The 461373-nt window shown below is 67.4% G+C and carries 385 protein-coding genes, 1 tRNA gene and 12 pseudogenes (2 of these 398 only partly in view); 213 read left to right on the top strand and 185 right to left on the bottom strand.

The window, feature by feature from the left end; genetic code table 11:
• From WKC72_RS34660 to WKC72_RS34650, 3 genes are all read left to right on the top strand, one after another.
• Positions 1 to 636: the 3' portion of a response regulator transcription factor gene (locus WKC72_RS34660; protein WP_037232927.1), read on the top strand. It extends 33 nt beyond the left edge of the window; only the last 636 of its 669 coding nucleotides appear in the window; its start codon lies beyond the left edge, outside the window; it ends in the stop codon at positions 634 to 636.
• 61 nt (positions 637 to 697) lie between these two features.
• Complete coding sequence (locus WKC72_RS34655; protein ID WP_037232929.1) at positions 698 to 1348, top strand: DUF1707 domain-containing protein; 651 nt, start codon at positions 698 to 700, stop codon at positions 1346 to 1348.
• Positions 1349 to 1414: 66 nt separating this feature from the next.
• Complete coding sequence (locus WKC72_RS34650) at positions 1415 to 3271, top strand: DUF2339 domain-containing protein (RefSeq protein ID WP_370181050.1); 1857 nt, start codon at positions 1415 to 1417, stop codon at positions 3269 to 3271.
• Here WKC72_RS34650 and WKC72_RS34645 read toward each other — a convergent pair.
• From WKC72_RS34645 to trmB, 3 genes are read right to left on the bottom strand one after another with little or no spacing between them, the layout of a single operon-like run.
• Positions 3246 to 6251, bottom strand: coding sequence for an MMPL family transporter (locus WKC72_RS34645; RefSeq protein WP_370181049.1), 3006 nt, complete (start codon positions 6249 to 6251; stop codon positions 3246 to 3248). The two genes, WKC72_RS34650 and WKC72_RS34645, sit on opposite strands and share 26 nt — an antisense overlap.
• Before the next feature lie 10 nt (positions 6252 to 6261).
• Positions 6262 to 6993 (bottom strand): NYN domain-containing protein, encoded by a 732-nt coding sequence (locus WKC72_RS34640; protein WP_112301029.1) that lies wholly within the window; start codon positions 6991 to 6993, stop codon positions 6262 to 6264.
• Positions 6990 to 7766 carry a tRNA (guanosine(46)-N7)-methyltransferase TrmB gene (trmB, locus tag WKC72_RS34635; RefSeq protein WP_174233853.1) on the bottom strand — a complete coding sequence of 259 codons (777 nt, stop codon included), beginning with the start codon at positions 7764 to 7766 and terminating at the stop codon, positions 6990 to 6992. The genes WKC72_RS34640 and trmB overlap by 4 nt, the downstream gene beginning before the upstream one ends.
• A 121-nt stretch (positions 7767 to 7887) precedes the next feature.
• On the opposite strand from trmB, the gene WKC72_RS34630 reads away from it, so the two are divergent.
• The 5 genes from WKC72_RS34630 (at position 7888) to WKC72_RS34610 (ending at position 13371) form a co-directional block, all read left to right on the top strand.
• Entirely contained in the window at positions 7888 to 8763 is an 876-nt protein-coding gene (locus WKC72_RS34630) for a hypothetical protein (protein ID WP_370181048.1), read from the top strand.
• Entirely contained in the window at positions 8760 to 10208 is a 1449-nt protein-coding gene (locus WKC72_RS34625; RefSeq protein WP_370181047.1) for a hypothetical protein, read from the top strand. The genes WKC72_RS34630 and WKC72_RS34625 overlap by 4 nt, the downstream gene beginning before the upstream one ends.
• 95 nt (positions 10209 to 10303) lie before the next feature.
• Positions 10304 to 10615: a DUF6802 family protein gene (locus WKC72_RS34620; protein ID WP_081792402.1), complete on the top strand. Its 312-nt coding sequence runs from the start codon at positions 10304 to 10306 to the stop codon at positions 10613 to 10615.
• A gap of 274 nt (positions 10616 to 10889) precedes the next feature.
• Positions 10890 to 12719: a phosphoenolpyruvate carboxykinase (GTP) gene (locus tag WKC72_RS34615; protein WP_037232979.1), complete on the top strand. Its 1830-nt coding sequence runs from the start codon at positions 10890 to 10892 to the stop codon at positions 12717 to 12719.
• Between the two features lie 151 nt (positions 12720 to 12870).
• Positions 12871 to 13371 carry a hypothetical protein gene (locus tag WKC72_RS34610; RefSeq protein ID WP_037232982.1) on the top strand — a complete coding sequence of 167 codons (501 nt, stop codon included), beginning with the start codon at positions 12871 to 12873 and terminating at the stop codon, positions 13369 to 13371.
• A 34-nt stretch (positions 13372 to 13405) separates the two neighbouring features.
• Here WKC72_RS34610 and WKC72_RS34605 read toward each other — a convergent pair whose 3' ends face one another.
• The 6 genes from WKC72_RS34605 to WKC72_RS34580 all read right to left on the bottom strand — a co-directional run bounded on the left by WKC72_RS34605 (position 13406) and on the right by WKC72_RS34580 (position 19954).
• Complete coding sequence (locus WKC72_RS34605) at positions 13406 to 14365, bottom strand: cation diffusion facilitator family transporter (protein ID WP_370181046.1); 960 nt, start codon at positions 14363 to 14365, stop codon at positions 13406 to 13408.
• 73 nt (positions 14366 to 14438) lie between these two features.
• Positions 14439 to 15887, bottom strand: coding sequence for an aldehyde dehydrogenase (locus WKC72_RS34600; protein ID WP_370181045.1), 1449 nt, complete (start codon positions 15885 to 15887; stop codon positions 14439 to 14441).
• Between the two features lie 29 nt (positions 15888 to 15916).
• Positions 15917 to 17062 (bottom strand): hypothetical protein, encoded by a 1146-nt coding sequence (locus tag WKC72_RS34595; RefSeq protein WP_370181044.1) that lies wholly within the window; start codon positions 17060 to 17062, stop codon positions 15917 to 15919.
• Complete coding sequence (locus tag WKC72_RS34590) at positions 17059 to 18228, bottom strand: phosphotransferase family protein (protein WP_370181043.1); 1170 nt, start codon at positions 18226 to 18228, stop codon at positions 17059 to 17061. The genes WKC72_RS34595 and WKC72_RS34590 overlap by 4 nt, the downstream gene beginning before the upstream one ends.
• A gap of 80 nt (positions 18229 to 18308) precedes the next feature.
• Positions 18309 to 19196, bottom strand: a complete 888-nt coding sequence (locus WKC72_RS34585; protein WP_370181042.1) for an ROK family protein — start codon at positions 19194 to 19196, stop codon at positions 18309 to 18311.
• 2 nt (positions 19197 to 19198) lie between these two features.
• Complete coding sequence (locus tag WKC72_RS34580) at positions 19199 to 19954, bottom strand: class I SAM-dependent methyltransferase (protein WP_112301022.1); 756 nt, start codon at positions 19952 to 19954, stop codon at positions 19199 to 19201.
• 174 nt (positions 19955 to 20128) lie between these two features.
• Between WKC72_RS34580 and WKC72_RS34575 the strand changes: the two genes are divergently transcribed.
• Positions 20129 to 21349: a glycosyltransferase family 4 protein gene (locus WKC72_RS34575; protein ID WP_112301345.1), complete on the top strand. Its 1221-nt coding sequence runs from the start codon at positions 20129 to 20131 to the stop codon at positions 21347 to 21349.
• Here the strand turns inward: WKC72_RS34575 and WKC72_RS34570 are convergent.
• Entirely contained in the window at positions 21290 to 23011 is a 1722-nt protein-coding gene (locus tag WKC72_RS34570; RefSeq protein ID WP_370181041.1) for a hypothetical protein, read from the bottom strand. The genes WKC72_RS34575 and WKC72_RS34570 overlap by 60 nt on opposite strands.
• A gap of 54 nt (positions 23012 to 23065) precedes the next feature.
• Here WKC72_RS34570 and WKC72_RS34565 point away from each other — a divergent pair, with 54 nt between their 5' ends.
• The gene (locus WKC72_RS34565; RefSeq protein WP_370181040.1) at positions 23066 to 24274 is read left to right on the top strand and encodes a polysaccharide biosynthesis protein; all 1209 of its coding nucleotides are present in this window, start codon (positions 23066 to 23068) and stop codon (positions 24272 to 24274) included.
• A gap of 127 nt (positions 24275 to 24401) precedes the next feature.
• On the opposite strand, the gene WKC72_RS34560 is transcribed toward WKC72_RS34565, so the two are convergent.
• On the bottom strand, positions 24402 to 25556 hold the full coding sequence (locus WKC72_RS34560; RefSeq protein WP_112301019.1) for a DUF3068 domain-containing protein: 1155 nt from the start codon (positions 25554 to 25556) through the stop codon (positions 24402 to 24404).
• Positions 25557 to 25776: 220 nt separating this feature from the next.
• Here WKC72_RS34560 and WKC72_RS34555 point away from each other — a divergent pair.
• Positions 25777 to 26823, top strand: a pseudogene (locus WKC72_RS34555) (acyltransferase family protein); the annotation flags it as partial.
• Positions 26824 to 26846: 23 nt separating this feature from the next.
• Here WKC72_RS34555 and WKC72_RS34550 read toward each other — a convergent pair.
• The 4 genes from WKC72_RS34550 to WKC72_RS34535 form a co-directional block, all read right to left on the bottom strand.
• Positions 26847 to 31160, bottom strand: a complete 4314-nt coding sequence (locus WKC72_RS34550; protein WP_370181039.1) for an alpha-(1->3)-arabinofuranosyltransferase family protein — start codon at positions 31158 to 31160, stop codon at positions 26847 to 26849.
• Between the two features lie 46 nt (positions 31161 to 31206).
• Positions 31207 to 31380, bottom strand: coding sequence for a DUF2613 domain-containing protein (locus tag WKC72_RS34545; RefSeq protein ID WP_005258546.1), 174 nt, complete (start codon positions 31378 to 31380; stop codon positions 31207 to 31209).
• A 127-nt stretch (positions 31381 to 31507) separates the two neighbouring features.
• Positions 31508 to 32599, bottom strand: a complete 1092-nt coding sequence (locus tag WKC72_RS34540) for an isochorismate synthase MenF (RefSeq protein WP_370181038.1) — start codon at positions 32597 to 32599, stop codon at positions 31508 to 31510.
• 29 nt (positions 32600 to 32628) lie between these two features.
• The gene (locus WKC72_RS34535) at positions 32629 to 33096 is read right to left on the bottom strand and encodes a universal stress protein (protein WP_005243718.1); all 468 of its coding nucleotides are present in this window, start codon (positions 33094 to 33096) and stop codon (positions 32629 to 32631) included.
• A 118-nt stretch (positions 33097 to 33214) separates the two neighbouring features.
• Here WKC72_RS34535 and WKC72_RS34530 point away from each other — a divergent pair, with 118 nt between their 5' ends.
• Complete coding sequence (locus WKC72_RS34530) at positions 33215 to 34396, top strand: glycoside hydrolase family 3 N-terminal domain-containing protein (RefSeq protein ID WP_037233013.1); 1182 nt, start codon at positions 33215 to 33217, stop codon at positions 34394 to 34396.
• A gap of 102 nt (positions 34397 to 34498) precedes the next feature.
• A complete protein-coding gene (locus tag WKC72_RS34525) occupies positions 34499 to 35098 on the top strand; it encodes a TetR/AcrR family transcriptional regulator (protein ID WP_005243713.1) in 600 nt (199 codons plus the stop codon).
• A 44-nt stretch (positions 35099 to 35142) separates the two neighbouring features.
• On the opposite strand, the gene WKC72_RS34520 is transcribed toward WKC72_RS34525, so the two are convergent.
• Both WKC72_RS34520 and WKC72_RS34515 read right to left on the bottom strand, forming a co-directional pair.
• Positions 35143 to 36006 carry a MaoC/PaaZ C-terminal domain-containing protein gene (locus WKC72_RS34520; protein WP_112301016.1) on the bottom strand — a complete coding sequence of 288 codons (864 nt, stop codon included), beginning with the start codon at positions 36004 to 36006 and terminating at the stop codon, positions 35143 to 35145.
• A complete protein-coding gene (locus tag WKC72_RS34515; RefSeq protein ID WP_370181036.1) occupies positions 36006 to 37352 on the bottom strand; it encodes a 3-oxoacyl-ACP reductase in 1347 nt (448 codons plus the stop codon). Before WKC72_RS34515 ends, WKC72_RS34520 begins: the two co-directional genes overlap by 1 nt.
• Before the next feature lie 130 nt (positions 37353 to 37482).
• Here WKC72_RS34515 and WKC72_RS34510 point away from each other — a divergent pair, with 130 nt between their 5' ends.
• Complete coding sequence (locus tag WKC72_RS34510; protein WP_037233025.1) at positions 37483 to 38817, top strand: acetyl-CoA C-acetyltransferase; 1335 nt, start codon at positions 37483 to 37485, stop codon at positions 38815 to 38817.
• Positions 38818 to 39147: 330 nt separating this feature from the next.
• Positions 39148 to 41400: a VanW family protein gene (locus WKC72_RS34505; protein WP_370181035.1), complete on the top strand. Its 2253-nt coding sequence runs from the start codon at positions 39148 to 39150 to the stop codon at positions 41398 to 41400.
• Between the two features lie 72 nt (positions 41401 to 41472).
• Here WKC72_RS34505 and WKC72_RS34500 read toward each other — a convergent pair whose 3' ends face one another.
• From WKC72_RS34500 to WKC72_RS34485, 4 genes are all read right to left on the bottom strand, one after another.
• Positions 41473 to 42456 (bottom strand): hypothetical protein, encoded by a 984-nt coding sequence (locus WKC72_RS34500; protein WP_037233030.1) that lies wholly within the window; start codon positions 42454 to 42456, stop codon positions 41473 to 41475.
• Between the two features lie 228 nt (positions 42457 to 42684).
• Positions 42685 to 44520 (bottom strand): acyl-CoA dehydrogenase, encoded by a 1836-nt coding sequence (locus tag WKC72_RS34495; protein ID WP_005243698.1) that lies wholly within the window; start codon positions 44518 to 44520, stop codon positions 42685 to 42687.
• Positions 44521 to 44602: 82 nt separating this feature from the next.
• Positions 44603 to 45226: a class I SAM-dependent methyltransferase gene (locus WKC72_RS34490; protein WP_370181034.1), complete on the bottom strand. Its 624-nt coding sequence runs from the start codon at positions 45224 to 45226 to the stop codon at positions 44603 to 44605.
• 21 nt (positions 45227 to 45247) lie between these two features.
• A complete protein-coding gene (locus WKC72_RS34485) occupies positions 45248 to 46363 on the bottom strand; it encodes a DUF4185 domain-containing protein (protein WP_037233036.1) in 1116 nt (371 codons plus the stop codon).
• Between the two features lie 285 nt (positions 46364 to 46648).
• On the opposite strand from WKC72_RS34485, the gene WKC72_RS34480 reads away from it, so the two are divergent.
• Together WKC72_RS34480 and WKC72_RS34475 are read left to right on the top strand one after the other, a co-directional pair.
• A complete protein-coding gene (locus tag WKC72_RS34480) occupies positions 46649 to 47668 on the top strand; it encodes a beta-ketoacyl-ACP synthase III (protein ID WP_037233040.1) in 1020 nt (339 codons plus the stop codon).
• Positions 47669 to 47702: 34 nt separating this feature from the next.
• A complete protein-coding gene (locus WKC72_RS34475; RefSeq protein ID WP_037233043.1) occupies positions 47703 to 48326 on the top strand; it encodes a DUF3060 domain-containing protein in 624 nt (207 codons plus the stop codon).
• Here WKC72_RS34475 and WKC72_RS34470 read toward each other — a convergent pair whose 3' ends face one another.
• The 3 genes from WKC72_RS34470 to WKC72_RS34460 all read right to left on the bottom strand — a co-directional run bounded on the left by WKC72_RS34470 (position 48327) and on the right by WKC72_RS34460 (position 51753).
• Complete coding sequence (locus WKC72_RS34470) at positions 48327 to 49088, bottom strand: HNH endonuclease family protein (protein ID WP_037233046.1); 762 nt, start codon at positions 49086 to 49088, stop codon at positions 48327 to 48329. It abuts the gene before it with no gap.
• A gap of 73 nt (positions 49089 to 49161) precedes the next feature.
• Positions 49162 to 50322: an alkaline phosphatase family protein gene (locus tag WKC72_RS34465; RefSeq protein ID WP_037233049.1), complete on the bottom strand. Its 1161-nt coding sequence runs from the start codon at positions 50320 to 50322 to the stop codon at positions 49162 to 49164.
• Positions 50323 to 50394: 72 nt separating this feature from the next.
• A complete protein-coding gene (locus WKC72_RS34460) occupies positions 50395 to 51753 on the bottom strand; it encodes a cytochrome P450 (protein WP_370181033.1) in 1359 nt (452 codons plus the stop codon).
• An 87-nt stretch (positions 51754 to 51840) separates the two neighbouring features.
• Between WKC72_RS34460 and WKC72_RS34455 the strand changes: the two genes are divergently transcribed.
• Both WKC72_RS34455 and WKC72_RS34450 read left to right on the top strand, forming a co-directional pair.
• On the top strand, positions 51841 to 52458 hold the full coding sequence (locus WKC72_RS34455; RefSeq protein WP_112301007.1) for a TetR/AcrR family transcriptional regulator: 618 nt from the start codon (positions 51841 to 51843) through the stop codon (positions 52456 to 52458).
• Positions 52459 to 52507: 49 nt separating this feature from the next.
• Positions 52508 to 53437 carry an alpha/beta fold hydrolase gene (locus tag WKC72_RS34450; protein WP_011597417.1) on the top strand — a complete coding sequence of 310 codons (930 nt, stop codon included), beginning with the start codon at positions 52508 to 52510 and terminating at the stop codon, positions 53435 to 53437.
• A gap of 33 nt (positions 53438 to 53470) precedes the next feature.
• On the opposite strand, the gene WKC72_RS34445 is transcribed toward WKC72_RS34450, so the two are convergent.
• The gene (locus tag WKC72_RS34445; protein WP_370181032.1) at positions 53471 to 54244 is read right to left on the bottom strand and encodes a VOC family protein; all 774 of its coding nucleotides are present in this window, start codon (positions 54242 to 54244) and stop codon (positions 53471 to 53473) included.
• Positions 54245 to 54359: 115 nt separating this feature from the next.
• Here WKC72_RS34445 and WKC72_RS34440 point away from each other — a divergent pair, with 115 nt between their 5' ends.
• Positions 54360 to 55646: a lactate 2-monooxygenase gene (locus tag WKC72_RS34440; protein ID WP_037233058.1), complete on the top strand. Its 1287-nt coding sequence runs from the start codon at positions 54360 to 54362 to the stop codon at positions 55644 to 55646.
• A 4-nt stretch (positions 55647 to 55650) separates the two neighbouring features.
• Here the strand turns inward: WKC72_RS34440 and WKC72_RS34435 are convergent, their stop codons facing one another.
• Both WKC72_RS34435 and WKC72_RS34430 read right to left on the bottom strand, forming a co-directional pair.
• On the bottom strand, positions 55651 to 55944 hold the full coding sequence (locus WKC72_RS34435) for a response regulator transcription factor (protein WP_037233060.1): 294 nt from the start codon (positions 55942 to 55944) through the stop codon (positions 55651 to 55653).
• A gap of 106 nt (positions 55945 to 56050) precedes the next feature.
• Entirely contained in the window at positions 56051 to 57139 is a 1089-nt protein-coding gene (locus tag WKC72_RS34430) for a DUF1524 domain-containing protein (RefSeq protein WP_037233061.1), read from the bottom strand.
• 170 nt (positions 57140 to 57309) lie between these two features.
• On the opposite strand from WKC72_RS34430, the gene WKC72_RS34425 reads away from it, so the two are divergent.
• From WKC72_RS34425 to WKC72_RS34415, 3 genes are all read left to right on the top strand, one after another.
• Positions 57310 to 58299, top strand: a complete 990-nt coding sequence (locus WKC72_RS34425; RefSeq protein ID WP_037233063.1) for an alpha/beta hydrolase family protein — start codon at positions 57310 to 57312, stop codon at positions 58297 to 58299.
• Positions 58296 to 58757 carry an alternative ribosome rescue aminoacyl-tRNA hydrolase ArfB gene (gene arfB, locus WKC72_RS34420; RefSeq protein WP_052033224.1) on the top strand — a complete coding sequence of 154 codons (462 nt, stop codon included), beginning with the start codon at positions 58296 to 58298 and terminating at the stop codon, positions 58755 to 58757. The genes WKC72_RS34425 and arfB overlap by 4 nt, the downstream gene beginning before the upstream one ends.
• A gap of 124 nt (positions 58758 to 58881) precedes the next feature.
• Positions 58882 to 59364: a sigma factor-like helix-turn-helix DNA-binding protein gene (locus tag WKC72_RS34415; RefSeq protein WP_370181031.1), complete on the top strand. Its 483-nt coding sequence runs from the start codon at positions 58882 to 58884 to the stop codon at positions 59362 to 59364.
• 6 nt (positions 59365 to 59370) lie between these two features.
• Here WKC72_RS34415 and WKC72_RS34410 read toward each other — a convergent pair whose 3' ends face one another.
• From WKC72_RS34410 to WKC72_RS34395, 4 genes are read right to left on the bottom strand one after another with little or no spacing between them, the layout of a single operon-like run.
• Entirely contained in the window at positions 59371 to 59721 is a 351-nt protein-coding gene (locus WKC72_RS34410) for a VOC family protein (protein WP_037233068.1), read from the bottom strand.
• A gap of 40 nt (positions 59722 to 59761) precedes the next feature.
• On the bottom strand, positions 59762 to 60325 hold the full coding sequence (locus tag WKC72_RS34405) for an SRPBCC family protein (RefSeq protein ID WP_037233071.1): 564 nt from the start codon (positions 60323 to 60325) through the stop codon (positions 59762 to 59764).
• Entirely contained in the window at positions 60322 to 60639 is a 318-nt protein-coding gene (locus tag WKC72_RS34400) for a helix-turn-helix transcriptional regulator (RefSeq protein WP_037233074.1), read from the bottom strand. Before WKC72_RS34400 ends, WKC72_RS34405 begins: the two co-directional genes overlap by 4 nt.
• A gap of 33 nt (positions 60640 to 60672) precedes the next feature.
• On the bottom strand, positions 60673 to 61290 hold the full coding sequence (locus WKC72_RS34395; protein WP_037233077.1) for a TetR/AcrR family transcriptional regulator: 618 nt from the start codon (positions 61288 to 61290) through the stop codon (positions 60673 to 60675).
• Positions 61291 to 61415: 125 nt separating this feature from the next.
• Here WKC72_RS34395 and WKC72_RS34390 point away from each other — a divergent pair, with 125 nt between their 5' ends.
• From WKC72_RS34390 to WKC72_RS34345, 10 genes are all read left to right on the top strand, one after another.
• The gene (locus WKC72_RS34390) at positions 61416 to 62342 is read left to right on the top strand and encodes a diiron oxygenase (RefSeq protein ID WP_112301003.1); all 927 of its coding nucleotides are present in this window, start codon (positions 61416 to 61418) and stop codon (positions 62340 to 62342) included.
• Complete coding sequence (locus WKC72_RS34385) at positions 62339 to 64150, top strand: DUF4873 domain-containing protein (protein ID WP_370181029.1); 1812 nt, start codon at positions 62339 to 62341, stop codon at positions 64148 to 64150. Before WKC72_RS34390 ends, WKC72_RS34385 begins: the two co-directional genes overlap by 4 nt.
• A 51-nt stretch (positions 64151 to 64201) precedes the next feature.
• Positions 64202 to 65344 carry an XdhC family protein gene (locus WKC72_RS34380; RefSeq protein ID WP_370181028.1) on the top strand — a complete coding sequence of 381 codons (1143 nt, stop codon included), beginning with the start codon at positions 64202 to 64204 and terminating at the stop codon, positions 65342 to 65344.
• Positions 65345 to 65420: 76 nt separating this feature from the next.
• A complete protein-coding gene (locus WKC72_RS34375; RefSeq protein ID WP_037233080.1) occupies positions 65421 to 66326 on the top strand; it encodes a xanthine dehydrogenase family protein subunit M in 906 nt (301 codons plus the stop codon).
• Positions 66327 to 66328: 2 nt separating this feature from the next.
• Positions 66329 to 66913 (top strand): (2Fe-2S)-binding protein, encoded by a 585-nt coding sequence (locus WKC72_RS34370; RefSeq protein ID WP_037233084.1) that lies wholly within the window; start codon positions 66329 to 66331, stop codon positions 66911 to 66913.
• Entirely contained in the window at positions 66910 to 69312 is a 2403-nt protein-coding gene (locus tag WKC72_RS34365) for an aerobic carbon-monoxide dehydrogenase large subunit (RefSeq protein ID WP_370181027.1), read from the top strand. Before WKC72_RS34370 ends, WKC72_RS34365 begins: the two co-directional genes overlap by 4 nt.
• Positions 69313 to 69341: 29 nt before the next feature.
• Complete coding sequence (locus WKC72_RS34360; RefSeq protein ID WP_037233091.1) at positions 69342 to 70232, top strand: XdhC family protein; 891 nt, start codon at positions 69342 to 69344, stop codon at positions 70230 to 70232.
• A complete protein-coding gene (locus WKC72_RS34355; protein ID WP_112300998.1) occupies positions 70229 to 71116 on the top strand; it encodes a MoxR family ATPase in 888 nt (295 codons plus the stop codon). The genes WKC72_RS34360 and WKC72_RS34355 overlap by 4 nt, the downstream gene beginning before the upstream one ends.
• Before the next feature lie 12 nt (positions 71117 to 71128).
• Complete coding sequence (locus tag WKC72_RS34350) at positions 71129 to 71779, top strand: SRPBCC family protein (protein ID WP_037233097.1); 651 nt, start codon at positions 71129 to 71131, stop codon at positions 71777 to 71779.
• Positions 71776 to 72993: a VWA domain-containing protein gene (locus WKC72_RS34345; protein WP_370181026.1), complete on the top strand. Its 1218-nt coding sequence runs from the start codon at positions 71776 to 71778 to the stop codon at positions 72991 to 72993. Before WKC72_RS34350 ends, WKC72_RS34345 begins: the two co-directional genes overlap by 4 nt.
• Positions 72994 to 73391: 398 nt before the next feature.
• On the opposite strand, the gene ligD is transcribed toward WKC72_RS34345, so the two are convergent.
• From ligD to WKC72_RS34330, 3 genes are all read right to left on the bottom strand, one after another.
• Entirely contained in the window at positions 73392 to 74363 is a 972-nt protein-coding gene (gene ligD / locus WKC72_RS34340) for a non-homologous end-joining DNA ligase (RefSeq protein WP_370181025.1), read from the bottom strand.
• Positions 74364 to 74476: 113 nt separating this feature from the next.
• Positions 74477 to 74911 carry a PAS domain-containing protein gene (locus WKC72_RS34335; RefSeq protein ID WP_037233108.1) on the bottom strand — a complete coding sequence of 145 codons (435 nt, stop codon included), beginning with the start codon at positions 74909 to 74911 and terminating at the stop codon, positions 74477 to 74479.
• A 58-nt stretch (positions 74912 to 74969) separates the two neighbouring features.
• On the bottom strand, positions 74970 to 76565 hold the full coding sequence (locus WKC72_RS34330; protein WP_370181024.1) for a serine/threonine-protein kinase: 1596 nt from the start codon (positions 76563 to 76565) through the stop codon (positions 74970 to 74972).
• 245 nt (positions 76566 to 76810) lie between these two features.
• On the opposite strand from WKC72_RS34330, the gene WKC72_RS34325 reads away from it, so the two are divergent.
• Positions 76811 to 77299, top strand: coding sequence for an FBP domain-containing protein (locus WKC72_RS34325; RefSeq protein WP_370181023.1), 489 nt, complete (start codon positions 76811 to 76813; stop codon positions 77297 to 77299).
• 205 nt (positions 77300 to 77504) lie between these two features.
• On the opposite strand, the gene WKC72_RS34320 is transcribed toward WKC72_RS34325, so the two are convergent.
• On the bottom strand, positions 77505 to 78623 hold the full coding sequence (locus WKC72_RS34320) for an AbrB family transcriptional regulator (protein ID WP_370181022.1): 1119 nt from the start codon (positions 78621 to 78623) through the stop codon (positions 77505 to 77507).
• Positions 78624 to 78716: 93 nt separating this feature from the next.
• Between WKC72_RS34320 and WKC72_RS34315 the strand changes: the two genes are divergently transcribed.
• Positions 78717 to 79415 carry a GntR family transcriptional regulator gene (locus tag WKC72_RS34315; protein WP_370181021.1) on the top strand — a complete coding sequence of 233 codons (699 nt, stop codon included), beginning with the start codon at positions 78717 to 78719 and terminating at the stop codon, positions 79413 to 79415.
• Between the two features lie 9 nt (positions 79416 to 79424).
• Here the strand turns inward: WKC72_RS34315 and WKC72_RS34310 are convergent, their stop codons facing one another.
• The 6 genes and pseudogenes from WKC72_RS34310 to WKC72_RS34285 all read right to left on the bottom strand — a co-directional run bounded on the left by WKC72_RS34310 (position 79425) and on the right by WKC72_RS34285 (position 87221).
• The gene (locus WKC72_RS34310) at positions 79425 to 80804 is read right to left on the bottom strand and encodes a tripartite tricarboxylate transporter permease (RefSeq protein ID WP_370181020.1); all 1380 of its coding nucleotides are present in this window, start codon (positions 80802 to 80804) and stop codon (positions 79425 to 79427) included.
• Positions 80801 to 81277, bottom strand: coding sequence for a hypothetical protein (locus tag WKC72_RS34305; protein WP_370181019.1), 477 nt, complete (start codon positions 81275 to 81277; stop codon positions 80801 to 80803). Before WKC72_RS34305 ends, WKC72_RS34310 begins: the two co-directional genes overlap by 4 nt.
• A 32-nt stretch (positions 81278 to 81309) precedes the next feature.
• Positions 81310 to 82278 carry a hydroxymethylglutaryl-CoA lyase gene (locus tag WKC72_RS34300; protein ID WP_370181018.1) on the bottom strand — a complete coding sequence of 323 codons (969 nt, stop codon included), beginning with the start codon at positions 82276 to 82278 and terminating at the stop codon, positions 81310 to 81312.
• Between the two features lies 1 nt (position 82279).
• Positions 82280 to 83554 (bottom strand): hydroxymethylglutaryl-CoA reductase, degradative, encoded by a 1275-nt coding sequence (locus WKC72_RS34295; protein ID WP_268791391.1) that lies wholly within the window; start codon positions 83552 to 83554, stop codon positions 82280 to 82282.
• 149 nt (positions 83555 to 83703) lie between these two features.
• Positions 83704 to 85608 (bottom strand): helix-turn-helix domain-containing protein, encoded by a 1905-nt coding sequence (locus WKC72_RS34290; RefSeq protein WP_370181017.1) that lies wholly within the window; start codon positions 85606 to 85608, stop codon positions 83704 to 83706.
• A gap of 117 nt (positions 85609 to 85725) precedes the next feature.
• A pseudogene (locus tag WKC72_RS34285) lies at positions 85726 to 87221 on the bottom strand (aldehyde dehydrogenase family protein).
• Between the two features lie 302 nt (positions 87222 to 87523).
• Here WKC72_RS34285 and WKC72_RS34280 point away from each other — a divergent pair.
• Positions 87524 to 88044 (top strand): annotated as a pseudogene (locus WKC72_RS34280) (hypothetical protein); the annotation flags it as partial.
• Positions 88018 to 88542 (top strand): helix-turn-helix transcriptional regulator, encoded by a 525-nt coding sequence (locus WKC72_RS34275; protein ID WP_370184625.1) that lies wholly within the window; start codon positions 88018 to 88020, stop codon positions 88540 to 88542. The pseudogene WKC72_RS34280 and the gene WKC72_RS34275, both read left to right, overlap by 27 nt.
• Here the strand turns inward: WKC72_RS34275 and WKC72_RS34270 are convergent.
• The 3 genes from WKC72_RS34270 to WKC72_RS34260 form a co-directional block, all read right to left on the bottom strand.
• Positions 88500 to 88736, bottom strand: coding sequence for an acyl-CoA dehydrogenase family protein (locus WKC72_RS34270; RefSeq protein WP_370181016.1), 237 nt, complete (start codon positions 88734 to 88736; stop codon positions 88500 to 88502). The genes WKC72_RS34275 and WKC72_RS34270 overlap by 43 nt on opposite strands.
• Positions 88667 to 89752: an acyl-CoA dehydrogenase family protein gene (locus WKC72_RS34265; protein WP_370181015.1), complete on the bottom strand. Its 1086-nt coding sequence runs from the start codon at positions 89750 to 89752 to the stop codon at positions 88667 to 88669. The genes WKC72_RS34270 and WKC72_RS34265 overlap by 70 nt, the downstream gene beginning before the upstream one ends.
• Before the next feature lie 149 nt (positions 89753 to 89901).
• Positions 89902 to 90828 carry a LysR family transcriptional regulator gene (locus WKC72_RS34260; RefSeq protein ID WP_112299011.1) on the bottom strand — a complete coding sequence of 309 codons (927 nt, stop codon included), beginning with the start codon at positions 90826 to 90828 and terminating at the stop codon, positions 89902 to 89904.
• A 111-nt stretch (positions 90829 to 90939) separates the two neighbouring features.
• On the opposite strand from WKC72_RS34260, the gene WKC72_RS34255 reads away from it, so the two are divergent.
• The 3 genes from WKC72_RS34255 (at position 90940) to WKC72_RS34245 (ending at position 94618) form a co-directional block, all read left to right on the top strand.
• Entirely contained in the window at positions 90940 to 92049 is a 1110-nt protein-coding gene (locus WKC72_RS34255; protein ID WP_370181014.1) for a PrpF domain-containing protein, read from the top strand.
• A gap of 39 nt (positions 92050 to 92088) precedes the next feature.
• Complete coding sequence (locus tag WKC72_RS34250; protein WP_037233139.1) at positions 92089 to 93474, top strand: SLC13 family permease; 1386 nt, start codon at positions 92089 to 92091, stop codon at positions 93472 to 93474.
• A gap of 76 nt (positions 93475 to 93550) precedes the next feature.
• On the top strand, positions 93551 to 94618 hold the full coding sequence (locus tag WKC72_RS34245; RefSeq protein WP_081792397.1) for a LacI family DNA-binding transcriptional regulator: 1068 nt from the start codon (positions 93551 to 93553) through the stop codon (positions 94616 to 94618).
• A 251-nt stretch (positions 94619 to 94869) separates the two neighbouring features.
• Here WKC72_RS34245 and WKC72_RS34240 read toward each other — a convergent pair.
• Together WKC72_RS34240 and WKC72_RS34235 are read right to left on the bottom strand one after the other, a co-directional pair.
• A pseudogene (locus tag WKC72_RS34240) lies at positions 94870 to 95022 on the bottom strand (FAD-dependent monooxygenase); the annotation flags it as partial.
• Positions 95023 to 95132: 110 nt separating this feature from the next.
• Positions 95133 to 95816, bottom strand: a complete 684-nt coding sequence (locus WKC72_RS34235) for an FAD-dependent oxidoreductase (protein ID WP_370181013.1) — start codon at positions 95814 to 95816, stop codon at positions 95133 to 95135.
• A gap of 272 nt (positions 95817 to 96088) precedes the next feature.
• Here WKC72_RS34235 and WKC72_RS34230 point away from each other — a divergent pair, with 272 nt between their 5' ends.
• Positions 96089 to 97267 (top strand): Gfo/Idh/MocA family protein, encoded by a 1179-nt coding sequence (locus WKC72_RS34230; protein ID WP_011597451.1) that lies wholly within the window; start codon positions 96089 to 96091, stop codon positions 97265 to 97267.
• Between the two features lie 65 nt (positions 97268 to 97332).
• Entirely contained in the window at positions 97333 to 98334 is a 1002-nt protein-coding gene (locus WKC72_RS34225) for a sugar phosphate isomerase/epimerase (protein WP_112299007.1), read from the top strand.
• Here the strand turns inward: WKC72_RS34225 and WKC72_RS34220 are convergent.
• Positions 98331 to 99209, bottom strand: a complete 879-nt coding sequence (locus WKC72_RS34220) for a LysR family transcriptional regulator (RefSeq protein ID WP_370181012.1) — start codon at positions 99207 to 99209, stop codon at positions 98331 to 98333. The two genes, WKC72_RS34225 and WKC72_RS34220, sit on opposite strands and share 4 nt — an antisense overlap.
• 83 nt (positions 99210 to 99292) lie before the next feature.
• Here WKC72_RS34220 and WKC72_RS34215 point away from each other — a divergent pair, with 83 nt between their 5' ends.
• From WKC72_RS34215 to WKC72_RS34185, 7 genes are read left to right on the top strand one after another with little or no spacing between them, the layout of a single operon-like run.
• Positions 99293 to 100228: a DMT family transporter gene (locus tag WKC72_RS34215; RefSeq protein WP_370181011.1), complete on the top strand. Its 936-nt coding sequence runs from the start codon at positions 99293 to 99295 to the stop codon at positions 100226 to 100228.
• Entirely contained in the window at positions 100225 to 100809 is a 585-nt protein-coding gene (locus tag WKC72_RS34210; protein ID WP_112299005.1) for a biotin transporter BioY, read from the top strand. The genes WKC72_RS34215 and WKC72_RS34210 overlap by 4 nt, the downstream gene beginning before the upstream one ends.
• Positions 100806 to 101927: a class I adenylate-forming enzyme family protein gene (locus tag WKC72_RS34205; RefSeq protein WP_370181010.1), complete on the top strand. Its 1122-nt coding sequence runs from the start codon at positions 100806 to 100808 to the stop codon at positions 101925 to 101927. The genes WKC72_RS34210 and WKC72_RS34205 overlap by 4 nt, the downstream gene beginning before the upstream one ends.
• Positions 101924 to 103051, top strand: coding sequence for an acetyl-CoA C-acyltransferase (locus WKC72_RS34200; protein ID WP_370181009.1), 1128 nt, complete (start codon positions 101924 to 101926; stop codon positions 103049 to 103051). The genes WKC72_RS34205 and WKC72_RS34200 overlap by 4 nt, the downstream gene beginning before the upstream one ends.
• Positions 103048 to 103728, top strand: a complete 681-nt coding sequence (locus WKC72_RS34195; RefSeq protein WP_037233164.1) for an energy-coupling factor ABC transporter ATP-binding protein — start codon at positions 103048 to 103050, stop codon at positions 103726 to 103728. Before WKC72_RS34200 ends, WKC72_RS34195 begins: the two co-directional genes overlap by 4 nt.
• A complete protein-coding gene (locus WKC72_RS34190) occupies positions 103725 to 104327 on the top strand; it encodes an energy-coupling factor transporter transmembrane protein EcfT (protein WP_370181008.1) in 603 nt (200 codons plus the stop codon). Before WKC72_RS34195 ends, WKC72_RS34190 begins: the two co-directional genes overlap by 4 nt.
• Positions 104320 to 105714 carry an AMP-binding protein gene (locus WKC72_RS34185; RefSeq protein WP_370181007.1) on the top strand — a complete coding sequence of 465 codons (1395 nt, stop codon included), beginning with the start codon at positions 104320 to 104322 and terminating at the stop codon, positions 105712 to 105714. Before WKC72_RS34190 ends, WKC72_RS34185 begins: the two co-directional genes overlap by 8 nt.
• Before the next feature lie 4 nt (positions 105715 to 105718).
• On the opposite strand, the gene WKC72_RS34180 is transcribed toward WKC72_RS34185, so the two are convergent.
• From WKC72_RS34180 to WKC72_RS34170, 3 genes are all read right to left on the bottom strand, one after another.
• Positions 105719 to 106039, bottom strand: a complete 321-nt coding sequence (locus tag WKC72_RS34180; RefSeq protein WP_370181006.1) for a hypothetical protein — start codon at positions 106037 to 106039, stop codon at positions 105719 to 105721.
• Positions 106036 to 107409: an acyclic terpene utilization AtuA family protein gene (locus tag WKC72_RS34175; RefSeq protein WP_037233282.1), complete on the bottom strand. Its 1374-nt coding sequence runs from the start codon at positions 107407 to 107409 to the stop codon at positions 106036 to 106038. Before WKC72_RS34175 ends, WKC72_RS34180 begins: the two co-directional genes overlap by 4 nt.
• Positions 107410 to 107474: 65 nt before the next feature.
• Positions 107475 to 108785, bottom strand: a complete 1311-nt coding sequence (locus WKC72_RS34170) for a CitMHS family transporter (protein ID WP_370181005.1) — start codon at positions 108783 to 108785, stop codon at positions 107475 to 107477.
• A 123-nt stretch (positions 108786 to 108908) separates the two neighbouring features.
• On the opposite strand from WKC72_RS34170, the gene WKC72_RS34165 reads away from it, so the two are divergent.
• The 3 genes from WKC72_RS34165 to WKC72_RS34155 all read left to right on the top strand — a co-directional run bounded on the left by WKC72_RS34165 (position 108909) and on the right by WKC72_RS34155 (position 110666).
• Positions 108909 to 109829 carry a LysR family transcriptional regulator gene (locus tag WKC72_RS34165; protein WP_052033232.1) on the top strand — a complete coding sequence of 307 codons (921 nt, stop codon included), beginning with the start codon at positions 108909 to 108911 and terminating at the stop codon, positions 109827 to 109829.
• 9 nt (positions 109830 to 109838) lie between these two features.
• Positions 109839 to 110204 (top strand): VOC family protein, encoded by a 366-nt coding sequence (locus WKC72_RS34160; RefSeq protein WP_037233176.1) that lies wholly within the window; start codon positions 109839 to 109841, stop codon positions 110202 to 110204.
• 81 nt (positions 110205 to 110285) lie between these two features.
• Positions 110286 to 110666 (top strand): VOC family protein, encoded by a 381-nt coding sequence (locus WKC72_RS34155; protein ID WP_112298998.1) that lies wholly within the window; start codon positions 110286 to 110288, stop codon positions 110664 to 110666.
• A 45-nt stretch (positions 110667 to 110711) separates the two neighbouring features.
• Here the strand turns inward: WKC72_RS34155 and WKC72_RS34150 are convergent, their stop codons facing one another.
• Positions 110712 to 111692, bottom strand: coding sequence for a LacI family DNA-binding transcriptional regulator (locus WKC72_RS34150; RefSeq protein ID WP_370184623.1), 981 nt, complete (start codon positions 111690 to 111692; stop codon positions 110712 to 110714).
• Between the two features lie 188 nt (positions 111693 to 111880).
• Here WKC72_RS34150 and WKC72_RS34145 point away from each other — a divergent pair, with 188 nt between their 5' ends.
• Complete coding sequence (locus WKC72_RS34145; RefSeq protein ID WP_370181004.1) at positions 111881 to 112936, top strand: Gfo/Idh/MocA family oxidoreductase; 1056 nt, start codon at positions 111881 to 111883, stop codon at positions 112934 to 112936.
• Positions 112937 to 112941: 5 nt separating this feature from the next.
• Positions 112942 to 113724, top strand: coding sequence for a TIM barrel protein (locus tag WKC72_RS34140; RefSeq protein ID WP_370181003.1), 783 nt, complete (start codon positions 112942 to 112944; stop codon positions 113722 to 113724).
• Positions 113725 to 113735: 11 nt separating this feature from the next.
• On the opposite strand, the gene WKC72_RS34135 is transcribed toward WKC72_RS34140, so the two are convergent.
• Positions 113736 to 114164, bottom strand: coding sequence for a hypothetical protein (locus WKC72_RS34135; RefSeq protein ID WP_037233188.1), 429 nt, complete (start codon positions 114162 to 114164; stop codon positions 113736 to 113738).
• 16 nt (positions 114165 to 114180) lie between these two features.
• Here WKC72_RS34135 and WKC72_RS34130 point away from each other — a divergent pair, with 16 nt between their 5' ends.
• The 6 genes from WKC72_RS34130 (at position 114181) to katG (ending at position 120197) form a co-directional block, all read left to right on the top strand.
• Complete coding sequence (locus WKC72_RS34130; RefSeq protein WP_370181002.1) at positions 114181 to 115521, top strand: sensor histidine kinase; 1341 nt, start codon at positions 114181 to 114183, stop codon at positions 115519 to 115521.
• Positions 115522 to 115538: 17 nt separating this feature from the next.
• Positions 115539 to 116207 carry a response regulator gene (locus WKC72_RS34125; RefSeq protein ID WP_370184621.1) on the top strand — a complete coding sequence of 223 codons (669 nt, stop codon included), beginning with the start codon at positions 115539 to 115541 and terminating at the stop codon, positions 116205 to 116207.
• A 55-nt stretch (positions 116208 to 116262) separates the two neighbouring features.
• Complete coding sequence (locus WKC72_RS34120) at positions 116263 to 116418, top strand: hypothetical protein (protein WP_167344037.1); 156 nt, start codon at positions 116263 to 116265, stop codon at positions 116416 to 116418.
• A gap of 94 nt (positions 116419 to 116512) precedes the next feature.
• Entirely contained in the window at positions 116513 to 117373 is an 861-nt protein-coding gene (locus WKC72_RS34115) for a hypothetical protein (protein WP_370181001.1), read from the top strand.
• A gap of 115 nt (positions 117374 to 117488) precedes the next feature.
• Positions 117489 to 117932: a Fur family transcriptional regulator gene (locus WKC72_RS34110; RefSeq protein WP_005243590.1), complete on the top strand. Its 444-nt coding sequence runs from the start codon at positions 117489 to 117491 to the stop codon at positions 117930 to 117932.
• A 36-nt stretch (positions 117933 to 117968) separates the two neighbouring features.
• Entirely contained in the window at positions 117969 to 120197 is a 2229-nt protein-coding gene (katG, locus tag WKC72_RS34105) for a catalase/peroxidase HPI (RefSeq protein WP_370181000.1), read from the top strand.
• A gap of 78 nt (positions 120198 to 120275) precedes the next feature.
• Here katG and WKC72_RS34100 read toward each other — a convergent pair whose 3' ends face one another.
• Positions 120276 to 120509 carry a hypothetical protein gene (locus WKC72_RS34100; protein WP_037233198.1) on the bottom strand — a complete coding sequence of 78 codons (234 nt, stop codon included), beginning with the start codon at positions 120507 to 120509 and terminating at the stop codon, positions 120276 to 120278.
• 94 nt (positions 120510 to 120603) lie between these two features.
• Positions 120604 to 121383: an acetoin reductase gene (locus tag WKC72_RS34095; protein WP_037233201.1), complete on the bottom strand. Its 780-nt coding sequence runs from the start codon at positions 121381 to 121383 to the stop codon at positions 120604 to 120606.
• A gap of 183 nt (positions 121384 to 121566) precedes the next feature.
• On the opposite strand from WKC72_RS34095, the gene WKC72_RS34090 reads away from it, so the two are divergent.
• Entirely contained in the window at positions 121567 to 122769 is a 1203-nt protein-coding gene (locus WKC72_RS34090; protein WP_370180999.1) for a GAF domain-containing protein, read from the top strand.
• Positions 122770 to 122823: 54 nt separating this feature from the next.
• Here WKC72_RS34090 and lipA read toward each other — a convergent pair whose 3' ends face one another.
• The 6 genes and pseudogenes from lipA to WKC72_RS34060 all read right to left on the bottom strand — a co-directional run bounded on the left by lipA (position 122824) and on the right by WKC72_RS34060 (position 130792).
• Positions 122824 to 123840 carry a lipoyl synthase gene (gene lipA / locus WKC72_RS34085; RefSeq protein ID WP_370180998.1) on the bottom strand — a complete coding sequence of 339 codons (1017 nt, stop codon included), beginning with the start codon at positions 123838 to 123840 and terminating at the stop codon, positions 122824 to 122826.
• A 68-nt stretch (positions 123841 to 123908) separates the two neighbouring features.
• A complete protein-coding gene (gene lpdA / locus WKC72_RS34080) occupies positions 123909 to 125318 on the bottom strand; it encodes a dihydrolipoyl dehydrogenase (RefSeq protein WP_370180997.1) in 1410 nt (469 codons plus the stop codon).
• Positions 125319 to 125327: 9 nt separating this feature from the next.
• Positions 125328 to 126863, bottom strand: coding sequence for a 2-oxo acid dehydrogenase subunit E2 (locus WKC72_RS34075; protein ID WP_370180996.1), 1536 nt, complete (start codon positions 126861 to 126863; stop codon positions 125328 to 125330).
• A 2-nt stretch (positions 126864 to 126865) separates the two neighbouring features.
• Positions 126866 to 127895 (bottom strand): annotated as a pseudogene (locus WKC72_RS34070) (alpha-ketoacid dehydrogenase subunit beta).
• Between the two features lie 14 nt (positions 127896 to 127909).
• Positions 127910 to 128875 carry a thiamine pyrophosphate-dependent dehydrogenase E1 component subunit alpha gene (locus tag WKC72_RS34065; protein ID WP_370180995.1) on the bottom strand — a complete coding sequence of 322 codons (966 nt, stop codon included), beginning with the start codon at positions 128873 to 128875 and terminating at the stop codon, positions 127910 to 127912.
• Between the two features lie 288 nt (positions 128876 to 129163).
• A complete protein-coding gene (locus WKC72_RS34060) occupies positions 129164 to 130792 on the bottom strand; it encodes an AMP-binding protein (RefSeq protein ID WP_370180994.1) in 1629 nt (542 codons plus the stop codon).
• A 292-nt stretch (positions 130793 to 131084) separates the two neighbouring features.
• Here WKC72_RS34060 and WKC72_RS34055 point away from each other — a divergent pair, with 292 nt between their 5' ends.
• On the top strand, positions 131085 to 131765 hold the full coding sequence (locus WKC72_RS34055; protein ID WP_370180993.1) for a PaaI family thioesterase: 681 nt from the start codon (positions 131085 to 131087) through the stop codon (positions 131763 to 131765).
• Positions 131766 to 132008: 243 nt separating this feature from the next.
• Positions 132009 to 133334, top strand: a complete 1326-nt coding sequence (locus WKC72_RS34050) for an MFS transporter (protein WP_370180992.1) — start codon at positions 132009 to 132011, stop codon at positions 133332 to 133334.
• A gap of 331 nt (positions 133335 to 133665) precedes the next feature.
• On the opposite strand, the gene gvpJ is transcribed toward WKC72_RS34050, so the two are convergent.
• The 3 genes from gvpJ to WKC72_RS34035 all read right to left on the bottom strand — a co-directional run bounded on the left by gvpJ (position 133666) and on the right by WKC72_RS34035 (position 135497).
• A complete protein-coding gene (gene gvpJ / locus WKC72_RS34045; RefSeq protein ID WP_370180991.1) occupies positions 133666 to 134031 on the bottom strand; it encodes a gas vesicle protein GvpJ in 366 nt (121 codons plus the stop codon).
• Positions 134028 to 134828 carry a hypothetical protein gene (locus WKC72_RS34040; protein WP_370180990.1) on the bottom strand — a complete coding sequence of 267 codons (801 nt, stop codon included), beginning with the start codon at positions 134826 to 134828 and terminating at the stop codon, positions 134028 to 134030. Before WKC72_RS34040 ends, gvpJ begins: the two co-directional genes overlap by 4 nt.
• Before the next feature lie 408 nt (positions 134829 to 135236).
• On the bottom strand, positions 135237 to 135497 hold the full coding sequence (locus WKC72_RS34035; RefSeq protein WP_037233228.1) for a hypothetical protein: 261 nt from the start codon (positions 135495 to 135497) through the stop codon (positions 135237 to 135239).
• An 876-nt stretch (positions 135498 to 136373) separates the two neighbouring features.
• Here WKC72_RS34035 and WKC72_RS34030 point away from each other — a divergent pair.
• Complete coding sequence (locus WKC72_RS34030; RefSeq protein ID WP_370180989.1) at positions 136374 to 136667, top strand: hypothetical protein; 294 nt, start codon at positions 136374 to 136376, stop codon at positions 136665 to 136667.
• Positions 136668 to 136680: 13 nt separating this feature from the next.
• On the opposite strand, the gene WKC72_RS34025 is transcribed toward WKC72_RS34030, so the two are convergent.
• The 3 genes from WKC72_RS34025 to WKC72_RS34015 all read right to left on the bottom strand — a co-directional run bounded on the left by WKC72_RS34025 (position 136681) and on the right by WKC72_RS34015 (position 139922).
• The gene (locus tag WKC72_RS34025) at positions 136681 to 137574 is read right to left on the bottom strand and encodes a dihydrodipicolinate synthase family protein (protein WP_370180988.1); all 894 of its coding nucleotides are present in this window, start codon (positions 137572 to 137574) and stop codon (positions 136681 to 136683) included.
• A 90-nt stretch (positions 137575 to 137664) separates the two neighbouring features.
• Positions 137665 to 138678: an MBL fold metallo-hydrolase gene (locus WKC72_RS34020; RefSeq protein ID WP_370184619.1), complete on the bottom strand. Its 1014-nt coding sequence runs from the start codon at positions 138676 to 138678 to the stop codon at positions 137665 to 137667.
• 518 nt (positions 138679 to 139196) lie between these two features.
• Positions 139197 to 139922: a type 1 glutamine amidotransferase domain-containing protein gene (locus WKC72_RS34015; RefSeq protein ID WP_370180987.1), complete on the bottom strand. Its 726-nt coding sequence runs from the start codon at positions 139920 to 139922 to the stop codon at positions 139197 to 139199.
• A 300-nt stretch (positions 139923 to 140222) separates the two neighbouring features.
• On the opposite strand from WKC72_RS34015, the gene WKC72_RS34010 reads away from it, so the two are divergent.
• The 4 genes and pseudogenes from WKC72_RS34010 to WKC72_RS33995 all read left to right on the top strand — a co-directional run.
• A complete protein-coding gene (locus tag WKC72_RS34010; protein ID WP_370180986.1) occupies positions 140223 to 141137 on the top strand; it encodes an acetoacetate decarboxylase family protein in 915 nt (304 codons plus the stop codon).
• Between the two features lie 50 nt (positions 141138 to 141187).
• Positions 141188 to 142786 carry a succinic semialdehyde dehydrogenase gene (locus WKC72_RS34005; protein WP_370180985.1) on the top strand — a complete coding sequence of 533 codons (1599 nt, stop codon included), beginning with the start codon at positions 141188 to 141190 and terminating at the stop codon, positions 142784 to 142786.
• Between the two features lie 149 nt (positions 142787 to 142935).
• Complete coding sequence (locus tag WKC72_RS34000) at positions 142936 to 143907, top strand: NAD(P)H-quinone oxidoreductase (protein WP_370184617.1); 972 nt, start codon at positions 142936 to 142938, stop codon at positions 143905 to 143907.
• Between the two features lie 211 nt (positions 143908 to 144118).
• Positions 144119 to 144589 (top strand): annotated as a pseudogene (locus WKC72_RS33995) (alpha/beta hydrolase); the annotation flags it as partial.
• 169 nt (positions 144590 to 144758) lie between these two features.
• Here the strand turns inward: WKC72_RS33995 and WKC72_RS33990 are convergent.
• Entirely contained in the window at positions 144759 to 146051 is a 1293-nt protein-coding gene (locus WKC72_RS33990) for an NADH:flavin oxidoreductase/NADH oxidase family protein (protein ID WP_370180984.1), read from the bottom strand.
• A 106-nt stretch (positions 146052 to 146157) separates the two neighbouring features.
• Between WKC72_RS33990 and WKC72_RS33985 the strand changes: the two genes are divergently transcribed.
• Positions 146158 to 146766, top strand: a complete 609-nt coding sequence (locus tag WKC72_RS33985) for a TetR/AcrR family transcriptional regulator (RefSeq protein WP_370180983.1) — start codon at positions 146158 to 146160, stop codon at positions 146764 to 146766.
• A gap of 661 nt (positions 146767 to 147427) precedes the next feature.
• On the opposite strand, the gene WKC72_RS33980 is transcribed toward WKC72_RS33985, so the two are convergent.
• The 3 genes and pseudogenes from WKC72_RS33980 to WKC72_RS33970 all read right to left on the bottom strand — a co-directional run.
• The gene (locus tag WKC72_RS33980; RefSeq protein WP_370180982.1) at positions 147428 to 148633 is read right to left on the bottom strand and encodes a PrsW family intramembrane metalloprotease; all 1206 of its coding nucleotides are present in this window, start codon (positions 148631 to 148633) and stop codon (positions 147428 to 147430) included.
• Entirely contained in the window at positions 148630 to 149262 is a 633-nt protein-coding gene (locus tag WKC72_RS33975; protein WP_370180981.1) for a hypothetical protein, read from the bottom strand. The genes WKC72_RS33980 and WKC72_RS33975 overlap by 4 nt, the downstream gene beginning before the upstream one ends.
• Positions 149263 to 149874: 612 nt before the next feature.
• Positions 149875 to 150837 (bottom strand): annotated as a pseudogene (locus WKC72_RS33970) (SLC13 family permease); the annotation flags it as partial.
• Here WKC72_RS33970 and WKC72_RS33965 point away from each other — a divergent pair.
• Positions 150808 to 151080, top strand: coding sequence for a TetR-like C-terminal domain-containing protein (locus WKC72_RS33965; RefSeq protein WP_370180980.1), 273 nt, complete (start codon positions 150808 to 150810; stop codon positions 151078 to 151080). The pseudogene WKC72_RS33970 and the gene WKC72_RS33965 overlap by 30 nt on opposite strands.
• Positions 151081 to 151741: 661 nt before the next feature.
• Here WKC72_RS33965 and WKC72_RS33960 read toward each other — a convergent pair.
• The 5 genes from WKC72_RS33960 to WKC72_RS33940 all read right to left on the bottom strand — a co-directional run bounded on the left by WKC72_RS33960 (position 151742) and on the right by WKC72_RS33940 (position 157290).
• Positions 151742 to 152179 (bottom strand): hypothetical protein, encoded by a 438-nt coding sequence (locus WKC72_RS33960; protein WP_370180979.1) that lies wholly within the window; start codon positions 152177 to 152179, stop codon positions 151742 to 151744.
• A 1171-nt stretch (positions 152180 to 153350) separates the two neighbouring features.
• Positions 153351 to 154142, bottom strand: coding sequence for an SDR family oxidoreductase (locus WKC72_RS33955; protein ID WP_037235403.1), 792 nt, complete (start codon positions 154140 to 154142; stop codon positions 153351 to 153353).
• A gap of 75 nt (positions 154143 to 154217) precedes the next feature.
• On the bottom strand, positions 154218 to 155579 hold the full coding sequence (locus tag WKC72_RS33950; RefSeq protein ID WP_052033350.1) for an MFS transporter: 1362 nt from the start codon (positions 155577 to 155579) through the stop codon (positions 154218 to 154220).
• Positions 155580 to 155617: 38 nt separating this feature from the next.
• Positions 155618 to 156622 carry an alcohol dehydrogenase catalytic domain-containing protein gene (locus WKC72_RS33945; RefSeq protein ID WP_370180978.1) on the bottom strand — a complete coding sequence of 335 codons (1005 nt, stop codon included), beginning with the start codon at positions 156620 to 156622 and terminating at the stop codon, positions 155618 to 155620.
• 131 nt (positions 156623 to 156753) lie between these two features.
• Positions 156754 to 157290, bottom strand: coding sequence for a 2,4'-dihydroxyacetophenone dioxygenase family protein (locus tag WKC72_RS33940; RefSeq protein ID WP_005243324.1), 537 nt, complete (start codon positions 157288 to 157290; stop codon positions 156754 to 156756).
• A gap of 250 nt (positions 157291 to 157540) precedes the next feature.
• Here WKC72_RS33940 and WKC72_RS33935 point away from each other — a divergent pair, with 250 nt between their 5' ends.
• Positions 157541 to 158581: a LacI family DNA-binding transcriptional regulator gene (locus tag WKC72_RS33935; RefSeq protein ID WP_370180977.1), complete on the top strand. Its 1041-nt coding sequence runs from the start codon at positions 157541 to 157543 to the stop codon at positions 158579 to 158581.
• A 350-nt stretch (positions 158582 to 158931) separates the two neighbouring features.
• The gene (locus tag WKC72_RS33930; RefSeq protein ID WP_370180976.1) at positions 158932 to 159306 is read left to right on the top strand and encodes a hypothetical protein; all 375 of its coding nucleotides are present in this window, start codon (positions 158932 to 158934) and stop codon (positions 159304 to 159306) included.
• Here the strand turns inward: WKC72_RS33930 and WKC72_RS33925 are convergent.
• From WKC72_RS33925 to WKC72_RS33905, 5 genes and pseudogenes are all read right to left on the bottom strand, one after another.
• Positions 159217 to 160557 (bottom strand): amidase family protein, encoded by a 1341-nt coding sequence (locus WKC72_RS33925; RefSeq protein WP_370180975.1) that lies wholly within the window; start codon positions 160555 to 160557, stop codon positions 159217 to 159219. The two genes, WKC72_RS33930 and WKC72_RS33925, sit on opposite strands and share 90 nt — an antisense overlap.
• 3 nt (positions 160558 to 160560) lie before the next feature.
• Positions 160561 to 161922, bottom strand: a complete 1362-nt coding sequence (locus WKC72_RS33920; RefSeq protein ID WP_370180974.1) for an FAD-binding oxidoreductase — start codon at positions 161920 to 161922, stop codon at positions 160561 to 160563.
• A 20-nt stretch (positions 161923 to 161942) separates the two neighbouring features.
• Positions 161943 to 163529, bottom strand: coding sequence for a benzoylformate decarboxylase (gene mdlC, locus WKC72_RS33915; protein WP_370180973.1), 1587 nt, complete (start codon positions 163527 to 163529; stop codon positions 161943 to 161945).
• A 189-nt stretch (positions 163530 to 163718) separates the two neighbouring features.
• A pseudogene (locus WKC72_RS33910) lies at positions 163719 to 165182 on the bottom strand (benzaldehyde dehydrogenase).
• 120 nt (positions 165183 to 165302) lie between these two features.
• Entirely contained in the window at positions 165303 to 166223 is a 921-nt protein-coding gene (locus tag WKC72_RS33905) for a helix-turn-helix domain-containing protein (protein WP_370180972.1), read from the bottom strand.
• Positions 166224 to 166387: 164 nt separating this feature from the next.
• Here WKC72_RS33905 and WKC72_RS33900 point away from each other — a divergent pair, with 164 nt between their 5' ends.
• Positions 166388 to 167218 (top strand): lysostaphin resistance A-like protein, encoded by an 831-nt coding sequence (locus WKC72_RS33900; protein ID WP_370180971.1) that lies wholly within the window; start codon positions 166388 to 166390, stop codon positions 167216 to 167218.
• On the opposite strand, the gene WKC72_RS33895 is transcribed toward WKC72_RS33900, so the two are convergent.
• Positions 167211 to 168548, bottom strand: coding sequence for an MFS transporter (locus tag WKC72_RS33895; protein ID WP_370180970.1), 1338 nt, complete (start codon positions 168546 to 168548; stop codon positions 167211 to 167213). The two genes, WKC72_RS33900 and WKC72_RS33895, sit on opposite strands and share 8 nt — an antisense overlap.
• 224 nt (positions 168549 to 168772) lie before the next feature.
• Here WKC72_RS33895 and WKC72_RS33890 point away from each other — a divergent pair, with 224 nt between their 5' ends.
• The gene (locus WKC72_RS33890) at positions 168773 to 169675 is read left to right on the top strand and encodes a LysR family transcriptional regulator (protein ID WP_370180969.1); all 903 of its coding nucleotides are present in this window, start codon (positions 168773 to 168775) and stop codon (positions 169673 to 169675) included.
• Between the two features lie 448 nt (positions 169676 to 170123).
• Here the strand turns inward: WKC72_RS33890 and WKC72_RS33885 are convergent, their stop codons facing one another.
• Positions 170124 to 171035: a helix-turn-helix transcriptional regulator gene (locus WKC72_RS33885; RefSeq protein ID WP_370180968.1), complete on the bottom strand. Its 912-nt coding sequence runs from the start codon at positions 171033 to 171035 to the stop codon at positions 170124 to 170126.
• 128 nt (positions 171036 to 171163) lie between these two features.
• On the opposite strand from WKC72_RS33885, the gene WKC72_RS33880 reads away from it, so the two are divergent.
• The 3 genes from WKC72_RS33880 to WKC72_RS33870 all read left to right on the top strand — a co-directional run bounded on the left by WKC72_RS33880 (position 171164) and on the right by WKC72_RS33870 (position 173528).
• Entirely contained in the window at positions 171164 to 172006 is an 843-nt protein-coding gene (locus tag WKC72_RS33880) for an SDR family NAD(P)-dependent oxidoreductase (protein ID WP_370180967.1), read from the top strand.
• Positions 171994 to 172797, top strand: coding sequence for an SDR family NAD(P)-dependent oxidoreductase (locus tag WKC72_RS33875; RefSeq protein ID WP_370184615.1), 804 nt, complete (start codon positions 171994 to 171996; stop codon positions 172795 to 172797). Before WKC72_RS33880 ends, WKC72_RS33875 begins: the two co-directional genes overlap by 13 nt.
• Positions 172798 to 173114: 317 nt before the next feature.
• The gene (locus WKC72_RS33870) at positions 173115 to 173528 is read left to right on the top strand and encodes a hypothetical protein (protein ID WP_370180966.1); all 414 of its coding nucleotides are present in this window, start codon (positions 173115 to 173117) and stop codon (positions 173526 to 173528) included.
• A 107-nt stretch (positions 173529 to 173635) separates the two neighbouring features.
• Here the strand turns inward: WKC72_RS33870 and WKC72_RS33865 are convergent, their stop codons facing one another.
• Positions 173636 to 174691, bottom strand: coding sequence for a LacI family DNA-binding transcriptional regulator (locus WKC72_RS33865; protein WP_268791337.1), 1056 nt, complete (start codon positions 174689 to 174691; stop codon positions 173636 to 173638).
• A 171-nt stretch (positions 174692 to 174862) separates the two neighbouring features.
• Here WKC72_RS33865 and WKC72_RS33860 point away from each other — a divergent pair, with 171 nt between their 5' ends.
• The 4 genes from WKC72_RS33860 to WKC72_RS33845 all read left to right on the top strand — a co-directional run bounded on the left by WKC72_RS33860 (position 174863) and on the right by WKC72_RS33845 (position 179123).
• A complete protein-coding gene (locus WKC72_RS33860; RefSeq protein ID WP_037235446.1) occupies positions 174863 to 175801 on the top strand; it encodes a dihydrodipicolinate synthase family protein in 939 nt (312 codons plus the stop codon).
• A 299-nt stretch (positions 175802 to 176100) separates the two neighbouring features.
• Positions 176101 to 177348 carry an Nramp family divalent metal transporter gene (locus WKC72_RS33855; RefSeq protein ID WP_370184613.1) on the top strand — a complete coding sequence of 416 codons (1248 nt, stop codon included), beginning with the start codon at positions 176101 to 176103 and terminating at the stop codon, positions 177346 to 177348.
• A 504-nt stretch (positions 177349 to 177852) separates the two neighbouring features.
• Positions 177853 to 178137: a YciI family protein gene (locus WKC72_RS33850; protein ID WP_370180965.1), complete on the top strand. Its 285-nt coding sequence runs from the start codon at positions 177853 to 177855 to the stop codon at positions 178135 to 178137.
• Positions 178138 to 178478: 341 nt separating this feature from the next.
• Positions 178479 to 179123 carry a maleylpyruvate isomerase family mycothiol-dependent enzyme gene (locus WKC72_RS33845; protein ID WP_370180964.1) on the top strand — a complete coding sequence of 215 codons (645 nt, stop codon included), beginning with the start codon at positions 178479 to 178481 and terminating at the stop codon, positions 179121 to 179123.
• A gap of 243 nt (positions 179124 to 179366) precedes the next feature.
• Here WKC72_RS33845 and WKC72_RS33840 read toward each other — a convergent pair whose 3' ends face one another.
• From WKC72_RS33840 to WKC72_RS33825, 4 genes are all read right to left on the bottom strand, one after another.
• Positions 179367 to 179873, bottom strand: coding sequence for a cupin domain-containing protein (locus WKC72_RS33840; RefSeq protein WP_037235457.1), 507 nt, complete (start codon positions 179871 to 179873; stop codon positions 179367 to 179369).
• Between the two features lie 320 nt (positions 179874 to 180193).
• Positions 180194 to 180607 carry a hypothetical protein gene (locus WKC72_RS33835; protein ID WP_370180963.1) on the bottom strand — a complete coding sequence of 138 codons (414 nt, stop codon included), beginning with the start codon at positions 180605 to 180607 and terminating at the stop codon, positions 180194 to 180196.
• Between the two features lie 588 nt (positions 180608 to 181195).
• Positions 181196 to 181269, bottom strand: a tRNA-Gly gene (locus WKC72_RS33830).
• Positions 181270 to 181365: 96 nt separating this feature from the next.
• Positions 181366 to 182190, bottom strand: coding sequence for an oxygenase MpaB family protein (locus tag WKC72_RS33825; RefSeq protein WP_128639620.1), 825 nt, complete (start codon positions 182188 to 182190; stop codon positions 181366 to 181368).
• Positions 182191 to 182275: 85 nt separating this feature from the next.
• Here WKC72_RS33825 and WKC72_RS33820 point away from each other — a divergent pair, with 85 nt between their 5' ends.
• The 7 genes from WKC72_RS33820 (at position 182276) to WKC72_RS33790 (ending at position 191823) form a co-directional block, all read left to right on the top strand.
• Positions 182276 to 182944, top strand: a complete 669-nt coding sequence (locus WKC72_RS33820; protein ID WP_037235467.1) for a TetR/AcrR family transcriptional regulator — start codon at positions 182276 to 182278, stop codon at positions 182942 to 182944.
• 9 nt (positions 182945 to 182953) lie between these two features.
• On the top strand, positions 182954 to 183523 hold the full coding sequence (gene dcd, locus WKC72_RS33815; RefSeq protein WP_005238072.1) for a dCTP deaminase: 570 nt from the start codon (positions 182954 to 182956) through the stop codon (positions 183521 to 183523).
• A 123-nt stretch (positions 183524 to 183646) separates the two neighbouring features.
• On the top strand, positions 183647 to 185047 hold the full coding sequence (locus tag WKC72_RS33810; RefSeq protein WP_370180962.1) for a hypothetical protein: 1401 nt from the start codon (positions 183647 to 183649) through the stop codon (positions 185045 to 185047).
• A 12-nt stretch (positions 185048 to 185059) separates the two neighbouring features.
• Positions 185060 to 188017: a CHAT domain-containing protein gene (locus tag WKC72_RS33805; protein WP_370180961.1), complete on the top strand. Its 2958-nt coding sequence runs from the start codon at positions 185060 to 185062 to the stop codon at positions 188015 to 188017.
• A gap of 83 nt (positions 188018 to 188100) precedes the next feature.
• Complete coding sequence (locus tag WKC72_RS33800) at positions 188101 to 190041, top strand: DNA/RNA non-specific endonuclease (RefSeq protein WP_370180960.1); 1941 nt, start codon at positions 188101 to 188103, stop codon at positions 190039 to 190041.
• A 22-nt stretch (positions 190042 to 190063) separates the two neighbouring features.
• A complete protein-coding gene (locus WKC72_RS33795; protein WP_370180959.1) occupies positions 190064 to 191338 on the top strand; it encodes a zinc metalloprotease in 1275 nt (424 codons plus the stop codon).
• Between the two features lie 116 nt (positions 191339 to 191454).
• Positions 191455 to 191823, top strand: a complete 369-nt coding sequence (locus WKC72_RS33790; RefSeq protein ID WP_037235480.1) for a hypothetical protein — start codon at positions 191455 to 191457, stop codon at positions 191821 to 191823.
• 4 nt (positions 191824 to 191827) lie between these two features.
• On the opposite strand, the pseudogene WKC72_RS33785 reads toward WKC72_RS33790, so the two are convergent.
• The 5 genes and pseudogenes from WKC72_RS33785 to WKC72_RS33765 form a co-directional block, all read right to left on the bottom strand.
• A pseudogene (locus WKC72_RS33785) lies at positions 191828 to 192432 on the bottom strand (hypothetical protein).
• 38 nt (positions 192433 to 192470) lie between these two features.
• On the bottom strand, positions 192471 to 194156 hold the full coding sequence (locus WKC72_RS33780; RefSeq protein ID WP_370180958.1) for an ABC transporter family substrate-binding protein: 1686 nt from the start codon (positions 194154 to 194156) through the stop codon (positions 192471 to 192473).
• A 29-nt stretch (positions 194157 to 194185) separates the two neighbouring features.
• Complete coding sequence (locus tag WKC72_RS33775; protein WP_370180957.1) at positions 194186 to 196042, bottom strand: dipeptide ABC transporter ATP-binding protein; 1857 nt, start codon at positions 196040 to 196042, stop codon at positions 194186 to 194188.
• Entirely contained in the window at positions 196039 to 196965 is a 927-nt protein-coding gene (locus WKC72_RS33770) for an ABC transporter permease (RefSeq protein ID WP_370180956.1), read from the bottom strand. Before WKC72_RS33770 ends, WKC72_RS33775 begins: the two co-directional genes overlap by 4 nt.
• The gene (locus WKC72_RS33765; protein ID WP_112298939.1) at positions 196962 to 197939 is read right to left on the bottom strand and encodes an ABC transporter permease; all 978 of its coding nucleotides are present in this window, start codon (positions 197937 to 197939) and stop codon (positions 196962 to 196964) included. The genes WKC72_RS33770 and WKC72_RS33765 overlap by 4 nt, the downstream gene beginning before the upstream one ends.
• Before the next feature lie 137 nt (positions 197940 to 198076).
• Between WKC72_RS33765 and WKC72_RS33760 the strand changes: the two genes are divergently transcribed.
• Positions 198077 to 198850, top strand: coding sequence for an alpha/beta hydrolase family protein (locus tag WKC72_RS33760; RefSeq protein WP_370180955.1), 774 nt, complete (start codon positions 198077 to 198079; stop codon positions 198848 to 198850).
• Positions 198851 to 198889: 39 nt separating this feature from the next.
• Here WKC72_RS33760 and WKC72_RS33755 read toward each other — a convergent pair whose 3' ends face one another.
• Entirely contained in the window at positions 198890 to 199015 is a 126-nt protein-coding gene (locus WKC72_RS33755; RefSeq protein ID WP_005257351.1) for a hypothetical protein, read from the bottom strand.
• A 138-nt stretch (positions 199016 to 199153) separates the two neighbouring features.
• Here WKC72_RS33755 and WKC72_RS33750 point away from each other — a divergent pair, with 138 nt between their 5' ends.
• Positions 199154 to 199450 carry a SelT/SelW/SelH family protein gene (locus tag WKC72_RS33750; RefSeq protein WP_011597547.1) on the top strand — a complete coding sequence of 99 codons (297 nt, stop codon included), beginning with the start codon at positions 199154 to 199156 and terminating at the stop codon, positions 199448 to 199450.
• Positions 199451 to 199452: 2 nt separating this feature from the next.
• On the opposite strand, the gene WKC72_RS33745 is transcribed toward WKC72_RS33750, so the two are convergent.
• A complete protein-coding gene (locus tag WKC72_RS33745; RefSeq protein ID WP_037235501.1) occupies positions 199453 to 200844 on the bottom strand; it encodes a wax ester/triacylglycerol synthase family O-acyltransferase in 1392 nt (463 codons plus the stop codon).
• A gap of 335 nt (positions 200845 to 201179) precedes the next feature.
• Between WKC72_RS33745 and WKC72_RS33740 the strand changes: the two genes are divergently transcribed.
• Both WKC72_RS33740 and WKC72_RS33735 read left to right on the top strand, forming a co-directional pair.
• The gene (locus tag WKC72_RS33740) at positions 201180 to 201812 is read left to right on the top strand and encodes a type 1 glutamine amidotransferase (RefSeq protein WP_370180954.1); all 633 of its coding nucleotides are present in this window, start codon (positions 201180 to 201182) and stop codon (positions 201810 to 201812) included.
• 128 nt (positions 201813 to 201940) lie between these two features.
• Positions 201941 to 202345, top strand: coding sequence for a VOC family protein (locus tag WKC72_RS33735; protein WP_370180953.1), 405 nt, complete (start codon positions 201941 to 201943; stop codon positions 202343 to 202345).
• A gap of 3 nt (positions 202346 to 202348) precedes the next feature.
• Here WKC72_RS33735 and WKC72_RS33730 read toward each other — a convergent pair whose 3' ends face one another.
• The 3 genes from WKC72_RS33730 to WKC72_RS33720 form a co-directional block, all read right to left on the bottom strand.
• Complete coding sequence (locus WKC72_RS33730) at positions 202349 to 203332, bottom strand: sigma-70 family RNA polymerase sigma factor (RefSeq protein ID WP_370180952.1); 984 nt, start codon at positions 203330 to 203332, stop codon at positions 202349 to 202351.
• A gap of 62 nt (positions 203333 to 203394) precedes the next feature.
• On the bottom strand, positions 203395 to 203895 hold the full coding sequence (locus tag WKC72_RS33725; RefSeq protein ID WP_370180951.1) for an SRPBCC family protein: 501 nt from the start codon (positions 203893 to 203895) through the stop codon (positions 203395 to 203397).
• On the bottom strand, positions 203892 to 204209 hold the full coding sequence (locus WKC72_RS33720; RefSeq protein ID WP_005573288.1) for a helix-turn-helix transcriptional regulator: 318 nt from the start codon (positions 204207 to 204209) through the stop codon (positions 203892 to 203894). The genes WKC72_RS33725 and WKC72_RS33720 overlap by 4 nt, the downstream gene beginning before the upstream one ends.
• Before the next feature lie 193 nt (positions 204210 to 204402).
• Here WKC72_RS33720 and WKC72_RS33715 point away from each other — a divergent pair, with 193 nt between their 5' ends.
• Positions 204403 to 205812, top strand: coding sequence for an alkaline phosphatase PhoX (locus WKC72_RS33715; protein ID WP_370180949.1), 1410 nt, complete (start codon positions 204403 to 204405; stop codon positions 205810 to 205812).
• Between the two features lie 32 nt (positions 205813 to 205844).
• On the opposite strand, the gene WKC72_RS33710 is transcribed toward WKC72_RS33715, so the two are convergent.
• Genes WKC72_RS33710 through WKC72_RS33700 form a run of 3 tightly spaced genes read right to left on the bottom strand, consistent with a single transcriptional unit; the run spans position 205845 to position 208749 of the window.
• Positions 205845 to 206294: a GtrA family protein gene (locus WKC72_RS33710; protein ID WP_370180948.1), complete on the bottom strand. Its 450-nt coding sequence runs from the start codon at positions 206292 to 206294 to the stop codon at positions 205845 to 205847.
• A 5-nt stretch (positions 206295 to 206299) separates the two neighbouring features.
• Complete coding sequence (locus WKC72_RS33705) at positions 206300 to 208243, bottom strand: MDR family MFS transporter (protein ID WP_112298934.1); 1944 nt, start codon at positions 208241 to 208243, stop codon at positions 206300 to 206302.
• Complete coding sequence (locus WKC72_RS33700) at positions 208240 to 208749, bottom strand: MarR family winged helix-turn-helix transcriptional regulator (protein ID WP_370180947.1); 510 nt, start codon at positions 208747 to 208749, stop codon at positions 208240 to 208242. Before WKC72_RS33700 ends, WKC72_RS33705 begins: the two co-directional genes overlap by 4 nt.
• 117 nt (positions 208750 to 208866) lie before the next feature.
• On the opposite strand from WKC72_RS33700, the gene WKC72_RS33695 reads away from it, so the two are divergent.
• Together WKC72_RS33695 and WKC72_RS33690 are read left to right on the top strand one after the other, a co-directional pair.
• The gene (locus WKC72_RS33695; protein ID WP_370180946.1) at positions 208867 to 209274 is read left to right on the top strand and encodes an ArsR/SmtB family transcription factor; all 408 of its coding nucleotides are present in this window, start codon (positions 208867 to 208869) and stop codon (positions 209272 to 209274) included.
• Entirely contained in the window at positions 209271 to 210284 is a 1014-nt protein-coding gene (locus tag WKC72_RS33690) for a cation diffusion facilitator family transporter (RefSeq protein ID WP_370180945.1), read from the top strand. Before WKC72_RS33695 ends, WKC72_RS33690 begins: the two co-directional genes overlap by 4 nt.
• A gap of 7 nt (positions 210285 to 210291) precedes the next feature.
• On the opposite strand, the gene WKC72_RS33685 is transcribed toward WKC72_RS33690, so the two are convergent.
• On the bottom strand, positions 210292 to 211125 hold the full coding sequence (locus tag WKC72_RS33685) for a sulfurtransferase (protein ID WP_370184611.1): 834 nt from the start codon (positions 211123 to 211125) through the stop codon (positions 210292 to 210294).
• A 550-nt stretch (positions 211126 to 211675) separates the two neighbouring features.
• On the opposite strand from WKC72_RS33685, the gene WKC72_RS33680 reads away from it, so the two are divergent.
• From WKC72_RS33680 to WKC72_RS33640, 9 genes are read left to right on the top strand one after another with little or no spacing between them, the layout of a single operon-like run.
• Positions 211676 to 213199, top strand: coding sequence for a sugar transferase (locus WKC72_RS33680; protein ID WP_370180944.1), 1524 nt, complete (start codon positions 211676 to 211678; stop codon positions 213197 to 213199).
• Positions 213183 to 214301 carry a glycosyltransferase gene (locus WKC72_RS33675; protein WP_370180943.1) on the top strand — a complete coding sequence of 373 codons (1119 nt, stop codon included), beginning with the start codon at positions 213183 to 213185 and terminating at the stop codon, positions 214299 to 214301. Before WKC72_RS33680 ends, WKC72_RS33675 begins: the two co-directional genes overlap by 17 nt.
• The gene (locus WKC72_RS33670) at positions 214298 to 215011 is read left to right on the top strand and encodes a DapH/DapD/GlmU-related protein (protein ID WP_370180942.1); all 714 of its coding nucleotides are present in this window, start codon (positions 214298 to 214300) and stop codon (positions 215009 to 215011) included. The genes WKC72_RS33675 and WKC72_RS33670 overlap by 4 nt, the downstream gene beginning before the upstream one ends.
• A complete protein-coding gene (locus WKC72_RS33665) occupies positions 215008 to 216012 on the top strand; it encodes a glycosyltransferase family 2 protein (protein WP_370180941.1) in 1005 nt (334 codons plus the stop codon). The genes WKC72_RS33670 and WKC72_RS33665 overlap by 4 nt, the downstream gene beginning before the upstream one ends.
• A complete protein-coding gene (locus WKC72_RS33660) occupies positions 215993 to 217342 on the top strand; it encodes a hypothetical protein (RefSeq protein WP_370180940.1) in 1350 nt (449 codons plus the stop codon). The genes WKC72_RS33665 and WKC72_RS33660 overlap by 20 nt, the downstream gene beginning before the upstream one ends.
• Positions 217339 to 218433: a polysaccharide pyruvyl transferase family protein gene (locus tag WKC72_RS33655; protein WP_370180939.1), complete on the top strand. Its 1095-nt coding sequence runs from the start codon at positions 217339 to 217341 to the stop codon at positions 218431 to 218433. The genes WKC72_RS33660 and WKC72_RS33655 overlap by 4 nt, the downstream gene beginning before the upstream one ends.
• Entirely contained in the window at positions 218430 to 219641 is a 1212-nt protein-coding gene (locus tag WKC72_RS33650; RefSeq protein WP_370180938.1) for a Coenzyme F420 hydrogenase/dehydrogenase, beta subunit C-terminal domain, read from the top strand. Before WKC72_RS33655 ends, WKC72_RS33650 begins: the two co-directional genes overlap by 4 nt.
• Before the next feature lie 21 nt (positions 219642 to 219662).
• On the top strand, positions 219663 to 220313 hold the full coding sequence (locus WKC72_RS33645) for an antibiotic acetyltransferase (RefSeq protein ID WP_370180937.1): 651 nt from the start codon (positions 219663 to 219665) through the stop codon (positions 220311 to 220313).
• The gene (locus tag WKC72_RS33640; protein ID WP_370180936.1) at positions 220310 to 221593 is read left to right on the top strand and encodes an oligosaccharide flippase family protein; all 1284 of its coding nucleotides are present in this window, start codon (positions 220310 to 220312) and stop codon (positions 221591 to 221593) included. Before WKC72_RS33645 ends, WKC72_RS33640 begins: the two co-directional genes overlap by 4 nt.
• A gap of 12 nt (positions 221594 to 221605) precedes the next feature.
• Here WKC72_RS33640 and WKC72_RS33635 read toward each other — a convergent pair whose 3' ends face one another.
• Both WKC72_RS33635 and WKC72_RS33630 read right to left on the bottom strand, forming a co-directional pair.
• The gene (locus WKC72_RS33635; protein ID WP_370180935.1) at positions 221606 to 222703 is read right to left on the bottom strand and encodes a glycosyltransferase; all 1098 of its coding nucleotides are present in this window, start codon (positions 222701 to 222703) and stop codon (positions 221606 to 221608) included.
• A 43-nt stretch (positions 222704 to 222746) separates the two neighbouring features.
• Positions 222747 to 224579, bottom strand: a complete 1833-nt coding sequence (locus tag WKC72_RS33630) for a DUF4012 domain-containing protein (protein WP_370180934.1) — start codon at positions 224577 to 224579, stop codon at positions 222747 to 222749.
• A 183-nt stretch (positions 224580 to 224762) separates the two neighbouring features.
• On the opposite strand from WKC72_RS33630, the gene WKC72_RS33625 reads away from it, so the two are divergent.
• Positions 224763 to 233669 carry an amino acid adenylation domain-containing protein gene (locus WKC72_RS33625; protein ID WP_370180933.1) on the top strand — a complete coding sequence of 2969 codons (8907 nt, stop codon included), beginning with the start codon at positions 224763 to 224765 and terminating at the stop codon, positions 233667 to 233669.
• Entirely contained in the window at positions 233670 to 235085 is a 1416-nt protein-coding gene (locus WKC72_RS33620; protein WP_370180932.1) for a polysaccharide biosynthesis tyrosine autokinase, read from the top strand.
• 11 nt (positions 235086 to 235096) lie between these two features.
• Here the strand turns inward: WKC72_RS33620 and WKC72_RS33615 are convergent, their stop codons facing one another.
• A complete protein-coding gene (locus WKC72_RS33615; RefSeq protein WP_370180931.1) occupies positions 235097 to 237439 on the bottom strand; it encodes a glycoside hydrolase family 65 protein in 2343 nt (780 codons plus the stop codon).
• 2 nt (positions 237440 to 237441) lie between these two features.
• Positions 237442 to 238167, bottom strand: coding sequence for an HAD family phosphatase (locus tag WKC72_RS33610; protein ID WP_112298927.1), 726 nt, complete (start codon positions 238165 to 238167; stop codon positions 237442 to 237444).
• A 141-nt stretch (positions 238168 to 238308) separates the two neighbouring features.
• Here WKC72_RS33610 and WKC72_RS33605 point away from each other — a divergent pair, with 141 nt between their 5' ends.
• The 3 genes from WKC72_RS33605 to WKC72_RS33595 all read left to right on the top strand — a co-directional run bounded on the left by WKC72_RS33605 (position 238309) and on the right by WKC72_RS33595 (position 241127).
• The gene (locus tag WKC72_RS33605) at positions 238309 to 238845 is read left to right on the top strand and encodes an ester cyclase (RefSeq protein WP_128639603.1); all 537 of its coding nucleotides are present in this window, start codon (positions 238309 to 238311) and stop codon (positions 238843 to 238845) included.
• Between the two features lie 385 nt (positions 238846 to 239230).
• Positions 239231 to 239467 (top strand): hypothetical protein, encoded by a 237-nt coding sequence (locus WKC72_RS33600; protein WP_370180930.1) that lies wholly within the window; start codon positions 239231 to 239233, stop codon positions 239465 to 239467.
• A gap of 349 nt (positions 239468 to 239816) precedes the next feature.
• Positions 239817 to 241127 (top strand): glycosyltransferase, encoded by a 1311-nt coding sequence (locus WKC72_RS33595; RefSeq protein ID WP_370180929.1) that lies wholly within the window; start codon positions 239817 to 239819, stop codon positions 241125 to 241127.
• Positions 241128 to 241158: 31 nt separating this feature from the next.
• Here WKC72_RS33595 and WKC72_RS33590 read toward each other — a convergent pair whose 3' ends face one another.
• Positions 241159 to 241905: a hypothetical protein gene (locus tag WKC72_RS33590; protein ID WP_370180928.1), complete on the bottom strand. Its 747-nt coding sequence runs from the start codon at positions 241903 to 241905 to the stop codon at positions 241159 to 241161.
• Between the two features lie 190 nt (positions 241906 to 242095).
• Here WKC72_RS33590 and WKC72_RS33585 point away from each other — a divergent pair, with 190 nt between their 5' ends.
• On the top strand, positions 242096 to 242467 hold the full coding sequence (locus WKC72_RS33585; protein WP_370180927.1) for a hypothetical protein: 372 nt from the start codon (positions 242096 to 242098) through the stop codon (positions 242465 to 242467).
• 28 nt (positions 242468 to 242495) lie between these two features.
• On the opposite strand, the gene WKC72_RS33580 is transcribed toward WKC72_RS33585, so the two are convergent.
• On the bottom strand, positions 242496 to 242654 hold the full coding sequence (locus WKC72_RS33580) for a hypothetical protein (protein WP_174233762.1): 159 nt from the start codon (positions 242652 to 242654) through the stop codon (positions 242496 to 242498).
• 177 nt (positions 242655 to 242831) lie between these two features.
• On the opposite strand from WKC72_RS33580, the gene WKC72_RS33575 reads away from it, so the two are divergent.
• Positions 242832 to 243275, top strand: coding sequence for an SPW repeat protein (locus WKC72_RS33575; protein ID WP_025432050.1), 444 nt, complete (start codon positions 242832 to 242834; stop codon positions 243273 to 243275).
• 80 nt (positions 243276 to 243355) lie between these two features.
• On the opposite strand, the gene WKC72_RS33570 is transcribed toward WKC72_RS33575, so the two are convergent.
• The 10 genes from WKC72_RS33570 to WKC72_RS33525 all read right to left on the bottom strand — a co-directional run bounded on the left by WKC72_RS33570 (position 243356) and on the right by WKC72_RS33525 (position 254951).
• Positions 243356 to 244546: a TerC family protein gene (locus tag WKC72_RS33570; protein ID WP_370180926.1), complete on the bottom strand. Its 1191-nt coding sequence runs from the start codon at positions 244544 to 244546 to the stop codon at positions 243356 to 243358.
• Positions 244547 to 244671: 125 nt separating this feature from the next.
• Positions 244672 to 246165: a gamma-aminobutyraldehyde dehydrogenase gene (locus WKC72_RS33565; protein WP_370180925.1), complete on the bottom strand. Its 1494-nt coding sequence runs from the start codon at positions 246163 to 246165 to the stop codon at positions 244672 to 244674.
• Positions 246162 to 247547, bottom strand: coding sequence for an aspartate aminotransferase family protein (locus tag WKC72_RS33560; protein ID WP_370180924.1), 1386 nt, complete (start codon positions 247545 to 247547; stop codon positions 246162 to 246164). Before WKC72_RS33560 ends, WKC72_RS33565 begins: the two co-directional genes overlap by 4 nt.
• Positions 247544 to 248005, bottom strand: coding sequence for an Lrp/AsnC family transcriptional regulator (locus tag WKC72_RS33555; RefSeq protein WP_009478710.1), 462 nt, complete (start codon positions 248003 to 248005; stop codon positions 247544 to 247546). The genes WKC72_RS33560 and WKC72_RS33555 overlap by 4 nt, the downstream gene beginning before the upstream one ends.
• 85 nt (positions 248006 to 248090) lie before the next feature.
• Entirely contained in the window at positions 248091 to 249626 is a 1536-nt protein-coding gene (locus WKC72_RS33550; protein WP_370180923.1) for an APC family permease, read from the bottom strand.
• Between the two features lie 78 nt (positions 249627 to 249704).
• Complete coding sequence (locus WKC72_RS33545) at positions 249705 to 250085, bottom strand: cupin domain-containing protein (RefSeq protein ID WP_370180922.1); 381 nt, start codon at positions 250083 to 250085, stop codon at positions 249705 to 249707.
• On the bottom strand, positions 250082 to 251506 hold the full coding sequence (locus WKC72_RS33540) for an NAD(P)/FAD-dependent oxidoreductase (protein ID WP_370180921.1): 1425 nt from the start codon (positions 251504 to 251506) through the stop codon (positions 250082 to 250084). The genes WKC72_RS33545 and WKC72_RS33540 overlap by 4 nt, the downstream gene beginning before the upstream one ends.
• 176 nt (positions 251507 to 251682) lie before the next feature.
• Entirely contained in the window at positions 251683 to 253122 is a 1440-nt protein-coding gene (locus tag WKC72_RS33535) for a family 43 glycosylhydrolase (protein WP_370180920.1), read from the bottom strand.
• 121 nt (positions 253123 to 253243) lie between these two features.
• Positions 253244 to 253675 (bottom strand): nitroreductase/quinone reductase family protein, encoded by a 432-nt coding sequence (locus WKC72_RS33530; protein WP_009478715.1) that lies wholly within the window; start codon positions 253673 to 253675, stop codon positions 253244 to 253246.
• A gap of 340 nt (positions 253676 to 254015) precedes the next feature.
• Complete coding sequence (locus WKC72_RS33525; protein ID WP_370180919.1) at positions 254016 to 254951, bottom strand: alcohol dehydrogenase catalytic domain-containing protein; 936 nt, start codon at positions 254949 to 254951, stop codon at positions 254016 to 254018.
• Positions 254952 to 255152: 201 nt separating this feature from the next.
• Between WKC72_RS33525 and WKC72_RS33520 the strand changes: the two genes are divergently transcribed.
• A complete protein-coding gene (locus WKC72_RS33520; protein WP_370184609.1) occupies positions 255153 to 255689 on the top strand; it encodes an SDR family NAD(P)-dependent oxidoreductase in 537 nt (178 codons plus the stop codon).
• A gap of 12 nt (positions 255690 to 255701) precedes the next feature.
• Positions 255702 to 255908 (top strand): hypothetical protein, encoded by a 207-nt coding sequence (locus WKC72_RS33515; RefSeq protein ID WP_327205267.1) that lies wholly within the window; start codon positions 255702 to 255704, stop codon positions 255906 to 255908.
• Positions 255909 to 255959: 51 nt separating this feature from the next.
• On the opposite strand, the gene WKC72_RS33510 is transcribed toward WKC72_RS33515, so the two are convergent.
• Positions 255960 to 257285 (bottom strand): MFS transporter, encoded by a 1326-nt coding sequence (locus WKC72_RS33510; RefSeq protein WP_370180918.1) that lies wholly within the window; start codon positions 257283 to 257285, stop codon positions 255960 to 255962.
• Between the two features lie 285 nt (positions 257286 to 257570).
• On the opposite strand from WKC72_RS33510, the gene WKC72_RS33505 reads away from it, so the two are divergent.
• Positions 257571 to 259529, top strand: a complete 1959-nt coding sequence (locus WKC72_RS33505) for a flavin-containing monooxygenase (protein ID WP_370180917.1) — start codon at positions 257571 to 257573, stop codon at positions 259527 to 259529.
• Positions 259530 to 259592: 63 nt separating this feature from the next.
• Here WKC72_RS33505 and WKC72_RS33500 read toward each other — a convergent pair whose 3' ends face one another.
• Positions 259593 to 262775: a carboxyl transferase domain-containing protein gene (locus WKC72_RS33500; protein ID WP_370180916.1), complete on the bottom strand. Its 3183-nt coding sequence runs from the start codon at positions 262773 to 262775 to the stop codon at positions 259593 to 259595.
• A complete protein-coding gene (locus WKC72_RS33495) occupies positions 262772 to 263353 on the bottom strand; it encodes a flavin reductase family protein (RefSeq protein ID WP_370180915.1) in 582 nt (193 codons plus the stop codon). Before WKC72_RS33495 ends, WKC72_RS33500 begins: the two co-directional genes overlap by 4 nt.
• A 287-nt stretch (positions 263354 to 263640) precedes the next feature.
• On the opposite strand from WKC72_RS33495, the pseudogene WKC72_RS33490 reads away from it, so the two are divergent.
• From WKC72_RS33490 to WKC72_RS33470, 5 genes and pseudogenes are all read left to right on the top strand, one after another.
• Positions 263641 to 264149, top strand: a pseudogene (locus tag WKC72_RS33490) (nuclear transport factor 2 family protein).
• Between the two features lie 128 nt (positions 264150 to 264277).
• Positions 264278 to 264760, top strand: a complete 483-nt coding sequence (locus WKC72_RS33485; RefSeq protein WP_037243421.1) for a nuclear transport factor 2 family protein — start codon at positions 264278 to 264280, stop codon at positions 264758 to 264760.
• The gene (locus WKC72_RS33480; protein WP_370180914.1) at positions 264757 to 265620 is read left to right on the top strand and encodes an enoyl-CoA hydratase-related protein; all 864 of its coding nucleotides are present in this window, start codon (positions 264757 to 264759) and stop codon (positions 265618 to 265620) included. Before WKC72_RS33485 ends, WKC72_RS33480 begins: the two co-directional genes overlap by 4 nt.
• 13 nt (positions 265621 to 265633) lie before the next feature.
• Positions 265634 to 266410: an enoyl-CoA hydratase-related protein gene (locus WKC72_RS33475; RefSeq protein ID WP_370180913.1), complete on the top strand. Its 777-nt coding sequence runs from the start codon at positions 265634 to 265636 to the stop codon at positions 266408 to 266410.
• 217 nt (positions 266411 to 266627) lie between these two features.
• Positions 266628 to 267404, top strand: coding sequence for an SDR family NAD(P)-dependent oxidoreductase (locus WKC72_RS33470; RefSeq protein ID WP_141467463.1), 777 nt, complete (start codon positions 266628 to 266630; stop codon positions 267402 to 267404).
• Positions 267405 to 267464: 60 nt separating this feature from the next.
• On the opposite strand, the gene WKC72_RS33465 is transcribed toward WKC72_RS33470, so the two are convergent.
• A complete protein-coding gene (locus WKC72_RS33465) occupies positions 267465 to 268142 on the bottom strand; it encodes a TetR/AcrR family transcriptional regulator (protein ID WP_011597594.1) in 678 nt (225 codons plus the stop codon).
• A 426-nt stretch (positions 268143 to 268568) separates the two neighbouring features.
• On the opposite strand from WKC72_RS33465, the gene WKC72_RS33460 reads away from it, so the two are divergent.
• Together WKC72_RS33460 and WKC72_RS33455 are read left to right on the top strand one after the other, a co-directional pair.
• Positions 268569 to 270227, top strand: a complete 1659-nt coding sequence (locus WKC72_RS33460; protein ID WP_037244145.1) for a class I adenylate-forming enzyme family protein — start codon at positions 268569 to 268571, stop codon at positions 270225 to 270227.
• Positions 270140 to 270892 carry a carboxymuconolactone decarboxylase family protein gene (locus WKC72_RS33455; protein ID WP_370180912.1) on the top strand — a complete coding sequence of 251 codons (753 nt, stop codon included), beginning with the start codon at positions 270140 to 270142 and terminating at the stop codon, positions 270890 to 270892. The genes WKC72_RS33460 and WKC72_RS33455 overlap by 88 nt, the downstream gene beginning before the upstream one ends.
• Positions 270893 to 270955: 63 nt before the next feature.
• On the opposite strand, the gene WKC72_RS33450 is transcribed toward WKC72_RS33455, so the two are convergent.
• Positions 270956 to 272401 carry a 3,4-dihydroxy-2-butanone-4-phosphate synthase gene (locus tag WKC72_RS33450; RefSeq protein WP_037243434.1) on the bottom strand — a complete coding sequence of 482 codons (1446 nt, stop codon included), beginning with the start codon at positions 272399 to 272401 and terminating at the stop codon, positions 270956 to 270958.
• A gap of 113 nt (positions 272402 to 272514) precedes the next feature.
• Complete coding sequence (locus WKC72_RS33445) at positions 272515 to 275184, bottom strand: LuxR C-terminal-related transcriptional regulator (RefSeq protein ID WP_370180911.1); 2670 nt, start codon at positions 275182 to 275184, stop codon at positions 272515 to 272517.
• 231 nt (positions 275185 to 275415) lie between these two features.
• Between WKC72_RS33445 and WKC72_RS33440 the strand changes: the two genes are divergently transcribed.
• The 3 genes from WKC72_RS33440 to WKC72_RS33430 are packed head-to-tail and all read left to right on the top strand — an operon-like array spanning position 275416 to position 277769.
• The gene (locus tag WKC72_RS33440; RefSeq protein WP_128639567.1) at positions 275416 to 275817 is read left to right on the top strand and encodes a nuclear transport factor 2 family protein; all 402 of its coding nucleotides are present in this window, start codon (positions 275416 to 275418) and stop codon (positions 275815 to 275817) included.
• A 60-nt stretch (positions 275818 to 275877) separates the two neighbouring features.
• Positions 275878 to 276993 carry an LLM class flavin-dependent oxidoreductase gene (locus WKC72_RS33435; protein ID WP_128639566.1) on the top strand — a complete coding sequence of 372 codons (1116 nt, stop codon included), beginning with the start codon at positions 275878 to 275880 and terminating at the stop codon, positions 276991 to 276993.
• A gap of 26 nt (positions 276994 to 277019) precedes the next feature.
• A complete protein-coding gene (locus tag WKC72_RS33430) occupies positions 277020 to 277769 on the top strand; it encodes a glucose 1-dehydrogenase (RefSeq protein ID WP_037243440.1) in 750 nt (249 codons plus the stop codon).
• Positions 277770 to 277897: 128 nt separating this feature from the next.
• On the opposite strand, the gene WKC72_RS33425 is transcribed toward WKC72_RS33430, so the two are convergent.
• A complete protein-coding gene (locus WKC72_RS33425) occupies positions 277898 to 279706 on the bottom strand; it encodes an MFS transporter (RefSeq protein WP_370180910.1) in 1809 nt (602 codons plus the stop codon).
• Positions 279707 to 280056: 350 nt separating this feature from the next.
• On the opposite strand from WKC72_RS33425, the gene WKC72_RS33420 reads away from it, so the two are divergent.
• On the top strand, positions 280057 to 280455 hold the full coding sequence (locus WKC72_RS33420; protein WP_112298907.1) for a hypothetical protein: 399 nt from the start codon (positions 280057 to 280059) through the stop codon (positions 280453 to 280455).
• On the opposite strand, the gene WKC72_RS33415 is transcribed toward WKC72_RS33420, so the two are convergent.
• On the bottom strand, positions 280439 to 280942 hold the full coding sequence (locus WKC72_RS33415) for a hypothetical protein (RefSeq protein ID WP_370180909.1): 504 nt from the start codon (positions 280940 to 280942) through the stop codon (positions 280439 to 280441). The two genes, WKC72_RS33420 and WKC72_RS33415, sit on opposite strands and share 17 nt — an antisense overlap.
• Before the next feature lie 128 nt (positions 280943 to 281070).
• Here WKC72_RS33415 and WKC72_RS33410 point away from each other — a divergent pair, with 128 nt between their 5' ends.
• A complete protein-coding gene (locus tag WKC72_RS33410) occupies positions 281071 to 282387 on the top strand; it encodes a DUF222 domain-containing protein (protein ID WP_370180908.1) in 1317 nt (438 codons plus the stop codon).
• Positions 282388 to 282649: 262 nt separating this feature from the next.
• Here WKC72_RS33410 and WKC72_RS33405 read toward each other — a convergent pair whose 3' ends face one another.
• Complete coding sequence (locus WKC72_RS33405; protein ID WP_370180907.1) at positions 282650 to 285496, bottom strand: LuxR C-terminal-related transcriptional regulator; 2847 nt, start codon at positions 285494 to 285496, stop codon at positions 282650 to 282652.
• A 287-nt stretch (positions 285497 to 285783) separates the two neighbouring features.
• On the opposite strand from WKC72_RS33405, the gene WKC72_RS33400 reads away from it, so the two are divergent.
• From WKC72_RS33400 to WKC72_RS33390, 3 genes are all read left to right on the top strand, one after another.
• Complete coding sequence (locus tag WKC72_RS33400; RefSeq protein ID WP_370180906.1) at positions 285784 to 286224, top strand: hypothetical protein; 441 nt, start codon at positions 285784 to 285786, stop codon at positions 286222 to 286224.
• 190 nt (positions 286225 to 286414) lie between these two features.
• Complete coding sequence (locus WKC72_RS33395) at positions 286415 to 287692, top strand: S8 family serine peptidase (RefSeq protein ID WP_370180905.1); 1278 nt, start codon at positions 286415 to 286417, stop codon at positions 287690 to 287692.
• A gap of 16 nt (positions 287693 to 287708) precedes the next feature.
• Positions 287709 to 287951 (top strand): hypothetical protein, encoded by a 243-nt coding sequence (locus tag WKC72_RS33390; protein ID WP_370180904.1) that lies wholly within the window; start codon positions 287709 to 287711, stop codon positions 287949 to 287951.
• A gap of 6 nt (positions 287952 to 287957) precedes the next feature.
• On the opposite strand, the gene WKC72_RS33385 is transcribed toward WKC72_RS33390, so the two are convergent.
• Positions 287958 to 288476: a protein tyrosine phosphatase gene (locus WKC72_RS33385; protein ID WP_128639557.1), complete on the bottom strand. Its 519-nt coding sequence runs from the start codon at positions 288474 to 288476 to the stop codon at positions 287958 to 287960.
• Between the two features lie 105 nt (positions 288477 to 288581).
• Here WKC72_RS33385 and WKC72_RS33380 point away from each other — a divergent pair, with 105 nt between their 5' ends.
• The 4 genes from WKC72_RS33380 to WKC72_RS33365 all read left to right on the top strand — a co-directional run bounded on the left by WKC72_RS33380 (position 288582) and on the right by WKC72_RS33365 (position 292802).
• The gene (locus tag WKC72_RS33380; RefSeq protein ID WP_112300874.1) at positions 288582 to 289904 is read left to right on the top strand and encodes a UDP-glucose/GDP-mannose dehydrogenase family protein; all 1323 of its coding nucleotides are present in this window, start codon (positions 288582 to 288584) and stop codon (positions 289902 to 289904) included.
• 117 nt (positions 289905 to 290021) lie between these two features.
• Positions 290022 to 290987, top strand: a complete 966-nt coding sequence (locus tag WKC72_RS33375) for an esterase/lipase family protein (protein WP_370180903.1) — start codon at positions 290022 to 290024, stop codon at positions 290985 to 290987.
• A gap of 115 nt (positions 290988 to 291102) precedes the next feature.
• Positions 291103 to 292518, top strand: a complete 1416-nt coding sequence (locus WKC72_RS33370) for an Hsp70 family protein (protein WP_370180902.1) — start codon at positions 291103 to 291105, stop codon at positions 292516 to 292518.
• Between the two features lie 59 nt (positions 292519 to 292577).
• The gene (locus WKC72_RS33365; RefSeq protein WP_037243464.1) at positions 292578 to 292802 is read left to right on the top strand and encodes a hypothetical protein; all 225 of its coding nucleotides are present in this window, start codon (positions 292578 to 292580) and stop codon (positions 292800 to 292802) included.
• 11 nt (positions 292803 to 292813) lie between these two features.
• Here the strand turns inward: WKC72_RS33365 and WKC72_RS33360 are convergent, their stop codons facing one another.
• On the bottom strand, positions 292814 to 294109 hold the full coding sequence (locus tag WKC72_RS33360) for a YibE/F family protein (protein ID WP_370180901.1): 1296 nt from the start codon (positions 294107 to 294109) through the stop codon (positions 292814 to 292816).
• Positions 294110 to 294670: 561 nt separating this feature from the next.
• Between WKC72_RS33360 and WKC72_RS33355 the strand changes: the two genes are divergently transcribed.
• Together WKC72_RS33355 and WKC72_RS33350 are read left to right on the top strand one after the other, a co-directional pair.
• Positions 294671 to 295132 (top strand): hypothetical protein, encoded by a 462-nt coding sequence (locus WKC72_RS33355; protein ID WP_370180900.1) that lies wholly within the window; start codon positions 294671 to 294673, stop codon positions 295130 to 295132.
• Positions 295133 to 295136: 4 nt separating this feature from the next.
• Positions 295137 to 296318, top strand: coding sequence for an MAB_1171c family putative transporter (locus WKC72_RS33350; RefSeq protein WP_370180899.1), 1182 nt, complete (start codon positions 295137 to 295139; stop codon positions 296316 to 296318).
• Here WKC72_RS33350 and WKC72_RS33345 read toward each other — a convergent pair.
• The 3 genes from WKC72_RS33345 to WKC72_RS33335 are packed head-to-tail and all read right to left on the bottom strand — an operon-like array spanning position 296309 to position 298784.
• A complete protein-coding gene (locus WKC72_RS33345) occupies positions 296309 to 296749 on the bottom strand; it encodes a hypothetical protein (protein ID WP_112300879.1) in 441 nt (146 codons plus the stop codon). The two genes, WKC72_RS33350 and WKC72_RS33345, sit on opposite strands and share 10 nt — an antisense overlap.
• Positions 296746 to 297465 carry a helix-turn-helix domain-containing protein gene (locus tag WKC72_RS33340; protein ID WP_037243474.1) on the bottom strand — a complete coding sequence of 240 codons (720 nt, stop codon included), beginning with the start codon at positions 297463 to 297465 and terminating at the stop codon, positions 296746 to 296748. The genes WKC72_RS33345 and WKC72_RS33340 overlap by 4 nt, the downstream gene beginning before the upstream one ends.
• A 56-nt stretch (positions 297466 to 297521) precedes the next feature.
• Positions 297522 to 298784 carry a pyridoxal phosphate-dependent aminotransferase gene (locus WKC72_RS33335; RefSeq protein WP_005238257.1) on the bottom strand — a complete coding sequence of 421 codons (1263 nt, stop codon included), beginning with the start codon at positions 298782 to 298784 and terminating at the stop codon, positions 297522 to 297524.
• Between the two features lie 139 nt (positions 298785 to 298923).
• On the opposite strand from WKC72_RS33335, the gene WKC72_RS33330 reads away from it, so the two are divergent.
• From WKC72_RS33330 to WKC72_RS33320, 3 genes are all read left to right on the top strand, one after another.
• Positions 298924 to 300324: a carotenoid oxygenase family protein gene (locus WKC72_RS33330; protein ID WP_037244153.1), complete on the top strand. Its 1401-nt coding sequence runs from the start codon at positions 298924 to 298926 to the stop codon at positions 300322 to 300324.
• 24 nt (positions 300325 to 300348) lie between these two features.
• Positions 300349 to 302298 (top strand): prolyl oligopeptidase family serine peptidase, encoded by a 1950-nt coding sequence (locus WKC72_RS33325; protein ID WP_037243477.1) that lies wholly within the window; start codon positions 300349 to 300351, stop codon positions 302296 to 302298.
• A gap of 285 nt (positions 302299 to 302583) precedes the next feature.
• Entirely contained in the window at positions 302584 to 320640 is an 18057-nt protein-coding gene (locus WKC72_RS33320) for a non-ribosomal peptide synthase/polyketide synthase (protein WP_370180898.1), read from the top strand.
• A 24-nt stretch (positions 320641 to 320664) separates the two neighbouring features.
• On the opposite strand, the gene WKC72_RS33315 is transcribed toward WKC72_RS33320, so the two are convergent.
• From WKC72_RS33315 to WKC72_RS33305, 3 genes are all read right to left on the bottom strand, one after another.
• A complete protein-coding gene (locus WKC72_RS33315; protein WP_370180897.1) occupies positions 320665 to 322113 on the bottom strand; it encodes a dynamin family protein in 1449 nt (482 codons plus the stop codon).
• Positions 322110 to 323855 (bottom strand): Isoniazid-inducible protein iniA, encoded by a 1746-nt coding sequence (locus WKC72_RS33310; protein WP_370180896.1) that lies wholly within the window; start codon positions 323853 to 323855, stop codon positions 322110 to 322112. Before WKC72_RS33310 ends, WKC72_RS33315 begins: the two co-directional genes overlap by 4 nt.
• An 88-nt stretch (positions 323856 to 323943) precedes the next feature.
• Complete coding sequence (locus WKC72_RS33305; RefSeq protein ID WP_370180895.1) at positions 323944 to 325143, bottom strand: hypothetical protein; 1200 nt, start codon at positions 325141 to 325143, stop codon at positions 323944 to 323946.
• A 222-nt stretch (positions 325144 to 325365) separates the two neighbouring features.
• Between WKC72_RS33305 and WKC72_RS33300 the strand changes: the two genes are divergently transcribed.
• Positions 325366 to 326886 carry an Hsp70 family protein gene (locus WKC72_RS33300; protein WP_370180894.1) on the top strand — a complete coding sequence of 507 codons (1521 nt, stop codon included), beginning with the start codon at positions 325366 to 325368 and terminating at the stop codon, positions 326884 to 326886.
• A gap of 1 nt (position 326887) precedes the next feature.
• Here the strand turns inward: WKC72_RS33300 and WKC72_RS33295 are convergent, their stop codons facing one another.
• Positions 326888 to 327325 carry a hypothetical protein gene (locus WKC72_RS33295; RefSeq protein ID WP_370180893.1) on the bottom strand — a complete coding sequence of 146 codons (438 nt, stop codon included), beginning with the start codon at positions 327323 to 327325 and terminating at the stop codon, positions 326888 to 326890.
• A 9-nt stretch (positions 327326 to 327334) separates the two neighbouring features.
• Positions 327335 to 330598, bottom strand: coding sequence for a heterodisulfide reductase-related iron-sulfur binding cluster (locus WKC72_RS33290; RefSeq protein ID WP_370180892.1), 3264 nt, complete (start codon positions 330596 to 330598; stop codon positions 327335 to 327337).
• A gap of 621 nt (positions 330599 to 331219) precedes the next feature.
• Between WKC72_RS33290 and WKC72_RS33285 the strand changes: the two genes are divergently transcribed.
• The 4 genes from WKC72_RS33285 to WKC72_RS33270 all read left to right on the top strand — a co-directional run bounded on the left by WKC72_RS33285 (position 331220) and on the right by WKC72_RS33270 (position 334249).
• A complete protein-coding gene (locus WKC72_RS33285; protein ID WP_370180891.1) occupies positions 331220 to 331666 on the top strand; it encodes a hypothetical protein in 447 nt (148 codons plus the stop codon).
• A 292-nt stretch (positions 331667 to 331958) separates the two neighbouring features.
• Positions 331959 to 332645 (top strand): ammonium transporter, encoded by a 687-nt coding sequence (locus tag WKC72_RS33280; protein WP_370180890.1) that lies wholly within the window; start codon positions 331959 to 331961, stop codon positions 332643 to 332645.
• A gap of 165 nt (positions 332646 to 332810) precedes the next feature.
• Positions 332811 to 333551 carry a hypothetical protein gene (locus tag WKC72_RS33275; RefSeq protein ID WP_037243490.1) on the top strand — a complete coding sequence of 247 codons (741 nt, stop codon included), beginning with the start codon at positions 332811 to 332813 and terminating at the stop codon, positions 333549 to 333551.
• Positions 333548 to 334249: a hypothetical protein gene (locus WKC72_RS33270; RefSeq protein ID WP_370180889.1), complete on the top strand. Its 702-nt coding sequence runs from the start codon at positions 333548 to 333550 to the stop codon at positions 334247 to 334249. Before WKC72_RS33275 ends, WKC72_RS33270 begins: the two co-directional genes overlap by 4 nt.
• Before the next feature lie 320 nt (positions 334250 to 334569).
• On the opposite strand, the gene WKC72_RS33265 is transcribed toward WKC72_RS33270, so the two are convergent.
• The 5 genes from WKC72_RS33265 to WKC72_RS33245 form a co-directional block, all read right to left on the bottom strand.
• Entirely contained in the window at positions 334570 to 335880 is a 1311-nt protein-coding gene (locus WKC72_RS33265) for a S1 family peptidase (RefSeq protein WP_037243492.1), read from the bottom strand.
• Between the two features lie 237 nt (positions 335881 to 336117).
• Positions 336118 to 337437, bottom strand: a complete 1320-nt coding sequence (locus tag WKC72_RS33260) for a S1 family peptidase (protein ID WP_037243494.1) — start codon at positions 337435 to 337437, stop codon at positions 336118 to 336120.
• A gap of 113 nt (positions 337438 to 337550) precedes the next feature.
• The gene (locus WKC72_RS33255) at positions 337551 to 338726 is read right to left on the bottom strand and encodes a hypothetical protein (RefSeq protein ID WP_370180888.1); all 1176 of its coding nucleotides are present in this window, start codon (positions 338724 to 338726) and stop codon (positions 337551 to 337553) included.
• A gap of 150 nt (positions 338727 to 338876) precedes the next feature.
• Positions 338877 to 340820, bottom strand: a complete 1944-nt coding sequence (locus WKC72_RS33250) for a LuxR C-terminal-related transcriptional regulator (RefSeq protein ID WP_370180887.1) — start codon at positions 340818 to 340820, stop codon at positions 338877 to 338879.
• A gap of 7 nt (positions 340821 to 340827) precedes the next feature.
• On the bottom strand, positions 340828 to 342657 hold the full coding sequence (locus tag WKC72_RS33245; RefSeq protein ID WP_370180886.1) for an Hsp70 family protein: 1830 nt from the start codon (positions 342655 to 342657) through the stop codon (positions 340828 to 340830).
• 358 nt (positions 342658 to 343015) lie between these two features.
• On the opposite strand from WKC72_RS33245, the gene WKC72_RS33240 reads away from it, so the two are divergent.
• The 3 genes from WKC72_RS33240 (at position 343016) to WKC72_RS33230 (ending at position 349879) form a co-directional block, all read left to right on the top strand.
• Entirely contained in the window at positions 343016 to 346369 is a 3354-nt protein-coding gene (locus WKC72_RS33240) for an IniB N-terminal domain-containing protein (RefSeq protein WP_370180885.1), read from the top strand.
• 172 nt (positions 346370 to 346541) lie between these two features.
• Entirely contained in the window at positions 346542 to 348386 is a 1845-nt protein-coding gene (locus tag WKC72_RS33235) for a dynamin family protein (RefSeq protein WP_037243504.1), read from the top strand.
• Positions 348383 to 349879, top strand: coding sequence for a dynamin family protein (locus tag WKC72_RS33230; RefSeq protein ID WP_011597678.1), 1497 nt, complete (start codon positions 348383 to 348385; stop codon positions 349877 to 349879). Before WKC72_RS33235 ends, WKC72_RS33230 begins: the two co-directional genes overlap by 4 nt.
• A 5-nt stretch (positions 349880 to 349884) precedes the next feature.
• On the opposite strand, the gene WKC72_RS33225 is transcribed toward WKC72_RS33230, so the two are convergent.
• The 4 genes from WKC72_RS33225 to WKC72_RS33210 all read right to left on the bottom strand — a co-directional run bounded on the left by WKC72_RS33225 (position 349885) and on the right by WKC72_RS33210 (position 354672).
• The gene (locus WKC72_RS33225; RefSeq protein WP_268791236.1) at positions 349885 to 351204 is read right to left on the bottom strand and encodes a DUF2252 domain-containing protein; all 1320 of its coding nucleotides are present in this window, start codon (positions 351202 to 351204) and stop codon (positions 349885 to 349887) included.
• Between the two features lie 69 nt (positions 351205 to 351273).
• Positions 351274 to 352518, bottom strand: a complete 1245-nt coding sequence (gene galK, locus WKC72_RS33220; RefSeq protein WP_370180884.1) for a galactokinase — start codon at positions 352516 to 352518, stop codon at positions 351274 to 351276.
• A complete protein-coding gene (galT, locus tag WKC72_RS33215; protein WP_370180883.1) occupies positions 352515 to 353681 on the bottom strand; it encodes a galactose-1-phosphate uridylyltransferase in 1167 nt (388 codons plus the stop codon). Before galT ends, galK begins: the two co-directional genes overlap by 4 nt.
• A gap of 448 nt (positions 353682 to 354129) precedes the next feature.
• Positions 354130 to 354672 (bottom strand): DinB family protein, encoded by a 543-nt coding sequence (locus WKC72_RS33210; protein ID WP_037243509.1) that lies wholly within the window; start codon positions 354670 to 354672, stop codon positions 354130 to 354132.
• 132 nt (positions 354673 to 354804) lie between these two features.
• Between WKC72_RS33210 and WKC72_RS33205 the strand changes: the two genes are divergently transcribed.
• Positions 354805 to 355125, top strand: coding sequence for a hypothetical protein (locus WKC72_RS33205; RefSeq protein ID WP_370180882.1), 321 nt, complete (start codon positions 354805 to 354807; stop codon positions 355123 to 355125).
• Between the two features lie 70 nt (positions 355126 to 355195).
• The gene (locus tag WKC72_RS33200) at positions 355196 to 355456 is read left to right on the top strand and encodes a hypothetical protein (RefSeq protein WP_005238337.1); all 261 of its coding nucleotides are present in this window, start codon (positions 355196 to 355198) and stop codon (positions 355454 to 355456) included.
• Positions 355457 to 355462: 6 nt separating this feature from the next.
• On the opposite strand, the gene WKC72_RS33195 is transcribed toward WKC72_RS33200, so the two are convergent.
• Positions 355463 to 356029 carry a hypothetical protein gene (locus WKC72_RS33195; protein ID WP_112299545.1) on the bottom strand — a complete coding sequence of 189 codons (567 nt, stop codon included), beginning with the start codon at positions 356027 to 356029 and terminating at the stop codon, positions 355463 to 355465.
• Positions 356030 to 356312: 283 nt separating this feature from the next.
• Between WKC72_RS33195 and dnaK the strand changes: the two genes are divergently transcribed.
• From dnaK to WKC72_RS33175, 4 genes are read left to right on the top strand one after another with little or no spacing between them, the layout of a single operon-like run.
• Positions 356313 to 358157: a molecular chaperone DnaK gene (dnaK, locus tag WKC72_RS33190; RefSeq protein WP_037243515.1), complete on the top strand. Its 1845-nt coding sequence runs from the start codon at positions 356313 to 356315 to the stop codon at positions 358155 to 358157.
• Entirely contained in the window at positions 358154 to 358804 is a 651-nt protein-coding gene (gene grpE / locus WKC72_RS33185; protein ID WP_370180881.1) for a nucleotide exchange factor GrpE, read from the top strand. Before dnaK ends, grpE begins: the two co-directional genes overlap by 4 nt.
• Before the next feature lie 22 nt (positions 358805 to 358826).
• Entirely contained in the window at positions 358827 to 360011 is a 1185-nt protein-coding gene (gene dnaJ / locus WKC72_RS33180; protein ID WP_005238348.1) for a molecular chaperone DnaJ, read from the top strand.
• Complete coding sequence (locus WKC72_RS33175) at positions 360011 to 360418, top strand: heat shock protein transcriptional repressor HspR (RefSeq protein ID WP_037243519.1); 408 nt, start codon at positions 360011 to 360013, stop codon at positions 360416 to 360418. Before dnaJ ends, WKC72_RS33175 begins: the two co-directional genes overlap by 1 nt.
• An 86-nt stretch (positions 360419 to 360504) precedes the next feature.
• Here WKC72_RS33175 and WKC72_RS33170 read toward each other — a convergent pair whose 3' ends face one another.
• A complete protein-coding gene (locus WKC72_RS33170; protein WP_162130654.1) occupies positions 360505 to 360645 on the bottom strand; it encodes a hypothetical protein in 141 nt (46 codons plus the stop codon).
• Between the two features lie 53 nt (positions 360646 to 360698).
• Positions 360699 to 361175, bottom strand: coding sequence for a hypothetical protein (locus WKC72_RS33165; protein ID WP_370180880.1), 477 nt, complete (start codon positions 361173 to 361175; stop codon positions 360699 to 360701).
• 275 nt (positions 361176 to 361450) lie between these two features.
• Here WKC72_RS33165 and WKC72_RS33160 point away from each other — a divergent pair, with 275 nt between their 5' ends.
• Complete coding sequence (locus WKC72_RS33160) at positions 361451 to 362077, top strand: response regulator transcription factor (protein WP_200887817.1); 627 nt, start codon at positions 361451 to 361453, stop codon at positions 362075 to 362077.
• A gap of 1 nt (position 362078) precedes the next feature.
• Positions 362079 to 363266: a sensor histidine kinase gene (locus WKC72_RS33155; RefSeq protein ID WP_370180879.1), complete on the top strand. Its 1188-nt coding sequence runs from the start codon at positions 362079 to 362081 to the stop codon at positions 363264 to 363266.
• A gap of 15 nt (positions 363267 to 363281) precedes the next feature.
• On the opposite strand, the gene WKC72_RS33150 is transcribed toward WKC72_RS33155, so the two are convergent.
• The 5 genes from WKC72_RS33150 to WKC72_RS33130 form a co-directional block, all read right to left on the bottom strand.
• The gene (locus WKC72_RS33150) at positions 363282 to 363845 is read right to left on the bottom strand and encodes a type 1 glutamine amidotransferase domain-containing protein (protein WP_128639533.1); all 564 of its coding nucleotides are present in this window, start codon (positions 363843 to 363845) and stop codon (positions 363282 to 363284) included.
• Between the two features lie 70 nt (positions 363846 to 363915).
• Positions 363916 to 365394 carry an FAD-dependent oxidoreductase gene (locus tag WKC72_RS33145; protein ID WP_370180878.1) on the bottom strand — a complete coding sequence of 493 codons (1479 nt, stop codon included), beginning with the start codon at positions 365392 to 365394 and terminating at the stop codon, positions 363916 to 363918.
• Complete coding sequence (locus WKC72_RS33140) at positions 365394 to 366575, bottom strand: zinc-dependent alcohol dehydrogenase (protein WP_112299550.1); 1182 nt, start codon at positions 366573 to 366575, stop codon at positions 365394 to 365396. Before WKC72_RS33140 ends, WKC72_RS33145 begins: the two co-directional genes overlap by 1 nt.
• Positions 366572 to 366979 (bottom strand): ChaB family protein, encoded by a 408-nt coding sequence (locus WKC72_RS33135; protein ID WP_128639531.1) that lies wholly within the window; start codon positions 366977 to 366979, stop codon positions 366572 to 366574. Before WKC72_RS33135 ends, WKC72_RS33140 begins: the two co-directional genes overlap by 4 nt.
• A 58-nt stretch (positions 366980 to 367037) precedes the next feature.
• On the bottom strand, positions 367038 to 367532 hold the full coding sequence (locus WKC72_RS33130) for a CinA family protein (RefSeq protein ID WP_037243535.1): 495 nt from the start codon (positions 367530 to 367532) through the stop codon (positions 367038 to 367040).
• 173 nt (positions 367533 to 367705) lie between these two features.
• On the opposite strand from WKC72_RS33130, the gene WKC72_RS33125 reads away from it, so the two are divergent.
• On the top strand, positions 367706 to 369283 hold the full coding sequence (locus WKC72_RS33125; protein WP_037243537.1) for an AMP-binding protein: 1578 nt from the start codon (positions 367706 to 367708) through the stop codon (positions 369281 to 369283).
• A gap of 111 nt (positions 369284 to 369394) precedes the next feature.
• On the top strand, positions 369395 to 370561 hold the full coding sequence (locus tag WKC72_RS33120) for an FAD-binding oxidoreductase (RefSeq protein ID WP_370180877.1): 1167 nt from the start codon (positions 369395 to 369397) through the stop codon (positions 370559 to 370561).
• A gap of 10 nt (positions 370562 to 370571) precedes the next feature.
• Here WKC72_RS33120 and WKC72_RS33115 read toward each other — a convergent pair whose 3' ends face one another.
• Together WKC72_RS33115 and WKC72_RS33110 are read right to left on the bottom strand one after the other, a co-directional pair.
• Positions 370572 to 371324, bottom strand: a complete 753-nt coding sequence (locus WKC72_RS33115; protein WP_037243541.1) for an FAD-binding oxidoreductase — start codon at positions 371322 to 371324, stop codon at positions 370572 to 370574.
• A gap of 60 nt (positions 371325 to 371384) precedes the next feature.
• Complete coding sequence (locus WKC72_RS33110; RefSeq protein ID WP_037243542.1) at positions 371385 to 372536, bottom strand: globin domain-containing protein; 1152 nt, start codon at positions 372534 to 372536, stop codon at positions 371385 to 371387.
• 259 nt (positions 372537 to 372795) lie between these two features.
• On the opposite strand from WKC72_RS33110, the gene WKC72_RS33105 reads away from it, so the two are divergent.
• From WKC72_RS33105 to pyrE, 6 genes are all read left to right on the top strand, one after another.
• Positions 372796 to 373830, top strand: a complete 1035-nt coding sequence (locus WKC72_RS33105; RefSeq protein WP_370180876.1) for an alpha/beta hydrolase — start codon at positions 372796 to 372798, stop codon at positions 373828 to 373830.
• Positions 373831 to 373998: 168 nt separating this feature from the next.
• Positions 373999 to 376551 carry an ATP-dependent chaperone ClpB gene (gene clpB, locus WKC72_RS33100; RefSeq protein WP_370180875.1) on the top strand — a complete coding sequence of 851 codons (2553 nt, stop codon included), beginning with the start codon at positions 373999 to 374001 and terminating at the stop codon, positions 376549 to 376551.
• A 144-nt stretch (positions 376552 to 376695) separates the two neighbouring features.
• Positions 376696 to 377649 carry a DUF5666 domain-containing protein gene (locus WKC72_RS33095; protein ID WP_370180874.1) on the top strand — a complete coding sequence of 318 codons (954 nt, stop codon included), beginning with the start codon at positions 376696 to 376698 and terminating at the stop codon, positions 377647 to 377649.
• Positions 377650 to 377743: 94 nt separating this feature from the next.
• The gene (locus tag WKC72_RS33090; RefSeq protein ID WP_370184606.1) at positions 377744 to 378523 is read left to right on the top strand and encodes a hypothetical protein; all 780 of its coding nucleotides are present in this window, start codon (positions 377744 to 377746) and stop codon (positions 378521 to 378523) included.
• A 67-nt stretch (positions 378524 to 378590) separates the two neighbouring features.
• The gene (locus tag WKC72_RS33085; protein ID WP_112299559.1) at positions 378591 to 379385 is read left to right on the top strand and encodes an SDR family oxidoreductase; all 795 of its coding nucleotides are present in this window, start codon (positions 378591 to 378593) and stop codon (positions 379383 to 379385) included.
• Positions 379386 to 379405: 20 nt separating this feature from the next.
• On the top strand, positions 379406 to 379936 hold the full coding sequence (pyrE, locus tag WKC72_RS33080; protein ID WP_005238397.1) for an orotate phosphoribosyltransferase: 531 nt from the start codon (positions 379406 to 379408) through the stop codon (positions 379934 to 379936).
• A gap of 57 nt (positions 379937 to 379993) precedes the next feature.
• On the opposite strand, the gene WKC72_RS33075 is transcribed toward pyrE, so the two are convergent.
• The 4 genes from WKC72_RS33075 to WKC72_RS33060 all read right to left on the bottom strand — a co-directional run bounded on the left by WKC72_RS33075 (position 379994) and on the right by WKC72_RS33060 (position 383841).
• A complete protein-coding gene (locus tag WKC72_RS33075) occupies positions 379994 to 381262 on the bottom strand; it encodes an MFS transporter (protein ID WP_005238398.1) in 1269 nt (422 codons plus the stop codon).
• 34 nt (positions 381263 to 381296) lie between these two features.
• Entirely contained in the window at positions 381297 to 381737 is a 441-nt protein-coding gene (locus WKC72_RS33070; RefSeq protein WP_128639527.1) for a MarR family winged helix-turn-helix transcriptional regulator, read from the bottom strand.
• 104 nt (positions 381738 to 381841) lie between these two features.
• A complete protein-coding gene (locus WKC72_RS33065) occupies positions 381842 to 382297 on the bottom strand; it encodes an SRPBCC family protein (RefSeq protein WP_370180873.1) in 456 nt (151 codons plus the stop codon).
• Positions 382294 to 383841, bottom strand: a complete 1548-nt coding sequence (locus WKC72_RS33060; protein ID WP_370180872.1) for a flavin-containing monooxygenase — start codon at positions 383839 to 383841, stop codon at positions 382294 to 382296. Before WKC72_RS33060 ends, WKC72_RS33065 begins: the two co-directional genes overlap by 4 nt.
• An 86-nt stretch (positions 383842 to 383927) precedes the next feature.
• On the opposite strand from WKC72_RS33060, the gene WKC72_RS33055 reads away from it, so the two are divergent.
• The 3 genes from WKC72_RS33055 to WKC72_RS33045 are packed head-to-tail and all read left to right on the top strand — an operon-like array spanning position 383928 to position 385211.
• Positions 383928 to 384056 (top strand): hypothetical protein, encoded by a 129-nt coding sequence (locus WKC72_RS33055; protein ID WP_255221781.1) that lies wholly within the window; start codon positions 383928 to 383930, stop codon positions 384054 to 384056.
• Complete coding sequence (locus WKC72_RS33050) at positions 384053 to 384697, top strand: SRPBCC family protein (RefSeq protein WP_370180871.1); 645 nt, start codon at positions 384053 to 384055, stop codon at positions 384695 to 384697. The genes WKC72_RS33055 and WKC72_RS33050 overlap by 4 nt, the downstream gene beginning before the upstream one ends.
• Before the next feature lie 16 nt (positions 384698 to 384713).
• Positions 384714 to 385211, top strand: coding sequence for a DUF1992 domain-containing protein (locus WKC72_RS33045; RefSeq protein WP_037243566.1), 498 nt, complete (start codon positions 384714 to 384716; stop codon positions 385209 to 385211).
• A gap of 4 nt (positions 385212 to 385215) precedes the next feature.
• Here WKC72_RS33045 and WKC72_RS33040 read toward each other — a convergent pair whose 3' ends face one another.
• Positions 385216 to 386484 carry a benzoate/H(+) symporter BenE family transporter gene (locus WKC72_RS33040; RefSeq protein ID WP_370180870.1) on the bottom strand — a complete coding sequence of 423 codons (1269 nt, stop codon included), beginning with the start codon at positions 386482 to 386484 and terminating at the stop codon, positions 385216 to 385218.
• Positions 386485 to 386727: 243 nt separating this feature from the next.
• Here WKC72_RS33040 and WKC72_RS33035 point away from each other — a divergent pair, with 243 nt between their 5' ends.
• Positions 386728 to 387021, top strand: a complete 294-nt coding sequence (locus WKC72_RS33035) for a hypothetical protein (protein WP_370180869.1) — start codon at positions 386728 to 386730, stop codon at positions 387019 to 387021.
• Between the two features lie 4 nt (positions 387022 to 387025).
• Here the strand turns inward: WKC72_RS33035 and WKC72_RS33030 are convergent, their stop codons facing one another.
• Positions 387026 to 387667, bottom strand: a complete 642-nt coding sequence (locus WKC72_RS33030) for a ScbR family autoregulator-binding transcription factor (protein ID WP_037243572.1) — start codon at positions 387665 to 387667, stop codon at positions 387026 to 387028.
• A gap of 102 nt (positions 387668 to 387769) precedes the next feature.
• Between WKC72_RS33030 and WKC72_RS33025 the strand changes: the two genes are divergently transcribed.
• The gene (locus tag WKC72_RS33025; protein ID WP_370180868.1) at positions 387770 to 388498 is read left to right on the top strand and encodes a lysoplasmalogenase; all 729 of its coding nucleotides are present in this window, start codon (positions 387770 to 387772) and stop codon (positions 388496 to 388498) included.
• On the opposite strand, the gene WKC72_RS33020 is transcribed toward WKC72_RS33025, so the two are convergent.
• The gene (locus tag WKC72_RS33020; protein ID WP_037243576.1) at positions 388482 to 388928 is read right to left on the bottom strand and encodes a hypothetical protein; all 447 of its coding nucleotides are present in this window, start codon (positions 388926 to 388928) and stop codon (positions 388482 to 388484) included. The genes WKC72_RS33025 and WKC72_RS33020 overlap by 17 nt on opposite strands.
• A gap of 114 nt (positions 388929 to 389042) precedes the next feature.
• Here WKC72_RS33020 and WKC72_RS33015 point away from each other — a divergent pair, with 114 nt between their 5' ends.
• The 5 genes and pseudogenes from WKC72_RS33015 to WKC72_RS32995 form a co-directional block, all read left to right on the top strand.
• Complete coding sequence (locus WKC72_RS33015; protein ID WP_037243578.1) at positions 389043 to 389642, top strand: hypothetical protein; 600 nt, start codon at positions 389043 to 389045, stop codon at positions 389640 to 389642.
• A gap of 4 nt (positions 389643 to 389646) precedes the next feature.
• Positions 389647 to 390339, top strand: coding sequence for a TrmH family RNA methyltransferase (locus tag WKC72_RS33010; RefSeq protein ID WP_112299567.1), 693 nt, complete (start codon positions 389647 to 389649; stop codon positions 390337 to 390339).
• Between the two features lie 34 nt (positions 390340 to 390373).
• The gene (locus tag WKC72_RS33005) at positions 390374 to 391492 is read left to right on the top strand and encodes a glycoside hydrolase family 76 protein (protein ID WP_037243582.1); all 1119 of its coding nucleotides are present in this window, start codon (positions 390374 to 390376) and stop codon (positions 391490 to 391492) included.
• 61 nt (positions 391493 to 391553) lie between these two features.
• Positions 391554 to 392909 carry an LLM class flavin-dependent oxidoreductase gene (locus WKC72_RS33000; RefSeq protein ID WP_037243584.1) on the top strand — a complete coding sequence of 452 codons (1356 nt, stop codon included), beginning with the start codon at positions 391554 to 391556 and terminating at the stop codon, positions 392907 to 392909.
• 85 nt (positions 392910 to 392994) lie between these two features.
• A pseudogene (locus WKC72_RS32995) lies at positions 392995 to 393515 on the top strand (GTP-binding protein); the annotation flags it as partial.
• Here WKC72_RS32995 and WKC72_RS32990 read toward each other — a convergent pair.
• Both WKC72_RS32990 and WKC72_RS32985 read right to left on the bottom strand, forming a co-directional pair.
• A complete protein-coding gene (locus tag WKC72_RS32990) occupies positions 393512 to 394177 on the bottom strand; it encodes a DedA family protein (RefSeq protein ID WP_037243586.1) in 666 nt (221 codons plus the stop codon). The pseudogene WKC72_RS32995 and the gene WKC72_RS32990 sit on opposite strands and share 4 nt — an antisense overlap.
• Before the next feature lie 25 nt (positions 394178 to 394202).
• Positions 394203 to 394985 (bottom strand): VTT domain-containing protein, encoded by a 783-nt coding sequence (locus tag WKC72_RS32985; RefSeq protein ID WP_052033777.1) that lies wholly within the window; start codon positions 394983 to 394985, stop codon positions 394203 to 394205.
• 153 nt (positions 394986 to 395138) lie between these two features.
• Here WKC72_RS32985 and fbaA point away from each other — a divergent pair, with 153 nt between their 5' ends.
• Positions 395139 to 396173, top strand: a complete 1035-nt coding sequence (fbaA, locus tag WKC72_RS32980) for a class II fructose-bisphosphate aldolase (protein ID WP_037243588.1) — start codon at positions 395139 to 395141, stop codon at positions 396171 to 396173.
• A 59-nt stretch (positions 396174 to 396232) separates the two neighbouring features.
• Here the strand turns inward: fbaA and WKC72_RS32975 are convergent, their stop codons facing one another.
• The gene (locus tag WKC72_RS32975) at positions 396233 to 397318 is read right to left on the bottom strand and encodes a transcriptional regulator (RefSeq protein ID WP_370180867.1); all 1086 of its coding nucleotides are present in this window, start codon (positions 397316 to 397318) and stop codon (positions 396233 to 396235) included.
• A gap of 138 nt (positions 397319 to 397456) precedes the next feature.
• Between WKC72_RS32975 and WKC72_RS32970 the strand changes: the two genes are divergently transcribed.
• From WKC72_RS32970 to WKC72_RS32955, 4 genes are all read left to right on the top strand, one after another.
• Positions 397457 to 397873, top strand: coding sequence for a DUF3151 domain-containing protein (locus WKC72_RS32970; protein ID WP_005260038.1), 417 nt, complete (start codon positions 397457 to 397459; stop codon positions 397871 to 397873).
• A 64-nt stretch (positions 397874 to 397937) separates the two neighbouring features.
• A complete protein-coding gene (locus WKC72_RS32965) occupies positions 397938 to 399005 on the top strand; it encodes an aromatic acid exporter family protein (RefSeq protein ID WP_112299573.1) in 1068 nt (355 codons plus the stop codon).
• Between the two features lie 72 nt (positions 399006 to 399077).
• Complete coding sequence (locus WKC72_RS32960) at positions 399078 to 400004, top strand: cation diffusion facilitator family transporter (RefSeq protein WP_112299574.1); 927 nt, start codon at positions 399078 to 399080, stop codon at positions 400002 to 400004.
• Between the two features lie 69 nt (positions 400005 to 400073).
• Positions 400074 to 400478 carry a hypothetical protein gene (locus tag WKC72_RS32955; protein WP_370180866.1) on the top strand — a complete coding sequence of 135 codons (405 nt, stop codon included), beginning with the start codon at positions 400074 to 400076 and terminating at the stop codon, positions 400476 to 400478.
• Positions 400479 to 400481: 3 nt separating this feature from the next.
• Here WKC72_RS32955 and WKC72_RS32950 read toward each other — a convergent pair whose 3' ends face one another.
• Positions 400482 to 400943, bottom strand: coding sequence for a pyridoxamine 5'-phosphate oxidase family protein (locus tag WKC72_RS32950; protein WP_128639516.1), 462 nt, complete (start codon positions 400941 to 400943; stop codon positions 400482 to 400484).
• A 63-nt stretch (positions 400944 to 401006) separates the two neighbouring features.
• On the opposite strand from WKC72_RS32950, the pseudogene WKC72_RS32945 reads away from it, so the two are divergent.
• Positions 401007 to 401962, top strand: a pseudogene (locus tag WKC72_RS32945) (helix-turn-helix transcriptional regulator).
• A gap of 17 nt (positions 401963 to 401979) precedes the next feature.
• Here the strand turns inward: WKC72_RS32945 and WKC72_RS32940 are convergent.
• Together WKC72_RS32940 and WKC72_RS32935 are read right to left on the bottom strand one after the other, a co-directional pair.
• A complete protein-coding gene (locus tag WKC72_RS32940; RefSeq protein ID WP_370180865.1) occupies positions 401980 to 403149 on the bottom strand; it encodes an acetyl-CoA C-acyltransferase in 1170 nt (389 codons plus the stop codon).
• A gap of 30 nt (positions 403150 to 403179) precedes the next feature.
• Entirely contained in the window at positions 403180 to 404586 is a 1407-nt protein-coding gene (locus WKC72_RS32935; RefSeq protein ID WP_370180864.1) for an MFS transporter, read from the bottom strand.
• Positions 404587 to 404692: 106 nt separating this feature from the next.
• Between WKC72_RS32935 and WKC72_RS32930 the strand changes: the two genes are divergently transcribed.
• The 6 genes from WKC72_RS32930 (at position 404693) to WKC72_RS32905 (ending at position 408204) form a co-directional block, all read left to right on the top strand.
• Positions 404693 to 405292, top strand: coding sequence for a sulfite oxidase-like oxidoreductase (locus WKC72_RS32930; RefSeq protein WP_112299577.1), 600 nt, complete (start codon positions 404693 to 404695; stop codon positions 405290 to 405292).
• Complete coding sequence (locus WKC72_RS32925; RefSeq protein WP_370180863.1) at positions 405282 to 406049, top strand: ferredoxin reductase; 768 nt, start codon at positions 405282 to 405284, stop codon at positions 406047 to 406049. Before WKC72_RS32930 ends, WKC72_RS32925 begins: the two co-directional genes overlap by 11 nt.
• Positions 406050 to 406068: 19 nt before the next feature.
• Positions 406069 to 406341 carry a DUF6510 family protein gene (locus WKC72_RS32920; RefSeq protein ID WP_370180862.1) on the top strand — a complete coding sequence of 91 codons (273 nt, stop codon included), beginning with the start codon at positions 406069 to 406071 and terminating at the stop codon, positions 406339 to 406341.
• Between the two features lie 41 nt (positions 406342 to 406382).
• A complete protein-coding gene (locus WKC72_RS32915) occupies positions 406383 to 406880 on the top strand; it encodes a helix-turn-helix domain-containing protein (protein ID WP_037243615.1) in 498 nt (165 codons plus the stop codon).
• Between the two features lie 125 nt (positions 406881 to 407005).
• On the top strand, positions 407006 to 407257 hold the full coding sequence (locus tag WKC72_RS32910; RefSeq protein WP_370180731.1) for a hypothetical protein: 252 nt from the start codon (positions 407006 to 407008) through the stop codon (positions 407255 to 407257).
• Positions 407173 to 408204, top strand: a complete 1032-nt coding sequence (locus WKC72_RS32905) for a DDE-type integrase/transposase/recombinase (RefSeq protein ID WP_370180730.1) — start codon at positions 407173 to 407175, stop codon at positions 408202 to 408204. Before WKC72_RS32910 ends, WKC72_RS32905 begins: the two co-directional genes overlap by 85 nt.
• A gap of 85 nt (positions 408205 to 408289) precedes the next feature.
• On the opposite strand, the gene WKC72_RS32900 is transcribed toward WKC72_RS32905, so the two are convergent.
• Both WKC72_RS32900 and WKC72_RS32895 read right to left on the bottom strand, forming a co-directional pair.
• Positions 408290 to 409063 carry a site-2 protease family protein gene (locus WKC72_RS32900; RefSeq protein WP_037243617.1) on the bottom strand — a complete coding sequence of 258 codons (774 nt, stop codon included), beginning with the start codon at positions 409061 to 409063 and terminating at the stop codon, positions 408290 to 408292.
• Positions 409060 to 409713, bottom strand: a complete 654-nt coding sequence (locus WKC72_RS32895; RefSeq protein ID WP_037243619.1) for a hypothetical protein — start codon at positions 409711 to 409713, stop codon at positions 409060 to 409062. Before WKC72_RS32895 ends, WKC72_RS32900 begins: the two co-directional genes overlap by 4 nt.
• A gap of 218 nt (positions 409714 to 409931) precedes the next feature.
• On the opposite strand from WKC72_RS32895, the gene WKC72_RS32890 reads away from it, so the two are divergent.
• Positions 409932 to 411221 carry an adenylosuccinate synthase gene (locus WKC72_RS32890; RefSeq protein WP_037243621.1) on the top strand — a complete coding sequence of 430 codons (1290 nt, stop codon included), beginning with the start codon at positions 409932 to 409934 and terminating at the stop codon, positions 411219 to 411221.
• Between the two features lie 101 nt (positions 411222 to 411322).
• On the opposite strand, the gene WKC72_RS32885 is transcribed toward WKC72_RS32890, so the two are convergent.
• Positions 411323 to 412057: a GntR family transcriptional regulator gene (locus WKC72_RS32885; protein ID WP_245973329.1), complete on the bottom strand. Its 735-nt coding sequence runs from the start codon at positions 412055 to 412057 to the stop codon at positions 411323 to 411325.
• 222 nt (positions 412058 to 412279) lie between these two features.
• On the opposite strand from WKC72_RS32885, the gene WKC72_RS32880 reads away from it, so the two are divergent.
• Genes WKC72_RS32880 through WKC72_RS32825 form a run of 12 tightly spaced genes read left to right on the top strand, consistent with a single transcriptional unit; the run spans position 412280 to position 424987 of the window.
• Positions 412280 to 413851 (top strand): ABC transporter substrate-binding protein, encoded by a 1572-nt coding sequence (locus WKC72_RS32880; RefSeq protein WP_370180861.1) that lies wholly within the window; start codon positions 412280 to 412282, stop codon positions 413849 to 413851.
• Positions 413852 to 413862: 11 nt separating this feature from the next.
• A complete protein-coding gene (locus WKC72_RS32875) occupies positions 413863 to 414924 on the top strand; it encodes an ABC transporter permease (protein ID WP_052033779.1) in 1062 nt (353 codons plus the stop codon).
• A 5-nt stretch (positions 414925 to 414929) separates the two neighbouring features.
• A complete protein-coding gene (locus tag WKC72_RS32870; protein WP_370180860.1) occupies positions 414930 to 415826 on the top strand; it encodes an ABC transporter permease in 897 nt (298 codons plus the stop codon).
• 6 nt (positions 415827 to 415832) lie between these two features.
• On the top strand, positions 415833 to 416819 hold the full coding sequence (locus WKC72_RS32865; RefSeq protein ID WP_128639507.1) for an ABC transporter ATP-binding protein: 987 nt from the start codon (positions 415833 to 415835) through the stop codon (positions 416817 to 416819).
• Positions 416819 to 417646 (top strand): ATP-binding cassette domain-containing protein, encoded by an 828-nt coding sequence (locus tag WKC72_RS32860; RefSeq protein WP_370180858.1) that lies wholly within the window; start codon positions 416819 to 416821, stop codon positions 417644 to 417646. Before WKC72_RS32865 ends, WKC72_RS32860 begins: the two co-directional genes overlap by 1 nt.
• A 57-nt stretch (positions 417647 to 417703) precedes the next feature.
• Complete coding sequence (locus tag WKC72_RS32855) at positions 417704 to 418813, top strand: sugar phosphate isomerase/epimerase (protein WP_128639506.1); 1110 nt, start codon at positions 417704 to 417706, stop codon at positions 418811 to 418813.
• Positions 418810 to 419790: a sugar phosphate isomerase/epimerase family protein gene (locus tag WKC72_RS32850; RefSeq protein ID WP_370180857.1), complete on the top strand. Its 981-nt coding sequence runs from the start codon at positions 418810 to 418812 to the stop codon at positions 419788 to 419790. Before WKC72_RS32855 ends, WKC72_RS32850 begins: the two co-directional genes overlap by 4 nt.
• Positions 419787 to 421250, top strand: coding sequence for an amidohydrolase family protein (locus WKC72_RS32845; protein ID WP_370180856.1), 1464 nt, complete (start codon positions 419787 to 419789; stop codon positions 421248 to 421250). Before WKC72_RS32850 ends, WKC72_RS32845 begins: the two co-directional genes overlap by 4 nt.
• A complete protein-coding gene (locus WKC72_RS32840; protein ID WP_370180855.1) occupies positions 421247 to 422752 on the top strand; it encodes a chlorohydrolase family protein in 1506 nt (501 codons plus the stop codon). Before WKC72_RS32845 ends, WKC72_RS32840 begins: the two co-directional genes overlap by 4 nt.
• Positions 422739 to 424037: a 2-isopropylmalate synthase gene (locus WKC72_RS32835; RefSeq protein WP_370180854.1), complete on the top strand. Its 1299-nt coding sequence runs from the start codon at positions 422739 to 422741 to the stop codon at positions 424035 to 424037. The genes WKC72_RS32840 and WKC72_RS32835 overlap by 14 nt, the downstream gene beginning before the upstream one ends.
• A complete protein-coding gene (locus tag WKC72_RS32830) occupies positions 424030 to 424536 on the top strand; it encodes a 2-oxo-4-hydroxy-4-carboxy-5-ureidoimidazoline decarboxylase (protein ID WP_128639499.1) in 507 nt (168 codons plus the stop codon). The genes WKC72_RS32835 and WKC72_RS32830 overlap by 8 nt, the downstream gene beginning before the upstream one ends.
• Before the next feature lie 19 nt (positions 424537 to 424555).
• Positions 424556 to 424987, top strand: coding sequence for a racemase (locus WKC72_RS32825; RefSeq protein ID WP_370180853.1), 432 nt, complete (start codon positions 424556 to 424558; stop codon positions 424985 to 424987).
• On the opposite strand, the gene WKC72_RS32820 is transcribed toward WKC72_RS32825, so the two are convergent.
• Entirely contained in the window at positions 424923 to 425516 is a 594-nt protein-coding gene (locus WKC72_RS32820) for a methylated-DNA--[protein]-cysteine S-methyltransferase (protein WP_370180852.1), read from the bottom strand. The two genes, WKC72_RS32825 and WKC72_RS32820, sit on opposite strands and share 65 nt — an antisense overlap.
• Before the next feature lie 31 nt (positions 425517 to 425547).
• On the opposite strand from WKC72_RS32820, the gene WKC72_RS32815 reads away from it, so the two are divergent.
• On the top strand, positions 425548 to 427086 hold the full coding sequence (locus tag WKC72_RS32815; protein ID WP_370180851.1) for an alkaline phosphatase: 1539 nt from the start codon (positions 425548 to 425550) through the stop codon (positions 427084 to 427086).
• Positions 427087 to 427398: 312 nt separating this feature from the next.
• Positions 427399 to 428883, top strand: a complete 1485-nt coding sequence (locus WKC72_RS32810; protein ID WP_370180850.1) for a PLP-dependent aminotransferase family protein — start codon at positions 427399 to 427401, stop codon at positions 428881 to 428883.
• A gap of 51 nt (positions 428884 to 428934) precedes the next feature.
• Here the strand turns inward: WKC72_RS32810 and WKC72_RS32805 are convergent, their stop codons facing one another.
• Positions 428935 to 430032 (bottom strand): CaiB/BaiF CoA-transferase family protein, encoded by a 1098-nt coding sequence (locus WKC72_RS32805; protein ID WP_112299587.1) that lies wholly within the window; start codon positions 430030 to 430032, stop codon positions 428935 to 428937.
• A 145-nt stretch (positions 430033 to 430177) separates the two neighbouring features.
• Between WKC72_RS32805 and WKC72_RS32800 the strand changes: the two genes are divergently transcribed.
• Positions 430178 to 430555, top strand: a complete 378-nt coding sequence (locus tag WKC72_RS32800) for a VOC family protein (RefSeq protein ID WP_037243649.1) — start codon at positions 430178 to 430180, stop codon at positions 430553 to 430555.
• A gap of 6 nt (positions 430556 to 430561) precedes the next feature.
• On the opposite strand, the gene WKC72_RS32795 is transcribed toward WKC72_RS32800, so the two are convergent.
• From WKC72_RS32795 to WKC72_RS32780, 4 genes are all read right to left on the bottom strand, one after another.
• Positions 430562 to 431467: an SDR family NAD(P)-dependent oxidoreductase gene (locus WKC72_RS32795; RefSeq protein WP_112299589.1), complete on the bottom strand. Its 906-nt coding sequence runs from the start codon at positions 431465 to 431467 to the stop codon at positions 430562 to 430564.
• A 98-nt stretch (positions 431468 to 431565) separates the two neighbouring features.
• Positions 431566 to 433035, bottom strand: coding sequence for a carboxylesterase/lipase family protein (locus WKC72_RS32790; protein WP_370180849.1), 1470 nt, complete (start codon positions 433033 to 433035; stop codon positions 431566 to 431568).
• Positions 433032 to 434561, bottom strand: a complete 1530-nt coding sequence (locus WKC72_RS32785; protein WP_370180848.1) for a carboxylesterase/lipase family protein — start codon at positions 434559 to 434561, stop codon at positions 433032 to 433034. Before WKC72_RS32785 ends, WKC72_RS32790 begins: the two co-directional genes overlap by 4 nt.
• Before the next feature lie 63 nt (positions 434562 to 434624).
• On the bottom strand, positions 434625 to 436058 hold the full coding sequence (locus WKC72_RS32780) for an NAD(P)/FAD-dependent oxidoreductase (RefSeq protein WP_370180847.1): 1434 nt from the start codon (positions 436056 to 436058) through the stop codon (positions 434625 to 434627).
• An 88-nt stretch (positions 436059 to 436146) separates the two neighbouring features.
• Between WKC72_RS32780 and WKC72_RS32775 the strand changes: the two genes are divergently transcribed.
• Together WKC72_RS32775 and WKC72_RS32770 are read left to right on the top strand one after the other, a co-directional pair.
• Positions 436147 to 436899, top strand: coding sequence for an SDR family oxidoreductase (locus WKC72_RS32775; protein WP_370180846.1), 753 nt, complete (start codon positions 436147 to 436149; stop codon positions 436897 to 436899).
• Positions 436900 to 436908: 9 nt separating this feature from the next.
• Positions 436909 to 438273: an NAD(P)/FAD-dependent oxidoreductase gene (locus WKC72_RS32770; RefSeq protein ID WP_128639483.1), complete on the top strand. Its 1365-nt coding sequence runs from the start codon at positions 436909 to 436911 to the stop codon at positions 438271 to 438273.
• 2 nt (positions 438274 to 438275) lie between these two features.
• Here WKC72_RS32770 and WKC72_RS32765 read toward each other — a convergent pair whose 3' ends face one another.
• Entirely contained in the window at positions 438276 to 439535 is a 1260-nt protein-coding gene (locus WKC72_RS32765; protein ID WP_128639481.1) for a hypothetical protein, read from the bottom strand.
• Positions 439536 to 439639: 104 nt separating this feature from the next.
• On the opposite strand from WKC72_RS32765, the gene WKC72_RS32760 reads away from it, so the two are divergent.
• Positions 439640 to 440419 (top strand): FAD:protein FMN transferase, encoded by a 780-nt coding sequence (locus WKC72_RS32760; RefSeq protein WP_037243665.1) that lies wholly within the window; start codon positions 439640 to 439642, stop codon positions 440417 to 440419.
• A gap of 1 nt (position 440420) precedes the next feature.
• Here the strand turns inward: WKC72_RS32760 and pgi are convergent, their stop codons facing one another.
• Positions 440421 to 442073, bottom strand: coding sequence for a glucose-6-phosphate isomerase (gene pgi / locus WKC72_RS32755; RefSeq protein ID WP_370180845.1), 1653 nt, complete (start codon positions 442071 to 442073; stop codon positions 440421 to 440423).
• 69 nt (positions 442074 to 442142) lie between these two features.
• On the opposite strand from pgi, the gene WKC72_RS32750 reads away from it, so the two are divergent.
• Positions 442143 to 443597, top strand: a complete 1455-nt coding sequence (locus WKC72_RS32750; RefSeq protein WP_370180844.1) for an NAD-dependent succinate-semialdehyde dehydrogenase — start codon at positions 442143 to 442145, stop codon at positions 443595 to 443597.
• A 38-nt stretch (positions 443598 to 443635) separates the two neighbouring features.
• Here the strand turns inward: WKC72_RS32750 and WKC72_RS32745 are convergent, their stop codons facing one another.
• Complete coding sequence (locus WKC72_RS32745) at positions 443636 to 443932, bottom strand: chorismate mutase (protein WP_005238528.1); 297 nt, start codon at positions 443930 to 443932, stop codon at positions 443636 to 443638.
• A 273-nt stretch (positions 443933 to 444205) separates the two neighbouring features.
• Between WKC72_RS32745 and pcrA the strand changes: the two genes are divergently transcribed.
• On the top strand, positions 444206 to 446692 hold the full coding sequence (gene pcrA, locus WKC72_RS32740) for a DNA helicase PcrA (protein WP_370180843.1): 2487 nt from the start codon (positions 444206 to 444208) through the stop codon (positions 446690 to 446692).
• Positions 446693 to 446767: 75 nt separating this feature from the next.
• On the opposite strand, the gene WKC72_RS32735 is transcribed toward pcrA, so the two are convergent.
• Entirely contained in the window at positions 446768 to 447829 is a 1062-nt protein-coding gene (locus WKC72_RS32735) for a M23 family metallopeptidase (RefSeq protein WP_009478835.1), read from the bottom strand.
• Between the two features lie 230 nt (positions 447830 to 448059).
• Between WKC72_RS32735 and WKC72_RS32730 the strand changes: the two genes are divergently transcribed.
• The 3 genes from WKC72_RS32730 to sucD all read left to right on the top strand — a co-directional run bounded on the left by WKC72_RS32730 (position 448060) and on the right by sucD (position 452269).
• Entirely contained in the window at positions 448060 to 450012 is a 1953-nt protein-coding gene (locus WKC72_RS32730; protein ID WP_370180842.1) for a hypothetical protein, read from the top strand.
• 169 nt (positions 450013 to 450181) lie between these two features.
• Positions 450182 to 451351, top strand: coding sequence for an ADP-forming succinate--CoA ligase subunit beta (gene sucC / locus WKC72_RS32725; protein ID WP_005238541.1), 1170 nt, complete (start codon positions 450182 to 450184; stop codon positions 451349 to 451351).
• 15 nt (positions 451352 to 451366) lie between these two features.
• Positions 451367 to 452269 carry a succinate--CoA ligase subunit alpha gene (gene sucD / locus WKC72_RS32720; RefSeq protein WP_005238543.1) on the top strand — a complete coding sequence of 301 codons (903 nt, stop codon included), beginning with the start codon at positions 451367 to 451369 and terminating at the stop codon, positions 452267 to 452269.
• Between the two features lie 59 nt (positions 452270 to 452328).
• On the opposite strand, the gene WKC72_RS32715 is transcribed toward sucD, so the two are convergent.
• Positions 452329 to 452955, bottom strand: coding sequence for a YigZ family protein (locus WKC72_RS32715; protein WP_037243675.1), 627 nt, complete (start codon positions 452953 to 452955; stop codon positions 452329 to 452331).
• A 126-nt stretch (positions 452956 to 453081) separates the two neighbouring features.
• Between WKC72_RS32715 and WKC72_RS32710 the strand changes: the two genes are divergently transcribed.
• The 4 genes from WKC72_RS32710 (at position 453082) to purH (ending at position 458067) form a co-directional block, all read left to right on the top strand.
• Entirely contained in the window at positions 453082 to 454149 is a 1068-nt protein-coding gene (locus tag WKC72_RS32710; protein ID WP_370180839.1) for a DUF5336 domain-containing protein, read from the top strand.
• 111 nt (positions 454150 to 454260) lie between these two features.
• Positions 454261 to 455784, top strand: coding sequence for a DUF6350 family protein (locus tag WKC72_RS32705; RefSeq protein WP_370184604.1), 1524 nt, complete (start codon positions 454261 to 454263; stop codon positions 455782 to 455784).
• A gap of 68 nt (positions 455785 to 455852) precedes the next feature.
• On the top strand, positions 455853 to 456518 hold the full coding sequence (gene purN, locus WKC72_RS32700) for a phosphoribosylglycinamide formyltransferase (RefSeq protein ID WP_037243678.1): 666 nt from the start codon (positions 455853 to 455855) through the stop codon (positions 456516 to 456518).
• Positions 456511 to 458067 (top strand): bifunctional phosphoribosylaminoimidazolecarboxamide formyltransferase/IMP cyclohydrolase, encoded by a 1557-nt coding sequence (gene purH / locus WKC72_RS32695; protein WP_370180838.1) that lies wholly within the window; start codon positions 456511 to 456513, stop codon positions 458065 to 458067. Before purN ends, purH begins: the two co-directional genes overlap by 8 nt.
• Before the next feature lie 55 nt (positions 458068 to 458122).
• Here the strand turns inward: purH and WKC72_RS32690 are convergent, their stop codons facing one another.
• Positions 458123 to 458356: a hypothetical protein gene (locus WKC72_RS32690; protein WP_005238564.1), complete on the bottom strand. Its 234-nt coding sequence runs from the start codon at positions 458354 to 458356 to the stop codon at positions 458123 to 458125.
• Between the two features lie 546 nt (positions 458357 to 458902).
• Here WKC72_RS32690 and WKC72_RS32685 point away from each other — a divergent pair.
• A complete protein-coding gene (locus tag WKC72_RS32685) occupies positions 458903 to 459994 on the top strand; it encodes an N-acetylmuramoyl-L-alanine amidase (protein ID WP_037243682.1) in 1092 nt (363 codons plus the stop codon).
• Here WKC72_RS32685 and WKC72_RS32680 read toward each other — a convergent pair whose 3' ends face one another.
• Complete coding sequence (locus tag WKC72_RS32680) at positions 459995 to 460960, bottom strand: alpha/beta hydrolase (protein WP_037243684.1); 966 nt, start codon at positions 460958 to 460960, stop codon at positions 459995 to 459997. It abuts the gene before it with no gap.
• Positions 460961 to 460977: 17 nt separating this feature from the next.
• Positions 460978 to 461373, bottom strand: the 3' portion of a protein-coding gene (locus WKC72_RS32675; RefSeq protein ID WP_011597743.1) for a DUF4126 domain-containing protein. It continues 177 nt past the right edge of the window; 396 of the gene's 573 nt are visible here — the last part of the coding sequence; the start codon falls outside the window, past its right edge; it ends in the stop codon at positions 460978 to 460980.

Genomic DNA, 461373 nt, shown 5'->3' with positions numbered 1-461373 from the left:
GTGATGGTCGTCGACGACCACCCGATGTGGCGGGACGCCGTGGCCCGCGACCTCGAAGGCGCCGGGTTCACCGTGGTCGCCACGGCCGACGGCGTCGCCACCGCGGGACGCCGGGCGGCCGCGACCCGTCCCGGCGTGGTGCTCATGGACATGCAACTGCCCGATGGGAACGGCGCCGCGGCCACCGCCGCCGTCCTCGAGGTGTCGCCGGACAGCCGGGTGCTGGTGCTGTCGGCGTCGTCCGAACGGGACGACGTTCTCGACGCGGTCAAGGCCGGTGCGTCCGGGTACCTCGTGAAGAGCGCGTCCGTGGAGGAACTGCTGGACGCGGTGCGGGCCACCGCGGCGGGGCAGGCGGTGTTCACACCGGGTCTCGCCGGACTCGTGCTGGGGGAGTACCGCCGGATGTCGAGTGCGCCCGCCGACGAGCAGGGCCCCGCCGTTCCCCAACTCACGGAACGGGAAACCGAGGTCCTGCGGTTCGTCGCGAAGGGGCTCAGCGCCAAGCAGATCGCGACCAAACTGTCGCTGAGTCACCGCACCGTCGAAAACCATGTCCAGGCGACCCTCCGCAAGCTGCAGCTGGCCAACCGCGTCGAGCTCACCAGGTACGCCATCGAGCAGGGCCTCGAGTAGCCGTGAGTACTTGTTAACCACGGGCGGTTAATAAGTACTCACGGGCGCTAACCTGGTCGGTATGGAGGCACGGGACCTACGCGTATCGGATGCGGAGCGCGAACACGTCGGCGAACTGTTGCAGCGGGCGGTCGGCCAGGGGATGCTCTCGCTCGGTGAGTTCACCGAACGGATGGACACGGCACTCGCCGCGAAGACGCGGGCGGAGCTGAACGTCGTCCTGGTGGATCTGCCGGGAATCCAGCTGATCTCCGAGTTCACGCCGCCGCCGTACCCCGACCAGCCGTACGTGTCTCGTCCGGCGCCCCCGGTTCCGCCGGTCGCGCACCGGTCGCCCGCGCCGCCGCCGGGCGACGTCATCCGGGGCCGGATGTCGTCGGTCAGCCGCACCGGCTCGTGGAACGTTCCCCCCGCACTCGAGGTGAACACCCGGCTGTCGACGGTGACGCTCGACTTCACGCGGGCCGTCATGACCACGCAGGTGGTGCACGTGACGATCGACGACTACGCGAGCACGATCTCGCTGGTCGTGCCGGAAGAGGCGACGGTCGACCTCAACGGCGTCGAAACGGTCGGCGGTTCCGCGACCAACAAGGTGCGGACCGGCCCTCCCATCGGTCCGCTGCACGTCGTCGTCCGGGGCAAGGTCAGGTTCGGGAACGTGACCGCCAAACACCCTTTCGGCACCTCGATTCGGCGAATGTTCGGGTAGCACGACCCAGGCCTCTCGAGTAGGCCTACTCATGTGTGGGGGCCGTTGCCGCAGGACGATTGATCCATGTCCACACCTGGTACTCCTTCGATCGACCCGCGGCTGGTCGCGCAGCTTTCCGGCGACTTCTCGGCGCTCGGGCAGCAGATGCGCCACGTGGGTGAGAACCTCGCGGTCCTGCAGGCGCAGCTCGCGAGCATGCCGCAGCCCCAACCGCAGCCGGTGCCGCAGCCGATGTACCGACCGCCGGTGCCGCAGGCACCCCCGCTCGCCCCGCCGCCCGCACCGGCCGTCCCGTACCGCCCCGTTCCGACGCCCCCTCCCCGGGTAGTTCGCGAACCCTGGTGGCAACGCGACGGGGTGATCAGCCGCGTGCTGGCCGTCGCGGGTGTCGCCGTCACCCTGATCGGTGTCGTGATGCTGCTGGTGCTGGCGGCGCAGGCCGGATTCTTCGGTCCGGAACTGCGCGTCGTGGCGGGCGGGTTGTTCTCGGCCGGTCTCGTCTACACCGGTGCCCGTGTCTTCGGGCGGCCCGGCGGCCGGGTCGGCGGGATCGCGCTCGCGGCAACGGGTATCGCCGGCGCCTACCTCGACGTCGTGGCCGTTGCGGTCGTCTATCACTGGTTGCTGCCGGTGCTCGCGATGGTCGTGGCACTCGGGATCGCGGGAGCCGGTGTCGCACTCGCGGTGAGGTGGGGTTCGCAGCCCCTCGCGCTGCTCGTGGTGACCGGCGCCGCCGTGCTCGCCCCCGTCCTCACCGAGGGCATCACGCTGACCCTCATCGGATTCCTGTTCGTCATCCAGGTCGCCAGCTTCCCCGCGCAACTCGGTCGCGACTGGCTGTACCTGGGGATCGCGCGGACGTGCCCGGTGGTGATCGCGTTGCTGATCGCGATCGCGAGTTCCGGACTGTCCGACCGGCCGGAGAGGTTCTGGCTGCTCGCGTCCGCCGCACTGGTTGCCCTGTGCGGACTCGTCTCGTCGATCATCCTGTTGCGCAGCAATTCTCGTGACGTCACCGCGACCGCGATGATCGTCACCACGGCCGTCCCGACGCTGGTGATCGGCCACCTCTTCGACCGGCTCGGGTCCACGCTCATCGCGCTGGCACTGGCGGCCGCGATGTTCGCCGCGTTCGCGGCGGCGCGGACGTTGCCTCGACACGCACGGTTCGCGCTCGCGGGCGTGGGTACCCTCGCCCTCCTCGAGGCCTGCCTCATCGGATCGAGCGAAGACCTCGCGCCGCTCGTCCTGCTCGGGGTGGCGGCACTGTTCCTCACCATCGGCGGGCAGGCGGACTCGCGGATCGCGTATGCCGTCGGCGCGGTCTTCACCGTCGTCGGCGGGTTCGCCTTCGTGATCACCGCGCCGCCGTTCGTCCTCGTCGACGAGTACAGCGCGCTCGACTCGCTCGGGGTGACCACGGTGCTGTCCTCGCTGGTGCTGGCGGGAACCGTGTTCCTGTTCGTCTGGTACGCGCACACGTTGAAACTGTTGAGCGACACCATCGCCCAGCCGTGGTGGGTGCTTGCCGGGCTGGTGATCCTGTACGCCGTCACCACGGCGACGGTGTCCGCGGGCACGGCGCTCACCGGGACGTCGGCAGGATTCATCGCCGGACACTGCGCCGCGACCATCGCGTGGATGGCGGCGGCGACGGCGGCACTGGTGTTCGGACTTGCCCGCCGCGACTACGCGCACACGGCACTCGGGGTCGGACTGGGATTGACCGCCGCGGCGCTGGCGAAACTGTTCCTGTTCGACCTGGCCACCCTCGACGGCCTGTTCCGCGTCCTCGCGTTCCTCGTGGTCGGACTGCTGTTGCTCCTCGCCGGCACCCGCTACGCGCGTGAATTCGCGGAGCGGGAGGCCGGACGGGGAATGCCGAACGGCTCCGTCAGCGCCGGTTCTGCCGAGCGATGAGTTCGCTGACGCTGACGGCGTTGCCGTCGTCCGCGCGGTGCCTGCCGCTCGAGGCGTCGTCCGGATCGACGGGCGGCTCCTCGACGCTGCGGCGACGCGAGCCGTTGGCCGGCGTTCCGTTGGGAGGTGCGCCGTTGGCCGGAGCTCCGTTGGCAGGTGTGCCGTTGGTGCGCCTGCCGCCGTTCACGGGTTCCGAAGGCTCGGCGGCGCGACGCCTCGACGGGATCGGCGGCACCGGGCGGGCAGGGGACGACTGGGGGGTCTCCTGCTCGTACGGTGCGGGCACCGAACGCGGTGAGCGGGTCGGCAGTGACGGCGCCGACGCACTGGGTCGCGGTTCGGCGGGCGAGGAGATCGGTCGCGGTTCGGCGGCCGATGTGGACCGCAGGTCCGCGAGCCAACTCTCGATGGGACGTGACTCGGTTGCCGGACCCGGGGCGGGGGCCGCCGGACGGGGCTGCGGTGCGGGGGCCGCCGGACGGGGCCGCGGTGCGGGGCGCGACGGCGGTGCGGGGCGCGACTGCGTCGGCGCCGGACGCGGCGGAGCAGGCTGCGGCAGCACGGTGGTCTGCGGTTCCGCGGGCGGAGTGTCCTCGATCTCCTCCGGTGCCCGGGCGGGACGGCCGGTCGCCGACCGGCGGGCCTCGTTCTGCGCCCGGCGCGCCTTCGCGTCGTCCTCGGACATCTTCGCGGCCAGCGCCCGCGCGGTGACCAACGGGATCGGTTCTGTGAGCGGTTCCGGTTTGCGGGGTGCGGGCGGCGCCGCGAGCTTGCGCTGCGGCGGGACGGCACCGATCGGGGTGAGCTCCGGGACGTCGGTAGGCATCAGCTCGTTGTCGAGGATGGGCTCACCGAGACCCGTCTTCTCCTGGATTCGCTTCATCCACGCAGGCGCCCACCAGCAGTCGTCGCCGAGGAGTTTCATCGTGGCGGGCACGAGGAACATACGGATGAGGGTCGCGTCGATGACGAGCGCGGCGATCATGCCGTAGGAGATGTACTTCATCATCACGAGTTCCGAGAATCCGAACGCACCCGTGACGACGATGAGGATGAGCGCGGCCGCGGTGATGATGCGGCCCGTGTGCGCCGTGCCGATGCGGATCGACTCCGTCGTACTCGCCCCCTGCGCCCGTGCCTCGACCATGCGCGAGAGCAGGAACACCTCGTAGTCGGTGGACAGGCCGTAGACGATCGCGATGATCAGCACCAGCACCGGCGACATGATCGGGCCGGGGGTGAAGTTCAACCACTCCGAACCGTGACCGTCGATGAAGATCCACGTCAGGATGCCGAGCGTGGACCCGAGGCCGAGCGCGCTCATCAACGCCGCCTTGATCGGCAGCACCAGCGAGCCGAACGTCAGGAACATCAGCAGCGTCGTCAGGACGAGGACGGAGATCACCATCGTGGGCAGGTGGTCGAGCAGCGCGGCGATACTGTCCTGCTCGATCGCGGGGGTGCCGCCCACCAGCACCTGCACGCCGTCCGGGCTGTCCATGGCCCGCAGATAGTCGATGGTCGGCTTCGACTCGTTGCGGTCGACGAGGCCGGCCTTGAGGACGACCACACCGTCCTTGGCCGCGCCCTCCGGGGTGAAGCGCTCGATCAGCCCCGGCGCGCCGCTGGCTTCCTTGATGATCTGGCCGAGCGCCTTGTTGTCGGCGTCGGACACGACGAGCTTGACCGGTTCGGTGCGCAGGTTCGGGAAGATCTCGTCGAACTGTTCCTGCGCGGCTCGGGTCGAGCTGTCCGGGGGGAGGTAGGTCTCGTTGATGCCACCGAACTTGATGCCCGTCAGCGGCACGATGAGGAGGAGCAGACCCACGACGATCGGGATGGTGACCTTGAGCGGGTTACGCATCACCCAGCGGGTGAGCCGGCCCCAGATGCTCGCCTCGATCTCCTCGGTGTTCTTGGTCTGACGGAAACGGTCGAGGCTGAGGGCGTCGACGCGCTTGCCGAGGATGCCGAGGATCGCGGGCAGGATCGTGACCGACGTCAGCGCCGCCAGGCCGACCGTGGCGATGGCGCCGTAGGCGACGGACTTCAGGAAGCCCTGCGGGAACAGCAGCAGACCGCCGAGGCTGGCGACGATCATCGTCGCCGAGAAGACCACGGTGCGGCCCGAGGTCATCACCGTTCGGCGGACGGCGGAGCGGGTGTCGTACCCCTCCGCCATCTCTTCTCGGAATCGGCTGACGATGAACAACCCGTAGTCGATGGCCAGACCCAGCCCCACGAGGGAGACGACGGGCGCGACGAACGAGTTGACCTCGGTGAAGTTGGTGATCAACCGGACGACCCCGTTGGCCCCGACCACGGTCAGGCCGCCGATGATCAGCGGCAGCGCCGCCGCGACGACACCACCGAACACGAAGAACAGCAGGATGCCGACGGCCGGGATCGCAAGGAGCTCCATTCGCCTGATGTCCGTGGCCATCGTGTCGTTGAGCGCACCCGACACGGGCTGGAGGCCGGCGAGTTGCACGTCGACGCCGTCGATGTAGAACTCGTCCTTGACGTCGCGGAAATTCGCGGTGACCTCGGTGTCGTTGTCGCCGACGATCGCGATGCTCTCGATCGCGTGCTGCTTGTCGGCGTCCGCGGCGGACGCCAGCTGCGGTGCGCTGCCGACCTTGAAGTAACCGCCGTTGATCTTGAGGATCTTGTCCGGGTGTTCCGCGGCCAGCCGCTCGAGGTTCTCGACGACCTTCGCCTGGAACTCGGGGTCCTCGATCGTCTTGCCCTCGGGCGCCGTGTAGAGCGCCACGACGTCGCTGTTGGTGTCGCGACCGAAGGCGCCGTCAGCCAGCTTGGCCGCGGCGACCGACTCCGAGCCCGGATCGTCCCAGCCGCTCTGGCTGAGATGCTTCTCGAGGCCCAGGCCGTACGCGGCCGAACCGAGCAACAAGGCAACCATGATGCCGATGACGGTGAATCGGGCCCGGTAGACGACGCTTCCCCAGCTCGCGAACACTGATCAACTCCTACTCGGCAGCACTCTTCCGCCCGACGAGCAGGGCGGAAAGCGGTCGGAACGGCTGCAACCAGGCACCCTCGTCGGGCAGTGTGTCGAGGCTGACCCGAGGGAGTGGCTCCCGGAACACGCCGGGGATGTCCTCGAGATCGACGAAGTCCAGAAGGTCGGACGCGACCGCCCAGCTGGCGTGCTCGCGGAACCCGAGTATCTGGACCGGAATGCCGGTCGCGGCGATGTCCTCCAACGGTTCGCGAAACGCTTGACCGTCGGCGGAGGCGACCATGACACCGGCCAGCCCCTCGCCGTGACGAAGCGCGATGTGGTCCAGCATGTCGGAATCGACGTCGCTGTCCTCATCGATCTTCGGCTTGGCGAACACCGCGAAGCCCACATTACGCAAGGCTTCGACCCACGGTCTCACGACATCGGCGCTGCCAGCCGCGATGTTGGTGAAGACCGTCGCCTCGGGTTCGAGTGTGTCGGTGCCGGACGCGGACAGTTCCGCGGTCCGGGAGAGCAGCCAGCGGCCGAGCGCGTCGAATCGTGGCCGGTAGGCAGCCGTGGGCCGGCCACCGAGGATGGCGCCGAGACCCATGTCGAGGTTGGGTGCGTCCCAGACGAGAAGGACCCGCTTCTGGTGGCGTCCGTCACGTGCACCCGCCGCGGGAGATCCTGACGACACCGCGGTGCCTGCCGGGACCGCGCCGGCTATGTCGGAGTACTGCTCGCTGACGCTCATGACCTGATCTTCCCCCAAATCAACTCGGTGATCGCACTGCCGACCTGGTGGGCCTTGTCTTCGAACTTCGTCACCGGACGCTCGTGCGTCATCGGCGATTCCCAGTCGAGGGAGGTCAGGAGGGGTTCCGCGTTGCCTGCTTCGGCGATGGCCTCGGCGTACTCGGCATGGTCTGTTGCGACATGCAACACACCGCCGGCCTGCAGGCGGCTCGCGATCAGGGCGAAAGTGGGGGACTGCAACAGGCGCCGCTTGTGATGACGGGCCTTCGGCCACGGGTCCGGGAAGAAGACACGGACTCCGGTGAGCGATTCCGGTTCGATCATGTTCTCCAGGACATCCATCGCGTCGCCGCGCAGGACCCGGATGTTCGGGATCTCGTCCCGTTCGATCTGTTGAAGCAACTGTGCGAGCCCGGGCCGGTAGACCTCGACGGCCATGAGGTTCACGTGGGGTTCGGCCTTCGCCATCGCCGCGGTGGCGGTGCCCGTGCCCGAGCCGATCTCGAGGATCAGAGGGGCGTCGCGGCCGAACCACGACGGCGCATCCAGGCGATTGTCCGAGACGTCCGCGCCGATCCGGGGCCATTGCCGGTCCCACGACTCCTGCTGCGCCGCGGTCAGAGCGCCCCTGCGCGAGCGGAAACTTGTCACCCTCGGGTGGAGACGGGACCCCTTCGAGTCCTTCGTCTGCCCCTCCTCGGGGACGGCGGGTGCATCCTGATCAGCGTGGTTCACCGGACCATTGTCACGCATGAGGGGCATTTCTGGCATACGGGTCTGAAGTTCACCTTGAGACTTTTTCGGTAATCCGGTGCCCAGCCTGCACGGTTGCGCACGCCGATTCGGGGTGAGTCTGACAGAATCGGCGCGGGACGAAGGGGGTGACTGCGTCATGGGCACTGCAGACGCCGGGGGCGGGGAATTGGCGGATCTCGCCGAACGCGTGACGGCACTGGACGGGTTTGCCGGCGACCGTGTGCGCGGTGCCGTGGCCGCGTTCCGGGCGCCGATCAGGGTTCAGACCGCCGGTCGAGCGGGTGTGGGCAGGTCGACCGTGGCCGCGGCGCTGACCGCGAACGGGATCGCCGACGCCGTCGTGGAGGAGTCGGACGCCGTCGACGTGCCCGGCGCACCCGACCCCACACTGGACGGCGACGTCGTGGTCTACGTCCTCGTCGAGTCGGTGCGCGACGCCGACCGGGACGCCGTGCGGACGCTTGATCCGGCGCAGGCTCTATTCGTTCTCAACAAGTCGGACACGTTGGGCGCGTCGCGCGCGGCAGCCGACGCCTGGGCGACGGCGACCGCGCGTGCCGCCGAGTGCTCGGACGAAGGTGGCCTCCCGGCTCTGCCCCTCATCGGAACACTCGCGATCGCAGCAAGGTCTCCGGAGTCCGGAATCGACGCGGTGTCGGCCGCAGTCTCCGGCCGGATCGCACGAACCCGGGCGCGCCGAGCCGAGACCCTGCTGAACACACTGCGGTCGCAGGCGGCGCGGAGCCCGGCGTCCCGCGACGTGCTGGAGCGGTATCTCGCCGGCGACCACGCCGTCGCGCTCGCCGCCTCCGCGGCCCGGCTGCATCTCGCAGACTGCATCGCGGAGGCGCCGGAGCCACCGCGCAGCGCCGCGGACGCCGCCCGGTGCGCCGACTGGTGGCGGGCGCAACTCGCCCGGCAGCCGACGGCCCGCCGGCGCCGCGCGGTCGTCGACGTCCGGCGCCATTACGTTCGCGTCTGGCAGCAGCTGAGCGGCAGCCCCGGAACGTGACGACGCAACAGCTGTCCGATCTCCCTGCGGAGACCGTCGACGTGGTGACGCGGTGGAACCCCGACGGCGTCGCCCGGCTGAAGTCCGGCGAAGCCCCGCAGCGAGGTGTGTTCGTGGCGGGGCCGCGGCGCGCCGGGAAGACCACCCTCGCCGGCGGGCTCCGCGCGCTCGACGCGTCCGCGCTCACATTCGTGGAGGACCCGATCGACGCCCGGGTGGTCCTGATGGTGCTCGACGCCGCGGCACCACTCGGACGGGAGGAGCTGTCCGTCCTCGACGTCGTCGCGCGACCGGCCGTTCCCGTGGTCTTCGCGCTCTCCAAGACCGATGTCCACCGCAACTGGGCAGGGGTGAGCGAACGTAACCGGGCCCTCCTCGCCGGGCATGCGGCACGATTCGCCGACGCGGAGATCCACCCGGTGGCGGCGGGTGGCTCCGGGGTCGAGGCGCTGCTTTCGGCACTCCTGCGTGCCGCCCGAGCCCAGGCCCCCGACCCGCGCTCCGCCACCCTGACCGTGCTCGAGCAGACCCGGCGCATGATCGTGGCCACCGCCCAGTCCGTGCGGGAGACCGAGCCCGGCGCGGAACTGCGCGCCGAGCGGGTTCGCGCGCTGACGCTGCGGGACGGCCGGCGCACCGAACGGGTCGCGCAGCTCCGCGGTCAGGTCCAACTCGCGAAGGTCGAGTTGATGCACGAGGTGGCCGCCCAGTGTCGCGCGGCCGGAACCACTGCACGCGCCGAGATCGACCGCGCCGGCCGCGGGACTCTTGCGGGCTACCCCGACCGGCTGGCCGAGATGGTGCGCGAGAAAAGCGGTGCGGTCGATGCCGCGGTGACCGCGCGCCTCGACGACCTGCGGTCGCGGGTCGGCGTCACCGTGTCCGCGCCCGAGACCGCCGTTCCGTTGCCGGAGCCGGTTGTGCCGGACGGACCCGAACCGCGACACCGCGGACTCGAAGACCGGATGACGATCCTGATCGGTGCGTCCGCCGGGCTCGGACTGGGCAGACTGGTGGTCTCGCCGTTGTCGATGGTGCCCGCGCTCGACATCGCGACCATCCCGCTGACCCTCGCGCTGGGGGCCGTCGCGGCGTGGTGGCTGACGCGGGCGCGCGGGCACGTCGCCGAGCGTGCCCACGTGCGGCAGTGGGCCACCGAGGCGTTGGTGCACGTGCGGTCCCAGTGGGAGCAGTTCGTCCTCGGCCGGTTGCTGGCGGCCGAAGCTCAGGTGAGCGAGGCGATCATCGCCGAGAGCCGGGTCTGCGCCCGGGACGTGGACGAGCGGGTCGCGCAGATCGACGTCGAACTCCGGCGCCTGGTCGCGAGGCGCAACGGTCAGCTGTCGTCCTGCGAACGCGACCTCGGGGCCGTCGATCGTGGGCTGCAGGAGGTCCGCCTGCAGTTTGGGGAACCGAATCGCCGCGTCGAACGTCTGAATACATAGGTGTCTGACCGATGTTCGCCCGCTTTCGTGTGGGATCGTGTTGATATGTCTTGATTTGTGCGGGAAACTGGTCCGAAATGCGAAGGGAGACCGCGGTGGCGACGACTGAGAGTTTTCTGGTCCCGGACGTGCCGGACCTCGATCCGAACACTTTCGGTCCCGATTCCGGCGCGGTCGCGCTCACCGATCCGACCCACGACATCGATGGAGACGGCGTCCTGGACACGCAGACCTTCGACGCAGGCGACGCCGTCGTCATCGCCTCCGACCTCGACTCGGACGGCGACGCAGACCATCTGACGATGATCCACGAGGACGGCGCGTACGCGTCCTGGGAGTTTCGCCGCGACGGCGACGGCGTCGTGCACTGGCAGCAGACCGATGGTGGGACTCTCGGTAACGGCTGAACACCTCCGAAATCCGCACTCCAGACCCGGGAAAGGCCCCTGGCAGCGCTACTGAATCGTTTCTGTGACCATTCCAACCGCACCCGATTCCCCGAGATGGGACTCGCGGCGTTAACCTCTAGGGATAGGACACCCGGCGCCCGCGTCTTCCATGTGGCATGGACGGCCTGGCTGGACCCCGCCGAGAGGGGAAATCGGACCGTCTGGCACTCGCTGCGAGGTTCTCTCAGCGGACGGCAGATGGTCCGGTTCCGGCTCACCCCAGGAGAGTTTGATGACCTCAGCGACCATTCCCGGTCTGAACGGAACTGACGGCACGCCCCCCACGGAGCACAGTGAGCTGCTCGCCTGGGTTCGAGAGGTTGCCGAACTCACTCAGCCCGACCGCGTCGTCTTCGCCGACGGCTCGGACGCAGAATGGGATCGACTGACCGAGCAGCTCGTCGAGGCCGGTACGTTCACGCGACTCAACGACGAGAAGAAGCCGAATTCGTTCGTCGGCAACTCGGACCCGTCGGACGTCGCACGCGTCGAGTCCCGCACCTACATCTGCTCGCGTGAAGAAATCGACGCCGGGCCCACCAACAACTGGATGGACCCGACCGAGATGCGGTCGCTCATGACCGACCTCTACCGCGGCAGCATGCGCGGACGCACCATGTACGTGGTGCCGTTCTGCATGGGCCCCCTCGGTGCCGACGACCCGAAGCTGGGTGTCGAGATCACCGACTCCGAGTACGTCGTCGTGTCCATGCGCATCATGACGCGCATGGGTACCGCCGCGATGGAGAAGCTCGGCACCGACAAGCCGTTCGTGAAGGCGCTGCACTCGGTCGGCGCACCTCTCGAAGAGGGCCAGGCGGACGTCCCGTGGCCGTGCAACGACACCAAGTACATCACCCACTTCCCCGAGGATCGCGAGATCTGGAGCTACGGTTCCGGCTACGGCGGAAACGCCCTCCTCGGCAAGAAGTGCTACTCGCTGCGCATCGCGTCGGCGATGGCCCACGACGAGGGCTGGCTGGCCGAGCACATGCTGATCCTCAAGCTGATCTCCCCGGAGGACAAGCCGTACTACATCGCGGCCGCGTTCCCGAGCGCCTGCGGCAAGACCAACCTCGCGATGATCCAGCCGACCATCCCCGGATGGCGCGCCGAGACCCTCGGCGACGACATCGCGTGGATGCGCTTCGGTGAGGACGGCCGCCTGTACGCCGTCAACCCGGAGTACGGCTTCTTCGGTGTCGCGCCGGGCACGAACTACGGGTCGAACCCGAACGCGATGAAGACGCTCGAGGCCGGCAACTCGCTGTACACGAACGTCGCGCAGACCGACGACGGCGACGTCTGGTGGGAGGGACTCGAGGGCGACCCGCAGCACCTCACCGACTGGAAGGGCAACGAGTGGACGCCCGAGTCGGGCGAGAAGGCCGCGCACCCCAACTCGCGCTACTGCACCCCGATGTCGCAGTGCCCGATCCTCGCTCCCGAGTGGGACGACCCGCAGGGTGTTCCGATCTCCGCGATTCTGTTCGGTGGACGCCGTAAGACCACGGTTCCGCTGGTCAGCGAGTCCTTCGACTGGCAGCACGGCACGTTCCTCGGTGCGACGCTGTCGTCCGAGCAGACCGCGGCCGCCGAGGGTGCCGTCGGCACCGTCCGCCGCGACCCGATGGCCATGATCCCGTTCATCGGCTACAACGCCGGCGACTACCTGAACCACTGGATCAACCTCGGCAAGCACGCGGATTCCGAGAAGCTGCCGAAGATCTTCTACGTCAACTGGTTCCGTCGCGGCGACGACGGCCGCTTCCTGTGGCCCGGTTTCGGCGAGAACTCCCGCGTGCTGAAGTGGATCGTCGACCGCATCGAGCACAAGGCCGGCGCCGAGTCCACCCCGATCGGATTCGTTCCGACCGCAGCCGATCTGGAGCTGGGCGGCCTGGACGTCAACGCCGACGATGTCGACGAGGCCCTGAAGGTCGACGTCGACGAGTGGAAGCAGGAGCTGCCGCTCATCGAGGAATGGTTCGAGTTCCTCGGCGAGAAGGTTCCCTCCGGTATCCGTGACGAGTTCGAGGCCCTGAAGCAGCGCCTGAGCTAGTCCCTCCCCGGTGACCGAATGTCACAGTGGTTCAGTTCGACTGAACCACTGTGACATTCGTCGTTTCAGGGGAGATGTCTGCAGTAAACGCATACCATTCGGTTTGTAAAGCCTCGATTCTCGAAGCTCGCACCCGACGAAAGGATTGCAGATGCAGACAGGGACCACCAGGGGCATGAAACGACTCGCCGGAGGTGCCGCACTCGCTGCCGCAGCCGCCGCCACCGTAGCCATGACCATGCCGGCGACCGCTTCCGCAGCACCGGAAGTCCAGCCTCCCACCGTGGTGACCGCGGTCGACGGAAACACCCTCGGCATCACCGTCACCAACCCCAACGTCCTGAATCTGCTGGACGCCCAGTCCTGCGGTGCGGTGGCATTCGACGCCACCAAGCTGCCCGCCGTGCTCGCCGATCCCACCGTCGTTCTCGAACCGGGATTCGTCGCGTGGGCCACCAACCCGATCGAGCGCGTCGTCGCGAACGCGGCAGGCAACGCGGTCAAGACGTTCACCACACCGGAACTTCCGGACGGCGCGTACGCGGTCCTCGGCGAATGCCTGTCGCTGACCACCGTCGCCAACCCTCAGACCACGCTGCCGCAGATCGTCCTGGTCGGCGGCCCGCTGGGTGGGGTCCAGTTCGGCAGCTAGCTAGACCCGCAGAACCGGCGGCGAGCCGGCGATCTCACACCGTGATCGTCGGCTCGTCCTCTGTCGACAGGGTGAGTATCGCGCGGACCACGTGGGAGTTCCGTTCCAGCCGGGCCTCGAGGTCGCGGAGGGTGTGGGCGACACGAGACTCCGCGTAGTCGCCGACGAGGTCGACACTCGCCACCAGGTACGCCTGCCGCGGTCCCAGGTACTCCATGCGGAGAAACGTCACCCGGTCGACCTCGGGCAGCGCCTCGAGGGCCTCGATGCCGGCCTGGCGCAGGGCAGGAGACGCCTCCTCGCCGATCAGGAATCGGCGATTGCGGTCGATCAGGATCAGCGCGATGACCCCGAGCAGGATCCCGACCAGGATGGAGCCTATTGCGTCGGGGATCGCCGATCCCGTGATCTGGTGCAGCAGAACGCCCAGGAACGCGATGACCAAACCGATGAGCGCCGCGGCGTCCTCCGCGAACACGGCGCGCGTGGTGGGGTCCGACGTGCGCAGCGCGTGGGCCAGGACGTCGCGGTCGATGGCGACGGCCTCGGCGCGCAACTGCCGGTACGCCTGTTGGAACGAGATGGACTCGAGCACGAACGAGACACCGAGCACGACATATGCGACGGCGAAGTTCGTGGCAGGCTCGGCGTGCACGAGTTCCTGGATGCCGTGCGTGACGGACACCCCCGCACCCAGGGCGAACAGCCCGAGCGCCGCGAACATCGACCACACGTAGGCTTCCCGCCCGTATCCGAGCGGATGGATGCGGTCCGGTGAGCGCTTGGCCCGGGAATTGGCGATCAGGAGCAGGATCTCGTTGCCCGAGTCGGCCCACGAGTGCGCGGCCTCCGCCACCATCGACGCCGAGCCGGTGACCACGGCGGCGACGGTCTTGGCCAGTGCGATCAGTATGTTCGCGCCGAACGCGAGAACGACGGTGAGTGCACTCTCGCCTTCGGCGTCTCGGGTGGCGTCCGGAGTCGATGCGGTCACCCGATCACGCTAACGCCTGTGCGTGGTTGAGGGGTCCAGAGACTCGCCAACCACGCACGGGCGGCGAAGCCGCCTACCCCGTGTAACCGGGCGGCATGAGGACGGACTTGGTCTCGCAGAACGCCTCGAGCCCCTCCGGTCCGTTCTCGCGACCGATCCCGGAGGCCTTGTAGCCGCCGAACGGTGAGCCGGGGTCGAACGCGTACCAGTTGATGGCGTACGTGCCGGTGCGGATCTGCTTCGCGACGGCGAGACCGTGGTCGATGTCGGTGGTGTATACCGAGCCGGCGAGTCCGTAGTCGGAGTCGTTGGCGATCTTGATCGCCTCGTCCTCGGAGTCGTAGGGAATCACGGACAGGACGGGTCCGAAGATCTCCTCGCGGGCGATCGTCATCGAGTTGTCGACGTCCGCGAAGATCGTCGGCTCCACGTACCAGCCCTTGTCGAGGCCTTCCGGACGGCCACCACCGAGCACCACGCGGGCACCCTGTTCCTTGCCCTTGGCGATGTAGCCCTCGACGCGGTCGCGCTGCTTCTCGGAGATCAGGGGCCCGAGTTGCGCGGCGGGGTCGGACGGATCACCGACGGTCATGAATCCGGCACCCGCCACGAGGGCGTCCAGGACCTCGTCGTAGCGGGACCGCGGGGCGAGGATCCGGGTCTGCGCGACGCACGCCTGACCGGTGTTCATGAGCCCGGACATCACCAGCATCGGCATGGTGGACGCGAGGTCGGCGTCCTCGAGGATGATGGCCGCCGACTTGCCGCCCAATTCGAGGGAGCAGCGCTTGAGGTTCTGCGCGGCGATGGCCCCGATCTTGCGGCCGACGGGACTGCTGCCGGTGAACGTGATCTTGTCGATCCCGGGATGCGACACCAGGTATTCACCGGTTTCGGCGCCGCCGGGCAGAACGGAGATGACGCCCTCGGGAACCCCCGCCTCGGCGAAGATCTCGGCGAGAAGGTGTGTGGAGAGCGGAGATTCGGGTGCCGGTTTCAGCAGGACTGTGCAGCCCGCGAGCAGCGCCGGGGACAGCTTGTTGACCGCCAGGAACAGTGGAACGTTCCACGCGAGGACCGCGGCAACCACACCGACGGGCTCCCGCAGCACCTTCGTCTGCCCGAACGCACCGGTGCGGGTCTGCTCCCACTCGAACTCGTTCGCGAGTCCGGCGTAGAAGTTGAGGGTCGCGAGCGACGGCGTCTGCTGCATCATCCCGACCATCGCGGGCGGCTGACCCATCTCGGACGAGATCAGCGCGTTGAGGGCGTCGCCGCGCTCCTCGATGAGTTTCGCCGCCTTCGCGAGGATCTCCCCGCGCTCGGCGGGAGTCGTCTGCGGCCACGGACCTTCGTCGAAGGCCCGCCGGGCCACGGCGACGGCGTCGTCGATCTCGGCCGGCGACGCGACGGGACAGCTGCCGACGCGTTCCTCGGTTGCCGGAGAGAACACTTCGAGCACCTGATCGGTGGCCGGGGCCACCCACTTGCCGCCGATGTAGAGCTTGTCGTAGTCGGTCATGAGTCCATTCCTCGTGTCGTTCCCCCCGGTCAGGAGGCGGTGTCGGTGAAACTGTCGAATCCGTACCGTGCGTGTGGGCCGATCGCCGCGACCTCGAACAGCCCGGTCCCGACGACCGTCTCGCCGTCGTCCTCGAGCCGGAAGCGGGTGAGATTGTCGACGGGGCAGAACATCCGGAGTCCCGGTTCGATCTCGGACGCTCGTTTGCGCAGTCCCTGCACCACGAGTTCGCCCTGCCACATGCCGTGACGCCAATCGGCTTCGAGGCCGTACCCCGTGCCGATACCGATGTAGTTGGGAACCAGCAGGTCGCAGGTGACGGTGACGACCTCGCCGGTCGGGCGGTGGAAACTCAGCGACGCCGACGTGACGTCCCGCGTCCCCGGTTCGAACTTCAGCTCGTGTTCGGGTCGGCCCAGCCATTCGGGTTCGCGGTCGGCGTCCGGCCAGATGCGGACGGCTTCCTCGACGATGCGCCTGCCGAGTTCGTCCTCCTGCAGGACGACGGAGACGGAGTAGTCCTCGAACTGCATCACCGAGTAGATCCAGAAGAAGTTCTGGATCCCGTCGACCGCCCGCCGTCCGGGGGGCTCGGACTCGCCGACCGGGCGCACTCCCCACGACCGGTCGCGGTTGCCGCGCCAGGTGTCGGGGGTGACGGGGCGGCTCTGCCCGACGATCGTGAGTTCGCCTGCCCAGGTGCCGGTCTGGACGAAGCGGCTCGTGTCGAACGTGACGCGCTCGAGTTGCCTGCGGAAGTGGCGGGGCTCCAGCGTCGCGGGGATCGCGCCGTCGAAGGTGAGGTCGAAGGAGAGGTCGTAGTCGCCGGGCTCGAGCACGACGCGCAGGCGTTGCAGACCCTCGAGGACCTCGACGCGGAACGGTCCGACGGTGCTGTCGGAGCGGTCGTGACCCAGGGCCGCCGACCCGCGGACGACGATGTGGTCGTCGCCGCGGCGGAGCACCGCGAACGCGTCCGTCACGCCGAGGTTGGGGTACTGCCCGAGACCGATGATGAGGAAGAGGTCGGACTCGGCCGACGGATAGCAGTTGAAGTAGTAGCGGTCGTAGAAGTTGCGGTCGGACGTGGCGACGCGCCGAATCGGTTCGGCCACCTGATGAATGGGGTAGTCGTCCATCGGGGAGAGCGGGTTTCCGGCGTAGTCGGCGGTCATCGGATCTTCTCCCAGTACGTGCCGTCGAGCATCGCCTCGAGCGACGCGCGGTGCATGATCATGTCGTCCGGATCCTCCGGAGCGACGGCCTGCCCGAAGTGGATGGCGCGCTCCTGGATCCGCAGCATGATGGTGGCCTGCCGCAGCGCCGCGTAGGCGGTGTAGTACTCGAGATCGCGGGGCGTGTGGCCCGTCAGTTCCTCGTAGAGGGCGGCGAGGTCTTCGAGTCGCAGGAAGTCGGGCATCCCGTCGAGCCCGGCCGACGCGGCGATGTCCTCGAAGAACCGGTGCAGGTACGTCATCCAGCCCAGGTCGAGTTCGCGGGGCCCGAGTGCGGCCATCTCCCAGTCGAGTACGGCCACGGGCCGGAAGTCCTCGAACATCATGTTGCCGATCCGGGCGTCGCCCCAGCAGAACACGGCGGGGGAGGGGTCGTCCGGGAGATTGTCTTCCATCCATGCGAAACCGCGTTCGATCAACGGGGACCGGGGACCGGACTGCGTCGTCCACTCGTAGTACTCGCGTTGCTGCCGGATGTGCGCGGCGAGCGCCTCGGTGACGGTGGGACCCGAGCCGGGCAGTCGCAGGAACGCGAACCGCTCCCACGGCCGGTCGATGTCGTGCAGTTGCGCAAGCACATTCACCGCGCTGTGCTGCAGCAGCGCGCGCTGCTCCTCGGTCGCCTCCGTCACCCACGACCCGAAGTTGTAGGGCATCACGTCCGGCGGGACCTGCCCGGAGACGCGGGCCATGACGAAGAACGGGGCGCCCAGCGGACCGGGATCGGATTCGGACCAGTAGACGACCGGGACCGGGACGGCGGAGTGCTCCCGGACCTGCGCCATCACCTGGAACTGTCCGTCGAGGTCGTACTCCGGGAAGACGGGCATCGTCGTGTCGGCGGGCGCGACCCGCGCGACCAGCGGGTGAACCTCGCCGGACCAGGCGGCGTCGAAGAGGATCGTCTCGCTCGACATGCCGTTCGCGTCGGGGAGATGGACGTGCGTGACCTCGGGTGCGGCGTCGGCGGGCAACTGGGCGGCGAGCCAGCGGTGCAGCGCGTCTCGCAGCACCTCCGGATCACGGCGGGAATCAGTGGGCCGGGCGACTTCGGACGAGTGATCGGAGTCGTCGGCGGATCGGGCAGTGCTCGTGCTCACGGTCACCTCCTCTCCTGAACGTGGTGTGACCCTGAACACTAGAACACGTTACAGAATTTCGGAACAGGTGAGGAGATCCCGCTGTGTCAGCCCTCGCCGACGGCCAGGACTCCCGCCCCGACGAGCGTTCCGGAGGCGCCGAGTTCCGCCGGGACCACCCGCAGACCCGCGACGAACGACAACCGGGCGTGCCGGGCGGCGGCCGTGCGCATCGGCTCCCACAACGCGGGCCCGGCCTGCGCGAATCCACCACCGATCACCGCGAGGTCGACGTCGAGGAGGGCTGCGGCGGACGCGATTGCCTGCCCCAGTGCGGTCCCTGCGCGGTCGAGGGCGGCCACGGCGACGTCGTCACCGTCCGCGGCGGCCCCCGCCAGCGCGACGCCCGTCGTCCCGCGCCATCCCTGGGACCGGGCCCAGCGCACGGACGACGGTCCGCTCGCCACCGTCTCCAGGCACCCCACCCCGCCGCACGTGCACGGCTCGGTTCCGCCAGGGACCACCAGGTGACCGATGTGTCCCGCGTTGCCGGTCCGGCCGGTGGCGATGCGGCCGCCGAGGACAACTCCGCCGCCGATGCCGGTGGACACGACGAGGCTCAGCAGGTCGGGGACACCGCGCCCGGCACCGTGGTGGTGCTCGCCGAGAGCGGCGGCGGCGCCGTCCATCGCCAGCCTCGCAGGGACGCCGGGAAAAAGTTCGTGCACGAGGCCGACCAGGCCGAACCCGCCCGCCCACTCGTCGATGTTGATGGGTGACGCGGTGCCGGCGACCGTGTCGACCGGTCCCGCGCAGGCGATGCCGACCGACGTGATTTTCGCCGCTCCCGCGACCTCCCGCAGCAGGGCGGCGCACGCGTCCGCGACTCCGGTCGCCGGCGTCGGGGTGGTCGCCGGGTGGGGCACCGTGCCGTCCGCGTCGACGATCCCGGCAGCCATCTTGGTGCCGCCGATGTCCAGAGCCAGCGCGACCACGGTCAGTGCTTCCGCATCACGAGAACGAGGTTGCTCACCAGGAACTCCCGCAGTCCGGGGACCCGCACCATCCACCACGCCCAGCGCGGGTGGTAGCGGGGGAAGGCCGCCAGGAAGTCCGCGTCCGGGGCCCGCCGGGCCCACCGAAGCCCGTCGGCCGCACCCACTTTGAACAGGGAGACGCCGTACCGGTTCTTGGGTTCGCGGCCGTTCTTGCGCAGGTAGCGGCGGGCGGCGTACTCACCGCCCAGCGCGTGCCACGGCCCGGTCTCGTGGCCGCCGAACGGGCCCCACCACAACGTGTAGGACAGCACGATCAGGCCGCCGGGTTTCGTCACCCGGACCATCTCGTCCGCCATTGCCCACGGTTCGCTGACGTGCTCGGCGACGTTGGAGGAGAAGCAGATGTCCACCGAGGACGTCCGGAACGGCAGCGCCAACCCCGACCCGCGCACCGCGCCGCCCACGGCGAGGCCCGCGGCATGCATCTCCGACGGATCCGGCTCCACCGGGACGTACCGGGCGCCGGCCTGCTGGAACACGTCCGCGAAGTAACCGGGTCCGCCGCCGACGTCCAGGACCGTCGTCCCCGTGAGATCCGATTCGGTCAGACCGCCGTACAGGTCGCCGATCAGCTCGACGGAGTCGCGGGCGAGGGCGCCGTAGAACAGGTCGGGTGCGGTCTGTTCGTGCCGGAAGTCGCTGAGCAGGCCGAACGACCGCTTCAGGGTTGCCCGTCGACCGAATCGCCGGGTCACGGGAGGCGTCGTCACGAGACTGAACCTTAGCGAGTGCAGCCGCCCGGCCCCCAATCCGTTCGCGGTGGCTGCAACATCCCGTGGAATGCGACCGATAGGGTGTTCGGGGACTACCGCGCGGAACGTCCCGCCCCGTGACCACATGTACCGCAACGACCACAGGAGTATATGAACGTGCGAGAGGTTCTGCTGCTCTGCTGGCGCGACACCGGTCACCCGCAGGGTGGCGGCAGTGAGCGGTACCTCGAGGAGGTCGGCGCCCAGCTCGCGGCGCGGGGAATCAAGGTCACCCTCCGCACCGCCGGTTACCGCGGCGCGGCCAAGAAGGAAACCGTCGACGGCATCGAGATCAGCCGGGCGGGCGGACGGTACAGCGTCTACCCCCGCGCCCTCGCCGCGATCGCCGCGGGCCGGCTCGGGTTCGGACCGCTGCGAGGGATCCGCCCCGACGCCGTCATCGACACCCAGAACGGCATCCCGTTCTTCTCCCGCGTCGTCGCCGGCGCGCCCGTGACGCTGCTCGTGCACCACTGCCACCGCGAGCAGTGGCCCGTGGCAGGCCGGTTGATGGGCAAGATCGGCTGGTGGGTGGAATCCCGGTTGTCGCCGCGCACCCACCGGGACGACCAGTACCTCACCGTGTCGCTGCCGTCCGCCGACGAACTCGTCGAACTCGGCGTCGAGCGCGAACGGATCGCGGTGGTACGCAACGGCGCCGACGACATCCCGGTCGGCGTGGACATCGGCGGCGCCGACACCCGGACCGTGCACCCCAGCGTGTGCGTCCTGTCCCGGCTGGTGCCGCACAAGCAGATCGAGGACGCCCTCGAGGCCGTCGCGGCGCTGCGTCCCACGATCGCCGACGTGCACCTCGACGTCATCGGTGGCGGCTGGTGGGAGCAGAATCTCCGCGACCGCGCGCACGAACTGGGCATCGGCGACGCCGTCACGTTCCACGGGCACGTCGACGAAACCCGTAAGCACCAGTTGCTGTCGCAGTCCTGGGTGCACGTGATGCCGTCCCGCAAGGAGGGGTGGGGTCTGGCCGTCATCGAGGCCGCCCAGCACGGGGTCCCGACCGTCGGTTACCGCAGCTCCAAGGGGCTGACGGATTCGATCGTCGACGGCGTGACCGGTGTTCTGGTCGGCAGCGCGGAAGCGGCGACGGCCGACGTCGGCGAACTGACCGCGGCCGTCAACACCCTCCTGCTCGACCCCGAGACGCGCATGGTCCTCGGCGAGAAGGCGCGGGTCCGCGCGGGTGAGTTCTCCTGGAAGCACACCGGGAACGGCGTCCACGAGGTGCTGGCGGGCACGGCCGCGGGCCTGCGGACGTCAGGGCTGGTGTCGCCGGCGCTGGCGCGTCCGGGCCTCGAGCACGCCCGCGCCGAGTAGACCACCGGTCAGCAGCAGCGCCCACAGCACGTGGGCCGCGATCACCGTCGCGCGCGCCCGGTCGGACGCCTGGTGCCGTGCGACGTCGCCGTCGACGCGGTACAGCTCCAGATGCTCGTCCGAGAACTCTCGCACCAGACCGGCCAGGGTGGTCGCGGATTCGCCGCGCGGTCCGGGCGTGTCGCGCTCGACCAGGACCCACCGGACACCCAGCGACGCGAGATCGGCGGCGGAACCGCCGGTGAGCAGCACCCGTTCCACCTGCTGCGCCCGGGACCCCTCACCCTTCACCGTGCCACCGGCCACCACCAGCTCGCCCGTCTGCAGGACGTCTTCGGGCAGCATCCTCGGGGCGGGGTCGAGGACGGGCGCGGAACCGCTGTAGGAGAACTTGCGGAACATGCCCGTGGGCAGCACGGCGACGTCCCCGCTGTGCGCGTCGCGCTCCACCTCGGCGGCCACCTGCTGCCACGACGGCGGATAGTGAACCGGGCGCAGCGCGCCACCGACTCCCCACGCGAGGTCGGGGAGGGCGAGCAGCACGACCAGGACGGCCGAGACGGACCACGTGGCGGGGCGTCGCAGCACCGCGGCCGCGGCGGCGAGCGCATACAGCGGCGCCGCGAGCGCCACCCACTTCTGCGCGTCCCGGAGCAACCCCGCGCCGGGGACGTTCTGCACCAGCCAGCGGCCGATGTCGAGACCCCACGCGGTCGCGCCGAGTGCGGGCAGCAGCACCGCCACCAGCGCGATCGCCGTCAGTGCGGCGACCACGGGATGCCGTCGCCGCCGCCACAGCGCCGGCAGTCCGCACAGGACGACCGCGAGCAGCAGGACCGTTCCGACGAGTGCGAACAGCGTGGTCCGGGTCTCGGGGACGGCGGTCTCGTTCCACACGCCGCCGAGTCCGGCGAGACTGCCGAGAGTCGCCAGCCCCGGCTCGGCGCGCGCCGCGAACGCCGCGACCCCGGCGGGATCGGAGCCGTCCCCGCCGCCGCCGGCCAGGGCCGTGGCGACCAGCCACGGCGCGCTCGCGACGACGAACAGGCCCAGCGCGCCCGTCACCCGGAGCCACGCGGCGGATCGTCCGCCGGGGAGCGCGAGGACGGCCACCGCGGTCACCGCGGCGAGCAACACCCCGGTGGGCGTCAGACCGGCCGCGGCGAGGCAGGCCGCGAGGGCGAACCATCCCCGGCGGTGACCCCGTCGAATCGCGACCGCCGCACACGCCGTCCACGGCAACGCCGCGTATCCGGCCAGCAGGCTCCAGTGACCCTGCAGCAGTCGCTCGGCGACGTACGGGTTCCACACCGTCACCGTCACGGCCACGAGCTGAGGTCCGAGCCCCGCCGTCGGCAGGACGGTGCGGACCATCCGGGCCGCGCCCCAGCCGGCCGCCCAGAGCGCGAGCAGTAGGATCGCCTTCACCACCAGGCCGCCGTCGACGACGGCGCTCAGCGTCGCGAGGAGAGCGTCCTGCGGCACGGCCCGTGCGGCGGCGTCCGTGAGACCGAGCGCCGAGTCCGTCGGATACGAGCGGGGGGTGCTGACCGCGTCCCGCAACAGCAGGTAGCCCGGACCGAGCAGCGGCCCGAGGATCAGCAACGCCAGAAGGAGGCTGTAGACCGCCGCGACGAACGATGCTCGGCGCCGGGCGGTCATGGGCCGTCACGATACGTGGTGCATCGACCCGGCTCGCACGGCACGTAGTGCATCATGGGGCGCATGCCACGCCCGACCCTCACCAGCTCGGCGGTCGCCGGGGTGACGATGGTGACGGCGGGCTCGATGATCGCGAACATCGCGTCCTACCTGCTGCATCTGCCGGCGAGCCGCTGGCTCGGTCCGGCGGGCTACGGGGAGTTCGCGAGTCTCCTGGCGGCCCAACTCGTCCTCGCCGTCCCCGCTCTCGCACTGCAGACCGTCGTCGCCCGCGAGGTGGTCCGGGGCAAGGGCGCCCACGCGGTCCGGGTGCTGGGGTACCGCTGCGCGGTGATCGTCGCGGTCGCGGCGATGCTGCTCGCACCCCTCGTGTCCTGGGCCCTCGACACCGGCGTGCTCGCCACGTTCTCGGCGCTGATCACGGCGCCCGTCCTGGTCCTGCTCGCCACCGAACAGGGACTGCTGCAGGGCGCGGCACGGTTCGGCCCGCTCAGCGTCGTCCTCGCGGCAGCCGGTGTCGCGAAGGTCGTTCCCGCGGTCGTGGTGCTGGCCGTCGGCGCCGGGCCGGGGCTCGCCCTCGCCGCCAGCGCGGTCGGCACCGGGCTGGTGGCCCTGTGTGCGCGCCTGTTCGCCGATTCCGGGATCACCGGGGAGTCGAGCACCCGGATCGGCGTCGGGGCTGTGCTGAAGGCGTCGCAGGTGCAGTTGGCGCTGATCGCGTTGTCGTCGATGGACCTGGTGATCGCCCGGATCGTGCTCAGCAACGACGACGCCGGCCTGTACGCGCTGGGCGCTGTCGCCACCAAGGCCGCGTTCTGGCTACCGCAGGCCGTCGGGGTGGTGCTCTATCCGCGGATGGCGAATCCCGCGCACTCCGCGCAGGCGATCCGGTCGGCGCTCGCCGTCCTCGTCGGACTCGGGGCGGTCCTCGTGGCAGGCGTCGCGGTGGCCGCCCCGCTCGTCCCGCTCCTCGTCGGCGACGCGTATCGGCCCGTCCAGTCGCTGCTCTGGCTGTTCGCGCTCCACGGTGCCTGCCTGGCCGTCCTGCAGGGCGCCCTGCTGTCCGCCATCGCGGGGGAGCGGACGCACCTCGCTGTGATCGCCTGGATCGGCTTCGCCGTCGAGATGACCGCGATGCTGACCCTCGCCTCCACGATCGGGCAGTTCATCGCCGTCGCCGTGACGGTCGCGTCGAGCACCGCGCTGGTCGTCAGCGTCCTCGCCGTGCGCAGCGCGCGGCGTGATGCCCCGCGCCCGATGTGACATCCGTTCGGTCCGACGAGCTGCCTGTGACACCGGCGCAGTCCGCCCCCGGAAACGACGAGGGGGACCTCGGTGCACTACCGAGGTCCCCTTCGCACCGGACTACGTGGCGTCCGGCCGTACTGCTCTAACGCTCGTCGTACCGGCGCGGATCTTGCACGGGAATCTCTTCCGTCTTGTCCGTGGTCCAGTCGTGCTGCTCGGTGGGAGCCTCCGACTTGTCCAGGTCGACGTGACGGCCACCGTCGCTCGGCGGGTAGTCGTCGCCGGCGGTGTGCGCGGGCTGCCTGCCCTTGCCTCCGCGCAGACCCAGGACGAGACCTGCGATCAGCGCGATGACACCGAGGATGCCGGCGATGATCGGCACGGTGCGACCGAACGTGCTGATCTTGTCCATGCCGTCCTTGGCCTGCTGGACCTGGTATTCGATGGTCTGCTCGTTGAAGGGCAGTTCCACCTTCAGGACGTCGATCTCCGGCTTGTCCTTGTTGCGGGCGTAGTACTGGTGCAGCTGCTCCTGGCCCTTGACGACGACACCGGTCTCGGGCTCGACCCACAGGTCGCGCACGTTGGTGTACCAGCGGGTCATCGTGACGGGGAGGGTGCCGCCGGGGACGCCCCACGCCTCGGCGGGCAGCGTCAGCTTGTTGGTGGGCGAGCTGACCACCTTCGACAGGTCGACCGGGTCGATCGTCTGGTTGTAGTGGTACACCTTCAGGCCGTTGATCTCCGTCTCCTCGACGAAGTTGATGTCCTGGGTGGCGCGCGCGTTCAGGTCGAAGTAGGGGTAGCTCTGCTTCTCCGAGTTGAACGGGAACTTGTACTGCAGTCCGTCGCGCGAAACTTCCTCGGCAGGCTGGTTGGGCTGCGTCTGGATGGTGCCCACCGGGTCGTTGGTCGGCATCGACGTCTTGCGGTCGACGGTGTTGCGGTCGACGATCGCGGACAGCAGTCCGGTGTCGCCCTGCTTGTCGGTGCGCCGCAGCGTCTGCCCCGCCTGGAGAGTGACGACGTCCGCGTCCGCGGGGTCTTCGGTGGTGACGTAGCGCTGTGACACCAGTGGAACGTTCGTGTTGACTTCGGCCTTGCCTGCGAGAAGAGCCTGCGAGTTGAGCACGCTGCCGGAACCTTCGGCGATCGTGGTCACTTCGAGGTCCAAGGGCGTCTTCTCCAATTTGCCCACCGTGTAGGTGGGAATGAGAATAGCGACGGCCAAGAGGAAGGCACCGAGGCCCACCAGAATGCAAGCAAGTATCCGGCTCGGCCCTGAGCGCTCCGCCATGCTTTCTCTCCTAACCCAATTCTGTCGATTGAGATTCCCCCACCGGCAGCACGGCTGCACGGATCGCATGGAGCCCACATCGACACCACGTGAGGCAAAACACTAACAGTCTCGAATGCGCATTTGCCCCATCGGATAGTAAACGCATCGGCCGTTCGCCAGCGAAGTGACTCGAACGGAGTTTTCCGTCACAGCCCCCGGACCAGGCACACTGTTGGTGATGAGCACCTCGGCCACCACTACGAGCACGACCGCACCGCCGCGCAGTTTCATTCCCGCACTCGAGGGAATGCGCGGTCTCGCGGCGCTGGGGGTGCTCGTGACGCACGTCGCGTTCCAGACCGGTGCGACGCACGTGCCCGTTCTCGGGCGCATCTGGGGACGATTCGATCTGGCGGTGGCGGTCTTCTTCGCGCTGTCCGGATTCCTGTTGTGGCGCAGCCATGCCGGGGCGGCGCGGGGGATGGGCCCCGCCCAGGGAATCGTCCGGTACTGGATCTCGCGGGCGACGCGCATCCTGCCCGCGTACTGGGTCGCCGTGGCGGTGGTGTTGACGTTCCTGCCCACCGCGAACGCGAGTTACCGCACGTGGTGGGCGAATCTCGGTCTCGTGCAGGTGTTCGTGCCCCTCACGCTCACCGACGGTCTGACCCAGATGTGGAGCCTGTCGGTGGAGGTGGCCTTCTACCTGGTGCTTCCGTTGCTGGCGTTCGCGCTGGTCCGGTTGCGGGGTCCGGCTGCGCGGCTGCGGGTTCCGGCGATTCTCGCGTTGATCGCGGTGAGTCTGACGTGGGCATTCGTCCCGGTGTCGACGCCGGGTGGCATTCATCACGACAACTGGCTGCCCGGGTACCTGCCCTGGTTCGGAGCCGGGATGTTGCTCGCCGAACTGGCGGTGAGTCCGCCCGGCCGGATGCACCGCTGGGCGCATCATCGCGTCCGGATGTTTCTCGTCGCCGCAGTGGCATTCACGCTCACCGCGACCGACCTCGCCGGCCCGGAGGGGCTGGTGCGTCCCGAACCGTGGCAGTACGCCGTCAAGATGGCGCTCGGCGCCGTCATCAGCTTCGCGCTGATGGCCCCGCTGGTGCTGTCCGACACGTCCACCCACCGCTACCTCGCGAGTCCGCTCGCTCTCGCCGTGGGCCGCTGGTCGTACGGCATCTTCATCTGGCACCTCGCGGTGCTGTCGATCGTCTTTCCGGTGTTCGGGCTCGTTCCGTTCACCGGCCACTTCGTCTACATCCTCTTCCTGACGACGGTGATGAGCGTCGCGGTCGCGTCGGCCAGCTACGCGTTGGTGGAGGAACCCGCTCGTCGCGCCGTCAAGCGCTGGGAGGCGCGCGCCAGGAGCGCCGACCGTCCGAGTGGCAGCACGGCCAGCCCGGTGGCGACGAGCGCCAGCAGCAGCGGGAACTGAACGAGGAACGAGTGCCCCACGTACCCGCCGGGCGCGCGCCACGGGCCGGTGGAGAGCATCGCCATGCCGAGCATCGTCGATGCTCCGGCGACACCCACCAGCACGCGCGCGGCGGTGGCGGTTCCGCGTAGCCGGACGAGGGTCACGGCCAGCAGCGTCACCACGACCGTCGTCGCCGCGCCGACGGGACCGCCGATCACGGTGGCGGCAGCGAGGATTCCCAGCCACCCGACCGTCGCGCTGCCCCAGGTCCGGGGTGCCGGGCCGGGATCGCGATCGCGTCCGCGGCGCGGCCACAATGCGGCGGCGATCAGCGGAATCAGCAGCAGCAGACCGCCGAAGATCCCCAGGCGGTACCAGTGGTCGGTGGGGAAGTCGAGGGTCACCGTCCCCTCGGTTCCCGCGGGCAGGATCCACCCCTGCTGCCAGCCGTCCACGACGATCGGAGTCAGCTCGCTCCCGTCCGGTGCGGTGGCCACCCAGCCGACGTTGGTGCTCTCGGGGACGACGACGACCCGCTCCGTGTCCGAGCGCGGCACCGTGAGTTCCCGATGGTTCTCCGTCCACGCGGTGGTCGACACCTGCTCCGTCGGAACGGCCTGGGCCTGCGGTCCGGCGTCGAGGCGGAGACTGTCGACGAAGAACGCCGACCCCGGGTCGACGGTCACGTCCTGGGATCCGGCTCCCAGCGGAACGGGGCCGGCCGTGTCGCAGAGGGTCGCGGGAACCGGGCCACCGGAGAGTACTTGCCCGACGGTTGCCGTGACGCTCGTGCGCACCGGCTGCCCGCCGATCGACACGACCGGTCCCTCCTCGCAGGGCACCGTCACCTCGCGGGCGCCGGCGTCTTCGGCCGGACCCGACCCGGGCAGCAGGACACCGTCCTCGCCCAGCACCCCGACCTCGGCGAGGCCCGCGGGCTGCAGTTGCGCGAATCCCAGCGCGTTCTGATCAAGGGTGCTCTTCCAGGACACGAGGCTGAGTACGATCCGGTCGGTCACCCGGGGTTCGACCGTGACGGTCCCGTCGTCCTCGTCGACGTCGCGCACCTGCGGTCCGTTACCGAGGTCGACGGCGACCCGGTCGGGGGCGGTGGGCACGGCACCCAGGCTGGGTGTCAGTTGCAGGCCGGTGACCAGCGTGGGTTCGGGAAGGTCGATCGTGAGGGTCGGTTTCGCGCCCTTGCCGCCGGTGGTGTCCTGCTTCGCCGACCAACTGGTGCGCGGATCGTTGTCGGTGGCGGCGAACGCCGACCCGCGAAGGTCGGTGATGTTGCTGGTCCCGTGGGCGGACGGCCGATCCCTTTGCGTGAGAAGCTCTTCCAGCGGTGCGCCGTGACGTGCGCGCAGCATCAGTTGCGGCGTGACCGCGGTGGGTTCGGGCACCGACAACGTTCGCTCGAACGTGCCGACCTCCTCGGGCGGCAGGACGAAGGCGTTGCTGCACCGCGCCCGGTCCGGGGACTCGGCGCACGAGTTGCGGCCGGGGAGTTCCTGGCTGAGATCCCAGCCCGAGACGGACGCGCCCTCGGGGGTGGGAGGCAACATCGTGCGGTACCGGATCGGCACGGTGACCGGGGCGTCACGCTGGGAGAAGTCCTCGACCGACACCTCGCTGATGCCGAACTGTGTTCCCGCGGAACCGTTCTCGGTTCGAGTAGCGGTGATCCGCACCCACGGGGTGACGCCGCCGGGGACGGACACGGCGATCGGTTTGCCCGGGGCGTCCACCTTCACGGCGGTGCTGCCGTTGGGCGTCGACACCTCCATCCAGCGGACGGGGGCGCCGATCGCGGCCGGGCTCGTCGTGATGTGCAGCAGTGAGCTGGTGAGCGGGGTGTCGAAGTCGATCTGGAGCCACTGGCCCAGCGCCCGCTCGATGCCGTTGCTGAACCAGCCCGTCGCCGGGTCGCCGTCGACGGTCGCGGCGGCGCTGCTGGCGGGGGAGGTGCCGCCGAGTTGCGTGGCGTCGGACGCCGCACTCGACACGCTCAGCGTCGCGCCCTCCCATTGCCCCTCCACGAGCGGGGTGTCCGCCACCGGATAGTCGGGGACGAGATTGAACGTGCGGCGCGCGTCGTCCGGGGTGCGCAGCGCCGAACTGTGATTGTCGACCTGGCCGTAGTCGGTTTCCCGGTTCCGGGGCGTGTCCGTGACGGTGACGTCGTCGACCGGCAGTCCGGCGCGCTTCGCGTCCGCGGCCAGCAACACCGGTCCGGCTCCGGGCAGGGCGCCGTTCTCCCGCAGGCGTTGCAGCGATTCCGGCCCGCCCTGCACCCGGGGGATGCCGTCGAGGGTCGCGGTGTACGGCCCGCTCGTCGTCGGCGAGCCGTCCGGCATCGACACCTCGAAGATCTCGATCGCCGGGTACCGGGGACGCAGGTCGCTGTCGATCACCAGGCCGTCGACGTCACCGGGACCGATGTCCTCGCCGAACTCCGCGACCTGCGTGAATCCGGGCGAGCCGGTGACCGCCTGGTGCGCGAGCAGCGGGCGCGTCGACCGCGACGTCTCGGGGTCGAGGTCGTTGCGGAGCACGAGATAGTGGATGCCCTGCCCGAGCAGGGTCTGCGCCATGCCGTCCGAGGGGCGGCCGTCCGTGATCAGCCGCTGGATCGAGTCCATGGCCCGGATCGTGCCGGGCGGTGTCAGCGGGACGGCGTCGCGGGACGCCCACGGCGTGGACGCCAGCGCCTGCATCGGCTCGTCGCGGGTCAGACCCCAGAGCTGGCTGCCGAACGGTGCGCCCGGCACCACGAGCGCCCGCTCCGCGTCGGAACCGTCGGGGCTGGCGCCCCCGGCGTTGTCCTCCAGCCACGAGGCGGCCTGCTGCCAGTAGTCGGGGACCTCGGAGTACGTGCCCCGCGGTGCCAGCTTGCCCGTCCACGCCAGCGACGTCGCCAGGGTGAGGGCGACCAGCACCAGGCTGGTCACCGCGACCATCGGTTCGCGCTCGGGGTGCGCGAACGCGCTGCGCCACCGGGCGACCGGCACGGAACCGGGCAGCGGCACCTTCGCCAGCAGGTGCGCCAGCCCGAGCACGAGGGGCAGTCGAACGAGCGGCTCGAGTTTGTGCACGTTCCGGAGGGGTGCCCCGGTGGAGTCGAGAAACAGTCGCACCTGCTCGGCGAACGGGGAGCCCAATTCCCCGATGTACCCGGCCGCGAGTCCGGCGACGCCGACGAACAGGATCAGAGTGAGGCGCCCGCGGGCCGGCATCGACCGCATGCACAGTCCGGCGAGACCGGCGGCGGCGATCAGGCCGGTCGCCGCGACCGCGGCGGGCTGGGTGACGAGGACCGCGCCTGCGATGCGCTCGGGGGAGACGAACGGCGTCCAGCTGTCGGTGCCGCGGAGGATCTCGGCGAGGGACGTCCATTGCGTGGTCACCCCGGACGATTCGATGTAGTCGAGGAACGGCGGGCTCACCTTGCCGAGCAGCAGCAGCGGCACGATCCACCACAACGTGGCCAGCGTCAGGAACGGGAACCACCACGCGGTGAACACCCACCACCGACGGTTGGGCCGGTGCGCGATCCACCACAGGCCTGCGACGAGGCACGCGGCTACGGTCGCGACGGCGTTGACCGCACCCATCAACGCGACGGCCAGCGCCGACTGGGCCGCCAACCGTGCAGGTGAGTGCCACCGTGTGTCCCGGGACGCCTTGCCACTCACGTGGGAGAGGGCGACGACCACGGGCAGAAGGACCCACGGCGCCAGCATCATCGGGAGGGTTTCCGACGAGATCGAACCCAGGGTGGTGAGGACACGGGGGGAGAACGCGAACGCGACACCGGCGATGATCCGGGACGAGCGGCTGCCGACGCCGAGTGCTTCGGCGAGACGGACGACGCCCCAGAAGCCGGCGACGAGGAGCAGGGCCCACCAGATTCTTTGGGTGATCCATGGCGGGACGCTCAGGACGTCGCCGAGCGCGAAGAACGCGCCGTGCGGGAAGAAGTAACCGTAGGCCTGGTTCTGCACCTGGCCCATGGGGGCCTGGCTGCTCCACTGATGCGCGGCCCGTTCCAGGAATCCGATCGGATTCTGGGACAGGTCGTACTTGGTGTCAGCGGCGAGCCGGCCGGGGGTTTGGAGGAACGCGAGAAGAAACGCTACGACAGAGGCGCCGAACAGCCACCGCCGTGACAGAGGCTCCGCCGAGGGCGCCATGGACGACATGGCCGCCGACTCGGGGGAAGTGCGGGAACTTGTTGAGGCGGCGCTCTCAGCGGCTGCCGTACTCAACCTGGTTCAGGAGCGAGGAATCCGCGTTGCCGCTGCGGTCGATCTCGGGACGCGTGTTGTCCTGTGCGGCTGCGGTGATGCCGAGCGTCGCCACGGTGCCGAGAGCGACACCGACCACGGCGCTGACCACACCGGGCACAAGGAACTTCCCCATCAGACATCTCCCACCGTCGTGCCATCGACGCACACGGCTACTCCCGCGTACGAATTGCTCGGGTCAAGGTATCACCCGCGGGCCGCCGAACTGCTGATTGGTGCTCGTGGGCCACTGTTTCAGCAGTTCACGGGCTTTGCTGCACTCCGAGCGCCCGGAGCAGCGTGCGCAGTTTGGTGGTCGTCTCGTCGAGTTCGGACTCCGGGTCGGACTCGGCGACGATGCCCCCGCCCGCCGTCGCCAGTGCCTCGAGTCCGTCCGCGGCGATCTCGGCGCAGCGGATGGCCACCACCCAGTCGCCGTCGCCGTCGCCGTCGCACCATCCGACGGCGCCGCCGTAGAACCGCCGATCCTCCTCGACGTCCCGGATGGTCGCGAGGGCGAGGTCGGTGGGGGTGCCGCACACGGCGGGGGTCGGGTGCAGCAGGGCGGCCAGGCTCAAAGCGCTGGTCGACGGGTCGCGCAGCACTCCTTCGATGGGGGTCGCGAGATGCCACACCTCGTGCGTGCTGGTCAGGACCGGGGAATCCGGGACGGTCAGCTCGGTGCAGAGCGGCGCCAGGACCTCCCTGATCCAGGCCGTGACGAACGCGTGCTCGGCCAGGTTCTTCGTCGACTCCACGAGGCCGCGACCTTCCTTCTCGTCGGCCTCCGGATTGGCGCGACGCGGGGCTGTTCCGGCGAGGGGACGGCAGGTGACGCGTCGCCCGCGTCGGCTGAGCAGCACTTCGGGGCTGGCGCCGACGAGGCTGCGTCCGCGGAAGCTCTCGCCGGCCGCGGAGAGGTCGACGGCGAACCCGTTGGCGGTGGGATTCTGGTGAATCATTCTCGCGGCCAATGCTTCTGCGGAGATGGGGGTGTCCGCGCGGAGGGTGACGCTGCGGGCGGCCACCACCTTGCCGAGCGTTCCCTCGCGCAGCCGGTCGACGAGGGACCGCACCCGGGCCACGTGCTCGGCGGGGTCGGGGATTTCCCGCGTGAGGTGTACGGACGGGAGGTCGGGAACGCTGCCGGGCCGCCACGGGCCGTCCGTGAACTCCCACGACTCCGGGGCGGTCAGCGCGGCGGGACGTTCGGGATCGAACGGCAGCGCTCCGACGATCAGTTCGGTGTCACCGTTCGCGAGGGCCGTGACAGCGGCTGCCGCGGTGTCGTACCCGTGCCGCACACCGGACGTACGCAGCGTCCGGTCGGCGCGGGAGAGAAGGAAGCCGTCCATGGTCACCCGACAGTAGTCGGGCGTCCGGACTACTTCCCGGGAGGCACGATCAGCACCGGGCGGTGGCTGTGGCGCAACACGTGGTCGGCGACGCTGCTCTGCAGCAACGACCGCAGACCGGTGGTGCCGCGGGTTCCGGTGACGATGATGTCGACCGCGAGTTCGTCGGACGTCTCCACGATGGCCGTCCAGATCGTGCTGGTGCACTCGATGCAGCGACCCTCGGTGGCGAGCCCGGCGGCCTCGGCGAGCTGGACGCCCTCTTCGTTGGTGACCTTGGCGTCGGAGAATGCGACGTCCTCGGTCTCCTCGTCGGGCACCCACTCGGGTTGCATCACACCGGACAGGCCTGACATGCGCGCGGCCTGACGGACCATCGGCTCCCACACCGTCACCAGCACAGCGCGATTGGAGGCGAGGAAGCGACCTGCGCACTCCACCGCACGCTTGGCGTTGTCGGATCCGTCGTAGGCGATCAACATCAAACCACCGGGCACTACGACCTCCTGAGTACGGGTTTCCTCTGTATCCAGATTACCAAGACGGGCGGCAGCGGTCGCCGATTCGGGGCCTGCCACGGGGGCGCCGGTGGCGAACTGGGCTACCGTCGAACCCATGCGGATCAAGTATGCACTCGCGCTCGCTGCCTGTACCGGCCTCGTCGCCGGATGTTCGTCGGGTGGTGGCGAGACGGTCGCGGAATCGTCGTCGGCGACACCGTCGCCGTCGCCGTCCTCGGTCGAGCCGGCGTCGCACACCGGCACCGCAGCGCCCGCGGCCGCACCGGCGTCGTGTGAGACGGAGTTCCTGCAGTCGTTGCCGTTGCGGCGCAAGCTCGCTCAGCTGTTGAACGTGGGAGTGACCGGCACCGCGGATGCGGCTCAGGTGGTCCGCGACGAGCAGATCGGCGGCATTTTCGTCGGGAGCTGGACCGACGAGGCCATGCTCGCGAACCGTGAGATTCCCCAGGTGGCGTCGGCGTCGTCGCTGCCCCTGATGGTGACGATCGACGAGGAGGGTGGGCGCGTGTCGCGTGTCGAGAACCTGCTCGGAGCCGATCCGTCCGCCCGGCAGACCGCGGCCACGATGACGGAGGAGCAGACGTATCAGATGGCGCTCGAGCGCGGTCGCGGACTGAAGGACCTCGGTGTCACCGTGAACTTCGCCCCCGACGTGGACGTGAGCAGCCAGCCCGACGACAGCGTCATCGGCGACCGCTCCTACTCCGACGATCCCGCCGTCGTCACCCGCTACGCCGACGCATACGCGCGCGGGATGCGGGATGCGGGAATCCTGCCCGTCATCAAGCACTTCCCCGGCCACGGATCGGCGTCCGGCGACTCGCACACCGGGGCCGTCACCACCCCGCCGCTCGAGCAGTTGCAGACGAAGGACCTCGTCCCGTTCCGGAACCTGGTGTCCACGGGTGTCGGCGTCATGCTCGGCCACCTCGAGGTGCCGGGTCTGACCGCCCCCGGGATCCCCGCCAGCATCAGCCCCGACGCCGTGGCGCTGCTGCGCGGCGGCACCGGATACGGCGCTCCGCCGTTCACCGGCCCGATCTTCACCGACGACCTCAGCGGCATGCAGGCGATCACCGACCGCTACGACATCACGGTCGCCGTCGAGACCGCGCTGGAATCCGGTGTCGACGTCGCGTTGTGGCTCACCACCGACGACGTCCCGCGGGTCCTCGATCACCTCGAAAGCGTTGTGGCCTCGGGCAAGCTGCCGCAGCAGCGTGTCGACGAGGCGGTGCTGACCGTCGCACGAGCCAAGGGCGTGCTGGCCTGCTAGTGCGCGGTCCGCGACAGGGTGCTGGTATTCTTCTCGTCCGCCGGTCGGGCCCGCTTTATTACCGTAGAGTAAGATAGCGGGTTCGACGATGATGGAGGACGAATGGCCGGCGGCACCAAGCGACTGCCGCGCGCAGTGCGCGAGCAGCAGATGCTCGACGCTGCTGTCGACGTCTTCTCCGACAGAGGTTTTCACGAGACGTCCATGGACGCGATCGCGGCCAAGGCGGAAATCTCCAAGCCGATGCTGTACCTGTACTACGGCTCCAAGGACGAACTGTTCGCGGCATGCATCCAGCGGGAAGGTCTGCGCTTCGTCGAGGCGCTCGCTCCGGCGGGCGATCCGGGGCTGAGCCCGCGCGAACAGCTGCGCCGGGCCCTCGAGGGGTTTCTCGGGTTCGTGGGCAAGCACCGCAAGTCGTGGATGGTGCTGTATCGCCAGGCGATGGGGCAGCAGGCGTTCGTGGGGTCGGTGCAATCGAGCCGCGACCGGCTGATCGAGCTGACCGCGCACCTGCTCGAGTCCAGCACCAAGGATCCGGAGCCGGGGCAGGATTTCGAACTGATCGCCATCGCCCTGGTCGGTGCGGGTGAGGCTGTGGCCGACCGCGTCGCCGGCGGCGAGATCGAGGTCGACGCCGCCGCCGATCTGCTGGAATCCCTGGCGTGGCGCGGTCTCGCGGGTAAGAAGAAGCCGGAGTGAACGGGACGTTCGATCAGATCGAACGAACGTCCCGTTCGTCCCCGTCAGCGCAGCGTCGCGGTGAGGTGCGGGTACCCCTTCTTCGGGTGCTTGATCGACAGATCCCAGCCGTCGCCGGTCTGATCGGCGTACACGTTCAGCGTGGACGGCAGCAGGATCGGCTTGCCGAAGCGCACGCTGTACGTGACGGCGTCCGGGATCCGGCCCTCGACCGTCCCGAGGACGGCGGCCGCACTCCACATGCCGTGCGCAATGGTCCTGGGGAATCCGAAAGCCTTGGCGCCCAACGTCGACACGTGAATCGGGTTCCGGTCACCGGAGACCGCGGCGTACTTGCCGATCGTCTTCTGATCGACCCGCAGTGTCCGCAGCGGACGCGGCGGCTCCTCCTCGGCCTTGGGCTCGGGGCCCGGCTGACCGGACAGCGACGTCTTCTGCTGACGCAGGAACGTCGACGTCTGCTTCCACACCAATTCGCGTCCGACCCTGATCTCGCTGATCACGTCGATCAGGAGTCCCTTGCGGTGCTCGCGCAGATTCTCCGCGTGCACCGACACGTCCAGGGGCTCGATCACCGAGATGGGACGGAACTGCTCGATGACGTTCTCCGCATGCACGGAACCGATGGCGGGGAAGGGGAAACCGTCGGACACCATCAGCTTCATCACGACCGGGAACACCAGCGTGAACGGGTACGTGAGCGGCAGGTGGTCGCCGAACCGCAGCCCGGTCACCCGGTCGTACGCCGCCAGGTTGTCGGGGTCCACCCGCACCCCGTTCAGGACCAGCGTCGTGTCCGGGGCGCTGTGCCCGCTCGCGCCGATGACCGGCAGCGCGCTGCGCACGGCACGGGTGTAGATGTCGAGCGTGCCCGGCTTCTCCGTGAGTTGCACGACCTTCCCGGACATCAGGCGCCCAGCAGGCTCTGGCCGCAGACACGGACGATCTGCCCGGTGACGGCGTTGGACGCGGGGCTCGCGAAGTAGGCGACGGTCTCGGCGACGTCGACGGTCTCGCCGCCCTGCAGCAGGGAGCTCATGCGACGTCCGGCCTCGCGGGTGGCGAAGGGGATCGCCGCGGTCATCGCCGTCTCGATGAAGCCCGGTGCGACGGCGTTGATCGTGATCTTCTTCGTCGCGAGCAACGGTGCGGAGGCCTGCACGAGCCCGATGACACCGGCTTTGGAGGTGCCGTAGTTGGTCTGGCCCCGGTTGCCCGCGATGCCGGCGATGGAGGACACGTCGATGACGCGGCCGCCTTCCTTCAGGGCGCCCTTCGCGACGAGGACATCGGTGATGCGCTGCGGCGCAAGAAGGTTGACGCCGATCACCATATTCCAGCGGCCCTCGTCCATGTTGGCGAGGGTCTTGTCGCGGGTGATGCCTGCGTTGTGGACGATGATGTCCGCGCCGCCGTGCCGTTCGAGGACGAACTCGGCGAGCTTGTCGGCCGCGTCGTCCGCGGTCACGTCCAGGGCGAGGGACGTGCCGCCGACCTTGTTGGCCGTCTCCGACAGCGCCTCACCGGCGGCCGGAATGTCGGCGCAGATGACGTGCGCGCCGTCGCGGGAGAGGACCTCGGCGATGGTCGCGCCGATGCCGCGGGCCGCACCGGTGACGATGGCGACCTTCCCGTCGAGCGGCTTGTCCCAGTCGGCGGGTGCGACGGAATCCTCGGCGCCGACACGGATGACCTGGCCGCTGACGAACGCGGACTTGGCCGACAGCAGGAAGCGCAGCGTGGATTCGAGACCCGACAGGCCGGCGGACGCCTTCGGCGAGACGTAGACGAGCTGAGCCGTGGCGCCGCGCTTGACCTCCTTGCCGACGCTGCGGGTGAAGCCCTCGAGCGCGCGCTGGGCGATGTGCTCGTCGACGCCGGACGTCTCTTCGGGGGTGGTGCCGATGACGACGACCCGCGCGGACGGCGCGAGGTTGCGGACGACCGGCTGGAAGAACTCGAACAGCTGCTCGAGCTCGGTGACCGAACCGATGCCTGTGGCGTCGAACACCAATGCGCCGTAGCTGTCGTCACCCGCTCCCGCAGCGGGGTAGTCGGACAGCAGTTCGCGCAACGGCTCGACGAGACGGCCCTTGCCGCCGATCAGGACCGGACCGGCGAGCGGCGGTTCGCCGTGCTTGTATCGCCGCAGGTTCTCGGGTCGCGGCAGTCCTGCTTTCGCGGCGATGAACGCGCCGGGTGCGGATGAGAGGAACTGGGAATAGAGGTCGGGAGCTCCCTTGCTGGCTGCCACGGTCCTACCTTCTGTCGTCGTTTGGCGGTCAGTCACCGAGCACCGGGTGAAGTGCGGTGTCGACAAGTAACTTACTCCTGAGTAAGAATAGTAGCCAACAGGTAATCGCACCAGATCCTTGGAGACGTCAGTGACCAGCAAAGCTCGCACCAATTCGAACTCCGCAGCGGCGCCGAAGCCAGGCGGAAAGCAGCAGCGTCCCGTCGCGATCGTCGGCGGAAACCGCATTCCGTTCGCCCGCTCCGACCGGAAGTACGCGCAGGCGTCCAACCAGGACATGTTCACCGCCACCCTCGACGGACTGGTGAGCCGCTTCAACCTCCAGGGCGAGAAGCTGGGCCTCGTCGCAGGCGGCGCCGTGCTCAAGCACAGCCGCGACTTCAACCTGATGCGCGAATGCGTCCTCGGCAGCGCCCTGAGCCCGTACACCCCGGCGTTCGACCTGCAGCAGGCGTGCGGCACCGGACTGCAGTCGATCGTCGCCGTCGGTGACGCGATCGCGGCCGGCCGCATCGACGCGGGCGTCGGCGGCGGCGTCGACACCACGTCGGACGCGCCGATCGGCGTCAACGACGAACTCCGCGAGTTCCTGCTGTCGCTGAACCGCGCGAAGAGCACCGGCGACCGCATCAAGCTCCTCGGCAACGTCCGCCCGTCCATGCTCGGCATCGAGATCCCCCGCAACGGCGAGCCCCGCACCGGGCTGTCCATGGGCGAGCACGCCGCGATCACGGCGAAGGAATTCGGCGTCCGCCGCGAGGACCAGGACGAACTGGCCGCTGCCAGCCACCAGAACATGGCCGCCGCCTACGACCGCGGATTCTTCGACGACCTGGTGACGCCGTTCCTCGGGCTCACCCGCGACGACAACCTGCGGCCCGACTCCAGCGCCGAGAAGCTGGCCAAGCTCAGGCCGGTCTTCGGGGTGAAGGCGGGCGACGCCACGATGACGGCGGGTAACTCCACCCCGCTCACCGACGGCGCGTCCGCGGTCCTGCTGTCCACCGACGAATGGGCCGCCGAGCGCAAGCTTCCGGTGCTCGCGCATCTCGTCGACTCCGAGACCGCGGCCGTCGACTACATCCACGGCAAGGACGGGCTCCTGATGGCTCCGACGTACGCCATCCCGCGCCTGCTGGCCCGCAACGGCCTCACCCTGCAGGATTTCGACTACTACGAGATCCACGAGGCGTTCGCATCCGTCGTGCTGGCGACGCTGCAGGCGTTCGAATCGGACGAGTACTGCAAGGAACGCCTGGGTCTCGACGGTGCTCTGGGGTCCATCGACCGCAGCAAGCTGAACGTCAACGGGTCCTCGCTGGCGGCGGGCCACCCGTTCGCCGCGACCGGCGGCCGCATCGTCGCCTCGCTCGCCAAGATGCTGGCGGAGAAGGGCTCGGGCCGCGGCCTGATCTCGATTTGCGCCGCCGGCGGCCAGGGTGTGACGGCAATCATAGAGGCGTGATCCGACTGGCCTTTCCGGTAGCTGGGAGACCGGAAAGGCCAGCGTGCGCGCAGTGCGAGCGGGGATCCGGCAACGAGGGGTGGCCGGATCCCCGAAATCTTTTCCGACAGGTGTAACGCTGGAGATTAGCTGGCGATATCCCTGTCAGCCCCGTGTTGCTGCCTGACCCCCGACCTGGCAGCAGCGCGGGGCTCTTGCATTTCCGGCGGCCGGTACGCTGACGTGGGGGTCTCGACCAGGCCTCGCTCGGATCGGATCGCGCTTGAAATGCAACGAGCACCGACGGCAAGCTGAGGCCCGCACGAAGGACAACTCGGTGAGAGGGCCACGGTGAACGACGAAGACGGCGACAAGGGGAGCAAGGCACCCGAACGGTCGACGCCGGACCCTTCCGCGACGCCCGAGAGTGTCGAACCCGAGACCGTGGCCGATCCGCCCGCTCCGGAACCGGACGAGGCTCCGGCTCCCGACGCTTCCGTTCCCGAGGCTCCGGCGCAACAGCCGAGTGCCGACGATGCCCCGACAACGCAGCTGAACCTCGGTGACCTGGGGGAACGCTCCGAGGAGCAGGCTCCCGACGCGCCGTTGTGGGTGGAGCCGCCGGCGAACGAGGACGTCACTCAGGTGATCCCCGCGATTCCGCCGGGTCCCGTTCCCGGGCCGACGCAGGCGTACACCCCACCGGCCGACGACCCGACCGTGGTGGCTCCGGCCGCCGCGGCGCAGGTCCCGCCGCAGCCGGCACCGGAACCTTCCCCGCCCGCCGAGCCGTCCGCAGAACAGACCGCTCCGTCGCGTGCTCCCTGGGTGAAGATCGCAGCAGTCACCGGCGGTGTGATCGCCCTGATCGGCATCGCCTACGCCGCGGACCTCGCGGTGTCTTCCGGGAAGGTCCCGCGCGGGGTGACCGTGGCCGGCGTCGACGTGGGCGGTTCGTCCCGCGAGGAGGCGGAGGCCACGTTGCAGGCGCAGGTCGGCCCACGCGTCGATCAGCCGCTGACGGTGACGGCCGGCGACGTGTCGACGCAACTCGTTCCGTCGGCCGCCGGGCTCGGTGTCGACTGGGAGGCCACGCTCGACCGGGCCCATTCGCAGCCGCTCAACCCGTTCACGAGGCTCACCTCGTTCTTCACGACCGACGAGATCGGTGTGGTGTCGACTCGCGACGAGGCCGCGCTGGCCTCCGCCGTCGACGGTCTTCGCGGTGAGACCGATCGTGCGTCCCGCGAGGGGACCGTCGTGTTCGAGGGCCCGACCCCGGTGCCGGTGGACCCGTCGACCGGGCAGAACCTGAACGGTGAGGGCGCCGAGGCGGCGTTGACCGAGGAATGGGCGTTCGGCCGGCCGGTGGAACTGCCCGTCGACGTCGTGCCCGTGACGGTGACGAAGGAAGGCGTCCAGAGGGCGCTCGACGAGGTGGCGACGCCCGCTGCCTCCGCCGATCTGGTGGTCACCGGTCGCGACGGCAAGGTCGCGACCGCGGCGCGGCAGCAGATCGGTGCGATCGTCGGCTTCGAACCGGACGGCAACGGCGGGTTGAGGCCCACCTACAACATCGAGGCTGCGACCGGCATCCTGGCGCCGCAACTCGTCTCGACGGAGATCGTGCCCAAGGACGCGACGATCACGCTCGACGGGGGATCGCCCACGGTCGTCCCCGCGGTCGTCGGCGATCTGGTGCAGTGGCCCAAGACGTTGGAGACGCTGCCCGAGTTGTTGCGCGGCAACGGTTCTCACACCACCGCCGCGGTGTACGGGCCCGTCCCGCCCGCCCTCACCACGGAGGCCGCGCAGGCGCTCGGTGTGAAGGAAGTGATCGGCGAGTTCACGACCGGCGGTTTCTCGGCGGCATCGGGTACCAACATCCGGCTCGCCGCCAGTGAGATCAACGGGGCGCTGATCAAGCCGGGCGACACGTTCTCCCTCAACGGGTACACCGGCCCGCGGGGCACGGCTCAGGGATATGTGGAGTCGGGCATCATCAACAACGGCCGCCCGGACACCGCCGTCGGCGGCGGTGTGAGCCAGGTGGCGACGACGCTGTACAACGCCGCATATTTCGCCGGCATGGAGGACGTCGCGCACACCGAGCACTCGTACTACATCTCGCGTTACCCCGAGGCGCGCGAGGCCACCGTCTTCGAAGGTGCCATCGACCTGCAGTTCCGCAACACCGCCAAGACGGGTGTGATGATCCAGGCCATCGGCGGCGCCTCGGACCTGACCATCCGGTTCTGGGGAACCAAGTCGGTCGACGTCGAGTCGATCACCGGCAACCGGACCAAGCCGACGGAGCCCGACACGGTCACCCTGCCCGCCGGCGATCACTGCATCGCCTCCAGCGGCGCACCGGGATTCACCGCCAGCGACACCCGGGTGATCTCCGACCACGCCACCGGCCAGGAAATCTCCCGGGACACCAGAACCGTCCGGTACGACCCCGTCCCGATCGTCAAGTGTGAGGCACCCGCGGCCCCACCCAAACCCGACGAGCGCACCCCCGCCGCCTCACCGGCCCCGCCCGCCCCCGCGGAAAGCCCGAAACCCACGACCCCGAAGCCGAATCCGAACGACGGCGAGTAGCCGCACTCGTTCTCGGTTCGCGCACCGCTTTTCGAGCCCGAAAAGATGAGCGCGAACCGAGAAAGGGTGCGACTACAGCGCCCGCACGGTAAGTCGCTGGGCGGAGGGGAGCGGCGCCTGCGTCACCCAGCCTCGTGGCGACGCGGCACGCGCGATCGCGCGACGGACACGCTCCGCCACCAGCTCCGGCGACTCGAGGTCGTCCCAGGTCCACCGCACCACCTGGAAACCGAGGTCGCGCAGCGCATCCTCGCGTTGCTTCTCGGCGAAGACCGCGTCGCCGGGGGATTGCCCGGGTTTCAGCAGCCGTCCGTACTTGACGCGTCCGTCGAACTCCCCGAGCACGATGCCGTCGAAGTGGAAGTCGACGCGTCCGATTCGGCGCCCGCCGGGTTCGAACACCTCGCCTTGCTGGAGCGGGACGGGGAGCCCGGCACTCGCCAACTTCACCCGGCTTCGCGATTCACCGACACTTTCGCTGTGCCCGCTCACGAAACGGACGACCCTCCGCGCCGCATCGACGCCGTGACGACGCGCAGCGCGGGCGAGTTCGGCGTCCAGGTCCTCTCGGCTGATGCCGAACCTCCGGACGGCCGCGTCACCCACCACGACGGCCTGCTCGAACGGCAGTGTTCTCGCGAGGTCGATCACGGTCCGCGCCGGGAGGGTCAGCGAATGCCCGTCCACTACTGCCACGTGCTCTCCGATGGGCGCGCAGTGAACCGTGACCCGCCGCTTGATCCGGCCACCCCCGCGTCGGTTTCTGGTGACGTGTACGCGGTCGAGGGGCGTCTTCCACAGTGGCAGCCCGTACACGACGGCCGCGGATTGGTGACTCAGCACCGCGTCGTCCGACACGGCGTGAATTGTCGAGTCGATGAGGAAGCGATGACGTTCCTCCTCGCCGAGCGCCGTGTACGTCGACGCGGAGAGGTATGCGCCGCGGCTGATGCGCTGCCATTCGCCGCGCGTGTACATACGCCGGATCTCGTCGTCGCTGTAGCCGCGGTCCAACGCCTCCTGACGCCGCAGCATCGCCCCCGGGTCATATTCCATGGGAACGATTCTCGCCGGGATGGCGTCGAGAAAAGGGTCCGAGCGACCCGGCTGTGGATGGACCGGGGCTTGTGGACAACTCCCGCACTCTTTCTCGGCTCGCGCACTGCCTGTGGGGGCCGAAAAAGGGGTGCGTCGACTGAGAAGGAGTGCCAGAGGTCAGAGGGCCGGACACGAAAAAGCCCGGCGGCCGGGAAGAATCCCAGCCGCCGGGCCGTGTGAAACCGATCAGAACGCTGCTTCGTCGAGCTCCATGATGTCGTTGTCGATGTTGGCGACGATGCTGCGGGTGGCGGTCAGCTCCGGCAGCACGTTCTTCGCGAAGAAGGACGCGATGGCGACCTTGCCCTCGTAGAACGCCTTGTCCTTGTCGGAGGCACCCTCGTCGAGGGCCTTGATCGCGATCTCGGACTGGCGGAGGAGCTGCCAGCCGATGAGCAGGTCGCCGACGGACATCAGGAAGCGGACGGAACCGAGGCCGACCTTGTACAGCTCGGACGGCTGCTCCTGCGCACCCATGAGGTACCCGGTGAGGGTGGCGGCCATGGTCTGGACGTCCTCGAGTGCGGTGGCGAGCAGGGCGCGCTCGGCCTTGAGGCGACCGTTGCCTGCCTCGCTGTCGATGAACTTCTTGACCTCGCCTGCGACGTGGGCGAGTGCCACACCGCGGTCGCGGGCGATCTTGCGGAAGAAGAAGTCCTGCGCCTGGATGGCGGTGGTGCCCTCGTACAGCGAGTCGATCTTGGCGTCGCGGATGTACTGCTCGATCGGGTAGTCCTGCAGGAAGCCGGAGCCACCGAAGGTCTGCAGGCTGTCCGTCAGATACTGGTACGCCCGCTCGGAGCCGACACCCTTGACGATGGGGAGCAGCAGGTCGTTGACGCGGAACGCGAGGTCCTTGTCGGCGCCGGACACCAGCTTGGCGGTCGCCTCGTCCTGGTGCGCCGCGGTGTACAGGTACACGGCGCGCAGGCCCTCCGCGTACGCCTTCTGCATGGCGAGGGCGCGACGGACGTCGGGGTGGTGGGTGATGGTGACGCGCGGGGCGGCCTTGTCCGTCATCTGCGTGAGGTCTGCGCCCTGGACGCGTTCCTTCGCGTAGTCGAGGGCGTTGAGGTAGCCGGTGGACAGGGTGGCGATGGCCTTGGTGCCGACCATCATCCGGGCGTGTTCGATGACGTCGAACATCTGCGCGATGCCGTTGTGGACCTCACCGACTAGCCAGCCCTGGGCGGGAATGCCGTGGCCGCCGAAGGTGACCTCACACGTGGCGGAGACCTTCAGGCCCATCTTGTGCTCGACGTTGGTGACGAAGACGCCGTTGCGCTCGCCCAGTTCGTTGGTCTCGAAGTTGAAGTGCGTCTTCGGGACGAAGAACAGCGACAGTCCCTTGGTGCCGGGGCCTGCGCCCTCGGGGCGGGCAAGGACCAGGTGGAAGATGTTCTCGAACAGGTCGTCGGAGTCGGCGGACGTGATGAACCGCTTGACGCCCTCGATGTGCCAGGAGCCGTCGTCCTGCTTGATGGCCTTGGTACGGCCTGCGCCGACGTCGGAGCCGGCGTCGGGTTCGGTGAGGACCATGGTGGCACCCCAACCGCGCTCGACGCAGGTGGCGGCCCACTTCTTCTGCTCTTCGGTGCCGTTGTGGAACAGCACGTCCGCGAACGCGGGTCCGGCCTGGTACATGTGTGCGGCCGGCTGGGCGCCGAGGATCAGCTCACCGATGGCCCACACGACGGAGCGGGGGACGGGAACGCCGCCGATCTCCTCGGAGAGTCCCATGCGGTACCACTCGGCGTCCCACAGCGCGCGGAACGACTTCTTGAAGGATTCCGGCAGGGTGACGGTGTGGTTCTCGGGGTCGAAGACCGGAGGGTTGCGGTCGGCGTCGGCGAAGGACTCGCCCAGCGGTCCCTCGGCGAGACGGGCAACTTCGCTGAGCATGTTGCGGACGGTGTCGGCGTCGAGATCGCCCCACACACCTTCACTCAGCGGCTGCTCGAGACCGAGTACCTCGAAGAGGTTGAACTCCAGGTCGCGGACGTTGCTCTTGTAATGGCCCATGTCTTCTGTCTCTCCCAGTGAGATGGTGCGGTCTATCCGTTAGTACCGCCCAAGTTATTACTCGTCGGTAACATCAGCGATATTACGCCCCATTTACCTGACTGCCAAGACTCGAGCGGTGCGCGACGGCGAGCGCGTCGATCGCCGTTCCGGCGTCCGTCTCGCGGAAGCGCCGTTCGGCGACGTCGACGGCAACCCGCCCGTCGAACGAATTCACCAAATCGTCTGGTGTGTACAGGATTTCAGGGTCCTGAGGACCCCCGACTCCCTGCGACAAGTTAACGGTGTCATGCCCCAAAATCATGAGGATTCCGTCAGGTTTCAGCGCAGATATGGCGCGGTTCACAACCTGCAGACGCTCCTCGGGGGCGAGATGGAGGTAGATCATGAGCACCAGGTCGTACTCGCCGCCGAGGTCCGAATCGGTGACGTCGGCGACGCGGTAGTCGAGCCGTTCCCGGACCGAGCGGGGTGCTTCGGCGGCCACCCGGCGGGCCTTGTCGAGGGCCACGGCCGAGTAGTCGAGCCCCGTCACCTCCCAGCCGCGGGTGGCGAGCCAGTGCGCGTTGCGGCCCTCCCCGCACGCGAGATCGAGTGCGCGACCGCGGGGGAGCGAGGTGACCCGCTCGACCACGACGGCGTTAGGTGGCGCGCCCCACACCAGTTCGCTCTGTGAATACCGTTCGTCCCAGGCAGCTGCATCCATGCCCCGACGCTAGTACGCGGGCTACGGAGTGAGCGTGGTCCGCATGAGGAGCACGTTGTAGTTGTTGTGCACCGTCGTGAGGAAGTAGAGATCGCGCCCGGACGACCACGGGTGGATGTAGGCGCCGTACGCGGTGGGCAGCTCCCGGGTGTCGACGAGCACCTCCGGTGGGCCCCACGGTCCGGTGACCGACGGTGAGCGTCGCATGACCACGGAGTTGTACTGGTCGGTGGTCAGCATGAGGTATTGGCCGAGGTACTCGTTGTACGCGACGGACAATTCGCCGACCCCGCCCGGCATGATCGGCTTGGCGACGTCGGGATTGCCCTTGATCCACTTGGCGCCGTCGAAGTACTCGTACGCGCCGAGATCCATGATCTGGGGTTCCGGGACCCGCGCGATGTGGACGAGTCCACCGCGGCCGGCGGGCGTGCCGTATTGGTAGACGAAGCCGTCGGCCTTCACGAACGCACTCATCTGGAAGTTGGCGTTGCCGCCGACGTTCGGGCGCTGCGTCTCGGGCGCGACGGTCCAGTTCTCGCCGTTGTCCTGGGAGTAGACGAGACCGGAGTAGTTGGTGTCCCACGTTCCTGCCGGTCCCCAGTTCTTCACCGACATCATGCTGAGGACCTGGGTGTTGCCGACGGCGACGCCGGCGGTGGGGATACGGCTGATCTCGACGAAAGGGATCTTCGGGCTCGGGACGAGCTCCTTGGACTGGCCGAAGATGTCGCGGGGTGAGCTGTCGAAGTTCATCCCGTCCGCGAGGATGCCGTCCGAGCTGCGGAACAGTGTGCTGCTGCGCCAGGCCCACAGGCTGCCCGACAGCAGGTTGGGCAGTCCGAGCCCGGCAGAGTCGCCGAACGCCGTGAGGACCTGGCCCTGGCCGTTGTCCCACATGATCCCGAGGTCGGTGCCGAGGACGTTGGCGTCCTGGGTGCGGTTCGGGCTGAGCATGCCGGTCTGCTGTGCGACCGCCTGGGTGCGTCCGGTGAGGTGTGGAATCCCGTTGGTGCCGTTGAGTCCGGGGATCGGATTGATGGCGTTGGGATTCGCGGCGGCCGGGCCGGCGAATGCGATCAACGTCACGGCCGCGCCGACGAGCGACGCTGCTGCAAGAGCTCTGGTTCGCTTCACGAAGGACACTCCATCTCTAGCAGCAGGCGGCACTGCGTGGCCCGAAGAGACCACTCCCCCTACCGGTGATCAACTGCTGGAAATCGCCAGAAGTCTAACAAGTCTGTTCTTACGAAAGTGTCGGTTTGACCGCCGTGTTCGTTTCATCGGCGGCCCTGCCGAACCGATATTACCGACGAGTAACAGGAACCGGTGCTACCCGCTGAGCGGTCGCCGACGTAACGTGTGCTGGCGACAAGTCCACACTGCGCGTAACCACGCGGGACCTGATGAGGAGATCGATCGATGGGAAAGCAGATTGCCACCGTGGCTGGAGGTCGGCAGTCCGCCCTTCTCGGGCTCGGCGTGTACCGGCCCGAACGGGTCGTCACCAACGACGAGATCTGTGAACTGATCGACTCGAACGACGAGTGGATCCAGTCGCGCTCGGGAATCCGCAACCGGCGGTTCGCGGCGGAGGACGAGAACGTCGTCACGATGTCCATCGCCGCCGGGCGCAAGGCGATCGAAGCGAGCGGGATCGATCCCGAGCAGATCGGCTGCGTCATCGTCGCCACGTCGACGTACCTCCTGCTGACGCCGCCCGCCGCGGCTGTGGTGGCCGACGCCCTGGGCACCAACGGGCCCGGAGCCTTCGATCTCGGCGGTGGATGCGCGGGCTTCTGCACCGCGCTGACGGTGGCGTCGGATCTGGTTCGCGGAGGATCCGTCGACTACGCCCTCGTCGTGGGTGTCGAGAAGATGAGCATCACCACCGACCCGACCGACCGCTCGACGCGGTTCATCTTCGGTGACGGCGCCGGCGCCGTGGTCGTGGGCAAGAGCGACGTCGCGGGCATCGGGCCGGTGGAGTGGGGTTCGGACGGCGCCCAGGCCGACGCCATCGTGCAAGATCTGGATTGGTACGAATACATCACGACGCCGGGTGCCACGCGCCCGTACATCAAGATGGCCGGTACCGCGGTGTTCCGCTGGGCCGCCTTCGAGATGGGCAAGGTGGCACTGCGGGCGATCGAGAAGGCCGGCATGTCGGTCGACGATCTCGACGCGTTCGTCCCGCACCAGGCCAACTCGCGGATCACCGAGGTGATCGCCCGCAGCATGAAACTCCCCGAGAACGTGCCCGTGTCCGACGACATCGCCGAGAGCGGCAACACGTCGGCGGCGTCCGTGCCGCTCGCCATGGAGGAGATGCTGCAGTCCGGCGCCACCAAGCCCGGCGACACCGCCCTGCTGCTCGCCTTCGGCGCCGGGCTGTCCTACGCGGCCCAGGTCGTGACGATGCCGGTACTCGCGAAGGACTGACCCGGCCCCGTCGGGGACAGGAAAGCAGGGGTCGATGAGCGTCACCCGGCAGTCGGTCGCCGTCGCCGTGCTGATGTCCTGCGCCGTCGCCCTCGCTGGCTGCGGCGGCGGGAGCACCGTCGGCGGAAGCACCTCGACGGTGTCCGGCTCTGCGGTGGAACTGAACTCGGGCGGTGACTGCGCGGGCCGCGACGTCATCGTCAACAGGGACGGTGCCGGGGTCGTCCTCGACGGCGAGTGCGGCACCGTCACCATCGAGGCCAACGGTGTCTCGGCGACCATCGCCACGTCGAACGCGGTCATCGTGCGCGGTCAGGACACCAACGTCGTCGGCGGGCAGACCGGAACGCTCACCCTCTCGGGTCGCAGCAACAGTTCCACTATCGACGTCGTCGAGTCGATCGACGTGCAGGGCAACGCCGTCACCGTGCTCGGAAAGCAGGCGGAGCGGATCTCGATCAGCGGAAGCGGGAATTCCGTGAACGTGGACGACTCCGGCGCGATGACGGTGAGTGGCAACGACAACGTCGTGCGCGCCGTGTCCCTCGACTCCCTCGAACTCGCCGGGTCCAACAACTCCGTCGACTGGGATTCCGGTGCGACGGCCCCGGCCGTCGACACGGGCTCCGAGAACCGGCTCACCCCTCCGGGCGCGTGATCACCGGGCTCCGCAGCCGGTGAGCACCGCGGCCATCGCATCGCGCTCGGGCGGGGTCACCCAGAGGCGGTACGCCACTTTCACTTCCACCTGACGCGCCACGTAAGTGCAGCGGTACGCCGCCAGCGGGGGCAGCCACGTCGACGCGTCGGCATCGCTCTTGCGCTGATTGGTGGGTCCGTCCACGGCCTGCAGGTTGCGGGGATCGTTCGCGAGGTCGGCCCGCGTCTGCGCGTCGAGGAGCTGAGCCCCCTTCTGCCACGCGTCCGACAGCGCCACCACGTGATCGATCTGCACGGCGTCCGACGTCTTCGTGCCCCGGGTGAACGCAATGATGGTGCCCGTGTAGAGATCCCGCAACGTGCCCGACTGCACCACGCAGTTGCGGGTACGGTCGCGTGAGGTGATGTCGACGAGGTCGCGTCGCAGGATGTCGTTGCGGGTGTCGCAGCCGTTGCGTCCGAGTTCGACCGACACGTTGTCGGTCCAGCTGGCGCCGAACAGTTCCCGGTCGTACCCCGTCTTGGGTGCCCGGCCCTTCACCTCGAGGGTGGACAGTTGGGTGAACGCCGTCTGTATCTGTTGTGCGTCAGTGACTTCCGAGGGCGCGGCCGGTCCGGTTCCGGCGGCGAGGGTGTCGTCGGGGTCCGGGGAGAGCATCGTGACGAGCACGACGACGAGCAGCCCGGCGAGGATCCAGGGCCACTTGGTGCGGATTGTCGTGATGATGGACCCGGTGTTCGGTACCGCAGAGCGGGGCATGAATCTCTCCTGAAATCAACGCTGTTCGTCATTTCTATCAGGAGTGGCCCCGCGGGCCGGGATCGGTCCGGGTTTACGTGATGGTGCCCTGCAGTAGGGGAATCAGCAACTCGTCGTCGGTGAGTGCGCCGTGCTGCCCGGGGAGCGCGGACAACCTCGACTCCGCCTTGCGCCGGACCACCGCGACGCCACCTTGTGCGATGGCGACGACGTCTCCGATGCGGCCCTGCACCTCGGATCGCACGGCAGGGCCGAACAGTCCTGCGGTGACGGCCTCGTCTCGCGTGCCGATCCACATGCGGTGTCCCAGTTCGTTCCTCCACCGGGCGGCGACGTCGTGCCCGGCTCCGGCTCGGGTGTGGACGTGCCTGCACCGGGGTTCGCCGGCGAGCGCCACCACGTCGTCCGACAGGGCAGGAGTGGCGTCGAAGTCGATCTTGTCGGCATCGTCCACGGTGACCATGCCGTGGTCGGCGGTGACGTACAGCGTGGTGTCGGGTTGTGCCGCCGCGAGTCCCGCGGCGAGCCTCTCGACGAGCCGGTCGACGAGGGCGACCTGATGTAGCCAGGATTCGGATCCCGGTCCGTAAACGTGCCCGAGCGTGTCGATTTCGCTGAGGTAGCAGTAGGTGAGGGTCCGTTCGCCTGAACGGGCCGCGGTGACGACGTGCGCGATCAGGTCACCGTACGCGTGTATTCCTGCGAACGTGCCGCCGCGGAGGACGGCGCGGGTGAGCCCGGACCCGTCGAACTTTGCGGGCACCACGGTCGTGCACGTGATACCGGCTGCCGCGGCGCGTTCGAACACGGTCGGTGCGGGCTGGACGACCTCGGGCACCAGCCGGGTGAGTTCGTCGCCCTTGTGGCCCGCGCGCCACGACAACCAGTTGAGCGTGCCGCGAACCTCACGAACGTATGACTGGTAGCCGGTGATTCCGTGACCGCCGGACGGCAACCCCGTGCCGAACGACGCGATGCTGGTGGCGGTCGTGGTCGGGAAGCCCGCCCGGATCGGCCGTCCGGTCAGGCTGTCGAGAAACGGGGCGTGTTCGCGGTGGCGCCGCAGCAGCGTCCAGCCGAGTCCGTCTATCAAGAACACCACGGTGTGCCTGCTGTCCGGCAGGTGCAGCCGGTTGGGTTCGCCGGCAACACCCAGTGAGGCGAGGACTGACGGCATGAGGGTGGACAGCGTGGGCTGCGAATACACGTCGAGCGGGGGTGCCGAAACGGTCATGACTCCCACTATGGTGGATCGGCTCGGCCTGCACTACGCGGAATCGGCCGAGACTGCGCTCGGGGTACCGGCTCAGCCGACTCGGTGGTACAGGTCCACGGGCTGGCCGTCGGAAGGGAACGGCAGCGAGGTGTAGTTGAGCGGGGCGACGTAGCCGGGGCTCACCTGCCAGTCGAATCGTTGCAGCAGGTGGTGCATGACCGCCTTGATCTCGGCGCCCGCGAAGTGCATTCCCAGGCATTTGTGCACGCCGCCGCCGAACGGCTCCCACGCGAACCGGTGGACCTTGTCCTCACGGCGTTCGGGTGAAAACCGCTCGGGGTCGAACCGCTCCGGATCGGGCCAGTACTCGGGCATGTGATGGGTGAAGTGCACGACCACCGACATGTACGTGCCCCGGGGGATGTAATGGCCGAGCACCTCGGTGTCCTCGACCGCGCGGCGAGCGACCACCGGGACCGGCGGAACGAGACGCAGGCATTCCTTCATGACGAGGTCGAGGTCGGTCAGTTCGTCGAGTTGACCGTACGTCGGGGTGGACGTGCCCAGCGCCGCCGACTGCCGCCTGCAGCGCTCCCGCCAGTCGGGGTGCTGACCGAGATACTGCATCATCGTCGACAGCGTGATGGTGGACGTGTCGTGGGCGGCCATCAGCAGGAAGATCATGTGATTGACGACGTCGTCGTCGCTGAAGCGTTGCCCCTCTTCGGATTCGATGTGGCACAGTGCGGAGAACAGGTCGTCGCCGGCGCCCGCTCGTCGCGCGGGCAGGTAGCGGCGGAAGAACTCCTCGAGTCGTGTGCGCCCGTCGATGCCGCGCTTCCATCGCGTTCCGGGCAGGGGGTACCGCACCACCGACGTGGCGGCCTGCACGCAGTCGATGAAGGCCTTGTTGATCTCTGCCATCTCCTGGGGCGTCGACCCCTCGGCGCCGCCCATGAAGATGCTCGTGGCGAGATCGAGTGTCAGCTCCTTCAGCGCGGGGTACGCGGCGAAGCCCGGGGTGGGCTGCCAGGCGTCGAGCCCCTTGTCGATCGCGGGATGGAGTGCCTCGGTATAGCGCGACAGCCGGTCCCGGGTGAAGGCCTGCTGCATGATTCGCCGGTGGGCGAGGTGTTCGTCGCCGTCGAGGAGCATCAGCCCACGGTGGAAGAACGGCCCGATCAGCACGCTCCATCCGTCGCTGTTGACGAAGGCTCGGTCCTTGTTCTGCAGCACCGTCTGGCAGCCGTCCGGTCCGAGTACGGTGACCCACCGCTTGCCTGCCATGCTCAGCCACGACACGGGGCCGTAGCGCTCCCAGCGGCTCTGCAGCAGTCCCATCGGGTCGCGGAAGTATTCCAGCGAGTGTCCGATGACGGGGAACCCGGCATTGCCCGAGATGGGGTGCAGTGCGCTTTCGGGTGGGGGAGCAGCGAGAACTTTGGGCATCGGCCCTCCTCGTCGGCATATGTGACAGGACCCTCTGTCAGATGTGTGTAGTGTGCGTCACACTTGCGGGTCTGTCAACATCGAGTCATGAGTCAACCGGCGCGCCAGTACCGCGGTCGAAGTTCTGAGGAACGCGCCGCGGACCGTCGCGCGCGACTGCTCGAGGCGGGACTGCAGGTGTTCGGCACCGTCGGCGGCGAGAAAGCGACGATGACCGCGATCTGCGCCGAGGCGAAACTTACGGAACGCTATTTCTACGAGAGCTTCAGCAGCCGGGACGACCTGCTGGTTCAGGTGATCGAGGGCATCGCCGCGGAGATCGGGGAGGCCGCGCGGGTCACTCTCCAGACGGTGACCGGTGACCCCGAAGTGCGGGCGCGGGCGGCGATCGCGACTTTCGTCGACATCCTGACGGCGGACCCGAGGAAGGGGCGGGTGTCGATCATCGAATCGGCGGGCGCCGAACCGCTGCGGACGCGACGACGTGAGTTGTTGCGGGCGTTCGCCCTGCTGGTCGCGGAGGAATCGAAGGAACTCTACGGCGACCGGGCGTGGTCGTCGCCGCAGGACGAGATCACCGCGCTGCTGTTCGTGGGTGGGCTCGCGGAACTCATGACGGCGTGGCTGAACGGCGAGATCGAGGTGTCTCCCGAGCAGATCGTCGACGCCGCGACCTACCAGTTCACGTCCACCGCGCACCGCTGAGCGGGTCCCGGGCGGAAACGTGACGGGTGTCACGTGCGAAGCTGTGGGCATGGTGGATATCGCACGCCCGCAGTTGGAGGGCACGGTCGCGGTAGGCGAGGGGCGTCGGCTCGGCTTCGCGGAGTTCGGTTCGGCACAGGGCAGGGCGGTGTTCTGGCTGCACGGCACGCCCGGAGCGCGGCGTCAGGTGCCGATGGAGGCGCGCGCGTTCGCCGAACGCGAGCACGTCCGGCTGATCGGGATCGACCGGCCGGGAGTCGGCTCGTCGACGCCGCACCGCTACGGCGCCGTGATCGACTTCGCCGAAGATCTGCGCACCGTCGCCGACACGCTGGGCGTCGATCAGATGGCCGTGGTCGGCCTGTCCGGCGGCGGCCCCTACACGCTGGCCGCGGCGTACGCGATGCCCGACCGCGTGGTCGCGACCGGCATCCTCGGGGGTGTCGCGCCGACGAAGGGTCCCGACGCGATCCGCAGCGGGCTGATGGATCTCGCCGTCCTGGCGGCTCCGGTGCTGTCGGCGGGCGGTGTCCCCGTCGGGTTGGCGGCGAGTTCCGTGATCAGGCTGGCGAGGCCGTTCGCGTCGCCGATCATCGACCTGTACGGGCGGCTGTCTCCGGAGGGCGACCGCCGTCTGCTCGCGCGCCCGGAGTTCAAGGCGATGTTCCTCGACGATCTGCTCAACGGCGGTCGCAAGCAGCTCAGTGCACCGTTCGCCGATCTCGTCCTGTTCGCGCGGGACTGGGGATTCCGGGTGAACGCGGTGAAGACCCCGGTGCGCTGGTGGCACGGCGACTGCGACCACATCATTCCGCTCCGGCACGGGCAGCACATGGTGTCGCTTCTTCCCGACGCCGAGTTCCACACGATGCACGGGGAAAGCCATCTCGGGGGACTGGGCATGTCGGAGGAGATTCTCCGTTCACTCCTCGACATCTGGGACGCCAAGGAGGCGCAGGCGCCGTTCGGTCCGGTGTGACGGTGGCGTGATCTGCGCGCCACCGTCGCCGGGTCAGGACTGCAGGGTCGTGATCTGGAACGTGGCGCCCAGGGGATCGGCAACGGACGCGAGCCGCCCGAACGGTGTGTCCTCCGGTTCGCGCCGCACGCTGCCGCCCAGTTCGGTCACCTTCGCGACCGCCGCATCCGTGTCCTCGACACCGATGTAGAACTGCCAGAACGAGGGGACGCCTTCCGGCAGGAACGAGTCGGCGTCCATGACTCCGGCGACGGTGCGGTCGCCGAGGTTCGCCTGCGAGTACCGGAATTCGTCTGTGTCGCCGAGGGTCTGATAGGTCCAGCCGAAGACGTCCGCGTAGAAGGGGAGCGCCGCCGCATAGTTCCGCGACAGCGTTTCGTGCCAGACGGGCGCGCCGGGCTCGTCCACGAGACCGAAGCCGTCGTGCCGATCGGCCTGCCACACGCCGATGACGGCGCCGGCGGGATCGCCGAGGATGGCCATCGTGCCCTGGTCGCCCACGACCATTGCGGGCATCATCACCTGGCCGCCCGCCTCGGCGGCCTTCGCGGCGGTGGCCTCCGCGTCCTCGGACGCGATGTACGTGGTCCACACGTTGCCGTACGGGTTGCCCTGCTGCTGGGGGCCAAGGCCCGCAATGGGTTTACCGCTCTTGCTGAAGATGGAGTAGCCGCCGTACTGCGGATCCTGGTTGGTGTCGGACCTCCACCCGAACAGCCCGGTGTAGAACGGGATGACCTGTCGTGGGTCGGAACTGGTGAGATCAATCCAGCAGGGAGCGCCGGTGAGGGACGGACGGTCGGGCATCGCGGTCTCCTAGGACGTTGGTGGTCGGGGTAGCGCGCGGTGTGGTGCCGGTCACAAACCTACGCGTCCCGGCGACCTGCCGTCGGTTCGTGATGCGCTGTGGAAGACTCGGCGCATGTCTGCGAGCGAGAACCAGGACAGCCCGGGCCGGGCCCGCCAGAATGTGATCTATCGCGACGGCGTCCTCGGTCGCACACCCTCCGTTCCCACCGACTTCGACACGCTGGAGCGACGCGCGCGGCGGAAGATGAGCGCGAAGGGGTGGGCGTACGTCCACGGCGGCGCAGGCCTGGGTCGCACGATGCAGGCCAACCGCGATGCGTTCGACAAGTGGCAGATCGTTCCGCGGGTGCTGCGCGACGTCTCCAAGCGCGACATCGGGGTCGAGTTGTTCGGGCGCAGGATTCCGGCCCCGGTGCTTCTCGCCCCGGTGGGCGCGGCCGAACTGGCCAGGCCCGAGGCGGATGTGGCGATCGCCGCCGCGGCCGCCGAACTGGGTGTGCCGTACATCTTCTCCAACCAGGGCTGCGCACCGATGGAGGAGAGTGCGGCGGCGATGGGCGACGCTCCCCGGTGGTTCCAGCTGTACTGGAGCACCGACGACGATCTCGTCGACAGCCTGCTCCAGCGCGCCGAGAACATTCGCGCGGACGCCGTCGTCGTCACCCTCGACACGACCATGCTCGGCTGGCGCCCGGAAGATCTCAACCTCGGCTCGCTGCCCTTCGCGCAGGGGCAGGGAATCGCGCAGTACACGTCCGATCCGGTGTTCCGCCGCATCGTGCACGAGCGGATCAAGACCGCCGCGAGCAAGGCGGACGTCGAGGTGACACTCGGCGCGATCCGGTCACTGGTGTCGATGACCCGGCGCTTCCCGGGCCGCTTCCTCGACAACCTGCGGTCGCCGGAACCGCGGGCCGCCGTGGAGACGTTCCTCGACATCTACTCCCGTCCCTCGCTGAGCTGGTCCGACATCGAGACCCTCCGCAGCAGGACGTCCCTGCCGATCCTCCTCAAGGGCGTGCTCCATCCGGACGACGCCAGGCGGGCGCTCGACGCCGGCGTGGACGGCATCGTCGTCTCGAATCACGGTGGGCGCCAGGTGGACGGCAGCGTGTCGTCGCTGGACGCCCTCGTGGACATCGCGCCCGTCGTCGACGGCAGGCTGACGCTGCTCCTCGACAGCGGAATCCGCACGGGAGCAGACGTCTTCAAGGCCCTCGCCCTGGGTGCGGACGCCGTGACGCTCGGCCGGCCGCACCTGTACGGACTGGCCCTCGCCGGTCAGGCCGGTGCGCGGGACGCCACGGCCAACGTGATCGCCGAGTTCGATCTCACGATGGGTCTCAGCGGCCTGACATCGGTCGCCGAGATCGACCGGGACGCCCTGCGCAGGGCATAGGCCGTCAGAGTTCCGCGATCGTGATGATCCCGTCCTGAAGGGCCCGCACCAGCAGCGTCGTCTTGGTGGACGCGTCACGTCCGACCAGCGCGTACTTCTCGCGGATACGGGTCAGATGGGTGTTGACCGTTCCGAGAGCGATGTGGAGGTCGGCGGCGACGGCGAGCTTGGAGTCGCCCCGCAACCAGTGGCGGAGAACCTCGATTTCGCGCGCCGACAACGCCGGCTTCTGATAAGTCCGGGCGACTGGTTCGTCCGTATGTGGGGGGTGCCCGAGTGCGTCGGGTGCAGTGGTCATGCCGATCTCATCTTTCTGACATGTACAGAGAGCTACAGGTACCCGACGTCCCTGCAGGCAGTTCAGATTAACTGGTGGTGGCGGCGCGTGTCGCGCCAGGCCCGGATCAGCTCTCACAGCCGACGCCGTCGCCGTCGCGATCGAGATGGGTGCCGTAGCCCGGCTCGCCGATGTGAACCGGCGCGGCACCGGCCGCCTTGGCCGCCGAACAGTTCTTGTAGTAGACGTCGCTCGGCGGTGCCGTGTCGACGAACGGGACGGGCGCGGGTGCCGGAGCGGGAACGGGAGCGGGCGCAGGTGCCGCTTCCGGCACCGTGGCGGTACTCGGAGCGGGCGCGACGGCAGGCGTCGCCGCCCCGCAGTCCTGCAGAACCCGGGCGATCGCATCGTGTTCGGCCTGGGTCACCCACAGTCCGTACGCGGCCTTCACCTCCACCTGATCGGTCACGTAGGTGCACCGGTAGCTCTTGTTCGGGGGCAGCCAGGTTGCGGCGTCTCCGTCCGATTTCTGCTGGTTGGTGGGGCCGTCGACGGCTTTCAGGTTCCGCGGATCGTTGGCGAAGTTCACCCGGGTCGCGGTGTCGAGCTGCTGGGCTCCCTTCTGCCAGGCGTCGGACAGCGCGACGACGTGATCGATCTGCACGGCGTTCGACGTGCCCTCACCGCGGACGAAGGAGATGGTGTTGCCCGTGTACGGGTCGAGGAGCGTTCCGGTCTGTACCGCGCAGTCGCGCGTGCCCGGCTTGAACACGATCTGTTCGAGGTCGCGCCCGAGAATGTCGTTCCGCGTGTCGCATCCGTTGTGGCCGCCCTCGACCGTGACGTCGTCGGTCCACGCCTGGCCGAAGAGATCCCGGTCGTAGCCGGTTTTCGGTGCGCGTCCCTTGATCTCGAGGCCGGCGAGTTGCTGCAGCGCGGCGGTCGCGTCGGCGGCGCCGACCGCGGCGGGTTCGGCCGGCGAAAGGGCGAGGGCAGACGAAACCGGCACCGTTGTCGACGAATTCGACGCGGCATGCACGGTCGTCGAATCGGCGAGCGTCGGCGTCGCAGACGCGGATACCGCTGTGGCCTGGGCCGATTGGTCGTCCTGTCCGGGGCTGAGGAACGAGACCGCGGCCACGGCTACGACGATCCCGCCGGTGATCCAGGGCCACTTCTTGCGTACGGCAGATGGTGAGGGCGGGGGAAACGTCATGCCGGTCCTTCAATGAACGTGGGGGGTCGGATGTTCATCGCGCGGAAGGCCGCTTCCGTTACTCGGCATCGGGAACTGTTAGCATGCCCGGGACCGGAATTCGTGCGGGTGGAGGGCGGTACACGGTCGTGACACGACACATTTTTCGGGGGAAATTGCGAACAGCGGCCGTGACGGCCGTGACCGTGGTCTCTCTCTGTCTCGGCGGCACCGTCGCGGCCGCCGATCCGATCGTCGACACCGGTCGGGCGCTCGGCTCCGCGGTGGCGCCGAACGGGTCGAAGCTCGATCACGTCACCGTGATCGATCCGAGACACCTGACGTTGCACGTCTTCTCGGCGTCGATGCAGAAGGTGGTGCCCGTATACGTGCAGCGGCCCGCCGACACGAGCGTGCCGAGGCCCACGCTGTACTTCCTCGACGGTCAGGTTCGTCGGGAGAAGACCGACGTCGAAGAGTTCCTGGCCGACCAGAACGTGAACATCGTCAGCCCTTCCGGCGGCGAGAACGCGTATTGGACCGACTGGAAGAGCCCCGACCCGGCGATGGGGGTGAACAAGTGGAAGACCTTTATGACTCAGGAACTTCCGCCGGTCGTCGACGCGGCCCTCGGCACCAACGGAGTCAATGCGCTCGCCGGCATGTCACGGGTCGGCACCGCGGCGCTGCAGTTGGCGATCGCCGCTCCCGGACTGTTCCGTGGTGTGGCCGCGTACAGCGGTTGTGCTCTGACCAGTGATCCGCTCGGGCAGCTCCTCATCAAGATCACCATGGACAACTACGGTTACGGCAATCCGGTCAACATGTACGGCAAGGCGGACGATCCGGCGTGGGCGGCGAACGATCCCTACGTGCACGCGGCCGAACTGCGCGGAACGGAACTGTTCCTCTCCAACGGCAACGGTCTGCCGGGCCGCCACGAGACTCTGGACGGCCCCGGGATCGACGGGAACGTCGCTACACTCGCGCGGCAGATCTACGCGGGTGGCCCCATCGAAGCGGTGACCAACTACTGCACCCATCGATTCACGGATCGCCTGGGCGAGCTGGGAATACCTGCAACCGCAAGTTTCCGTAACTCGGGCACACACTCATGGGGATACTGGCAGGACGACCTGCACGATTCCTGGCCGGTGCTGGCCCGGGCGCTGGGAGTGTGAGCGAAGTTCCTCCGGTGTTTCCCGGCGGCGAGGTCACCGACGACCTCGAGATCACGCGGTCGCTCGTCGTTCCGGCCGCCGAGTTGCAGTGGCGGTTCTCCCGCGCCGGCGGCCCCGGGGGTCAGGGAGTCAACACCACGGACTCGCGGGTGGAGTTGCGGGTGAACCTGTGGACGTTGTCGACGCTGTCGCCTGCACAGCTCGAGCGCATGCAGGTTCAGCTGGGGCACAGGCTCGTTGACGGGGTGGTCGCTGTGACGGCGTCCGAAACCCGTTCACAGCTGCGTAATCGGCGCGCGGCGCGGGCCCGGATGGCGGCACTGTTGCGCGCGGCTGTTCTGGCCGAACCCCGCACCAGGCGTCCGACCAAGGCGACCAAGGGTTCGCACCGACGAAGACTCGACGCCAAGAAGCAACGCGGCCAGACCAAGAACCTGCGGAGGAAGCCGGACATGTAGGTGGTTTCACGCACCGGGAAATGGGGAATCTCCCGGATGTGTCGACCCCTCGTGTGCCGGAAGATGAGTACGGAAGCGCCGTGACGGATGACCGGAGGCGGCGAGGTCGGGGGATCGAGGTCACATGAGTGTGCTTGACGAGGAATTACATTCGGCAGCGTCGGCTGCCGCGGCGGGGGATCGCAGGGCCGTCGAGCGGGTGATGACGACGCTGTGGCCGCAGGTGGTGCGCTATTGCCGCACCCGCGTGGGGAATTCCACGCAGGTCACGCGGCCGGCGGACGAGGTGGCTCAGGAAGCGCTGCTCGCGGTGGCGCGGGACCTTCCGGCTCTCGCTCGCAGTGACCATCCCGTCCGCGAGGTGTATCGCATCGTGAGCCGGACCGTTGCGGACGTGCACGGCGACGCGGCCGGAAGTCCCGACATTCCGGCGGAAGTCGCCGGGTTGCTGCACCATCTCGACGCCACCGCCCGAGAGATCGTGCTGCTGCGGGTCATAGACGGGCTGTCCGTGCACGACACCGCGGGGGTCCTCGGGCTCCCGGTGGGCCGGGTCCTCGTCGTGCAGCACGAGGCGCTGCGGACACTGCGGACGAAGGTGGCCTGAGCGGTGTCAGCGCCGGTCGGACAGGACGCAGAACTCGTTGCCCTCCGGATCGGCGAGCACCACCCAACTCTGCTCGCCCTGACCGACATCCGCGTGCCGGGCGCCGAGCCCGAGTAGTCGTGCGACCTCGGCCTGCTGATCGTCGGGCCGGAAGTCGAGATGCAGCCGGTTCGGTAGCTGCTTCCGGTCCGGAACGGCCACGAACAGGATTTCGGGGTGACTGTCGGCCCGGGGCCGGATGTGGACGTCGCCGTCGGAATCGGTCACGGCGCCCCAACCCAGAGCCTCGGCCCACCAGCGTCCCAGGGCCGCCGGATCGACGGCGTTGACCACCACGGCTTCCCATTGCAGTCCCATGCGTCAACGGTACGGGGAGCGGCGGACGCCCGTCACCGATTCACTGCAGCGTCGGATCGATCGGTTCGACGCCGAGGCGTTCGGAGTATTGCTCGTTGAGTTCGCGCCAGCCGTAGTCCATCGCTTCGGCGCCGACGATCGGTCCGATCGGATTGCCGTCGAGCAGGGCCTCGGCGACGTCCAGGCACATGTGCCACCCGGCGGCCGTCATCGCCGCGGTTCGCTGGTCGTCGAGCGTGTGGCGCAAGGTCAGTCGCGTGCCCGCGTCGGTTTCCTCGATCGTCCAGAGCAGGAGGTCGTCGCCCCAGGTGTGTTCGAGGACGTGAGGTGCTTCGGCCCGGGTCACGGTGCCGTCGAGTTCGGTGCGGTCCTGCCCGTCGACCATGATCAGGGTGGCGGGACCGACTGTTCCGAGGTTCCGGTCCGCGGTGTACGGCGCCCACTGCGGAAGTTCGCCGGGGTCGGTGAGCGCGGTCCACAGCGCCGACGGCGAGTGGGTGAAGTCGCGGACGAAGGTCAGGGTCCAGCGGGTGCCGTCGGGTCGTGCTTCGACGTGCCGCAGTGGGCCGGGGCGGAAGTCGCGCCGTGCGTCTGGCTCGGTCATGAGGGGGTCTCCTTCGAATCGAGGTGCCGCTCGAGGGCGTCGAAGTGATGCGTCCACAGCAGGCGGTAGGGCTGCAGCCACGCGTCGAACTCGTCGAAGGGTTCGCGGTGCAGGCTGTAGATGCGCTGCTGGGCGGCGGTGCGGCAGGTGACGAATCCGGCCTGGCGCAGCACCCGCAGGTGCTTGGACACGGTCGGCTGCGGCAGTGCGAGCTGGTCGACGAGTTCGCCGACGCTGGCGTGGCCGGACCGCAGCCGTTCGAGGATCCTGCGCCTCTGCGGTTCGGCGACCACGGTGAACACGTCCGGTGCCATGCTCCCGAGTATGCGCGTACGCGTATATACGCGTCAAGGAATATGAATGTCCGGTTGCGGCATGAACGCGATCGACAGCAGGGACCGGACGAACTCGCGCAGAGCCCGCTCGTCGGACGTGTCCACGATCCCCTCCGTGGTGATGAGCGAGCCGATGATGCGGAACGCCCACTCGGAGATGGCGGTGGAGCTCACGCCCGACAGCTGCTCGCGGGAGAACAGGCGCTCGAAGTGGGGGGTCAGCAGTTGCGCCCCGAGTTCGATCATCGGCTTCGCCTTGACCGTGAACCAGGGAAGCACCACCTCGGGGTCGTCGCGCAAACCCTTCTGAAGCAACCGGTGTCCGCGTGCGTACTGGACGGCGAACACGACGGCGTCGACGAATCGCACCTGGAGTTGGCTCTGCCGTCCCCGCAACACCGGGTCCAGCACGACGAAGAACCGGGAGATCTCCCGCTGGAAGAGGGCCTCGAGGATGGCGGACTGGTCGCCGACGTGTTTGTAGAGCGTGGGCCGGGACAGTCCCGCCCGCTCGGCGATGACCGCGTGGAGCCGGGTGCTGTACCCGAGTTCGATCAGGCACTCTTCGGCCGCATCGAGGATCCGTTCCCGGAGTTCGCCGGGGGTCGGTGTCGTCGGCCGCGTCCTCACGGCCCTGATTGTGCTGGTCGGGTGGGGTGGGCGCAAACAGAAGCCGCAAATGTGAATTCGAGTCACAGATAACCATTGACCTACGTCACACCCGGGTTTACGTTTTACCTATAAACGGCAACGAGATGGAATCGCGCTCGACGAAGGGAACAGCGATGTCTCAGCGTTCACACACGATCGACCGGGAGGAAGTCGCCGGCAGGCTCCTCGCAGGCTCCGTCAAGCGCTCGTACGCTCCCGTCGTCGACATCGACTGGGACGCGCCCCTCGACGACGGCAAGTACTTCCTGCCGCCGCAGGTCCTGTCCCTGTGGGGAACCGAGATGTGGGACCGGATGAGCGAGGCGCAGCGTATCGAGCTGTCCCGGCAAGAGTCGGCCAACATCCTCAGCGTCGGAATCTGGTTCGAGAACATCCTCAACCAGGCGCTCCTACGCGCGCTGCTGCACAACGATCCGAGCTCGCTGCACACCCGGTACATGCTCACCGAGATGGGTGACGAGTGCAGGCACATGACGATGTTCGGACGTGCCATCGAGCAGATGGGCGCCAAGCCGTTCCAGCTCCGGTGGTATCAGGCGGTCGTGGTCAACGTGCTGCCCAAGACATTTCGCGGAACCATGCTGTGGGTGGCCGCGCTCATCGGCGAGGAGATCTTCGACGCCACGCAGCGGCGCGTCCTCGAGGACCCGCAGTTGCAGCCGATGATTTCCCGGCTGATGCGGATCCACGTCACCGAGGAGTCCCGGCACATCCGATTCGCGCGCGAGGGGGTGCGTCGCCGCGTCGCGGAAGGCCACCGGATCGACAGGCTGTGGGTCGGAACGCTGCAGGGGGTCGGCGGCCCGCTGTTCCAGCGGCTGTTCACCAACCCGGCCATGTACGAGCGGGCCGGACTGGATGCGAAGGAGGCGCGTCGACAGGCACTGGCAAACCCGAACTTTCGCGAAAATCAACGCCGCGGGTTCGAGTCGCTGGCCGCGTTCCTCGAGGAGAACGGCCTGATGCGAGCGACCTCCCGCGCGCTGTGGCGGCGCGGGGGATTCCTGTGACACCGGGGACCTCCGAGCCGGACGTCCTCGTCGTCGGCACCGGATTCGCCGGATTGTGTATGGCGATCGAGCTGAAGGAGGCGGGGGAGGAGAACTTCGTCGTTCTCGAGAAGGCCGATCGGGTGGGCGGAACGTGGCGGGAGAACACGTATCCGGGATGTGGCTGCGACGTGATGTCGCTGATGTATTCGTTCTCCTTCGCGCCCAACCGTAAATGGACCCGGATGTACGCGCGGCAGCCCGAGATTCTCGACTACATCGAGAGGGTGGTCCGCGACTACGATCTGGCATCACACATCCGGTTCGGCTCCGAGGTGATCTCCTACGACTTCGACGAGGGAACGGACCGGTGGCGGGTGGAGACTCGGTCGGGTTCCGTCTATCACCCGCGAATCGTCGTCGCGGGTCCGGGACCGCTGCACAAACCCAGCATTCCGGACTTCCCCGGCCGGGAGTCGTTTTCCGGACCGGCATTCCATTCCGCCGAGTGGGATCACGCGGTCGACCTGACCGGCAAGCGGGTGGCGGTCGTCGGCACCGGGGCGAGCGCCGTGCAGTTCGTTCCCGAGGTGGCGAAGGAGGCGGCGCACGTCGACGTCTTCCAGCGGACACCCCACTGGATCCTGCCGAAGCTGGACCGCCCGATCACCGCAGTTGAGAAGGCGGTGTTCCACGCAGTGCCCGGTGCCCAGAAGGCCTACCGCGGCGCGATCTACTGGAGCCACGAATCGTTGATCGCCGGTTTCCTGCACCCACGACTGATGACGGTGCTGGAGTCGGCTGCCCGGGGGCTGCTGCGCAGACAGGTGCGCGACCCTGCACTGCGTGCCACCCTGACTCCCGACTACACCATCGGGTGCAAGCGAATTCTGGTGTCCAGCAATTTCTACCCCGCCCTGCAGCGTGAAGACGTCGATCTGGTCACCTCGGGTATCTCGGAGATCACCGAGTGCGGGATCCGCACCGAGGACGGAACGGTGCACGAGGCGGACGTCATCGTCTACGGCACGGGGTTCGCGGTCGGCGACCGGTTCGAGAACGAGCACATCGTCGGCCGGCGCGGGCTGACGATCCAGCGGGCCTGGCGCGACGGCATGGAGGCGTACCTCGGTGTCGCGGTCGCGGGGTTTCCGAACTTCTTCCTCATGATGGGGCCGAATTCCGGTGGCGGCAATCAGTCGATCGTCTTCGTCATCGAGGCCCAGGCGCATTACATCACCCGATGCCTCGCACTGATGAAGAAGCGCGACGCGACGCGGATCGAGGTGCGTGCGGGCGCGCAGCGCGAATTCAACCGGGTGGTCCACCGCAAACTCGCGGGCTCGGTGTGGAATTCGGGTGGGTGCGACAGCTGGTACCTCGATTCCACCGGCCACAATCGGGCCGCGTGGCCGGGGTCGAGCGTGTCCTACTGGCGGCGGATGCGCACCCCCGACGACCGGCACTTCGAGCTGAGTTCGTTCGCGGAGCGCGAGGACGACACCGAGTACAGCGGGCCCGGCGTGCTCACGTCCGGCGACCTGACCGTGCCCGTCGAGGTCTTCCTGAGCGGTCACATCGAACCGCTGGACGGTCTCTACCACTGGTACGGCCGCGTCGTCGGCGACGGCGTCGACGCGGCGAAGCAGCGCAACCGCACCCCGCTGTTCCTCACGATCGGGGACGGTCCCGAAGTGCCCGCCGCCCTCGCCGAGCGCGACCCGTGGGGCCACTACCGGATAGCCGGGGTGGGCACGCCCCCGTTCCCGCTGGCGCCGGTCGAGGTCGAGGTTCCCGTCTCCCGGGCCAAACTCGCCTCGGCGGAATAAGCTTGTAGCTGAGCGTGTATCACACGTCGGACTCGAGCGGGAAGGGTGCTGATGCGCGACGTGCTGGCTGACCTGGTGGCGGTGTGGACCGAGGGTGGGACGGCGGGTGTCGGAACCGTGGTCCGCACATTCCGTTCCGCGCCGCGACCGCCGGGGGCGTCGATGGTCGTGGCGCCCGACGGCAGCGCGTCCGGTTCGGTGTCCGGCGGGTGCGTCGAGGGAGCGGTCTACGAACTCGCATCGGAGGTCACGGCGTCCGGCACGCCGGTGCTGCAGCGGTACGGGATCAGCGACGAGAACGCGTTCGAGGTGGGTCTCACCTGCGGTGGAATCATCGACATCTTCGTCGAGCCCGTCTCGCGGGACAATTTTCCGGAACTCGGTGAGATCGCCGGGGACATCGAGAACCACCGGCCGGTCGCGGTGGCCACCGTCGTGGCGCATCCCGATGCGGCTCGGGTGGGGCGGCGGCTGGTCGTCCGGCCCGAGCACGTGAGCGGTTCGCTCGGCTCGGACCGTGCCGATTCCGCGGTCACCGACGACGCGCGGGGCCTCCTCGCGGCGGGCGGCAGCACGGTGCTGACGTACGGCACCGACGGTCAGCGTCGCGGCGAGGGCATGGAGGTGTTCGTCGCCAGTTACGCGCCGAGACCGCGCATGCTGGTGTTCGGGGCCATCGACTTCGCCGCCGCGGTGGCCCGGCAGGGCGCCTTCATGGGATACCGGGTGACGGTCTGTGACGCCCGTCCGGTGTTCGCGACGCACGCCCGATTCCCGACGGCCGACGAGGTGGTGGTGGACTGGCCGCACCGGTATCTCGCCGCCCAGGCCGAGGCCCGGGCCATCGACGGCCGGACCGTGATCTGCGTGCTCACCCACGACCCCAAGTTCGACGTCCCTCTCCTCGAGACGGCGCTGCGCCTCCCGGACGTCGCGTACATCGGCGCCATGGGATCACGCAGAACGGACCTGGATCGGCGCGAACGCCTGCGCGAGGTCGGCCTGACCGACACCGAGCTCGACCGGTTGTCGAGTCCCATCGGCCTGGACATCGGCGCCCGGACACCCGAAGAGACGGCGGTGTCCATCGCCGCCGAGATCATCGCCCGCCGGTGGGGTGGCACGGGGCGCCCGCTCGCGGAGTCGAGCGGTCGGATCCACCACGAGGAACCCGTCGATTCCTGCGTCGACTAGGGCGGTTCACCCGGGGTTGACGGACCACCGGTTCTTGCGGAGGCTGAGAGCATCCACATTTGTGAGGTAGGTCACAATGCAAGTACCAGGATCCTTCGAATACGAGAGGGCCACGGGCGTCGAGGACGCCATCGCCCTGCTCGACCGGCTGGGCGACGAAGCCCGACTCGTCGCAGGCGGCCACAGCCTGCTCCCCATGATGAAACTTCGCCTCGCCAACCCCGAGTACCTCATCGACATCAACGACCTCGAGGGCGAACTCGGCTACATCACGACCGAGCGGTCGAGGCTGCGGATCGGTGCGATGACACGGCACCGCCGGCTTCTCGAATCGGATGAACTCGCGGTGGCGTTCCCCCTCTTCCGCGACGCGGAGAAGGTGATCGCCGACCCGGTGGTCCGCAACCGCGGAACCATCGGCGGATCGCTGTGCCAGGCGGATCCGGCCGAGGACCTCACCACTGTCTGCGCTGTTCTCGACGCCACCTGCGTGGTGCGCGGGCCGGGCGGACGCCGCGAGATCCCCATGTCCGAGTTCCTCGTCGGACCGTACGAGACGGCGCTCGCACACAACGAGATGCTCATCGAGATCGTGATACCGGTCCACGGCCACAGCTCCAGCGCGTACGCCAAGGTCGAACGGCGGACCGGAGATTGGGCGGTCACCGCGGCCGGAGCGGCCGTCACGGTGGAGGGCGGCGAGATCGCCCGGGCAGCGGTCGGTCTGACCGCCGTCAACCCGGATCCGTCCGGACTCTCGGATGTCGCCGACTACCTGACCGGACGGCCTCCGTCGGAGGAGGCGTTCGCCCAGGCCGGGCGGATGGCCGCGCAGGCCTGCGAGCCCGTCGCCGACGCCCGCGGCACCGTCGACTACAAACGCCATCTCGCATCCGAACTCACGATCCGCACACTCCGTACAGCGGTCGACCGGGTGCTCCGCAGCGACGTGGAGCACGAGCCGACCGGAGAAGAGGCATAGCCATGCAGGTGAACATGACCGTCAACGGTGAAGCAGTGAGCGCCGAGGTGGAACCGCGCATGCTGCTGGTCCATTTCCTCCGCGACCAGCTGGGCCTGACCGGGACCCATTGGGGCTGCGACACCAGCAACTGCGGTACCTGCGTCGTCACCGTGGACGGCGATCCGGTGAAGTCGTGCACGATGCTCGCCGCGATGGCGGGCGGGCACGACGTCCGCACGGTCGAGGGCCTCGAACACGACGGCGAACTCGATCCCGTCCAGCAGGGCTTCATGCAGTGCCACGGACTGCAGTGCGGGTTCTGCACCCCCGGCATGATGATGACGGCGCGAGCACTGCTCGACCGGGAGGAGAGCCCGGACGAGGCAACCATCCGGGAAGCGATCTCCGGGCAGATCTGCCGCTGCACCGGGTACACCACGATCGTGCGCTCGATCCAGTGGGCGGCGGATCATCGGGCGGGCGAGGCCGCCGAGCCGGAACCGGCCGGCGACTTCGACGCGGAGGTCCAGGAGGACAAGACACGGGGCGCCGAGGGCGCACCGATGACAGTCGAGGAACACGCGACCACCGGAAGTGCATCATGACCACCGTCGAATCCCGTCCGCCGTCGGGCGACGCCGACGTCGTCGACAACGACAAGAAACCCTGCGGCCACGGCCGCATGCTGCGCAAGGAGGATCCCCGCTTCATCCGGGGGCTCGGAAATTACGTCGACGACATCACGCTCCCCGGCATGCTGCACCTGGCGATCCTGCGGTCGCCGGTCGCGCACGCGCGGATCGTGAGCATCGATACCACTGCGGCACAGGAACACCCGAAGGTGACGGCAGTGGTGACGGGGGCCGACCTCGCCGCGAAGAACCTCGCATGGATGCCGACGCTGTCCAACGACGTGCAGGCCGTGCTGGCCACCGACAAGGTGCGGTTCCAGGGCCAGGAGGTCGCGTTCGTCATCGCCGAGGACCGCTATTCGGCCCGCGACGCGCTGGAACTGATCGACGTCGAGTACGACATGCTCGATCCCGTCGTCGACGCGCGCGCCGCGCTCTCGCCCGATGCGCCGGTGATCCGCGACGACCTCGAAGGCAAGACGGACAATCACTGCTTCGACTGGGAGACAGGCGATGCCGCCGCGACCGATGCCGTGTTCGCGAAGGCGGACGTGGTGGCGAAGCAGGAGATCGTCTACCCCCGGGTGCATCCCGCGCCGATGGAGACGTGCGGTGCGATCGCGGACGTCGACCGGGTGTCCGGCAAGCTGACGCTGTACTCCACCTCGCAGGCCCCGCACGCACACCGGACGGTCTACGCCCTGGTCTCGGGGATCCCGGAGCACAAGATCCGGGTGGTGTCCCCGGACATCGGCGGGGGCTTCGGCAACAAGGTCCCGATCTACCCGGGATACGTGTGCGCCATCGTCGCGTCACTGGTGACCGGCAAACCGGTGAAGTGGATGGAGGACCGCAGCGAGAACCTGATGAGCACCGGGTTCGCCCGCGACTACATCATGGTCGGTGAGATCGCTGCGACCAAAGAGGGCAAGATGCTCGCGATCCGCACGAAGGTGCTGGCCGATCACGGAGCCTTCAACGGCACGGCAGCCCCGGTGAAGTATCCGGCCGGTTTCTTCGGCGTCTTCACCGGCAGCTACGACATCGAGGCCGCGCACTGCGCGATGACAGCCGTCTACACCAACAAGGCGCCCGGCGGGGTGGCGTACGCCTGCTCGTTCCGCATCACCGAGGCGGTGTATCTGGTCGAGCGGCTCGTCGACTGCCTGGCGTTCGATCTGAAGATGGATCCGGCGGAGCTTCGGCTGAAGAATCTGCTGAGGCCGGAACAGTTCCCGTACACCAGCAAGACGGGGTGGGTGTACGACTCGGGTGACTACGAGACCACCATGCGCAAGGCCATGGACATGATCGGCTACCAGCAGTTGCGGGAGGAGCAGCGGGAACGCCGCGAGCGCGGGGAGCTGATGGGGATCGGTATGTCGTTCTTCACCGAGGCCGTCGGCGCGGGCCCCCGGAAGGACATGGACATCCTCGGCCTGGGCATGGCCGACGGGTGCGAACTGCGCGTGCATCCCACCGGGAAAGCTGTCCTCCGGTTGTCGGTGCAGACCCAGGGGCAGGGTCACGAGACGACGTTCGCGCAGATCGTGGCGGAGGAACTCGGGATTCCGCCGGACGACATCGACGTCGTGCACGGCGACACCGACAACACGCCGTTCGGGCTCGGCACGTACGGCAGCCGGTCGACGCCGGTGTCGGGGGCGGCCGCGGCGCTGGTGGCCCGCAAGGTGCGGGACAAGGCGAAGATCATCGCGTCCGGGATGCTCGAGGCCTCGGTCGCGGATCTGGAATGGGAGAAGGGCGAATTCCATGTGAAGGGTGACCCCACGGCGAAGGTGCCCATCCAGGACATCGCGATGCGGGCTCACGGCGCGGGCGACCTGCCGGAGGGCATCGAGGGCGGACTCGACGCGCAGATCTGCTACAACCCCGAGAATCTGACGTACCCCTACGGCGCGTACTTCTGCGTCGTCGACGTCGACCCCGGCACCGCCGTGGTGAAGGTGCGGCGGTTCCTCGCCGTCGACGACTGCGGCACGCGCATCAACCCGATGATCATCGAGGGGCAGGTCCACGGTGGCATCGTCGACGGCATCGGTATGGCGCTCATGGAGATCATCGAGTTCGACGAGGACGGCAACTGTCTCGGCGGGTCACTGATGGACTACCTGATCCCCACCGCGCTCGAGGTCCCGAAGCTCGAGACCGGCTTCACCGTGACCCCGTCACCGCATCACCCCATCGGCGCGAAGGGCATCGGGGAGTCCGCGACGGTCGGATCGCCCGCGGCCGTGGTGAACGCGGTCGTGGATGCGCTCGCCCCGTTCGGGGTCCGGCACGCTGATATGCCGCTCACCCCGTCCCGGGTGTGGGAGGCCATGCAGGGCCGCGCGACACCCCCGATCTGAATGTCGCCCGTCGGCTGCGAGGAGGCTTGATGGATCTGAAAGAGCGTGCGGCGCAACTGACACGCGACCGCAGGCCGTTCGTCCATGCGACCGTCGTGCGGGCGCAGCCGCCCACGTCCAGTCATACCGGTGACGAGGCGATCCTCCTGCAGGACGGGACGATCGAGGGGTTCGTCGGCGGTCAGTGCGCGCAGAATTCGGTGCGCACGGCCGCCCTGGGCGCGCTGGCGACCAACGAGAGCGTGCTGTTGCGGGTCCTTCCCGACGGGGCCGTGCAGTTCCCCGAGACTCCGGGCGCGTCGGTCGTGGTGAATCCGTGTCTGTCCGGCGGCGCCATGGAGATTTTCCTGGAGCCGCAACTGCCACCGCCGTTGGTGCGGATCTTCGGCACCACTCCGATCGCGCAGGCGTTGGCGGGCATAGCGGGACTGCTGGGCTTCACCGTCGAGCACGACGACGCCGGGATCGAACAGTTCTCCGGCACGACGGCGGTGGTGCTCGCCGGGCACGGCGGGCCCGAAGCCGAGGTCATCCGTGCGGCGCTCGACGCGGGGGTCGGGTACGTCGGGCTCGTCGCCAGCCGTACACGTGGCGGGGCCATCCTCGACACCCTGGGTCTGACCGAGTCCGAACGGGCACGGGTGCACACCCCCGTCGGCCTGAACATCGGGGCGCGGACGTCGGCGGAGATCGCGGTGTCGATCGCGGCCGAATTGGTGCAAGAATTGCGGACCGCGGGACTTCGCGCGCCCGAGGACGATTCGTCGCCGCGGGCAGCGGTGGCGGAGGTGATCGATCCCGTGTGCGGGATGCGCGTCGTGGTGGGGCCGGATACCGCCCACCTACGGCGGGACGGCGACGACTTCTGGTTCTGCGGGCCGGGTTGCCGGGCATCGTTCGCGCAGGAGACGGCGGTATGACGGCGGCGTTCGAGGATGTGGCGGACGTGGTCCGGCGCTTCGATGCGGAGGACTACCTTCTGGACTTCGGCACCGCGTCGGCCCTGTATCTCGCGGCGGCCCTGCGTCGCCCGCTCCTGCTCGAAGGCGAACCCGGGGTCGGCAAGACCACCGCGGCGAAGGCTCTCGCGACCGTCCTCGGCGCCCCGCTGATCCGGTTGCAGTGCTACGAGGGCCTCACCGCGAACGAGGCCCTCTACGACTGGAACTATCAGCGTCAGTTGCTCACCATCCGGCTGGCCGAATCGCGGGGCGACGGCCTGACCGAGGACGACCTGTTCACCGAGGAATTCCTGCTGGAACGTCCCATCCTCCACTGTGTGCGATATCGGGGACCGACCCCGCCCGTCCTGCTGATCGACGAAATAGACCGAGCCGACGACGAGTTCGAGGCACTCCTCCTCGAATTCCTGGGGGAGGCGTCGGTCACCGTTCCCGAACTGGGAACGTTCACGGCCGAACATCACCCCGTCGTCGTGCTGACGTCCAACCGGAGTCGCGACCTCCACGACGCGCTGCGCAGGCGGTGCCTCTACCACTGGATCGACTATCCGGAGCCGGCGCGGGCGGCCGCCATCGTGCGTCGCACGGTGCCCGCGGCGGCGGCGCCCCTCATCGAGCACGCCACCCGCTTCGTCGGCCGGGCCCGCGAACTCGACCTCGACAAGCCGCCCGGAATCGCCGAGACGATCGACTGGGTGTCCGCCCTCGCGGCGCTGGGGGTGGCCGATCTGGTTCGCGACGACGCGATCCAGAGCCTGAGTGCCCTCGCGAAGACCCCCGACGACCGCACAATAGTTCAGGACGCATTCGCCGACTACGCGCACGGCCTGGCCACCGGATGAGAGGTTACTGCCATGAAGATCGCCAACGAGTTCACCGTCAGCGCCCCGATCGAGCAGGCGTGGGAGGTGCTCAGCGACCTCGAAGAGGTGGCCCCCCTGCTACCCGGAGCGCAGATGACCGGGCGGGAGGGTGACGACTACCTGGGGAAGGTGAAGGTCAAGGTCGGCCCGGTGACGAGTGAATTCAAAGGCAAGGCCGCCTTCGTCGTGCGTGACGCCAAGGAGCATCGCGCCGTGATCGATGCCCGCGGGAGGGACTCGCGCGGTTCCGGCAACGCGTCCGCGACGATCACCGCCCAGTTGCACGAGGTGGGCGACCGCACCCGCGTCACCGTGGACACCGACATGAAGATCGTCGGCAAACTCGCGCAGTTCGGCAGTGGGATGATCCAGCAGGTGTCGGAGAAACTCATGGGGCAGTTCGCGGAGTCACTGGAAGCGAAGCTCGCCGGGGGGCCCGCCGACCAGCCCGCGGCCGAGACCGAGGCGGCCGACTCCACCGGCACCACGACGCTGTCCGTGGCCCGGCCTTCCGCCGAACCGGCGCCGCTGGACCTTCTGGCGCTGTCCGGTGCGGGTGCGTGGAAACGGTACGCCCCGATCCTCGCTGCCATCCTCGCGGGAATCGTGGTCGTGCTCGTGGTGGGCCGCCGCAGGCGATGAGCACGTCGGGCGTCCTGCGGGGTGTCGATCTCGCGGCGTTCGCGGTGGCATTGGTCGCCCGGTTGCGTTCCCGTGGTGTCGTCGTCTCGGCGAGTGGCCCCGCGGTGTTCGTGCAGGCGCTTCATCTGTCGCCGCCGAGCTCGCGGTCGCGGTTGTACTGGTCGGCGCGTCTGACGCTGGTCAACCGCGTCGACGACCTCGCGCCGTTCGACGCGGTGTTCTCCGCGGTCTTCGACGACGCCGTGCTGTCCGTGGACCCGCACGCACGGCGCGCCGCGGCGGGACGGGACGCGGCCCTCGCCGGTGTCCGCGACGGTCGCGACCGGCCCGGTGACGCGCAGGACGTCGACGGCGTGCCGTGGGTGACGCGACCGATGATGACCGGCGGCGACGACAGCGGCGAGGACGACGTCCACGACACGCTCACCGCCGTGCCGGACACCCTGCCGAGCAGACTCGTGGCTCGCGCCGACGAACCCTTCGCCCGATTCGACGCCGGCGACCTCCGGCTCCTCGGATCCTGGCTGGAGAAGGCGACCGCCGCGTGGCCGTCCCGCCGCACCCGGCGACGCGAAGTGCATCGCCGCGGCCGGCGTATCGACCTGCGGGCCACCATGAACCGGTCGAGGGCCACGGGCTGGGAGCCGGTGGTCCTCGCGAAAAGCCGCCCGCGGCACCGTCCGCGACGCATCGTGATGCTGTGCGACGTGAGCCGGTCGATGCAGCCGTACGCCGCGATCTATCTCCATCTGATGCGGGCGGCGGTGCAACGACAGACCGCGGGCAGGCCGGAGGTGTTCGCGTTCTCCACGTCGCTGACGAGACTCACGCCGGTGCTCGCCCACCGCAGCGCCGAGACCGCGGTCCGCAAGGCGAACGACAAGGTCGTCGACAGATTCGGCGGCACCCACATCGCCGGCAGCGTGAGCGAACTGCTCGCGTCCCCGCACGGCAACGCGCTGCGCGGCGCGGTCGTGGTCATCGCGTCCGACGGCTGGGACAGCGACGACCCGAAGAGCTTGGCGCATGCCCTCACCCGGGTTCGTCGCCGGGCTCACCAACTGGTGTGGCTCAACCCCCGGGCCGGTGACCCCGACTTCCGGCCGCTGGCCGGATCGATGGCAGCTGCGCTGCCGTTCTGCGATGCCTTCCTCCCCGCGCACTCCGTGTCCGCGCTCCGCGACGTGCTGGACACGATCAGCCGGATGCGGTAGCGGGTGGCGCGATTTCACCCCCAGGGTGCCTGGCCGTCGTCACGTCCTTCCCTGAAGCTCTTGGGACGGTGCACACCGCTCTTCAGCTCACAGGAGGAACCCACATGTCGACTACCAGAACTCCCGCCAAAATCGTGGCGGCCATCGGGGCGATCCTCGCAGCCCTCTCGATTTCCCTGGTGGGAACGGCTGAATTCGCCGGCGCCAGACCATGTCAGAACGATTGTCACGCACCGGTTCCCAAACCACCGGTCGACGGCTGTCAACTCTGCAACCCCAACCCCCCACCGCCTCCGCCGCCACCGCCCCCGCCGCCACGGTAGGGAAGAGTCCGGCATGCCAGACACGCGCCTCGGCCGCACGGTCGGGGCGCGTGTCGCGTCACGGGGACGCCTCGACTAGTCGTCCGCGCCACCGGGATCCGACACGCCTTCGGCCTCGTCGCGGTCGGCCCACTCGAGCAGCGGTTCGAGCGAGAACACGGCGTCGTCGATTCCGGCATGCAGGTCACCGAGTTTCGCGAAGCGGTCGGGGACGGTGGCGATGGTGAACTCGTGCGGGTCCACATCGTCGATCTCGTCCCACGTCACCGGTGTGGACACGGTCGCGTCGGGCACACCCCGCACCGAGTACGCGCTGGCGATGGTGTGATCGCGGGCGTTCTGGTTGTAGTCGACGAACAGCTTGCGAGGATCCCGGTCCTTCCGCCACCAGGTGGTGGTGACGTCCTGCGGTGCCCGGCGCTCCACTTCTCGGGCGAAGGCCAGCGCGGCCCGCCGGACGTCGCCGAATCCCCAGTCGGGCCGGATCCGGACGTAGACGTGCATGCCGCTACCGCCGGACGTCTTCGGCCAGCCCGTCGCACCCAGTTCGTCGAGCACCTCGTGCACCACACCGGCCACGCGCCGCACCGTGTCGAATCCGCATTCGGGCATCGGGTCGAGATCGATCCGCCACTCGTCGGGACGTTCGACGTCTGCGCGGCGCGAGTTCCACGGATGGAACTCGACCGTGGACATCTGCACCGCCCAGATCACGTCCGCCGGGTGCGTCACGCACAGTTCGTCGGCGTGACGGTTGTACCGCGGAAACGTCACCCGCACCGTCTGGACCCAGTCCGGCGCACCGTGCGGCAACCGCTTCTGGTGCACCTTCTCGCCGCTCAGGCCGTCCGGAAAGCGGTGCATCATGCAGGGGCGTTCGCGCAGTGCACGAACGATCCCGTCGCCGACGCTCAGGTAGTAGTTCGCGAGGTCGAGTTTCGTGGCACCGGTGGCGGGGAAGTAGACGCGTTCCGGGTGCGAGATCCGCACGGTCCGGTCGCCGACCTCCAGTTCGACAGCGGGAGCCTTGCTCTTGCCGGTCGCCATGCAGTCAACCTAACCCGCGTTCGATCCCTCCCGCGCTGTTTGCCGACGGTTTCGCTGGAATCCCCGGCAATTGCGCGAGAATCCGGCCAATGTCCGTGCGTCTGTGGGGCGGGTCAGAAGCCCGGCGCCCGGCCGCCGTTCCAGAGTTGTTCGGTGACGTCGTGGAAGCAGACGAGGGTCACCGGATCGTCCTGCCGACGCAGGATGGGCCGGCTGACGAGTGCGCGCACTCGGGATCCGTCCTGATGTGCGAGGTCGATGGGTGTGGTGGCGGACTCGCGGAGGTGCTCGACCGCGTCGGCACCCGTCGGCGCGTCGTCCAGGTCGAGGAGTTCGGACACCGGGCGTCCGCGCAGTGACGCGACGGGATGACCCAGCATCTCCTCGAAAGCACTGTTCGCGTGGACGACGGTGCCGTCGTTCTCGACCGCCAGGACGGGAACCGGAAGGCGTTCGAGCAGGACGAGGGCGGGTAGCTGCTCGAGGTAGCCCAAGGGAGTTTCCGGGGTCGGGCGACGTCTCTCCTCATACTCTGCCTGTGCGCTCACAGCCCTAATACTCTCACCGATTCCGACCGCCCGTCCCGTTGTCGACGTAGACGGCGGTTCAGCGGTGTGCCGACTCGACCATCGGTTCGGTCGCGAGGATCCGTCCGTCGCCGCTGACGATGGTCAGGGCGGACGGGGTGAGCCGGTACTCGGTGCCACCGTCGCCGGTGGCGACGAAGCCCGAACCGCTCGACATCGGGTCGTCGACGGAGATGGCGGCGCCGTCGCTGATGCGCACCCCCTGGTAGTAGTAGCGCCCCACTCCCGTCTCGCAGACCACGACCAGGGACTTCGTGGTGCGGCCGATGAACACGGCCGGGTTGGTGTAGTTGCACCGTGCATCGGACGGGGCCAGGAAGCCCTGCCCGTCGGCGCCCGACACCTCGCCGACGATCGGCGGCGCGGGAGCGGTGGTCGTTCTGGGTGTCGTCACCGCAGGCGGGATCGTCGCCGGGGCCGCGGACGCGACGGGTACGTCCTCCGTGGCCGGGATGCGCACCTGACTGCTCGTGGCTGCGGCGACAGTGGGCGCGTCCGGGTTGTTCCGATCCAGCACGAGCCATCCGACCACACCGCCGAGTGTCAGCAGCGCGATCATCAGCAGGGTGACCGTCACGGGCACGGCCACCGATCGTCGTGCCGGCGGCGGGGCCACGTAGGGGGTCGCGGGGTAGTACGGAGCCGCCGGGGGCTGCGCGGGCGGCCCGCTGTAGAACGCGGTCGGCGGGTAGACGGGGGGACGGTCATCGACGCGCGTCGGCTCGGATCGCATGCCCGGCGAAGGTTCCGGGCGGGTCGCGAGGTCGGTTTCGGTCTTCCGCTCACGGGCGGTCAACGCGGACCGGGCAGCGGCTGCGAAGTCGCCGGCCGTCGAGTACCGGTCACGGGGGTCCTTGGCCAGGCCTCGGGCGATCACCTCGTCGAACGTGGGGGGCACGTCGGATCGAATCGAGCTGGGGCGGGGTACCGGCGTCGTGAGGTGGGCGCGGATCGCGCTGCTGATGCTGGTGGACGGGAACGGGATGGACCCGGTGAGGCACTCGTAGAGGACGCACGCCAGCGAGTAGACGTCCGCGCGCGCATCGACCGGAGCATTGTCGAACCGCTCGGGCGCCATGTACGTGTACGAACCGACGGCGCTGCCGAGGGTGGTGAGGCGGAGGTCGGAGCTCGAGTGCGCGATACCGAAGTCGACGAGGTACGCGAATTCACCGGCCGTGACGAGGATGTTCTCCGGCTTCACGTCGCGGTGGATGAGCCCGTCGGTGTGCGCGGCGTCGAGCGCCGCCGCGATCTGGTCGACGATCGCGACTGCGTGTGCGGGGCCCATCGGGCCGCGTGCCCGGAGCAGCGAACGGAGATCCTGACCCACGACCAGGCGCATGTCGATGTAGAGCACACCGTCGATCTCGCCCCAGTCGTGAATCGGAATGACGTGCGGCTCCTGCAACCGGGCCGCGGCGTGCGATTCACGACGGAACCGCTGCTGGTAGGTGGGGTCTTTCGCGAGGTCGACGTCGAGGATCTTGAGTGCGACGGTGCGATCCTTGGTGGTGTCGTACGCCTCGTACACCTCACCCATTCCACCTCGGCCGAGCAGAGCCCGGAGATGGTAGTGCCCGAACTGCGAGCCGACCCGTGCACCTGCCGCCATTCCATTCCCCTCGAAGCCGGAATCAGCACGATACACGCGGTTGGCGCGCTGTCCGGTCCGGGGTGACGAATTCGTTTCCCGCAGTGGGGGATCTGCGATCGGTCGAGCACGAACAGGCGGGGGTGCACGGCATCTGAGGATGCTCGCGACCAGAGACCGCCCTGAAATTCCGTTGCTCGACCTCGCTGCTGTCCGTATTGTCACGTGGCTTTGTCAACCCGTCGACAGAAGGAGTTCATCTCGTCATGGAACCCGTCACCGAACGTGACATCAGGTCGTCGTTCATCAACTGCTCCAAAGGCGACGCCAAGCGCCTACCCGCCCCTCGTGACCTGGACGATCGGCCCTGGGACGACCTCGACTTCCTCGGCTGGAGTGACCCGTCGTTTCCCGGCCGCTGTTATGTCGTCGTACCGCGGGACGGCGGTCTCGTCGGCGTCGCGTTGCGCTACGAAACGGGCGGTTACCGCCGGGCGCAAATGTGCACGGTCTGCATGACGACGCACGCCAATGGCGGCGTCTCGCTGATGACCGCGCGCAAATCGGGTGAATCCGGACGCCGGGGCAACTCGATCGGCACGTACATGTGCGCCGATCTCGCCTGCTCTCTCTATGCGCGCCGGAAGAAATCGCCCGCACTCGGCAGGCAGTACCGCGAGGATCTCGAGCTCGAGGAGAGAATCGAGCGGGTCCGCGACAATCTCAACGCCTTTGTCGCGAGGGTCTACGGCTGACCCACCCCACACCGACCCACCCTGCAGCCCGGTAGCTGCTCGCAAGAATCGGAGGTAGATGCCATGCGCCGACATTCGAGGACCCCAATTCCCGACGCACCCCGAGTTCGGAGACACTGCAACGAAACTCGGGGTGGACGGGACTCCTCTCCGGTCGAGACGGCCCGGACGCGACCGGACCGTGCTGTCCGGAGAGGATTTCCGGCTACGCTCGGCGGCGCCGAGAACTGAAGTGGGCAAACGCCTTCGCCATGAGCGGGGTGGTGACGAGCATGATGACCAGGCGCAACACCTGAGCGGCCGCGACGAACGTGACGTTCGAGGCGGTGGATGCCGATACGGCCAGCACCGCAGCCAGACCCCCGGGCGTGGTGGCGAGATAGGCCTCGAGCAGGCTTGCGCCGGTGAGGTGGGAGAGTAGGACGCCCAGGCCGGCGCAGGCCGCCCCGACCAGCAGGGTGAGCAGCGCGGCGTACGGCAGGATTCGTCCGATCGCCCGCAGGCTCGCCCGATCGAACGCAAGCCCGGCCTGCCAGCCGATGAGGATCAACGCGGCGGTCATCAGCATCGGCGGGACGGTGACCGCGTCGCTCCAGCCCCCGAGTTCGACCCCGGCACTCACGGCCAGCGGACCCAGCGTCGCGGGTGCGGGCAGTCGAACGAGTGACGCGACGGCGGTTCCGCCCACGATGAACAGTGCCAGGACCGGCAGGCTTACATACCATTCGGACCCGCCGCCATCGGTGGTCGTCACGGTCTCCGCACCGGTATCGGCGCGGAAGCCGAACGTGACGATCATCGGCATCGACACGACGACGAGCGCCACCCTCAGGTACTGCACCACGGCGACGATGCGGTCGTCGCCGCCGAGTTCGCGGGCCATCGCGACGAGTCCGGTGGCGCCGCCCGCGGTCATGGCGAGGGATCCCGTCACCGCGTCCACGTCACGATGCAGCGCGAGGAGTGCTCCGGCCGCCACGCTGAGCACCAGGGTCGCGGCCGCGATCGAGACCACCGGCACCCACATCGAGCCCAGGGCGGCGATCGTGTCCCGGTGCACCATCAGTCCGACTGCGCTCGCCAGCACACCCTGCGCAAGCTTTCCCAGCGGCCGGGGCACTCGGGACGGGCCCCGTCCGGTGACGGCCAGGGTCGCCGCGACGATCAGGGCCGCGAAGAGACCCGCCGCCGTCAGTCCGACGCTCTCACCGAGGGTCCAGCCGCCGACCGAAAGTGCGATCAGTGCAGCCCAACGGAGTCCGCGACTGCGCAGGTCGGACGCGCGCGTCGGCACGGATCGTTCGGGGGTGTGCACGTTGTTCACGTGTTGACGCCTACTCCGGGATGCTGTCCCTGTTCTATGGTGCGCATTAGTGTATACCGTAGCTCATACCACTGCGAACGTTAGGATGTATGCATGGCGGGCGAGAGCAAGAGCGAACAGGTATACGAGCAGCTCAAGCAGGACATCTTGACCGGGACCCTGTCCCCGGGTCAGTCGCTGAGCGCCATCGACGTGGGCACGCGGTTCTCGGCGTCGCGCACCCCGGTTCGCCAGGCCTTCCTCCGCCTCGAGGGGGAGGGGCTGGTCTCCCTCATCGACCGTCAGGGCGCGCGGGTCGCTCCCATCTCGATCAAGAGCGTTCGGGACCTGTTCGAGCTACGCATCCTGCTCGAGGCGGCCGCGGCGCGGATGGTCGCCGAGGCCGTCACCCGGGACACCGCGGCCCGGCAGCAATTCGACGAGGTAGCGGCGGCACTCGAGGCGATCTCCGAGGAGACCCCGTCCGATTCCCGGCGGGATCGCTTCTACGCACTCACGGAGACCTTCGACCAGGCCGTGATCGCGCACACCCGGAATTCGCAACTCGCCCGATCGATCGCCGAACTCCGGCCGCACACCGAGAGGCTCCGCAACATAGCCCACTCCCACCCGGACCGTCTGGACGTCTCGCTGGCGGAGCACCTGTCGATGTGCCGTGCGATCCTCGCCGGCGACGGACCGGCGGCGGCCGCGGCCTGCACCGAGCATCTGACCCAGACGCAGAAGACCATCCTCGACGCGGTCGTCAATCCGCACGGATCGGCCGTCGCCATCGACCTGGTCACCGCGTAGTCGGCGCGATCAGAGCGCGAGGATGGCGGGGACGCTGAGGACTGCCACGTAATACCCCATGAACAGGACGCCGGCGTGGATCTTGAACGCCCGCGACAGCAGACCGCCGACGAGTCCGACGGTGAGGGTGACGGCGAGGCCGAGGGTGCCGCCCTCCCAGATGCTGATGACGACGACCAGGCCGGTGAACGTGGCGATGATCGCCTCGTGGCTGACGTACCGGACGACGAGCGTGGCCGCGCGGTGGGCGAAGTTCATCGCGAACGGGTACGCGATAATCGCGGCGATCACCACTGCGCCGAGACCGTAGAGCAGGAACTCCCAGTTCGTCAGTGCCGTGGACAGGTTGCGGATCTGCCCGGTGCCGTCGTCGGTGGTGAAGACCGGTGGCGCGTTGAACAGGGGTGCGGCCGGTCCTGCGGCGACCGGGCTCAGCGGCAGACCGAACGCGATGAGTGGAATGAGCGCCTCGGCGATGTAGGTGGATTCGGTGGTTCCGTTGCGGGCGGCGATCACCGACGTCAGCCGGTGGTAGCCCTGCTTGACCCGTGAGCCGACGACCTCACCCATGAGCACGGTCATCGCGACCGGGCTGAAGACGAACGTGGCGCTCGAGACGGTCGCGGTCGCCGCGACCTGTGCGGTCTGTCTGCTGTCGAGCATCCGGAAGGGGTTCGGGAAGTATCCCTTCCACCCCTTGAGCTCCGGGGCGAGCCACACCGTCGCCGGTTCGGTGCGGGCCATGTCCTTGCGTCCCGACGCACCCAGCACGAGGAACAGGTCCGCGATGAGGGGGCCGACCGCGATGCCGAGGAAGTAGCTGATGTTCAGGGAGATGTCGTAGCTCTGCGTCAGTGACTTGAGGGCGAGGATGAGCACGACGAACGGCACGAGCGCGGCCACCCCGGACCACTTGCCCGGCGACGTGTAGGCGATCGCGACGGCGGCGACGAGGAACAACCACGGTGCCACCGACTGGACCGTGTCCGCGACCGGTGCGAGCAGGGTGGCGAACAGCACCGCCACCGGGACGGCGATGAACGCGGAGATGATCGCACCCGAGATCGCCTTGCGCAGGGCGATGTGCGGCACACCGAGGCTGCGCAGCAACCGCGCCTCACGCATCAGCGGAACGGCCATCGTGTCGCCGGGGATGCCGAGCAACGTGGTGGGCACCGCGTGGGTCATGTGCTTGGCGACGGCGCCGGCGAGGAAGAAGGTGAACACCGCCGCGGGCGGGGCGCCGAGCAGGATGACCAGCAGCGTCAGCGGGGCGATGGTGGCCGTCTCGTCGGTCCCGGACACCAGCCCGATCAGGGAGAACACGACGGCGCCGATGACGCCGAGCGCGATCGCGATCAGGACGTCGTTGGTGAACAGTACGCTCATGATCGTCCGCCCGTCTCGGGCGTCTGCGTCTCCGCCTCGACGAACCGGTCGTAGAGGTCGAGATCCTTCAACTCCCGGACCGTCTGTGCGGGCAGGTCGCTGACCGACCCCAGCCCCTGGCGCTCTTCCTGCAGAACCCGGATGACGTCGCCGACCGTGTCGCCCTCGGACGAGTCGACGGCGATGTTCCGCTTGGGGCGGAACAACTTCCCGCTGACGACGCCCGCGACGAGGCAGGCGGCGATCCCGACCAGAAGTGCATATGCCTCTGCCAGAGACGAATCCGTGACGAAGGAGTTGAAGAGTGCGGTCGCGCCGAGGAGCGCGCAGACGCTCACGACGATACCGATGACGACGGAGGCGGCGAGATCTCGCCCGGCCACCGTGTCGCCCCACACCTCGAGATAACGAGGCCGAGTCTGATCGTCGGTGGGCGGGGGGGCCTGCGGTGCGGGCTGGCTTTCGATGGACATCGTCTGTACTTCCGTGTGAGGGGTGTCGTGCGCTAGGAGCGGGCGGCGGTCAGTGCGGTCGCCACCCGCGACGGGCTGGGATGGCCGATGTGCCCGGCCATCCAGCGGGACGTGTCGGTCAGTGCGTCGAGATCGATGCCCGTGTCGATGCCGAGGCCGTGCAACATCCACACCAGGTCCTCGGTGGCGAGGTTCCCGGTGGCACCCTTCGCGTAGGGGCATCTGCCGAGGCCTCCTGCCGCGGTGTCGAATTCGGTGACTCCCGCGATAAGCGCGGCGTGCACGTTGGACAGCGCCTGGCCGTACGTGTCGTGGAAGTGTCCTGCGATCGAGCCGATCGGAACACCGGCGGCCTGCACGGCGTCGAGCACGGCGCGGACGTGTCCGGGGGTGGCGACGCCGATGGTGTCACCGAGTGAGATCGACGAGCATCCCATGCCCGTCAGTTCCGCGGCGATGTCGGCGACACGACCGGGGTCGACCCGCCCCTCCCACGGATCACCGAAGCACATCGAGATGTAGCCACGCGTGCCGATGCCTTCGGCCCGCGCACCCTCGACCACCTGCCGGGCGTTGTCGAGCGCCCCGGCGACGGTGGTGTTCAGGTTTTTCCGGGCGAACGCCGCGGTGGCGCTGACGAAGACGGCGATCTCCCGGGCACCCGCGGTGAGCGCCCGCTCCAGTCCCCGCTCGTTGGGGGCCAGCACGACCTGGCGGACGGTGTCGGGGAGGTCGAGTTCGGCCACGAGCGCTGCGGCGTCGGCGAGCTGCGGAATCCATTTCGGGGAAACGAAACTCGTCACCTCGAGCGCTCGGACCCCGGCGGACACGAGCCGACGGCAGAACTCCGCCTTGACCGCGGTGGGAACCAGGGTCGACTCGGCCTGGAGCCCGTCGCGCGGTCCCACCTCGTAGACGCGAACCGTCGAGGGTAGGGAGGGATCGGCGAATTCGTGGGGCGCCGGACGCCACACCGGTGCGAGATCCGCGGGGGTGGTCATGTCAGTGTCCGGAACGAAGGTCGGCGAGCACCTTTTCCGCGTGCTCGACCCGGATGCGCTGGTCGTCGATGAGCCGCTTGACCACGACGTCGAGTTCGTCGCTGGTGGCGCCGGCCGAGGCGGCGATGGTGCGGGCGTGCAGACTCATGTGGCCGCGCTGGATGCCCTCCGCGGCCAGGGCGCGGCAGGCGCCCAGGTTCTGCGCGAGTCCCACCGCGACGATCACGTCCGCCAGTTCCGAGGCGGTGGACACGCCGAGCATCTTCACCGCGGCCTGCGCGACGGGGTGGACCTTGGTGGCGCCGCCGACCAGTCCGACGGCCATCGGCACCTCGAGGGTGCCGGAAAGGTGACCGTCCGCGGTCTTCTCGAAGTGCGAGAGCGCCGCATACCGGCCGTCCGCGGCGATCGCGTGCGAGTGGCAGCCCGCCTCGACGGCGCGGGTGTCGTTGCCGGTGGCCAGGACGGCGGCGGTGATGCCGTTCATGATGCCCTTGTTGTGGGTGGCGGCGCGGTAGGGGTCGGATTCGGCGAGCGCGGAGGCATGCACGATGTTGTCGACCACCTCGTCGCCGCCGAGCAGGTCCTTGTCGAACACGGCCCGGGCCCGGGTTATGCGCAGGTCCGCCTTGTTCGTCAGGATCCGCAGCAGGGTGCGCCCGCCGGAGATCTCGGCGAGTCGCGGTGCGATGGCCTCGGCCATGGTGTTGACGGCGTTGGCGCCCATGGCATCTCGCACGTCGACGTGAATGTGCACCACGACGTGCACGCCGGTGCGCGTCGGGACGAGTCGGACGGTGAGGTCGCGGGCACCGCCGCCGAATCGCACGAGCATCGGATCCTGGGCGTTGGCCAGTTCGAGGATCTCCGTGCGTGCCTCGAGCACCCGCAGCCGGGACGCCTCGGGGTCGGGGCAGTCGAGGATCTGGATCTGGGCCTGCATCACCGGGTCGGTGCTCGAGGTGTGGAAGCCCCCGTGCACCCGCGCCATCCGGGCGGCGTTGCTGGCCGCGGCCACCACGGACGGCTCCTCGGTGGCCATCGGCACGAGATAGTCACGCCCGTTGACCGTGAAGTTGGTCGCGACACCCACCGGGATCCCCATCACCCCGACGACGTTCTCGATCATGTGATCGGCCTGCTCGACCCCGAGACCCCGCTCGGGATCGAACACGGCGACGTCGAGGTCGGACAGCCCGGTCCTCTCGGCGACCACCGTGCGGCGCTGCTGCGCGCTGGAATCCTTCAGACCGGGGATGCGGCTGTTGACGGGCACTGTGTTCCTCCACGTACTCACGGGCGGCCGGACGTGTGGTGCGCCCCTACGACAACCCTGTCATGTGCTTCGGTTCACACGGTATGGGCACTCCGCCGACTTCGACATGTATCGATCGCACATGTATTTCCTCCAGGAATGTGTGACTGTCACTGCCCCCGTAGTTCGTCGAGTCGGACCGCAGCCGAGATTCGGAACAGGTGTTCGTCGCTCCGCCACTCGGGCCCCAGCAGCATCTCCAGTCGGTGGAGGCGCTGCAGAATCGTGTTGGTGTGGTAATTGAGAGCCCGCGCCGTCTTCGTCGGGCTGCCCTCGTTGCGGACGAATGCGCGCAAGGTGGCGAGCAGGTCTGTGCCCTTACTGTCGTCGTACGCGCGCACCGGACCGATGGTCTCGTCGATGAACGCGTTCAGCGTCCGCGCGTCGGTGTCGAACAGCAGCGCATACGGCAGATACGCATCGGTGCTGACCGCCGCGTCGGTGGTGTCGAGCGCCGCCAGCAGCCGAGCGGTGCGGAGCCCGGACTCGAATCGGGCGGGGAGCGCGTCCGGAGACTCCGCCCGCGGCGTCGTGATCGCGAGGACCGGGCAGTGCAACGTTTCGTGCAGGTAGTCGCGCAGTTCCGCGACGAGTTCGGGTGGGGCGGTGGTGGTGAGAACGGCCACGACCATGCCGGCGTGTTCCCCGACCAGGCCGTGGCCGCCGACGAAGGCGCTGGCCGCGCGGGCGGCGGTGGCACGGTTCTCAGCCGGGACCGAGATCAGCACGACAGTGTCGAGGGCGGCGAGGGTGACTCGCCGGGCGCGTACCCGTCGTTCCAGATCGCGGCGCCGTTCGGGCGCCGGGTCGAGCAGGTCCGCGACCAATTCGACCCGGGCCCGCAGGTCTGTGTCGGCCACCGCGTTCTGCTGCAGTACCAGCAGTGCGCCGACCTGCGCGGCACGTTCGATGGTGCGCTCGTCGACCGGTCCGAGTTCGATGTCCCCGGACCCGACCAGCACTGCGCCGAAATACAGTTCGCCCGCGATGACAGCGGCCACGATCGGCGTCACGGGGTCGTCGACGCGAACGCAACGTCCGGTGGTCCGGCTCGTCGTGATGGCATCGAGCACCACCGGCGGCAACTGGACCGATACCTGCCCGGCAGGCGTGGGGTGGGAGGCGACGGGGTGCAGATCCCGGTCGACGATCGTGACCGTCCGCCCGAGTGCCGTCGAGAGAGTGCCTGCCACCTGCTCGAATCCGCCCCCGACCAGGACGGCCTCGATGAGTTCCTGGTGCACCACAGTGGACCGGTCGCGGACCTGCAGGTAGTCGGTCAGTCGGTCGAGTGCCGTGCGTGCCTCGTCCTCGGACCTGCGAACCTGCTCGAGGGTGCTGGCGGTCTGCAGCACCACCGACGCGTGATCGGCGAGCGCGGACAGCACGGCGATCTCGTCCGGCGTGAAGGCGTATTCCTGGCGGGTGGCGGCGAACAGCACACCGAGCACGTGACCGTCCGACAGCATCGGCACCCCGAGAATCGACACGATCCCCTCCGCCGCAACCGCATCGTCGATGAGTTCCTCGTGCGGTCCTTCCGCGTAGTCCTGATAGCGCAGAACCCATTGCGCGGCACGAGAATCGGCGATCTGACTCGCCAGCCCCATTCCCGGGGGAACGCGGAGGTGCTGGAACTGCGGTGTCACCGATCCGGCGGTCTTGCGGACGTTCAGTTCCCGCGTCGACGGATCGAACTCGGACAGGTACGTGACGTCGGTGCCCATCATCTCGTGGGCGCGGCTCACCAACCGTCCGAGGAGGGCGTCGATGTCACGGAGTTCGGCGAGTTCGCGGGCACTCGAGAACAACACCCCGAGTTCGCGCTCCCGTCGCCGCAAACGGCTCAGCTCGACCTGGTGCCGGCGCACCTTCTCCGCGAACGCCGCCCGGTCGGCCGGACCGGCAGCGACACGGTCGAGCGCATCGCGCACCGCGGCCGAGTCGACCGTCAGTTCGCCGACCATCGCGTCGGCGAGTATCCCCAGCGCGTCTCCGCTCTCGAGTGAATCCATGCGTACAGCCTGCCCTGACCACCGGAGAAGTCCCTACTGATCGAGATCAGCGCCCGCACGAATCCCGGCAAACGGGCAGATGCCGCCGTCGGAGCGGCGGCATCTGCCCGTGCGGGATCATCCCTTCTTGAGGATCACGGTCTTCGTCTCGGTGTATGCGTCGAGGACCGCCGCACCGTGCTCACGTCCCCAACCGGACTGCTTGTAACCGCCGAACGGCAGGGCGGGGTCGAGCACGTGGTAGCTGTTGATCCACACCGTCCCGGCTTTGATGCCCGCCGCGACGTTGTGGGCCTTCGACACATCCGAGGTCCAAATGCCCGCGGCGAGACCGTACTCGGTGTCGTTGGCGGTCCGGACGATGTCGTCGATGTCGTCGAACGGTATCGCGGTGACGACGGGTCCGAAGATCTCTTCCTTCACCACCCGCATGTTCGGTGTGGTGTCGACGAGGACCGTCGGCTCGACGAAGTAACCGACGTCGCCCTTCCGGCCCCCACCGGTCACGGCAGTGGCACCTTCGGCCCTGCCGCTGTCCAGGTATCCGAGAACGGTGTCGAGTTGTTTCTCGGACACGACGGGACCCATCTGGGTGTCCGGGTCGAGGCTGTCGCCGACCTTCAACGTGGACGCGATCTCGGCGACCCCTTCGACGACCCGGTCGTACACCGTGGACTGCACGAACAGCCGTGACCCGGCCTCGCAGGCCTCACCTTGATTGAAGAAGATGGCCATCGCCGCACCCTCGATGGCGGCGTCGATGTCGGCGTCGCCGAAGACGATGTTGGGGATTTGCCGCCGAGTTCGAGGGTCACCTTCTTCAGGTTGCCGCGCGCGGCACCGACGATGTGCCGTCCCACCTCGGTCGACCCCGTGAACGAGACCTTGTCGACGCCGGGATGAGCGCTGAGTGCGGCGCCGACGTTCTCACCGTCGCCTTGCACGATGTTCACCACGCCGTCGGGGATACCGGCCTCGCGGAGCACCTCGCCGAGTAGTGCTGCGCTGAGCGGGGTCTGTTCCGCCGGCTTGAGGATGACGGTGTTGCCCGCGGCGAGCGCGGGGCTCAGCTTCCAGGCTGCCAGGAGCAGCGGGAAGTTCCAGGCGACGATCGCGGCGACGACGCCCACCGGCTCGCGCACGGTGTACGCGAGGTAGTCGCCGGGCGCTGCGGTGGAGGTGACCGGAATTGTGCTGCCCTCCAGTTTCGTGGGCCACCCCGCCATGTAGCGGAACCAGTCGGCGGACAGGGGGACATCGACGAGACGTGCGTAGGTCAGTGGCTTTCCGTTGTCGAGCGCTTCGACGAGCGCGAACTCCTCGACCCGTTCGTCCAGCAGATCGCCGACCCGCCAGAGAATTTTGCTTCGCTGTGCCGGAGTCATGCGTCCCCACGGTCCGTCGAGTGCTCGGCGAGCAGCCGACACCGCCCGGTTGACGTCCTCGTCGCCGCCGAACGCGACTTGCGCCAGAGTTTCACCATTGCACGGATTGACAGTGGGGAAGACTTCGCCGGAGGCGGAGGGAACATTCCGGCCGTCGATCAGGTGGAGAACGGGGCTCGCCAGGAAGTCGGAGACCTCGGGTGACGGTGCGGGTGCTGTCGTTGTCATGGTGTGCTCCTCGATGGTGTATTCGGCCTGTCGGCCGAGGGTGGGCAGAGATGTGGACGGTGGTCCGCGCAACGGGGCGCGGCTCTCGCTCTGCGCGGAAGATCGTCAATTACCCGGAACCGCAGTGCAGTTCGTCATCCGACGGCTCGTGGACGACGCTAGCCTCCCGCGCCGAACGCCATCTGTGTGGAAACCGGACAGTTTCTTGACATCCCCGTCGGAATGCGCAGAATTTGGAGTGCGACAGGCACCGGTTCCGAGTACCCGGCACCGGTGACCCTGCCCAGAAACCGGGAGGTGTCATGCCCTATTGGTCCACCTCGGGTCTGAGCACTCGCGATCAGGCGAGTTACTGGGGTGACGTCGTGTGTGAGGCCTTCACTCCACTGGCGCCGCAGCGTGGGCGTGCCCAGACTGCCCGTAGCGCGACCCCGGACGGGATTCCCGGATGGGTGCGCTCGGAGGTGCTGGTCGAGACGAACTGCGCCGAGATCTCCTCGTGCACACAGCTACTGACTCACGGACCCAGGGAAGTTCGCCGTGCGCCCCTGGATGCTGTGTTCGTGAATCTGCAGTTGGAGGGAACGTGTTACGGAGAGCAGGATGGACGCCGCTGCATCGTCCGTCCGGGCAGCTATGCAGTGTTCGATACCGGGAGCCGGACGACGCGGCCAGTTGGCGGGTGCTGTCATTTCGCATTCCTCGGGATCGGTGGAGCGCGAACGTGCGGGGCGACGGGGCGACGGCGCGCGCCATCGACACCACGAGCGGACCGGGAAACGTCGTCGGGGCAATGATGTCTTCCCTATGGCGGGAGCGCCCCGCCTTCGACCAGACCACTGTGAGAGCCCTCGAGCGTTCCTTCACGGATGTTCTCGCCGCGGTGACCGAGCCCCCGGCCGGAGGAACCCGCACCGAAGATCGTGATGCGGCGCTCCGGCAGGTCGTCCGCCACTACATTCGCGCAGCAGTCCCTCTCGGTCGGGTGACCGCGGAGGCTGCCGCGCGCGAAGCCGCCGTCTCGGTGCGAACGCTGCACCGCCTGTTCCAGGCGGTCGGCGCCACGTTCGCGGAGTGCGTTCGCGACGAGCGCCTACAGGGGGCGATGCAGGACCTGGCGGTGGCGCCCGACTCGGTGACCGTGAGTGAGATTGCTGGGCGGTGGGGTTTCTACGACAGCTCGCATCTCACCCGCACGTTTCAGAGTTGTCTCGGTTGCACGCCCACGGAGTTTCGCGTCACGAGCAGAGCGTCGGGTGGCCGACCGGTCGTACGGGGTCACCCTCCCACGATTCCCGCGGCGGACAGCATCGGATCGTAGTCCGGCCGCTTCATTAGGGCGTGGAGTTGCCGGCGCCGAACGCCCATGTTGCCCCCGTCGTAGAGCGGGAAGCACAGGACGTCTTCCATGATTCCGGCGATCGGAGTCTGGTCTCCGTAGGAGTTCACTCCCACCACACGCATCGTGTCGTACACCACCTGAACCGCAAGTTCGGACGCGTAGATCTTGACCATGTGGCCGAGCTCTTCGTCGGCGCCGCCCGTCTGTCGTAGAGATCGCACGCTTTCCAGGTGAAGTATCGAGCGGCTTCGATCCGGGTCTTGATGTCGACCAGCATGTACCCGACGTTCTGGTAGTCGATGATCGGGACCGGACCCGAACGCCTGTCGCTCTTCGCGAACGCGAACGCGTAGTCGAACGCCGCCCGCATTCGGCCGACACATGCGGCCCCGATGATCGACGAGGTCCAGTTGAACGTCTTCCGGACGATCTCGATGCCGTCACCGGGCTTTCCGATGATGTTTGCGGCAGGCACGCGCACGTCGGTGAAGGTGATGCGAGGTGATGCCGTGGCACGGTGCCCCATGGTGTCGATATAGGACTCGACAGCGACGCCGGGCGTGTCCCCGGGCACGACGATCACGGCCATCGATTCGTTCAGGGGAAGTGTCGGATCCGTACGGCAGAGAACGCTGATCAGTGCGGCACCGTTGCCGTCCCAGCCCGAACCGTTGGTGGTGAAGTGTTTGTCCCCGTTGATTACCCATTCGTCGCCGTCCAGGCGCGCGAATGTTTGCACACCTGCCGAGGCATCCGCATTGTCGAAGTTCGCGCCGCCTGCGGTCTCGGTGAACGCCCACGCCGCGAGCAGCGGTTCACTGCCGGCGAAGGGCGGCAGGAATCGGGCCTTCTGATCCGCGGTTCCGAAGTGGATGATGGGCTGCAGCCCCAATCCGGTGCCGAGCAGCGCACTCGGGACGTTGATGTCGGCACGGGTGAGTTCTTCTGCTGCCAAGGCGAAATCGAGCGAAGGCATAGCCGTTCCGCCGTACTCGACCGGCAGCAGTGCTTTGAGGAATCCGGCATGCACCATGTCCTGATAGAACGGTTCGATCGCCGCGAAGCGTGCCTCGGGCGTCGGAAGCGGGGCGATGACGCCTTCGACGAGACTGAGCCGCTCGTCGGCGAATGCTCGCGCCGCCTTCTGCAGGGCTGCCTGGTCTGGGCTCAGGTCGAAGTCGATTGTCATTGGGATCAGATCCTCCGTCGATTGTGTGACCCCGGACACGTCCGGGTGTGACACATCAATGGTGGTCCCGCGACGGCCCTCGGAATTGGACGGTTGCGACAGGACTCTGGGACGGTTGTGCCAGGACCTGATCGCTCACGGCTGTCAGATCAGTCGGCAGCGCCGGCGATCCGCTGCGCCGCCTCGTGCAGCGCTCGGGAGATCGCGTACATGCTGGGCGTGTACTCCCGGCGCGCCAGCGACGCGATGTAGATCGACCGGGTGGGAACTCGGTCCTCGGCCCGGAACCGGACTGCTCGGACGTCGGGCCGATGATGCGCGACCGCGAGACGCGGGACCATCGCGATGCCCATGCCCGCGGCGACCATCGCTTCGATCTCCTGATAGTCATGGGCCTCATAGACGACGTCCGGTGTGAAGCCCGCGCCTTCGCAACTGCGGTAGAGCACCTCGGCCGCCGGGTGGTCGGCGTTGCGGATGATCCACCGAGCACCGCGCAGCGAGGCGACGGCGACGTCGTCCTGGGCGAGTTCGCCGTCCGCCGGCACGAGGAGCTGTGTCTGGTCCTCCATCAACGGGACCAGCGACAGCGACTTCTCGGTTTCCTCGGTCCATGCGTAGCTCCACAGCAGCGCGAGTTCCACCTCGCTCGAGCGCAGCATGTCCAGCAGGCGGGGGCGAACGGCGGAGTGGACGCGGACGTCGATGCCTGGCCATCGGGCGTGGCAGTCCTTGAGGGCATCCGACAGCAGTGACGCGCTGACGGTGGGGAAGGACCCGAGCCGGACCGTGCCGCTCTCGAGTCCCCGGAGGGCTTCGAGATCCCCACGCGCGGCCCGCATCTCGCGGCGGAACAGGCGTGCCCGGGCGGCGAGGATTTCGCCCGCTTCGGTCAGCCGGACGCCTCGGGGCAGGCGGGTGAGCACCGGCTGCCGGATGTTCTGTTCGAGCTTCGCGATGCGCTGGGACGCGGCCGACGGCGTCATGTTCGCCTGCTCGGCGCCGCCGGTGAGTGAACCCGCATCGGCGATGTCGAGCAGCAGGAAGAGCGTGACGACGTCGAACGTGTTCTGCATGCCATCTCCCAGCGTTCAGTTGCGCTAAACGAAATGGTAGCAAAACGACATTGTTCTGAACGCAGGTCGTCCATAACGTGATGTGGGCCACGACCAACAGAAGGATGTACCGTGCAAACACCAGCAACTCTCATGCGAGGCGGAACCAGCAAGTGTTGGTTGTTCGATCACCGAGACGTTCCCGATGACCGGGTTCGTCTCGAGGACCTGCTCATCGAACTGTTCGGCGCCGAAGATCCTCGCCAGCTCGACGGGGTGGGCGGCGGCACCTCCGTCACGTCCAAGGCTGCCGTCGTGATGCCGAGCGCGGACCCCGACGTCGACGTCGACTTCCTGTTCGCGCAGGTGGCGATCGGCGCCCACCGGGTGGAATGGGGCAGCAACTGCGGGAACTGCGCCACCGCGGTCGCTCTCTGGGCCGTCGACAAGCTCGGACTCTCCCGTGGGGAGTCGCACACCGAGGTGCGGATGCGCAATCTCAACACGAACGCCGTCATCCACGCGCGGGTTGCCACACCGTCGGCGTCGTCCCCGGCCCGCTTCGACAGCGTCAGCGTTCCGGGGGTCCGGGGGACCGGGACGGCCGTCGATCTGGCCTTCGTCGACCCCGCGGGCAGCACCACCGGCAGCCTGTGGCCGACGGGGAAGCACCGGGACAGCATCGTGGTGGACGGTATCCGTGTCGACATCTCGATGGCCGACGCCGGCGCCCCCGTCGCCCTGGTACGCGCCGATTCGCTGGGAGTCTCCGCCGCGGCGACGGAAGAACAACTGCAGCAGTACGTTCCGATGCTGCGCCACATCAGGGCGCGCGCCGCCGTCGCGATGGGTTTGGCAACGTCGATCGAGACCGCACCGGACGCCATCCCGAAGGTGGGTCTCGTCGGACCGGCCGTGCCCTACTGCACGACACTCGGCGAAGACGTCGACGCTGCGGACTACGACATCTCCGTCCGCATGTTGTCGATGAACGCCCCGCATCCCACGATCGGTCTCACCAGCGCGGTGGCCGTCGCCCTCGCGGCGCGTTCGGGTGACTCGACCGTCGGCTTCGCAGGCGCAGCGGCCCCGGCGAACTTCGCCGTCACGATCGGCACCCTCGGTGGGCGAGTGCGATGCACCGTCGAGAGGGACGGTGGGCACGAACGGGTGCTCCTGCAGCGAGCCGCACGACGCATCGCCGAATCCACTCTGTACTCCCGCGACCGGCTTTCCGCCTGACTTCGACCAGCACGCACACAGCGAACCGAAAGAACGACTATGACGTCCATCGAGATTCTGCCACTCATCGCGCTGGTCGCGATGTTCGTGACAGCAACCATCTTTCCGATCAACATCGGCATTCTGGGCTTCATCGGGGCCTTCGTCGTGGGGGCGTTCGCGCTCGGATACGACGACAAGGAGATTCTTGCCGAGTTCCCCAGCTCGATCGTCCTCACCATCATCGGTGTCACGTACTTCTTCGGAATGGCGAAGCGGAACGGAACCATCGATCTTCTGGTCAACGCCTGTATCCGGGCCGTCCGCGGCCGTGTGACCGTCGTTCCGTGGGTCTTCTTCTTCTCCGCGTCGGTGCTGACCGCACTCGGCACGTTCAGTCCGGCCGCCGTCGCCCTGATCGCGCCGGCCGCGATGGCCTTCGCTGCCCGCACGCGAATGAGTCCCCTCGTGATGGGCATCATGACCATCAACGGGGCGCACGCCGGTGCGTTCTCGCCGATCTCGGTTTCCGGTGTCCTCGTCCGTGACATCGTCGAATCCAACGGCCTCACGATCGCGCCCTGGACGTTGTTCTTCGCCAGCTACGGGATCAACACGCTGCTCTCCGTGTTCACCATCGCCGGTTATGCGGTCCTCGCCCGGGTACGCGACCTCGACTACTCGGCCATGGGCGCGACGACCGGCGACGGAGGCGATGGCGGCGCGAGCGGTACGCGCGGCGACGGCCCGTGGACGCCGTCCACGGGCGGTTCCGCGGCGGGCACCCAGGTACTGACCCGCGTGCACCGCCCGTCGACGGACATCGCGCCCGCGATCGAACCCGTCACCAGGGTGCAGAAGCTGACACTCGTCCTCATCGCCGCGGTACTCGTGCTGGTGCTCGTGCTGCACCTGCCCATCAGCTTCGTCGCCATCGCCGCCGGTGCGATCCTGGCGTTCACCGACCTCTCGAAGCAGAACGAGGCGATCGCGGGCATCAGCTGGTCGACGGTGCTTCTCGTCGCGGGCATGGTCACCTACATCTCCCTCCTGCAGGAGCTGGGCACGATCGACCACCTCGCGCAGATGGCGATCAAGGTCGGTGCACCGCTGCTGGTGGCGCTCGTGCTCTGCTACGTCATCGGCGTGACGTCGGCCTTCGCCTCGTCGACGGCGTTGCTGACGGCGGTCATTCCGCTCGCACTTCCCCTCCTGGAAACCGGTGCACTCCCGGTCGTCGGGGTCGTGGCTGCACTGGCCATCTCCGCCACCGTCGTCGACGTGTCACCGTTCTCGACGAACGGAGCGCTCGTGCTGGCCAGTGCCCAGAACATCGAACGACGCGCGTTCTACCGCCAGCTCCTCCTCAACGCCGCCGTGGTCGTCGCGGTTGCGCCCGCGCTCTGCTGGCTGATTCTCGTCGTGGCGCCCGGACTGTTCGGGTAGGTAGCCCGGTCTAGTACTTCGGTCTATGTCGGATACTCTGAGTGTGCCTCGGCTCGGCGAGCGAAAGGGTCTGCACATGCGAAGCGACGACGACGCCCGGAGCGGCGGCTCCGTTCCGATGCCCCGGCAGGCCGTCACCATGCAGGACATCGCCGACCGCGTGGGCGTGTCGAAGGCATTGGTCTCCATGGTGTTTCGGCGCGTTCCCGGACCGAGTGCCGAGACGCGGAAACGGGTTCTCGACGTCGCGGACGAGCTCGGGTACCGACCGAACCGTACGGCCGCACTGATGTCGCTCCGGCGGACCCACCTCGTGGGTGTGATGGCGGATATCCGCAACAGCTTCCACGCCGAGATGGTCGAGTACATCGTGGCCGCGGCCGACGATCACGGGTACGAGGTGGTGCTCGGTGCGCTGACTCCCACGCACGCCGAACCGAAAGTCGTCGAAACACTGCTCGATTTCCGCTGCGAGGCCCTGATCCTGCTCGGCACCGAACTGAGCACCGACGTTCTCGACACGCTCGGGGAGCGGGTACCGGTCGTCGTGGTCGGTCGGCGCGTCGGAGACGGTGCGGTCGACGTCGTGCGGACCGCGGACGGCAAGGGTATCGGCACCGTCGTCGACCATCTCGTGGACCTGGGGCATCGCCGGATCACGCACCTCAGCGGTGGTCCGGGCACGATTGCGGCCGACCGGAGGTCGGGATACACCCGGGCAATGCGTCGTCACGGACTCGAGATCGACGTCGTCGAGGGCGACTTCACCGACAGCGCCGGAACCGTGGCCGCGGAGACTCTGCTCGGGCGGTCGCAGCTTCCCACCGCGGTGATCGCGGCCAACGACCGGAGTGCCATCGGGCTGATCGGCGAACTGCGGAGCCGGGGTGTGCGGATTCCCGAAGACGTCTCGGTCTCCGGATACGACGACAGTGTGCTCGCCCAGCTCGCGCACATCGATCTGACATCGGTCAATCAGCAACCGCGGGAGCAGGCCGCCACCGCGGTCGACGCGGTCATCCAACGGCTGGACCGGGGGAGGACCGAATCGGTGGCGACCGTCCTCCGGCCGCGGCTCGTCGCGCGTCGTACCACCGGACCCGCGCCGGCACCGGTGGAAGGATCCCAGTCGGGCGTGTCCTGACCTGCGGCGGCCGTCAGCGTTCGGCGGGCCGGGGGTTGCTCGGCCGGCGCGGGCAGCGTGCCCAGATCGTGGGTGTAGAGCCAGGTGGTGGCCTTTTCGTAGAAGTGCCCGAAGGCGATCGGCATGACGAGGTCGCGGAGCCGGCGAGCGAGCGGGCCGCTGGTCTTGGCGTCGCGGTTGATGCGGGCCGCCTCGGCCATCTTCCCGATCCGGGCGCGGCGGAGCCGGTCGTACTCGGCGAGACCTTCTCCGGTCGAGTCGGCCTTTGCGAGTGCCCGAGCCAGGACCACGGCATCTTCGATGGCCATGGAGGCGCCTTGCCCCGCGCCGACCGGGTGGGCGGCGTCGCCGACGAGGACGATGCGTTCGTCATGCCGGACCGGGACTTCGGCCAGTGTGTGCATGAGCGTCGGACGGTGCAATTGCGTGGTCGCCCTGATGATCTCGAGCGGCTGCGGCTCGAACCGGTACAGCTCGGCGAGTCGATCGAGCCACTGGTCCTCGCCGACATCTGTCAGTTTCGGAGGCCGGGATCGGCAACCTGCGCGGACCACCACACGGTTCCGTCCGGCGCCGGGATGTGGAGAAAGGCGCCGCAGCGCGCGAAGACCATGTTGAACGTGCCGGTCTCGGCCGGGACGCCGGCGGCGATGCCCGAGACGCTGTAGAGCCCGCCGTATGCGGGTCGGGGCGCGCCGGGATCGAGGACCGAGCGGGTAGCTGACCAGAGACCGTCGGCGCCGATCAACAGATCGGCGCGTGCGCTGGAACCGTCGGCGAACTGCGCGCGGATACCGTCGCCCGCGGGCTCGGCGCCTGCCAGCCGGCGGCCGGTGACGATCCGTACACCGGCCTGCTCGGCGCATTCACGCAGCACCTCGACCAGGGAACCGCGCATCAGGGTCGTACTGTGCAGCGGATCCCCCGACAGCCGTCCACGCGGAACTTCTGCCAGCAGCCTGCCCGTACCGGACCACATCCGCTGAGTGGGCACCGCGAAACCGGCCTCCTGGACTTGGTCCAGGCAGCCGAGGGTCTTCAGCCCCCGCAGACCGTTGGATGCCAGACTCAGAAATGAGCCCACCTGTCCTGCCGGGTCGGGGTGTGTTTCGTAGAGGGTGACGTCGGAACCGATGCGGCGCAATGCGATTGCAGTCGCGGCCCCGGACACACCTCCTCCTGCAACGACGACCTCCATGCGTCCTCCTGAACTGTCATTCACTGAATTCATTCTCAGTGAAAGTGTATTCAGTGTGCGCAGGGAGAGGGCGTTCGTCAAGGGGTGCGGCTCGTTTGCAGGCCCGCCGGGCCGGGGCTTGACAGGGCGTCGTGACTCAGCTCATAGTAGTCGTACTAGACCGGTTAAATAGACCGAACTAGCCGGAGGGCGTCTTCACTCTCGTGCGGGTGTCTGCGGGTAGCCGACGTGCACTCCCGCCGGGTCAACATCACACCGAAAGGCTTCCACTCATGACTTCCAACTCGATCGGTGTCGCCGTCATCGGCGGCGGCATGGCCGGACGAGCACACGCCGCCGGATATCGCATGGCGTCGACGCTGTTCGGAACCGACCGCCCCGACGTGCGTCTGGTCGCGATCGCCGACACCAACCAGGCCGTCGCCGACGACACCGCGAAGCGGTACGGGTACGAGCGGGCCGAGTACAGCTGGCAGGCCATTGCCGAATCGCCGGACATCGACGCCGTGAGCGTCGTCGTCGCCAACCAGTTGCACCGGGAGATCGTCGAAGGCCTCCTCGCTGCCGGGAAGCACGTGCTGTGCGAGAAGCCCCTGGCCGGGTCCATCGCGGACGCCGAGGCCATGGTCGCCGCCGCCGCGGACGCCGACACGATCGCGACTGTCGGGTACACCTACCGCCGGTCGCCGGCCATCCAGGCGATCCGGGACGAACTCGCGACGGGCCGTCTCGGCGACATCATTCACTTCAACGGGCACTACTGGTGCGACTACGGCCTGGACCCGGCCTCGCCGATCACCTGGCGGTACCGCGGGGGTCCCGGAACCGGTGCGCTTGCGGACGTCGGCAGTCACCTGCTCGACATGGCCGAATTCGTGTGCGGTCCGATCGTCGAGATCAGCGGCGCGACCTTCGCCACGGTGATCACGGAGCGTCCGGTGCCCGCCGGGGTCACCTACGGCCACACCAAGGCCGAGACCACCGGTGAGATGGCACCCGTCGAGAACGAGGACCTCGCGACGTTCACGGCGCGCTTCGAGAACGGCGCGGTCGGCACGTTCTCCGCTTCCCGTGTCGCGCACCAGCTTCCGGACGGGCTCGGTTTCGAGCTGTTCGGGACGTCCGGCTCCGCGGCGTTCGACCTGGCTCGCGCCGCCGAATTCTCGGTGTCCAGCGAGGGCCTCGACCGCACCGTGAACGGTCAGCGTCGGGTGATCATCGGACCGCAGCACCCGTACATCCAGGGTGGCCTGCCGATGGATGCCGGCGGTGTCGGCCACGGCAAGGCGGAGTTCTTCGCGTACCAGGCCCGTGCCTTCCTCGACCAGATCGCCGGCATCGACGTCCTCGGCCCGTTGCCGTCCTTCGCCCACGCGCTGCGCGGCATGCAGATCGTCACCGCCGTCGCGGAGTCTGCCCGCGCCGACGGAGCGGCCGTCAAGATCGGCTGAACCGCACCACCCCGAACCGCAAAAACTCTGAACCGCAACTTCTTCCCACGACGCAAGGATCCCTCATGAAACTCGGTGTGTACACCGCCGTCCTGCACGACCGCAGCCTGCGCGAGGCGCTGGAGACCATCGCGTCCCTCGGACTCGAGGGTGCGGAGATCAACGCGGGCGGATTCCTGCCCACCCCGCACCTGCCCGTCAAGGAACTCCTCTCGGGTGAGGTGTCACCGCAGGAGTACCTGAAGGTCTTCGACGAGACCGGTGTCTCCATCGCCGGCCTGAACTGCAACGGCAACCCGCTGCACGCGGATCCCGAGGTGGGCCCCGAGGACGCCGAGGACCTGCGCAACGCGATCAAGGTGGCCGGCCTGCTCGGTGTGGACCGGGTGGTCACGATGTCCGGGCTGCCCGCCGCGCACGCCGGCGGCCAGTGGCCGGCATGGCACGTGAACACCTGGGACAGTGGCTATCTCGACTCCCTCGACTACCAGTGGGATCAGGTCGCGGTGCCGTTCTGGAAGGAGATCGACGCGCTCGCCCGGGAGAACGGCGTCAAGGTCGCGATCGAGATGCACCCGCAGAACCTGGTGTTCAACCCGCCGACCCTCGCGCGTCTGGTCGAGAAGACCGGTGCGACGAACGTGGGCGCCGAGATGGACCCGTCGCACCTGTTCTGGCAGGGCATCGACCCGGTCGCTGCGGTCGACTGGCTCGGCGACCTCGTGTTCCACGCCGCGGCGAAGGACACCCGGATCAACGAGAACTGCAAGATCTACGGTGTTCTCGACGACCGGTTCACCCGCATCCCGGCCGACCAGAACCCCACCGGACTCGGTGGCAAGCATGTGGTCAACAAGTGGCCCGAGGACTCGGCGTGGGACTTCGTCGCCGTCGGCCGCGGACACGACGTCGATTTCTGGTCCCGTTTCCTCGCTGCGCTGCAGCGGGTCGACCCCGACATGGCGGTCAACATCGAACACGAGGACGTCGAACTGGGACAGCTCGAGGGACTGCAGGTCGCGGCCCGCACCCTGAAGGACGCGGCTTCCGCCGTAGCCTCCCGCTAGAAGCCGGTGACGGCGGCCAGCCGGTCGAGGACCAGGCGCAGCGGCGGCCACGTCGACCTCCCGCGTCGGGTCACGGCGTATGCCGTCAGCACGACCTTCGGGTCGGCGAGCGGGAGGACCGTGACTTCGGTACGGGTGGGACGGTCGGCGGGCAGCAGGCCGACGCCGTAGCCGGCGGCGATGAGGTCCTCGACGAGGTCGAGGCTGTCGATCTGGTGGGCGATGTGTGGTGTGAAACCCGCGAGCGAGGCGAGCGTGCGGACGGCGTCCTCGTCGGCGGTGTTGCGGGAGTTCACGATCCAGGGCGAATCGGCGTAGGCGGCGACGTCGGCGGGCTTGTCGTCGGCGGGCGTGGGCACGCCGAGTCCCCAGGGGGTCGACCACAACGGGACGGCCTCGAGCGCGGCCCCGGGGGACGCCGGTGCCAGGTTGTAGTCGTAGGTCAGGGCGAGATCGAGTTCGTCGTCGGCGAGCAGTCCGAACGCCTCGACCGGTTCGTATTCGCTGATCACCACGTCCACCTGCGAGTGGGTGCGTGCCAGTTCGGCGACGACCGGGAGCAGCGACACCCGGATGCCCGTCGCGAAACCCCCGACGCGCAGGGTGCCGACCGGCTCGGCGTGGGGGTCGAGGTCGAGCCGGGCGGCGTCGACGGCCGCCAGGATCGTGACGGCGTGGTCGGCCAGCCGGCGACCGGCCGGAGTGAGCCGCACCCGGCGGCCGGTCGGTTCGACCAGCTGCGCACCCGTCTCCTTCGCGAGTGCGGCGATCTGCTGGGAGACGGTCGAGGTGGTCAGCCGGTGTGTCTCGGCGACCTCACGCATGGAGCCGAGACGGGAGAGCTCGAGCAGAAGATGCAGGCGTCGGGTATCCACCCACATATTGTTCGCGATATCCGAACGGTTTGTCCATGAAAGTCACGTGGACGTGAACGGTCCACGTGTCATTCAATGCAGACATGACCAGGAACTCGACCCACGTCGGCGCGACGATGGCGCTGACCTCGATGCTGTGCGTGCAGAGCGGACTCGCGATCTCCGTCGGCGTGTCCGAGCGCGTCGGCGCGGAGGGCGCCGCCTGGTTGCGCCTGGCCTGGGCAGGGGTGTTGCTGGCCGTGATCGTGCGGCCTCGTCCGAAGGCGTTCACCCGTTCGTCCCTCGGCGCGTGTGTTCTGCTCGGGGTGGTCACGGCGGCGGTCACCCTGCTGTTCATGGCCGCGGTGGACCGGATCCCGCTGGGAACCGCCAGTGCACTGGAGTTCCTCGGACCCCTCGGCGTCGCCGTCCTGCACGGACGAGGTCGCCTGAAGTGGCCGGCGCTGGCGGCCGTGGGGGTGCTGCTGCTGACGCAGCCCTGGGCCGGCGGCGTCGACCCGGTCGGAATCCTGTTCGCGCTGGGCGCGGCCGCATGCTGGGCGCTCTACATCGTGCTCACCCAGCGCGTGGGCGACGAGGTGGCCGGTCTCAACGGGCTCGCGGTCTCCATGCCGGTCGCCGGGTTGGTCGCGACCGCCGTGGGCGGGCCCTCGATGCTCGGAAAGATGACGCCGGACCTGTTGATCATCGGGCTGGGTTTGGCGATACTGCTGCCGGTCGTGCCGTTCACACTGGAGATGCTCGCCCTGCGGCGGCTGAACACCGCGGCGTTCGGGACCCTGATGAGTCTGGAACCGGCGTTCGCGTTGATCATCGGGCTCGTGGTGTTGCATCAGGTTCCGGACCACGCGGCCGTTGCCGGGATCTGTTTCGTGGTTGCGGCCGGGATCGGAGCAGCGCGGGCCGGGGCGCGGACGGTGCCCGACGAGGGTGAGGTCATGGTGTCTGCCACACCGTTGTCCGCGTCGACCTGCTACCTTGAACGTCGTTCAAGTTTGCAGCAAGAGGAGTCGTCATGACAGAGGTCGGGAGTGCTCGGGTGTCGAGGCTCGGTATTTCAGCGCGGGACATGGCGCAGATCGCGGTATTCGCCGCGCTGATCGCGGCGCTCGGACTGCCCGGCGCCATCACGGTCGGCTTCAGCGGAGTGCCGATCACGTTGCAGACGCTCGGCGTCATCCTCGCCGGCGCGGTGCTCGGGGCTCGCAAGGGCACAGCCGCCGTCGCGGTCTTCATCGCCCTGACCCTGATCGGCCTGCCCCTGCTGTCCGGTGGCCGCACGGGACTGACCGCGCTCGCTGGCCCCAGCGCCGGATACCTCATCGGCTGGATTCCCGCGACGCTGATCATCGGCCTCCTCACCGCCCGGATCCTGCCGAAGTACCCGGTCGTGCTCGGCCTGCTGATCAACGCGCTCGGCGGGATCGTCGTCATCTACATCTTCGGCACCGTCGGACTCCTGCTCCGCACCGACCTGGGCGTCGGCGCCGCCATCACCACCAACTTCGCCTTCATCCCCGGCGACCTGCTCAAGGTCGTCGTCGCGACCGTGGTCGCCAAGAGCGTGCATCGCGCATACCCCGGCCTGATCCGTACGTGAATTCCGAACTCGGCGGCTCCGGCGATCAGCCTGCCCTCGACTTCGACGGCCGCACCTACACGTACGCCGAACTCGACCGCGCCATCGACCGATGGATCCTCGAGCACGGCCCGGGTGCCCTTGCCTACGACGCGTCGACGCTGCCGGTCCCGGACGCCCTGATCTGCGTCTGCGCCGCGGCGCGGCAGGGGACGGCGGTGATCGTCGAGAACCCCGAGGCGCGTCCGGACCGCGCGGTGGTCCCGCCGTCCGCGTTTCTGCTGGTGGCGACGTCCGGCTCCACCGGAAGGCCCCGTCCGCTCGCGCGCACAGCGGCCTCCTGGTTCGACAGCTTTCCCGCGTTCACCGCGATCACCGGCATCGACGCCACGGACCACGTGCTGATCACCGGCCCGTTGCACGCCACGATGCACCTGTTCGGCGCAGTGCACGCACTGTGGCGAGGCGCGTGCGTCACCGACGACCCGTCCCGGGCGACGGTGGTGCACGCCGTCCCCGCCGTTCTCCGTGAGGTGGTGGGGAAGGCCCCGAAGCTGCGCACGGCGGTCGTCGCGGGCACCGCCCTGGACGACGGCGCCCGCGCGGTGGCGGACGGCATCGAGATCGTCGAGTACTACGGCGCCGCGGAACTCTCCCTCGTCGCGGCGCGCCGGGTGCCCGAGCCGCTCCGGCTGCTGGACGGTGTCGACGCCGACATCCGCGACGGCCTGCTGTACGTCCGGTCGCCGTACAGCGTCATCGGAGTCCCGGAGTGGTTCGGCGTCGGTGACCTTGCGGAACTCGGTGACGACGGCGAGCTGACGGTGCGCGGCCGGGGCGACTCCGCAATCAACGTCGGCGGCACCACGGTGATCGCCGAGGACGTCGAGCGCATCCTCGAGACGCTCGACGGTGTCGCCGCGGCCGCCGTCGTCGGATCGCCGCATTCGGTGCTCGGCGAGACCGTCACCGCCGTGGTGGAGCTCGACGGCACCGCGGAGATCGCTGAGGTCCGTTCGCACGCGCGCCGGACGCTGACGAAGGAAGCGCTGCCCCGCCGCTGGGTGCCGATCGAGTCGATGCCGCGGACCGCCAGTGGCAAGGTCGCCCGAGGCCGAGTGAGAGACTGGCTGGCATGAGCTCTGTCCCTGTTCTGGTGGCGCCGCGTCGGACGCCGATCGGCAATGCCGGGCACGGGTTCGCCGATCTGACCACCACCGATCTGGCCGCCCCGGTGCTACGCGAGGTCCTGACGTCGCTGCGGGGGTCGGGACTCGATGCCGAGGTCGACGACGTCGTCCTCGGCAACTGCCTCGGACCGGGCGGCGATCCGGCACGGGTCGCTGCCCTGCAGGCGGGGATGGGTGTGGAGGTTCCCGGTGTCACCGTCGACCGGCAGTGTGGTTCCGGCCTCGACGCAGTGATGCAAGCGGCGCTCCGTGTACGCAGCGGCGCCGACGAGCTGATCCTGGCGGGTGGTGTCGAATCGGCGAGCACCGCGCCGTGGCGGTTCTGGCCGCCGGTGCCGGGCGCCGATCCGGTGCGCTACACCCGCGCTCCCTTTGCGCCGCACGGCTTCCCCGACCCCGACATGGGGGCGGCCGCGGACGATCTCGCGCGGGCTCGCGGCATCAGCCGAGAGCGGCAGGATGCGTACGCGGCGCGGTCGCACACGCTCGCGGCCGCCGCCGACTTCTCGTCGGAGATCGTGCCGATCGGTGCGATCGAGCGGGACCAGCGCATTCGTACAGGCATGACCGAGGCCAGGCTGGCGCGGTTACGCCCCAGTTTCGGTGCCGGCGGGACGGCCACGGCGGGGAACTCCTGCGGCATCTCGGACGGCGCCGCGGTGCTGGCGGTGACGACCGAGTCGCTGGCCGCCGGACTGCCCGCGTTGCGGGTCCTCGGCTCCGCCGTCGCGGGATCGGACCCGGCGCTGCCCGGACTCGGACCGGTTCCCGCGATCCGCAAAGTCCTGAAGCGAACCGGACACGACGTGGCGGATCTGGGCGTCGTCGAGATCACCGAGGCCTTCGCGTCGGTGGTGCTGGCGGTGTCGGACGAACTCGGCCTGGACGAATCCGTGATCTGCCCACAGGGCGGCGCCATCGCCATGGGGCATCCGTGGGGGGCGTCGGGGGCGATCCTGCTGGTGCGCTTGGCAAGTCAGATGCTGCGCGAGGACGGACCCGCGCTCGGGCTCGCGGCCTGCGCCATCGGCGGCGGGCAGGGCATCGCGATGCTCGTGGAGCGTGTGTCGTGAGTGAGATCGTCTTCGATTCGGTGACGCATGCCTTCGGGGACCGCCCGGTCCTGCGCGGCGTCGACCTGCGTTTCTCCGAGCGACGTGTCGGCATCATCGGTTCCAACGGTTCCGGAAAGTCGACTCTGGCGCGCATGATCAACGGCTTGCTGAAGCCGACCTCCGGCACCGTCACGGTCGACGGTGTCGACGCCGCGAGGAAGGGCGCGCAGGTGCGCCGCAAGGTCGGGTTCGTGTTCACCGACCCCGACACCCAGATCGTCATGCCCACGGTGTCCGAGGACCTGGCGTTCTCGCTGCGCCGGTCCGGTCTGAGCAAGCAGGAGATCGCCGCCCGCGTCGAGGAGATCCTGGTGCGGTTCCGGCTCGACCAGCACGCCGATCACCCCGCGCACCTGCTGTCCGGGGGCCAGAAGCAGTTGCTCGCCATCGGCGCCGTCCTCATCCGCAGGCCCGAGGTGGTCATCGCCGACGAGCCGACCACGCTGCTGGATCTGCGGAACGCCCGCGTCGTCTCCGAAGCACTCGACTCGATGGACCAGCAGGTGATCGTCGTGACCCACCAACTGGCACTGCTGGAGAGTTTCGAGCGGGTCATCGTCATCGACGACGGTCTCGTCGCGTTCGACGGCAGCCCGGACGACGCCGTCCCCGCGTACCGGCAGTTGGTCGAATGATCGGCCTGTACCGTCCGGGTGACTCCCTCCTGCACAGGATGCCCGCCGGGCTGAAACTGCTGCTGTTGATCGCGTCGATCGGCACGGCCACCGTGTTCGTGCGCACGCCGCTCGAGGTCGGTGTCGTCGTCGTGGTGGTGGGGCTGCTGTTCGCGGTGGCCTCCATTCCGTGGCGGGTCGCCGTGGCGCAGTTGCGTCCGGTGGTGTGGATGTTGTTGATCATCGCCGTGTTCCAGGTGCTGATCACGTCGCCAGCGCGGGCGGTCGTCGTGTGCGGGGTGCTGCTGATCTCGGTGGCGCTCGCCGCGTTGGTCACGCTCACCACCCGGGTCACCGACATGCTCGACACGGTGTCGCGCGCACTCGGGCCGTTGCGGAGGTTCGGGGTCGACCCGGATCGGATCGGACTCCTGCTCGCGTTGGCGATCCGGTGTATCCCGCTGCTGACCGGGATCGTGCAGGAGGTGGCGCAGGCGCGGAAGGCGCGCGGGTTGCAATGGTCGATGACGGCGCTGGCCACCCCCGTGCTGGTCCGTGCCCTCCGGACTGCGGATGCGATGGGCGACGCCCTCGTCGCACGGGGAGTGGACGATGACTGAGCTGCTCGCCGAGCGTGTCGCCAGACGGGCCGCCGAGAACCCGGAGACGACCGCGGTCGTGTCCGCACGCGAGACCGTCGACTACGGCCGGTTCTGGTCGCGGGTCGCTCGCACCGCAGCCGGGCTCGACGGCATGAACCGGGTCGCCGTGCTGCCGACGTCGGATGTCGGGTCGCTGGTCGTCGTGACGGCGGCGATGCACGCGGGAGTCAGTGTCGTGCTGCTGCACCGGCACCTCCTGCCGGCGCAGCTGACGCGGGTGCTCGAGCTCGCGAAACCCGGCGCCGTGGTGGCCGCGTCGCACCAGCACACCAGGCTACGGAGACTGGGGTTCGACGGGACCGTCGAGACGGCGGACAGTCTCGAATCCGACGGCGCCGCGGACCGGGCGCGTCCCGACACCGAACTGCTGGTCGGCATCACGTCCGGGACGACCGGTGAGCCGAAGCTGTTCGTGCGCAACCAGCGATCGTGGGCGACGACCCTCGACCGCTCGGACGCGACGTTCGACATCGGCAGCGGGGACCGCGTCGCGGTGCCCGGAGTTCTCGACCACACCCATTTCCTGTACGGCGCGCTGCACGGGCTCACTCGCGGTGCGACGGTGGATCTGCGACCGGTCACGCACTCGCTGCGCGACGCGGCCACACATCTGTATGCGGTACCCACCATCGCCTGGGACGTGGTGCGGTCGGGGATCGGGCCGGCCGGCAACGTCCGCGAGGTGCTGTCCTCGGCGGCCCGGTGGCCGCGGACGGGACGTGAGGCGTTGCAGGAGGTGCTGCCGAATGCGTCGCTCGTGCACTTCTACGGAGCCTCCGAACTGAGCTTCGTGTCCTTCGACCGGGGTCTCGGCACCGTCGACGAGCACGCGGCAGGCGAACTGTTCGACGGCGTCGACGCGGAGATTCGCGAGGGCCTCGTTCACGTGCGCAGCGACATGCTGTTCGACGGCTACCTCACCGAGGACGGCGTGGTGAACGGCCCCGCCGACGGGTGGATGACGGTGGGCGACCGGGGCCGCGTGGTCGGCAACAGCCTGCAGTTGTTCGGCCGCGACAGCGACACGGTGATCCGGGCGGGACTCAATGTGGAACCGGCCGCCATCGAGGCGGCGTTGACCGCACTGTCGGGGATCTCGGAGGCGGCGTGCATCGGCGTGCCGGACAGCCGGATGGGCGAGGCGCCGGCCGCCGCGATCGTGGTGGACGGCGACGGGCCGAGTTCCAGCGAGATCTGGCGGCATCTGCGCGCCACGTTACCCAGCCCGAGCATGCCGGTTCAGGTACTCGCGGTCGACAGTTTGCCGCGCACACCGCGCGGCAAACTCGACCGTCAGGCGCTCGCCGCCACCCTGGCAGCGTCTCGGCACCGGAATCCCGCGTAGCGCGTCAGATTTCGAGACTCAGCAGGTGATAGCTCAGCGTCTTGCCGTGTCCGTCGAGTGCGGGTGAACCCGTGACGCCGCCGCCGAGGACGCCGGGCAACTCGAACACCATCGCCATCAGGTTCGGCTGGCACGTGCGCCGGGCCGGGCCGGTGATCAGTGCACCGTAATGGGCGGCGACGACGTCCGCGGTCAGTCTCAGCGCGAGATGGCGGTAGGCGGCGTCGTCGCGGGCCAGCACGGCGACGATGAGGGTGTCTCCCTTGTCGCCGGCACGAACGTCGGCGAGTGCGTCGATCTTCTGGGCAGTTGCAGGCGTGGTCATTTCGTCACCTCCGTGAGATGCACCCGGGTGGGCACGAGATCGCGGGGGAGGGTGCACGAGCGGATCGCGAGCACCTCGGTCGACGACCGCCGGGCGCCGCCGCCGCCGGCCGGCCCGTTGGTGTACAGGCTTTCCACCTCCCAGCCGACGAGGTCGGCCTCCTCGCGGGTGCGTGCGCGGGCGGTGACCCGCAGTCGCACCTCGTGCGCATCGGTGTCCGTGTCGAGGCCGCGGAAAGCGGCACCGGCGCCGATGTATTCGACGGAGACGGCGTCCTCGGTGAAACCGTGCACGTCGACGAGTCGTTCGGTCACGATGTCCGCGGCGAGCCGGGCGCGGGGGTAGGCACGTGGGCCCGCGTAGCTGATCTGCCCCTCACCGAGCCAGCCGCCGCGGAAGCCGAGGGTGACCTTCAGCTGCTGCGGGCGGGGGCGCCCCGTCGCACCGGCGATGGCGACCCGGTCGGGTCCGACGCTGGTGAACGACACGTTGCCGAAGTCCGCGGTGACGTCCGGGGTCAGATACGAGGTGGGATCTCCCACCTCGTACAGCAGTTGCTCGGCGCAGGTTCGTTCGGTGAGAATGCCGCCGGATCCGTCGAGCTTGCCGAATGTCGCCGATCCGTCGGCGAGGACGTCGGCGAACGGGAAGCCGAGATCGGCCATGCCCTTCACCGGTTTGGTGACGGGATCCGCGTAGTACCCACCCGTGAGTTGTCCGGCGCACTCGAGCAGGTGCCCGATCGCGGTTGCGGCGCCGATGGTGTCGTGATCGGCCAGGTCCCACCCGAAATGGTGGGCGAGCGGGGCGACGTAGAGGGAGGGGTCGGCCAGACGTCCGGTGACGACGACGTCGGCGTCCAGTTCGAGCGCGGGGGTCACGGCCTCCGCCCCGATGTACGCGTTCGCGGAGACGAGTTCCTCGTCGTGCTCCGCCAGGCGTTTCCCGGTCTCCCACACGACGGGGTCGTGGCGTAGCACCTGCTCGAGCACCGCGTCGCCCGTGATGGCGGCGACGCGCACCTGCCGGTCGGCGGACCGGGACGCGATGCCGGCGACCAGGTCGGCAGCGGCGAGAGGGTTCGCCGCACCGGCATTGGTGATCACCGTGGTCCCGGACGCGAGCGTGTGCGGGAGAACCGCGCGCATGCGCGCGGCGAGGAGCGGATCGTAGCCTTGGTCCGGGTTCTCGAGACGGCGCGCGTTGCCGGCGGCGACGGTGCGTTCACCGAGGCATTCGAAGATCAGGTAGTCGAGGCCGGCGTGCCGGGCGAGTTTCTCGGCGGGGTCGATGCGGTCCCCGGAGAACCCGGATCCGGCGCCGAGTCGCACGCTCCGCGAGGCTCTGTCGCGGGTGCTCGATGGTGTCACGGGCTCGAAGTCCTTTGCTTGTTCGACGTGTGGTGGGTGGGCCGGCCTGCGGTGGTCGCGGCCGATCACAGTGAGATGGCTCCGGTGAGCAGCGCCACGACGGTCATCACGATCGTGGTCCCGAAGGCCCAGCCGAAGATGAACCGCTGGTGCTTGCCGAGGTCCACCTTGCTCAGCCCGATCAGGATGAACGTCGCCGCGGTCAGCGGGCTGAGCGGGAATCCGGTGGTCATCTGACCGAGGATGGCGGCGCGGCCGATCTCCGCGGGGTCGCCTCCGAACGATGCCGTGGTTTCCGCGAGCACCGGGACGACGCCGAAGTAGTAGGCGTCCGGGGTGAAGACCAGACTGAGCGGCATCGACGTGACGGCGGTGATGACGGGGATCAGGGAGCCGGCGGACTGCGGAATCCAGGAGACGAAGGTCTGCGCCATCGCGGTGATCATCCCGGTGCCGTTGAGGATTCCGGTGAGCACGCCTGCCGCGAGGATCATCGCCACCACCATGGTGACGTTGCCGCCGTGCTTCGCGAACAGGGCCTGCTGGTCGTCCCACTTCGGGCGGTTGACGGCGAGCGCAAGTGCGAATGCGATGGCGAAGGCCACCTCCAGCGGCACGAGCTGGAACAGCAGGATCACGATCAGAACGAGGGTGAGCACGGTATTGAACGCCATCACCGCCCGTTGGCGTCCGGTGCGCACCGGCGCGTCGGAGACGTGCGGCGTGCCGGGACCACCGCCGCCGGGAGATGCCAGCTCGGTGACGCCGAGCCGTTTACGTTCCGTGCGGCCGATCATGTAGGCGGCGAACAGGACCCACAGGATTCCGGCGCCCATCGCGGGCAGGACCGGCGTGAAGATGTCGGCGCTGGTCAGGTCGAGCGCGGCCATGGCGCGGACGGTCGGTCCGCCCCACGGAATCATGTTCATCAGTCCCGCAGCCAGGCACACGATCCCGGTCAGCACGACCGGGCGCATCCCGAGTTTCTGGTAGATGGGCAGCAACGCCGAAATGGTGATCAGGAAGGTCGAGGTTCCGTCGCCGTCGAGCGCGACGAGCAGGGTCAGCACCGCGGTTCCGACGGCGATCTTGGTGGGATTGCCCCCTGCCCACCGGACGATCCGGCGGATCGCCGGGTCGAACAGTCCCACGTCGACCATCAGGCTGAAATACAGGACGGCGAAGGCGATCATGATGGCGACGGGCGCGACCTTCAGCAGGCCGTCGCCGACCATCTCCCCGAGGTCCGGTGCCCATCCGCCCACGATTGCGAACGCGACGGGAACGAGGATCAGTGCGACGAGCACCGAGACTCGTCGGCTGAACGCGAGCGCCAGGAAACAAGCGATGGTGGCGAACCCGAGCACGGCAACCATGTGACCTCCTTCGAAATGAAGTCTCAGTGTCGCGCGCCTCACAAATGTGCGTCAAATATCAATGAACGATTGATTCATGAGTTCAAGTCATGAATCGATCGCGCATGGATACCGGCCATACTGATGCGCATGAGCATCAATCTCGGGATTTCACACCTGAGGAGCATCGTCGCCATCGCCGACTACGCGAGCTTCACCGCGGCGGCACACGCACTCGACGTGTCTCAGTCCTCGCTGAGCCGCTCGGTCGCCGAGGCCGAGCGCAGACTCGACGTCACGCTGTTCGAACGCACCACTCGCCGCGTCGAGCTGACCACGCACGGGCACGAGATCATCGAGCACGCCCGGCGGATGCTCCACGACTTCGACGACGGGCTCACGCAGATCGAACGATTCGTCACCGGTGACCGCGGAATCGTGACGGTGGCCTGCCTGCCCTCGCTCGCGGCGACGTTCCTTCCTCCCTACGTGGTGAGCTTCCGCGAGCAGCACCCCGACGTGCGGCTCCAGATACGGGACGGACTACGTCAGGAGGTTCTCGACGCCGTGTACTCGGGCACGGTCGACCTCGCCCTGGTCACCACCTCGGGGCTTCTGCCCGGACTGCAACAGGACGTCCTGACGAGCGACTCCTTCTATTGCGCCGTCGCGCCGACGCATCCGTTCGCCGATCGGCCGGTACTGCGGTGGTCGGACCTCGCCGGACAGCCGTTCATCGCGTTCGGACCCGAGAGCAGTATCGCGGCGCCCGTCCGACGCGCCGTCGAGGATGCACGCATCGAACTCGGGCCCATCATGCAGGCTCAGAACATCGGCGCGGTAGCGGGATTGGCGGCGGCCGGGCTCGGTGTCACCGCGGTACCCGAACTCGTGCTTCCCATGATCTCGTTCGCCGGTCTCGTCCACATACCGCTGCAGCCGACGGTCGAACGCACCATTTCACTCGTCCAGGTCGCCGGCCGACCCCAGACGGCGAGCACCCGCGGTTTCGTGAACATGCTTCTCGCCGACCGAACTCCTGATCGAGGAGCCGATTCCGGCTAGAGTTCCGGCATGTCACCTTCTGCCCCAGATCATCATCGACTGAACTACGTGGAGTTGTCGGTCACGGACCTCGCGGACGCGGAAGCGTTCTACCGCTCGGCATTCGGCTGGGAGTTCAACTCCTACGGCCCGCAGTACGCGGGCATCGTCGGTGCGGACGGTGAGGAGGTCGGCGGCCTGCTGCAGGTGCCGGAACGGAAACCGGCAGGCGGACCGCTGGTGTTGCTGTACTCGGTGGATCTCGACGCTTCGGTGGATGCGGTGCGGGCGGCGGGTGGCACCGTCGTCAACGGCCCGTACGACTTTCCCGGCGGGCGCCGCTTCCACTTCACCGATCCGAGTGGCAACGAACTCGGTGTCTGGTCGTCGGCCTAGTATCCGGCAGATCTATGTCGTGTCTCGAAAACGGTTTCCCTACTGCATGGCCAACGGCCGTGCTGAGAGCAGGTGTCGCTCATGGCATGTCGTATCAGTGAGCTCGTGCTCGGCTGCCGCGACCCTGAGGTGCTGGCGCGGTTCTGGTGCGAGGTCCTCGACTTCGTCGTGCTCGATCGCGAGGACGACGGATCGCTGGAGATCGGACCGCGCGAAGGGTTCGGCGGTCCGCAGCCGACGATCATCCTCAGTCGCAGGGATGATCCGGAGAAGGGGAAATCCCGGCTGCACATCGACGTCAACGCCACCGACCGCGATCAGGACGCCGAGCTCGACCGCCTTCTGAAGCTCGGTGCGCGCCCGGCCGACATCGGCCAGACGGGGCAGGAGCAGTGGCATGTCCTGGCCGACCCCGAAGGCAATGAGTTCTGCCTGCTCAGGGCCCGCTTGGGCCCACTCTGATGCTCATCGGTCGCATCTCGACACCAGTTACGCAGGCTCCTGACCTCAGTCGTGTTGTGCGACAGGGCCGGTGGTCGCGCGGCGGACGAGGTGCGGCGCGAGCACGAGGTCGATCGCCTTGTCGCCGGCGATCTGAGCCAGCGCTCCGTCGACGGCGGCCTCGGCCATGTGCGTGGCGTCCTGCGAGATCGTCGTCATCTGCACGTGCGGAATCCTCGCTAGGCGGGAGTCGTCGTAGCCCACGACGGAGATGTCCGCGGGCACGTCCCGGCCACGGCGGACCAGTAGGTCGAGTACGCCGGTCGCGCACCGGTCGTTGAAGGCGACGACGGCGGTCGGGGGAGTGGTCATCTCCAGAAGTGTGTGCATGCCTTCTGCGCCTTCGGTTTCCGTCGTACCGCCGGCCACAACCGTAGCCGAAGCCGACAGTCCGTGCCGGTCCATCGCGGCCAGGAAGCCGGCCCGCCGGTCGGCGCCGCCGGGAGCGTCGGCGCCGTCGATGTGGGCGATGTTCCGGTGCCCGAGCTCGGTGAGATGGTCGACGGCCAGGGTGATGCCTGCGACGTCGTCGCCCCGTACGGCACCGACTCCGGGCAGGCCGCTTGCGCGCGCCACGACGAGGGCGGGCACGCGGTCGGCCAGCGCGCCGAGTTCATCGGTGTCGAACCGGGTGCCGAGGAGGATCGCGGCCTCGCAGCGCTCGCGCATGAGCGCCTGGACGGCGACCTTCTCGGCGCGACTCGGGGCAACCGCGCTGAGCATCACGTCGTAACCCCGGCGGGTGGCCGCCGCGTAGATCTGTTCGACGAGATCGCCGTGGAACGGCTGCTGCAGTTCGAATACGACTCCGAGCAATCGGGAACTGGCCTGGCGCAGTTTCTGTGCGCGACGATCGGGGACGTAGCCCATCTCGTCGGCGATGTCGAGCACCCGCCTGCGAGTGGCCTCGCTGGCGCCGGGGACGCCGCGCATCACGATCGAGACGAGCGCTGTGGAGACTCCTGCCGCGCGCGCGACGTCGCCCATCGTCGGGCGGGCGCCACCGGTCGATCCCGCCACCGGTTCGACCACGTGCACGGCTCCTGTCTTCCCGGGCCCCGCGCTGTTCCGCTCGAAGCTGCTCTTGACCAATGATCGCACGAGATCTACGGTCTGAAACTAGAACGTACTAGTTCGCCTCGACCTCCACCCTTCCTCTGCACTGGAGCGCACCCATGTCACTCACCGAAGCCGCAACCGTCCACCCGACGGCGCCTGCTTCCCCCCCGGTCCGCATCGCGACGATCGGTGCCGGACGCATCGGCTCGAATCACGCGGAGATCGTGGCCCGCCTGGTCCCGTGGGCGTCGCTCGTCGCAGTCAGCGATCCTGTCGGCGAGTCCGCGCAGCGTCTCGCCACCACGTTGGGGGCGCCGCTCGCCACCACGATCGTCGACGACGTCCTCACCAGCGACGAGGTCGATGCGGTGCTGGTCACCGCCCCCGCGCGGAGTCATACGGACCTGGTCGTCGCGGCCGCGGCCGCCGGCAAGCACGTGTTCGTCGAGAAGCCGATGGCAGTCACTCTCGACGACGCCGACCGCGCCATCGCGGCGGCCGCCGACGCCGGCATCGTCCTGCAGGTCGGCTTCAATCGCCGATTCGCCCCCGGGTTCGCCGCCGCCCGCGCCGCGATCGACGCGCAGAAGGTCGGGACCCCGCACCTGCTGCGTTCCCTGACCCGCGATCCCGGACCGTATACCGCCGACCCGGCACGGGTTCCGCAGTGGACGATCTTCCTGGAAACGCTCATTCACGACTTCGACACTCTCTGCTTCCTCAACCCCGGCGCACGCCCGGTGCGGGTGCAGGCGGTCGCCGACGCCCTGGTGCGACCGGACGCCAAGAGCGCGGGTCACCTCGACACCGCGGTGGTGACCGTCCAATTCGACAACGGTGCCATCGCCACCGCGGAGGCAAGCTTCAGCGCGCTGTACGGATACGACGTGCGCGCCGAGGTATTCGGCTCCGGCGGCATGGTCACCGCAGGCAGCGGGCTCAGCACCGACATGACCTATTACGGACCCGACGGGCTGCACGCCGACACCGCGCGCCGCGACACCGACCTCCTGCACTCCGCGTACGTGGGGGAACTGACCGCTTTCGTCGACGCGATCCGCACTCACACACCGGCCGTCGTCGCAGGTCAGGACGCCCGCACCGCGCTGTCGATCGCACTCGCCGCCATCCGCAGCGTAGAGACCGGCACCGCCGTCGACCTGGACCGGTGACGCCGATGGCCACGTACGCGCTCGCTGCCAGCGCCGAAATGCTCTACCTCGACCTGCCGTTCCTGGACCGCGTGCACCGCATCGCCGAACGCGGACTGCAGGTCGAGATCTGGGACTGGTCCACCAAGGACATCGACGCGCTCGCCGCCAGCGGTGCCGAATTCTCCTCGATGACCGGCTATCTGGAGGGCGACCTCACCGAACCCGACGGCATCGAGGCGCTGCTCACCACGGCGCAGCAGTCCCTCGACGTCGCGAAACGGCTCGACTGCCCGCGATTGAACCTGCACGGAACCGGACTCGACAACCGGGGACTGCCGGTCCGGCCGGTCGAAACGGTCACGCCCGCAATGTGGCTCACCGCCGCCGGCACCCTGCGGAAGATCGCCGAACTCGGCGAACAGGCGGGGCGGGTGTTCACGCTCGAGAACCTCAACCTCGCCGTCGATCATCCCGGCACCCCGTTCGCGACCGCGGCCGACACTCTCGCTCTCGTCCAGGCGGTCGACAGCCCCCACCTGCGCATGAATCTCGACCTCTATCACGCCCAGATCGGCGAGGGAAACCTCATCGAACTCGTCCGAAAGGCGCTGCCCTACATCGGGGAGATCCAGGTCGCCGACGTCCCGGGACGCTGCGAACCCGGAACCGGCGAAATCCACTACCCGGCTGTCGCCGCCGCCCTCCGCGACATCGGCTATACCGGCGTCGTCGGACTCGAAGGGTGGGCGAAGAACGATCCGGACGACGCGCTCGACGCGTTCGAGGCGGCATTCGGGCGGCCGTAGCAGTCCGCCAGTCACACGTGGGTCATCGTCGGCGTTCGCGCGCCGATCGGCCGCTGCTCGATCGCGTGGCCGGACAGACGTCCGGTGTGGTGGGCCTCGATCATCCGCTGCTCCGCGCGCTGGGACCCGCGCAACAGCAGGGAAGAGGCGGCCGCGGTGTCGAGGAGCGCGCGCAACGCCGGTTGCTCGGCGGCCAACGCCCGCCACGCCGCATTCAAGGGGGTGCCATCCTCGACCGCCTGGTCGAGGCGGGCCGCGAGGTGGTTGCTCCAGCGGTGCTGAAGTGCGAGCAGGATGTTGTCCGCCGAGCCGAAAAGCTCGATCGCGCCGGGTACTTCGCCGAACCGCAACGCCGGCACGGGGTCGACGTGCGCCCGCGCCAGGATCTCTTCCAGTACCGCCCGGCGTGCACGGAAATCGTTCCACGACATCTCGGCCACCTCCGTAGTTCCGTTGATGACGGCAACGCTACGGATCCGCGGCAGCGGTTTCGCCGTGTCACGGTCGCGTTCTCGTCTCCTACCGTGGGCGGAGGGGGTCTCCGCTCCGGAGACGACGCGGTGCGGGTGGGTCTTCGCCTACGCTGGTCGTGTGCAGGTGACGACATTTTTTCGTCGACGCGTGGCGGAGAGTGAGTACGACTATCCGCTCGCTGTGCCGGTGTTCGCGCACATCGCCGTCGTCGTCATCGCCGGTGCCGCTGTCGCGCAACGCGACGGCTTCGTTCCGCCGGGGTGGGTCCTGCTGTGTGGCCTGGTCGCCGCGGTGACCCCCGTTGCGGGAGACATGATCAGACCGGGGGTGGTGCTTCCGCGTCCGTTCCTGGCCGTCGTCGTCATCGCGGCGGCCGCACTGTTGCTCCTGCAGCAGCCCGACACCGCGTTCGACTTCGCTCCGCTCATCCTGGTGATCCTGACCGCCGAGGTCGCGGCAACGGCGTCACTGGCCGTCAGCCTCGCCACCTTGGCCGCCGCGATGGCAGTCCTGTCTGCGTTTGCACTGACGGGCCGACTCGACGGTGCGCCGTACGCTCTCGCCGGCGTCGTGCTGGGCTGGGCCTTCGGTTACCTGATGCTCACGCAGTTGCGCCTCCTTCACCAGGAGCGGGCCTCGAAGGCGATCCAATCCGAGCAGGCCGCCACACGTGAGCGCCAGCGAATCGCTCGCGAGGTTCACGACGTCATCGCCCACTCGCTGAGCATCACGCTGCTGCATCTGACCGCGGCCCGTCGCGCGCTCGAGCAGGACCGCGACGTCGACGACGCGGTGGATGCGCTCTCCGACGCCGAGCGACTCGGGCGGCAGGCGATGGCCGACATCCGGCGTACCGTCGGGTTGCTCGACGCAGGCCCGGCCGGCACCCGTCCCGAGCCGAGTGCCGCCGATCTTCCCGATCTGATCGACGACTTCCGCCGTGCGGGTCTGCCGGTGGCCTTCGACATGCGCGGAGACCTCTCCGCGGTGACCGGCACGGTCGGACTCGGCATCTACCGCATCACGCAGGAGTCGCTGGCGAACGTCGCCAAACATGCACCCGGTGCGAGCGCCGACATCCGGCTCACGATCGAGCCGGAACGTGTGATCCTGGAGATCCGCAACCCGACCCGAGGTCGGGTAGCCCCACCGAACGGCTCACCCGGTTCCGGTCTGCGGGGCATGCGCGAGCGCGCCGCGCTGCTCGGCGGCAAGCTCCGCGCCGGTCCGGACGGCAGGGGATGGTCGGTGCACGCCGCGGTTCCGTTGCCCCGGGACTCCTGCCGGCCGGCGATCCTCCGTCACATCCCGGGGCTGTCGTGACGGGCCCGGAGATCAGGGTGCTGCTGGTCGACGACCAGGAACTGGTGCGGTCGGGGCTGCGCCGGATCCTGCGGCGAAAGGACGGTTTCGTGATCGTCGGTGAATGCGCCGACGGCTCGGAGGTGCCGGGCGCGGTGGCCGAGCACACCCCGGACGTCGTGCTCATGGACCTCCGGATGAAGAAAGTCGACGGCATTCGCGCGACCCGCGATCTCCGGTCGGGCGCTGCGCCGCCGCCGGTGCTGGTGCTCACCACGTTCGACGACGACGAATTGCTGTCCGGATCGCTCCGCGCAGGTGCGGCGGGGTTCATCCTCAAGGATTCGCCGGCCGAGGACCTGATTCGTGCCGTACGTACCGTCGCCGAGGGCGGCGCCTGCCTCGACCCCGCAGTGACGGGACGCGTTCTCGCCACGTACCGCACCGTCGCCCCGTCGTCCGACGGGGGCCGGAGCCGCCTCTCCGAGTTGACCGCGCGGGAACTCGATGTGTTCGCGCTCATCGGGCGTGGGCACAGCAACAGTGAGATCGGGCGGGAGCTGGGGATCTCGGGCGTGACGGTGAAGAGCCACGTCGGGCACATCTTCCTCAAACTCGATCTCCGCGACCGCGCGGCCGCCATCGTGTACGCCTTCGATCACGGCATCGTCTCCCCGGGCGACACCGGGCCGGAACGCGTTTCCTGACGCCGGGCCGCATTCTGCGTTTACTATTCGTTCACCCCCCACGAAGGAATCGATCATGATCGCAATCGGTGTGGTTCTCATCGTCATCGGCTTGGTCGTCAAGATCTCGTCACTGTGGATCGCGGGCCTCGTCGTCGGCGTCGTCGGTCTCGTTCTCCTGCTCGTCGGATTGCGGGGCCGCAAGGTGGGCGGACGACAGTACTGGTACTGACGGCCCGCACGAGGTCGCACATCCGGCCAACGAATCGAGTCTCCCGGCCGGCGGCCCAGTCACGTTGCGGCCGTGTCGTATCGAAGGATTTTGCGTGAGATTCCGTGCGCGGTTGGAGTCGAAGCGCGGTATCCACGGTGTGCCGTTGACGATTCCCGACGGCGTCTGGAAGGTGCACATCGAGGCGGTCGGCGGTCGCGGCGGTGACAGCTGTTGCGGCACGGTCGCTCCCGGTGGCAGGGGAGCGGTCGTCGGTGGTGACGCGTGGCTCGTTCCGGGATCGACGGTGTACGTCCGGGTCGGCGAGAACGGTCACGGCGGCGGGTCGGACGCTCTGACGCAGGTCGAGGGCGGCGGGGGCAGCGGCGGCACCACCGACTGCCGCAACACCACTCCGCCGAACGTCAACGGCGGTGACGGGGGCGGTCTTTCGTCCGTCCTCCTCGATACCGGAAGGTCGAGCGTGCTGGTTCCGCATCATATCGACCTGCCGCTGGTCATCGCGGCCGGGGGAGGCGGCGGCGCATCGACCGCGAGCGGGCAGGTGTCGCCGGGCGGCGACGCGGGAACGCCGGGAGCCGGGGCGCGCGGCGGCGCGACCCCGGCGGGCTACGGCTCGTTCGCGGAGGGCGGCGGACAGACCGTGTTCGGATCCGACGGGACCAGCCCGGCGGGGCTTGCCGGTGGTCTCGGATACGGCGGCAGCGCAGGAAGTTCCGGGGCGACGCTCCCGGAAGCTGTCGGTGACGGCATCGGAGCCGGGGGTGGAGGCAGAGCCGGCTGGTACGGCGGTGGTGGAGGTGCCGCCGGGGGACGGATCGGCGGCACCGGCGAGGCGGACGAGCCGCCGGGAGGCGGAGGCGGCGGACTTTCCCTCGTGCCGTCGGGCGGCACCATCGGACTGTCTGCGCCGGATTCGGTGCCCTCGGTCGTCGTCACCTTCGAGCTTCCCTGAAGGGTTTGCCGGAGCCGCGGGCAGCCGACCCGAGGTTATGCGTGAGTCGGAGTCACGGCAAATTGTTTTCCGCAAAGTCTTGGCTGAGTCCAGAAAAGTAAGTCATAGTGGGTGGGTGCCGTCGATGCCGGATTACGCAGCGCTGCTGCGCGGGGCTGAGCTTCGCGTGACCCGCCCGCGGGTCGCGGTGTTGGAGGCCGTGCACGCGCGTCCACACGCTGACACGGAGACGATTTTCGGAGCGGTGCGCACCGTTCTGGAAGGGGTGTCCCGGCAGGCCGTGTACGACGTGCTGCACGCAGTGACCGCTGTGGGACTGGTGCGGCGGATTCAGCCGCCCGGCTCCGTTGCTCGTTACGAGTCGCGGGTCGGAGACAATCACCACCACGTCATCTGCCGGTCGTGTGGGGTCATTGCGGACGTCGACTGTGCCGTCGGCGAGGCACCCTGTCTGACCGCGTCCGACGACAACGGTTTCCTCGTCGAGGAGGCCGAGGTCATCTACTGGGGTCTGTGCCCCGACTGCTCGACATCACAGACTTCTCGATCGAACCCATGACCACAGCCCAATTTGGTCTCTCCCGGAAGGAATGTTGTGTCCGATAGCTGCCCGGTCGCTCATGAGGGAAACACTCAGAGCACCAGTGAAAGTGAAAACCCCGTAATCCCGTCTCCCACTCCGGCGGCGAACCGCCCGAGATCGAACCGCGACTGGTGGCCGAACCAGCCGGAGCTGTCGGTGTTGCACGCCCATACGTCCAAGTCGAACCCGATGGGCGAGGACTTCGTCTACGCCGAGGAGTTCGCCAAGCTCGACGTCGAGGCACTCAAGCGCGACGTCATCGATCTGATGACGACCTCGCAGGACTGGTGGCCCGCCGACTACGGCCACTACGGCGGCCTCTTCATCCGGCTGAGCTGGCACGCCGCCGGCACCTACCGCATCGCGGACGGTCGCGGCGGTGGCGGTCAGGGCGCCCAGCGTTTCGCCCCCCTCAACAGCTGGCCCGACAACGCGAGCCTCGACAAGGCCCGCCGGCTGCTCTGGCCGGTGAAGCAGAAGTACGGCAAGCAGATTTCCTGGGCGGACCTCCTCGTCTTCGTCGGCAACTGTGCCCTGGAGTCGATGGGATTCAAGACCTTCGGGTTCGGATTCGGCCGCGAGGACATCTGGGAGCCCGAGGAGATGTACTGGGGTCCCGAGGACACCTGGCTGGGCGACGAGCGCTACAGCGGCGATCGCGAACTCTCGGGTCCGCTCGGGGCGGTGCAGATGGGTCTCATCTACGTGAACCCGGAGGGGCCGAATGGCCAGCCGGATCCGCTGGCAGCCGCCCGCGACATCCGGGAGACGTTCGGCCGCATGGCGATGAACGACGTGGAAACCGCCGCGCTGATCGCAGGCGGCCACACCTTCGGCAAGACTCACGGCGCAGGCGACGCCGACCTGGTCGGTCCGGAACCGGAAGGCGCCCCGATCGAGCAGCAGGGCCTGGGCTGGAAGAGTGCCTACGGTACCGGCGTGGGCAAGGACGCGATCACCAGTGGTCTCGAGGTCGTGTGGACCCCCACGCCGACGAAGTGGGACAACAGCTTCCTCGAAGTCCTGTACGGCTACGAGTGGGAGCTGACCAAGAGTCCCGCGGGTGCCTGGCAGTGGACCGCGAAGGACGGCGCAGGCGCGGGCACGATCCCCGACCCGTTCGATTCGTCGGCGGGGCGTGCTCCCACGATGCTGACCACGGACCTCTCCCTGCGCATCGACCCGGCCTACGAGAAGATCACCCGGCGTTGGCTCGATCACCCGGAGGAGTTCGCCGAGGAGTTCGCCAAGGCGTGGTACAAGCTGCTGCACCGCGACATGGGGCCCGTCACGCGCTACCTCGGCCCGTGGGTTCCGGAGGCGCAGCTGTGGCAGGACCCGGTCCCCGCAGTCGATCACCAGCTGATCGGTGACAGCGAGATCGCCGCGCTCAAGGGCAAGATCCTCGACTCGGGCCTGTCCATCTCCCAGCTGGTGTCGACCGCCTGGGCGTCGGCAGCGACCCACCGCAGCACCGACATGCGTGGCGGCGCCAACGGGGCGCGAATCCGGCTTGCGCCGCAGAAGGATTGGGAGATCAACAACCCCACTGAGCTGGCGACGGTCCTGCAGGCCCTCGAACAGATCCAGCAGGACTTCAACTCGTCGCAGTCCGGCGGGGTAAAGGTGTCGCTCGCGGACCTGATCGTGCTCGCCGGCGCCGCGGCGGTCGAGAAGGCGGCGAAGAACGCCGGCCAAGACGTCACGGTCCCGTTCACGCCGGGTCGTACCGACGCCACACAGGAGCAGACCGATGTGGAGTCGTTCGCCGTACTCGAGCCGAGGGCCGACGGGTTCCGCAACTACCTCCGAGAGGGAGAGAAGTTGCCTGCCGAGGCACTTCTGGTCGACCGGGCCTACATGTTGAACCTGACCGCTCCGGAAATGACCGTTCTCGTCGGTGGCCTGCGTGCACTGAACGCCAACTTCGGCCAGACGAAGCACGGCGTCTTCACCGACCGGCCGGAGGCGTTGACCAACGACTTCTTCGTCAACCTCCTCGACATGGGTACGCAGTGGAAGGGAGCGGCCTCGGCCGAGAACGTCTACGAAGGCACCGACCGTGTGACGGGTGACGCCAAGTGGACCGCCACCGCCGTCGATCTCGTGTTCGGTTCGAACTCGCAGCTGCGCGCTCTCGCCGAGGTGTATGCCACCGACGATGCGCAGCAGAAGTTCGTGCAGGACTTCGTTTCTGCCTGGAACAAGGTGATGAACCTCGACCGGTTCGACCTCGACTGATGACGGTTGACCGGTACAGGGCCGATCAACCCTGACCTGGCCCGGCACCCGCAAGTTGATACTCGCCGGGTGCCGGGTTCAGTTGGTCGACAGTTTCTCGGCGTTACGGACCGCGGTCTCGAGGTGCCTGTCCGCGGTGCTCAGGTCGAGTCGGGCGTCGCTGAGGCTGTCGATCACCTGTTCCCGCGAAGCGCCGGCGGTCGTGCTGTCGAGTAGGTCGAACGCGTCGGTCAACTCCTTGATCCGGTCTTCGAGCGCTTGCAGATCGGTACGCAACCGCGCGGTGCGTTTGACGAGGTCCTCGACGTTCATGGCTGCCCTATTCATCCCCGGACGCGCTGTCGCATCACCACTACGTCTGTCTACCCGCGGATCCGCGTATGAAACCCGGGCGTCGAGCGGCGGCCTATCGGTACACCAGGCCGCCGTCGATCAGTCCCGCCTGCCCGGTCATGTAGTCGGAATCGGGTCCGGCCAGATACGACACGTACGCCGCGACGTCCTCGGGCGTCTGCGCGCGGCCGAGAGCGATGCCGCCGACGAACTTGTCGAACGTGGCACCCTTCGGCGCGCCGGTGAGGGCCGCGAAACGCTCGTCGATCGTGACCCACATGTCGGTGCCGACGACGCCGGGGCAGTAGGCGTTGACGGTGATGCCGTCGGATGCGTACTCCTTGGCCGCGGCCTGGGTGAGTCCGCGGACCGCGAACTTGGTCGCCGAGTACACGCCGAGCATCGGGAAACCCTCGTGGCCGGCGATCGACGACGCGTTGATGATCTTTCCACCATGTCCGAGTTCCCGGAACTTGGCTGCCCCGACCTGGATTCCCCACAGCACGCCTTCGACGTTCACGGCGAGGATCCGTGAGACCTCCTCGGGTGTCACGTCGGCGATCGGGTTGACCTGGGCGATTCCCGCGTTGTTGACGATGATGTCGAAGCCGCCCAGCTCGCGCTCGGTCCGGTCGACAGCGGTCTGCACCTGATCGCGGTCCGTCACGTCGGCGACCAGTGAGATCGCCTTCGCGCCCACGGCCCGGACCTCGTCGGCCACCGCATCGACCCGGTCGCCGTTGACGTCGACGAGCGAGATGTCGGCGCCGTCCGACGCCAGTCGCAACGCGATCGCGCGTCCGATGCCTTGGCCCGCGCCGGTGATCAACGCGACTTTGCCCTTGATGCTCATCCGTGACTCCTGTCCATTGTGACCGTCCTCACAGGAGAGCCAAGCATCATCGACGGCGGGTCTGCAAGGGTTGCACTCGGTTGCAATGCGACTTGACTCGTTGTCGATTGCGTTTGCTCCCAATGGAAATGACCGGAATCCGGCCCTTGGTTCGGTGCCCGTAGCAGCGGTAGGCTCGGCCGGGTGAGTACCACCGGTTCGGTTCGACACCGCCTTCCCGCTGTCGGCTCCGGCGTCGATCTGCCCCGGCACGCGAGGTTGTTGAGTCAAGTGCACGAGGCCGTGCTGTCGGGTCGGCAACCGCCCGCGCAACCGCGCGACGTCGTCGGCCGGTCGTGGTCGCGGCTGCAGGCGGACGGGATCAGCCCCGACCGCTGCGAGGACGTGGTGCTCGCCGACTACGCCGAGGTCGAGGCCCGGCGCACGCGTACTGCCCTGCGATCGGTCCTCCCGGAGCTTCGCAACACGTTGACCCTGGTGGCGGAAGACGCGAACTTCATCGTGGTGATCGCAGACGCCGACGGGGTGGTGCTGTGGCGGGAGGGGGCACGCGGGGTGCGGAAGGCCGCGGACGCGCTGGGGTTCATGGAGGGCGCCCGGTGGTCCGAGGGGGCGGTGGGCACGAACTCCATCGGAACAGCGTTGGTGGAAAATGCTCCCGTGCAGCTGTTCTCGGCCGAGCACTACGCACGGTCGCACTGCGGGTGGTCGTGCACGGGGTCTCCGGTGCACGATCCACGGAGCGGCGAGGTGCTCGGCGTGGTCGACATCAGTGGCTCGGCGATGTCGGTGCATCCGACGACGGTGGCACTGGTGCAGACGGCGGTCCGGTTGGCCGAAGCCACGCTGTGGCAGGAACACACGATCACTCTGGAGAAGCTGCGAGGTCATGCCGCACCGGTGCTCGGGGCGACCGCCGGTCCGGCCCTTGTGGTCGACCGGCACGGTTGGGTCGCCGACGCCCGCGGCCTCGCCGTCCCCGAGCGGGTGGCACCCCCGTGCCCCGGCACGCCGCTGCTCGTGCCTGGGTTGGGGTTGTGCATGCCGGAACCGCTCGGCGACGGCTGGCTGGTGCGACGCGGGGGCAGGCGGACGGCCATCGCAGTGGAACTCGATCTCGGTGACACCCCGCGCGCAACGGTGCGAGGCGACACGAGCTGGACCCGAGCGCTCTCGCCCCGCCACGCGCAGATCCTGCGACTGCTGACCGAAACCGGTTCCGCTGGAATCGATGCCGCGTCACTGAGTGTGGCGATGTTCGGTGACCGCGACCACGTGGTGGCCGTCCGTGCCGAGATCTCCCGGCTCCGGAAGAGTCTCGGCCCCGTTCTGTCCACCCATCCGTATCGGTTTGCGGACGGCGTCGACGTGCGTGTCATCGATTGACGCGAAGCTCCGGATCGAGGTGGCTGACGCAGCGCCGATGACCCGAATCGTTGATCACGGGCCGACGCTCCTGTCGGGTCCGACGGCTGAGAGGTGAGTGAGCGGGTCCGCGAGTTCGCGGCCGTGGTGGGCCATCGCCTGTGCGTAGAGGCGGCCGGCGCGGTAGGAGGAGCGGACGAGGGGTCCGGCCATGACGCCGGCGAACCCGATCTCCTCGGCCGTCTTGGAATGCGCGACGAACTCCTCGGGCTTGACCCACCGTTCGACGGGGTGGTGGCGGGGGGAGGGGCGCAGGTACTGGGTGATGGTGATGATGTCGCAGCCGGCGTCGTGCAGGTCGTGCAGGGCCTGGGTGACCTCGTCGGGGGTTTCGCCCATGCCGAGGATGAGGTTGGACTTGGTGACGAGGTCGTCCTCGCGGGCGGCGGTGATCACGTCGAGGCTGCGCTGGTAGCGGAACGCGGGCCGGATCCGCTTGAAGATGCGGGGGACGGTTTCGACGTTGTGGGCGAGCACCTCGGGGCGGGTGGAGAACACCTCGGCGAGCTGGTCGGGTTTGGCGTTGAAATCGGGGATGAGCAGTTCGACGCCGGTGCCGGGGTTGAGCTGGTGGATCAGGCGGACGGTTTCGGCGTAGAGCCAGGCGCCGCCGTCGGGGAGGTCGTCGCGGGCGACGCCGGTGATGGTGGAGTAGCGCAGTCCCATCGCCTGGACGGATTCGGCGACGCGGCGGGGTTCGTCGCGGTCGAGGTCGTCGGGTTTGCCGGTGTCGATCTGGCAGAAGTCGCAGCGGCGGGTGCATTGTTCACCGCCGATGAGGAAGGTTGCCTCGCGGTCTTCCCAGCATTCGTAGATGTTGGGGCAGCCGGCTTCTTCGCAGACGGTGTGCAAACCCTCGCGCTTGACGAGGCTTTTGAGCTCGGAGTATTCCGAGCCCATCTTCGCTCTCGTCTTGATCCAGTTCGGTTTGCGTTCGATCGGAGTCTCCGCATTCCGGATCTCCAGTCGAAGCAGCTTCCGGCTGGGCGGGGCCTGCGCGGCGTCGGACGATGTTCCTGGTGTGGCAGTCACGTGTCGATTCCTGGGTGGTGGTCCGCCGAACCGTGGTGCCGGAGGGCGACCACGGCTCGGCGGGATTGCTACATGTTGATAGGGCGACCCAGCGCGGCCAGGACCGATTCGTGCATTGCCTCGGACAGCGTCGGGTGCGCGAAGATCACTTCCGCGAGATCGTCACCGGTGGCCTCCAGGGATCGGGCGATGCCGAAGCCCTGGATCTGCTCGGTGACATCGGGACCGACCATGTGGGCGCCCAGCAGTTCGCCGCTGTCGGCGTCGAAGATGGTCTTGACGAACCCGTCCGCTTCACCGATGGCGAGCGCCTTGCCGGAGGCCTGCAGATCGAACTGCCCGATCTGCAGGGAACGACCGGTCGCCCGCGCCTGGTCCTCGGTGAGGCCGAGGCTGGCGACCTGGGGTCTCGAGTACGTGCACCCGGGGACATAATCCTTGTCCAGCGGTCTCACGTGCGGGGTGCCCGCCAGCTTGTCGACACACAGCACACCTTCGTGGCCGGCCTTGTGAGCGAGGCACGGGCCTCCTGCGACGTCACCGATGGCGTAGACCCCGAATGCGGTGGTGCGGCACCACTGGTCGGTGGTGACGAAACCGCGGTCGACCTCGACGCCGAGGTCCTCGAGCCCCAAATCCTCGACGTTGCCCTGGATGCCGGCTGCGACGAGAACCCGCTCCACGACACGCTGTTCGAGGGTTCCGTCCGCCGATCTCACCGTCACGGATACGGAGTCCGCGCCGACGGTGAGTTCGGACACCGATGCGCCGGTGTGGATCTCGATGCCGCGCTTCTCGAACTGCCGTCGCACGTGGCCGGCCACCGCGGCATCCTCGACGGGCATGATCTGCGGCGCCAGCTCGACGAGCGTGACCTCACTGCCCAGATCGTGGTAGAGGCTGGCGAACTCGACACCGATCGCACCGGAACCGATGACCAGCAACGACTTCGGAAGGTCCTGAGGAACCAGTGCGTCGAAGTAGGTCCAGACCCGATCGCCGTCCGGGGTCACCCCGGGCACCGACCGCGGGCGCGCACCCGTGGCCAGGATGATGTGGTCGGCCCGGTACTCGGTGAGCGGCGACGCCGAGTCGGAGCTGTCCCGAACCCCCACCACACCCTTTCCGGTCAGGCGTGCGGTGCCGGTGATCACGTCGATACCGTTCTTCTTCATCAGATATCCGATGCCGTCGGACAACCGGCCCGACACCCCACGGCTGAACTCGACCAGTTGTGCCATGTCGAATTCCACACCGCTGGTGGAGAATCCGAAGGGACGCAGATTTGCCAGCGTGTGGGCAACGTCGGCGCCGTGCAGCAGCGCCTTGGTGGGAATGCAACCCCAGTTGAGGCAGATACCGCCGAGCCGGTCCCGTTCGATCACCGCGGTGCGGAGTCCGCGCTGAGCGGCGCGGATCGCGGCGACGTAGCCGCCGGGGCCGCTTCCGATCACCAGGACATCGTATTTGTCAGTCATCTATACCCCCTAGACCAGCATCAACGCGGGTGACTCGACGAAGCGCCGCAGTTCCTGCAGGAACGTCGCGCCGAGGGCGCCGTCGATCACCCGGTGGTCGCAGGAGAGCGTCACGGTCAGCACCGTGCGGGCCTCCACCCGGCCATCGACGACGACCGGCCGTTGCTGCCCCGCACCGACGGCGAGGATTGCGCCTTGCGGTGGGTTGATGATCGCGTCGAATTCACGCACACCGAACATGCCGAGGTTCGAGATGGTGAACGTGCCGCCCTGGAACTCCTCGGGGGTCAGCTTGCCGGTCTTGGCCTTCGTCACCAATGCGTGGACCTCACCGGAGATCTCGGCGAGGCTCTTACTCTCCGCCCCGCGAACGATTGGCGTGATCAGACCTGACGGCAAGGCGACGGCCACCGAGATGTCGGCGGCGGAGAATCTCAGCACCGACTGGGCCGCTTCGTCGAACTGGACGTTCACGTCGGGGACCCTGCGCAGCGCCGCCGCGCAGGCCTTGACGACGAAGTCGTTGACCGACAGCTTGACCGAGGGCACGGTCGCGTTGATCTCCTTGCGGAGCGCGAGGAGATTGTCGATCTCGAGGTCCACGGTGAGCCGGAAGTGCGGGGCGTGGCGTTTCGATTCCTGCAGACGCTGACCGATCGCCTTCCGCATCGAGTTGAACGGGATCGTCTTGAACTCGGGCGACGTGTGCTGTGGGGTGTCCGCTCCGCCCGTCGACGCCGCCACCGGATCGGGAAGCAGCCGAAACGTCCGTTCGGCTTCCCGGACGTCCGCCTCGCAGACGCGTCCCCGAGAACCGGTGGCCCGGCAATCGTGCAGATTGATGCCGAGGGATTTCGCCAGTCGACGCGCCACCGGCGTCGCATCGACTCCGCTGTCGTCGTCGGACGAGCGTCCTGGCACACCCGATCGGGTCGGAGACGGTGCTTCCGCGACGGTTCCACCTGCTGAGCGAATCGCGTCGTGGACATCCGCGACGGAGATCCGGCCGTCGCGACCGGTCCCGGTCACCCGGCCCAGGTCGATCGACAATTCGGCTGCCAATCGGCGGGAGTGCGGTGTCGCGAACACGTCACCCTTCGTCTGTCCCCGTAGCGAATCCGGGACAGTCGTCGCGCCGGGCGTCCTCGCCGGCTCCTGTGCCGCCGGCGCCGGCGGGGTGGGTGTCACCCGCGGTTCCGCGGGGGTGGGTTGTCCACCCGGCGACCGCTCGGGCTCGGATGCGGGGACGGAATCCGCTCCGATGCCGGTCAGGAATTCCTCGATCTCGGCGTCGGAAACGGCCGCGTCGGCCGATACGGCCAGGACCGCACCCACCGGCAACGTGACACCCCGCTCGGCGACGATGCGACGAAGCGCTCCGTCGAACGGCGCCTCCAACTCGTTGGTGATCTTGCTGGTCTCGATCTCGCAGATCAGATCGCCCTTCGAAAAAGGGGTTCCTTCGTCGATCAACCACTCGGTGACGGTGCCCTCGTCCATGGACAGGCCCCATTTGGGAACTTCGATCAATTTGATGTCACTCATGATCAGGCGGTCACCACCTTGCGTACCGCGGCCTCGATGCGCGCCGCGTTGGGAAGCCATGCCTGTTCGAGCACGGGGGAGAACGGCACCGGGGTGTGCGGTGGGGTGACCAACTCGATCGGTGCCTTCAGCGAACCGAACGCCTTGGTGGCGATCAGCGCGGCGACATCGTGGCCGAATCCGCATCGTGCCGCGGACTCGTCGACGATCACCACCCGCCCGGTGGACGCGACGGATTCGAGGATGCCCTCCTCGTCGAGGGGTGAGACGGTCCGCGGGTCGACCACTTCGACGGAGATGCCCTCGGTGGCAAGTTTGTCGGCGGCCGTATTGGCGGCATTCACCATCGCCGACAGCGCGATGATCGTGACGTCCGTGCCCTCCCTGGTGTAGTTGGCGACACCGAACGGGATGGTGTACGGCTCGTCGGGCACCTCGCCCCTGAGGTCGTACAGAGTCTTATGCTCGCAGAACACCACGGGGTCGTCGTCACGAATGGCTTGGATGAGAAGACCTTTGGCGTCGTACGCGTTGGACGGGGCCACCACCTTGAGACCGGGAACCGCGGCGAACACGTTGTACGGGGACTGCGAATGCTGCGCCGCCGCCGAGAATCCGGCACCGATCATGCCGCGCACGACGAGTGGGGTGCGGGCCTTCCCGCCGAACATGTAGCGGAACTTCGCGGCCTGGTTGTACAGCGCGTCGTAGCAGACTCCGAAGAAGTCCATGAACATCAGTTCGGCGACCGGACGCAGTCCGGTCAATGCGGCGCCGGCCGCCATGCCGATGATCGCGGACTCGGTGATCGGGGTGTCTATGACCCGGTCGGAACCGAATTCTGTCCACAAGCCCTTGGTCACACCCAGCACACCACCGAACGCCTCGAGTTTTCCGGACTCGAGTTCCGGATTGGTCCCCGCCTGACCACCACGCAGATCTTCACCGATCTGCACTACCGTCGCGTCGCGTTCCATCTCCTGGGCGAGCGGCCTTGATTGCTTCGCGGTACGTCGTCTTCGACGTTGTCATTTCTGTTCTCACTCTCAGTACGACACGTAGACGTCGGTCAGAAGGTTTGCAAGCGGCGGGTATTCGGCCTTCCGGGCCTTCGCGACGGCATCGTCCACGCGGGCTCGTGCGTCGGAATCGATCGCGTCGAGTTCCTTCGCGGACACCTTCTTGCTGTCCGGGTGGTTGCGGAAGTTCAGCAGCGGGTCCTTCGTCTTGCGCAGTTCCGCGACCTGATCCGCGGTGCGGTACAGCTGCGCGTCACCCTCGAAGTGTCCGTGCCAGCGGTACGCGATCGCCTCGATCGAGGTGGGGCCGCCTCCCATCCGGGCACGCTCGACGGCCTCACGGGTTGCCTCGTACACGGCGAAGAAGTCGGTGCCGTCGACGGTGATGGCAGGCATGCCGAAGGACGCCGCGCGAGAGGCGATGCTGGGTGCGCCGACGGCGTAGTCCCGTCCGGTGGCCTCGCCGAATCCGTTGTTCTCGGTGACGAAGACGATGGGAAGGTCGAGCACGACAGCCATGTTCATGGCTTCGAAGACCGTCCCCTGGTTGGAACCGCCGTCGCCGGTGAACGAGGCCGCGACGCCGCCGTTTCGTAGTGTCTTCGCGCTGAGCGCCGCACCGATGGCCAGGGAGGGTGCCCCGCCGACGATGGCGTTCGCTCCCAGCATGCCGACCGACAGGTCGGCGATGTGCATCGAGCCGCCCTTGCCGTGGCAGAGGCCGTCGTCCTTGCCGAAGATCTCCGCCATCATCCCGTGCAGGTCGCAACCCTTGGCGATGCAATGCCCGTGGCCGCGGTGGGTGGACCCGATGTAATCGGTGTCCTGCAGGTTCTCGCACACGCCGACGGCAATGGCTTCCTGACCGGAGTACAGGTGGATGAATCCGGGGATGTCGCCGGTGGCGTTCTCCTCGTGGAGGCGGTCTTCGAACGCTCGGATCTCGGACATCTTCCGATACGCGCTCAGTAACGAGTTCTTGTTCAGCGCCATTGCACTCCCTTGGTTGCTACGTTTTCGCCGGCTACGTCGGGGCCCGCGTCGGAACGGTTCGTGCCTCGTGTAACCCGGGTCATGAATGTAGGGAGATATGACGTGCGCAATAAACGTTGCAGCCGATTGCAATGTGTCGATCGGTGGATGCGAAACAGGAGCGGATCTGGCTCGAACACGTCGAACTCGGCGAGGCGGCCGACTCGTAGTCGGGAGGAGGGTGACGTAGAGGCAGTCGAGCAGCGAGGGACACCAGGCTCATCGGCGGCCGGGATTGCCTTGGTCACCTCACGATGTGCGATCACCGACCCCGGACTGGACGACCTCACGAAGCACGTTCTTCCGGACCTTGCCGGACACGTTGCGAGGTAGGGAATCGAGATTGATCGTCTCGGACGGCTTCTTGAATGAAGCCAGGCGTGCGGTGATCCAGGCGACCACCTCATGGTGTGTCACGGGATCGTCGTCTGTCGGCACGATGCACGCGATCGGAGTTTCTCCCCATTTCGGATGCGGTTTGCCAACAACGGCTACTTCACGAATCCGGGGGTGCTCGGCGAGGACCGATTCGAGTTCGGCCGGATAGATATTCTCTCCGCCGGAGATGATCATGTCCTTGAGACGATCCACGACGTAGAAATAGCCGTCCTCGTCACTGTGGACGACGTCGCCAGAGTGGAACCACCCACCGTGGAACGCGGCTTCGGTCTCCGCCGGACGATTCCAGTAGCCCTGCATTACCCCGGCACCGCGGTAGACGATCTCCCCTGGTGCACCGACCGGGACGTCGTTCATGTCGGCGTCGACGACTCGGGCTGCCACCGTCGGGACCGGTCGGCCCACCGACCCGGGTCGTTTCAACCACTCGTCACCGGAAATCCAGGTGGTCACTGCCGACGTCTCGGTTTGGCCGAGGGTCGATACGATCCGGACACCGGGAAGAACTTCCGCCATTTTGCGCAAGAGTTGCTGCGAGGCAGGGGCGGCCCCCCAGGACACGGTACGGAGGCTGAGATTCCTCGAGGGCAGGCTCTCGGCGGCGCACACCATCTCCCATTGAGTGGGCACAAGGAATACATTGTTCACCATTTCGGTCTCGATCAGATCGAGGAACGTCTCCGCGTCGAAGTTGCCGCTGGGGTTGATCACACACGTCTGCCCCATCGTGAGACTGCTGAGCAGCGTGGTCATTGCTGCTATGTGAAAGAAGGGGGTGGTGACAAGACGAACCGCGTTCTCGGAGAACAGCTGGTTCATATGAATGGACGTGACGGCGCCCGCAAGCAGGTTCTCGAAGCTGAGCATTGCTCCCTTCGGCAGACCTGTGGTTCCCGAGGTGTACATGATGACCGCGACGTCGCCCGTCGAGGCCGGCCCAGGCAGTGGTGAAGGGGGTCTGTCGCCGGGTGTGAGGTCGGCCAGCCGTGTCGATCGGTCATCGGATCTGCTCCGGCCACCGTTCACGACGTAGGGGAGATCGGGATGGCGCCGCAGGGTGGGTTCTACCAGGGCAAGCAGATCGTCATCGACGATGACGGCCGACACGGCCGCATCGGACGCAAGGAACTCCACCTCCGGTGGGGCGAGACGGAAGTTCACCGGAACGGCGATGTCCCCCAGGTGGTGGACCGACAGCAGAGCAATCGGAAACTCGGGTCCGTTCGACATCGCGAACAGCACGCGGTCACCGCGACCGATTCCTCGGTGTTTCAACCACTGTGCCAACTGTCGTGACCGGCCGTCCAACTGGGACCACGTCAGGGATCGACCTGAATACCGCATGGCAGCACTGCCTGGCTTCACCGCAGCGTGTCGAGCGACTTGATCAGTCCATGTGAGGTGCCGGCTGGGGCTGGTCACTTCCGGATCATACGGTGCACTGTCGCGGGCAGTTGCTCGGTTCGCTGATGTATTCATATGTCTCACTGTGTCCTTGGCGCTTGCTGGTTGATCGGGTGTGGTCCCGCGACTGTGCATGAGGGGTGATCGACGGCAGGAGAGCCTGTTTCAACTCGTGTGTGACTGCGCGGTGCAGGAAGAGTCGCGATCCGTCGCATTCCTGGTCGGTGAGACGAACCCATATGCGGACAGCGCTCGACTGCAAGCGATTCCGAACCCATCGGCACTAGTGACGAGAGGTTCGAACGATTGTTAAGCTAACCCGCAGCGTGACTTCCGTCAACTGTCTGACACATCCCAGGAGTACTCCATGGCTGAATCGCCATTGCATACCGCCGAGTCATCGTGGTCCGAATCCGTTGTTCAAACTGTCGACGCACCTGCGCATCTCCGCCGATTGACCGACGCCACCCGGGCATTCATGGAGGCGCAGATGCGAGCAGACGTCGACGTGACAATCGCCGATGACGTCGCCTCTCAGCTCGAGCACCTCACCCGGCGTCTCCGCTCGTCGGTGCCCGATCGGACTCCGGGTGACCTGTTCGATATTGGAGGGCCGCTGCGGAATGACTTCGGTAACGCCGTGGTCGGCCGTCGGAACCCGGTGGCGCCACCGATGACCGTTCGCCGGCTGCCGGACGGTCGTGCACGCGCGGAACTCGACCTGGGATGCCTTTACGAGGGCGCTCCGGGACAGGTCCACGGAGGGGTTTGTGCGATGCTCCTCGACCAATTGCTCGGTGAGGCCGCAGGTGCCGGCGGAAATGCCGGTATGACCGTGTATCTCACGACGACCTTCAAACGGATCACCAAGCTCGGGCATGTCAGGTTGGAAGCGTGGACCGCTTCGGTCGACGGCAGAAAGGCGATTGTGCGCGGCCATCTCGCTGATGGCTCCGGAGCGACCTGCATCGAAGCCGAAGCCCTGTTCATCATGCCGCGATCGCACGTGGGCACAGTGAACGAGAGCTCGCGGGATGAAATCAGCTGAGTCGGGGGCCACGTGAACGGACGGCACCAATCACGCCGCGGCTCGTGGCACGGGAACGGAGATACCTGGGGACGTGCCACACGCTGCGGAAAGCCCGCCCCGGCGTGAGTTTCCATAGGAAGGGTCTATCGGGGCGATAAGCAATCGCAGTTTGCTTGTGTGTCATGGGTCACCTTCAATGGGTCTACTGCATTTTCGTACTGCACAGATGGCGACCGTGCGATCCCATAACAAAGGACTCCCGTGACCACAGGTGAAGTCGCTCGAGGCAAACAGACCCCCCATTCCTCCTCTGGCGCAGGAATTCTGAAAAGTAGTGGCCGCGCGTGGGGGATGACCGGACTTGTCGTCTTCCTCTATATCGTCAACTGGGGTGACAAGGTGGTCTTGGGTGTCATTGCCCAGCCGCTCGCCAGGGAACTCGGCTTGACCGCCTCTCAGATCGGTTTGGCCGGTTCTCTGTTCTTCCTCGCCTTCACTATTGGGGGCTTCTTCGCAGGCCCAATCAACAAGTATGTGACACTGCGGTGGTCACTGTTGGTGCTCGCCGTTGCATGGTCCGTGGTGATGCTCCCGCTGGTTGTCGCCGCGAGTATGACGATGCTCATCGTCAGTCGCATGCTCCTCGGGCTCGCCGAGGGGCCGAGCGCTGGGCTCATGCATACCGCTACGTACTCGTGGCATCCTCCTGCCAAGCGTGGCCTTCCGAGTGCGTTGTTGACTGGTGCCTCGTCGATGGCCAAGATCGCCCTGGCGCCGATACTGACGTTCGTTACCATTGAATATGGATGGCGTGCAGCAGTTCTCGGGCTCTGCGGACTCGGCGCAGTCTGGGCGGTGTGCTGGCTGACAAGTTGGTCCGAAGGCCCCTATGCGGGCAAGGCCTCCGCCGAGTTGGATTCGGACATTGGAGGAACCGAACCCAGCGCCCCGTGGCGTACGATATTCCTCTCACGCACGTTCGTCAGTTGTGCCGTCCTCGTCATAGTCGTGTACGCACTGGTAACCATGGTGTTGACGTGGCTGCCGTCGTACTTCGAAGTCGGACTGGGATTCAGTGCCATGCAGGCCGGATCGTTGTTCGCGTTGCCATCCATCGTCAGCCTCGTTCTGATGATCATGTCGGGCGCGGTCACAGACCGCCTGCGGCAACGCGGAGCCTCGGCTCGTCTGGTCCGGATCATCGTGCCCTGCATCGGTGTCATCGTGTGCGGAAGCGTTCTGATGGCAATGCCTGTGTTCGACACCCCGATCGTGGCCGTCGTGGCTATCTCGATCGGCTACGGATTCTCGGCAATGGTTTTCCCGCTGGTGAATTCGGCCATCTCGGAACTGTGTCCGCCGCAGCAGACAGCAGGAACGATGGGTACCTTCATTGCGCTGATGGCTGTCGGTGGCCTGATCGCACCGTATGCCACCGGTTTGATCGTCGACAACGCAGCGACTCCGGCCGCGGGTTATCTCTTGGCATTCCAATTGCTCGGAGGGCTCGGACTCGTCGCGGCAGTCCTGGCATTGGTCTTCGCGCACCCCGACCGTGATCGGAAGCTCATCCGTGAACGGTCGTAGCAACCCGTACCCGAATCATCGTCTGTCGAGGTTGGGGATCGGAGAGAGCAGCGTCGTCACCGGGGTCGCCCGTCCGCTGGTCCGGAGACTTCAGGTTGGATGGATGGATAACAGTTGGCGAACGTGGTGGTGATCGCAGCAGATCGTTCTGGTGGGCGCAGGACGTCGCGAGTCGTCTCTTGCGGGTTCTCAGTCCGGACTGGCGTCAATCCGGCTGTGCTGGAGGGGGAGTCGGACTGCCTCACCGTGGCCGTCTCCACTGGAGGATCTGCACACCTCCGGCGTGATGGTCTGGCATTCGGCGAGTTTGCTGTCGACGTCGTCGGGGATGTCATTTCCGTCCCCGCCGGGGTGTGGGTTCGCGTTCGCTGCCGGATCCACTGAGCAGTTCACTGATCGTTTCGCCGACGCCCTCGAGGACGCCCTTGGTCTTGGATTTCGTGCTGCCGCTGCCTTTGACGTCGGAGACGAGATCGGTCAGGCCCTTGGGTTCGCTGCCGATCTCGAGCCGGTTCACCGCCTCGGCGAAGCGGAGGTAGGTGTCGACACTGGCGACGACGATGCGGGCGTCGATAGTGAGCAGTTCGATACCGACCAGTGAGACCCGCACGTAGGCGTCGATGACCAGGCCCTTGTCCAAGATGGTGTCGATGACGTCGGCCAGGCTGCTCGAGCTCGGACCACCCGTTGTGGTCATCGCTGCACTCCCCGCTTCCGGGTGCCGGAGGTTTTCGCCGGGGCGCTTCGCTTGCGGGGCGGCTCGTCACTACGCCTGCGGGTCGGTTGCCGCGCCGGTCGTTGCTCGGCCTTCTCTGCCATCCCCTCGTCGTCCTCGTCATCGTCATCGTCCTCCTCCGGTGGCGGTGCTTTCTTCGGCCGCTTCTTGCGCCCCACCAGGCCCACGGCGTCGTGGGTGAGCTTCCGCACCCTGCCCGTGGTGTCCTCGGCTTCGTCGGCTTCGTCGGCTTCGTCGGTCTCGTCGGCTTCGTCGGTCTCGTCGGTCTCGTCCGGTGGCGGTGCTTTCTTCGGCCGCTTCCTGCGCCCCAACGCATCCACTGCGCCGAGTGTGCCCCCGGCGAGTTTCGCGACCGTGCCCGCGGTGTCGTCGGTGACGTCCCCGACCGCCTCCGCGGTGTCGTCGGTGACGTCTGTGGCCAGGTCCGCGGTGTTCTCGACCAGGTCTTCGGCGGTCTCGAGAATTTCGTCGGAGCCGGAGAGCAATCGGTTGTTGAGGGCGTCGATCCGGGCGGTCGCGGCGGTCATGGCTGCCACTTTCACGGCGTCGAGGAGTTGGCCCCGTACCGATTCGCTGAGTTCGGCGAATTGGGGTGAGGATCGGAGGAGTTTGGTCGCCCGGTCCACCATCTCCTGAGGTCCTCCGGCGAGGCGGCCGGCGCTCGCCGCGGCGAGCAGCAGTCCCAGTTTCGTCCGGTGTGCTCGCCCCATCCAGTAGCCCACGACCACCGCTGCCGCGATCTGCAATCGGGTCATCATTGTCGACTCCCTTCACCCGGATCGGCGATCGTTGGACGACCCCGGTCGGGCTGGAGCAGCCGCCGGCACCCGAGATCAGCGAGTGCCGTGCGGACCACTCCGAATCGGCTACCCCCAACGACTCATTTTCAATCGGTCAGGAGTTGGAATTGATCGGTGCATGTGACGTGTGACGACACCGGCCGGCCGGTCGGCTCCTCGAACGCCGTCCACCCTGGTACAGGCCGGTTCGCGGACGGACTCGGCGCAGCCGTCCGTGCCGCCCGGTGACCCGCGCGACTTCGCGAAGCGGTCGAAGTGACCGTCTTCTGCTTCGGGCGCACGGCGCCGTTCTTCTTCACCGGCAGCGTGAAGGTGGTGTGACCCCGCCTGTGCCTGGCCGTTGGACCGGTCAGGGGCCTGCCGGCCTTACTTGCCCATTTCCGTCGTGCCGGGGTCGGCTGTCAGGTCGTCGGTGTCTGCGAACACCAGTCGCCCGTCGTCGAGGGCGACCGCCCACCGGTGCACCGGCGCCCAGGCGTGCCCGCGTTCCTCGGTGTCGGTCAGCTCGGCGTAGTCCTCGATGATCCGACCTGTCTGCGCCGCTTCGGACGGTCGGCGCACCAGCACACGTGCGCCCGCGCCGAGCGGACCAGGTTCGGGTTTCGGTGTGTTCTTGTTCTCAGGCATCGATCTACACCTTCCGGTCGGCCACGCTGGGCCACGCGCCCGGATCATAGGCACGATGACGTCGCGCCCGCTGGGCGATCGGCCATCTTCTGGCCTCCGGGTTGTCACGCCGCGGACCGGCGCCGCGCTGCACCCCGGGGGTGCGACCTTCAGGGCGATCCGGGTATCGCACTCGCTTGCGGGTACCTGCTGAGGAAGGTGTGCGCCGCGATGGAGGACCGGGCAGCCTCGTGGGTCACGCGAATGTACACGAGAAACAAATGTCACGATAATTCACTGTCACCCATTATTTGATTGTCCGAAACAATATGGGCGGTTTGTTAATTTCATTATGTGAGAAAGTTTCTTTTTCGCGAAACACTCATCGACCCCGATTGCGATAGGCACAGTAAGCGGGGCTTGATGATCCCGTGGATTCATCAACGGGAAAGGAGTGAATTCTGATGGGTTCTGCAGGAATCGACTTCAATGTCGCGTTCGAGGCGTTCCTGAAGTGGCTGAGCGTCACCTTCGGCGGCGGCATCGGATTGGGATGACCGACGGAGCAATCCGGGACGGCGGTGCCCCGGCTCGCCTGGGGGCGGCCGGGCCACCGCCCTGATCAGCGCGATCACTCGTGAGGCCACCGCCTGCCCCTGCCGCCGTCCTCGGCCGGGAAGTGCACTCGGTGTACGAGGGGGCCGGTCGGCAGGAGCGTCGATATCGTCACCCCGAAATCGGGCCGGCGCGACCCGGAATGACCTTTGTGCGAACCGCGGCTCGAGAATCTGGGCCGCTCGAATTGGGCGCCGCTCGTAAATCTGGGCCGCCTCCGAATATGTACACGTGATTTTTGCCGATACTGGATGCCCGATAGTCCCGCATTATTATCTCCCGTTGCACGAGAGTCGCGGAAGCCGGAACTTCCCGGCGCGCAGCATGTACAAAGGGCGCCCGCCGTCACCGTCACTTCTTCGGCCCGCATTCGGCGGCGCGCGGGGACCGCGGCGTTTGGGATGCACGCCGACCCCGCTGGGGCTGTGGGAGTTGGGTTCGGGCCGCATCCGGTCTCTCAACCCCGCCACGGCCAATCTGGAGGGGTTCCTGGACGGCGCCGAGGCGTCTGCGCGCACGGCCGCCGAGTTCGTCACCGCCAGCGCGGTGAACAGGCCGGCCCTCGTCTGGGCCTAAGCCTCGGCGGAGATCACAGCAGATCGTGGACCTGCTCGAGCGCGCTGGCGACCCTTGAACGTGCGGCCTCGGCGAGCCCCCGTACCGGCAGCGGGAGATTGGGCGATTCGACGAGGCCGAGGTGTTCGGCGATGGCGGATACGACGCGCAGGCTCCCATGGGTCCGGAACAATTCCCAGATGGGTTCGAGTCGATTCGACAGCGCGGTGGCGGTGTTCTGGTCGTCGTTCCGGGATGCGCGGGCAAGGGCCAGGCATGGCTTGGGAAGCACGCCGGCAAGCACGCTGTACCAAACGTCGCAGCCGGCGTCGAGGCCTGCCGCGGCGAAGGGGTCTCCGCTGACACCGATCGTGACCGTCGACGGGATGTGAGATCGGAGGGACTTCACTCGACCGGCTGCCTCGGCGGGGTCGACAGGGACACCGGGAATCTTGATCGATCCGATCTTCGGAAGTTCGGCGATGCGGCCGTGCAGTTCATCGGTGAAGGTGAAGTGGGTGGTACCGGGATTGTCGTAGACGCACAGCGGCACGGACAGTTCACGTGTCACCGCTTCGTACAGGCCGAACACTTCCTCTGCGGTCAGTTGTTGATAGGACATCGGTGCCAGCAGCACCGCGGCGGCGCCCGCATCTTGTGCATCCTCGGCGAGGGAGCGGACGTGCGCCGTGCGCAGCGCCCCGATACCGATCATGACCGGTGTGGTGCCCGCTGCGGCCACAGCGAGCTGTGCGACCCGCTTGCGCTCTTCTCTGGTCAGGTAGGCGTAGCTACCGGTGGACCCGAGGGCGCCGATGGACTCGACACCCGCGTCAGCCAGTCGCGAGACAATTCCGGAGAACGCGGACTCGTCGATTTCCGTCTCGTTCATCGGCGTAAGGGGGAAGGCGGACAGTCCGGTGAACATCGGTCGAACCTCAATTCGCTCGGGTGTGGGACAAAATTCGTCGAGGCGAGTGGGACGGAAAGGAGCACAGCAACTACGTCGGTCGAGGGGTCATTCAACCGATGACGATGGTGCGCCCATCGAGTCGTCGAGCACGGGTCGGCTCCATGTCTGTTGCGGACCTTTGCCTTTCGCGACGAGGCCCAGCTCGCGCAGTTTGGCGATCGTCATCATGGTGTTGAACATGGGGTTCGGGTTCGCGCCCGATACGCCAAGCGCCTGGGAGCGCGCAACGAAGGCGTCGACGAACGCCGGAAGGTCGTCGATGCCACCGCTGAGCAGTGCCTGTGCGGCGCCGTCCAGCGCCGAAGCCTGATCGAGCAGCGTCGACAGACGCTCGGCTGCGGTCGGGCGATCGAACACCTCGAACGCATGGCCTTCGGTGACGATGTCGACAGCATCGGTCTCGACCAGCGTCAGCGCCTGGGCGAGCGCGGCGAAGATATTCATCTGGTTGGCATCGTGCATCGCGCCGCACGGGCCGTTCGGTTCGTCGGACAGGTGCAGCAACCGCGCCTCGGGAAGGTGGACGACGACCTGGCCGGCGCAGTGGCCGTGGGTGCGGATGACCTGAACGGCACCGTCTCCGAACGACCAACCCGACATGTGTTGAGAGCCGATGGCGAGGTGCTCGAGCGGGAGTTCCTCGTAGGTCCGGGTGATGTCGGTGATGGGAACGTAGGGCTGGTACATGGCGAGGAGCTGTCGAGTTGCCGCAGACGGATCCTCGAAGCCCGGTACCAAGCCGGTCACGCGCTCAAGGCTCGTGGTCCAGTAGGGGAACCCGTGATCGTGGTACTGGCTCGCGTCGTGTGCGCTGACGAAATGGTGCACGTTCGATTTGTCGAGTCCCTTGCCGAGGTCTGTGATGATGTCGTTGTTCCCGACATGGTCGGGGTGACCGTGGGTGGTGAGCAGCAGGATCTTCGACCACGGAGCGAGGTCGTCGGCAGCGGACCGGATCGCGTCGCGGATAACGGATGTGACCCCGCTGTCGACGAGTACCAGGAGATCTCCGGCTCGGTGAACGATCACGTTGCCCACGTCTGGTTGGCGTGCGGCCATATCGAGCTCTTGACCCGCAATCATGCGTGTCCGAACGTCGATCTCGATCTGTTCGCCGAGTGCCACCCGTTCGTTCTAACACGTCACTCGACTTGGGCGCGGCGGTTCACGACATCTCCGCCTGACTGGTGCAGGTCGGGGTTGGGTTTACGGGACCGGCACTCGACTGCTGACTCCTGCCTGCAGAACAGCTTTGAACCGTGACGTGGGCCGATGCGGTTGAGGTCAGGTACGAGCGCGAAAACGGAGGTGCTGTTGCGACGACGGTCGCTGCTGTTGACCCGAAGGCTTGTTCGTCGGGTCGAAGTCCTACCACCGGCGGCACCATGCGGGCTTGGTCTGGTCGGCCACGAACTGCGGCCATGTCCATATGAGAGTCGACTGGATTGGGCCGTCGGTGGTGGGCGTACTTGCTCGGGGAGTGTGGCGGATCGCCGCGCAACCGTCGTGGCTGAGCGGACCTGATGGAGCGACTGCGTCGACATCGAACCGGTGGAGCTCGCGAATATGCCAGCCCTCTAACCCTTCTCGGAGCCTGTCGCGGAGCCGAGAAGGACATCGACGAGCTGGGTCGCCAGTTTTTCGGAGGACTGCGGGTTCTGCCCGGTGTAGAGGTTGCGGTCTACGACCACGTGTGGGCGCAGTGGGATCAGTCCTTTGGAGTACTCGATGCCGGCGTCCTTCAGCCTGTCCTCCAACAGCCACGGCGCCTTCTTGGCGAATCGGTTCAACAGTTCTTCGCGGTTGGACAGCCCGGTCATCCGGTAACCGGCGAAGGCCGAGGTGCCGTCAGGGTTGGTTGCAGCCAAGACCGCAGCCGGCGCGTGGCACAGCAGGGCCAGCGGTTTGCCCGATGCCAGACGGTGGGTCAGCAGTTCGCCTGAGGTCTTGTCGTAGGCGAGATCTTCCATCGGGCCGTGACCGCCCGGGTAGAACACCAGGTCGAATTCGTCCGGGTCCACCGAATCCAGAGAAGCCGGGTGGGCGAGTACGTCGGCGATGCTGTCGAGGAAGTTCTTCACGTCGCGGCGCTTCCACGGCATCCCTCCGGAGATACCGAGGCTGAGCTGATCGAGCGTCGGCGCTTTGCCGCCGGGGGTGGCCACGGTGATGTTCCATCCCGCTTCGCTGAAGATGCGGTACGGCACCGCGAGTTCCTCAGCCCAGTACCCCGAGGGATGCACGGTGCCGTCGTTGAGCGTCCAACGGTCGGCTGCGGTTACTACGAACAGGGCCTTCGTCATGATGTGTTCCTCCGGAAAGGGGACGCCTGTGGGCCACCTGTGATGGGTTCTCGGCACACGGCCGGATGTGCACACCGCTTACATTATGTGGATGGTGCCCACGCGTCAACCGCGATGCTCCAGGTGACGACGGGACGTTGCGTCGAGGGTCCGACCGGCCCGCAGGGAACAGGTGCCTGTCACATTCGACCGTATCGAGGCCGATCGCCCACGGGAATCCAAGAAGTGTTGACAATGCTTACATAGCCGGTCTAGCCTGATGTAAGCAGTGCACACATACCGATGGCGAAGGACCGACACATGACTTCAACCGAGCAGAACACCATCGAGGTCGACCTGGGTGGACATTCCGTCATAGTCCCCGCCGGCGGCCTGTTCGAGCGCTTCCGGATGGACACCGACCTGGACGAGGTGGCGCGCGATCCGCGGGTCAATGGAGTGGACTTCTTCCGGACCCTTCCCAAGACCCGGGGCGAGTCACGGATCGGGCCCACCTTGACTCCGAACTTCTACTACGCGATGTCGTCGGCACGTCTGACGATGATCGCGCCCAGCAAGGCGATCCGGAACCGGATCCCGCGCGAGCTCACCCCACTGGAGATCGTCCCTGGTCTCGGCCTGGTGTCGGTGATGTTCTTCCGCTACGACGTCTGCGACATCGACTTCTACACCGAGGCTGCGGTGGGGGTTGCGGTGCGCCCCGCCCGGCACGGCAGACTCCCCGTTGCAGACGTCGCGGCCGCGCTGGCGAACGACCACCTCCACTCGTACGTGCTCTCCCTGCCGGTGAACACCGATATCGCCCAGGTGCGCGGCCACCACGGCTACGGCTTCCCGAAATGGGTCACCGCACTCGACGTGAACATCGACGAGCGCCGGACCACCGCCCGCATCGCCAACACCGATGGCGGCGTCGACATCGCCTTCTCCGCCCCGACACCGGCCCAGAAGCGCACCCGGAGCGGCGAAAAGGTATCCACCCTGACCTCGTACACGAAGGTCGACGGCGCCTGGCACTCCACCCTGAATCAGACCCACGTGCTGGCCGGCGGAACCTCGATGTTCCCGCGCGGTGTCGACCTGACCCTCGGCGCGGGACGCATGGCCGACGACCTGCGCGCACTGAAGCCGATCCGCACCATCGCGTTCGACGTCAGCACCGAGGCGCAGGCTGCGCTGCACATGCCGGTTCCGTTCTCGGTCCGCAGCCGGTAATCGGCCATCGCATCCGCTCCGACATTCGACACCCTCAACGGAGTCCCACCATGTCCACCAAATACGCCACCCCCGAAAGAGTTACGACGACCGCCGGCCTCCCGTCCTCGCTGACTGCCCAGCTGCGGGATCGTCTGACCCGTCAGGTCGCCGCGGGTGCTGACGCCACCCGCGTCGCCACCACCGCCCCCTACACCGGCGGGCCACTCGCCGACTTCCCGGTCTCCACGCCGGGCGACGTCGAAATAGCCTTCGTCCGGGCTCGTCGCGCCCAGGCCATATGGGCAGCCACCCCGATCGGTGAGCGCCGCAAGGTGCTGCTGCGGTTCCACGACCTGGTCCTCGCACGCCAGAACGAAGGCCTGGACCTGATGCAGGCGGAGAACGGAAAGACCCGTCGCGACGCGTTCCTGGAGATCACCGACACCGCCATCACCTCCCGGTACTACGCGCGCAGCGCCGAAAAGCTGCTGGCCGCCCAGCGCCGGCGCGGAGCGATCCCGATCTTGACCCATACCACCGAGCTGCACCATCCCAAGGGCGTGGTCGCGATCATCTCACCGTGGAACTACCCCCTGTCGATGGCCGCCGGTGATGCGATTCCTGCCCTGATGGCCGGTAACGCGGTGGTACAGAAGCCCGACACCCAGACCGCGCTCACCGCGCTGTGGGCCATGGATCTGATGTACGAGGCGGGGCTGCCCGCCGACGTGTGGCAGATGGTGGTCGGCCGCGGCAGCTCGATAGGGGAGCCGCTGATGGATAACGCCGACTACGTGATGTTCACCGGGTCCACCGCCACCGGCCGCCAGATCGCCCGCGACGCCGGCGAGCGTCTGATCGGAGCCTCGTTGGAGCTGGGCGGCAAGAACGCGATGCTGGTGCTCGACGACGCCGATCTCGATCGTGCCGCCGACGGTGCCGTCGCCGCCGCGTTCCCGTCGGCCGGGCAATTGTGCGTGTCGATCGAGCGGATCTACGTCGCCGAGTCGGTGCGGCAAGAGTTCGTGGCCAAGTTCGTGGAGCGGACCAAGCAACTGAAGCTCGGCGCGGCCTACGACTACAGCACCGACGTCGGTAGCCTCACCAGTCAGTCCCAGCTGGACACCGTCACCACGCACGTTGCCGACGCCGTCGGCAAGGGCGCCACCGTGCTGGCAGGCGGTACCGCCCGCCCCGATCTCGGTCCGCTGTTCTACGAGCCGACCGTCCTCACCGACGTCACTCCGGAGATGACCCTCCACGGGCACGAAACTTTCGGTCCGGTGGTCTCGATCTACGGCTTCGACGATGTCGAGGAGGGCATCGCGCAGGCGAACGCCACCTCGTACGGGCTGAACGCCAGCGTGTGGAGCCGCAACGGCGCTCACGGACGTGCGGTGGCCGCCCGGGTGCACGCCGGCACCGTCAACGTCAACGAGGCGTTCGCGGCGGCGTGGGGCAGCATCGACTCTCCGATGGGCGGAATGGGTGACTCGGGCGTGGGACGCCGGCACGGCAAGGACGGCATCCTCAAGTACACCGAACCGCAGACCGTCGCCCATCAGCGCGCCCTCGGCTTCACCCCGCCCGCGCGCATCCCGTGGACCAGGTGGGCGCCGGCGCTGAGCGCGGTACTGCGCGTCTGGAAGCTGATCGGCGCCCGCTGACGCATATCCCGTTGCCGCACAACGAGAGCCACCGGTCACCGGACGGCCCAACTATACATCGCAGTCGCAACGCCCGGTCTCCCTGGCTTTGCCGCCGCGATTGCACGAGAGGCACTGAAATGACCACCCCCGAGACAGTTCCCGCCACCATGCGGGCCATCGTCGTCGACGATGACAAGACCATGAACATCGCGCAGGTCTCCACGCCCACCCCCGCCGCAGGCGAGGTCCTGCTCCGGGTCGCCGCGGCCGGCATCAACCGCGCCGACCTGATGCAGCGTCAGGGCCTCTACCCGCCACCGCCAGGAATCACCGACATCATGGGCATGGAGGCCTCCGGCACCGTCGTCGCGGTCGGCGCGGGAGTCGACGGCTTCCGCCCGGGCGATGAGGTGTGCGCTCTCATCGCGGGCGGAGCATACGCCGAGTACGTCGTCGTCCCGGCGGCCCAGCTGTTGCCGATCCCGGACGGGCTCTCGATCGTCGACGCGGCCGCGCTGCCCGAGGTGGCGAGCACCGTGTGGTCGACCATCGTCATGGACGCCGGCCTGAAGGCCGGGGAAACATTGCTGGTGCACGGCGGCGGCAGCGGCATCGGCACCCACGCCATCCAAGTCGGCAAGGCACTCGGCGCCACGGTGGCGGTGTCCGTCGGTTCGGAGGCCAAAGCGCAGCGCTGCCGCGAGCTCGGAGCCGATATCGTGATCAACTACCGCGAGCAGAACTTCGCCACCGAGCTCGCCGGACAGGTCGACGTCATCCTCGACATCATGGGCGGCGAGTACGTGCCCGGCAACGTCGACGCGCTCGCGATCGGCGGACGGCTGGTGATCATCGGAATGCAGGGCGGCTTCACCGGCGAACTGAACGTCGGAGCACTCATCGGCAAGCGCGCCCGGGTGATCGGCCTCAACGTCCGGAACCGGCCCCTGACCGGTCCCGGGTCCAAGGCCGAGATCGTCGCGGCGGTGGCCGAGAAGGAGTGGCCACTGGTCACACAGGGGCTCGTGCGGCCGGTCATCTCGGCCAAGCTGCCACTGGCCGACGCCGAACGAGGACAAGCGATGCTGGATTCGAAGGACTCGGTCGGCAAGGTGCTACTGCTTCCCACCGAATCCTGATCCCCGACGAACCGGTGCCGCCCACGGCAGATTCACCGGCCACCGACGACACCGTGATTCGCTCGACGAAAGGAGGAGGAACCATCCCGGCTTGCCCAGAATTCTGGTCGACGCCGAAAACAGGTAACACCGACGATGGGGCCGTACCCCACGGTGATTCGCATACCGGCATGCCGCACCGCAGGGCCGGAACCCGCGACAGGAGAGTGACATGACCGACATCAAGCCCGTCCTCGAGCCCGAGGCCGCCGAATTCGCGAAGGCGACCGACACGCCCCCGTTCCTGTTCCAGCTTCCACCGGACGAGGGGCGCACAACGGTCGACGAGGTCCAGTCCGGGGAGATCGACAAACCGGCGATCGACGAAGAGTGGATCACCGTCGAGGGCGGTCCGACCGGATCGGTGAAGGTGCGCATCGTGAAACCGGCAGGTACCACCGGCACCCTTCCGGTCCTGTTCTTCATCCACGGGGCCGGTTGGGTGTTCGGCAACGCGCACACCCACGACCGACTGGTCCGCGAGCTCGCCGTCGGCGCCGATGCCGCGGTGGTCTTCCCCGACTACGACCTGTCCCCGGAAGCGAAGTACCCGACGGCGATCGAGCAGAACTACGCTGCCGCCCAGTGGGTATTCGCACACGGCGCCGAGAAGGGACTCGATGCCACCCGGTTCGCGGCTGCGTGGTGGTCGTGGACATCAATTCTCCGAGGTGTTGTCGGCGAGGCACCCTCGTCCGAGATCGACAGGGTCGGTGGGGAATGCGATGGGATGGTGGCGAGGCGTCGTGTCGAGATCGACGTGGTGGGCGTGGCCACCGATCGGGGAGGTTGAGGTGAACCCGATCACGGGTTCAGCGCGCTGCCGCGCTCGGAACCGGCGTCGCGGTCCGTTCACGCATTGTGGAGGTGAGCCATCGTGAGTAACGACGCAGTGCCCTCCGCTGTACGCGCTGGTCGGCGACCATTGCCAGGGCCGGGTGCACACCGAGTGCCGGGTTCTTACCGGCCGACATCCGGCGCATCTGGTAGCGCACCATGGCCATTTCGATGGCAGAGGCGAGCGCCTTGTCCGACCAGGTCACCGGTTTCATCCCCTTGTCCGCCTCCAGTCCCTCGCGCCAACGGTCGGGGAGATCCGGAGTGACCGCCAACGCGGTTGCCATGCCGATCAGCTCGACGTTGTTGGCCAACACGCGTTCGGCGGTCTCCCGGCGCGAGATCCCGCCGGTGAGCATCAGCGGCAGTGTGCTGGTCTCGGCCAGCTGCGCGGCCAGATCGAGGAAGTACGCCTCGCGGGCCGCGGTGCGGCCATCGGCCGGGCGCCCGGACATGGCTGGGCTTTCGTAACTGCCTCCGGATACCTCAACCAGGTCGACACCCGCCGACGCGAGCATGCCGATCACCGCATGCGCGTCGTCGGCGTCGAAGCCACCCCGCTGGAAGTCCGCCGAGTTCAGTTTCACCGAGACGGCGAACTTCGGCGCCACCACCGCACGGATTCCCCGCACGACCTCGAGCAGTAGCCGGGCACGGTTCTCGAGTGAACCGCCCCACTCGTCGGTGCGGTTGTTGACCAGCGGGGAAAGGAATTGGGAGAGCAGGTAGCCGTGCGCGGCGTGGACCTCGACCCCGTCGAATCCGGCCGACTCGGCGCGTCGGGCGGTGGTGACGAACCGGGCGATGGTCGCCTCGATCTGGTTGGAGGTCATCGCGACCGGCCGACCGAACCGCTTGGAGTGACGGCCGAGCTGGACCGCGATATCCGAGGGCCCCCACACCACGCCGGGCATGTTCGACTGAATCTGTCGACCGGGGTGGCTGATCTGCATCCACATCGCCGCGCCGGCGGCTTTACCGGCCTGCGCCCACGCCGCGAACGGTGCCAGCGGTGCGGCAGCATCGAGGACGATGCCCCCGGGACCGGTCAGCGCTTCGGCGTGCACCATCACGTTTCCCGTGATCAGCAGGCCGGCACCGCCGGCGCCCCACCGTCGGTACAGCTCGATCAGCTTTTTGTCGGGCAGCTGCGCCTTGCCGGCCATGCCCTCTTCCATGGCCGCTTTCGCAATCCTGTTGCGCAATGTCTGACCGGATCGCAGTTGAAGCGGTGAGAACAACCCGTCCGAGACCGAACCACTCGACATCTACAGACCTTCTTTCGAGAGCAATGTTTACGATGATCACATCATGTGTGCGGCGCTAACATTAAAAGGATATGTAAGCATTGTCAACACTTGCTAGATTAGGACCATGGCAACGACGACCCAGCCGTATCACCACGGCGATCTGCACAACGCGCTGGTGCGCGCGGCCGTGGAACTCCTCGAAGAAGACGGAGCCGCCGAGCTTTCGCTCCGTGCCGCCGCTCGACGCGCCGGTGTGTCCACTGCCGCGCCCTACCGGCATTTCTCCGACCGCGATGCGCTGCTGTCCGCTGTCGCCGCGGTGGGCTACCAAGACCTGGCCGGCCGACTGGCCGCAGCCCATCCGGCTCCGACCACCGCCGACGATCTCGCCGCGATCGCCATCGCCTACGTCCAGTTCGCACTCGCCCGCCCCGGACTGTTCCGTGTCATGTTTGCCGAACCGTGCGACCCGACCAACCCCGAACGGGTAGCTGCGACAACGGCGATTCACGAGTACGTCAAATCTATTGTGCAGCAAACATTTCCTACTGCCGACCCGGACGCGATGGCAGATGCGGTGTGGGCGCTGGTGCATGGCCTGGCGTTCTTGCACCTCGACGGCAAGTTCGATGCCATCTCCACCGGGGCTGTCGCCGATCGTGTCCGCGCCGCGGTCTACGCCATCCTCGGGGCATCGGGCTCGTTAGCGGCCCCGCCCGACATGCAGCCCTGAGTATTAACACGAAGTTGCCGGCGGCCCCCGTCCCGGCAGAGAGCTACCCTGCCCGGCAACGGAGTCCGCGGATCCCTGCGGCGGACCTCGACCGTCCGCACAAGGACCAACCAGCGCGCACCGGCTCACCAGATACACCGCTCTCACAACGCCGAACGTGTCGCCCGCTGACCGGAGAATGCGCGCGAAGCAGCGCCCAAGGCGGATCGCGGGCCCAATAGGTGAACACAGCAGGCCCAAAAAAGGTGAACACCCCATGGATAGTGGTGGAAGGGATTCACGTATGGCGAGCAATGATGCGGGCCTTGGTAGCTCCACGAACTGACGAACCGGAAATCACGCGTGAGCGGGGCCTCTAATCACACCTGATTCCGCCTGCTGCGGGCCCGTTCGCGCACAACTGGCGGAACGGGTCATCGCTGCAGATCGTGCTCTCGGCCGCAGTGCCTGCGGGGGAGTGGAGTGAGTGCCTCACCGTCAATGTCCGCACCGGGATTGCTGCCCACCGTCCGCGGCGGCGTCCATTCAAGGCGGGAGGCGTCTACAGAAGTCGCTTGAACGGATTTCGTTGTGATACTACGTCGATGCGTCGCCGAGAGGCGGCACGCCTGCCGTGAGGCGACGCGCCGTCTCAACTCTCGGCGAGGCATTCCCGCCGGCTTCAGACTCCGCGCCCGAGGTCGGCCTTGGCGCGCAGTCGCTCGACCTCCGCGCGGGAGTGCCGGACCGCCTCGGAGTCGGATCCCTTGTCGTGGGCGACATCGTGTGCGAGGTCGAGGATCGCGCGGCGTAGGTGCTTGCGGGCCCGGCGGGACCGCCTGTCAGGGGCCGATTTCAGGAAGGCCTTGCGCGCTTTCTTGCCCAGAACGCCGTCGACCTCGGCTGCAGTGAGGGCCCCTGCCTCGACCTCGGGGGCGAGGATGTCGCGGACGAATTGATGCTCCCGTGGCGCGGCCCGCCGGAAGGCGATCGTCAGCACCGTGAATCCGATGACGATCGAACCGAACATGACGCCGATGAGGACGAGCGGGTTTCCACCTCCGAGTCCAGCTGCATCGTCCCACGTGAAGTGCAGGAACATCCCAGCCGCCACGAAAGCCGACCCGAGCCCGATTCTCCGGGGCTGCGCCTTGGTCCCGATGAGGTAGAGGGCGCCGGCGCAGACCAACGCGCTGAAGAGCGGGTGAGAGATGAAGCTGACGCCGATCCGGGTCACGGACATCTGCACGGCGTTACCGACCGGGTCTGTTCCGAACGTCCGGGCAGTGGAGTTGGCGGCGTAGAGGAAGTCCTCGAAGATCGCGAATCCGAGTCCGATGAATGCGCCGACGATGAGGCCGTCGTTGGCGGTGCGGATCAGTCGCGGGGCGAGGCCCATCAGCAGGATGAAGCCGCACAGCTTTGCGGCCTCCTCGGTGATCGGTGCCGTAGCGCCCGCGGCCCAGTTCGCGCTCCACTCCTGGCCGAAGAGCTTCGGGTAGATGCTGAGCATCGCTGAGTTGACGGTCATGGCGAAGGCGAACGTTGCGGGGATGGCACCCCACAGAAGTGCGGCCGCGACGAGTCGGCCGGGTTGGCGCTCCCACCGGTCGATGTGACGGAACCAGGCGAACCAGGCGAGTCCGCACAATCCGCAGAGCACGGCCGATATCGCGAATCCGTCGGCGTAGAACCCGGCCTCTGGTGCGAAGTACGCCCAGGCCTGGAACAACCCGACCGCAGTGAGCGCCAGGTAGACCCAGAAGGAGAGGTTGTGGGGTTGGACGAACTCGAAGCGCTCGCCCCACCCGGAGACCTCCAACGCCTCGCGTTGGCGTCGTTGGGCCGCGGTGCTCGACGAGTCGGTCGCCGTGTCGGTGTCGCTCATGCGTTGTTCCCGTCGACGGTGTGGATGCTGGCGATCATGGCCCGGATGTTCTCGGCGGCCGCGGTCATCTGGGTGGGCGGACCGTATGCCGTGATCTTCAGGCCGGTGCCGTCGAGGACGAAGGCTGCGACCAGACCGTCGACGTCGAGGCTGCTGTAGGGCTGGACGACGCCGGTCTGTCCGGTCGTCGTGGTGAGGGTGCTCCGGTTGCCCTCGACGCGGAACGTCGGGTCGGTGGTGCGGGAGGTAACTTTTTCGACCTGGTCCAGCAGTTGGTCCGGGGTGCCGTCGAAGGAATCGGGCGAGACCTGAAAGGTGATCCCGTCTCCCGCGATGGTTGCATCGCCGGCCTTTCGGCCCGATTCCCCTTGGCCGACGCGGAAACCGGTCTCGATGTCCCATCCTGTGGCCGGGGTGAAGGCGATGGTGTCGGTAAGAGCGAGCTGTTCGCCGGCGCGTATCGGGTCGTCCCAGTCGATGGACGCGTCGATCCGCGGCACGACGACGGTCAAGAGTAAGAAGACCGCGATGACGAAGAGCGCGGGCGGCAGTGTTCGTCGATCGATACCGAGCACCCGGTGCTCGGCCGGTACCCGCTTCCGGTGGGCTCCGGCATGGGTTTGTGTCACGGGCTCCCCTGGGTGGTCGGATGTCTCTAGGCGTTCAGGACATTCGGATGGTACCGCTCGGTCCATGGCTCGGCAGGTCACCCTGCTTTTACCAGGTGTCGTATAGGCAGTTTCATCGAGCGCCGTGCAGTGGGACCGTGCAGGCCGACTCGGCGAACGACAACTTCCACCCTGTTGTCTGCACGATCTCTGCCGGCTAACCGTCTGAGGTCTTGGAGCGATGGGCGGAGCGCATGCTCAACGGAATTTCACAGGGTGAATCTCTCTGCGAACGAGCACCTTTGAGATACCAGTAACGCAGTCACCGGCTGGCGGGGTAGCGACTCCAGGCTGTGGCTGCGAGTTCGGCGTGCCGGTGGAGGCGCGATCTGCACGACTGATCGGGCCACCGCTCGCCATGAACCTCGTCCGCTTGGGGTGCCCTCGAAGGAACACGCCTCGTCCAACCACGTTGCAGTGCAATTGTGTTGGCACGGTGTCGGCGGAAATCGCGGCTGTCTCTCGTCGGGTTGCGACGTATCGATCGGCGATCGACCGTCACGGCGCGATGACAGGGTTACGGCCCCGACGTGTGGGCGGCCCCCGTGGTCGAGGGCCGCCCCAGGGGATGGGTCAGAGCCATCCGGGTAGCACGAAGATTCCCCAGGCCACGAGCGGTCCGACGAGTGTGACGAGTGCGCTGTATTTGAGGATCTGTTTGTAGAAGCGGTCGCGGTCGACGTCTTGTGCGTTGGCGAGTACAAGGGCGCCATTGGTCGAGAAGGGGCTGACGTCGACGATGGTCGAGGAGACGCTCAGCGCGACGATCACCCCGACGGCGCCGATGTTGCCGGACAGCAGGAACGGGACGGCGAGGGGGATGGTGGCACCGAGGATCGCTGTGGACGAGGCGAACGCCGAGACGGTGGCGCCGATGTAGCAGAGCAGTAGTGCGACGAGCAGCGGCAGTCCGAGGCTCGCGACTGCGTCGCCGACGTATTCGACGGTTCCGGCCTCCTGCAGCACGCCGACGAACGTGAGCACACCGCCGATCAGCAGTACCGTCGACCAGCTGATTTGCGCGATCGCACCCTTCTGGGCCTTCGGGGAGGCGAGGGCGAGCACGACTGCGACGGTCATCGAGATGAATCCGACGTCGAGGTCGAGGACGAGCGCGAAGAGCGCGAGGGCGCCGAGGCCGATGAGTGTGAGGATCTGATCGAAGGTGATGGCGCGGACGGCGGTGGCCAATGCGGGGCTGTTCTCCGCGGTGACGGTCTGGGTCGGTGCGGTGGTTGTGGTTGCCCCGTGCCCTCGCAGGCGTGTGGGTGCGGCGCTCGCTCCGCCGACGGTGCCGTCGTCGTGGTGGTGTTCGTCGTGCACGCTTCGTCCGAGGAGGTCACGGCCGCCGAGGAAGACGAACAGCAATACTCCGATCGCCGCATTGAAGAACAGGCTGCCGAGGAACAGGGCCAGGGGGCTGCTGACGAGGCCGGCCTTCGACGCGATGTTGTTGACGGTGACGCCGTAGATGCTGATCGGCGAGAAGCCGCCGGCCTGCGCCCCGTGAATGACCATCATGCCCATCAGGAGTGCGAACGGACCGCCCACGTCATCCGCAAAGCCATCGAACGCGGCGAACTGCCCGAAGACGTGGACCCCCGTGAGGTTCTCGAAACCCTTTCCGCCCCCTTGTATTTCCGGCTACTGGTCGGCGACCAACCTCTCGAGAGTGCCTTTATCACCCGCTGTATCGACCACACCATCGCCCTCTACACCATGGAGTTGCGATCATCGCACGAACCCGAGGATCCCCTCACCGGACGGCGGCCGCGCTGAGGATTCTGGCAAATTCGGGAGTACCGACACGAATTCGAGAATCCGCAGTTCGAAAGCTCGGAGAAGTGACATGTGAGCCGCGAACCTACAGTGTCGGTGGATATGTAGGTTCCACTTTTATTGTGTCGGTTCCCCAGCTCATGTTGTTCGGGACGCCACGCATTCCCAGATGTCGGGATTGCCCGCGCAGCCTCGATCGCCTGGACTTCACGCACTCCACGCGTTCTGCTGCATAGATCTGAGGTGGAGGGGACCCCGACCGCAGCAGAGCGCGTGCGTGGGTTGATGGCGGCGCATCCGAGTCACTACGACCATGTAGAGCCGTAGGTTCACCTGGACCCGGTCGGTGAGCCGAGGACGTTGAACGGCACTGGTTGCTGAGCAAGTCACGGACGCGATCCCACGTGCTGCCCATCGCTTTCGCGGTATTCCACCCGGACCTGACGGCACCCTGTACGCGGCGAGCTTGCCGACGGGGCGCGAGGAGATCGACCGCCGGTGCCGGAGGGACTACCGTTCTCGGTCACCCGGGTGACCGTCGGCGCCGATCAGCCGAGGTTGACCCGGCACCGGGAACCGCAGTGGCCGAGGCGAACTGGGAGCCCGCGGGAATCTCGTCATCGAACTCGATCGGGGGCACACTCGAATGGACTTGGGTTCTTCAGAACTTCCCGACGGCGTCGAGGTTGGCGAACACCTCACCAGCCATGAAGACGTTCGCACCTGCAGCCTCGTTGAGGGCCTGCGCGAAATACGGGGAGAAGCGGAACGGCCAATACGTCGGGCCGATCCCGCCACCGTGCGGCGTCATGACCGTCGGCATCATCTCACCGACATTGTAGGTGGCGACCATCCTCTCGCCCTGGGCGACCCCGTTGACCTTCACGGTCCCGTAGGCGCCGTCCATCCTCAGCCAGATATCTTCAACCACAACAGAATTCCCAGTCTTGCCGATGAACCTCGGCCCGCCGGGATAGAACACGCCCATGCACGCGTCGATATGGTTGGTTTGCGAGCCGATCGGCAGATAGAGACCGGTCTTCGCGGGCTTGGCCTCGAATGGCGCGATGCCTTCGACCGCGATCGCGTTGTCGTTCATCAGCGTGACGATTCGCGGGGGGAAATCGAAGTTGGCATATCCGGACTGCGTGAAGTACGGCAATCTCATACACTCGGCCTGAGCAGTCGGCAGGGGCGCGTGAAAAGATAACGCCAGAACCAGGAAGACCCAAGCGACTGCTCCTACAAACGCACGCAAGACACGCATCTCTGCTCCAATCTTCGGGTTTGTTCGGCGTGGCACCGGGCGACAAGTGGCGCCAAGAAGCCACATATAGTACGGTACGCGCCCCGCGCCTGGCATCAAATCGCCATTTTGCTCGGATTGACTTTTTTGGGGAGAATCCCCAGCGGTGCGCGGAGAAGAGTTGGTGGTGCCGTCGAGTTCAGGCAGAGCTCTACCTCTGCGCGATCAAGGGCTGCCACTCCATCCGGATCCTCGGCAATTCGATCGCCGATCCCGATGACTGCGGACCTGGCATGTTCGGCGCTGCGAAATGCTGTCGCGCTCCGCAACCCGGCACCGTCGTTCATTCCGCTCGCGGCATCGAGTGCGGTTCTGGGGTCTTCGTAGAATTGTTGTCCGGCATTGGTTTACAAGGATCAATGAGGACGACGAGGGCACGTGGTGACGATGCGGCGATGGAATCGTTCTTCGCGTCTCCGCAACGCAATGTCCTCGACTGCCGTGCGAGCGGCCGTGAGGTACCTACGGTTGGCGATCGTGGAATGGATCGAGACGACCTACCACCGGCGGAGCCGGCGTCGCTGTTTCGGACGTGCACGCGATCGGCGGTACGCAAGAGCTGGGCGCCCCGATCCCAGTGCCGCATGGCAACCGAGCCCGGATTTAGCTGTGCAAGAGAGCATGTGTTTCCTCGAGGTATGGGATCGCGATCGGAAGAACCGTTGCGGGATAACCGATCCGGAACGTCGCGACCGGGCACTCGTCGGTTCCACGAATGTTTCGGTCAAGGATTCGACGACCGGGCGGGAAGGGTTCGATTGCCGAAAACCTACCCTGGCAAGTGACCCGAGGCCCTGGTTTGCGCAGCCTGCTTATCTCCCGCTCATCTTCCGTCTGGAGAAGTGCTCATACATTTCCTGCGAAGATTCGAAGCTGATGCGACCAACTCCCGTGTCGGCGGGGCCCAGAGGATGCTTCTGCAGGGTCGATGCCGCGGGATGTCCTCCGAATGGTCTTTGTGGTGTTAACGGGACAGCCATCCACCGTCGACGGACAGGGCGGTCCCGGTGACGTAGGCGGACGCGGCCGAGGCGAGGAAGACGGCCGCACCGGCAAGATCTTCCGGTCGGCCCCAGGTGCCGGCGGGAATGCGGCGCAGCATGTTCTCGGCCCGCGCGGGGTCGTGCCGGTGTGCAACGGTGAATTCGGTTTTCATGTAGCCCGGCGCGATCGCATTGACGCGGATGCGCTGGGCGGCCCATTCATTTGCCAGCGCCTTTGTCAGTCCGAGGATTCCGTGTTTGGAGGCGGCATAGGACGGAACCTCCATCCCGCCCTGGAAGGAGTTGATCGAGGCGATGTTGATGATACTGGCGGCATCCTCACCTGCGGCGAGGACCGAGTGTGCGAAGGCCTGGCTGAGCAGGAAGGGGGTGGTGAGGTTGAGGTCGAGCACCGCCGACCAGTCCGTGGGCGTGGTTTCGGTCGCGGGGCCGCGGCGGATGATGCCGGCGTTGTTGATCAGGATCGTCGGATGCGGGAACTCGGCTTTGGCCCAGGAGATCAGCTCGGCCGCGGTGTCGGGTGTCAGGTTGCTGAGGTCGGCGGTGCGGGTGGCGCAGTGAACGCCGCGGGCGCGCACCTCCTTGGCGACCTGGTCGAGTTCGCCGATGTCGACGGCGAGGATGTCGGCTCCCGCCTCGGCGAGTGCGATGGCCAGTGCGCGGCCGAGGCCGCGGGAGGCACCGGTGACGAGGGCGGCGTTGCCGTCCAGCCGGAACAGGTCCATAACCGTGGTGTGGGCGGGTGTGTTCATGGGAGAGGCTCTTTCGAAAGGTGGTGACCGGGCCGGTGTGCGGGGTGAGCGCCGCACACCGGCCCGGAGGCTTCATCAGGTGCGGGTGGCCTCGTCGAGGACCCGGTCGTGTTCGAGGGAGGTGCGGGCGGTTTCCTTGGCGGCTATTACGGCGATGATGGTGATCACGGCGAGGACGGCGAGGTAGATGCTGACCGCGATGGTGTTCTTTTCCTCGACGGTGCCGAGCAGTGCGACCGCGATGACGGGGGCGAGACCGCCGGCGAAGACGGAGGCGAGCTGGTAGCCGAGGGAGGCGCCGCTGTAGCGGACGCTGGTGCCGAACAGTTCGGAGAACATCGCCGCCTGCGGCGCGTACATCAGGGTGGTGAAGATCAGCCCGATGAAGATCGCCGCCGCGATGACGGTTTGGTTGCCGGTGTCGATGAGGGGGAAGAACACGAAGCCCCAGATGCCGGCACCGAGTGCGCCGGTGAAGTACAGCGGTCGCCGGCCGACCCGGTCGGACAGGGCGCCGATGATCGGGGTGAGGAAGAACTGCGCGACGGAGGCGATCAGCACGCCCGCGATGGCGGCGCTCTTGGGCATATCCAGGTAGGTGACCATGTAGGTCATCACCACGACCGTGAAGATGTAGTACGAGGTGTTCTCCACCAACCGCAGGCCCATCGCGATGAGCACCTCGCGGGGGTATTTGCGTAGGACCTCGATGATCGGGGCGTGCTCGGCCTTGTGGTTCTCGAGGGCTTTTTTGTTGGCGGCGAAGACCGGGGATTCGTCGATGCTCAGCCGGATCCACAACCCGATGAGGACGAGAACGGCGCTGAGCAGGAAGGGAATTCGCCAGCCCCAGGAATCGAAGTCTTCGTCGCTCTGGAACAGTGCCAGCACCCACAGCACCACCGCGGAGAGGAGGTTCCCGAGTGGCACTCCGGCCTGGGTCCACGACGTCCAGAATCCCCGGCGGTCGTTGTCCCCGTGTTCGGCGGCCATCAGGACCGCGCCGCCCCATTCGCCGCCGACGGCGAAGCCCTGGAGCAGTCGGCAGCCGATCAACAGCAGCGGTGCGGCCATACCGATGCTCGCGAAGGTCGGCAGCAGGCCGATGGCGAAGGTCGCGGCGCCCATCATGAGCAGGCTGACGACCAGCATCTTCTTGCGTCCGAGTTTGTCGCCGTAATGGCCGAAGACGATGCCGCCGAGCGGGCGGGCGAAGAAGCCCACCGCGAACGTGGCGAACGCCAGCAGGGTGGCCGTGGCCGGTTCGCTGTCGGGGAAGAACAGGGGCCCGAAGACCAGTGCAGCGGCCGAGCCGTAGAGGAAGAAGTCATACCATTCGACGGCCGTGCCGATCATGCTGGCGAAGGCGACCTTGACGATCGAGGTGCGCCCGGCCGCGTGGGTGGCGGGTTCGGCCGCAATGTCGGGTGTGGACATGGCGTGTCCTTTCGGGACAGGGGTGGGGTCCGGTGTGGTCATGGGACGAGCACGACCTTCATGTCGTGACCGGCCGCGGCGCGTTCGAGGGCCGAAGCCGCATCAGTGAGGGAAATTTCGGTCACCAGCTGAGGCCACGGTGTCGGGTCGGCGGCCATCGCGGCGGCAGCGGCCCGGTAGTCGACCTTCGTCGATCCGTAACTGCCCTGCAGTCGAATCTCCTTGCGGGTGACGGCATTGAAGTCGACCGGTCCGGTGCGGGCGAACAGGCCGACGACGGAGATGGGGCCGCCGGGCAGGACCGCGGCGATGGCGGCATCGAGCGCGGCCGTCGAACCGGAGGCGTCAACCCATGCGGTCGGAATGAAAGGCAGCGCGTCCCGGTCGGCGATCACGGTGCGCAGACCGAGCGCGCGGGCCAGCGGCAATCGCACGTTCTCATCGTTGCCGACCCCGGAGAGCACGACATCGTGGCCGCGTTGGGCCAGGACGAGGGCGGCCATCGTGCCGATCGGCCCGGGCCCGGACACCACCACCCGGGTGGGTCCGTCGGTGGTGTTCTCGATGTGCGCGACCGCGCGGCAGGCGACCGACAGTGGTTCGGTCAGCGCCAGCGTCGACGCCGGCAGGCCGCGGTCGACCTCGACCAGGCGGACCTCGGGGACGACGAACGATTCGGCGGCGGCGCCGTCGAAGGACAATCCGAGGACGGTGCGCCGGGGGCAGATCTGCCGGAAACCGCGCTCGCACAGATCGCACACGCCGCAACCGTCGATCGCAACGGGGACAACGCGTGTGCCGAGCCAGGCCGGGTCGACGCCCTCGCCGAGGGCTTCGACGTATCCCACCGCCTCGTGTCCGAGCACCACCGGGGGGCGGATCCATTCGTAGCCGGTGTCGTGACGCCAGGCGTGCACGTCGCTGCCGCACAACCCGCAGGCCTCGGTGCGTACCCGCACCTGCCCCGGGCCCGGTTCGGGCTTGGGCAGATCCTGCACCAGGACGTCGTGGGGAGTGGCACTTCTCTTGGTCAGAGCTCGCATGTGGGGAACCTGCTACTTTCGCCCGCGATCGGGCTCGTGGAAATAGAGAGTGAGATGCCGGCGGACACCGCCCCTGAGTGCCGAGGGCACTCGGTGTGGTTGCGCCATGTCAGGCGGTGTCCGCCGCAGTGTCAGCGGATGAAGCGGTCGACGTAGTCGGCGCCGAGACCGATCTTCTCGTAGTGCGCGCGGGCCTTGTCGATCTTGCTGAAGACGTCTTCGATGCCGACGGTGTTGCCGTCGACGTCGACGTAGATGTACGCACCGCTCACGTGGAACAGGGTCGCCATCTCGGTCACGTCTTCGGGGACCTCGAGGGTGTGGATGTCGCCGGGCGGCTCGAACGCGTAGGTGCCCTCTTCTGCCCACCAGTCGTACTCGAGGTAGTGCCAGCGGCCCCGCAGGGTGAACGCGTGCACCGCCCCGGCGTGCCGGTGCCGGGACAGGATGCCCGAGCGGCGCACCCGCAGAATGTTCACGAAGTAGCCCTGGCTCGCCGACAACACCAGCGGGCGGAACTCGACATCCTGGGACTGCGGAACCCACAGCCGCTCGTCACAGTCCAGATCCAGTGCACCCGGAACGATCAGATCGTCACTCATCCCGTACGGCTTCGGACCCGTGTAGGGCACAGCCTCTTCGTTCTTCATGTCAACGGTGGAACTCACGATGCTCTCCTTTCGCTTAATCGCATAAGCGACGGTACATCGTTGTGTTTCAGCGCACAAGCGGTGATGTTTCAACGAATCATCAATGCCGATAGCTGGCTAAATGAACGGAATCCGAGTAGTCCATCGGTATTCTTAAGTGGTCGGCGACTGGGTTCCGTGCAACTTAAACGAATCAGTGCGATGTTTGTGCAGGACGCTGCGCGGCGTCGCCCCTGGGGGCATCACTTAACCGCGTAAGCTGGCGCGCATGACCGACAGCAAGTCCAACGGTGGCCGCACCCGGCGAGTGACGATGAGCGATGTCGCCCGCAGGGCGGGGGTATCTGCTGCCGCGGTCTCCTACGCACTCAGCGGGGCGCCCGGGGTCAGCGACGAGAGCCGCCAGCGGATCCTCGCCATCGCCGAGGAGATGGGGTTTCGACCCAGCAGGATCGCCCGGGAACTGCGCTCGGGCACCACGAAAGCGATCGGGTTGCTCCTGGCGGACATCGCCAACCCGTTCTACACCGAGGTCGCCGGGGGAGTGGTCGCCGCCGCCGCCGAAGAAGGCTACGAGGTGTTCGTCTCCCACGTCGGCGTGGACGGTTCGCGGCAATCGGACGTCGCGTTCGCGCAGGTCGACCGGAACTGCAGCGGCCTGATCTTCACCTCGCTCGTCGCCGCCGACAAGCCCCTCCTCGACAAGCTTCGCCACGAGAAGATTCCCGTTGTGCAGCTCTACCGCCAGATCGAAGACGAACCCTCCGACTGGGTCGGCATCGACGACTACTCCGCCTCGTTCGAAATGGCCTCCCACGTGGTCGCCACCGGGCGCCGCAAAGTCGCCATCCTCGGCGGCCCCGACACCTCGAGCGTGTCGGTCAACCGCATGAACGGATACCGTGACGCGCTGGCCAAAGCGGGTCTGCACGCGGTCAACGAACCCGACGTATGGGGAGAGTTGACCCGAGCCGCCGGCGCGTTGCGCGCCCGAGCACTCTTCGCCGAACACCCCGAGATAGACGCCATCGTCTGCGGTAACGACATGATCGCGCTCGGCGTTCTCGACGTCTCCCGGGAAATCGGCAAGCGCGTGCCGGAAGACCTGGCCCTGACCGGGTTCGACGACATGAGCTTCTCCAGCGCCGGCCCCCTCCAGTTGAGCACCGTGACCGTGCCGCGGGATCTGATGGGCCAACGCGCAGCACGCATGCTTCTCCAACGTCTCGCCGGCGACAAGGGCCCCGCACGCAAAGAGCTACTGCCGTATGGGATTCAGGTGCGAGACACAACCGCTCGACGCGTATAACGCGCGTTTGGCCGAGGGATACTCGAGGATCGGGCGGCTCGGTTCGTAACCGCCCTGACGTGCCGTCCGTCATTCCCGGAGGCTGAGACACCCTGGCGGAAGCACACTGCTTTCACAGGAGGGAGGAGGGAGGAGGGAGGAGGGAGAGGAGAGGGGTGTTCACCTATAGCGAGCAATGATGCGGGCGTTGGTACCTCCACGAACTGACGGTGCGGTCATCACACGTGAGCGGGGCCTCCAATCACACCTGATTCCGCCTGCACGTAGAGATTGTCGACGTCCGCCGAGGTGGGGGAGATGCTCCGCTGTGGGGGCGCTCTCGGCGACCGCCAGATCGTGCGGAGTCGGTGGTGCGTGCGATCAGCACCGTTCCCGAGGGAGCTACCGCTTCGGTGCGGTTGCCGCGTGCGTCGGCGGATTCGCCTGCAGCGATGAGCTACCGGGACTACCGGTGGATTCTCAACGACCCGTTCGACTCCTTCATGGCGAGTGGTGTCCACGGCCAACGGTTGTTCGTGTCCCGCGAACTCGATCTCGTGGTTGGTCGCGCATTCCGGATCGCAGATCATCTCGCCGTGCGTCGCCGCACCACCGTTCCGGCGGTGTTCACCCGGATCGGGACACACTTGTCGGCGTCAGCGGTGAAGGATGCTGCTGATCAGGTCTCCGACGGTGAGAAGCTGTTGGTCCTCGAAGAAGCGGCCCTCGAGGCAGAGGCCCACTGACAATCCCTCGGCGGTAGACCGGCCGGGGACGGTCAGCATCGGGACCCCGGCGACCGAACCCGGCGCCGAGTTGCGGGTGACCGTGGGGAACACCGACTGGGGGCGCCCGTTGACGTCGATGGTGTCGTCCTGTCCGATGCGGGGCGGGAGAACGTGGACGGTGGGGGCGATCAGCGCGTGCACTCCGGCGGCGGCAAACGTCTCCTCGTACAGACGCCGAAGTTGCCACCGTCTGCGGCGGGCGTGCTCGTATGCCCTGGCGGTGACCCGGGTGGCTGCGATGGACTCGAAGATCGCCCGCACATCCGGCGACCCGATCGCGTCGATCAGATCCGCGATATCGACGGGGCCCTGTTGTCCGCGAACATTGTTCACCCGCGCCGCGAGCAAGCGTTCAGCCTCGTAGAAGACCAATGCGATGCCAGGCTCCGCGGCGAGCGTCAGATCGTCGGGCATGCACAATTCCACGATCGTCACACCACTCGCGCGCAGGTCGTCGAGCGCGAGATGGGTCGCCTCGGCGACCGCGGGTTCCATGTCGTCGTACCGGCTCGGGACGGTTCCCAGTACCAGATCGGCTGGATCCGGCACACCGACCGTCGGACTCGTTCTGGTGATGACGCGGTCGAGGAGGCGCACGTCCTCGACGGTCCGGGCGTGAATACCGATCGTGTCTCGTGACGACGAGAGGTTGACGACGCCGTCGCTCGGGTAGCGGCCGGTGGTGGGACGGAATCCGGCGATCCCGCAGAACGCCGAGGGGATGGTGACCGATCCTCCGGTGTCGGTGCCGAGACTGAAGGGCACCGTTCCCAGCGCCACCGCCGCAGCGCTGCCTCCGCTCGATCCGCCGGCCACTCGGGAGACATCCAGCGGGTTCCGAACCGGGCCGTAGGTGGCGTTGTTGCTCGTGATCCCGAATGCGAGTTCGTGCAGATTGGTCTTGCCGACGACCACCGCACCGACCTCACGCAACGCGCTGACCACCCCGGCGTCGACATCGGGGACGTCGAGTGCGAACAGCGGGCTCCCACCTGTGGTGGGCATGCCGGCTACATCGATGTTGTCCTTCACTGCGAACGGCACACCTTCGAGCTCACCGTCGGCGACGGGTGGAGCCAACTGGTCCACCACCGAGATGTAGGCGTTGTGCGAGCCTCTCGCGGCCACCGCCGCGCGGTGGCAGTCACCCAGAAGCATTCGTCGCCGGTGCGACTCGAATCCGAGCCATTGACTGAGCGTGAAAGTCATCGGCTAGAACCCACGACCGGGATTGAGCAGCATCTTCGGGTCGAGTGCCCGCTTGATGCTCGCCTGCACACCGAGCGAGACGTCGTCGAGTTGACGGGTGAGCCACTCGCGCTTGAGTTCTCCCACGCCGTGCTCGCCGGTGATGGTTCCGTCGAGGGCGAGCGCTGCAGCGCAGATGCGGTCGGCGGTGACCATCGCCCGATTGCGGGCGTCCACACCGAGGTCGGGGAGCAGGAGCATCGGGTGGACGTTGCCGTCACCGGCGTGACCGACGGTGGCGATGCGGATCCCGGTGTCCTCGGAGATGTCGGCGATGGTGGACAAGAGTTCCGCCAGCCGTGTTCGCGGAACACCGACGTCTTCGATGATGGTCGGGAATTGCTCCATCGTGGCCCACCCCGCGAGCCGCCGAGCCTGGAGCAGCATCTCGGCCTCTGCGGGATCCGACGTCGACACGGACAGGTCGGCCCCGGCCTCGTCGCAGCACGCAACCATCCGATCGACCTGGTCGAGCGCGTCGGCTCCGTCTGCCTGCCCGATCACGAGAAGTGCTGCGTCCCGGTCCAAATCCATTCGCTGATAGTTCTCGACCGCGTTGATCGTGGCGTTGTCCATGATCTCGAGCATGCTCGGTGTGACCCCGGCGGCGAAGATGGAGTTCAAAGCCCGACCGCCGGCGTCCAGCGTTGGGAAAGACGCCACGAACGTCGCAGTGGCGGCAGGCGTGGGTCGCAGTCGGAGAGTCGCCGAGGTGATGATTCCGAGGGCGCCTTCGGAGCCGACGAAGAGCTGGGTCAGGTCGAGACCCGCGACGTTCTTGACGGTTTTTCCGCCGGTGCGGAGCACGCGTCCGTCGGCGAGGACGACTTCGAGGCCGAGAACGGAGTTGCGGGTGACCCCGTACTTCACGCAGCGCATGCCGCCGGCGTTAGTCGCGAGATTGCCGCCGATCGTCGACACTTCGAAGCTTCCCGGGTCGGGCGGGTAGAACAACCCGGCGTCCGCGACCGCCCTGCCCACGTCTGCGTTGACGACTCCCGCCTCGACCACCGCGGTGTGGTTCGTCGCGTCGAACTCGCGGATCGAGTTCATGCGTTCCATGCTCACCACGACGCAGTTGTCGAGAGCGGTTGCTCCGCCGGACAACCCGGTTCCCGCGCCGCGCGGCACGACGACGGTGTCGGTCTGCGTTGCCCACGTCATGATGCTCGACACCTGGGCGGTGGTCCGGGGACGCAGGACGGCGATCGGCTTGCCTGCGGCCACCAGGTCGGCGCTGTCGCGGCGGTAGCCTTCCATCGTGTCGGGGTCGGTGACGACGATGTCGGCGGGAACGAGTTCCTTCAGTGTCTCGATGAGATTCATGCGTAATCCTGGGTCGTCGTTCATGATTCGTCGAAGTTGGTGCGCACTTCGATCAGGGTCGGCTCGTCGGCGGCCAAGGCGGACTTGAACGCGGTGGTGAAGTCTTCGGCGGTCGCGACCGCGGTGCCGTGCACGCCGTATCCTTCGGCGAGGTGGACGAAGTCGATTCCCGGTACGTCGAGGCCGGGAGTCTCGCCGGTGTTCAGGATCTTCGAAAAACCGCGCAGCGCACCGTAGGTGCCGTTGTTCAGGATGACGATGACCACCGGGATCTTGTACTGTGCAGCGCTCCACAGAGCGGTGATGCCGTAGTTGGCGGAGCCGTCGCCGATCAGGCCGATGACCTGACGGTCCGGGGAGGCGAGCTGCGCCCCGACAGCGGCGGGAAGCCCGAAACCCAAACCCCCGGATGCGGGGAAGTAATAGCTGCCCTGGTGCGAGAGATCCATCTGCGACCAGAACGCGTCGGACGTCGACGTCGACTCGTTCACGTAGATCGAGTCGTCCGGAGCGCCCGCCCGGACCAGGGCGAACAGCTGCGCTGGATCGAGGCCGGCGCCGACCGAAACGGCCTCCTCGAAGTCCCCGAGCGGGGGAAGAGGGGAGCGGTCGCTGGGTTTCACCATGGTCGCGAGGATTTCGAGCGTGCTGCCGACCGGGGCGACGTAGGCCTCACCGATCGGGGCGCGCGCCGCTTCTCCGCCGTCGTCGGTGACGTGGATCAGCCGGGCGCCGTCCGGGAGGTAGTTGCCCGGAACGTACTGGTGGTAGCGGAACACGGGCGCGCCGACCACGAGGATGAGATCGTGCCCCTCCAGGGTTTCAGACAGGTCGGCGACGCCGGCGGGGAGAACACCGCGGAAACCCGGGTGCCGTGTCGGGAAGGGGCAACGTGAGGGGGACGGGGCGATCCACACGGGTGCGCGGAGTTTCTCGGCCAGGAGCACCGCATGGGCGTTGGCACGATCGGCGTCGACCGCCGGTCCGAGCACGAGTACCGGGTGCGTGGCCGACTCCAGAGTCTCGATCAGATCGCTGATCTGATCACCGGACAGGGACGCGGCACTGTGCACGTCGCGCGCGAGGAGGCCGGCGGATTCCGGGGGAGCCTCCGCGGCCCAGTCGTCGTAGGGAACCGACACGTAGACCGGACCCTTCGCGGGCAGCAGCGCGGTGTGGATGGCCTGATTGATCGTGCGCGGCACGTCTTCCGCGCACGTGGGCTCACTGCTCCACTTGACCAGCGGCTTCATCAGCGTGCCTGCGTCGACGTTGGACAGCATGACCTCCTGCCCGATCGTCGAGCGAACTTGCTGGCCCGCGGTGACGACGAGGGGGCTGTGTGAGTAGACCGAATTGGTCAGCGCGCCCATGGCATTGCCGGAGCCGGAAGCCGCGTGCAGATTCACCAGAGTCGCGTCGCCGGTAACGAGCGAGTACCCGTCCGCCATCGACAGGACGGCACCTTCGTGCAGGCCGAGCACGTAGCGGAAGTCGTCGGGCATTCCGGAGAGAAAGGGGAGTTCGTTCGATCCCGGGTTGCCGAACACGGTGGTGAGCCCCCGGGCCCGCAACAGTTCGTACGTCACTTCACTCACCGTTGCCATCGGTTCTCCCTCGTGTGATCGGCGACACCGACTGTGTCTCCGCGTCCACGCTAACGCTCCTGCGACAATAGCTCCAATGAATGTTTCCAATAGGGGCATAGATATCATTCATGCATTCGACCGAACGCAGTCTGCCGGCCGACCGCGGTGTGTCGCGATCGGCCGGCAGACCAGTGAGGTGCGTGAGTGTCAGAACGGGAACTGCTGTGCCACAGAGCGGCTGGTGCGCCACTGCCACTGGGTGAATTCGTCCCAGCTGCTCTGCGTCCCGAATCGCGTGCCGTTGCCGGACGCTCCGGTACCGCCGAACGGCGCATACGCGTCGTTGTTCAGGGTCTGGTCGTTGATGTGGACCATGCCCGTGCGGAGCTGATCGGCCAGCCGTTCTCCGCGTTCGACCGAACCCGTCTGAATCGCGGCGACGAGACCGTACTCGGTGTCGTTCGCGACGGCGATGGCTTCCGCCTCGTCCTTGACGACCACGACGGGAGCGACCGGACCGAAGATCTCTTCCTGGAAGGCCGGCATCGACGGGGTGACGCCCGCGAGAACGGTCGGCCGGTAGAAGAGTCCCTCGAATGTTCCGCCCGTGCGAATCTCGGCACCGGCGTCGCGGGTTGCCTGGACGATGCGATCGACGTTGGCGATCTGGTGTTCGTTGATCAGGGGGCCGAGCGCGACCTGTCCGGTGTTGGGGTCACCGACCGGGAGGTTGGCGGCGCGCGCCGTCAGCTTCTCGAGGTAGCGATCGGCCACCGATTCGAGGACGATGTGCCGGCCGGCCGTCATGCAGACCTGGCCCTGGTGGAGGAAGGAGCCCCAGGCGCCGGCCGAACTCGCGGCATCGAGGTCGGCATCGTCCAGGACGATCAGGGCGTTGTTGCCGCCGAGCTCGAGGGAGACACGCTTGAGCGTCCGTCCCGCGGTCGCGCCGACCTGGCGTCCGACAGAGGTCGAGCCGGTGAACGAGATCAAGGAGACGACAGGGTGTTCGGACAGCGCCTGCCCGGGCTCGGCGTCCCCGGCGAGTACGTGCAGTACTCCCTCCGGCAGTCCTGCCGCCGCGAACAGTTGAGCGATCACGACGCCGCCGCTGATCGCGGTCTGCACGTCGGGCTTGAGGACCACCGCGTTACCGAGAGCGAGGGCGGGTGCGACCGCTCACATCGCCAGGACCAGCGGGAAGTTCCACGGGCTGATGACGCCGACGACACCCAACGGAACACGGCGTCCGATGCTGACGCGGCCTTCCTGGCTGGTGGGCAGCAGGTGACCCCACGGCTGGGTGGGCAGGGCCGATGCTTCCCACAGCTCGGAGAGAACCAGGTCGACCTCGAAGGCGGCCTTGCCTGGGACGGCGCCGCCCTCGCGGATCAGCCAGCGTTCGACCTCGGCACGGTTCGCGTCGAGTGTCATTGCGGCCTTGCGCAATACGTCCGCACGGGCGTGACCGGTGCGGGCGGCCCAGCCCGGCTGAGCGGCCGCCGCGCGGCGGGCGGCGCGGCCGATGTCGGACGCGTCCGCTGCGCCGATTTCACCGAGGACCGCGCCGGTGGCGGGCTCGGTCACCTTGATGCTGCCGCCCGAAGCGGTGACCCAGTTGCCGTCGAAGATTTTGCCGGACCAGGTCTCGCCGCCGAGAAGGTCAGTCATGTCAGCTCCCATTCATAGAGTCGATAACGTCGATCACTTCACGGGAACGAAGCGATGTGGAACACACTGTGCCCCGGACGCGGGGGCCCGTGTTGTCCCGGAGCGACAGGATTGTTGCCGTCAGGCGACAGTGTGGGGGAGCGCCTGGTGACGGGCGTCCGACGGCGTCATCCCGTATTCGGCGCGGAACGCGCGCGTGAAGGCCGGCGCGTCGTAGAAGCCGTACCGCGACGCCAAAGACGAGATGGTGCGGTCGAGCAGATTGGGGTTGGTGAGGTCCCGGTGAACGCTCGCCAGCCGTTCCCGGCGGATCACCGCGCTGAGGGTGTGGCCGTAGTCGGCGAAGATGCGCTGCAGTGTCCGCGGCGACATGTGCAGCGCCGATGCGATCGAGCCGACGCTGAGGCCCGGGTCGGCGAGATTGCGGCGAACATGGCGGAGGATCTGCTCCCGAACCGCGGACGAGGGCGGCGCCGAGCGAGTCTCCGGCGCGGTAAGTACCGCCGACACGAGGCTCATGCCGGCGTCACCGAGCAGGGTGGCAGCCGAAGGGTCCACGTCGGCGCCCTCGGCGACCGCGGTCGTGACAAAGTGCTCGAGGAGCGCGCCGGACCCGGCTCGCACGTCGTAGGTGCGTTCCAAACACTCCCGGATCTCGTTCGGCGTGAGAACGAACGAGTGGCGTGGAAACGTGACGACGGAGCACGACCAGGTGTCCGTGAAGGACAGTTCGTACGGCAGTGCCACGTCGTACATCACCGCACGACCTCGGTCGACGACGAGTTCCCGGTCCCCTTGATGCAGGACCGCGCGACCCTTCTTCACCGCGCAGAGCTTCAACGACTCGGACGGATTCCGCCGGGCGGCCCGGGGGCTGCGGCTCAGCACCTGCGGTGTCCCCGAGATGGTGAAGGCCTCCACGGTGCCGAGCACGACCGCCTGCATCGTCCCCGTGACCTGGGCGTCCGAGGCAAGCCGAGGTGCGAGTCCACCGAATTCGGTGGACATGATCTCGCGCCAGGAGTCCGTCACTCGATTCACGTCGGCATCACCACACCACATCTTCGCCTGCACGACAGTTCTGCTCGAACAGTATGACGCTACGCGGACGGGGCGCTTCGGGTCGGCTGCCGCCGGCTCCTCGACAACTCGCAGTCCGGCTCGGTCACCAGGCCGCCCTTGAACGCAGTGTCTACGATCAGCAGGTGACGCACGAGCGCAGTGAATCGGCTGGGTGGCGACGCCCCAGCGTATGGATGGCTGTCGGCCTGATCGTGGCCTACCTGGTGTTCTACCTCCTGGTGGGGTGGCTGGTCTCCTCGATCTTCGCCGGCCGGATCGACAAGGACAACCTCGTAGGCTCCGCGCCCAGCATCCTGTTCGGCCTGGCATTGCCGATCGCGGTCGGCGCGATCGCTCTGTTCGTCGTGGCCGCCCGGCTCGGCATGCTCGGGAAGATCTTCGGGCCCCAGCCGATTCGGGGACGAGGCTGGATGTGGTTTGCTCCGGCCCTGGTCGTGGCCGCGATCATCGCGCACCTGACCGGGACGGACTGGAGTTCGTGGACCGGCGGGCAGATCGCGGCACTCTTCGTATTGGGTGGGTGCGTCGGTGTGGCCGAGGAGCTGGCCACACGAGGGCTGGTAGTCCAGATCCTGCGCGACGCCCGCCACAACGAGAAGTTCGTCGCGGTGGTCTCGTCGGCGATGTTCGCGCTGATGCACACCACGAACCTCATCGCGGGAATGGAACTGTCCACTGTCGCTGTCACCGTCGTCTACACCTTCGGCTTCGGCATGTGCATGTACCTCACGATGCGAGTGACCGGCACCATCTGGGCTGCGATCGTGCTTCACGCCCTCACCGACCCGACGACCGTCCTCTCCTCGGGTGGGGTCGACACCGCCGTCGGCACGTCCAGCAGCGGCGGTGCGATCGCGGCGCTGGTGACGATCGTGCTCGTCGTATTCGGTTTTGTCGCAGTCTTCCTCGTCCGTGACAAGGTTCGGGACCCGCAGCACTCGCCCGTCACCTAGCTGCGTCCTGCCGCACGATTCCGGGCACCGCTGAGGCCTGCCCGACTGTCGGATTCTTCCGCTGCCGAGGGACCAGCAGCGCCGCGATCGCACCGATGACGGCGATCAGCGCGAACAGGTAGAAGGCGGGTGCGACATTCGACCCGTTGGCGATCACCAGACCGGTCAGCGTCGGACCCGTCACGCCGCCGAGCCTGCCGACGGAGGCAACCCACGCTGTTCCGGCCGCGCGGCTCGATGCCGGGAAGTACGAGGCGGCGAATCCGTAGATCAGGACCTGAGCGCCGATCGTTCCGGCACCTGCGACGAACGCGAGGGCGAACAACAGCCACGAGGACACGTCCGTGCTGAGGACCAGGATCGCCACCGCGGCACTCGCCAGCGACGCTGCGGTGACAGCTTGCGGGCCGATCCGGTCCGACAGACGGGAAGCGAACAGCGGCACGATGATGGCGCCGGCATTGAGCACCAACAAGAAGGTCAGTGCGGAGCTGCTTCCGAATCCGGACGATTGCATCAACTTGGGAAGCCACGTGTTCAGCGCGTAGGTCAGCAGCAGCCCGCATGCGCTGAGCAGCCCGAACAGCAGGGTCGCGCGCCGCAACTCCCGGGTGAACAGGGCCCGCGGCCCCACCTTCTCACCGGGACGCGGAGGCTCCGGACGATCGATTCCGGCGCGGTCGGCGATGCGGTTCGCTTCGTCGACACTGCCGCGGGCGAGCAGGAAGCTCGGCGACTCGGGCAGCAACTTCAGCATGATCGGGACGAACACCAGGAGCGGTACGAGGCCGATCCAGTACATGGCCCGGACACCGAACGCGTCCACCACCACGAGTCCGAGCAGGGACGCCAGAACGCCGCCCCCGGGGAAGCCGGCCCACACGATGGCACTGTAGGTGTGGCTCTTGCCCTTGGGCGAGAACTCGACCGCCATGGCGGCAGCCAGTGGAATGAGTGCGCCGACGCCCACGCCGACGAAGAAGCGTGCCACTCCGAACAGTGTGGCGTCGGGGGCGATGGCGCACACGCCCATCCAGGCCGAGAACCACCCGGTGGCCGTGATCATCAACGTTCGGCGCCCGAGACGGTCGGCGATCCCGCCGACGAGGATCGAGCCGACCAACATGCCGACGAGCGCGTAGCTTCCGATCACTCCGGCTCGTGCCGGGGTCAGGTTCCACGCGGGGTCGGCGAGCATCGAGGGCAGGGTGGTCCCGTAGGCCACCATGTCGTAGCCCTCGAACACGACGGCCAGCAGGCACAGCAGAAGCACGACGCGCGCCGATGTCCCGGACCCTTCTCGTTGTCCCGTGGCTGATTGATCGCTCATGTCGGCTTCTCTCTCGCAATGGTGTGAGGGTTCATCGGGCGACTGGCGAGTGGCCGTCGGGTCTGGCTGCGCCACATCGAACCCGGGGATGTGCGCCGACAATTCGCCGGTTGGTTATCCCCTGGAGGCGGCCCTCGCTGTGCTGCACGTCACGGTATCCGGCCACGTGGAATAGCTCCAATGAATGTTTGACATACCCCCATCGATGGTGTCTATTGCAGTTCATGACCGACTTCGACCTGAATCTCGTGCGGACGTTCCTGCTCCTGTACGAGACACGCAGCGTCACACGAACTGCCGAACGCCTCTCGCTCACCCAGCCGTCGGTCAGCCACGCCCTGAGCCGGATGCGGAAACAGTTCAACGACAGCCTCTTCAGCCGATCGCCGTCAGGTCTGCAGCCGACGGAACTGGCGAGTGCGATGTATCCGAGGCTTCGTCAGGCGTTCGAGGTCATCGACACCACGGTGAGCGGTGTGGGCCAGTTCGATCCCGCGACGTCGCGCCGCACCTTCCGACTCCACGCCACCGACCTCGGCGAAGTGAGCCTGCTACCGCCGGTGCTCCGTCTCATCGCGGAGACTGCTCCGGGGGTCGACGTCCACATCATTCCGCTCGACTTCGCCGTGGTCGAGACCGAACTCCGGCAAGGGCAAGCCGACGCCGTCATCTGCACCCCGAGGATCACCGCCCCCGACTTCGAACGCGACGTCCTGCTCCGTGACAGCTATTGCGGAATCTGCAGCGCATCGCATCCGCGGGTCGGCACCGATCCGACACTCGACGAATTCTTGAACGAGCGCCACGTCGCCGTCGATGTGAGCGCCGGCCACACCGACGTCGACAGGTCGTTGTCCCTGCTCGGCCACTCACGCGACGTCGCGTTGCGCATCGCGCATTTCGCGGCGCTTCCGCAGCTGATCGAGAAGACGCCCCATCTCTCGATCATCCCCCGGTCGGTCTCGGACAAGTTCTGCCGGATGGCCGACGTGAAAACGTTCGAACTCCCGTTTGCCGTTCCAGCCGTGGAGATTTCTCTCTACACGTACAAGAGGGTGCTGCCGGATCCCGGTACCGAATGGTTTCGAAGAACCGTGAAGATAGCCCTGGGTGTCGAAGCGCGCTAACCGGGCCGAGGTTTTCGGCGCCAACGGCTGAGCGCGCCGCAAACTCACCCCGAGGGGAGGCGTGGGAAGGCGTTTCCCACGTGCGTGAAGCTGATCGCATCCCTCTACGGACCGATGTCGAGAGCCCGCGGCTGGCACCGTCCCTGATGTGAACGCGGTGTTCTTGCAGGGGATTGGTTGTGCGGATCCGGTTTTTGCGGTGTGGAGCGGTTGCACGGTCCGAGCCGCTACCTTGACGTACTAACTGCTCTCGGCACTTAACTAGGACGAGTTCCAGTGAATGCGAGAACTCGTCTCAAGCCACCGATGCGCTCGGGCACAGATCAGCGCCTATCTGTACCACGAGGTGTCATGCGCTCGTGAACATCGTGGGCATTTCGAGAGAATCGGAAAGTAGCAGTCGTTCAGCGCGGCTTCGTATTGTCGCCTTTCGAGCCGACTTCGCGACCTACTTTCCGTCGGCCGAATCCCTCGTCTCGGCCCTGCTCATATCCGTTACCTGCTCGTCGTCCGTTGCGATCCAGCTCGACAGCAGCGCAAGCCCATCGGCAGACGGTGATCCGGGAACCGCGGAGAACACAAGCATGTACAGGCCGGCGTCCCCGGCCAGTTCCATCGCCTCGAACGTCAGATCGAGGCGCCCGACGACCGGGTGGTGAACGCTTTTCGTTCCGACGCGGTGCTCGCGGACGTCGTGCGAGGACCAAAGTTTCGCGAACAGCTCGCTGCGGGTGGAGAGTTCTCCGACGAGGTCACTCGTGTTGCGGTCGTAGGGGTTTCGCCCAGACTCCCGGCGGAGCACGGCAACGATCTGACGAGCGTTAGCCTCCCAGTCGACATAGAAGTCTTGCGACCTCGGGTCGAGAAATGTAAACCGTGCCGCGTTCGCTGGTGGGCGTGTGTCGCGGAACATCTCGGAAAATAGCGCCTGCCCGAGCTTGTTCATGGTGACGCAATCGAGTCGACCATTCTGGACGTATACCGGGACAGTCGACATGGCATCGATGGTCTGTTGCAGGCTCGCGCGGACAGCTCGTTTCCGCGGCTGGATAGGCTTCTTCTTGGACAGGCCGCTTTCATTTGCGGCGCGCACCAGGTCGTAGAGGTGCGATCTTTCTGCGTCATCGAGTTGCAGGGCTCGGCTGACGCCGTCGAGGACGCCCTCGGAGTAGCCGGTGCCGTTTCCCCGTTCGAGGCGAACGTAGTATTCCGTGCTCATACCGGCGAGCAGGGCTACCTCCTCGCGGCGTAGGCCCGGCACACGCCGGCGCCCGCCGAAGTCGGGGAGTCCGGCTTGCTGCGGTGTCAGACGTGCCCGGCGAGTAGTCAGGAAGTCACGTATCTCTTGGGGCCCGTCCATGCCGTCGACGATACCTTTCGGGCGCCTCACCAGGGGGATACCAGCTTTACCCCCTTCGATAGTGACTGCCTGGATTCAATCTGCGCGTGTTTCCTGGAGTCCACATCAACCGAGAGGATTTACCCATAATGTCTGACTCCAAGGTTTGGTTCGTCACCGGCGCAGCGCGCGGAATGGGCGTCGATATCGCCGCGGCGGCACTCGCGGCCGGTCATCGCGTCGTCGGCACGGCCAGAAGCGCGGAACGAGTTCGCGACGCGGTCGGTGACCACGAGAACCTGCTCGCGCTCTCCCTCGACATCACCGATCAGAGCGCTGCCGACACGGCGGTCGTCGCGGCGGTTGATCGGTTCGGGAGCATCGACGTCCTGGTGAACAACGCCGGCAATTTTTACGCAGGCTTCTTCGAGAACATCAGCGCGAATCAGTTCCGGGCGCAGATGGAGACGAACTTTTTCGGCCCACTGAACGTCACCCGGGCTGTGCTGCCGACCATGCGCACACAGCGGTCGGGTCAAGTGTTCACGATCACCTCCACCGCCGGAATGATCGGCGGCGAGTTCACCTCCGCGTACGCGGCATCGAAGTTCGCGCTGGAGGGGTGGATGGAGACGCTGCGTTTCGACCTGGCCCCTTTCGGTATCTCCACCACCGCAATAGAACCCGGCTTCTTTCGGACGGAGTTGTTGACCGAAGGGTCGTCGACGATCTGGCCGGAGCTCGACATCGAGGACTACGCCGAACGCACCGCGGCGACCATCGAGATCTGGAAGTCGATGAACGGGAAGCAGGGCGGTGATCCCGCCAAGCTCGCAGATGCCATCGTCACGTTGTCAGATTCGGGTGAGCCCCCGCTGCGCTTCGTCGCCGGGGCGGACGCAGTCGGCGGAGTCGAGCAGCACCTCGCCGAGATCCAGGGGCAGCTCGACGCCAACCGAAGTCTGTCGTCCTCGCTGGCATACGAAGGCTGAATCCACCCAATTACAGAGACCCGTCCGTCTCCACGTTTTCGAAAGACAATCAACATGTCCGCACCACGCGTCATTGTCATCACCGTACGAACGCCGTAGCCGAGGAGGTCGGCGGAACCGGGATCGTGAGCGATCTCGAGAGCCTCGACGACGTGCGCACACTCGCTGACACTCTGCTGAGCACCTACCTTCGTATCGATGTGCTGGCCAACAATGCCGGCGGTATGTACAACACCCGCGCGCTCACCGGAGACGGACACGAACGGACCTTGCAGACCAATTACCTGGCCCCGTTCCTGCTCACCCGGCTTCTGCTGCCCCGGCTCGTCGAGAGCGGCGGCCGAGTTGTGTCTACGTCGAGCAACGCCAACGTGCAGGGCAAGATCGATCTCGACGACCTCAACTTCAGCCGTCGGTGGAACTCCGGACTGGGCGCCTACGGTGCCTGCAAGCTTGCGATCAACTTGTTCACGACCGAGCTGGCGACACGATCGACCTTGTCCGCCTTCACCTTCCACCCGGGCTTCGTGCGAACCGGTCTGGCCCCGGATTGGTGGCTACTACGGGCAGTCACGGCCGCCACATTCGGCCGGTGCGGTGTTGCAACCGAAGTCGTTGCTGCGCAATTCATCCGGCTCGACGCGGACGAATCGATCTCCGATCCGATCGGAACGTACTTCGACCGGCTGAAGCCAAACGGAAAACAGGGTAGCCAAGCTACCGATCGGCAGCTCTCCAGCGACCTGTGGAACCGTACGTCGGCCCTCGTGGGCCTGCCTGCGGACCTCTGAGCCTCGACCGGCGCACCGAGGACTATGTGTGCAATCCCCGATACCCGAACGCGCGGCGCAAAAAGCGACGCGCTTCATCGACGCGCGTCGATTGAGCAGTAGGGCTATCCAACTCAGTTAAGGCGCAGACCCACGCGGGGTGGTCACACACCGCGGTCACACATTTGCGGTCCGGATAGCCGCTACCGTCGATGCGGCTGACGCTAAGGGTGGCGACGGTGACGATCACTGCGCACATCAGTGCGATACCGATGTCCCGGAAGCATATTCAAACCACGGCGTCCTAGAAGGAGCACATCAAGGTGCAGTTACGACTCATGATCTCCGCTGCGTTCCCGACGTTCCTCGGTGTGATCATCTACCTACGTTTCGTGCGAGGAGTGCACCTGCGCGGTCGCCACCATGTGGCCGCGGCTACCGCTGTCGTCGTCCTTTCCGTGCTTGCCTGGGTCGGACTGGGCAGTGGGGAATTGTTCGATCCGCAGTGGGCCCGCTTCCCCGGTTTCGTCGGTCTGACGTGGTTGGCGGTGGTGCTCTACTTGTTGATCGGCACCGTAATCATCGGTCTTGTCTCGGTGACGCTTCGATTAGTCTTCCGCGTCCGCGGGCTCGGCTCGACACCTATTCGTCGACGTGTGAACCCGACACGCTCTAGACGCGATGAACTGAACGACATCGGTGCTAACGCCGCGACTCGACGTCGCCTCGATGCCCCGCAAGCGGATCCGTGAACGGGCCAGCTGTTCGGTCATCAATCCGCGGTGCGGTGGAACAAATGGCCGAAGTCTGGTGCGAGCCGATCGAGAGTAGTTGAGAAGTTGCGACCTGTACCGCTTTCTCAGTGTGGTGAACCGACTGGGGTTCGGTGTGTTCCGGATGAACGTCGGGGGATCAGGGTCGGGAGGGCACGCCTGATCGGGTTGTCGACGAGGGCGGGTTCGAGCATGAGATCGAGGGCGGTGGCGGCGATCTGGTCGAACGGGGTGCGCACCGAGGTCAGCGGGACGGGAAGTAGATGTGCGAGGGGGATGTCGTTGTACCCGACCAGTGCGATGTCGCCGCCGATGGATAGGGACCGTTGATGGGCGGCCGCGATGACGCCGAGCGCGAGATTGTCGTTGGCCGCGAAGACCGCGGTGGGCGGGGTGGAGGAGTTGAAGAGTCGGCGTCCGGCTTCTTCGCCGCTTTCGATGCCGAAGGTGGTTTCGATGAGCCGGTCCGGGTTGACCGTGATTCCTGCCTCCTGCAGAGCCCGCCGCGCTCCGGCGAGGCGTCCGGTGGCGGTGGAGGTGAAGAGCGGACCGGACAGCACGGCGATGTCGGTGTGCCCGAGGTCGATCAGGTGCCGGGTAGCGAGGTAGCCGCCGGCTTCGTCGTCGCCGATCGAGGACGGGCTGATGCCGTCGGTGCGCAGGACGAGTGCGTGTGGCACCCCCTGCTCGCGAAGCTCGCGCGGTAGCGGATCCTCGCGGAGGCTGGAGGCGATAATCAGGCCGTCGACGTTGCGGGCGAGGAGAGTGCGTGCCGCCTCGCCTTCGTCGGTGGGGTCGTCACCGGTCGTCGCGACGACGGTGAAGTAACCGAGCCGGGTCGCGGCACGGCTGATGGCCTCGAACATCAACGCCATAACGGTGTCGCTCAACCGCGGGACGAGCACTCCGATGGTCGCAGTCTGGCCGCGCCGCAGGCTGGAGGCGAAGGTGTTGCGCCGGTAGCCGAGTTGATCGGCGACCGCGCGCACCCGTTCGGCGGTGGCCGACCGCGAGGGCGGTACCCGATCGTCGAGCACCCGGCTCACGGTCGAGGTGCTCACGCCGGCTGCCTCCGCGACTTCCCGCAGCGTGACCACCCTGCTCTTTTCCCGCATCCGCTGCGCGCTCCCGTTCGCTTCCATGGCCTTCCTCCCTACCGCCTTCGGTGGTCTGTCGACCCACTGAGAAGGCCTGATCACCGCGTCCTCCGTGGTGACCCTTGACACAGTTACCGATCGTAGCGCACGATGAAATCGTTCACGGGAACGTTCCCGGGAACGTTTGCAAAGTTTCTTCGAGGGAAAGAGCACCCCATGAGCACACTCGACCTCCGCGGCCTCACCCCGGCACCGGTGACCCCGTTCACCCGGGACGGCGCCGTCGACTACGACGCCATCCAGCGCCTCGGCTCGTGGCTCGGCAGTGTCGACGGCGTCAAGGGCCTGGTCGTCCTCGGCCACGCCGGTGAGGGCACCTTCCTCACCCAGGACGAACAGGTCCGCGTCATCGCCGCGTTCAAGGACTCCGTCGACGGCCGGCTGCCGATCATCGCCGGCATCACCGGCGAGGGCACCGCCGTCTCGGTGGAAGAAGCCCAGCGCGCCGTGGACGCCGGCGCCTCCGCCGGTCTGGTGTACCCGTCGCACGGGTGGCTGCGGTTCGGCTACCAGGACGGCGCACCGCAGGATCGGTACAAGGCCATCTACGAAGGCTCCGGTCTGCCGCTGATCCTGTTCCAGTACCCGGACGTCACCAAGGCCACCTACAACCTGGACACCCAGCTCGAGATCGCCGCCCAGCCCGGCGTGTTCGCCACCAAGAACGGGGTGCGGAACATGCGCCGCTGGGACCGGGAGATCCCGGTCCTGCGTCGCGAGAACCCCGACCTGCAGATCCTGAGCTGCCACGACGAGTACCTGCTGCACACGGTGTTCGACGTCGACGGCCTGCTCGTCGGCTACGGCGGACTCGCTCCCGAGCCGCTGGTCGAGCTCATCGCCGCCGGCAAGGCCAAGGACTACTCCGCCGCCCGCGCGATCCACGACCGTCTGCTGCCGGTGACGGCCAACGTCTACCACCGCGGCTCGCACATGGAAGGCACCGTCGCCCTCAAGGAAGGCCTGGTCGCCCGCGGCATCCTCGAGCATGCCACCGTGCGTCCGCCGTTGCTGCCGCTGGCAGAGGGCGCGGGTGCCGAGATCGCCGCCGCTCTGCAGTCGGCCGGGCTGTCCTCGGTCACCGTTCCCGCTTGACCCGGCCCACCCCTCGCCGGTTCAGGATCCGGATTCTGTAAGAGAGTCCGTTGCGCGCGGTATCTGAGCACCGCGCGCTGGTCCCGCCGCCCGGCCCGCACACCCCCGGGCCGGGCGGCGGCACCACCCCCGAGTAGTCCCGGGCCACTTCCGGCCCGCCGCGGCCGTGGTCGCCGTACTTCCCCCTTCGAGCCGGCGGCGCCGTCTATCCTCGGCGCCTCACTCCGCATCGGCGGCTCGAACACCAGAAAGTAGGCTCATCGATGAGCACATCAGCCGATTCCGCCGGAGGCACATCAGTGGTCGCAGGCGCACCCCGACCACCGGCCGGCTCTCACTGGTCGCAACGCACCTTCGTCCGGACCCTGGCGATGGCGGGGCCGGCGTTCATCGCCGGGGCATGGCAGTTCGGGCCCGGAAATCTCGCCAGCGCCGTCCAAGCCGGCAGCGAATACAGCTACTCGCTGATCTGGGTCATCGCCCTGTCGACGATCTTCATGCTCGTCTACGCCGACATGAGTGTTCGCCTCGGCATCCGCACACCCGTGTCGATGATCAGCTCCGTCAAGGACATCCTCGGTCGCCGCGTCGGAACCGCCGCCGGGATCGGCGTCTTCATCATCACCCTGTGTTTCTCCGTCGGCAACGCCGTCGGCTCCGGGCTCGGCCTGTCCATGGTGTTCGGCGGCTCCCCGCTCATCTGGTCCGCGGTCTGCACCGTCTTCGTCGGCCTGATCCTACTGTTCCGCAACGTCTACCGCACCGTCGAACGCGTCCTGCTGGTCATCGTCGCACTCCTGGCCGCCACCTTCATCTTCAGTGCCGTCATCGCCCAACCCGACTGGTTCCAGGCCGTGAACGGACTCGTCCCCTCCATCCCACCCGGCGGGCAACTGCTCGTCGTCGCCCTGGTCGGCACCAACCTCTCCCTCAACGCCGCGTTCTTCACTTCCTACGGAACACACGAACGCAATCGCACCGCAGCCGAATACCGCCAAACGACTATCGCCGACACCATCCCCGGGATCGTGGCCCCGGGCATCATGACCTCCCTCGTCATCATCGTCGCCGCCGCCGTCCTCGGCCGGCAGAACGCCGAAGCCACCACCCTCGCCGGGCTGGCCAGGATCTTCGAACCCATCGCCGGACCGGTCGGATCGACGATCTTCGCACTCGGCCTCTCGGGTGCCGCATTCTCTGCCATGGTCGCCAACGCCACCGCCGGCGGCACCATGCTCTCCGACGGACTCGGCAAAGGCCCGTCGCCCAGCACCCCGACCGCCAAACGCACCAGCGCCGCGATCCTCGCCTTCGGCCTCGTGATCACCATCCTGTTCACCAAGTCACCGGTGCAACTGATTATCTTCGCCCAAGCCCTCACCGTGCTCATCGCACCCTTCCTCGGGTTCCTGCTGCTCGTGATGAGCAACAACACCCAGCTGATGGGCAACCTCCGGAACACCTGGTGGAAGAACGTCATCGGCGCCCTCGGCTTCGTATCCATCCTGTCGCTCTCCGGCCTGCTGATCTACGAACTGCTCGGCTGACAACGACGCAGCCACCCACCGAGCCCGGCCCTGGTCGACACACTGCGAATGCGGTGTGTCGACCACCGCCCTCGCCGGCCGCGCGGTTCCACACCGCAGCTCCGATTCATCGACCGGCCGCACCTCCGACCGGTTGGGTAGTAGTCCATGCTGAACACGACCCTGTCCACCCACCTGTATGCACCGCTGGCCGACCTCTGGGACTGGCAACTGCACGCTGCCTGCCGCAACCACGCCCAGATCGTCGGCGAGCCGTTCGGAATCTGGTGCGGCACCACCGAATCCGATCGCCGATCCCTTGTCCTTGTGCGCACCGCATCACTACCACGTCAGCGGAACCCGCCCGGCCAAAGACCTGGCCTACGGCGGCTGACCTCTCCCGGTCACACCCGCGTCCGGGTGGAACGAACCACCTCGCCTGAAACCGAATCGCGACCCGGGCCCATCCGAATTCATTGGTCGGGTCTTGCGGAAACCGTCACATCCATTCCAGGAAGCGAGCATATGCCGGTCTTCGTCATCGAATACACCTACACTGCCGAGACCGCCGAGGGGCGCGACCAACACCGAACCGCTCACCGCGCCTGGCTCGCAGACCTCGTCGACCAGCGGACCGTGATCACCTGCGGCCCCTTCGCCGACGACTCCGGGGCTTTCATCATCGTCGATGCCGACAATACAGAGGTAGTCGAGCATCTCTTCGCGAACGACCCCTTCGCGATCCATGGACTCGTACCGCAGCACCGAATCATCGAATGGACCCCGGTCTTGGGTCGGGTCACCCGCTGAGCCAGAGGGACATCCATGCGCACTCAACGAATTGCACAATTCGCCTCGCCGGGCTATCGGCGTTCCGGCAAGCAAACCTGCTGTCGTTGTGGATCGATAACCTCCGCCGCGAAGCGATCACTCGATCGATTGGCAAGCGTTGTCCGGTGCTGGAAGAGAGAAGACGGGTGAGGCACCATCGACTGTGTTCAGACGCCGGGTGGCTGCTGGGCAGTAGCCGGACACCGGTCTCTCCGGCAACGGCGGCGGGTGCACTCGCTACCTTGGTTACCGATCGACCGATGATTCTCGCGCTCGCGCGCAGTCTCCATTGATGTCAGCCGTTCAACCTGGAGGTCGCCGTGCGCAATTCCCTCACTCGCGCCACCCTATGGTCTGCGGCCGCAACCGAACGCGCCGCTCTTGCCGATGACCTCGCTGGTCTTCACGAGGCGCAGTGGGCACAGCAGTCGCTGTGCGGACGGTGGGTGGTAGAGGAGGTCGTTGCTCACCTCACGGCGGCGGCGAGTATCGGTGCGCTTCGTTGGTTTGGCAGTGTCCTGGGGGCACGGTTCGACTTTGACCTGCACAATGACCGGCGTCTGGCCGAGTACCGAGGCGCGACCCCCGCCGAGACTCTCGAGTGGTTCCTGCGGGTCGTCACCAGCACGACGTCGGCGCCGGGTCCCACCGCGGCGTGGCTTGGTGAGGTGGTGGTGCATGCCCAGGACATCCGGCGGCCGCTCGGGTTCGCGCGCACGCCCGCCGTCGAGACGGTCACCGAGGTTGCCCGCTTCTACGCCCGGCGGGACTTCACCGTGGCCGGCCGCAGCACCATCGCAGGTCTTCGTCTCGAAGCGACCGACGGGCCCTTCATGGCGGGAGCCGGCCCGATGGTCAGCGGCACGACCTTGGCGCTCACGATGGCCATGGCCGGTCGCGGTGCCTACTGTGATGACCTCACCGGGCCGGGCGTGCCGACACTGCGGGACCGCTGCACAACCTGACTGCGCTCGAGATCGTCCGCTGACGGAACCTGCACCGGGACGAATGGCGTCGCAGCGCATGCCGGCCAGTCGGCCCCTCGTTCGTAAGCGGATCGTGCAGCGGGCATGTACTCGTGGATGATCTGCCCATGCCCACATCCTCGGCCCACGCGGCATGCAGGACTGTCTTCGGCTCACCGACTGCCCGGGCTGAGCAGCCTCGACCAGTGAACCGGGCACATAGCGTCGACGATTAAGCGGGTGTCACGGCGGTGTGAGGTTGTATCGGGCGATCACGTCGGGCAACCAGTCGGGTTCGCCGAATTGCAGACCGTAGCGCTCGGCAATTGCGGCGATCTCGGCGATATCCCGCTCGCCGGCGGCGATAAGTTCGGACACTTCCAGGAAGCAATGTTCGAAGCCGGCCGGACTGATGATCTCGATCATGCGCGCCGGGACGGTGCCGGCGTTCCACATGGTGTGCATCTCACCCCGGGGTTTTGTGATGTATCCGCCGGATTCGAGAACGGCTTCCCGGTCGCCGGAGCGGAATCCGATCGCACCCTGGGTAACTATCGAGAATTCGTCCTCCCTCGTATGTAGATGTGGCGGGACCAGCGCACCGACCGGGAACGGGTGCTCGACGACCGACAACACCCCACCGGTGTCACGGCCCCAGAGCTTGAATTCGACCCCGATCGGGCCCAGGTCACCGGTCTGCCCGGTCCCCGGCGGTACGACGACCAGCGGTGGGGGATCGATTTCGCTCACGCTTCTCACCTACTCACGACGTTGACAGATCGGGTCACAAGGTCTCTGCTCAACTTTTCGCCGACGGCGCCGGCATTGTCAACGTTCCGGCGCATAGCCGATCGATAATCCTGGCTCCGTGATCGATGCGCAGGCGATGCAAGAATTCGAGGATGGTCGTGGCGGCCATTACCGGCACTGATCGCAAGGTCCGGCAGTGATGCCGAGGAGCACGTGACGCTGATTCGTACCCATGATGCCGATTGAGGAACCTGCACCGGAACGAAGTTGGGTCCCCGCACATGCCGGCGGAAGTCGGCCCTCGTTCCGTAAGCGGATCGTCATCCGGTGCTCCGGTAGGTACTAGGACCCTCCGATGGTCCACGTGGCGATTCGCGGGAAGGCAGCTTCGAGTTCGCTGCGGCGACTGCGGGATCGGGGTCAAAGCCATGGATGAGCGCGTTCAGTGCGCCGAATACGGGGTCGACAGGCTGTCCATCGAAGACGGACACGATCTGAGTGACCGGCATTTCGGGATCTCCGCCGGTCTTCGCCCGCACGGCCGCGGCGTAGATGTCCTTCGGTCGTTCCCACAGCCCGGCCTCGAGGACGGTGACAGCGTTCGACACCCACTCGATGCCGAGAAGTCCGGCCTTTGTCAGAGCGCGCCGCGGAAGCCACTGGGCAACCGACCGGAGTTCGTCGTCACGCAAGGCCAGAAGTTTCCCGGCAAGCAGACGGTCGAGATGTGCCACGTCGCTGACCGCGGTGAAGTTCCGAAGCTGGAATCGTGACACAGTGGCGGTTCGCCAGGCGTTTGAGCTTCGGCCGTCCCGGCGCCTGCGGATTCGGCGCCTGCACCGACTCGCGAGCCGCTGCCGGCGCGGCAATCAGGACCTCCGGGTCGACCTCGCTCCACGCGGTGTCGGTCTTCTTCAGCCTCACGAAACCCCGTTCACGAGGGACTGGCCTCAGTTGCACCAAATAGTCTTCGGTCGGTTCGGTTACGTCCATGTCCCAGTTCGCATCACGGCCTCGGGCGTGCACCCGTACCCGGTACCGACCCGGCTCGATGACCGTCAGATCGGTGAGTCCTCCACTGGGTCGCCCTGCAGGGTCATCACACAATGTGGAGGCGTTGATGGTGCACTCGGCAACGTTCTCCCACTCCTCAACAACGTGCTGTCAGGTTGGTCGCGAAGTATTTCCACGCCGATCGAGAACGGGTCGTACGCGACACCGGTACGGACCGTCAGGAAGCCGCTTCCTGCGTCGAAGAGACTGCTCTCGACAGCGACCGCCAGGGTGTCTGCCATCTCGGACGGTGGGTGGTGGGTGGTGGGTGGAGCCGATGACGGGAATCGAACCCGCGTATTCAGCTTGGGAAGCTGATGTTCTGCCATTGAACTACATCGGCGCGCACGATATTGGGCGCCCTTAGGCAGGCCCAACACCCTGCGGCGGAAACATTATCAGATGGTGATCCGGACTACCCGGGCACACTCGCGGTGTGTCATACGAGCGGTTTGCCGGCCTTCATTCGGCGTCGCAGATCGAACATGAGCAGGTTGTAGGGGAACTCCCGGATGCGGACGGGGATGCGCCTGCTGACGGCACCGATGGTGCGCAGGGTCCGGTCGAAGCGCTTCTGGTCTTTGTCGGTCCACGTGAGGTGCATTTCGTCGCGGAACTGCTGGGGGAGGAAGCCGTTGGTGAAGAACATGTTGAGCCGGCCGAACAGGCGGGAGACGATGGCGGGCAGGAATTCGAGGCGCGCGATGGAGAGGACGTGTTCGCGGATGGTGTCGTCGATGGACACCTTGTCGAGGGCCTTGTTCCAGTACTCGTCGAACGCGACGCGGTCTTCGGGCCACATCTCCGGGGGTACCTGGAGGGTGGTGCCGAACGTGGCGCCTTCCTTGTAGAAGAACTCGGCGGCTGCGGGGGAGAGGTCGCCGTGCAGGGCGCGGTTGACGTCTTCGAACCCGCGGTAGATGCAGGCGGCCACCCACAGCTGCAGTTCGGGGTCGAACGCGTTGTACTGGACGGGGCTGTCGGGGGTGGAGCGCACCTTGGCGTGGGCGCGGTTGACGCCCTTGCGGAACGCCGCCTTCTCTTCGTCGCTGCCGCGGGCCGCGACCACGAGGTAGGTCAGCGTGGTACGGGTCCGCTTGATCGGGTGCCTGAACAGCTGGCCGCTCTCGACCTTGCTCTCGTACACGCCGTACCCGACCCCGGGATGGGCGAGCTGCATGATGATGTTCGCGGCGCCTGCCAGTAGTCCGGCGCCGTCCATGACCTGATCGAGACGGTCCGGTACTTCGAGTGACGTCGACATTTTGTTCCCTCTCCCCACCACGGATTCGCTATCTGAATACGACCGTACTCACATATATGTTCGCCGTCCAGAGTCCGGTGGAAAGATGGTGCGCATGGCTACCGCACCGGTGAACGCGAACGTCGGAAACTCGACGAGCGACGGTGGGCGCGTCTATGGCGGCCAGGAGCGTGACCAGCGCAAATCGGAACGACGCGGCCAGCTCATCGAGGCCGGACTCGACCTGTTGGGCAGCGCGGACGGCGACCACGCCTTGACCGTGCGCGGAGTCTGCAAGCAGGCCGGACTCGCCACCCGCTACTTCTACGAGAGCTTCACCGACCGCGACGCGCTCACCGTCGCCGTCTACGACCACGTGGTGGACCGGATCGCCACCAGCACCCTCGACGCCGTGTCGAACGCCGGGCCGGGTGAACGCGACATCGTGCGCGCCGGAGTCCGCAACATCGTGCGCGAGGTCGCCGAGGATCCACGCCAGGGCCGTCTCATGTTCTCGGTGGCGCAGTCGAGCGCGGTGCTGGCGCAGCGCCGCCTCGACAGTTCGCGGCTGTTCGCGGGCCTCGTCACGAAGCAGACGGTCGGGTACTACGAGGTGGCCGAGAGCCCGCGCCTCGACCTGGCCGCGCACTTCATGGTCGGCGGCCTGGCGCAGACCCTGACGGCGTGGTTGAACGGCACCGTGACCCTCCCCGAGGAGGAGCTGGTGGACACCTGCACGGAACTGCTGCTCTCGATGGCCATCCACACCCGTTAACCTCTACGTGTGCTCCTCTCCGATCGCGATCTCCGTGCCGAAATTTCCGCTGGACGTCTGGGCATCGACCCGTTCGACGATTCGATGGTCCAGCCCTCGAGCGTGGATGTGCGCCTCGACAGCCTGTTCCGGGTGTTCAACAACACCCGCTACACGCACATCGACCCAGCTCAGCGGCAGGACGAGCTGACGACGCTGGTCGAGCCGGCCGAGGGGGAGCCGTTCGTCCTGCACCCGGGTGAGTTCGTCCTCGGCTCCACGCTGGAGGTGTGTTCGCTGCCCGACGACCTGGCGGGACGCCTCGAGGGCAAGTCCTCGCTCGGCCGCCTCGGACTGCTGACGCACTCCACGGCCGGGTTCATCGACCCCGGCTTCAACGGGCACATCACCCTGGAACTCTCCAACGTCGCGAACCTGCCCATCACCCTGTGGCCGGGCATGAAGATCGGCCAGCTGTGCCTGCTGCGGCTGTCGAGCGCGGCGGAGCACCCGTACGGCAGCTCCGCCGTCGGCTCCAAGTACCAGGGCCAGCGCGGCCCGACGCCGTCGAAGGCCTACCTCAACTTCGCGCAGAGCTGAGCCCCGCGGCCCGACGAAAAAGTTGCAAACCGAGTGGTCCGCTACTCGTGTGTATTGCGGCGGGTGAGAGAAGACTGGGATTCGAAGCCGCCCTCTCCTGGGCGTTCGATCCCGGAGGCCGCCATGAAAGACGTAGTCGTGTTGTTGCCCGGCATCGGCGGGTCGGTCCTCGCTCGTGACGGCAAGGACGTATGGGCACCGACTCCGGGCGTCGCGCTGGCGGGCGTGCTGTCGCTGGGCGGGAACATCAAACGCCTGAAGCTCGACGGCGACGATCCGGACGTCGACGACCTGGGCGACGGCGTCGTGGCCACCCGCCTGGTCCCGGACTTCCACTTCGTCCCCGGGCTCGACTGGAAGATTGACGGGTACACGAAATTCCGTGACGACGTCGTCCGCCGATTCGGGGTGATTCCCGGCGACAACTATTTCGAGTTCCCCTACGACTGGCGGCGCGACAACCGGGTGGCGGCCCGCGCCCTGGCCCGCCGGACCCACGCGTGGCTGACGCGGTGGCGCGAGAAGTCGGGGAACGCGGACGCGAAGCTCGTGCTGGTGTGCCACTCCATGGGCGGAATCGTCGCTCGACTGTTCCTCGAATTCCTGGACGGGTGGCGTGACACCCGCACCCTCGTCACGTTCGGTACCCCGTACTCGGGCTCGGTCAACGCGCTCGACTTCCTCGTCAACGGGTTCCGCAAGGGCTGGGGTCCGTTCACCGTCGACCTCAGTGCGCTGATCCGGTCGTTCACGTCCGCCTACCAGTTGCTGCCGTCGTATCGGTGCATGGCGGGCGACGACCGGTCGTGGCTCGCGCTCGACGACAAGACGCTCGACTGGTCGGGGACGGGTCTGGACGCCGGCCGGATGAGTGCGGCGGTGCGCCTGCACCGGAAGCTGCGCGACGCCGTCACCGCACGGCTGGATTCGGGACACGAGGGCTACGACATCCGGCCGGTGATCGGCGACTTCCAGCCCACCAAGTGGGCCGCCCGGCTCGCCGGGACGAAGGTCGAGACGATGACCGTCCGCGGACCCGGCGAGAGCGGCGGCGACGGCACCGTGCCGAAACTGTCGTCCACCCCGCACGAACTCATGACGGGATGGAAGAACGCGGCCTTCTTCAGCCAGCGGCACGGCTCCCTCCAGAACGACGACCCGGTGCTCGACCATGTCGGCGGAATCCTGAACACCGCAATCCTCGCGCCCCCGAACGTGTTTCCGGCGGTGAACGAATCGGTCGCGCTGGAAGTCGACGACGTCACGACCGCCGAGCCGCTGGTGATCCGTGCGCGCACCGGTGCCGGGGGCGCCCGGCTTCTCGCGACGGTCGAGCCGATGGCCGGCGGTCCGAGCCGGGAACACCCGCTGGCGTCGACCGCCGACGGCTGGCAGCAGACCAGCCTCGACGGGTTGACCGCCCAGGACTACCGGATCACCGTCCGCGCACCGGGGGTGCACCCGGTCACCGACGTCGCGAGTGTGGTCGACCTCGACGAGATCGCCCGGTCCGTGGACGTCTAGGAGCGCGGACGCATGGGACCGACACCCGGTTTCGAGGCACTGGAGATCAGCGTTCTCCGGGCCGGCGACCACGTCTGGCTCTCGGCGCAGTCGCGGATGGGTTCGGTCTTCGCGGTGCGGCGGCCGATCCCGGAATGGAAACTGCCGAACGACGTCACCGGGAAGACGATCGACACACCGTCCGACTGGTTGACCGACACCGTCCGGCACGCGCGCACCGACGCCGCAACCCATGCGCTCGACGTCGGGCAGGTGCTGACGGATCTGGTGTTCGGGGTTCCGGACATCGTCACCCTGCTGCAGCAGAGCCGGGGGTTGGCCCGGACCACGGGAACCCAGCTCCTCGTGCGCGTCCTCGCCGCGCCGCAGGAAGTCTGCGCCTGGCCGTGGGAGTTGCTGCTGGATCCGCAACGACCCGACCAGTTCCTCGCCATGGCGCGCGACGTCCACGTGGTGCGGTCGGGACGGTCGCGCACCTACCCGCTGCGGCAGACGCCGATCGAGCCGCCGCTCAACCTCCTGCTGGTGATGTCGAGCCCCCTGCGGGAGGGCCCCGAGGATTCCGAGGCCCCGTTCGACCTGTATGCCGAGAAACGTAGCCTTTTGTCGGAATTGCGGCCCCTGGTGGACCGGGGTCTGCTCCGCGTCGTGGTCGAGGACCGCCCATCGGTCGAACGGCTCCGCAGTCGAATGGGCATGCAGAGACGCGGTTTTCACCTCTTCCACTATCTGGGCCACGCCAATCCGGACGGGCTCAAGCTGGAGCGGCGCAACGGTCGCGGGATGCTGCTGCCCAGCCAGGAATTCGCGTTGCTGTTGCAGCAACTCCCGGACCTCCGGCTGGCGGTGTTCGCGGGGTGTGAGACGGCACGCGCGCCGGACGGTGCTGCCGACGACGATCCCTGGCCCGGGCCGCTGTCGTCCGCCGACATCTGCGTGCGTGATGCGTGCCCGATGGTGATCGGGATGCAGGCGGTGCTGCCGTTCAGGACGGAGCGACTGCTGACGCGCTTCTTCTACCAGGCTCTGACCGCAGGCCAGCCGGTGGCCGAGGCGTTGCGGCTGGCGCGGCTCGCGATCAACGGTGACGAGAACAGCGGTGACCCGCTGCTCGACTGGGCGGTTCCGTGCCTGTTCGTCGGGGGTAGCGAGCCCGGCGCGATCATCGATCCGGAGGCGCGGGCGCGGCCGGAGCCGCCGACCCGGCGGGTCGGGTTGCGGCTCGGTATCCGCCAGGGCGAACTTCGTTTCATCTCCCGCCTCGCGGAGCTGCGCGAGGGGGTGGACGTATTGTCCGGGCAGACGCCGGCGCGGTTGTTGCACGTCGTCGGAATGCCGTCGACGGGAAAGACCTCGCTGCTGGACCGGGTGCTCGACGAGCTCGACCCGCAGATCGCCCATCTGTACATCAGCGCGAAACGGCTGCTCGCGGAACCTGACCCGGTCCGCGAACTGGCCCGCCTCGTCGACGAGCTGATGCGCGAGGTCGGGGTGCGCACCGTCCGGCCGGGCAGATTCAGCGCAGGCGACTGGTGGGAGCGACTACTCGGCGACCTCACCGAAGTCCCGGTTGCGATCGTCATCGACGACGGTGACCTGCTGCTCGGCGACGCGCCCGGCGCCCCGGGCCTCCTCGACGCGCTGGTCCTGCTGACGCAGCGGCGCAGCAAGGCACGGCTCGCGGTGGCGGCCACCGCGGACCTCGTCGAACTGACGCGCCCGCTTCGCCCCTCGGAGGTGCGCACGATCCGCCTCGACGCCCTGTCGTGGCCTGAAGTGTGGCAATGGATCCGGCGCAATCTGCCGACCCTGACCCGCTATCCGGAGAAGGATCTGTCCCGGCTCTACGCGGACGTGCGGCACCTGGAACTGTGGGAGCAGTTGGCGGATCTCGCCGCCCGGAACGGCACGTTCGACCCGCGGGACCTGCCGATCCTCGTCGGGCAGCTCGGCGTCGGCGCCGCGAAAGCGGCGCCCCAGGTATCGAACGGGTCCGACTTCTTCGGCGCCGAAACCGCTGTGCCCGAAGCGGAGGCGGCGGCAGCGTCGCCGGTGCGGCGCGCGTTGCGGTTGGCGGTCGCTGGTCCGTTCACGGTGGGCCGACGCGAGGAGATCGCCGTCTCTGTCACGCAGTGCGCCATCAAGCACGGGGTTCCGGGGCGGGTAGTAGCCGGAGAGACGGGGGAGGGCGAATCGGCACTGGCCGAACTCCTTCCCGGGGAGCTGGCCTTCGGCGACGGTATCCCGTCCGAGCGCGACGTCTGCCGGTGGATGGAGGAGGGTGCCCTGGCCGACGCGGACATCCTGGTGTTGGACTACGGCAACGCGGTGCCCTCGGATGCGCAGAATGCGGTGATTGCGCGCCTGGTGAGCGACGGCAGGCTGGTGATCGCCTCGGGCGACCACTCGGACGAACCGGCATATCCGGCGTGGAGTGCGGATGCATTCGCCGTCGGAGCCGTCGAGGACGACGGCACGCTCACCCACGAAACCCCGTACTTCCCCGACGCGGGAAAACCCGACATCTACGCGTCGCGGACGATCACCGGGACAGCGTGCGAGCAGCTCGTCGACCGACCGGAGATGGACGGCACGACGTTCGCCGCGCTGTACGTGGCTGTCGCGGCGATGCTGGTGTGGGCGACCGACCGCGACCTGACGGCGCAGGACGTCCGGGCGCTGCTGGTCGAGACGGCGACACCGATCTCGGCCCCGCGGGGCGACACCGCGAAGCAACTCGACGTCGAGGCGGCGCTGGATTCCGCGCGGCGGAAGGTTATCGTCGGCGCGCTCGGATCGGACGCACTCGAACTCGGGCAGCTCCTCGCGGAAACCCCCATCCGGCCGGAACTGGCGGTACCGCTCCTCGACGACCTCGTGGCCGACGGCGACCGCATCCGACGGGTCGTCCGAAACGGCGTCGAACAGTACGAACGCGCCGACACCGTGGTCGGGCCGAGAAACGAGTAGCCCACTACGCATGACCGACGTGCCCGCGACGAGCAGGCTCGCAATCACAGGACGAGCCGCCCGACCTACGTGAGGACCGAGTCATGACCATCGTCGACAACATCGGAGACGGACAGTCGCAGCGCGCGATGCCCGGGGGGACGTTCGAGGCGGAACGACAGCGACAACGCGATGCGGCGGAACTGCGTGCCCGCGAACGGGCACCGCAGCGGGGCGAGCACGTGGACGCACTCAACGGCCCCGGAGGTGTCGCCGCCGCGGATACTCCCGAACGGATCGCGAAGCGGGTGGACCGGCTCGGCCGCTACTACGGCAACGGGGACTGGGAGTCCGACGCCCTCGCGGACCAGGTTCTCGAGAAGATAATCAACACAGCAGATTTCGTCGGCGTCCGATACCTCGATGCCGGCGCAGCCGCCGCCCGGTCGATCGGACGCGTCAACATCCGCGACGCGCGGGGAACCCTGCAGGGCTACGGCACGGGCTTCCTCGTCTCACCCACGCTGCTGCTGACCAACCATCACGTGCTGCCGAACGCGGACACGGCACGCAGCAGCGTGATCGAGTTCGACTACCAGGACGGTATCGACGGAAAACCCCGCCCCGTGCAGATGTTCCCGCTGGCCCCCGGTCGGTTCTATCTCGCCGACCGGGAACGCGACTTCGCGCTGGTCGCGGTCGGAGCCGAACCCGGGACGCTCGCCCAGTTCGGTTTCACCCCGCTGATCCAAGCGGAGGGCAAGGCCGTCATCGGCGAGTTCGTGACCATCGTGCAGCACCCCCGCGGCGAGAAGAAGCAGATCGCCCTGCGGGAGAACCGTATCGTCGACGTACCCGAGCGGTTTCTGCACTACTCGGCCGACACCGAACCCGGATCCTCGGGTTCACCGGTGTTCAACGACCAGTGGGAGGTGGTCGCGTTGCATCACGCGAGCGTGCGGGCGCCGCAACACACCGAGTTCGGTGGTGTCCTCAACGAAGGGGTGCGCATCAGCCGCATCCTCGAGTACGTGCGGGCGCAGAACCTGACCCCGCAGTCGCGTGACCTCGTCGACGACATCGTCCACGCGGAGCGGACGGCACCGACGGTATCCCCGGCCGTCGAACGCGAACGGGAAGTGACCGTCCGGGTTCCCCTCGAGATCACGGTGCGTCTCGGCTCGGTCGACTCACCGGCCGCCACCCGGCGACCCGCTGAGCCCGAGGCGATCTCGATCGACCCGGACTACAGCACCCGCGGCGGGTACGACGCGAACTTCCTGCGCGCGCCGCTACCCCTTCCGCGGCCCGCGACGCCGTCGGTCGCGTCACCGGAGTTGAAGTACCACCACTTCAGTGTTGTGATGCACCGCGAGCGGGCGCTCGCGCTGTTCACCGCCGTGAACATCGACGGAACGCAGTCGCAGAGCCCGCGGCGTGACAGCGACAGATGGATTCTCGACCCGCGACTTCCGGCCGATCAGCAGACGGGGGAGGACGTGTACCGCGACAATCCGCTCGACCGCGGGCACCTCGTGCGCCGACTCGACCCGGCGTGGGGACCTCGCGCCAAGGCGGCGAACGACGACACGTTCCACTTCACGAATTGCGCTCCGCAACATCACAGTTTCAACGCGGGGCAGACGCTGTGGCTGGGCCTCGAGGATTACGTTCTGAAGAACGCGGACAACGCCGATCTCGCCGTCAGTGTCGTCACCGGACCCGTTCTCGCGCCCGACGACCCCGAATACCGCGGGGTGGCGTTGCCGCGTCAGTTCTGGAAGACGGTGGCCATGGTCAAGCAGGACGGCGGTCTCTCGGTCACCGGATACCTGCTCAGCCAGGCCGCCCTGCTCGACGAATTCGCCGAGGGGGAGGAGGCGTTCTCCTACGGTGCGTACCGAACGTTCCAGGTGCCCGTCCGGCGGATCGCCCAGTTGACCGGTCTGGTCCTCGATCCCCACATCGCGGCCGATCCGCTCGAGCGGATCGAGGCGAGCGCCCTGCCTCGCGAACTGATCCGTCCCCAGGACCTGATTCTCTGAAACCGAAAGGGAGCCCGACGCCATGAGCACCAACGAATCAGAGGTCGATCTGCCCACGCGCCGCACGTGCGGGGCGATGGACGTGCACCGCCGGTTGTTGACCGAGTCGGAGTCGTATCGCATCGCCCGATCGGAGATCGAGAACCAGACCATCGACCTGGAATCGCTGCAGTCGATCGCCGCCCGCGGCGTCGCACGAATTCCGGTCGTCGTCCACGTCGTGTGGAAGACTGCGGCGCAGAACATTTCCGACGCCCAGATCGCGAGCCAGATCGTGGTGCTCAACAAGGATTTCCGGGCCACCAACGACGACGTGGACACCGTTCCGTCCGTGTTCGAGCATCTGGTCGGCGACGCGGGAATCGAATTCTACCTCGCCGACACGGACCCGGACGGACGGGCGACGAACGGAATCACCCGAACCGCAACCGAAGTCGACGCGTTCGACCAGAACGACGGCGTCAAGTCCGCGGAGACCGGCGGCGCCGATCCGTGGCCGACGCAGAGATACCTGAACATCTGGGTCTGCGCGCTCGGCGGTGGTCTGCTCGGCTACGCACAGTTCCCCGGCGGTCCGGTTGTCACCGACGGCGTCGTGATCACCTACACCGCGTTCGGGACGACGGGCACTGCACGGGCCCCGTTCAACCTCGGGCGCACCGCGACCCACGAGATCGGGCACTACTTCAATCTGTTCCACATCTGGGGCGACGACGGCACCGGGTGCCGGGGCTCCGACGAGGTCGGCGACACACCCAATCAGGGCGGGCAGAACGTCGGGATGCCGCGATTCCCGCACATCAGTTGCGGCAACGGCCCCCACGGCGACCTGTTCATGGATTACATGGACTACACGGACGACGCCGGGATGGTCATGTTCACCAAGGGGCAGGGCGCGCGGATGGGAGCGTGCCTCGACGGCGTCCGCAAGCAGTTGTGGACGGGGCGCCCTGGGGGAACGGAGTCCGCCGCGTCCGCGCTGGTTGCCCGAAGTGCCGCGGGACGCTGGCGGCATTCCTTCGAGGAGGACCACGACAGCGTCCGCGTGTACCGGCCCGCCGGATTCGACTTCCCGCGCGCGAGGGGGCGTGGCGGAATCGAATTCCGGCCGGACGGCTCGTTCGTCGACTGGGCGATCGGCCGGGGAGATGCCGACGAACCACGCGAAGGCACGTGGATGCCCGCCGGCGACGACGGGCGACTCGAGGTGACCACGGCGGCGGGCGATTCGCGCACCGTCCGGGTGGTCCGGCTCGAAGAGGACCGCCTCGAATTGGATGTGGGCGACGCCTTCTGACCCTGGCGGTGGGAGGTACCTGCGGGGATATAATTCTCTGACCTGGTATTCACACTCAGTGACGCGGTTCCGCCGTACTCGGGGAGACGGATTGGCGCGCCCCGAAAGGAATTCCGATGTCTACTCGACAAGTGGTGGGCCGGCTGGGCGCAGTGATCGCCGCCGCCGGCGCACTGTCGTTCGCAGTGCCCTCGGCCGTCTCCGCGGCGCCCTTCATCCCCGGCTCGATGTCGACGTGTGCCCCCGGCGCCTGGCTGACGTTCAACGCGGAGCGGGTCGCGCCCGACCGGATCCGGTACACCACCGCCGCGCCGCTCGCGCAGTGGAACGGCGCCGTCGTGCAGTTCACGAACCTCACCACCGGGTTCCGGGGTGTCGCGTTCGTCAACGACCCGGTTCCCGCCGCCGTCGGATTCGGCCCCGTGCTGAGCGAGGTCGCCGGATTGCTGCCGTGCTTCGTCAGCGCGGGCGTCACCATGTCGTAACGCTTCAGCTGGGGTCGGAGCCTCGGATGGCCGCCAACCACATCGCGACGGCCGCCGCCACACACGTCGCGCCTGCGAACGCCGGAACCCCGCCGCCCGCGACGTACACCCACAGTGCCCCGGCGAACGGCGCCGCCACCGCTGACTGGGCGTCGAGGACGAGTCGGCGGCCCGGCCGTGCGGCCATGTGGGCGCGCACCGGACCGTCCGGATCCGGGCGCGACGGGTTGTCGATCAACCGCCCGGCCGGCTCCGACCGACGGGCTCGGCCGGAGGGAGCAGTCGCCGGCCTTCCCAGACGACGACACTGCGCCGCCCCGCTTCGTGCACCGTCGCCGCGGTCGGGGTCGGCAGGGTGATCAGGGCGGGATCGAAGAACACGGGAATCCACACCGAGCCCGATTCCTCACGAACCTCGATCCAGGACCTGCTGGTCAGCCGATACTGCTGGCGGACCCGGTGCACCGTGGCAGGGCGACCCGGCTCCGACCCCGAACGGGTGGCGGCGAACCACGTGTAGCCGGTGACACCGAGCACCGTCGCCGCCACCACGACCAGTGCGCTGAGCTGATCGGCGTCGGCGACCACGGCGAACGCGCCGCACACCACCAGCGCGCACACGCCGACGGCCACGGGGTAGCGCACGGCTAGTTCAGGAACCCGATCGTGGTGTAGTCGTAGGACGCGAGACCCGCTGCGCCGAAGTTCGCCAGGTTGTCGCGCACCGCGACATTGCCCGGCGCCTGCACCAGCGGCAGCGAGAAGCCCTCCTCGAACACCGCGGTGTCCACCTCGTTGGCCAGTTCGATCGCCTTCTGCGGGTCGAGTTCCGAGATCGTCCGCTCGATCAGCGCGTTCAGTTCGGGCGAACCGATCCGGCCGTAATTGCCCTGCAGGTCGTCGGGGTTGTACGCGTAGATCTGCGGTAGGCCGCTGAGCGGGAACGGATCACCCACCCAGGAGAATTGGGCGATGTCGAAGTCGCCGGGCTGAATCACATCGGTGAAGAACCCGGTGCCGCCGCGGGTGTCGATGTTCAGCTTGGCGCCGATCTGCGCGAGGTTCTGCTGAAGGATCTGCGCGATCTGAACCCAGGTGGTCGACTGGTACATCACGTCGCGGATCTCGAGCCTGCGGCCATCCTTCTCCCGAAACTCGCCGTTGAGTTTCCAGCCGAGTTCGTCGAGACGCCTCGCGGCCTCCTCGGGGTCGTAGGAGACGGCTGCGCTGTTGTCCTGGTAGCCCTCCTGACCGTTGAGGTAGACATGGTTGTTCAGCGGCTGGGGATCATCGACCAGACCGTTCTGGATCGCGGTCGCGATGCCCTGCCGGTCGATGCCCTTGGACAGCGCCACCCGTAACTCCGGGTCGGCGAGAATCGACCCCTCCGCGCCGTTGAACGTGATGTGCGAAAACTGGTTTCCCGGCGCCCGGCGGATCGCGATGCCCGCCGATCCCTGCGCGGTCTTCACCTCGTCGATCGTGCCCAGCCCGGACGCGTCGATCTCGTTGTTCTGCAGCGCGGGAATGCGCGCGGCGTCGTCGAGCACGCTATAGGTGATGGTGTCGAGTTTCGGCGTGTCACCCCACCACACGGGGTTGCGGCCCAGTGTGATTCGGTTCTGCGCCCTGTCGATCGACGCGATCCGGAACGGTCCCGACGTCAGCGTGACCCCGTCGCGCAGACTCTCGTTGAACGCCTCGGGGGTCGCGGTCACCGACTTCGGGTAGAGCATCGAATTGCCCGCGAACTGGCCCTTCCATTCGGCGTACGGCTCGGCGAACGTGATGACCGCCTGACGGTCGTCGATGCCGCGCTCGACCCTGTCCACCCGCTCGAACCCGGACGTGTTCGCGATCAGGAAGTCCTTGTTCTCACCGCTGAGCGCCGCCGCCTGGGACTGGATGTCCGCCCACGTGATCGGGGTGCCGTCGGACCACACCGCCTTCGGGTCGATCGTGTACGTGACCTGCTGGGGGTCGGTGCCGGTGAGCGCGACGTCGGTGAAGTAGTCGTGGTTCACCGACAGCGCGCCCGAGGCGTCGGTGCTGAACGCGCGGGGCATCATCGGCTTCAGCATGGCGCCGATCTCGGTGTCGTTGCCGTCGTTGGACAGCGTGTTGAAGTTCGGGGGGAAACCCGACAACGCCAACCGCAGGTTTCCGCCGTCGCGCAACTCGCTGGGGTCGTGCGGGTTGATGTCGTTGGTGGTGCCGATCGACCCGGACCCGGCCTCGACATCGCCGGTGTCCGAACCCCCGCAGCCACCGAGAACAAGTCCGAGGGCCAGGACCGATACCGCGAGGCGGGTGCGTGCCGAACGAATCCTCATGGGGTGCCCTTCCTCGAAGTTCGTAGACGTCAGTGTGCCAAAAACGTCGGATCCGGAACGGGAATTGCCTCGAGGAGCGCCCGGGTGTACTCGTGCTGCGGATCCTCGAAAATCGTCTGCGCTGCCCCCGACTCGACGATCCTGCCCCGGTACATCACCGCGACGTCGTGCGCGATGTTGCGGACCACCGACAGGTCGTGGGAGACGAACAGGTACGACATGCCCCGCTGCTCCTGAAGATCGCGCAGGAGGTTGAGCACCCCGGCCTGGATCGAGACGTCGAGCGACGAGACCGGCTCGTCCAGGATCAGCAGTTCCGGGTCGAGGGCGAGCGCCCGGGCGATGCTGATCCGCTGCTTCTGGCCGCCCGAGAAATCCGCCGGATAGCGATCGGCGTGCTCGCGGCGCAACCCGACGAGGTCGAGCAACTCCGGTACCCGGCGGCCGACCTCCTCACGCCTGCGACCGTCCAGCCGGAGTGGCTCGGCGAGAACGTCGAACACCGGCAGCCGGGGATCCAGCGACGCCGTCGGATCCTGGAAGACGACCGCCATCTTGCGCCGGATCGCGCGCTTCTCGGGTGGGCTCAGCGCTGCGACGTCGGCGCCCAGCACCGCGATCGAACCGGATTCCGGCGCGGCCAGGTCGAGGATCTGCGTCAACGTGGTCGATTTGCCCGAACCGGATTCACCCACCAGCGCCAGCGTGCGGCCGGCTCGGATGTCGAAGCTGATGCCGTCGACCGCCCGGATCTCGCCCCGCTTGCGGCGGAAGACCAGACCGCTGGTGATCGGATACGTCTTCACCAGATCGGTCACCTGCAGCACCACCCGCTGTTCGGGTGCCATCTTCGCGGTGGGGGCGGATGCCGGCTGGTCCCGCCGATACGCCGTGAACAGGTCCCGGGTGTCCGTCTCGTCGACGCGGATGCACGCAGCCTGGTGACCGGGTCCGGTCGAGACGAGTTCCGGCTCGGCGAGCAGGCAGGCGTCCACCGCGAGCGGACAGCGCGGCGCGAACGTGCAGCCGGGTGGCAGCGAATGCAGCGCGGGCGGGGCACCGGCGATCGAGACCAGGCGGCTCCGGATCGGCGCATCCATCCGCGGCACGGACACGAGTAGCCCTGCGGTGTAGGGCATTCGGGGTTCGGCGAACAGTTCGCGCACCGGCGCCGACTCCACCACCCGGCCCGCGTACATCACCACCACGCGGTCGGCCAGCGTCGCGGCGATGCCCATGTCGTGGGTGATCATCACGACGCCGGCACCGGTGAGGTCGCGGGCCTTGCGCAGCAGGTTCAGGATCTGCGCCTGCACGGTCACGTCGAGGGCAGTGGTCGGTTCGTCGCAGATGATCAGCGCGGGGTCGTTGGCGATCGCGATGGCGATCACGACGCGCTGTCGCATGCCGCCGGAGAACTCGTGGGGAAACGCTTTGGCGCGCACCGCCGGATCGGGTATCCCGACCAGGTCGAGCAGGTCGACGGCGCGCTGCGCGGCGTCCTTCTTGTTGGCTGCCCGGCCGTGGACGAGCAGTGCCTCGGCGATCTGGTCACCGACCCGGTACACGGGCGTCAACGCGGACAGCGGGTCCTGAAACACCATGCTGACCGTCTTCCCGCGCAGCGACGACAGCTCCCGGTCGCCCATGCCCAGCAACTCGCGGCCCTGCAACCGGATGGAGCCGGTGACGCGCGCATGCTCGGGCAGCAGGCCCATCACGGCGAGTGACGCCACCGACTTGCCCGAGCCCGACTCACCCACGATGGCGAGCACTTCGCCGTCGGAGACGCCGTAGCTGACACCCCGGACCGCCTCGATGCGGCCTTCCTCGCTGGGAAAGCTGACCCGCAGGTCCGCGATGTCGAGCAACGGTTGCCCGGTCACCGCTTCGCCTTCTTCTTCCTCTTGCCGGACCGGGCGCGCGTCGAGCTGGGGTCCACCGCGTCGCGCAGACCGTCGCCCACCAGGTTCGCCGACAGCACGGTGATCACCAGCAGACCGCCGGCGAACAGGAACAGCCACGGGTAGGTGAGGGCGGATTCGGTGCCGTCGGCAATCAGCGACCCGAGGGAGATGTCCGGCTTCTGGACGCCGAACCCGAGGAAGCTGAGCCCGGTCTCGGCGAGGATCGCGGCACCGACGTTCAGGGTCGCGTCGATGATCAGAATCGACGCGATGTTCGGGACGATGTGGCTGGTGATGATCATGTGCGTGGGGGCGCCCATGTACCGGGCCGCCTGAACGAATTCCCGCTCGCGCAGGCTCAGCGTCATCCCCCGAACCATCCGGGCGGTGATCATCCAGCCGAACACCGCCAGCAGCAGGATCAGCAGGACGATCGAACTCGAGGACTTCAGCCGCGGGGTGAACACGGCGATGATGATGAAGCTGGGAACGACGAGCAGCAGATCGACCAGCCACATGATCACCCGATCCGGCCAGCCACCGACATACCCCGCCAGCGCACCGACGAGCGCCGCGATCGCGGTGGAGAAGAGCGCGACGCAGATCCCGATGATCAGCGACTTCTGCAGCCCGCGCAGCGTCTGCGCGAGAACGTCCTGGCCGATCTGGTTGGTGCCGAACGGATGTTCGGGGCTGGGCGGCTGCAGCAGCGCGGTGTAGTCGAGCTGCTGATAGTCGTAGGGGAGCAGGTACGGTCCGACGAAACTGCCCACGAACAGCAGCACCAGGACGCACACCCCGGCGATGGCGGGCTTGTTCCGGAGAAAGCGCCGCCACAGCAGGGTTCGGCGACCGACGGCCGACACCGCCGCATCGGTGGACGCGATCTGGATCTCGGTCACCCGACACGCACCCTCGGGTCGAGCGCCGCGTACACCACGTCCGAGAGGAGTCCCGACAACAGCACGATCAGCCCGGTGAACGACGTGATCGCCACGACGATGTTGGTGTCCTGATTGTCGATGCCGATGACGATCCATTCGCCGATGCCGTGCCAGCCGAAGATCGTCTCGGTGAACGTGGCGCCGACGACCAGCGCCCCGAATCCGTAGGCGAACAGTGTCGCCATCGGGATCAGCGCCGTCCGGAGCCCGTGCTTGAGCAGTGCCGCCCGCCGGGTCAGCCCCTTCGCCCGCGCGGTCCGAATGAAGTCGCTGCCCAGAACGTCGAGCATCGCGTTGCGTTGATACCGGCTGTAACCGGCGATGCTGCCCAGCGCCAGCGCGATGGTCGGCAGCACGAGATGCTGCACGCGGTCGACGAACTGCGGCCAGAACCCGGTGATCGTGCTGGCCGAGGATTCGCCGGTGTACAGGAAGATCTGGCTGCCGGTGGCCGAGTTGATCTGGAGAGCACCGTATTTCAGCAGGGTCGCGACGAGGAACACCGGCGCACTGAGAATCAGCAGCGACACGACGGTGCTGAAATAGTCACTGAACTTGTACTGCCGGATCGCACCGGCGGCGCCGATCAGCACACCCAGCACCGCTCCGATCACGGAACCGAGGATCAGCAACCGCATGCTCACCAGGATCCGGCGGCCCAGCTCGTCCGACACCGGCTGACCCGTGATGGTGGTGCCGAAGTCGCCGTGGACTACGCCGCCCAGCCAATTCGCGTACCGCACCGGGATCGGATCGTCCAGATGCAGTTCGGCGGCCTTCGCGTCGATCACCGATTGCGGTGGCCGCGGATTGCGCTGCTCAAGGCTGTCGAGCGGACGGAACGTGAGCGAGGCGAGACTGAACGTCAGGAACGACGCCAGCAGCAACAGCACCACGTAGTTGAGCGCTCGTCGTAGCAGGAAGCCGGCCATCCGTCCCCCTCGCAACTAGGGCTCAGGGTACGAATTATAGGAGCGTGCCGCCCGGCGTCAGCTCGACTCGGCGAAACCGGTGCCGCGTCCGAATTTCCCGCCACGCACGTCGCGTCGTCGCTTGTTAGCGTGGCGGTGTGACAATTCGTGCCGGGTCCGCCGAACCGCTGACGCGGCGCACGGCTCACCTCACGACGTACGACGAGCACGCGGTGACGGTCCCGCGTTCCGGCGATCGTGCGCTGGTCGCGGTGCCGCGCGGGGTGACGCCGTCGGCGTTCGCGTGCTACCTGCACGGGCGCACGGGGGACGAGAAGTCGATCGACGACCGCGCCGGTCTGCGGGACGGCCTGCTGGACGCCGGATACCTGGTCGCCAGCCCATACCTGCACGGCGACCAGTGGGGAAACCGCCTGGCGCAGGACGCCGTGGTCGCACTGGACGAGTGGGTGTCGCACCGGTGGCCGGTGACACGTCGGTTCCTGATCGGCGAATCGATGGGCGGTAACGCCGCCGCCAACGCCGTGCGCCTACACGAGGTCGCGTGGGACGGCGCGGTCTTCATCGCGCCATCATTGTCGCTGCGCGCGGTGTGGGAGCGGGGCGAACACGGACGCGACACCGTGCGGGACGCCTTCCGCTTGTCCGCGGACGGGCACGACCTCGAACCGAAGACCGAGCGCTGGGACGCCGTCCGGCACGAGCCGGGAGACTATGTCGGAGTGCCGATTCGGGTGTACGCGTCGCGGGAGGACGAGGTGGCGAACATTGCCGGCGTCACGGGCCCGTGGGTCGAGATGCTCCGCCGGGGCTCGGACGCCGTCGAGTTCGTCGAGGTGAGCGGCCCGCACGTCTCGGAAGACCACTTCCGCACCGCGGAGGTCGTGCAGTTCTTCGAGACGATCCGGTGAAGACAGGGAGGCCTTCTCGGCGAAGGCCTCCCCGCGAGTTCAGGCCTCGGTGCGGTGCGTGGTGTCCAGGCGGAAGATGTTGGTGAAGAAGTCCTTGACGGCCTGGATCTTCTCGTTGGTCAGCTCGATGGCGTGGCGACGCGATTCTTCGAGCGCGGTGGACATGGCGGCTTCCTTTCGTCGAGGTGGCACAGCATGGCGATCGACAGTCTGCCTCACGATGCTGACGTCCGCATGACGAACAGGTGTCCTCCGTGCAACTCGAACAGCAAGCGGGGGAGCACCTTCGGCTAACCTGGCACGATGACGACGAGCAGCACAGACGGCCGGGTCGCGATCACCTACTGCACCCAGTGCCAGTGGCTGTTGCGCGCAGCGTGGATGGCGCAGGAACTACTCGGCACGTTCGGGCAGGAACTCGGCGAGGTCGCGCTCGTCCCCGGCACCGGCGGGATCTTCCGCATCACCGTCGACGACGAACTGATCTGGGACCGCAAGGAGCAGGGCGGCTTCCCCGACATCACCGTGCTCAAGCAACTGGTCCGGGACCGGGTGGCGCCCGACCGCCACCTCGGGCACAGCGACCGTAAGAGTCCCTAGGATCAGATTCCGACCGCGCGCTCGAGGGCGCGCAGTTCGTGTCCCAGCCGGGCGGGGATCGACTTCAGGTCGGGCACCGCGCTGCGGCAGCCGGTGACCCCGAACGAGATGATGTCGTCGTTGCTGGTGCAGGTGATGTTCAGGCCCTGGCCGTCGACGGGCACCGACAGCGGGTAGATGGCGTCGAGCCGCGCCCCGTTCCAGTACAGCGGTGAACTGGGGCCCGGAACGTTGGAGATGATGAGGTTGAACGGCGGGCGCACCCGCGAGTTGTGCCCGAACAGCATGCTCGCGCCGATCGGCGCCGCACCGAGAGCGCTCATGGCGAGGATCTGCGTGGCGCTCATCGTCTCGTACGCCTCCTTGCCCTCGCGCATGGACGTCCGGATGGTGTCGAGGCGATCCGCCGGTTCGGGGAGGTGGGTGCCGAGGTTGCACATGAGCACCCCGATGTTGTTGCCGTTCGACGCCTCGCGCTGACTCTTCAGCGACACCGGCACCATCGCGATCAGCGGCTCGGCGGGCAGCTCATTCTGATCCTCGAGGTAACTGCGGAGTGCCCCGGAGGACATCGCGAGCACGACGTCGTTGATGGTGCTGTCGGACAGCTTGGCGACGAGCCGGAGACGTTCGAGCGGCCACGACTGCGCCGCGAACTGGCGGGCACCGGTGATCGGCACGTTGAACGGGGTCTTCGGTGCGGACAGGGCGAGCGGGCCGCCCTGGTCGCGGAAGGCCCGGGACACGGTGCCGGCGAGCGCGGGCACGAGCCCGGCGACCTCACCGACGGTGTCGCGGGCGGTGCGGAACGTGGAACCGGCCAGACCCGACAGGCTGAACCCCTTCGACGGCGTCCGCTGCGGTCGCGGGCCGCGCGGCTGCCACGGAGCCGGCACGTCCCGATCCTCCGAGTTCTCGCTGAGCGCGTTGCGCAGCATCTTCATCGCGGTGACGCCGTCGGCGACCGCGTGGTGGATCTTGGTGTAGACGGCGAACCGTCCGTCGCTCAGTCCCTCGATCAGATGCATCTCCCACAGCGGGCGGCTGCGGTCGAGCAGCGATCCGTGCAGCCGCGAGCACAGTGCCATCAGCTCGGCCTCGCCTCCGGGGGCGGGCAGCGCGTCGTGCCGGATGTGGTGGCCGAGGTCGATGTCGTCGACGGTCTCCCAGCTCCACTGACCGAGCGTCGAGAAGGACCGGTGGGCTCGCTTGGCGAGCCGGGGCGTGACGATCCCGTCGCCGTCGGCGAGCGCGCGGTCGAGCATCGCGCGCATGTCATACGTGTCGGCGCCTTCCGGGAGCTGGAAGATCTCCACGCCGCCGACATGCATCGGGTGCTCACGGGACTCACCGAGAAGGAACATCGAGTCGAGAGGGGACATGGGGAGCGGCATCTGAGGCCCTTTCCATCCCGAAGACGACTTCCCGGATCGCGGGAGGGCTCGTCTGTGGTCTGAGGTAACGGGAGATGGTGACGTTCCTTTTGTCAGGGACCACCACCGGATAACTAATTGATATGGGACGGGTCACGAAAGAGTGACGCTCGTATTTCTACAGGTTTCGCGTGAGCCATGCCACTAGACAAGCGTCCAGTTGGGAGGGTGTCATTCGGGTGGTGTACACCGAACGTGAACTCCGTGTGAACATCCGAATTTTGTGCACTCAGTGCGGAATTCACGAATCCAGGCCTGCATAGGGCCGAAAGTCCCTACTCGGTAAGAATTGTGGCATGAACAAGCCATGGGCGGTTGTCAAGCACGTGTCGTTCGAAGGACTGGCGCTCGTCGGTACTTTGCTGGCGGAGCGGGGAATTCGCTACACCGAGTACCCGATGTACCGAGCGTCGGAACTCCCGGCCGTTCACGACATCGGCGGCCTCGTGGTGATGGGCGGTCCGATGGGCGCCCGAGATGACGTTACCCGCCCGCAACTTCCGCGAGAGCGAAACTTCATCAAAGAAATTGTGGGCGCCGGACTCCCGATGCTGGGAATCTGCCTCGGCGCTCAGCTTCTCGCCGCCTCGTTCGGCAGCGCGATCCGCCGGGGGCCGACCCCGGAGAACGGTGCCGGGACGGTCACGGTGTCCGAGGACGGAACGCGCGATCCCGTGTTCGGTTCGGTCGGTGCCGAGGTGCCCGTCGTCCACTGGCACGGCGACACGTTCGACCTCCCCGGCGGCGCGGTCCGGCTGGCGAGCAGTCACCTCTACGAGAATCAGGCTTTCGCGATCGGCCGCCGCGCGTACGGCTTGCAGTTCCACGTCGAACTGACCCGCGCGCAGCTGCCGGTGATGCAGGGCCGCCGGGCACCGCCCCGTCGGGCGAGCACCTGGACGACGTGGAGGCGGCCGGACGGATCATGATCGGCTCGTTCCTCGACCTCGCCGAGAGCTGAGAGGATCGGGCGGGCGGTGACCGATGAGTTTTGCGCACCGCTGCGGTCTGTACCGATGACCTTCCGCACTGGGCGGAACCCGAGAAGGAGAATCACATGTCCCGGATGCTCTTCGTGAACCTGCCGATCAAGAACCTCGACGCGACCAAGACGTTCTTCGGCGGACTCGGCTTCGAGTTCAACTCCACGTTCAGCGACGACTCCTGCACCGCCATGGTCATCAACGAGTACACGTCCGTGATGCTCCTCGTCGAGTCCCGGTTCAAGGACTTCATCGAGGGCGGCATCTGTGACACGTCGAAGTCCGTCGAGGCCCTGATGTGTATCTCGGCCGACAGCCGCGAAGAGGTCGACAGCTTCGTCGACAAGGCCCTCGCCTCCGGCGGGACGTCGTGGGGCAAGCTCCAGGACGAAGGCTTCATGTACGGACGCGCGTTCCGCGACCTGGACGGTCACGTCTGGGAGGTCATGTGGATGGATCCGGCCGCCGTGCCGGCGTAGGGGTCAGGCGGGCGGGGTCTCCGATAGTCCGAACTTCTCGAACAGATCGACGTCGAAGAAGCAGACGACATGGGAGACCCCGTCAGCCGTGACATCCAGGACATGGAGCTGGAACGGACGGTGGACGCCGTCCTCCCCGCGCATGTACAGGCCGAGGGCCGGCTGTCCGTTGGCCGCGGTGGGCACCAGGCGCATGTCGCCCGGCCCCTTGGCCGGACAGTTTCCGCTGATCAGGGTGCCGATCGACACGCCCCCGCGATACCAGCCGTCGAACGGGGGCATTTCCCAGACCGCGTCCTTGGTGAACAGTTCGACGATCGCGTCGATGTCGTAGTCCTCGAACGCGGCGACGTAGCGGTCGAGGAGCTCGCGTTCCTCGGGGGATTCCGGTTCGACGAGAGAGTCGGCCGTCGGTGTGGCCAGTTCGAGTTGCGCGCGTGCGCGCTGCAGCAAGCTGTTGACCGCCGTCGTGGTGGTGCCGAGAGCCGCCGCGACCTCCGACGCCTTCCACTGCAACACGTCGCGGAGGACGAGAACGGCGCGCTGACGTGCAGGAAGATGCTGAAGGGCGGCGATGAACGCCAGCCGTACCGACTCGCGCGACGTCACGACCGTGGCGGGATCGTTCGCGTCGTCGTCGATGAGACGGTTGGGGAGCGGTCCGAGCCACGGCACCTCGTGTCGCTCGACGAGGTCGGCCGTCGGGTCGGAGTCGGGAGCGCCCAGCCCGCTCGGCAGCGGACGCTTCGATTTGCTCTGCAGGGCCGTCAGGCACGTATTGGTGGCGATCTTGTACAGCCACGTCCGCAGCGACGCCTGCTGCTGGTAGCCGTCGTACCCCCGCCAGGCCCGGATGAACGTCTCCTGCATCTGGTCTTCGGCGTCGTGAAGTGAGCCCATCATGCGATAACAATGGGCGAGCAACTCGCGCCGGTAAGGGTCGGCGAGTGCGAGGAAATCCCCGTCGAGCGACTGCGCAGCCGTCATGGTTGGAGCTTACTGCGGCCGTCCGACAGATGTCGGGCCCTCGCGCCCGCCGACCCCCGCGCTCAGCCCCAGTTCACCATCGGCTGCCCCGTCTCGAGCAGGGTCTTCATTCCGCTGAGCACCTCGTTCCAGCCGCCGCCCGCGCCCTCGGACTCGCGCCTGCCCGCGACGATCTCGGCCAGGCCCGGTGCGTTGGTGAGGTCGTGTGTGACAGTCAGTTTCGCGACTCCGGGCCGGCTCGACTGCACGATCTCGTAGGTGAGAGTGGTGAAACCCTCCACGTTGTCGGCGTCCATCAGCATGCGCCACGTCTGGACCAGCTTCTTCGGCGGATCGGATTCGATCACCTCGCCGTCGACGATCACGTCGGGCACGCCCGGGTATTCCTTCATCGCGTCGTCTGCGCGTGAGCGGAAGGCGCCGCCCGCGCGGAGGTCGTAGTCGACGAGGCCGCCGTAACCGTACTGCTGCGACCACTCGGGTTTGGTGATGGCGTCCCAGATGGCCTCCGGTGTCGCCTTGATGTAGACGGCGTAGACCTGGAATGCGTCGGCGGTAGTCATTTCTCTTCCTCCAGTTCGGCTTTCAGCTGAGCGAGCGCACTCGTGTGACGCTCGGTGTACTTGTCGATCCACCGGTTGTGGATCAGCTGTATCGGCACAGGATTGAGGTAGTGAAGTTTTTCCCGGCCGGAGCGGCGTGTGACGACGAGTCCCGCGTCTTCGAGCACACGCAGATGCTTCATGACCCCGAATCGCGTCATCTCGACCTGCGACTCGAGTTCGGTGAGCGTCTGACCGTCCTGGGCGAACAATCGGTCGAGTATCAGGCGCCGGGTGGAATCGGCCAGCGCCTTGAAGACGTGATCGTCGTCCATGAATCGACAATAGGTGACCATTTGGTCACATGTCAACGCCTGTGAGTACTTGTTAACCGCCGGCGGTTAACAAGTACTCACAGGGGGAAGTTCTCGTCCGGTTCATGCGCCCGCCACGGTGCGTCCACGAAGCAGGGCAACGCGGTACCTACCGTCCGGAGGTCCCGGTTCGTCACCATGGAGGTTTCAGACAGTGTCCACTGCACCACTCAACCGCCGCGGATTCCTCGGTCGCACCGCGCTCACCGGCCTCGGTGTGGCACTCGCCGGAAGCGTCGAAGCCCTCGTCCGGCCGGCGTTCGCGTCCGCAGCACCGGGACAGGCGATCGGCTACGGACCGCTCGTGCCGGACCCGAACCGCATTCTCTCGCTCCCCGTAGGTTTTTCGTACACCGTCGTCGCCCGGTCGGGTGAGACGCAGTTGGACGGTGGCGTACCGGTGCCGAGCGATCCCGACGCCATCGGGGTGTTCGCGCGACCCGGCGGTTCCACACTCGTCACCAATCACGAGATCGGCAGCGACGAACCGTTCGGCGTGCCCGCTCTCGACGGATTGACGTACGACACGGGCGCGCGCGGCGGCACGACCACGACCGCGGTCGGCGCCGACGGGGCACGGCAGGGCCAGTACGTCAGCGTCGCGGGCACCGTGAACAACTGCGCGGGCGGCATCACCCCGTGGGGAACGTGGTTGACGTGCGAGGAGACGGAGGCTCGCGCGGGGGAGGACGGGTTCCTGCTCGACCACGGTTACGTCTTCGAGGTGGACCCGGCGAGTCAGGACGCGAACAGGGGTAAAAGTCCTGTGCCGCTGAAGTTCCTCGGCCGGTACGCGCACGAGGCCGTGGCGGTGGATCCGGCGTCGAGCACCATATATCTCACGGAGGACGCGTCCGGGCCGAACGGCCTGTACTACCGGTGGACGCCGCCACAGGGTTTCCGGGGCGGGCCGAACGCGCTGCGTGAACTCGCGCAGTCTCCGGGCGGCGACACCGCGGGTGCCCTCCAGGCGATGGCGTGCTTCCAGGGCGGAACCCACGTCCCCGACCTGTCGCAGGCCATCGAGCCCGGCACCGTGTACACCGTGCAGTGGGTCGGAGTGCCGGACCGTGACGCGACGAGCACGTCGGTGCGCGAGCAGTTCGGGAACGACGTCGTCACCCGCAGCCGCAAGCTGGAGGGACAGTGGTGGGGCGACGGCGGCGCCTACTTCGTCGCGAGTTACGCACGGACCAGCGACGGCAGCGTCGCCGAGCACGACGGCCAGGTGTGGTTCTACGACCCGGCGAAGCAGACGGTCACGCTGAAGACCCTGTTCGGTGTCAATCCCGATCCCGCAGTCGACACCGGAAACTACGACGGCCCCGACAACATCACCGTGTCGCCGTACGGCGGCGTGATCCTCGCCGAGGACGGCGAAGGAATCAGCCACCTCGTGGGCGTCACGGCGGAGGGTGAGCCGTTCGTGATGGCTCGGAACGAGTTGAACGACAGCGAATTTTGCGGTCCGGCATTCAGCGCGGACGGGAGGATCCTGTTCGCGAACATCCAGTCGCCGGGGCTGACGCTGGCGATCAGGGGCCCGTGGCACCGTCCCCTGTGAGTACTTGTTAACCGCGGGCGGTTAACAAGTACTCACAGGGCGAAGACCCACCCACGGAGCGCGAGGAACCGCAGCCCGCCGACGACGGCGCTGACGGCAATGACGAGCGCGACCTGCGCCGGGCCGTCGGCGCCGGGGAAGAGCATGTGCAGGAGGGCGAGCGCGAGCGAGCTGACGGCCAGGCCGAGCAGCGCGAGGGTTCCGCCCTCCCACTGCGCGACGAACCAGCGGACGCGGTCGACGGCGCGGAAGGTGAGCCGCCGGTGGAGTTCGTTGGCCAACATCGAACTGGTCACCACGCCGACCAGGTTGGCGACGAACGACCCGTACATGTCGAGGGTGAAGAACGCGAGAGCGTAGAGCACATTGCTCGACGTACCCACCAGCGTGAACCGGGTCAATTGAGCGATCACGCCGCCGGCCCGCCCACGTAGAGGGGGATACGTGGGCGGGCCGACGGCGTCGTGGAACTGAACGATCATCTCATTCAGCGGATGAGGGCACCGTTGCCGGTGTCCGCCACGTGGCCGCCGCCGAGGACGCCGGCCACCTGCTCTTCGCTCAGTCCCAGCTCGCGCAGGCGATCCCAGACCGCGTCGAATTCGACGAGCTTGGCGTTGAGGTCGTTACGCAGGCGGTTGACCTCGTCGCGGATCTTCTCCGCTTCGTCGATCGCTTCCAGCGTCCGCTCCGGCTGCGGCAGCAGCATGGACAGGAGACGGTCCCGGGCGTCGGCGCTCAACCCTGCGAAGGGCTGCCGCTGATCGGCGGGGGCCTCGTGCCTGCCGCCGCGGACCTCGGACGACTGGATCGGCGCCGTGTCGGGCTCGAGTGCGTACTCCGGGACGGGGGCGTACTCGGGTTCCTGGACGGGCTCCTGCTCGCTCGACAGGTCGATGGTGCGACGCAGCGGGCGGTTGGGCAGCAGTATGACGGCGATCAGGGTGATGACGGCGACGACGGCGGCGATCAGGAAGATCCGGCCGGTCGCGTCTCCGTATGCGGCACGGATGACACCCTGCACGGGAGCGGGCATGGACGTCAGGTCCAGGCTTCCGCCACCGCTGCTCGACCCGGCGGGGATGCCGAGCTTCGCGAAACCGTCGGCCGACAGGTCGGCGACGCGGGTGGCCAGCACCGAACCGAGAACCGAGACGCCGATCGCGCCACCGAAGGTCCGGAAGAAGGCAACCGAGCTGGATGCCGCACCGATGTTCTGGACGCTGACGGTGTTCTGCACCGCGAGGACCAGGTTCTGCATCAGCATGCCCATGCCGAGACCGATGATCGCGATGTACGCGCCGACCAGGGTGAGGCTGGTCTCGTGATCGATGGTGCCGAGCAATCCGAAGCCGACGATCATCAAGACGGCGCCGCCGACGACGAACGGCTTCCACTTGCCGAAGCGGGTGATGAGCTGTCCGGATCCGACCGTGCCGAGGAGCATGCCTGCGACCATCGGGATGGTGAGCACTCCGGCCATGGTGGGGGTGTAGCCACGCGAGGTCTGGAAGTACTGGCCGAGGAACGTGGTGGAGCCGAACATTCCGACACCGACGGCGACGGACGCGATGATGGCGAGTCCGGTGGTCTTCTCGGTGACGATCTTGAGCGGGATGATCGGCGACTTGGCCTTGGCCTCGACGAGGATCGTCGCGGCCAGCAGCAGCACACCCGATCCGACGTACATGACCGTCTCGCGGGAGAACCACTCGTAGTAGCCCGCCTTACCGGCGAACGAGACCCAGATCAGCAGGATGGACACACCGGCGGTCAGCAGCAGGGCGCCGAGCCAGTCGATGGAGACGTCGTCCTTCTTCTCGGTCGCGAGGTGCAGCGTGCGCTGCAGCAGGAACAGTGCGATGACGGCGAGCGGCACGCACACGAAGAAGCACCAGCGCCAGCCGAGGGGGCTGTCGACGATGACGCCGCCGAGGATCGGGCCACCCGACATCGACACGGCCATGACGGCACCCATGTAACCGGAGTAGCGGCCGCGCTCACGGGGAGCGACGATGGTGCCGATGATGGCGACGACGAGCGCCGTCAGGCCACCCATGCCGATGCCCTGGATGACACGCGCGGTCAGCAGGATCGGCACGTTGTGCGCGAAGCCGGCGATCACCGAACCGATGACGAAGATGACGATCGCACTCTGGACGAGGACCTTCTTGTTGAACAGGTCGGCGAGCTTGCCCCAGATCGGGGTGGAGGCGGCGTTGGCGAGCAACGCGCTGGTGATGACCCAGGCGTACGCGGTCTGTGTGCCCTTCAGGTCACCGATGATCGTGGGGAGGGCGGTGGCGACGATCGTGCTGCTCAGCAGCGCGGTGAACAGTGCCGCGAGCAGGCCCGTGAGGGCTTCGAGGATTTGGCGGTGCGTCATGGCCGTCGTTTCTTCAACCGGCGGCCGAGTCTGTGTTTCGGTCATACGCTTTGTGTTCCAATCGGGTTCGAGCTCGTGACGATCCGGTGTTCTGGATCGAAGAGTGTTTCCTTCAGGTGCCGGATGGACTCGAGGGCAATCGCTGCCTCGGTCTCGTTCCATCCGGTCATCAACTTCTGCATTCGTGCGGCTCGCTGTGTTCTCACGTGCTTGACGTACGCCATTCCCTCCGGCGACACGCGTATTCGGAATGCGCGTCCGTCGGCGGGGTCCGAGTGCCGGGTGACGTAGCCGACGTCCACCAGATCGGTGATCTGGCGACTGAGTGAGGACTGGCTGACACACAGCTCGGTGGCGAGTTCGTTCTGCCGGCATTCCCTCCGGGCGGCGAGAACGAGGAGGACCCCTGTCAACGCGCGCGGGATGTGACCGTCACCTTCCGACACCAGGGCGTCGCGAAGCACGCGGCCGAAGAGGAAGACCTCGTCGATGAGCGCTTCGGTGGTGCCGAGAGATACGGACGACACGGAAGGCACTGACGAGACGGACATGGCAACCCCTGAAGGACGACTTACTTGATGCAAGCAACTATATACATCGTTAGTGCAAGCAAGTAAGTCATTTCGGTGTCTGGTGCATCACAAAACGAAGTGACCTATTATCTGCGTATGAATGCAGATATGCGCGCTTGTCGGCGCCGGCTCGACGAAGACCAGGTCGGGCTGGTAGTCGAGGTCTTCCGCATGCTCGCCGACGCCACCCGGGTCCAGCTGCTCTGGCAACTGGTGGGAGGCGAGCTGTCGGTGAACGAGCTGGCCGAACGGGTGGGAAAGCCGGCGCCGTCCGTCTCGCAGCACCTCGCGAAGCTCCGGATGGCGCGGCTGGTGCGCACGCGGAGGGAGGGGACGTCCATCTACTACAGCGTCGCCAACGAGCACGTGCAGCAGCTGGTCACCGACGCCGTGTTCAACGCCGAACACGCGGGCCCCGGCATCCCGGGACACCACCGCGCCGCCGGCGACCTGCAGGTCATCCACGAGGACCCGGAACTCGCCGCGGAGGGAGGCGGCTCGTGACCGGCCACGAACATTCCCACGGGCACGGCCACGGCCACCGGCATTCGGGCGGTGTCCGCGGGGCGATCCGCGAGATCTTCGCCCCGCACAGCCACGACTCCGCGGACAGCGTCGACGACGCACTCGAGGCGAGCGAGATCGGGATCCGGGCGGTGAAGATCAGCCTGGTGGTGCTGGGCGTCACCGCCCTGGCCCAGGTGATCGTGGTGGGGCTGTCCGGTTCCGTCGCTCTCGCCGCCGACACCGTGCACAACTTCTCCGACGCGCTGACGGCGGTGCCGCTGTGGATCGCGTTCGCCCTCGGACGGCGGGCGGCCACCCGCCGATTCACGTACGGCTACGGCCGGGCCGAAGACCTCGCCGGGTTGTTCGTCGTGGTGATGATCGCGTTGTCCGCGGTCGTCGCGGGTGTGGAGGCGACCCGCCGCCTCCTCGATCCCGTGCCCATCGACCACCTCGGGTGGGTGGCCCTCGCCGGTGTCATCGGTTTCGCCGGCAACGAATGGGTGGCGCTGTATCGCATCCGCGTCGGCAGGCGGATCGGCTCTGCCGCGCTCGTCGCCGACGGCCTGCACGCACGGACCGACGGATTCACCTCCCTCGCCGTGGTGCTGGGCGCAGGCGGTGTCGCGGTCGGGCTTCCGCTCGCCGACCCGGTGGTGGGCCTGGTCATCACGGCCGCGATCCTGCTCATGCTGCGGACCGCCGCCCGCGACGTGTTCCGGCGGCTCATGGACGGCGTCGACCCGGAACTGGTCGATGCCGCCGAACGGGCCCTCGCCGCCGAACCGGGGGTGGTCGAGGTGCGGAGCGTGAAGATGCGGTGGATCGGGCACCACCTGCATGCCGACGCCGAACTCGACGTCGATCCGTCGACCAGCCTGCGCGACGCACACCGTGTGGCGCACACCGCCGAACACGCACTCACCCATGCGGTCCCGAAGTTGAACACCGCCCTGATCCACGCCTATCCGGCCCACGACGCGGAGCAGGTCGGTCAGACGGCGTGACTCGCGGTCAGAACGGCTCGGGCCCGGTGGCGACCGGACGCCCGGGATCGGACGACCACTGCGACCAGGACCCCGGATACAGGGCGGCGTCGACGCCGGCGAGCGCGAGTGCTGCGACCTGGTGGGCCGCTGTCACACCCGATCCGCAATAGACGCCGACGGGACGTCCGGGTTCCGCGCCGACCGCGGCGAACCGTGCGCGCAGCGCCTCGGCAGGCGCGAACCGTCCGTCGGGCCCGAGATTCTCGGACGTCGGGGCGCTGTGAGCGCCGGGAATGTGCCCTGCGCGGGGATCGATGGGTTCGGTCTCGCCGGAATACCGCTCGGCGGCACGGGCATCGAGAAGGCAGCCGCCGGCGGCGAAGTCGGCGGCCTCGTCCGCGGTCAGCGTCGGCAGGTGGCCTCCAGTCAGCACGACGTCACCCGGGAATCGTGGGTGCTCGTCACCGGATCGGACGGGGTGGCCCGCCGACGTCCACGCGCCGAGTCCACCGTCGAGCATCGTCACGTCGGCAACTCCGGCCCAGCGCAGCAGCCACCACGCCCGCGCGGCGGCAAGGTTCCCGGTGGCGTCGTAGACCACGACAGGACCGCCCTCCCGGACACCCCACCGGCGCGCGGCGTCCTGGAGGTCCGGCAGCGTCGGCAGCGGATGCCGGCCCAGTTCCGGAGATCCCGGCGCGGCCAGTTCGGTGTCCAGGTCGACGAACACGGCACCGGGAATGTGCGCGTCGAGATAGTGCTGCCTGCCTTCGGCGTCGCCGAGCGCCCACCGCACGTCGAGAAGGACCTGCGGAGCGTCGCTGCTCAACGATTCCGCCAACTCGTCGATCGTCACCACGGGGCTCATCGGACCACTGTCGCACAGCGAAGGTTCGGTGTGCCGGGGAGGCGAGAACCTGGCACTCTGACACTGATGACGGGACGTCGCACGACGGCGCTGCTGCTTGCGGCCGCGGTGTTCGGGTTGGCCGACTCCGTCGAGCCCAGAGCTGCGGCGAATGGGACGGTCGTGCCTGACGCTACAGGGGGCACGGCGACACGGCCGGCGAACGGAATTCGTCCAACGGTGACGAAACCGCGCGGGGAAGTGGATTGGTACGCAGCGATATCGCGCGACGACGGTACCACAATGATCCGAAAACTGGATATGGCGCTGGTTTCTCGTGCGATATCGGAGCGCGAGGTCGGCTCGTTCACTAATTCACCGTGAGATGGCTGGTGGATCAGAAGTTGTTGCTACTCGCGGGTATTCGCGCGGACGTGGTGAAGATCGCCACAGAGTGAGCATGAGACTGGCCGGTCTGCAATCATCATCACGGCAACAACACCCGATGAACACCACATGCAAGTTCCGAATCCCGAGAGCTTGATCCGGAGGCGAAGCAACGATGGCGTCCAGTTCGACCGTTCGTAGCGCGGTGGACGCACATGCCTCGAACTCGGGTCCCCACGTGGTCGGGGACGCACACGGCGTCGTTCGCCGTCGCTGGCAGACCGCCTATATCCGGCGCCTTGCGGTCACCGACGCGCTGGTCGTCACGGCCGCGGTCGCCACGGCACAGTGGTGGAGATTCGGAGCCTCCGATGCTCTGGTGCACTCGCAGTCCCTCGACAACGTCAGCTACACACTCATTTCCATAGCCTTGATCGCCATGTGGCTGGGAATGCTCACCGTGTTCCACGCCCGCTCACCCCGGGTGATCGGCAGCGGACCGGAGGAATACCGGCGGATCGCGACGGCCACCATGCGCCTGTTCGGGATCATCGCTATCGCAGCGCTGCTCGCGCGGCTCGATCTCGCCCGCCTCTATCTCGCGATCGCACTTCCCGCCGGATTGGTGGGACTGCTGGTCAGCAGGTGGATGTGGCGTCGGGTGGTGTCGTACAAGCGGGCGCATGGACACTTCCGGACGTCGGTTCTCGCTGTCGGTGCCCACCACTCGGTGCGCAGCCTCGCCGAGTCCTTCGATCGCGGCACCGCGGACGGCTTTCTCGTGGTGGGAGCATGTATTCCAGGTCATCCCCGCCGATTCGACGAGCACATCACGGTGAGCGGCCGGGCCATCCCGGTCCTGGGTAGTGAAAACGATGTGGTGGAAGCGTTGCGCGAATCCGGCGCAGACACCGTAGCGGTCACGGCCACCGAGCATCTCGGGCATCACGGGTTGCGGCAGATGGTGTGGGATCTCGAGAACCACGAGGTCGATCTCGTCGTCGCGCCGGGAATGATGGATGTGTCGGGGCCACGCCTGGAGATTCGGCCGGTGGCCGGTCTGCCGCTGATCCATGTCGAGAAGCCGAGCTACCACGGCGCGAGCAAGTTCGGGAAGACGTCGTTCGACATCGCCTTCGCCGTGTTCGCGCTCGTCCTGGTCACTCCCGTGATGCTCGCTGCAGCGCTGGCGGTCAAGCTGACCAGCAGGGGGCCGGTATTCTACCGGTCCGAACGGATGGGCCTCGACGGGAAGCCGTTCCAGATGTTGAAGTTTCGCTCGATGGTGCAGAACGCGGACACGCAGGTGGCGTCGCTCATGGACCGCAACGAGGGTGCCGGGGTGCTGTTCAAACTGCGTGAGGACCCCCGTGTGACGCGGGTCGGACGCGTGCTCCGCCGGTTCAGCATCGACGAACTGCCGCAATTCATCAACGTGCTGCGACGGGAGATGAGTATCGTCGGCCCGCGCCCCCCGCTGCACCGGGAGGTGGAGGCGTACGACGGCGACGTTCACCGCAGGCTTCTGGTCAAGCCGGGCGTCACCGGCCTGTGGCAGGTGAGTGGCCGCTCGGACCTGTCGTGGGAGGAATCGGTGCGGCTCGACTTGTCGTACGTGGAGAATTGGTCGATGGTGGGCGACATGCTGATCATTGCGAAGACCTTGAGGGCTGTGGTGGCGAGTGACGGCGCGTACTGACATGCGGGTGTTGCTCGACGGATACTGGTGGGTCGACGGACCGCCCTCCGGCCGACTGGTTCTACGGGAGGCCATCGGTCAATGGGCGCAGTCCTATCCGGGAGACGAGTTGTTTCTCGCCGTTCCTGCCGACCGGGTCGACTCGGCGAGAGCGACTGTCCCGGAAGGGGTCCGCATCGTTCCTACTCGCTCGAGAGTGCACCCCCTGATCAACAGCGTGGAACTGCCGTTCGTCGCACGCAAGATCGGCAACGTCGATGCAGTGCTGGCGCAGAACTTCTCCCCGGTGGGATCGCCGTCCGTTGTGTACGTCCACGACGTACTGTTCCAGTCCAACCCGGAATGGTTCACGCGGGTCGAACGCGCCTACCTCTCCCTCATCCCGAGGCTCGCCCGCCGCGCGGGTTCCGTCGTCACGTCCTCCGGGGCGGAACGGATGCGGATCCGTTCCCACAACCCGGAACTCGGGCGGGTCGCGACCTCCGGCCTCGGCGTTGCACGCGGACTGCTCTCCGTCGAGCCGGTAGCACCGCCCGTCGCCTCGACCATCGTCGAATTCGTTCTCACGGTGGGACGACTCAATGTGCGCAAGAACGTCCAGCGCATCATCGACGCGGGTGTCGGCTCGGGGCTGATCACCCCGGAGTACCCCTTGGTCGTGGTCGGTGAAGCCTCCGGAAAGAACGCACCGATTCCACCGTCCACTCGCGCCGCCGTCGACGACGGCAGCGTGATCTTCACCGGACGGCTGTCCGAGGGCGAACTGCGGTGGCTCTACGAGAATTGCGACTACTTCTGCTGCCTGTCGCTGGGCGAAGGGTTCGGGCTCCCACCGGTGGAGGCACGTGCCTTCGGCGCCCGTGTCCTCGTCAGTGACCTGGACGTGTTCCGCGAAACACTCGGAGCAAACGCCACTTACGTCGACCCACTCGACGAGGGCCGGATCGCGGCCGCCATGGCGGCGCTCGCGAAGGCCGGACCGGAGGATCGGCGATCGACCGCTTCCCGGGAATCGGCAGACAACGACTGGCCGGAAGTGATTCGAGTGCTGCGCGAAGAACTGCGTCATGTCTCCCACTCGATCGGCGGTGCGACACGATGACTGTGACACTGCTCGGCAACGCGTACCTGCACCTGCGCGGACGGGAACTTCCAGCGGACGTCCCCGCGACGGTCGTCGCGGGATTCGCGCTGCGCAAGGGAATCGAGGCGGCACGCGGTCTGGTGCTGGGGGCACGCTATGCGGGAGCGTCCACCCCGCACTTCCGTGGACGGCGCGTGACGGTGACCGGTGCAGCGTTCCTCCGGGTAGGCAAGGGCGTCTGCCTCGGTGACGACGTCCGGGTCGACGCATTCTCCCGGAACGGAATCGACCTCGGCGACAACGTCACCGTGGGTCGAGGCGCAACCATCGCAGCATCGGGGGTGATCGCGAACCCAGGGACCGGGGTCGTGATCGGCGACCGGACCGCGGTAGGCATGTACAACACCGTCTGGGGTCAGGGCGGCGTCGTGATCGGACGCGACTGCCTCTTGGGGCCGAATGTGGTGATCGTCAGCGAGAACCATGTGTATTCCGACGAGGACACGCCCATCCGGCTTCAAGGCGAACAGAGATTGCCCGTGACCGTCGGCGACGACTGCTGGCTCGGAGCCGGCGTGGTCGTCGTCGCCGGGGTCACCATCGGCGACGGTTCGGTTGTCGGCGCGGGGTCCGTGGTGACGGGCGATCTCCCTCCGGGAAGTGTGGCCGTCGGTTCACCTGCCCGGATAGTCGGGACCCGCCGCGAAGAGGGCGGTAGGACGGCATGAGTGAGGAACACAGAGTTCGCGTATCGGTGCTGGTGGTCACGTACAACAGTGCCGCTGTGATCGGCCGGTGTCTCCAACCGCTGGCCGACGAACCCGATATCGAGATCGTCGTCCTCGACAACGACTCCCACGACGGCACCCTCGACACGGTGGGCCGCGTCGCACCCCGTGCGCGGGTCGTCCGTAGTTTCGAGAATCTCGGCTTCGCGCGAGGGGTGAATGCGGCCGCGGCGCAGGCGCGTGGTGGGCATCTACTGCTGCTCAATCCCGATGCTCGCATCGACCCCGCCGACGTGCGCGCGCTCAGCGGGGTTCTCGACGACGGGGCAGGCATCGCCGCCCCCGTTCTGGAGAAGCCGGGCGATCGCCTCACCATCCGGGAGGGCGGTCGCCGGCCGGACCTGTGGCGCGTCTTCTGTCACTACTATGGCTTGTCGCGACTGTCCTCGACGTCGGGGGCTGTGGAGGGTCTCTACCTTCTGAAGCGGAATTCGTTCGTCAGCAGGGACGTCGACTGGGTTTCCGGGGCCTGCCTGATGACACACGCCGAGCTGTGGCGCGAACTGGGCGGGCTGACCACTCGCTGGTTCATGTACGCGGAGGATCTCGAATACTGCCTCCGTGTCCAGGATGCGGGCCACCGGATCGTCATGTCCGCCGAGGCGTCGGGCGTGCACACGATCGGCGAGAGTTCGGCGCCGTCGGGGGACCGCAGGCCGAACTCGGCGTGGGTCGTCAATCTGTACGACTTGTACAAGTGGAGGATCTCTCGTTCGCGCATCCAGAATCTGTCGTGGAAGGTCGCGGTGGGCGGGGGTTTGCTCGCTCGGTCGGCCGCGTATCGCATACGCGCCGTGCAAGACCGGCCCCGGCGGCGGTCCTGGCTGGAGGAATCCCGAAAATTCTCCTGGTATGCGCGGGACCTCCTGCGGGTGCCGTCGAGTCTGCCGAAGGCCACGGAAGCCGGGGAGGTAATCGATCGTGAGCATGCCCGTACGTAATGCGGTGAACCGGTTGTCGCCGTCGATGTGCCTCGTGCCAGGCGTCCTCGTCCTCGCATTGCTCCTGCCATCCCTGGTGGGAGTGACCGTCACGCTCGCGGTGCTCGCCGGCATCGCGGTCTCGGTTCTGTGCAGCCGTCATCCGAGGATCGCGCTGACGCTGTGGCTCCTGGTCGTGTGCTTCGTCCCGTTCTGGTTCGGCGCCACCGACCCCTTCTACCTGTCTCCGACCGCTCTCATGTCACTGCTGGTCCTCGGCGCGATGCTGCTCTTCAACCGGTGGGAGCCCAACAAGATCGACGTGTGCATCCTCATCTTCTTCGCGTGCTGTGCGATTCTCGTCGTCGTCGGCTGGGCGCGCCCCGGCGACGTGACGAGCGCGTTGTCGCAATGGTTGCTGTCCTTCCTGGTGGGGCGACTGCTGGTTCAGCGCGTGGGCACCGAGTTCACGTACCGCGTCATCACGGTTCTCTTCACCGTCGTCGCGGTCTGTGCGGTGGCCGAATTCGTCCTGCGCTGGAACCCGTACTACGACCTGACGAATGCGACTGTGCAGTACCGGCTGTGGGGGCATTCCCAGTTGCGCGGAGGAATCATCCGTTCGGAGTGGGCGTTCGGACACTCCATCGCACTTGCAAATTCGGTCGCACTCGCGATCCCGCTCGTGTTCGCCACGACCTTCCGGACTCGCGTCAAGGTCGTGTGTATCGCGCTGATGCTGGCGGCAGCGGTGGTGTCGTTCAGCCGTTCGGGCATGATCAGCGCCGCATTCGCCGTGTTCCTGACACTGTTCTTCATGAAGGGCAGAAGCGATTCGCGGAGCGGGATGCTCGTTCTCGCGGGCGGTGTAGTCGGTGCGGCGCTGGCGAGTCCTTGGATCGTCGGCATCTTCGAACAGGCAGGTTCGGAGGCAGAGGACAGCGCCCAGTACCGCTCGAAACTGAACGGCCTGATCCCGACGATGAATCCGATGGGAATCGCGAACGGATACGTCGAATCGGACGGAATTCCCTACTTCAGCGGGTTCAAATCGATCGACAGCACTTTCGTGCTGCTGGGTCTGAGCTTCGGCCTCTTCATCGCAGCGGCGGCGATACTCGGAACGGTGTGGCTCGCGGTCCGTGTGATCAGCCGGACCGCGACGCCGCCGATGATCGGCGTGGCAGCCGTCGTGCCTGCCCTATTCACAGTCGCACTGATCACCCAGTTCGGTGCGCTCCTGTGGTTCTTCATCGGGATGGTCTCTCTCACCGGTACGAGACCGCAAGAATCGGAACCGCGCCGCGTCCGCCACGATCGACAATCACAACTGACAGGGGCGGCCGCGTGACGAAGGTACTCGTATTGTGGGCCGACACCAGATCGGCCAATTTCGGTGTGCAGGTGCTGGCTCGGGGCCTCGCCGAACTCGCGACCCGGGCCTGGGGACCCGAGACCGTCGTCGAGTTCCAGAACTATATGCCCGGCGACTCCCCTGTCTCGTTCACCACCCGATCGATCGCGCGAGACTTCGGCAGGCGGAACGGTCCGATCAAGACGAAACTCCGCGAATACGACGTCATCCTCGATTCGGGTGCGGGAGACAGTTTCACCGACATCTACGGCCTGAAGCGCCACGCGTTCATGGTGTATGCCAGCCGGTCGGCCGCGAAATTGGGGATTCCCCTCGCGATGGGGCCGCAGACGATAGGTCCGTTCACCACGACAGCCGGACGACGCGGCGGGAAGTACTGCCTCGACAGAGCTTCGGTCGTGCAGTCCCGCGACGACGTCAGTGCCGAATACTCGGCGACGCTGGGTCGGCCCGTCGATGCGCGTGCGACGGACGTCGTATTCGCATTGCCGCGTAACGAGGTCCCGAAATCGCGGGACGTGGTGGTCAACGTGTCGGGTCTGCTGTGGTTCTCGGATCGGCACGGCGACTCCGCCGGCTACCGGAACTCCGTCCGTTCCCTGCTCGGCGAGTTGCGCTCGGGAGGACGGCAGGTCAGCCTACTCGCACACGTCGTGGACGCGGTCAGCTTCGACGACGACGTGGCGGCCGTCCGGGAACTCGACGCCGAGTTCCGTTCCGCAATGGAGGTCGTCGTTCCGCGCACGCTCGACGAAGTCAGGAGCACGGTGGGTTCGGCGGAGTGGGTCGTCGGCGCGCGGATGCACGCGTGCCTGAACGCGTTGTCGATGGGCACACCGGCCATTCCGTGGGCGTACTCGCGCAAGTTCGCGCCCCTGATGTCCGACCTCGGCTGGGATCTGAGTGTCGACCTCGCGCAGGAGCCGAACCCGGGCGAAGTGACGGCCGAGGTCATCACGACGCGGAAGGGCGCCGACGTCGGCGACCAGTTGAAGGGGGTCCACGACCTCGCCGAGAAACGTCTGGAGGCAGCGGTCGCATCTCTGCAGTCGGTGGGAGCTCCGTGACCCGCACCCTCGAAGACGCCGTACGCCGCGTGGTCGTGAACGGAAACTGCACCGGTTGCGGTGGATGCACGCTCGTGTCCTCCCGCATCGAAATGCATCTGGACACGGAGGGGTACATGCGCCCGTCCTTCACCACTGCCGAGAGCGAACCTGACGCCGATCGCGAAGAACGCACTCTATTCGAGGCCACCTGTCCAGGGAGGCGCGTACGCGCGCCCAAGTTGTCCGGCGCCACCGGCCATGCCGTCTTCGGCGGCCATGTCTCGGTGTGGAAGTCGTGGGCAATCGACGACGATGTACGTGAATCAGGCAGCAGCGGGGGAGTTCTCACGGCACTCGCTTCGTGGCTGGTGGAGACGGGACGGACGCGGTCGGTCATCGGCAGCAGCCCCGGCGCGAGTCCGACTCGCAGTGTGCCGATCCAGATCGTCTCCAAGGATCAGGCGTTGCGGGCGGCGGGATCCCGCTACGCACCGGTCAGCAACCTCCCGCTCCTGGCATCCGATGCAGCCGACAACGCACTCATCGGCAAACCCTGCGAGGCGACGGCCGCACGGCAATACTTCGACGCGATCGGCGCGCCGCAGGCAGACCATCCGATCCTGCTCTCGTTCTTCTGCGCCGGTACCCCCAGCCAGCAGGCGACCGACACCCTGGTCGAGGAACTGGGATTCACCACCGACGCGGTCACCGCGCTGCGCTACCGCGGCAACGGCTGGCCGGGAACGTTCGCGGTCCGCTCGGAATCGGTTGTACGGGAACTGTCGTACGACGAGTCGTGGGGGCAGCATCTGGGACGCCGGCTCCAATGGCGGTGCAAGCTCTGTGTCGACGGAACCGGGGGGCACGCCGACATCGCCGTCGGCGACTACTGGCGGTGCGACGAGCGCGGCTATCCGGTCTTCGACGATGCGGACGGTGTGTCCGTCGCGATTGCCCGCACCCGCCGCGGTCACGAGCTGCTGCTCGAGGCCGAGCGCTGCGGGATACTGCACATCGAGGAGATCGACATCGACAGCGTCCTGCCGGTGCAACCGCTGCAGGTCGGACGCAAACAGACCCTGGCGGGCAGGTTGCTCGGCCGGATCGCGGGTGGAAGGCGAGTTCCCCGGTACGCGGGATACGGTCTGGTCGTACTCGCGGCCCGTACCCCGGTCGCGGCTCTGCGCTCGGCGGCCGGCACATTCGTCCGCACCATTTCGGGTTGAGCGGGACAGGGGTTCGAGAAGATGGGTGGATCGACGGTGCCGACGGAGATGCAGCAGAGCTGGTGTGGCCGGATCGCGGCCAGACACTTCGCCACGCTGCCCCTGAAGCGACGGTTTCTCGCGCTCGCCACGCGTAGTGAAGGCGGACAGTTCACGTCACTCTCCCTCCGCGCAATCCTCGACCGGCATTACGGCGTGCGCGTGGGCAACTATTCCTACGGGTCGCTGCTCGAACCAGGAATGGCAGACAGAGACACCGTCATCGGGTCGTATGTGTCCATCGGCCCCAACGTGCGCCGTCTGGGCGCCGCCCACCCCGTCGACTCCCTGAGCATGCACCCGTTCTGGTACAACCCCGCCCTCGGGCTGGTTCCACCCGACGCCGACGTGGAGCGGACCGGGTGCGAGATCGGGCACGAATCGTGGATTGGCGCCAACGTGACGATTCTGCCGGGATGTCGGCGAATCGGGATCGGAGCCGTCGTCGGTGCGGGTGCCGTGGTCACCAGGGATGTCCCCGACTTCGCCGTCGTGGTGGGCACTCCCGCGCGACAGATCGCCGAGCGGCTGACGGATGATCAGCGTCGGAGACTCCTCGATTCCCGCCCCTGGGAACTCGGCCCGGTGGAGTGCCGCGCTGCCCTCAGCCGCCTCGGAGGCGGCGTCCGATGACGGCGTCCGCCCGGCTCCGCACCCTCGTGGTCGCGGATTCCCCGGTGCAACTGGTGGTCGGGAACCTCGGGGCCGCCGCGCTCGCACTCCTCAGTGCGCCGATCGTCGCGCGTGCAATCGGTCCGGACGGCAGGGGCGAGACTGCGGCGGCGATCGCCCTCTTCTTCATCGTGCCCATCGTCCTTGCCTTCGGATTGCCACTCGAGGTGCGGAGAGTGGCGGCGACGACGGACGGCAAGGCGGCACTGCGCAGTGCCCGAGTCTTCTGCGCTCTCAGCGTGTTCCTGTCGGTGCCCGTCGCGATCGTCGCCTGGCTGACCCTGTTCGCCGATTTCGAGGACTCGGCGCGGATCGTGGCCACAGTGGGTCTGGCCCTCAGCCCTCTGGCCATGAGCTGGATGTGCGACAGCAGCGTCCTGATCGCGCACCTTCGCTACCGGGCTGTCCTCGTCGTGAGAATTGCCTACCCGGCGATCTACGTCTCGCTCGTGCTGGTGTGGTGGATCCTCGGACTCGCCACGACGGCAACCGTTCTGGCAGCCAATGTCGCGGGAACGGTGGGGACCTTCGGCGTGGCGCTGGTGCTGACGAGGACTTCTGTCCGGGGCGCATATCACCCGCTGGGCTCGCTGAGCAGAGGAGCGGTGCGATACGCGGGCAGCGCCGTCGCCGAATCCGCGTCGAGCCGACTCGACCAGGTGCTCGTTCTGCCGCTGCTCGGCGCCGCGCAGGCCGGCATGTATTCCGTCGCGGTGACCGTGGCGGCCGTCCCGCTCGCTCTGGGACAGGCACTGGGGGCGTCGTTCTTCCCACTCGTCGCCCGCGCCGGGGGAGCGGAGCGGGCGAAGCTGAAGGCGGAGGCCGCGAGGGTCGGTGTCGCTCTTGCCTTGCTGAGCACCCCCGTTCTCGCGGCCGCGTCCTACGTCGGGATCCCGATCGTGTTCGGCGACGCCTTCGAGCCGGCGGTCCGAGTGGCCGTGGTGAGCGTGATCGGTGGCGGTGCCATGCTGGCCGCCTACGTGTGCTCGATGGCCCTCGCCGCAGAAGGGAGAGGGGTGCGCATGACGATCGCGCAGATCATTGCTCTGGTCACGGGCATCGGACTTCTGTACCTGCTGGGGCCGCCGTTCGGCGCGGTGGGCGCCGCGGCGGCATCGTCGGTGTCCTACCTGCTCCTGCTTGCATTCCTTCTGGTGTCGCTGAACGTGCCGCTCGGGGATCTGCGGGTGCGGACTTCGGATTTCACGGAGTCGGTGGCACGTCTGCTGCGCCGAGCCTGACGGACTCGCCCCTCACCGGGCGATGTCGAGCAAGGCTTCGTGATATGCCGAGCACACCCCTTCCCAGGTGTAGTCGGTGGCCTGTCGCGCAAGCGTCCCGGAGCTCAGCGTGTTCTGAAGTTCACGATCCGACAGCACTTCCGCCATCCCTCTGGCGATGGAGTTGCTGTCCGGCTCGACGAATCGTGCCGCGGTGCCGAGCACCTCGCGGTTGAAGACCGTGTCGCGGGCCACCGTGGGAGCCCCGCAGGCCATCGCCTGAACCAGCGCGGGATTGGTACCGCCCACACTGTGGCCGTGGAAGTAGGCGCCCGCGTGCTGCCACAGGGCAAACAACTTGTCGTCGTCACTCACGTGGCCGAGCCAGTGAATGCGTTCGGACCCCGCCGCGAGTTGTGCCGCCCTGGCATCGAACTCACCTCCATATCCCGAGGATCCGACGATGACGACGTCCCATTCGTCGCTCAAACGCTGGGCGGCGGAGAAGAACTCCCCGACCGTGTTTTCCGGAACGAAGCGAGCGACCATCAGCGCGTACGACCGGGAACCGAAACCGTCGACCGGATCGAGTTCTGGCGGGACGGTGCCGCCGTAGGGGATGAACAGCCCGTCGCGCCGGAACTCCTCGGACCACCGGCGTTCGAGTTCCTTCGAGTCGTACACGAGCCGGTCGCCGAGCCTGGCGGTGAGATGGGCGCCGCCCTTGAACACCGACTTCGCCAGCCCACCCCACTTGGCGCGTTCCCATTCGATGCCGTCCACGTTGATCAGGGTGGGTATCCCCCGCGCCTTCAGGAGGGGGAGCCAGTACCCGTTGGCCACGTTCATGATCAATGCGGCATCGGGTCGGCGGCGCGACGCGTGCGCGGTTGCGGTGAGGCCGTAGGAGAGTGTACTGAGTGACTTCGATTCGACGCCGCGTGTGACCACGGTGTCGATCCGCGGATCAGCCTGGGGATCGTCCGTTCTTGTGGAGTCCGCTCGGCCGTAGACGGTCACGGACCACCCGTGCTCGGCGAGATACGGCGCCAACTGGCGGACGAGTGTCTCGAATCCGCCGTAGTAGCTGGGGTAACCACGGGTTCCGAGTATGGCAACCGACTTCTTCATGAGTCCTCTTCGACAGGTGGAGGTGGGGACAGCAGTACGAGGATCAGTCGCCGCAGGCAGGGACGTTCACGGTGACCTTCGGATCGTCCACGAGAGGTTGGACGGGTACCCGCGCCGCACCGGGCACGGCAGGCTCCGTCAAGGCGTAACGCAGTTCCACGGTCTCGCCCCGGGGCACGGTGGTGGGAATGCTGAACACGGGGTGCCCCAGTTCGTTGCCGTTGACGGTGAACGCGGGCCTGCCGTTGACGGTGGCCTTGTCCAGTTTCGCCCCGCCCGTGGCGAGCAGGGAGATCATCGAGACGTTGGTACCGGGCGGGACCTGACGATTGTTATAGGTGCCCGCGACGTATCGCGGGTAGTCGCCTGCCGGGAGGTTGTTGGTGAGGCGCACCGTCACTTCGGAGGTCCGGGTGTCGCCGGTGCACGTCGCCGCCGTGTATTCGATTTCCCGGGTCAGGTAGTAATCGAGTTTGTTTCCGGCGTTGTTGTTGACGACGACGCTCGCGTACGGTGCAACGTCCTCGGGCACCGTGTGTCCCAAAGGGGTGCCGGCCAGGACGGCCTGTTCCTCGGGGTGAGCACTCCACACCGCGATCCGGCGCTCGCTCACCGCTTTACCGATGGCGTCGAGCAGCAGTTGTGGCGACTCGATGTTGCCGGTCATCTTCTCGACCACCTTCGCGGCGATCGTCTGGAGGTAAGTCTTGCGGGCGACGTTGTTGGCGACGATCTCGGTGTCGCTGGTACCCGCGTATCGGATGTATGCGGTGGACTCGGTGAGTTCGACGACGTTCCCGGCGTCGACCACTTCACCGTCAGGCATGGTGACAGGCCCCACAGCGCCGAGCACGTAACTCAGAGCCACCGGGTCCGTCGCTATCGCACCGTCGACCTGTTCCCCGGATTCCTGCGCCCACAGTGATTGCCAGATCTGTCCGGCGTAAGGAAAGTGGGTACTGAGGTTGCTGTTTCGGATGTCGGTTGACGGGTTGTAGCTCCCGTAAAGCCCATTGAAATCAGACCCTAGGTCCAGTGGCTGGTGCTCATACGAAACTTCAGTGTTTTTTCCGAGCGTATCGACCTGCGCCTCACCATCGTTCGCGCGAATTATGCCGTATCCACCTACGAGACCGCCGGTTCCACGCGCTTCGGCGTTGGTTTGGAACGCCATGAAGTAGTTTCGCGGTCCGTCCGCGCCCAGCATTGCGGGGAGGATGTCCGCGCCTATTGCTGTGTTCTCCAACAGTTTCGCCACGTCGTCGGTCTGATTCTGCAGCTCGGCACGCGCGTCGTCGACGGGCCCCAGATAGCCTGCGTCCGGCACCTGGTGGGCCTGGTCGGCGAGGGCTCGTGCGGCGAGGGATGTCTGTTTCAGCGCTGGGGCGGCCTCCCGAAGTGGTTGCAGTTTCACCTTCCCGCCGTCAGAGATCAGGTCTCCGGGAGACAGGGCGGTTCCGGTTTCCACGGCCGGAGCGAGGACGTCCCGGGTGAGTCCGACGACGACGTCCGACATCTTCTGGATCGACTCGAAAGGTGCGCCGACACCGGGCATTCCCGCGAGCTGGCGCCACGGTGCAGAATGCAGGCTGACCTGCGCATTCTCGGCCTGGCGCACGGCTTCGGCGGCAGCATTCCGGGCGCCTTCGGTGTCGCCTCCCAGTAGTGAATTCTTGGCGAGTTGGGCGTTGTCCCTGGCCCCGGTGAGGTCGTGCTGAACGTTCCAGGCCGAGTAGCCGAACCAGCCGACGGCGGCCAGTGCGAGCACGCCTGTACCCGCGAGTACGTATCGCCGACGGCGTCGCGCGGGCCCGGGAACTGCGTCACCGGACGGTGAATCTTCCACGTGCGAAACGCTCTTGTCGTTCGTGCCCATGCAGTGCGACTCCTATTCTGTCTGTGCGAAAGGATATCTGTGACATAGGTCGCGGCGCGCACCGAACGAATTGAACCAGGGCGTGATCCGAGTATGGTCTCCGATACGGACTCTTCGACACCCATAGGTGTAGTGCCGCTCGGATGGTATTTCAAAACTGTGGCTGGGGGGAATGTAGTGCGTATGCGTGACGATGCCGGTGAGCGCGACGCGCGAGCCTTCCCGCTCTCCCATGCGCAGAAGGGGCTGTGGTTCGCGCAGCAACTCGACCCGACGGTGCCGATCCTGGTGGCCCAATACGTCGAACTACGGGGTCACGTCGACGTCGGCGCGCTCAAGTGGGCGTCCGAGCAGGGATCGTTCGATATCGAGTCGCCCGGAATCCGCCTCGTCGAATACGCGGGAGAGCCATTTCAGTTGGCGGACGAGACGATCGAGGACGAACTGGGGTACGTCGATCTACGTCTGCACCGGGATCCGATCGCGGAGGCCCATCGGCGGATGGACGAACGCCGGCGCAGGCCCCTGGACGTCTACCGTGACAGGTTGATCTCGGCGGAACTTCTGCACGTGGGCAATGATCACTACTTCCTGACGACGTTCGCGCATCATCTGATTCTCGACGGCTACGGCGCAATGGTTTTGATGAACCGTGTCGCAGAGCTGTACACGCACGCCGTCCAACGCACCGAAGCGCCGCCGTCGAAGGCACTTCACCTGCGTCAACTCTACGAAGCGGAGGACAAGTACCCCGGCACCCACAGATTCCAGCTCGACCGCGAGTACTGGGCCGAACGGACCGCTGGTCTCCCCGAACCGGCTCGGCTGACCGACCGGAAGGCGTATCCCGCGGCAGTGTCACTGCTAGAGAGCGGGGTGATGAAAACGGAACTGGCCGACAGTATCGGCGCACTCGCCAGGCGCTGGCACTCGTCGGAGGTTCCGGTCGTGGTGGCAGCCTTCGCCGCGTATCTCGCCCGAATGACGGGAAGTGCCGACATCGTCCTGAGTCTGCCGGTCTCGGCGCGGACGACGGCGTCGGCGCGACGGTCGGGCGGCAGCGTGGCGAACGTGGTTCCGCTTCGGATCCGTATCGATCCGCACAGCAGCATCGAGGACGTCGTCCGCCGCGTCCAGCTGGAACTGACCGGGGCCCTACGGCATCAGCGGTACCGCTACGAGGACATCCTTCACGACATGCGGGTGAACTCGGACGGTCGCAGCAGTTTCGGTCCGATGGTGAATATCATGATGTTTCACCAGGAGACCTGGTGGGGTGACGTTCTCGGTGAGTTCACCGTCCTCACTGCGGGACCCGTGGACGACCTCACGCTCGCGATCTACCCGGCAGTAACCGGGCACAGCATTCGTGTCGACTTCGAGGCTAATCCGGCTCTGTACGAGCAGGACGAGCTCGCACGTCATCATGCGCGTTTCATGTCCTTCCTCACCGAGTTCGTCGGCGCAGCGCCCGCGGGCGAGGTCGGCGACGCGGCGCTGCTCACCCGGGGCGAGCATGACTCTCTCGTCCCTGCGAGCGGACCTGCACCGGCCGCTGCGGTGACTCTGCCGGAGTTACTCGACGCGACTGGTGACTCGAGCGGCGTGGCCGTTCGTGCGGCGGGAGTCGACACGAGTTACCCGGAGTTACACGATCGGTCCAACCGACTCGCGCGCCGACTGATCGAGCGTGGGATCGGCCCGGAAGACGCCGTCGGCGTCATCGTTTCCGCGTCGCTGGAACAGGTGGTCGCGGTGTGGGCCGTGGCGCGATGCGGGGGCGCCGCCGTTCCGTTGGACCCGCACGTCGACGGCGAACGAATCGAGGATCTGCTCACGGATTCGGGCGCCGTGGCGGTCCTTGCCGTGGACGAGTCCGTCGTTCCAGCCGGCATCGACTGGGTCGACGTGGCGGATCTGCCCGGCGATTCGACACCGATCACCGATTCCGACCGCGTTCGACCGCTGTCGCTCGATCACACGGCCTGCGTGGTCCACGGCTCCGCCGACAGAGCCCGTGGAGTGACGATCAGCCACCGGGCTCTGGCTGCCCGCGCCGCCGCGCTCGTTCGTGTCTATCGCGCGGATGAGCGCTCCCGCATCCTGATGGCCGGGCATCGGTCGTGCGGGCAGTCCCTGCACGCACTCGTCGCCGCCGTGTGCGGCGGGATACTGGTGATTGCACCCTGCGAACTCCGCGGTGGAGAAGAGCTGTCCCGCTTCCTGCGCCGCGAACGTGTGACGCACTGGGCCTCGGGACCCGCGGCTCCGGCCGCTACCAACCCGACCGGCCTCGAGAGACTCGAGGTGCTCGCTCTCACGGGCCGCGGATACCCGTCCGAACTGGTGTCGCGGTGGGGTGCGGGCCGGACTGTGCTCAATCTGTACGGACCCGGAGACTCGGGGGTGTGGGCCGCAGCCACGGATGAACGAACGCCCGCGTCGCCCGAGACTCTCGGACGACCGATTGCGGGGGTGTCGGCGGTGGTACTGGACCGGACGCTGAAGCCGGTGCCCGTCGGCGTCGTCGGCGACCTGTACCTGTCCGGGGCCGGCCTCGGGCGCGGCTACGCGAGCCGACCGGCAGACACCGCAGCCCGTTTCGTGGCCAACCCGTTCGACCCCGCATACGCACGTATGTATCGGACGGGTGATCTTGCCAAGTGGACGGACGACCACCTGCTCGAATACGTCGAGCCGGCCGAGGGCTCGGCGCTGCACGACGGTATCGCGTGGTGGGCGGAGGCGTTGCGCGGTGTGGGTTCCGCCGCGCCACTGCCGACGGACCGCACCCGCCGCGGAAACGGCGTCGAATCGACCGTGCACGAATTCTCGGTCCCGGCCGAGACCTGGAACGGCTGCGTCGAGTTGGCCCGGGACCGCGGGACTTCGCTCTTCGAAATTCTCCACGCGGCGCTGGCAGTGCTGCTGGCATCCTTCGGCGGCCACAGCGACATCGTCGTCGGTGGACGCGTGAACCAGTTCGGTCACGGGCACGTCCTTCCCCTGCGCACCACCGTCGACCGGGACCTGTCATTCACGACGCTGCTCGAACAGGTTCACGAGTTCGACTCCTCAGCGTTCGAGTACGCCGACATCCCATTCGACCCCGACGACGAACTCTTCGGCGGCCGCAGGCCTCAGGTGATCCTGTCTCTTCTCGCCGGCGAGAACACGGCCGACCGGACGACGCCGCCCGACCTCGAGTTCGCGTTCGTGACCGCCGGGGGACGCGGGGAACCGGGAACGACAAGTGCGTCGATCACGTACTCACAGTCTCTCTTCGACGCCGGGACCGTACGATCGCTCGCCGAAGCGTTCGTTCCCTTGCTGATGGCCGCCACCAGTGACTCGGACGCCGCGATCGGTGAGATCCCACTGCCCGCAGCCGGGACCATCGAGGGCGAAAGAGCGGCGAAGGCAAGGACTCTCGCCGAGATCTTGACCGCCACCGCGCACGCGCATCCCGACGCACCTGCCCTCACGGACGGCGTCGTGGCACTCTCGTACCGGGAGCTCGCGCAGAGGTCCGACGCCCTTGCGCACGAACTGGCCCTTCGCGGCGCAAGGTCCGGAACCGTTGTCGCGCTGGCGCTACCACGGTCAGTCGACTTCGTGATCGCGTTGTGGGCGGTCGCGAAGACGGGTGCAGCCTTCCTCCCCGTCGATCCGACGCACCCCGCGGAGCGACTCTCGACGGTCCTGGGCGAGGCTGCCGTCCAGGTGGGAATCGGCAGGGATACCGTCGAATCCGCATCGGTGGCGCCGGCCATCTCCTGGCTGTCCGTCGTCGACGCACGGCTCGACTCCCCCCGACCGATGACGGTACCGGTGTGCCCCGACGAACTGGCGTACGTCATCTACACGTCCGGTTCGACCGGGGCCCCGAAGGGGGTGATGGTGACGCACCGCGGATTGTCCTCGCTGGTCGACGAGGCGGTGCGCAGGTACGACGTGACCGCGGATTCTCGTGTCCTGCACGGGTACAACCCCACATTCGATGCGGCGATGCTGGAGATCCTCTTGGCGTTCGGCTCGGGTGCCTGCCTGGTCGTGGCTCCGGCCGACGTGTACGCCGGACCCGACCTGCAGCATGTCCTGATCGATCTCGGCGTCACGCACTACCTGTCGACGCCTGCCGTACTCGGGTCGCTGGAGTCCTCGGAACTCGACGCTCTTCGAGTCGTCGCAGTCGGAGGCGAGGCGCTGACGACCGAACTCGCCGCCGAGTGGAGTCGCGGACGGAAGATGCTGAACGCATACGGGCCCACCGAGTCCACGGTGGTCGCAACCCTCGCCGAGGTCGACGAGCAGGTGACCATCGGTACCCCCGTCCCCGGCACCACCGCGGTAGTCCTCGACGCACGCCTTCGACCGGTCCCGGTGGGTGGCGTCGGAGAGCTGTATCTGCGCGGCGCGGGTCTCGCACGGGGATATGTGGGGGCGTCGCAGCGAACCGCGTCCAGGTTCGTGGCTTCCGGCAACGGTGCACGCATGTACAGGACGGGTGATCTGGTGCATCGACGCGCCGACGGGCGACTGTCGTTCGTCGCGCGCGTCGACAGGCAGGTCAAGATCCGCGGGGTCCGAATCGAGCCGAGTGAGATCGACGTTGCGATCGCCCGCGTCGCCGACGTGGAGAGCGCCGTGACGGTATCGCGTCCCAACGCGATCGGTGTCGACGCCCTCGTCTCGTATGTGGTGCCGCGCGGTTCCTTCGACGTCGAAGAGGTCCGTGAATCACTCGCGCAGGTCCTGCCGTCCTACCTTGTTCCCACCACGATCGTGGTTCTCGACGCGTTCCCCCTCACCGCTTCAGGGAAGACCGATCTGGATGCGCTCCCAGTGCCGGTGCTGGAATCCCACGAGTTCCGGGCACCGAACTCGGTGGTCGAACAGGTGGTGGCCGGAGTCTTCGCGGAGGTGCTCGGCGTCGAGTCCGTCGGTCTGGGCGACGACTTCTTCGCCCTCGGCGGCAACTCGTTGATCGCAGCGCAAGTGGCGGCCAGGCTGGGCGCGGCCGTCGATGCGCACATTCCGGTGCGCATGCTGTTCGAGTCGCCGCGGGTGGAGGCGTTGGCGACGAGGGTCGAGGCCGAGGCCGGAACCGGCCGCCGGGTTCCCCTCGTCGCAGGTGACCGGCCGGACCGGATTCCCTTGTCACCAGCGCAACAGAGGCTGTGGTTCCTCAATCGGGTGGATCCGGAGTCGCCCGTCTACAACCTCCCGCTCGCGGTGCGATTGACCGGCGCACTGGACGTCGACGCGCTCCGGCACGCGGCGCGTGACGTGCTCGGCCGCCACGAATCGCTGCGCACCGTCTTCCCCGCCGTCGACGGGGTTCCCACGCAGGTGGTCCTGCCCGTCGACGAGGTGGATCTGGATCTCACGCCCGTGGAGGTCTCGCACAGTTCCGTCGACGGAGAGGTGCTTTCGTTCCTGTCGGCCGGCTTCGATTTGACCGTCGACGTTCCGGTCCGTGGACGTCTCCTGAAGGTGGGCGGGCGCGAACACGTTCTGGTGATGGCGGTTCATCACGTCAGCGCCGACGGCTTCTCGCTCGCGCCCTTGGCACGTGATGTCGCCACAGCCTACGACGCACGCGCTCGTGGAGCCGCACCGACATGGACCGCGCTCCCCGTCCAGTACGCGGATTATGCTCTGTGGCAACGTGATACACTCGGTTCCGCCGACGATCCCCATTCCCGGGCGGCATGGCAGCTGGACCATTGGACGCGTACCCTCGCCGGGGTTCCCGATGTGATCGACCTGCCTACCGAGCGGCCCCGTCCGTCTGTGGCCTCGTATCGGGGTGCGACTGTGCGGTTGAACGTCAGCGCAGACACCCACCGAAAGCTCGCTCTGGTTGCACAGCAGCACAATGCGACGCTCTTCATGGTCGTTCACTCCGCTCTGGCGGCTCTACTGTCCCGCCTGACGGGTTCCTCGGATGTCGTTCTGGGGACGGCGGTCGCCGGTCGAGGTGAGCGGGAACTCGACGAACTCGTCGGGATGTTCGTCAACACTCTCGTTCTGCGCACCGGGATCGATCTCGACGAGACACTGTCCGAGGTGCTCGAACACGTCCGGGAGACCGACCTCGCTGCGCTGGCGCATTCCGAGGTGCCGTTCGAGCAGCTCGTCGAACGGATGAACCCTCCTCGTTCGCAGTCCTTTTCGCCGCTGTTCCAAGTCATGCTCGCATTTCAGAACCAGGTGGAGGGGACCTGGGAATTGCCCGGACTGACGCTGTCTCCGATGGACTTCGACACAGCCGTCACCAAGTTCGATCTCGACTTCTCCCTGTCCGATCGATACGACGGAGAGGGGCGGGGCGCCGGATTGTCGGGCCGGCTCACCTACGCAACGGATCTGTTCGACGCGACGACAGCCGATCGAGTGGGCCGGCAGTTCGAGCACTTCCTCGACGTGTTCGCGGCTGACCCCGCAAGCCGTGTCGGCGGCATCGGCCTCCTCACGGAAACGGAAACGTCCGACATCCTCGTGAAGCCGAACTGCACGGCGGTGGAGATCCGGCCCGCGACGGTGGTCGACCTGTTCGACGTCCAGGTTCGGCGTGCACCCGACGCGATCGCTCTGGTCTTCGAGGGCCAGGTCATGACGTATGCCGAACTCGACGACCGCGCGAACCGCTGCGCGCGACTTCTCATCGGCCACGGAATCGGGCCCGACACTGTGGCGGCGTTGGCCGTCGAGCGTTCACTCGAACTGGTCGTGGCGACACTCGCGATCCTGAAATCCGGTGCCGGATACGTGCCGGTGGACCCGGAGCATCCCCCAGAACGCATCGCCGCCGTGATCGAGGCGTCGACGCCGAGGTTGATGGTGACCACGTCGACGGTCGGGTTACCGTCGATGCCCGGTATTCCCCACGTCGAGATCGACAGGGCAGACCTGGCCGGATACAGCGCGAATCGGATCTCCGACGCGGACCGGGTGGCGCCGCTACACCCGGACAACATTGCGTACACGATGTTCACATCCGGCTCGACGGGCACACCCAAGGGCGTGACGGTGAGTCACGGCGCCATCGTGAATCAACTGCACTGGCTCCGGGCCGAGTACGACATCACCGCAGACGACCGAGGCATTCTGCGTGCACCGTCCACGTTCGACGTGTCCGTCTGGGAGTGCCTGCTCCCGCTGAGTGTGGGTGCACAGCTCGTGGTGACACGACCAGGGGGGCACCGTGACGTCGACTATCTCGCCTCGGTGATCCGGAATCGTCGAATCACCATGGTGCACTTCGTCCCCTCGGTCCTGGCGGCGTTCCTCGCGGATGGGCACGGTGACTGCCTCACATCCGTCCGCCACGTCTTCGCCGGTGGCGAGGAACTGTCTCCTGCGCTCGCAGCGAATGTCCTGGCGTTCGCGCCCGGAGCGTTCCACAACACGTACGGTCCCACCGAGGCGGCTGTGACGACCACGGCCTGTGAGATCGTCGGCCGGCCGGAAGCCCAGGTGCGGATCGGGGGCCCGGTCTGGAACACACAGGTCTTCGTGCTCGACACGCGTCTTCTGCCTGTACCCGCAGGAGTCGCGGGGGAGCTGTTCCTCGCGGGCGCCCAGCTCGCCCGAGGATACGTCGGCCGAAGCGACCTCACTGCGGGTCGTTTCGTCGCGAATCCCTTCGGGCCTGCCGGAAGCAGGATGTACCGCACCGGAGACCTGGTGAAATGGGACGGATCCGGACGACTGGTGCACCTGGGGCGCACGGACTTCCAGGTGAAGCTGCGAGGCCTGAGGATCGAGCTCGGTGAGATCGAGACGGTGCTGGAACGCGAGGAAGGGGTGTCGCGAGCAGCGGTAGCCCTGATCGACGACGTGCGCGCGGGGGAGCACCTCGTCGGTTATGTGCGGGCCGACGGGGAACGCGCGCTGGATCCGGACCTGATCAAGGCGACGGCGAGGCGCGCCCTGCCGTCATACATGGTGCCTACGCGAATCGTCGTGCTCGAGGAGTTTCCACTGGGCCCCAATGGGAAGCTCGACCGCAAGGCGTTGCCGTCGCCGCAGTTCGAGGCTCGTGCGTACCGAGCGCCGGAGACCACCTCCGAGGTCGCGGTTGCGAGGGCTTTCGGCGAGGCGCTCGGTATCGACCGGATCGGTGCCGACGACAACTTCTTCGAACTGGGTGGCAACTCGCTCCTGGCAGTGCGGGTGCTGAACAGGCTGGGATCCGAGACCGGGGTTGAGGTTCCGCTGCGCACGCTGATGTCCGATCCGACACCACATTCGATCGGACAGCGCATGGACTCGCGGGAATCCGACGAAGACGAGGCACTCGGCGTCATCCTCCCGATTCGTGCGGTAGGCACGCGCCCACCCCTGTTCTGCGTCCATCCCATCGTGGGCCTGTCCTGGTGCTATTCGGGTCTGGCCTCGCATCTGCATCCGGAGCAACCGATCTACGGGATTCAGTCACCTGCCGTCACCGCTGCCGGACCGCCGGCCTCGTCACTCGACGAAGTCGCGGCCAGGTACGTCGACGAGATCCGCCGCATACAGCCCGAGGGGCCGTATCACCTGCTGGGCTGGTCTCTCGGCGGAGTACTGGCGCATACGATGGCCGTACAACTCCAATCGATCGGTGAAGAAGTCGCGACTCTGGTCATGCTCGACAGCCGGACGGAGCACACCGCGTCTGACGCTCTCCCAGTCGGCGCCGAGGATCTGCTCGCCGGACTGGGTGTCGTGGACTCCCCGCCATTCCCCGTCGCGGATCTCACGCCCGAAGCCGCCGTGAACCTCCTGGGCAGGCTGGGTGGGCCCCTCTCGGCGATCACCCCGGCACATCTCCACCGAATGATCAGCGGAGCCGGACGACACCACGAGTTGACGAGGACTCACGTGCCCCGCGTTTTCCACGGTGACGTCCTATTCTTCGCGGCGGGGCAGGAAGATTCGAGCGCTACGCGCGCGGTGACGGGCTGGGAGCCCTACGTTGTAGGGAGCATCAGTGAGCACGTCGTCGACAGCGGGCACTGGCACATGACGTCCCAGGCGGCGTTGAAAGTGGTCGGAGCGGTACTGCGTGAACGTGAAGTGAAACGGAAAGTGAGGGTGTAAGTGGACATCCAGGACTATGTGCGCATCGTCAAGGAGCGCTGGAAGATCGTCGCGGTGACCGCGGTGGTGGTGACGCTGGGCGCGTTCATTCCGACGCTGTTCACGAAGCCCGTGTACCAGACCTCGACACTGCTGTACGTCTCGTCCACCCAGCCCCGCCTCGCCACGTACGCCGAGTTGCTGACCGGGAAGAAGCTGGCGCAACGGACGATCGACGAACTCGGTCTCGACATGACGCCGGCCGAACTCGTCGCGAACGTGAAAGCGACGCCGGTGCCCGAACTGCTGCTGCACGTGAAGGTTCAGGACACCTCGCCGGAACGGGCACGCGACATCGCCGACACGCTGTCGGAACAGTTCGTGTCGATGATGGACGAACTGGCGACGACCGACATCGAGGCCGCTGCCGCCAACAAGGAGGCCCAGCCACCGCAGGTCCTGGCGAGCCCCGCTACCGCGGAGTCGGGGTACTCGATCACCATGGAAGATCCCGATCCGAAGCCGGCGCGGGTGTCCATCGAGCAGAACGCGACGGTGCCCACCGAGGCGCTACCCACGTCGGAGAAGCGGAACGTGGTGCTCGGCCTCGCCGTCGGTCTGCTCCTCGGCATCGCGCTCGCCGTAGTCCGCGACTGGCTCGACGCGACGGTGAAGGACCGACGAGCAGTCGAGGGGCAGATCGGCGCTCCGCTGGTCGGCACTATCCCGGACGATGCAGAATCGTCCGGTGGTGTCGTGGACCTGTCGGACGCGACGTCGCCAGTGGGAGCGGCTCATCGGCAGCTGCGCACCAATCTGCAGTTCGCCGATGCGTCACACCCACCGCACGTCATCGTCGTTGCCAGTCCGTCACCGGGCGAGGAGTCGGACGTGACTGCGCTCAATCTCGGTGTCGCCCTGGCGGCAGCGGGTCAGAACGTGTGCGTAGTGGAGGCGGACCTTCGGAAACCGCTGGTGGCATCGACGCTGGGAATCCAGGGTGCATCCGGCGCGGGACTGAGTTCGGTGCTGCGCGGCGAAGCCGATCTGGCGGAGGCGATTCGTACCACGACGTACGAGCGTCTGTCGCTGCTTCCGTCCGGTCCGCTACCGGCGAATCCCAGCGAGCTTCTCGGCTCCGCTGCTGCGAGATCGGTCGTCGCTACCCTGCGAGACCGGTTCGACTACGTGGTGTTCGCGGGTGCCCCGCTGCTCCCGGTCACCGATTCCGCGGCCCTGTCAGCAATCTCGGACGGTGCGCTGATCGTGGCCCGATACGGCAAGACGAAGCGTCAGCACCTCGCCGAAGCCTCCGCCAACCTGCGCGGCATCGGCGCGACCATCCTCGGCGGAGTGCTGGTGGGTGCGCGCGAGGGAACCCGTGGACAGGACGCCTACCGGGACTACCTGGAACCGCATCCGGCCGCGACGGTGTAGTCGGTCCCGGCTCAGCCGCCGCGCCGCGCGGGTGCCCGCCCGTACGGTTGCCGCACGGGCGCGGTAACCGGCAGTTCGGGGATCGGCCGCGTCACCGGGAACGAGTCGAGAGTGAACGGGTTGCCGTGATGGGCGAGCTGAACCGGTTCACCGGACAGCAGGCGGTAGGTTGCGGTCATGGCGCGGATGTCCACGTGGATCTGGCTGCCCCGCACCGTCATCCGGAACGACAGATTGACCAGCTGTGGTGGTATCCGCGGCGCGAACGAGATGTCGCCGTCGTGGTCGCGCATCCCACCGAATCCCGCGACACACGCCATCCACGTCCCGGCGAGCGAGGCGATGTGCAATCCGTTCTCCACGTTGGCGTGGAGGTCGTGGAGATCGGTCAGAGCGGCTTCGGCGAGGTAGTCGTAGGCGAGTTGAAGTTGCCCGACCTCGGCGGCCATCACGGACTGCACGCACGCTGACAGGGACGAGTCCCGAACCGTCAGGGCTTCGTAATAGGCGAAATTGGCGATCTTCTGTTCGTGGGTGAAGGCGTCGCCCCGCAGATACATCGCCAGCACGAGGTCGGCCTGCTTCACCACCTGCTTGCGGTAGAGGTCGAAGTACGGGTAGTGGAGCAGCAGCGGATAGTGTTCGGGGGGTGTGCCTTCGAAGTCCCACTCGGCGTGGTGCGTGAAGGCGTCGGACTGCTGGTGCACGCCGAGAGCGTCGTCGAACGGAATGCGCATGTGCTCGGCGGCATCTCGCCAGAGTGCCGCTTCCTCGTCGTCGACACCGAGCTCACGCGCCAGCCCCGGGCGCCTCTCGCAGGCGATCGCCGCGTCGTGCAGGTTCTTCTGCGCCATCAGATTGGTGAACACGTTGTTGTCGGCGACAGCGGTGTACTCGTCCGGCCCGGTGACACCGTCGATTCGGAACTCGCCCTGCGCGTTGTGGTGGCCGAGTGACGTCCACAGCCGGGCGGTCTCCACGAGCAGTTCGACGCCGCATTCGGCTTCGAACTCCTCGTCCCCGGTCGCGGCCAGGTACCGGGACGTGGCCGCGGCGACGTCGGCACCCACGTGGAAGGCCGCGGTACCCGCGGGCCAATAGCCGGAGCATTCTTCGCCGTTGATCGAGCGCCACGGGAACACGGCGCCTGCCTGCCCCAGCTGTACGGCGCGGTTCTTCGCCTTGTCGAGCGTGGAGTGCCGCCAGCGCAGCGCGTCGCGGGCCGAGTCCGGCACCGTGTACGTGAGCAGCGGCAGGACGAAGGTCTCGGTATCCCAGAACGCATGCCCGTCGTATCCGGGCCCGGTCAGACCCTTCGCGGGGATCGCGCGTGACTCACCGCGAGCACCCGCCTGCAGCACATGGAACAGTGCAAACCGCACCGCCTGCTGAAGTTCCGCGTCGCCGTCGATCTCGACGTCCGCCGTCTCCCAGAACGCGTCGAGGTACTCGCGCTGCCTCCTCAGCAGGGTGTCCCAGCCGGTTTCGAGTGCTCCGGCGAGCGCCCCCTCCACCTGGCCGCGCAGGGCCGGAGTCGACCGCCGCGCCGACCACCCGTACGCCAGGTATTTCGTCACCTTCAGACGTTCACCCTGCGGGATGTCGACGGCCACGGTGAGCCGGGCCAGATCCTCTTCGGTCTCGATGCTGCACCGCCCGTTGGACGGGTACTCGACCTCGTGGTCCATACCCGCGGCCATCCGCAGTCCCGACGCCCTCGTGTGATGGGCGAGCACAGCCTTGAAGTCGTGGGCGGCAGCGAAATCGGAGACAAGTGGACTGTCCAGGGCGGCAGCTACTCTCGGGTCGTCCGTGCGGGCCGGGATGTGTTCGTTGGCGAGCAGATCCGACTGCAGGACGAGTTCGATGTCGCCGTCGAGCGGCTCGACCTCGTAGTGGATGGCGGCGACGGCGCGCGAGGTGAACGACACGAGTCGTTCCGAGTGGATACGCACCCGGCGTCCGGTCGGCGACGTCCACTCGGTGGTGCGGCGCAGGGTGCCCGAGCGGAAGTCGAGGACCCGCTCGTGCGCCGGTGCGCTCCCGTACCGCATGTCCATGGGTTCGTCCTCGACGAGCAGGCGGATGATGCTGCCGTCGGTCACGTTCACGACGGTCTGCCCGTCCTCGGGGTAGCCGTAGCCCGCCTCCGCGTACGGCAGGGGACGTTGCTCGTAGAACCCGTTGAGGTAGGTGCCGGGGAGGCCGCGTGGTTCACCCTCCTCGAACGTGCCACGAATCCCGATGTGTCCGTTGGACAGTGCGAAGGTGGATTCGGTGGCGTGCAGTGCCTCCAGATCCAGTCCGCGCCAGCGCAGCTGCCACGGCGAGATCTCGTAGCCCTTGTCGTCCATGCTCACCTTTCCAGGAGTTCGGCCAGGTCGTTCACCACCACGTCGGCGCCGTGCTCCCGTAACGCCTCGGCCTGATCGTTCCGATTCACCCCGACGACGTAACCGAATTCGCCTGCCCGCCCCGATTCCACTCCGGAGAGGGCGTCCTCGAACACGGCCGCCTGATCGGGATGCACGTTGAGGGCGCGGGCGGCCGCGAGGAACGAATCCGGCGCGGGTTTACCGCGGAGACCCTGCTCGCTGATCACCACCCCGTCGATGCGGACGTGGACGTAGCGGCTGAGGTCGGCCGCGTCGAGGACGGCCTTGCCGTTCGCGGACGACGTGACCACGGCGATCTTCAGGCCGGCGTCGTATGCCGCGCTGATGTAGCGGACCGAGCCGGGATAGGGGCTGACGCCTTCCTCTTCGATGACTTTCAGCAGCAGCCGGTTCTTGCTGTTTCCGACACCGTTCACGGTTTCGGCGCCGGGCGGATCGTCCGGCGACCCCTCCGGCAACGTGATGTTGCGGGACGTGAGAAACGTCCGGACCCCGTCGGCGCGGGGGCGTCCGTCGACGTAGTCGTAATAGTCCTGGTCGGTGAACGGCCGGAAGTTCGCGCCCTCGCGATGCTTCAGGAACTCGTCGAACGTGCGTTTCCACGCCTTCCGGTGCAGCACCGCCGTTGCCGTGAGCACACCGTCGAGATCGAACAAGCAGGCCGAGATCGCATCAGGCAGTCCCATCACCTCCCCGACGGTACCGCCGTCGACGGCGGATTCGCTGAGGCGCGCGCAAATCCTGCACCCGACCGGTATCCGGTCGTTGACTTCCCGTCGACGGCGGCCGAATACTGAGAGTTCCAACCGACTGTTGCGGAGTGCACCGTGAACGTGGAGGAACCGGCCCCGTCGGAGCAAGTGAAATCCCTCGCCGTTCGTGCGATGGAGATCATGTCGAACGGAAGCCGAGCCGATTTCGATTCCGTCGTCCACACGGGCGCAGTCAACCGGGAGAGCATGTCGGAACCCCCGCGGACGCGAGGGCGCGGACCCGACGCGTTCTACGCCTCCGCCGTGTGGCTGCGCGCCGCGTTCACCGAACTGCGGTTCGACGTCGAGCACGTCGTCGTCGAGGGCGACCTCGCCGTCGTCTACACGATCATGAAGGGCAGGCACGTCGGACCCTTCGTCGTCTACGACGAGCAGGGATCGATCGACCAGGTGTTCGCGCCCACGGGGCGATCGTTCGCGGTCAAGCAGTCGCACTGGTTGCGCGTCGAAGACGGCCGTGTCATCGAGCACTGGGCCACCCGGGACGACCTCGGTCAGGCGGTCCAGCTGGGCTGGGTGCCGCCGACGCCGCTGTCCATGGTCCGCAATGCCTGGGCCAAACGTGCAGCGCGCAGGAATGCGTCGCACTGACCGCTGACCATGTCGGAACGGTGACGATTCCTCGCAAAAACGCCAAACCGTACCAAACGGACCGTATGTTTCGTTCGATCGATAGATACTCGAACGAAGGAGATGGTCCTTGAAACGCTCGGTGGTTATCGCGGCAAGTTGTGCACTCCTGACGCTGTCGGCCTGCGGGTCCGACAGTGAACCGACGCCGGCATCCGAAACGTCCAGCTCGACAACAAAGGCGACACCCGCCGCCGCTACGACCACTCCGCCGGCGTCGGAGCTCGCACCGCCGGCTGTCGCACCGGAGTCGAACGGAGGCGGCGGCGGTTCGTCGGGGACCGGGCAGGGAGGTCCCGGCGGGGGTTGGCAGGCTCCGGTCGCAGGTCAGCAACAGGCGCCGGTGGTGCCCCCGCCCACCGTCGTCGAGAACCCGCCGGCGGCGGTCGAGCAGCCTCCAGTAGGCGAGCCCCCGGCGGGTGAGAATCCGGACGCGGAGAATCCGGCGGGTGAGAACCCGGACGCGGAGAACCCGGACGGTGAGAACCCGGACGGTGAGAACCCGGACGCGGAGAACCCGGACGCGGAGAATCCGGCGGGTGAGAACCCGGACGGTGAGAACCCCGACGGCGGCACTCCCTAGTCGAAGAAGCGGCGAGTAGCGGGCGTCTCGAGCATCGGGGCGCCCGCCTCTGGTGCTCGCGTCATGAGGTATGGCTGTGTCCATCGAGATCGCGTGTCGGCCCACTGGGATGCCGGAGCGTGAAGTCGCCGCCCCGAGGGCATGGGCGCCGATCCTGGGCTGCGACTACGCGCATCGGCTGTACCGCGGCTGTTGACGGCCGGTAGTCCGGAGACGATCGTTGTAGACATGAAAGTCGGGCCGCCCGCCCATACCGGATGGTGGCGCGGGCGCAGGTTGCCGCGCAGACCACAGAGCGGATCATTGATGCGACGTCCTGAACCCACTGGCAGCAGGCGATCGTGACCTGTTGTTCTCCCAACGGATTCCGCCGACAGACGTTCTCGTCTGGCTCGATTTCGCAACGATCGGCTCGTCGGCCGAACGCACCGATCAGTCTCAGCTCGGCCGCCCGCGAGTCCAACGGCCGGACCGACTGCCCGAGCAACTTTTAACGGGCCCGACCTCGATCGTCTGGAGGCACCCCATGGCACGCATTCTGTTCGTCACCTGGGATGGCGGCGGCAACGTGCCACCCGCTCTCGGTATCGCGACGGAGGCGCGCAACCGCGGTCACCAAGTCCGATTTCTCGGACACGCCCAGCAACGCCGGCGAATCGAAAGCCACGGTTTCCGGTTCACGCCCTACACCCATGCACGACCCTGGCAGTCGACGACCAGACATCCCGGTATCGCGGGCGTGTACCAATCGCTTGCAGTCTTTACCGACGCCGGGCCCGGAATCGATCTACTCGAGACCGTCGCGCGCGAGCCGGCCGACGTGGTGGTGGTCGATTGCTTTCTGTACGGGGCCCTGCAGGCCGCCGCCGACGCGCACCTGACGCGTGTCACGCTGGTGCACACCTGCTACGAGTTCATGTATCGAGGCGTGACACGTGGTACGACGCCCGTGATGGCCCGTCTGAAAGGCCAGCGGCCACTGAGGCTGTGGACATCATCGGACCTTGCGCTGGTGACGACCGAGAAGGACCTCGATCCGGCCTCACGTCGAAGCCTGCCCGCCTCCGTCCACTACACCGGGGTGGTGCGACATCCGATGCCGTCCACGTTGACACCCGTGTCCGAGCGCGATCCGCTGATCCTGGTCAGCCTCAGCAGCCTCAACTTCGGCGGACAACAGCGGGCCCTGCAGAATATCCTCGAGGCTGTCGCGGGACTGCCCGCCCACACCGTTGTCACTACCGGACCGTCGGTCGATCCGGCAACCTTCACGGCGGGCCCGAACACTGAAGTGCACGGCTACGTTCCACACGAACAGATCCTGCCGACCGCCACGCTCGTGATCGGGCACGGCGGCCACGACACCACTATGCGCGCCCTTGCACACGACCTGCCCCTGGTCATTCTGCCGATTCACCCGGCGCTCGATCAGAAGATGATCGGCCGCAGCCTGGAGCAGCGCGGCGTCGCCCGGTGCCTCCGCAAGACGGCCGCGCCCGAGCGCATCCGGTCGGCGGTCGGAGAGTTGCTCGTCGCCGGACCGCACAGGGTGACCGCAGCAACTCTGGGAGCGCGGATCCGCGCCCATGACGGTGCCGTTCATGCCGCGGACCTCATCGATCACCTGCCGATCCGAGAACGACGGAAGGGAGTGCGATGACGACGCAGTAGCGATCACGTGTGCCAGTGCATCAGTCCGGAAGACTGCCGATTCGATCCGCGAGCAGCGCGCAGTATGTCCGGTCGGTGCCTGGGGCGAGCCGCACCCAGTAACTGGTGTGGTCGCCCCGGAACAGGTAGCCGTTCACGTCGTCGATGGCCTCGGAGTATTGCTGCCACACAGTCCACGGTCGCCACCAGTTCAGGATCACCGCCTGCCACCTTCGGGTGCGGAGCCGGTCGAGGAGGTCCGTCACCCACGCGGCCGGGTCGGCGAGGGAGAAGGCCGCCGACTGGTCCGCGAACGTCCGCAGCGGTGAGTTGCCGGGGCAGCAGCAGATGACGTCCAACGGGTCGGCGATCTGCCACACGGGCATCCCCGTGATCGGGCGTTGCCCCGCGATGCCCCAGCCTGGCAGGTCCGGGGACGTCGGCCGCAGCGGATCGGCGATCAGGCCGACCCCACGCACGTCCAGGGCGGGGTGCTGTCCCCGTCCCACCTCGGCTGCCACATTGCCGGCGAGCGCAGCCCCTCCCGAGTAACCCAGCAGAACAACGGGATTCGGGTCGTCGGAGATCATCCGCAACAGGAGTGTGCGTCCTTCGGACAGCGCCTTGTCGAACGCTGATCCACCCGGATCGGGCACCGGTCCGTAGCTCGCCTCCCACGGGACCTGCTTGACGACGAACCGAGCGGGGTCCAGGAGTTGTGTGGTGTTGGTGAGCATGTTGACGTCGAGATCCTCACCGATGCCGCGACAGCACAGAACGGTGATCATGCAACCTCCCACGTGAGTGCCGATACGTGCCCGAGCACACTTTCCCACTCACGTGCGGGGGTGTCCCCTGATCGGGGGAGTCGAGATTCATCCGATGCACGGCCTGATCGGCGGACAGACGTGGGCGCCGGGGCGGGAGAGAGTTGTCTCGTACCGGGATCAGCCGTTCACGTGGACAGGAACCTTTGGCATGTCACCCATCTCCAGCATCGAGGTCGCTCGAGCCCGTCGGTCTCGCCGCGTGTTGTTCGTCGGCAATCCCACCCGGTACGCCGACGTGTCGCAGTGGGCGATGGTCCGCCAATGGGTGGCGCTCCACGGGCTGGAACCGATCCGCGAACTCGAGGGGGACGTGCTCTGCGTCATCGTCACCGAGGACATCCTGGACGGGCGTTGTTCGCAGAAGGAATCGGCCGCCGTTCAGCACGCCCGTGCGCTCGGTGTGCCGTGCATCAGCGTCCACGACACCACCCTGATCTGGCAGGTCACCGCGCGCGTGCGGTCACGGATACGGGAGTCGGCAGTCGGTGTGCCTTCGGGAGTGCATAGAGACGGCGCGTGAGGGTCCGGGCGTCTCCGAAAGTGCGCGGTCACGCGACCGTACGGTCGGGAGGGTCGTTCTTACTCGTCGCATCCTCTTTGGCGGGCAGTTCGTGCAGGTCTTTCTGCCGAATCGCCTTCCCGATGAGGATCGCGAGCGGCACCGACAGTGCTATCCACGCGAGCACGACCCAGGCAATCCACCACACACATCGAGTATGCCCGTCCCCTGGACGCTTGCCCAAGGGCAGCGGATCGCCTGCGGTCCGTGGGGACTGGTCGGTAGCGGAAATTCGGAAAAATTACCTGGTCATCACTGGTTTGCGGTATGGAGTTCGGGGCACCCCCTTCGGTAGGGATTGGTTCTCTTTTCAAGGAGGTGGGTGATGACGACACCAGGTATGTCGATCGAGAGACACCCTGATATCGCCGAGTTGCGGGCTCGCTACGACCGGGTCTCGGAACAGCCGATGACGCAGGTCACCGAGGGCCTGATGTTCATGGCGGGCCTGTACATGGCGGCGTCGCCGTGGATTGTCGGGTTCGCGAGCCAGTCGGGCCTGGCGATGTGCAACCTGCTGTCGGGTGTTGCGGTGGCACTGCTCGCCGTCGGTTTCACGTCGGCCTACTCACGCACGCACGGCATGGCGTTCGTCGCGCCGCTGCTGGGTCTGTGGATGATCGTCAGCCCGTGGCTGGTCGTCGGAGTAACCACCACGGCGGGAATGATCTGGTCGAACGTGGTCTGCGGCATCGTCGTCTGTCTGCTGGGTCTCGGTATCACCGCCATGGGAATGGCGGACGGCGGAATGCGGATGAGGAGGAGGTAGTCGCGGCGCGTGCCTTCATGGGGATGGGGCACGAGTCAGAGAAGCGCCCGCCGATTCGGTGGGCGCTTCGCTGAGTCCACCTAGCTTTGTTTGAGGAACGCGTCGTGCTCCTGGTGTGAGCGTTTGATGAGGTCCATCAGTGCGGTTTCTTCGCGGACCATCTTCTTGAACTTCGGGTCGAGCTTCTTGAGTTGTTCCTCCTCGTTCAACAACTTGTCGTACATGCGTTCGCGCTCCGCCAGGTCGGCGGTGTAGTCGAGGTCGAGGTAGTTGATCGCGTGCCGCCGTGCGCCGGCGATGGCGGACTGTGCCCTGCCCTTCTTGCTGGTGAGCGACGCGATCACGGTGATGACGAGGATGCCGATGATGACGCCGAGCGACACGAAGGTGCTGATTTCGATGACGTCGACCGGTTCGCCGTCGTTGACGAACGGCAGGTTGTTCTCGTGCAGCGCGTGCAGGATCAGTTTGACGCCGATGAACGCGAGGATCGCGGCCAGTCCGAACGACAGGTAGATGAGGCGGTCGAGGAGCCCGTCGAGCAGGAAGTACAGCTGACGCAGACCCATCAGCGAGAACACGGTGGCGGTGAAGACGACGAAGACGTTCTGGGTGAGGCCGAAGATCGCGGGGATGGAGTCGAGCGCGAACAGGATGTCGGTGCCGCCGATCGCGACCATCACCAGCAGCATCGGCGTCATCGCCCGCTTGCCGTTCTCGACGGTGAAGAGTTTGTCGCCGTCGTAGTGCTCGGTGGTGTGCATGAACTTCTTCGCGATCCGGATGATGAAGTTGTCGGCCGAGTGCGACTCCTCGGTCTCGGGCCGCAGCAGGTTCCCGGCGGTGATCAGCAGGATGAGGCCGAAGAAGTAGAAAATCCAGGCGAACGAGTTGATGAGCGCGGCGCCGAGGAAGATGAACGCGGTGCGGGCGAAGATCGAGAACACGATGCCGAACAGCAGGACCTTCTGCTGGTCTTCGCGCGGCACCCGGAAGCTGGACATGATGATGAGGAACACGAAGAGGTTGTCGACCGACAGCGCCTTCTCCGTGACGTAGCCGGCGAAGTACTCCGTGCCCATGTCGACGCCGCCGAAGATCAGCACGGCGACACCGAAGAGCAGCGCGAGCCCGATATAGATCGACGACCAGATCGCCGCTTCCTTCAGCGTCGGGATGTGCGCATGGCGTACGTGGAAGAAGTAGTCGAACGCGAGCAGCGCGACGATCACGACGATCGTCACAGTCCAGGCGAACGGGGTCACATGCATCGTCTCTGCCTTTCAGCCGAAGCGAACGCGCCTGTTCGTCAGCGTAGTCGCGCGCGGGGGCGCGACTCGGCAGAACTGCCGCGGTCGCCGGGGCGGAACACCTGTTGCCGCCCCGGCGACCGGACCTATCCTCGGTCGCCGAACACCGTCCGGTGCCAGTCCTTCCTGGCGGTGCCGGTGATGTCGGACATGACGTGCTTGACGTTGGTGTACTCGTCGAGCGAGTACGTCGACATGTCCTTGCCGTAACCGGACGCCTTGTACCCGCCGTGGGGCATTTCGCTGATGATCGGGATGTGGTCGTTGATCCACACACAGCCCGCGGCGATGTCGCGGGAGGCGGTCTGGGCCCGGTACAGGTCCCGCGTCCACGCGGACGCCGCCAGCCCGAAGTCGGTGTCGTTCGCCAGTGCAATGCCATCTGCATCGTCGTCGAACGGCAGTACGACGAGAACCGGGCCGAAGATCTCCCTCTGCACGATCTCGCTCGACTGGTCGGCGCCCACGACGAGCGTCGGCTCGTAGTAGAAGCCGGACGCGAGGTCGCCGCCGGGAAGGGCACCACCGCGGACGATCTTCGCGCCGGTGTCGCGGGCGCGGTCGATGAACCCGGCGACGTGCTGTTGCTGTCGCCGCGACACCAGCGGACCCATGTCGGTGCTCGGATCGGACGGATCACCGAGTCGGACGGTGTCCATGAGCGAGGCCACTCCGGCGACGAAGTCGTCGTACAGCGGGCGCTGCACGTAGGCGCGGGTGGCCGCGGTGCAGTCCTGGCCCGAGTTGATGAGGGCACCGGCGACGGCTCCGTTGATCGCGGCCTCGAGATCGGCGTCGTCGAACACGACGAACGGGGCCTTCCCACCCAGTTCCAGGTGCAGGCGCTTGCCTGCCGCGGCGGCCGCGATCTGTCGTCCGACGGGAGTCGATCCGGTGAAACTCACCATGCTCACGTCCCGGTGCGACACCAGCGCCGACCCGGTCGTCACGCCGCGGCCGGTGATCACGTTGACGACGCCGTCCGGCATGCCGGCACGGGACGCGGCCTCCGCGAACAGCAGCGACGTCAGGGGAGTGATCTCCGCGGGTTTGAGCACGATGGTGTTGCCCGCGGCGACTGCGGGCAGGACCTTCCACGCGGCCATCTGCAGCGGATAGTTCCACGGCGCGATCGAGCCGATCACCCCGACCGGTTCACGGCGGATGCTGGACGTGTGGTCGGGGGAGTACTCGCCCGACGCCTTTCCCTCCAGATTGCGGGCCGCGCCGGCGAAGAACGACACGTTGTCGATCGACCCGGGTACGTCGAACTCGGTCGACAGCTTGATGGGCTTGCCCGTCTGCCGGGTCTCGGTGCGTGCGATGTCGTCGGACATTTCCGTGAGCTCGGCGGCCCATCGAGTCAGGACGGCGGAACGCTCACCCGGGCTCGTCGTCGACCATTCCGTGTAGGCGGCCTTCGCGGTCGCGACCGCGTCGTCGACGTCCTCCACCGACGCCTCGGTGCGGGAGGAGATCACCTCACCCGTGGCCGGGTCGAGCACCTCGTACCGCTCGGCGGCCCGGCCGTCCCGGTAGCGGCCGCCGACGTACAGCCCGGGGAGCTCCTGGTGGTTCACAGCAGGGTCCAGGCTTCGGTGAGGACGCTGCGCAGGATGCGTTCGATCTCGTCGAATTCGGCCTGACCGCAGGTCAGGGGCGGGGCGAGCTGGATGACCGGGTCGCCGCGGTCGTCGGCCCGGCAGTACAGGCCGGCGTCGAACAGGGCGGTGGAGAGGAACCCGTGCAGGATCCGCTCGGCCTCGTCGTCGGTGAACGACTCCTTGGTGGTCTTGTCCTTGACCAGTTCGATGCCGTAGAAGAAGCCCTCCCCGCGCACGTCCCCGACCATGGGCAGATCGGTCAGCTTGTCGAGGGTGGCCCGGAACGCCGGCGCCTGCTCGGCGACGTGGGCGTTGAGGCCCTCGCGTTCGAAGATGTCCAGGTTCGCCAACGCCACCGCCGCCGAGACGGGGTGCCCGCCGAAGGTGTAGCCGTGCGCGAACATCGACGCACCGTCCGCGAAGGGTTCGAAGAGCCGGTCCGAGGCGATCATCGCCCCGATCGGCGAATACCCCGAGGTCAGGCCCTTGGCGCAGGTGATGATGTCGGGGACGTATCCGAAGTCGTCGCACGCGAACATCGACCCGATCCGGCCGAACGCGCAGATCACCTCGTCCGAGACCAGCAGCACGTCGTATTCGTCGCAGATCTGCCGGACCCGCTCGAAGTAGCCGGGCGGGGGTGGGAAGCAGCCGCCGGCGTTCTGCACCGGTTCGAGGAAGACGGCGGCGACGGTGTCGGGGCCCTCGAATTCGATGGCCTCGGCGATTCGGTCGGCGGCCCAGATCCCGAACGCCTTCGGGTCGGAGCCGAGGGGTTCGGGGGCCCGGTAGATGTTGGTGTTCGGGACCCGGAACGCGCCGGGGGTGAGCGGTTCGAACGGGGCCTTCAGGGCGGGGATGCCGGTGATGGCGAGGGCGCCCTGCGGGGTGCCGTGGTAGGCGATGGAGCGGGAGATCACCTTGTGTTTGCCGGGTTTGCCGACCTTCTTGAAGTATTGCTTGGCCAGTTTCCAGGCGCTTTCGACGGCCTCGCCGCCGCCGGTGGTGAAGAAGACCCGGTTCAGATCGCCGGGGGCGTAGCCGGCGAGGCGTTCGGCGAGTTCGATCGCCGGTGGGGTGGCGTACGACCAGAGCGGGAAGAATGCGAGCTGTTCGGCCTGCTTGGCGGCGGCCTCGGCGAGCTCGGTGCGGCCGTGCCCGGCCTGCACGACGAACAACCCGGACAGTCCGTCGAGGTAGCTCTTGCCGGTCGAGTCCCAGATCCGGGCGCCCTCACCGCGGGTGATGATCGGCGGGGTGATGTTCTGCCCGTGCCGGGAGAAATGCCCCCACAGGTGGCGGCGGGCGGCAGCCTCGAGTTTCGGCGTGGTAGGCGAAGTGTTGGTAACCGTGGTCATCGGGTTCCCCAATCATATTGCTGTTTGACAAGTTTCAGGTACACCATCGTCTCGGTGCCGAGCACACCGGGAATAGTGCGAATTTCTTTGTTGAGCACGGTCAGGAGGTGGTCGTCGTTCTCGCACACGATCTCGGCGAGAATGTCGTAGGCGCCTGCAGTCAGCACGACGTAATCGATAGCGTCGACGTCGGCGAGCCGGGCGGCGATCTCGGTGACGTCCCCCGAGCAGCGGATTCCGACCATGGCCTGACGTGAGAATCCCACTTGAACGGGGTCGGTCACCGCGACGATCTGCGTGACGCCGGTGTCGATCAGCTTCTGTACGCGTTGGCGTACAGCCGCTTCCGACAATCCGACGACCTTGCCGATGGCCGAGTACGACCGTCGTCCATCCTCCTGAAGTTGCTCGATGATCTGCTTGGACACGGGATCGAGAGAGGCAGGCTGCTCAGACATGGTCGAATCCTCCCTTGCTCGTCGTGTCGAAGACAATCGGCTCGGACATTTCGGAACTATCGCCTCTTCCTGGTGACGTGGGTACTCACGACTCGGGCACCTTCACTTCCGTGTCGGCGGTGAGGGTGCGTCCGCGGAAGAAGTTCCGGGAGCCGGTCGCGAAACACAGCAGCATCAGGGGGATTCCGACGACCAGCATTCCGACGCCGAGAACGAACACGCCCCCGAACGGGCCGAACGCGGTGAATCCGTAGTCGGGACGCAGCATGTCGACGGCGCTCTGCACGAAGGCCCACGTCATGCAGAGGGCACCGAGCAGCGGAAAGATGCCGCGCATGAACAGGTTACGTGCCGAGTCGAGGAGGGTGCGACGGAAGTACCAGACGCATGCGTAAGCGGTGATGCCGTAGTAGAAGGCGACCGCGAGTCCGAGCGACGCCACCGAATCCTGCAGGGCGTTGGCGCTGGCGAACGACAGCACCAGATAGAACAGGAGCGCCGCCGCTCCCATGACCAGGGTTCCGAAGCCGGGGGTCATGTACCGGGGGTGCACCGAGGCGAACCGGCGCGGCAACGCCTCGTAGACCGCCATCGACAGCGTTCCGCGCGCCGTCGGCAGGATGGTGGTCTGCGTCGAGGAGAGCGCGGAGATCGAGACCGTCAGCAGCAGCAACGAGGCTGCCACCGGCCCGGCGACCGGCCCGCCCAGGGTGGTCAGCACGTCGTCGACGTTCTCGGGGTTGTTCAGTCCGATCCCGGTGTCCCCGAACCCGGCGAACGACTGGACCGCGTATCCGACCAGGACGTACGTGGCGACGAGAATGACCGTGGTCAAGACCGCGGCACGGCCGGGCGTCCGCTCCGAATCCTTTGTTTCCTCACCGACTGCCAGGCAGGCATCCCACCCCCAGTAGATGAAGATGCACAGGATGATCGCCTGTGCGGCACTGGACATCGAGACGCCGGTCGGAATGATCCAGTCCAGTTGCGGGGTGACCGCCTGCGGGCCGGCGGTGCCGCCGAACACCTTCGACAGTGCGAGGACGCTGACCCCGATGAGGACGGTGAACTGCACCGCGATCAGGACATTCTGCAGTCGTTCGCTGATGAGAATGCCGCGAAAGCTGACGTAGGTCATGGCCGCGATGAAGAAGCAGCCCAGCAGCACCTTCGCGGCGAGCGACTCGGCTGCCGCGTGCAGGCCGAGAACCTCGAACAGGTAGATCGCCGCGATCTCCGCGGTGTTGGCGAGGACGATGATCGCGGAGACGGCGAGTCCCCATCCCGCCATCCAGCCGATCCACGGGCCGAACGCCTTGGTGCCCCAGGTGAACGAGGTGCCGCAGTCCGGGGTGTCCCGATTGAGTTCGCGGTAGGCGAACGCCGTGAGCAACATCGGGATGAACGCGACGAGGAACATCGACGGTGCCTTGTCGCCGACTGCCAGGACGACGTATCCCAGTGTCGCGGCGAGGCTGTAGGCGGGCGCGACCGAGGACAACCCGATCACCGTGTTGCCGATCAATCCCAGTGCGCCGCTGTTGAGGCCCTTCGCGGTGCCGAGCGGGTTCTGGGTCTTCGAGGGCTGGGTCTTCAAGGGTGGCGGTTCGGCAATGCTCATCAAGTCTCCCTCGAGGTGTGCGGCTGCGGGCAGAGGTGCCCGCGCGTGTGTGATGAAGGGGTGTAGTGGTTTTCGCGGTTACGTGGCCGTCGCGGCGATGAAGATCTTCCGCAGCGTGTCGCGCACGATCCACCGGGTCTTCTGCCCGGACCGCACGTGGACGACACTTCCGGGACCGAGTTCGAGGTCGGGGGTGTCGTCGTCGAACTGCACGGTCGCGTCGCCGCTGAGCACGACGAACACCTCGTCGATCTCGACGTCGGACGAGACGCTGGGCTCGATCTCCCACACGCCGACGGTGACACCGGCGAAGTCGCCGAGCACTCGTTCGCCGACCATCGGCACGCTGTCGCCGATCACCTGCTCGTCCGGGAGACGGTGGTAGTCGAGATCGGCGGTTCGAGCCTCGATGTGCGGTCCGGATTCCCAGGCGACGACCCCGGTCGCGGGGTCGCTCACGAGTCGAACCCCAATCCGACCGCGTCGAGGGCCTTGAGGAAGAGGTTCCGGCGACCTTCCGTGTGGTCCGCGCGATCGAGCGACCATCGGGTGGCGTTGATGCCGGCCGCCGCCAACGGTTCGGGCGGGAAGGGGAGGGGCATTGACTTCACCAAGTCCAACTCCGTCAAGGCAGTCGTCTCGCCGGACACCTTGTCGAGCATGACGTTCGCCGCGAAGCGGGAGGCGCCGACTCCGAGGCCGGTGAAGCCGGCCGCGTACGCGATCCGCCCCTTCGCCGCGGAACCGAAGAACGAGCAGAAGCGTGTCGACGTGTCGATGACACCGCCCCACCTGTGGGTGAACTCCAGGCCCTCGAGCTGGGGGAACGTCGTGAAGAAGTGGCTCGCCAGCCGTGCGTGGGACTCGGGGCGGTCTTCGAGGTCGTGGTGCATTCCCCGCCCGAAATGGTAGATCGCGTCGTACCCGCCCCACAGGATTCGGTTGTCGCGGGTGAGCCGGTAGTAGTGGAACTGATTGGACATGTCGGCGACGCCCTGGCGGGCAGACCATCCCACCTCGGCGAGCTGTGCGTCGGACAGCGGTTCGGTCATGAGCACGTAGTCGTACACCGGAACCGTGTGCAGCCGGTACCGCTTCAGCAGGGACGGAAAAGCGTTGGTTGCCAGGATCACTCGGCCGGCCGACAGGGTCGCGGACGCCGTCCGGACGCCGACCCGGGACGAGGACCGGGAGCGGACGAGAGCGAGGACCTTGCTGTGCTCGAACATCTCGACACCGTGCTCCGCACAGGCCCGGCCGAGTTCGGTGGCGAGCTTGGCCGGATGCACCAGCGCGGTGGACTCCTTGTCCCATACACCGGCCAGGTACGTGGGCGAGTTGACCTGCGCGCGCATCGCGGGCCCGTCCAACACCACGGTGGTGGCGCTCGGGGGCGTGTCGAACACGTCCTTCGCCTGGTAATCGGCGATCGCGACCGAGATCGCGCCGTTCCGTTCGAAATCGCAGTCCAACCCCAGGGTGTGGACTGTCTTCTCGATGGCGTCGAGGTTCTCGAGCCCGAGCGTCTCGAGGGTGTCGATCTCTCCCGGCCAGCGTCGACGGCCGTTCTCGCTGCCGTGGGTCAGGCTGGCTTCGACGAACCCGCCGTTACGGCCGGATGCCGCCCATCCGATGGTCTCGCCCTCCACGAGGGCGACGGACAGGTCGGGGTGGCGCTGTTTCGCGAGGAGTGCAGTCCAGAGTCCGGTGTATCCGCCGCCGACGACCACCAGGTCGTACGCGGCGTCGGCCGAGGCGGACGGGTAGGTGGGGGTGTCGGCGACGTCCTCGATCCAGAACGGTGCCAACCGGGTGCGCCGGAGCGCATGGTCGACGACCTTCGCGTTCGGTTGATTCTTCTCGAACACTGTCTGCAGCATGGAGCACCTTTGTTGGTGGAATGACCGAAAGGTGACGTGTGAGGCGCGTCACCGTGGCACCCATCCTGACCTACGCTCGCCACTATTTCAATAGCAATAGGCGAGAATCATTGCGGAATCGGTTGTCGAAGTAAGGATCGGAAACCGAATCGGTTGCCCCTTGCTGGCTGGCTTCGTCAGCGCGCGACCGTTCCGAGGTGCAGCGACACCGAGCGGACCGGGCTGATCCTGGCCTCGTCGCCGGACTTGACGGCGTGAACGGTGCCGAACTCGACGGTCTCGTCGGGGTAGGTGCCTGCGAATGCGTAGGCGTAGTAGGTGCCCGCGACTGCATCACCCGGGACCGTGTACGCGATGTTCTCCTCGAGCACCTCGCCGGGTTGCAGGTCGACGTCGATCGGCCCGAAGAAGGGGTCGCTTGTCCGGCCGTCCGGGGAGACCGCGCTGACCCATACCTGCCCCGCGTAGGGACGATCGTCGGGTGCCTCGACGAGCATGGTGGTGTCGACGGTCCCGCCGCCCGCCGGCAGCGTCGTGTCGGAATCGGCGCGCAGCGTGACTCGCACCGGCAGGTCCGTGTCGGGGTTCGCCGGCCCGGTCGACGCGGGCGAACCGTCGCCCACCTCGGGCCAGCCGTTCGCCCACACGATCCGGTCGATCATCCCCTCGCGCCGGCGGGCACCACTGGGCAGATCCCGGTTGTCGCGCGGAATGGCGTGGTACACGATCCAATCCGAGCCCGCGTCGTCGGAGACAACCGTGTTGTGGCCCGGCCCGGCCCACGGTTCGCTGCCGGCGAGGATGAGGGCGCCGCCGCCGTCGTTCAGGTCCTGGCCCTTCCGGTCGAGGTACGGCCCCGTCAGCGACTCCGACCGGCCGACGAGGACGCGGTAGGCGGTGTCGGCGCCGTTGCAGCAATTGCCGGCCGAGAGGAACAGGTAGTAGTAGCCGTCGTGGAATTCGACGTACGGGCCTTCGAAGCGCTCGTCCGCGACGCGTACGGGTTCGCCGGCCGCCGCGGTGCCGTCCGGGCTGAGCGGGATGGCGTGGACGCCCTGGAAGTTGCCGACGAACATCGTCTTCGTCGTGCCGTCGTCCCACACGAACGGGTCGATGGTGCCGCCGACGCCGACGTCGTGGGCGCAGAACACGGGGCGGCCGAGATCGGTCCACGGTCCGGTGGGCCGGTCGGCGGTGGCGAGACCGATGCACGGGTTCGACTCGTCGTAGAGGGAGTAGTACAGGCTGTACTTGCCGTCGGATTCGAGCGCGTTGGGCGCCCACGCGAGCTTGCCGTCCGGATGCCACGCGGGCCGGTCGGGGAAGACGTCGCCGAGGTACATCCAGTCCATGAGATCTGCGGACTTGAAGATCGACATGTTGTGCATGCCCTGGCCGTCGCCCCAGTCGTCGGCGGTCGTGTACATGTAGAACATGCCGTCGGACGCGCGGACGACGCTCGGGTCGGCGGCCACCGGTTGCACGATCGCTTCGGCTGTCGCCGACGGGGCAGGCGCGACCATGAGGACGAGAAGCGTCAGAGTCGTCACGATCCACCCGCGTCGCGGACGGTGTCGGGTGCCGGACTTGCGCAGCGCAGCATCGTCAGTGTCCACGTCACTCCCAACCTCGCCCGCCCGGAAGTCGCAATCTATAAGGGTGAGGTCGAGGTTAAGGGAGGAACCGGCTCACAGCGCCGGACTGCAACCGAACCGTGTTCTGCCGACGCGACCGGCGTCAGGTCGTGGGGTCGAGCAGAACCAGAGGGATCTCGCGGTCCGTCTTCTTCTGGTAGCCGGCGTAACCCTTGTAGGCGGCGGTCACCTTCGGCCACAGACGGGCCCGCTCCTCGGGCGTTGCCACGTGGGCGCGCATGGACTGCGCGGGGTTTCCCTGCAGCGACAGTTGGACCACCGGGTTGGCCTGCAGGTTCAGGAACCACGCGGGGTTGCGGTCGTCGCCACCACGTGACGCCACCACGACGAGGGTGTCTCCTTCCCGCACCGGCACGGTCAGCATGACGCTGTGCACCTTCCCGGTCTTGCGGCCGACGGTGGTCAACTCCACCGCCGGCATCTTCCCGAAACTCCGCCCGACCCGCCCACCGGTAATGCGCAGGAGCGCGCGGTGGGCGGCGTTCATGAACTTGAGTCCGCGGTCCGAAGGCATGCAATCGAGCCTAACGGTTGATTCCTCGAAGGGTGTCGCTACAGGACGGGCACACGGAGGGGTTTCCAAGATCAAAATGTCACAATTAAACGGGAAACCGTCCTGACCGAACCGCCCCGGGCAGTCTGACTACAACACGCGTCGGGGCCGCACGAGGGTTGCTGTGCAGGTCCGTTCAGGCTCTGGCGCGGATCTCACGAAGTCAACAGTGCCGGATCACCGCAGGTAGGGTCACAATGCGCTGGTGTCCCACTCAGTGGGCCCCTTTCGGGGGTCAGTCGGGCGGGGCGGCAGTAGCATCGGACAACCATCGCCTATCGGCGGCAAGCGGAGGTCGGGTCTAGAGTACGGCGATGAGGCGTCCGTCAGGTGCGCCCTGCTCGAGTCGGTGCAGGCCTTCGGGAATCTCGCCGAAGGAGATCTGCTCGGTCTTCGGCTGCACTGCCCCTGTGGCTATCAGCGCGAGTATTGCGCTCGCTTCGGCTTTGGTGCCGTTCGATGCGCCGACGATATGTACTTCTTTCATAGTGATGCTGGGGATCGAAACGGATGTGGCTGCGACGCCCAACCCAACCTCGACGATGCGGCCGCCATGCCGAATGGCTCCGATTGCGGAGTCGAGAGTTCCGTCCGCGCCCGCGAAGTCGATGATCACGTCGAGATCCTCGGATTCGAAGACACGGATGTCCTTCGAGCACGACTCGACACCCAGATGGCGTGCGAGTGGCCACCGTGCCTCATTGACGTCGGCGACGAACACGGAAGCTCCTGCGGCCTTGGCGATCTGGACACCGAAGTAGCCGAGGCCGCCGAATCCGACTATACCGACCTTCATTCCGGATTCGATCTGCCCAGCTGTCTGCACTGCCCTGTACGCGGTGCGACCCGAACAAGTCGCCGACGCCGCGTCGAGAAACGACAACCCATCGGGTAACGCTACGGGGAGGTGGGACGGAACCCTGACCTTCTCGGCGTAGCCGCCGTCCATCGCGGTCCCGGGGCCGTCCGTGGTTGCAGGTATCCCGACACGGTCACCGAGGACGAACTCGGAGACGTTCGATCCGATAGCAGAGACGGTGCCGACTATCTCATGGCCGAGTGTGATGGGGACGTGTCCGAGTAGGTGCGTGATAGTTCCGTTCATGAACCCGATGTCGGAGTGGCACAGGCCGACCGCTCCGGTGTCGATGACGATGTCTTCGGGGCCGGGCACCAGTTCGCCGACTTCTTCGTGTCGCAGTTTTTCGTTGACCGCGGTAAATCGCCATGCCTTCATTGCTTCGATCCTTTGCGCTATGCCGTCGATGGCGGCTTGTGGTATGTCGAAAAGTGTTGTTGCAGTTAACCACAGCTGTGCGACTGTCATCAACGAAGTGGGCGAGTCGGACCGTGATCCGCCTCGGGCAGCATTCGTTATCACGCTAGCCGGGAGCCGAATTCAATCTGAAAGAAGTCAGCATGCAACGAAGGAAAACGCATCCTGGTCACCGGTGGCGCCCAAGGTATCGGTGCCGCCATCGTAAAGGCATACGCCATGGAGGGTGCGACCGTGCGTTCGTACGACCTGAACGAGGAGGGCGGCAGAGTCGTAGCGAAGGACGCGGGCGACGCCGGGCCCGGAGTGGTCGAGTTCTCGCGTCTCGATATCACCGACGGTGATGCTACCGAGTCGTTGTTCCGCAGTGCTGCAAGAGAACTTGGTGGAATCGATGTCCTGGTGAACATCGCTGGTCTGCAGCGCTCCGCGATCGCCGAGGGGATCACCGATGACTTGTTCGAGAGCATCTACCGTATGAATGTGCTGGGAACGATTCATACCAACCAATCCGCGTACCGGATCATGCAGTCGGCAGGCACGGGGGCGATCATCAACTTCGGGTCGATGTCCGGATTTACCGGGGAATTGGCCAACGCAAACTACGGCTCGTCCAAGGGTGCCGTGCATACGTGGACCAGGACTGTCGCCCGTGAATGGGGTCCATCCGAAATACGCGTCAATGCTGTTCTGCCCTAGGTAAACACACCGATGTTCGACAAATACACCAACTCGCTGGGGCCAGAGGAGCTTGCCGCCTATCAGGAACAGCTCCGCAAGGACATTCCGCTCGGTGGAACGTTGGGAAACGCCGAACGCGATCTGGCTCCGGTGCTCGTATTCCTGGCGAGCGACGCGTCGCACTTCAACACCGGTCGGCTGCTTCCGGTCGACGGAGGATGTGCAGCCGTACGGTAGCGGGAAAGCTCTGTGCCCCCTGGTCCAGCGGACCAGGGGGCGCGACCTCCGTCAGAGGTCGAGTTCCTCGCGGTGTTGCGAGCGTTGCGCGCCACGAATCGTCAATAGCGCAACAACACTGATTGCTGCACATCCGAGCGTGTAGTAGGCCGCCGACAGCGGATCACCTGTGGTGGATGCAAGCCAAGTGATGATGTACGGCGCCGTGCCGCCGAAGATCGCCACCGACAACGCGTAGGTCACGGATACGCCGGTAGCACGGTTGCGGGTACGGAAACGTTCGGACAGGAATGCCGGCATCGGGCCGCCGACGACGCCGATGAGCAGACCGGCGATCACGAGTGCCACCAGTCCGCCACCGAAGCCGAGATTCAGCATGAAATAGAGGGGATAGGAAAGGACCACCACCGCAACCGATCCGAACATCAGCATCGGCCGGCGTCCCACGCGGTCGGACAGTGCACCGAACACCGGCATCGACAGCCCGGCGATGAGTCCGGTGACGAGTGCAAGGAAATAGGACCGCTCGAAGGTCATGTCGTAGCTGGTCGACAGGAAAGTCGGCATTCCGACCATGAAGGTGTTGCCGACTGCGTTGTACACGACCACGACGCCCATGGTTGCCGCGAGAAACGTCAGTGGTCGTCGCTCGATGGGTTCCCCGACGGCAGGTTTGCCTGAGTCGACATTGACCTGGATCTGCTTGAAGTGCGGCGTCTCGTCGACATTGAGCCGTAGGTAGAGGACGATGAGGCCCATGGGAGCCGCAATGAGGAACCCGACCCGCCAGCCATAGGAGGCCATGGCGTCGTCGGAGAGAAGGACTGCCAGAAGTGTCGCGACACCGCCGCCGAGCACGAAGCCCAAGGTGGTTCCGACGAACGACCAGGACCCGTAGAGCCCGCGTTTGCCGGAGGGAGCGGACTCGACCATCAGGGACACCGCTCCGCCCATCTCGCCACCCGCGGACAATCCCTGGGCGATGCGGCACAGCGTCAGCAGCAGGGGCGCGAGGATTCCGATCGAGGGGTGCGTAGGCAGAAGGCCGATGCACGTCGTGGCAATGGTCATCAGCACAATGATCAGCGCGAGTACGGGCTTACGTCCCAATCTGTCCGTCATCCGCCCGAAGATCACTGCCCCGACAGGGCGCAGGAAGAATGCGAGGGCGAAGAGCAGGAACGTCGAGAGTATCGACGCAGTCGGGTTGTCCGACGGGAAGAACAAGGGCGCGATGATGGGCGCCATGTAGGCGTAGATCGCGAATTCGTACCACTCGATGAGATTGCCGAGCGAACCTGCGACAAGTGCCTTTCGCGACTTCTGGACGTCGAGCACCACCTCGGTGCGCGGCGTGGAGTGGACTGTGTTCGGCATGGTGATGTCCATTCGGGTGAGTGTCGCCAGAGGCCTGTGCCCCGGGTCCGACGTATGTATGTGACGACTGACACACGGAAATCAACACGAATGTTGCCCGCCTGGGCTGACGTTGTCAACGTTTGTGTAGATGGGCGCATCTTTTGCAACGCGGGCGTTGACAACTCTCCGCGACGGCTGCCACCATGAGTCGAAGGCTTTTCAACGTCCATGTTGAAAGTTCGTGATCTCGGCGAGGAGCGACTCACAGCTCCGGACGCCGCACTCGACGCGAGAGGTGCTCAGATGAAGGCAGCGCAGCAGGTCCAGGAGGCAGGCGCAGCAACCGACGATCGAATCAATCCCGATCGGCTCACCGAATCCGAGATTCGAACCGCGGTTGCACGGGCAAATGTGCCCTCGCTGCTCATGGTCGTGTTCCAGACGACGGGTGACGAGAAGTGGCTGGCAGCGCCATACCGGCCGACGAGAGGCAAAGGTCTCGGCGACCACGACTCGGGCGGTCTCGACGATCCGGTTCAGGATGAGATCAGGGAGGCCGCGGTCAAGGCCATCCTCGACTTGCAGAACGGCGCTCTTCCTGCGGTGGAGACTCCCTCTCCGGAACTGACGGTGCGGATGATCAGTGTCTGCACGGGCGAAGAAGTCGGGGAGGAGTACGGACCCATGCTATCTCTCGAGCTCGCTCGCCGTGCCGCGCCCGATGCTCCGAGCCTCGCACTGGAGCCTGTCGATGCACCGGAAGGATACTCGGTGGTCGTCATCGGTACAGGCGTTGCGGGAATAGCTGCGGCGCAGCAGCTCGAGGACATGGGCATCGACTATGTCATTCTGGAGAAGCAGCCGGAGGCCGGCGGAAACTGGTGGCAGAATACGTATCCCGGCGCGGGTGTCGATACCCCCAGCCACCTGTACTCGTTCTCATTCGCGAAGAACGACTGGACGACACACTTTGAACTCCGCAACGAACTGCAGGCCTACTTCGGAGCCGTGCTGAAGGACCTCGGTGCCGGTGAGCGTGTTCGTTATGGAACCGAGGTGCGGTCGACGCGATATGACGAAGCCGCCGCGCAGTGGTCAGTCGACGTGATCAATCCCGACGGCTCGTCGTCGACGCTGAGGGCCGATGTGGTGATCAGTGCGGTGGGAGTATTGAATCGCCCGAAGACGCCGAACGTCCCTGGGATGGACAGCTTCACCGGAACGAGTTTCCATTCGGCTGCGTGGCCCGACGATCTCGATCTGGATGGCAAGCGTGTTGCTATCGTGGGCACGGGTGCCAGCTCCATGCAGATCGCACCGGCCATCGCGGACCGCGTCGCCCATCTCAGTATCTACCAGCGCTCGCCGCAATGGGTCGCGCCGTTCGAGAAGTTCCGCGCCCCGATACCCATGGAACTACGCCGCCTCATGCAAACTTGCCCGATCTACCACAGCTGGTACTGGATTCGCTTGTTCTGGCAGTTCGGCGACAAGGTGATCGAGTCGCTGCGCGTCGACCCGGAATGGGAGCATCCCGAACGCTCGGTGAACGCCCGCAACGATGCCCATCGAGAGTACTTCACGCGGTACATCACGGCGCAGGTCGGAGATCGAACGGATCTGCTCGACAAGGTGATGCCCGACTACCCGCCGTTCGGTAAGCGGATCCTGCTCGACAACGGCTGGTACTCGACTCTGCGCAAGGACAACGTCGACCTCGTCGACAGGTCCGTCACCGCCGTCCGCCCCGAGGGCCTGGTCGACGATCAGGGCGCTGAGAACGACGTGGACGTGATCGTGTGGGCCACCGGATTCGAAGCAGCACGATTCGTGAGTTCCATGGACGTCGTGGGAACGGACGGCCGAACGCTCCGCGAGGTCTGGAACGACGACGACCCCAAGGCCTACCTCGGTGTGTCGGTTCCAGGGTTCCCCAACTTCTTCATGCTTGGTGGTCCCAACTCGTTCCCGGGTAGCGGCAGCTTCATGTTCTTCATGGAGGTGCAGATGCGCTACATCCGTGGGCTACTGACCGAGATGTTCAAAAAGGGAATCAAGGCGATCGATGCGCGCCCCGAGGCGAACGACGAGTACAACGAGCTGGTGGACTCGACTCATGCGCGCACGGTCTGGACGCATCGTGGAATGTCGACGTACTACCGGAACTCGCACGGACGGGTGGTGTTCGTGATGCCGTTCCTCAACGTCGAGTACTGGCAGATGACGCGGCGCCCTGATCTGGAGAACTACACTGCGCGATAGCGCACCGCGAATTCTGCCCCGGAACCGAATCGGTTCCGGGGCAGGTTCGTTCGAGAATGACCGTTACCACGCGTCGATGCGCCTGCGAACCTGAGTCGGGCGGTCGGGACGCGGAGCGGCGAGGACATCGACGATCCGTGAGCGAGTCGAGGCGGGATCGATGACGTCGTCGATCTCGAACACGGACGCCGCATTGACGGCCTTGCCCTGCGCCACGTAGTCCTCGAGGTGCTGTTGGTAGACGCGCTCCCGTTCCTCGGCGTCCTCGATCGCAGCCAGCTCACGACGATTGCCGAGACTGACGGCCCCCTCCGGGCCCATGGCACCGAGTTCGGCCGACGGCCATGCCACGATGGTGTCCGGGACGCGGAAGCTTCCGCCTGCCATGGCCTGGCCGCCCAGTCCGAATGCCTTGCGGACGATCACCGTACAGAACGGAACGGTAAGAGCAGGCGCTGTGACGAAAAGCCGGCTCACGTGACGTACCGAGGCGGTGCGTTCGGCGTCGGGTCCGACCAGGAAACCGGCTGTGTCACAGAGCGAGAGAACAGCGAGGCCGTACGCCTCGCACAGTTGCAGGAACCTGGTCATCTTGTCGGCTTCGGCGCTGCCGATCGTGCCGCCTGCACGGCTGCCGTCGTTGGCAACGAGCCCAATGGGATGTCCCTCGATCCGGACCAGCGCAGTGATCAAGCCGGCGGCGAATCCTCGTCGGAGTTCGAGAACGGATCCCTCGTCTGCAATGGTGTCGATCAAGGTGTGGATGTCGAACGGCCGACTGCGTCGTTCGGGGACGATGTGGCGCAAGATTCGCTGGTCCGCGGCGGTCCACTCGATCTTCGGGCCGGCGAAGTATCCGAGATATCGCCGTGCGACCTCGACTGCCTCCGATTCGTTGGCCACGACGATGTCGATGACCCCGTTGGCCTCCTGGACGGACACCGGCCCGATGTCGTCCGCGGCGAACACTCCGAGGCCGCCCCCTTCGATCATGGCGGGCCCGCCGAGGCCGATCGACGAATCACGAGTCGCGACGATGACATCGCACGATCCCAGCAGCGCAGCATTTCCGGCGAAACAGCGACCGGACGCGATCCCCACAGTCGGAACCGAACCGTTGAGCCGTCCGAGTGCGACGAATGTCCCGAGATCCATCCTCGTCGCCCGAGACATGTCGTCGGTGTCCCCGGGGCGGCCCCCGCCACCTTCGGCGAACAGAACTACCGGCGTTCCTCTGCGGCCTGCCAGCTCGAACATTCGCTCGGCCTTCTTGTGGCTCTGAAGGCCCTGGGTTCCGGCGAGCACCGTGTAGTCGTACGCGAGCACTGCCACCGGCCGTCCGGCGACCCTTCCGAAGCCCGTGACCAGGCCGTCTGCCGGAGTTTCGGATTCGAGTTCGTCCAGAGGCCTCCGTCGTCGCTGCGCAGCCACGACCAGAGATCCGTGCTCGTGAAAGCTCCCTTCGTCGACGAGATGGTCGACGTTTTCGCGCGCGGTGCGTTTGCCGCGCTCGTGCCGACGTTCGATCGCCGCCGGACGCGACTCGTCCAGTGTTCGGCGCTGCCGTGCTTCGATCTCGGCAAGGTCCGTGCGCTCGGCCGTGACGTTCACGCCGATGGGGTCTGTCGATGCGGCGTCCTGACTCACATCGAGCCTCAGGGTCACGAGCAACTGGCCGGCCGTCACGGTGTCGCCGACCGCAATCCACACGTCGGCGACGCGCCCTGCCGCTGTCGCGCTGACGTCGGTCTCCATCTTCATGGCTTCGAGCGTGATCAGCGCGTCGCCCTTTCGCACGACCTGTCCCGGCACAGCGGCCGTCGCGACGACGGTGCCCGGCGACGGGGCCCGCAGATCGAGTTGTGTCACCGGCTCCGTCGGTGCATCCGGTATCGAGAGTGTTGCCAGATGATCGTCGATCGTTCGTGTCGTCACCGTGCCGGACCGAAACTGGTGACTGCCCAGCAGCCACGCCGACGTCGTGACGTCGGTATCCATGTCGTCCAGGGTCAGATCCGAGAGTGCATGGATCAGTTCTGCTGCGGCTGAGTCGAAGTGGCCGTCGTCCCGGTGCACGATGACCTTTGCCAGCAGTGGGTCGTATCCGGTTCCCACTCGCATTCCTACGTGTGCGTGAGAGTCGACGCGGATCGAAGAACCGGACGGAAACCGAACGTCGGTGAGTACGTCGGAGCCATCGGGTCTCGGGCTGCCGGTGACCCGCGCCTCGATCGCGACACCGTTCGGTTCGCCGAGCATTGCCGGTGAGAGTTGCACGTCCTCGAGCGTGCGTCCCTGTGCGACGTCGAGTTGCAGACCGACCAGGTCGAGGCCGGTGATCGCCTCGGTGATTCCGTGTTCCACCTGGAGGCGTGGATTGGCCTCGATGAAGTACCACCGATCGAGATGGTCGGACTCCACGAGGAACTCGAATGTGGCAAGTCCCCTCAGCCCGACTGAGGACGCCAACGTCAGTGCTGCGGAGTGGAGTTCCTTGCGAGTGGAATCGGGAAGGTTCTGCGCGGGTGCGATCTCCACGACTTTCTGGTGGCGGCGTTGCGCCGTGCAGTCGCGGTCGAAGAGATGCATCGGTGTGCTCACGCCATCGCCCACGACCTGGACTTCGATGTGCCGTGCGCGCGGTAGGTAGGCCTCGACGTAGACATCGGACAGGCCGAAACTGCGTTCCGCCTCGGAACGGCATCTGTCGATGGCACGATCGAGTTCGGTGAGATCCTCTACTATTCGCATACCACGACCCCCGCCGCCTGCGGTGGCCTTCACGATTACCGCGCCGGCAGGAAGTGACTGCGCGAACTGACGTGCGTCGGTTTTCGATGTGGGACCTGCGGTGGCAGCGAGTACGGGCACTCCGCAGCCGGTCGCGAGTTCACGTGTGGCGGACTTGTCCCCGAGAGTTCTCAGCGTGTGAGCGTCGGGTCCGACGAAGGTCAGCCCCGCCTCGGCGCAGGCCTCGGCCAACTCGGCGCTCTCGCTGAGGAATCCGTATCCGGGGTGGACCGTCGATGCCCCCGACGCCAGTGCCGCGTCGCGAATGGCCGTGACATCCAGATACGCGGCGGGGCCCGTGTCTCGAAGCGGACGTGCGTGGTCGGCAGCAGCGACGTGCGGGGCATCGTGCTCGTCCTCGCTGTACACCGCAATCGTCTTGATTCCGCGTGCTGTGGCGGTGCGGATGATTCGAAGCGCTACTTCACCGCGATTGGCGATCAGAATGGACGTCATACCGCTTGCCGGTCGGCGGCGAACCCGCCGTAACCGCCCTGGAAGAAGATCAGCGGCGACTCGGGTGTGTCGAGTTCGAGGTGTCGCACGCGGCCGACGACGATGTGGTGATCGCCGGCGTCGTGCACGGCATCGATCTCGCAATCGATCCACGCCAGCGCACCCTCGATGCGAGGCATACCGGAGGGGGTGGGGGCCCACTCGACGTCCGCGAACTTGTCGGTTCCCCTTCGGGCGAGGCTGCGGCAGATCTGTTGTTGCTCGGAGCCGAGCACGTTGGCGCAGAAGCGTCCGGCCGTGCGGATCTTGGGAAAGGTGGACGACGACTTGTCGGGCAGGAACGCGACCAGTGGCGGATCGAGCGACACCGAGGTGAAGGACCCGACGGCCATGCCTGCCGGGTTGTTCTCGGCGTCCATGGTGGTCACAGCTACGACTCCGGTGGGGAAGTGGCCGAGAACGTTTCTGAAGCGCATGGGGTCTATCGTGTGAAAGTCGTCGACGATCACGCCGTCGGGGACAGCGGTGCGCGAGTCGGATTCGTGTGTCTCGACCTTGCCCTCCATTGTGGAGCCCATGGTAATTCCTTTCGTCCGTGAAGCCGGGTCGGGCGTCGAGGCCACCCGACACCTCATCCGGAGACTGATTGCAGCCTCCTCCGGAGCCGGAAATCTGTCAACTATGTCGTTGATGCAATCTACGATGGCGTAGATTCAGTAGTTGTGGCCGCGGGGTCGAAGGTTGACATCTGTGGCGCAGGGCACAATGATCGGGACAGCGATCTACGCTGACGTTGATCAGGAGATGCGGGGTTCGACCCTTCGGTCGAGTCGCTGGATTTCCTTCACCGCGCAAAGGAGTGCACATGTCCGACATCGAGAGCAGGGTGTGTCGGCTGGAGGACAGGGCGGAGTCGGAAGACCTTGCGGTCCGCTACTTCCTTGCTTCGGATTTCGACGATTTCGACGCCATTGCCGATGCCTTCGCGGAGAACGGGACGTTCTCGGCTGGGGGTTTCCCGGCGCGACTACCGGCAGTGGGATCGCGGACATGGTCCGCCGAGCGCGTGCCGCGTTCGGAACCACCCTTCACACCCCGCACTACGTCCTGATCGATTTCGTGGACGACGATCACGCGACAGGGTTGGTGGGCGCGCACCTCGAAATCGCAACTGGAGAAACGACGGTGTTCGGCGCCGTGCGTTACGAAGAGGAGTACGTCCGCGAAGGTGGACGCTGGAAATTTGCCTCTCGCAACATGCGTACCGTGCATCTCGGTCCGTGGGGCGAAGTGGCTACGTCGCTCACCTCGCAGTTTCCTGTTCGGTGGCCGGGTGCCGAACCTGCGTCCTCCGACTACGCGGTGCGCGTCTGACGGAATGCGCCCGTCGCCGACGGGTGCACTCTGTCCTCGGAATCTACATCAATGTTGATTTCCCGTCTCGTGGCCGAGGCGGGTGATCGAACCCGTACATCAACAATTCACGCCCCAAGGAGATCGATATGACTGCAACCCATGAGGTGTCCACCAGAGAGCTCACCGAGCTCGTGGAGACCGGCAAGATCGAGCGCGTCCTGTTCGAGTACGCCTACAACCTCGACATGAACCGTCCCGACGATCTCGTCGAATTGTTCACCGAGGACTGCTACGTCGCCTACGGTCCCGACTTCGGCGCCGAGGGTCGCGCCGCCTATCGCGAGACACTCGACGGCATCGGTACGTTTTTCACGGCAACCAGTCACCACGTGTCCAACGTCGTCGTCGACTTCTCCGATGATCTGACGTCGGCCAAGGTCCGCTCGGTTCTGTATGCATGGCATCGCTACACCAAGGAAGGTAAGGCCGACGGGTACTTCTTCGGCCAGTATCACGACGATTTCGTGCGGGACGACGAGCACGGTTGGCGTTTCTCGCGCCGCGAGTTGCGTGCATCCGGTGTCGTGGACTTCCATGTCAAGAAGCAGATCCCGATCGGGCGGTCATGACGGCGATCGCGGACACAGTTGCAGGCACCTGCTACGCGAATCTACGTATCGAGCACCGGGGACCGATCAGCTGGATAGTGCTGAACCGGCCGGACAAGGCCAACTCGCTCTCGAACGAAATGCTGGACGAGTTCAGTGCGGCGTTGGCCGCTCTGGCGACCGACGGCGGACCGATCATCGGAATCCGTGGAGCAGGCAAGGGATTCTCGGCAGGCTACGACATCGGTCAGGTCGGAAAGGTCGTCGCCCAGCCGGATCCGGTTGCAGACCGAGAGCGGCTGGCTCGCAACGTCAACCGATTTCTCGCGATCTGGGATCACCCGAAACCAGTGATTGCCGCAGTACACGGATACTGCATCGCGGGCGCCACCCAGATGTGTGTCTTCGCCGACGTGACCCTCGTGGCACGCGACGCGAAAATCGGTGAGCCGGCGATCCCGCTCGGCGGTGGCTACATCGCGCCGTTGTGGGCGCCCCTCGTCGGCCCGAAACGGGCCAAGGAACTCGCGTTCATCCCGGGCAACTCGATCGACGGCGCGACGGCGGTCGAGTGGGGCTGGGCCAATCACGCGGTGGCCGAGGAAGATCTGATCGCCGAGACCGAGGCGCTTGCCGCTCGGATGGCACGCACGCCGTCGGACATCCTCCGGATCAAGAAGCTGTCCATCAACAAGACGATGGAAGCAATGGGCGTGCGTACCGCCGCCCAAGGCGGGGCGGAAATGGACGCCCTGCTCCATCTGTCGCCGTCGGTGGCCGAGGTGCGCAAGTTCGTTGCCGAGGTGGGACTGAAGGCGGCGATTGCTGCCTACCGCGAACCCGTGGCGTTACCCGATCATGCGGTCGCAGAACAACTATGAGAGAGGACCTACCGTGAGCAGCGGAATCTTGTTCGAGTTCGACAACCATATCGCGCGGGTGACACTCGACCGCCCCAAGGCGTTGAACTCCATCGATCCCGAGATGGACGCGGCACTGTTCGAAGCCTGGACCGAGATCAACTCGAATCCGGACATCTGGGTGGCCGTGCTCGGTGCGGCAGGGGAGAAGGCGTTCTGCGCCGGTGCGAACGTGAGCGGCGGGACCGAAGGCGACGGCCGCAGGACGGCGCTCGGCGGCGGCCTCACCGGCGTCGGCGGCCCCATGCTGACCCTCCGCAAGCCTTTGATCGCGGCGGTGCAGGGATACGCAATCGGTGGTGGATTCGAACTGGCGATGTGTGCCGACATCATTGTCGCAGCGGACACCGCTCAGTTTGGCATTCCCGAGACCAAGGTCGGCATCATCGGCGAGGCCGGCATCATGCATCGCGCGATACGGCAGCTGCCTCATCACATCGCGATGGCCTTGATCCTCACCGGTGATCGCATCGACGCACAGCAGGCGGAGCGCTACGGACTGGTCAACGAGATCGTGCCGTACGAGAAGCTGACCGAGACGGCGTCGTCGTGGGCGGAGCGAATCGCGTCAGCGTCACCGCTCGCCGTTCAAGCCGCGAAGGATGCCGTGCTGTCGCGGGCGGGATGGCCGCTGGATGTTGCGTTGGCAACCCGGTACGAGCCCATCGAGGCGTACGCGTACAGCGCGGACCGTATCGAGGGACGTGCAGCGTTCGCCGAGAAGCGTGCTGCGCAATGGAGCGGTCGCTGACACTGCTTCTCGTCTGGTCGCTGGGTGCGGGGTACTGGGCTCGGCGTACGCGCCGCGGTTAGAGCGCACGGCACCTGCGGCCCGCGCCGCGGCTAGAGCGCACGGCACCTGCGCCCCGCGCCGGTCGACGGATGGCCGCGTGATTCCCCGGCGAGCACCGAGAGTGGAATCCACCCGTGGTCGCCGACAAACCTGAGATCAAAAGGAGTATTTGGCTATGCAGCTGGACGGAAAGAAGATCATTGTCACGGGCGGATCCATGGGTATCGGTGAGTCGGTCGTCCGGGCCTACACATCGGAGGGCGCTGACGTTGCCTCGCTGGATCTCGCTGACGACCTGGGCGTTGCGGTAGCACAAGAAGCGAGCCGATGCGGACCTGGCAAAGCCACCTTTCATTCGTGCGACGTGCGTGATCCCGACCAGGTAGAGAAAGTCTTCGAGACCGCTGCTGACCAGATGGGAGGCCTTGACGTAGTCGTAAACGTGGCCGGTGTTCACAAGCACTGCGATCCCGCTGGAATCTCCACTGAAATCTACAGATTCATTTTCGACGTCAATGTGCTGGGGACAATCAATACCAACGGTGCCGCACATCGCCTGATGAAATCAAACGGTGTCGGGAACATCATCAACTTCGGTTCCGAGTCGGGACTGACGGGTGAGATCAACAATGCTCTGTACGCCGCGTCGAAGGGTGCGGTGCATACATGGAGCCGGAACGTCGCCCGTCAATGGGGGCCGGATGGGATTCGAGTAAATTACGTACTCCCGTACATGTGGACCAAGATGTACGACGAGTTTCGCGCCGCCTTGTCTCCCGAAGAGCTGAAAGCGCACGACGACCAAACCGCTGCAGACATACCTCTCGGTGGGGCTTTCGGTCGAGCCGACCGGGACTTGGCGCCAGTTATGGTCTTCCTCGCCAGCGATGCTTCACACTTCATCACTGGACAAATGTTCCCTGTCGACGGAGGGCTGATCTCCGGACGGTAAACGTGCGGTGACAGGGCGCTGTGTGCTGGGTCCGACCTCGCGTCGCGGCCCAGCACACAGTCAGTTCTGCGTCCGCGCGCCGTCGAAGAACAGAGTGCAGAAGGCTTCGGTGGTCTGCTTGGCGTCCACGCTGCGCATTCCCGGCTTGAGCCACCGATGCGTCCAGTTGACCATGCCGAACAGTGCCTTGGACATCAACTGCACCGACACGTCGCTGCGTAGAGTTCCGTCGTCGACTCCCTGCTGCAGCACGTCGAGGACAATGGTTTCGAAGCGTTTGGTCTTTCGTGCCATGTCCTTGCCCCAGGACGTGGTGTCCAGCTGTAGCTGCGCCATGTCTTCCTGGATGTAGAGGTAGACGAAGGGGTAGTTCTTCTCGTACGAGTTCATCTGTTGCTCGACGAGGCGGCGAAGCTTCTCGGGTGCGTCGTCGTCGCCGGCGAGGATCTCCTCTGCGACGGCGATGTTCTGATCCAGAACATCGACGAGAACGTCGTGGAAAAGAGCCTGGAACAGTTCCTTCTTGCTCGCGAAGTAGTAATAGATCGACGCTCGGTCGGTCCCGAACCGCTCGGCGATATCGTTGAGGGTCGCTCCCTCGAAGCCCTTCTCCTTGAAGACATCGGCTGCTGTCCGCAACAGTTCCTGGCGCTTGGCCTGGTAGTTGGGGCTGCTGTCGTTCTGAGCGCTGCGACGGCGTCGGCTCATGCCGCTGTTGGCTGCGGTCGAAGTTGGCATTGTCGGATGATACCTCCGGATTGAGGGCATTGATCAACGTTGACGTCGATCGACCTCGGCGTCGATCGAGGTCGAGGTGGGGACGGGTAAGGCCCCGGGAAGTCGTTGTTTGTCGACAACTTCCCCGAGGCCCTGTTATCGGTGGGTTCAGCCCACTGCGACGGTTTCGTGTGTTCCTTCGAGGCGAAATGCCCGCATCGACGTATTCCCAACGTAGGGTGATCCGGATCACATTGTCAACTGCAACGTTGACGCTGAAGTGGATGTAATCAACACTTATGTAAATCAACTTCAGCGTTGACAGTGTGACGTGAGTCGCTTAGCGTCTACGTCGACACGTTCCCCTGGTGCGCGCGGATCAAGCGCCGCTGATCAAGACAACTTCGGTGGCGCATCCGCTGCCGACGATCGATGATTGAGGACGAGATGACTGACATCGGCGACTGGTGCAACGTAACCCCACTCGGCGACCTGCTGGTGCGCGGTGCGCACCTGTGCCCTGACCGCGACTTGATCGTATTTCCCGAGGCGCGGTTCACGTATGCCGAGGTGCTCGACGGTGCGGTCGCGGTCGCGCGAGGTCTGTTGGCCATGGGCGTCGGGTCCGGTGATCACGTCGCGCTCCTGGCGCCGAACGGTATCGAGTTCGTCGAGGGGCTCTTCGGATCGGCCTTGATCGGGGCGGTAGTCGTACCGCTCAACGCGCGGCACAAAGCGAAGGAGCTCGGCTACATCATCGAGAACGCGGACATCACCGCGTTGCTGACGGTGTCCGGTCCCGACGACTACGTGGACTTCGTGCAGGTGCTACACGAAGCGCTGCCCTCCTTGGCCGCGGCGGGCTCAGGTGATCTCGATCTTCCCGAAGCACCGCGGCTGCGTCGAGCCGTATTGCTGAAAGGAACCGAACGGCCCGGTTTCACGTCCAGGGCGGCCCTGGATGCGGCAGCAGAGACCGTCGACGCGACTCTCGTGCATCGTCATCGCCGCCGGGTGCGGACGAGGGACATCGCCGCGATCCTGTACACGTCGGGGACCACCGCCAACCCCCGTGGATGCCTGCTCACCCACGAATCGATGACGCGTGGCCCGGTGGAGCGCGCGACCGGCCGCCTCTCGGCAGGAGAGCGCCACATCAGCTGGGCCGGCGGACCACTGTTCCACATCGCTGCGCTGGCCCCCCTCATCGGCGCAATCGGTGCCGGGGGAACGTTCCTGACCGACACGTTCTTCGAACCTGGCCGCGCCATCGAGCTGATCAGGGCCGAACGGCCCACCTGCGTCTGGCCCTGGTTCCCCGCACCGATGCAGATGATGATGGCGCACCCGAACTTCGACGCAGCGGAGTTCGACTCGATTCGGTACCTGTTCCTGATCGGTCCCCGCGTCCTCATCGAAGAGGTTCAGAATCTGTTCCCGGCCGCCGAGCTCATGGCCGCATGCGGAATGACGGAAACGACCGGCATCTATGCCCTCAGCGAGCCGGACGAGTCGTTCGAGGATCGAAGCGGTGCGCAAGGAAAGGCCGTACCCGGCATCGAGATTCGAGTCGTCGATCCGTTCAGTGGTGCCGAGCAGCCGGCCGGGGTTCCCGGTGAGATCTTGATTCGCGGTTACTGCGTGACCGAGGGGTACTACAAGGATCCCGCAAAGACCGCCGAGACGATCGATTCCGACGGCTGGTTGCGGACCGGCGACCTCTACAGCCGTACCGAGTCGGGGTGCCTGGTGTTCCACGGACGGCTCAAGGACATGCTCAAGGTCGGTGGTGAGAACGTCGCGGCCATCGAAGTCGAGTCCTTCCTTTGTGAGCATCCTGCTGTGTTGACGGCCGCCGTCATCGGCCGCCCGGACGACCGGCTCGACGAAGTGCCGGTGGCATTCGTCGAGGTCCGAGAAGGACATCAGCTGACAGAAGCGGAACTGATCGAATTCTGTGACGGCAAGATCGGCCGGTACAAGGTCCCGCGCGCAGTGTACTTCGTCGAGCCCGGCGAGTGGCCGATGTCGGCGACGAAGATCAACAAGCGCGGACTCAAAGCGCAACTGGCGACGCTGGCCAGCTCGCTGAGTGCAGCCGGATGACCTCCATGACAGTCGAGTTCGACATCGGGGATCTTCGTGTGTTGGCCGAAGGGATTTTGAAAGACGTGGACGAGGGCCCAGCCCTCGATGAGCAGACGCGTGTGCTCACCCACATCGCGGTGTGTTCAGCGGCCACGGCGATGGATGTGGCGGGTACCGGCCGCTATATCGAGGAGGCGCTCGATCTGGGTCTCGACGCCACGCAGATCCAGGAGGCGTTGACGGTGGTCTCGGGTCTCGGTGTGCACACGCTGTTCGAGGCGTCCAGGCAGTTGTCGAGTGCCGTTCTGCGCAGACGCGGTGGCGAGGCCGAACCGCTCGATGCGTCGCAGCAGGACTTGTGGGACCGTCACATCGGTACCGATCCGTACTGGCAGCGGATGGAGGACGAGCTTCCGGGGTTCTTCGATGCACTGCTGCGGATGTCACCAGAAACGTTCGTCGCGTTCTTCGACTACTGCGCAGTGCCGTGGAACGGTCGGGCATTGCGGTCCGTGACCAAGGAATTGATCTCTCTCGCTGCCGATTCCAGTCCCACCCACCGATACAAGCCCGGGTTCCTGTTACACCTGAAGAACGCCCTCGACCTCGGGGCAGGTGCCCGCAGCATCCGCGAAGTTCTCGATATCGCGGCAGCTGCACCTGAGCACCACGGTGTCGGCTGACTTTTCTCTTTGCACAGGATCGGCCCCGATACGAACTTTCGTATCGGGGCCGATCCGTATTGTTCAGCCGGCGATCAGCGATCGTGTCCGTACCACGTCTGCGGCGAGGGCGGCGACCAGTTCCTCCTTCGACGCAAAGGTCACCTGTCCGCGCATCCACTGGTGGAGGCTCACCTCGAGAGTTGCGTCGTAAAGATCACCATCGAAGTCAAGCAAGTGTGCCTCGAGCAGTCGAACTCCGGACCTGCCGTAGAACGTCGGGCGCCGGCCTATCGATATCGCAGCGATCGCGGTCGAGCCGTCGGGGAGTGTGCACCGGCCTGCCCACACACCGTCGGCGACCGAATTCGAATCTTCTAGCTCCAGATTCGCAGTTCGGAAGCCAAGCTCTCGTCCGCGTTGGTCGCCGTGAACGACCGTGCCGACGATGGAAGGATTCTCGAATCCGAACGGCGCCGGAGCGTTACCGCGGGCGTGCGACGCAGAGCCTTCGGCGCTGATGCTCAATCCGATGTGCCACATCATCGTCCGCGACTCGGGTGGAAAATTGTTCAGCGAGGGTGAGTGGTAGCCGCACTCGCGCACCACCTCGGCGAGGTCGCCGTGCGTGTCGGCCGAGATGTAGTTGTTCGGGGCGTATCTCGCCACCACCACGGCTCCGTAGCCGTGTTCGGCCACCTGCGCCAGTGCCACGCCGATCGGGCCGTCCTGACAGAGATGCGGTGCGGGATCGCTCTCTTGCTGGAAGCAGACGAGCGGGGTTGTGCCGGCGACGGCCGGTCCGATGGAGTAGGTGAGATATTCCGAGCCCGTGACGTCACTGCGGTAGCCGACGCAGCGAACCGGGCCGTGGGCGCTGTCACGCTCGAAGGTGAACTGCGTCAGCATGTGCGGTTCGGCCATTCGCCGGTACGTCGCGACGTCATCGATGGACAGGTGTCCGAGTTCGTGTGCACGAGCAAATGTTTCGGCTTCAGCGGAGTCGGCGATAGCTGTCGGATCGAGCTCGGAGACGAGGGCGCTGTAGGCGCAGGTCCGATGCAAACCTGCGACGGACATGAGATCCACGGCAGCTTCCGCTGGTCCGCGGAACTCGAGCACTCCGCCGGGTACGGACCGTGCCGGAAGCACGTGCCCGGGCCGGGTGAACGCGTCGGGGGTGCTCGCCGAGTCGGCGAGTAGGCGCAGTGTGTCCGCCCTGTCGGACGCCGAAATTCCGGTGCCGGGTCCGATTGCATCGATGCTGACCGTGAACTCCGTTCCGGCATGATCTCTGTCCGCGCCGACCATGTTCGAAAGCCCGAGGCGGTCGCAGTCCGCGCCGACCATGGCGGCGCAGACCAGCCCCGAACCGTGGCGAACAAGAAATGCGATCGATTCCACGGTTGCCTTCTCGGCCGGGATCAGGATGTGGGCGTCGCTGGTGGGGGAGTTGCCGGTCAGCACGACTGGACGTCCGGCGCTCATGTCCGAGAGCGCTCGTTGCACGCGGGTTGTTGGACCATCCATTGTGGGGAACCTCGCTTCGATATGGACGACTGACGTCTGCACTGTGACGAGCGTCGCAAACTGTGCTCACCGTGTCAACATCAACGTAGACATTGAAAACGGCCTTCGACGCTCTACGCCCTGTGGTATGGAGGATTCGCGAGCGCAGCAGCCACCTGGTGGCGGCGGGGGACACCCAGCTTTCGGAGCACGTGTGCGACGTGCCCCTCGACGGTTCTGACCGACAGGACCAGCCGATCCGCGATCTCCTTGTTGGTGAGCCCGTCCGCAACGCACTGTGCAATGTCCAACTCGCGAGGGGAGAGCCCGACTGCCGGGTACGACGACGGCACGGGGCTGTCGGAGAACTCCTCGTCCAGGGCGTAAGCGATGAGTTCGGCCATCGACAACGTGGAGCCGCGACGATGGGATGCGGAGTAGACCGTGTCGCCGAGCGAAGTCCGCGCGCGCGATTCGTACACTTCTCGTCGTTGGACCCAGTGCTGGGATCCGTATAGTTGCATGCCGAACGAATCCCACATGGACGATGCTGCGCCGAGAAGTACGGCTGCACGTTCGCCGGAACCGGTCGCGGCTTCTGCCCACGCGAGAAGGTCTGTGACCAGTGTGGCTCCGACCGTGTCGTCGAAGGAGCGTTTGAGTGCGATGGCGTCGATCGCATGGGTGATCGCCTCGTCGTGACGGCCGCGAATCAGCGCTACCAGGCCCAGTCCGTACACGGCATACGACAACATCCATTTCTCTCCCGTGGCCGATGCCTGGGTGTGAACGAACTCGAAATGTTCGGCAGCGCGGTCGCTCTCTCCGTTCGAGCTGCACAGCATTCCCATCTCGATGTGGGCGGTCCACATGAGATCGGTGATGCCGGGCAGGCGCTCGTACAGTGCCAACGCCTCCGACAGGTTGTGTTCGCCGGCCTCGAAATCACCGCCGAGATAGGTGTTGAGGCCTTGCGTCTGCAGAGCGAACGCGAGGGTCGCATCGTCACCGAGTTCGCGTGCGCCGTGCGCGGCAGTGTCGAGTGTCCGAACTGCCTCGACCCGGTCACCCTGCATCGTCTGCAGCACGCCCAGGGTGGCGTAGAGCTGGGGTACGACGTCTTCGGCCAGGTCGGAGAGCGCAAGGAACTCTGTCACCCACATGCGGTGTTCTCGTACCGAAAAGGCCGACGACCACAGAAACCACGTCGCGACGAGGCCAGAGGCAAGGTGCAGCATCTCGTGCTTCTGGCCCGTCAGCGCCGTCTGCAGTGCGGACCGCAGGTTGGCGCGGTTCTCCCGAAGCCGGTTGCTCGCACTCTCCTGCTCGGCCCCGGTCCATGACCGGCGGGCGGTAAATACCAGCTCGGCGCACCAACGGAGGTGTGCCACCCGTAGCTCGGCCTTCTCGTTGTCGGACAGTTTGCTCGCACCGAAGTGCCGGATCGTTTCGAGCATCTTGAACCGGACATGTCCTTCGCCGGTGGTGCGTTGTAAGACCGACTTCCCGATCAGACCGGCGATGGTATCCAGAATGCTCGCGGCGTCGACAGGGGCTCCAGCGCAGATGCTCTCGGCCATGGCGAGATCGAAGCCTTCGGAGAAGATGGACAATCTCGCCCACAGCACCTGCTCCTGAGTAGTGCAGAGGTCATAGCTCCACTCGACCGTCGCATGCAGGCTTCGATGTCTGCTCGGCCCGCCACGATTACCCGTCGTCAACAACGCCAGCCGGTCGTCGAGACGTTCTGCGAGATCGTCTACGGACAGCGCGGTCAAACGCGCACACGCCAGTTCGATGGCCAGCGGCATGCCATCCAGCTGCGTGCACACCCGGCGCACAGCGTCCCGGCTCGAATCCGTGATCGAGAATCCGGACAGTGCCGCCGATGCGCGGTTCTCGAACAACTCGATGGCGGCACCGGGCATGTCCGGGTCGCGGTGGTCCGTCGTGGACAGCGGTTCGAGGACGTGCACGTGCTCGTCCGGAATCGACAGCACTTCACGACTCGTGACCAGGATCTTCACGTGTTCGGTGTTTCGTAGAATCAGCGCGACCAATTCGGCGCATGCGCTGACGAGATGCTCGCAATTGTCCAGCACCAGCAACAGGTGCTTGTCGCGGAGCGATTCGAGGAGCGATTCGGTTGCACTTCGTTCCGGTGCGTCCCGCTCGTCGAACCCCAGGACGTCCAGAATGGTCTGGGGGAGCAGGGTTTCGCTTCGCAGTGACGCCAGCTCCACGAAGCGGATTCCATCGGCAAATGCCCGCCGGTACGCGGTTGCGGCCTCTGCTGCGAGTCGGGTCTTGCCGATGCCACCGGGGCCGGTGACGGTGACGAGGCGGCTGTCGCCGAGCAGCACCCGGATTCTGTGGAGTTCTTCGCTGCGGCCGACGAAACTCGTCGAGAAGAGTGGAATATCGGTTGCACTGGACATGCGGGTGCTCGACGTGCGCGTGCCGGACGTTCGCGGCGAACGCTCCTCCTTGATGCGGCGGACCGCGCTCGCCAGAGTATTCCGCGATCCGCTCCATTCCAGTTCCCGATGCAGCTGGGCCACCGTGACGTCGGGGTCTGCGTCGAGCGCCGCGGCGATCCGGGGTCGGAGGGCATCGGCCGACGATCCTGACCGTGGCCGGTGGTCCTGGGGTGGTGCCTCGAATTCGAGGGCGCGGCGCACCGTGTTGCGCGAGATCTTCAATCGCGTCGCGATGCCCGAGATCGATTCACCGGATTGTCGAAGCTCGACTATCTCGCGCCACTCGTCAGCGTTCACGGTGTCCTCTCTGTTGCACGCGGGCATCTGTGAGTGGTGTCACTGTTCGATCATGTCGCGCCCTGACCGCGTGGTCAAGATCTGACAACACGCGTATTGACCGATTGCAGCGGCGTGCCTCGGCGTGCATATCGGCTCTGAGCTGGTCGGATGCCGGCAGATTCGGGAGGGGTGGGGAATCGAGTATTACTACGGTTTCGCCTCGAGCGCCGCCGGCGGACAGTGATCCAGGTCATAGAGGAAAGAAACGGAGCATCCATGACTACGCCGGAACAGAACATCGACTTGGCCGACAACTTCGCAAAGGTCTTCTCCACGGGCGACGTGGAACAGATTCTCGACACTCTCCATCCCGATGCGACCTACTGGGTCTCGGGACGGATCGACGGGATGTCGGGCAGCTATGACAAGGAAGGTCTCGGCGCGTTGCTCGGCGGGGTCACCTCCGTGTACGAGAACGGCGCTCTCGAAATCACCCCTACTTCGGCAATCGCGCAAGGCGACAAGGTGGCTGTCGAGGCGACGTCGTACGCGAAGTTGAAGAACGGCAAGGTCTATCAGAACGCGTACCACTTCCTGTTCGAGTTTCGCGACGGCAAGATCCTGTCCGTCAAGGAGTACATGGATACCCAGCACGCATACGACATCTTCTATGCCTGACAAGGGGTTTCGTACCGCCACTGGGTAATCGACCACAAGTTAGTTGAAAGGCAGTTCACGATGGCAATGGAAACCGGACTCATCGTCCACCCGTACATGCGCCCTGAGCGGACCGCGCGCCAGACATTCGACTGGTGCGTGCAGCAGGCCGTCGAGGCCGATAAGATCGGATTCGACTCGATCATGTTCTCCGAACACGCTTCACAGCGTTGGGAGAACATCCCCAACCCGGAGCTGATTATCGCAGCAGCCGCACGCCAGACCGAGCGGATCAAGTTCGCGCCGATGGCTCACATCCTTCCCCATCACAATCCGGCGAAGCTCGCGATCATGGTCGGCTGGCTCTCGCAGATTCTCGAGGGGCGGTATTTCCTCGGCGTCGGTGCGGGTGCGTACCCGCAGTCCACGTACATCCACGGCATCAAGAACGGTGAGGACACGCAATTCACCAACGAGATGGTCCGCGAATCGCTCGAGATCATGGAGAGGATCTGGAAGCGTGAACCGTTCTTCTACGAGGGACGTTTTTGGAATGCGGGCTACCCCGAGGAGTTGCACGGCGAAGAGGGCGACGACCAGCACATGCTCGCGGACCTCAGCCCGTGGGGTGGTGCACCGGAGATCGCGGTGACCGGATTCAGTGCCAAGTCGCCGTCGATGAAGTTTGCGGGCGAGCGCGGATTCCGACCGATGTCGATCTTCTCCGGTCTGGACGCTCTGAAGACGCACTGGGAGACCTACTCTACGGCTGCGGAGGCCAATGGGCACGTCGCGGATCGCGCGCGCTATCACGTGTCCCAGACAGTGTTCGTCGCCGACACGGACAAAGAGGCGAAGCGGCTCGTGATGGAGGGGCCTATCGGATACTGCTTCGAGCGCTACCTCATTCCCATCTGGTGGCGGTTCGGGATGATGGATGGATTCATCAAGGACGCCGGCGCGGACAGGGCCGACGTCGACCTCGAGTGGGTCGTCGACAACGTGTTCTGTGTGGGCTCACCGGACACCGTGGTGGACAAGATCAATACTTTGTTCGAGGCCAGCGGCGGTTGGGGCACCCTGCAGGTCGAATCGCACGACTACTACGACGATCCCGCACCCTGGTTCAATTCGCTGGCCATGATCCAGAAGGAAGTGGCTCCCAAGATCTCGCTTCCTGTGTCGGTGACGTCGTAGTACTCGGATCGAACGAAGGGACAGAAATGACAAAGCGGTTGGAGGGCAAAGTGGCCCTCATCACCGGCGCATCTCGTGGCATGGGCGAGTCGCACGCGAAGGCATTCGTCGAGCACGGGGCGAAGGTCGTGCTGGCGGATGTGACGGACCACGCAGGGGAGTTGCTCGCCAAGGAATTGGGTTCGAATGCACTATTCGTGCATCACGACGTCACGCAACTCGATTCATGGACAAATGCCGTCGAACAGAGTGTGAAGGCGTTCGGCGAGATCAATGTGCTGGTGAACAATGCAGGGGTTCTCGGCCCGCTGGCCACGACGGCAGAGCTTACCGAGGATGACTACCGGAAGGTGTGCAGTATCAACCAGGACGGTGTGTTCTTCGGGATGAAAGCCGTTCTGCCCTCCATGGAACGAGCCGGTATCGGCTCCATCGTCAACATCTCGTCGATCGCCGGCATGGCTGCGAACTACGGGTTCCCCAGTTTGGCGTACGTCGCAAGCAAGTTCGCAGTCCGCGGCATGACGAAAGCGACAGCCGTCGAATACGGACCCAAGAATATTCGCGTCAATTCCGTGCACCCTGGGTTCATCCAGACTCCGATGATGGTGGAGGCCACCAACGAAGAGGGCGGCGACGCCTTGGCTCAGATTCCCCTCGGTCGCATCGCAGATCCGCAGGAGGTGTCCAACCTCGTTCTGTTCCTCGCGTCGGACGAATCCTCCTACATCACCGGATCGGAGCATCTGGTCGACGCGGGCATGCTCGCGCAGTAGGCGTTGAGCCCAAGGTTGTGGAAGGTCTTCAACGGGACCTTCCACAACCTGGTGGCAATCGGAGGGTGTTGTTCGGCACCCGATTCGGCGGCCATGTGAGGTTCGGTGAATCCACGTCCAGGGTCTGGTCAGTTCGTCCGGTCGTGGACGAGTTCGCTCGGGCCGATTCCGGCCTCGCCGGCGATTCCGGCGAGTTCCGCGCCGACAGACTCGTGCGGCTCGCCCGCCGACGCCTTCCTCTGCGGTCCGGTGAGCAGCGAGGCGATTCCGCCGATGACGCACGCGACGATCGCGAAGGCGAACGCCATTGCCAGACCGTCGGCGAACGGGCCGGAAATCAGCTGGGGAAAGAAGTCCAGACCGGTCAGGTGCGCCTGCTGCTGCTCGGTGAGTGACGACAGATTCGGCCCGAGCAGTTCCTGAATCGGGTTGACGCCGAGGAACGCCGCGAACAGCACGGCGACGGCGGGCAGATTCGCGATCTGAGTGGCCTGCGCCGCGGGCACCCCGTTCGCCATCAGTCCGTCGCTCATCGCGGCCGGAAGGTTGGAGCTGAGACCGGCGATCATCAGACTGAAGAAGAAGCCGATCGACAGCACCATCGCCGCGTTCTGGAATGTCGTCATCATGCCCGCGCCGACTCCGCGCGCGTCGGCGGGAAGGCTGTTCATCACTTCCGCCCGGTTCGGTGCGGAGAACATCCCCATGCCGATGCCGTTGATCAGCAGAGTCACCGCGAAGGCCCAGTAGTCGAAGTCGACCGGCAGGGCGATCAGCAGACCGAACGTGCCCGCGGTGATGAACATGCCGGTGCTGGTGAACCACTTGGTGCCGAACCGGTCGGAGATGACCCCGGACACCGGTGCGGACAGCAGGAACCCGATGGTCATCGGCAGCATGTAGATGCCCGCCCACAGCGGGGTGCGGCTGTAGTCGTAGCCGTGCTGCGGCAGCCAGATGCCCTGGAGCCAGATGATCAGGATGAACTGCAGGCCGCCGCGGCCGAGCGACGCCACCAAGTTGGCGATGTTGCCCCAGGTGAACGACTTGATCTGGAACAGGTGCAGGTTGAACAGGGGATTCGCGACCCTCGTCTCGATGACGCAGAACGCGGCGAGGACGGCGAGGCCGCCGACGAGGCACCAGAGCACCAGCGGACTGGTCCAGCCCATCGACGAGGAGCCGTACGGCTGGATGCCGTAGGTGATGCCGACCAGGACGGCGATCAATCCGACGGCGAACGTGATGTTGCCCCACCAGTCGATGTCGGCGTGCCGGCGGACCCCGGTGTCGCGGAGTTTCAGGTAGGCCCAGATCGTGCCGACCACACCGAAGGGAACCGAGACGAGGAAGATCAGATTCCAGTGGATCGGCGCGAGGATGCCGCCGATGAGCAGGCCGAGGAACGATCCGGCGATCGCGGCGACACCGTTGATCCCGAGCGCCAGCCCACGCTGATCGGCGGGAAAAGCGTCGGTGAGGATCGCCGAAGAGTTCGCCATCAGGAACGCACCGCCGACGCCCTGGACGACGCGCCACCCGATGAGCCACAGTGCCGCCTCGGACCCGTCGAACCATGTCACTGCCAGGAAGATCGAGGCGATCGTGAAGACGGCGAAGCCCATGTTGTACATCCGGGCGCGGCCGAACATGTCGCCGAGCCGGCCGAAACTCACGACCAGGACCGCGGTGACGACGAGGAAGCCCATCATCATCCACAGCAGATAACTCGTGTTGCCGGGTTCGAGTGGGTTGAGGTGGATGCCCTTGAAGATGTCGGGGAGCGCGATCAGCACGATCGACGAGTTGATCGTCGCCACCAGCATGCCGAGCGTGGTGTTCGACAGCGCAATCCACTTGTAGTGCGGGCCCAGTTCTTCGAGCGTCGCGGTGGCGTCACCGATCGGGCGGGAAGGTTCCTTCGTGTGGGAGACCACGGGATTTCACCTCTCGAGTTTTCATAGTTTTCAAAAGTAAGTAAATGGAAGGCAAAGTGTTCTGTTGTCGCGTGTTCGGTGTGGTGGGCGATCGGACGACCGCGGCATCCCCTGATGGGAAATGCCCGGTTTGCCCGTTATGTCGCTGTCGCTCAATCGGTTCCGTCGAGACGGTCGATCAGGTTTGTGATGATACGACGTCCCGGTTCACCCCGCACTCCAGGCGCTGTGGCCCGATCGGGGGACAGCCGAATCATCCGATTCTGGGTCCGATCGGGGGACAGTCGCGGCGCCCGATTCGCGACACGATGATTCTCATGCGAGTCGGACGCAGGAACAGGACCTAGAAGATGTCGACGATTGCGAGCACCACCCTGGCGGAGGTGGCGTCCGAGTGGTGCACCGAGGCGGAGATACAGGTGCAGTCGTCGGCTGTCGCCGGCGGACGAAACGCCACGCGGAGCGTGCTGTTCATCGGCAACCCGTCCACCGTCACCGAGGTGACGCACTGGGCCGCCGTGCGGCACTGGACGGTGGAGCAGGGGCTGAAACCCGTCCGCGATCTGCAGGCTGATGTGCTGTGCGCGATCGTCACCGAGGCCGTCGTCGACGGGACCTGCGCGTCGGCGGATGCGGAGGTCGTGCAGCGCGTGCGCGCACGCGGCCTGCACTGCATCCCCGTCTACGACATCGAGCCGTGGGGGACGGCCCGGTTGTCCGGTGCGCTGCCGCCTACGTCGGCTCCGTGAGCGCACGTTGGGCCGCCGGCCAGAACTCGAATCCGGCGGTCATCAGTCCGCCGAGCCCGATGATGATCACCGCGGCGTCGACGCTGGTCCGCCCCTCCTTCGCCCAGTAGACGTCTTCCAGATCCAGCAGCAACGCCAACTCGTCGACGATGAGCGCGGTGCCGACGCCGTAGGAGATGGGCACCGTCGGATGGTGGCGCTGCTTCTCAGATCCGCGTACCGCCACGGCACCGATCCCTGCCAGCGCTGCGATGCCGAGGTTGTAATGATGGAAATGCCGGCCGTGGAGACTCAACCCACCGCCGGCTGGTCCGTGCCCGCGCCTGATCCAATGAGTTAACGCCCGCACCCCCGCGAACGTCAGCGTGAACGCACCCCACGACACCACCGCCGACTGTTCACTCGGATTGAGCTTCCTCCGCCACGCAGCGCGCAGGCGGCGCCAGCGGCTGCGGTGGGGTTCGGTCGCCGAGTCCTGGGTCGTCACGCCGTCAAGCGTGCCACCCGTCCAGGCGCTTCGTATGTCGTTCCGGGAGTTCTTCGGTGGGGATATCCGAAAGTTAAGGTTGTCGCGAAACCATTGACTCGAACATTTGTGCGAACTAGAATTCAAGGATGGGGCTCGGGGGAGATATCCAGGGGGCGTTGTCGGACGAGATTCTGGCGACCGCGGTCGGTGATGCGTGGCGTCTGGCCGAGGCCGAGTTGCTCGACTCGGTCGTTCGTATCTCGGAGGAGATTCAGCGACTCGAGGCGTTGCGTGTCAGGCTCGTCGGTGCCGTCGATCATCGCTGCAAGGTCGATGTGCTGGGGTTTCCGAATGCCAAGATGTGGTTGGCCTCCAAGACACTGCTCGAGGTGGGTGCGGCGGGGCGAATCGTGATGTTGGGCCGAGGGTTGCGTCAGCAGCCGGAGATAGCGGAAGAGTACTTCGACACCAACATTTCGGCGGAGCATGCGGCGCTCATCATGAAGTTCTGCGAGAGGCCGCCCAAGGGCATGCCGCTCGAAGCGATGGAGGACTGCCGAAATGCGTTGCTGTTCGCTGCAACCGGTCCCACCGCCAACACGGACGCGGTGCGCGCCGTCATCGCCAGGCTGGAACGCGCCTTCGAATCCGACGATCCGCCGCCCAGCGAAGACACCGACCTCAACGAGTTCCACGCCTCCAAGACACTCAACGGACGCGTCGCCGTTAGAGGTGACCTGGACGCCGTCACCGGCGAAATGCTGCTCTCGGCGCTCTCCGGACTGTCCAAGCCGCGACCCGCGCAGGACGGGACCAAGGACGGCCGCACGCCCGGACAGCGACGGGCCGACGGGTTGACCGAACTCCTTCGCCGCTACCTCGACTCCGGGATAGCCGGCGAAGAAGGCGGCGAACGGCCGCACGTCTCACTCCACGTGAACGTCAAGGATCTCGCCGACCACACTGACTGCAGCGCGCGACAACAGCGCGATGCCTCCGCCACTGGCGAGTCGCTTTTCGCCGTCGACGGAGTGGCGTGGACCGAGTGGATGGGGCCGCTGAGCCTCACAGCAGCCCGGCTCCTCAGCTGCGACTCGATCTACACGCCGATCGTGCTCGACGACAAGGGTGCACCACTCGACCTGGGCGTATCTACCCGAACGGTCACCAAGCGGCAGCGAAAAGCGTTGGTGGCGAGAGATCGAGGGTGCGCGTTCCCCGGGTGTGGTGCGCCGCCGTCCTGGTGCGAAGGCCATCACATCGTTCACTGGTCCGCAGGTGGGCCATCCGACATGGGCAACCTGGTACTGCTCTGCGGATTTCATCACCGGTTGCTCCATCACAGTGATTGGGAAATAGAAATGGGAGCCGACCGGTACCCCACGTTCATCCCACCACGGCAGGTCGACTGGGAACGGAAACCGTTACCGGCGCACAACCGGGCCCGGCCCCGAGCATCCTGACCCGGGGCAACGCACACCATGCCGACTCTGCGACAGGACGATCCCTGTTGCCGAGCCGGCATGCCGTCGTGCCCGGAGTCCTGTCGGGTGTCACCTCCCCGAACCGGGTCGCACATCGTGATGCGGCCGGGACTGCGCGACTGCAGCTTCAGCGTCACCTGCTGGGAGTTCCTCTACGGCGACCGCACGGTGGGGTTCGTCACGACATTTCTCCAGGGCGACGCTTCTCGATACTCGAGATGACGGCAAGCTGAAAGCAGACCTACTCCACCTTCCGAACATCCCGTGCCCGGTAGCGGTAGCCGTCCTGCGTCCCGCCGACCACCGTCTCTGGCTCGAACGTCACGTGTTGTCCCGGCGTCAGCGAACGAAGGCCCGAACCGGTGAGGTTGCCGCAATGCGTCCACGCGCCACCGGGGGTGGCATCGGAATCGATCACGCCCCAGGCCTCAGCGTCGCTCCAGGTGCGGACGACTCCGGTGGTTCGGTCGGCGTGAACCGTCGTCCCCATCGCCTGCGCAAGACCCTTTCGATCGGTGACATCGAGCTTCATGAACGCACGGTAGAGGTGACCCTCCACCGTCCGCACCGACAGGAACAACCGATCGGCGATCTGCCGGCTCGACAATCCCGCTGCAACCATCGACCCCACCTCCCGTTCACGACTGGTGAGGGGGAGTGGGTGGGCTGCCTCCACCAGCGCGGGGGACGACATGTGGTCGCATCGGGCCGACAGGGCTTCGGCCGCGGCAGCGCACTCGATCGAACGCCGCTTGTCTCCGGCATGCGTAAACGCGATCGCCGCTCGAGCGTAGGCATCGGCGGCATCCGGCAAGGCACCGATTCGCTCGAACTCGGCTGCGGCCGAGGCCACACCGCATCCGTTCCCTGCCGCGACTGCCGCCGCATGCCGGGCAACGATGTCGACGAGTTGGCCGTCGCAGACCTCGGCCAACTCGGCGAGCCGCGTAGCGGCGGTCGTGTCACCGAACCGGGTGGCAAGGTGAAGCGCGGCCGTCTCGATGCCGAATTGTCCTGATGTGCAAGCGCACTCTGCCGCCGACCGGGATAGATCGATGGCCCGCGAGGTTTCACCTCGTGCTGCGGCGAGCCACGCCTGCGACATCATGAGTTGTGGCCCGAACACGGCAACGTGCCGGCCGTTCCGCGCCTGTGCTGCGGTGATGATCCCGTCCGCCTCGTGAATGCGGCCGATTTCCGAGTAAGCCTGACCGAGCACGATGTAGGCGGGAAAACTCCACGAGATCGCATCGGCCGTATCGCCGACGTTGAGGGCGGCGATCGCCTGCTCGAGTCGACCCGCGGCGTCGGTGAACCGGCCGCGGGCAAGTTCCACCGTCCCCACCAGGATGTTCGCAAGCCCCCACGCAACGTATCGGCCGCTCGACGCCAAGGAGAGGTATTCCTCGGCCCGGCGCTGGGCCGCGGCGAACTGTCCGGTCAGCGTCAACGCCAGGATTTCACCGTGTGCGGCCGGGAACCGCAGAAGTCCGTCGATCTGATCGGCCACCGCAGCGCTGCGCGCCGCCAATTCCGGCACACTGCCACCACGTCCCATCAGTGCCAGCGACAGCCCGCCACCGAAGAATGCCCACTCGACCGCCCACGGCAGCACTCGGTCGGCGGCCAGAATCGCAGTCGCCGCCGCTGCCGCCTCTTCGGGCCGATTCTCGAACACCGCGCACACGGAGCCGATTCCCTCGATGATCGGCACGAGACTGGGATGCGTGACCTTTTCGCGGAGTACCGCGAGCACTTCGTCGGCCTTCTCCGACTCGCCGCTCGCCCAGAACAGGTTGGCGATCCGCGACGTACCCCAGCGCACCAGCTGCACCTGGTCCAGGCTGTCGGGCGAAAAGGACAGCAGCAACGATTCCGCCTCGGTGGCGTGCCCCTGCCACAACAGCGCTCGTGCCAGGAGGTCGGCTGCCTCGAAGCTGCCAGTCTGGTCGAGGGCCGCCCGTGCAAGCCGTTCCCCCAGTGGAACATTCGCCAAACCGACTGCGTCCTCGGCGGCGTTGACCAACAGATCGGGTTCGACGGACCGGTCGCTGTCGAGGGCTAGCTCGGCCAGGCGAATCCGGTTCGAGGATCCGACCACGGCGCGGCTGCTCAGGGCCTCCACGAGCTGTCCGCGGAGCCTCCGGCCTGCCGCGCGCCCCACCCGTCGTCGGATCACCTCACCGAACAGTGGATGCGTGTAGCGGACGTCGAGCCGGTGTCCGTCCTCGACGATTCTGACGAGGCCGCGTCGCTCGGCTTCCTCCACCGCATCCTCACCTGCCAGCTGACCGAGGATGTCGAGATCGAGCGGTTCGCAGAACGTGAGGAGCTGCAGCGCCTGCAGCACGTCGTGGGGAATCTGATCGATCCGGTGCTCCAGTAGGGACGCGAGTTCGGACGTGATGGCGGCACGGCCCCGCAACTGCCAGACACCACCCGAGCGTCGCAGCGTCCCCGCTTCGAGGGCGCCCTCGACCAGATGCCGGACGAACAACGCGTTCCCGCCGGACGCCTCCCAGATCGTGTCCGCGCTCAGCCCCTCGAGGGGGCCGTCCAGCACGGACTCGATCAACTCGATGCTCTGGTCCCGGCTGAACGGCGACAGTTCGAGCCGCAGGAGGTGACCGTCCTTCCACAATGACGTGATCGCGTCGGGCACGGTCTCGCCGTTGCGAACGGTGGCGACGATGTGCACCGCCCTGTCGAGGGCAAGCTGATGAAGGAATGTCGCCGACAGCTGATCGAGGAGGTGGGCGTCGTCCACGCCGACCACCACGTCGCGACTGTGGCCGTCGTCGAGGAGCGCCTGCCGCGCCGCGGACAGGAAGGCGACAGGATCCCGGGAGGTGGACGCCCCGACCAGATGGGCGAACACGCCCAGAGGGATGCTTCGCGCCGATTCGGTGCCCGCCACCCATTTCACCTCACGCGGCAACGACTCGGTGGCGAACCGCGCGAGGGTGGTCTTGCCGACGCCGGGATCGCCCGTGAGGACGACACCGCATCCCCCGGACCGAGTCGTGAGCGACGCGGTGATCGCGTCGAACTCGACTTGCCGCTGAATCAGAGGCCACGTCGGACCCATGCACTGATTCTAGATTCTCGCGGCACCGGTGACAGCACCGAGGCGAGTATTGGGCGCGAGTTGTCCAGCGAAGCAGCGCAATACAACCTTGGAGTCGCTTTAGGTCGCAATTCTCCTGAGGCGTCGATGGATTGAGTAGCGCGACACGGGCACGAGTTCGGTTTCGCGATCGCCGAAGGTGCGTCTCGCGCGATCGGGTAGGACGCTACTCGCGAGATTAGCCGACATCCCGGCCACGCTGAATGGGTATCGCGGAAAGTTATTGCGTCGAACTACAGGAGAATGTCATGACCGCGCGGCCGGAGCCCTTCTTCAGTTGGACGGCGCGACGGATCGAACTCGATCGGCTCCGCGAATCCGAGTCCTCCGTTGTGGTGTTGGACGAACTCGTGCCGCTCGGAACCGGCACGGCGCGACTGATCGGCATGCGCGACGACGACGCCGATGTCGACTACCTCGCACTGATCGTTGGTGATGTCGCCAACGGACACGACATCGCGGTCCGCGGCGTCGACGAGGAGGCACTCCTCATCGAGGGCAGTCGATCCGAAGCCCTTCCGGAGATCCTGATCGGGTTGCGGGCCGCAGCGAGCGTCTGCGGCTGCTCCAGTGAGCGGCATATCGACAGCCAGCTGTGCGTCGACGGTCCCGTCCGGACGATGATCGCCGCGGTCGGCGTGAGATCCGTCGTCGTCGACTGGTATCACGCCGCGTCCGCGGTCGCGTGAGCCGAACTACTCGGCCCTCCAATTCGGTCTGAGGGAAATTCGGGTAGCGCGCCACTCGCGGAAGTCGGGACCACGTGCCGGACCGTTGAGTGCGTCCAACGAGCGTTACGCACGAACGAAAACCGAAGGCAAGTAGACACATCGACGCGACGACGAGTGCGCCGCGATCCAGAACAGAAGGGCGAAAACAGTGATATCTCGACAAGATTCCGACCGACACGGCGACGGGCCCGTCGCGGATTCGCGGGCCGAGACGACGGGCCGTCAGGTGGTGGTGTTCACGGACGACGGGAGGCGAGCGGGTCCGACAGCACTCCTACGGTCCCTCACCGGGGTCGCGACTGTAACGCGAAGTAGCGAGTTCGATGCTTCGGCAATGGATCTCGAACTGGCGGAAGTGTCCGACGCAGTTCTGTTCGACGAACTCGGAATTGCCGTGGTGACCGCGGATTCCGACCAGTTGGCCGCACTCCGCACGGCAGCCGCCTCGCCCGACATCGCGGTCCTCTCCGTCGAACCCGAGTTGGTCCACCATGCGCTCGACAGTGAAGACACCGTCGTAGAGATCGCACGGCCTGAGAACGGTGCAGTCGCGGCAGAAGACACCGAGCACTTCCTGGATACGCCGGAGTTCACCTGGGGACTGCAAGCGACCCGCACCACGACGTCGGCGTGCAGTGGGCGCGGAGTCCGGATCGCCGTTCTCGACACAGGATTCGATCTCACCCACCCGGATTTCCACGGTCGCACCATCACGGCCCAGTCGTTCATTCCGGGCGCGGAACCCCAGGACGGGCACGGACACGGCACGCATTGCATCGGAACGGCCTGCGGTCCGGCGGCAGCGGCCGGCACCCGCCGATACGGAGTGGCTCACGAGGCCGACATCTTCGTCGGGAAGGTTCTGTCGGATCAGGGGCGTGGTGTGGACGGGGGGATCCTCGCAGGCATCGAGTGGGCCATCGCCAACGGTTGTCAGATCGTCTCGATGTCTCTCGGTGCCGACGTCGCGTCGGTGTCCGTCGCTTACGAGACGGTGGGGCAGCGTGCGCTGGCGGCCGGAGTGCTCATTGTGGCTGCGGCCGGCAACAACGCGAACAGAGCCGCCGGGCGCCCGGGACTGGTGGGCGTACCCGCCAACAGTCCGTCGATCATGGCCGTCGCTGCAGTCGACCCCGATCTCGGACTGGCCAATTTCTCTGCTTCAAGCAACCCCGTCGCCGGTGGTCAGATCGATGTGGCCGGACCTGGCGTGCGGGTATTCTCGTCGGTGCCGATGCCCGTGCGCTACGGCTCGAAGAATGGAACGAGTATGGCCACTCCGCACGTCGCGGGTATCGCTGCCCTGTGGTGCGAGAAGACCGGGCGCACCGGCCGCGATCTGTGGTCCCTGCTCACCCAGCATTCCCGGCGGCTCGCGTTGCCGTCACTCGATGTCGGTGCCGGGCTGATCCAGGCATCCGGATAGAAGGGCTCGACGTACCGTGCGGGGCGTCGTCGGAATAAGTGTCACGGTGGACGCCGACCACGTCGAGGACATCGACGTGGTCGGCGTCGCGCTGGCCGAGGAGGGCATGCGGATCGACGCGGTACACCGCACGATCGGAATCATCTCCGGTTCCGTCCCCGCGAGCCGACTCGCGGCCCTCGAGGCAGTCCCGGGCGTCCTGGCCGTCGAACTGGAGCAGAACGTCGACATCCGCCGTAGTCGCCCTGAACCGTGGTAGGCGACCTCAGACGCGGATGCTCCGCGCGATCACACCCAGGAGCTCGGCGATCTCGGACCCGACATTCAGGAATGTCTCCTCGTCCTTGCCGATCGGATCGGAAATGTCCTCCGGCGTCCCGTCCGACTTGTGCTGAGGACGGGCCGACGCCAGGTCGGCGACGGTCTTGGCGTCCGAAACCTCCGCTAGCCGGGCGGCCTCCTTCAGGGTGAACGTCTTCTTCAGCTGCTCGGGAGCCAAGGCCAGGACCTTGTCACGGTGGCTCTCGGTCATAGTCAGCACCAGATCGGCGTCCGCCGCCAGATCGGCGGTGAGCAGTCGGGCAGTGAACGTGCTGGGGTCGCCGCCGAGACCTTCGAGGACCTGCGCGGCGGTGGGCTCCATCGCCTCACCGACCGCGGCCTCGGTACCTGCACTTTCGGCAGTCAGATCGGTGATCCCGAGCTCCTCGGCGTATGCCACTGCGAGGCGCTCAGCCGTTGGGGAGCGACAGACGTTTCCGGTGCAGACGAAGAGAACATGCATGGGCGAAGCATAGGGTCTCGCCCCGCACCGTTCGTACACGCACTGTTGGCTTCGAACATCAGTCCGGTAAATATCGCGCTCACCTGCACTGGTTATCAAGGGTGCATGCGCTGCACCGTGTTTGGAACCGGATACCTGGGAGCCACCCACGCCGCCTGTATGGCGGAACTGGGCCACGACGTCCTAGGCGTCGATATCGATCCCGGAAAAGTGGCGAAGCTCTCCTCCGGGGAGGTCCCGTTCTACGAGCCCGGGCTGGGGGAGGTTCTGCGCCGGAACATCGACGCCGGCCGGTTGCACTTCACCACGTCGTACAGCGAGGCCGCCGAGTTCGCGGACCTCCACTTTCTCGGTGTCGGCACCCCGCAGAAGAAGGGGGAGTACGCCGCGGACCTGCGGCACGTGCACTCGGTGATCGACACGCTCGCGCCGCTGCTCGATCGTCCCGCCGTCATCGTCGGCAAGTCGACCGTTCCCGTCGGGACGGCGGCGGATCTGGGTGCGCGGGCCCGGGCGCTCGCGCCGGCCGGTGACGCCGTGGAAGTGGCGTGGAATCCGGAGTTCCTGCGGGAGGGCTTCGCCGTCGAGGACACCCTGCACCCCGACCGGATGGTGCTGGGGGTGGACCGGCAGCGCCCCGGACGCGCGGAGACCGAGTTGCGGGAACTGTATGCCCGCCTGCTCGGCGAGGACATTCCGTTCCTGGTCACCGACCTCGCCACCGCGGAACTGGTGAAGGTCTCGGCCAACGCGTTCCTCGCCACCAAGATCTCGTTCATCAACGCCATCTCCGAGGTGTGCGAGGCCACCGGCGCCGACGTCACGCAGCTCGCCGACGCCCTCGGATACGACGCGCGGATCGGCCGGCGCTTCCTCAACGCCGGTCTCGGCTTCGGCGGCGGCTGCCTGCCCAAGGACATCCGCGCGTTCATGGCGCGGGCGGGTGAGCTGGGCGCGAACCAGGCACTGCACTTCCTCCGGGAGGTGGACAGCATCAACATGCGGCGCCGCACCCGGATGGTGGAGTTGGCGGCGCAGGTGTGCGGAGGGTCGCTGCTCGGCGCCAACGTCGCCGTACTCGGCGCCGCCTTCAAGCCCGAATCCGACGACGTCCGCGACTCGCCGGCACTGAACGTGGCGGGAATGATGCAGTTGCACGGGGCGGTGGTCAGCGTCTACGACCCGAAAGCCCTGGACAACTCGCGGAGACTGTTCCCCACGCTGAACTACGCGACGTCGGCGGTCGAGGCGTGCGACAACGCCGACGCCGTGCTTCTGCTCACCGAGTGGGCGGAGTTCGCGGCCCTGCAACCGGAGGATCTGAACGATGTGGTGCGTGCGCGGGTGATGGTCGACGGCCGCAACTGTCTCGACGCCTCGGACTGGCGCACCGCGGGGTGGGTCTATCGAGGTCTCGGTAGGGGATAACGCGCGCAGATAACGGATCGTGACCTTGCGATTCCCTGCGATAACGGGTTGACGATCCCCGCTCCCGGCGCATCGGCGGGCGGTAGCGTCAGCCTCAATCGCAACGGAGGGCTGGCGATGTCGAAGGCACGTCACGGATCCCGACTCGCACTCCTCGCTGCCGTTGTCTGTATCTGTGTGCTCGGCAGTGCGCCTGCTCAGGCGGCGGAGGTTCCGACCCTGCCGGGTCCGGCGCAATCCGACGCCGGCGCAGCGATCGCGTACGCGAAGCACCATCCGCATTCTGCGCCGCCCGGGACCAACGACTTCACGTGCCGCCCCGGTCCCGCGCATCCCCACCCCGTGATCCTCGTCCACGGGAGCGACGGCAGTGCCTACTCGAACTGGGCTGGGTTGAGCCCGAAACTGAAAGCCGCCGGCTACTGCGTGTTCGCCCTGAACTACGGACAAAAACCCGGCACCGAGCACTACGGAATGCAGACGATGACACAGGGGGCAGCCGAACTCGAGGTCTTCGTCGACGACGTACTGGCCGCAACCGGTGCGGACCAGGTCGACCTGATCGGGCACTCACAGGGCGCGACGGTGGCCCGGTACTACATCAACAGGCTGGGCGGGGCCTCGAAAGTGAACCGCTGGATCGGCATCGCGTCGCCGTCCTACGGTGGAACGTTCTTCGGGATCGCCACGGCTCTGCAGACGCTGCCCGGCGGCAACGAACTGATCGTGGGGATCGGTTCGGAGGCGCTCGCCGAGCAGGTGCAGGGGTCGCCGTTCCTCACGGCACTCAATGCGGGCGGTGACACCGTCCCCGGCGTCGAATACACCACGATCGGGACGCGGTACGACGAGGTGATCCAGCCGTACACCAACGTCGCGCTGCACGACCCCGGTGCCACCAACATCCTCGTTCAGGACCTGTGCCCGCTGGATCAGACCGGGCATTTCAACCTGCCCTACGACCCGTTCTCCCAGCAACTGGTACTCAACACGCTCGATCCGGCACACACGATCGTGCCGCCCTGCACGTTCGTGCCGCTGGGCACGGGCATCGCGGGAGTGATCATCGCGAGCAACTTCTGAGTTGCCTCCCGCCGAACGGTGGCTCGGTTGCCCCGTCGGACCGCTTCGCTAGACTGCGGGCCATGGAGTGGGGGGATTCCGGATCGGACCCGTGCACAGTCGAGTTAGGCGGCCCATGAGTTCGGTTCTAGGTGTGTCGGTCGGTGCGAGCGCTGTGCGCTTGGCGCGACCCGACTCCGTGAACCGTGACGACGCCGGGAGCCGGCTCGTTCCCGATTTCCGGGCCCAGGTCGTCGCCGCGGGCCGGGACCTACCGGAGGAACTTGCCGCCGAATCGATCGGCGTCGTCCTCGCCGGGGCACCCGACGCCGGGCAGGTCCACGCCACCGGGGTCGCCTACCGCGACGAAGCCCAGGCAGGCGCCGTCCAGGCGGCGATGGCCCGGCAGCAGCTCGCGAACTACCAACTCGTCACCGAGGCCGCGGCGGCGCTGAAGTTCCTCGACGTCTCGGGCGCCCTCGGCGACCATGCAACGCTCGTGTTCTACGACCTGGGCAGCTCCGGGCTCACCGTGAGCGTCGTCGACCGGGCGTCGGGTGAGGTGGTGGAGACCGTCCGCACCGACACGGTGAGCGGAGACGTCTTCGACCGGCTGATCCGCGACAACCAGTTGGAGAACAACCGAATCGAGGAGCCCGGGGACGCCGCCGCAGGCGTCGCCCTCGACCACCGCTGTCGTGAGGCGAAGGAGCGCCTGTCCACCGGCGGCGCCGTCGCGGTGCCGGGTGACGGCGGGCTGCTGTTGCTGTCCCGCGACGTCTTCGACGCGCTGATCGGTGTCACCGTCGAATCCTCGGCGCGCCTCGCCCGCGACGTCATCACGAGGTCGGGTCGAGCGCCCGATGCCGTGGTGCTCATCGGCGGCGGTGCCCGCATTCCCCTGGTGCGGTCGGTGCTGCAATCGTGGCTCGGGTTGCCGGTCGTCGTTCCCGATCACCCCGAACTCGTTGCGGCACAGGGTGCTGCGCTGCTCGCCCAGCAGGTGGTTCCGCCAACCGCCGACGTCGTCGGGGTCCTCCCGCCGCCATACACACCGCAGTCGGCACCGGACGCAGTCGTATCCACCTACCAGGCTCCGAGCACGACCGTCGCACGCACCGGTGCGCCGTCGAGTACTCCGTCCTGGCTGAGCGCTGCCGCGCCGCCGCCGAGTCAGCAGGTGGCCAAGCCCCAGATCCGGGGGGCCGCGCTGGCGGGGAGCGCGCTCGCCGTGGTGGCGGTGATCGGTCTCGGGCTCGGGTACGGCAAGAACCTGTTGGCCCGCACGGAGGGCTCGTCTCAGCCGGTGACCACGCAACTCACCACCGAGTCGCCGGTCGTGACCGAGGTGGCCACGCCGTCGCCGACGACGGTCCCGCCGTCTCCGACGTCCGCGGCCGTCGAAGCGCCGGTCCAGACAGCGTCGCAGATCCGGATTCCCGAGCCGGCGCCCGCGCCGCCTCCACCGCCCCCACCACTGTTCCCCGGTCTGCCGCAGATCCAATTGCCGCCGCTCCAACTGCCCGAACTCCCCAGGTTCCCCGGAACGTAGTCGCCGCCGTTCTCCGGGCCTACGATGGGAATGGTTCCGGCGTAGAGAGGATGTGTGCAGTGACTGCAAATCCAGCGGAGTTCCACAGCACTCCCAACGTTCCCAGGCCTTCGGCGGCCTCGCCGGCAGAAACGCGCCGGCTCGTCGCCTATTCCAAGCCGATCCTGAAGATGTTCCCGCCCACCAGCGAGCATGCGGCCAAGGTGACGATGCTGACCGTCTACGCGCTGATGATCATCGCCATCGTCTTCATCATCCTCCGGGAGTTCGGCGTCTTCAGCTAGTGGTCGCCGCGCTACTTCGAATGGCGGCCACCGCGTGACGGCGTGATCGCGGGCGCCCTGCCGGAGGGACCCGCGCCGATCGGACGTGCCAGCATCACCGCGATCGCGGTGGTCAGCGGAACCGACAGCGCGAGGGCGATGCCACCGACCGCCGAACGCACGATCTCGATGGCCACGGCATCGCTGAGCAGCACGTCCTGGATCGACCGCCCCGCAACACTGAACAGCAACAGCAGCGGCAGCGCCCCGCCGGCATACGCGAGGACGAGGGTGTAGACGGTGCTGGCGATGTGATCGCGACCGACGCGCATTGCCGAACCGAAGATCTGACGCCGGGACGCGTCGGGGTCGAGCGACGCCAGTTCGAACGCCGACGCCGCCTGCGTGATGGTGACGTCGTTGAGCACACCGAGCGAGCCGATGATGAAACCGGCCAGCAGGAGGCCGGTGATGCTGACGTGCTGGATGTACGTCTGGACGTTGGTGTTCTGTTCCTCGGAAAGCCCTGTCAGACGAGTCATCTCGATGGTGGCGTAGGACAGGATCGCGGCCGCCAGCATCGACGCGAGAGTGCCCAGCAACGCCGAACTCGTTCGCAGGGAGACACCGTGCGCGAGGTACAGCACGGCATACAGGATCACGGCGCCCGAGACGAGAGCCACCGGGATCGCGGGTTGTCCGTCCAGCAGGGCCGGGAGCGTGAACAGGACGAGCACGCCGAACGAAACCACGATGCCGACGAGCGCCCGGAATCCGCGCCAGCGCGCGACCGCGATCACGACGACGGCGAACGCGAGTGCGATGAGAGTGACGGGCAGGCCGCGGGCGTAATCCTCGAACGAGTACTCCGTTGTGCCGTTCACGTCCGTCTGACGGGACAGCCGGATGCTCTCGCCCACCCGGAGGTCGGGTTGCCCGGGTCCGGGAATGATTTCGAGCAGCGTCTGGGTACCGGTGTTGGGACCGGACTCGATGTCGACGATGCTGCGCTGGCACTCGTACGCGCCGGCGGGCGGCGGCAGCGGGGCGCCGGTGAAGACGCGCCCGGCCGACGGGCTTCCACAGTCGCCGATGTTCTGCATCGTGACCGTGCCCGACTCCGTGACGACCGCACCGCCCTGGGCGCTCTGGAAGGGCTGTTCGACGTCGACGCCCGGTTTGCCGGGCCACAACGCGATAACGCCGATGAGCACCGCGATGCCGATGGCGACGAGGAGCCCGACGACCACCTTGGCGGCCACGGGCCCCATCGGGGCCGGTCCGTCGCTGTGGCCGTGGCCGTGTCCGTGTCCGTGGAATTCGCTCATCGGCCGCATCGCGTCGGCTGCTGGGGGGATTGTCTCGGCACGCACGACAGGGTAGTCGGACGGCGACCGGCGACGCTGTGACGGAAGGGGCGTGCGGTGCCGGTGGTGCCACACTGTCAGGCGCGTATTGCTCTCGTGTCGCTTATATGTCGCCGGTGTGATTAGATATCGAAGCATGGCACGCAGCAGCTAATCTGCAGCGAACGCCGAACTCCACGCAGAGGTGGTCCGGAACTCCGAACGAGGGGTGTGTTCCGCGGACGCTGAGCCGCTGCGTGGAGAGATTTGCCGAGCTGGGTGGCGGGGTACAGGGGGGGGTTGACCCCGCCACCAACCTGGCGCCCACAGGGGGGGAGGGGCGACAGGTGCTCGAGGCACTCGAGGTGCCGGTTGCCAATCTACCGACATGGTAGGGGTATTCGTCAACCGGGTAGGTGAAATCGCCCACATGTCGTGACCTCGCACCCCGACGGCCTAGGATTATGGCCGTTCGGAGGTGTTCCAGTGCGAATCTCGCGGCAGTCGCGATCCAGCAACCATCTTCGCCGGATCGTGGCGGAGATGGGTATTCCCGTGCCCTGGAACAGGGATCAGCTCGTCGCCGGCGTCGCAGCCCGTCGTGGGCGTCCTATCCACCTGGTCCCGGTGTCGCACTCCCTGGTCCAGGGCGGTCATTCCGGTCTCTGGCTCGCACGGGCCGAGGACGACGTGATCCTGTATGCAGCAGGAACGTCGGACGTGCACGCCACCCACATCATCTGCCACGAACTGGCACACATGGAGCTCGGCCACGACCGCGACACGGTCGGCGACACCTCCGTCGACTCGACAGTGCTGTCGGTGACCGCGCCGTCGGTCGACACGGCGCGCGTGGTCAAAATGCTCGGCCGGTCCAACTATTCGAACGACCAGGAATACGAGGCGGAGCTTCTCGCCACCCTGATCATGGCGGGTCGCCGAGCGAGGACGAGCGACGACACCGTCGGTGACGCACGGGTGTCGCGGATGCTCGGAACGTTCTGACGCCGTGTACGAACCGCCCACCTATGTGAGCTGGCCACTCCTCGCCGTCGTGTGGGGGACGACCCTCCTGCGCCTGGCTCTCGTCCGGTCGACGGTCGCCGAACGCCGGATGAACGCCGCCCTCGTCTTCGCCTCCCTCTCCCTGGTCCTCCAGAGATCGCTGGCGCAGGTCTGGCTCGACCGCTGGTTCGGCTACGGATTCGCGAACACTCTCAGCAACGTCTGCATCATCCTCACCGCGGCGTCGCTGATCAGCCTGTTCTCCGCGTGGGCACTCGGCCCGTCGCGTCTTCCCCGAATCCACGTCGTCTCGCTGTCGATGTGTGCCGTCGCGGGGGCGATCCTCATCGGCCTCAGCGCGCCGGCGCGATCGCGGGGCGTCGCCATCGCCGACGAGGGTGGCTGGCCCTTCGCGGCGTACTGCATCACGTACGCGGTTCCGATCCTGTCCGTCGCCCTGCTCAACCTCTGGATCTCGCTGAAGGCCGTGCGTACCGCGACACCGGGACGCGAGCGCCGGGTGTTTCTCGCGGTCATCGCCCTGTCGTTGTTCGAGGTGTTCGACATGGGGGTCGTCGTGACGACCGGTGTGGTCAACGCGGTCAGCGAAGACAACGCCCTGACCGAATCGCACAGCGACTCGGGGGCGTTCATCCGCCTGCTCGTCGTGTCGGCGGGCGCGCTCATCTCGGTCGGACCGGTGGTACGGGTGCTCGGTCACCGGCGGCGGTCGCGGCAGGTCGCCCGGCGTCTGCAGCCGATGTGGCTGACCCTGACCGGCGCGGTGCCCGAAGTGGTCCTGGAACTGCGACCGGCGGATCGCCGGGCACTGTCGGCCCGGAGCCGCCTGGACCGCATGAGCGTCGAGATCCGCGACGCGATCATGATCCTCGACCGGCACGTGGTGTTCGAACTCGGCGGGCATACCGGCACCGCGCCGCCCGTGGTCACCGCGACGCGACTGCACCTCGCGTGCCTGGCCCGCAGGGCGGGTCACCGCGCGCACGGCACAGGCGGGACCGCGCACCTGTTCACGACCGACGTCGGCGGCGAACCGTGGGAGCTGGCCCGGCTGGCCGATCACTGGCGGGACGCCGAGCATCTGGCGGCCGAACTGTGGGCGCGTCGCCTCCCTCAGTTCGGCGGCCCCGCGGACCCGTCGGCGCGCGTCCCCGCTCAGGTCTGACGAGGGTCCGGGGCCGCGACCGGCACCGGTCCGTGACTCCGCCGCAGATTCTCCAGAAGGGGAATCAGCGATTCCATTTCCGCCGTGGTCGGCTCCGCGGATGCGTCGAGCGATCGCATCGACAGGTGCCGGACGCCGGCCTCGCGGACCGCGATCTTGAAACGGACCAGCGTGTCGTAGTCGTGATAGCCGTCGGCGGCGAGGTACTGCTCTGGGGCGTGGAAGTGCTGCGCGACCGCCCGCAGGACGTCGGGTTCGGGCGCGGGGTGATCGTTTCTGCGCAGGGACTCGATCTCGGACGGTTCGACGGGACGGCCGAGGATCCGCGACACACCCGCGGCGACGGTGTCGTCACCCGGTTCGGGACCGTCGAGGTCGTGGGCCAGCGAGAAGAGGCGGTTGACCCGCACCGACAGTGGCACGCCGTTCATGCGTTCACCTCCGCGTCTCCGCTGCGTTCGGGATCCTCGGTGGCCACGAGTTTCACCGCGTCCTCCCATCGACGCCAGAAACGCTCCCGGGTGGCCGCGTCGAGATCCTCTCCGCGGCCGTAGAGGAAGCGGCGATACCGCGCTTCCTCGAGTTCACGCGGGTCGGTGACCGTGGACGGTTCCTCCAGCAGATGACCGAACGCGAATTCCACCAGCGGTTGGCGCGGCCCGGCGGGTCCTCCGTTGACTTCCAGCAACCGCGTCACGTACGCGCCGGTGATCTTCGAGACCACCCGACTCAGTTCGCCCGCCGCTTCAGCGAGGCCCGGAACCTCGGGATGCGCCGCGCTCAGCTTCGTGATCTGGGTGTGCGGCCCCAGGATCTCGATGATCGTGTCCAGATCCAGCGGAATCTCAGACGGCCCGAGCGTCAGCGGGCGCGCGGTAGGCGACCGGTCGTCCCCGTCGAGCGCCTCGAGCGGGGTCGGATGGCCGCCGTCGAGGGTGCGAGCCGCGCTGCCCGGAGCCCAGCGGAGCGCGACATCCAGTTTGCGGAGGGTCTCGATGCTCGGATCCGGGCCGGTCCCGTTCTCGGCGCGCGTCTGAGCTGCGTCGGACGGGCCACCCGCGGCCGTGACCTCGTCCTGTGTGAGGTTCAGCAAACGCCGCCGTCGGTGGACGAATTGTCCGAAACGCGCGCGGGTGCTGGTGACCATGCTTTTCCCCCAGGAGACACGCAAGCGACGCGCGTGTCGCTTGCTGTGTCTCGATCCTACTGCTTGTAGCTGGTGAGGAAATTTCCGAACCGCTCGATGGCGACAGCGAGATCACGCGCCCACGGCAACGTCACGATGCGGAGGTGATCGTGGTCCGGCCAGTTGAACCCGGTGCCCTGCACCATCAGGATCTTTTCCTGCAGCAGAAGGTCCTGGACCAGCTTCTCGTCGTCGTAGATCTCGTACACGTTCGGGTCGAGGCGGGGGAAGGCGTACAGCGCGCCCTTCGGCTTCACACAGGAGACACCCGGAATCATGTTGAGCCGTTCCCAGGCCACGTCACGCTGCTCGAGCAGTCGCCCACCCGGCAGGATCAGGTCTTCGATGCTCTGGTGCCCACCGAGCGCCACCTGGATGGCGTGCTGACCGGGCACGTTCGGGCACAGACGCGTCGACGCCAGCAGGTCGAGTCCCTCGAGGAAGCCCGCGGCGTGTTCCTTCGGGCCCGTGATGGCCACCCAACCGGACCGGTAACCGGCGACGCGGTACGCCTTCGACAGGCCGTTGAACGTCAGGCACAGCAGGTCCGGGGCCAGCGTCGCGAGTGAGATGTGCTTGGCGTCGTCGTAGAGGATCTTGTCGTAGATCTCGTCCGCGAGGAGCAGCAGCTGATGCTTGCGCGCCAGGTCGACGAGCTGCTGCAGAACCTCCATCGAGTACACCGCACCCGTCGGATTGTTCGGGTTGATGACCAGCAGCGCCTTGGTCTTGTCCGTGATCTTCGACTCGATGTCCGCGATGTCGGGGTTCCAGTCGTTGCCCTCGTCGCACAGGTAGTGCACCGGGGTGCCGCCGGCGAGGCTCGTCATCGCGGTCCACAGCGGGTAGTCCGGTGCCGGGATCAGCACCTCGTCGCCGTTGTCGAGGAGGGCCTGCATCGTCATCGTGATGAGCTCGGACACGCCGTTGCCCAGGTAGATGTCGTCGACGTCGAGTTCGGGGAACCCGGCGACCAGCTCGTAGCGGGTGACGATCGCGCGCCGCGCCGACAGGATGCCCTTGGACTCGGAGTACCCCTGCGCGTACGGGAGCGCGGCGATCATGTCGCGCATGATCACGTCCGGCGCGTCGAAACCGAACGGCGCAGGGTTGCCGATGTTGAGCTTCAGGATCCGGTGGCCTTCCGCCTCCAGCCGGGCGGCGTGGGCATGTACCGGTCCACGAATCTCGTAGAGCACGTTCTGAAGCTTGGTGGACTGCTCCAGCTTGCGGTGCGGCATGCGGTGATGGCCGTGGTCTGGGTTGCTCACGAGCGTCATTCTCCCACTCCCGGGCAACCGGATTTCTACTGGTGGGTATCGGACCGCCGCCGCGTCGTCGAAACACCCCGCCCGCGCAGGTGGCCGCCGTACCCTCGAGAGGGGGTCGTGTTCACCGCGCCCGGAGGGAATGACGCACATGTCAGCACCGGTATCCCGTCGCCCCGCACCCGTCGACGTCGCGCACCACAGCCATCTCGTCGGGGTGTTCGCGCCGCAACGGGAGGAGGTGGACGTCCGGGATCTCGAGGTGATCGGCGAGCTACCCGCCGATCTTCACGGCGCCTATCTCCGCAACGGGCCCAACCCCCGGTTCGATCCGATCGGGACGTACGTCTATCCGCTCGACGGCGACGGCATGGTCCACCGTGTCGAGCTGGCCGACGGTGCCGCCCGGTACACCAACCGCTTCGTCCGAACTCCGATGGTGCAGGCGGAGGAGAAGGCCGGGCACGTCATCTGGCCCGGGGTCACCGACCTCTACACACCGACGGAGGACGAAGTCGGCCCCGAACTCGCGGGGACGTCACGCGAGCTGCCCGACATCAACATCGTCCGGCACGGCGGACGGCTGCTCGCGATGGCCGAGACCACGCTGCCGTTCCGCCTCGACCCCGCCGACCTGAGCACGCTGGGACGGGAGAACTGTGACGGCGCCATGGGAGTGGGGAGCACCGCGCACCCCAAGATCGACCCGGTCACCGGACAGATGGTGCTGTTCAACTACATGCTGGAGGCCCCGTACCTGACGTGGTCGGTGGTCAACCCCGACGGCTCGGTGGCGCGAACACCGACGGTGGTCGAGGGTGCGGACACCCCGCTGATGATCCACGACATGGCACTCACCGAGCGCTACATCGTCCTGATGCTGTGCCCGCTGGTCTTCGACATCGCCGCCGTCCTGACCGGCGGGTCCGTGCTCGACTGGCGTCCCGAGGACGGCACGAGGATCGCGCTGGTGCCCCGCGACGGCGGTCCGGTCCGGTGGACGACACACGACGCCTACTGGGTGTGGCACTTCGCGAACGCCTTCGATCTGCCCGACGGGAGGGTGAGCGTCGACTACGTGGAGTGGACGTATCCCGGCGGGTTCGCGAAGGCCGCGGAGCCGTCGCTCGGCTCGTTGGTTCGCGCCGTCGTCGACCCCGGCAGCGGACGGGTGGCGCGAGAAGTGGTGTGCGACCGCGACGTCGAGTTCCCGCGGGTCGACGACCGTGAGCTGAGCCGCGGGCACCGGGCGGTTGCGACCGTCGGCAAACTCGACCGCAGCCAGGGCCGGCAGGATTCACTGTGGTTCTTCGACACGGCCCGCGGCACCGAGTCGCACTGGGATCCGGGGAGCGTCTCGGTGGGTGAGCCGATCTTCATGCCCGGCGCCGAGCACGAGTACTGGGGAATGATCGGCACCGACCGGGGCGACATGTCGTCCTGGTTCTTCGTGCTGCCCGCCGACGACCCCGGGTCGGGGCCGATCGGGAAGGTGCGGCTGCCGATCCGGGTTCCGGCGGGCCTTCACGGCGCGTGGCTGCCTGCGGAGTAGCGGACGGCGGAATATCCTCGGCGGATGACCTCTGCGCCTTACGGTTCCTGGCCCTCCCCGATCGCGGCGGCGGATCTCGCCTCCAGCGGCCACCCCGTGGAGGGCGGCCGGTACGTGGGCGACGACGTGTGGTGGTCGGAACTGCGACCCAGCGAAGGTGGGCGGGTCGCGGTGCGGCGCCTCGGTCTGGACGACGAACCGGAAGATGTCCTGCCCGCGCCGTGGAACGCCCGCACCAGGGTTCACGAGTACGGCGGCGGCGCCTGGACCGTCACCGACGCCGGCCGCCTGGTGTTCTCCGAGTTCAGCGATCAGCGCCTGTACCTGCTGGAAGGCGGGACGCCGGTCCCGCTGACACCGGAACCGCCGCAACCCTGCTCGCTGCGGTACGGCGACCTGTCGGTGATCGACGGCGAGGTGTGGGCCGTGCGCGAGACGCACGACACGGACGGCGGCGTCTCCCGCGACATCTGCGTGATTCCGCTGGACGGGTCGGCGGCGAACGATCCGCATCGAGTGCGGTCCGTCGTCGCCGGCTCCGACTTCCTGGCCAATCCGCGGCTGTCCCCGGATCGCAGGCACCTCGCCTGGATCGCGTGGGACCACCCCCAGATGCCGTGGGACGGCACCGAGCTCAGGGTCGTGGCGGTCGAGGGCGGCCGCGTGACCGGGAAGGTGCGGACACTTCTCGGCGGCCCCGAGGAATCGGTGCTGCAACCGGAATGGGTCGGTCCCACCGAGCTGTACACGATCAGCGACCGCAGCGGCTGGTGGAATCTCTACCGCGTCGGCATCGACGATCCCGACCCGGTCGCGTTGTGCCCGATGGACGCCGACTTCGGCGGCGCGCTGTGGATGCTCGGCGGCCGCTGGCACACCCGCCGCGACGACGGCACGCTCCTGACCGTGAGGACGTTCGGAACCGACACCCTCGCCGTCCTCGATCCCGCGACCGGTTCGCTCGTGGACATCCCCCTGGACGGGCTCACCAGCGTCGGCCTCGGTGACCGCAACGGCAACCGGATCCTGCTGCTCACCGGCGGCGCCCAGACCCCGTCGGGCCTGCGTGAACTCGACCTCGACACCGGCGCACTCCGCACGGTCCGGCTGTCCGTGACCGAACTTCCCGAGGCGGCATATCTCCCCGAGGCCCGGCAGTTGACGTTCCAGGGCGCCGAACGCGAAGTCCACGTGATCGCCTACCCGCCGCGTCACCCGCGGTACCGGGGCGGGGACGGGGAATTGCCGCCGTATGTGGCGTTCGTGCACGGCGGACCCACATCGCGGGTCGCGCCTTCGCTGAATCCCGTGTTCGCGTTCTTCACCAGCCGCGGCATCGGCGTCGTCGACGTGAACTACGGCGGTTCCACGGGATACGGTCGCGAGTATCGCAACCGGTTGCGGGGACAGTGGGGGGTCGTCGACGTCGAGGACGTGGTGACGGCGGTGACCGGCCTCGCCGAGGCAGGCATGGCGGACCCCGGCCGGCTGGCGATCGAGGGCGGATCCGCCGGTGGGTGGACCGTGCTCGCGGCGCTGACCACGTCGGACGTGTTCGCGTGCGGTGCGTCCTACTTCGGGGTGGCCGAACTCGACGGGTTCGTGAAGGAGACACACGACTTCGAGTCCCGGTACATCGACGGCCTCATCGGCCCGCTACCCGAGGCGGCCGACCTCTACGCCGAACGTGCACCGCTGAACAACGTTGGCGGACTGAACTGCCCGGTTCTGCTCCTGCAGGGGCTCGACGATCCGATCGTGCCGCCGTCGCAGGCGGAACGGTTCCGGGATGCGCTCGTGGAGAAGGGCATCCCGCACGCCTACCTCGAGTACGAGGGGGAGTCGCACGGATTCCGGAAGCTGGCCACTCTCATCAGCTCGCGTAACGCCGAACTGTCCTTCTACGGCCAGGTACTGGGTTTCGAGCCACCGGACATTCCGCGACTCGAACTCTGGCGGCCGCCCAACGGCTGACCGTCCACTCGGAATCCGAAGTTTGTGATGCACAAAACAAACCACTTGTTGTGCTCTTCGCTGATCGCCGAGATAGAGACCGCGCGGTATGAACGGAGCTGGCTATCGCGTGGGCGGCTGGGCCGCGGGTAGCGTCGAAGAGAGGAGTCGATAGCCGCAGCTGAGTGAAATGGGTGCTCCCTTCGCGCGCTTCAGTGTCGATATATGGATTGCCGAGGGCCGAGGGTGTCATCGCTGGACGATCTCGATACGAATCCGGTTTCGGACACCGTGATAACGAATGTCGTGCCGCCGTCCGAGCTGTTCCCACTCTCCGCCGCTCAACGTGGAATGTGGTTCGCCCAGCACCTGCTGGGCGACGTTCCGATCGTCATCGCTCAGTACGTCGAGGTCGGTATCGCTGATCTCGACATCGGCCTGCTCGCACGTATCGGACCCGCCGCCCTCCGGGAACTCGGTACCGGACTGCTCCGAATCGTCGAGTGGGACGGTGAGCCGCTCCAGACGGTCGACGAGTCGCTCTGCTTCGAGATGACGCATCTCGACTTCCGTTCCGACCCTGATCCGCGGGCCGCGGCTCACGCGTGGATGCGCGCCGAATACAGCAACCCGATCGATCTCCTCCACGATCGGCTGATCCGCTCGGCAATGTTGCGCGTCGCCGACGACTGCTACTTCTGGTACTCGCGAATTCACCACATCGCCCTCGACGGCTTCGGCGCCATGACGTTCATGTCCCGCGCCGCGGAGCTGTACACCGCGGCGGTCGAGGGTCGCCCGCCGGCCGAGTTCACCGCGAGTGGATTGCGGGAGGTCGTCGAAGAAGAGGCGCGCTACCGCACCTCGAGCCGGTTCGAGACGGACCGCAAGTACTGGGCCGAGCGCAGCCGCAATCTTCCCCCGACGATCAGCCTCGCAGGGCGAGCGGCCGAGATCGGCGCGCCGTCGCTGGTGAGCAGCGCACCGCTGTCCGCCGCTACGACAGCCGCACTGCAGGGTCTGACCGACCGGGAACCCGGGGCGACGTTCGCGACAGCCGCCGTGGCCGCCGTCGCAGCATTCCTGTCCCGCCTGACCGGCCAGGACGACGTGGTGCTGAGCTTGCCGGTCTCGGCACGCACCACCGCCCGGTTGCGCCGCTCGGGCGGCATGATCTCCAACGTCCTTCCGATCCGACTCTCGGTCGGAGACGAAACGACGTCCGTCGACTTGATGAGATGTACGCAACTGGCGCTGACCGGAGCGCTACGTCACCAGAGGTACCGGCACGAGGACATACGACGTGATGCGGGCGTTCTGGGTGGTCGTCGCGGCTTTTTCGGGCCGTCGATCAACATCATGATGTTCCACGACGAGATTCGGCTCGGTCCGTCGATCGGCCGGCTCCACGTGCTGACCACCGGTCCGGTGGAGGACCTCGCAGTGAACATCTATCCCGGTGTCGCAGGCGACGTGGCGCAGGTCGACTTCGAGGCCAACCCGAATCTGTACACCGAACAGGACCTGCGCGGTCACCATGCCCGGTTCCTCGAATTCTTTGCCGCCTTCGCCGCGTCAGCTGCCACCGACCGCATCGCTGCTCTCGCCGTGCTGCACGCCGACGAACGCGCGGATCTCGTGCCATGTCGCGGTCCGCGGGCAGAGCCGGAGCGGCTCCTCCCCGACTTGCTGGCCGCCGGCGTTGCCGCCTCACCGGACGCAGTCGCGATTCGGGCGTCGGGACGGAAGGTCACCTACCACGAGCTCGACCAGCGATCCAATCAACTGGCGCGATTACTGATCGAATCGGGGGCCGGGCCGGAAACCTTCGTCGTGCTGAGTCTTCCCCGGTCGGCGGAATCACTCGTCGCGTTCTGGGCGGTCGCCAAGACCGGGGCCGCCTTCGTGCCCGTCGATCCGAAGCTCCCACCCGAGCGAGTCGCGCACATGCTGTCCGATTCGGGCGCACAGGTGGGGCTCACGCTCCACGAACTGCGTGCAACACTGCCCGACGGCATTCACTGGCTCGTCCTCGACGACGACGAGGTGCGCGCCCGCTGTGACCGCGAGCGGGGCACGGCGATCGGCGACGTGGATCGCCGCGCCCCGCTGTCCGTCCACCACCCCGCGTACATGATCTACACATCGGGATCGACCGGGCTTCCGAAAGGGGTCGTCGTCACCCACAGCGGCCTGTCGAACTTCGCGGCCGGCGCCCGCCCGGAACTCGGCATTCACAACGAATCGCGGATGCTACGGTTCTCGTCGGCCAGCTTCGATGCCTCGGTATTCGAGATGATCCAGGCCTTCAGCGCCGGTGCCATGATGGTCGTCGCCCCGCCCGAGGTGCACGGTGGAAGCGACCTCGTCGACCTGCTGAGCGAACAGCACGTGACCCACATCGTCACGGCTCCCACGGTGATGAACACAGTCGATCCGCGTGGGCTCGAACATCTCGAGGCGGTGGTGGTCGGCGGGGACGTATGCACCCCCGACCTCGTGGAGCGGTTCGGCCAGGTGTGCCGCTTCACCAACAGTTACGGGCCGACCGAGACGACCATCATCATCACCGCGGGTGAGCCGCTGACCCCGGGCGCACCGATTTCCATCGGCCGGCCGATCCAGGGGGCGAGCGTCGTGGTGCTCGACCGCAAGCTCCGCGCCGTGCCCGTCGGGGTGGTGGGTGAGCTCTACCTCGCCGGCCCCGGAGTCGCACGCGGCTATCACCACCGGCACGGGCTGACGGCGAACCGATTCGTGGCCAACGCCTTCGGTGAACCGGGGTCTCGCCTCTACCGAACCGGTGACGAGGTGCGCTGGGTGCGGCCATCGCAGGGAGCCGAGGCGAAGCACTACACGCTCGAATTCGTCGGCCGGTCCGACACCCAGGTCAAGATTCGTGGCTTCCGCATCGAACTCGGCGAGATCGACTCGGCACTGCTCGCCCAGGACGGCGTCAACTTCGCGGCGACAGTGGTTCATCGGACGGCGGGCGGCACGACGGCGCTGGTCTCGTACGTGCGCCTCGACACCGGTCGTGAATTCGATCCGGTCGCGATTGTCGAGGGCGTCGCCGAAATCGTGCCGTCCCACATGATCCCGTCGGCGGTGATGCGGCTCGAACACGTGCCGGTGACGGCGGCCGGCAAACTCGACCGCAGTGAACTGCCTCAACCACACTTCGGATCAGCTGAACACGAGTTCCGCGCCGCGTCGACACCGGCGGAGGAGCAGCTCTCGCGTCTCGTCGCCGAGGCGCTCGGCCTCGACCGGGTGAGTGTGGACGACAGTCTCTTCGCGCTCGGCGGCGACAGCATCGTCGCGATGCAGATCGCCGCCCGAGCCAGGGAGTTCGGTCTCAGCTTCAGTGCGCGGACCGTGTTCGAGCACAAGACGATCGCCGGAATCGCCGCAGTGGCGGTCCCGGTTGAGGCAGAATCGGCGGTCGCCCTCGAGGAGCTCGAGGGCGGCGGCGTCGGGCGTGCCCCGCCGACCCCGATCATGTGCTCGATGCTCGAGCGGGGCCCCTTCGACGACTTCTTCCAGGCATTGCTGCTGACCTTGCCCTCGGATGTCGATCCTGATCGGTTGAGCGCGACGCTCGCGGCGGTGCTCGATCACCACGATGCTCTGCGTTCGAAGTTCGTCCGCGACGGGGACGGTGCCTGGGCGTTCGAAACGACGGCCGTCGGTAGTGTGCCGGCCGGCGATCGGATTTCGAGGATCGTCACGGCGGCGGCACCCGGCAGCCGTGCGTTCACCGACGTGGTGAGCGCCGAGTGTGCGGCGGCGGCGGCTCGCCTGGACCCGGAACACGGGATCATGCTTCAGCTGGTGTGGTGTGTCTCCGAATGTGCGGGTGCACCAAGTCGACTGCTGGTTCTCGCGCACCACCTGGTGGTGGACGGTGTGTCGTGGCGCGTGCTGTTGCCGGACCTCGCCACGGCGTGGCTGCAGCTGGGCGCGGGGCAGACGCCGGCGCCGGCCCCGGTGGGCACATCGTTCCGCCGCTGGGCGAATGGGCTGCAGGACGCGGCAGATCGAGGAGCGCACAGAGCCGAATTGCCCTATTGGCGAGAGGTTCTCAGCGGCCCTGACCCACAGATCGGCACACGTCCGATCGTGCCCACGATCGACACGATGCGCACTACCGAGCGGGTGCACATCGACGTGAGTTCTGCAGTGACCGATGCGGTGCTCGCCCGACTTCCTGATGTGTTCGGCTGCGGCGTCAACGACGGACTCCTGTCGGCGCTGGCGCTGGCGGTTGTGCAGTGGCGACACTCGCACGGGATCGACGAACGTTCGGTGCTGCTGACGTTGGAAGGCCACGGGCGCGAGGAGGAGGCCGTGGCCGGCGCGGATCTTGCACGTACCGTCGGTTGGTTCACCAGCGCCTTCCCTGTCCGGCTCGATCTGCCGACCGTCGATCTCGGCGGGGCCTTCGAGGGTGGACACGCTGCCGGTGTCGTGATCAAAACCGTCAAGGAACAACTCGTCGCGGTGCCTGCCCGGGGCGTCGGATTCGGATTGCTCCGGCATCTCGACGAGAGCGCGAGGCCGATTCTCGGGGGTCTTCCGGAGCCGCAGATCAGTTTCAACTACCTGGGCCGCATGGGCGTGCAACACCTCGGCGACCTGCAGGATCTCGGCTGGATGCCCGACCCCGATGCGCCCGACCTGAATACAGCGAGCGGATCCGGCATGGCCGTGGCCGCGGTGATCGACATCAACGCGATGGTAGTCGACAGCCCCGAGGGACCCCGGTTGACGGCATCGTTCGCGTATCCGACCGGGGTGATCCGCGAGTCCGACGTCGCAACCCTCGCGGATCTGTGGCGAAGCGCCCTCGACGGTCTTGCCGCTCACACTGTTCAGCCCGTCGCGGGTGGTCTGACACCGTCCGACTGCCAGCTGGTCACGGTGAGCCAGAGTCGGATCGAGCGTTGGGAACACTCGTACCCGGGGCTGCGGGAGATCTGGTCGCTGTCCCCGTTGCAGTCCGGGCTGCTGTTCCACTCGACGCTGGCCGCCGATTCGCTGGACATCTACACCGCGCAACTGCGCATCGACCTCGAGGGCGCGGTCGACTCCGCGCGGTTGCGCCGTGCCGCCGCCGGCGTTCTCGCACACCACGCCAATCTGCGTGCCGCATTCGAGTTCGACGACCACGGTATCCCGGCGCAGTTGGTTGTCGACACCGTGGACGTGCCGTGGCGTGAGGTGGATCTGACCGGGGACGGGTCGGCGGCCGGAGAGGAACTCGAGCGCCTCCTCGACGACGACCGCGTCGCCCGATTCGACCTTGCCCGCCCCCCGCTGGTGCGTCTGCTGTTGATCCGCACGGCACCGGGCCGGTACGTGCTGGCCCTGACGAATCATCACATCATCCTCGACGGATGGTCGATGCCACTACTGGTGCGCGAGTTACTGGTTCGCTATGCCACGGACGACGCTCCGGCCCTTCCGGAGACCCGGCCGTACAGCATGTACCTGGAATGGGTGGCTACCTGCGACAGGGACGCGTCCTTCCGCGCGTGGGAGCATGCGCTGGAGGGGCTCGACGAGCCGACACTGCTGGCGCCCCAGGCGTCCTCGGAACAGTACGGCGTGCCGGGTGAAGTCGACATCGCGCTGCCCGCGGACCTGATCGGTGCGCTCGACACGGTGGTGGCTCGCCGTGGAGTCACCATGAACACCGTGGTCCAGGCGGCGTGGGGAATACTGCTGTCCCGGTTGCTCTCCCGTCGAGACGTGGTGTTCGGTGCCACCGTGTCGGGTCGGCCGCCGCAGCTGGCCGGTGTCGAGAGCATGCTGGGGCTCTTCATCAACACCGTGCCCGTGCGGGTGCGGATGGACCCGGACGAGACGTGTGCGCAGCTGCTGACCCGCCTCCAGGGTGAGCAAGTTTCCCTGCTCGATCACCAATACCTCGGACTCGGTGACATCCAGGCACGCCTGGGTCTGGGCAACCTGTTCGACACGTTGTCGGTGTTCGAGTCGTACCCCGTCGACAAGTCCGGATTCGACGAGGACACCGACATCGCGGGAATGCGAGTGACCGCTCTCGATGCGCGTGACGCCACGCACTATCCGATCACCCTGCTGTCGATCCTCGAACCTCGACTGCGGCTGAGCCTGCGTTACCAGCACAAAATTTTCGATCGCGATACCGTCACGACACTCGCGGCGCGCGTGATCGGTATTCTCGAGACCATCGCGCGCGACGCGGACACACCGGTCGGCGACGTCGCCCTTTTCGTTCCGAAGGAACGGGAGTTGGTGGTCGACACCTGGAATGCAACGGAACACGAGGTGCCGCGCCTCACCCTCGCCGAACTATTCGACGCGCAGGTGGCTCACACGCCCGACGCCCCCGCCGTCGTGTTCGAGGGGGCGGTGTCGACGTACGCAGAGTTCGATGCCCGCGCGAATCAACTGGCGCGGTTCCTGATCAGCCGGGGTGTGGGCCCCGAATCGCTCGTGGGTGTAGCGGTGCGACGCTCGATGGATATGCTGGTGGGAATCTACGCGGTGATCAAGGCCGGCGGCGCGTACGTTCCGATGGACCCGGACCAGCCGGCCGAGCGGATCGCGTACGTCGTGGCAACCGCCGGTCCGGTCGTCGTTCTCACCACCACCTCGGATCGCGCAACGCTGCCCGCCGAGGTTCCGGCCCTCGACCTCGACACCCTCGATGTATCGGCGCTCTCCGATGACCCCATCCGGGACCGGGACCGGCTGGGGCCGTTGCACGCACGAAGCCTTGCGTATGTCATCTTCACCTCCGGCTCCACGGGCAGACCCAAGGGGGTGGCGGTGCCGCACGAGGGTATCGTCAACCGGCTGCTGTGGATGCAGCATCGGTACCCGCTGAGCGACGACGACGTGGTCCTCCAGAAGACCCCCGCGACGTTCGACGTGTCGGTATGGGAGTTGTTCTGGCCGTTGCAGACCGGCGCGCGGCTGGTGATCGCCGAGCCGGACGGGCACCGTGACCCCGCCTATCTCGAGCGGGTGATCCGCGAAGAATCCGTGACCACGGTGCACTTCGTGCCGTCGATGCTCGCGGTGTTCCTGGCGGAGGCGCATGTCGAGGGGTGCCGTTCGTTGCGCCGGGTGTTCACCAGTGGTGAGGCGCTGCCGCCTGCGACGGCGGCGGATCTGCACCGGGTGAGCGGGACGGAGCTGCACAACCTGTACGGTCCCACCGAGGCAGCGGTGGACGTGACCTCCTACGAGACCGGGCCGGACGAGTCCACCGTGCCGATCGGAGCGCCGGTCTGGAACACCCATACGTATGTACTCGACGGACGCCTACGTCCCGTCCCCGTCGGGGTAGCGGGGGAGTTGTATATCGGCGGCGTCCAGCTCGCCCGCGGATACCAGGCCCGGTCCGATCTGACGTCGGACAGGTTCGTCGCGAACCCCGTCGCGGCCGGCGGAACTGTGCGAGGGGGTAGTCGGCTGTACCGCACCGGTGACCTTGTTCGGTGGCTGCCGACCGGGCAGCTCGAATACCTGGGCCGCACGGACTTTCAGGTCAAGCTTCGCGGCCAGCGCATCGAACTCGGTGAGATCGAGGCGGCGCTGCTCCGGCACGCAGATGTTGCACAGGCGGTGGCACTGGCCCGCAACGACGGGTCCACCGGCGACTACCTCGCCGGATACGTGGTGCCTGCGCCCGGCAGGTCCCCGGACGAGCGGGCGCTACTCGACGCAGCCGCAACGGTGCTGCCCCGGTACATGGTGCCGTCGGCGCTGGTCGTGCTCGCGGAACTGCCGTTGACAGCGAACGGCAAACTCGACCGCAAGGCACTGCCGGTCCCCGAGTTCGCGAGTTCGGCGCAATTCGTCCCGCCCGGCACCCCGACCGAGTACGTTCTCGCAGAGATTCTCGCGGACGTGCTCGGCGCTCCGCGGATCGGTATGTCGGACAATTTCTTCGACCTCGGGGGCAACTCCCTCATCGCGACCCGTGTGGTAGCCCGGATCAACGCGGAGCTCGGCACCGAGTTGAATGTGCGGTCGCTGTTCGAGGCGCCCACCGTGGGGGTTCTGGCCAGGGTAGTCGACCGGACGCACGCCGGTACGGCACCGCGTCCCGCGCTCGCGTCCGGCCCGAGGCCGGACAGGCTTCCCCTGTCCCTGGCTCAGACCCGAGTGTGGTTCTTCAATCGGTTCGACCCCACGTCGAGTGCCTACAACGTGGCTGCGGCACTGCGGCTGTCCGGCTCCCTCGACGTCGACGCACTCCGCCGGGCGGCCGCGGACATCCTCGAACGGCACGAATCGCTGCGCACGATCTATCCCGAATCCTCGGACGGCCCGTATCAGCTGGTGCTGCCGGTCGATCACGCCGCGACCGGCGATCTGATCGACGTTGTGCCCGACGTCGTCCCGGCCGATGCTCTGGACACACGGATCCGAGCGGCAGTGGCACACGGATTCGACGTGACCACGCAAATCCCGATCGCTCTGACACTGGTGCGGTGCGAGGCTCCTGACGAACACGTGCTGGTGATGGTGGTGCACCACATCAGCATCGACGGGTGGTCGATCCAGGTACTCGCCCGCGATCTGGTGCACGCGTACTCCACGCGCACAGCGGGCGACGCGCCGTCGTGGACCCCGCTGCCAGTGCAGTATGCGGATTACACCCTGTGGCAACGAGACGTTCTCGGCTCCGAGGGCGATCCCACGTCGCTGATGTCGCAGGAGCTCGAGTACTGGGCGGATGCGCTCGCGGGTCTGCCGGACGTGCTGGCTCTGCCGCTCGACCGGCCACGTCCGGCGGTGCGGTCGGGGGTGGGTGCGAGTGTCGATTTCGCGGTGCCTGCGGCGACGATGGTGCGTCTCGCGGCGCTGGCCCGTGAGCAGGGTGCGACACCGTTCATGGTGGTGCATGCGGCGTTGGCGGTGCTGTTGGCGAAGTTGAGTGGGTCTACCGACATCGCGATCGGATCGCCGATCGCGGGCCGTGGTGATGCGGCGTTGGACGATCTGGTGGGCATGTTCGTCAATACGTTGGTGCTGAGAGCCGATTGTGAGCCGAGTCGGTCGTTCGCGGAGCTGGTGGGGCGGGTACGCGATTCGGACCTCGAGGCGTTCGGCAGGGCTGAGGTGCCATTCGAGCGGTTGGTGGAGAAGCTGAATCCACTACGATCGCAGTCCTTCTCGCCGTTGTTCCAGGTGATGTTGGCGTTCCAGAATTTCGTGCCGTCCAGGGTGGCGCTTCCGGGTTTGACGGTGTCACCGGTGGCGGTCGAGTGGGAGGCTGCGCAGTTCGACCTCTCGATGACTGTGAGTGAGGCGGCCGGGGGTGGGTATGCGGGGAGGCTGTCGTATGCAGCGGACATCTTCGATGCTGCGACAGTGCGCGGGATCGCCGAGGGGTTTGTGCGGGTGCTCGAGGCGGTCGTCGAGAATCCGTCCGTCCCGGTGGGCGACGTCGACTTGCTGGGTCCGGCCGAGCGGCAACGCGTGCTCGCGGCTGCGGCCCCTGAGCCATTACGGGTGGGGCCACGGACGTTGCCGGAAATTCTGGCGGCCGGCGTCGCGTCGAACCCCTCGGGTGTTGCATTGACCTGCGGTGGCGTGGAGATGTCGTATTCGGACCTCGACTCCCGATCGAACCAACTGGCCCGAGTGTTGATATCGCGGGGTGTCGGTCCTGAGACATTTGTCGCGTTGTCCTTCGCTCGGTCCATCGAATCAGTTGTTTCGGTGTGGGCGGTCGCGAAGGCGGGTGGCGGGTTCGTGCCGGTCGATCCGAAACTGCCGGCCGAGCGGATCGAGTACATGCTGGTCGATTCCGGGGCCGTCATCGGGCTTACCGGTGCCGAAACCACAGCGCTTCCGGGGAAGGTTGCCTGGCTGGTACCCACGGCGGGCGAGGTGCAGGATCTGTGCGACGAGTTGTCGGCGGCAGAGATCACCGACGCCGAGCGCGGTGCGCCGGTGGCGTTGTCCACTGCGGCCTACATGATCTACACGTCGGGTTCGACCGGGGTCCCGAAGGGCGTCGTTGTAACCCATGCCGGGCTGGCATCGTTCTGTTCGGACACCCGCCTCGAACTGAATTTGACCGGCAACTCGCGAATGCTGAGGTTCTCGTCGTCGAGTTTCGATGCATCGGTGTTCGAGATGATCGCGGGATTCAGTGCCGGAGCCACCTTGGTGGTCGCTCCACCCGAGATCATCGGTGGCGGCGAGCTCGCGGAATTGCTGCGCGTCGAGCGGGTCACCCACATCATCACAGCGCCGGCGGCCCTCGGGATCGTCGACCCGGACGGGCTCGAGGAACTCCAGGCCGTGGTCGTCGGCGGAGACGTCTGCCCGCCGGAGTTGGTCGCCAAGTTCGCACCCGCCTGTCGGTTCTTCAACAGTTACGGTCCCACAGAGACCACCATCATCATCACCATGACCGATGCGCTCGTTCCGGAGGAACGAATCACGATCGGCACCCCGATCGAGGGCGCCGGAGCGGTTGTCCTCGACGCGAGGCTGCATCCGTCTCCGGTCGGCGTGATCGGCGAGCTGTATCTGTCGGGCCGTGGGCTCGCCCGCGGCTATCACGCCCGCGGTGCACTCACGGCAGCTCGATTCGTGGCCAATCCCTTCGGGGGTTCCGGCGACCTGATGTACCGCACGGGCGATCTGGTGCGGTGGACGAAAGACGGACGACTGGACTTCGTCGGGCGAATCGACTCACAGGTGCAATTGCGGGGTCTGCGGATCGAACTCGGTGAGGTCGAGGCAGCGCTGAGCAGATGCGAGGGAGTCGCGCAGACCGTCGTGGTCTTGCGCAACGATCCCCATACCGGTGAACAACTGCTGGGATACGTAGTTCCCGATACCAACGTCGCCCTCGACCCGCAGGTTCTGCGTACCAGGGTGGGCGAGACGTTGCCGAACTACATGGTGCCGTCGCAGGTGATGGTGCTCGACGCGTTGCCGTTGAATCCCAGTGGGAAGCTCGACCGGCGGGCGTTGCCGGCACCGTCGTTCGTCGTTCGGGAGTTTCGGGCGCCGACTACGCCGGTCGAGGAGGTCGTGGCGGGTATTTTCGCGGAGGTGCTGGGGGTCGAGCGGGTCGGTCTGGACGACGATTTCTTTGCGTTGGGTGGTAATTCGCTGGTTGCGACGCAGGTGGTGTCCCGGTTGGGTGCGGCGTTGGACACCCGTGTGCCGGTTCGGGTGATCTTCGAGGCGTCGACGGTGGCGGCGCTGGCGGTGCGGGCCGAGCAGCATGCTGGTGAGGGTGGGCGGCCGGCGTTGACGCGTCGGGTGCGGCCGGCGCGGATTCCGTTGTCGTTGGCGCAGCAGCGGATGTGGTTCTTCAACCAGTTCGACCCGGAGTCGGCGGCCTTCAACATTCCTCTGGCAATCAGGCTGTCCGGTGATCTGGACATCGAATCGCTGCAGACCGCATTGGTCGACGTGATCGACCGGCACGAAGCGTTGCGCACAACGTTCCCGGACTCGGACTACGGGCCGTCCCAGGTAATCGTCCCCACATCGGCGCTCGCGCTGAGTGTGACGCCGGAGCGGGTCGCTCCGGACGAGGCACATGCCCTCGTGCTCGACTTCGTCGGGCGCGGGTTCGACGTGGCCCGGGAAGTCCCGTTGCGCGTGAAGCTGTTCCAGCTCGACGATGACGAGTTCGTGCTGGCGATGGTAGTGCACCACATTTCCAGCGACGGCGGCTCGGTAGCGCCGATGTCGCGCGACATCGTGGTGGCGTATGCCGCGCGGCGTGAGGGGCACGAGCCGGGCTGGTCGCCGCTCGAGGTGCAGTATGCGGAATACACCCTGTGGCAGCGGGAGATTCTCGGCGCGCAGGACGATCCGACGTCGCCGATCTCGGAACAACTGCGATACTGGACCGACGTTCTGGCAGATCTGCCGGGGATGGTGGAGTTGCCGACGGATCAACCGCGTCCGGCAGTGCAATCGCCGCGCGGCGCCAAGGTCGGCTTCACCCTGAGTTCAGATCTGGCCGAGCGTATCGATCACCGTGCACGAGAATTCAACTCGACCTTTTTCATGGTCGTCCATGCGTCGTTGGCGGTGCTGATGGCCCGCCTGAGCGGAACCGATGACATCCCTATCGGCACACAGATAGCCGGACGCGGCGATCCGGCACTCGACGACCTCATCGGGATGTTCGGAAACACTCTGGTGCTGCGCAGCCGCGTCGACCCCGCAATGTCGTTCGCCGATGTTCTGGCCGAGGTCCGGGAAGTCGACCTCGCCGCATTCGGCAACCCCGACGTTCCGCTCGAACGTCTGGTGGAAGTCCTCAATCCCATGCGCTCCACGGCCCATTCAGCGCTGTTCCAGGTACTGCTGGTGGTTCACAATTTCGTCCGGTCCAGGGTAACTCTGCCGGGCCTGGAGATCGCCCCTCTGGAAACGGACTACGTCGGTGCGAAACTCGATCTCGAGATCCACTTCACCGACACCTCGGATTCCGCGGGGCATCGGACCGGAGTCGAGGGATCAATCGTCTATGCGCTCGACCTGTTCCGGGAATCGACGGTCGCCCGATTCGCGACCCAACTCGTCACCATCCTCGAGGCGGTCACACGCGATGTGACCATACCGGTGGGCGAGATCGAATTGCGCAGCGTCGACGAGCGCGCGGCGATGGATCGATGGAATGCCACAGCCGTGGATGTCAGGGGCGGGACCCTGGTGCAGCTCTTCGACGATCAGGTACGCAGGACGCCGGATGCGGTGGCGGTGGTGTTCGAGGAACAGTCGTTGACCTACGCCGAGTTCGATGCTCGCGCGAATCGGCTGGCCCGATACTTGATTTCACGAGAGGTGGGACCGGAGTCGCTGGTGGGACTGGGCATGAGTCGCTCTCTCGAGATGATGGTGAGCGTTTACGCCGTGCTCAAAGCCGGTGCCGGGTACCTGCCGCTGGATCCGGAGCATCCCGCAGACCGCAACGCGTACGTGATTGCGACCGCGAAACCCGACGTGGTGCTGACCACGTCCTGGGACCGTGGTGACCTGCCGGCGTCGGTGGAAGCCGACGAAGTCGACATCCTGGACCTGTCGGACTTCGGCTCGGAGACGGTGACCGACGCGTCCAGGCTGGCGCCGCTGCGGCCCGAGAACCTCGCCTACGCGATCTTCACGTCCGGATCCACAGGGCGACCGAAAGGCGTCGCGATCAGCCACCGCTCGGTGGTCAACCAGATTGCATGGATGCGTAGCCGCTACGGGCTCGGCGATCGCGACACGGTGTTGCACAAGACGCCCATCACGTTCGACGCGTCGGTGTGGGAGTTGTTCTATCCACTACAGGTCGGTGCCCGATTGGTGATTGCCGCGGCTGGGGGACATCGTGACCCCGAATACCTGATGCGGATGTCGGACCGGTGGCACGTCACGATCCTGGAATTCGTGCCGTCGATGCTCGCACTGTTCCTCGCGGAATCGTCGCTCGCGCTGCCGCGGTCGCTGCGGTACGTCTCGGTCGGCGGAGAAGCGCTGCCCTCGGAATCGGCCGCTCGGTTCGCCGCGCGCACCGAGGCGGTGCTGGACAATACGTACGGTCCGACGGAAGCCACGGTGACCTCGACCGTGCATCGCTGTCTGCGGGGTGTGTCGGGTCCGATACCGATCGGGAGACCGATAAGGAACACCCACACCTTCGTGCTGGACCGCCGGCTACACCGCGTGCCCGTCGGCGTGCCGGGGGAGTTGTATCTCGCCGGAATCCAGCTCGCCCGCGGCTATCACGCCCGCGGGGTGCTCACGGCAGAACGTTTCGTCGCCAATCCCTTCGCCGACTCCGGTGAGCGGCTGTACCGCACGGGTGACCTGGTGCGGTGGAATTCGAACGGTGACCTCGAATACCTGGGTCGCACCGATTTCCAGGTGAAGCTACGTGGCCTGCGGATCGAACTCGGGGAGATCGAGGCCGCGCTGACGGCAGACGCATCGGTGAACCAGGCCGTCGTGGTCGTGCGCGACGGTGACTTCGGTCAACAGTTGGTCGGGTATGTGCTGCCGACCAGCGGGCGAACCGTCGACGTCGAGACGACACGCGAGGCGGTGCGCACATCGCTGCCGCGATACATGGTGCCCGACGTGCTGGTGGTCGTTGACGCGTTGCCGTTGAATCCCAGTGGGAAGCTCGACCGGCGGGCGTTGCCGGCACCGTCGTTCGTCGTTCGGGAGTTTCGGGCGCCGACCACGCCGGTCGAGGAGGTCGTGGCGGGCATTTTCGCGGAGGTGCTGGGGCTCGAGCGGGTCGGTCTGGACGACGATTTCTTTGCGTTGGGTGGTAATTCGCTGGTTGCGACGCAGGTGGTGTCCCGGTTGGGTGCGGCGCTGGACACCCGTGTGCCGGTTCGGGTGATCTTCGAGGCGTCGACGGTGGCGGCGCTGGCGGTGCGGGCCGAGCAGCATGCTGGTGAAGGTGGGCGGCCGGCGTTGACGCGTCGGGTGCGGCCGGCGCGGATTCCGTTGTCGTTGGCGCAGCAGCGGATGTGGTTCCTCAACCAGTTCGACCCGGCGTCGGCGGCATACAACATTCCGCTTGTGGTCCGCCTGTCCGGTGAACTGGATGTGGCAGCGATACAGGCTTCGGTGCTCGACGTGCTCGCTCGACACGAGGCCTTGCGGACGGTGTTCCCGGACTCGGACCAGGGGCCGACGCAGAGCATCGTGCATGCGCCGCGAGTGTCGATGGACCTGACGCCGATTCCGGTCGAGGACGAGGAAGAGCTGCGGATGCGGGTGGCCGCATTGCTTACGGCGGGCTTCGAGGTCACGGAATCGGTTCCGGTGCGCGGGGCGCTGTACCGGGTGTCGAAGTCCGAGCACGTCTTGGCGGTGGTGGTGCACCATATCTGCGCGGACGGTTTCTCGACCGGGCCGATGGGCCGAGACGTGCTGGTGGCATACGCCGCCCGGCACGCAGGGCATGAGCCGTCCTGGGCGCCGTTGCCGGTGCAGTATGCGGATTACGCGTTGTGGCAGCGGGAGGTGCTGGGTTCGGAGGACGATCCGGGATCGTTGATGTCGCAGCAGATCGCGTACTGGGCGGATGCGTTGTCGGGGCTGCCGGATGCGCTGGCGTTACCTACCGACCGGCCACGCCCGGCGGTGCGGTCGGGCCTCGGTTCCAGCGTGGATTTCACCGTGCCGGCGGCGACGGTGGCGAGTCTCGTGTCGCTGGCGCGAGAGGCGGGTGCGACGCCGTTCATGGTGGTGCATGCGGCGTTCGCGGTGCTCTTGGCGAGGCTGAGTGGGGCGACCGATATCGCGATCGGATCGCCGATCGCGGGCCGTGGTGATGCGGCGTTGGACGATCTGGTGGGCATGTTCGTCAATACGTTGGTGTTGCGGACTCGGTACGAGCCGGACGAATCGTTCGCGGAGCTACTGAGGCGGATGCGCGATGTCGATCTCGCGGCGTTCTCCCGGGCGGATGTTCCGTTCGAGCGATTGGTGGAAAGGCTGAATCCGATCCGGTCTCAGTCGTTCTCTCCGTTGTTCCAGGTGATGTTGGCGTTTCAGAATTTCGGTCGGCCGGCGGTGGAGCTTCCGGGATTGACGGTCTCGCCGGTGGAGGTCGATCGGCAAGCGGTGCAGTTCGACCTGTCGATGACTGTGGGTGAGTCGGCAGATGGCGGGGGTGGATTCGTGGGAAGGCTGTCCTACGCGACGGATGTTTTCGACGCCGCGACGGTGCGCGAGATCGCGGGGCGGTTCGTGCGAATTCTCGAAGCGGTGGTGGATGACCCCATGATGGTGGTGGGCGACATCTCGATCGTCGACGAGAACGAGCGGCATCAGATGCTGCGCGAGTGGAACATCACAGGACACGACGTCCCGGATGGACTGCTGCTCGACGGATTCGATGCGCAGGTGGCCCGAACACCGGACGCGGTGGCAATCGTGTACGACAACGAGTCGCTGTCGTATGCCGAGTTCGCTGCCCGGGTGAACCGCTTGGCTCGTAGATTGATCGACGAGGGTGTGGGACCGGAGTCGTTGGTGGCATTGGGGATGCGCCGGTCGCTGGAGTTGGTGACGGGAATCTACGCGGTGCTCCGAACGGGTGCTGCATTCGTGCCGTTGGACCCCGATCAACCCCCGGCACGCAACGACTACATCCTGGAAACCACAGGACCCGTGTGCGTCCTGTCCACCTCCCGGGACGGATTCGACACGTCCCGAAATCGGGTGCTGAACGTCGACGCCCTGGATTTGTCGGTGTATTCGTCCGAGCCGGTCGGGGAGTCCGAAGTCGTGACGTCCGCGCGGCCCGAGAATCTGGCGTACGTAATCTTTACATCGGGATCGACCGGACGACCCAAAGGGGTTTCGGTCAGCCACCGCGCGATTGTCAACCAAATGTCCTGGCTGGCGGCCGAATACGAGTTCGGCGACTCCGACGTCGTGGTGCAGAAGACGCCGGTGACGTTCGACGTGTCGATGTGGGAATTACTGGTTCCGCTGGCCGTCGGTGCCCGGATGATCGTCGCGCGTCCAGACGGGCATCGGGATCCGGACTATCTGCTGTCACTGATGCAAGAGTCCGGTGTCACCGTGGCCGCGTTCGTACCGTCGATGCTGGCGGCGCTCCTCGCCGATCCGGAGGCGTGTCTACCGGATTCGTTGCGGTGTGTTTTTGCCGGTGGCGAAGAACTGCCGGTGGAATTGTCCGAGCGATGCGCGTCGCGGTCGAAGGCTCGTCTCGACAACAAGTACGGTCCCACCGAATATGCGGTCACAGCGACGTCCCACCGATGCGACGGACTCGAGCGGGAATCGGTACCGATTGGTGAACCTGTATGGAACACCACCGCACTGGTCTTGGATCGACGTCTCCACCCTGTGCCCGCCGGGGTCGAAGGAGAGCTGTATCTGGCAGGAGTGCAGCTGTCTCGCGGCTATCATCGCCGCCAGGGGCTGACGGCGGAGCGATTCGTGGCCGATCCGTTCGGGGCAGCAGGGACGCGTCTCTATCGCACCGGGGACGTGGTCAAGTGGAACCCACGCGGACAGCTGGTGTATCTGGGTCGGCAGGACTCTCAAGTGAAGGTCCGGGGGCTGCGTATCGAACTCGGCGAGATCGAGACCGCGCTGGTGGCACAGCAGTCGATCGCGCAGGCCGTTGTGATCGTGCACGACGGCGACTTCGGTCAGCAGCTGGTCGGGTACGTGGTCCCCGCGAGGGGTCGGTTGGTTGACATGGAATCGGTTCGGGCCACGGCCGGCAGGTCGCTGCCCCAGTACATGGTGCCGGATGTGCTGATGGTGCTCGACGAATTGCCTCTGACCGCGAGCGGCAAGCTGGATCGGAACGCATTGCCCGCCCCTGAGTTCACGAAGCGGGAGTTCCGGGGGCCGACGACGCGCGTCGAGCGAATCGTCACCTCGGCCTTCACCGACATTCTCGGTGTCGAACAGGTGGGGCTGGACGACGACTTCTTCGCGTTGGGCGGAAATTCCCTGGTCGCGCCCAGGATCGTCGCCCGATTGAAGCAAGACCTGAGTGCGGCAGTTCCGTTGCAGTGGCTGTTCACCGATCCCGCCGTCGAAGCATTGGCCGCTCGGATCGAGAAGGGGGCCACGGGCACGGCAGGGGAAGGGTTCGGGCCGCTGCTTCCGATCCGTGCGGACGGTAAAGCGACGCCGCTGTTTTGTATTCATCCGATCGTCGGACTGTCCTGGTGTTACTCAGGTCTACGTCAGTACCTCGACCCTGATCTGCCGATCTACGGCATCCAGAGCCCGTCGATTCTCGAAGACAGCTATCTTCCGGAGTCTCTCGACGAACTTGCGGACCGCTACGTCCGTGAGATCCGCCATATCCGACCGTCCGGGCCGTACCGACTGCTCGGCTGGTCACTCGGCGGCGTCATCGCGCATGCGATGGCGGTCCGGATTCAGGCAGCCGGCGAGAGTGTGGAATTGCTGGCCATGATGGACAGCTTCTCCGGCGCGACGGCGGTCGAGAAAGGGTCGCCCACGGATGTCTCGGTGAGTGAGTTGCTGGGTGGGTTCGGTATCGAAGAGCTGGCCGAAATGTCCGGACACTCCGTAGAACACACCGAGAAGGTCGTGAGGCGGCTCGAGTCGGCGGCGGACCGAAACTCGAGGTTGATGTCGGAGTACCGGCCTGCATGCTTCGACGGAGACATTGTGTTCTTCACCGCGGCGGCCGACGATGCCACCGGCGCGAGGGCGGCCCGCGGATGGGAGAACGCCGTCACCGGGGTGGTGCACAACCACGCCGTGGCAGTCACGCATTGGCAGATGACGTCACCCGACGCTCTCGCCGTCGTCGGCCCGATCTTGAACGAGGCACTGAGGGAGCAAACCGAATAGCGAACAGATCAGACGAATGACCGCTCAACGCGCGAGCAGAGCCTCGCAGGACCGCGCCGCGCACGCGCACGCCTGGACCGTCGCCGTGTCGATGGTCGGGCGTCCCGCCTGGGACCGCCAGAACCGCAGGGCCGTCAGCGCGACGCGCGAGATCTGCTCCGGGGCGGCGTCGTCGGGCATGCCGAGGCGGGTGTGCGGCGACATGCCCTCGCCGCCGAGCACCCGCTCGAGCAGGACGACGTCCGCGTCCCGCAACTGCAGACCGCTGGTGCGCGGTCCCGACAGCACCCGCAGTTCCCGGAACACGTGCGTGTCCGCGAGCAGCCGGTCGGCCGCCCTGCTCAGGCTGCGGCTCGCCGACGACGGTGTGCGGGCCAGCACGGCCTTCAGCGACCTGAGCGCCGAGTGCGCCTTCAATTCGGTGCTGCGCTGACCGAACTGCAGATGCAGTGTGCGGCGGAGGTCCTCGAGGCCACTGTGCGTCGTCAGCTCGCGGGCCAGCGCCGGCGCGTCGGTCGCGCCCGCGCGAATCAGCCTGACCGCGAACCGGATACCGAAGAGGCCGAAACAGTCGAGGAGGTCGCGTCGCTGCCGGGCCGCCAGCAGGAGATCGGCGTTGTCGGCGGTGAACCGGGTGACCGAGCGCAGCGCGGGTTCGAGTGCGTCGTCCGGAACGGCTGCGAGCACGGAGAGGTCGTCGAACTCGGTCTGACGCAGCGTCCGTCCGCGGAGCGCGAGAAGTCCCGACACGGCGAGCAGGCTCCGTTGCACCCGGCGACCCGCGTCGTCCGCGGCGGCCCGGGCGGCGTCGAGGGTGCGTTCGCGGCCGCCCTTCACCTCGTCGGCGCGCGACAGCACACCGACGATGCCGAGCGGACCGGCCGCCGTGCCGACCCGGGTCTGCAACTGGTCGAGCAACCGCACGTCCGCGCCGTCGGTGCCCCGGGTCAGGTAGACGACGGCGTCGACGTCGCACGGCCGGTCCTCGGGAAGAAGCAGCGCCCGGGTGCGCGCCGACACGTCCGGCGAGTTCGACGACGTTCCGGGAGTGTCCACGAGCGTGAACTCGCCGAGCAGCGCCGACGGCCACCCCACCTGCAGTCGCTCCACCCGATCCGCGGTCACCGTCCCCAGATCCAGCGAGAGTCTGCCCTCGTCCCGGTGCACGGGCAGTCGCGTCCGGCGTCCGGAGTCGTGGGTGAGATCGATCCGCGGCGTGGCGGACTGCTCGAACCAGGTGACCACCCGGGTGCACTCGGTGGCGTCGGTGGGCGCGATCTCCTCACCGACGAGGGCGTTGAGCAGCGTCGACTTCCCGGCCTTCAGCGTCCCGGTGAGGGCGACGCGGAGCGGCTCCTCGAGACGGGCGCCGCAGTGCCGGAGTTCCTCGACGGAGGCGGGGTCGCCGCGCAGTTCGTGCCGGGCGGCATCGATCAGCTGACGGGTCTGCGCTCCCAGGCGAGTGACGCTCATGCCGCCACCCGCCCCGTGAATCCGGCGGCCTGCATTCGGATCTGCCGCAGCGTGTCGAGTTCCGTGCGGATCTGCGCCGACCGCGTCGCACGGTGATCGTCATGCATCTTCGACGCGTCCGTCGCCGCGCGCAGCGAATCGTCGACGGATCGGAGCATCTCGTTGGCCAGGTCGGTGAAATGGTCGCGCAGGACGCGCTGCACCTCGCGCAGCCGCTGCTTCGACTCCTTGCCCACCTGGAAGATGACGTCGTCCATCAATCTCGACACCGCCACCTTCGCCTCCGCCTGTCTGCGGGCGGTGCGCGCCTTGCGGTCCTCGCGATACGTGTTGGCGCCGAGCAGAACTCCGGCACCGATCGAGAAGGGATTCACCAGTGCCAGGCCTGCGAGGCTCGTGACGAGGCCGACCATCAGCACGCCACCGTACGACCCGCGCATGCTGGAGAGGACGCGTTGTGTGAAACCCTGCGCGCTCTCCAGGGATTCGAGGGTGTTGACGGGTTCGAGCACATGGTCCACGTCGTCGATGCGCAGCGCGGGAACCGGGACCTTGCCGTCCTCGGTGAAGCGTTGTGCGACCGAAAGGGCGAGGGCCCGCGAACGGGTGTGGGCCATCACGAAGTTCTCGCGCACACACGTCGCGATCTCGCCGTCGAGCCAGGAACCGAACTCCTCCCACCGCGGTGCCGGGTCGGACTTGCCGATGTCCTCCTCGGCCGCGCGGATGACGGTGCGCAGACGATGACGTAGGTCGTGCTCGATGTCCGTCATCAACTCGACAGCCCCGTCGGCCAGCGTGTACTGCCAGTTCGCGGATCGCTGCCGGAGCTGATCCGCCGCCGCGCGTGCCCGGGTCATCTGTTCGACCAGCGCGGCGCCGCGCTGCGGATCGCGCAGCGCATCCAATTCGGCGCCCAGCGACAGCGAGAGGTGGTCGGTGACGGTGCGAACATCGGCGATCACCGAGTTGCGGAGCACGACATCCGCTTGTGCGACGACCTGATTGCGCAGGTAGTCCACCAGTTGCGGGATGCCGGATTCGACGTCGAGCGCGTCGTCACCGGTCTCGCGGGCGTCCGCGTGCATCAGTGCGGACACCGGCAGCAGCGGCAGCGGTAGGTCCGCATTCTGCAGGTGGGTGCGGTTGGCTTTCTGGATGTGCGCCCAGCGCGGATAGAAGTCGATCTTGTTGACGACGCAGATCACCATCGGGCACAGCTGGTGCACCTGCGTGAGCAGGGCGATCTCGGGTTCGGTGTATTCCTGGCTCGCATCGGAGACGAACAGCACCGCGTCCGCCGTGGGGACGAGTGCCAGGGTGTCCGCGGCGCGGGCGGGAGCGTGACCGGAGAATCCCGGTGCGTCGACGAGCACCAGTCCCTCGGCGAGCAGGTCGTGGGGGAGCGTGATCGTCGAATCCGGGTCCGATGCGACAGGCCCGTACTCGACGACCACCGGCTCGTGCCGGGATTGCGCGGTCGCCGACACATCCGCGTCGACGAGCGCACCTGCCACCGAACTGACACCCTTGTCGGTCAGGCCGAGAACCACGACCCGCGTGCGCGGATCGGCGAGACGAGACTCGGTGTGCGACAGCCGGGTCAGGAGATCGCCGCGTCCCGCAGTCCGGGTGAGTGCCGCGAGTTGCGTCAGCAGCGCCGCCATCGACGCAGTGGTCTCGGCAGGAAGATTCGAGCGCGAAGGGGTGGCGACGGCGGGGGATTCGAGGGTGGCGTTCATGATCTCCGCAAGAGTGGGTGACGGACGTTCTGGAGAGGGGAGTGGCGGGCCCGCGTGCAGGGGAGTCGGCGGGCCCGCCACGTCGAGGTCAGAACACGTGCTGGTCGACGGTCGTCGTCGCAGTCAGGCTCTGATCGTGGGTGTCGAGAGTGGTACCGGAATCGGCCGTCAACCCCGACGACAGGCTCGTCGCATCGAGTGACGTGCCGGTGTCGAGCGCGGCGCTCGAGTCATACGTGGTGCTGGAGTCGTATGTGGTGCCGGAGTCGTATGTGGTGGCCGTGTCGAAGGTCGTTGCGGTGTCGGTCGTATTCGTGAGGTGGGTCGTGGTGTCGGTTGTCGTGGTGCCGCTCGTCGCTGTGTCGTGGCCGAGACTCGTGTTCGAGGTCGTGTGATTCGCCGACGAGAGATCGCCGGTCGCCGCGGTGCTGGTGACAGCCGTGGACGGGGTGGTCTCCTGGGACTGGCCGTGGTCCGCGGCCGGCGCCGTTGCCGCCGTGGTGGTTGTCGCTGTGGTGGTCGCCTCCGGTGTCTGGGTCTGGGTCGCGGTGGCCGTCACATGGTCGTCGGTCGCGACAGACGATGCTGTCGTCGTCTCGGATCGGCCGAGATCCGCGGTGGGCGCCGTCGCGTTCTGCGTGGCGTAGTCGGACGCAGTCGCCGCTACTCGTGTGCCCTCGTCGGCAGAGGTCGATGTGGGCTCCGAAGTCCGCGTATTCTGCTGATCCGCAACCTGATTCTGATTCTGTGTGTACGTCACCGCCGTATCGGAGTGGGTCGACACCGGGGTCGTCGTGATCGGCTGGGCGGCGGACGTCGCCGGCGCCGCACTCGCGGCCGGACCTGCTGCAGCAGGCTGCATGGCTGCGGGCGACGTCGGTGAGGACAGCGATGCCGTCGGTGCCAGAGTCGACGGCTGCGTCGCAACCGGGTTGGCCTGAGTGAACGCAGGCTGTGAGGTCTCGTGGCCGGCTCCCGCTCCCGCGACATTGTGGGTATCGGTGCGTCCGTCGTGGTCGGTGGCGTTGTTCTGGTGGGTCTGGTTGCCGGTGTCGTGTCCGGCGTTCTCGAACCCGCGGCTGCTGTTGTCGCGCGGTGAATCGTGGCGGGATTCGTCGGACGACTGCGAATTACGCTGCGGTGCACCGTGCTGAGCGGCTTCTCCGCCGATGGGGTTCGCCGGGTAGGTGTCGCGCAGGAGCCCGTCGAGTCCGTTGCGAAGAAGGTCCGCCACGTGGGGTGCGCCGCCCAGGTCGGGCTGCGGTGGGTGGATTTCGGTTCTCGTCATGAGTGCTCCTTCATCTCGGTTTGCCCCTTCGAGGCGACTGCCGACGACGGTATGGGCCGTTCCTGGGAAGACCATGGGAGGACGCTGCACCTTCCCTAGGGGCACGCGAAGCCGCACACAGGAACATCGCAGGAAGCACACAGTGGTCGGCACAGGAAGGCGGTTTAGCGTTTCGATCGGCAGGAAAGACGCCTGCCGTCACCACGGAACGGAGATCACGACATGCGGACATCGATGGGGATCAGTATGGGTTCCGACTCGTTCGTGTCCGCGCAGATGCACGGTGAATCGCAGATGCACCGGGAGCGCGACGGGTTCGCGGTGGTGCGGCACTCGGCCGAGCTCGTGCTGTCGTCGAGCAGCGCGCCCGCCCTCGGCCCGCACCGCAGCGGTCCGATTCCTCAGGGCAGCATCGTGTTTCGCGACTTCATCGACCGGGTCGGTGATCCGGTTCCGGTGATCGGCGACGACGGAACCCGGACCCCGGCCGCGCAATTGGTGACCACCGCGCTGGACTGCCTCATTCGTGGCCGCACCCCGTCGCCCGACCACATGGTGGTTGGGGCTCCGGCGGGATGGTCGGAATACGCCGTCGAGGAACTCGAGGACGAGATCCGCCGCTGGGGTCTGCTGCAGCATCGCACCGTCACCGTGATCCCCGAAACCATTGCGGCACTCACATGGATCTCCGGAGTCGAGACGCTCGACGACTACGCAACACTGCTGCTGTGCGACGTCGGAGCCCATTCCCTCGACCTGACCCTGGCCACGAGGCGCGGCGCCGATTTCGGTGTGGTCCGATCGACGCGGAGCGCCGACTTCAGCGGCGACCACGCCGACCGGCTGCTGATGGAACACGTGGTCGCGCTCGTACTGAACACGAACCCGGACTTCGACGTCGACGATCCCGCCCACCACGGTGCGCTGACCGAACTCGCCGCCCGCTGCCGGATTGCGAAGGAGCGGTTGTCGCAGGACACCTCTGCCGTGGTGACCGTCGAGCTTCCCGGAATCCGACGCCAGATACGCGTCATGCGGTCCGAATTCGAGGAAGTCATCCGCGGATCACTCACCCGCGCCGCGGACACGGTGGCCCGTGAACTCGAACGCCTCACCGAGATAGGCACCCCCGTCGACGCTGTCGTCCTCCTCGGCGGCGGAGCAGCGGTCCCGCTCGTGTCGGAACTGTTCTCGACGGCCGTGGACGTTCCACTCGTCGTCTCACCCGAGCCGGCGACGGCGTCCGCCCGCGGCGCGGCGGTGATCGCCGAGCGGGCATCGCTACAACAGTCGGGTTCCCGGGTGATGTCGGCACCGGGACCCCGGGTGACACCACCGGCGGCGCCGCGACCGGTCGTGGCAGCAGCGTCGTCTCGCGTGCTGCCCCCGCCCGCATCGGCTGAGGTGCCGACCCGGCGCGTCGCGCCGCCCGCAACGATCGTTGTGGCGCCGACGAGTGTGCCGGCGAGGGAGACGCCGAAGTCGGGGATCCGGGGATGGATGGTGGCGGCGAGCGTCGTCGTGCTCGTCCTCCTCGGCGCGGGCGCGGCGGCGACCCAACTGATCGGCCAGGACGACGCTCCCTCGGCGACGTCCACCACAACTTCGTCCGTCGAACAGGCTTCGTCGGCCGACGAGACCGCGCAGGACGACACCGTGCAGGAATACACCGTGCAGAACCCGGCGCCCGCCCAGCCGATGGGCGGCGGAATGCCGGGACGCGGCGGTGCCGGACCGCGGTAGGTCAGATCTCGGTGAGTGCGCGAGCCGACAGTGAGGCGTAGATGAGCATGAACACGAACAGCATCCAGCCCGCACCCTGCCAGATCGGCCACCGGCCGCCTGCCCGCCACACCCGGTAGGTCTGCACGAACGCTCCGACACCGCCCAAGAGCAGCAATGTGGGTGGACCGAAGACGAAGACGAGGACGTACTTCTCCCCGCCGGCACACTCCATCATCGACTCGGCGCAGTCACCGGACCCGATCGACATCCACGCGACCGAAAGGAGCGCGACGAGGACTGCACCGGCCGTCGCCGCCACCGTGTACGTGGCGGCGCGGCGAAAGGTGAGATCGGCGCCCGAAGTCATCATGTCGGAGGTTACGCCGTGCGCAACGCGGGCCGTCACGGAAACAGCAGCGCCCCCACCGATCACGGTGGGGGCGCTGCTGCTGTTCACTGCTGTCGGCTAGCTCTTCCGGCCCGGTGCCTTCGCGCCTGCCTTGAAACCGAGTCCGCCGGGCTTCGCCGGCGGCGGAGCCTTGACCGTCTCCGGGGCTTTGCCGTTGGATCCGTCGCCGTTCGACTCCTCGACCTTGGGAGCCGCGGTCGCGGGTGCCTCGGCCTTCGGCGCTTCAGCAGAGGGAGCCTCTGCCTTCGGTGCTTCGGCCTTCGGTGCTTCGGCCTTCGGTGCTTCGGCCTTCGGAGCGGCGGCCTTCGGAGCGGCGGCCTTGGGGGCCGCGGTCTTTCGTGCTCCAGGAGCCTTCGCGCCGCTCTTGAAACCGAGTCCACCGGCCTTCGCCGCCGGGGGAGCCTTCGGCACCTCGGCCGCGGGTGCCTCCGAAGGGGAGGAGGTGTCGGCGACCTGCGGTTCGGCAGCCTGGGGTTCGGCGACTGCCGGCTCGGCGGCAGCGTCCGCGGGAGCAGCCTTCGCGCCGGGAGCCTTCGCCTTGCCCTTCATCTGCAAACCCTTGCCGGGTGCCTTGGCGCCGGACGCGAGTCCGAGGCCCTTCGGCTTCGCCGCGGGTGCTTCCTGAGCAGGGGTTTCCGCTGCGGGAGCCTCCGCAGCCGGTGCATCGGCAGCCGGAGCGGCGGCCTTCGCGCCGGGAGCCTTGGCGGCACCCTTCATCTGCAGACCCTTGCCGCCCGGTGCCTTCGCACCGCCGGCGAGTCCGAGGCCCTTGGGCTTGGGTGCCTCCGCTGCGGGCGCCTCCGTACCGGCAGCCTCGGCCGGAGCGGGAGCAGCCTTCTTGGCGCCGGAAGCCTTGGCCCCGCCTGCCATGCCGAGTCCCTTGCCGGGTGCCTTGGCGCCGGGAGCCTTCGCCCCGGGTGCCTTGGCCAGGCCCTTCATCGCCAGGCCCTTGCCCGCCGGAGCTTCCGTGGCGGCCGGCGTTGCAGCGGCCTCCTCGACCTCTTCGACGCGCTCCTTCTCCACCACCTCGGCCTTGGCCTCGGCTGCTGCCGGCGATGCGGCCGGCTCGGCCGGCTTCTCGCGGGGGATGACCTTGATGTTCTCGCTCAGCTTCTCGGGCTCGAGACGCGTGATGGACGAGAGCATCAGCTGGGCGACGTCCACGACCTCGACGCCCTCGCCCTGGCCGGACTCCTGGCGAGCGGTGACACCGTCGGTGAGCATGACGCGGCAGAACGGGCAGCCGGTCGCGATCTTCTTCGGATCCGTGCTGAGCGCCTCGTCGACCCGGTCGATGTTGATGCGCTTGCCGATGTTCTCTTCCATCCACATGCGGGCACCACCGGCACCACAGCACATGGACCGCTCGCCGTGACGGGGCATTTCCTTCAGCTTCGCGCCGGAGGCTTCCATCAGCTCGCGGGGTGCGTCGTAGACCTTGTTGTGGCGGCCGAGGAAGCAGGGGTCGTGGTAGGTGACGTCCTCACCGACGGACGCGACCGGAATCAGCTTCTTCTGGCGGACCAGGCGGTTGAGCAGCTGAGTGTGGTGAACCACCTCGTACTCGCCGCCGACCTCCGGGTACTCGTTGCCGAGGGCGTTGAAGCAGTGGGCGCAGGTGACGACGATCTTGCGCTTGCGCTGCTCGACGCCGTCGAAGACGGAGTTCAGCAACTCGATGTTCTGCATGGCGAGCTGCTGGAACAGGAATTCGTTACCCGCGCGGCGAGCGGAGTCACCGGTGCACGTCTCGTCGGCGCCGAGCACCATGAACTTCACGCCGGCGGTGGCGAGCAGTTCGGCAACGGCCTTGGTGGTCTTCTTGGCGCGGTCCTCGTAGGCGCCGGCGCAGCCGACCCAGAAGAGGTACTCGTAGTCCTCGAAGCTGTCCGCATCCTGGCCGAACACCGGGATCTCGAAGTCCATCTCGTTGATCCAGTTGAGACGGTCCTTGGAGTTCTGGCCCCAGGGGTTGCCCTTGTTTTCGAGGTTCTTGAACAGGCCGGCCAGCTCGGACGGGAACTCCGACTCGATCAGCACCTGGTAACGGCGCATGTCGATGATGTGGTCGACGTGTTCGATGTCGACGGGGCACTGCTCGACGCACGCGCCGCAGTTGGTGCAGCTCCACAGCGTCTCGGCGTCGATGACCGGGGCCAGCTCGCCTTCGACGGTGTCGCCGACCAGCTTGCGCTCGGCCTCCTGGCGCGCAGCCTCCGGGATCGCGGCCAGCTTGGCCTCGTCCACGGCGCCCTCGCCGTTCACCAGGCCGACCTCGTCGCCGCCCATGTCCTTGCGGCCACCGGCCAGCAGGTACGGGGCCTTCGCGTAACCGTGGTCGCGCAGCGAGGTGATCAGCAGCTTCGGGGACAGCGGCTTGCCGGTGTTCCACGCGGGGCACTGCGACTGGCAGCGCCCGCACTCGGTGCAGGTGGTGAAGTCCAGCCAGCCCTTCCACGAGAAGTCCTCGATGTTGCCGGCGCCGAACGTGTCGGTGTCCGGGTCGGCGTCCTCCATGTTGATGGGCTTGCCGCCCGACATCATGGGCTTGGCCGCACCGAGGGCGACGTCGCCGTCGTCCTCACGCTTGAAGTAGATGTTCGCGAACGCCGCGAAACGGTGCCAGGCGACACCCCAGGTGATGTTGCGTCCGACGACGTAGAGCCAGATCATGCCCGACATCAGCTTGACGAAGGCGAAGAACGCGACCATGTTCGGGCTCGCGGGCAGCAGCTTCGCGAGGTTCATCGTGAAGAAGTCGGTCCACGGGTTGGCGTGGCCGTAGGTGGCGATCTTGCCGGCCTTCACGAAGATCATGCCCAGGCCCTCGATGAGGACGACGGCCTCGACGAAGTACGCGGCCTTGAAGTCGGAGCCACTGAAACGGGACAGCCGGGCGGGCACGCGGGGGTGGTTGAGCTGGCGGATCACGATCAGCGTGGTGATACCGATGACCGTGCCGAGGCCCAGGATCTCGTCGATGAAGTGGTAGACGGCGGTGTTACCGACCAGCGGCCAGTGGAACGCCGGGTCGAACGTCTGCCCGTACGCCTCGAACCACACGATGGCTCCGAGCATGAACCCGACCATGACCAGCCAGTGAGCCCAGCCGACGGTGCGGAACTTGCTCATGCGGGTGTGCGCGATGAACTCGACGCACATCTGCTTGAAGCGCGGGAAGAACGGGCGCCATCGGTCCGGGGCCGACTGGCCGATCCGGACGACGTTGACCATCTTCAATGCGCCAGTGATGAAGGAGAACCAACATACGAGGCTCAGCAGCACGCCGATGGTGCCCAACGTGATCGTCAGGGCATTCATGTCGCGGCCTTTCGTTTCAGGGCGGCAGGGCGGCCACCTCGGGACTGCTCGTGATCCTAACGCTTGCTAAGTTACCCGCTAGTAACTTATTTAGTCTACCTGCGGGTAACTTACCGGTGTTCGGCGGGATCTCTGCAGCTCGGGCGCCGATAGGGCATGTGGTGCATGCCACAATCGGACTTTCTGTTCGTCACGTTAAAGGGTCGGAATTGCGGCGTTCACCCAAGGTCGCCCTAACTTCGGCCGGCAGGCGTCCGAGGCCGTCCGAGCGGCTTCGTGAGAGGGCTCCGTGGGGTCGTTTTCGTCACGAATTCGACGCGGTTGCATTGCGTCCGGATAACGATGGGCAAATATTCTGCGTGCTCACGTCGGCTCTTCCGTTAATCCGGGCGAGTGACGTAATTCATCGCGTGTAATTCGCGCGAATTACGCCGATTCGATTCGCTACTGATCGGTAACTTGCGGGGGTGGTGAATTTTTCGTCAATGAACAAATTCGGCCGTGATTCCGCTGTTACTCTGAGCGTGTTTTCCGGCCCTGGCCAGCGGCCGCACGGGGGGCCGAGCAGTGCACTTCGATCACACCAGTACTTCGTCGGGTAGCTCCTGAAATGAGGCATCAATGATCGTGAGAAAAGCTGCAGTGACGGCGGGCATGGCGGTGGCCGCCATGGGTCTTGCTGCCGGAGTGTCACATGCGGGGCCGGTGGCGGCGCCTGCTCCTGCGGCGCCTGTTCCGGCAACGGCGGCGCCCGCGGTTCCTCCGCTGCCGTTCCACGACGTCGCGTCCCGCGAGGAGAACGACAGGGCGTTCGCCCAGTTCGGTGCGCAGGTCGGCATCGCCGTCACGGTCGGAAGCCTGGTCGGAACCATTGCTGGAGCCGGAATCGGCTGTATCGCAACACTTCCCGCTGGATGCGTCGCCGGACTGGTTACCGGAGCCGGTATCGGCGGGGTCGTCGGAACCATCGTGGCCGGCGGTCCCACCCTCGGCGTCAGCGCGTACCAGTTGTGGGAGACGTACAACGCCGCCCCGGGGACGTCGATCTACGCGGACAGAGGCGAGTAAGAACCCTCGCCTCGGCGCCCGGCCCCGTCGTGTCTCGCACGGCGGGGCCGAACTGTGCGCGGATGGCCCGCACGAAGAAACCGACCGGTTCCCCGCTTTGCGCGGGAATAACTGCACCCAGCACTGGTGCGATTCTTGGAATTCGGTCCCGATGCCGTTTCGGGCGCAATTTTCATAGCCCTCCGCAGACTATTTCCGAGCGCCTTTTCTCGAGTCGAGTCTCAATTGGGATCTGTCACAGCCGCAAGTTACTGTTTAGCAACGGATGGGGTTGAAACCTTAAGGGGATGGAATGAAGTTGCGTCGTTTCGTTACGACTTCGGCACTTTTGGTGGGTGTACTCGCGACCGGTTCCGGGGTGGCGGTCGCGGAACCCGTCGCTGAGCCCGGCGCCGAAATCGGATACGAGTCCCACATCGAGGATCGCACGGTGGTGACCACGATCGACACCGGCGCCTTCGCGCTCGCATCGGACGGGAAGTCCGTCGCGATCAACGATGCGGATGGGGCCACTGTTGTTTCCCTCCCGCTCGCGTACCGGTTCGACGGACTGCAGTTCCCGTTCGAGGAAGAGATCACCGAAGACGGAAAGACCCTGCGCCTGACGCCGAGCGTCGACAAGGCCGAGGCGACGCCGATCTCGCCCGAGGATCGGATTACGCCCATCGCGCTGCACGACGTGGCGTCGATCGACGAGAACTCGAGGGCTCAGTCGGCATTCCAGCAGCAGCTCGGCATCGCGATGACGGTCGGCAGTCTCGGCGGCACCATCGTGGGCGGAATCTTGGGATTCGCCGTTGGCTGCGTGGTCGGGACGCCAGTCGCAGTCTTCGGATGCCTGCCGTTCGGCGTGACGGGAGCGGGGATCGGTGCGCTTCTCGGCACGATTGTCGTGGGCGGCCCGACGCTGGCAATCGCCGGCATCGACCTGATCAACACGCTGAACGCACCGCCCGGCACCACGAAGTGGGTGAAGTAGCCGCACCCGGCAGTGCCCGGACACCGCCCGCCTCCCTTCGGAGGCGGGCGGTTCGTCGTTGTGCGCGCAGTGAACCTCGTCACACCGGCGGAGCTGACCTGCCTGGTTGGCCCATGCTTAGGCTAACCTTCGTCCGTCACAGCGCTGCTCTCGAAACGGATCTCGATGAACCTCCGACGGTTTACTGCCACGTCCATGCTCGTCGTCGCGGCGATGGGCGTCGGTGCGGCCACGTCATACGCCGATCCGGCCGCCGCACCCCAGCAGGGTGCGGAACAGGGCATCCCGAACATCAACTACCAGACCGCTCGAGACGGTGACGCCGCTGTGGCCACCCTCGACGCCGGCGCCTTCTCGATCAACGCCGCGAACGACACAGTCGACGTGGTCGACGACGGCGGCCGCGTCGTTGCCGCCATTCCCATGTTCTTCCGGGTCGACGACCTGCAGCATCCGTTCGCCGTGGCGGTCGACGAGTCCGCTCGCGTCCTGCGACTCGTCCCGAACATGGACCCGTCGGCAGCGACCCCCGTCCCCGTGTCGGAACGGCTGACCCTCGACGACGTCGCCGCACCGCAGGACAAGCAGGAACGCGACGACCGCGCACTCGACGACTTCCAGCAGCAACTCGGCATCACGAGCGCGATCACCGCGATCGTCGCCGCCATCATCGGCGGGGCGATCGGCTGCGCGATCGGCATCATCCCCGGCACCGCTGCGCTGGTGATTCCGTTCCTCGGCCTCGCCGGCCCGGTGGCGGGGTGCATCGGAGGTGCGCTGATCGTCGCGCCCGTCGTCGCGCTCGCCGGCACCATCGTCGTGGGCGGTGGCGCCCTGGTGGTTCTGGGAATTCAGTACTTCAACACCATCAACAGCCCGTTCGTCGCACCGGAACCCACGGCATGAGCGGCCGGTTCGCACGGAACCTGCGCGCCGTCACCGGAGCAGCGTTCCTCGTCGTCGCGGCCCTCGGGATCTCCGCCGGGACCGCACACACAGCTCCACTGACACAGCAGGATTCGTCCGACATCGGCTACGAGGCACACGCCGAGGGCGAGTCCGTCGTCACGTCGATCGACGCGGGCGCCTTCCGGATCACAGACACCCGGGAAGCGATCGAGGTGGTGGACGACGGCGGCAAGGTGGTGGCTGCACTGCCGCTCACGATTCGGGTCGGCGACGCCGTCTATCCGATCGACGCCGACCTCGACGGGCGGACGGTCACGCTCACCCCACAGGTTCCCGCCGACGTCGCGTCGTCGCTGAAATCGGTAGCGCAGGACGGATTCGACACTCAGGAAGAGCGTGACGACTCGGCGCTCGCAGACTTCAACAGCTACCTCGGTTACGCGACGCTGATCGGCGGCCTGATCTTCGGCGTGATCTTCGGTGCCGTGGGTCTCGCGGTTGGGTGCGGCCTGTTCGCCGTCACCGTGATCGGCACGCCGGTCGGGTGCCTCGGCGGGCTGCTGGCGGGATTCGCCGCCGGCGGGCTGGCCGGAACCATCTTCGTGGGCGGCGCCGCGCTGGTGATCCTCGGAATCCAGTACCTCGTCACCATCAACATGCCGTTCGTTCCGCCCGCGCCCGAGCCGACCGCCTGATCAGTTCGCGCGCGCTCGGTAGCCGTCGAGGAAGGCCGCGACCCCGTCGGTGACGATCACCGACACCTCGTCGTCGCCGAGGGGGGGCGGCGCCGTGGAACGTGCGTTCGGAGTTCTCCGCCTCCATGAGTAGCGCGAAATGGTGTGCGGCCGTGCGTGGGTCGCCGGATGGAGAATGGCCGGAGGGTGCCCGGTCCGGCGAACGTGTCCGACGGTGCGTGCTGGACGTGGCTGGGCCCGGCCCTACGCAGCCTGAGTGCGACCGACGACGACGGCCCGCCTCCCCGAAAGGGAAGCGGGCCGTCGTCGTCGGTTCAGCGTTACGAGGTGCGCACGCGCAGACCCGGGTTCTCGGCCAGTACCTCGTTGATCGGCGTGGCAAACAACTCGGGGCTCTCACCGAGGACGAACGTGACGACGTCCGCGACCTGGCAGATCGGGTACTGCCCGACGTTGGAGGCGCTCGAGATTCCGAGCGCCAGCGTGCCGGTCACGATCGTGCCGCCGCTGTCGCCCTGCAGGGCGCACATACTGGTCGAGAAGCTGTCGGCCAGGGTGCGCTCACCGACCGAGACGGTCTGTGCGACGGACGTCACGACACCGCACGTGAAACCGGTGGTCAGACCCGACTTGCACACCGGGGCGCCGACAATCGGGTCGGCCGTACCGGTGATGGCGACCGGCGCTGCGCCGGGAACCCGGACGCCGTTGTTCTCGAACCGGTGTGCGGCGTTGTCGTCGGCCCGGATGATCGAGTAGTCGTGGATGTCCAGGCTGGTCTTGGCGAAGGTGCCGATCCGCGGACCGGTGCCACCCGGGACCAGGGAGAACGCCTCCGACGCCTCCGAGGTGCCGGCAGCCTCCCGGTTGGGGTCGCAGTGTCCTGCCGTGATGTTCACCGGACCGCCCGAGCTGTCGGTGCCGTTGAAACCGAGCGAGCAGCGCAGCCCGACTCCGCCGCCCAGCGAGCCGTACGCGTCGCCGCCCAGCAGGGCGTCGGCGGGGAGCGGTTCGGCGATGGGGGTGAGGTCGGTGGACGGCAGCGGAGCGGCCGTGGCAGGCGACTGCACGACGCGTGCGCCCTTCAGGAAGTCCGGAAGCTGCAACCCGCCCACGTTGTCCGCACGGAGCACGAGATCGTTGTTCACGATGTCGATTGCCACGCCGCGAACGAGATCCGCGACGGCAGGCGGCTGGGTGTCCAGCCACCCGTCGAGCGACTTCACCTGAGCCTGCAGGCTGCTCTCGCTCTGCGCCACATCCTTCACCTGGAAGCCGGCCTTCTCGGCCGCGGCGACGGCGGCGTCCTTGTCGGCGCCGTCGGCGAGCCCGACGATCGGGGTGCCGGCGTTGTCGAGCCACGTTCCGGCGAACGCATCCGGGAACTGGGTGCGGGCGATCTTCGCGAACTCGGCCAGCTTCTGGCCCAGCTCGGAGTGCTCCAGGTACTGGTCCGGGCTCAGCGACAGATCACGCTGGATAGCGTCGATCAGTTCCGCGGGAAGCTTGGCGGCCTGGCCGGACACTCCGGGCTCGACCGGATCGGCCTGAGCGGAGGCGGCGACCGGACCGAGGAGCAGCAGCGCGGCGGAGCCGAACACGGCGGCACGACGTGCGATGGAGCTTCGCATGGGGGCCTTTCTGATGTTTGTTTGTTCGCAGTTGCCTCGCGGGCACATACGAATACGACCCCCCGACAGGTAAGGCCGTACACAGTCGGAGTCGACTATATGGGTTCGCCCCGTCTATTCCCACCTGTAACACTCTCGGTGGACGACGCAGCAGGACAAAGCGGACACCACGCCTGAACACCTGTGCCCGATGTCCGAGAGAAACGGACACCGGGCACAGGGCGAATCGGTGGAGATCTAGTCGGAGATGGTGCGCACGCGCATCCCGGATCCGAGCGTGTCCACGATGTCCGCGACCGGGATGCCCAGGCTGGCGGTGCCACCCTCCGGTGCCAGTACCAGGTTCGCCTCCGTGCAGTTGGGGGCGCCACTGGCGTTGGAACCACTGGTGATACCCAGCGCGAGGGTTCCGGTGACGATGGCGCCGCCGCTGTCACCCGCAAGGGTGCAGGCGGTGCCGGCGAAACCGTTGACCACGCGGCTCGAACCGTCGGCGACGAACAGCTGAGTCTCGACGTGGTCTGCTGCGACCACGCCACACGTGAACGACGACGTCTGACCCGACTTGCAGATCGGGGCGCCGACGACGGGCCGGGCGGTGCCGGTGATCTCCAGCGTGGTGCCGTTCGCGCCGCGAACCGCGGGGCGGTCCAGACCGGCCTTGACGCCCGCCTCGTTGAGCTTGATCACCGAGTAGTCCAGCTTGTCGGCCGGGTTGCCCACCGAGGACTTCGAGAACGCGCCGATCTGCTGGCTGTCGTCGACGTTCTGGTGATTGGGGAGGAAGACCGGCGACGGCTGACCCTCGGCGGGGTTGCAGTGCCCGGCGCTGATGTTCACGGCCTGGCCGCTGTCGTCCACGGCATTGAAGCCGAGCGAGCAGACGGAGATCTCCGAGATCGGCGTCTTCGGCAGCTCACCCGCGGTAGTGATGTAGGTGTCACCGGCGAGGGGACCCCTCTCCACCGGACCGCCGCTGCCGGGGCTCAACATGACCTTGACGTTGGCGAGCAACGTCGGCAGGTTCAGCGCCTGGCCGATGGGGCTGTTGACGACGTCGATGACGACGCGGTTCTCGAGGACGTCGATCGACGCGGAGTTGACCTGGGAAGCCACGTCCTTCGGCAGTCCCGCGATCCAGCCGTTCACGTCGGAGAGGGTCTTCTCCAGGCCGTTCGCGGACACGGGCGCAATACGGGTGTCGTACCCGGCCTTGGCTGCGGCATCGGCGGCCTCGTCCGTGGTGACGGCGACGACAGGCTGGCCGTCGAGACCGATCCACGCCCCGGCGAAGTCGTCGGGATGCTGCTCCCGGAAGTCCTCGGCGTAACTACCCAGCTCCTGTGCCTTCGCGGCGCGGTCGAGGTACTCCTGCGGGCTGATCTTCAGGTCGCGGGTGATGGCCTCGACGAGTTCGGCCGGCAACTTGTCGGCGCTCAGCTGAGTGGTGTCGGGCTGCGTAACAGGGTCGGCCTGGGCGGCAGTGGAAAACGGAAAGAGAAGAAGCATTGCCGAGGCGCCTACAACAGCGGCGCGGTGCGCCAGCACGTTACGCATGAAATCCCTTCTGCACGGAATCCGTTTCACTGAGGATTCCTTCTGGGGTGGGTATCAGCGCCCCACCTTAAGCTACGGACGGGTCGGCCCGTCGGGGAGGTGTGACCGAAGCCTCACTGACCTGGACTTTTCAGAGCGGGCGGCGGGGTCGTGGTCGTGGTGGTGATCGCGGCCGCGGGTTCCTTCTTCATCGTCGTCGTGGTTGTTGTCGTTGTTGTGGTGGTGGTCGTCTCCGGCGGCGGCGTCGTGGTCGTCGCGGCGGTCGTGGTCGTGGTGGTCTTCGGGACCGTGGTGATCGAAGGGAGGGTGATCACCGGCGTCGTCGAGGGCGGCGGAGGTGGCGGCACGAACACGGATGTCGTCTCCACCGGAGCAGGCGGGGGAGCGACCGGGCTGGGGGCCTCGACCTCCGTCGTCACGGCCACCTCCTGCGTGCTCGCAGTCGGGAGGACGGCGGGTGCGGCCGGTGTGGGTCGTGCGCTGGACGTCGTCACCGACGCGGTCTGGGCGTCCTGGATCGTCGGGACCGCGGTGCTGCCGTTGCCGGTGAGCGCGAACGCGAGCGCGCCACCCGCCACCACCAGTGCGGCCGCGGCGGCACCGGCGATGATCAGCGGCCGCCGGTCCGTGCGCTTGGCGGGCGGGGTCGGTGCGCTCGCGGGAGCGGACGCCCCGGTCTCGGCGGGCGGAGACGCGTCGGCGGCAGCAGCGGCCGCGACTGCCGGTATCGCCGTCACGGCGGAGTACGCGGTGTGCAGGGGGGCCTCGACGATCGGGATCGACTCGGTGTCAGCGGTCGTGTCCTCGTCGGTCAGTGCCAGCCCGGCCGCCAGCAGTGCCGCGCCGTGGGCAGGGGATTCCGGCGAGGCGGCGAGTGCCACCGACTCGGGGATGAGCGTCGCCTCGCTCAGACCCATGTAGTCGAGGGATTCGCGCAGCTTCGTGACGATCTCCGGCGCCCAGTCCGACGGATGGGTCGCGGTGACCTTCACCGTCCCCGACAGTCCGTCCGCGGCCTCCCGGAACAGGCAGAACATCGCCGTCGCGACGAGGTCCTCGGCGCGGGTCAGCGAACCGGCGTACTCGATGCCGGCGGGTTCGCCGACGCGGGCGAGGAAGTCGCGGACGGCGCCCGTCGATTCCGTGCCGGGGTCGCCGAGTTGAACCGTGCCGTCCGGGGCCGTGAACAGGACGGACGGGTGTTCGATCGTCCTCACATCGGTTCCGGAAGCGGTCACCACCGCTGTGGAAACCGAATCGCCGACGGTGAGTCCGACTCCGGTGGTCATGAAAGATCCTTACTGGCACAGTTCGAGGGAGTGCGTCATCGCACCATGTGCACAGTGTGTCGCCTGCCGCAGTCGAATGGTTACACGGGGCTGCGCCTTCGGCGCCCGTGAGTACTTGTCAACCACCCGCGGTTAATAAGTACTCACGGGTCAGGAGTCGGCGGAATACCCGTGGCCCATCGCGCGCAGCATCGACAGCAGCTCCGACCGCGACCCGGCGCCCAGCCGCCGCCGGATCCGGGCCACGTGATGCTCGATCGTCTTGGCGGAGATGTAGAGGCGGGATCCGATCTCCCGGTATGTCAGCCCCTGAACGAGCAGTTCGGCGACCTCGGCCTCGCGGTCGGTGAGCGCCCCCGGCATGCTGGGACTCGACACGACCGCGGAATCGGCGCCGTTGCCCGCGGACGTCGGCTGCCGCAGCGCCCTCGCGACCTGCAGCAGAGCGGTCGCGACCCTCGTGTCGGACGCGCGCAGCGCCGCTTCACCCGCGAGGCGCGCACCGTCCCACGGCAGACCGATCCGGTCGAGGGTGCGGGCCGCGTCCTCGACGGATGCGGCGTCGATGTCGCCCTGCAGCACGCGCAGCCACGCGCGACCGGCGGTGGCGAGCCCGGACGCGTACGTGCTGACCTTGGCGGCCTCGCCGAGCGCGCGGGCGTGGGGCATCAGGTCTGCGGGGCATTCGGCGAGGATCGAGGCCTGCACGCCGTACCAGTGCAGCGCCGAACCCCACATCGCCGGCTCGCCGAGCGTCCGCAGCAACGACTGCGCGTCCTCGACGAGGTGGGTGATCCGGGCGGGTTCGCCGACCCGGATCGACGTCAGCCACAGTTCGCCGAGTGGCAGCAGGCTCAGCAGGTCCACCGAGTACTCGGCGATCACACCCTGCGCCCCCGCCCAGGCCTGGAGCAGTGCCGCGTTGTCGCCGGTGCGCCGGGCCAGCCCGACCCGCAGTCCGTGGACGAACAGCAGATCGCGCTGCCGCATCGACGCGGTGTCGAGGCCGTCGAGCCGGGACTGCGCCGCGGCGAGGTCGCCGCGGACCATGGACGTCCAGGCGGTGAGCAGCTGATGCCGATTCGCGGTGACGCTGCCGGGCCGTTCGGCCTCCCGTGCCCGGCCGAGGACGGCGTCCGCGTGGGCGAGTTCGCCGCAGTGGAGCGCGGCGAGGGCGGTGATCGCGGCGGGGGAGTCGGGCAGCACCCGTGGCCGGGACGCGCGACCGGGAAGCGACAGCGCACGGGTCAGCGAATTCAGTGCCGCGTTGGCGGACGCGGTCACGGACTGGACGAGTCCGGTCGCGACGAGTGCGGCGCCGGCGGTGGCGGCAGTGGGGGGTGCGCCCGCACTGGTGGCGAGGACGGCTTCGGCGTTGTCGAGCCGGCCCGCGACCACCAGGAGGGAGGCGGCGAGGGACGCGTCGGCGCCCGCCCGGTCGGCGCCGAGCCACGCGTACAGTTCGGCACTGCGATCGATCATGCCGCAGAACGCGGCACCGGCGGCCGAAATCCGGACGGCCGCAGCGAGTTCCGGATCGTCGACGGTGCCGGACCGTTCGAGGACCGAATCGGCCAGCCCGACCGCGGTGTCGAGGTCGCCGTTCAGGGCGCAGGCCTCGGCGTAGGCGACGACGGCGCTGTCGCCGAGCCTGCCGACCCGGCCGGCTTCGGCGTACAACACGACGGCTGCCGCTGGTTCGGCGAGTTCGGCCTGGGTGCAGAGGAATTGGCTGAGTTCGTCGCTCGGTGTGCCGGTCGCGGCGACCGCGCGGGCGACGGGCAGCGTGAGCGTTCCGCGCTCGACGTGATGGGCGAGCAGGCGGCGAGCCAGCGTGTTCAGCCGGTTCTCGCCGAGCGTTCTCGTCAGATGAGTGCGGTCCGCGAGAACCAGCGCGTCCCGTTCGTCGACCCAGCCGTCCGAGCGGAGTGCGTCGACAGCGGCACGGGCACGGTCGGGTTCGACGTCGAGTACTCGGGCGACCACGGTCTCGTCGAGGTCGCTGCCGAGCAGAACCAATGCGAGAACGGACAGTTGCGGGCCGTCGAGCTCCGCGAGTTCCGTGGGAGGAAGCGGTGAGGGCAGCGTGGACACCGGCGCCCTATCCGCCGTTGCCGAGGACGCCGGGCACCAGGCCGGTGACTCCGCCGACGACGCCGCCGACCGTGTCGCCCACTCCGTTGACGGTGTTACCCACCGCGCCGGCACCGCCGACGATGGTGTTGGCGATCGCGGCGCCGCCGTCGGTCTGGGGAACGCTCGGGGCCGGAGCGGGGGCCGGTGCGGGCGCGGGAGCTGGGGCTGGTGCGGGAGCGGGTACTTCGGCCGCGGGAGCAGGTGCGGTGCCGGGCGCCGCGGCCACGGGTGCGGCCGCGACCGGTGCCACGGTGCCGGGTGGGACGGTGCCGGGAGCGGCGACCGGAGTCGCGACGCCGGCCGCGGTGGCGGGGACACCGGTCGCGGCGACGACGCCCGCCGCCTCGGTGCCGGCAGTAGCGGCGCCCGTCGCGGCGGCCTCGGCCGGAACACCGGACGTGGAGGCCGCGCCCGCCGACGTGCTCGACGACTGCGAGGTGCTCGAACCCGAGCTGGACGAGGACGGTGCGACGTCGAGGGCCGTGCCGAGCGACAGCCCACCCGCGGCGAGCAGGGCGATGGCGGCGGCGGAGGCGGTGATGATCCCGGCCTTCTTCTTCCGCGACATGCCGGTGGCGGCGGGCTCGGCGAGGGTCGGTGCGGGGGTGCGGGTGGCGAAGACGACGGTCTCGGCCTCCGACTCGGTGACCGGGGCGGCGGCGGGCGCTGCCGCGGCCGGCGTCGCGGTGGGCACGACGACCGGCATCCGCGCGACGGTCGGGGCCGCGGCGCGTCCCGCATCGTTGTCGGCGGCGAGCAGGGCTGCACCCAGGGCCGCGGTATGGCCCGGACGTTCGGCCGCGACGACGGGAACGCGCAGTTCCGCCGACAGGAGTTCGGCGACCAGCGGGATGGAGGCGCTTCCGCCGGTGAGCACCACCTGGGTGACGTCGCTGGATTCGAGACCGGCGGCGTGGATGCTCTCGCGCACCAGCGTCACCGATTCCTGCAGGGATTCGCGGATGAGGTCTTCGAGTTCCGAGCGCACCAGCCGGACGTCGGTGGAGATGCCGGGCAGCTCGATGCCGATGGTGGCTTCGGTGTCGGAGGACAGGGCCTCCTTCGCCGCGGTGCACCGGGTGCGCAGCCGGGTCAGGGCGGCGACGGTGTCGGGGGCGAACGGGTCGATGTCGCCGAACTCCTCGGCGACGTTGCCGAGAACGTACTGCATGGTGGCGTGGTCGAAGTGGGCGCCACCGAAGTCCTCGGACCGCACCGGCTTGCCGAGGATTCCGGTCTCCGTGCCGTGTGCGTCCGAACGGAAGAGGGTGATGTCGAGCGAGGTGCCGCCGAGGTCGTAGATGACGGTCAACGCGTCGCCGAGGGTGCCGCGGGTCCGTTCGAGCCACGTCATCACAGCCTGCGCCTCCGACACCAGGGTGGCGTCCGTGACGCCGGCCTGCACGAGCGCGTCGGCGAGAACACCGACGGTGTACGGCGGCCAGACGGTCGGGTGCGCGACGACGGTGGTCGGAAGGCCGTGCCTGCCCGACGCGGCCTCGTGCACGATGCAGCTCACGGCGGTGGCCACGAGGTCTTCACCGGAGTAGGTCGAACCGTCGTCGGTGAGGATCCCGACCGGGTCGCCCACGCGGTTCGCGAAGTCGGACACCGTCACCGCGTCCGGTTCGCTCGTGTCGTCGCCGAGGACGGGTGCGCGGTCGGGGGAGAGGTGGAGAACACTTGCGCGGGACAGGACGGTGAGGTCGGCGGCATCCGTCACGCTCGCCCCGTCCGTGTCGACGGCGGCCACCGTATTGACCGATCCGACACCGATGCCGAGCGCTGCAGCCATGTTCCACTCCTGTGGTCCGGGCGGGCGTCACGCCGCCTGCGTCAGGCGGACGGTGCCGCCGTCGTATGTGACGGCCGATGCCGTCGTGGTCACTCGAATTGTCGCGGGTGGCGGCCGTTTCGTTACGCCGACGCCGCTGGTCGACGGCAGTTACGGGGCCGATCCCCTAATGGCCCCCCATCCCCTAACGGGGAGGGCCCGACCCCCGATGGGAGATCCCCGATACCGGGGTCCCCGAGTAGGGGGCGCCGCCCCGTTGGGAAGGGGGCCGCCGATCCATAACGTGTATTTCACTCGCCGTCACAGCAGTTGTGGTGGCCACCCGAACTCCCCGAACCTCGACTACAGGAGAGCTGCCATGGCTACCAACGCCGTCCTCGACTTCATCCTCGGCCTTCTTCGCGACGAGCAGGCTGCGGCGGCCTACTGCGCCAACCCGACCGAGGCGCTGTGCGCCGCCGGCCTGCAGGGTGTGAGCCACGCTGACATCGTCTCCGTCGCTCCCCTGGTCGCGGAGTCGGGACTGTTCGCAGGCGGCGGGGCCGACCTGGCCGCGATCGTCAACGCCGGTGCCGACGTCGCCGGTGATGTTGCGGGCGGTATCGGCGCAGGTGTCGGTGGCGGACTGGGCGGCGGCCTCGGTCTCGGCGGCGGTCTCGGCGGTGCGGTCGGTATCGGTGCCGGCGCAGGCCTCGGTCTCGGTGCCGGCCTGGGCGGCGACTTCGACTTCGCCGCGGAACTGGCTGCCGGCCTGAGCGCCGCGCTCGGTGCCGCGCTGGAGATCGGCGGCGAGATCGGTGCGCAGCTCGGCGCCGCGCTGGGTGCGGCCCTCGACGCAGCACTCTCCCTCACGGGTGGCCTCGACCTCGACGGCGCCCTCGACCTCGGCGCCGCGATCAGCGGGGCGCTCGGAGGCGCGCTCGGGCTGGGCGCCGACCTGACCGCGCAGCTCGCCACCACCCTCACCGCGGCGATCACGGCCCTGCCGGTGGTCGACGTGGCCGGTGGTCTCACCGGGATCCTCGCCCCCGCACTGTCGATCGGCGGCGACCTGGGCGCCGAGCTGGGTGCGGCTCTCGGTGCCGCCCTCGGAAGCGTCGTCGACCTCGGTGGCAGCCTGGACGGTGACATCCTCGCCGGACTCGGTGGCGGCCTCGACCTCGGTGCTGTGCTCGGAACGACCCTCGGCGGCGTGCTCGGTGTCGACGCCGGTCTCGGTGGCGCGCTGGGCGGTGCGCTCGACGCGGCGATCGGCGCGGGCGGCGGACTGGGCGCCACCCTCGAAGGGCTGCTCGGCGGTGAACTGCTCGGTGACGTCGCCGGCTCACTCGGCGGAGTCCTCGGCACCGACCTCGGCGCGGTCCTCGGTGGCGCACTCGGCGGAGTTCTCGGTGCGGGCGGCGACTTGAGCGCTGACCTCGGTGGCGCGCTCGGCGCGACCCTCGGTTCGATCGCGGACCTGGGTGGCGGACTGGACCTCGACGCGATCCTCGGTGCGGGCGGCAGCCTCGGCGGTGCGCTGAGCGGACTGCTCGGCGGCGAACTCGGAGTCGGCGGCGACCTCACGGCCGGTCTGGGCACCGCGCTGGACGCCGTTCTCGGTGCCGGTGGCGGGCTCGACCTCGGCGCCGTTCTCGGTGCCGACGGCGACCTCGGTGGCGCACTGAGCGGCATCCTCGGTGGCGTCCTCGGCGCGGGCGGCGACGTCAGCGGCGATCTCGGTGGAGCCCTGGGCGGTCTGCTCGGCGGCGCCCTCGACCTGGACGGCGGCCTCGGCGGCGCCCTGTCCGGCGCACTCGACAGCGGACTGGGACTGGACGCCGCACTCGGTACGGTCCTCGGCGGAGCCCTCGGCCTGGACGGTGGCCTGGCCGGCGAACTGGGCAGCACCCTCGACGCCGTGCTCGGCGCAGGCGGTGTGACGGACATCGACCTGGGCGGCCTGCTGGACGGCGGACTGGACCTCGGGCTGGGCGCCGACCTGGGTCTCGGCGGGGAACTGACGTCGGAGCTGACGACGGCGCTGAGCGGAGCCCTCGGGCTGGGCGGCGAGGCAGGCGCGAACCTGGGCACGGTCCTGGGCGGCGCTCTGGAGAGCGGCCTCGGGCTGGGCGGTGTCCTCGACACCGGTGCCGACCTGGGAACCACCATCAGCGGCGCGCTCGGCGGGGTGCTCGGAGTCGACGGTGACGCCACCGCCGGTCTGGGTGCGGCCCTCGACGCGGTGCTCGGCGCGGACGGCGGAGTCGACCTCGGTGGAGTGACCGACCTGGGTGGCCTGCTCGGCGGTGCGTTCGGTGTCGGTGGCGGCGCGGGCGCAGACCTCGGCGCGGCGCTCGGCGGAGTGCTCGGCGGTGCGCTGGAGACCGGCGGCGCCCTCGACCTCGACAGCGTTCTCGGCGCGGAGGGAAGCATCGGCAGCACGCTGGGCACCGCTCTCGGCGGAGTCCTCGGAGCCGACGGTGACCTCAGCGCGACCCTCGGTTCCGCACTGGAGACGGCTCTGGAGGCCGGTGGCGGACTCGATCTGGACTCCGCTCTGGACGCCGACCTCGGACTCGGCGCCGCAGCCGGCGTGGGCGGCGCCCTGGACGGTGCGCTCGACGCGGGCACCGATCTCGTGGGTGGCCTGACGGGCGGCATCGACGGCGCGCTCGGCGGACTGCTCGACGTGGGCAGTGACGTCACGGGCAACGTGGGCGGCGCCGTCGGCGGCGGCGTGGCGGGTGGCGCGGACGCCGCGGCAGGCATCGGTGCCGGTGTCGCGGCGGGTGTCGGTGCGGTTGCCGACGCCGGGGCGGACCTGGGCGGCAGCCTCGGAACCAACCTGGTCGGCGGACTGGACACGGCGGGTGGCCTGGGCGCCGGTCTGACCGGCGGCCTCACCGGTGGTCTGGGTGGAATCTTCGACACCGGTGCGGGCCTCGGCTCCGCACTGACCGGCAGCGTCGGCGGTGCCGTCGACGCGGTGGGCGAGGCAGGCGCCTCGGTCGGCGCGGTCGCCGACGCCGGTGCGAGCCTGGACGCGAACCTCGGCGGCGCCCTGGACACGGCGGCCAACCTGGGTGGCACGGTCGGTGGCGCCCTGGACACGGCCGCGAATGTCGGCGGAAGCCTCGGTGGCACGGTCGATGCCGCGGCCGGGGTCGGCGGCGACGTGGCCGGTGGAATCGAAGGCGGCCTGGACAGCGCGGTCGACGCCACTGCCGGTCTGACCGGTGGCCTGGATGCCACCACCGACGCGGTCACCGGCCTCGGCGCCGGATTGTCCGGTGGCGTGGGTGGCCTCGGATCGCTCGGCACCTCGGTCGGAGGCGCACTCGACGGTGCGGTCGGCGGAGCGGTCGACGGTGGAGCCGCAGTGGGCGGTGCCATCGACGGCGGAGCGTCCGCCGGTGGTTCGGTCGAGGGTGGAGCGTCGGCCGGCGGTTCCGCCGACGCGGACGCGACCACGGACGGTTCGGCCGACCTCGGTGCGGTCGGCGGGGTCGTGGCCGACACCACCGGTTCGATCGCAGGCGGTCTGGGGTCCACCCTGGGCGGTGCCGTCGACACCGGAGCCGACACCTGGTCGTCGATCGACGCGGACAACGCGTTCGGCGCCGACTCGGGCCTGCACGCGGACACCGACGGCTCGCTGTTCGGCGACACCGACACCTCGGTGGCCACGACGCACGACGTCACGGACGTGGTCGATCACCTCGAGCCGTGATGAGACGGCGGTTCCGGCATCCCCCAGACGGGGCGGCCGGAACCGCCGTACGATGTAACGAAATCAGCCCCGGACGCGTTATGCGTGCGGGGCTGTTTCACACAGTCGGGTGTCGGTGCACTGAACGTGGTGTCCGCACAGAGGTCGGAAGAATTGCGGGTCAACGAAGCTCATGGACAGTGCAGCCGCCGAGAAGAGTCCAGCCGGGTCCCCGTCGATGACGGCGTTGCTCGAGCAGGCCCTGGACGTGGCGAAGAGGTTCGGTCGCGGCGATCTGGCGCAGCGCCTCGACTCGGCCCGGACCCGGGTGCAGGACCCGCGGATGCGGATCGTGGTGGTCGGACCGCTCAAGCAGGGCAAGAGCCAGTTCGTGAACTCCCTTCTCAACCTCACCGTGTGCTCGGTGGGTGACGACGAGACCACCGCGATCCCCACCGTCGTCCAGAACGCCGAGACGGCGTCGGCGGAACTGGTCCTCGCCGATCCGGGTGCCGACCCGATCCGGGTTCCTCTTCCGCTCGACGAGCTGAACGGCATCACTCCGGCCTCGCCCCGCGCCGAGGGCCGGGAGGTGCTGCGGGTGGAGGTCAACGTCCCGAGCCCGCTCCTCGCCGACGGGTTGGTCCTCGTCGACACGCCCGGCGTGGGCGGTGCAGGCAACCCACACGCCGCGAGCACACTCGGGCTGATCCCGGCGTCGGACGCCGTGTTCGTTCTCTCCGACGCCAGCCAGGAATTCACCGAACCGGAGCTCGGTTTCATCCGTCAGGTGACGAGCCTGTGCCCGTCGGTGGCGTGCCTGATCAGCAAGACGGACCTGTACCCGCACTGGCGCGAGATCGTCGAGGCCGACCGCGGGCACCTCGCGCGGGCCGGTCTCGACGTTCCCCTGATCCCGATCTCCTCGGTGCTGCGTTCGCACGCGCTGCGACTGCAGGACGAGGAACTCAACACCGAATCCGGTTTCGTCGACCTGTACGCGTTCCTGCGCGAGCGGGTGGTGGCGCGCGCGGAGGCGAACACGCGCCGGGCCGTGTCGCTGGACGTGTCCTCCGCGGCCGAGCATCTCACGCTGGGGATCGGCAGTGAGCTTGCCGCCCTGCGTGACCCGGCGAAGGGTGTCGCCGCGGTCGCGGAACTGCAGAAGGCGAAGGCCGCCGCCGAGGAGCTGCACAAGAAGACGTCGCTGTGGCAGCAGACGCTGGGTGACGGCATCGCCGACCTGGCCGCGGACATCGACCACGACCTCCGGGACCGGTTGCGCCGCGTCACCCGCGAGGCGGAGGAGACCGTCGACGAGGGCGACCCCGGTAAGGACTGGGACGCGCTGGGCCAGTGGCTCGAGCAGGAATTCGCCACCGCGATCGGCGACAACTTCGTGTGGGCCCACGACCGCGCGCTGTGGCTGGCCGAGGTGGTGGCGCAGCACTTCGCCGAGACGGGTGCCGTCGAACTGCCGCACCTGGACGTCGCGAACGTCGACGGTGTCCTCGAACCGGTGGCCTCGCTCGCGGACCTCGAGGCCGGACGCATCGGCATCACCCAGAAGGTTCTCGTCGGGATGCGCGGATCGTACGGCGGCGTCCTCATGTTCGGTCTGATCACCACCATGATGGGGATGGCCCTGGTCAATCCGATCTCGATCGGCGCCGGAGTCCTCCTCGGCACCAAGGCGTACCGGGAAGACAAGGAGAGCCGGATCCTGAAGCGGCGTGCAGAGGCGAAGGCCGCGATCCGCCGGTTCGCCGACGACGCCAGCTTCCAGGTGGGCAAGGAGTCGAAGGATCGGCTCCGGTCGATCCAGCGGTTGCTGCGCGATCATTTCAGCGCGATCGCCGAGCAGGCGCTGCGGTCGATCAACGACTCGCTGCGCGGCGCGCAGGAGGCGGCGAACCTCGAGTCCACCGAACGGACCCGCCGGATCGCGCAGCTCGAGAAGGATCTGCACGTCGCATCCGAACTGAAACAGCAAGCCGCGCAACTCGTCGCAGGCGACGCGGGAGCGGTCACGGCATGACGGCCGCTCCGCTTCACGAGGCCCGGGCACTCATCGCGTCCGCCCGGCAGTTGTACGCGGGCAGACCCGAGATCCGGGATCAGCTGACCGAATGCGCCCGGCGACTGGAACAACCCCTGCGGGTGGCCCTGGCCGGCTCGTTGAAAGCAGGCAAGTCCACACTGCTCAATTCCCTGGTGGGGCAGGACATCGCGCCCACCGACGCGACCGAGTGCACCCGCGTCGTCACCTGGTACCGGAGCGGGTCGACACCCACCGTGACGGCCTGGTACCAGCCGGACCCCGGCAGCGGCGCACAGCGCTCCGCCAACGTCCCGGTGCTGCGCCGCGACGGACATCTCACGTTCGACCTCGGCCACCTCACCGCCGACCAGGTGGACCGCCTCGACGTGGAGTGGCCGTCGTCCGCCCTGGCGCACACGACGATCATCGACACCCCGGGCACGTCCTCGCTGTCGCGCGACGTCTCGGCCCGCACCCTCGAGATGCTCACCCCCGACAACGAGGCGTCCGGCGCCGACGCCGTGGTCTACCTGCTGCGCACGCTCAACGCGACCGACGTCCAGTTCCTCGGTCAGATCGGCGACCACGTGGGCGACGAATCGGGACCGCTCGGTGTGGTCGGTGTCGTGTCGCGAGCCGACGAGGTGGGGGCGGGACGCCTGGACGCCATGATGTCCGCCAAGGAGGTGGCGTCCCGGTTCGCGGGCGAACTCGAGCGCACCGGGCTGTGCCAGGCAGTCGTCCCCGTCGCGGGTCTGCTGGCTCTCGGGGCCCGCACGATGCGTCAGGCCGAGTTCACCGCGTTCCAGCATCTGGCCGAGGTCCCGGTCGACGATCTGAACCTGGCGATGCTGTCGGCCGACCGGTTCGCGCGTGAGGACAGTCCCCTGCCCGTGGACGCCCGTATGCGGGCCCAGCTGGCAGACCGCTTCGGGCTCTTCGGGATCCGGATGGCCGTCACCCTGATCCGGCTGGGCACCAAGGACTCGCCGACGCTGGCGGCCGAGTTGGTGGAACGCAGCGGCCTCGACGAATTGCGTCAGGTGATCGACATCCAGTTCGGGCAGCGGGCCGACCAGTTGAAGACCCATTCGGCGCTCGTGGCACTCAAGCGGGTGCTCACGGCGCATCCGGTGCCGGGTGCCGGCGAGATCCTGATGTCGGCTGAACGGCTGCTCTCCGACGTGCACGGTTTCCAGGAACTGCGCCTGCTCGGGCGGCTGCGGTCCACCGAGGTGGGACTGCCCGCCGACGACGTGGCCGAGTTGCAACGCCTGATCGGCGGATTCGGGATCCAGATCGCCGAACGACTGGGCACGGACGGCGACGACTCCGTGGAGTTGCAGAGGATGCGGGCACTCGCCGCGGTGCGGAAGTGGCGCGAACGAGCGCGCCACCCGTTGCTCGACCAGTTCACCGCGAGAGCGTGCACCGTCGCCGCCCGCAGCGCGGAAGGTGTTCTGGAGGAACTGAACACCGTCCGCCTGTAGCTCGGCTAGGTCGCGGACACGCCCCCGATCTCGCCCTCCCGGAACGCGTTCACGAACAGCTGGTGATCCTTGCGGCTCACCTCGGCGTACGCGATGCCGAAGTCGACGATTTCGCCGACGAACTCGTCCAGCCTGCCGTCGACGACGCTCTGGATGGCCTCCTCGGTCTGGAACGTGACCAGGGTCTGATCGCTGTCCTCGTCGGAGACGCAATGCACCTTCGCCGTCGCCCGGCCGAGGTCCTCGAGCACCGGCGCGATGTCCTCCGGTTCGGTGAGGTCCGACCAGTCGAGGTCCAGTTCGTACGGGGAGAGTTCGGCGACCACGAAACCGGTGTCACCGATCTCCGTGTAGCCGAGCAGCGGATCGGTGTGAACCTGCAGAGCCCGCTGACTCACCACCGTGCGGTGGCCTTCGTGCTCGAAGTAGTCGCGGACACGCGGTTCGTCGACGACACGGCTCGGCGCGGCGACATTGCCCTGCTTGAGGGAGAGCACGATGTCGTTCTCGAGTGCCTGGGTCGCCCCTTCGATGAGCACGTTGTACGCCGGGAGGCCGGCGCTGCCGATCCCGAAGCCCTTCCGCCCGACCACGTCCTTGACCCGGTAGAACACCGGTCGCGCGGATCGCTTGCTGCGGGGCACCCTCTCGATGTACGTGTCCAGCGCCTCGCAGACGGTCGTGCGTTCCTCCTCGTCGAGTTCGCGGACTCCGCGGCCCCGCCGGAAACGCCGGTCGTAGTCCTCGATCACCGTGACGGACTCGAGCAGGTCCACCCGGGTGGCGAGACGCGCGCTCAGCAGCAGGTCCTGGATGGCGCCGCGCGAATTGTCCAGGCGCAGCGCATACGCCTCGTCCGCCTCCCTCTGCACGTAATGCAGGACGTGCTCGACGTAATTGCGCAGATAGGTGTCGGCCAGCGCCCGGACATCGCTCTCGGGGAGGGCCTTCTGCCAGCCCATCAGTGCGAGACTCGCGACGAACCGGCGAAGATCCCAGCTGAACGGCCCCACGTACGCCTCGTCGAAGTCGTTGACGTCGAAGACGAGGGTGCCTTCCGAGTTCATGTACGTGCCGAAATTTTCCAGGTGCAGATCGCCGTGAATCCACACTCGGCCGGTGCGCTCGTCCGCCCACGGATCGTCGAAGTCACGCAGATCGTCGTAGAAGAGGCAGGCGCTGCCCCGGTAGAAGGCGAACGGATCGGCGGCCATCTTCCGGAACTTCGTGCGAAACGCGCTCGGGTCCGCCTCCATCAGATCGGCAAAGGCCTCGACGAGGACCTCCACGATCCGACCCTGCCTCGTGGAATCGGCGACGTCCACACCAGCCTCCTTCTCGCGGTCGACGAGGCGCCGCACGCCTCGTCACGACCGCACTGCACCACGGTACGTCTACGCTCCAGCGGAGTTCCCAGATTTCGCTCGAGTGGTGGTGTCGTGGGAATTTCCGAGTCGGTGTGCCGAGCCCGACGGCTCGGCGTGCAGGAACTGGGGGACCGGCAGACCGGCGGAGTGGGCCCGGCGGACGACGTCGGCGACGAGCGTGTCGACCCGGTCGGTGGGCACGAGGGCGATCGCGGAGCCGCCGAAGCCGCCGCCGGTCATCCGCGCACCCCAGGCGCCCGCCTCGACCGCGGCGTCGACGGCGGCGTCGAGTTCGACGGAGCTGACCTCGTAGTCGTCGCGCAGGGAGGCGTGCGAGCGGTTCAGGGCGTCGCCGATGTCGGCGATCCGTCCGCGGTCGAGCAGATCGGCGACCTCACGGACCCGGTCGATTTCGCCGAGTACGTGCCGGGCCCGCTGCGCAGCCGGGGAGCTCAGTGCCGCGACCGCCGCGTCGGCGTCGGCGACGTCGCGCAGGCAGGCGATGCCGAGGTCGGCGCAGGCCTTCTCGATGACGGCGCGCCGGTTGCCGTACCGGCCGTCGACCAGCCGGTGCGGCGCGTTGGTGTCGATGACGACAAGTCGGGCGCCTGCGGAGCCGAAGTCGAGCGGGACGTGCCGGGTGGCGCCGTCCCGGCAGTCGAGGAGCAGGGCGTGGCCGGGGCGGGCGAGCATCGCGACCGACTGGTCCATGCCGCCGGTGGACGCGCCGGCGATCTCATTCTCCGCGAGGATGGACGCGTCGATCAGTGGCCGGCGGCCTGCGTCGTCCGTGGGTAGTTCGGCGAGGTCGGCGACAGCGAGTGCGAATGCGCACTCGAGCGCGGCCGAACTCGACAGCCCGGAGCCGACCGGGACCGTCGAATGCACCGCCACGTCGAAACCCGTTCCCGCCGTGAGATGTCCGGACCGGCGCAGCGCCCACACCACCCCGGCGACATACGCGGCCCAGCCGGCCGGGTGGCCCGGCGCGACATCGGCGAGCAGACCCTGCCAGGTCTCGTCGGTGTGCGTGGACACGGCGTGCAGGATGTCGTCGTCGCGCATTCGGACGGCGGCCACGGTCACGTAGGGGAGGGCTAACGGCAGCACCAGTCCGCCGGCGTAGTCGACGTGCTCGCCGATGAGGTTGACCCGGCCGGGCGCAGCCCAGACTCCGTCTGCGGCGCCGCCGAACGTGCTGCGGAACAACGCCTCCGCGGCGGCCGCGACCGTGTGGACGTCGACCGGGTCGACCCACCGCGCCGCACTCACGACGCCACCTCCCGCAGCCGGTCGGCGATGCGTTCGGGGGTGGTGTCGTTGACCCACGCCCCCACCCCGGACTCGGATCCCGCCAGGTACTTCATCCGGCCCGGCGACCGCATCATCGAGAACAGTTGCAGGTGCAGGCGTCCGAGCGGGCGGTCCTCGCCGACGGGCGCCTGGTGCCACGCAGCGATGTAGGGCACGGCAGCGACACCCTCGAAAAACCGGTCGACCCGCCGCAGCAGTTCGAGATAGACGTGGGCGAGTTCGTCCCGCTCGTCTTCGGACAGTTCGGTGAGGTCACGGACGTCGCGGTGCGGTGCGAGATGCACCTCCAGCGGCCAGCGCGAGGCGGCGGGAACGTACGCGGTCCAGTGTTTGGCGGTCAGGACCACGCGCCTGCCGGATCGTGTTTCGGCGTCGAGGACGTCGGCGAGCAGCAGCCGCCCGGTGCTCTCGAAGTGCTCGCGGGAGCGCCGGATCAGCGCGTCGGTGCGGGGCGGCAGGTACGGGTAGGCGTAGATCTGCCCGTGTGGATGGGTCAGGGTGACGCCGATTTCCTTGCCCCGGTTCTCGAAGCAGAACACCTGCCGGACCCCCGGCAGCGCCGACAGTTCGGCGGTGCGGTCGGCCCAGACGTCGACGACGGTGCGGACCCGGTCGACGCTCAGGGTGGCGAAGGCGGCATCGGGGTTGCTGGTGAAGCACACGACCTCGCACCTGCCCGCTCCCGGTGCCAACGGCCACAACGCTTCTCCGTCGACGCAGTCCGGGAGGTCCTGCTCGGCGGCGGCCGTCGCCAGCGACGGGAAACGGTTCTCGAACACCACCACGTCGTAGTCGTCGGCCGGAATCTCCGTGGGCGCCTTGCCCGGCACGCTCGGGGCGAGCGGCGACGCGTCCGGCGGCGGCAGGAACGTGCGGTCCATCCGCTGGGCAGCGATGACCACCCATTCCCCGGTGAGCACGTCGAAGCGCATCTGCGATTGCGACACCGCCGCAGGCAGCGGACGTGAATCGACCAGCTCGCGGGTGGCGCCGCCCGACACGTACGGCTCCGAGTCGTCGAAGTAGATGAGTTCGCGGCCGTCCGCGAGGGTCGTCCGGGTCTTGCGCATCCGGCGCTTCGTGGCGGCCTCCCGCTCATCCTGTTCGTCAAGCACGGTCATCGACGAGTCCGTCCCGGTTCTCCCGCGTCACCACGGGGTCGCCGACGTGGTCGACCGGGTTGTTCGTTGAGGCCATACCCAATTCTGTCGACTGCAATTCGAAAGTCAACATACGAGCGTAATTGTGCACATCTACGGCCGTACCCGGTTGCCACACTGCGGCAATCCAGTTGCGAGGCAGGATGACATCCGACGATCGGCGAACGGCGGTCCGTCAGGCCGCGCGGTTGCACGCCGGGGTGCCCATGCACGCAGAGACCGGGGGGTCGACATTCACCCTGGGGTAGGTAGCCGGTGCCCCGGCATGGGGGCACCATGGTTTTCACCAGTCGGCGCAAAGTTGAACCGCAGGAGTCAGTCAACACTAGATGACGCCACACGCTGAGAAGAGAACACCTCACCGGAACCTGAACCCGGTGAGGTGTTTTCGTCTGTTCTGCCGGGTGGGTCAGAACTCCATGCCGGCGTCGGCGCCCATCTGCATCGTGGTGTTTCCGCCGTCGAGGGATTCCCGGATGATGTCGGCGTGACCGGAATGGTGGCCGGTCTCCCGGATGATGTGGAGCAGGGTCCGGCGGACCGTCCACCACTGCCGCTCGGGCGCCCAGGGTGCGGTGGGCAGTGGGACGAGCACATCCAGGTCGTCGAGGCCGGCCACGGCGGCCTCCGTCGCGCGGGCCACCTCGGCGTAGTCGGCGAGCAGTCCCTCGAGGGTTTCGTCGTCGCGCATGTAGTACTTCTCCATCGCCCACTCCATGTCGAACTCGGCATTCTCGTCGGGTTCGAGAATCGTCTCGACCCAGTGCTTTTCGGTGTGGGACACGTGCTTGATCAGTCCGCCGAGCGTCAGGTCGCTGACGGTCGAGCGCTGCCGTGCCTGTTCGTCGTCGATGCCGCGGACGGTGATCAATAGGGTGGCACGCTGCTCCTGCAGGATCTGGAGGAGGTCGGCGCGCTCACCGGTGGCCGGGGACTTCTGCGAAGTGGTCATGAGAAGAACAGTAGAAGCGATTGAGGTCAGAAACGGTCCTCATTAGGAAGGCCTTCTCAGGGTTTTTCTCGGGGTCCAAGTTGGGTGCCTTCCTGGATGTGCGGAAAGCGTCCGCCGCGAAGGATTCTCGGTATGAACTTCGACTCCCCGGGACCGGCGCCCCGGCCTTCACGCCGACGCGTATGGCCCCGCGTTCTCGGGGCCATGGTGTCGCCCGTCCTCGTCGCCGTCGCGGTGGGAGTCGGCACGGTCGCGTACGCCTCGACCGCCGCCGAGAGCGACACCGGCGGGCGGATGGAATTCAGGCGAGCCCTGACGATTCCGCCGCTCGCGCCGGGTGTCGCGGGCCCCGATTTGGGTACCCCCACGGTGACGCGCCATCCCGATATCGCCGGGTCGAGCCGGATCGGCGCGGACGAACCCGCGATGCCCCACCAGCCCGCACCCGGGTGACCCCGCCCGGTTCTCTCTTCTCGGTCCGCTCAGCCCACCGATGATCAGCCCACCGATGAAAGGAATCATCATGATCCGCACGACGATGACCGCACTGGCAGCCGTGGCTCTCGTGTTCGGCGCCGCGTCCGTGACCCAGACCGCTGCCGCCCACCCGGCCTGCAACTCCTCCTATGAGGGCACGACCAACGACGAGTACGACCCGGACCCCGACTTCACGGGGACGACCAACGACGAGTACGACCCCGATCCCGAGTACTCGGGTACGTCCAACCGCGAATACGACCCGGACCCGGAGTTCCACGGCAGCACCGATCCGTGCCAGGTGTGAGCCCGGTCAGCGGTTCCGGCGCAGCCACGGAGACACACCGGGGGCGAACAGGGCGAGCACTCCTACCGCGACGAGGGCGCTGTAGGCGAGCGGCGCCCACTGCAGCACACCGGCGGTCGCATCACCGGCGTCGGACAGCAGGGTCCACAGGCCCACCCCGCCGGCGGCGCTGAGGACGCCTACGACGGCGAGGGTGATCTGGCCCGCCGGTTTCCGCGCGCGCAGGAGTTGTATCCCCAGCAGTCCGAGGAGGATCAGGACGACGGCGATGGCGCCGCTGCCGATCAGCGTCAGGTTCACCGTGTCGGTGATGTCCGTCGCGGAGTCCCCGGGATTGTCCGCGGCGACCGAGGCCTCGAGGGCGTCGCGGACCGCGCCGAGGTCGAGCGCGATGGCCCCGGCGATCCCGGCGAGAACGACGAACGATCCCACCCAGGCGGACAGCGACACCGCGACGGCCTTCGGGGTGGCATCGGTGGGGGTGGCGCGCAGCGGGGTGACTGCGAACTCCGGACGCGGCGGTACGGGTCGCGGCGGCTCCGGCCGGCGTGGCGGCTGTTCGGGTGTCGTCACGCTGCGATCCTATCGACCTGCCGTACCGTGGCGTGCCGACGCGCGGATCCGCGTCGGCGGCCCCGGAACGAGGCGCGAAAAAAGATGTGGGCATCCGGGAACAAATCTCCGCACCCCTCCGTTGAGCCTTACGACAACATGAGCGTGCAAGACTCAAGTTCGAATTGACTCCCGACGGTGTCGGAGTGCAAACTTGAGCGGAGGGCGCTCACTAAGCGCCAACATCGCAGTTCAGTAATGAAAATCCTGCCCACAGGACTGCAAAACGAAAGTGAGGAACACTATGGCTCGTGCCGTCGGTATCGACCTCGGTACAACGAACTCGGTCGTGTCTGTGCTGGAAGGCGGCGAGCCCGTAGTGGTCGCCAACGCCGAAGGTTCACGCACCACCCCGTCGATCGTCGCCTTCGCCAAGAACGGTGAGGTGCTGGTCGGCCAGCCCGCCAAGAACCAGGCCGTCACGAACGTCGACCGCACCATCCGCTCCGTCAAGCGCCACATCGGCACCGACTGGAACGTGGAGATCGACGGTAAGAAGTACACGCCCCAGGAGATCAGCGCGCGTACGCTCATGAAGCTGAAGCGCGACGCCGAGGCGTACCTGGGTGAGGACATCACGGACGCCGTGATCACCGTCCCCGCGTACTTCGAGGATGCCCAGCGTCAGGCCACCAAGGAAGCCGGTCAGATCGCCGGACTCAACGTCCTGCGCATCGTCAACGAGCCCACCGCGGCCGCACTGGCCTACGGCCTCGACAAGGGTGACAAGGAACAGACCATCCTGGTCTTCGACCTCGGTGGCGGCACCTTCGACGTCTCGCTGCTCGAAATCGGCGACGGCGTCGTCGAGGTTCGCGCCACGTCCGGCGACAACCACCTCGGTGGTGACGACTGGGACGAGCGCATCGTCACGTGGCTCGTCGACAAGTTCAAGGCTCAGAACGGCATCGATCTGACCAAGGACAAGATGGCCCTGCAGCGTCTCCGTGAGGCTGCCGAGAAGGCCAAGATCGAACTGAGCTCCTCGCAGAGCACCTCGATCAACCTGCCCTACATCACCGTCGACGCGGACAAGAACCCGCTGTTCCTCGACGAGCAGTTGTCCCGCAGCGAGTTCCAGAAGATCACGTCCGATCTTCTCGACCGCACCCGCGCGCCGTTCCAGGCCGTGATCAAGGACAGCGGCATCGCCGTCAAGGACATCGACCACGTCGTGCTCGTCGGTGGTTCCACTCGCATGCCCGCCGTCTCCGATCTGGTGCGTGAGCTGACCGGTGGCCGCGAGCCCAACAAGGGCGTCAACCCGGACGAGGTCGTCGCCGTCGGCGCCGCCCTGCAGGCCGGCGTCCTCAAGGGCGAGGTCAAGGACGTGCTGCTCCTCGACGTCACCCCGCTGTCCCTCGGCATCGAGACCAAGGGTGGCGTGATGACCAAGCTCATCGAGCGCAACACCACCATCCCGACCAAGCGTTCCGAGACCTTCACCACGGCTGACGACAACCAGCCCTCGGTGCAGATCCAGGTGTTCCAGGGTGAGCGCGAAATCGCCTCGCACAACAAGCTGCTCGGCTCGTTCGAGCTGGCCGACCTGCCGCCCGCCCCGCGTGGCGTGCCGCAGATCGAGGTCACCTTCGACATCGACGCCAACGGCATCGTGCACGTGACCGCCAAGGACAAGGGCACGGGCAAGGAGAACACGATCAAGATCCAGGACGGCTCCGGTCTGTCCAAGGAAGAGATCGAGCGGATGGTCAAGGACGCCGAGGCTCACGCCGAGGAAGACAAGGCCCGCCGCGAGGAGGCCGAGGTGCGCAACCAGGCCGAGTCGCTGGTGCACCAGACCGAGAAGTTCATCAAGGACAACGAGGACAAGGTGCCCGCCGACGTCAAGGAGAAGGTCGAGGCTGCCATCAAGGAAGCCAACGACGCTCTCGCAGGCACCGACATCGCGGCCGTCAAGACCGCGGTCGAGAAGCTGGCCACCGAGTCGCAGGCCCTCGGCCAGGCGATCTACGAGGCCAGTGCCGCTGAGGAAGCCGCCAACACCGACGGCTCCGGCGCGAGTGGCGCCGACGACGTCGTCGACGCCGAGGTCGTGGACGAGCCGTCCGACTCGGAGAAGAAGTGACGTCCGACAACACCGAGCAGGAACCGGTCACTTTCGTGGACAAGCGGAAGATCGACCCCGAGACCGGTCAGACGCGGGATTCGGAGCCGGTAGTGGAGCCCCTCGCGGGCACCGCTGCCGCTCCGGAGCCCGGCTCGGTGGACGAAGGGGCCCTGCCGGAGACGGCAGCTCCGGAGACGGACGAGTTGGCGGAGCGCACCGCCGACCTGCAGCGACTGCAGGCGGAGTACGCCAACTACCGTCGCCGCGTCCAGCGCGACAAGCAGGCCGACATCGCGAACGCCAAGGCGTCCGTCGTCGGTGAGCTCATCGCGGTGCTGGACGACCTCGACCGTGCACGCAGCCACGGCGACCTCGACTCGGGGCCGCTGAAGGGTGTGGCGGACAAGCTCACCGGCACCCTCACCTCGCTCGGTCTGAGCGACTTCGGTGCCGAGGGCGACGCATTCGATCCGGCGCTGCACGAGGCAGTGCAGCACGAGGGTGAGGGTCACGACCCCGTTCTCGGCACGGTGATGCGAAAGGGCTACAAATTCGGTGATCGCGTCCTGCGGCATGCGATGGTAGCTGTAATCGATCGTGCCGGCGATGCCGGCGCGAACACCTCCGACGAGGCCGTGAAGCCCGCCGAGTCGGAACAAGAGTAAGAGCGAGAGGAGGAGACGCCCAGTGAGCCAACGGGAGTGGATCGAAAAGGACTTCTACAAGGAGCTGGGCGTCTCGTCCCACGCATCCGCGGACGAGATCAAGAAGGCGTACCGCAAGCTCGCCCGCGACCTTCATCCCGACGCGAATCCCGGTGACACGAAGGCCGAGGAGCGTTTCAAGTCCGTCAGCGAAGCACATGCCGTGCTCTCGGACCCTGCCAAGCGCAAGGAATACGACGAGGCCCGGCGGCTGTTCGCGAGCGGCGGTTTCGGTCAGGGCGGCGGCGGATTCAACCCCGGAGCCGGCGGGTTCGGCCAGGGCGGATTCGACATCAACGACCTGTTCGGTGGCGGCGGCGCGGCGGCCGGTGACGGCGGCCTCGGCGACATCTTCGGTGGCCTGTTCAATCGCGGCGCCGGTGGCGGCGGCGCGACCCGCACGACCAACCGACCCCGTCGTGGAAGCGACGTCGAGACGGAGACGACTCTCGAATTCCGCGAAGCCACACTGGGCGTCACGGTTCCGCTGCGACTGACCAGCCCGTCGCCGTGCACCACCTGCCACGGCAGCGGTGCCAAGCCGGGAACCAGCCCGCGAGTCTGCCCGCGCTGCAACGGGACCGGAATCGTCAGCCGCAACCAGGGCGCGTTCGGGTTCAGTGAGCCGTGCGACGACTGCCGCGGTACCGGCTCCATCATCGACTCGCCGTGCGAGGTGTGCCACGGCAACGGTGTCACCAACCGGACCCGCACCATCACCGTCCGCGTCCCCGCGGGTGTCAGCGACGGACAGAAGATCCGGCTGGCAGGCCAGGGCGAGGCGGGCCTGCGCGGCGCGCCGTCGGGCGACCTGTTCGTCACGGTCCGGGTGCGCCCCGACAAGGTGTTCGGCCGCAACGGCGACGACCTCACCCTCGTCGTCCCCGTCAGCTACGGTGAGCTCGTGCTCGGAACCACCGTCTCCGTCCCCACCTTGGAGGGGCGTGTCGGTGTGAAGATTCCGGCGGGCACAGCCGACGGCCGGGTTCTGCGTGTGCGCGGCCGAGGTGTTCCCAAGCGTGCCGGCGGCGCTGGTGACCTACTGGTCACGGTCAAGGTCGCTGTTCCGCAGAAGCTCGACGACCCGGCAACCGAAGCACTCAAGACCTATCTGGAAGCAGAGAAGGCCAGCGGATTCGATCCCAGGGCCGGGTGGGCAGGTGCCTGATGAGCGATACGACCCAGGATCCACGGGAGACCGCCGTTGATCCGGACGCCCAGATCTTCGTGATCTCGGTGGCCGCGGAACTCGCGGGCATGCATGCGCAGACGCTGCGCAACTACGACCGGCTCGGTCTCGTCACCCCGCACCGCACGTCCGGTGGCGGGCGACGATATTCGCCGCGGGACGTGGCGCTGCTGCGCGAGGTGCAACGCCTCTCCCAGGACGAGGGTGTCAACCTCGCCGGAATCAAGCGGATCATCGAACTCACCAACCAGGTGGAGGCTCTGCAGCACCGGGTTCGCGAGCTCGCCGAGGAGATCGCGAAGGTTCACGCCGGCTACCGGCGCGACCTCGTGCCGATCCCGCGGAGCAATGCGCTCGTCGTGTGGAAGCCGCGACACCAGCGCTGACCCGGCGATCTCTCGGGTGAACCGAACCGATGTCGCACTGGTCCTGTCGGAGTGAACCAGTGCGACATCGGGCCCCAACCCCCGGCTTATCGGTCGCGGTTGCCCCAGCGGGGCCCGCGGCGGGTGCGCGACCGCGGAATATTCATCTCCTCGAGACGTGCCTTGATCTCCTCGGTGGTCCACATCGTGCGGGAGACGGTGGGGGTGGGGGTCTCGGTGACGTGCATGATCATGTTCTCCGGCTCTCGTCGAGTGTTCGGTGGATGGTCGGGATCGTCTGTCAGGGGTGCCCGTAGAGGTGGTAGCCGGCGTTCATGTTCGGGTAGCCCGAGTCGATCCAGCTGCTGATGCCGTAGGCGTGGCCGTAGTTGGCGTCGACGCGAGTTCCGTCCACGTCGGTCGTGTTGCTGTAGTTGTCGGCCCGGAACACGGCCTGGGCACCACCGGGGAGCGAGTAGGTGGCGTCGACCTCGACGCCGTTCGGGTCGTTGGAGAATGCCTTCACGATCTGGCTGCTGTGCGGGGCGAGGTAGTCCGACGGCGCCTGAATCCACTGCCCGTAGGGGTTCGAGGAGCCCTGTAGGACCATCGGCAGGTCGGTGTCGTTGCTGATCGTCATCGCGATCGTGGGTCCCGACGTCGGCATCGTGCCCGCGGTGGCAACACCGGCGGCTGCGATGGCGAATCCGGTGACGGCCACTGCGGTGGCGGGCAGTGCGATGAAGAGTGCGACGCGGCGGCGGGCGGTGGTGCGCATGATGGCTTCTCCTGTGTTCTGACGCTTCGGGGGGTGGAACGTCTGGGGCCGTGGGGGTTTCGGTTTCCGGCCTCCCCGTTTCCGGTGTGCATCAACTATGTCGCGAATGCGCGCCGTCGTCTGTCCACCGACAGGACCGAGGGCGGGATGAATCCGGTGTCCACCGATCGGGGGACACCGGCGCCGCGAAGTGCTCCGCGCGGGCCCGGTCTCGTGAGAAAGTGAGCAATGGACTTCGCCGGAGTCGCTTCGCATCGGACCGCGCCGTGAGCGCCGTGCGGGTCGTGGTGGGCGACGACCACCCGATCTTTCGGGACGGTGTCGTCCGTGCCCTCGTCGCGAGTGGCGACATCGAGGTGGTCGGTGAGGCGGACGACGGCGCGGCCGCGCTCGCCCTGATCCGCGAACTCGCCCCCGACGTCGCATTGCTCGACTATCGGATGCCGGAACTGGACGGTTCCCAGGTGGCGGCGGCCGTGCGACGCGCCGAACTCACCACGCGTGTGTTGCTGCTGTCGGCGCACGACGAGTCCGCGATCGTCTACCACGCGTTGCAGGAAGGGGCGGCGGGGTTCCTGCCGAAGGAATCGACCCGGGCGGAGATCGTGAAAGCCGTCCTGGACTGCGCTCAGGGCCGCGACGTCCTCCCCGCCTCCCTCGCCGTCGGACTGGCCGGCGAGGTGCGTCGTCGCAGTGAACCGGTCGGGCCGGCGCTGAGTGGTCGGGAGAAGGAAGTGCTGGCGCTCATCGCGCGCGGCCAGAGCATTCCCACGATCGCCGGTGAGCTGTATCTGGCGCCCTCGACGGTCAAGACCCATGTCCAGCGTCTCTACGAGAAGCTCGGGGTGAGCGACCGCGCGGCGGCCGTGGCCGAGGCGATGCGCCGCGGCTTGCTGGAGTGACGTGCCCCATCCGTCCCAGAGCCGCGTAGTCCGTCGGTACAGCACCGAGGCGGTCCGGGTGACCGCCATTCTCCGGTTACCGCTCATCGGACTGATGGCGCTGCTCGGGCCGGTGATCCACGTGACGCACTGGAAACCCGACATCTTCGCCGGGGTGCTGATCGGGTACGCCGCCGCCGCGCTCGGCTGGCTGATCTTCGTCCTGGTCCGGGACGTCGGGCCGTGGGCGGGCTGGGTGTCGACCGCCGCGGACGTCACCGCGGTGGTGGCGTTGTGTGTCGTCTCCGGCGGCGCGACGTCGGTGCTGCTTCCGGTGTTCTTCCTGTTGCCGATCTCGGTGGCGTTCCAGTACCGGCCGCGTCTGACGGCGATCGTCGGAGTCTGCACTGCCGTCGGGTACCAGGTGGTGTGGATCATCTACTCCAAGCGCGACGACGCAGTCGGCTTCCCCGACGAGGTGTACCTGTATTTCGGTTTCCTGTTGTGGCTCGCGGCCGCGACGACGGCGTTGTCGTACGTGCTGGTCCGGCGCTCTGCGACGGTGATCTCGCTGATGGATGTGCGCAGGCAGCTGATCGCAGAATCGATGGGCGCCGAGGAACGCGAGCGACGGCAACTGGCCGAGGACCTCCACGACGGGCCCCTGCAGAATGTGCTGGCCGCCCGGCTGGACGTGGAGGAGGCACTGGAGCGGCACCCGGACGCGATGCTCGACGCCGCCGAGTCCGCGCTCCGCGAGACCGCGGCGCAGCTGCGGTCCACCGTCACCACACTGCATCCGCAGGTCCTCGCGCAGCTGGGGCCCACCGCTGCGCTGCGGGAACTCGCGGACCGGACCGCCCGCCGGGGTGAGATCGAGATGTCGGTGCGCCTCGACGACGTCGGTCGTCCCGACTGCCAGGAACTGCTCTACCGGGTGGCGCGGGAACTGCTCACCAACGTGACCAGACATGCCTGCGCCACGAAGATCGAACTCGCGCTCACCCGCGCCTGCGGGCGGATCACGTTGACGGTCGCCGACGACGGTGCGGGATTCGATCCGGCCGTCGTCCCGGAACGGGTGGCGCAGGGGCACATCGGACTGGCATCGCACATCGTGCGGGTCGAGAGCCTCGGCGGCACGTTCGACGTCACGTCCTCACCCGGATCGGGCACCCGTGTGGTGATGACGGTCCCGGATTCGGGCTGACCAGGCCCGCCGACGTCACTGCGGGTGGCGGCCCTCGGCGAATTCCTCGACGATCTTCGCGCAGAACGCGGGCAGGTCGTCGGGGTTGCGGCTCGACACCAACCCGTTGTCGACCACCACTTCCTCGTCGACCACGGTCCCGCCGGCGTTGCGGATATCGGTGCGCACGCTGGGATACGACGTGAGAGTGCGGCCGCGGACGACGTCGGCCTCGACCAACGTCCACGGTCCGTGGCAGATGACGCCCACCGGTTTGCCGGAATCGACGAAGTCGCGGACGAAGCCGACGGCCGACGCGTCCATCCGGAGGTGGTCGGGGTTCGTGGTGCCGCCGGGCAGGATCAGTGCGTCGAAGTCGGCGACCGACACGTCACCGACGACGGCGTCGACGGCATAGGTGCCTGCCGCGTTCACATCCGAGTTCATGGCCTGGATCTTGCCGGGGGACAACGAGATCAGCCGGACCTCCGCGCCGGCATCCTCCACCGCCTTCCGGGGTTCGACGAGTTCGACTTCCTCGACGCCGTCGGTGGCCAGGATCGCGACCTTCCGGCCGCGCAGTGTCTCCGCCGATGTCATGGGCAATTCCTTCCTCTCGTGACTACAAGAAACGGGTACCCGGAGGGCGCCGGGCCAATCGTGGTGGGAATCAGAGTCGTCGAAGATCGGTGATTGCGGGGCCCTCGAGAAGTGTTCCGCCGGCAGTGAATCGGGACCCGTGCAGCGGGCAGTCCCACGAATCCTCCGCATCGTTCCAGCGGAGCACACCACCGAGGTGCGGGCAGACGGCGCAGACGCGCTCGGTGTGACCGTCCGAGGTGTACTCGCCGACCGGCAGCAGTCCCTCCCGCACGATGCGAGCCCGGCCTTTTCCTCGCTGTCGCCCCACGAGCGCGTCGCCCCAGCCTGCGACCATCTCCACCGCCACCTCACCGTTCGCCTTCACTGCCGCCGGAAGGTCGAAAAGCTGCGTCGGCGAATAGCTCTGGAATGCCTCCGCCCACCGCATGTGGCCACCCAGAATGCGACCGGCGAGCACGAGACCGGCGGCGACGCCGTTCGACAGTCCCCACTTGCCGTACCCGGTCGCGACGAGAATGCCGTTGCTGCCCGGAACCAGCGGGCCGACGTAGGGGAGCGCGTTCAGCGAGGAGTAGTCCTGCGCCGACCAGCGGTGGGTCGGCGTCGCTCCCGGAAAGTGACGGCCGGTCCAGGTCAGCAGATCGTCGACCGCGGCCTGCGGCGACGTGCTTCGGCCGACATCGTGACCGTTGCCGCCGACGACCAGGACGCGACCGTCGTCGGCCGGGCGCAACGACCGGGCGGGCTGATCTGCGGTCAGGTACATACCCCCGGGTGCACCGCCGGGCACCCGGAACGCCGCCGCGTACGATCGCTCCGCCTTCAGCCGGGCGAAGAATCCTCCGCGGTCGAGGATCGGCGTTCCCGTCGCGAGAACCACACGGCGGGCTTCGATGTCGCCGTCGTGCGTCGACAGGACGTGAAATCGCACCAGCGTCCGGACCGACGTCACGCGACGGTGCTCGAACACGTCGCCGCCGTGCGAGATCAGGTCGCGGGCCACTGCGTGGAGAACGGGCATCGGGTCCAGGAACGCCTGGTTGTCGAGCATGACGGCGTCGACGTGGGGCACCGGAATCTCGAGTTCGGGCACGAGTCGCACGGGCAGGCCCGCGGATCGGGCGGCCTTGTACTGAGCGCGCACCGCGTCGACGCCGGACTCGGTCTGCGCGAACGTGAAATCCGGTGCCGCGCCGACGGGAATCTCGCGGTCGTGGCAGTACCGGAGCAGCCACTGCTGGCCTTCCACGTTTCCCTCGACGTACGAGCGCAGGATGTGCGGCGCGTGGCGGCGGCCGATCTCGGCGAGCCGGGTACCTTGCAGCACACTGACCTTGCCCGTCGTGTTCCCGGTCGTCACGGCCCCGATCGTCCGCGCTTCCACGACGGCGACGTGCTGACCCGCACGGGCGAGCAGCAACCCGGTGATCAGGCCGGTCACTCCCGCGCCCACCACCACGGTGTCGTACCGTCCGCGTTCGTCCCACGACCGCCCCGTTACTGCGCCGCGGTGCCCGGCGACGTGATCGAGCCAGAGAGAAGGCATTACGGCTTCAGAAGAATCTTCACAGCGCCGTCTTCCTTCTTCTGGAAGATTTCGTACGCGTGCGGTGCGTGGTCCAGTGGCAGTTCGTGAGTGGCGAACGTGTCGACGCCGAGAGGGTCGGCGTCGGTGAGCAACGGCAGGATGTCCGGGACCCACCGCTTGACGTTGGCCTGCCCCATCCGCAGCTGAATCTGCTTGTCGAACAGGGTGAGCATCGGTATGGGATCGGCCATACCGCCATACACCCCGATCAGCGAGAGGGTGCCGCCGCGCCGCACGATGTCGATGGCCGAATGCAGCGCGTGGAGCCGGTCGATTCCCGCCGTCGACATCAGCGGGCCCGCGATGGCGTCGGGCAGGAACGACGTGACCTGCTGCAGGAGTTTCGCGCCGGGGGAGCCGTGTGCTTCCATGCCGACGGCGTCGATGACGGAATCGGGGCCGCGGCCGTCGGTCATCTCCCGGATCACGTCGCCGAGTTCGCCCTTGGCGTCGGTCAGGTCGACCGTCTCGATCTGTCGCGCCTGCGCACGGGCGAGACGCTCGGGCACGAGATCCACGCCGATGACACGAAAACCCTTGTGCGCGGCGATGCGTGCCGCCATGTCGCCGATCGGCCCGAGCCCGAGAACGACGACGGAACCGCCGTCGGGTATCGCCGCGTACTCGACGGCCTGCCACGCCGTCGGCAGCACGTCGGACAGGTACACGAAGCGCGAATCCGGTGGCCCCTCCGGAACCGTGATGTGCGTGTTCTGCACGTGCGGCACCCGAAGATACTCGGCCTGGCCGCCGGGAACGCTCCCGTACAGTTTCGAATACCCGAACAGCGCCGCACCCATACCCTCGTCCCGGATCTGCGTGATCTCGCACTGGGTGAACAGTTGCCGATCGCACATGTGGCAACTGCCGCAGGATATCTGGAACGGGATGACCACCCGGTCGCCGACCTTCACGTCGGTCACCTCGGACCCCACCTCGCGGACGATGCCCATCGGTTCGTGACCGAGGATGTCGCCCTCGCTCATGAACGCGCCGAGCACCTCGTACAGGTGCAGGTCGGAGCCGCAGATGTTGGTGGTGGTGATCTCGACGATCGCGTCGGTCTTCTGTTCGATCACCGGGTCGGGGACGGTGTCGACGCTGACCTTCCGTTTGCCCTGCCACGTCACGGCTCTCATCGGGCTCTCCGGTTCGCCTTCTCGATCGCGTCGACGAGTTCGTCCTTGGTCATCGTCGACCGGCCGGGTACGTCGAGCCTCTGTGCGATGTGCATGAGGTGGTCCTTGCTCGCGTTGGCGTCGACGCCCTCCGCCGTCTCGCCGGAGGCGTTCGGGCCACCGCTCTTCGCACGCTCGTCCGAGGGGCCCTTCTCGTCCTTGGCCTCCCAGTGGTCGCCGACCTTCTCGTAGCCGTGTTTGAGAGCGTCGTACGCGACGCGATGCGCTCGTTCCTCGTCCCCGTACTGGTCCATCGCGGAGTCGTACACCTTGGCGAACGTGCGCTGCGCCTTCTCGGACGACTTCTTCAGCGTCTCGGGGAGCTCGCTCTTCTTCGGCTTGCCGCTGTCCGTGGTCTTCGGCACGGAAATCCTCCTCGGGTGTAGAGGTGCCCGCTCGGACGATTACCCGACTCTCGGAGATCTATGCGAGCGGGGGAGGAACTCGACCGGGCACGGAGACCAACGCCCGTTCGAGCAGTTCCAGGGCATGGTCGGTCGTGGCGGTCACGACGTCCTGCGGTTCACCGTCGAATCGGCGCATCTCGGTGTCGATGCGGCCGTGGGTGAAGAGTCCGAACCAGACGGTCCCCGGCGGTTGCCCGTCCTGAGGGTCGGGGCCACCCGCGCCGGTCACCGCGACGGCGATGTCGGCTCCGAGCAGTTCCGCGACCGCTCCGGCCATCGCGCGGGCACTGGCCTCGCTGACGACGGGACCCTCCGGCACCTTCAGCACCTGGTGTTTCACCTCGCTGGAATAGGCGACGACGCTGCCCCGGTACCAGTCGGAGGAGGCGGGCGCGGCGCCGAGAATGCATGAGATCTGCCCACCGGTGAGGGATTCCGCCGTCGCGAGGAACACGTGCGCGCTCCGCGCCGCGGTCGAGATCCGTTCTGCGATTCGGTCCTGCGGACTCATGGACCTCACGGTATCGGACGTGTCCGGCCCGGCGTCGCCGTCGGCACCCTCGAGAAGAATGGAACAAGTTTCAGTTTCTCCGGTTTCCGGTTAGGGTGTCGGTGACCCAGGACACAGGAAATCCAGGCCGCCGGACCACGCGCCTCGGCGTCGCGGGAGTAGAAGGATTACAGATGACCGACGAGTTCGCAGATCTGCATCGACCCGCCTTCGCTGCAGACCTCCTCATCACTGCACTGGAACGCAACTCCGACAAGCCGGCGCTCTACCTCGGCGACGTCGTCCTCACCGGCGGTGAAATGCGCGATCAGATCAGTTGCTTTGCGCAGGCACTGGCTTCGCTCGGGATCGGCAAGGGCACGAGCACCGCCATGCTGTCCAAGAACAGGCCCGAAGTGCTCATCAGCATGGGCGCCACGATGATCTCCGGATGCCGCGCCAGCGCGCTGAACCCGATGGGCTCGCTCGACGACCATCTGTACATCGTCGGCGACGCCGAGATCCAGACGTTGATCTTCGATCCCACCGCCTTCGAGGAGCGCGCCGCCGAACTGGTGGCGCAGTCGCCGTCGATCGAGAACGTGTTGTCGTTGGGGCCGTCGGAAGTCGGTACCGACATTCTCGCCCTCGCCGAGACGTTCACCCCGCAACGCCTGCGGGCGGCGGACGTGGCCGCCGACGACAACAGCAGCATGGTCTACACCGGCGGCACGACCGGCAAGCCGAAGGGCGTCGTCGGCTCCTACCAGTCCGGCGCGACGCTCAATCAGATCCAGATGGCCGAATGGCAGTGGCCCGACGAACCGCGTTTTCTCATCTGCACGCCGCTGTCGCACGCCGGCGCCGCCTTCTTCATCCCGACCCTGCTGCGGGGTGGCGCGCTGATCGTGCTGCCCGCATTCGAGCCCGGCGCCGTCCTCGAGGCGATCGAGAAGCACAAGATCTCGGCCACGATGCTCGTCCCCACCATGATCTACCTGCTGATGGATCACCCCGACCTGCCGAAGCGGGACGTGTCCAGCCTGCAGACATTGTTCTACGGCGCCTCGGCGATGTCGCCGGCCCGGTTGCAGGAGGGAATCGAGAAGTTCGGTCAGATCTTCTTCCAGTTCTACGGCCAGACCGAATGCGGAATGACCATCGCGGTGCTGCGGAAAGAAGAGCACCTCGCGGACGATCCCAGCCGGCTCGCGACGTGCGGGCGTCCCGTGCCCTGGCTGAACGTCGCACTGCTCGACGACGACCTGAACGAGGTCCCGCAGGGTGAGCTGGGGGAGATCTGCGTCCGCGGCCCGCTGGTCATGAAGGGGTACTGGAAGAAGCCCGACGAGACCGCCGAGGCGTTCCGCGGTGGCTGGCTGCACACGGGCGACGTCGCGCGCAAGGACAAAGACGGATTCATGACGATCGTCGACCGCAAGAAGGACATGATCGTCACCGGCGGATTCAACGTGTTCCCCCGGGAGATCGAGGATGTCATCTCGGCGCACCCGGCCGTCGGCTCGGTCGCGGTGGTCGGCGTCCCGGACGAGAAGTGGGGCGAGGCCGTCAAGGCGTGTGTGGTGTTGCGGGCCGGGCAGACGGTCGACGCCGCCGAACTCGTCGAACGGGTGCGGGCCGCGAAGGGATCGGTGCACGCCCCCAAATCGATCGACTTCGTCGACACGTTGCCGCTCACCCCGCTCGGCAAGCTGGACAAGAAGGCGTTGCGTTCCCGGTACTGGGAGAGTGCAGACCGAGCGGTCGGATAGCACGACCAGGGCGGAAAACAAGGGACCTGGTCTGCGGCGTGGCGCCCGCGCCTATAGTCTGCCCAAGTACTTCGCGGCGGCGCCGCGTTCAGTCGGTGACGAGGATGCGCGGTGGATTCACAGGCAATATCGCTGGTCCGGTCGAGTTTCAAGGCTATCGCGGCAGTGCCGGACGGGCCCCAGACTCTGTCGCGGTCCTTCTATGCCCTGCTGTTCGCGCGGTACCCCGAAGCCCGGGACTTCTTTCCCGCGGCCATGGACGAGCAGCGCGACCGGTTGATCTCCGCCGTCCAGTACGTGATCGAGCGACTCGAGGAGGAGTCGGGGCAGATCCTCGCCTACCTCGCGCAACTCGGCCGGGACCACCGCAAGTACGGAATCGAGGACGCGCACTACGTCGCCGTGGGCAACTCCCTGATCGCCGCCGTCGAGCAGTTCCCCTCGACCGAGCCGTGGACCGACGAACTCGAGCAGGCGTGGCGCGACGTCCTCGCGGTCGTCGCCGCCACCATGATGGACGCGGCCAACGCCGAGAGCGGCCCGCCGGCGTGGGGCGCAACCGTGATCGAGCACCTCCAGGTCCGGAAGGACGTCTCGATCGTCCGCCTGCAACTCGACGAGCCGATGACCTACACCGCCGGCCAGTACGTGAGCGTGCAGGTGCCGTCGCGTCCCCGGATGTGGCGGTACCTGTCGCCGGCGAACCCCGCCAACGACCAGGGCATCATCGAATTCCACGTCCGACGGGTGTCGGGCGGCTGGGTCAGCCCCGCCATCGTCAGCCAGACACTCGTCGGCGAGCGGTGGGTCATCGGATCCCCGCTCGGCGATCTCGGGGTCCGCTACGACAACGGTCGCGACATCCTCATGATCGGATCGGGAACGGGCATTGCCCCGCTGCGCGCGCAGATCCTCCAGATGTCGCAACGCGGCCAGGACCGCCGCGTCCACCTCTTCTTCGCCGGCCGGTACCCCTGCGACCTCTACGACCTGGGCACCCTGTGGGCGCTCGCGGAGCAGAACCCGTGGCTGACCGTCGTCCCGGTCACCGAGGAGGACGAGGACCCGTGGTGGTACACCGGCCCGAGCAGCGCCGCGTTGCCCGGCATGCACCGCCGGCTGACCGGCAAGGTCGGGCAGGTCGTCGCCGACTTCGGGACATGGGCCGAGCGCGACATCCAGCTCGTCGGCTCCGAGGCGATGATCAACACCACCAAGTTCCGGCTGCACGCGGCAGGCACTCCGCCGGAGAACATCCGGCACGACCCGTCCTACTGATCCGAACGGCTCAGTACGGGTCGAACTGAATGTTCTCCGTGGGTGTCCCGGTGTCCCGGAGACGGTCGAGGGTGGCGCGGACCATCGCCGCCGAACCGCACACCAGCACCTGGTGCTCGGTGAACGCGCCGTAGGACGTCACGACGTCGGGCAGCGAGCCCTCGATGAGGTCGTCCTCGGTGAACCCGACGTCCACTCTGGTGCGTTCGTACCATTCGTCGGTCCAGTCCGGGTTCACGACGTTCTCCACCACCGGGATGACGGTGAGCCACGGCAGATCCTGAAGCAGCAGGTAGAGCATGTCGGACGCGTAGAGATCGCGCGGTGTCCGATCGCCCGTGAACAGGAACACCCGCGGCGGATTCGGCCGGCGCGACAGGTCCAGGAGGATCGATCGGAACGGGGCCAGACCGGTGCCGCCGGCGATCATGATGACGTCCGGCCCGTCCTCGTCGACGGACATGGTGCCGCGGGGTTCGAGGATCTGCCACTGATCGCCGGGCGAGGTTCCCGTGACGATGTCGCCGCTGACCCAGCCGCCGGGGACCGTCCGGACGTGGAATTCGAGCTTGCCGTCCAGCGACGGCGGCAGGGCGGGGGAGAGCCTGCGCAGCAGCCGCGGGTTCTGGGGCACGCTCACGTCCACGTACTGCCCCGGCGCGAACGGGACGTAGTCACCGACGAGGCGGACCACGGCGAGGTCGTGCCGCAGGCGGTGATGTTCGACGACGGTGCTGGTCCAGGTGGTCTGCGTGGCTTGCATGGCGTGATGCTCTCCCGACGGTCGAACCGGATAGCGGATGGGCGGGGACGGGCTGCGCGACTAGATCAGCGGGTCGTGCCGGATCAGTTCGGGCGGTGTACCGCCGCCCTGCAACGCGTACACGGTGGTCTTGATCATCGCCGGCGAACCGGAGATCTGGATCTGCCGGTCCGCCCACGACCCGAACCGGGCGACGACGCGGCCCAGCTGCCCCTGGAGTCGCTGATGCAACCCCGGCGGCGCCTCCGGGGCGGGAATCGTGTGCCACCACGGGTCCTCGTCCTCCTCGGACACGGGAACCACGGTCAGCCACGGATTGCTCAGCGACAGGTGCCACAGGGTCTCGATGTCGTACAGATCGCACGGGTACTTGCCGCCCACGAACATGTGGACCCGGGGATTGTTCGACCGCATCGCCATTTCCATCACCTGGGCGCGCAGCGGCGCGATGCCCGTCCCCGAACCGATCATCAGGACGTCCTGCCCGCTGTCGCGGTCGACCTCGAGGCCACCGAGTGGGGAGCTGAGCAGCCAGCGGTCACCCACCTGCGTCTCGTTCACGATGGCGGGGCTCACCCACCCACCCGACACGCGGCGGACGTGGAACTCGAGCTGTCCGTACGGGTTGGCGGGGATGGCCGCAGACAGATACCGCCACATCCGGGGCCGCTGCGGGATCTGGACACTGAGGTACTGGCCCGCACCGTAGGGGATGGGGGAGTCGGTCTCGAGACGGACGATCGCGAGGTCGTCGAGGCGGCGTTCGTGATCGACCACGGTGGCACCCCACGCGGCGGGCAGGTCGTCGTTGTCCGCGGCGTCGGCCATCGTGTGGAGGAGGAGGTCGAGCAGTTCCGTCCAGGCCGCGGTCAGCGAGGGCGTCCAGATGGCCTGGGTGAACGAGCTCCGTACGGCGACCAGCAACGCATTGCCCGACGCGAAGTAGTGCCTGCCCTCGACGCCGTACTTGCGGTGGTCGCGGCCGAGCTGGCTCAGGAAACCGAGGACCCGGCCCTCGTCTTCGAGGTTGTCGATGACGAACTGCAATGCCTGGAACAGGCGGTGACCCTGCTGGTCCAGCGCAGCCGGGAAGAGCGCGCGAAATTCGGGGTGCTCGGCGAACAGGGTGGCGTAGAACGTGGTGGTGAGCCGGTTGTGCCCGTGTTCGGTGGACACGATCGACGAAAAGCTGGCGCGCAGACGCGAAATCACGAGCGGATCGAGGCAATCTCGTGTCAAGCCGTCCCCTGCCTCCGTGCTGCTGATTCGAACACCCGCATTCTAGCCGTCCCGCGCGCGGACCCGGGGTTACGGCAACGGCCGGTTGGGCGTGCGCGCCCGGTATTTCGGTGGGCCGCTATTGAGCCGTGACCACCGGCAAGGCACGATGCATCCAGTAAACAGGCGGCGTTACCGAGGGGGGCCCATGAGAGTTGGCTGTGCGCGGGATCGGGGTCGGTTTCGTCCGGGGATGGCCAGTTCGGTTCGGGTTCGCCGGACTGCCGCTGTCGTGGCGGCCGTGACGCTGACGATGATCAGCGGCGGACACGTCGTCTCGGCGGAACCACGGACGACGATCGAGTCGATCTCGGCGGACGAGGCGCCCGACGGTTCACGGTTGATCGAGGTCACCCCGGTGGGCGAATCGCAGATGAACTTCACCGTCCACTCGACCGCCATGGACAAGAACGTCACCGTCCGGGTCATCCGGGCCGCGTCGGAGAAGCGTCCCACCGTCTACATGCTCGGCGGCGTCGAGGGGAACTCCGAGCAGTTCGGCTGGGAGCAGAAGGCGGACGTCGAGAAGTTCTTCTCCGACAAGGACGTCAACGTGGTCATCCCGTTCGGTGGCCAGTCCAGTTACTACGCGGACTGGAAGCAGGACGATCCCAAACTCGGGCGGAACAAGTGGCAGACGTTCCTCACGAAGGAACTGCCACCCATCGTCGACTCGGCGCTCGAGACGACGGGGAAGAACGCCATCGCCGGGCTGTCCATGTCGGCGACCAGCGTCCTCAACCTCGCGATCTCCAAGCCGGGGCTGTATCAGAGCGTCGGGGCGTACAGCGGGTGCGCGATGACGAGCGACCCGGTGGCGCGCCGGTTCGTCGAGATCACGGTGTCGGACTTCGGCGGCAACCCCGAGAACATGTGGGGTGCGGCCGAGGATCCACTGTGGGCCGCGAACGATCCGTACGTCAACGCCGAGAGGCTCCGCGGGACCACCCTCTACATCTCCAACGGCAGCGGGCTGCCGGGACCGTACGACACCCTCGACGCCCGGACCGTCGGCGGCAACCGCCGTGCTCTCGCGACGCAGGTCGTGGTGGGTGGTGTGATCGAGGCCGTCACCAACGACTGCACGATGCGGCTGGCGGACAAACTCCGTGCCCTGGACATTCCCGCCACGGTCGATCTCCGGCCGGTCGGCACGCATTCGTGGGGGTACTGGCGCGACGACCTGTCCGCGTCCTGGCCGATGATGGCGGCCGCGATCGGGGCGTGACTTCTCGCCCCGCGAAGGGTCGCGGAGCGAGATGATGGGTGTAGCGGAAAATTTTCAAAGTTGAGCGGAACAGACTCAACCCTTCGCGCGTTAAGAAGATGACAGCGTCGCCACGTGCCATTCGGCCCCGGGCGGCGAACCGCTCTACAACGCCAGAAGAGGTGACCAGTGGACTCGTTCAATCCGACCACCAAAACCCAGGCCGCGATGACCGCTGCGCTCCAGTCGGCGTCGTCGGCCGGTAACCCCGACATCAGGCCCGCGCATCTGCTCGTGGCCCTGCTCGACCAGACCGACGGCATCGCCGCCCCGCTGCTCAAGGCGGTCGGCGTCGACCCCACCGCGGTCCATCGTGAAGCGCAGAATCTCGTCGACCGGCTGCCCAAGACGACGGGCGCCACGACCACACCGCAGCTCGGCCGGGAGGCCCTCGCTGCACTCACCGCAGCACAGCACCTCGCCACCGAACTCGACGACGAGTACGTGTCGACGGAACACCTGATGGTCGGGCTCGCCTCGGGTGAGTCGGATGTGGCCGGGCTGCTGAAGCGGCACGGCGCCACCCCCGAGGCGCTGCGCGACGCGTTCACCACCGTGCGCGGCAGCGCGCGCGTCACCAGCCCGGATCCGGAAGGTACGTACCAGGCCCTCGAGAAGTACTCCACCGACCTCACCGCGGCGGCCCGGAACGGCAAGCTCGACCCGGTGATCGGCCGCGACACCGAGATCCGCCGCGTCGTGCAGGTACTCAGCCGCCGGACCAAGAACAACCCGGTGCTGATCGGTGAGCCCGGCGTCGGCAAGACCGCCATCGTCGAGGGGCTGGCCCAGCGCATCGTCGCCGGCGACGTTCCCGAATCGCTGCGTGGCAAGTCCGTGATCTCCCTCGACCTCGGATCGATGGTCGCGGGCGCCAAGTACCGCGGCGAGTTCGAGGAGCGACTCAAGGCCGTCCTCGACGACATCAAGAACTCGGCCGGTCAGGTCATCACGTTCATCGACGAGCTCCACACCATCGTCGGTGCCGGTGCCACCGGCGAGTCCGCCATGGACGCAGGCAACATGATCAAGCCGATGCTCGCCCGCGGTGAGCTGCGGCTCGTCGGCGCGACCACCCTCGACGAGTACCGCAAGTACATCGAGAAGGACGCGGCCCTCGAGCGTCGCTTCCAGCAGGTGCTGGTGGGCGAACCGTCCGTCGAGGACACCGTCGGCATCCTGCGCGGGCTCAAGGAGCGGTACGAGGTGCACCACGGCGTGCGCATCACCGACTCCGCGCTCGTCGCCGCCGCCACGCTCAGCGACCGCTACATCACGTCCCGGTTCCTGCCCGACAAGGCGATCGACCTCGTGGACGAGGCCGCGTCCCGGCTGCGGATGGAGATCGACTCGCGACCCGAGGAGATCGACTCCGTCGAACGCATCGTCCGCCGACTCGAGATCGAGGAGATGGCGCTGCAGAAGGAATCCGACGCGGCGTCGAAGGACCGGCTCGAGAAGCTGCGTCAGGAACTGGCCGACGAACGGGAGAAGCTCAATCAGCTGACCACCCGCTGGCAGAACGAGAAGCAGGCCATCGACTCCGTGCGCGGAGTCAAGGAACAGCTCGAGACGCTGCGCGGCGAGGAGGAACGCGCCGAACGCGACGGCGACCTCGGCCGGGCCGCGGAGCTGCGCTACGGCCGCATCCCGCAGCTCGAGAAGGAACTCGAGGAGGCGGCCCGCGAATCCGGTGCCGCCGCCGACGGCGACGTCATGCTCAAGGAGGAAGTGGGTCCCGACGACGTCGCAGACGTGGTCGCGGCATGGACCGGTATCCCCGCCGGCCGCATGATGGAGGGCGAGACGGCCAAGCTGCTGCGGATGGAGTCCGAGCTCGGCAAGCGGGTCGTCGGCCAGGAAGAGGCCGTCGTCGCCGTGTCGGATGCGGTTCGCCGCGCCCGCGCCGGAGTCGCCGACCCCAACCGGCCCACCGGGTCGTTCCTGTTCCTCGGACCCACCGGCGTCGGTAAGACGGAGCTCGCGAAGTCCCTCGCGGACTTCCTGTTCGACGACGAACGCGCCATGGTCCGCATCGACATGTCCGAGTACAGCGAGAAGCACTCGGTGGCCCGGCTCGTCGGCGCCCCGCCCGGATACGTCGGGTACGAGGCCGGCGGCCAGCTCACCGAGGCCGTGCGGCGGCGTCCGTACACGGTGGTGCTGTTCGACGAGGTGGAGAAGGCGCACCCCGACGTGTTCGACATCCTGCTCGCCGTCCTCGACGAAGGCCGGTTGACGGACGGTCAGGGACGCACCGTCGACTTCCGCAACACCATCCTGATCCTCACGTCCAACCTCGGTGCGGGTGGGTCGCGGGAGCAGGTGATGGATGCGGTGCGGCACGCGTTCAAGCCGGAATTCATCAACCGGCTCGACGACGTCGTGATCTTCGACCCGCTCACGGAAGAGCAGCTCGAGTCCATCGTCGACATCCAGCTCGACCAGCTGTCCCGCCGGCTCGCGGCGCGGCGGCTGACGCTGGACGTGTCCGACTCGGCCCGCTTCTGGCTGGCCGTCCGCGGCTACGACCCCATGTACGGCGCCCGGCCGTTGCGCCGGCTGATCCAGCAGGCCATCGGCGACCAGCTCGCGAAGCTGCTGCTCGCCGGTGACGTCAAGGACGGCGACACCGTCCCCGTGAAGGTGTCCGAGACCGGGGACGCGCTCGTCCTCGGCTGATCCCCCAGGTGAGTGGCACGGTGTGCTCCCGCACGCCGTGCCACTCACCTGTGTTTTCACAGCGACGTCTTAAGTTTCGCCGTTACCCTGGACCGTCCGTAACCGCAGGACACCGGCCAGACGAACCCGAGGGAGGGGCCGATCATGACGAACCCCGACGACCCGCGCACCCCGCAGGAACGCGCGTACGACGGAACCGAGTCGTGGACGACGGAGGACTCCGCCTCGAGGGCTGGTGGCGAGGATCCCACGCAGGCGTGGTCGCGGCAGGACCAGCCGACCGAGCATCTCGCCTCGACCGAGCAGCGCACCGAGTACCTGGGCCCCGCAGGCGGTCCGACCGAGCAGTTCTACACGTCCGACCCGACCGCGGCGTACGGGCAGAACCAGCCCAATCCGACGCAGGCCTACCCGACCTACGATCCGCGGTACGACCCGCAGGCTCCGCCGCCGAACGCCACGCAGGCGTATCCGGCGTACGACGCCCAGCAGTACCAGGGTGGGTATCCGACGGGGCAGTACCCGAACGCCCAGGACCCGCCGGACCAGTACCCGGGCTCCCGGTACCAGGCGCCGGTCGCGGAGACCACCGAGGAAAAGAAGCCCCGACGGATCGGCACCTGGATCGCCGCCGCGGCGGCCGCGCTGCTGCTGATCGCCGTCATCGGCTTCGGTGTCGCCCTCGTCACGACCGCGCCGAACAACTCGTCGAGCACTACCGCGGCGGGCCCGACCACGTCCCGTCCGCCCTCGACCACCGCGCCGCCGAAGACGACGGCCCCGCCGCCGTCGACGACGTCGGAGTCGCCGCTCGATCAACTCCCCGGCGGAATCGGCGAGGCCATCGGCGCTGCCGGCGCCGCGTTCGGAACGATCAGCGCCAACGACGGCTCCACACTCACCCTCGACGCACTCGGCGGTTCCCAGTTGACGGTCCAGACCAACGCGCAGACCAACGTGATCGCACTCGACGGCACCACGGTCGCCGATCTGAAGCCCGGATTCACCGTCATGGTGCAGGGGACGAAGGTCGAGAACGGCACGATGATGGCCGAGACGATCATCAGTACCGAGCTGCCGAAGCTCGGCGGTAACTGAGACGATGGGTCCGGGCAAAACCGACACGGGGTGTCCGGGTACCGCTTCGCCTCGTAACGGCGTCGACTCGCTAGGCTGATCACCGATGACGGGAATGTGGTTCGTACTGGCGTTGATCGCACTCGCAGGCGCGTGCGCACTGCTCTATTTCGATCGCTCGCGTCGTGATCAGACAGGTCGTGTGCGGCAGATCTGGGCCAAGGCCCAGGGCTACACGTACGACAACGTCGAAGAGAAACTGCCCGGCCAGTTCCATCGCGCCGCGCTGGCCAAGCAGGAGTACCTCAGCGCCATCGATGTGGTGAAAGGCGAACGCCGGGGCGAGTCGTTCATTCTGTTCGACCTCGAGGAGACCGCGACCATCGTCGCCGTGCGCCGCCGGGTGGGCTCGGACGTCGACATCGACCTGCGCCTCAAGTCGACCCCGCCGCCGAAGGACTCGGATCTCGAACTCCTCGGTGCCATCGGACCGCGAGTCGTGTTCGCCACCGACCTCGAAATCGCCCGCAGGGTTTGCGATCAGCGCATGGTCGCGTTCACCGAGTCGGTGCCGCCGCACGTGAACATGCTGTGGAGCGAGGGCGAATGGACCCTCGGTTCGCTGCCCATCGGCAGCAGCGGACGCGAGTGGGATTCGGCCATCGAGGCCGTCGCCCGGCTGTCCGGCATCCTGCACGTCCTGCCCCCGGTCACCGAGCCGCGGGGACTCGACCGCGGCCACCACGACCCGAGCCGGCCGCGACTGCGGGAAGGTGCTCCCGCCGAGGCGCGTCCGGCGCGTCCGGCGTCTCCCCGGCAGCAGACCCCCGGCGCTCCCCGCCCGCCGGCTCCAGGCGCTCCTCGCCCGCCGGCTCCAGGCGCTCCGCGCCCGTGAGTGCGTGACGAGTCCTGGGACTCGCTAACCGCGCACAGGCGCGCAGCGCCTTGCTACCGTCACCGGTATGTCGACGCCCTCCAGTTCCGCCCGACCCGTTGCCCTCGTCACCGGCCCGACGTCGGGTCTCGGTGCCGGTTTCGCGAGGAAGTTCGCGTCTCTCGGTTACGACCTCGTGCTCGTCGCGCGTGACGAGACCCGGCTGCACGCCCTCGCCGACGAAATGAAGGCGTTGTTCGACACCGAGTCCGAGATCCTGCAGGCCGACCTGGCGACGGTGTCCGGGCGTGAGGAAGTGGCGCAGCGCCTCGGGAAGGGTGTCGAGGTGCTGGTCAACAATGCCGGATTCGGCACCTCGGGGGAATTCTGGACCGCGACGCCGGAGTTGCTGCAATCGCAGTTGGACGTGAACGTCACCGCCGTCATGCAGCTGACCCGCGCGGCGCTGCCCACCATGATCGCGTCGGCGAACGGCACCGTCATCAACGTGGCGAGTGTCGCCGGACTGCTGTCCGGGCGGGGATCGACCTATTCGGCGAGCAAGGCGTACGTGATCTCGTTCTCCGAGGGATTGGCGAACGGGCTGGGCGGCACGGGTGTGCGGATCCAGGCGCTGTGCCCGGGATTCATCCGCACCGAGTTCCACGAGCGCGCGGGCATCGAGATGAGTTCGATTCCGAAGCCGATGTGGCTGAGCGTCGACCAGGTGGTCGCGGCGTCGCTGGCCGATCTCGAGGACGGCAAGGTCGTGAGCATTCCCGGCCTCCAGTACAAGGTGCTGACGACCGCCGGTCGGCTCGTCCCGAAGAGTCTGGTCCGGCGGCTGACCAACGTGTTCGGCCGGGGGCGTGCCCGCACGTAGAGGTGGGTAGGGTTTCGGGCATGAGTGATCGCGAGGATCTGGCCGCGTTGGTGCGTGAGCTGGCTGTTGTGCACGGCAAGGTGACGTTGTCTTCGGGCAAGGAAGCCGACTACTACGTGGACCTTCGCCGCGCCACGCTGCATCACGAGGCGGGCCCGCTGATCGGGAAGCTGCTGCGTGAACTGGTGGCGGACTGGGATTTCGACGCCGTCGGCGGGCTGACGATGGGCGCCGACCCGGTGGCGATGGCCGTGATGCACGCTCCGGGCAGGCCGATCGATTCGTTCGTCGTGCGCAAGGCTGCGAAGGCGCACGGCATGCAGCGGCAGATCGAGGGACCGGACGTCGTCGGCAAGCGCGTCCTCGTCGTCGAGGACACCACCACCACGGGCAACTCTCCGCTCACGGCGGTGAAGGCGTTGCGTGACGTCGGGGCGATCGTCGTCGGTGTCGCGACCGTCGTCGACCGCGCGACCGGTGCCGACGAGGTGATCGCGGCCGAGGGTCTCGAGTACCGTTCGCTCCTCGGCCTCCCCGACCTGAACCTCTGACCACACACGTGAGTGGCGAAGCGTGCCGGAGCACACTTCGCCACTCACGTGGGGGTATCAGTCGGCGTCGGCGGCCGTGACGGCCAATGCCTCCTCGACGCTGTGCGGTTCGGGATCGTGCTCGTCGACGTGGGCGAGGACCTTGCGGCCGGTCGCGAGCACGATGATCGCGGCGGCCGTGCACACGGCGCCGACCCAGAACGGCATGTGGATGTTGCTCTCACCGAGCTTGCCCGCGACCCACGGTGCGGCGGCGCCGCCGACGAAGCGGACGAAGCTGTACGCCGCGGACGCCGTCGACCGCTCGACGGGGGCGGAGATCATTACGGTCTCGGTGATGAGCGTGTTGTTGACGCCGAGGAAGAGCCCGGCGAGCACGACACCGACGACGAGCACGGTCTTGTTGTCGGTGAACGCGGCCATCATGGCGAGATCGAGCGCGAACAGCGCGAGGGCGACCATCATCATCGGCAGGGTGCCGAAGCGCCGCTGCAGGCGCGGGGCGAGGAACACCGACGCGACGGCCAGCGCGAGACCCCATCCGAAGAAGATGAATCCGATCGAGTACGTGCCCATGTCGAGGGGGAACGGTGTGTACGCGAGCAGTGTGAAGAAGCCGTAGTTGTAGAGCAGCGCGGTGATCGCGACGGTGAGCAGGCCGCGGTGGCGCAGGGCGAGGAACGGCGCGGCGATCGACGTGCGGTGCTCCGGCTTGGGTGCGGACGGCAGCATCACGACGATGAGGATGAACGCGACGGCCATCAGGGCTGCGACGCCGAAGAACGGTGCGCGCCAGCTGATGTTGCCGAGGACACCACCGACCAGAGGGCCGACGGCGATGCCGATGCCCAGCGCGGCCTCGTAGAGGATGATTGCCCGCGCGACGCCGCCGCTGGCCGCGCCGACGATGGCGGCGAGCGCGGTGGCGATGAACAGGGCGTTGCCCAGTCCCCAGCCGGCGCGGAAGCCGACGATCTGGCCGATGGTGCCGGAGCTTCCTGCCAGCGCCGCGAACACGACGATGACGGCAAGCCCGGTGAGGAGCGTCTTCTTGGCGCCGATCCGGCTCGACACCACGCCGGTGATGAGCATCGCGACACCGGTGACCAGCATGTAGCTGGTGAACAGCAGCGACACCTGGGACGGTGTCGCGTCCAGTTGCTCGCCGATCGGCTTGAGGATGGGGTCGACGAGCCCGATGCCCATGAACGCGATGACGCTGGCGAAGGCGACGGCCCACACCGACTTCGGCTGGTGGAGGAGACTCGGCGGCGCCTCGCTGGATGTGCTGTTCGTGACGGTTGCGGTCGTGGTGCTCACGGCCACCTCCTTCGATGTACGTCGGGGTGTGGATGGGTTGTCAGGAGCGGGCCGACGACTTGACGATCGAGCGCAGTTCCGACAGGCCCTGCGTCAGTCGTTCGAGTTGCTCGGGCTCGAGGTCGGCGAAGTGCGGGGCGAGTGCACCCGCGATCTCGTTGCGGGACACGGTCAGCCATTCGCGTCCCAGATCCGTGATGGATACCCGGACTGCCCGGGCGTCCTCCGGATCGGGGCGGCGGGCCACGTATCCGCGATCGGCCAGCTTCTGGAGCAGTGCGGTCGCGGACGGTTGCGAGCAACGGTCGATGCGGGCGAACTCGCTGATGCGTAGCTCGCCGTGGTCGTCGAGCAGGGCGAGGGCACGTGTCCACGGCCGGGGGTGAGCCTCGGATCCGAAGGAGCTCGCGAGCCTGGTGAATCGGTGAGAATTCGTGACCAAGTCGACGAGCAGGCTCTGCAGCCGCGTGTCGTCGTCCATGGCAAACACATTACATAGGCTAACTAACTATGTAAACCCGATGAAGCGCCGCGCGGCCCGCATCCGCCCCCGGCATCGAGACGGAGGGGTGCGGGCCGCGAAGGTCAGGACGAGTGCTTCGCGCCCTGTTCGACCTGGCGCCGCAGGGTGGCGTCGGTGTGGCGGATCGCCTGCGCGACGAAGGGCTCGATGATCTTGCCGAGCGCCTTACCTGCGAGTCCGCCGGGTAGGTCGTAGTGGAAGTCGACCGTCAGGCGGGCCTCGGTTTCGCCGACCGCCTCGAACTGCCACCGCGACCGGGTGTACAGGCCGTCGATCGATTCGAGCTCGATCACCGAATTGCGTTCCCATCCGGTGACCTTCACCACGGAGCCGAGAGTCTTGGGGCCGACCTTCATCGCGGCGTCGTAGACCGCGCCGAGTCCCCGATCCTGGTCGCCGATCGGATCGAACTTCGTGATCCCGAACATCCAGGACGGGACGTGGCGATAGTCGTCCACGTAGTCGAACGCGGCCGCGACCGGTGCGCCGGCGAGGGCAGTGTGATGGATCTCGATCATCGTGACTTTCCTGAGGGGTGGAGGGCGGGGGACTGTTCTGTCCGGTACGGCCGGATGGCGTAGTTCTCTAGGTCGAACCGGGCGAGGCGACGGCGCAGGGACCCGGTGGACCAGGGCCAGGCCGCGAAGTTCCTGCCGTCGGCGTCGAGGTAGTAGCTACTGCAACCGCCATTGTTGAAGACGGTCGGCTCCAGACCCTTCTGCACCGCGTCGTTGAACCGGCGGAACGGCTGAGCGCGCACCTCGAGCACTTCGATACCCTGCCGCTCCGCCTTGGTGAGTCCGTCGATCACGTAGTCGAGCTGGGTCTCGGCCAGTCCGAGAAACGAGTTGTACACCAGGATGTTCGGGCCGAGCATGATGTAGGCGTTCGGTGCGCCGGGGGTCGTGGTGGCCAGGTAGGCCTCGGGGCTCTTCGACCACTTCGCGGACAGCAGTGTTCCGTCGCGTCCGCGGATCCGGCTCGCGATCGGCGGATGACTCACGTCGAAGCCGGTGCCGAAGATGATGACGTCGACCTCGCGGCGGGTGCCGTCGGCTCCGACGACCACGCGACCGTCGACCTCGGCGAGGGCGTGCGGAATCAGCTCGACGTTGCTCTTCGTCAGTGCCGGGAGATACGTGTTGGACAGCAGGAGGCGTTTGCACCCCAGCGTGAAGTTCGGTGTCAGGGCCGCGCGAAGTGCCGGGTCCGGCACCTGCCTGGCGAGCCAGCGGGTACCGAGGGGGTTGAGGAGCCGGGCGGTACGTTCGCGGCGCATCGCCAGGGTGAGTGTCCGCAGGACGACGTCGAGGAGCCGCCGGAACGCGCGCTGCACCGCGGGCACCCGTGCGAAGACCCACTGGGCGACCCGGGGGAACGGAAAGTCCAGGCGCGGCACCACCCAGGCCGGGGTGCGCTGGAAGACGTACAACTCCTCGACGTCCGGCTGGATCTCGGGGATGAACTGGACCGCGGACGCTCCGGTACCCACGACCGCGACCCTCTTTCCGGTGAGGTCGACGTCGTGGTTCCAGCGGGCGGAGTGGAAGATGTCGCCGTCGAAGCGGTCGATTCCGGGGACGGCAGGAGTACTCGGTTCGGTGATGGGCCCCGCCGCGAAGATCACGTGCTGGGCCACGATCGTGCCGCGGCTGGTGTCGAGGATCCAGCGGCGGCGCTCGTCGGACCATGCGGCTTCGTGGAGTTCGGTCTGCATCGCGATCCTGGACTGCAGACCGAACGTGTCGACGGTGTCCTCGATGTAGGACAGCAGTTCCGGTTGCAGTGCGAAATTGCTGCGCCACCGCGGATTGGGATGGAAGGAGAACGAGTACACGGGAGCGGGGATGTCGACACCGCACCCGGGGTAGGTGTTCTCGCGCCACACGCCCCCGACGCGATCGGACTTCTCCAGGACGACGAAGTCCGTGATGCCCGCACGTTCGAGCTTGACCGCGGCGGCGATCCCGGACAGTCCGGCGCCGACCACGACGACGCGGAGGTGCCGCTCGTCTCCGCTGCCGTCGGGTGCGGCGGAGGGCTGAGTGGTTGTCGCTGTCATGGCTACTTCCCTGGGCGGATGTGGAACCGTCGACGTCCAGTCTAGTTAACTGAGACGCCGTGTCACAGTAAAAGGAAGAAGGCGCGTTGGCAAGCAACCCTGTGTTCTGGACGCCGCGGCTCGACGCACTGGCCACCGAGATCGCGCGCGGGCGACGCGAGAAACGACTGTCCGGCGAGGACGGAAGCGACACGACACGAGGGAGCGATCGATGATCGAGGTGAAGGAACAGATCAACGCGGTACGCCGGTCGGTGGGCAGCCGGACACTCGAGGCGGGCGAGGCCCGCACCGGGACGATCGGTCAGACCTACGACGCCACCGTCGAGGAAGTGTGGGAGGCCTGCACCACCGCCGAGCGAATCCCGCGGTGGTTCCTCCCGGTGACGGGTGAGCTGCGCCTGCACGGTCGCTACCAGCTCGAAGGCAACGCCGGCGGCGAGATCCTCACTTGCGACCCGCCGAACGGATTCACCGCGACCTGGGAGTACGGCGGCGACGTCAGCTGGATCGATGTGTCCTTCACCGGCGACCCGGCCGGGGGTACCCGCTTCGAACTCCAGCACACGGCGCACGTCGACGACAAGTTCTGGGACGAGTACGGGCCCGGAGCGGCAGGTGTCGGCTGGGAACTCGGGGTCATGGGGCTGTACTTGCATCTGCGGTCGGGGGAGTCGATGGACCCGAAGGAGAGCGAGGCCTGGTCGATGACCGGCGAGGGTAAGGAGTTCATCACGGCGAGCAGCGAGAAGTGGCGGGACGCGAGCATCGCGTTCGGGACGCCGGAGGGTGCGGCGACCGCGGCAGGTGATCGCACGACCGCGTTCTACACGGGAGCCGGCACCGAGGCGGGCTGATCCGGGTCCTGGAAGAATGGCGTTCGTGACCGAGCGCAAACCTCCCGGGGTGAGCTTCGAGAGCTGGATCGACAAGCAGATCCGGCTTGCGCAGGAGCGCGGCGACTTCGACGATCTCCCCGGTGCGGGCAAGCCGATTCCGGCGGGCGATGTCGACGACGAACTGTGGTGGGTGAAGAACTACCTCCGGCGCGAGAATCTGCCCAGCGACTCGCTGCTCCCCACGCCGCTGCAGTTGCGGAAGGAGATCGAGCGGTTGCCCGACACGATCCGCGGGCTGCCGTCCGAGCGGGCGGTGCGGGATGTGGTGGCCCAGCTCAACCTGCAGATCGTCGCCTGGTTGCGGGCGCCCTCGGGTCCCCGGATTCCGGTGAGTCCGGTCGACGCGGACGAGGTCGTCGCGACGTGGCGGCAGCAGAATCAGCCGACGCGGAAGCCGCCGGTGGCGGCGCCCGTCGATCCCGAGTCGGATCCGCGGCGGGCGGGCAGGCGGTGGTGGCGGCGGAAACGGTGACGGATCACTCCTTCCGGAAATCGCCCGATTCCATCACCCGGGACACGAGCAGTCCGGCGATCAGCCCCCAGAACGCGGCCCCGATGTTGAGGAACTGCACGTTCGACACGGTCACGAGGAAGGTCACGAGCGCGCCCAGCGTGTGCCGGGAGCTGAACGCGGCGACGAACGAACCCTGCAGCGCCCGGAGCATCGCGAGCCCGCCGAGCGTCGCGACGAACGCCACCGGGGTGGCCAGCATCAGCTGAACGAACAGCGGCGCGAACAGGCCGACGACCATGGCGAGCACTCCGCAGACGACGGCCGCCGTGTACTGCCTGGTGCGCTGCCCCGACGCCACCAGCAGGGCGTTGGTCGGACCCGTCAGGCACGTCGAGACGGCTCCGACGGCGGAGGTGGCGAGGGACCAGGCCCCGCACAGGACGGTGCCGATGTTCATCGGCGGCTTGTGGCCGGCGGACGTCAGCACCGCCGCGCCCTGACCGTTCTGCACGACGATGACCGTGATCGCCAGCGGCACGACCAGCTCGGTGATCGCCTGCCAGGTGAACTGCGGAGCCTGGAACATCGGTGCCGCGATCCACGGCGTACCCGAGCCGGTGGGGTGGAAGCGGCCGGTGACCGCGACCGCGGCCGCCCCGACGAGCAGTGCGCCGAGGATCGGGGGCATCCACCGGCCGAACGCGGCGCGCGATGCCAGGACGACGAAGACGACGACCATCGGAACGGCCACGGCCGCATCGGTTCCCACGGCGTGAACCAGGTCGGTGCCGAACTTCAGGAAGACGCCGGCCACCATGGCCATGACGATCGGCATCGGGAGCATCGCCATCACCTGACGCACGCGCCCGGTCAGTCCGAGGGCGAGGATCACGAGCCCGGTCACCAGGAACGCGCCGAGCACTTCCGGCCACGACAGGTGGGTGAGCGAGCCGCCGACGATGATCGTGCCGGGAATCGTCCAGAAGAACGCGAGCGGCTGGCGGTACAGCCAGCTGGCGAGGGCGGTCAGGATGCCGTTGAGGAAGAAGACGCCGAAGATCCACGACGCCATCTGCTGGGGCGACAGTCCGCCCGCGGAGCCGGCGGCCAGGATCACGGCCACGGGACCCGTCGCGGAGAAGATCAGCCCGATCAGCCCGTTGGCGGCGTAGGTGCCGCCGAGGTCGCCGGTCAGGCGGCGCGGGCCCGCAGGCGGCCACGGCGGTCGTTCGAAGCGAGGGGGACGAGTCTGCACGTCTTCGCTGCGAGTCGGTTCCTCGGTGGTCGTCATGAGGCCTTCCTGCTCGGTCAATGCTCACTGCGTACGCAGAGCGGGCGTACATATCGCAATGCGTACATGATGGGTGTGGTGTGGATCATAACCACTCGCGTCCGGGGGTCCCACGTCGGGCTGTCGAACCCTGGGTGGGTGCTTTCCATCCCTGGGGGGAACGACACTCGGGCGGCATCGCGGCAGACTCGAAAGCGTCGACCCGACACCACCCGCACCGACGACCATGCGAGGAAGGGCCACATGGCTGAACTGACCCGAATTCCCCGAGAGCGACGCGCCGCGTACGCACGGCGCCCCACGGTGGCACCGGAACGCGAACCACGATGCGCCGTCGAACGCACATCGACGTTCCTGGCCTACGGCCTGCTCGCGTTGTTCGGCGGGCTCGGCATCTTCGGAACGATCTGCTCGGTCGATGCCATCCCGGACGGCGCGCGGATCGCCGTCGTCCAGACGACGCCGACGCAGTCGCACCCGCTCGATCTGCCGCATCCGGCACCGGACGCTCCCGAGCCCACCCCCGCCGGGGTCTGAGCCTCTAGGAGGCGACGTCGTCGCGCAGTGCCGCGAGTTCGAGCAGCCGGGGCAACATGTCCGGCGACGCGATCGAGGGCAGGAGCAGGGCCCACATGTCGGCCAGCCGCTCGTACAGGTCGGAACGTCCGGTCAGTGCCTCGGACACCAATTGCATGCCCGTGAACGAACTGACCAGGAACCGGGCGAGTGCGACGGGGTCGACGGTCGCGCGCAGTTCACCCGCCTCCCGGGCCTTGCCCGCGAGCGCGACGAGGGTGTCGGTCCAGTCGATGTAGGGATCGGTGGCCGGGCCGCGGGACGTACCGAGTTCCAGCGTGAGTCGCACACCCGCTCGCACGATCGGCTCGGTCAGCAGCTGGCGCGCCATCTCCTTGGCGCACAACAGGATCGCCTCCATCGGTGACTGTGCCGTCGCGAGCACGCGCTGCGCCGCCAGCATCGCCATGGCGTGCTGTTCCTTGATCACCGCCCAGGCGAGCGCTTCCTTGGACTCGAAATGAAAGTACAAGGCGCCCTTCGTCACGTCGGCATAGGAGAGGATCCCGCTCAGGCTCGCGCCGCCGTACCCGAGCTTCTCGAAGCTCAGTGCCGCACCCTCGAGTACCTGATGGCGGGTGGCTGCCGCGCGCGCCTGCTTTGCCATCACCTGTGCCTCACAATCGCGGATTCTCCGTCGCGTCCACTCTCAAGTCAACCACTCTTCGGGCCGGTAACCTCGGCACGTCCGCAAGTGTGGGAGGAAGGCGTGAAGTCGAAGAACAATTGGGGTGTCGAGCACGCGGTGTTCGCCGGTGCGACGCTGGCCACCGTCGTCGGGGCCGTCACCGGGCGTAACCGGTTGCAGCAGGTCGCGAAACCACTGATCGCGCCCGCGCTCGCCGCCCGAGTGCTGCGGCGGCGCACGGACACGGACCCCGCCGATGTCGCACTACTCCTCGCCGGTCTCACGGCCGCGACCGTGGGCGACGTCTTCATGATCGATCCCGACGACGACGCCCGCCTCGTGCGTGGCGCGTCCTCGTTCGCCGTCATGCAGGTCGGCTATTCCGCGCTGTTGCTGCGCCGGGGCGCCCGGCCCACCGCGCCCGCATTGCTTCCCCGGCTCGCCGGCTGGGCAGGCGCGGCGGCACTGCTCCGCAGCCGGGCGAAGGAGGTCGCCACACCGTTGACCGCGTACGGGTCGCTGCTCGGCACCACGTCGACCCTGTCGGCCGATCCGTCCCTCGCGCCCGGTGCGGACGTCGTCGCGAATGTGGCTGTGCCGGGAACCGACCGGCGCAGCTGGCTCGGCGCGGGCGGGATGCTGTTCACCGCGTCCGACGGACTGATCGTGTTGCGGCGCTTGTTCATCCGGGGCGAACGGGGGCGGGCCGGCGCCGAAGGCGTGATCCTCGCCAGCTACGCGGCAGGCCAGTTGCTGCTCGTCGAGGGGATGCTCGCGCTCGGGCGTCGCCGGGTCACGGGCAGAGCATGATGTGGTCCCGGTCCTGCGGGTCCACGAGGACGGTGATCGTCTCGCCGGGCACGAAGCGGGTCGCGTTCTCCCGCCGCACCTCGTAGACGACACGTCCGGCGTAACTCTCGGAACCGGGCACGGTCAGCCGGAGGTCCAGTTCGGTGAGTTCGCCGTTGTCGGGGGTGCGGCGAAGCGGAGTGACGTGCTCGATGCGGGCCCAGCCCTCGAGTCCGTGCCGTTCGAGTTGGCGGTCGGCGCGGCTGGGCCGTTCGGCCGCCATCATCCCGAATCCCAGCGCCGAACCGAAGGCGGCGACCAATCCCATGATCTGGTACGGGATGGTGGCCGGCGGGGTGTGTTCGATCAACCATCCCAGCCAGACGGCGAGGACGATGACGTAGCCGACCGTGACGAAGCAGACCGTCCGCACGATGCGCTGATGATTCATCGATAGCCTCCACCTCCAGGTTAGCCCGTCCCGGCCTCTCCGAGGCGGCCCTGCCGCCGCACTGCCGTTAGAGTGCAGTGTCGGCAGCAGGTAAGCGTGTGTGGAGGTGGCCGTATGGCGTGGCGTCGGGTGTCGTTGGTGTGTCTGAGCATTGGCTCGGCCATGATGCTCGCAGGGTGTGGTGGGTCCTCGGACGCGGTGGCTCCGCCGCCGTCCACGACGACGACCGCGGCTCCTGTGACCACCACCACGACCACGGTTCCGCCGACGACCACCACCACGACGATTGCGCCGCCGGCCACGACGACGGAAGCGCCGACCACGACGCTCGTCGACGTCCCCTACGAGCACAACGAGTCGTACTTCTTCACGTCCCCGGACGGTGGGTTCCAGTGCGGCATCATCAAGCTGCCGAACCGCACCGAGGCCGGATGCCAGGGGTCGACGAGCCCGGTGCCGCCGCGCCCGGCCGACTGCATGGTCGACTGGGGTCACGGCATCCGCGTCGAGAACGACGGCGAGGCGTCGTTCATGTGCGCCGGTGGCCTCGTCTACACGTCGGGCGGCGACGAACCGGACGCGGCCCTGCCCGCCGGGGCGAAGCTGGCGAAGCTCGGTTACACGTGCAGCACCACGGCCACGGCCGTCACGTGCACCAACGACGAGACGTCGCACGGTTTCACCGTCGCTCCCGATTCGAACAAGACGTTCTGACGTCGTGAGCGGAGTCGAGACCGGCCCGGTGGAGGTCGAAGTCGCCGAGGCGGGTCCCACCGAATGGGGGGACAACCCGAACGGCGTCGGCCCGTGGACCGAGGAGCACGACACCCCGGTCCCTGCCGACCCGCGTTACGACCCCGAACTGCTGGCCGGCGGCGATCGCCGCAACGTGGTCGACGCCTACCGGTACTGGACGCGGGAGGCGATCGTCGCGGACATCGACAGTCGTCGCCACCCGCTCCACGTGGCCATCGAGAACTTCGGCCACGACGCCAACATCGGAACCGTGGTGCGCACCGCCAACGCATTCGCCGCCGCCGCAGTCCACATCGTGGGACGGCGGCGCTGGAACCGGCGCGGGGCCATGGTCACCGATCGGTACCAGCACGTCCTCCACCACTCGGACGTCGACGGCCTCGTCGAGTTCGCACGTGAGCGGGATCTCACCATCGTGGCCGTCGACAACACGCCCGGATCCGTCCCGCTCGAGACGGCCAGTCTGCCCCGCGACTGCGTGCTCCTGTTCGGTCAGGAGGGGCCGGGAGTCACGGACCAGGCGAAAGAGGTTGCGGCGATGACGGTGTCGATCGCCCAGTTCGGTTCCACCCGCAGCATCAACGCGGGCGTCGCCGCGGGAATCGCCATGCATGCGTGGGTTCGTCAGCACGCCGACCTCGGCCGTGCCTGGTAGCGGAACCCCCGGGGAATAGGCAAGATCAACTCTTATGCAGGACTCGTGGTCGGCGCGCGCGGACGCCGCTGAAGAAGCGGTGGTGAGCAGGCACCTTCGCAGGCTGTGGGCGCTCCCGGGCACCACCCTGGGCGTCGTCGCCTGGCCGGCGGTGCGACGCGAGCGGCTGTTCCTCAGCTGGCACTACTGGTGGCAGGCCCACCTGCTCGACTGCGCCGTGGACGCGCTCGAACGGGACCCCACGCCGCGGCGTCGCCGTCGCATCGTGAAACTGGCGCGCAGCCACCGTCTGCGGAACCTGTCGGGCTGGACCAACAACTATTACGACGACATGGCCTGGCTGGGGATCGCCCTCGAGCGTGCCCAGCGAATGCACTTCATAGACAACAGAAGTGCGGTGCAGGCGCTCGAATCCCAGTTGTTCGACGCCTGGGCGCCCGAGGCCGGGGGCGGCATCCCGTGGCGGAAGGGCTCGAACTTCTACAACGCACCGGCCAACGGACCCGCCGGGATCATGCTGGCCCGCACCGGAAAGCTGTGGCGCGCCCAGGCCACGGCCGACTGGATCGACGACACGCTGCGGGACGTGCACACCAACCTGATCGTCGACGGCATCCACCCGGGCGGCGAAATCGAAAGGAACGTCTACTCGTATTGTCAGGGCGTCGTGCTCGGCCTCGAAACCGAACTCGCCGTGCGCCTCGGTTCGCCGCGGCACCGCAACCGGACCCATCGGCTGGTCGACGCCATCGACGAGCATCTCGCACCCCACGGCGTCATCGACGGCGGCGGTGGGGGAGACGGGGGCCTGTTCAACGGGATCCTCGCGCGGTATCTGGCGCTGACCGCGGTGATGCTGCCGTGGGAATCGCCCGCCGACATCCGGGCACGGGAGATCGCCGCCCAGCTCGTGCTGACCTCCGCGGAATCGGCCTGGGAGAACCGGCTGCAGATCGAGGGGCAGCCGCTGTTCGGCCACGATTGGACCACGCAGGCGCAGCTACCGGGGCTGGGCGGGGGAATCGCCACGTTCACCGGGGGCACCGTGCGGTCGTCCGGGATACCGGAACGCGACATGTCCGTCCAGCTCGGCGGCTGGATGCTGATGGAGGCCGCGCACCTGGTCTCCGCGGCGGGATATCCGCGACGATAGGTTCGAATCACGCGAAACTTAACCGTGTCGCCCCCGATTCGGCGCTGCTAGACAGATCGTTATGTCAGATCAACAGCGGCAGCTGAGTCTCAACGCGTTCATCTACCCGGCCGGGCACCACGAGTCGGCGTGGCGCCACCCGCTCACGACGCCCGAGCGGCTGTACGACGTCTCCTACTTCCAGGACATCGCGCGGACCGCGGAGGCGGCGAAGCTGGACGCGATCTTCTTCGCCGACGGCCCGGCCCTGCGCAGCGACGTCGAGCACGGCGCAGCGGGAGCACTCGAACCCATCACGCTGCTGACCGCCATCGCGACCGCCACCGAACGGATCGGCCTGATCGCGACCGCGTCCACGACATACTTCGAGCCCTACAATCTGGCGCGGCTGTTCGCGTCCCTCGACCACATCTCCCACGGCCGGGCCGGCTGGAACATTGTGACCACCGGAACCGACCTGGCGGCCGCCAACTTCGGACTGGCCGGCCACCCCGACCACGCCGACCGCTACGCGCGGGCGCGGGAGTTCGTCGACGCGACCGTCAAGCTGTGGGACAGCTGGGAAGACGACGCCATCCTGATCGACAAGGCCGCGGGCATCTATGCGGACCCGTCGAAGATCCACGAGATCAACTACGTGGGGCGCCACCTGCGGGTGCGGGGACCGTTCAATGCGCCACGCTCCCCGCAGGGACACCCGGTGCTGGTGCAGGCGGGTGCGTCCAACGAGGGTCGCGCGTTCGCGGGCCAGTACGCCGAGGCCATCTTCACCGCGCACCAGCGGCTGTCCGACGGGCAGGCGTTCTACGCGGACGTCAAGAAGCGCGCGACGCAGTACGGTCGCAACGCGGAGCACGTGAAGATTCTTCCCGGCATCAGCCCGTTCCTCGGCGACACCGAGGCCGAGGCCCGCGACCTGGAACGGGAGTTCAACGAACTCACGTCGCCCGAGTACGGGCTCGCCCAGCTCGAGAGCCTCACGGGCTCGAGCGTGCGGCACCTCGAACTCGACGCCCCCGTGCCCGCCGGACTGTTCGGGGACGCCGGCGACGTCACGGACAACCAGCAGAGTCGCCTGCAGGTGATCGCCGGGATCGTCGAGCGGGAGAACCCGACCCTGCGCGGATTGCTGCACCGTCTCGCCGGTGCGCGCGGGCACCGGGTGGTCGTCGGGACGCCGGTGCAGGTGGCAGACACCATCGAGGAATGGTTCACGCAGGGCGCGGCGGACGGGTTCAACGTCATGCCGCCGTACTACCCGGGCGGTCTCGAGGTGTTCGCGGAGAAGGTGGTCCCGATCCTGCAGGAGCGCGGACTGTTCCGCACCGAGTACTCGGGCACCACCCTGCGCGACCACTTCGGTTTGCCCCGCCCCGAGAGCCAGTACGCGGACACGTCCGGCGCCGTCGCCCTGTAGACGCGCGCGCCGGCTTCTGCTCGCGCCCGATGTCGCATCCGTTCGGTTCGAGTGGACGGATGTGACATCGGGAGCCCACGGCTTCCACCCCACCGCGACACTCCTGCGGACCACGCGCGGCATCGTGGATCCCGGCGAGGTTCTCGGGACGGGCTGTACAACCCGGAGGCCGCGGCCGCGTTGCCCGGCTGGGCCGAGGAACTGGCCGGGGGCCACACCCCGGAGACCGAAGAGTACGGCATCCGCAGCGTCACCTACCGGGCGTCGCGTCCGTTCCACCCGGCCCGGCTCGAGCGGGCGCTGGGACGGTTCACCGGCCTGCTCCGGAGCAAGGGTTTCTGCTGGATCGCGAGCCGCCCCGACCTCGCCGCCGTGTGGTCGCAGGCCGGTCCGAACCTGGTGATCGAGCCGGCCCAGCTGTGGGCGTCCGCCGACGAGACACCTGGGCAGGAGATCGTGTTCATCGGGGTCCGCCTCGACCTCGACGGTCCGCGGCGCATCCTCGACCCGGCGCTGCTCACCGACGACGAGCGGGCGTCAGGACCGGATGTGTGGGTTCGCCTCGACGACCCGCTGCCCGCGTGGGATGTGGTGCATCGGCACTAGTCGAGGACTTCCTCGACGGCCACGTCTTCAGGCGGCCGCGCCATCTCCTGCCGGTAGTGCCACACCCCGAGGGCCGTGCCGATCACCAGCAGCGTGACCATCCCGACGAGCACCGCCGGCATCAGCCACGACACCCGGTCGAGGAACGAGCCGAAGTAGAAGCCGATGAGCAGCAGCACCGGCGCCCAGAACACGGCGCCGATGCTGCTGGCGATCGTGTACTTGGTGTGGTTCATCTTGGCCGCACCGGCGACCAGCGGGCACAGCGTGCGAATCCACGGAATCCAGCGGGCGACGAGGACTGCCCAGAATCCGTGCTTCTCCAGCAGGACATTAACCTTGTGGAGATTGGTGTAGTTGAGATACTTCCCGCCCTTGCGGGCGTGGATGCGGTTGCCGGTGCGGTGACCGATGACGTATCCCACCTGATTTCCGCAGATGGCGGCGATCATCGCACCGACCGACAGCGCCCACACGTGCCCCGTGCCGGAGGCGTGATTGGCCAGCACGATCCCCGCGGTGATCAGCATCGAGTCGCCGGGCAGGAACAGGCCCAGAATCACGGCGCACTCGATGAACACGAACGTGAGAACGACGACCCAGACCAGCGCTGGACCGGCCGAGACGAGAGGCCCGAAGCTGCCTGCTGCCGTGGTGACCATCGTCAGTGCGCTACCCCGATCGGTTTCAGGAGGTGGGATCGGTGGGGGTGGTGACGGGCTGCGCGTCCTCGGCCGGGGCGCCGTCGTTCTGGCGGGACTTCAGGATGCGCTTGCCCACCTCGACGATGATCGGCAGGACGGAGACGAAGACGATCAGCAGGAAGATGACGTCGACGTTGTCGCGGATGAACTCGATCTGACCGAGCAGGTAGCCGAGCAGTGTGACGCCGGCGCCCCACAGGATGCCGCCCACGATGTTGTACGTGAGGAACAGCGAGTACTTCATCCGCGACGCACCCGCGACGACCGGCGCGAACGTGCGCACGATCGGGACGAACCGGGCCAGGATGATGGTGATCGGGCCGTGCTTCTCGAAGAAGGCGTGCGACTCGTCGATGTACTTCTTCTTGAAGAAGCGCGCGTCGTCGGATTTGAACAGGGCGGTCCCGCCCTTGATGCCGATGAAGTAGCCGACCTGGTCGCCGAGGATCGCGGCGATCGGGATCAGAACCAGGAGCACCCAGAGGGGAGCGAACGGTTCGATCTCCGTCGACTTCGACGCTGCGATGAGTCCCGCCGTGAAGAGGAGCGAGTCGCCGGGGAGCAGGGGGAACAGCAAACCGGACTCGATGAAGACGACCAGGAGAAGTCCGACGAGCACCCAGGTGCCGAAGGAGTTGAGGAGGTTCACGGGGTCGAGGAATCCCGGCAACAACGCGAGGTTGGTCACGGAATCCGATGCTGCCTGCACAATCACGGCCCTCAGCGTACCGGCGTATTCCCCGACTGTCGGAATACTGCAGGTCATGGTGTTTCCGCCGGGGCGGGGACGGGTCGAATCGAGGTGCCACGACAGCCACCGGGAGACGTACGCTACCGGTATTGCCATACTGCTAGGACCACATCGCGCGCTGCGCTGATCGCGCGCGCCGAAATCGACTCTTTATGGAGGACTGCCGCCGTGCCAATCGCGACTCCCGAGGTCTACGCCGAGATGCTTGGTCGGGCCAAGGAGCACTCCTTTGCCTTCCCCGCCATCAACTGCACTTCTTCCGAAACCATCAACGCCGCCATCAAGGGCTTCGCGGACGCCGGCAGTGACGGCATCATCCAGTTCTCGACCGGTGGCGCCGAGTTCGGTTCGGGCCTGGGCGTCAAGGACATGGTGACCGGCGCGGTCGCACTCGCCGAGTTCGCGCACGTGATCGCCGCGAAGTACGACGTCACGATCGCCCTGCACACCGACCACTGCCCGAAGGACAAGCTCGACACGTTCGTCCGGCCGCTGCTCGAGATCTCGAGGCAGCGCGTCGAGGCCGGCCGCAACCCGCTGTTCCAGTCCCACATGTGGGACGGGTCGGCTGTCCCGATCGACGAGAACCTGGAGATCGCCAAGGAGCTCCTCGCGAAGGCGAAGGCCGCCAACATCATCCTCGAGGTCGAGATCGGCGTCGTCGGTGGTGAAGAGGACGGCGTGGAAGCCGAGATCAACGACAAGCTCTACACCTCGCCCGAGGACTTCGAGAAGACCGTTGACGCGCTCGGCACCGGCGAGAACGGCAAGTACCTGCTGGCCGCCACGTTCGGCAACGTGCACGGCGTCTACAAGCCGGGCAACGTGAAGCTGCGTCCCGAGGTGCTCGAGACGGGCCAGAAGGTCGCCGCCGCGAAGCTGGGGCTGTCCGACAGTTCGCAGCCGTTCGACTTCGTCTTCCACGGCGGATCGGGTTCGCTGAAGTCGGAGATCGAGGCTGCGCTGAACTACGGCGTCGTCAAGATGAACGTCGACACCGACACCCAGTACGCCTTCACCCGCCCGATCGTGGGCCACATGTTCAGCAACTACGACGGCGTCCTGAAGGTCGACGGCGAGGTCGGCAACAAGAAGGTCTACGACCCGCGCAGCTACCTGAAGAAGGCCGAGGCCGGCATGACGGCCCGCGTCATCGAGGCCTGCAACGACCTCAAGTCCGCGGGACGTTCCGTCTCGGGATAAGCGCTTCGCGCTCGTGCGCCTTTCCGGTAGCTGCCGCTACCGGAAAGGCGCACAGTCGTTTATCGGGGGTCGCAGATCTTCCAGGTGCCGTCGACCTTCTCGAGGTTGAACGTGCGCCACGACTGCTCGCCGGGGTTGGCGGCCGTGTGGGCTTTCACCTGGGCGATGGCGGTGTCGCCGGTGATCTGCACGGCGTCGACGCCGCCGACCACCGGAATGTTCTGCTGTGTCACAGCGACCTGGTGGACCTCGGCGAAATCCTGATCCGAGATGCCCTGGTAGTACTCGGCGAGGCTGCCGCAGGTGCTGGTGCGCAGCGTCGCGAGATCGCCCTGGGTGAGCGCCGCGACGAACGTGTCGATCGTTCCCTGCACCTGCGCCTCGGGTGAGTTCTCGGCCCGGTTGTTGGTGTAGACCACCACGCCGGCGACCGCGATGGCGGCGACGACGATGACGAAGGCGGCGATCGCGGCGAACAGCCACGCCTTGCCGTGCTTCTTCGCAGGCTGCTGCGCCGCTGCGACGCGTTGCGGTGCGCTCTGCTGGGGCGGCAGCACCCGCTGCGGTGCGGCCTTCGGCGGTGTGGGCGCCGGCCGCGGGGGAGCGGGCGGCGGGGGAACGGGCCGCGCGTTCTGAGGCTGGTTCGCCTGTGCGGCGGGTCGGGGCGGTGGCGGCGTCGCCGGGACCGCGGGCTTGGTCACCGGGATCGCGACCGTCTCGTCGCCCGACGGCGGTTTCGCCTGCCCCTGCGCCGCCGGGTTCTGTGTGGTGGGTGTGCGGTGCATCTTCACCGTCGCGGCGTCGCCCGAGGCCGGCACGCCCTTCTGCGTCGGGATCGCGGTGGTGGCCGCCTCGGATGCCTCGGCTCGCGGGCGTGGCGCGGGAGGCTTGGGCAGTTCGGGCTGCGGCTCGTCGGCCTTCGTCTCTGCAGCCTTCTGCGGGGCCTTCTTCTGCGGGGGCTTCGGCTCGGGCGACTTCGGCGCGGCGGGCTCGGCATCTGCCGCGGGCTGCGCGGTTTTCGCGGGCTTCGCGGTCGCGTCGGCTCGGCCGGTGCCTTTGCCTGCTGTGGTGCCTGCCGCTGCCGGGCCGGACGGTGCGTCCGTGGCCGGTTTCTGAGTCGATTCGTCTTTCTTCGGGTCCTGCACGCGCTGCCCCTCGGTCTGCAGAGAAATGAACGTTGGGGGCAGCCTAACGACAACGTGCGTCATCGGAGACCGCGACGGCCCGCGTCGCGGACGCGGGCCGACGCAGTGACGGCGCCGCGGCGGGGGCACAATAGGCGCATGACGTCTTTCGGTGACCTTCTCGGACCACAGCCCACGCTGCTCCCCGGGGACGACGAGGCCGAGTCGGCCCTGTTGAACCACGAGGATCCGGCTTCCGTCGCAGCCGCCCATCCCACCGCATCCATCGCATGGGCCTACCTGGCCGAGGCGGCCCTCCAGGCCGACGAGACCATCGCGGCATACGCCTACGCGCGCACCGGGTACCACCGTGGACTGGACCAGTTGCGTCGCAACGGCTGGAAGGGTTTCGGCCCGGTTCCGTACAGCCACGAACCCAACCGTGGCTTCCTCCGGTGCGTAGCCGTGCTGGCGAAGGCGGCGAAGGCGATCGGCGAAACGGACGAGTACGCGCGGTGCCTCGATCTGCTCGAGGACTGCGATCCCCGAGCTGCCGAAGCGCTTGGCGTCGGTTAACGCCCTCAGCTCGGCGAAAGTCCGTGGCCGGGACGGGCTGAGGACTTCGGCCCAGCGACTGCGGGTGTCGGCACTGCCCATCCTGCAGTGCGCGATCGCCGCCGGCGCCGCCTGGTGGGTGGCGACGGTGGTGATCGGTCACCCGACGCCGTTCTTCGCGCCGATCGCCGCGGTGGTGTCGCTGGGGCTGTCTCTCGGCGCCCGCCTGCGCCGTTCCGTCGAGTTGGTCGCCGGTGTCACGATCGGGATCGGGGTCGGCGACCTCATCGTCTCCGTCATCGGGAGCGGGACCTGGCAGATCACTCTGGTCGTGATGCTGGCGATGTCCGCGGCGGTGTTGCTGAACAGCGGGCCGATCTTCTCGATGCAGGCGGGGAACTCCGCGGTGCTCGTGGCGACGTTGCTGCCTCCCGGCGGCACCGCGGGTATCGACCGCATGGTGGACGCCCTGACCGGTGGTCTGGTGGGGATCGCCGTCGTCGCGCTGATTCCCACACATCCCGTGGGGCGGGCGCGGAAGTACGCCGCGAACGTTCTCGGGACGGCGTCCGAGGTGATGCAGCTGGTGGCCGACGGTTTGGTGGCCAACGACGACAAGCCCATCGAGGAGGCTCTGAAGAAGGCGCGGGCAACGCAGGCGTCCATCGACACGTTGCGGACCCACCTCGCGGGCGGCCGCGAGATCAGCCGAATCTCGCCGCTGTACTGGAACACCCGCGGCCGGCTCGAGCGACTCACCGCGGCCGCGGACCCACTCGACAATGCGTTGCGCAACATCCGGGTTCTTGCGCGGCGTTCGCTCACGCTGGTGCGTGACGACGAGATTCTCAACCCACGGCTCGTCGACCAGGTGGAGAAACTCGCCCACGCCCTGGAAACCCTCCGGCAGATGGCGCTCGCGGACCCCGGTCAGCAACCCGATCAGGCCGAGGCGGCGCGGGTGCTGCGTTCGGTGGCGTCCGGATTGAAACCGGAACTGGTGGAGAACGCGGGCTTGTCGGCCACTGTCGTCTTCGCGCAGATCCGGTCTCTGACCGTCGACCTTCTGCAGGTCGCGGGGCTGAAACGCATCTCGGCGATCGCCACCCTGCCGCCGACCGTGGAGAAGCCGGCCTATCGTCCCGAGCTCTGACCACCCGAGCGCGCTGTTGAACATATGCGCATGTACGCATATGATCGGCACAACTCGGGAGGAGGCTTACCCATGGGAGTCGGTCACGGACACTCGCACGGCAATACGCAAGGCAGCGGTGAGGTAGGTCCGTCGCGGGGGCGGATCCGCCGCATGGTGATTGCTCTCGTCATCCTCCTCGCGTTCCTGGTTCTCGAGGTCGTCGTCGGTCTGACCGTCAACTCGCTGTCGCTGCTCGCCGACGCCGGGCACATGCTGACCGACGTCGTCGGAATGTCGATGGGGCTCGTCGCACTTCTCCTGGCACGCAAGGGCAGTGCCACTGCGGCCCGGACCTTCGGCTGGCACCGCGCCGAAGTGCTCACGGCCATGGCCAACGCTGCGATGCTGCTTGCCGTCGCGGTCTGGGTGTTCTACGAGGCGATCTCCCGCATCGGCGACGCCCCCGAACTTCCCGGCATGGCGCTGATCCTCACCGCATCCGTCGGACTGGCCGCGAACCTCGTGGTGATGCTGATGCTGCGCGCCGATTCCAAGGACAGCCTGGCCGTCCGCGGCGCATATCTCGAAGTGCTCGCGGACGCCGTCGGCAGTGTCGGCGTGCTCATCGCCGGCGGACTCGTGCTGGCGTTCGACTGGACCTACGCCGACATCATCGTCGGTGTCCTCATCTCGCTGTGGGTCATTCCGCGGGCGATGAAACTGGCCGCCGCGTCGCTGCGCATCCTCACGCAGGCTTCTCCCGAGGACGTCGATGTCGAATCGGTGCAGGCCGACCTCGAAGCGCTGCCCGGGGTCACTGGTGTGCACGACCTCCACGTGTGGACGCTGACGACGGGAATGGATGTGGCCACCGTCCACCTGACCACGGACGCCGACTCGTCCGTCGTCCTCGAATCGGCGCGGATCGTCCTCGAGAGCCACCTGCTCTCGCACGCCACCGTGCAGGTGGAATCCACCGCCAACGGCCGCCACTGCGCCGAGAACGTCACCTGGTAGGCGCCCTGTCTGTTTCGTCCGGTATCGCGGCGGGAAATCGTCGTGGGACGACTCACGGAAGGGAACATCATGTCCACTCTCGCAGCGTTCGCACGACCCGTCGCCGTCGCCGCATTCGGTGCGGCAGCCCTCTTCGCAGCACCCGCCGCCGCCTCGGCCGCGCCGTTCATGCCCGACCCGCTGGCGAACTGTAAGCCCGCCGCGACGCTCGATGTCGAAAAGGAAGGCAACCAGGTCGAGTGGGAGTTCGAGGGGCCGAAAGATGCCACGACCGACGCCCAGGTGACGTACCTCAACATCGGCGGCCAGGCCCCGACGCTCGGCACGTCCGGGCCGCTGACGAACGGTGAAGGTGTCGAACGAGAACTGCCGGGCTTCACCGGGCACCTGATCCCCGGCGGAACCTACGACCCCGACGGGCCCGGACCGCAGGCAGCGTGCACCCTCGGCTTCGGATTCGCCGTCACGCAGTGACCGTCACTTGGTGAACCGGGTGACGCCCGCACCCGGTCGCCACAGATCGACATACAGATGGTCGCCGTCGACGGTGGTGAGCACTACCTCGTCGAGGCCGAGTTCGAAGACGTCCGCCTCGGGGATCTCGTCGGGGTAGTGCTCGAGGATCTGCAGTTTCCGCTCCCCGAGGATCTCCTCTGCGCGGCCGCTGATCTTGGCGTCGCCGCCCTCCATCGTGTGGTGACCGGGGTTGCTGTGGAGAGAGAATCGCGGATCACGTTGGAGGTCGCGCACTTTGCGGGCGCCGACCATCGAACCGAGCAGTAACGCGCCCTCGTAGAACTCGACCTCGGTGCCGCTCACCCTCGGGGAACCGTCCTTGCGGAGCGTCGCCAGCACGTGGTGCTTGTGCGCCTCGAAGCGTGCGGCGACAGCCTTGGCGAGGTCGGGTGCGTCGGTCTCGAACTGTGTCCAATTGGTCATGCGGACCAGTGTGCTCTCCCATCCCTGACATCTACTGTCAGGGATTCTCACTAGAATCGGAGCATGCGTTCGAGTCGGCTCGTCGAGGTGATGCTTCGTCTGGAAGGCAGCCGCGGGGCCACCGCGCAGCAACTCGCGGACGAACTCGGGGTCTCGGTCCGCACCGTGTATCGCGACGTCACGGCGTTGTCGGCTGCAGGTGTGCCGTTGTGGACGGAGAGCGGACCCGGCGGCGGAATCCGGTTGCTCGACGGCTGGCAGTCGAAACTCGGCGGCATGACGGGGGCGGAGACGTCCGCGTTGATGTTGCTCGGCGTCCCGTCGATCGCCGACGATCTCGGACTTCGCGACGTCACCGCTGCGGCGCAGTCGAAGCTGTTGGGGGCGTTGCCGGTCCCGCTGCGCGCCGGGGCTCAGCTGTGGCGGGACCGGCTCTACGTCGACGCCCCGGCTGGTTCGCCGGGCCGCGCGACACCGGTGATCTCCCGGTGGTGGCGTCGGCGGTGCTCGAGGGTCGGCGCCTCGGCATCCGCTACCGCAAGGGGAGCCGTTCCGCGGCAAGAACTCTCGACCCTCTGGGGTTGGTGGCGAAGGCCGGTGTCTGGTATCTCGTTGCGCAGCACCGCGGACGGACGCTGTCGTACCGGGTGTCGCGGATCAGCGGCGCGACCGTGCTGAATCAACCGGCGGTGCGGCCCGACGACTTCGATCTGGGTGCGTGGTGGACGGCGTCGGTGGCCGAATTCGATCGTGCGCTCCTGCGATTCCGGTGCCGGGTGCGGCTCTCGCCCGCGTCGTGGCGCCGGCTGCCCCGGGTGGTCGGTGTGGAGGCCGCACGCGTCGAACCCGGACCGCCCGACGACGAGGGCTGGGTAACCGTCGACCTGTTGCTCGAGGCCGAGGACGTGGCACTCGACCAGTTGACCGTTCTCGGCGGGGGAGTCGAAGTGCTCCAGCCGCACTCGCTGCGCGAATCGCTGCGTGCGGTGGGCGACGCGATCGCCCGCCGGAACGGCTGAGGCGGACTACCGCCGCGTCACCCGAGTCGTTCGAGCACCGTGGCATTGGCGAGTCCGCCTGCCTCACACATGGTCTGCAGTCCGAACCGGGCCCCGCGCTGCTCCATCGCGTTCACCAGCGTGGTCATGATCCGGGCGCCGCTGGCCCCCAGCGGATGCCCGAGCGCGATCGCACCGCCGTGCACGTTGACGCGGTCCAGGTCGGCTCCCGTGTCTGCGGCCCAGGCCAGGACCACTGGCGCGAAAGCCTCGTTGACCTCGAACAGGTCGATGTCGGAGATGTCGAGCCCGCTGCGCTGCAGTACCTTGCGTGTCGCGGGAATGACGGCGGTGAGCATCATCAGCGGGTCGTCGCCGACGACGGAGAAGCTGTGGAGCCGGGCCAGGGGCCGCAGTCCCAGACGTCCCGCGATCTCACTCGTGGTGATCATGAGCGCCGCACTTCCGTCCGACAGGGGACTGCTGTTGCCCGCGGTGATCGACCAGTCGATCTGTGGGAATCTCTCCCCGTAGACGTCGCTGCGGAAGGCGGGTCGCAGGCCGGCGAGAGTTTCCAGTGTCGTGTCCGGCCGGATGGCCTCGTCGACGGTCAGCTCCGGCAGGACGGCGAGTTCCTTCGCGAAGTTCCCGGCACTCGTTGCCGCCGCGGCCTTCTGGTGGCTGCGCAGGGCGAACTCGTCCAGCTGGGTGCGCGACAGTCCCCACCGGGCGGCGATGAGTTCGGCGCTGATGCCCTGCGGGACCAGACCGTCTGGGTAGCGGCGCTCGAAGCCCACGCCCATCGATTCGCGTCCGATGCTGCTGGATCCCATCGGAACTCGGCCCATCGATTCGACACCGGCGGCGACGACGATGTCGTAGGCGCCGGACATCACGCCCTGTGCGGCGAAGTGAACGGCCTGCTGGCTGCTGCCGCACTGCCGGTCGACGGTCGTGCCGGGCACGGATTCGGGAAATCCGGCGGCCAGAAGTGCACTGCGGGTGATGTTCTGGCTCTGGTCACCGACCTGGGTGACGGTGCCGCCGATGACGTCGTCGATCAGTGCGGGATCGATTCCCGTGCGCTCGACGAGGGCCGACAGGCTGTGGGCGAGGAGGTCGACCGGGTGCACTCCGTGCAGGGCGCCCGAGGGCTTGCCCTTGCCGATCGGCGTGCGGACGGCCTCGACGATAACGGCGTCTCTCATGACGGTTCCTTTCGGTGCTGTGAGTACTTGTCAACCGCGGGCGGTTGATAAGTACTCACGGGGTGGGTTCATCCCTGAGGCGGCGAGTGCGGCGACGACGGCCACCGCGGCCACCGCCGACCAGGCGAGTTGGAATGCGGAGTGGGTGTCTTCGTAACCGGCGGTCGTACCGAGGAGGGCGACCAGCATGCTCACACCCAGCACGGTTCCGATCTGACGGCTCATGGTGACGACGGCGCTACCGGTGGCCGCGCGCGACTGCGGTAGTCCGGCGGTGGCGGACGACAGAATCGTCGGCAACGCCAGTCCGACTCCGACACCGGCGATCATCCAGCCGGGCAGCAGTTCCGACGCGTACTGCGGTTCCATCCCGACGGACGAGAGAACGAGTACGGCGCCGGCCGCCCAGAGGGCGCTGCCCGCCGCGGTGAGCGCTCCGGCCGAGAATCTGCGGGACAGGAACTGGCCGACGATGGCGAACACCGGCACCATCAACGGGCCCGGCGCGATAGCGAGACCCGTCAGCAGCGCGGAGTACCCCCACACCTGCTGCAACCACAGGATGTTCGCGAGCAGGCCGGCCGCGAAGGCAGCACTGAACGCGAGGGCGGTCACGTTCGACCAGGCGAACGTGCGCACCTTCAGCATGGCGGGTTCGATGAGGGGCTCGCGCTGCCGGCTGTTGCTCCACCAGAACAGTGCGACGGACGCGGCAGCCACGGTGAACGCGATCGCGATTCGGGGGTCCCCCCATCCCCAGTCGGGCCCCTGGACCAGCCCGAGTGCGAGGGCGCCGATGCCGACGGTCAGCAGGACAGCGCCGAACAGGTCGAGGTCGGTGTCGCGGGCGGTCGGACGGAAGTCGGGGACCAACCGGACGGTGGCGATCAGGAAGGCGATACCGATGGGGACGTTGATCAGGAAGGCCCAGCGCCACGACGCCTCGACGAGCAGACCACCCACCACGGGTCCGAAGGCCGCGGCCGCGGCGCCCGACGCGGCCCAGATCCGGACCGCGCCCGCACGCTTGGCCTCGGGGACCGTGCTGATCAGCAGTCCCAGGCCGGCGGGGGTCAATGCGGCCGCACCGACGGCCTGGAGAAGTCGGAAGGCGACGAGCAGCCACAGTGAGGGGCTCAGCGCGCACGCCGCGCTGGCCGCCGTGAACAGCGCCAGCCCGAGAAGGAATCCGCGCCGGCGGCCGACGCGGTCGGCCCAGCGTCCGAGCGGAACCAGGAGTGCGGCGAACACGATCGCGTAGCCGCCCAGCACCCAGCTGAGGTCGCCGAGGCTGTAGCCGGGGTAGCTCGCCGCGATGTCGCCGAACGCGACGTTGACGACGAACAGATCGAGGCTGGCGACGAACGACGCGCCGGAGAGGACGCTGAGGAGTGGGCCGAGCCGTACTTTCTCACGCACCTGACTATTGAGGGCCATAGTCAGCAATGTACACCTGACTATGGCTATGGCAAGTCAGGTGTGACGGACGCCTCGGATCGACGGTTTGCGCTGCAGAGATCCCGTGGCGGTCCTAACGTGAGGCATGGCTGTTCTGACCCCCGGCTTCCACGGCAGGCCTCGCAGCGAGCACTCTCTTCCGCCCGGGCAGTACGAGGTCGGGGACTTCCCGGTCCTCTCGGCGGGACCGACGCCCCGCGTTCCGACCGACACGTGGACGCTGACCGTGACCGACGAGACCGGCCGGCGCCACGAGTGGTCGTGGGCCGAATTCATGAAGCTCCCGCAGGAGCGTCCGACGGTCGACCTCCACTGCGTCACGCGATGGTCGAAGTTCGGAACCTCGTGGAAGGGCGTCTCCCTCGACACCCTGTTCGCGGACGTCGAGACGTCCGCAGGATTCGTCCTCGTCGGATGCGACGGCGGTTACACCACGAACCTCCCCGTCGCCGACATCCTCGGTGGCAAGGCGTGGATCGCGCACACCTACGAGGGCGCGCCGCTCGCGCCGGTGCACGGGGGTCCGGCCCGTCTGCTCGTGCCCCATCTCTACCTGTGGAAGTCCGCGAAATGGGTTCGGTCGATTCAGCTCGTCACCCAGGACGTCCCGGGATTCTGGGAACAACTCGGCTACCACGATCGCGGCGACCCGTGGCGGGAGCAGAGGTACCAGGGTGACCAGTGAGCTGTTGGGCCGCGCCGTGCTCAGCTGGCGAGTGGCGGAACTCGTCGAGTCGTGGCCCGAGACGGCGAGTGCGCGGGCCCTGGTCCTCGAGGTTCCGGACTGGCCGGGGCACCGCGCCGGGCAGCACGTCGATCTCCGCCTGACCGGCCCCGACGGGTACACCACCGAACGGAGCTACTCGCTGGCGTCGCCGGCCGAACGTTCACCGGGTGGGTGGCGACTGCAGTTGGTCGTCCAGCGGGTGGCGGATGGTGAGGTGTCTCCGTATCTGACCGATCTTTTCGCCGCGGGCGATCTGATCGAGGTGCGCGGACCGATCGGCGGCTGGTTCGTGTGGTCGCCGCGCGAGGGTGGCGGCGCGCCGGTGCTTCTCGTCGCGGGTGGGTCGGGCGTCGTGCCGCTGATGTCGATGATTCGCGAGCGGCGGTTCCGGCACGACCGCACGCCGTTCCGGCTCGTGTACTCCCTCCGGACGCGGGCCGACGAATTGTTCGCGGACGAGCTGAACAGGCCCGGGAGCGGCGACGGGGGAGTCGAAACGGTCGTTCTCCACACCCGCGAGGACTCGCCGCGGCGCCCGGCGGGGCGGATCGGTGCCGCCGATCTCGCGGCGTGGGGATGGCCGGCGGACTTCGCGCCGCGCTGCTTCGTGTGCGGGCCCACCGGATTCGTCGAGGAGGCGGCTCGCCTGCTGCTCTCGCTCGGGCACTCGCCGGACGACATCAAGACCGAGCGGTTCGGTCCCTCGGGGCCGTGACCGGAGGAAGGAATTGTCGATGAGTACGTTGCAGGGCAACGACTTCGAGGACGGAAACGTTCTCGGCGGGCCGTTCGCGGAGATCTTCGTTCACGACCTCACCTCGGCGACCGGGCAGTGCCGGTTCTGCGGTCTCGACGGACCGATGGCGGCCGTGCACGTCTACACGCGTGCGCCCGGTGTCGTCGTGCGGTGCCCGGGATGTCAGGAGGTGCTGCTGCGGCTGGTGTCGACTCCGCGCGGGCTCGAACTCGACGCCAGCGGGCTTTCGCATCTGTCCTGGAGGCTGTGACCGCTGACTATGGAGTCTGCAAGTCAGCTATGCTGAGGTGCATGGACGCGGCACGGTTGGACGGCTTTCTCGCAGATCGCGACACCTGGCGGGCGACACACTGCTCCATCGGCAAGGCGATGGACGTCATCGGCACGCGTTCGGCCGTCCTGATCCTGCGCGAGGCCTACTACGGCACCACGCGATTCGATGACTTCGCGAAACGGGTCGGCATCACCGAGGCGGTCGCGGCATCCCGGCTGCGTGAACTGACCGCCGAGGGCCTGTTCGAGCGGCAACCCTACAAGGAGCCCGGGCAGCGCACCCGCTACGAATACGTGCTCACCGAGAAGGGGCGCGACCTGCTGCCCGCTGTGCTCGCGCTGATGCAGTGGGGCGACAAGTACCTCCAGGGCAAGTACGGGCCGCCGATCGGACTGGCGGACGACGCGACCGGCGAACCCGTGCGCGTCGAGGTCCGCAGTCCCGACCGGGAGGTGCCGTTGGCGGAACTGCGGCTGACCCCCAACTTCACCGAAGAGGATGCGTCCCGCCCGTGAGTACTTGTCAACCGCCCGCGGTTTGTTGAGTCTGGGGACATGTGAGACAGATGATGTCTACCCAGATGTGAGACACGCTGCCGTCGACGAGGTGTGAGGCACCTGACTGGTCGTGAACTTGGTTCATGACCGGAACGGATGCCGTCATGGACCTGCTACACGCCCTGCTGGTGCTCGCCCACGCCACCGGCGCCGACATGTTCGACGGGAACTTCGCCCGCTGGTGCGCCGACCACGGGATCTCCCGCGCCACCGCCTACCGACACAAGAAACGGATCGAGGAGGAGGGCCGGTGGACCACCCGGTCCCGCCGCCCACCTCCTGCCCACACGCCACCCCACTACCGGTCGAGATCGAAATCGTCCGGCTTCGCCTGAACCTGCCCCACCACGAGCGCGGCGCCGACACCATCGCCTACCACCTGCAGGCCGTCGCCGACAAACACCACTGGGCCGCCGAGGGCTGGACCATCCCGTCCCGGGCCACGATCAACACGATCCTCTCCCGCTACGACCTGGTGATCCCGGAACCGAAGAAACGCCCGAAATCGTCGTACCGCCGGTTCTGCTACCGCAACCCCCGCGACTGCTACCAGATCGACGCCACCCAGGTCCGGTTGGCCACCGGCGAGAAGGTCGTCGTCTTCGAGGTCCTCGACGACTGCACCCGCACCCTGGTCGCCACCCGGGTCGCGGACGCCGAAACCGCCGCCGGGGCGATCGCGGCGATCACCGCCGCGTTCACCGGCTTCGGGATCCCGGCGTTGGTGCTCGCCGACAACGGCAGCGCGTTCACCTCCCGCCGCACCAAGGGCGGCATCTCCGGCTTCACCCGGGTCGTGGAGCAGGCCGGGGCCCGGCTGATCCACTCCACCCCGTATCACCCGCAGACCTGCGGGAAGGTCGAACGCCACCACCGCACCTTCAAGCAATGGTTGGCCGCACGGCCCACCACCGCGGCCACCACCACCGAACTGCAGCAACTGTGCGAGACCTACCAGCGGTTCTACAACACCGAACGCCCGCACAGCGCCGTCAAGATGCCACCGCTGCAGGCCTGGCGGAATGCGGCGATCCACGGTGGGCCACAGCACCTTCCGATCCAACACGACGCCACCGTGCACGCCCTCGTCGTCTCCTCCACCGGCACCGTGTGCGTCGACTCCCGCGCCCGCCTGAGCGTCGGCCGAAAGATGGCCGGACAGACCGTCACCCTGCTGCGCGACGACGACCACGTCACCGCCTACACCACCGACGGCGACGTGATCGGCCACCTACACCTCGACCACACCAAGCGCTACCAAGGCAAACTCCGCCCCGCCTAAAATCTGTCTCACATCTACGTAGACACCCGTGTCTCACATCTACGTAGACAGCACAAACCGCCCGCGGTTGACAAGTACTCACGGGTCAAAGCCAGAAGCGCATCAGACGGTTGCCGTACTGGGCGTAGATCTCCGGCACACCGGACAGTTCGAACAGCCGGTAGATGACGTCGAAGAACACCACGTTGATCGACGGTACGAACAGCAGCGCCACGAGGATCAGCAGCCCGTACGGCTTGAACTGGTCGACGGACCTGCGGGTGCGGGGCGACAGGAACGGCTCGAGCGCGGCATAGCCGTCGAGCCCGGGAACCGGCAGGAGATTGAGCACGGTGGCCATCACCTGCAGGAACGCGAGAAAGCTCAGTCCCGTCCAGAACACCAGGTGGTCGCCGCCCAGCCCGAACCAGCGGATCACCACGAGGAGGACGATCGCGGACACCAGATTCACCGCGGGTCCGGCGAGCGACACCCGTGCCTGCACCTTCGGCGAGAACAGCCCGGTGCGCAGGTACACGGCGCCGCCGGGCAAGCCGATCCCGCCGAGCGCGATGAACAGCACCGGGAGACCGATCGACAGCAGCGGGTGGCTGTACTTCACCGGGTTGAGCGTGAGGTAGCCGCGCACCTCGACGTCGGTGTCGCCGTGCCGCCATGCCGTGTACGCGTGCGCGAACTCGTGCAGGCAGAGCGTCACCACCCATCCCGCGACCACCAGCAGGAACACCCCGACGTGGCCGAGCACCGACGCCGGTTCGGCACGCCACGCGAGAACACCGCCGGCGACTGCGACGGCGACGACCAGGAGGAACACCGGACTGGGACGGACCGCGGTGGTCCGCGCCCGGGGCAGGCTCACCGGACCAGCAACCACTCTTGGTCGTGGCGGTAGAACGTCGAACGCTTGACCTCGCGCGGGTTGGGCACACCGTCGCGGTCGAGCGCCGCGGCGGGCGACCCGAGCTGCACGGCGCGACCCTCGACCCAGCGGCGGGGCAGCCAGCGCCGGCGAGGTTCGACCGACGCCCGCAGACCGGGCATCCGGGGGGTCGGGGTGACGTTCATGCTCGTCGTCGTCCCCGAGAACAGCCGGGTGTCGTCGACGTAGGCCTCGCCGACGAGGGGGCCCCCGTCCGGGCCCGTGACGGTGGCGCACCCGACGAGCGCGATCCCCGCGTCGTCGCGGATGAGCGGGACCGGTTTGGCCGTTCCCTTCAGCGCGGTGCGGGCGCCGCGGGCGCCGGAGGACAGGTGGTAGGCGTCCGTCGCCTCCGAACGATGCTCCGCGACGTACGCGAGCTCGATGTGCAGGCGTTCGGTGCGCATCAACCGTGTGAGGGTGGCCGCGAAGGCGGCGTCACTGCCCACCACGATCAGCCGCGGATCCACGACCACCTGAAGTTTGGAGAAGACCTCGTCGAAGTCGTCCTTGTCCGGGACGGCAGGTGCGCTGGAGGTCGAAATGGAGCCCAGAGGTAGGGGAAGCGGCACGTCGCCGCATATGAGCACTACGGGGGTCAACGCCACTCCTCGCCCGGATGTCCCGCCGCGATTTCCGCAGCTTCCCTTTCGGATCATCCTAGTGGCACGCCCGACATGGCCTCCCCAGCCGTACTGTGGGGTCTGTTCTCCGTGCCCTCGGCTAGACTGTTCCCCCGGCCACTGCCTACGAACGGCAGGACCACGCAGTCGGATACGACTGTACGTCGACCGTAGGAGACAACGTCATGCCGGCAATCGTCCTGATCGGCGCCCAGTGGGGCGACGAGGGCAAGGGCAAAGCTACCGATCTACTGGGCGGACGCCTGCAGTGGGTGGTGCGCTACCAGGGCGGTAACAACGCCGGACACACAGTGGTTCTTCCCAACGGCGACAAGTTCGCTCTGCATCTGATCCCGTCCGGAATCCTCACTCCGGGCGTCACGAACGTCATCGGCAACGGTGTCGTGGTGGACCCGGGAGTGCTGCTCACCGAACTCGCCGGACTCGAGGAGCGGGGCGTGGACACCAGCCGCCTGCTGCTCTCGGCCGATGCGCACCTGATCATGCCGTACCACGTTGCCATCGACAAGGTCACCGAACGCTTCCTCGGGGCCAAGAAGATCGGCACCACCGGCCGCGGCATCGGGCCCTGCTACCAGGACAAACTCGCGCGTGTCGGCGTCCGGGTGCAGGACGTGCTGGACGAGAAGATCCTCACCCAGAAGGTCGAGGCGGCACTCGAGTTCAAGAACCAGGTGCTCGTCAAGATCTACAACCGCAAGGCCCTCGACCCGCAGCAGGTCGTCGACGAGGTGCTCGAGCAGGCCGACGGTTTCAAGCACCGCATCGCGGACACGCGTCTGCAGCTCAACGAGGCACTCGAGCGCGGCGAGACGGTGCTGCTGGAGGGTTCGCAGGGCACGCTCCTCGACGTCGACCACGGCACCTACCCGTACGTGACGTCGTCCAACCCGACGTCCGGTGGCGCAGCGGTCGGTTCGGGCATCGGACCCACCAAGATCACGACGGTGCTGGGCATCCTCAAGGCGTACACCACCCGCGTCGGCTCGGGTCCGTTCCCGACCGAACTCTTCGACCAGAACGGCGAATACCTCGCCAAGACCGGCGGCGAGGTGGGTGTCACCACCGGCCGTGCCCGTCGCACCGGCTGGTTCGACGCCGTGATCGCCCGCTACGCAACGCGTGTCAACGGCATCACCGACTACTTCCTCACCAAGCTCGACGTGCTCAGCAGCCTCGACACCATCCCGATCTGCGTCGGCTACGACGTCGACGGCGTGCGGTACGACGAGATGCCCATGTCGCAGACCGACGTTCATCACGCGAAGCCGATCTACGAGGAAATGCCCGGCTGGTGGGAAGACATCTCCCACGCCCGGACGTTCGAGGAGCTCCCGAAGAACGCGCAGAACTACGTCCTGCGCCTCGAGGAACTGTCGGGTGCGTACATCTCCTGCATCGGCGTCGGCCCCGGCCGCGACGAGACCATCGTCCGCCGCGACGTGGTGCGGTAGTCCGCTCGCCTCTTCGTTTCACTTACCGTCGCCCGATGTCACCGCGGTTCTGTCAGATCGAACCGATGCGACATCGGGCGACGGGTAGGTGGCGCTGTGACCTACAGGGTTGCCGGCAGGGACGCCGCGAGGCGCTCCAACGTCGGCTTGCGCCCGTGCTCTATGTGAGCGAACGCGCTGGCTTCCGCCAGTCTCCCGTTTCCGCTGCGGATCGCTTCGACGAGTTCCCGATGCGCTGCACACGACACGGCGGGATTGTGGTGCCACGTCAGCCGGAACAACCAGTGGACCCGGCCCATCAGCGAATTCATCACCGACACGAGTAGCTTGTTGCCGGACAGTTCGACGACGTCCATGTGGAACCGCGCGTTGACCGCCGGGATCAGGAGCGGTTCGTCGTTTCCGATCAATTCCTCGGTGCGCGCCATCGTCGACAGCAGTTCCTCCATGGATGCACCCCGAGCCACGTTCTCGGCCGCGCATCGTGCCGCGTACGGTTCCAACGCCAACCGCACGTCGAACAGTTCCTCGATGTCACGTAGTGACAGCTGAGTCACGACCGCGCCCCGCCGGGGCAGGATCTGAATGAATCCGTCCCATTCCAACTGCGGCAACGCTTCGCGCAGCGGGACCCTCGAGACGTCGAACTCCTGCGACAATTCGCGCTCCCGCAGGCGACTGCCGGGTGGGTAGGCGCCCGAGATGATGCGCTCGCGAATCACCGAATAGATCTGCTTCGGGAGCGGCACGTCCGACAGTCCGCCGGCCACGCCCGTGCCCAGAGTCGGCGTCGTGGATTCCGCGACCCCGATCTCGCCGTTCAGGTTCACCGTCATGAACCGATCATGGCATACCAAGTTGAAGTCGACCACTGGACGCGTTTCACGATGGTGCTGGTCAGAGGGATTAACCCGAATGTAACGCTCCACGCTTGGCGCTCGAGTTCCGCACTTGGTAGACCATATACATCCGGCCCGGCAGCGCAGTGTGGCGCAATTCGGTCGCCGCTCACTTCGTCGAAAGCTTCGGAACTACCCTCTCCATTCGGAAGGAATCCCGTGTCCACTGAACGAAAAAAGCTTGCTCGCAAGGGTTTCGGGTACGCGCTGATCGGCCTGGCGGTCACCTCCTCCCTGGTGGCGTGCACCAGCGCGGCCAGGACCGACGCCGGCGGGGGACCGGGCGACCGGCCCGTCGTCCTGGCCTACCAGAATCAGATCGCCACACTCGACCCCATCCGCGCCGACTACGCTCAGACGAACTTCGTCGACCAGGCGTTGTACGACACCCTGGTCACCTACGACGCCGACAACGAGATCGTCGGTCAGCTGGCGTCCGAGTTCGCCCCGTCCCCGGATGCGCGATCGATCCAGATGACCTTGCGCGCGGCGACCTTCCACGACGGTGCTCCAGTCACCGCCGAGGACGTCCGGTACACGCTCGATCGGACGGCGGCGCTGGGCCAGGGCATTGCCGGCCAGATGACCGGATACCTGGGTACCACGGTCACCGGCCCGCAGAGCCTGACGATCGAACTGACGGAACCGAACTCGCTGTTCCTGGGCGCTCTCTCGAAGATCTACGTCCTCAACTCGGCCCTGGTGAAAGCCAACGAGGGGACCGACCGGGGGCAGGCGTATCTCGCGGGCCACGATACCGGGTCCGGGCCCTACGTGCTGGCAGGCCCGGGCGGTGCCGACACGTACAACCTGACACGGTTCGACGACTACTGGGCGGGCGACGAGGGGCGTCCGGCCGCGCTCGTCTATCGGCGAATCGACGAGAGCGCCACGCAGAGTGCGGAACTGAAGGCCGGCAACATCGATGTGTCGTTCGGGCTCACCAACGCCGACGCCGAGGCGCTGAACGGCTTCTCCGGTGTGACGGTGCAGAGTCAGCCGGTCAACCTACAGGCGAACATCTTCTTCAACGTGATGAACGGGCCGACGGCGAACAAGGCCGTACGGCAGGCCGTCCAGATGGCGTACGACTACACCGGTGGCCTCGAGACGATTCGGGGTGGCAACGGCAGCATCGCCACCGGCCCGCTGCCCGGACAGTTCTCGTGCCGGCCGGATATGCCCGCCTACGGGCAGGATCTCGATCAGGCGAAGAAGTTGCTCTCCGACGCCGGGATGTCCGATCTGACCCTCACCATGAAGTTTCAGCCCGTCTTCAGGGAGCAGGAGCGCGAAGCGACGCTGCTGCAGTCCAACCTCGCGCAGATCGGTGTCACGCTGGATCTCGAGCCCATCGCGTACGCGGACTATCTGTCGGCTCTGAAGTCGCCCGACTCGATTCCGCAGATGATGCTCGCCACCGACTTCGCGCAGTACCCGGACCCCGGAGTGATGCTGGTCAAGACGTACAAGTCGGACCAGGTCGGAACGAACAAATCCGGATACAGCAATCCCACGGTGGACGAGTTGCTCGGCCGGGCGGCCGAGACCTCCGATGCCGAGGCGCGGTGCGACCTGTACAAGCAGGCTCAAGAGGATATTCGCAACGACGCGGTGGCCGTCAACATGTACACCCTGGGGCAGACCACCGCTCACAGCAACAGGGTGACCGGTGTCGGTCCGGCGGTTGTGGGCAGCGGAGTCTGGGTTCCCGCGATTCGCGTGGCGTGAGGGAGTACCCGATGACCACACTCGACCTGCCTCGCGCAGTAGACCGTGTCACGGCGCCGGCGGCGTTTCTCGGCCGCAAACTGGGCGCAGCGCTCCTCACCCTGGTCGGATTGGCCACCATCGTCTTCGCCATGACCAAAGTGATTCCCGGGGACGAGGCTCAGGTGGCCGCGGGGGAGAGCGCCACTCCGGAACAGGTGGAAGAGGTGCGTAGTCAGCTGGGTCTCGACAAGCCGGCGGCCGTGCAGTATTTCGACTATCTCGGCCGGATGCTCCACGGCGATCTGGGCACCTCGAGTTCCACCCGTCAGCCCGTGCTCGACGACGTCCTCGCACGCCTGCCCGGAACGCTCGAATTGGTTCTTCTCGCAATGGTGCTCGCGGTATCCTTCGCGGTCCCGATGGCGACAGTCGCGGCGGCGCGATCACGAGGAGGATTCGACAAGGTCAGCCGCGTCGGTGCGATCGTCGCCTTCGGGCTGCCCGGTTTCTGGCTCGCGCTGATGCTGCAATGGGTGCTGGGCTCGTGGATGCAGATCCTGCCGATCTCGGGACGCATCTCGGTGGGCGTCGAAGTCCCGCACCGAACGGGGATGACACTCGTCGACGCCGCCCTCGCCGGAGACTTCGCCGCGTTCAGCAATGCGTTTCAGCACCTGATGCTGCCCGCGTTCGTGCTCTCCGTCGCCGTCGCAGCACAGATGTTCCGGGCCCTCCGTGCCGATCTCCTCCGGGTCCGGAGCCGCGATCACATGACAGTTGCCCGAGCGAAAGGTGTTCCCACCCTGAGGTTGTGGACCCGGCACGCGCTTCCCAACGCGACCGGACCGCTTCTGAACATCATCGGCATCGAGATCGGCATGCTGGTCGGTTCCGCGATCTTCGTCGAATCCGTGTTCGGGTTGTCCGGGGTCGGTGACTACCTCTCCAATGCGGTGAGTCGCAAGGACATCACCGCGGTCATCGGCACCGTCACGGTCATCGGTGTGATCGTCGTCGTCGCGAATTTCATCGTGGACATGCTCCAGCTGGCCCACGACCCCCGGCTGCGCACACCCGGAAAGGTGCAGTGAGTCCGATGAGTCTTGCAGCGAATGTCACCGGAGTGGCCGGAGTGGCCGGCCGATGGCGATCCGCGGCGATCCGCGGTCGTCGACGCCGATCGCGATGGGGACTGCTCGACAGTGTGGTGGTCGGTACCGTCGCCGTGATCGTGCTACTCGCCGTCGTCGGTCCGTGGGTCGCACCCGAATCCGTCTACCGGTCGGACATCGCGAACGCCCTTGCCGCTCCCAGCAGCGACCACTGGCTGGGGACCGACGACCAAGGGCGAGACGTGCTGTGGCGCACGATCGCGGGTGCCCGGTCGTCGGTGCTGTCCGCCGTTCTGGTCGTCGCCGCGTACTCGCTCATCGGAACGGTGCTCGCCACGATGGCCACCGTCGGAGGACGGTGGGTCGACGAAACTCTCATGCGGGTGACGGACATCGGGTTCGCTCTTCCCGGACTCGTCGTGGCACTGGGTATCGCCGCCGCACTCGGCCCGAGCCTGAGCAGCGCCCTGATCGCGATGATCGCCACCGGCTGGCCGTACACGGCGCGACTGCTGCGCGGCGTGATGCGCGAGACGATGGCGTCGCCGTTCGTGGACGGTGCAGTGGTCCTCGGGGTCAGCCGATGGCGCCTGATGACACGGCACGTGCTGCCGAACTCGCTCGACGTCATGACCGTCAAATGGGCGGGGGACATCGGCAATACCGTCCTGGTGCTCGCGGGTCTGTCGTTCATCGGTGTCGGTGCGCAGCCGCCGAGCGCAGAGTGGGGCGCGGCCGTCGCCGGCGCACGTGACTACCTGTCGACGGCCTGGTGGGCTGCGCTCGTGCCGGGCATCGCGATCGTCATCACGGCCGCGGCCTTCGGGCTGCTCGGTGACATGTTGCACGAGCGGCGAGACCCCGCACGACGAGGAGTGTGATCGATCATGACGACAGAAGTAGTTCAGCGCACCGCACTCCTCCAGATCTCCGGGCTGACCATCGACACCGAGCCGGGTAGCACGTCCGTCCGGTTGGTGGACGGCGTGGATCTCACGGTGGCGGCGGGCGAGCGCGTGGCTCTGGTGGGAGAATCGGGTTCGGGAAAGTCGGTGACGGCACGCGCACTCATGCGTTTGGACGGTTCACTGGTGATAGGCGGTTCGATTCGGCTGGGCGACACCGAGATCCTGGCGCAGACCGAACGCCGCCTCGCCGCGATCCGGGGTAGTCGCATCGGGATGGTGTTCCAGGACCCGATGGGCGCTCTCGACCCGCTGCAGACGATCGGCGCGCAGGTGAGTGAGCCGCTGCGGCAACGCGGCGTCAGGAAGAAGGACGCACTTCGACGGGCTGCCGAGGTGTTGAGTGAACTCGGGGTCGCGCGTGCACACGAACGACTCGGCGCCTATCCGCACGAATTCTCCGGGGGTATGCGGCAACGCGTGGTCCTCGCGATGGCACTCATCGGGGAGCCGGAGATTCTGATCGCCGACGAGCCGACGACAGCGCTCGATGTCCGAGTGCAACAGCAGGTGCTGAACCTGCTCGACGAGGTCACCCGTGAACGAGGGCTCGGACTCCTGCTGATCACGCACGACCTCGGGGTCGTCGCCGGACTCGCCGACCGTGTCGCGGTGATGTACTCGGGGCGGATCGTGGAGGATCGCCCGGTCCGCGCACTGTTCGCGGACCCTCTGCACCCCTACACCGCAGGACTGCTCGCCGCAGTGCCGAGGCTGGATGTTCAGCTCGCCAGGATGACCACCATTCCCGGTGCGCCTCCGTCACCGGCGCTGCGGCCCGCCGGCTGCCCGTTCCATCCGCGATGTCCTGTCGCGATGGACCGCTGCGCGAGCGAAACCCCATCGATGACGGCGACCGCTGACGGTGGACGCCGCGCCTGTCATCTCGATCGAGGGAGCCGAAACTGATGAACGGGACACCCCTTCTCGACATCCGAGGTCTGAACAAGACTTTCGGAGGATCCCGCGGCAGCAAGGCACTCGACGACGTGTATCTGTCGGTGCCCGAGGGCGGCACGTTCGGACTGGTCGGCGAATCCGGTTCCGGCAAGTCCACGCTCATCAAGTGCATCGTGCGGCTCGAGCGACCGGACTCCGGGACCGTCACCTTCGAAGGGCGCGACGTCCATGCGCTCCGGGGCGGAGAACTGCGCCGGTTTCGTCGCGACGTTCAGTTGGTCGCGCAGGATCCGTACGCCAGCCTCAACCCTCGGATGACGGTGGAACAGATCGTCGGCGAGGGGCTCGTCGTCCACCGCCTGGCCCGTACCCGCGCGGAGCGGCGTGATCGGGTCGCGCAGACCCTGATCGAGGTGGGTCTCGACCCGGATGCGATGGCCCGATTGCCCGCGACGTTCTCCGGTGGACAGCGGCAGCGTATCGCCATCGCGCGCGCCCTGATCCTTCGCCCGAGGCTGCTCGTGTGCGACGAACCGGTGTCGGCCCTGGACGTCTCGGTGCAGGCGCAGGTGATCAACCTGCTGGCGTCCCTGCACGAGGACCTCGGGGTGACGATCTTGTTCATCGCACACGATCTCGCGATCGTGCAGCAACTCTGTTCTCAGGTGGCGGTCCTTCGGTCCGGCGTGGTGGTGGAGGAAGGGCCCACCCGACAGGTGTTCTCCACTCCACGTCACCGATACACCCGCGAACTACTCGAGGCGGTGCCGGTTCCCGACCCGGTTCTGGCCCGCGCCGGGCGAACCGTTCCCGGTGGCGCCCTGACTCTGCCGTGAGGGCCGTCGGGCCGCAGCCTTCATCTCATCGATCATCCCTGACAGAAGTAGGTAGACATGCGAATTGGTGTAGACGGACGCAAGATTCCCGAGAGCCGCACTCGGGGTCCCGTGAACAGCCTCGACCACGCGGGCGAACTGGGTATGGCCGGCTTGTTCTTCCGAACGGTGCTCGATATGAGTCCGGCCCTGGACGCCGGCGAATTGCGCGACATCCGATCCAAGGCAGACGAACTGGGTATGTACCTGGAGACCGGTCTGGGCAAGGTCAATCCCTACGCGAACCCGGAGGCGCCGGAGCTGCGCGCCGTCGGCGACGGTGACATCGTCCTCGGCTTCCGCCGGATGATGGAAGCGTGCGCCGCAATCGATTGCCGTGAGCTGTGGGTGGCCACTGCGAACTACAAATCGGCGTACAGCGGCCGCTGGGCATACGACCGCTTCCGGACCGACGTGACGTGGACGGAACAACTGGCCGCGACGGCGCGTTTTCTCGGAACACTGGCTCCGATCGCACGAGACCTCGGTATTCACCTCAACCTGGAAACACACGAGGAGATCACGTCGTTCGAACTGGTCCGCCTGGTGGAGGCGGTCGGCTCGGACGTGGTCGGGGTCGTGTTCGACACCGCGAACGTGCTTCAACGCCTCGAACATCCCGTCTGGGCGGCCGAACGGCTGGCACCGTACGTGCGTCAGACCCACATCAAGGACGCCGCGATCACGTACACCGAGGGTGGTCTCGCGTATCAGATGCGCCCGTGCGGTACCGGCGTCGTCGACTTCCATCGCATACTGCCGGTACTCGCGGCGGCGAATCCGGCGCTCAATCTCACGATCGAGAACGACGAGTCGCTCGACGACGTGCCACGTCCCCGACGGACGATGCTCATCGAAGCGTTCGACCCCGAATTCCTGGACGGCCACCCCGATCTGACGGTCCAGGAGATGGCGGCGTACCTGGACATGGTGCAGTCGTACGACCGGCAGATCCGGTCGGGGGAACGGATCGACAACGCCGCCTATGCCGCGCTGCCGTACGGCTACGCGGAGACGGTGTCGTACATCAGGTCCAGCGCGGATCACGTGCGGAGCGTGTGCGCGGAACACGGACTTCCCGTCGAATCGACCACCGCGGCGGGCAATCTCGCGGAGTCGGCGCGGTGATCGCCGGCGACGACGTCGGCACCGTTCGCCGTGACCTCGGTGCGTGCGCGCGTGCGCTGGGCGAGGATTCGACCCCTCGGGAGACCATCCGCACGGCGTCGGGTCTCGCTCTGCGGCACGTGGAGTTCGCTTCTCCGTTCACGATTTCGTCCACACTCGATCCGGCCGTCTTTCGGGCACTTGCCGACTACGGGCGTTCCCTCGGCGTTCGGCTGAGCTGCGCGCTGGGCACGGTGTCCGCCGGGCATGCCGAGCGGACCACACGATTCCGTGAAGCGGGGCGGGGCGATCTGGTGGCGGGATTGAGCAAGGCGTTGACGGCTATCGGTGAACTCGGCACCGACTACGTCCAGGTCGTCGTGGGGACGCTGGACGACCGCTATGACGCGTCGTTCGTGTGGCCGGAGCAACTCGACGCCACGGCGCAGTTGTATCGAAACCTGGCCCCGGTGCTGACCGGCCTGGGCCTGAAGCTCGCGGTCAAGACGCACGAGGAGATCACGTCACACGAAATTCTCGCGCTCATCGAGGCCGTCGGCTCCGATCATCTGGCGGTGGCTCTCGATCCGGTCAATTTGCCGGTGCGAGGCGAGGATCCGGAGCTGGCGACCGCCCGGCTCGCACCGCACGTCGCCCGGATTCACTACGACGACGCGTGGATCACCTTCACCGGTCGCGGTCTCGCGCGACGGTTGTGCCCGGGCGGTGAGGGCGACATCGACTGGGGAGCGATCTTCCGCATCCTCGACGGCACAGGATCCGGCGCCCCGGTCCTGATCGACCTGCACCGCGGAGAGTTCGAGATGCCGGTGTGTGACGAACGGTGGCTGCTGCAGAACAGCGACGTCTCACTGAGGGAACTCTCGATCCTGTCGGCCAGGGCGCGGCCCGACCGGCCTCCGGTGATGGCCGCGGCGCCGCGACTGCACGCTGCACTGTCCGAACTGGCGACGATGACGCGCGGGACGGCGGCATGACCGCGACGTTGTTGCACGGAGCCACCGTCGTGACGGTGGACCGTGAACGCCGGATCATCGACGACGGCGCCGTCCTGATCGACGGCGGGCTCATCAGTGCGGTCGGTGCCAGCCACGCGCTCCTCGCCGTCACGGATCCGTCCGTCCGCCGAATCGACTGCCGGGGCAAGCTGGTGATTCCCGGTCTCGTCGACGCCCACGGTCACGCCGGCCACTCGCTGATCAAGACACTGGGATGCGACAGCCCGACGTTCTGGATGCGAACCGTCACACCGGCCTACTTCCACGCGGCGACACCGGAGTACTGGTATCACGACGGACTCGTGTCCGCGCTCGAGCGCGTCCGCGCCGGAGTGACGTGCGGCGTCAGCGTCATGGGATCACGCCCCCGCAGTGACGATCCCGAGATCTCACTGGCTCACGCACGCGCCTACCGGGAGGTCGGAATACGCGACGTCGTGTGTGTCGGGCCGGCGGGTTTGCCGCTGCCCCACCCGGTCATGCACTGGTCCGGCGGGGTACCCCGTCGACGCGAGGTCGGATTCGACGAGTTGCTGTCCGGCGCGGAATCGGTGATCGAGACGGTGAACGGCTACGAGGGCGATCTCACGTCGGTGTTCCTGACCCCCTTCACGATCGTCCCCTCGGTCGATCCGTCCCACCCGTCGCGACCCGACGTCGCCACCCATCTCACCGACGACGATCGCTACCAGGCGCGCCGGGTCAGGGAAGCCGTGGAGCGCTGGGGTGTCCGCATCCACTCGGACGCCTTCGGTGGCATGGTGCGGCTCGCAGCGAAGGACCGGGAGCATGCGCTCCTCGGGCCGGACGTCCACCTGCAGCACTGCACCGGTCTGTCCGCCGAGGAGGTCGCGATCCTGGCGGAGACCGGGACGTCCGTGGGGCATGCGCCGGGAGGACGGGCGCCGGTCCCTCAGATGCTGCAGGCAGGGATCACCGTTGCGATCACCACCGACGGGTCGTCGCCGCGGCGTCCCTTCGACCTCCTGCAGGCTGCCCGCGCCGCTCAGGCTGCCAATCAACTTCTCGCCGACGATCCCTACCTGCTGCCACCGGGCCGGTTGCTCGAGATGATCACGATCGACGCGGCCGCGGTCCTCGGAATGGCCGACGTCCTCGGATCCATCGAAGTGGGCAAACGAGCCGATCTGGCGATTCTCGACATGCGCAAGCCGCATCTCGTACCCAACTGGATGCCGGTGCATCGCCTCGTCTACGAGGCGACCGGAGCCGATGTGCACACCGTGATCGTCGGGGGAACGGTGGTCATGGAAGACCGCATCGTGTGCGGAGTCGACGAGACGGCGGCACTGGACGAGGGGGACCGGCACGCTCGACTGCTCGTCGAACGCGCCGGCCTGGAGCGCCACCTCACCGATCCCGGATGGCGAAGCAACAGGCGTGAATTCGACGAGCCGATCGAGGTGACGGTGCCATGACGGAACCGGTGGTCAGGATGACGGCTGCCCACATCCTGGCCCATCGCGACGGCGATCACGTGCTCGTCTCCGACGGAGAGATCGTCTATCGGGGCGCGCGGATCCTGCACGCGGGACGGGGATGGGACGGCCCGGTCGACGAGACGATCGACTGCGGCGACGCCCTGATCATGCCGGGATTCATCGACCTCGATGCGCTGGCCGACATCGACCACGCGTTGCTCGACTCCTGGGCGACACCCGAACTGGCACTCGGGCAGCAGTGGTCGGCCGACTACTTCCGATCGGGGCGACGCGACGTGTTCGACGCACCCGAACGAGCCGTCATCCGCGAATATGCTCTGGCGCAGCTTCTTCGGCACGGTGTCACCACCTTCATGCCGATCGCCTCCGAGGCTCACAGCAGCTGGGCGGAGACCTGTGACGACATGGTCGAGGTCGCGCGGATCGCGGAGCGTCTCGGAATCCGGGGATACCTCGGCCCCGCCTACCGGTCCGGCGTCAACGTCGTCGACGGTGGACGCCGGTCGGTGCTGTTCGACGAGGAACGGGGCCGAGCCGGGCTCCGGGACGCCGAGCGGTTCCTTGACTATGCCGCCGACCACGGCGGCGACCTCGTGCACGGCGCCCTCCTGCCCTGCAGGATCGAGACCCTGACCAGGGAACTGATGGCGGCGACCGCTCGGCTGGCGGTTGCCCGCGACACGGTGGTGCGACTGCACTGCATGCAGGGTGAGGTGGAGTTGGCGCTGCTCGACGAGTGGTACGGGATGCGCCCCGTCGAACTCCTCGAGGCGTCCGGACTTCTGGAGACGCGCCTGCTGGTGCCCCACGGCATCCATCTCGGCGCGCCGGGCGGCGGTCGCGGTCGGCAGGCGGACCTGCGGCGCCTGGCGGAGGCGGATGTCACCATTGTGCATTGCCCGATGACGTCCATTCGGTACGGGGCCGTGCTGGAGTCGTACGACAGCTACCGAACGGCGGGTGTCCACATCGCGCTGGGAACCGACTCGTTTCCCCCGGACCTCGTCCGCGGAATCGACTACGGCACCAATCTCGCCAAACGGGCCGACGGGTCACTCGCGGCGGGTGCCACAGCCGACTACATCCGTTCTGCGACGATCGGCGGTGCTCGTGCCCTCGGCCGACCGGATCTGGGTCGGTTGCAGCCCGGAGCGAGTGCCGACTTCATCGTCGTCGATCTCGCCGACTTCGCCATGGGAGTCCGCGACGATCCGCTCCGCACCCTCACCATGAACGGAACGGCCCGCGACGTCCGCCGAACGGTGGTCGCAGGCCGCACCGTCATGGCCGACGGCGTCGTCCTCGGCGCCGACCAGTCGCGGCTGCAGGCTCACGCGCAGGGTCTGTTCGAACGTATGCGAGCGGCCTACGGCGAACGCGACCACCGGCGCAGACTGCCGGCCGAACTCTTCCCGCCGACCTTCCCCGACATCACGAAAACCACGACACCGAAGAGGTATTCGCATGATCACTCCTGAGCGCTCGCACCTCGTCGAAGGCAGTCACTGGGTGAGTCCCTTCAACTTCGACGCCACCGTCCAGGCGCAGTACGACTGGCCTTCACCGTTCGCGCTGATCGACAGCACGCTGCGGAAGACGCTGTTCACCGCAGGCGCAACCACATCGATGGACGGATTCGTGCGGATCGCCGCGGCGCTCGGTGCGGCGGGGGTCCGGGAGGAAAGCATCAACATCAACTGGGGTGGCGGAGCGTCACCGATGCCGCGCGAAGCGGCACTCGTTCAAGCCGTCGCCGCCCGGGACTTCGGATTCCGGCTCAACGTGTACGCCGACACCCTGCTGTCGGACGGAGAGAACTACCAGCAGGTCGGCATGACGGAAACCGTCGATCAACTGCACGAGTGGGGAGTGCGCACGTTCGCACCGGGCATCGTCCCGGCGCCCTCGGCCGCCGCCCGGTCACGTCAGTACCGGGATCTGGAGAGGTTCTTCGAGTACCTGCGTGAGCTGGGCTGCGACGCCACGATCACGCTCGCCAACGTGGGCCGCCGCGACTTCGACGATCTGGTGGCAGCCTGCAACGTCGCCGTCGAACTCGGTGCGCGGCGCCTCGACCTGATGGACTCGACGAGCAGTCTCGGCCCGGAGGCGATGAAACTGTTCGTTCGCACGTTCCGGGAGCGCCTGGTCGAGGACGTGCCGATCACGATGCACGTGCACGACGACTTCGGACTCGGCACCGCCACGGCCATCGCGGCCGCGACGGCAGGCGCAAGCCCCGACGTATCGGTGTCCGGAATGTCCTACCGCGCCGGCTTCGCCGCGCTGGAGGAGGTGGTCCTCGGTCTCGAAGTTCTCTACGGCGTCGACACCGGGATCCACGTCGAACAGCTGACCTCCCTGGCGCAACTCGTCGCGTCCGAGAGTTCGGTGGGGCTGCCGCCGCTCAAGCCGGTGGTCGGAGGATATGCCCATCTCAAACACATGCCCGGTGACGTCATCGCTGCGATCACCGGGGGACCCGACGTGTTCCCGCCCGTCTCGTCGTGCGTGAGCCCCGCCGTGGTGGGCGGTCGGCAGGAATGGGTATGGGACAGCCTCACCACCGACCGTATGGCCGAGGTGCTCCTGCAGTCACTCGGGCTCGAAGCCGACGCGGAGGAGATCGCGTTCGTCCGCACCGCCTTGGACGACGCGGTGACGGCGGTGACGTCCTATCCACGGTGGCTGACCTCCGGGGAGGCGTCCCGGGTGGCGGAAGAAAGCCTCGCACTGTATCGGCGTGCGAGCGCCCATGCCTGACACTGCCGTTGTCACGCTCAACGCCCTGGACGAGTCCGCTCTGGAGAACGAGCTGCTGATCTGTACGCCGTCGCGGACCTGGGCCACCGCGGTGCTGTCCGCACGCCCGTACGCCGACCGAGAGGACCTTCTCGCAGCAGCCGCGGACGCATGGCGGTCCCTGACGCCCGCAGACGTCGCGACGGCGCTGGCGAACTACCTTCCGCTCTCGGACCCTCCCGACTCGGCCCATGCCGCCGCCGAGCACGGTGCACTCGTCGCCAGTTCGGCCGGAAGACTCACCGTCCTACGCGAGCGGGAGTCCCGGTATCGCGCCCGGTTCGGCTTTCCCGTGGTCATCGCGGCGAAGGGTCTCACACTGGAGCACATCCTGGCGGAGATCGATCGGAGACTGACCAACGACCGAGCCGACGAATTGGTTCTCGCCGCACGTCACATGGTCGCGATCGGAGAGGGGAGGATCGCGACGTTGATCGCGAGGTGTGAAGGGCCGGGGTGACTGCGATACATTCGAGCCGATGATCAGGACTGTCGAAGCGAGTACCCGGGCACCGGCCGGCCCGTGGGACGACAGCTTCCACGCAGCGGCCGCCGTCCTGGAGGCATTCGGGCACGACACGTCGCAGGCCGGCGGGTGCGTGGCGGTGGTGTCGACGGATCTCGGGGTCTGGGTGTTCGAAGGTGACCCGAGGTCGACGGTCGACGCGTTCGTCCACGCCGTGGAACGGGCGATCGTCGCCGGTGGGCAGGCGTTCGTGCTGGGATGCGCCCGGGTGACCGGGGCGGATCAGCGGGTCGTCCGGACCCTCCGGGTTCCCGGCGGCGACAGGATGGCGGCAGCCGCAGCGCTGGCGCGTGAACTCGTCGGCGACCCGCAGGCGACAGTCAGAACAGCACCGGGTCGTCGAAACCCGGAGTGTGTTCGAGGGCCAGCAGTTCGCGCTTGGTGAGGGTGCCGCCACCGGCGGAGAATCCGCCCACCTGCCCGCCGGCGGCGAGGACGCGATGGCACGGGATCACGACCGGCAGTGGGTTGCGGCCGAGAGCCTGACCGACGGCCTGCGCGGCCCCCGGCTTGCCGAGTTCCGCCGCGATCTCGCCGTAGGTGAGCGTGGTGCCCGGGTCGATCGCGCGGGTGAGATCGTATACGGTGCAGTCGAATTCGGGGACTCCCTCGAAGTCGAGGTCGATCCACCGCAGATCGTCGAGTGCGCCGCCCAGATGTTCGCGTATTCCGTCGATGGCCCGCTGGACCGGCGCCGGCGGCTGGTGCTCCACCGCATCCGGGAAACAGTGTTCGAGCCGCTGCCGGGTGGCTTCGGGTGAACCTTCGGGCAGTTGCACGCCCACGATCCCGGCGGCCCGCCACGCGATGGCGCAGGTGCCGAGGGCCGTGTCGAACAGGGCGATTCCTGTGGTCACCAATCCAGTATGCCTCCCACATCCGACGTTCACCTTCCGTTGACCACGGTTGGACATCCTCGAAGCTCGCCGACCGAGGAGATGTTTCGTGTATCTGTCCCGCCGTACCCTGCTTCGCTCCACCGCACTCGGGTTGCTGGCCGTGCCCGCCGCCGCGTGCTCCGACTCCGGTAGCACGGGTCCGGCGCTGGTCCGTGAACGACCCACCCTGACGCACGGCGTCGCGGCCGGGGACGTGCGAGCCGACGGTGCGCTCGTCTGGGCGAGGTCCGACCGTCCGGCCACGATGATCGTGGAGACCTCGGCCACCGAGTCCTTCACCGACCCGGTGCGATTCGAGGGTGGGCTGCTCACCCCGGACACCGACGGCACCGGCAGGTTGCGGCTGACCGGGCTTCCCGCAGGGCAGCAGGTGCACTACCGGGTGACCCTCGAAGGCGACGACGGTGCCACCTCGGAGGCGGTGACGGGCGTCTTCCGCACCGCGCCGAGCGCGGCAGGCGACATCCGGTTGCAGTGGTCCGGGGACACGGCGGGCCAGGGATACGGAATCAACCCGGACGTCGGGGGAATGCGGGTCTTCGACACGATGGCCGCGCGCGACCCGCACCTGTTCCTGCACTCGGGCGACGTCGTGTACGCGGACGGGCCGTTGAAGGAGTCCGACACACTGCCGGACGGACGCATCTGGCGGAACACGGTCAGCGAGGCGAAGAGCGCGGTCGCGCAGACGTTGGACCAGTACCGCGGCCAGTACGCGTACAACCTCACCGACGACAACTACCGCAGGTTCAATTCTTCGGTGGCGCAGATCGTTCAGTGGGACGACCACGAGACCGTCAACAACTGGTACCCCGGCGAGGTGCTCGACCTCGACGCGTACACGGAGAAGAACGTGGACGTGCTGGCGCAGAGAGCATTCCAGGCGTACCACGAATGGCTGCCGGTCGAGCCGGCCGACGCGGTCGACGGCCGGGTGTACCGCAAGATCGGATACGGCCCACTGCTGGACGTCTTCGTCCTCGACATGCGCACCTACAAGGACGCGAACGGGGTCAACACCGGTGCGGCCGGGCAGATTCTCGGTGCGGCCCAGAAGGAGTGGCTGATCCGGGAACTCGGTGCGTCCACGGCGGCGTGGAAGATCATCGCCAACGACCTCCCGCTCGGGGTGGTGGTCCCGGACGGCGACACCGCGTTCGAGGGTGTCGCGAACGGGGAGCCCGGTCCGCCGTCGGGCCGGGAATCCGAGATCGCCCAGGTGCTGTCGGCGATCAAGGCGGGACGGATCACCGGGACGGTGTGGCTCACCGCGGACGTGCACTACACGGCCGCGCACCGGTACTCGCCCGACCGCGCCGTGTACAAGGATTTCGACGAGTTCTGGGAGTTCGTCTCCGGTCCACTCAACGCAGGCGGCTTCGGTCCCAACGACCTCGACGCCACGTTCGGTCCCGAGGCCGTGTTCGTGCACGCGCCGCCCGCACCCAACTCGTCGCCGCTCGACGGATACCAGCACTTCGGTGAGGTGTTCATCGACGGGCAGACGTCGGAGATGCGGGTGGATCTCCTCGACGCGGCCGGGACGGTGCTGTTCAGTCAGCTGCTGCCACCGCCCGCGCGCTGACCCCCACGTGAGTGCGAAAGTGTGCCCGCGCACACTTTCGCACTCACATGGGGGAGGTCCAGTCAGCAGAATCTGGACTGCTCGACCTGCTGCCAGGGTCCGGTGGCTCCTCATGGAAAATCCCGCCGAGAGGGGCGCCGATCCGGAACTGCTCGAGGCGAAACACGTCCTTACCTCCTTCTTTTGGGCCGTAGTGCGCGACCGCTGCGGCCAGGAGGACCATGCACGCGAGAGTGATCAGTGTCGTCATGGATTCGAGCTTCGCCATAACTGGCTTTGAGTTGAATAGCCAAGAGGTCGATACTGGACCGCATGATGACTCGCGTACTCGGTGCACGCTCCCTGGCCAGGGACCTCGGCAACTGGCAGGACGACAGCGGCCGCCGGTCGGCGGCGCGGCCCGCCTACCGGGCGCTGGCCGACGGGATCCGCTTACTCGTGCACGACGGCCGCATCCCGCTGGGTGTCGCGTTGCCGAGCGAGCGCGAACTGGCGGCGATGCTGGAGTTGAGCCGGACCACGATCACGTCATCGTATTCGGTGCTCCGCGACGAGGGGTATCTCATCAGCCGTCAGGGGTCGCGCAGCACTGTCGCGCTGCCGCTGGGGGCACGGCAGAACGGGCTGATGTTCCGGGCGCACCAGCCCGGTTCCGACAGCTCGGTGGTCGACCTCAGCTATGCGGCGATGGCCGCACCCGCGGAGGCGGTCGAGCAGGCCTACGCCTATGCGTTGCAATCGCTTCCGCAGTTCCTGCCCACTCATGGCATGGAGCCGGTGGGGATCGGCGCGTTGCGGGACGTGATCGCGGCCCGCTACCGGGCGCGGGGGCTGGAGACCTCGCCCGAGCAGATCATGGTCACCTCCGGTGCTCAGCACGCGCTGCGGCTCCTCCTCAACGTGCTCACCGCGCCGGGGGAGCGTGTGCTGGTCGATCACCCCACCTACCCCAACGCGCTGGAGGCGATCCGCAGGGTCGGTGCGCGTCCGGTCCCGGTTCCCGTCCGTCCTGAGGGCGGGGCGTCCGGGGCGTGGGATCTCGACGGAATCCGCAGCGCCGCCCGGCAGACCGCGGCCCGGATGGCGTACCTGATCCCGGACTTCCACAACCCCACCGGACTGTGCCTCGACGCGTCCGGGCGGGCCGAACTGGCGCGGATCGCGCGCGATACCCGCATGACCCTGGTGGTGGACGAGACGATGGTCGACCTGTGGCTGGACGAGCCGTCACCGGCGCCGGTCGCGGCGCACGGCAGGGGAGCCGCGAAGTCGGAGGTCGTGACGATCGGATCGGCGGCGAAGTCGTTCTGGGGCGGGCTCCGCGTCGGCTGGATTCGTGCCGATCCGGCGCTGATCACCCGGCTCGCCGGGGCGCGGGCCGCGGTCGATCTGGGCACGCCGGTGATGGACCAGCTCGCAGCGGCGCATCTGCTGTCCGACGACGAACTCGTCCTCGCGCGTCGCCGGGCGGAGCTGCGGGAACAGCGGGGCGCGATGCTCGACGCTCTCGCCGACCGCCTGCCGGACTGGATCCCGACCATCGGTTCGGGAGGGATGTCGCTGTGGCTGCGCATGCCCGCGCCGGTGTCGACTGCGCTGGCCGCGACGGCCCCCAATTTCGGGGTGCTGCTGGCGGCGGGACCGCGGTTCGGGGTGGAGGGCGCATTCGAGCGGTTCGTCCGGCTCCCGTACGCGCGGACATCCGACGAGTTGCGTCGCGGTGTCGACTGCATCGCGGCAGCCTACGACACGCTGGCCGTCGACCGTGACCTCGCGGAACCGTCCCTCGTCGTCTGATCACGTGAGTGGCGAAGTGTGCCGGAGCACGCTTCGCCACTCACGTGGGGGTCAGGTCCAGACGGTGTCGATGTCGACGCCCTCCCGGGCAGGCGGGGTGGGTGCGCCGGCAGGGGTGCGGGAGAACCGCGGCGCCGGGGCGTGCTGGGTGACGCCGTCGAGGTCGATCAGCGACCCGCGGGCGGCGATGTGCTCGTTGGACGGCGCCTCCGCGAACGTCAGCACGGGCGACACGCAGGCGTCGGTGCCGAGGAAGATGGCCGCCCACTCGTCGCGGGTCTTCGACAGGAACTTCTCGGCGAAGACCTTCTTCATCTGCGGCCACGCCGAGATGTCCATCTGCTGCGGCAGTTCGGCGGGGTCGAGTTCGAGGCCCTGCAACAGCAGGGCGTAGAACTGCGGCTCGATCGAGCCGACGGCCATGTACTTGCCGTCGGACGTCTCGTAGGTGTCGTAGAACGGCGCGCCGGTGTCGAGCAGGTTGACGCCCCGCTCGTCGGACCAGACGCCGCGGCCGCGGAACGCCCACATCATGTGCGACAGGGCCAGTGCGCCGTCGACCATCGCAGCGTCCACGACCTGGCCCTTGCCGGACGACTGGCGCTCCACCAGCGCCGACAGGATCCCGAAGATCAGGAACATCGAACCGCCGCCGAAGTCGCCGACCATGTTCAGCGGCGGCACGGGACGCTCACCCTTGCGGCCGATGGCGTGCAGGACACCGGTCAGCGAGATGTAGTTGATGTCGTGTCCGGCGGCGCTGGCCAGCGGACCCTCCTGACCCCAGCCCGTCATCCGTCCGTACACGAGACGCTCGTTGCGCCCGAGGCAGACGTCGGGGCCCAGGCCCATGCGCTCGGTGACACCGGGACGGAAGCCCTCGATCACGACGTCCGCCCGCTCGATCAGACCGAGGACCTTCTCGACCTGCTCGGGGTCCTTCAGATTGGCCTCGACGACGCGACGACCACGCTGGATCTGGTCGTACGGGCCGTCGGGCGGAATTACTCCGGGACGCTGGACGCACACCACGTCGGCGCCGAGATCGGCCAGGAGTGTGGCGGCGTGCGGGCCCGGTCCGAGGCCTGCGAATTCGACGACGCGAATGCCCGCGAGGGGGCCCTTCTTCTCTGTAACTGGAGCAGACACGCGAGTTCCTCATTCCGGTGCGAGACGACCTGTCGAATCGACGTTAACTTGCGCCCCTCCGTCCGTGTGCCCCGGGTCACGGGATACCGCCGTGGGTGACCCCGCGCTCTTGCCTGCCCACGGGTGCGCGGGGCACAGTTGATTCATGAGTCTTCAGGGTGAGCTCGTGAGTTTCGTGGCCAGCACCGATCTGGACGTCTCGGAGATGTTCTACGTGGAGACCCTGGGGCTGACGCTCGTCTCACGGGACGAGTTCGCATTGGCCCTCGATTGCAACGGTTCACTGCTCCGGGTCACGCTGGTGCAGGCGAAGGCCGACACGGGGTACACGGTGCTGGGGTGGAAGGTCGCCGATCTGAACAAGGTCGTCGAATCGCTGCGCAGCAAGGGCATCGAGTTCACCGAGTATCCGGGGATGGATCAGGACGAGCACGCGGCCTGGCGCGCCCCGGACGGCATCCGCGTCGCGTGGTTCCGGGATCCGCACGGCAACGTGCTGTCGCTCTTCGAGGATCCGAACTGACCGGCGTCAGGGGCGGGCCGCACCGCGGTCGGCGAGCAGTGCCTCGGTAGCGGCCCACAACCGCGCGGCGAGGTCGGCGTCGCGTGCGTCCTTGCTCGGGTGAACCACCTTGCAGCCCTTGACGTATGCGCCGGTGAACTTGCCGGTCTCGGTCGCGGTGGCGGTCCAGACCACCGTTTCCGCCCCCTTCTGCACCTCGGCCATGAACGGCGTCAGGAGCGTCCCCACCACCTGGTAGCCGAACGGCAGACCCCGTCCGAGGGTGGTGCCGCGGACGAATCCGGGATCGGCGCAATTGACGACCAGCCTCGCCGGATCGGACCGGCGCGCCAACTCGCGGGTGAACAGGGTCAGGGCGAGTTTGGAATTGTTGTACGCACGCTGGCCGTGGAACGTGTCCTTCGTGCCGTCGAGGTCGTCGAAGTCGAGGTGCCCGCCGCGATGACCGGACGAACTGATGTTCACGATGCGTGCCGGATGCCGGTACCCGGCGGCGTCGGCGGTCGACGCCCGCGCCATCGCCGCAGCCAGCGTCGTCGCCAGCACGAACGGCGCGAGGTAGTTCACGGCGAACGTCTCTTCGATGCCGTCGACCGTCAACTGCCGATGGCCCACGTCGATGCCTGCGTCGTTCACCAGCACATCGATCCGCGGGAACCGGTGCAGCAGTTCCTCGGACAGCTTGCGTACCCGGTCGAGCGAGGACAGGTCGGCGAGCGCCGAGTTCAACCGGTCGCGGTCGGTGCTCTCGGACAGTTCGGCGATCGCCGCGTCGATCTTGTCCTGGTCCCGGCCGACCAGAACGACGGTGGCGCCGCGGCGTGCGAGTTGGCGGCAGGTCTCCAGGCCGAGCCCCGAGGTGGCACCGGTGACCACCATGGTGCGGCCTGCGAGATCGTTCGACTCGGTCATCCTCGCCTCCCGAATGCAGGTCCCTACGAGAGTAGGGCAACCGGGTGGGTCGCACCGTGGAACGAAAACACCGCGAATCCGCCCGCGACGGCCGCCGACTAGCGCCGGTGCTCGTACCCCAGCCAGGCGCGTCGACGTTCACCGAGCGGATCGTTCTCCACTCGGCTCGTGTCGTCGATGATGAGCGTCTCCCGGCGCTCCGGCGAGTACCGGGGCCAGCCGGGTGCGGGGGTCCCGTGCCGGGCGAAATGCAGCCAGTGCGACTGGACGGTGTCGGTGACGGCCCGCAACCCGCGGCGACCCCCGAGTGCGGTGAGCAGCCGCGCCCACGGCCCGGTCAACCCGAACACTGCGTACATCTCCGTCGCGTGGGTCGCGCCCAACCCCAGGACATGGAGCAACCGGGGTGCGAAGTCGTACCGGTAGCTGTAGGTCGGTGCGACGGTCGTGTGGCCCTGCGCGCACAGGACGGACGGTTCCCAGAACGTCACGTCGCCGCCGAGGTCCGCGGCCGCACGCCGACGGGGATAGCCGGGGTAGGCGGCGATGGCCCGTTCCTTCACCGACGCGTCCACGTGCGAGAACATCTTGTCGATCCGGGTGGGATCGGTGGGCAGGATGTTCAGGAACCGGGGAAAGACCCTGCCCTCGTGGCGGTTCGTGCCGATGATGAGCGGAACCGGGTGCCCGGAACCGGAAGCGAAACAGTCGAGCGGGTGCGTGGGAAGGAAGAAACCGTCGACGACGGGCGCGAACGCGCGGGTTCCGGGTTCCTCGTCGGCCCCCCGGTGCGCCAGTGTCGTCCCCGCTTCGACGAAGTCGGCCGGGTCGGCGGTCTCGAGCCACGTCGCGGCCTCGGAGAGCGGGACCCCGGCGATCTCGAGGAATTCGCGCGACCACCGCGCCGCACGCTCGGGGTGGTATGCGGACGCCACCGGAGGGCTCTCCGCGATGGCTCGCGCGAACAGGCCTTTCGCGGCGGGGGTGGTCATGAGTGTGGTGACGGCGTTGGCGCCGGCGGATTCGCCGAAGACGGTGACGTTGTCGGGGTCGCCGCCGAATTCGGCGATGTTGCGTTGCACCCATTCGAGTGCGGCGACTTGGTCGCGGAGTCCGAGATTGGAGTCGAAAGGTCGTTCGGGGGTGGAGAACTGGGTGAAGTCGAGGTAGCCGAGCGATCCGAGGCGGTAGTTGATCGAGACGTACACGATGTCGCCGCGGCGGACCAGCGACTCGCCGCCGTAGAGCGACGAGGACGAGGACCCGCCCGAGTAGGCGCCGCCGTGGATGAACACCATCACGGGTCGCGGCGTTCCGGAGGCGGACCCGGGTGCCAGCACGTTCAGGGTGAGACAGTCCTCGTCGGTCCCACCACCCTGCGGGGCGGGGGACCCGAAGTGGAAGGCCCGCCGGACACCCGACCACGGCTCGACCGGGTGCGGGGCCCGCAACCGCAGAGGCCCGACGGGGGGCGCGGCGTAGGGGATACCCCGCCAGGCAGCCAGGTCGTCGTCGATCCGGCGCCCTCCGACGGCGCCGGCTTCGGTGTGGACCTCGAGAACGCTCACAGGCCCTGCCCGTGATAACCCTGGTACCCCTCCCAGGCCAGCCTGCGCTCCCGGCACGGATCGTCCTGAACGGTGGTGACGGTGTCGAACACGAGTGTTGCCCTCCTGTCGGTGTCGTACTTCGGCCACGACGCCAACGGTGTTCCCTGCGAAGCGAAGTGCAGCCAGTGCCGCTGCACGGTGTGCGTCACGTCCTTCAGCCCGCGACGACCACCCGGCAGGGTGAGGCCGCGGCCGATCAGGGTGTCGGCGATGTCGAACACCGCGAACAACTCGAACCCGTGTGTGGCGTCCAGTCCGAGCCATTTCATGGCGCGCGGAGCGAAGTCGAAACGATAGCTGAAGGTGGGGGCGTACGCGGAGTGGGCCTCGGCCAGTTCGATCGACGGCATCCAGAACGTGAGATCGCCGCCCAGGTCGACGGCCGCGTCCGGCGCCGGGTAGCCGGGATACGCGGCGGTCACGCGGGCCTCGGCGCCGGGGTCGGTGAGTGCGAACATCCGCCCGATCCGGTCGGGGTCGGTCGGCAGCCCGTCCAGGAGTTTCGGGAACAGGGTGCCCTCGCGGGCGTTGGTGCCGATGATCAGCGGAACCCGGTGCGCCGAGCCGTCGGCGAACGCGTCGAGCGGCGGCGTCGGCAGGAAGTCGCCGTCGATCACGGGTCCGAACGGGTGCAGTCCCGGCGTCTCCGACAGCACCTTCGCGCCGAGACGATTTCCGGCCCGGCCCAGTGCGCCGACCGGTGACGAGGCGAGCGCCTCTGCGGCAGTGTCCGGTTCGGCCCCGAGCAGCGTCACGTAGTCGGACGCCCACTGGGCCGCGCGGTCGGCGGTGGTGACGAGTCCTGGGGCGGAACTCTCTGAGATCGCCCGCGCGAAAAGGCCTTTCGCGGCGGGGGTGGTCATGAGTGTGGTGACGGCGTTGGCGCCGGCGGATTCGCCGAAGACGGTGACGTTGTCGGGGTCGCCGCCGAATTCGGCGATGTTGCGTTGCACCCATTCGAGTGCGGCGACTTGGTCGCGGAGTCCGAGATTGGAGTCGAAAGGTCGTTCGGGGGTGGAGAACTGGGTGAAGTCGAGGTAGCCGAGCGATCCGAGGCGGTAGTTGATCGAGACGTACACGATGTCGCCGCGGCGGACCAGCGACTGGCCGCCGTAGAGCGCGGTGGCCGACATGCCCAGCGTGTAGGCGCCGCCGTGGATGAAGACCATCACCGGCCGTGCCCCGGACGTACCGGGCGTGGCGAGCACGTTGAGCGTCAGGCAGTTCTCGCTGCTCGGCTGATACTTGCCCGGCCGGAGTGCGGTGAACTTCTTGTGCTGCACGGCGGCGTCGCCGAATTCGGTGGCGTCGAACTCACCGGACCACGGCGTGACCGGCTGGGGCGCGCGCAACCGCAGCGGCCCGACCGGGGGAGCCGCGTAGGGAATTCCGCGCCACGCGACCAGGTCGCCGACGCGCCGGCCACGGACCACCCCTGCGGTCGTCCTCACCAGCGTGTCGGTTGCGAGAGTGTCTGACGCCATGTCGGAAACTATACGGAGACCGACTGAGGGGCCTTCTCCTCCGCCGCCTGTGGTCCGTCCGGCTCAGCGCCGCGCCTCCAGCAGTCGCAGCCACACCTCGCTCACGGTCGGGTACGACGGGACCGCGTGCCACAGCGCGTCGAGTGGCACCTTCCCGACCACCGCGATGGTGGCGGCATGGATGAGCTCACCGACATCCGTGCCCGCGAACGTCGCCCCGACCAGGGTGTCGGTGGCCCGGTCGACCACGAGCTTGGCATGACCGCTGAAATCGTCGCGGGCCAGTGACGAGCCGGCGACGGCGATGTCGACCTCCACGGTCTCGACGTCGACGCCGGCGTCCCGCGCCTCCTTCTCGGTGATCCCGACGGCCGAGACCTCCGGATCGGCGAACACCACCTGAGGAACCTGGCCGTGGTCGGCGGTCGCCCGGAATCGGGACCCCTCCAGCGGCCTGCCCTCGGCGCGGGCGGCGATCACGTCGCCGCAGACGCGGCCCTGGTACTTGCCCATGTGGGTGAGCAACGCGCGGCCGTTGGCGTCGCCCACGGCGTACAACCAGTCGTCCGCCGTCGTCAGGTGGTCGTCGGTGGTGAGGTATCCGTGGGAGTTCAGCAGTCGCGCGTCCAGGCCGAGCGCCGACGTCGCCGGTGTGCGCCCGGTCGCGACGACGACCTCGTCGACGACGAGCGGATCCTGTCCCGCCACGTCCAGGGTCACCGGGCCGCCATGGATGCGGCCGATCCCCGTGTCCCGGGCGTCGGCCCGCTCGACGCCGCGAAGGTCCGCGCCGAACAGGATCCGGGCACCCTTCTTCTCCAGCGAGCGGGCCACCCGCTCACCGGCGAACGGTTCGTTCTTCGGGAGCAGTGCCCGGCCGCGCACCACCATCGTCAGTTCCTCGACGCCGAGGTCCAGCAGCCACGTCGCGCTCTCGCATGCCACGACGCCGCCGCCGATCACGGCGACCCGGCGCGGAATCTCCCTCAGGTTGGTGGCGTCCCGCGAGATCCACGGCAACGCCGCCCGCAGGCCCGGGGTGTCGGGGACCGCGGCGGTCGTCCCGGTGGCGACCACGACGGCGTGCCGGGCGCGCAGCTCGCGGGAATCACCGACCGTCACCGTGCGGTCCCCGGTGATGCGTGCGGATCCGCGGATGACGTCGATCCCCTGCGAGTCGGCCCACATCACCTGCGAGGAGTCGTCGTGGTCGCTGGTGAACGAGTCGCGTCGCGCCAACACGGCGTCCACGTCGAGCGGACCGGCCGACACTCCGGGCATGTTGCGCGCCGCCCCGAGGACCTCGCCCGGGCGCAGCAGCGCCTTGCTGGGCATGCAGGCCCAGTAGGAGCATTCACCGCCGACCAGTTCGTGTTCGATCAGTGCCGCGGTGCGGTCGCTGCCCGCGATGGCGTAACTCGCCGCGTTCTCACCCGCGGGACCGCCTCCGATCACGATGACATCGAACTCTTCCGCGCCGCTCCCAGAGTCAGTCATACCTGTAACCGTAAGCCGGTCGGTGCGCGATGTCAGAGGTTCCGGCGGGCCCCTCGCGTTGTTACTCGCGGGTAGATACTGTGGCGGAATGAGACGGCAGAAGATTCTGATCACCGGGGCCAGCTCGGGACTCGGCGAAGAGATGGCTCGTCGGTTCGCGGCACAGGGACGGGACCTCGCGCTGTGCGCGCGCCGCGTCGAACGGCTCGAATCCGTGCGCGACGAATTGCAGGCGGCGCATCCTGGGATCACCGTCGCCGTCCGCGAACTCGACGTCACCGACCACGACGCGGTGATCCGGGTCTTCGGCGAACTGCGTGACGAGCTGGGCGGACTCGACCGCGTCGTCGTCAACGCCGGACTCGGGAAGGGAGCCCGGATCGGAACCGGCCGCGCCGACGCCAATCTCGCCACCGCCCGCACCAACTTCGTCGGCGCCCTGTCGCAGTGCGAGGCGGCGCTCGGGATCTTCCGCGAACAGAACTCCGGGCACCTGGTGCTCGTGTCCTCGATCAGTGCCGATCGGGGTCTGCCCGGCCCGAAGGCGGCGTACTCGGCGAGCAAGGCGGGAGTGTCGGCCCTCGGCGAGGCGCTGACCGCGGAGCTGGCGAAGAGTCCGATCGTGGTGACCACGCTGCTGCCCGGGTACATCGCCACCGACATGTCGGGCAAGGCCGGCGACAGTGCCAAGATGACGGCCACCCTCGACGAGGGCGTCGATGCAATGGTCGCGGCCATCGAGAAGGAGACGAACCGCGCTGCGCTACCCGGAATCACATGGCGAGGAATCGACCTCGCATTGAGATTCCTTCCTCATGCATGGACATCCCGGTTCGTGTAGGACTGACCTATGACGACCGCCCAGGAATCCTCGTCCCTCGGCCTGCAGCGTTCGAGGCCGCGTGTCGTCATCGTCGGGGGAGGGTTCGGCGGAATCCACGCCGCCCGGCGGCTCCGCGACGTCGACGTGGACGTCACCCTGCTGGACCGGGGAACCAGCCACCTCTTCCAGCCGCTGCTCTATCAATGCGCGACGGGGTTGCTCTCCGAGGGCGAGATCAGCAGCCCGCTGCGGCACCTGCTGCGTGGCAACCGCAACGTGCACGTCGCCCTCGGGGAGGCGCACGCGATCGACGCCGTCAGCAGGGTCCTGACCGCCAGTCGCTTCGACGGATCCACGTTCGACCTGCCCTACGACTACCTGATCGTCGCCGCAGGCATGCGACAGACGTACCACGGGCACGACGAGTACATCCAATGGGCGCCGGGGATGAAGACCCTCGACGACGCGCTCGCCATTCGCCGGAAGCTGATCTGCGCCTTCGAGATGGCCGAATCGCTACCCACCGCGGAGGAGCGCAGGCCGTGGCTGACCTTCGCCGTCGCGGGCGGCGGCCCCACCGGAGTCGAGCTGGCGGGCCAGATCCGGGAACTCGCCGTGCACGCCCTCGCCAACGAGTTCCAGTCCATCGACCCCTGCGAGGCCCGGGTGCTGCTGTTCCACGGCGGCGACCGCGTTCTCCCGTCGTTCAACCGGAAACTGTCCGCGGCGGCGCAGCGGACCCTCGACAAGGTCGGCGTCGAAACGCACCTCGGTGTGCACGTCACCGACGTCTGCGAGACCAGCATCGAGACGACGGCCAAGAACGCGGCCCGCACCAAGAAGCGCTACGGGGCTCGCACGATCCTCTGGACCGCGGGCGTCGAGGCCGTGCCGTTCGCTGCCGCTCTCGCGAATGCGCTGGGCGTGAGGCAGATTCAGGGTGGGCGCATCGCCGTCGAACCCGATCTCACCGTGCCCGGACACCCGAACGTCTGGGTGATCGGCGACCTGATGTCGCTGAACGACCTCCCCGGTGTTGCCGAGGTCGCGATGCAGGGCGGCAGGCATGTCGGTGGGTGCATCGCCCGCACGGTCGCGGGGGGAACGCCCGACCGCAAGCCCTTCAAGTACCGCGACCTCGGGAGCGCTGCGTACATCGCGCGCAGGCACGCGCTGCTCCAGGCCGGCCCGATCCGGATGTCCGGGTTCATGGGCTGGGTGTCGTGGGGTGCCATCCACATCGCGTTTCTCGCCGGATACCGCAACCGGTTCGGCACCCTGCTCAACTGGGCCGTCACGCTGGCGTCGCGGACGCGCCGGGAGCGGGCGATCACCTACGGCGATCCGCAGTCGGCGCGTCAGCCCTACGCCGAACCCGCGTCCGAGTCCTGACGTCACCAGCCGCGGGCGGCGAGACCGTGCCGGGCGAGGACCGTCGTCGCCCGCTCCCGGAGTTCGGCGTGGCCCGGACTGTCCAGCGACTCGAGTGCAAGTGTGTAGCTGCCGCGGAACCGGCTGAGATACGCGGACAGCCGGGTGCGGCTGGTCACGACACCCGGATGGACGGCCCGGGTGGCGATGCCGGTGGCGCGGTGACCGCCGATCGAGACGAGGGCGTCGGGTAGCGGCCCGATGTTGGAACACAGCACGTCCCGCTCGCCGGGGTTACCCGTGAGGGCGTGTGCCACCCGGTCGGGGACCAATTGCAGCATCTCCTCCGGGAACCCGGCCGGACTCGTCATCGCGGGCGCGGAGAACGCCGCTCGGCTCGCCGCCCGCACATCCGCGACGGTGTCCTGCGGGTGGACGTCCACCTCGACCACGGCGACGGAGTTCGCGGTGCCCGACGAGGTGGACGCACCGCGCAGGTCCATCGGCACACTGATCGTGAGCGGCCGGGATTCGCCGTCGCGTCGCGCCAACTCGGCCACCACGGTCAGGAACAGGCTGTTCGGGGTTCCGCCTGCCTGCTCCGCGGCGGCGTCCCACCGCCCGGCGTCCACGTCCAGCACCGCCGCCGCAGGTGAGTGGCGCAGTGTGTCGGGGGACTCTTTGCCACTCACGTGCAGGAAGCGCCGGAGTTCCGCGCGACGGGTCCCGCTCACCACGAGACCGGCGACCGCACGCGCGGTTCCCGTCGTCACGCGGTGGGCGAGCCGGGTGGCGTCCCACATGTCCGCGACAGCGCCTTCCGAACCGGCCGTGTCCGACGGCGGCAGGCCCTGTAGCGCCGCCGCGATGGCGGCCGCCAGCCCGCGCGCGTCCGCGATCACGTGGGAACACACCAGCGACAGCACCGTGCCCCCGTCGGCCGGTCGCGCGCAGGCCAGACGCCAGGCGGGACCGTGCTCGGGGTCCACCGACAGCGAGCCCTGCTCGTCCGCCCACGCGAGGACCGCCCCGGCCTCGATCTCCGCGTACTCGACGGGAAAGGCGTCGCTACTCGGCTCGAACCTGGGCCGCGCGCCGGGAATCCGCGAACGCACCACGCGCCTGCCCAGCGGGCCCCGGGCGAGGTCGGCGCTCAGGGAATCGAGGGTCGAGGCATCCACCCGCCCGTCGGTACGCCACAGTCCCTGCATCACGATCGGCGTTCCCCACCCCCGATGGGTGCGCAGGAACATCTCGTCGACGACGCTCAATCGGGCGCTCACCAGCGAAGTGTACGACCGGTCGAGGTGGTCGCCGCACGTCGACCTCTGGACAGCCGGCGCATACTGGAAGTGCAGCGCTGTACAGACCGCACACGGAGAACACCATGGTTAGCGTCGAGAAATGGAAGGTGTGGGGTTCCGTCGTGGAGGTCGACGTCACCGAAGGTGCCGCCCTTCCCGAGGCTGCAGCGCTGATCGCGGCCGTCATCGACGAGACCGAATCGGTCTGCGACATCCACCGCGGCGACGCCGAGATCCACGCCGTCAACCTCTCGCAGGGCGCGCCGGTGAAGGTGAGCAGGCGGATGTCTGCACTGCTGCGTTCGGCGCTCTGGGCCGCCCGGATGACGGACGGGGTCGTGAATCCGCTCGCCTCCGAATCGCCCGACGAGGACCTGATCCCCACCGTGCATCCGGAACCGAGCTTCCTCGACGTCCAGATCGACGACGACGTCGTGTTCGCGCCGTGGGGCGCCTCGTTCGACATCACCGACACCGCCAAGGCCGACACGGTGGATCGGGCGGCGGAACTGGTCGCCCGCCAACTCGAGTGCGGGGCCGCCGTGCGCATCGGCGACGTCCTCGCGACGGCCGGGCACTGTCCCGCCGGCGGCTGGCAGATCCCGGTGCCCGGCGACGGCGAGGTCGAACTGGTGAACGGGACGGCGATGGCGACGGCTTTCGCGCCCCCGGCTGCGGAACCACCCACCGCCACCGAATGGGAGACCGTGACGGTGATCGCCGACGACGCACTCTGGGCATACGCGGCCAGCGTCGCCGCCCTCGCCCGCGGCATCGGTGCGATCCGCTGGATCGAACAGCACGAGTTGCGTGCCCGGCTGGTGGACCGCTCGGGCCGGGTCTACACCACCGAGAGCTGGTGAATCAGGCCCGTCCGCGCTGACGTCGGTACCAGCGCACCAGGCTGTCCGTCGACGAATCACTCTGCGCGGCCGGTTCATCCGCGGCGGTGAGCACCGGCTGCAGCTCCACGGCCTGCGTCTTGCCGAGCTCGACACCCCACTGGTCGAACGAGTCGATGCCCCACACGACGCCCTCGACGAACACCTGGTGCTCGTACAGGGCGATCAGCTGCCCGATCACCGACGGCGTGAGCTTCGGCGCGAGGATTGTGGTGGACGGCCGGTTGCCGGGCATGACCTTGTGCGGCACCAGATGTTCGGGCGTTCCCTCGGCCGCGATCTCCTCGGCCGTCTTGCCGAACGCCAGGACCTTCGTCTGGGCGAAGAAGTTGCTCATCAGCAGGTCGTGCATGCTGCCGGTGCCGTCCGCCGTGGGCAGGTCGTCCGTGGGTTCGCCGAAACCGATGAAATCGGACGGGACGAGCCGCGTGCCCTGGTGCAGGAGCTGGTAGAAGGCGTGCTGCCCGTTGGTGCCGGGTTCGCCCCAGAAGATCTCACCGGTGGACGTGGGGACGGGGGAGCCGTCGGCGCGCACCGATTTGCCGTTCGATTCCATCGTCAACTGCTGCAGGTAGGCCGGGAACCGCACGAGGTCGTTGGAATACGGCAGCACGGCACGGGATTCGGCGCCGAAGAAGTTCGAGTACCAGAGTCCGATCAGGCCGAGCAGGACCGGCGCGTTCTGCTCGAGCGGCGCCGTCCGGAAGTGTTCGTCCACGGCGTGGAAGCCGGCGAGGAACTCCGCGAAACGTTCCTTGCCGATCGCCGCCATCACCGACAGCCCGATGGCGGAATCGACCGAGTACCGGCCACCCACCCAATCCCAGAATCCGAACATGTTCGCCGTGTCGATACCGAACTCCGCCACCCGATCCGCGTGCGTCGAGACGGCCACGAAATGCTTTGCGACCGCTTCGTTTCCGAGGCCGAGGCCGCCGAGCAGCCAGCGCCGCGCCGCGGTCGCGTTGGTGAGCGTCTCGAGCGTCGAGAACGTCTTGGACGCCACGATGAACAGGGTGGTGGCCGGGTCGAGGCCGTGCAGGCTGCGCACCAGGTCGGCGGGATCGACGTTGGAGATGAACCGGACACTGATGCCGGCGTCGGCGTAGTGCCGCAGCGCGCGGTACACCATCACCGGACCCAGATCCGATCCGCCGATACCGATGTTGACGACGGTCTTGATTCGCTCGCCCGTCGCGCCGCGCCATTCACCGGAGCGCACCCGGTCCGTGAAGTCGCCCATGCGATCGAGGACTTCGTGGACGTCGGCCACGACGTCCTGCCCGTCGACGACGAGAGACGCGTCGGCGGGCAGCCTCAGCGCGGTGTGGAGGACGGCGCGGTCCTCGGACGTGTTGATGTGCTCGCCCGCGAACATCGCGTCCCGGCGGGCCTCCAGGTCGGCGCTGCGCGCCAGCTCGAGGAGCAACCCGATCGTGTCGCGGTCGATGCGGTGCTTGCTGTAGTCGATGTACAGGTCGCCGGCCGAGACGGTGAGTTCCTGCCCGCGCGCCGGGTCCTTCTCGAAGAGCTCTCGAAGATGGACGGACTGAATTTGAGCGTGATGATCACGCAATTTCTGCCAGGCAGCGGTTCCGGTGATGTCTGAGCTCACGAGATTTGAGCTTAATGCCCGCGCGTCGAAACTTCCGTGCGAACTTCGGTGCGGCGCATGATGGACGTCATGGATGCTGTCGAACTCATGCGAACCGTTCCCACAACCCTCTTCCTCGGCGGCGAGAAGCGCGACGCCGAGAACGGCGCCACGTTCACCGTTTTCGACCCCGCCACCGGTGACGCCCTCACCGAGGTGGCGGACGCCAGCCCCGCCGACGCGATGAAAGCGCTCGACGCCGCGGTCGCGGTGCAGCGGGAGTGGGCGGCGACCCCGGCACGCGAGCGTGGGGAACTGCTCCGCGCGGTATTCGAGAAGATCACGGCCAGGGCCGACGACTTCGCACTGCTGATGACGCTGGAGATGGGCAAGGCGCTGCCGGAGAGCGCGGCGGAGGTCAAGTACGGCGCCGAGTTCTTCCGGTGGTTCAGCGAGGAAGCCGTGCGTATCGGCGGCCGCTACACACCGGCACCCGCGGGGAACGGGCGCATCCTGGTGACCAAGCAGCCCATCGGGCCGTGTCTGGCGATCACACCCTGGAACTTCCCGCTCGCGATGGGCACCCGCAAGATCGGACCCGCCCTGGCCGCCGGCTGCACGATGATCGTCAAACCCGCGTCCGAGACTCCGTTGACGATGCTGCTCTTGGCCGAGGTGATGGCCGACGCGGGGCTTCCGAAGGGCGTGCTGTCCGTGCTGCCGACGTCGAAGTCGGGGGAGGTGACCGGACCGCTGCTCGACGACCCCCGACTGCGGAAGCTGACGTTCACCGGGTCGACCGGGGTGGGACGGATGCTCGTCGAGAAGTCGGCGAAGGGGCTGCTGCGCACGTCCATGGAACTCGGCGGGAACGCACCCTTCGTGGTGTTCGACGACGCGGACGTGGACAAGGCGGTGGCGGGTGCCGTCCTCGCCAAGATGCGCAACGGCGGCGAGGCCTGCACCGCGGCCAACCGCTTCCACGTCGCGAACAGTGTGCGGGAGGAGTTCACCGCGAAACTCGTCGACAAGCTGTCCTCGTACACACTCGGGCCCGGCACGGATTCCGACACGACGCTCGGCCCGCTGATCAACGCGGATCAGCTCGAGAAGGTCGGGGAACTGGTGCAGGACGCTGTCGGCGCGGGTGCCCGGGTGCGGCTCGGCGGGGTCGCCCCGGAAGGTCCCGGCTACTTCTACCCGGCGACGGTGCTGGACGAGATCCCCGCGCAGGCGCGGATCCTGAAGGAGGAGGTGTTCGGACCGGTGGTCGCGATCGCCGGGTTCGACACCGAGGAGGAGGGGATCGCGGCGGCCAACGACACGGAGTTCGGCCTGGCGTCGTACATCTTCACCCGCGATCTGGACCGTGCACTCCGGGTGGCCGACGCCCTCGAATCGGGCATGGTCGGCATCAATCGCGGGGTCATCTCGGACACCGCTGCCCCCTTCGGCGGCGTCAAAGCGTCAGGCTTCGGGCGCGAAGGGGGCAGTGAAGGCATCGAGGAGTACCTGGAGACCAAGTACGTGGCACTCGAACCGTAACGACCGCCGTCGGGGGATGGGCAGGCCGCTTCGGGAAATCAGTGACCGAGGCGGCCGCGCCCGAGGCGCAGCAGCAGCATGGCGAGGGTGTGGCCTTCCTGGCCGAGTTCGTTGAACCGCTCGAGCACCTTCATCTCACGGCTGTGGACGAGGCGGGGACCGCCGGACGCCATCCGGGTGCGCCCGATGAGCTGCGAGACCTCCGCGCGGCGCTTGATGGCGGCGAGAATCTCGGCGTCGAGCTTGTCGATCTCCTGGCGGAGAACCTCGATCTCGGCCTCGCTGGTGGGAACAGCGGTTTCCTTGGCGGCTGATGCGACGGTCTGAGTGCTCATTGGTTCGTCTCCCTCTTGTCAGAACTTGGATCGTTGTTTTGGCTCGAGTCGTTACCGATCCAGGCTCGTTTGACGAAAAAAGCCCCGGATCCGGTGCGGACCTCGGGGCTCGTGAGCTGTTCAGTTCACGGGCACCGGAGGCCGGTACCCGTAAAAAAATCGCCACAGGGGGCGCGACGGCGGACTGAACACGTGTACCAGTTTGCCATGGCGGCACCGCGCAGGCCAAGCCGCTGTGACGCTGTCGGTACACGCCGGTAAGTTTGATAGTTGATGAACACTATCTCCGGCACCGCTTCTCCCCTGAGCGCCGAGTCGTCTCCGCACACCGCCGCACCGGCGCGCGCGGGGTCGGATGCGCTCCTCCAGGGCCTCAACCCACCGCAACGGGAAGCGGTCGTGCACGCCGGTTCTCCGCTGTTGATCGTCGCGGGTGCGGGCTCGGGCAAGACGGCTGTGCTCACCCGCCGCATCGCATATCTGCTGGCCGAGCGGGGGGTGATGCCCGGTCAGATCCTGGCCATCACGTTCACCAACAAGGCCGCCGCGGAGATGCGGGAGCGCGTCGCCCACCTCGTCGGCCCCAGGGCCAACAGCATGTGGGTGTCCACGTTCCACTCGAGCTGCGTGCGGATCCTGCGGGCCCAGGCGGCGCTGCTGCCCGGCCTCAACTCGAACTTCTCCATCTACGACGCGGACGATTCGCGGCGACTGCTGACGATGATCGCCAAGGATCTGAACATCGACACCAAGCGCTATTCGGCGCGGTTGCTCGCCACCCACATCTCGAATCTCAAGAACGAGCTTGTCGATCCGGAGCAGGCGAGCGCCGACGCCGACAAGGACCCGGCCGAACTGCCCCGGCTGATCGCCAAGGTGTACGGGCACTACCAGCAGCGGCTGCGTTCGGCGAACGCGCTGGACTTCGACGACCTGATCGGCGAGACGGTCGCGATGCTGCAGGCGTTCCCCCAGGTGGCCGAGTACTACCGCCGGCGGTTCCGTCATGTGCTAGTCGACGAGTACCAGGACACGAACCACGCCCAGTACATGCTGGTGCGTGAACTGGTCGGTGGAACCGCGGACGGCGAGGACGCGGACCACCGGGTCGCCCCGGCCGAACTGTGCGTGGTGGGTGACGCGGATCAGTCGATCTACGCATTCCGCGGCGCCACGATCCGCAACATCGAGGAGTTCGAGCGCGACTACCCGGACGCCCGCACCATCCTGCTGGAGCAGAACTACCGCTCCACCCAGAACATTCTGTCGGCGGCCAACTCGGTGATCTCGAAGAACACCGGCCGGCGTGAGAAGCGGCTGTGGACCGATTCGGGCGAGGGTGAACTCATCACCGGTTACGTCGCGGACAACGAGCACGACGAGGCGTCGTTCGTGGCGTCCGAGATCGACAAGCTCGTCGATTCCGGCGACGCCAAGTTCGGTGACGTCGCCGTGTTCTACCGCACCAACAACTCCTCCCGTGCCCTGGAGGAGATCTTCATCCGGCTCGGCGTTCCGTACAAGGTCGTCGGCGGAGTGCGGTTCTACGAGCGCAAGGAGGTCCGTGACATCGTCGCGTATCTCCGTGTCCTCGCGAACGAGGACGACACCGTCAGCCTTCGCCGGATCCTCAACACACCCCGCCGCGGCATCGGCGACCGCGCCGAGGCATGTGTGGCCGTCCACTCCGAGCAGCGGGGCATCAGCTTCGCCGAGGCACTGCGGGACGGTGGCGAGGGCCGGGTACCGCTGCTGAACACCCGTTCCCAGAAGGCCATTGCGTCGTTCCTCGAGCTCATGGACGGACTGCGGGTGCTGCTTCCGCCGGAGACCACTGCGGACGACATCGTCCCCGACCAGCTCGGCGACATCGGCGACGTCGTCGAGGCGGTCCTGGAGCGGACGGGCTACCGCGCCGAACTCGCGGCGAGCAGCGACCCTCAGGACGGGGCGCGCCTGGACAACCTCAACGAACTCGTGAGCGTGGCGCGTGAGTTCAGCTCCGACGCGCGGAACGCTGCCGGCCTCGTGGAACCGCCGGAGGACGGCGACGTCGACGCCCGGGACGGCGAACCCGACCCCGGTTCCCTCGCCGCCTTCCTCGAACGGGTCTCCCTGGTCGCGGACTCCGATCAGCTGCCCGACAACGACGAGGGCGTCGTCACGCTGATGACGCTGCACACCGCGAAGGGGCTCGAGTTCCCCGTCGTGTTCGTCACCGGGTGGGAAGACGGTCAGTTCCCGCACATGCGGGCCCTCGGCGATCCGACGGAACTGTCGGAGGAGCGTCGGCTCGCGTACGTGGGCATCACCCGTGCCCGGCAGCGGCTGTATCTGACGCGGGCCGTCATGCGGTCGGCGTGGGGCCAGCCGATCCAGAACCCGGAGTCGCGGTTCCTGCAGGAGATCCCGTCGGATCTCGTGCACTGGCGCCGTGAGGACCCGGGCACCGGTATCGGTTCCGGTGGTGCGATCGGCGGTGGCCGTGCGCGTGGAGGGGGGTACGGCGGTCAGGGCTTCGGCGGCGGTTCCGGTTACGGCGGCGGGTCGGCGGGAACGCCGAGCTTCGGTGCCGCCCGCTCGCGCAACAACAACCTGGTGCTCACGGTCGGCGACCGTGTCAGTCACGACAAGTACGGCCTGGGCACGGTCCTCGAGACCAAGGGTGCCGGGCCGACCGCGACGGTCACCATCGACTTCGGTAGCGCGGGCAAGGTCCGGCTGATGCTGATCGGTGGCGTCCCGATGGTCAAGCTGTAGCAATCACGAAACGACTGCGGCGCATGCAATGCATGCGCCGCAGTCGTGTGTTCGGGTGGTGCCGAGAGGTTTCGGTCAGTCCATCTCGGGGCCGAGGCTGATGCCGCGGGAGGCCAGCCAGGGCAGGGGATCGATCTTGTTCTCGCCGGCGAGGTGGACCTCGAAGTGCAGGTGCGGGCCGGTGGAGAAGCCGCGGTTGCCGACGGTCGCGATCTGGTCGCCCGCCATGACCTTCTGGCCGACGGTGACGGTGGAGGTGTTGATGTGGCCGTAGACGGTGATGGTGCCGTCGGCGTGCTTGAGGCGGACCCACATGCCGAACCCGGAAGCCGGACCCGAGTCGATGACCTCGCCGTCGGCGACGGCGACGATGGGGGTGCCGATGGGGGCGGCGATGTCGACGCCCGCGTGCAGGGTGCCCCAGCGGCTTCCGAAGTTGGAGGTGAACGTTCCCACGGCGGGGAGGACGAACAGGGGGCGGCGGGCGGCGGCTTCGCGGGCGGCGCGCTCTTCGCTGAAACGCTGTCCCTTGGCGAGCAGGTTGCTGAACTGCGACAGGTCGGTCGGGTTCGCGATGTTGAGGACCTGCGGGGCGTTCGAATCGGACGCGGCGGTGTCGGCGACCGTGGAGAACTGGGCGGCCTGCGGCTCGGCGGTGGTTCCGATGGTGCTCGACTCGTCACTGGCGAGGGCGACCTCGGAGTGGTCGGAGGAGCTGGACGATCCGCTGGTGACGGCGGCCTGGCCTGCGGCGACTACGGCGCCCGCTGCGACTGCGAGGACTGCGGCGCGGCCTTTGAGAGCTGAGGGGGGAGTCGGGATGCGGTGGGCTCCGCGGCGGGAGTGGGAGGGTGCGCCCTCGAAGGACTCGGAACCGCTGCGGGGGGTGAAGCCGGGAATCTCGGACTCGGTGTCGACGGTCTCGAAGCCGGTGCCGGCGTCGACGCTGTCGGGGGTGGAGCGTGGGGACTGCGAATTGCGGAAGAACATGCTGGAAATCTCAGAACTATCGGTCTCGGGATAACGCTCGACCGACCTCGAGGGGTACGTGGGCGCGACTTCGTCGTTGTGACCCCGCAACTCGTCATCGTGGTGACTCACAAAACGGCTGGCCGTGAACTGGCTGCGATGGTGCATACGCCCGTCCCCCTCCTGCTCGTGACCTGCCTGTGACTTAGACCTTGGCGACGGTAACGAAACGGTTGCGATGCGCGCAACCTGTAACGCGGAGGAACGGCTACATGTGACGGGCATCACAAACTGAGCTGGGGAAACGTCGAACCCACTTTTCGTCTCGGTTCAATCTCGCCCCTGTCCACGCGTGTCACAACCCCGGGGAGACAGGGGGTTAGCGCTAGCGTCGGCGTGTGGCGTCATCAACTCGATCCCCGGACGGGCGTAGGGCCGAGCCCGAACGCATTCCTTCGTCCGGCGGCACCGGTCTGACGGCCGCCGACGAGCCCGATCCCGCCCGTGCGCGCCGGGGATGCGTTCTTGCGGTCGTCCTGGGACTCGTCGGGGGTCTCGGGGTGGCGTCCGCACCCGTCCTGCACGCCGTTCGTTCGGTCGACGGGGTGGCAGCGCCGTCCGCGATCGGCGCGGCCGCGCTGTGGGCTGCCGTCTTCGCCGTCGCGGCACCCATTCTCGCCGTGCCCGCGGTTCTCGCGCGCCGCACCGCGGTGGCGGGTGCGCTGCTGGCCGGAGCCGGTGCGGTGTCCGTCGGCGCCGCCGTGCTCGACACGCAGCTGTGGACGGACGCCATCGACGCCAACCGACTCGAACTGTTCCGGCCCGAGACGGCGGCCGAGCTCGCCGCCGGGTCCGGCGCGTACGCGGTCCTCGCCGGACACGTCCTGATCGCCTTCGCGGGCCTACTCGGCATGGTCGCGGTCCACCGGGAGTCGCTGATGGACGGTTACGGCGACGCACGCAGCTCCGACCAGGTCGGACGGGCGACGGGTGCCCGTGTCGGGTTCCTGCCGTCCGCGGTGGCGGTGGTCGCCGCCGTCGTGCTCGTCGGCGCGCTGTTCGCTCCCGCATTCGTGTCCGAGGATCCGGTCATCCTCGTCCCGACGGTCGTGGAGTCGGATCTCGCCGCGTCCGCAGGTGCCGGGCTGCTGGCGGCGGCCGTTCTGATCGTGGTCGCCTCCGCACTGGCGTCCATCTCGCCACCCGTCGCGTCCGGTGCGCTCGTCGGGGCCGGCCTGGCCGCGCTCGGCGTGGTCGGGACGCGCCTCGTGGCCGGGCTCGCCGCGGGCGAACGGATCCAGCCCGGTCCCGGCGCGGTGTGGGGGACCGTCGCCGCCGGTGTCCTCGTCGTCGTCGGCGTCTGCATCCCGATGGTCGACCGGGCTCGCGACAGCAGGATCCTGAAAACCCTCGCCGCTCCGTCGTCGTCCGCGACGGCTCCAGGCGGCCCGGCGAAGAAAGGGGCCGTCACCCCGTCCGCGAAGGGCGTCGCCAAGGCGGCGCTGCGAGCCGAGGCCGCCGCGGCCCGCGCCCGGATCGCCCGCTGGCACGTCGCCGTCGGGATCACCGGAATCGTCACCGCCCTGCTGGCCGCCGCCGGGGCCCTGCTCCCCGTCCTCGACATCCCGGCCGACGCCGTGCGCCCCGACATCTACGCCACCCGGGTCGTGCTCGTCGCCGCACTCGTCCTCGTCGTCGGCTGCGTCTGGCTGCTGCTGTCCGAGTTCGCCTCCACCGTCCGACCCGCGGTCGGGGTGCTGTGGGTGACGATCCCGTTCTCCGTCGCCTCGGTGTCGCAGTCCGTCGTGCTCGCCACCGACGTGCCCGGAATCGGCGCCGGAATCGGTGCGGCGCTGCTGTGGTGCTCGGCCGTCGCCGCCGGCGTCACCGGCGTGCTGACGTGGTTCGCCGGTTCGGCGGAACGTGAGGAGATCGACACGTCCGAGGAGCCGTCCACCTCGATCGCGGTCCTCGCGGTCGGGGGTCTCGGGGCGGTCGCCGCGTTCGCCGGACTGGGACTGCCGCTCTTCCACGGGACCGACGTACGCGGCGACGACTACGCGCCCGCGTCGTTCGCGGAGTTCCCCTGGAACCTCGACGTGTGGGGGCGCGTCCTCCTGGGCGTCGCGGTGGTCCTCGCAGTGATCGTCGCCTCACGTGCCCGGCCGGCCCGGGCGGTGGCACTCCTGCTCGGTTCGGCCGTTGCCGTGGGGGTATACCTCCTGTCGTGGCCGCTCACCGCGGCCCGGGTGACCGACCCCTCAATGGGGGCCGGTGTCGTCCCGACAACGGTGGGCATAGTGTTGATTGCGGCTGCCGCGGCCCTCACGACACGCAGCAGAAATCGGTGAGGTCCGCCCCGTTGACAGCGGTGAGGCCCGCCTCAATGCCTGATATCGCGTGATGTGGACCACATAGCAGACACGCGGGCGCAGACCGGGCCCGGCAACTGGTTAAAGTCCAAAACAGACCCGCTCCTACCCCTCGAGCGGGTGTCAACGCAGACGAGACGGTGAGCAGATGGATCTCTTCGAATACCAGGCGAAGGAACTCTTCGCCAAGCACGAGGTGCCGACTTCGGCTGGGCGTGTTACCGACACGGTCGCCGGCGCACGCGAGATTGCCGAAGAAATCGGCAAGCCCGTGATGGTCAAGGCGCAGGTCAAGGTCGGAGGCCGCGGCAAGGCCGGTGGCGTCAAGTACTCCGCCGACGCCGATGCCGCCCAGGCCAACGCCGAGGCGATCCTGGGCCTCGACATCAAGGGTCATGTCGTCAAGAAGCTGCTGGTCGCAGAGGCGAGTGACATCGCCGAGGAGTACTACATCTCCTTCCTGCTCGACCGCACCAACCGCACCTACCTGGCCATGTGCTCGGTCGAGGGTGGCGTCGAGATCGAGGTCACCGCCGAGGAGAACCCCGACGCTCTCGCGAAGATCCCCGTGGACGCCGTCAAGGGTGTCGACCTCGCGTTCGCGCGCAGCATCGCCGAGGCAGGAAAGCTGCCCGCCGAGGTGCTCGACGCAGCGGCCGTGACGATCCAGAAGCTGTGGGAGGTCTTCATCAACGAAGACGCTCTCCTCGTCGAGGTCAACCCGCTCGTCCGCACGCCGGACGACCAGATCCTCGCGCTCGACGGCAAGGTCACGCTCGACGAGAACGCTGCGTTCCGTCAGCCCGGCCACGAGGCGTTCGAGGACAAGGACGCCACGGACCCGCTCGAGCTGAAGGCGAAGGAAAACGACCTCAACTACGTCAAGCTCGACGGTGAGGTCGGCATCATCGGTAACGGCGCAGGCCTGGTCATGTCGACCCTGGACGTCGTCGCCTACGCAGGTGAGAAGCACGGTGGCGTGAAGCCGGCCAACTTCCTCGACATCGGTGGCGGCGCCTCCGCAGAGGTCATGGCGAACGGCCTGGACGTCATCCTCAACGACGCGCAGGTCAAGAGCGTGTTCGTGAACGTTTTCGGTGGCATCACCGCGTGTGACGCGGTCGCCAACGGCATCGTCGGCGCCCTGAAGACGCTGGGTGACGAGGCCAACAAGCCGCTGGTCGTCCGTCTGGACGGCAACAACGTCGAAGAGGGTCGTCGTATCCTCGCCGAGGCCGCCCACCCGCTGGTCACGGTCGTCGGAACCATGGACGAGGCTGCCGACAAGGCTGCCGAGCTGGCCTTCGCCGCAAAGTAAAGGGACTCAAAAAACATGGCTATCTTCCTGACCAAGGACTCCAAGGTCATCGTCCAGGGCATCACCGGCGGCGAGGGCACCAAGCACACCGCGCTGATGCTCAAGGCCGGCACCCAGGTCGTCGGCGGTGTCAACGCCCGTAAGGCCGGCACCACCGTCACCCACGACGGCGGCGTCGAGCTGCCCGTCTTCGGCACCGTCGCCGAAGCCATCGAGAAGACCGGCGCGGACGTCTCCATCGCGTTCGTTCCCCCGGCCTTCGCCAAGGACGCCATCGTCGAGGCCATCGACGCGGAGATCCCGCTGCTCGTGGTCATCACCGAGGGCATCCCGGTGCAGGACTCGGCGTACGCCTGGGCGTACAACGTCTCCAAGGGCAACAAGACCCGCATCATCGGACCCAACTGCCCCGGCATCATCACCCCCGGCGAGTCGCTGGTCGGCATCACCCCGGCGAACATCGCGGGCACCGGCCCGATCGGCCTCGTGTCCAAGTCCGGCACGCTGACCTACCAGATGATGTTCGAGCTGCGTGACTTCGGCTTCTCCACCGCCATCGGCATCGGCGGCGACCCGGTCATCGGCACCACCCACATCGACGCCATCGAGGCGTTCGAGAAGGACCCCGAGACCAAGGTCATCGTGATGATCGGTGAGATCGGTGGCGACGCCGAGGAGCGTGCCGCCGACTACATCAAGGCGAACGTCACCAAGCCGGTCGTCGGTTACGTCGCGGGCTTCACCGCTCCCGAGGGCAAGACCATGGGCCACGCAGGCGCCATCGTCTCCGGTTCCTCGGGCACCGCGCAGGCCAAGAAGGACGCTCTCGAGGCGGCCGGCGTGAAGGTCGGCAAGACGCCGTCCGAGACCGCTGCGCTCGCTCGCGAGATCCTGCAGAGCCTGACCGTCCAGGCCTAGGCCCTTCGGGCCCGTGCGCCTTTTGGTAGTTCCCGCTACCAGAAAGGCGCACGGGCCGTTCAGGCATCGACCCACATCTCCCCGGCCGGATCGAGTGTCCCCGTCCCCGACGTGACGGCAGCGACCAGATCGGCCAACTCCGCCGAGTCCCGCGCCGCGAGGGTGAGGACCGCGGATTCCCCGTATGTCGTGTCCACCACGACGACGCCCCGCACACGCAACTCCGACTCGACGCGTCCCGCCTCGGCGTGGCCCACGGCGAGGGTGTGCAGGTGGCGCAGTTCCCTTCGCACGAGCGGTGCGGCATCGACCGCGGTGGCCACCGCGCCGGAATAGGCGCGCACCAGTCCGCCCGCACCCAGCTTGATTCCCCCGAAGTACCGGGTCACGACCACCGTGACGTCGACGAGGTCGCGGGCCTTGAGCACCTGCAGCATCGGAATGCCCGCGGTGCCACCGGGTTCGCCGTCGTCGCTCGCACGCTCGACCCGGTCGCTGGGCCCGTTTCCGATGATGTACGCCGAACAGTGATGTCGCGCATCGGGATACGCGCGCCGCTGATCCTGGACGAAAGCCTGCGCCGCCTCGGGGTCCTCGACGCGCCGCAGGGCGGCGATGAAACGTGAGTGCTTCACCTCCGTCTCGAGGGTGAGATCGGCGGTGCGGGGAGCGAGGGTGTACGGCACCGAACCATTGTCTCCTGCGCTGTTCCCGGCGCCGCCGCTCGTGACTGAGCGCAGTGACCGACGGGTATCCGTAGGCTAGCGTCGAAAGAGCGCACGCAGACGACCACTTGTCGACTAGGAGAAGTCATGACGTTCACGCCCGGAGGACCGAGTTACGGTCCGCCCGCGCAACCGACTGCAGGGGGAGAATCGAAAGGCCTGGGCTTCTTCCTTCTGATCGGTGTCGCAGTTCTCGGTGTCCTCAACCTGCTGCTCGGGTTCGCCCCCTACGCCACGTTGGCGCGAGAGTCCGTGAACTCGTTCGAAGCGAACACGGATGGGCTCGGCCTTCTGTTCCTCGGTGGTCTGCTCGCGGCGGCATCCCTTCTTCCGAAGCAGTCCTACGCGGGCGCGGCAGCGGCGGCGTCCGTCGCGGGCTGGGTTGTCGCGTTGTTCGTATTTCTCAACGTCGACGCGGATTCCGGTTGGGGCGCAATCCTGATCCTCGTTCTCGGATTCATCCAGTCGGCCGTGGCCGTCGCGGCGGTGCTGTTCGACATCGGGCTCCTCAAGCAGCCGGCGCCCAAGCCGGCCGCAGCCGCGGGCTTCGGTCAGCCCGGTCAGGCGCCGCAGGGTTACGGCCAAGGCGCCCCGCAGGGCTATGGGCAGGGCCCGCAGCAGTCGTACGGACAGCCGCCGCAGGGCTACGGCCAGAGCGCGCCGCAGGGTTACGGGCAGCCCAGCCAGTCGCAGTCCGGCTACGGCCAGCAGAACCAGTCCGGCTACGGCCAGCAGGGTTACGGCCAGCAGGGTCAGCCCTCGCAGAGCCAGCCCGGCTACGGCCAGGGCTACGGGCAGCCCCAACAGCCGGGTTACGGAGCCGCTGCGGGTGCCGGGTCCGCGTCGTACGACGCCCCGACCACCGCCTACCAGCAGCCGCAGTACCAGGGCTACTCGCAGCCGTCGAGCCCGTCGCAGTCCACCGGAACGCCCAGCTCCCAGTACCCGGCCGGGACCAGCTACGGTTCCGCGCAGCACGCGGCGCCTGCGTACGGCTCGCAGTCCGAGTCGACCCCCGTGGAGCGCACGCTGGAGTACGGCGAGCAGCCTCCCACCGAGGCGAAGCAGGCCGAATCCGCCGAGAAGTCCGAATCGGAGGGCTACAGCGCGCCGACCCAGGCGTTCGACACGCGCGCCGACAGGGACGACAAGTAACGGCCCAACCAGCAGGTGGCCTCTGACCGAACGTGGTCGGAGGCCACTTCTGTGCGGCGCGCCTGACCGCTGCCGGGGCGTCGGAGTGCCACTCTCGAGGGGATGAGTTCTTTGGTTGATCGTGCGCAGCGCGTCGCACAGGGTGCACGACGGCGGGCCGTCGGTGACGACGAGCGGCAAGTCCCGCGACAGCGGCCCGTGCCCGACGCCGACGAGATGCGGGCGCTGCTCGCGGTCGCGTTCCGGCCCGCGGGCGTCACCGTCGTCCTGTTGTCGGCACTCATCGTCGTCACGCTGGTGGCCGCGAACAGCGACCTCACGGGAACGTTCGGTGCCATCGCGGCGTCGTGGCTGGCGATTCACCAGGTGCCGTTGACGATCGACGGCACCTCACTCGGTGTCCTCCCGCTGATCCCGACAGCCGGGATGATGTGGGTCGTCGCCCGCGGATGCGCCGCCGTGGTGCATCCGGCGTCCTCGCGGCGGCACGCTCTGCAGGTGATCGGCGCTGCGGTGGCCGGACCGCTGGTGGTGACGGCCATCAGTCTCGCCGTCATCGCGGACGCGTCGGCGGTCATCCCGCTGTCCTCCCCGAACGCGCTCGCCGCATTCGGGTGGGTGCTGTTCGTGCATCTGCTCGCGTCGGTGATCGGGGTGACGGTCGCGATGTGGCCGACGCTCGGTGCGCAGGTTCCGTCGTGGGTCCGGGACGCGGTGCGGCCGGGTCTGCGCGCGTTGACGGCGATTCTCGGTGCCGGCGCGGTCATGGTCACGATTTCGCTGTTGATGGAATGGTCGACGGTCGGCTCGCTACTCGAACGCGGCGACGGCGTCGTGGGAATGCTCGGACTGACGATCCTGTCGGTGCTGTACCTGCCGAACGTCGTGGTGGGTGCCGCGGCCGCGGTCATGGGAGGGACCGCGCAGATCGGGGACGTCTCGGTCAGCGTATTCGGGAACGTCGGTGGTGCGCTGCCGCCGTTGCCGCTGCTCGGCGCGGTTCCCGACGGGGTGTCGGGTGGCGCCTGGCCTGCGCTGCTGGTTGTTCCGTTGCTGATCGGTGTGATGCTCGGACGCGACTGCGGACGTCGCGTCGGCGGGCAGGAAGCGCTGTTCACCGTGCTGACCGCCGCCGCGGGGGTGGGCGTGGTGACGGCGGTGCTCGGCCTCGTGTCCGGCGGCAGGCTCGGCGCATTCGGAACGGTAGAGATGCACTGGTGGGCGTTCGGACTGCTCACGTTCGCGTGGCTCGGACTCGCGGGCGCGGTGACAGCGGTGGTCGTGGCCTGGCATCGGAGCCGGGGCGCCGGCGACGAGGACGACGCCGACACCGAGGACGAGGAGCCGCACCTTCCCGGCGCGGAGGAGGTTCCGGCGATCGCCGCCCCGATCACCGAGGAGCCGGTGGTCGCCGAAGACGTCGCGCCGAGCCGGGTGATCGAAGCCGAACTCGTCGACGACACCGAAGCGCCTGCAGCGCCGGTTGCACCGCAGGACACCGGCGACGAGGCCGAGGTCGTGGTGGACGCCGAGGTCGAGGAAGACGCGCCGACGGACGAACCCGAGGGGCCCGGAGACGCCGCCGAGAGCCCGGAAGCCGACCTGCCCCGAGGGCCCGCAACCCCCAGCGACTAGGCTCTTGGTCGGTCGACGATGCGACCGCCCCCATATTCGCCCGTCTTTCGATTCACCCGGCCTTTCGATTGTTCAGGAGTAGAGCGCTGACTTCCTCGCGTGACCACCTGAGGCCCACGACCGGTTCGCCGGCGCGGATCGTCGTACTCGCCTCCGGTGCGGGAACCCTCCTGAGGTCGCTGATCGACGCAACACACACGGACGGGTATCCCGCCGAGATCGTCGCCGTCGGCGTCGACCGCGACTGTGACGCGACCACCCACGCGAAGGCGGCGGGCATTCCCCACTTCCGGGTGAGCCTGCGCGACCACGCCGACCGTGCCGCCTGGGACGTCGCGCTGACCGAGGCCGTCGCGTCCCACCAGCCGTCACTCGTCGTCTCGGCGGGTTTCATGAAGATCCTCGGTCCCGCCTTCCTGGACCGTTTCGGCGGTCGCATCATCAACACGCATCCCGCGTTGCTGCCCGCATTCCCCGGCGCACACGCGGTCCCGGATGCCCTGGCCTACGGCGTGAAGGTGTCGGGATCGACCGTCCACCTCGTGGACGCGGGTGTCGACACCGGCCCGATCCTGGCGCAGGAACCCGTGCCGGTGCTCGACGGCGACGACGAGTCGACCCTGCACGAGCGCATCAAGACTGTGGAGCGACGGTTGTTGGCGGACGTCATCGCCGCTGTCGCCACCCGTGGAGTTGTTTCCGATGGACGAAAGGCCGTGATCCCCAGTGAGTGAACGCAAGGCAGTACGCCGCGCGCTCGTCAGCGTCTACGACAAGACCGGTCTGGTCGAACTGGCTACGGGCCTGCACAAGGCAGGCGTCGAGCTGGTGTCGACAGGGTCGACTGCAGCGAAGATCGCCGACGCCGGCATCCCGGTCACCCCCGTCGAGGCGCTGACGGGCTTCCCCGAATGCCTCGAGGGCCGGGTCAAGACCCTGCATCCGCGGGTGCACGCCGGCGTCCTCGCCGACACCCGGAAGCCGGAGCACCTCGCGCAGCTCGAGGAACTCGGCATCGAGGCGTTCCAGCTGGTGGTCGTGAACCTGTACCCGTTCACGCAGACCGTCGCGTCGGGTGCGACTCCCGACGAGTGCGTCGAGCAGATCGACATCGGCGGGCCGTCCATGGTGCGCGCCGCCGCGAAGAATCACCCGTCGGTCGCGGTCGTAGTGGATCCCGCCCGCTACGACGACGTGCTCACCGCCGTCGCCGACGGCGGTTTCACGCTGCCCGAGCGCACCGCCCTCGCCGCGCAGGCGTTCCAGCACACCGCGTCGTACGACGTCGCGGTCGCCAGCTGGATGACGTCCACGCTGCTCGAACCCGGTGATTCGCAGTTCCCCGAGTGGGCAGGCGCCACCTGGGACCGCTCGGCAGTCCTGCGGTACGGCGAGAACCCGCACCAGGCCGCAGCCCTCTACGTGAACCCCGCGGCCCCGGCCGGTCTGGCCCAGGCGGAGCAGTTGCACGGCAAGGAAATGTCGTACAACAACTACACCGACGGCGACGCAGCCTGGCGTGCGGCGTTCGACTTCAGCGAGCCGGCTGTCGCGATCATCAAGCACGCGAACCCGTGTGGCATCGCGGTCGGAGCCGACATCGCCGAGGCGCACCGCAAGGCGCACGCCTGCGACCCGGTCAGCGCGTACGGCGGAGTCATCGCCGCGAACCGCGAGATCACCGTCGAGATGGCCGAGCAGGTCGCCGAGATCTTCACCGAGGTGATCATCGCCCCGTCCTACGCGGACGGTGCGCTCGGAGTGCTGCAGCGCAAGAAGAACATCCGCGTCCTCCTCGCCGAGGCGCCCACTGCCACGGGAATCGAACTGCGTCCCGTGTCCGGTGGAGCGCTCCTCCAGGAGCGCGACGTGCTCGACGCCGAGGGCGACGACCCGGCCAACTGGACTCTGGCCGTCGGCGACGCCGCCGACGAGCAGACCCTGAAGGATCTCGAGTTCGCGTGGCGGGCGTGCCGTTCGGTGAAATCCAACGCGATCCTGCTCGCCTCCGACGGTGCGTCGGTCGGCGTCGGCATGGGCCAGGTCAACCGTGTCGACTCCGCGCACCTCGCGGTGCAGCGGGCCGGTGACCGGGTGGCCGGGTCGGTGGGCGCGTCGGACGCGTTCTTCCCGTTCCCCGACGGACTGCAGGTGCTCGCGAACGCCGGCGTCAAGGCAGTCGTGCAGCCGGGTGGTTCCGTCCGCGACAACGAGGTGATCGATGCGGCCAAGGAAGCCGGCATCACCATGTACCTGACGGGTGCGCGGCACTTCGCGCACTAGCGTTCGGCAACTCTCGAACGGGTCTCGGCATCATGCCGGGGCCCGTTCTGCGTCGTCAGGCGGCTGCGGCCCCGTGTGCTCGGCCCGTGCCCTGGAGTTCGCGAGGCGAACCGGTGATGACAACGCGGGCGGCGCCGCGGCTGCGGACCTCGCTGATCAGCTCACCCAGGCCTGCCTCGTGGGCGGCGTCGCAGTGCGACAGGTCGAGGGTGACCGCGTAACCGGTGAGGTCGTCCGGCAGATCGAGATACGGGGGAGAGGTGGACAGTTGGTTGATGCGAAGTTTCATGTGGTGCTCCTGAAAGTGAAAGGTAAAAGAAAAGGCACCCGAGGGGTTTGCCCTGGGTGCCCGAGAATGACTTGGTGTGAGTCTCAACATTCTCGGGGTGCGCCGAACTTGGTGATGTGCTTGTCGGCGGAGCAGCGACGCCATGCGGGTACGGACGCGAAGAGCGCGTGAAGCTGCATCATGGCCGTACCTTTCTGCGTGTGGTTGCTGGTTGGTAGATGACCGTACAGCACCGGTTGAGGGTTTGCACTTCCATTATCCGGCCACCGCGCAGGAATGCGGGGTTGAGCAGCGACTCTTGGCTCAGAGTTGCCGCCCCGTTCACATCCGCGTAGGGATTCGTCAGATGCGCGGGCAAGTGCATCGGAGTTTCGCCAATCGGTGCGCGTCTGTCGAATCCCACACTTTGGTCACAGGTTGCTTTCGATCCGGCCTCGAGCCGCACGCACCTGCGGTGCAGCTGATTCACTCGGGGCTGATGTGACTCGAGTGGCACCTGTGGAAGGAGAGTGGCGCCCGGACTGCGACGGTGCGCCCATTCCCGTTATGAACCGATTTGCGATCAAGGCCGGCCTCGGCGCCTGCGTCCTGGGTGCGTCCGTGCTCATCCCTGCTCAGGTGTCGGCGGAACCCGCGGCGACGGCGACCGGCACCGAACTGTCCGGCATGACGGTGTTCCTCGACCCCGGACATCAGGGTTCCAGCGAGGGCCACGACCTCGCGCAGCAGGTGAACGACGGCCGGGGCAACACCAAGGACTGCCAGACGAGCGGCATGACGTCGCTGGGTGGGGTGCCCGAGCACACCATCAACTGGAATGTGTCCCAGTTGGTGAAGAGCAGCCTCGAGAGTCTCGGCGCGAAGGTCGTCCTGAGCCGTCAGGACGACACCGGCTGGGGCGGATGCGTCGACGAAAGAGCGCGTGCGGCAAGCGAATCGAACGCCGACGTGGCGGTGAGCATTCACGCGGACTCGACGGCGCAGGGCGAGGACGCGAGCAAGCACGGGTTCCACATGATCATCCCGTCGCTGCCCATCCCCGACGAGAAAGCCGACGCGGCGCAGTCGGGCGGCGGGCTCGAGGCGTCGAAGATGATGCGCGACGCCTACAAATCCGACGGCTTCGTTCCCGCCAACTACGCCGGCGTGAACGACGGCCTCCAGACCCGCGCCGACGTGGCCGGGCCCGCGCTGACTCAGGTGCCGCTGGTGTTCGTCGAGATGGGCAACGGGTCCAACAAGGAGGACTCCGCCCAGCTGGAGAGTACCGACGGCCAGTTGAAGCACGCGATCACCATCACGACGGGCATCGTCACCTACCTGCTGACGGGGTCGGAGTCGGCGCCGGCCGAGGAACTGGCGGCAGCGCCGGCGGCCACCACCGAACCCGAGGCGAGCGAGGACAGCGCGTCGTCGACCACCACCACGACCCCGAAGGCGACCACTCCGAAGGCGACCCCGAAGTCGACGGCACCCGATTCGGCGCAGTTCTCCGAGTTGATGGAGATGCTCGCGCCGCTGCTCGAGGTCGAGGGACTCGACGGGCTGCAGGATCTCGTCAACGACAAGAATCTGGGCCTCGTGTCCGATCTGGCGAGCACGCTGATGTCCGTGATCACCGGGGCGGGCGGGAACTGATCACAGTGCGGCGATCCACCTGCCGAACGGTTCGGTGAACTCCGCCGAGTAGGGGAGCGGTTCCACGTAATCCGGTCCGGTGGAGGGGCGGTCGCCGACGTCCTTGAGGACGTGATTGGCGTTCGCCATCCGCACCGGCGTCAGTGCGGTGTGCGCGAGGGCGTCGTTCAGGCCGTCGACGTCCGCGAGCTGTACCTGAATGTCCTTGGCGGAGCAGCTGGTGAGGACGGGGAAGCCGGCAGGCAACCGGGCGGCCAGCGCGCGCGGGTCGAGAGCGTCCTCCTCCGCGAGGGCCTTCGCGTTGGCATGGACCAGCCCGGCGTTCTGCAGGGGTTCCGGAAGGTCGTCGGGGATCGTGCCCGACGTGCGGAGTGATTCGACGGTGTCCGCGAGTGCGAGCCGGAGTTCGTCGGCCAGTTCCACCGGCAGCTGGCCGGTGCCGACGACGGCGTCGAGCTGACCGTGGATCTGCGTCGTGAGCAGATCGAGGAGCCGGACACTCAGCGGTTCGAGCAGTCCGACCGCGCGCACACGCGACTCGTCTTCCGCGGTGGCGAGCGCGAGGGCGACGAGTCCGCCGTCGCTGTGACCGATGACGATCAGCTTCGCCGGGTCGACCCCGGGTTGGGCGGCCAGGAAGTCGAGCCCCGCGGAGGCGGCGTCGACGAACGTGGTGAAGCCGAGACCGCCGACCTCTTCCACCTCGTACGGGCCGAGGGCGGTCTCGCCGCTGCCGATCTTGTCGTAGCGCAGGCTCGAGATGCCGTGCTGTTCGAGCACGTCGGCGAGGTGGCGGAGCGTTCCGATGTCACCGGGGAGGAGGGCGCTGTCGCCGTTGCGATCGGTGGGACCACTGCCGGCGAGCAGCAGCGCGGCGGGCGCCGACCCGTTCGCGTGGTCGGGGGTGCGCAGGCTGCCGTAGTACGTGACGGCACCGCTGTCGAACGTGATCTCGGTGTCAGGCATGGGGACTGTCTACCAGTTCACGTCGCGCGCAGTCGCCGCACCCGTTGCACCCCGCGCCACGCGAACCACAGCAGGAACGCGAGCAGCGGAATGACGAGCAGCGGAAGCAGCAGGGCGATCAGGGAGGTGACGAACGAGACGACGTCCTCGATCACCGACACCACGGGATTGGCCAGTCCGCCGGTGGAGGCCGTGCTCACCGCACGGGTGCCGGTCTGCGCCGTGCTGAACGCCAGAGCCGTGGGCGCGCCGATGACGATTCCGGCGATCGCGGCAGTCGACGGGTCCACGTCCGCGAAGGCCGCCCAGGTCGCGATGACGCCCGCCACGGGGCCGGTGACGTTGCCGATCACGGACAGCACGTTGTCGACGAACGGGATGAGATCGGCGGTCAGCTCCACCACTGTCGCGAT

Origin of the sequence: Rhodococcus wratislaviensis (assembly GCF_041228765.1) — a bacterium.
GTDB classification, from domain to species: Bacteria; Actinomycetota; Actinomycetes; order Mycobacteriales; family Mycobacteriaceae; genus Rhodococcus_F; species Rhodococcus_F wratislaviensis.
Note: the sequence above shows the minus strand (reverse complement) of the source record. Positions and strands in the feature narration are given on the sequence as shown.

Bases quoted from the DNA above. Each gene is read 5' to 3' on its own strand.
- WKC72_RS33435 (WP_128639566.1), top strand. From the start codon at position 275,878: ATGGCAATGGAAACCGGACTCATCGTCCACCCGTACATGCGCCCTGAG.
- WKC72_RS33615 (WP_370180931.1), bottom strand. From the start codon at position 237,439: ATGGACGACAAGGGCTACGAGATCTCGCCGTGGCAGCTGCGCTGGCGC.
- WKC72_RS32825 (WP_370180853.1), top strand. From the start codon at position 424,556: ATGATCAGGACTGTCGAAGCGAGTACCCGGGCACCGGCCGGCCCGTGG.
- WKC72_RS32685 (WP_037243682.1), top strand. From the start codon at position 458,903: ATGAACCGATTTGCGATCAAGGCCGGCCTCGGCGCCTGCGTCCTGGGT.
- WKC72_RS34325 (WP_370181023.1), top strand. From the start codon at position 76,811: ATGGAACCCGTCACCGAACGTGACATCAGGTCGTCGTTCATCAACTGC.
- WKC72_RS33625 (WP_370180933.1), top strand. From the start codon at position 224,763: ATGCGTGACGATGCCGGTGAGCGCGACGCGCGAGCCTTCCCGCTCTCC.
- WKC72_RS33705 (WP_112298934.1), bottom strand. From the start codon at position 208,243: ATGACCGAAACACAGACTCGGCCGCCGGTTGAAGAAACGACGGCCATG.
- WKC72_RS33130 (WP_037243535.1), bottom strand. From the start codon at position 367,532: ATGAGTCCGCAGGACCGAATCGCAGAACGGATCTCGACCGCGGCGCGG.
- WKC72_RS34315 (WP_370181021.1), top strand. From the start codon at position 78,717: ATGGCGGGCGAGAGCAAGAGCGAACAGGTATACGAGCAGCTCAAGCAG.
- galT (WP_370180883.1), bottom strand. From the start codon at position 353,681: ATGACCGTGCTTGACGAACAGGATGAGCGGGAGGCCGCCACGAAGCGC.
- WKC72_RS33230 (WP_011597678.1), top strand. From the start codon at position 348,383: ATGACGGCCGCTCCGCTTCACGAGGCCCGGGCACTCATCGCGTCCGCC.
- WKC72_RS34190 (WP_370181008.1), top strand. From the start codon at position 103,725: ATGATCGGCCTGTACCGTCCGGGTGACTCCCTCCTGCACAGGATGCCC.
- WKC72_RS33825 (WP_128639620.1), bottom strand. From the start codon at position 182,190: ATGTCGACGTCACTCGAAGTACCGGACCGTCTCGATCAGGTCATGGAC.
- WKC72_RS33765 (WP_112298939.1), bottom strand. From the start codon at position 197,939: ATGGCCGGCTTCCTGCTACGACGAGCGCTCAACTACGTGGTGCTGTTG.
- WKC72_RS34170 (WP_370181005.1), bottom strand. From the start codon at position 108,785: ATGGTTGCCGTGCTCGGGTTCGCCACCATCGCTTGTTTCCTGGCGCTC.
- WKC72_RS32835 (WP_370180854.1), top strand. From the start codon at position 422,739: ATGATCACTCCTGAGCGCTCGCACCTCGTCGAAGGCAGTCACTGGGTG.
- WKC72_RS34305 (WP_370181019.1), bottom strand. From the start codon at position 81,277: ATGTCCATCGAAAGCCAGCCCGCACCGCAGGCCCCCCCGCCCACCGAC.
- WKC72_RS33065 (WP_370180873.1), bottom strand. From the start codon at position 382,297: ATGATCGAGATCCATCACACTGCCCTCGCCGGCGCACCGGTCGCGGCC.
- WKC72_RS33405 (WP_370180907.1), bottom strand. From the start codon at position 285,496: ATGGGTCCGACGTGGCCTCTGATTCAGCGGCAAGTCGAGTTCGACGCG.
- WKC72_RS34155 (WP_112298998.1), top strand. From the start codon at position 110,286: ATGGCATGTCGTATCAGTGAGCTCGTGCTCGGCTGCCGCGACCCTGAG.
- WKC72_RS34440 (WP_037233058.1), top strand. From the start codon at position 54,360: ATGTCTGCGAGCGAGAACCAGGACAGCCCGGGCCGGGCCCGCCAGAAT.
- WKC72_RS32910 (WP_370180731.1), top strand. From the start codon at position 407,006: ATGACCGGAACGGATGCCGTCATGGACCTGCTACACGCCCTGCTGGTG.
- WKC72_RS34405 (WP_037233071.1), bottom strand. From the start codon at position 60,325: ATGACCGAGCCAGACGCACGGCGCGACTTCCGCCCCGGCCCACTGCGG.
- WKC72_RS34235 (WP_370181013.1), bottom strand. From the start codon at position 95,816: ATGGAGGTCGTCGTTGCAGGAGGAGGTGTGTCCGGGGCCGCGACTGCA.
- WKC72_RS33315 (WP_370180897.1), bottom strand. From the start codon at position 322,113: ATGAGCGTCACTCGCCTGGGAGCGCAGACCCGTCAGCTGATCGATGCC.
- WKC72_RS32950 (WP_128639516.1), bottom strand. From the start codon at position 400,943: ATGACCAATTGGACACAGTTCGAGACCGACGCACCCGACCTCGCCAAG.
- WKC72_RS32970 (WP_005260038.1), top strand. From the start codon at position 397,457: ATGACGTCTTTCGGTGACCTTCTCGGACCACAGCCCACGCTGCTCCCC.
- WKC72_RS33925 (WP_370180975.1), bottom strand. From the start codon at position 160,557: ATGACTTTCACGCTCAGTCAATGGCTCGGATTCGAGTCGCACCGGCGA.
- WKC72_RS32800 (WP_037243649.1), top strand. From the start codon at position 430,178: ATGAGTCTTCAGGGTGAGCTCGTGAGTTTCGTGGCCAGCACCGATCTG.
- WKC72_RS33985 (WP_370180983.1), top strand. From the start codon at position 146,158: ATGGCAACGACGACCCAGCCGTATCACCACGGCGATCTGCACAACGCG.
- WKC72_RS34595 (WP_370181044.1), bottom strand. From the start codon at position 17,062: ATGACCGCCGACTACGCCGGAAACCCGCTCTCCCCGATGGACGACTAC.
- WKC72_RS34265 (WP_370181015.1), bottom strand. From the start codon at position 89,752: ATGACAATCGACTTCGACCTGAGCCCAGACCAGGCAGCCCTGCAGAAG.
- WKC72_RS33955 (WP_037235403.1), bottom strand. From the start codon at position 154,142: ATGAACACACCCGCCCACACCACGGTTATGGACCTGTTCCGGCTGGAC.
- WKC72_RS34000 (WP_370184617.1), top strand. From the start codon at position 142,936: ATGCGGGCCATCGTCGTCGACGATGACAAGACCATGAACATCGCGCAG.
- WKC72_RS34200 (WP_370181009.1), top strand. From the start codon at position 101,924: ATGAGCTCTGTCCCTGTTCTGGTGGCGCCGCGTCGGACGCCGATCGGC.
- WKC72_RS33070 (WP_128639527.1), bottom strand. From the start codon at position 381,737: ATGGACGACGACACGCGGCTGCAGAGCCTGCTCGTCGACTTGGTCACG.
- WKC72_RS33385 (WP_128639557.1), bottom strand. From the start codon at position 288,476: ATGCATGTTCTCTTCGTCTGCACCGGAAACGTCTGTCGCTCCCCAACG.
- WKC72_RS34100 (WP_037233198.1), bottom strand. From the start codon at position 120,509: ATGAACGTCGAGGACCTCGTCAAACGCACCGCGCGGTTGCGTACCGAT.
- sucD (WP_005238543.1), top strand. From the start codon at position 451,367: ATGGCTATCTTCCTGACCAAGGACTCCAAGGTCATCGTCCAGGGCATC.
- pcrA (WP_370180843.1), top strand. From the start codon at position 444,206: ATGAACACTATCTCCGGCACCGCTTCTCCCCTGAGCGCCGAGTCGTCT.
- WKC72_RS33870 (WP_370180966.1), top strand. From the start codon at position 173,115: ATGATCTCCGCTGCGTTCCCGACGTTCCTCGGTGTGATCATCTACCTA.
- WKC72_RS33255 (WP_370180888.1), bottom strand. From the start codon at position 338,726: ATGACCACCGGAGTCGGACTCACCGTCGGCGATTCGGTTTCCACAGCG.
- WKC72_RS33540 (WP_370180921.1), bottom strand. From the start codon at position 251,506: ATGCTGCAGACAGTGTTCGAGAAGAATCAACCGAACGCGAAGGTCGTC.
- WKC72_RS33325 (WP_037243477.1), top strand. From the start codon at position 300,349: ATGACCTCTGCGCCTTACGGTTCCTGGCCCTCCCCGATCGCGGCGGCG.
- WKC72_RS33275 (WP_037243490.1), top strand. From the start codon at position 332,811: ATGAACCTCCGACGGTTTACTGCCACGTCCATGCTCGTCGTCGCGGCG.
- WKC72_RS32855 (WP_128639506.1), top strand. From the start codon at position 417,704: ATGCGAATTGGTGTAGACGGACGCAAGATTCCCGAGAGCCGCACTCGG.
- WKC72_RS33800 (WP_370180960.1), top strand. From the start codon at position 188,101: ATGACCATCGTCGACAACATCGGAGACGGACAGTCGCAGCGCGCGATG.
- WKC72_RS34210 (WP_112299005.1), top strand. From the start codon at position 100,225: ATGACAGAGGTCGGGAGTGCTCGGGTGTCGAGGCTCGGTATTTCAGCG.
- WKC72_RS32775 (WP_370180846.1), top strand. From the start codon at position 436,147: ATGAGACGGCAGAAGATTCTGATCACCGGGGCCAGCTCGGGACTCGGC.
- WKC72_RS33945 (WP_370180978.1), bottom strand. From the start codon at position 156,622: ATGCGAGCTCTGACCAAGAGAAGTGCCACTCCCCACGACGTCCTGGTG.
- WKC72_RS32750 (WP_370180844.1), top strand. From the start codon at position 442,143: ATGGATGCTGTCGAACTCATGCGAACCGTTCCCACAACCCTCTTCCTC.
- WKC72_RS33525 (WP_370180919.1), bottom strand. From the start codon at position 254,951: ATGAAGGCATGGCGATTTACCGCGGTCAACGAAAAACTGCGACACGAA.
- WKC72_RS33515 (WP_327205267.1), top strand. From the start codon at position 255,702: ATGTTCGACAAATACACCAACTCGCTGGGGCCAGAGGAGCTTGCCGCC.
- WKC72_RS33470 (WP_141467463.1), top strand. From the start codon at position 266,628: ATGCAGCTGGACGGAAAGAAGATCATTGTCACGGGCGGATCCATGGGT.
- WKC72_RS34415 (WP_370181031.1), top strand. From the start codon at position 58,882: ATGAGTGTGCTTGACGAGGAATTACATTCGGCAGCGTCGGCTGCCGCG.
- WKC72_RS33200 (WP_005238337.1), top strand. From the start codon at position 355,196: ATGATCCGCACGACGATGACCGCACTGGCAGCCGTGGCTCTCGTGTTC.
- WKC72_RS33740 (WP_370180954.1), top strand. From the start codon at position 201,180: ATGAACAAGCCATGGGCGGTTGTCAAGCACGTGTCGTTCGAAGGACTG.
- WKC72_RS34570 (WP_370181041.1), bottom strand. From the start codon at position 23,011: ATGACCGCCCGGCGCCGAGCATCGTTCGTCGCGGCGGTCTACAGCCTC.
- WKC72_RS32795 (WP_112299589.1), bottom strand. From the start codon at position 431,467: ATGACCGAGTCGAACGATCTCGCAGGCCGCACCATGGTGGTCACCGGT.
- WKC72_RS34120 (WP_167344037.1), top strand. From the start codon at position 116,263: ATGATCGCAATCGGTGTGGTTCTCATCGTCATCGGCTTGGTCGTCAAG.
- WKC72_RS33850 (WP_370180965.1), top strand. From the start codon at position 177,853: ATGCCGGTCTTCGTCATCGAATACACCTACACTGCCGAGACCGCCGAG.
- WKC72_RS34375 (WP_037233080.1), top strand. From the start codon at position 65,421: ATGCAAGTACCAGGATCCTTCGAATACGAGAGGGCCACGGGCGTCGAG.
- WKC72_RS33585 (WP_370180927.1), top strand. From the start codon at position 242,096: ATGTCACCCATCTCCAGCATCGAGGTCGCTCGAGCCCGTCGGTCTCGC.
- WKC72_RS33420 (WP_112298907.1), top strand. From the start codon at position 280,057: ATGTCGACGATTGCGAGCACCACCCTGGCGGAGGTGGCGTCCGAGTGG.
- WKC72_RS34470 (WP_037233046.1), bottom strand. From the start codon at position 49,088: ATGCCCCGCTCTGCGGTACCGAACACCGGGTCCATCATCACGACAATC.
- WKC72_RS33640 (WP_370180936.1), top strand. From the start codon at position 220,310: ATGACGGCGTCCGCCCGGCTCCGCACCCTCGTGGTCGCGGATTCCCCG.
- WKC72_RS33485 (WP_037243421.1), top strand. From the start codon at position 264,278: ATGACTGCAACCCATGAGGTGTCCACCAGAGAGCTCACCGAGCTCGTG.
- WKC72_RS32865 (WP_128639507.1), top strand. From the start codon at position 415,833: ATGACGACAGAAGTAGTTCAGCGCACCGCACTCCTCCAGATCTCCGGG.
- WKC72_RS33410 (WP_370180908.1), top strand. From the start codon at position 281,071: ATGGGGCTCGGGGGAGATATCCAGGGGGCGTTGTCGGACGAGATTCTG.
- WKC72_RS34215 (WP_370181011.1), top strand. From the start codon at position 99,293: ATGACCAGGAACTCGACCCACGTCGGCGCGACGATGGCGCTGACCTCG.
- WKC72_RS34275 (WP_370184625.1), top strand. From the start codon at position 88,018: ATGTCTTCCCTATGGCGGGAGCGCCCCGCCTTCGACCAGACCACTGTG.
- WKC72_RS33665 (WP_370180941.1), top strand. From the start codon at position 215,008: ATGAGTGAGGAACACAGAGTTCGCGTATCGGTGCTGGTGGTCACGTAC.
- WKC72_RS34445 (WP_370181032.1), bottom strand. From the start codon at position 54,244: ATGCCCGACCGTCCGTCCCTCACCGGCGCTCCCTGCTGGATTGATCTC.
- WKC72_RS32690 (WP_005238564.1), bottom strand. From the start codon at position 458,356: ATGAAACTTCGCATCAACCAACTGTCCACCTCTCCCCCGTATCTCGAT.
- WKC72_RS33300 (WP_370180894.1), top strand. From the start codon at position 325,366: ATGCGGACATCGATGGGGATCAGTATGGGTTCCGACTCGTTCGTGTCC.
- WKC72_RS33465 (WP_011597594.1), bottom strand. From the start codon at position 268,142: ATGCCAACTTCGACCGCAGCCAACAGCGGCATGAGCCGACGCCGTCGC.
- WKC72_RS32915 (WP_037243615.1), top strand. From the start codon at position 406,383: ATGGACGCGGCACGGTTGGACGGCTTTCTCGCAGATCGCGACACCTGG.
- WKC72_RS33570 (WP_370180926.1), bottom strand. From the start codon at position 244,546: ATGCATGTGACCCCGTTCGCCTGGACTGTGACGATCGTCGTGATCGTC.
- WKC72_RS34180 (WP_370181006.1), bottom strand. From the start codon at position 106,039: ATGACCACGCCTGCAACTGCCCAGAAGATCGACGCACTCGCCGACGTT.
- WKC72_RS33105 (WP_370180876.1), top strand. From the start codon at position 372,796: ATGGCCAGTTCGGTTCGGGTTCGCCGGACTGCCGCTGTCGTGGCGGCC.
- WKC72_RS33670 (WP_370180942.1), top strand. From the start codon at position 214,298: ATGACTGTGACACTGCTCGGCAACGCGTACCTGCACCTGCGCGGACGG.
- sucC (WP_005238541.1), top strand. From the start codon at position 450,182: ATGGATCTCTTCGAATACCAGGCGAAGGAACTCTTCGCCAAGCACGAG.
- WKC72_RS33280 (WP_370180890.1), top strand. From the start codon at position 331,959: ATGAAGTTGCGTCGTTTCGTTACGACTTCGGCACTTTTGGTGGGTGTA.
- WKC72_RS33725 (WP_370180951.1), bottom strand. From the start codon at position 203,895: ATGACTACCGCCGACGCATTCCAGGTCTACGCCGTCTACATCAAGGCG.
- WKC72_RS32845 (WP_370180856.1), top strand. From the start codon at position 419,787: ATGACCGCGACGTTGTTGCACGGAGCCACCGTCGTGACGGTGGACCGT.
- WKC72_RS33805 (WP_370180961.1), top strand. From the start codon at position 185,060: ATGGGACCGACACCCGGTTTCGAGGCACTGGAGATCAGCGTTCTCCGG.
- WKC72_RS34610 (WP_037232982.1), top strand. From the start codon at position 12,871: ATGCAGACAGGGACCACCAGGGGCATGAAACGACTCGCCGGAGGTGCC.
- WKC72_RS33015 (WP_037243578.1), top strand. From the start codon at position 389,043: ATGGCGTGGCGTCGGGTGTCGTTGGTGTGTCTGAGCATTGGCTCGGCC.
- WKC72_RS33430 (WP_037243440.1), top strand. From the start codon at position 277,020: ATGACAAAGCGGTTGGAGGGCAAAGTGGCCCTCATCACCGGCGCATCT.
- WKC72_RS32810 (WP_370180850.1), top strand. From the start codon at position 427,399: ATGATGACTCGCGTACTCGGTGCACGCTCCCTGGCCAGGGACCTCGGC.
- WKC72_RS34540 (WP_370181038.1), bottom strand. From the start codon at position 32,599: ATGGACGGCTTCCTTCTCTCCCGCGCCGACCGGACGCTGCGTACGTCC.
- WKC72_RS33260 (WP_037243494.1), bottom strand. From the start codon at position 337,437: ATGCGTAACGTGCTGGCGCACCGCGCCGCTGTTGTAGGCGCCTCGGCA.
- WKC72_RS34360 (WP_037233091.1), top strand. From the start codon at position 69,342: ATGGATCTGAAAGAGCGTGCGGCGCAACTGACACGCGACCGCAGGCCG.
- WKC72_RS33865 (WP_268791337.1), bottom strand. From the start codon at position 174,691: ATGGAAGCGAACGGGAGCGCGCAGCGGATGCGGGAAAAGAGCAGGGTG.
- WKC72_RS32940 (WP_370180865.1), bottom strand. From the start codon at position 403,149: ATGAGAGACGCCGTTATCGTCGAGGCCGTCCGCACGCCGATCGGCAAG.
- WKC72_RS32820 (WP_370180852.1), bottom strand. From the start codon at position 425,516: ATGTCCAACCGTGGTCAACGGAAGGTGAACGTCGGATGTGGGAGGCAT.
- WKC72_RS33020 (WP_037243576.1), bottom strand. From the start codon at position 388,928: ATGAATCATCAGCGCATCGTGCGGACGGTCTGCTTCGTCACGGTCGGC.
- WKC72_RS33510 (WP_370180918.1), bottom strand. From the start codon at position 257,285: ATGCCGAACACAGTCCACTCCACGCCGCGCACCGAGGTGGTGCTCGAC.
- WKC72_RS33270 (WP_370180889.1), top strand. From the start codon at position 333,548: ATGAGCGGCCGGTTCGCACGGAACCTGCGCGCCGTCACCGGAGCAGCG.
- WKC72_RS34525 (WP_005243713.1), top strand. From the start codon at position 34,499: ATGGCCGGCGGCACCAAGCGACTGCCGCGCGCAGTGCGCGAGCAGCAG.
- WKC72_RS33960 (WP_370180979.1), bottom strand. From the start codon at position 152,179: ATGAACGACAACGCGATCGCGGTCGAAGGCATCGCGCCATTCGAGGCC.
- WKC72_RS32680 (WP_037243684.1), bottom strand. From the start codon at position 460,960: ATGCCTGACACCGAGATCACGTTCGACAGCGGTGCCGTCACGTACTAC.
- WKC72_RS33695 (WP_370180946.1), top strand. From the start codon at position 208,867: ATGAATGCAGATATGCGCGCTTGTCGGCGCCGGCTCGACGAAGACCAG.
- WKC72_RS33555 (WP_009478710.1), bottom strand. From the start codon at position 248,005: ATGTCTGAGCAGCCTGCCTCTCTCGATCCCGTGTCCAAGCAGATCATC.
- WKC72_RS33495 (WP_370180915.1), bottom strand. From the start codon at position 263,353: ATGGGCTCCACAATGGAGGGCAAGGTCGAGACACACGAATCCGACTCG.
- WKC72_RS34455 (WP_112301007.1), top strand. From the start codon at position 51,841: ATGAGTCAACCGGCGCGCCAGTACCGCGGTCGAAGTTCTGAGGAACGC.
- WKC72_RS33460 (WP_037244145.1), top strand. From the start codon at position 268,569: ATGACTGACATCGGCGACTGGTGCAACGTAACCCCACTCGGCGACCTG.
- WKC72_RS34060 (WP_370180994.1), bottom strand. From the start codon at position 130,792: ATGAATACATCAGCGAACCGAGCAACTGCCCGCGACAGTGCACCGTAT.
- WKC72_RS33950 (WP_052033350.1), bottom strand. From the start codon at position 155,579: ATGTCCACACCCGACATTGCGGCCGAACCCGCCACCCACGCGGCCGGG.
- WKC72_RS34650 (WP_370181050.1), top strand. From the start codon at position 1,415: ATGTCCACACCTGGTACTCCTTCGATCGACCCGCGGCTGGTCGCGCAG.
- WKC72_RS32760 (WP_037243665.1), top strand. From the start codon at position 439,640: ATGGTTAGCGTCGAGAAATGGAAGGTGTGGGGTTCCGTCGTGGAGGTC.
- WKC72_RS33360 (WP_370180901.1), bottom strand. From the start codon at position 294,109: ATGAGCGAATTCCACGGACACGGACACGGCCACGGCCACAGCGACGGA.
- WKC72_RS33935 (WP_370180977.1), top strand. From the start codon at position 157,541: ATGACCGACAGCAAGTCCAACGGTGGCCGCACCCGGCGAGTGACGATG.
- WKC72_RS34465 (WP_037233049.1), bottom strand. From the start codon at position 50,322: ATGACCGTTTCGGCACCCCCGCTCGACGTGTATTCGCAGCCCACGCTG.
- WKC72_RS33150 (WP_128639533.1), bottom strand. From the start codon at position 363,845: ATGACATCGGCGGAGACACTGCGCGGCCGGAAGGTCGCGATCCTGGCC.
- gvpJ (WP_370180991.1), bottom strand. From the start codon at position 134,031: ATGACCACAACGGGTGGTCCGAGCTCGAGCAGCCTGGCCGACGTCATC.
- WKC72_RS34005 (WP_370180985.1), top strand. From the start codon at position 141,188: ATGTCCACCAAATACGCCACCCCCGAAAGAGTTACGACGACCGCCGGC.
- WKC72_RS34390 (WP_112301003.1), top strand. From the start codon at position 61,416: ATGGAATCGCGCTCGACGAAGGGAACAGCGATGTCTCAGCGTTCACAC.
- WKC72_RS33095 (WP_370180874.1), top strand. From the start codon at position 376,696: ATGACGAACCCCGACGACCCGCGCACCCCGCAGGAACGCGCGTACGAC.
- WKC72_RS33090 (WP_370184606.1), top strand. From the start codon at position 377,744: ATGTGGTTCGTACTGGCGTTGATCGCACTCGCAGGCGCGTGCGCACTG.
- WKC72_RS33730 (WP_370180952.1), bottom strand. From the start codon at position 203,332: ATGACGGCTGCGCAGTCGCTCGACGGGGATTTCCTCGCACTCGCCGAC.
- WKC72_RS33205 (WP_370180882.1), top strand. From the start codon at position 354,805: ATGAACTTCGACTCCCCGGGACCGGCGCCCCGGCCTTCACGCCGACGC.
- WKC72_RS32780 (WP_370180847.1), bottom strand. From the start codon at position 436,058: ATGACTGACTCTGGGAGCGGCGCGGAAGAGTTCGATGTCATCGTGATC.
- WKC72_RS33245 (WP_370180886.1), bottom strand. From the start codon at position 342,657: ATGGCTGCAGCGCTCGGCATCGGTGTCGGATCGGTCAATACGGTGGCC.
- WKC72_RS33780 (WP_370180958.1), bottom strand. From the start codon at position 194,156: ATGAGGATTCGTTCGGCACGCACCCGCCTCGCGGTATCGGTCCTGGCC.
- trmB (WP_174233853.1), bottom strand. From the start codon at position 7,766: ATGCCAGAAATGCCCCTCATGCGTGACAATGGTCCGGTGAACCACGCT.
- WKC72_RS33885 (WP_370180968.1), bottom strand. From the start codon at position 171,035: ATGGACGGGCCCCAAGAGATACGTGACTTCCTGACTACTCGCCGGGCA.
- WKC72_RS34185 (WP_370181007.1), top strand. From the start codon at position 104,320: ATGACTGAGCTGCTCGCCGAGCGTGTCGCCAGACGGGCCGCCGAGAAC.
- WKC72_RS33720 (WP_005573288.1), bottom strand. From the start codon at position 204,209: ATGGACGACGATCACGTCTTCAAGGCGCTGGCCGATTCCACCCGGCGC.
- WKC72_RS33530 (WP_009478715.1), bottom strand. From the start codon at position 253,675: ATGCCTTCGGACCGCGGACTCAAGTTCATGAACGCCGCCCACCGCGCG.
- pyrE (WP_005238397.1), top strand. From the start codon at position 379,406: ATGAGTGATCGCGAGGATCTGGCCGCGTTGGTGCGTGAGCTGGCTGTT.
- WKC72_RS33860 (WP_037235446.1), top strand. From the start codon at position 174,863: ATGAGCACACTCGACCTCCGCGGCCTCACCCCGGCACCGGTGACCCCG.
- WKC72_RS32860 (WP_370180858.1), top strand. From the start codon at position 416,819: ATGAACGGGACACCCCTTCTCGACATCCGAGGTCTGAACAAGACTTTC.
- WKC72_RS33560 (WP_370180924.1), bottom strand. From the start codon at position 247,547: ATGACCACGGTTACCAACACTTCGCCTACCACGCCGAAACTCGAGGCT.
- WKC72_RS34460 (WP_370181033.1), bottom strand. From the start codon at position 51,753: ATGCCCAAAGTTCTCGCTGCTCCCCCACCCGAAAGCGCACTGCACCCC.
- WKC72_RS33210 (WP_037243509.1), bottom strand. From the start codon at position 354,672: ATGACCACTTCGCAGAAGTCCCCGGCCACCGGTGAGCGCGCCGACCTC.
- WKC72_RS33680 (WP_370180944.1), top strand. From the start codon at position 211,676: ATGGCGTCCAGTTCGACCGTTCGTAGCGCGGTGGACGCACATGCCTCG.
- WKC72_RS33140 (WP_112299550.1), bottom strand. From the start codon at position 366,575: ATGAGAGCCGTGACGTGGCAGGGCAAACGGAAGGTCAGCGTCGACACC.
- mdlC (WP_370180973.1), bottom strand. From the start codon at position 163,529: ATGGCAACGGTGAGTGAAGTGACGTACGAACTGTTGCGGGCCCGGGGG.
- WKC72_RS33980 (WP_370180982.1), bottom strand. From the start codon at position 148,633: ATGAGCGACACCGACACGGCGACCGACTCGTCGAGCACCGCGGCCCAA.
- WKC72_RS33175 (WP_037243519.1), top strand. From the start codon at position 360,011: ATGAGCGATACGACCCAGGATCCACGGGAGACCGCCGTTGATCCGGAC.
- WKC72_RS33575 (WP_025432050.1), top strand. From the start codon at position 242,832: ATGACGACACCAGGTATGTCGATCGAGAGACACCCTGATATCGCCGAG.
- WKC72_RS34655 (WP_037232929.1), top strand. From the start codon at position 698: ATGGAGGCACGGGACCTACGCGTATCGGATGCGGAGCGCGAACACGTC.
- WKC72_RS33145 (WP_370180878.1), bottom strand. From the start codon at position 365,394: ATGCCTTCTCTCTGGCTCGATCACGTCGCCGGGCACCGCGGCGCAGTA.
- WKC72_RS32985 (WP_052033777.1), bottom strand. From the start codon at position 394,985: ATGACCTGCAGTATTCCGACAGTCGGGGAATACGCCGGTACGCTGAGG.
- WKC72_RS34545 (WP_005258546.1), bottom strand. From the start codon at position 31,380: ATGGGGAAGTTCCTTGTGCCCGGTGTGGTCAGCGCCGTGGTCGGTGTC.
- WKC72_RS32935 (WP_370180864.1), bottom strand. From the start codon at position 404,586: ATGGCCCTCAATAGTCAGGTGCGTGAGAAAGTACGGCTCGGCCCACTC.
- WKC72_RS33645 (WP_370180937.1), top strand. From the start codon at position 219,663: ATGGGTGGATCGACGGTGCCGACGGAGATGCAGCAGAGCTGGTGTGGC.
- WKC72_RS33735 (WP_370180953.1), top strand. From the start codon at position 201,941: ATGTCCCGGATGCTCTTCGTGAACCTGCCGATCAAGAACCTCGACGCG.
- WKC72_RS33590 (WP_370180928.1), bottom strand. From the start codon at position 241,905: ATGATCACCGTTCTGTGCTGTCGCGGCATCGGTGAGGATCTCGACGTC.
- WKC72_RS34075 (WP_370180996.1), bottom strand. From the start codon at position 126,863: ATGAGTGACATCAAATTGATCGAAGTTCCCAAATGGGGCCTGTCCATG.
- WKC72_RS33820 (WP_037235467.1), top strand. From the start codon at position 182,276: ATGGTGCGCATGGCTACCGCACCGGTGAACGCGAACGTCGGAAACTCG.
- lpdA (WP_370180997.1), bottom strand. From the start codon at position 125,318: ATGACTGACAAATACGATGTCCTGGTGATCGGAAGCGGCCCCGGCGGC.
- WKC72_RS33880 (WP_370180967.1), top strand. From the start codon at position 171,164: ATGTCTGACTCCAAGGTTTGGTTCGTCACCGGCGCAGCGCGCGGAATG.
- WKC72_RS33920 (WP_370180974.1), bottom strand. From the start codon at position 161,922: ATGAATCTCATCGAGACACTGAAGGAACTCGTTCCCGCCGACATCGTC.
- WKC72_RS34410 (WP_037233068.1), bottom strand. From the start codon at position 59,721: ATGGGACTGCAATGGGAAGCCGTGGTGGTCAACGCCGTCGATCCGGCG.
- WKC72_RS34600 (WP_370181045.1), bottom strand. From the start codon at position 15,887: ATGACCGACTACGACAAGCTCTACATCGGCGGCAAGTGGGTGGCCCCG.
- WKC72_RS34230 (WP_011597451.1), top strand. From the start codon at position 96,089: ATGACTTCCAACTCGATCGGTGTCGCCGTCATCGGCGGCGGCATGGCC.
- WKC72_RS33370 (WP_370180902.1), top strand. From the start codon at position 291,103: ATGAGTTCGGTTCTAGGTGTGTCGGTCGGTGCGAGCGCTGTGCGCTTG.
- WKC72_RS33890 (WP_370180969.1), top strand. From the start codon at position 168,773: ATGACCGACTTCGACCTGAATCTCGTGCGGACGTTCCTGCTCCTGTAC.
- WKC72_RS32745 (WP_005238528.1), bottom strand. From the start codon at position 443,932: ATGAGCACTCAGACCGTCGCATCAGCCGCCAAGGAAACCGCTGTTCCC.
- WKC72_RS34225 (WP_112299007.1), top strand. From the start codon at position 97,333: ATGAAACTCGGTGTGTACACCGCCGTCCTGCACGACCGCAGCCTGCGC.
- WKC72_RS33400 (WP_370180906.1), top strand. From the start codon at position 285,784: ATGACCGCGCGGCCGGAGCCCTTCTTCAGTTGGACGGCGCGACGGATC.
- WKC72_RS34310 (WP_370181020.1), bottom strand. From the start codon at position 80,804: ATGAGCGTACTGTTCACCAACGACGTCCTGATCGCGATCGCGCTCGGC.
- WKC72_RS34095 (WP_037233201.1), bottom strand. From the start codon at position 121,383: ATGAGCATCAAGGGCAAAGTCGCGTTGATCACCGGCGCGGGCCAAGGC.
- WKC72_RS34290 (WP_370181017.1), bottom strand. From the start codon at position 85,608: ATGGATTCACTCGAGAGCGGAGACGCGCTGGGGATACTCGCCGACGCG.
- WKC72_RS34640 (WP_112301029.1), bottom strand. From the start codon at position 6,993: ATGAGCGTCAGCGAGCAGTACTCCGACATAGCCGGCGCGGTCCCGGCA.
- WKC72_RS32785 (WP_370180848.1), bottom strand. From the start codon at position 434,561: ATGGCGTCAGACACTCTCGCAACCGACACGCTGGTGAGGACGACCGCA.
- WKC72_RS33060 (WP_370180872.1), bottom strand. From the start codon at position 383,841: ATGACAGCGACAACCACTCAGCCCTCCGCCGCACCCGACGGCAGCGGA.
- WKC72_RS34550 (WP_370181039.1), bottom strand. From the start codon at position 31,160: ATGTCGTCCATGGCGCCCTCGGCGGAGCCTCTGTCACGGCGGTGGCTG.
- WKC72_RS34140 (WP_370181003.1), top strand. From the start codon at position 112,942: ATGGCCACGTACGCGCTCGCTGCCAGCGCCGAAATGCTCTACCTCGAC.
- WKC72_RS32830 (WP_128639499.1), top strand. From the start codon at position 424,030: ATGCCTGACACTGCCGTTGTCACGCTCAACGCCCTGGACGAGTCCGCT.
- WKC72_RS34475 (WP_037233043.1), top strand. From the start codon at position 47,703: ATGAGCGTCACCCGGCAGTCGGTCGCCGTCGCCGTGCTGATGTCCTGC.
- WKC72_RS34630 (WP_370181048.1), top strand. From the start codon at position 7,888: ATGGGCACTGCAGACGCCGGGGGCGGGGAATTGGCGGATCTCGCCGAA.
- WKC72_RS33265 (WP_037243492.1), bottom strand. From the start codon at position 335,880: ATGCGAAGCTCCATCGCACGTCGTGCCGCCGTGTTCGGCTCCGCCGCG.
- WKC72_RS33500 (WP_370180916.1), bottom strand. From the start codon at position 262,775: ATGACGTCCATTCTGATCGCCAATCGCGGTGAAGTAGCGCTTCGAATC.
- WKC72_RS34025 (WP_370180988.1), bottom strand. From the start codon at position 137,574: ATGTTCACCGGACTGTCCGCCTTCCCCCTTACGCCGATGAACGAGACG.
- WKC72_RS32875 (WP_052033779.1), top strand. From the start codon at position 413,863: ATGACCACACTCGACCTGCCTCGCGCAGTAGACCGTGTCACGGCGCCG.
- WKC72_RS33170 (WP_162130654.1), bottom strand. From the start codon at position 360,645: ATGCACGTCACCGAGACCCCCACCCCCACCGTCTCCCGCACGATGTGG.
- WKC72_RS33340 (WP_037243474.1), bottom strand. From the start codon at position 297,465: ATGGTCACCAGCACCCGCGCGCGTTTCGGACAATTCGTCCACCGACGG.
- WKC72_RS32710 (WP_370180839.1), top strand. From the start codon at position 453,082: ATGACGTTCACGCCCGGAGGACCGAGTTACGGTCCGCCCGCGCAACCG.
- WKC72_RS34435 (WP_037233060.1), bottom strand. From the start codon at position 55,944: ATGACCACTGCACCCGACGCACTCGGGCACCCCCCACATACGGACGAA.
- WKC72_RS34350 (WP_037233097.1), top strand. From the start codon at position 71,129: ATGAAGATCGCCAACGAGTTCACCGTCAGCGCCCCGATCGAGCAGGCG.
- WKC72_RS34380 (WP_370181028.1), top strand. From the start codon at position 64,202: ATGCGCGACGTGCTGGCTGACCTGGTGGCGGTGTGGACCGAGGGTGGG.
- WKC72_RS33330 (WP_037244153.1), top strand. From the start codon at position 298,924: ATGTCAGCACCGGTATCCCGTCGCCCCGCACCCGTCGACGTCGCGCAC.
- WKC72_RS33240 (WP_370180885.1), top strand. From the start codon at position 343,016: ATGGCTACCAACGCCGTCCTCGACTTCATCCTCGGCCTTCTTCGCGAC.
- WKC72_RS33635 (WP_370180935.1), bottom strand. From the start codon at position 222,703: ATGAAGAAGTCGGTTGCCATACTCGGAACCCGTGGTTACCCCAGCTAC.
- WKC72_RS32960 (WP_112299574.1), top strand. From the start codon at position 399,078: ATGGGAGTCGGTCACGGACACTCGCACGGCAATACGCAAGGCAGCGGT.
- WKC72_RS34565 (WP_370181040.1), top strand. From the start codon at position 23,066: ATGGGGCGCATGCCACGCCCGACCCTCACCAGCTCGGCGGTCGCCGGG.
- WKC72_RS33165 (WP_370180880.1), bottom strand. From the start codon at position 361,175: ATGCGCACCACCGCCCGCCGCCGCGTCGCACTCTTCATCGCACTGCCC.
- WKC72_RS32990 (WP_037243586.1), bottom strand. From the start codon at position 394,177: ATGGTCACCACGGCAGCAGGCAGCTTCGGGCCTCTCGTCTCGGCCGGT.
- WKC72_RS33505 (WP_370180917.1), top strand. From the start codon at position 257,571: ATGAAGGCAGCGCAGCAGGTCCAGGAGGCAGGCGCAGCAACCGACGAT.
- WKC72_RS34345 (WP_370181026.1), top strand. From the start codon at position 71,776: ATGAGCACGTCGGGCGTCCTGCGGGGTGTCGATCTCGCGGCGTTCGCG.
- WKC72_RS34330 (WP_370181024.1), bottom strand. From the start codon at position 76,565: ATGGCGGCAGGTGCACGGGTCGGCTCGCAGTTCGGGCACTACCATCTC.
- WKC72_RS34300 (WP_370181018.1), bottom strand. From the start codon at position 82,278: ATGACCACCCCCGCGGATCTCGCACCGGTGTGGCGTCCGGCGCCCCAC.
- WKC72_RS32735 (WP_009478835.1), bottom strand. From the start codon at position 447,829: ATGCACCATCGCAGCCAGTTCACGGCCAGCCGTTTTGTGAGTCACCAC.
- WKC72_RS34040 (WP_370180990.1), bottom strand. From the start codon at position 134,828: ATGATGACCCGATTGCAGATCGCGGCAGCGGTGGTCGTGGGCTACTGG.
- WKC72_RS33480 (WP_370180914.1), top strand. From the start codon at position 264,757: ATGACGGCGATCGCGGACACAGTTGCAGGCACCTGCTACGCGAATCTA.
- WKC72_RS33810 (WP_370180962.1), top strand. From the start codon at position 183,647: ATGAAAGACGTAGTCGTGTTGTTGCCCGGCATCGGCGGGTCGGTCCTC.
- WKC72_RS34260 (WP_112299011.1), bottom strand. From the start codon at position 90,828: ATGCAGAACACGTTCGACGTCGTCACGCTCTTCCTGCTGCTCGACATC.
- WKC72_RS33125 (WP_037243537.1), top strand. From the start codon at position 367,706: ATGACCGACGAGTTCGCAGATCTGCATCGACCCGCCTTCGCTGCAGAC.
- WKC72_RS34615 (WP_037232979.1), top strand. From the start codon at position 10,890: ATGACCTCAGCGACCATTCCCGGTCTGAACGGAACTGACGGCACGCCC.
- WKC72_RS33005 (WP_037243582.1), top strand. From the start codon at position 390,374: ATGCAGGACTCGTGGTCGGCGCGCGCGGACGCCGCTGAAGAAGCGGTG.
- WKC72_RS33290 (WP_370180892.1), bottom strand. From the start codon at position 330,598: ATGAATGCCCTGACGATCACGTTGGGCACCATCGGCGTGCTGCTGAGC.
- WKC72_RS34065 (WP_370180995.1), bottom strand. From the start codon at position 128,875: ATGGCGCTGAACAAGAACTCGTTACTGAGCGCGTATCGGAAGATGTCC.
- WKC72_RS33745 (WP_037235501.1), bottom strand. From the start codon at position 200,844: ATGCCGCTCCCCATGTCCCCTCTCGACTCGATGTTCCTTCTCGGTGAG.
- WKC72_RS34530 (WP_037233013.1), top strand. From the start codon at position 33,215: ATGCGGATCAAGTATGCACTCGCGCTCGCTGCCTGTACCGGCCTCGTC.
- WKC72_RS33795 (WP_370180959.1), top strand. From the start codon at position 190,064: ATGAGCACCAACGAATCAGAGGTCGATCTGCCCACGCGCCGCACGTGC.
- WKC72_RS34160 (WP_037233176.1), top strand. From the start codon at position 109,839: ATGTCACCTTCTGCCCCAGATCATCATCGACTGAACTACGTGGAGTTG.
- WKC72_RS34480 (WP_037233040.1), top strand. From the start codon at position 46,649: ATGGGAAAGCAGATTGCCACCGTGGCTGGAGGTCGGCAGTCCGCCCTT.
- WKC72_RS34145 (WP_370181004.1), top strand. From the start codon at position 111,881: ATGTCACTCACCGAAGCCGCAACCGTCCACCCGACGGCGCCTGCTTCC.
- WKC72_RS34245 (WP_081792397.1), top strand. From the start codon at position 93,551: ATGCGAAGCGACGACGACGCCCGGAGCGGCGGCTCCGTTCCGATGCCC.
- WKC72_RS34010 (WP_370180986.1), top strand. From the start codon at position 140,223: ATGACTTCAACCGAGCAGAACACCATCGAGGTCGACCTGGGTGGACAT.
- WKC72_RS33630 (WP_370180934.1), bottom strand. From the start codon at position 224,579: ATGGGCACGAACGACAAGAGCGTTTCGCACGTGGAAGATTCACCGTCC.
- WKC72_RS33310 (WP_370180896.1), bottom strand. From the start codon at position 323,855: ATGAACGCCACCCTCGAATCCCCCGCCGTCGCCACCCCTTCGCGCTCG.
- WKC72_RS34035 (WP_037233228.1), bottom strand. From the start codon at position 135,497: ATGCCTGAGAACAAGAACACACCGAAACCCGAACCTGGTCCGCTCGGC.
- WKC72_RS33045 (WP_037243566.1), top strand. From the start codon at position 384,714: ATGGCGTTCGTGACCGAGCGCAAACCTCCCGGGGTGAGCTTCGAGAGC.
- WKC72_RS34560 (WP_112301019.1), bottom strand. From the start codon at position 25,556: ATGGCGGAGCGCTCAGGGCCGAGCCGGATACTTGCTTGCATTCTGGTG.
- WKC72_RS33375 (WP_370180903.1), top strand. From the start codon at position 290,022: ATGTCGAAGGCACGTCACGGATCCCGACTCGCACTCCTCGCTGCCGTT.
- WKC72_RS33710 (WP_370180948.1), bottom strand. From the start codon at position 206,294: ATGATCGTTCAGTTCCACGACGCCGTCGGCCCGCCCACGTATCCCCCT.
- WKC72_RS33380 (WP_112300874.1), top strand. From the start codon at position 288,582: ATGCGCTGCACCGTGTTTGGAACCGGATACCTGGGAGCCACCCACGCC.
- WKC72_RS33355 (WP_370180900.1), top strand. From the start codon at position 294,671: ATGGGTATTCCCGTGCCCTGGAACAGGGATCAGCTCGTCGCCGGCGTC.
- WKC72_RS32840 (WP_370180855.1), top strand. From the start codon at position 421,247: ATGACGGAACCGGTGGTCAGGATGACGGCTGCCCACATCCTGGCCCAT.
- WKC72_RS32890 (WP_037243621.1), top strand. From the start codon at position 409,932: ATGCCGGCAATCGTCCTGATCGGCGCCCAGTGGGGCGACGAGGGCAAG.
- WKC72_RS34250 (WP_037233139.1), top strand. From the start codon at position 92,089: ATGACGTCCATCGAGATTCTGCCACTCATCGCGCTGGTCGCGATGTTC.
- WKC72_RS34270 (WP_370181016.1), bottom strand. From the start codon at position 88,736: ATGGTCAAGATCTACGCGTCCGAACTTGCGGTTCAGGTGGTGTACGAC.
- WKC72_RS33235 (WP_037243504.1), top strand. From the start codon at position 346,542: ATGGACAGTGCAGCCGCCGAGAAGAGTCCAGCCGGGTCCCCGTCGATG.
- WKC72_RS34400 (WP_037233074.1), bottom strand. From the start codon at position 60,639: ATGGCACCGGACGTGTTCACCGTGGTCGCCGAACCGCAGAGGCGCAGG.
- ligD (WP_370181025.1), bottom strand. From the start codon at position 74,363: ATGGCGACCGGCAAGAGCAAGGCTCCCGCTGTCGAACTGGAGGTCGGC.
- WKC72_RS33610 (WP_112298927.1), bottom strand. From the start codon at position 238,167: ATGGGACTGCCTGATGCGATCTCGGCCTGCTTGTTCGATCTCGACGGT.
- WKC72_RS33790 (WP_037235480.1), top strand. From the start codon at position 191,455: ATGTCTACTCGACAAGTGGTGGGCCGGCTGGGCGCAGTGATCGCCGCC.
- WKC72_RS32870 (WP_370180860.1), top strand. From the start codon at position 414,930: ATGAGTCTTGCAGCGAATGTCACCGGAGTGGCCGGAGTGGCCGGCCGA.
- WKC72_RS33750 (WP_011597547.1), top strand. From the start codon at position 199,154: ATGACGACGAGCAGCACAGACGGCCGGGTCGCGATCACCTACTGCACC.
- WKC72_RS32955 (WP_370180866.1), top strand. From the start codon at position 400,074: ATGTCCACTCTCGCAGCGTTCGCACGACCCGTCGCCGTCGCCGCATTC.
- WKC72_RS32920 (WP_370180862.1), top strand. From the start codon at position 406,069: ATGAGTACGTTGCAGGGCAACGACTTCGAGGACGGAAACGTTCTCGGC.
- WKC72_RS33050 (WP_370180871.1), top strand. From the start codon at position 384,053: ATGATCGAGGTGAAGGAACAGATCAACGCGGTACGCCGGTCGGTGGGC.
- WKC72_RS34430 (WP_037233061.1), bottom strand. From the start codon at position 57,139: ATGACGTTTCCCCCGCCCTCACCATCTGCCGTACGCAAGAAGTGGCCC.
- WKC72_RS33000 (WP_037243584.1), top strand. From the start codon at position 391,554: ATGTCAGATCAACAGCGGCAGCTGAGTCTCAACGCGTTCATCTACCCG.
- WKC72_RS33335 (WP_005238257.1), bottom strand. From the start codon at position 298,784: ATGACGCTCGTGAGCAACCCAGACCACGGCCATCACCGCATGCCGCAC.
- WKC72_RS34450 (WP_011597417.1), top strand. From the start codon at position 52,508: ATGGTGGATATCGCACGCCCGCAGTTGGAGGGCACGGTCGCGGTAGGC.
- WKC72_RS34165 (WP_052033232.1), top strand. From the start codon at position 108,909: ATGCGCATGAGCATCAATCTCGGGATTTCACACCTGAGGAGCATCGTC.
- WKC72_RS34495 (WP_005243698.1), bottom strand. From the start codon at position 44,520: ATGGGCCATTACAAGAGCAACGTCCGCGACCTGGAGTTCAACCTCTTC.
- WKC72_RS33345 (WP_112300879.1), bottom strand. From the start codon at position 296,749: ATGAACGGCGTGCCACTGTCGGTGCGGGTCAACCGCCTCTTCTCGCTG.
- WKC72_RS34490 (WP_370181034.1), bottom strand. From the start codon at position 45,226: ATGGATGCAGCTGCCTGGGACGAACGGTATTCACAGAGCGAACTGGTG.
- WKC72_RS34365 (WP_370181027.1), top strand. From the start codon at position 66,910: ATGACCACCGTCGAATCCCGTCCGCCGTCGGGCGACGCCGACGTCGTC.
- WKC72_RS34520 (WP_112301016.1), bottom strand. From the start codon at position 36,006: ATGTCCGGGAAGGTCGTGCAACTCACGGAGAAGCCGGGCACGCTCGAC.
- WKC72_RS34370 (WP_037233084.1), top strand. From the start codon at position 66,329: ATGCAGGTGAACATGACCGTCAACGGTGAAGCAGTGAGCGCCGAGGTG.
- WKC72_RS34130 (WP_370181002.1), top strand. From the start codon at position 114,181: ATGACGGCAACGCTACGGATCCGCGGCAGCGGTTTCGCCGTGTCACGG.
- WKC72_RS34015 (WP_370180987.1), bottom strand. From the start codon at position 139,922: ATGACGAAGGCCCTGTTCGTAGTAACCGCAGCCGACCGTTGGACGCTC.
- WKC72_RS34020 (WP_370184619.1), bottom strand. From the start codon at position 138,678: ATGGCCGCACGCCAACCAGACGTGGGCAACGTGATCGTTCACCGAGCC.
- WKC72_RS33440 (WP_128639567.1), top strand. From the start codon at position 275,416: ATGACTACGCCGGAACAGAACATCGACTTGGCCGACAACTTCGCAAAG.
- WKC72_RS33895 (WP_370180970.1), bottom strand. From the start codon at position 168,548: ATGAGCGATCAATCAGCCACGGGACAACGAGAAGGGTCCGGGACATCG.
- WKC72_RS33755 (WP_005257351.1), bottom strand. From the start codon at position 199,015: ATGTCCACCGCGCTCGAAGAATCGCGTCGCCACGCCATCGAGCTGACC.
- WKC72_RS34055 (WP_370180993.1), top strand. From the start codon at position 131,085: ATGGCTGAATCGCCATTGCATACCGCCGAGTCATCGTGGTCCGAATCC.
- WKC72_RS33990 (WP_370180984.1), bottom strand. From the start codon at position 146,051: ATGTCGAGTGGTTCGGTCTCGGACGGGTTGTTCTCACCGCTTCAACTG.
- WKC72_RS33445 (WP_370180911.1), bottom strand. From the start codon at position 275,184: ATGCCCGCGTGCAACAGAGAGGACACCGTGAACGCTGACGAGTGGCGC.
- WKC72_RS32930 (WP_112299577.1), top strand. From the start codon at position 404,693: ATGGCTGTTCTGACCCCCGGCTTCCACGGCAGGCCTCGCAGCGAGCAC.
- WKC72_RS33035 (WP_370180869.1), top strand. From the start codon at position 386,728: ATGGCTGAACTGACCCGAATTCCCCGAGAGCGACGCGCCGCGTACGCA.
- WKC72_RS33285 (WP_370180891.1), top strand. From the start codon at position 331,220: ATGATCGTGAGAAAAGCTGCAGTGACGGCGGGCATGGCGGTGGCCGCC.
- WKC72_RS32885 (WP_245973329.1), bottom strand. From the start codon at position 412,057: ATGACGGTGAACCTGAACGGCGAGATCGGGGTCGCGGAATCCACGACG.
- WKC72_RS33700 (WP_370180947.1), bottom strand. From the start codon at position 208,749: ATGTCCGTCTCGTCAGTGCCTTCCGTGTCGTCCGTATCTCTCGGCACC.
- WKC72_RS34355 (WP_112300998.1), top strand. From the start codon at position 70,229: ATGACGGCGGCGTTCGAGGATGTGGCGGACGTGGTCCGGCGCTTCGAT.
- WKC72_RS33550 (WP_370180923.1), bottom strand. From the start codon at position 249,626: ATGAGCATTGCCGAACCGCCACCCTTGAAGACCCAGCCCTCGAAGACC.
- WKC72_RS33450 (WP_037243434.1), bottom strand. From the start codon at position 272,401: ATGGATGGTCCAACAACCCGCGTGCAACGAGCGCTCTCGGACATGAGC.
- WKC72_RS33030 (WP_037243572.1), bottom strand. From the start codon at position 387,667: ATGGCAAAGCAGGCGCGCGCGGCAGCCACCCGCCATCAGGTACTCGAG.
- WKC72_RS34150 (WP_370184623.1), bottom strand. From the start codon at position 111,692: ATGGGCGACGTCGCGCGCGCGGCAGGAGTCTCCACAGCGCTCGTCTCG.
- WKC72_RS33115 (WP_037243541.1), bottom strand. From the start codon at position 371,324: ATGCAAGCCACGCAGACCACCTGGACCAGCACCGTCGTCGAACATCAC.
- WKC72_RS33040 (WP_370180870.1), bottom strand. From the start codon at position 386,484: ATGACGACCACCGAGGAACCGACTCGCAGCGAAGACGTGCAGACTCGT.
- dnaK (WP_037243515.1), top strand. From the start codon at position 356,313: ATGGCTCGTGCCGTCGGTATCGACCTCGGTACAACGAACTCGGTCGTG.
- WKC72_RS33085 (WP_112299559.1), top strand. From the start codon at position 378,591: ATGTCGACGCCCTCCAGTTCCGCCCGACCCGTTGCCCTCGTCACCGGC.
- WKC72_RS32770 (WP_128639483.1), top strand. From the start codon at position 436,909: ATGACGACCGCCCAGGAATCCTCGTCCCTCGGCCTGCAGCGTTCGAGG.
- WKC72_RS34500 (WP_037233030.1), bottom strand. From the start codon at position 42,456: ATGGAATATGACCCGGGGGCGATGCTGCGGCGTCAGGAGGCGTTGGAC.
- WKC72_RS33305 (WP_370180895.1), bottom strand. From the start codon at position 325,143: ATGACGAGAACCGAAATCCACCCACCGCAGCCCGACCTGGGCGGCGCA.